This window comes from Pseudomonas sp. dw_612, from assembly GCF_018449725.1.
Lineage (GTDB): Bacteria > Pseudomonadota > Gammaproteobacteria > Pseudomonadales > Pseudomonadaceae > Aquipseudomonas.
The window spans coordinates 1-459,836 of sequence record NZ_JAAVVC010000003.1; the positions used below are offsets into that span (position 1 = coordinate 1).

The following is a 459,836-nucleotide window of genomic DNA, read 5'->3' on the forward strand; positions in this document are numbered from 1 at the left end:
GGCTTTTCTATCAATAACTTGCAGAACGCTGGAAAACAGCCCGATTCCTTCTATAAAGAAGCGCCTCTATATAGATGGAATCCTCAAAGCACCCCAGCCTCCTTGAAAGCCGCCACCACACCGGCGTCCAAACCCAACACCCGCTGCAATACCTCCAGCGTGTGCTCCCCTAATAGAGGAGGCGCATTGCGATATTCCACAGGCGTCTCGGACAACCGTATCGGACTCGCCACCTGCGGCACCATCCCGGCCAATGCATGAGGCAGCTCTATAGCCAACCCACGCGCCAGCACCTGCGGATCGGCAAACACCTGCGCCAGATCATTGATCGGCCCACACGGCACGCCCGCCTGCTCCAACTGCACGACCCACTCAGCCGTAGTCTTGAACACCGTCGCTTGGCGAATCAGCGGAATCAATACCGCCCGATTGGCCACCCGCAACTTGTTGGTCGCGAAACGCGGATCATCTGCCCACTGCGACTGACCCGCCACCTCGGCAAACTTGCGGAACTGCCCGTCATTACCCACGGTGAGGATGAAATCACCATCCGCTGTAGGAAAGTCCTGATAAGGCACGATATTCGGATGCGCATTTCCCAGGCGTTTGGGCGCATTGCCCGTCGTCAGGTAGTTCATCGCCTGGTTAGCCAGGCAAGCCACCTGCACATCCAGCAGCGCCATATCGATATGCTGGCCGCCACCGTCATGATCCCGATGCGCCAATGCCGCCAGAATCGCCACCGTCGAATAGAGCCCGGTCAGAATGTCTGTCAGCGCTACGCCGACTTTCACCGGCCCGGCACCCTCATCACCTTCAGGTCGCCCGGTCAGGCTCATCAAGCCGCCCAAGCCCTGGATCATGAAGTCATAACCCGCGCGTTTGGCGTAAGGCCCGGTCTGGCCAAACCCGGTGATCGAGCAATAGATCAGATCCGGATTGATAGCCTTGAGCGATTCATAGTCCAGCCCATAAGCCGCCAGCCCACCGACCTTGAAGTTCTCGATCAGGATGTCCGACTTCGCCGCCAGATCAAGCACCAGCTTCTGACCTTCAGGCCGAGTGAAGTCGATGGTCACCGATTGCTTGTTGCGATTGGCCGACAAGTAATAAGCGGCCTCGCTGGTGTTCTCGCCATAGGCGTCTTTAAGGAACGGAGGCCCCCAGGCACGCGTGTCATCGCCATTGCCTGGGCGCTCGACCTTGATCACTTCGGCGCCAAGGTCCGCCAGGATCTGTCCGGACCAAGGCCCGGCCAGCACGCGCGATAAATCCAGTACCCGTAGATGCGAAAGCGCGCCCATGGCCGTTCTCCTATTAATAGAACGCCTGGATGCCAGTCTGCGCGCGACCCAGGATCAGCGCGTGCACGTCATGCGTACCTTCGTAGGTGTTCACCACTTCCAGGTTGACCAGGTGGCGAGCCACACCGAACTCGTCGGAGATACCGTTGCCACCCAGCATGTCGCGAGCCATGCGCGCGATATCCAGGGATTTGCCGCAGGAGTTGCGCTTCATCATCGAAGTGATCTCGACCGCCGCAGTGCCTTCATCCTTCATACGCCCCAGACGCAGGCAGCCTTGCAGGGCCAGAGTGATTTCGGTCTGCATGTCGGCCAGTTTCTTCTGGATCAACTGAGTGGCGGCCAACGGACGACCGAACTGCTGGCGATCCAGCGTGTACTGGCGAGCGGTGTGCCAGCAGAACTCGGCGGCACCGAGTGCGCCCCAAGAGATGCCATAACGCGCGGAGTTGAGACAGGTAAACGGACCTTTCAGGCCACGGACATCCGGGAAGATGTTCTCTTCAGGGACAAACACGTTGTCCATGACGATTTCGCCAGTGATGGACGCACGCAGGCCGACCTTGCCGTGAATCGCCGGAGCGCTCAGGCCTTTCCAGCCCTTCTCCAGAACGAAACCACGGATATCGCCGGCGTCGTCCTTGCCCCAGACCACGAACACATCGGCGATCGGGCTGTTGGTGATCCACATTTTGCTGCCAGTCAGGCTGTAGCCGCCTTCCACTTTGCGTGCACGAGTAATCATCGCGCCCGGGTCGGAACCGTGGTTCGGCTCTGTCAGACCGAAGCAACCGATCCATTCGCCCGTGGCCAGTTTCGGCAGGTACTTTTGTTTTTGCGCTTCGGTGCCAAATTCATTGATCGGCACCATGACCAGCGAGGACTGCACGCTCATCATCGAGCGATAACCGGAATCGACGCGCTCGACTTCACGGGCAATCAGGCCGTAGCTGACATAGTTCAGGCCGCTGCCACCGTATTCCTCAGGAATGGTCGCACCCAGCAGGCCCACGTCACCCATTTCACGGAAGATCGCGATGTCGGTCTTTTCATGGCGGAAAGCCTCCAGAACACGCGGCGCGAGCTTCTGCTGAGCGAATTGCTCGGCGGTGTCGCGGATCATGCGTTCTTCTTCGGTGAGCTGTTGATCCAGCAGCAGGGGATCGATCCAGTTGAAGCTAGCTTTACCGCCCATGAGTGAGTCCTCTCGAATCGGGTCAAATAACGTGGACTGATCCTAGGCCCGGTTCGTCGTCTCGGCAAACGAGGATTTCGCATACTGTTGTGCTAATTTCTCACTCCGAAGCATCGCTAAAGGTCATTAATGCGATGTATTAGTGAGGTTCACGTACATGCGCAGGAAAATCCCCAGTACAACCGCCCTGATCAGCTTCGAAGCGGCAGCGCGTCACGAGAGCTTTACCAAGGCCGCCCAGGAACTTTCCCTCACCCAAGGTGCAATTTGCCGACAGATCGCCAGCCTTGAGGAGTTCCTCAGTGTCGAACTGTTCCGACGCTCACGCCGCGGCGTGAAGCTGACAGAAGCCGGACTTTCCTACAGTCGTCGCGTCGCTACGCAACTCGACGCCGTGGAACGGGACACGCTGTCAGTGATGGGTCAGCAAGGCGCCAATGTCATCGAGCTGGCGGTGGTGCCGACTTTTGGCACCCAATGGCTGTTGCCGCGACTGAAAGACTTCCAGCAAAAACACCCGGAAGTCACGGTTAACCTCACTAACCGCACACGCCCATTTCTGTTCGCCGACACCGAGTTTGATGCCGCGATCTATTTCGGCGACGCGGACTGGTCGGGTACCGAATCCCACAGGCTGATGGGTGAAAACCCGATGCCGGTGTGCAGCCCCGCCCTACTGGGTAAAAAGACACATCTGACACCCGCTCAAATCGCGGAATTGCCCCTGCTGCAACAGACAACCCGCCCGTACGCGTGGCGCCAATGGTTCAACTCGCAGAACCTGAATATCCCGCGCGACATGACAGGCCCGCGTTACGAGCTATTCTCCATGCTCGCCCAGGCGGCCATGCACGACATGGGGATCGCACTGATTCCGCCGTTCCTGATTCAACGTGAACTGGCGGAGAAGCGCCTGGTGATTGCCAACGCTCAGGCTCTGTCGAGCATCAAGGCTTATTACTTGATGATTCCTGAGCGAAAGGTCGAATCGGCGTCTTTAAGAGCTTTTCGGGATTGGCTGGTCAACCAGGCGCACAGCTACAGCCTCGAAGGATAAAGGCTTTAGCCAATTAACTGACCTCGTAGTCAGCAAAACAAAAACACTACAGATATAAGTATTTGTCGCATATTCGTAGACTGTACTGACATGCAGTACAAACGTCCCACAAGTGCCTGAAATCGTGGCCTTGAGCCTCTATTTCGAAGCAATGACCACTCATTCACAACGCCGATGTGTAAATTGTTGAATTTCGACCAGAATCCTTACAAGGCACGGCCTGCAAGGGATTGAACCGGCTAGTTGCGACATTCGGTCACGGGGTGACTTGTAGTTAATTTTCCGTCACCCGTCATAATCCCTTGAAGGGCACAAAGTTCGCCTGCAAAATGCCGCGCCCCGCCCTGATTTGGCGGGATCGTGCTGATCGGCCGCCCCAGCCGCACCATCCGAAGTGCCTGGGTTTACTCAATAAGATCACGCAGGAGATTTGACGTGCACATTGGTGTTCCTCTCGAAACCCAGACGGGTGAAACACGGGTTGCTGCAACCCCGGAAACCATCAAAAAGCTGATCGGCCAGGGTCATAAGGTCACTGTACAAAGCGGCGCCGGGGTAAAAGCCAGCGTTGTCGACAGTGCCTATGAAGCGGCAGGCGCAACCATTGGCAGCGTCAACGATGCCTTTGGTGCCGAGCTGATTCTCAAGGTGGTCGCCCCCAGCGACAGCGAGCTGACTCTGATCAAGAGCGGCACCGTCGTCGTCGGCATGCTCAACCCGTTCAACAATGAAACCATCGCCAAACTCGCCGAGTGCGGCATTACCGCGTTTGCGCTGGAAGCCGCGCCGCGCACCTCCCGCGCTCAAAGCCTGGATGTGCTGTCTTCTCAAGCGAACATTGCCGGTTACAAATCCGTGCTGCTGGCTGCCCACTACTATCCACGCTTCATGCCGATGCTGATGACGGCGGCAGGCACCGTGAAAGCGGCGCGCGTGCTGATTCTCGGCGCCGGTGTAGCCGGTTTGCAGGCGATCGCCACGGCGAAACGTCTGGGGGCGGTGATCGAAGCGTCTGACGTGCGTCCTGCGGTTAAAGAGCAGATCGAATCCCTCGGCGCCAAGTTCGTTGACGTGCCTTACGAGACCGATGAAGAGCGTGAATGCGCCGTCGGTGTCGGCGGTTACGCGCGACCAATGCCCGCTAGCTGGATGCAGCGCCAGGCCCTGGCCGTGCACGAACGCGCCAAGCAAGCCGACATTGTCATCACCACCGCACTGATCCCGGGCCGTAAGGCGCCGACGCTGTTGAGCGCGGAAACCGTGGCGCAAATGAAGCCAGGCTCGGTGGTCATCGACCTCGCCGCAGCCCAGGGCGGCAACTGCCCGCTGACCGTGGCCGACCAAGTGGTTGTCGAGAATGGCGTGACCATTTGCGGCCCGACCAACCTGGCCGGAGAAGTCGCGGCAGACGCATCGGCGCTGTACGCCCGTAACTTGCTGGACTTCCTGAAGCTGGTCTTCAACAAAGAAGGTCAGTTCGAGATCAACCTCGAAGACGACATCGTCGCCGCGTGCCTGATGTGCCGCGACGGCCAAGTCATCCGCAAAAACGCCTAAGCAGGGATTCAGACGATGGAAGAGCTTATCTCCCCCGGTATCTACAACCTGATCATCTTCGTGCTGGCGATTTATGTCGGTTATCACGTGGTCTGGAACGTTACACCTGCGCTGCACACTCCATTGATGGCGGTGACCAACGCGATCTCGGCGATCGTGATCGTCGGCGCCATGCTCGCCGCAGCGTTGACCGTCACGCCACTGGGCAAGACCATGGGCACCCTCGCGGTGGCCCTGGCGGCGGTGAACGTGTTTGGTGGCTTCCTGGTTACCCGCAGGATGCTTGAGATGTTCAAGAAAAAAGCCCCGAAAGTCGTAAAAGAAGAGGCGCCTAAGTAATGAGCATGAATCTTGTCACGACGCTCTACTTGATCGCGTCGATCTGCTTTATCCAGGCCCTCAAAGGCCTGTCGCACCCGACCACGTCCCGGCGCGGCAACGTGTACGGCATGCTCGGCATGGCGTTGGCGATCCTCACCACCGTCGGCCTCATTTATAAGCTGGGCGCCGAGCTGGCGACGGCGGGTATTGGCTACGTCATCGTTGGCTTGCTGGTCGGCGGCACCGCCGGTTCGATCATGGCCAAGCGCGTTGAAATGACCAAGATGCCGGAACTGGTCGCCTTCATGCACAGCATGATCGGCATGGCGGCGGTGTTCATTGCGATCGCTGCGGTGGTTGAGCCGCAGTCGCTGGGCATCGTCAAGCAACTGGGGGATCCGATTCCTGCCGGCAACCGCTTGGAACTGTTCCTTGGCGCGGCCATCGGCGCAATCACCTTCTCCGGTTCGGTGATCGCGTTCGGCAAGCTGTCGGGCAAGTACAAGTTCCGCCTGTTTCAGGGCGCACCGGTACAGTTCGGTGGCCAACACAAGCTGAACCTGCTGCTGGGCCTGGCGACGCTGGCGCTGGGCATCACCTTCATGCTGACCGGCAATCTCAGTGCCTTCGCGCTGATGCTGGCCCTGGCCTTCGTGCTGGGCGTGCTGATCATCATCCCGATCGGCGGCGCGGACATGCCGGTCGTGGTGTCGATGCTCAACAGCTATTCCGGCTGGGCAGCGGCGGGGATCGGCTTCTCGCTGAACAACTCGATGCTGATCATTGCCGGTTCGCTGGTGGGTTCGTCCGGTGCGATCCTCTCGTACATCATGTGCAAGGCGATGAACCGCTCCTTCTTTAATGTATTGCTCGGCGGCTTCGGCAATACGGCGGATGCGGCCGGTCCTGCTGGTTCGAAAGAAGCCCGTCCGGTGAAATCCGGTTCGGCTGACGACGCAACCTTCCTGCTGACCAACGCCGACACCGTGATCATTGTTCCGGGCTACGGTCTGGCAGTAGCGCGAGCCCAGCATGCGCTGAAAGAGCTGACCGAGAAGCTGACCCATCGCGGCGTGACCGTGAAGTACGCGATCCACCCGGTGGCCGGTCGGATGCCTGGCCACATGAACGTATTGCTGGCCGAGGCCGAAGTGCCCTACGACCAGGTGTTCGAGATGGAAGACATCAACTCCGAGTTCGGCCAGGCCGACGTGGTACTGGTGTTGGGCGCCAACGACGTGGTCAACCCGGCGGCCAAGAACGATCCGAAGTCGCCGATTGCCGGCATGCCGATTCTCGAAGCGTTCAAGGCCAAGACCATCATCGTCAACAAGCGCTCGATGGCCAGCGGCTATGCCGGTCTGGACAACGAACTGTTCTACCTCGACAAAACCATGATGGTCTTCGGCGACGCCAAAAAGGTCATTGAAGACATGGTCAAAGCCGTCGAGTAAAACCTGCTCCAACGCAATACCCAAAACCTCAGCCTTTAGTAGGCTGGGGTTTTTTTATTCCCCGTGAAACCCGACCAAAGGCTCTAAATCAGGGCTCGGCATTCGACCATGGTAGCGGGACGGATTTTTTTCAAGTCACTAGACTGCACACCTTGCTTCCGTTGCCCGAGATAACAATCCATGTACCGTGATCGTATTCGCTTGCCCTCGTTGTTGGATAAGGTGATGAGCGCCGCTGACGCTGCCGCTCTGATTGAGGACGGCATGACCGTCGGCATGAGCGGTTTCACCCGCGCCGGTGAAGCCAAGGCTGTGCCCCACGCATTAGCCGAGCGCGCCAAAATCACTCCGTTGAAAATCACCCTGATGACCGGCGCGAGCCTGGGCAACGACCTCGATAAACAACTGACCGAGGCGGGCGTGCTGTCACGCCGCATGCCGTTCCAGGTCGATAGCACCCTGCGCAAGGCGATCAACGCCGGTGAAGTCATGTTCATCGACCAGCACTTGTCGGAAACCGTAGAGATGCTGCGCAACCAGCAACTCACGCGCCCGGACATCGCGGTGATTGAAGCCGTGGCGATCACCGAGCAGGGCCATATCGTGCCGACCACGTCGGTGGGTAACTCGGCCAGCTTCGCGATCTTCGCCAAGCGCGTCATCGTCGAGATCAACATGGCGCACAACCCGAATCTCGAAGGGTTGCATGACATCTATATCCCGACCTACCGCCCGACCCGCACGCCAATTCCATTGGTAAAGGTCGACGATCGCATTGGCAGCGCCGCCATTCCGATCCCGCCGGAAAAGATCGTCGCGATCGTGATCACCAATCAATCCGACTCGCCGTCCACCGTACTGCCGCCGGACACCGACACCCAGGCCATCGCCGATCACCTGATCGACTTCTTCAAGCAGGAAGTGGCTGCCGGGCGCATGACCAACAAGCTCGGCCCGTTGCAGGCCGGGATCGGCACCATCGCCAACTCGGTGATGTGCGGCTTGATCGACTCGCCGTTCGAAGACCTGACCATGTATTCCGAAGTGTTGCAGGATTCGACCTTCGACCTGATCGACGCTGGCAAACTGAGCTTTGCCTCGGGCAGTTCGATCACGCTGTCCGCCCGGCGCAATGCCGATGTGTTTGGCAACCTGGAGCATTACAAAGACAAGCTTGTGCTGCGCCCTCAGGAAATCTCCAACCATCCGGAAGTGGTTCGACGCCTGGGCATCATAGCCGTCAATACCGCGCTGGAATTCGATCTGTACGGCAACGTCAACTCCACTCACGTCTGCGGCACGCGGATGATGAACGGCATCGGCGGTTCAGGGGACTTCGCGCGCAATGCGCACCTGTCGATCTTTGTAACCAAATCGATTGCCAAGGGTGGCGCGATTTCCAGCGTGGTGCCGATGGTCAGCCATGTCGACCATACCGAACATGACGTCGACATTCTGGTGACCGAGATCGGCCTGGCTGACCTGCGTGGCCTGGCGCCGCGGGAACGGGCGCGGGTGGTCATCGACAACTGTGTGCATCCGGACTATCGCGAAGCCCTGAATGACTACTTCACAGCGGCCTGCGCGCTCGGCGGTCACACCCCGCACATCCTGCGTGATGCACTGAGCTGGCACATTAATCTGGAAGAAACCGGGCGGATGCTGGCAGTCTGATTGGCATCAATAACAGCTGACGCAAGAACAGTTGCGTCAGCTGATGCTTGCAACACCCACCCCTGTCGAAAACTGTACTGCTGTACTGGTCTTTTCCTACCGTATTTACCTACATTTCCGAGGTCATCTGTCGAAAATGCACTCTATTGGTGCCGACAGGTACAGTTGCCTCAATTTAGACCAGTACACCCCCTATAAACAGTTAACTGGTCCCTCACAATACAAGTGAACTGTATCTAGGGAGACTGGCCAAACGAGAGGATCATTTGCATCAGTTAAACCACTACCTAATCCCGCCACAAGCGGAAGGATGTCAACCATGGAACGTACACTCAGTTCCGAACTGTTCTTCGAAGATACTGCTGCAAAAACCCAGGCTTCCATGCCTCTTCGCGTTATCGCCAACCTGATGTTGTGGCAGCGCCGCATTACCAGCCGCCATCAATTGGCTCGTCTGGATTCGCGTCTGCTGGCTGATGCCGGGATTAGCGAAGCACAACGTTACGAAGAGCTGAGCAAGCCGTTCTGGCGCTAAGTAGCGTCGCTGGCTCTGACCTGTAGGGTCCACCGCCAGCAACCCGAATTGAACAAACAAGACCCGTCGTGGGAAACCACGGCGGGTTTTGTCGTATCAGGACCATAAAAAATCATACCAGTACAGTTTTTACATAATAGAAAACAACCAGTACACCGTCATTTCATCCATCTGGACTGTCCCATTCCCTGCGCACCGGCCTAATATCCAATCAGAAGGTGGCGAACGCTGCATGACCGGCGTCTGATCTTTCAGACACTGCGCCACCTCTCAATCGGTTCATCCAAAGGAGCTACCCCATGTCCCGTCTTCTTCTGCTGAGCGCTGCAGCCCTGCTCGCCGTGGCTGCCAACGCCCACGCCACCAGTTTTATCGTGACCACCGACGCCGTCGTTGGCGCACTCAAATCCAGTTCCGACGCAACTTCCGATGTCTCTTCTTCGCTGCGCGACAACAAAATCGTACGCGCCGCCCGTGATGACGCCGCCAGCTTCGTCGCCAGCAATGGCGACATTCGTGGTGTGAAACTGGAAAGTGCAATCGATGAGATTCACCGCCAGCTGCCCCAACTAAACGCTACAGATGCACAGATTGCCCAGGCCATCCTGGCGATCTAAGCATCAGCTCAACGACGGGACACGCGCAACGTGTCCCAATGTTTCGGCGCTGGCTCTAGTCCGGGCATTGCGCTAGCCTTGGGACTCGTTTCCAGCTATCGAGTCTCATGCGTTTTCTTTCGAATCTGTTGCTCACGCAGGCGATCTTCGTGGCCTGCTGGTCGGGATCGGCCCATGCCTTCGACGCTTTCAACCTCTCGACACAAGGCACTGTGGTTAGCGGCTATGCCACAAGCATGGTGACCTCCGCGCCCTTCGACCATAAACTGCTGATCGCCGCTCAGGATGACGCTGCGGCGTTCATCGCCAGTGACGGCCAACTACGAGGAGCGCAACTGGAATCCGCCCTGGATTATCTGCGTCGGACCCAGCCAAAACTTCATGCCAGCGACCTTGAACTGGCACAGGCAATTCTCGTCCAATAGTTATCATCGTTCCTCCGGAGTCGTTCCATGCGTAGCCCGCTGATTGCTGCCACCCTTGGCCTGCTGTTGTTGGCCGACGTGGCCCAGGCACACACCCTGGTTGCCACCAGTAACATGATCATCCGTGCCACCCAGCGCACACTTGATTTCACTTCCGATACCACCACCTCCATTCGCGATTCGAAAATCGTCCGCGAAGCCCATGACGATGCGGCCAGCTTCGTCGCCAGCGATGGCGAAATTCGTGGCGCGCACCTGGAAGCGGCCCTCAACACTTTGCGCACCCGCGTGCCGGAAGCCCGCGACGCCAGTGATCAGGTTCTCGCCGAAGCCATCCTCGCACTGTGAGGTCGCTCAGCGCCTGGCTGCTGGCCGGGGTGGTGTTGCTGCTTGGCAACACCGCTCAGGCCGGTCTGCAATTACGCCTCAAGACCGACGGTCTGAGCCCCGCGCAAGTGCAGGCCAGCCAGGCGCTGCTCGATGAAGCCATGCAGGCATTGCCGCCGCGCTTCGTCGAGCAACTGGATCGGCGCATCGATGTCGGCTGGACCGACGAAATGCCCGGCAACGCCTATGGCCAGGCGTCACTGGTGTCCGAACTCGATCTGAATCGCAACCTGCTTGCCAGCCTCACCGACGGCAGCGCCGCGACCAAAAAGACCTATCGCCCCCACGGCACCGTGCGCCGGGAAATGCTGGCTACGGTCCTGCACGAACTGACCCATATTTACGATCGCTCGCGCCTGTGGCCAGACGCCGAGCGCACGCTGATCCAGCGCTGCAACCAGCGTAACAACAGCTCCGGACTGATCGGCATCCCCGACCAATGCCGCGGTCAGACCGCACGACGCTTTACCCTCAGTGACGACCCGCGCCTGCTCGATCTGGCCGGCTGGCCGCAATACGTCGGCCGCCGTGGCGAACGGGAACAGCACAACCGGCAAGTCGCCCGCAGCCCGGACATCTACGAAACGACCAACCCCAAGGAGTTCGTGGCGGTCAACATGGAGTATTTCCTCCTGGACCCGAGCTACGCCTGCCGTCGTCCCGCACTGTACCGCTATTACAAAGAACATTTTGGCTGGGCGCCCGCCGCCAAAGACACCTGCGCCAAAACCTTCGCGTTCCTGAATGCCGGCAACGACTTCGCCAAGACGCCGCTGGGCCAGGTCGATCCGGAGCGGGTTTACGCCGTGGACTATCTGCTGGCCGAAGCCAATCAGAACTGGGTCAGCCGCTGGGGCCACAGCATGTTGCGTCTGGTGATCTGCGCGCCGGGCCGGCCACGCGGGCCGGATTGTCGGCTGGATCTGGACCAACATCTGGTGCTCTCCTACCGCGCCTTCGTCGGTGACGTACAACTGTCGAGTTGGGACGGTTTGGTCGGTAAATACCCGTCGCGCTTGTTTGTCTTGCCGTTGGCCCAGGTCATCGACGAATACACCAAGACCGAATTGCGCAGCCTCGCCTCGGTGCCGCTGAACCTGTCGCGCACCGAAATCGAAGAAGTGGTGGAACACGCGGCGGAAATGCACTGGAGCTACGACGGCAACTACTTCTTCCTGTCCAACAATTGTGCGGTGGAAAGCCTGAAGCTGTTGCGCAGCGGCAGCAACAACGCGCAACTGACCGGCCTGGACAGCATCATGCCCAACGGTTTGCTGGAGGTGCTCAAAGGTCGCGGACTGGCGGACACCAGCGTATTGGACGACCCGCGCGAAGCCTTGCGCCTGGGTTATCGCTTCGACTCGTTCCGCGATCGCTATCAAGCGATGTTCGAAGTGCTGAAAAAGCACTTGCCGATCCAGCAGACCACCGTCGAAGACTGGCTGTCATTGAGCGCCGAAGATCGGCGTAAATGGATTGATCAAGCTGATTTGCGCACCAGTGCGGCATTGCTGTTGCTGGAGCAGGCCAGTTTCCGTCGCCAGCTACAACTGGCCCAGGATGAAGTGAAACAGCGTTATCTGGGTGCCCGTGAACTGAAAAACGGCGGCATGGACAAGGCCAACGCGACCTTGCAACAGATTCTCGCCAACAGCGGCTTCCTCAGCCGCCCCGCCGAATTGCTTGGCTCCGGTGGTTATGGTTTGCCACAGCCGAGCGAGTCGGCACGTCTGGAATCGGAAACCAGCCTGCGCCAGAAGCAGCTGCAATCGCTGACCGGGGATCTGGATAAGGAAGTTCGCGCGTTGTTGGAACCGAGTCGCGCGGCGGAGATCGCGGCCAATGAAGCCAATTTGAAGCAGGTTGGCGAGCATTTGCGGGCGTTGCACAAAGCGGCGGGCGGCTTGGAATTACCCTGACAACATCACCGCAGGACTGTTGTAGCAGCTGGCGAAGCCTGCGTTCGGCTGCGAAGCAGTCGCAAATCCATCCATCTCGGTCTGCTTGATGTACCGCAGCGTCTGATTTTACGACTGCTTCGCAGCCGAACGCAGGCTTCGCCAGCTGCTACATAAGCTGTGCTCAGCCTGCAGAATCGGGATCGATCAGTTCAACACGTTATCCAGAATTTCATAAACAATCCCGGTCCCCACGGCGATCAGCACGATATCGCCACCGGCCCGACGCCACTCGTAACCCTGATATTGCGGTAACCGGCCCAAGGCTCGGCCATCCAGGCGTTCGCCGTAATAGCCGTGAGGCAACGGCCGGCCGCGTTCCAGATGAATGCCTGGAGGCGGCGGCGCACCGCGTACGAAATAACCGTGATTGTCATGAATGGTCTGGCGCACCGGACCAAAATCCCGTGGCGGAGGGCCGCCGCGATGGTTGTCCTGCGGACCACGGTGATCATTGCCACGGTTGTCGCCATGATCATTGCCGTGGTTATCGTATTGGCCCTGCTGCGGGCCGCCGTGGTCGTGATCGTCGCGCTGATCGGCGCTGGCGTGCAGCAACGGGGTCGCACTGAGCATCAGTACGCCCAGGCTGGCAATCAGACGTTTCGGCATTTTCATCGGGGGGTTCCTCACTGCACAAACAGCAAAAAGGGATTCAGAACGTCGTCCTGAATCCCTCGGTCTTGCTGTTTAGTGTGTGCGGCGAGGCGCTAATTCCTCTGTATCAAGAACTTTACCTTCAGCTGACCCGGGCCTTACGCACACCCTCGGAAAGCGCGGCGCAAAGGCTCAACACACCGTCGATGGCCTGGTCCGGCGTCGAAGCACTGGCGATGTGATCGATCAGTGCCGAACCCACCACCACACCGTCCGCCAAACGCGCGATGGACGCCGCTTGCTCCGGCGTACGGATACCAAAACCAATGCTGATCGGCAGGTCGGTGTGGCGACGCAGACGCGCGACCGCTTCCTCGACATGCTCCAGCGTTGCCGCGCCCGCGCCGGTCACGCCCGCAACCGACACGTAATAAACGAAACCGGAGCTGCCGTTCAAAACGGTCGGCAAACGCACGTCGTCGGTGGTCGGCGTGGTCAGGCGGATAAAGTCCAGACCGGCAGCCTGGGCCGGATCGCACAGTTCGCCGTTATGTTCCGGCGGCAGATCCACCACGATCAAGCCGTCAACACCGGCGGCTTTAGCGTCCGCGATGAAACGCGGCACGCCATACATGTGAATCGGGTTGAAGTAACCCATCAGCACCAGCGGCGTCTCGGTATTGCCTTCACGGAACTCGCGAACCATTTGCAGGGTTTTCGCCAGGTTCTGCTTGGCGCCCAGGGCGCGGATGTTGGCCAACTGGATGGCCGGGCCGTCGGCCATCGGATCGGTGAAGGGCATGCCCAACTCGATCACGTCGGCGCCAGCGCCGGGCAAGCCTTTGAGGATGGCGAGCGAGGTGTCATAGCTCGGGTCGCCAGCAGTGACGAAGGTCACCAGGGCGGCGCGGTTCTGTTCCTTGAGTTCGGCAAAGCGCGTTTGCAGGCGGCTCATCAGTGTTTCTCCTGCTTCGATTGTTCCATGTGGTGCATCACGGTTTGCATGTCTTTGTCGCCACGGCCAGACAGGTTGACCACCATCAGGTGATCCTTTGGCAGGTTTGGTGCGCGTTTGAACACTTCGGCCAGGGCGTGGGCGCTTTCCAGTGCAGGAATAATCCCTTCCAGGCGGCAGCATTTGTGGAACGCATCGAGGGCTTCGTCGTCGGTCACCGAGGTGTACTGGACGCGGCCGATGTCATGCAACCATGCGTGCTCCGGGCCGATGCCTGGGTAATCGAGGCCGGCGGAAATCGAGTGCGCGTCAATGATCTGGCCGTCGTCGTCCTGCAACAGGAAGGTGCGGTTGCCGTGCAACACACCCGGTACACCGCCGTTCAGGCTGGCCGCGTGCTTGCCGGTCTCGATGCCGTAACCGGCGGCTTCGACGCCGATGATCTCGACGCTCTTGTCGTCGAGGAACGGGTGGAACAGGCCCATGGCGTTGGAACCGCCGCCGATGCACGCCACCAGACTGTCCGGCAGACGGCCTTCCTGGGCTTGCAGTTGCGTACGGGTTTCTTTGCCGATCACAGCCTGGAAGTCGCGAACCATGGCCGGGTACGGATGCGGCCCGGCGACGGTGCCGATCAGGTAGAAGGTGCTGTCAACGTTGGTCACCCAGTCGCGCAACGCTTCGTTCATCGCATCTTTCAGGGTGCCGGTGCCGGCCACGACCGGGATCACTTCGGCGCCCAGCAGCTTCATGCGGAACACGTTGGCCTGCTGACGCTCAATGTCAGTGGTGCCCATGTAGATCACGCAATCAAGGCCGAAACGTGCGGCCACGGTGGCGGTCGCCACGCCGTGCATGCCGGCGCCAGTCTCGGCGATGATGCGTTTCTTGCCCATGCGCCGCGCCAGCAGAATCTGGCCGATGCAGTTGTTGATCTTGTGCGCGCCGGTGTGGTTCAGTTCTTCGCGCTTGAGGTAAATCTTCGCGCCGCCGCAGAATTCGGTCAGGCGTTCAGCGTAATAAAGCGGACTTGGACGACCGACGTAGTCGCGCTGGAAGTAGGCCAATTCTTCTTTGAATGCCGGATCTTCCTTGGCCAATTCGTATTCACGGGCCAGGTCGAGGATCAACGGCATCAGGGTTTCGGCGACGTAACGGCCGCCGAACGAGCCAAACAGGCCGTTGGCATCGGGGCCGTTGCGCAAATTAGTCTGGGTCATGGGTCGCTCCAGTGGGATTCGTGTGATGACAATGACGCTCACTCTACCCCTGACGTTTCGCCCTGAAAACCGATAAGATCGCCGCAACCTGTCAGAAAAACTCACAGATCCCATGAGCCACGACCTCCCTCCGCTGAACGCCCTTCGCGCCTTCGAAGCCACTGCTCGCTTGAACAGCGTCAGTCAGGCTGCCGAACAGCTGCACGTCACCCATGGCGCGGTCAGCCGGCAACTGAAAGTGCTGGAAGAACACCTCGGTGTCAGTCTGTTCATCAAGGATGGGCGTGGCCTTAAACTCACAGATGCCGGGATTCGTTTACGTGATACCAGCACTGAAGCATTCGAGCGATTGCGCACCGTGTGCGCCGAACTGACCCAAAGCACCGCCGATGCTCCGTTCGTGCTTGGTTGCTCGGGCAGCTTGCTTGCGCGTTGGTTCATCCCGCGCCTGGGACGGTTGAACGCGGATCTGCCGGACCTGCGCCTGCACCTGTCGGCCGGGGAAGGCGACCTCGATCCACGTCGACCGGGGCTGGACGCCTTGCTGGTGTTTGCCGAGCCGCCGTGGCCGGCGGATATGCAAGTCTATGAGCTGGCCAGCGAACGCATCGGCCCGGTCATGAGCCCAAGGTTCGCCGGGTACGAAAGGCTGCAAAAGGCGCCGGCCAGCGCGCTACTGAGTGAACCGCTGCTGCACACCACCTCGCGCCCGCAAGCCTGGCCGAGCTGGGCACAGCAAAGCGGCCTCGACGCCAAGGCGTTGAGGTACGGTCAGGGTTTCGAGCATTTATATTATTTGCTGGAAGCGGCGGTGGCTGGGCTGGGTGTGGCGATTGCCCCGGAGCCGTTGGTGGCCGAGGATTTGAAGGCCGGCCGCCTGGTCGCGCCGTGGGGTTTCAGTGAAACCCCGGCGCAACTGGCGTTGTGGCTACCCAAGCGTGCCGCGGACGGACGCGCTCGGCAGTTGGCGCAGTGGCTCAAGAACGAGCTGCGCCAAGCGGATTAGTCGCCGCGTTTGCACAACAGGTAAGCCGCGAGCAGACCCAGCGCACCAACGGCGACGCCCGCTGTAGTCCAAGGGTGTTCCTGGGCGTAGTCCCGGGTCGCGATCCCGGTTTCGCGGGTTTTCACTTTGACTTCTTCGTAAGCATCACTCAGCAAGTGGCGAGAATGCTTCAGCGCGTTCTCAGCGTTGCTTTTCAGCGCCTTGAGGGTTTTACGCGACTCGTCCGAGGCGTCGTCTTTCAGGTTTTCCAGCGACTTGAGAAGACTCTCGATCTCGGCTTCCATGCTTTGCAATGAGGCTTTACGTAAAGAGGTGTTGGCCATGGTGGCTCTCCTTCATTGGTGATGAGTAGCGTGTGTTGGTTGGGACTTCAGGGGTTTGAGAAAGTGCAGTAAATCTGAACTTTGCTGTGGGAATGGCCGACAGAAGTAATACGAAAAATCACTGCTAGGCTGTATTTCATACCCCAAGGAGAACGCCATGACTGACCATCACACCTACAAGAAAGTCGAGCTGGTCGGCTCGTCCCCTACCAGCATCGAAGATGCGATCAACAATGCGCTGGCCGAAGCCAGTAAAAGCCTCAAGCATCTGGAATGGTTCGAAGTGACCGAAACTCGCGGTCACATCAAGGACGGCAAGGCTGCCCACTTTCAGGTGACCTTGAAAGTCGGGTTCCGGATTGCCAGCAGCTGAGTTTGAGCTAGGCTTCTGAACTTGCGCGCTGGCCGAGTGCCATAGGGAATGGCAAAGCGCTACATGTGTGCGCCTGGCTGATCGCCGGGCGCCCCTATTGATCCGACCAGGGAATGCAACCGATGAAGAAGTTTATTTTGGCGGTAGGTTTGTTGAGCCTTGCAGGAACAGCCTTTGCTGACGGTAAGTCGTGTGAAGAACTGAAAGCTGAAATCGCCGCGAAACTGGACGCCAAGGGCGTTGCCGGTTATTCGCTGGAAATCGCCGATAAAGGCGCGGCAGCTGGCGGTAAAGTCGTCGGTACCTGTGAGAAAGGCACCAAAGTCATCGTCTACACCAAGTAGGCTGGTTTCTGCACAAATGAAAAAGCCGACGCATTGGCGTCGGCTTTTTTGTGCCCGCCGTTTGAGCGTCAGCCCTTCATGACCTGCGCCAGCAATTCGTAGGAATGCACGCGATCGGCGTGTTCGTACAGGTCGCAGGTAAAGATCAGTTCGTCAGCCTGGGTCTGCTCGATCAACACGTCCAGTTTGGCGCGGATTTTCTGCGGGCTGCCAACCATGGCCAGACCGAGGAAATCGCCCACTGCTTCTTTTTCATGGGGCAACCACAAGCCATCCATGGTTTTCACCGGTGGACGTTGCACCAGGCTCTGGCCACGCATCAGGGCAAGGATGCGTTGGTAAACCGACGTCGCCAAGTAATCGGCCTGTTCATCGGTGTCGGCTGCCACCAACGGCACGCCGAGCATCACGTAAGGCTTATCCAGCACCGCCGAAGGCTTGAAGTGATTACGGTAGACGCGAATCGCTTCGTGCATGAAGCGCGGTGCGAAATGCGAGGCGAAGGCGTAGGGCAAACCGCGCTCACCGGCCAGTTGCGCACTGAACAAGCTCGAACCCAGCAACCACACCGGAACATTGGTGCCGGTGCCCGGCATCGCGATGATCCGCTGGTCCGGCGTGCGTGGGCCGAGGTAACGCACCAGTTCTGCAACGTCTTCCGGGAATTCGTCGGCGCTGCCGGAGCGTTCACGGCGAAGTGCGCGGGCGGTCATCTGATCGGAACCGGGCGCGCGGCCCAGGCCCAGGTCGATACGGCCCGGATACAGACTTTCAAGGGTGCCGAACTGTTCGGCGATCACCAATGGCGCGTGGTTGGGGAGCATTACGCCGCCGGAACCGACGCGAATGGTCGAAGTGCCGCCGGCCAGGTAACCGAGCAGAACCGAGGTCGCGGAACTGGCGATGCCGTCCATGTTGTGGTGTTCGGCGACCCAGAAGCGGTTGTAGCCGAATTTTTCGACGTGCTGCGCCAGGTCCAGGGAATTGCGCAGCGACTGGGCCGCGCTGCCGTTCTCCCTCACGGGCACCAGGTCGAGGGTTGAGTACTTGATATCGGACAGTCGTTTCATAAACCTGCTTCTCCAATGGGGCGCAGGTTTTTTTCACGAACGAAAACCTGCCGAGTCTGAAAGCGTTCCCTATGCAATGAGGGCATATACCCGAGTTTCAATAGCAGACCTGAATTTGCCTACCAGATAAGCGGTTTGATCCGACAAGGTGAACTTTGCCAAGTCTTCTATCCTCAGAACCCTGAGCAACCGAAAACCACGAAGGCGCGACGTTCCGCGCCGGCTCTTGAGGAGGCAGACATGGCTATCACGAAGAAAGCATCGGCTCATTGGGAAGGTGATCTGAAAACCGGCATCGGTTCGATTTCCACGGAAACCGGTGTACTCAGGGAAGCGCCCTACGGCTTCAAGGCCCGTTTCGAAGGCGGCAAGGGCACCAATCCGGAAGAGTTGATCGGCGCAGCCCACGCGGGCTGTTTCTCCATGGCGTTTTCGATGATCCTCGGCGGCGCGAACCTCACGGCTGAAAGCATCGATACCCAAGCGGAGGTCACTCTGGACCAAGTCGGCGAAGGGTTTGAGATTACGGCAGTGAAACTGATCCTCAAGGCAAAAATCCCCGGAGCGACCCAAGCGCAGTTTGAAGAGCTGAGCAACAAGGCCAAAGAAGGCTGCCCGGTGTCCAAGGTGCTGAATGCGAAGATCAGCCTGGATGCTACGTTGGTTAGCTGATGTTTTTTCAGGTTTGATTTGACGCTGAATGTACTGACGCCTTCGCGAGCAAGCCCGCTCCCACAATTGGAATGCATTTCGAATGTGGGAGCGGGCTTGCTCGCGAAGGCGGTCTTATAAACGACACAACTCCTACAACTGAACAGGGGGTTTGTGAGCGAAGTCAGAACTCGCTTTGCAAAACTGTGGTCGAATAAATGACAGCAGCTCAAGCGCATCAACCCGCGCGCTGCCTCAAGGGAGCTTCAACCATGAAACGTTTTGCCTTGGCGATTATCTGTTGCGCGCTGGCCACTTCGGCCCTGGCGGCACCGAAATCCTGTGAAGAACTCAAGGCCGAGATCGAGGCCAAGATCCAGGCCAACAACGTCTCGTCCTACACCCTGGAAATCGTCACCAATGACGAAGTCCACGATCAGAACATGGTCGTTGGCACGTGCGAAAACGGCACCAAGAAGATCATCTACCAAAAGAACGATCGTTGATTGACCTCATATGATGCAGAGGACTTCCCGGTCTTCGGCCACGATCTCCCGCTTGGCGTTATACAGCCGGGCGCTGGGGGTAAAGGCCAGGGAACGACCTTCCAGCATGTAACGCTGGCCGGCCTCGAACTTGTCGTAGCGAATGGTCAGGTAGCACAACCGCTCCGAGGAATCGTTCAAGAACCCCGAGCCGCCCGTGAACACTTCAAAGTCGAAGCGCACCTTCAGCTCATGACTGCCGGGGGTGACCTGAAAGAAGCGCCCGTCCGTCAATCGTTGGTTATCCAGGCGTTCAGCCATCATCAATTTGCCACCGGGGGTCGGTGTAGACATGTCGACCCAGGCCATCTGTGGATCGACGGCCGGCAGCGGACTCAGGCAACCGGAAAGAGCGCTCGCCCCGAGCAACAGCAATAACCTGCGCATGATGAATGTCCCGATGATTGGTCATTCAGCATAGCGCCGATCAGGTGCGTTGGCAGCCGGCAGGCGTACCCTGCCCAATGACTTTTCGCTGCTGATCGTAGAGTTTTGCCCACGGCCGGAAACCGATATTTCCAGCTTGCAGCTGATAACGCTGGCCGGCGTTGAAATCCTTGAATTTCACACTCAATTGGCAATCGCGCCATAGCGGCTCGCTTGCCGGGCCGATGTTGGTGGGATCGACGGCGAACTGGTAGCGAACCTTCAATTCATGGCTGCCGGGCTGTACTTCGAAGAAACGTTTGTCGGTGGCGGCCTTGTCATCGACCTTCAACGCCTGCAACGCCGAATCTTCCTGCTTTGAAGCCAGGTCGATCCAGGCCTGGGACGGATCAGGATCGGGCATTCCAAATCCGGCACAACCGGCCAGCGTCAGCAGGCCCCCTGTCAGCATCAATTTGCGCATAGCGGAGCTCCAGTGTGGCGGGATAGTCTTGTGGGCAGACTTTCCAGGGATGTTTTTATTGTGATCAGGCCGCTTCCAAGCCTTGGGTTACTTGATCGCGTTTTGCGCGTTTTGTTTCCGGGTGTGTTGTTTTTGTTGCTCAACGGTTGCGCCAGCGTCAGCTATTACAGCCAATTGGCCAGTGGTCAGCTGCAATTGCTCCGGGCCCGGGAGCCGGTGGCGAGGGTGATTGCCGACCCCCAGCGCGATCCGCAACTGCGAGCGCACCTGGCGCAGTCGCAAAAAGCCCGGCTGTTCGCCAGCCAGCATCTGCACCTGCCGGATAACCAGAGCTATCGCCTGTACGCCGACATTGGCCGACCCTACGTAGTCTGGAATGTCTTCGCCACGCCGGAATTTTCCCTGAAGCCGCAAAACCATTGCTTCCCCATCGCCGGTTGCGTTGCCTATCGCGGTTACTACAGCCAGAGCGCAGCCCGGGGCGAAGCAGCAATCCAGCGCCTGCAAGGCATGGACGTGTCGATCGGTGGGGTCGAGGCTTACTCGACGCTAGGCTGGTTCAACGACCCGATCATCAGTTCGATGATGAACTGGGGCGACGAACGACTGGCGACGCTGATCTTTCATGAACTGGCCCATCAACGTTTTTATGTGAAGGACGACACCGAGTTCAACGAATCCTTTGCCACGTTTGTCGAGCAGGAAGGCACTCGACAATGGCGTGCCAACCGTGGGCTTGCCCCGGACAACGGCGCCGCGCTACAGCAGCGTGATCAGCTCACTCAATTGGTTCTGGCCACCCGCGCACGCCTTGAACACCTGTACGCCCACCCCCTGCCGATCGAGCAGATGCGCCAACGCAAAGCCGCTGAATTTGACCGGCTGCGCAACGACTATCGAACCCTGCGTGACAGGCAATGGGCCGGGGATAAACGCTACGACGCGTGGGTCAACGCGCCGATGAACAATGCCAAGCTGCTGCCGTTTGGTCTGTATGACCAGTGGGTGCCGGCGTTTGCGGCGTTGTTCAGGCAGGTGGGTGGGGATTGGGTGAGGTTTTATGCAGAGGTGGAGAAGCTGGGCCGGTTGCCGGTTGTTGAGCGTAAGGTGGCGTTGAAAGTGTTGGCCGGGCCGGAGAGTAGCGATGGCTGATCCGGCCTCTTCGCGGGCAAGCCCGCTCCCACAGGGAATTTGTGTCTGATCAGAGTATTTTGATCCACGCCGATCAACTGTGGGAGCGGGCTTGCCCGCGAAGGCGATCTTATTAACGCTGCAAAAACGCCCGATGCATCTCCTCCAGCGTTTCAAAATGGTAAGTCGGTGTTTCAGCGCTCAGTTCTTCACGGCTGCCAAATCCGTATCCCACCGCCGCTGCATCCAGGCCATTACTCCGCGCACCAATCAAATCGTGCTTACGGTCGCCAATCATCAGGGTGTTGGCCGGGTCCAGGCCTTCCTCTGCCATCAGGTGGGCAATCAGTTCGACTTTGTTGGTCCGCGTCCCGTCCAGTTCGCTGCCGTAAATCACTTTGAAGTGTTTGGCGAAGTCGAAGTGTCGGGCGATTTCCCGGGCGAACACCCAGGGTTTGGAGGTGGCGATGTAGAGCTGTCGCCCTTGCCCGCTCAGGGTTTCCAGCAGCGGAGTTACGCCGTCGAACACGCGGTTCTCATACAGGCCGGTGACTTTGAAACGCTCGCGATAGAAGTTCACCGCTTCCCAGGCCTTGGGTTCGTCGAATTCGTAAAACTGCATGAACGCCTGCAACAACGGTGGGCCGATGAAGTGTTCCAGTTTGGTCAGATCCGGTTCATCGATGCCCAGTTTGGCCAGGGCAAATTGGATCGAGCGGGTAATGCCCTCGCGCGGGTCGGTCAGGGTGCCATCGAGGTCGAACAAAACAGTTTGGTAATGCATGAATAATCCTGGGCAATCGTAGGAAAGAGTCAGAGCTGGTCGTAGCCTTCGGCCAGATGCAGATCCTTGAGCTTCACGTAGTTCGCCGCGCTGTAGGTGAAAAAGGCATTTTCCTTGTCCGTCAGCCGCCGGATCTGTTTCACCGGGCTGCCGACATACAGAAAACCGCTTTCCAGACGCTTACCCGGCGGCACCAGGCTGCCGGCGCCGATGATCACATCGTCCTCGACTACCGCACCGTCCATGACAATGCTGCCCATGCCGATCAACACACGACTGCCTACCGAGCAGCCGTGAAGCATGACTTTGTGGGCGATGGTCACGTCATCGCCGATCAAGCATGGAAAGCCGTCGGGATTGAACGGCCCGGCGTGGGTGATGTGCAGCACGCAGCCGTCCTGGACGCTGGTGCGCGCGCCGATGCGGATGCGGTGCATGTCGCCGCGGATTACCGTCAGCGGCCAGACGGAGCTGTCTTCGCCGATTTCTACGTCGCCGATTACCACCGCCGAGCCGTCGACAAAAGCGCCTTTGCCCAGCAGCGGCGTGTGGTTCAGATACTTGCGAAGGGTCACGATAGGTTCTCTCTCTGTCGCTGATAGCTGCGGTGAGCGTCGATTGTAATTAAGATGGCCGTATGTTTCTTCCAGCCAAGGTGCCAACCGTGAGCGTGAACAACCCTCTTTTGCAGTCCTACGACCTGCCGCCGTTCTCGGCGATCCGTGCCGAACACGTGCAACCGGCCATTGAACAGATCCTGGCTGACAACCGCGCCGCCATTATCGAGATCCTCAAAACCCAGGGCAAACAACCGACCTGGGCCGGCCTGGTGTTGGCGATGGACGAACTCAATGATCGCCTGGGCGCCGCCTGGAGCCCGGTCAGCCACCTGAATGCCGTGTGCAACAGCGCCGAATTGCGCGAAGCCTACGAGTCCTGCCTGCCAGCCCTGAGCGCCTACTCCACCGAGATGGGCCAGAACCGCGAACTGTTCCAGGCTTTCGAAGCCTTGGCCAACAGCCCTGAAGCCGCCGGTTTCGATGTGGCGCAAAAAACTATCCTGGAACACGCCCTGCGTGACTTCCGTCTGTCGGGTATCGACCTGCCTGAAGCCGAGCAGAAGCGTTACGCCGAAGTGCAGAGCAAGCTCTCGGAGCTGGGCAGCCGCTTCTCTAATCAACTGCTCGACGCGACCCAGGCCTGGACCAAACACGTTACCGATGAAGCCGCCCTCGCCGGCCTCACCGATTCGGCCAAGGCGCAAATGGCCGCAGCAGCCCAGGCCAAAGGTCTGGAAGGTTTTCTGATCACCCTGGAATTCCCGAGCTACTACGCGGTGATGACCTACGCCCAGGACCGCGCCCTGCGCGAAGAAGTCTACGCCGCCTACTGCACCCGTGCGTCGGACCAAGGCCCGAATGCCGGTCAGAACGATAACAGTCCGGTGATGGAAGAAATCCTCGACCTGCGTCAGGAGCTTGCAAAACTCTTGGGTTTCGCCAGTTTCTCGGAGCTGAGTCTGGCCACCAAAATGGCTGAATCCAGCGACCAGGTACTCAGTTTCCTACGTGACTTGGCCAAGCGCAGCAAACCGTTCGCCGCTCAGGATCTGGAACAGCTCAAGGCGTACGCCGCCGAACAGGGCTGCCCGGACCTGCAAAGCTGGGACAGTGGTTTCTACGGTGAAAAACTCCGTGAACAACGTTACAGCGTTGCCCAGGAAGCCCTTCGCGCCTACTTCCCGATCGACAAAGTACTCGGCGGTCTGTTCGCCATCGTGCAGCGCCTGTACGGCATCGAAATCGCCGAGCAGAAAGGCTTCGACACCTGGCACCCGGACGTTCGCCTGTTCGAAATCAAGGAAAACGGCCAGCACGTCGGCCGCTTCTTCTTCGACCTCTACGCCCGCGCCAACAAGCGCGGCGGTGCCTGGATGGACGGCGCCCGCGATCGTCGCCGCACCGCCGAAGGCGTGCTGCAAAGTCCGGTGGCCAACCTGGTGTGCAACTTCACCCCGGCGGACAGCGGCAAGCCTGCGCTGCTGACCCACGATGAAGTCACCACCCTGTTCCACGAATTCGGCCACGGCCTGCATCACCTGCTGACCCGCGTCGAACATGCTGGCGTGTCCGGTATCAACGGCGTGGCGTGGGATGCGGTCGAGTTGCCAAGCCAGTTCATGGAAAACTGGTGCTGGGAGCCGGAAGGCCTGGCGCTGATTTCCGGTCACTACGAAACCGGCGAGCCGCTGCCGCAGGACCTGCTGGGCAAAATGCTCGCGGCGAAAAACTTCCAGTCCGGCCTGATGATGGTCCGCCAACTGGAGTTCTCGCTGTTCGACTTCGAACTGCACGCCACCCACGGCGACGGCCGCAGCGTGCTGCAAGTGCTCGAAGGCGTGCGCGACGAGGTGTCGGTCATGCGTCCCCCGGCCTACAACCGTTTCCCGAACAGCTTCGCCCACATCTTCGCCGGTGGTTACGCGGCGGGTTACTACAGCTACAAGTGGGCTGAAGTGCTGTCGGCCGATGCTTTCTCGAAGTTTGAAGAAGACGGCGTGCTCAACGCCGATACCGGTCGCGCCTTCCGCGAAGCGATCCTGGCGCGCGGTGGTTCCCAGGAGCCAATGGTGCTGTTCGTCGACTTCCGTGGCCGTGCACCAACGATTGACGCACTCTTGCGCCACAGCGGCCTGAGTGAGGACGCGGCAGCATGAGCGAGGGGCCTGTGATCACGAAAAAACGCTTTATCGCCGGGGCGGTCTGCCCGGCGTGCAGCGAGCCGGACAAGTTGATGATGTGGAACGAAGACGAGGTCCCGCACCGCGAGTGCGTGGCCTGCGGTTATTCCGACACGCTCAACGAACAAGGCTTGTCCGTGCCCAAGGAATTGGGCACGCGGGTTAACGTTTCGGCACTGAAAGCGCCGGACGCCAAGGTTCAGGCGGTGCAATTCTTCCCGAACCCGAAGCTGAAGAAAAAGCCTGACGAGCAACATTGAGTCACCACTTGTGGGAGCGGGCTTGCTCGCGAATGCGGTGTGTCATTCGGCATTGATGTTGACTGATACATCGCATTCGCGAGCAAGCCCGCTCCCACAGGGCTTTCTAATTCCTACTTTTCGATATTGGCCGACTTGAACCAGCTCTTCATCGAGCACATGGCGAACGGGCTGGTGCTGCAATCACCATTGGCCAGCGCGGTGCGCAGTTTGTCGGTATCCGCCTGCATCATGTAGCGAACGCTGTCCTTGAAGTGGATGCTGTCGCCAAACCCGCCCTCGGTCATTTCATTCAGCGCGTCTTCCTTGCTCCATCCTTGCACCACGACCCGGTACATCGCCGCCATCAGGCCGGTGCGGTCGGAGCCGTGTTTGCAATGCATCAGCACCGGGCCTGTGGCCTCGGCAGTCTGAATCGCACGAAGCGCCGCAATGACCTGCGCGTCATCCACGTGGTTGGTGCGATAAGGCAGTTGGACCAGGTTGATGCCGGGCACGGACAGCCAGCGAGTGTCGGACTCCGGCAGGAAGTTGATGACGGTTCCCACCTTGAGTTGTTCGAGCAAGGGTACCGCCCCGCTGTCCGGCAATGCGCTGCGATAAAGAGTCGGGGACATTTGGTAGAGGTTGTATTTCGCCTCCACTGACTGGGCCCATTCCGCAGGTCGAGGTGATGCAGCTTCATCGGCCATGGCCAGCGACAGATTGAAAAAAGCGACCAACGATAGGCACATCGCAGGGATAAGACGGGTTTTAGACATTCTGGGCGACCGTACGGGAAAAAAGCGGAGTGATGAGTCTCAGCTTCAGCCTTGAGCGGTCAACGCACTGTGAGCCGCCTGTCAAAGAATCGTGAATCCATCGACGCGCAGGCTACTTTCGTTGCAAAAACCCGGTTTATTTAAGCTGAATCGGTTCATCTTGATACTTAGCCTGCTACCATTTGTTACGAAAGTTTGCAGATACATGGCGTTCCCAGCGATCGCCCCAGATCCGCGTCCCTGCCAAAACGAAAAGCCGTTCGACGAAATGGCTGACAAACCATCAATGCCTGATGAGGTGCACCCCATGTCTGATCAAGATCGAGACAACCCGCGGCGTGAGTTTTTGCGCAAATCCCTGACCTTGATCCCGGTGGTCACCGTCGCCAGCACCGCGCTGGGCAGCTCCGTCCTGCTCGCCGCGCCGGAGTCGGCACCTGCCAGCCCCGGCAAAACGCCGGTCAGCACCGGCACCTATGAACCGAGCTACTTCACCGCCGAAGAATGGACGTTCATCAAGGCTGCCGTCGCTCAACTGATCCCGAGCGATGCCCAAGGGCCAGGCGCGCTGGAAGCCGGCGTGCCGGAATACATCGACCGGCAAATGAACACCCCGTACGCCGCCGGCGCCCTGTGGTTCATGCAAGGACCGTTCAACGCCGACGCCCCGGCGGAAATGGGCTGGCAGAGCAAACTGGTACCGAAAGAGATCTATCGCCTGGGCATCGCCGCCATGGATGCTTGGTCGAAAGCCTTCAACGGTAACGTATTTGCTGAACAAGACAGCGCTACCCGAGACGATTTGCTCAAGCAACTCGAGGCCGGAAAACCCGAGTTCGATAGCGTGCCGTCGAAGATTTTCTTCAACCTGTTGCTGCAAAACACCAAGGAAGGATTCTTCTGCGACCCGATCCACGGCGGCAATAAAGGCATGGTCGGCTGGACCATGATCGGCTTCCCCGGCGCCCGCGCCGATTTCATGGATTGGGTGGAACGCAACGAGCAATACCCCTTCCCGGCAGTTTCGATTCGCGGCGAGAGGGCATAAGCATGGCAACGGTAATGAAGAAGGTCGACGCAGTGATCGTCGGTTTTGGCTGGACCGGCGCAATCATGGCCAAAGAGCTGACGGAAGCCGGGCTGAACGTGCTGGCGCTGGAGCGCGGGCCGATGCAGGACACTTACCCTGACGGCAATTATCCCCAGGTGATCGACGAACTCACCTACAGCGTGCGTAAGAAACTTTTCCAGGACATCTCCAAAGAGACGGTGACCATTCGCCATAGCGTGAATGACATCGCCCTGCCGAACCGCCAACTCGGCGCCTTTCTGCCCGGTAATGGCGTGGGCGGCGCGGGCCTGCACTGGTCCGGCGTGCACTTTCGGGTCGATCCGATCGAGTTGCGGATGCGCAGCCACTACGAAGAGCGCTACGGCAAAAGCTTCATTCCCAAGGACATGACCATCCAGGACTTCGGCGTCAGCTATGAAGAACTTGAACCGTTTTTCGATTACGCCGAGAAAGTGTTCGGTACATCGGGTCAGGCCTGGACGGTGAACGGCCATTTGGTCGGCGAAGGCAAGGGCGGCAACCCTTACGCGCCGGATCGCTCGAACCCTTTCCCGCTGGAATCCCAAAAGAACACGGTTTCCGCACAGCTGTTTCAGAAAGCCGCCACAGCCGTAGGTTACAAACCCTACAACCTGCCGTCGGCCAATACATCCGGCCCGTACACCAATCCCTACGGCGCACAGATGGGCCCGTGCAACTTCTGCGGTTTCTGCAGTGGTTACGTTTGCTACATGTACTCCAAGGCTTCGCCCAACGTGAACATTCTGCCGGCGCTCAAACCATTGCCGAATTTCGAGCTGCGGCCCAATTCCCATGTGTTGCGGGTCAATCTCGACAGCACCAAGACCAAAGCCACCGGAGTGACCTACATCGATGGCCAGGGCCGGGAGATCGAGCAACCGGCGGATCTGGTGATCCTCGGCGCGTTCCAGTTTCACAACGTGCGATTAATGCTGCTCTCCGGCATCGGCAAGCCTTACGACCCGATCAGCGGCGAAGGCGTGGTCGGCAAGAACTTCGCCTACCAGAACATGGCCACGATCAAGGCGTTCTTCGACAAGGACACCCACACCAACAACTTCATCGGTGCCGGCGGCAATGGCGTGGCGATCGATGACTTTAACGCCGACAACTTCGACCACGGGCCACATGGCTTCGTCGGCGGTTCGCCGATGTGGGTCAACCAGGCGGGCAGCCGGCCAATCGCCGGGACCTCCAACCCGCCGGGCACCCCGGCCTGGGGCAGTGCGTGGAAACGTGCCACCGCCGATTACTACACCCATCAGGTGTCGATGGACGCCCACGGCGCGCATCAGTCCTACCGTGGCAACTACCTGGATCTCGACCCGGTTTACCGCGATGCCTACGGCTTGCCCCTGCTGCGGATGACGTTCGACTGGCAGGAAAACGACATCAAGATGAACCGTTTCATGGTCGAAAAAATGGGCAAGATCGCCGAAGCGATGGGCCCTAAAGCCATCGCTGTGATCGGCAAGAAAGTCGGTGATCATTTCAACACCGCGTCCTACCAGACCACGCACCTCAACGGTGGCGCGATCATGGGCACCAACCCGAAAACCAGTGCCTTGAACCGTTATTTGCAGAGCTGGGATGTGCACAACGTATTCGTCCCGGGCGCGTCAGCTTTCCCACAAGGCCTGGGCTACAACCCTACGGGCCTGGTGGCGGCATTGACCTACTGGTCGGCCCGGGCGATCCGCGAGCAGTATCTGAAAAACCCCGGCCCGCTGGTTCAGGCTTAAGGAGCGATGACCATGAAAGCACTCGTTATCGCGACGTTCGCCCTGCTCGGCAGTGGCTCGATCTACGCCGCAGACGTTGATCAAAATCTGATCAAACAGGGCGAGTACCTCGCCCGTGCCGGCGACTGCGTGGCCTGCCACACCGCCAAGGACGGTAAGCCGTTCGCCGGTGGCCTGCCGATGGAAACGCCGATCGGCACGATCTACTCCACCAACATCACCCCGGACAAAACCGGTCTGGGCGACTACAGCTTTGAAGATTTCGACAAAGCCGTGCGCCACGGTGTCGCCAAAAACGGTAGTACGTTGTACCCGGCAATGCCGTATCCGTCCTACGCCAGCGCCAACGAAAGCGACATGCAAGCCCTGTACGCCTACTTCATGCACGGCGTGGCGCCAGTCGCCCAGGAAAACAAGGCCAGCGACATTCCCTGGCCATTGAGCATGCGCTGGCCGCTTATGGGTTGGCGTTGGCTGTTCGCCCCGGCCGTGGCCGACTACACAGCGCCGCTCGGCGAAGACGTCGTGGTCAGTCGTGGGGCTTATCTGGTGGAAGGCCTGGGACATTGTGGCGCCTGCCATACGCCACGTGCCCTGACCATGCAGGAAAAATCCTTGAATGCGGGTGAAGGCAGTACGTTTCTGTCAGGCAGTGCGCCACTGGAAGGCTGGATCGCGAAAAGTCTTCGCGGTGATCACAAGGATGGCCTCGGCAGCTGGAGCGAAGAACAACTGGTGCAATTCCTCAAGACCGGGCGTAGCGACCGCAGTGCGGTGTTCGGCGGCATGAGCGATGTGGTGACCCACAGCATGCAATACATGACCGACGCCGACCTGACTGCGATTGCCCGTTACCTCAAGTCCCTGCCGGCCAATGACCCCAACGACCAGCCGCACCAGTACGACAAACAAGTTGCCCAGGCGCTGTGGAAGGGTGACGACAGCAAGCCAGGCGCTTCGGTGTACATCGACAACTGCGCGGCGTGCCACCGTACCGACGGTCACGGGTATACGCGGGTGTTCCCGGCGCTGGCGGGCAACCCGGTGTTGCAATCGGAGGATCCAACGTCGCTGATTCACATCGTGCTCAAGGGCGGCACATTGCCGGCCACGCACACGGCGCCATCGACCTTCACCATGCCGGGATTTGCCTGGCGGCTGTCGGATCAAGAAGTGGCGGATGTTGTTACCTTCATCAGCACTAGTTGGGGAAATAAAGGAACGACGGTAAAGTCCGGCGATGTAGCCAAACTGCGCAAGGGTGATATGAAAACAACTTCCGGCGACGATCTTGGCCAACTCACTCAGCATAACTAAGCTGCCGTGATGAGCTGAACCTGCATGAGTGATCATGCAGATTTAATCAATTATCGAGGATCAAGGATTGACGATAGCGGAATAGGCCTTGGCCAGAACCAGCAGTTTTGCTTTGTCATCACTATCAATATCACCGTCACCGTCCACATCACTGCGTAGGGTCCGGATGTTGAAGGATCGGCCGCCATCCGCCGAGACTGCCGTGACGTAGACGGAATCCACCAGGGCTTCGGTCTGTTCATCATTGACAGCGTCCCAGCCCAGTTCCTTACGGGCAAGTTGCATAGCTACTTGCGATTCGTTTGGGTTGACGATACTCGGAGCCAACAGTTGCAAAAAAATACCGCGCTGATTAAACATAGACATTTATTAATTCCATTTAATAAGTGATACACGAAATCCGTGTACGGCGAATGATACTTACCCTACTGCACGAAAACTACTGATTATATATTTCTCATGATGACGACAGATCCCGTTATTATTCAGCCAATACAAAAACTGTTTGGAGATGACAGATCGCTGAACTTACCCTTCGATCGTTCGATCAATCCCTATCGCGGTTGCAAGTACGATTAACAGTACTGGTACAAAAAGCCTGAAAGCGATGTGTCACGCTTCAGCCCCCTCCCCAAAGCCATCCTTCTCCCATAGTTAATGAAAAAGAACATAGGGAATATTCCTCATTATTTTTGGGATTCGTCCTACAGCCAGTCTTTGAACCCTCCGTTACGGTGGCCATTTTTCATCGCATGAAGAATGGACGCTTTGCTATGTGTGGCTGCCCCATTTGTAAAGCCCGCAAACCCACCCAGGAGGACATCCGCCGTCAACAGGCAGATACCCTTCGATATGAACAAGGATTGGCTCGTGATGAGGCCAGACGGAACATAGCCTCAACAACGCCAGCGGCGAATGCCCCAACCTTCGGCTGTGTGTTCGCCAAGAGTTGCAACCTCCCTGACGGCGTCATCAATCACAACAACCCCGCCGGATTTGTGCCTGTCGAGAGACTGGCCGACTACGGAATGTGGGCTGTGCTTGGGACAGGGGCAGCCATTACCGCTCAAGGCATACCGCTGCAGCTGGTGGGTGGGTCTGCTACCGGCAGCGCAATTGCTCAACGTCTCGGCGGGTCACTTGCACTCACTTTGCTGGAAGGATCAACAGTTGTTGCCACTCGCGCTGCATTGGGCACCGTTGCGTTATTGATGCCGAACACCAGCATTTCACCTGACAGCGCCTTCTACACAAACGATCAGTACGCAACGCTTGATGCGGGCCGTACGCGTGTCCGTGTCAATGCCAAAACCTTGCCGAATGGGTCAGTAAACGTTTACGGGTTCTACACAGGTGGCAAAAAAGACTGGGAAACTGTCCCGGTCATCGAAGGCAGAAAAGTCGGTGAGAAATACGTTGCCGACATTGGCAGCGGGATTGGGCTCACTTGGACGCCAGCGGCAAGCCCTGACGGTGTGCTAGGTATTCCTGCGCTGGAAGGTGCACCAAAGTTACCGCCTGTGTGGGTGTATCCGCCGACCGAACAGGCCAATAAGATACTGGACAACCCGAAGCACCCACCCGACTACCACGACGCAATCATCAAGTTTCGTGACGCCGGTATTCAGCCGATTTACATTTCGCTGAGTGTTTCGGGTGACCATGGGTATCATCCGGCGCCTAAAGGGCTAACAGCCTTTCCTGATGCGGTGAAAGTCGACTTTAAAACAAGAGTCCAAGGTGGCGGCGGAGCTCGCAGACGTTGGAAGGATGGTAAGGGTCGTATTTACGAGTGGGATAGTCAGCACGGGGCTGTTGAAATGTACGATAAACAAGGTAAACATTTAGGAGAGTTTGACCCTGTCACGGGCAAACAAACCAAGCCAGCCAAACCCGGTCGAAAAGTAGAGAAATAGGAGTTTTCATGTACCTTTGTATTAGCGGATTTCTACCTGATAGTGCCGAAGATGATTCACTTAAATTTGAACTCGATCTGAATGCTTCATTTAATGACCAAATAGTTAAACTTCTCGGACATAAAGGTCTGAATGAAATGGCTAGCGGAGAGTGGCTGCTAACAACTGAGGAGGCTCAGCAGATTGCTTTATTGGTCAATCAGCCAATTCCAAGCGACCTTAAGCTATTCATTGGGGTTGAGACGTAGCACTATCTGCCCATCGCAAACTTAAGAGGAATCGATATCTGGGCAAGCCCAAAGCGAGGGCCTAACAATAGATCACCTCGTATGGGCGGTAAAGCCTAATAAGGCGAGCACCTGCAGTTACATTAAGAAAAAATAAAAATGACAAATCTTTCAACGAAATCAGTGAGCACTCGGAGTCATGTATGTTTTTATGTATCGAAGGTTTCTTTCCTGACGGTCACGAAAATAAATTTGTGCAATTTGAGTTGGACGTAGCCTCAGAACTCAATCAGGTCGTGCTTGATTTGGTTGGTTGGGAATCCCTTCAAGATGGCGTAAGACATGGTGTTGTTGAACTTACAGCAGAGCAAGCCCGGCAAATTGAAGGTGTGCTCGGGAAACCCATTCCGAAGGAGCTTGATATCTGTATCAGCGTCTTAGCATAAAAATTAGGGTGCTGCCCCCATGAACCTATGCATCACCGGTTTTTTGCCCGACAACTTTGAAGATAGCTCACTGAAATATGAGCTTTATGTGGATTCAACCTTTAACGACCAAATCGTGCAGCTTCTCGGCCATAAAAGTCTAAATCAAATGGCAAGCGGAGAATGGCTGCTAACAACTGAGCGGGCCCAGCAAATCGCTTTACTGATCAACCAAACCATTCCAAGCGACCTTGATGTATTCATTGGGGTGGAGGCCTAATACAACTTCATTTCCATGAAGGATTTGCAGGACTGACACAAATTGAAAGAGTAGGAAACGCCGAACGGTGCTGGCCCAGGCAACCGACGCGATGTACTGTATACCCATACAGCTACCGAGCACCCACCGATGTCCACCCCTCTTCCGCCACGCGGCCGCGGCACCGCCACCAACCCGCACAACCGCTTCGCGCCGAACCGTTCGGTGGCGGAGGACGACGGTTGGTATCAGGAAGCGCCGGTGACCCAAGGCACCGAAGTACGTATCGAGACGGCGAAAACCATCATCACCCGCAATAACTCGCCGGATTTGCCCTTCGATCGTTCGATCAATCCCTATCGCGGTTGCGAGCACGGTTGCATCTATTGCTACGCGCGGCCCAGCCACGCCTATTGGGACATGTCGCCGGGGCTGGATTTCGAAACCAAGCTGATCGCCAAGACCAATGCCGCCGACGTGCTGGAGGAACAGCTTTCCAAACGCGGCTATCAGTGCGCGCCGATCAACCTGGGCTCCAACACCGATCCGTATCAGCCCATCGAGCGCGAACACAAGATCACCCGCCAGACCCTGGAAGTGCTGCTGCGTTACCGTCATCCGGTGACCATCATCACCAAGGGCTCGCTGATCCTGCGCGATCTGGACCTGCTGGTCGAGCTCGCCGAACAGCGACTGGTGGCGGTGATGATCAGCCTCACCACGCTCGACGATGAGCTCAAGCGCATCCTCGAACCCCGGGCCGCAGCGCCCAAGGCGCGATTGCGAGCGATTCGGGTGATGCGCGAGGCGGGAATTCCGGTGGGGGTTTTGTGTTCGCCGATGATTCCGATGATCAATGACAGCGAGCTCGAAAGCCTGCTGACCGAGGCCCAGGCCGCCGGTGCCCAGAGCGCGGCGTATATGATGTTGCGCCTGCCTCTGGAAGTCGCGCCGCTGTTCGAGGAATGGCTGGCGGCTCACTACCCGCAGCGCGCGGCCCATGTGCTGAGCCTGATCCGACAGAGTCGTGGCGGCGAGCTCTACGACAGCCGCTTCGGTGCCCGGATGCGCGGTGAAGGACCATTCGCGGACCTGTTGGCACAGCGTTTTGCCAAAACCATCAAGCGCCTGGGGCTCAATCGCCGTGAAGGGTTTAATCTGGACTGCGACGCCTTCTGTCCGCCGGGTCGCCAAATGTCGTTGATCTGAAGATAATTGGCCTATGGTTGAAGAGCGGCAAACACCCAGTCACGTTTTTTGTGACCTGGAACACACGTTCTAGAGCGGTTGATTCAGTTTGAGTTAAGTTTCGACGGTTACCTTGTTCATCGAGTGACTGACGGGTCTGGATTTACGACCTGGACGTTTTTTAAACAGCCACTGGCTTCACATCGGATAAAACGGGACACTTTCCCAACTCCGTCAAAGAGGATGAATCATGAGTGACAAGGATAATCAGCCGTTGGCTGCGTCGGCTTCAGCCCACCCCGAGGCGGAATCCGCCGATGCAGCGCTGAAGCATATCGTTGACGGCTTTTTGCATTTTCATCACGAGATCTTTCCGCAGCAGGAAGAACTCTTCAAGAAACTCGCCACGGCCCAGAATCCCAGGGCGATGTTCATTACCTGTGCCGATTCGCGCATCGTTCCGGAGCTGATTACCCAAAGCTCCCCTGGCGACCTGTTCGTGACCCGCAACGTCGGCAACGTTGTACCGCCTTACGGGCAAATGAACGGCGGCGTTTCCACCGCCATCGAATACGCGGTGCTGGCCCTGGGCGTGCAACACATCATCATTTGCGGGCACTCCGATTGTGGCGCCATGCGCGCGGTCCTCAACCCGCAAAGCCTGGAAAAAATGCCCACGGTCAAAGCCTGGCTGCGGCACGCCGAAGTGGCGAAAACCATGGTTCAGGAAAACTGCAATTGCGCTAACGAAAGCGAAAGCATGCACATCCTCACCGAAGAGAATGTGATCGCCCAGCTGCAGCATCTGCGCACGCATCCATCGGTGGCCTCGCGCATGGCCAACGGTCAGCTGTTTATCCATGGTTGGGTCTACAGCATCGAAACCAGCGAAATCCGAGCTTATGACGCGGATCAGGGGTGTTTCCTGCCTCTGGATGGCAGTCATCCGATTCCGGTGGCGACGCCTAAAGCGCGCTTCTAAATCCTCCTAAATCCCTGTGTGGTTTAGCCGCGCTGCCAGTTGAGCAGCCTGGCTTTTTCACGCCTGAAGAAAAATTCGGGAGAATCCCTATGCGTGCTGCGCAATTAAAAGCTGTTCTGCCACGGGAGCTATTGGCGTCCGTGGTGGTGTTTCTGGTGGCCCTGCCCTTGTGCATGGGCATCGCCATCGCGTCCGGGTTGCCGCCGGCCAAAGGCCTGATCACCGGGATTATCGGTGGCCTGGTGGTGGGCTGGATTGCCGGTTCACCGCTGCAAGTCAGCGGCCCGGCGGCGGGTCTGGCCGTTTTGGTGTTCGAGTTGGTGCGCCAGCATGGCGTCGCCATGCTCGGGCCGATCCTGCTGCTGGCGGGGTTTCTGCAACTACTGGCCGGTCGTTTCAAACTCGGCTGCTGGTTTCGGGTGACGGCGCCAGCGGTGGTCTACGGCATGCTCGCCGGGATTGGCGTGTTAATCGTGCTATCACAGGTGCATGTGATGCTCGACGCGGTGCCCAAACCGTCGGGGCTGGATAACCTCGCAGCCTTCCCGGCCGCGGTGGTTCAGGCTTTGCCGTCCTTTGGCTGGCAGGCCGGTTTGCTCGGGCTGTCGACGATTGCGGTGATGTGGTTGTGGGAAAAATTCCGCCCGCATTCCCTGCGCTTCGTTCCCGGGGCCTTGCTCGGCGTTGGTCTGGCGACGGTCGCCAGCCTGATGCTCGCCTTGCAGGTCAAACGCGTGGAAGTGCCGGCCAACCTGGCAGAAGCCATCGATTGGCTGAAACCGGCGGACCTGCTGAACCTGGCCGATCCGACGATCCTGATCGCCGCATTTGCCGTGGCCTTCATCGCCAGCGCTGAGACCCTGTTGTCGGCCGCCGCCGTGGACCGCATGCACAGCGGCCAGCGTTCGGACTTCGACCGCGAATTGTCGGCACAAGGTGTGGGCAACATGCTCTGCGGTTTGCTCGGCGCATTGCCGATGACCGGCGTGATCGTGCGCAGCTCGGCCAACGTCCAGGCCGGTGCGACCACGCGATACTCGGCGATCTTCCATGGCCTGTGGCTGTTGGCGTTCGTGCTGTTGCTGTCCAGCGTGCTGCAAAGCATTCCGGTGGCGAGCCTGGCGGGTGTGCTGGTCTATACCGGTTTCAAACTGGTGGACCTCAAGGCCTTTCGCGGTCTGGGCCGTTATGGCCGGATGCCGATGTTCACCTACGCGGCGACCGCCCTGGCGATCATTTTCACCGACCTGCTGACTGGCGTACTGATCGGCTTCGGCATGACCCTGGCCAAACTGGCATGGAAAGCTTCACGGTTGAAAATCAGCCTGATCGATCTGCCCAAGGACGGCGAAATGGAGCTGCGCTTGATCGGTGCGGCGACCTTTCTCAAGGTCCCGGCACTGACCCAAGTGCTGGGCACCATTCCAGCCGGCGCGACGGTGCATGTGCCGCTCAATAACCTGAGCTACATCGACCATTCGTGTCTGGAGTTGCTTGAGGAGTGGGGCCGGGCGAATGCCGCGAAGGGTTCGAAGCTGTTGATTGAGGCGCGGGGGTTGAAGCGCAGGCTGGAAGGGCGGTTGCGCACAACCAGCGGCGTAGGTTCCGCCGGGTAGAAAACAATGTGGGAGCGGGCTTGCTCGCGAAGGCGGTATGTCAGTCAACATTGATGTTGAGTGATCGGCCGTCTTCGCGAGCAAGCCCGCTCCCACAGGGGTTCGGTAGTGACTGTTGGATCAAGCGGCCGGCTGATCCAGCTCCAGGCCCACGCCTAACTGGCGCGACAGGCACGGCCAGCGTTTCCACGCGGCGCCGGTGTCCGGGCTGTTGAGTTTCTCGCGGTAGGCTTCCACCGATTCCAGCGCGAAACTGTCTTCGTTAAGCATCTCGTCCACGGCGTGATGCACAGCCTCATCCAGTTGGTTGGCGAACTCTTCGCCGATCAATTGGTGGGCAATCAGGTTGGCGACAGTCATGTCCAATGGGATCAGGGGCTGGCCAAAATGCTTGATGTACAGGTCATTCACCTCTTCGACCAACCGATGCGCCAGATAGGCTTCGTCCAGCAGGCTGTCCAGGCCGATGTGCCCGGTCATGATCGCCGGCGGCTGGAGGAAGAACTGCTCGGCGATTTTCAGCACCGGTTTGATCTGCGATTCGATGCCCGCTTCCCGTGCGACATCATTGGCGGCGTCCAACAGGTCCGGTACTTGCTCTATATAAGCGGCCACGAACCGGGTCATCACGCCATTGGCGTCGACGTCCGGCAATTGGATGGCAGCATGCAGGTGCGGCAGTTGGGTTTCCAGTTGACGAGTTAACAGGCCGGTCTCGGCCTCGTGTTGTTGGGCTTTTTGGATCTGCTCGCGCAATGCGGCGGTGTTCATGAAAACTCCAGGAAACAAAGGCAATGAAATAGGGAAGACATAACTTAGCTGGCTTATGAAAGTTGCTAAGACGCATTTGTCATAATTGTTTCATCCTTGAGACACCAACGTTATATCGATTTGCCACCACTCGTCGCGCATCGTTCTCCATTCGTGCCCTTGAGCGCAAGTGGCAGCTGTTTCAGATCATTTACGCCATCACATTGCGAGGTGGCAGTCGCTGTCTATACTCGGGTGGGAATGGAGTTAGCTGATGACGCCCGACTGCATATGCAGCAAGGCTCGGCGATTCAAGTTCGTAGTCTGAAAAAGCCGCTCCCTTGCCGCAGGTGAAAGCCGGCGGGATAACAAGAACGATAAGGGGAACCCGCAATGATGCGACATCCACACGTCTGGATGGGCCTCCTGTTGTGGTCAATTTTCAGCCAGGCACAAGCGGCCTGGACTGTGAATATGGCGCCGGGAGCGACTGAAATCAGTCACGCAGTATTTGACCTGCACATGACCATTTTCTGGATCTGTGTAGTGATCGGCATCATCGTCTTCGGCGCCATGTTCTGGTCGATGATGGTCCACCGCCGCTCCACCGGGCAGGTGGCCGCAAAATTTCATGAAAGCACCACCGTCGAAATCCTCTGGACCATCGTGCCCTTCATCATCCTGGTGGCCATGGCGGTTCCCGCTACTGCCACCCTGATCAAGATGTACGACGCCAGTGAGCCGGATATCGATATCCAGATCACCGGCTATCAGTGGAAGTGGCACTACAAATATCTCGGCCAGGACGTTGAATTCTTCAGCAACCTGGCCACCCCTCAGGATCAAATCCACAACAAGGAAGCCAAGGGCGAGCACTACTTGCTCGAGGTCGACAAGCCATTGGTGCTGCCGATCGGCGCCAAGGTGCGCTTCCTGGTGACCTCCGCCGACGTCATCCACTCGTGGTGGGTGCCGGCCTTCGCGGTCAAGCGCGATGCGATTCCGGGGTTCGTCAACGAAGCCTGGACCCGCATCGACAAGCCCGGCCTCTACCGTGGCCAGTGCGCCGAGTTGTGCGGCAAGGATCACGGCTTCATGCCGATCGTGGTCGACGTCAAGGAGAAGGCCGACTACGACAAGTGGCTGGCCGAACGCAAGGCTGAAGCCCTGCAACTCAAAGAGCTGACCAGCAAGGAATGGACCCTCGACGAGCTCAAGGAGCGCGGCGACAAGATCTACCACACCACCTGCGTGGCCTGTCACCAGGCCGAAGGCCAAGGCCTGCCGCCAATGTTCCCGGCACTCAAAGGCTCGAAAATCGCCACCGGACCGAAAGAAGGTCACCTGAGCATTGTCTTCCACGGCAAGCCCGGCACTGCCATGGCGGCGTTCGGCAAGCAGCTCTCGGAAGTCGATATCGCGGCGGTCGTGACCTATGAACGTAACGCCTGGGGCAACAACAAAGGCGACATGGTCACCCCTAAAGAAGTGCTGGAGCTGAAACAGGCGGAAAGCAAATGACCCGGTCTATTGCGTACGTAAGGAACCGGTTGGGGCAGCGCGCCCCGGCCTGCCCAGCCCATTCGTTCTCAGGAGAACGGCCATGAGCGCTGTCATCGATGACCATGGTCATGCCACCGACCACGCCCACGGCCCCGCCAAAGGCCTGATGCGCTGGGTGCTGACCACCAACCACAAGGACATCGGCACGCTGTACCTGTGGTTCGCGTTTTCCATGTTCCTGCTGGGCGGCTCGTTCGCCATGGTGATTCGCGCCGAGCTGTTCCAGCCCGGGCTGCAAATCGTCGAACCGGCGTTCTTCAACCAGATGACCACCATGCACGGTCTGGTGATGGTGTTCGGTGCGGTGATGCCGGCGTTTGTCGGCCTCGCCAACTGGATGATCCCGTTGATGATCGGCGCGCCCGACATGGCCCTGCCCCGGATGAACAACTTCAGCTTCTGGCTGTTGCCGGCGGCGTTCATCCTGCTGGTGTCGACCCTGTTCACCCCCGGTGGCGGACCGAACTTTGGCTGGACCTTTTACGCGCCGCTGTCCACGACCTACGCCCCGGAAAGCGTGACGTTCTTCATCTTCGCCATCCACTTGATGGGGATCAGTTCGATCATGGGCGCGATCAACGTGATCGCCACCATCCTCAACCTGCGCGCCCCCGGCATGACGCTGATGAAAATGCCGCTGTTCGTCTGGACCTGGCTGATCACCGCATTCCTGCTGATCGCGGTGATGCCGGTACTGGCGGGATGCGTGACGATGATGCTGATGGACATCCACTTCGGCACCAGTTTCTTCAGTGCCGCCGGTGGCGGCGACCCGGTGCTGTTCCAGCATGTGTTCTGGTTTTTCGGGCATCCCGAGGTGTACATCATGATCCTGCCGGCCTTCGGTGCCGTCAGTTCGATCATCCCGACCTTCTCGCGCAAGCCGCTGTTCGGGTACACCTCGATGGTCTACGCCACGGCGAGCATCGCGTTCCTGTCGTTTATCGTCTGGGCGCACCACATGTTCGTGGTCGGCATTCCGCTGGTGGGCGAGCTGTTCTTCATGTACGCCACGCTGCTGATCGCGGTGCCCACGGGCGTGAAGGTGTTCAACTGGGCGAGCACCATGTGGCAAGGCTCGCTGACCTTCGAGACGCCGATGCTGTTCGCAGTCGCGTTCGTCATCCTGTTCTCCATCGGCGGTTTCTCCGGACTGATGCTGGCCATCGCCCCGGCGGACTTCCAGTACCAGGACACCTACTTCGTGGTCGCGCATTTCCACTACGTGCTGGTGCCGGGGGCGATCTTCGGGATCTTTGCCTCGGCCTATTACTGGATGCCGAAGTGGACCGGCCACATGTACGACGAAACCCTCGGCAAGCTGCACTTCTGGCTGTCGTTCATCGGCATGAACATGGCCTTCTTCCCGATGCACTTCGTAGGGTTGGCGGGCATGCCGCGGCGGATTCCGGACTACAACCTGCAATTCGCCGACTTCAACATGGTGTCGTCGATTGGCGCATTCATGTTCGGCACCACGCAGTTGTTCTTCCTGTTCATTGTGATCAAGACCATTCGCGGCGGCCCACCAGCACCGGCCAAACCGTGGGATGGCGCGGAAGGCCTGGAGTGGAGCATTCCGTCACCGGCGCCGTATCACACCTTTACCACGCCGCCGGAAGTGAAATGACTGTGGGAGCGGGCTTGCTCGCGAAGAACGATAACGCGGTTTATCTGATGGACCGCAGCGCCTGCTTCGCGAGCAAGCCCGCTCCCACATGGTTTTGTGTGGAGGGCCTGCACCATGGCTGACTCAATCTCGCTGAAAAAACTCGTCACCCGCCTACTGTTGGTGGTGGTCGCGATGTTTGTCTTCGGATTCGCCCTGGTGCCGATCTACGACGTGATGTGCAAAGCCTTCGGCATCAACGGCAAAACCGCCGGGCAATACGAAGGCGAGCAAGTGGTGGATACCTCGCGGCAGGTGCGCGTGCAGTTCCTGTCGACCAACGCCGCCGACATGGTCTGGGATTTCTATCCCAAAGGCGATGAGCTGACGGCGCATCCGGGGGCGGTGAACGAGATGATTTTTGTCGCCTACAACCCCACCGATCGCCCGATGAGCGCTCAGGCCGTGCCGAGTATCGCACCGAGTGAAGCGGCGGCGTACTTCCACAAAACCGAATGTTTCTGCTTTACCCAGCAAGTGCTGCAGCCCGGTCAACGGATCGAGATGCCGGTACGTTTCATCGTTGACCGTGACATGCCCAAGGATGTGAAGCACCTGACGCTGTCCTACACGCTGTTCGATATCACCGCCCGACATCCACCGGTAGCTGTAAACACTGGCGGCTGAGCGTGCCCGATAAGGAGAACAATAAATGGCAACTCATGAACACTATTTCGTACCGGCCCAGAGCAAATGGCCGATCATCGCCACGGTCGGCATGTTCGTCACCGTCTTCGGCCTGGCCACTTGGTTCAACGACCTGAAAGCGGCGCGGCCGGAGTCCCACGGCCCGCTGATCTTTTTCGTCGGTGGCCTGCTGCTGGCGTACATGCTGTTCGGCTGGTTCGGTACGGTGATCAAGGAAAGTCGCCAGGGCTTGTATAGCGCGCAGATGGATCGCTCGTTCCGCTGGGGCATGAGCTGGTTCATTTTCTCCGAGGTGATGTTCTTCATCGCCTTCTTCGGTGCGCTGTTTTATGTGCGGCACATCTCCGGCCCGGCGCTGGGGGGCGAAGGTCCGAAAGGCATCGCCCACATGCTGTGGCCGAACTTCCAGTTCACCTGGCCGCTGCTGCATACCCCTGACCCGAAACTGTTCCCGCCGCCTAAAGAAGTCATCAGCCCCTGGGGCCTGCCGCTGATCAACACCATTTTGCTGGTGAGCTCCAGCGTTACCGTGACCATCGCCCACCACGCCTTGAAAAAAGGCCATCGCGGCGCGCTGAAAATCTGGCTGGCGATCACCGTGTTGCTGGGCTGCGGCTTCCTCGCCCTGCAGGCCGAGGAATACATGCACGCCTACCACGAACTGGGGCTGACCCTCGGTTCGGGCATCTATGGCGCGACGTTCTTCATGCTCACCGGGTTTCACGGCGCCCACGTGACCATCGGCACCATCATCCTGTTCGTGATGCTGATGCGGATCATGCGCGGACACTTTGATAACGAGCACCAGTTCGCCTTCGAAGCGGCGAGTTGGTACTGGCACTTCGTGGACGTGGTGTGGATCGGATTGTTCGTTTTCGTCTACGTGCTCTGAGGCATTACCACGGCGCGTGAGAAACCAGTTGGCCGCTGAAAAAGCCCCAGGCGATCAAGCCTACGGTAGTGGCGGCCAGGGCAACACGAATGCTCAGGGCAATGACCAGGCGGTTTGAGCTGCTGTCGTCCTTGACCAGAAAAAACAGGCCGCTGAACAGGCTGACAACTGTGGCAATCAGCATCAGGACGATGGCTGCTTTGAGCATGGTGAGACTCCGGGGGAAAGGCGATGCATTTGAGTATAGCTATCGCGATCACCGACTTTCTGGCGCTGTCATGAAGCGCTTCCGGCCGGGCATCGTGCCGACGATTGTGGTCGCGCTGCTGTTGCCGCTGCTGGTGTCACTGGGGTTCTGGCAATTGAGCCGGGGCGCGGAGAAAAGCGCGCTGCTGCAAAGCTACGCCGAGCGCCGGGCGGCCGAACCGATGGCCAGTTCCGAGCTGCAACACGCCGAAGACCCGGCCTTTCGCCGGGTGCGCTTGCACGGTCAGTTCGACGCCGAGCATAGCCTGCTGCTGGACAACCGCCAGCGCGACGGCAAGGTCGGCGTCGAGTTGTTGCAACCGTTCCGCGATCAAGCGACCGGGCTCTGGCTATTGGTCAATCGCGGCTGGCTGCCATGGCCGGACCGGCGCACGCCACCACAATTCAAGACGCCCACCGAAGCCCTGAGCCTCGACGCGTGGGTCTATGTGTCTCCCGGTGCCACTTTCCAATTGCACGCCGACCCGAGCACCACCACTTGGCCGCAACTGGTGACCGTGGTGGAACCGGCCAAGCTCTGGACCGCGCTGAACCGCGAAGGCTTTGGCTACGAATTACGTGAAGAAACCGGCCCCGCGTCCTACCAGGCCGATTGGCCGGTGGTGGCCATGGGGCCGGAAAAACACATCGCTTATGCCGTGCAGTGGTTCGCCATGGCGATCGCCCTGCTTGGCCTTTTTATCTATCTCGGCTGGCACAACGCAAAGGAGAAACACCATGGGAGCGGCCATGAATCCACCCAGCATGTCTGAGGCTAAAACGCCGGCGAGTCGGCGCAAGGGGCGTTTGCAGTTGCTGCTGATCCTGCTCGGGGTGATCGGTCCGATGATCCTCGCCACCGGCATGTACAAACTGAATTTCTGGGTGCCGGACGGCCGCAGTTATCACGGCGAACTGATCGGCAATGGCCAGACCCGCGCCGACCTCGGCGTGCAGGCTCAAGAGGATCGCTGGCAGATGTTGGTGACCGCGCCGAAGGACTGTTCAGTGGATTGCCAGCAATTGGTCTATCTGGCGCGGCAAATCCAGATCGGCCTCGGCCGCGATGCGTCCCGCGCCAGCCATGCCCTGGCCGCCGCACAACCGCTGAGCGCCGACTATGAGGCCAAGCTGACCCGCGAGTATCCGCAGTTGCAGCGTTACCCCATGGACCTCACCACATTCAGCAAGACCACGGGCGACAAGACCGCGCCGCAACTGTGGATCATCGACCCCCACGGCAACCTGGTGCTGCGCTACGACCCGACGGTCAAGGGCAAGGACCTGCTGAACGATCTGCGTCACCTGCTGAAACTGTCGAACATCGGATAAGGGCATCGTCATGGCCAAACCTGGATTTCGCCTCGCGCTGTTTGCCACCTTGCTGGCACTGATTGTGGTGTTGCTCGGCGCCTACACCCGCCTGACCCACGCCGGCCTCGGCTGCCCGGACTGGCCCGGTTGCTACGGCTTTATCAGCGTGCCGAAAAGCGAAGCCCAACTGGCCCATGCCGAACTGCATTTCCCCGATACGCCGGTGGTGGCCCACAAGGGCTGGAATGAGATGATCCACCGCTACTTCGCCGGCACCCTGGGGCTGTTGATCTCGGTGCTGGCCGGTCGCGCCTGGGTGCATCGCCGTCATCCGGGGCAACCGGTGAAGTTGCCGCTGTTTCTGCTCGGCGTGGTGTTCGCCCAAGCGGCGTTCGGCATGTGGACGGTGACGCTCAAGCTTTGGCCGCAAGTGGTCACCGGGCATTTGCTCGGCGGTTTTGCGACCTTGAGTTTGTTGTTTCTGCTGACGCTACGATTGTCCGGCGTATTGCCGGCGCTCACCGTGCCCAAGCGCTTACAGTACTGGGCGACCGCCGGGTTGCTGCTGGTGATCCTGCAAATCGCCCTCGGTGGCTGGGTCAGTTCCAACTACGCGGCGGTGGCGTGCATCGACTTCCCGACCTGCCACGGCCAATGGCTGCCACCGGCAGATTTCGCCAACGGTTTTCACCTGACCCAACACATCGGCCCCAATTACCTCGGCGGGCAACTGGACAGCGATGCCCGCACCGCGATTCACCTGACTCACCGCATCGGCGCGTTGTTGGTGACGCTGGTGCTGCTCGGTTTGGCCTGGCAACTGAAAGTGGTCGGCATGACGCGTCTGGCGGGCCTGGTGCTGATCGCCCTCGGCGCGCAAATCACTCTGGGCATCAGCAACGTGCTGTTTCATCTGCCGCTGCCCATCGCCGTCGCCCACAACGCGGGTGGTGCGGCGCTGTTGCTGACCATGGTGCTGGTCAATTATCACGCGCGGACCAGTCTGGTCCGGGTCAAGCAACAAGCTCCTGCGCGCTGGCGGTTCAGCCCGCGTAAACATTCAGCCGGGCCCATAACAATAAAAGGAGAAATGCCATGGCGGTTCTGATTGGCGAACGTCACAGCCAGGCGATCTGGCGCGATTATCTGGAGCTGACCAAGCCGAAAGTGGTGGTGCTGATGCTCATCACCTCCTTGGTCGGCATGTTCCTCGCGACCCGCGCGGGGGTGCCGTGGACGGTGCTGGTGTTCGGCAATCTGGGGATCGCGTTGTGTGCCGGCGGCGCGGCGGCGGTCAATCATGTGGTGGATCGGCGGATCGATGCGGTGATGGCCCGGACCCACAAGCGGCCGCTGGCTGAAGGCCGGGTGTCGCCGGCAGCAGCGCTGACGTTTGCCCTGGTGCTGGCGGTGCTCGGACAAGCCTTCCTGCTGGCCTTCACCAACCCGCTGACCGCGTGGCTGACCCTTGCCTCGCTGCTCGGCTACGCGGTGGTCTACACCGGTTTCCTCAAACGCGCGACGCCGCAGAACATCGTCATCGGCGGCCTCGCCGGCGCTGCGCCGCCGCTGCTGGGCTGGACTGCCGCCACCGGACATATCGGCGCCGAGCCATTGCTGCTGGTGCTGATCATCTTCGCCTGGACCCCGCCACACTTCTGGGCGCTGGCCATTCACCGCAAAGAGGAATACGCCAAGGCCGACATCCCGATGCTGCCGGTGACCCATGGCGAGCACTACACCAAAGTCCACATCCTGCTTTACACCTTCGCGCTGCTGGCGGTCAGCCTGATGCCGTATGTGATCCACATGAGCGGCGTGCTTTACCTGGTTTGCGCGTTGGGACTGGGCGCAAGGTTTCTGCAATGGGCCGTGGTGCTGTACCGTGGCACTCGGCCGCACGCGGCGATCAACACGTTCAAGTACTCTATCTGGTACTTGTTCCTGCTGTTCATCGCCCTGCTCGTAGACCACTACTTACTGTTGAACCTATGACTCGAACTCAGAAAACCGTCTTCATCCTCGTCGCCCTGATCGCGCTGGTATTGGGCCTGACCGTCAACAAGGTGCTGTCCGGCAAAGGCCAGGGTGACCCGACGGCACTGATCGACGCCGGGATCATCCTGCTGCCGCAAAGCCGCAACCTGCCGAACGTGACGATGACCGACCAGGACGGTAAACCGGTGGCGGTCAACGAGCTGAAAGACAAGTGGAGCCTGCTGTTCTTCGGCTACACCTTCTGCCCGGACATCTGCCCGACCACCCTCGCCCAACTGCGCCAGATTAAAAGCGAACTGCCGCCAGAAGCAGCAGCCAAGTTGCAGGTCATCCTGGTCAGCGTCGACCCGAACCGCGACACGCCCAAGCAGCTCAAGCAGTACCTGGGCTACTTCGATCCGCAGTTCCAGGGCCTGACCGCGTCGTCGGTGGACGACATCCAGAAACTGGCCAACGCGGTGAGCATCCCGTTCATCCCGGCGGATACCAGCAAGCCTAACTACACGGTCGACCACAGCGGCAACCTCGCGGTGATCGGGCCGGACGGCACTCAGCGCGGGTTCATTCGTGCGCCGTTGAATAACGTGAAGTTGGTGGCGCAGTTGCCAGTGATGCTCAAGCGTCAGTAACCGTTGTTGCTTACAGACTGAAGCGGGCCACCAGTTTGTTCAGGCCAACCGCCAGCCGAGAGAGTTCGCCGCTGGCCGTCGCTGACTGGCTGGCCCCGGTGGAGGTCTGAATCGACAAATCACGAATGCTCACCAGATTCTGGTCCACTTCCCGCGCCACTTGAGCCTGTTCTTCGGAAGCGGTCGCGATCAATCGGTTGCGCTCGTTGATGACCACGATGGCCGTAGCGATTTGCTCCAATGCATCGGCGGCACCTTGGGCGATCTGCAGGGCGTCGCGCGCCAACTCGCTGCTTTCACCCATGCCATGGGTGGCCTGCTCCGAACCGACCTGCATGCCTTTAATCATTTCTTCGATTTCCTGAGTGGACTGCTGGGTCCGGTGCGCGAGGGCGCGCACTTCATCGGCGACCACGGCAAACCCTCGTCCTTGTTCGCCTGCCCGTGCCGCTTCGATGGCAGCATTGAGCGCCAGGAGATTGGTCTGTTCGGCGATGGCCCGGATGACTTCCAGCACTTTGCCGATACTTTGTGCCTGGCTGGCCAGGGATCGGACATGTTCACTGGTGCTTTCAACGCTGCCCGCCAGACCTTGAATCGATTGCAACGTCTTGCTGACCATTTCATGACCGGTCGCGGTGAATTGCTCTGACGATTTGGCCGAGTCCGAAGCGATACCCGCGTTTCGCGCGACCTCTTCCACGGCCGTCGTCATCTGGTTCACCGCCGTCGCTGCCTGGCCGATTTCGTCGTTCTGTTGGAGTAGCCCCTGGCTGGCTTCTTCAGTGGCGGCGCTCATTTCATCGGCCGCCGAGGACAGCTGACTGGAGGAGTCCGCGATATGGCGAATCGTATCGCGAAGGTTGTCTTGCATCCGGGCCAGCGCTTTGAGCAGGCGGGCCGGTTCGTCTTCGCCCGTGACCGTGAACGACATGGCCAGGTTGCTGTTGGCGATGCGCTCGGCGACTGTGACGGCCTGGCTCAGCGGTGAGGTGATACTGCGCGTCAGGACGATGGCCAGAATGATGGTGGACAGGATCGCAACGACAACGATCCCAATGACCAGATTCCTGCCGTTTGCATAGACATTCCCCGCCATTACGCCCGCCAGGGTGGCGCCACGGTTGTTGTACTCGATCAGTTTGTTGGCCGCCGCCTCCAACCCGTCGCCCACGGGGCGCACAACTTCGAAGCTGAACTGCCTGGCCTCCAGATTATTGGAACTGTTTTGCAGCATTCCCCCCATGGTGTCGATAAGGGTCGAGTACTTGGCGGCGTACTCTTTCACCGCGACATACAGCGCTCTTTCTTCGGGAGAAGAGACTAATGCATCGTAATCATTAACGGCCTTACTTAGCTGCTCTCGAAACTTCGGCAGATTATCAAGTGCATCTTTTAGCCTTTTTGCATCGTAGGCACTTGAAGCACGAAGGGTTTCCAGGCGCATATGAAGCAAGCAGGCATTGATCAGGCCGACCTGCCTGACACTGGGCATCCAGTCATTTTCGACAGCCTGCTCCGATTCTCTCAGCGCCCCCATTTGAATAATCGCAAAAACTGCCAGGGCAATCAGTAACACTGTAATTGTTGCGAAACTGAGGGCAGCCCGAGTAGCAATGTTTATGTTCCTGATCATAATGTTTCGCCCAAACAGTTTAAGAAGGCACCGAGAATCCTATGTCCAAGAAACTTGGAGGTTTATTAATTAATAGAGTACCGGCCCGATGTAACCGTCGGTAATCGGCCGAGACTGATTTTAAGTAGGCATCGCCCTACCCGAGTCGGGTCATATTTCATGCAAAAAAATGGGGACGCCATGTGCGTCCCCATTTTTTGTTGCATCCGCTAATCAGAACGCCGGCAATACCGCGCCTTTGTACTTCTCGAGGATGAACGCTTTCACTTCCGGGCTGTGCAACACAGCAACCAGTTTCTTCATCGCATCGCTATCCTTGTCGTCCGGGCGGGCCACGAGGATGTTGACGTACGGCGAGTCGTTGCCTTCGATGACCAGCGCGTCCTTGGACGGATCAAGCTTGGCTTCCAGCGCGTAGTTGGTGTTGATCAGCGCCAGATCGACCTGAGTCAGCACACGCGGGATGGTCGCCGCTTCCAGCTCACGGAATTTCAGGTCCTTGGTGTTCTCGGTGATGTCCTTGGTAGTCGACAGGATGTTGTTCGAATCCTTCAACTTGATCAGGCCAGCCTTCGCCAGCAGCAACAAGGCACGGCCGCCGTTGGTGGCGTCGTTCGGGATCACCACGTTGGCGCCGCCAGGCAGTTCGGTCAGCGCTTTGTACTTGCTGGAGTAAGCGCCCAGCGGTTCCAGGTGTACGCCGGCAACGGCCACCAGGTTGGTGCCCTTGGCCTTGTTGAACTCATCCAGGTACGGCTGGTGCTGGAAGAAGTTGGCGTCCAGACGTTTCTCGGCGACCTGCACGTTCGGCTGGATGTAGTCGGTGAACACTTTGACTTGCAGGCTCACGCCTTCTTTGGCCAGGGCCGGTTTTACGAACTCGAGGATTTCCGCGTGCGGCACCGGGGTGGCCGCAACGGTCAGGGTTTCATCGGCCTGGGCGGAAAACGCGGCTACTGCAGCCAATGCGACGAGTAGTTTTTTCATTCAGCTAACTCCTTGTGGGCGCCCGTTTGGCGCCTGCCAGCGAATGGCCGGCTCATGTCTTGTTGACGAGAACTGCTTACTTTCTGGAGAAATGCACGACCAGTTTGTCGCCCACCATTTGCAGAATCTGCACCAGCACCAGCAACAGCACCACGGTGACGATCATGACGTCGGTCTGGAAACGCTGGTAACCGAAACGGATCGCCAGGTCGCCCAAGCCTCCGGCGCCGACCACACCGGCCATCGCCGTGTAGGACACCAGTGTAATAGCCGTCACCGTAATCGCCGCGTAAATGCCCGGGCGGGCTTCAGGCAGCAAGGCGTTGATGATGATCTGTTTGGTGGTCGCGCCCATGGCCTGGGTCGCTTCGATGATGCCGCGATCCACTTCACGCAGCGCGGTTTCCACCAGGCGCCCGAAGAACGGCGTGGCGCCCACCACCAGCGGTGGAATCGCACCCGCGACGCCGAGCGACGTGCCGGTGATCAGCACGGTGAACGGGATCATCACGATCAGCAGAATGATGAACGGCAGCGAACGCAGGATGTTCACCACCAGCGACAGCACGGCGTAGAGGCTTCTGGATTCCAGCAACTGACGCGGGCTGCACAGGAACAGCAGCACGCCCAGCGGCAAACCGAGCAGAACGGTGAACAACAGCGAACCGCCGAGCATCAGCATCGTGTCGCCGGTGGCCAGCCAGATTTCGAACCAGTCGATGTTTTCGAAAAAGGTCTTGATGAGTTCCATTAGCGCAGCACCTCCATGTGGACGTCAGCCGCGGTGAAGAGGCCGAACGCCGCTTCCATGTCGCCGCCGGTGACGGCCAGGGTCAGTTGCCCGTAGGGAACGTCTTTGATGCGGTCGATACGACCGGCCAGGATGCTGTAGTCCACACCGGTTTCCCGCGCGACAGTACCCAGCAATGGCGCGTAGGTCGCTTCGCCCTGGAACGTCAGACGCACGATACGCCCCGGCACGTGGGCAAAATCGTCGCGCTGTTCGCTTTCGTCGATCTGCTCGCTTTCTTGCACGAAACGCTTGGTGGTCGGGTGCTTGGGATGCAGGAACACCTCGGCCACCGTACCTTGCTCGACGATCACGCCTGCGTCCATCACCGCCACCTGGTCGCAGACCCGACGGATCACGTCCATCTCGTGGGTGATCAGGACGATGGTCAGTTTCAGCTCGCGGTTGATCTCGGCCAGCAATTGCAGGACCGACGCGGTGGTCTGCGGGTCCAGGGCGCTGGTGGCTTCGTCGCACAGCAGGATTTTCGGCTTGGTCGCCAAGGCGCGGGCAATGCCGACGCGCTGCTTCTGGCCACCGGACAACTGCGCCGGGTACTTTTTGGCATGGTCGGACAGACCCACGCGCTTCAGCAACTCGGCCACACGCTGGTCGATCTCGCTGCGGGACAGTTCACCGGCCAGGGTCAGCGGCAGCGCGACGTTGTCGGCCACGGTCTTGGACGCCAGCAAGTTGAAGTGCTGGAAAATCATCCCGACCTGCTGACGGAAGCGCCGCAGGCTGTTGGCGTCCAGCGCGGTGACTTCTTCGCCATCGACGAAGATCTTGCCGCCACTGGATTCTTCCAGGCGATTGATCAGACGAAGCAGGGTACTTTTTCCCGCGCCGGAATGACCGATCAGGCCGTAGACCTGACCGTTCTCAATCGTCAGATTGGTCGGATGCAGGGCGGGAATATCCTTACCGGCAACGCGGTAAGTCTTATGGACGTTTTGAAACTCGATCACGTAGCGAACCTTGTGGGGCGCGTTGGAAAAGGATCAGCGGTTAGCCGGGCGCGCATTTTAGCCTGTCCGTATAGAGGTTATTAGCATTTATTCCGCATTCAACCTTCGATTTGGCAATAACGCGATCAAAGGTCAGAAAAAAGGAACGGCTAAAAACGTCATCAGTCACTAATAAGGCAACTCGAAAACGCCCCCGGTGCCGTGCCTGGGGAATGCATAAGAGTCCTGGCTACGGCGGGAATCGCAACGAGGAGTTTACGACTGATGAGTACTAAAAAGCCTGCCGCCGCAAAAAGCGCACTGGCCGGGACCGACACCCTGGACCGCAGCAACACCAACGCCAAGCTCGACAGCCTGGAAGAATTTCGCTCTGACGCGACCGGGCAAGCCCTGCGCACCAATCAGGGCGTGAAGGTTTCGGATAACCAAAACACCTTGAAGGTCGGCGCGCGTGGGCCGTCGCTGCTGGAAGATTTCATCATGCGTGAAAAGATCACGCATTTTGACCATGAACGCATTCCCGAACGCATCGTCCACGCCCGCGGCACCGGTGCCCATGGTTTCTTCCAGACCTACGAGAACCATTCCGTCCTGACCAAGGCCGGATTCCTACAAGACCCAGGTCAGAAAACCCCGGTCTTCGTGCGCTTTTCCACGGTGCAGGGTCCACGCGGGTCAGGCGATACCGTGCGAGACGTACGGGGTTTCGCCGTGAAGTTCTTCACTGACGAAGGCAACTTCGACCTGGTGGGCAACAACATGCCGGTGTTCTTCATTCAGGACGCGATCAAGTTTCCCGACTTCGTCCACGCGGTGAAACCCGAGCCCCACAACGAAATACCGACTGGCGGCTCGGCCCATGACACGTTCTGGGACTTCGTCTCCCTGCAACCCGAATCGGCGCACATGGTCATCTGGGCCATGTCTGACCGGGCGATCCCGAAAAGCCTGCGCAGCATGCAGGGCTTCGGCGTGCACACGTTCCGCCTGGTCAACGCCGAAGGCAAATCACGCTTCGTCAAATTCCACTGGCGTCCGACCGCCGGCACTTGTTCGCTGGTGTGGGACGAGGCGCAGAAACTCGCCGGTAAAGACACTGACTACCACCGTCGTGATCTCTGGGAGGCCATCGAAACCGGGGACTACCCGGAATGGGAATTGGGCGTACAAGTCATCGAGGAAGAGAACGAGCACAGCTTCGACTTCGACATCCTCGACCCCACCAAGCTGATCCCGGAAGAAATCGTCCCGATCACGCCGCTGGGCAAAATGGTGCTGAACCGCAACCCGGACAACTTCTTCGCGGAAACCGAGCAGGTCGCGTTTTGCCCAGGGCACATCGTGCCGGGGATCGACTTCTCCAACGATCCGCTGCTGCAAGGCCGGTTGTTTTCCTACACCGATACGCAAATCAGCCGACTCGGTGGGCCGAATTTTCACGAGATCCCGATCAACCGCCCGGTCGCACCGTTCCATAACGGCCAGCGGGATGCGCTGCACCGCACCACCATCGACAAAGGTCGCGCGTCCTACGAACCGAACTCGATTGATGGTGGCTGGCCGAAGGAAACGCCGCCGGCCGCGCAGGACGGTGGTTTCGAGACATATCCGGAGCGCATCGACGCGAACAAGATCCGTCAGCGCAGCGAGTCGTTTGGCGATCACTTTTCCCAGGCGCGGCTGTTCTTCAAGAGCATGAGCAAGCACGAGCAGGAACACATCATCGCGGCTTACAGCTTCGAGCTCGGCAAGGTTGAACGGTTGTGGATTCGCGAGCGGCAGGTCAATGAGATCCTCGCCAACATCGATCTGGAACTGGCCAAACGCGTCGCGCAAAATCTTGGCCTGCCTGCGCCGAAGGCCGGTACGGTTGAAGTGCGCAAAACTTCGCTGGAGCACTCCCCGGCGCTCAGCCAGGCCAACTTGCTGCCAGAGAACATCAAGACGCGAAAAGTTGCCATTCTTGCGGCCAACGGCGTCGATGGTGCGGCGATTGATGCGATGAAGAAAGCGCTGGCTGCCGAGGGTGCCCACGCGAAACTGCTCGGCCCGACGTCTGCGCCGGTCACGACTGCCGATGGCAAGTCACTGCCGGTGGATGCATCGATGGAAGGCTTGCCGTCCGTGGCTTTCGATGCGGTGTTCGTGCCGGGCGGTGCGGCGTCGATCAAGGCGTTGAGCACCGATGGCGTGGCGCTGCATTACGTGCTGGAGGCGTACAAGCACCTGAAGGCGATCGCGTTGCATGGCGAGGCCAAGCAGTTGCTGGATGTGCTGAAACTGGAGGCGGATGCGGGGTTGATCGTTGGCGCGGATGCCAAGTTGTTCAAGGCATTCTTTACCGCGATCGGGCAGCACCGGGTTTGGGATCGAGAACCTAAGGCCAAGGCGATTCCGGCTTAAGGTTCTTGATTGACTGGAAGGACGCCTTCGCGGGCAAGCCTTGCTCCTACAAGTCCGAGTCGTTCGTTAAATATGTGAACGACACGAATCCTGTAGGAGCAAGGCTTGCCCGCGATGCTTTTTTTAAGGCTTACGCGGACTCAAAACCATCTGCGCCGGAATGTTGCGCAAGATCTGCTTTTCCAGCTTCAAGTCAAACCCCGAATCCAATTTCTTCACCCGCTTGGTCAGCAATGTGGCCAACCAAGGGAAATCCTGGGTGCGCGGCGCCTGAATGCTCACGTCGCATTGGTAATTCACCACATCGGCGGCGATAGCGTCCAGTTGGCGACGAAGTTTGCTCATGTCGGTGAGGTTCAACGCAACAGTGGTGCTTTCAGCCGTTGGATCGATCACCTTCGCTTTCGGCTTGGCTTCGGCTGCCATGAGCGCTGCTTCGGCTTTATCCAGCTCGGCCTTGCGCGCGTTGACGATGGCGTTGTTGACCCCACCGGTCAGCGCCGGCGCCTTGGGCATCAACGCCCGGGCACGGCTCAGGGCCGTGGCGGCGGCGTTCACATCGCCTTTTTGCAGCACTATCTGGCTGCGTTGCAGATAGGCTTCGGCCAGTTGCCGCTGGTATTGCACGAGGGATGGGTCGTTGGGCGACTCAGCCTGCAAGGCTGCCAATTGATCTTCGGCAGTGGCCAGCTCGCTGCTGGCCAGGTTTTGTTCCAGTTGTGCGATGGCCGCAGCCCGCGCATCGGGGACCTCGGGGGCCGCCGGTGGCGTACTTTGGCAAGCGCCCAGTAGCAGGGAAAATGCGACAAGGAGCAGATAACGGGAGGCGAACGGCTTCATTCCTGCGACTCTCTATTTGCGCAAAAAACGAGCAAGTCTACACCCCTCGACGGGGCAGGACAAAACTCAGCAGAAACAGCGCGGCCGCCGTCACCACAATCGACGGGCCCGCCGGGGTGTCCTTGAACCACGACAACGCCAGCCCGCCACACACCGCGAGCATGCCCAGCAGGCTCGCGCCCAGTGCCATCTGCTCCGGCGAGCGGGCGTGACGTTGTGCCGCAGCCGCCGGGATGATCAACAGCGAAGTAATCAGCAACACTCCGACGATTTTCATCGCCACGGCAATCACAACGGCAATCAGCAGCATCAAGGTCAAGCGCAACGCCGCCACCGGCAGACCTTCCACCGTGGCCAACTCTTCGTGCACGGTGATCGCCAGCAATGGCCGCCACAGCGTCACCAGCAACGCCAGTACCGCCGCGCTGCCGCCGAGGATCCAGGCCAGGTCGGTCGGGCTGATCGCCAGCAGGTCGCCGAACAGATAGGCCATCAGGTCGATCCGCACTTCGTGCATGAAGCTTAGTACCACCAGGCCCAGGGAGAGCGTGCTCGGTGCGAGAATGCCCAACAGCGTGTCGGACGCCAGCGGCTGACGCTGCTGCAAGGTCACCAGCAACACCGCCAGCAGCAGACAGCCGACGGTGACGGCCACGGTGGGGCTGACATCCAGCAAGAAGCCCAGGGCCACGCCCAGCAGCGCGGCGTGAGACAGGGTGTCGCCGAAATAGGCCATGCGTCGCCAGACCACGAATGAACCCAGCGGGCCCGCGACCAACGCCAGGGCCAGACCTGCAAGCAGGGCGTAGAGCAGAAAATCAGCCATGCTTGCAGCTATCTCCGTGAACGTGGGGTTGGGCCGATGGGGCCGCGCTGACCACGGAGCCATGCAGGTCATGGGCGTGGTCATGATGGTGGTGATAAATCGCCAGGCTTTGTGCGTTCTTTCCGAACAGCTCGACGAAAGCCGGATCGCCGCTGACATGTTCCGGATGCCCGGAGCAGCAGACGTGGCGATTCAGGCAAACCACCTGGTCGGTGGTGCTCATCACCAGGTGCAGATCGTGGGAAACCATCAACACGCCGCAACCGTGACGGTCCCGCAGACGCGTGATGAGGCTGTACAACTCGGCCTGACCGGCCACATCGACGCCTTGCACCGGCTCATCGAGCACCAGCAATTCAGGCTCACGTAACAACGCTCGGGCCAGCAGCACGCGCTGCATTTCACCGCCGGAAACACTTTGCACCGGGCTGTCGATCACCTGTTCGGCACCGACTTCCTTGAGTGCCGCCAGGGCTCGCGCGCGGTCCACGCCCGGCACTAGGCGCAAGAAGCGCAGCACCGAGAGCGGCAGGGTCGGATCGACATGCAGTTTTTGCGGCATGTAACCAACGCGCAGCTTCGGTTTACGCCAGACGCTGCCGCTGTCCGGCTTCAACAGGCCGAGCACGGCACGCACCAAGGTGGTTTTACCGGCGCCGTTGGGGCCGATCAGGGTCACGATTTGCCCCGGCTCGACGCTCAGGTCGATGTTTTCCAGCACACTTTGCCCGGCAAACGTGACGGCGACCTGTTCAAGACGGATCAACGCGTTGCTCATCAAGCCCCCTGGCAACCCGAGCAGAGCCCGACCACTTCAACGGTCTGGGCTTCCACGACAAATCCGACATCCTTGGCGCTGATCACAATCGCGTCGCTGATGGATTTCTGTTCCAGCTCGATGGCGGCGTGGCATTCGCGGCAAATCAGGAACTGACCCTGGTGCGCATGCTCCGGGTGATTGCAGCCGACGAAGGCGTTCAGCGAGGAGATACGGTGTACGAGGCCGTTTTCCAGCAAGAAATCCAGCGCCCGGTACACAGTCGGCGGCGCGGCGCGGCGACCATCCTGCTCGCTGAGCACCGCCAGAATGTCGTAGGCACCCAGCGGTTTATGGCTTTGCCACACCAGTTCCAGCACCCGCCGGCGCAAAGCGGTCAGGCGCAGGCCTTGACGTGCGCACAGGGCATCGGCCTCTGACAATGCGCTGTGAACGCAATGGGAGTGGTCGTGGGGACGGCTGGCAATCGGTGTTTTAGGCATGAGCGGCGACGAGTTTTGTGAGAGACGTTATTATGTTACCCGTTCTCGCCTCTTCGAGTGGTCATCGTGTCCCGACTTTTTTCTATCTTTGCCGCATTTGTCGCAAGTTTCCTGCTGATCGGATCGGCCCAGGCCGAAGTCAAAGTGCTCACCAGCATCAAGCCGTTACAGCTGATTGCCGCAGCGGTACAGGACGGCGTGGCGATTCCGGAAGTGCTGCTGCCACCAGGTGCCTCACCGCATAACTACGCGTTGCGCCCGTCCGACGTACGGAAGGTGCAGTCGGTGGATCTGGTGTACTGGATTGGTCCGGACATGGAAGGTTTCCTGCCTCGCGTATTGAAAGGTCGTACGTTACCGACCGTGGCGGTGCAGGATTTGCCGGGGATGAAACTGCGGCATTTCGCCGAAGATAGTCAGTCCCACGCCGAAGATGCCGACGAACATGACCACGATCATCGTCCTGGAACGCTGGACGCGCATTTGTGGCTCTCGCCGGTCAATGCTCGGGTGATCGCCACGAAAATGGCCGCTGACCTGAGCGCTGCCGATCCTGACAACGCGGCACGCTATCAGAGCAACCTCAAGGCATTCGATGCGCGTCTGGATGCGTTGGACCTGCGCTTGAAGGCTCGCTTGGCGAGTGTCGCGGGCAAACCTTATTTCGTGTTCCACGAAGCGTTCGACTACTTTGAAGACGCCTACGGCCTGAAGCACGCGGGCGTGTTCAGCGTCGCGGCCGAAGTGCAGCCGGGCGCACAACATGTCGCGGCGATGCGCACGCGGTTACAGGAAGTCGGCAAGACTTGCGTGTTCAGCGAACCACCGCTGCGCCCGCGCCTGGCGGAAACCCTGGTGGCCGGTCTGCCGGTGAAACTGGCGGAACTGGATGCGTTGGGCGGGTACACGCCGGCGACTGCCCAAGGGTATGAGCAGGTGTTGGAGAAGTTGGGGAATGATTTGGCGGGGTGTCTGGAGTCGTTGTAACCCGGACATTGGTGTCGCCCCCATTCGCGAGCAAGCCCGCTCCCACGAGGACGCATTGATCCTGTGGGAGCGGGCTTGCTCGCGAAGCTTTTAAAGGGCGAAAGGCAACGGTGTACTGACCTTCTGCCGCTGCGCCAGGCGCTGCTGAAACTCCATCGGATCGTGAATCAATACATCCTGCCCAGCGAACGATTCCGCCGCTATCAACCGCGACAACCAGAACCGCACACACGCTACGCGCAGCATAGTCGGCCACAACTCCGCCTCGGCAGCAGTGAACGGCCGCAGCGCCGCATAGGCACCCAACAAGCTCCGGGCCCGCGGTCCATCGATCAGGCCTGCCTCGTCCGAACACCAGTCATTCAAGGCAATCGCTACGTCGTACAACATCGGCCCCGAACAGGCGTTATAGAAGTCGATCAACCCGGTCAGGTGCGTGCCTTCGAACATTGCGTTGTCGCGGAACAGGTCGGCGTGGATATTGGCTCGCGGCAGCGCCAGAATTTTCGTCTTTTGCTGTGTGATTTCGTCCAGCGCCCGTTTCAGCAGATCGCTTTGCTCGGCATTCAGGTGCGAGAGCAGTTGCGTGCCCTCCTCCAGCATCCAGTCCAGACCCCGATCGGTCTTGCGCTTGATCATGTTGGCCTGGGTCGCCAAATGCAGATGGCCGAGCAGTTCGCCGACTTGCGCGCAATGCTGGGCGTTGGCTTCCTTGATGTGCTTGCCGGCCAGACGTGGCTGCAACAACGCCGGTTTGCCGGCCAGCTCGCGCAACGCCACGCCGTCAGTGGTGCGCAGTGCATACGGCACGGGTAGATCGGCTTCATGGAGCACGTCGAGCAGCTCGATGAAGAACGGCATTTCCTGAACCGGACCGCGCTCAACCAGGGTCAGGACAAATTCGCCCTGCTCCAGGCTGATAAAGAAATTGGTGTTTTCGCTACCGGCGGCAATCCCCTGGAAATCGAGCAGGCGGCCGAGCCCGTATGGGGCGAGAAAGGTTTCCAGCTCGGGCCGAGCCAGGGGAGTAAACACAGACATGGTTAAAAACTGCTCAGTTCGGGCGCCGCGATCGAGCCGGCGCCGATTAAAGTTAAGAAGCTACTTCCATTCAAAAATCTTCCACGACGGAATCAGCATATCCGGCTGATCCGAGCGGATGAAGTTTGCATCGGTCCCGTCCGCGCGCACCAGAAAATACGGTGGCGCACCTTTCGGCGTGACCTTGATCGCATACAGGAAACCGTTTTGGCGGTACTCCTGGATAACCTTGTCCCCTTCCGTGCGGATCGTGACTTCCGGCTCCGGCGTTGGTGCATCGTCCGCCGCCATAACGGCCAATGGAACGGTTGCAAACAACCCAGCCAGCAACAGGCGATTTATCGTGCGCATGATAACCTTGTCCCTTTGTCGTCAACGGTCCCGCTATTCTAGCGCCGGACCCGCCGAAAAGGTTGATCCTGCTCATGAGCCAAGCCCCCCTCGTCCTGGTGGACGGTTCTTCTTACCTGTATCGCGCCTTTCACGCGCTGCCGCCGCTGACCACTTCCAAAGGCCTGCCGACCGGCGCGGTCAAAGGTGTGTTGAACATGCTCAAGAGTCTGCGCAAGCAGTACCCGGACAGCCCGTTCGCCGTGGTGTTCGACGCCAAGGGCGGGACCTTTCGCGACGACATGTACGCCGAATACAAGGCCAACCGTCCGAGCATGCCCGACGACATGCGCGTGCAGATCGAGCCGCTGCACCAGAGCGTGATCGCCCTGGGCTTCCCGTTGCTGTGCGTCGAAGGCGTCGAGGCCGATGACGTGATCGGCACCCTGGCCCGCAGCAGCGCGGCCGCCGACCGTCCGGTGGTGATCTCCACCGGCGATAAGGACATGGCGCAACTGGTCGATGGCCACATTACCTTGGTCAACACCATGACCGGTAGCGCGCTGGACGTGGAGGGCGTGAAGGAGAAATTCGGCGTCGCTCCCGAGCAGATCATCGATTATCTGGCGCTGATGGGCGATTCTTCCGACAACATCCCGGGCGTTCCAGGCATCGGCCCGAAGACCGCTTCCGGGCTGCTGGTGGGTGTGAACGGCGGTTTGACCGAGCTCTACGCGCAACTCGAGATCGTTCCGACCTTGCCGATTCGCGGCGCCAAGACCCTGCCGGCCAAGCTCGAAGAGCACAAAGAGATGGCATTCCTCTCGTATAAGCTCGCGACCATCAAGATCGACGTGCCGCTGGATATCGGCCTCGATGACCTGCAAATGGGCCAGCCGGATCACGACAAACTCGCCGAGCTCTACACCCTGCTGGAATTCAAGAGCTGGTTCGAAGACAACCAGCGTGACGCCAAGCGTTCCGGCCAGGAAGTGGTCGCGCCAGTGGCTGAAGAAGCCGTTGCCGCAGCCGAACTCAACTACACGACGATCCTCACCCAGGCCGATTTCGACCTCTGGCTGAAGAAGCTGAACGACGCCAAACTGTTCGCCTTCGATACCGAAACCACCGGCATCGATGCGCAACAGGCGCATCTGGTGGGCCTGTCCTTCGCCGTCCAAGCCAACGAAGCCGCCTACATCCCGCTGACCCACTCCTACATGGGCGTGCCGGAACAACTGGATCGCGACACCGTGTTGCGGGCCCTCAAACCGATCCTCGAAGACCCGAGCAAGCTGAAGGTTGGCCAGCACGCCAAGTTCGACATGAACATCCTGGCCAACTGCGCCATCGGCGGCGATCAAAGCTGCGGCATCGCGGTGCAAGGCATCGCCTTCGACACCATGCTCGAATCCTACGTGCTGGACTCCACCGCGACTCGCCACGACATGGACAGCCTGGCGCTCAAGTACCTGAATCACACCACCACCGGGTTTACCGACATCGCCGGCAAAGGTGCCAAGCAGCTGACGTTCGACCAAATCGCCCTGGAACTGGCCGGACCCTACGCCGCCGAAGACGCCGACGTGACCCTGCGCCTGCACCAAACCTTGCAGGCCAAGCTCAATGCGATTCCGAGCCTGAGCAAGGTGTTGAGCGAAATCGAAATGCCATTGGTGCCGGTGCTGGCGCGGATCGAACGCCAAGGCGCGTTGGTCGATGCCGCATTGCTGGGCATCCAGAGCGTCGAACTGGGCAAGAAAATGGTCGAGCTGGAGCGCGAGGCTTATGCCATCGCCGGCGAAGAATTCAACCTCGGCTCGCCGAAGCAACTGGGCGCGATCCTGTACGAAAAACTCGGCCTGCCGGTCCTCAGCAAAACCGCCAAGGGCCAGGCTTCGACCGCCGAAGCCGTGCTGGCAGAACTGGCTGACCAAGACTTCACGTTGCCCAAGGTGCTGATGCAGTACCGCTCGATGAGCAAGCTGAAAAGTACCTACACCGATCGTCTGCCGGAACAGATCAACCCACGCACCGGGCGGATTCATACTTCGTATCACCAGGCTGTCGCGGCCACCGGGCGTTTGTCGTCCAGTGATCCAAACCTGCAGAACATCCCGATCCGCACGGCTGAAGGCCGGCGGATTCGCCAGGCGTTCATCGCGCCACCGGGCTACAAACTGCTGGCGGCGGACTACTCGCAAATCGAACTGCGGATCATGGCGCACCTGGCCAAGGACGAAGGCTTGCTGCACGCCTTCCGCAATGACCTGGACGTGCATAAAGCCACGGCGGCCGAAGTCTTCGGGGTTGAACTGACAGAGGTCACCACCGATCAGCGTCGCAGCGCCAAGGCGATCAACTTCGGACTGATCTACGGCATGAGCGCGTTTGGCCTGGCCAAGCAGATCGGTGTCGACCGCAAGCAATCCCAGGCGTACATCGACCGTTACTTCGCCCGCTATCCCGGCGTGCTGGAGTACATGGAGCGCACCCGCACCCAAGCGGCCGAGCAGGGCTTCGTCGAAACCATTTTTGGCCGTCGCCTGTACCTGCCGGAGATCAACGCGAAAAACCCGGCCCTGCGCAAAGGTGCCGAACGCACTGCGATCAACGCGCCGATGCAAGGCACAGCGGCCGACATCATCAAGAAAGCCATGGTGGCGGTGGATAACTGGCTGACGTCGTCTGGCCTGGACGCCAAAGTCATCCTGCAGGTGCACGATGAATTGGTGCTTGAAGTGCGAGAGGACCTGGTCGATCAGGTGCGTGAAGAAATTCGCGCACACATGAGCAACGCCGTGACACTGGACGTCCCGCTGCTGGTCGAAGTTGGCGTAGGCAATAACTGGGATGAGGCTCACTGAGCCGTCTGAAAAGGGGATTTCTGCTGCGGCATAGTGCCGCGGCAGAAAGGTCGAAGGGCGCTTAGTTCAAAAAATGCGTCGGGTTATTCCAAAGGCATTTGAAAAATTTCTGAACTAATCTCGTGAACCGCTACTCAGAGTTACTGAATGGCTGGTGAAGCCCTTCGATGCTCCTATGTTGTGTTAAGTGTTGGCAGATATCTGGACCCCGCCCTAGCGGTCTAGAACTTGAACCCCGGAACTTCCCCCTCCCCATACGAAGTCCGGGGTTTTTTTTGCCTGCAGAAAAGTCCTATTCAGCACTCTGGGCAATCTCGGCGCCCTTGTCCGCCAACTCCATCCAGCCTGCCAATACAGTGTAGGCGTCTTCCAGGCCCATGCGTTTTGGCGCAGAGAACAACTGGATGCTGATCGCATCGCCCCAACCTTTACGAATGTCTGCCTGCACCTTGAGCAGGACGTTTTTCGCCGCGCCGTAGGTCAGCTTGTCCGCTTTGGTCAGCAAAATGTGCATCGGCATGCCAGCGGCGACCGCCCAATCGAGCATCAGCAGGTCGAAGTCAGTCATTGGATGACGGATGTCCATCATCAGAATCAGACCTTTCAAACTCTCGCGACCGCCCAGATAAGCTTCCAGGTGACGCTGCCAGTGCAGCTTCAGCGGGATCGGTACTTTTGCATAACCGTAGCCTGGCAGGTCGACCAGACGGCGATCATCGTCTAGCTTGAAGAAGTTCAACAACTGCGTACGACCCGGAGTTTTCGAGGTCCGCGCCAGGCTGGCGTGAGTCAGGGTGTTCAGCGCGCTGGATTTACCGGCGTTGGAACGCCCGGCGAAGGCTACTTCAAAGCCTTCGTCGTCCGGACATTGGTCGACTTTGGCAGCGCTGAGCATGAAGGTGGACTGTTGGCACAGGCCGAGGATGGGGTTCTTGAGTTGCATGGGATTTCCGATGTGGGCGGCGCCGGGAATGGACGCGGCAAGCGGTGTCGTTTCCGTTTCAGTAGCGCCAGTATATAATGCCGCAGATTTTGTGTGCGCTTTGTCCCAGCGTAGGATGAAGTTCACGAGAGCGATTGACCTTGATTGCGCATTAGAACGCAGAACGCTCTCTACCCTGAAAAGGTCGTTTTATGACGAAATGGCTGCTAGCTGCCGGTGTCTTGATGCCGCTTTACAGCGCTCAGGCTACACAGGATCCGGAAGCTGTGTACAACCGTGTTTGTGGTGCCTGTCATTCCGGCCAACTACCCATGGCGCCCCAAAAGGGCGATCAGGAAGCTTGGACGCCGAGGTTGGCGAAAGGTATGGAGACGCTGGTGCAACACGTGACCCAGGGTTTCAAGGCGATGCCGCCGCGTGGTTTGTGCATGGACTGCAGTGCCGAGGATTACCAAGCCATCATCCACTGGATGAGCGAGTAAACCCGGCCCATAACTCTTTAACCCTTAGCCGTAGTTGGATTAGCTGATGAACAAATTGATCGTGAGTCTGCTGTTGACCGTGGGGATCTCCGGCATAGCCCATGCTGCAGGTGATGCAACAGCTGGCCAGGCGAAAGCCGCAGTTTGTGGCGCCTGTCATGGCCCGGATGGCAATAGCATGGCGCCTAACTTTCCGAAACTGGCAGGGCAAGGCGAGCGTTATCTGAACAAGCAGTTGCATGACATCAAGTCCGGCAAACGCACGGTACTTGAAATGACCGGCCTGCTGACCAACCTGAGCGATCAGGACCTGGCCGATATCGCCGCCTACTTCGCCAGCCAGAAAGGCAGCGTTGGCGCCGCCGACCCTAAAGTCGTGGCTCGCGGTGAAGCACTGTTCCGTGGCGGCGACCTCGCCAAGGGCCTGCCAGCCTGCACCGGCTGCCACTCGCCGAATGGCGCGGGTAACGCAGCCGCCGGCTTCCCGCACCTGGGTGGCCAGCACGCTCAATACGTTGCCAAGCAACTGACCGACTTCCGCAAGGAAGAAGGCGGCCGCAACAACGACGGCGACACCAAAACCATGCAGACCATCGCCAAACGCCTGAGCGACGAAGACATCGCAGCGGTGTCCAGCTACATTCAGGGCCTGCACTAAGACCGGCAAATCGGGCGTTATGCGGGGCGTACATCTCCTGCAACGTTAACGCTCTATTAATCCGTCGCAGCAAGTATAAAAAGGGTGGCTTAGGCCGCCCTTTTTTGTGGCCGCTGCCGTTACACTACAGAACTCAAGCCCGCCAGGACCTGTCTGAACACAGGTCGCGCGAGGCGACCAAAATTGTCCAGGAGTAAAGCATGCGTAATCTGATCATCAGCGCCGCACTTGTCGCTGCCAGCCTGTTCGGCATGAACGTCCAGGCCGCCGAAGCACCCGCGGCGCCTTACGTCGAACTGACCAACCCTGTTCCAGTCGCGGTACCTGGCAAGATCGAAGTCGTGGAGCTGTTCTGGTACGGCTGCCCGCACTGCTACGCATTTGAACCGGTGATCAATCCGTGGGTTGAGAAACTGCCTTCCGACGTGAACTTCGTGCGCATCCCCGCCATGTTCGGCGGCCCTTGGGACGCTCACGGCCAGATGTTCCTGACCCTGGAAGCCATGGGCGTCGAGAACAAGGTTCACGCGGCGGTTTTCAACGCGATCCAGAAAGAACACAAACGCCTGACCGATCCGCAAGAAATGGCTGAGTTCCTGGCCACTCAGGGCGTCGACAAGGACAAGTTCCTGGCCACCTTCAACTCCTTCGCCATCAAAGGCAAAATCGTCCAGGCCAAAGAGCTGGCGAAGAAGTACGAAATCTCCGGCGTGCCAACCATGATCGTCAACGGCAAGTATCGCTTTGACGTGGGCTCCGCCGGCGGTGCCGAGCAAGCCCTGCAACTGGCCGACAAACTGGTCGACAAAGAGCGAGCGGCTAACAAGGCTGCTGCCAACTAAGCGCGGCCCCTGCCATGCGCCGCTGGGGTACTGAACGCGTGGTTGGCCTGCATGAACCGCGGGTCAACACGCATCACCTGGAATCGACGGGGCTGCCCGCAGACGCCCGTTTGCGTTTGCTCAGCTTCAACATCCAGGTCGGCATCAGTACCGAGCGCTATCGGCATTACCTGACCCGTGGCTGGCAACACCTGTTGCCCCACACCGGACGTGCCGACAACCTGCAAAAGATCGGCAATCTGCTGGGTGACTTCGATCTGGTCGCCTTGCAGGAAGCCGATGGCGGTAGCCTGCGATCAGGTTACGTCAATCAGGTCGAACACCTGGCCCAACTGGGCTCCTTCCCTTACTGGTATCAACAACTCAATCGCAATCTCGGTCGCCTCGGCCAGCACAGCAATGGGGTGCTCAGCCGCCTGCGCCCGTGGGCGATTGAAGATCACCCGCTGCCGGGGCCCAAGGGTCGCGGGGCGATCCTGGTGCGTTTCGGCGAAGGTCCGGAGGCGCTGGTCGTCGTGATGATGCACCTGGCCCTCGGCGCGCGCGTGCGCAGCCTGCAACTGGCCTACATCCGCGAGTTGATCGGTGGCTACAAACACCAGGTGCTGATGGGCGACATGAACACCCACGCCAGTGATTTGCTGCAAAACTCCCCGTTGCGTGACCTCGGCCTGCTGGCGCCGCAACTGGAAGCGACGTTCCCCAGCTGGCGCCCGCAGCGCTGCCTGGACCATATTCTGCTCAGCCCGACCCTGACCCTGGAACGGGTCGAAGTGCTGGCACAACCGATTTCCGATCACCTGCCGGTCGCGGTAGAGATTCGTTTGCCGGGTTCGCTCACGGCCGATGCATTCCCCGCGTTGAGTCCTGCCCCTCGCGGATCCCATGAATGAGCGACGAAGCACAGCGCTGGAAAGAGAAATACCTCAAAAGCATCGAACAACAGGAAAAGCTCGAGCGTCGCTGGGACGCCCGGCTCGACCTGTTGCGTCGCGGGTTGGTGCGCAGCACCCTTGCGGCCGAGGGCACCGACCGCGCCGTTGACCTGTGCATGAAGGAAATGCGCGAAGTCGTGCGCACCGATGACATGGACGCCGGCCTCGCCGCGTTGCTGCCACGCCTGGAAAAAGCCGTGCTGGACTCCGAACAGCGCCGGGAAACCCGGGTTGATCAGGTCAGCGCCGCACTGAACGCGCTGGTCGCGCAGCTCCAGGCCTTGCCACTGCCTCGGGAAGTCAGCCGACCGCTCAAGGCCTTCGCCAAGCAACTGGATGGGCGCGTCGGTCAGGCTCGCGAGATTCCATTGCTGCTCAGCGAACTGAGCGGCTTGCAAGGCAAAGCCCTGAACCAATTGGAAACCCCTGCGGAACCTGGCCGTCCAGGCCTGTTGCAGCGCTTGTTCGGTAGCCGGGAAGCGGAAGGGTCAACGCCTCCGGTCGCTGCTCCCACCGTTCCGGCGCCGGCCCAACCACCGGTCGAGGCGGTTTCTGCGCCTGTCGTTGAAGCCCCCCAGACAAAGCCTGAAATTCCTCCACCCGCCAGCGTGGCGCGAACGCCCCCAGTTGCGCCGACCGCCGCCACCCCGGAACCGCTCGCGTCGCAGACAACACTCACGCCGGAAATCGTGGCGTTTGTCCCGCCTGTTCTGGAGCCTCAAGCAGCACGCGCCCAAGCGGCACCGGCACAGCCAGACCTTGAGCTACCCCAAGCTCCGACGCCTCCCGCCATCGCGCCTGTCGTTCAAGCTCAGCCAGCCATCAATCCCGACGAGCTGACTCCCGCGCCCCATCCCGAACCACCGGTGTTCCTGGACAGCCTGCCCTTGCCTTCAGCGATGGCTCAGGCACTGGCCGCCATCGACCCGGAACATCCAGAGGAAGACATCCTCTATGCGCTGCCGGACTCGCCCGAGCCGTCCTACAGCTCCGTGGCCACGCATATCGAAGAGACGCTGCTGGGCCTGCTCGACGATCTGACGCTGCCGGAACGCCATCGCCCGCAAGCCGAAGCCATGCGCGAGCGTCTGCAAAATGGGTTGAACTGGTACGAGTTACTGCCGATCCTCGACGATCTCGCCACCTTGATGCTGGCGATCACCGACAGCGGCCAGCACGAATTCGAAGCGTACTTGCAGCAACTCAATGAGCGCCTCGAGTCGTTCCAGAGCAACCTGCAAGCCGCCAGCGACGGCCACGCCGATAACCGCTCCGCCGCGCGGGAGATGGACACGCAGATCCGCGAACAAGTCGACGGCCTGCAAACCAGCATGCAGGACGCCGCTGACCTGGAAGACCTCAAGCACGTTCTGGAAAACCATCTCGAAGGCCTGCTCGGCACCATGGACCAGCATCAGAAGCAACGGGATGAGCGTGAACAGGAAGTCGCCGCCCGCCTGCAAGGCCTGGCCGAACGGGTCGCGCACATGGAGCAGGAGGCCCTGGGTTATCGCGAACACCTTGAAGAACAACGGCAAAAAGCCCTGATCGACCCGCTGACCGGCCTGCCCAACCGCGCCGCCTGGAGCGAACGGCTGGAGCACGAAATCGGCCAGTGGCAGCAGCACGGCAACACGCTGATGCTGGCCATGCTCGATCTCGACCATTTCAAACGCATCAACGATAACTACGGCCACCTGGCGGGCGACAAGGTGCTGAAAATCATCGCCAGCGTACTGCGCAAACGCCTGCGCGGGTCCGACTTCATTGCGCGCTTCGGGGGTGAGGAGTTCGTGCTGTTGATGCCGTCCACCGTTCCGGCAGTCGGGGCAAAGCTGCTGGAAACCCTGCGCGCTTCGATTGAGGCCTGCCCGTTTCACTTCAAGGGTGAGCGGGTGACGGTCACCATTTCCATGGGACTGGCCGCGTTCAAACCCGGCGAACACAGCGATATGGTGCTTAAAAGAGCCGATCAGGCGTTATACCGGGCCAAAAATGCCGGACGCAATCGGGTGGAATCGGGCTGAGGGGCAATTGTTCCATTTTGTTTAAAGCGGCTCTTTTGCCGTCAACGTGCGAGGCATTACGTTACACTGTTGCATTATTGTCCCGCGCGTACTGCCTTCTACCATGAAATTTCTTGCTCTCGTTGTGTCGCTTCTGCTGCTGGCCGGTTGTGCCAGCGGTCCACGTTTCGACACCAGCCATCCTTCCGCCAACTTCGACAGCCGCGTGCAGTTCGTGGTGGTGCATTACACCAATGCCTCCCTGGAACGTTCGCTACAGTTGTTGACCCACGGCGAAGTCAGCGCCCATTACCTGATCGGTGATGACAAGGGCGCGACCATCTATAAATTAGTGGATGAAAACCTGCGCGCCTGGCATGCCGGGGAAAGCGAGTGGCAAGGCCGGACCTGGCTGAACTCCAGCTCCATCGGCATCGAGATCGTCAATCCCGGGTTCCAGGACACCCCGACCGGCCGCCTCTGGTACCCGTACAGCGAAGCCCAGGTGCAATCCTTGATCGTGCTGCTCAAGGACATCAGCAAACGCAACGGCATCAGCCCTCGGCACATCATCGGTCACAGCGACATCGCTCCTCTGCGCAAACTTGACCCGGGCCCGCTGTTCCCCTGGAAACGCCTGGCCGCCGAAGGCCTGGGCATCTGGCCAAACGAACAGGCCGTTGCGCGCCGGCAAGTGCAATTCGAGGTCGAACTACCGAGCATCGGCTGGTTCCAGGAAGAGCTGGCGCGCCTGGGCTACGCAACGCCACAGACCGGCGAACTGGATGTGGCGACGCGGCATGTACTGGCGGCCTTCCAGATGCATTACCGCCCTTCCCGTTTCGATGGCACCCCGGATGCGCAAACCGCCGCCATGCTGCTGGTGCTCAATCAGACAAAATAATGACGCCCGCCCGACGGTCCGGGCGTTTTCTCAATCAGCAGCTATAACTCATTGGTAATTCTTCGGATATTCCAATATGCCTGCTGCTCGAGAGAGGTTGCGTAGTTGGTTCTATCGCCCATGGTTTTTGGCGATGCTGGCTGCTGCCTTGAGTGCGACGCTGCTGATGGCTGCCAGCCTGTACATCGCAATGAATCAGGTCGAGCAGAACGAAAGCCGGGAAATGAATGCCCAGGGCGAACGCTTCCTCGCCCGTCTTGAGCAAATGTTCGGGCAATTGCGCGAAAGCCTCGATGACCTGGAAGCCCAGCCGCTGCGAACGTGCAACGACGAAATGATCGCCACCTTGCAGCAGATCAGCTTCAGCTACCGCTTCGTCTACGAAGCCGCGTTTATGGAAGGAAACCGGATCTGCTCCAATCGCCCCCGCCAGGAAGGGCTGGCGATGATACGACCGGCGGACCTGCGCGGCCCCACCTACAGTTATTGGCTGAACACCACCACCGAACCCGATGAAAACCGCGCCGCGCTGATGCTCAGTCGGGGCAATTTCCGCGTGGCCACCTCTCGCGGGCATCTCACTGACATGGTCGATCTCTCACCGGGCAGCAGCCTGATGGTGGTGCTCGATCATGGGAAGCGCGCGATTCCGGTGTTGGGTGCCGACCAGGCCTGGCCGCCCACGGAACCCTGGCCGCCGACCAGCAGTGATGCGTTGCAAGTGACCCAAACCCGGTTGATTTACCGTATGCCCACCAACAACCCGGAGTATCAGTTGGTGTTGATCACCCCACGTACCGCCATGCATGTACCGGCGGTCTGGTGGTGGCTGCTGCCGGCGAGCCTGGCGTTGGGCATTTTTTTCGGCGTCCTGGTGTTCCTGCTGGTGCGCCAGCGTCAATCGCTGGACGCCGAACTGCAAGGTGCGATACGTCGTGGCGAGTTGCAGGTGTTGTATCAACCGATCTTCGACCTCGACAGCCGCAACTGTGTCGGCGCGGAAGCCCTGCTGCGCTGGCGCAGGCCGGACGGCACGCTGACCAGCCCCGATCTGTTTATTCCGATGGCGGAGAACACCGGGCAGATCCGCCAGATGACCGACTTCGTCTTGCAGCGTCTGCTTGAACAGTTGGGACAACTGCTACGGGCCAATCCGCAGCTGTACATCTCGGTCAACCTGGCGGCTTGCGATGTGATGGTGCCGCGTATCGGCCAGGTGATGGCGCGCCTGCTGACCTTGCACCGGGTCGCGGCCAAACAGATTGCCTTCGAGGTGACCGAACGCGGGTTGGTCGACGTGGTGGTGGCCCGGGAAAACCTGCAATCCTTGCGCGATGTCGGGCATCAGGTGCTGATCGACGATTTTGGTACCGGCTACTGCAGCCTGGCCTACCTGCAAACCCTGCCGGTGGATTGCCTGAAAATCGACAAGGCCTTTATCGATGCCCTTGGCCATGACGCCGCCAGCAGTGGCGTGGCCCCGCACATCATTCACATGGCCCAGGCCCTGCAACTGAAGGTGATCGCCGAGGGCATCGAACATGAAGCCCAAGCGGCATTCCTGAGCAGCGAAGGCGTGAAGTTCGGCCAGGGCTGGTTGTTCGCCCATGCGCTGAGCGCGGTGCAGTTCATCGAACTGATTACCCGTGGCCGACGACTGGCGGGCCGTCGCATGGATGACGAGGCGTAAAAACGCCCTATACCGCCAACGCCATATAGAACTGCGTACCCTGCCCCGGCCGCGAATAAACCCCCATCCGCCCGCCGTGCAATTGCACGATTTCCTTGCACAACGCCAGGCCCAGCCCGGCACCACCCTTTTTACGACCGACTTGCACGAACGGCTCGAAAATCCGCCCTTGCTGGCCGTAGGCAATGCCTTCGCCGTTGTCCTCGACACTGATAATCACCCGCTCGCCATGGCGCCGGGCCTGCAAACGAATCTGCCCTTCTGCCGCGGTATGACGCAAGGCATTGTCGATCAGGTTGTCGAGCACTCGATCCAGTTGCGCCTGGTCCGCCTGCAAGCGCGGCAGCGGCCCCTGCACTTCCACCAGCAAGTCGATGCCCTTCTGCGCGGCCTCCCCCGCAAAACGCCCTTGTGCCTGCTCCAGCAAGTCTTCGATGGAGCACGGCCCCAGCGTGAGTTTCTGCAAGCCATTCTGGTAGCGGGAGAAGTTCAGCAAGTCGTTGATCAGTTGCATCAAGCGCTGCATTTCTTCGTTCACGGTGTCCAGCAAGTCCGCTTCGCGGGAATCCGGGGGAAATTTCGCTCGTTCGCGAAACAGTCCGAACGCCATGTGCATCCCGGTGACCGGCGTGCGCAATTCATGAGAGGCACGCAAGACAAACTCACTGCGCACCCGCTCGAATGCTCGCTGTTCGGTGACGTCATGCAACACCATCACCGCGCCGAGAATATGCCCCTGGGTATGGCTGACCGGGGTCAGGCTGTAGGTCAACAGCCGCGACTCGCCATCGACTTCCACGCTCAGGTCTTCCGGCGCGCGCTCCAGAGTGCCGCCCCGTAGAACCAATTGCAGTTGTTCATCCAGTTCGGGACGTTCAAGCGCCGAACCCAAACCCTGGCCGAGACGGTCGGTGTCCCAGCCCAATTGCCGTTGCGCCACCGGGTTAAGGTGTTCCAGATGGCCTTCGCGGTCGATCATCAGCAAACCGTCGTCGATGCTGTCGAGCACCGCCTGCAAGCGTTGCTGACCGGCCAGCAATTCGTCGACATTGGTCGCCTGGTGCTCGCGCAGGGCCTCGGCCATGATCCCGAAGCGCTTGGTCAGCTGGTTCATTTCCTCGGCCGAGGAAATCGGCAGGGTCACTTCGAAATTGCCTTGGCCGATGTTGTCCGCAGCCTGGGCCAGCGCCTCGATCGGGGCACCGAAACGCCGGGCAATCGCATGGGCGGTAATGAAGCCGATGATCAGGACCGCCAATCCGACCAACCCGAGCAGGCCGGCAATCAGCAACGCCCGGTCACGGGCCTTGCGTTGGGTGTCATTGATGTTGTCCAGGGCGCGTTTGTGCTCGGCGATCAAACCGTTGCGCAGCTGATTGAATTTGGCCGTGACGTCATCGTTGCCCGTCAGCACGCGGGTGGGATCGTGGGACTGGTCCAGCGCCTGGAGAAAACTCTGGTAGTCGGCCTTGGCCTGCTGGAATCCATACTGGCCTTCCACGCCCCCTTGCTCATGGGCGATGCCTTCATCGAGCAATTCGAAATAATGTTGCTTGGACGCCGCGAACTGCGCGGGGTCCGGCTTTTCGCTGAGCATGATGATCAGTTGATCACCGAGGGTCTGGCGCAGCTTCAAGCCCAGGTCGAGGGTGACGAAGTTATTGCGGACCAGCGCTTCCTGGTTTCCCGCCATCTGCATCACGCTGATCAGCCCGAGCAACAGCCCGAGCAGCGCGACGGTGATCAGTGCGGAAATACTCAGAAACAGCCGGGTCCGCAACTTCATCGCCAGTTTCATCGGATGTTGCTCACAGGTTGTACTGCTTGCGTTTGCGGTACAGCGTCGAAGCATCGATGCCCAGCGTCTTGGCTGCCTGATCCAGGGTGCCGGCGGTGGCCAGCACCGCACCGATGTGGGCTTTTTCCAGCTCATCCAGGCTCAGCGCGGCGCCGACCCGAGGCGAGTTATTGACCGGTTGTTCGGCCATGCCCAAGTGGCTGATTTCGACGCGCTCCTGCGGACAAATAATGCTCGCCCGCTCCACCACGTTCCGCAGTTCGCGGATGTTGCCCGGCCATCGATAACTGAGCAGCGCTTCCCGGGCTTCATCGCTGAAACCCCGGGCCGGACGCGCGTATTCCTTGACGAAACGGGCCAGAAAACGATCGGCCAGGGTCAGGATGTCTTCACTGCGTTCGCGCAACGGCGGCAAATGCAAGGTGATGACGTTCAGGCGATAGAGCAGGTCTTCGCGGAAACGACCGTCGCGGACCATGTCTTCCAGATTGAGGTTGGTGGCCGCGAGAATCCGCACATCGGCGCGGCGCGTCACCGGATCGCCGACTCGCTCGTATTCTTTATCCTGGATGAAACGCAGCAACTTGGGTTGCAACGTCAGGGGAAAGTCGCCGATCTCGTCGAGAAACAGCGTACCGCCATCCGCCTGGTTAACCCGACCCAGCGTGCTTTCACTGGCACCGGTGAACGCGCCGCGACTGTGGCCGAAGAGTTCGCTTTCCATCAATTCGGCGGTCAGGGAGGGGCAGTTAATGGTGACGCAGGATTTCTTCTCCCGCTTGCTCCACCCGTGAATCGCCCGGGCCAGCTCGCCTTTACCGGTCCCGGACTCACCGAGGATCAGGATATTGGCGTCGGTGCCGGCCACTTGCCGCGCCGTTTCCAATACGACTTTCATCGCCGGGCTATGGGAATCGAGCCCATCCTTGGTTTTGCGCACTTCGCCTTCAAGGGCTTCCAGGCGCGCCGAGAGTTGGCGCACTTCCAGTTGCTTGGCGGTAGCCAAACGCAATTGATCCGGGCTGCAGGGTTTGACCAGATAGTCGGCGGCGCCAGCCTGGATCGCATCGACAGCGGTATCCACGGCGGAATGCGCAGTAACTATGACAACACGCATCCACGGCGCTTGAATGCGCATCTGTGCCAGCACATCCAAACCATTGTCCTCACCCAGACGCAAATCCAGGAAGCACAGGTCGAACACCTGACGCTGCAACAATGCATCGGCCTGGGCGGCGCTGTTGGCGGTGGCGACGGTATAGCCTTCGTCTTCGAGGCAATAACGGAAGGTACGAAGGATGGCGGACTCGTCGTCTACCAGCAGAATGCGGCCTTGATGCTCAGTGGCTGATTCCATTTTCCTACGCTCCTTACTGAATGATTTTGGTTAGTCCCGAGAAAATCGGGCAAGTTGCATGGTTGATTCTGATCCATTCCAGCCCCGGCAGTGTAGCTATCTACTGCCCCTCTCGTTAATTAACTGATTTTGTTGGTTTTTTAGTAGAAACCCGGCATTTCGGCGTTTGCCTATGTGAACGTCTGACATCTGCGCCCTCCCCGCAATTCAAATATTTTGAAAGTTCCTCCGAATCTTTCGTGCATTACGCACGACCGTCACGACCCCATCGTGCAGGATGCGTGCGAAACGATTTTCATCACATTCATAACTTATTGTTTTTACTGGTGTTTTTCCAAACAAAAAGCTGGCATGCAGGCTGCAATAGTCCTGTTAACGCAAGGCATTCACGGAATGAGTGCCTTCAACAAGATGACCACCCAGGTGGAGGAGCTACAGGATGAATCGCCAACGTGCCGCCCAATTGCGCATCTCGCCACTGCATATCCAGCAGGGCTTGTTCGCGATGCTCGCCCTTTCGATCACATTGATCGGCGGCCAGCAGTTCGCCCGTTGGGAGCAGAGCCAGCAGCCGGAAGCGCCGCGCCTGTCGATTCAACACGCCACTCAAACCCACTTCAGCGCCGTCAGCAGCAACCTCGCTGACAGCGCCCCGATGCGAATGATGGACGTCGACCAGGCCCAGCCTGTGGATCAGATGCCCCGTCAGGAACGTTGGGTGTTCTAAAGAACCGAACTTGGCGCGACCGATGCGCCGGGAAATGCACCACCAGACATACCTCTAAATAGAAGCGTAAGGAGAATCACCATGTTGAGTTGGGCTATTACATTCCTGATCATTGCCATCATCGCCGCCGTATTGGGCTTCGGTGGTATCGCGGGCACCGCCACGGGTATCGCCAAGATTCTCTTCGTCGTGTTCCTGGTGATGTTCATTGCATCGTTCTTCTTCGGCCGTCGCGGTCGAGGCTGACCATGAAAGTTATGTTCAAGACACTGGCAGCCGCCCTGCTACTGGGCGGTAGTGCCATGGCGATGGCGGCCAATGATGGCCAGGCGCGGGCCAACGAGTTGTTGCACTCCGACCCGCAGTACCGTGAAACCTGGACTAAAGTCGTGAAGAAGGAAGAGCGACTGCCGGAATGGGTGATGAACCTCACGGGCGATGCCGAGCAAATGAATGCCGTCCAGGAGGATGGCGACAAGTATCTGGTCGGGCCTCTGTGCGAAACACAACAGACGTGCCTGAACAAACGCTTGATCGTGGCATTCAGTTTCGACAAAAAGGATGCCTACGCGATGCTGGTCGAAGTGCCTGCGGGTTTGCCCGCCGACAAGTCACCCACGCGACATGCCGACTACCGCTTCCTCGGGAAGCCGAATCAGGGCATGCAGGACCTGTTGATGGAACAACTCAAGAAAGATCCGAACTGGTACTGAGTTTGAAACACGAGAGGAGCAGGCTTGCTTCTCTCCAGTGCGCCACCCGAGGAAGGCAGGCGCATGACCAAGGGGTCGGGACGTTCTGACTGTTTCAGGGTCGGAGTGACCTACGGGCACATGGAGTGCCTGCGCAAGGGCCGGGTCAGGTCAGTAAAGCTGCGACGCAAGTTCGCCGGCCCCCAGAGGCTCGACGGACTTGCGAAGAGCTTCAACGTGCAAAACGTTGATCTAGAGCACTCCGTTCATTCCCCTCTGCTGCATATTCCCCGCAAAACCGTTTCGCGGTGTTTCTTCACGACCGTATATCGAGAAAGCTCCTACTTTCTAGAGAGGAGTTTTCGCTGCCAAACGTAGGCTTTTTCCCAAATTTCGTCGTGAATTCAACTGTTTAAAAAACAACCAACCTGCTCTGAAATGGCCGGTTCACGGCACTTATGCCTGCCGAAATGTCGTATTCGAACCCGTTGGGACGCCAGTTTCATTTGAAAAAGCTCATGCCGATTCGGCATAGGGTAGGCGTTTACGGCATTAGACGTCGCTTCCTTGCATCGGAATAGTTGCGCCTTTTTTCGCCTGCCGAAGAGCCGTAAATACACGCTTGCGGGCACCTTATACGGGGGCAGATGCACAGACTTTTCCGCCACTGAGCGTTCCAGTTCGCGCATCTGCCCGAGTCAAACTGAAGTAAGGGTAATGATATGAAGAAGGCAAAGCTTAGCCTCGCCTGGCAGATCCTCATCGGTCTGGTATTGGGGATTGCAATCGGTGCGCTGCTCAACCATTTCAGTGCCGAAAAAGCCTGGTGGATCAGCAACGTCCTGCAACCTGCGGGCGATATCTTTATCCGTCTGATCAAGATGATCGTGATCCCGATCGTGATTTCTTCGCTGGTGGTTGGTATCGCTGGCGTGGGTGATGCGAAGAAGCTCGGGCGCATCGGTCTGAAGACCATCCTTTACTTCGAAGTCGTCACTACTATCGCCATTCTGGTCGGTCTGGTGCTGGCCAACGTGGCCCATCCGGGCACCGGCATCGACATGAGCACCCTGGGTACGGTGGATATTTCCAAGTACCAGGCAACTGCCGCCGAGGTTCAGCATGAACACGCGTTCATCGAAACCATCCTCAACCTGATCCCGTCGAACATCTTCGCGGCCATGGCCCGCGGCGAGATGCTTCCGATCATCTTCTTCTCCGTGTTGTTCGGTCTCGGTCTGTCGAGCCTGCAATCGGACCTGCGCGAACCGCTGGTGAAGATGTTCCAGGGCGTGTCCGAGAGCATGTTCAAAGTCACCCACATGATCATGAACTACGCCCCGATCGGCGTGTTCGCCCTGATCGCGGTGACCGTGGCCAACTTCGGTTTCGCCTCCTTGCTGCCACTGGCCAAACTGGTAGTGCTGGTTTACTTTGCCATTGCCTTCTTCGCCTTCGTGGTGCTGGGCCTGATCGCTCGCCTGTTCGGCTTCTCGGTGATCAAGCTGATGCGCATCTTCAAGGATGAGCTGGTGCTGGCTTACTCCACCGCCAGCTCCGAAACCGTGCTGCCGCGCGTGATCGAGAAGATGGAAGCCTACGGCGCGCCAAAAGCCATTTGCAGCTTCGTGGTGCCGACCGGTTACTCGTTCAACCTCGACGGTTCGACCCTGTACCAGAGCATCGCGGCGATCTTCATTGCCCAGCTCTATGGCATCGACCTGTCGATCAGCCAGCAATTGCTGCTGGTGCTGACCCTGATGGTCACCTCCAAAGGCATCGCCGGCGTGCCAGGCGTGTCCTTCGTGGTACTGCTGGCCACCCTGGGCAGTGTGGGTATTCCGCTGGAAGGCCTGGCGTTCATCGCCGGTGTCGATCGCATCATGGACATGGCGCGTACCGCACTGAACGTGATCGGCAATGCCCTGGCCGTGCTGGTCATCTCCCGCTGGGAAGGCATGTACGACGACGCCAAGGGCGAGCGCTACTGGAACTCCCTGCCGCACTGGCGCAGCAAGGAAGCATTGCCGGTGGGCGAAGTTTCCAAGAACTGATCACGCCCCCTGTAGGAGCAAGGCTTGCCCGCGATGAACGATGGCCCGGTGTAACTGAAACACTGCGGCGTCTGCATCGCGAGCAAGCTTTGCTCCTACAGGTGTATTTCTGTAGGAGCGAGGCTTGCTCGCGAAGAGGCCAGTACATTCAACATCTATGTTGACTGAAACACCGCTTTCGCGAGCAAGCCCGCTCCCACAGGGGATTGAGGCCAGCCTATGACATTGGGTTCTACAAGGCCCAATGCGGTACTAAACAAACCCCGGAGAAATCCGGGGTTTGTCGTTTCTGGCGACCCCGCTATCATTCGCCGCATTCTTCGGGGGATTTAACTGATGCTCAATGGCCTGTGGCTTGGCTTCTTCATCGTGGCAGCCGTGTCGGCGCTGGCGCAGTGGCTGATCGGCGGCAATGCCGGGATCTTCGCGGCGATGGTGGAAAGCATCTTCGCCATGGCCAAGCTGTCGGTGGAGGTCATGGTCCTGCTGTTCGGCACCCTGACCCTGTGGCTGGGCTTCCTGCGGATCGCCGAGAAGGCCGGAATCGTTGAATGGCTGGCCAAGGCGCTGGGCCCATTATTCCTGCGCCTGATGCCCGAAGTCCCGGCGGGCCACCCGGCCATCGGCCTGATCACCCTCAACTTTGCCGCCAACGGCCTGGGCCTCGACAACGCCGCGACGCCCATCGGCCTCAAAGCGATGAAGGCACTGCAAGAGCTCAACCCCAGCGACACCATCGCCAGCAACGCACAGATCCTGTTCCTGGTGCTCAACGCCTCGTCCCTGACCCTGCTGCCGGTGACGATCTTCATGTACCGCGCCCAACAAGGCGCGCCGGACCCGACCCTGGTGTTCCTGCCGATCCTGCTCGCCACCAGTTGCTCGACCATCGTCGGCCTGTTGTCGGTGGCATTCATGCAACGCCTGCGCCTGTGGGACCCGGTGGTGCTCGCCTATCTGATTCCCGGTGCGCTGGCACTGGGTGCTTTCATGGCGCTGTTGGGGACGCTCTCAGCCACCGCGCTGGCCGGGCTGTCCTCGATCCTCGGCAACCTGACGCTGTTCGGCCTGATCATGGTGTTTCTGATCATTGGCGCGTTGCGCAAAGTGAAGGTCTACGAAGCATTCGTCGAAGGCGCCAAAGAAGGCTTCGACGTGGCCAAGAATCTGCTGCCGTACCTGGTGGCGATGCTGTGTGCGGTGGGCGTACTGCGGGCATCGGGCGCGCTGGACTTTGGTCTGGACGGAATTCGGCACCTGGTGGAGTGGGCCGGTTGGGACACACGCTTCGTCGACGCGCTGCCGACCGCGATGGTCAAGCCATTCTCCGGCAGCGCCGCCCGGGCGATGCTGATCGAAACCATGAAAACCTCCGGGGTCGACAGCTTCCCGGCGCTGGTGGCGGCGACCATTCAGGGCAGTACCGAAACCACGTTCTATGTGCTGGCGGTGTACTTCGGCGCGGTGGGCATCCAGCGGGCGCGGCATGCGGTGGGGTGTGCGTTGCTGGCGGAACTGGCCGGGGTGCTGGGTGCAATTGGGGTTTGTTACTGGTTCTTTGGTTAATAAAGATCCCTGTAGCAGCTGGCGCAGCCTGCGTTCGGCTGCGAAGCAGTCGTCAATTCATTGCCCGGATCTATCAGGTAGCTGCAGTGCCTGGTTTAGCGACTGCTTCGCAGCCGAACGCAGGCTGCGCCAGCTGCTACAAGGGATCGGCGGCATTCCTGACGGGCGGCGCGACTTTCTGCCCTTGCTCCACCGCCCAAGCCACGACCTGTGCCGTCAGTTGAGCGCTGGCCTGGCCAAACCCGGCAACCACCGACGGCACCTTTACGTCGCTCAATGGCTGGCGCACTTCAAAGCGGCGGCTGGCGAGGATTCGCTGGTCATAACCGCGCACCAATAACGCATCCAGGCACACGACGACGCTCGCATTCGCGCCCTGGTATTCGGTCTGGAACGCTTGCAGGTTGCCGCCCAGCTCCAGATCTGCCTGGAAGTTGCTGTCATCAGTGCTCAACAACGACACCCGACCATCGCGCTGAAACCCATCCAGCAACCGATTACGCAACAACACCGGCGCCGGATCGCTCCAGCGCGACGCCTTGTAGCTGCTGATCAAATCCCCCTGAGGAATCACGGCGATTTTCGGGCTGTTCAACGCTTCGCTTGCCTGGGGCTTGGTCAGGCGCAGCGACCAGTGTTGCGGCGTCCCGTGACTGGCGACTGCGCCGCTCTGGGCCAAAGGCAAGCGATAGACATCCGACGGCTCGGATTTGGGCAGGATCGAGCAAGCGCTGATCAACACAAAACCGGCGAGGAGGGCGAGGTGAGTCAGCTTCATGGCGTGAATTCCTTGTTCTTGTCGCTGCCCAGCAGGTAACCGCTGGGGTTGGCTTCCAGTCGCTGGGAAATGGCCCGCAGCGAACTCAGGGTGTCGCGCAATTCACGCACCGCCGGGGCCAGACCATTGAGGCCCTGCATGCCGCTGTTGAGGGAGTCCTGGTTGGTGGTCAGCAGTTTGTCGATGGTCGCGGTGGTCTGTTCCAGCGACTTCATCGCCTGCCCGGCGCTGCCGAACATCTGCTTGCCCTGATCGTTGAGCAAGCCGTTGGCATTGCGCATCAGCGCGGTGGTCTGTTCGAGGGTGGCGCTGGCCTGTTTGCCGATCGAGGCCAGCTGCTGCATCGCCTGACGAATATCGCCGCGCTGATCGGCGATGGTGCCGGTGGTTTGCTCCAGATGCTCAAGGGTTTTGCTGATGCGCTCGACGTTCTCCGAAGAGAACATCTGGTTGGCGTTGTGCATCAAGACGTTCACCCCGGCCATCAGGTCGCTGCTGTCGTTCAGCAGACGGGCGATGGGCGAAGGTGCCGCCACAATCGTCGGCAACTCGCCGTCCTTGCCTTTGAGCTTGGGACTCTGCGGCGTGCCGCCACTGAGCTGGATGATCGAAGTACCGGTGATCCCGGTCAGCGCCAGTTTAGCCTCGGTGTCTTCCTTGATCGGCGTCTCGCCGCCGAGGCGAATCCGTGCCAGCACCCGGCGCGGGTCTTTCGGGTCGAGGCGCAAGCTGACCACGTCGCCGACCTTGATGCCGCTGTACTGCACGGCGCTGCCCTTGGACAAACCACTGACCGCCTCGTTGAAGACGATTTCGTAGTCCTTGAACTCGGTGTCGACGCTGGACTTGGCCAGCCACAAACCGAAGAGCAGGGCGCCCGCCACCACAATCACGGTGAACAGGCCGATCAATACATGATGGGCTCGGGTTTCCATGTCAGACCTCGTTTAGCTGTTGAGCGGCCGTCAGCGCCGCGCGGCCGCGAGGGCCATGGAAGTATTCGTGAATCCACGGGTCATCGGTTTCCGAGACCTTGTCGATGGCGTCCGCCACCAGCACTTTCTTCTGCGCCAGCACCGCCACCCGGTCGGTGATGGTGTAAAGCGTATCGAGGTCGTGGGTCACCAGGAAAACGCTCAGGCCCAAGGCATCGCGCAGGGTCAGGATCAGTTGATCGAAAGCGGCGGCGCCAATCGGATCGAGGCCGGCGGTGGGCTCATCGAGAAACAAGATGTCCGGGTCCAGCGCCAACGCCCGGGCCAGCGCCGCACGCTTGATCATGCCGCCGGACAGGGACGCCGGGTATTTGTCCGCCGCCGACAACGGCAGCCCGGCCAGCGCCAGTTTCACCGCCGCCAGGTGCTCGGCGTCGGCGCGACTGAGGCCGGCGTGCTCGATCAGGGGCAGGGCGACGTTCTCGGTCACGGTCAGCGAAGAGAACAGCGCGCCTTTCTGAAACAGCACGCCGAAGCGCCGCTCGACCATCGAGCGCTCATGTTCGGACAGCGTCGGCAGATTCTTGCCGAAAACCTTCACCACGCCTTCACTGGGCCGACGCAAACCGACAATGCTGCGCAGCAACACCGATTTGCCGCTGCCGGAACCACCGACCACTGCAAGGATTTCGCCCTTGTACAAATCCAGGTCGAGGTTCTCGTGCACGCTTTGGCTGCCGAAGCGATTGCACAGCCCACGGACTTCGATCACCGCCTCGGAGGGCGCTCGCGGTTGTCGGCTCACCAGCCCATCTCCATGAAAAACAACGCGGCCACGGCATCGAGCACGATCACCACGAAAATCGACTGAACCACGCTGGACGTGGTGTGAGCGCCGACGGATTCGGCGCTGCCGCTGACCTTGAAGCCTTCCAGGCAACCAATCGCCGCGATCAGGAACGCGAAGATCGGCGCTTTGACGATCCCCACCAGAAAATGTTGAACGCCAATGTCGGTTTGCAGCAGCGACAGGAACATCGCCGGCGAAATCCCCAGCGACACCGCACAGACCACGCCGCCGCCGACAATCCCGGAGATCATCGCCAGAAAGGTCAGCATCGGCAGCGCCACCAGCAGCGCCAGAACCCGTGGAACCACCAGCAACTCCATCGGATCGAGGCCCAGGGTGCGGATCGCGTCGATTTCTTCGTTGGCCTTCATCGAACCGATTTGCGCGGTGAACGCACTGGCGGTGCGCCCGGCCATCAGGATCGCGGTCAGCAACACGCCGAACTCACGCAGGAAGGAGAATGCCACCAGGTCCACGGTGAAAATGCTCGCGCCGAAACTCGCCAGCACCGTCGCCCCGAGAAACGCCACCACCGCGCCCACCAGAAAGGTCAGCAGGGCGACGATGGGCGCGGCGTCGAGGCCGGTCTGTTCAATGTGCGCAACCATCGGCGTGATGCGCCAGCGCTTGGGCCGAAACAGCCCACGAGCGATGGTTTCGAGGATCAGGCCGACGAAGCCCAGCAGTTGCAGAGTGTCTTGCCACACCGCGTCAACCGCGCGACCGATGCGGGTCAGCAATTGAATGCCGACGCCGACTTCCGGTTCCTTGAGCGGGACACAGAAATCGGTCAGCGAGCAGTAGACGGTTTGCAGCAACGCGCGATCGGCGTTGGAGAGGGTGCATTGGGGGTGTTCGGCCGAGCGGCCCAAGCGTTCGGAACCCAGCAGCTCCACCAGCAACGAAGCGCCGGCGGTGTCGAGGGCGCCGAGGCCATTGAGGTCGATGTGGGTGCTGTCGTCGTACTGGCCGCGCAGCTTGTCGCCCAGGCGCTTGAGGTCAGCGTAATGGGCGAGCGTCCAGTCACCCGTGACCCGCAATTGTGCAGGGGTGTGTGACGTGTCTAACTGGGCATTGCCGGCCATTGTGCTGCTGGTCATAAGCTCCGTGCTTGTTCGGCTGTTACGCAGATCTACGTAATAGCACGAACCGCATTACTTTTCTTTGGTCGGTGTGCTGTCCTTGACCACGAAGCGCAGCACGCCGATCACCTGGCCATCCTCGGTCAACACCCGGACTTGCCATTTGCCTGCCGGGTTGCCCGGGAAGTTCTGCTTGTGGGTCCAGGCCCGGTAGCCTTCCTTGCGCCCGCCGTGAATGTCCAGCGGGATGCGGTCGACTTCCTGGCCGTTGAACTGCCACACGTGATAAATCCGCTCATCCAGACCGCGCGGAGCGTTGATCGCGGTGTAGGCGTAGAGCCCGCCGCCGCGAATCTGCTCGGCGCTGACTTCGTCCAGGCTGTCGCCGGGGGTGCGGTCCTGCATTTCGGTGCTGATCGCGACGTCGGTCATCCACAGCGTGGCCGGCGGCACCCACGAGCGCAGCACCCAACCGAGGGCGCCGATGCCTAAGGTGATGCTCAGAATCGCCAGGGCGTTGCGCACGGTGCGAATCGGGAAGATCGACGCCAGGCTCGGAAACGACAACAGCATGGCGATGCCCAGGGCCAGTTTGAAGCTCTGGGACGTGGTCAGGTGCATGATCACGGGCAGGGCGGTGAGCAGGGCGGCGAACAGCGTCAGGGTGTGCAGCGCCAGGAACGCCCAGCGCCGTGGCGCCAGCCATTTGTAGTAGAGCGGGTCGGTGATGGAAATCAGCGCCGCGATGCTCAGCAACCCGGTGAAAAACAGTTGGCCGCTGTTCCAGGTGGTGGTGATGAAGAAAAAGGGCAGGACGAAAAACAGACTTTCCTGGTGGATCATCTGCGTCGCGTAACGCAGCAACGGTTGGGGGATTTCGCGCTTGAAGATCTTGGCGAACAGCTTGGTCAGGCTGTTTTCCAGCATCAGCCAGACCCAACTGACCAGCATGATGGTGGTGATCCACGTCGCCAGGCCCTGTTGGCGATCCACCAGCATGAAGCTGCCGACGCCAGAGATAAAACCACCGAGCGCAATGACCCCGGGATAGCGCTTCATCAATTCGAGGATGCGCTGGACGTAGAGGGTCAGGGTTGGCATTCGGCGGTTCACACTATTCGTAGGAAAAATCCTCGACAGGGTAGCGCTGGCGAGTCCGTGTGGCGAGGTTGGCATGTACCCTTGTAGCAGCTGCCGAGGCACGAGGCTGCGTTCGGCTGCGAAGCGGCCGTAAAACCTGAGCTCGCGGTCTTACTGAAACACAGCGTCGCCTGATTTTACGACTGCTTCGCAGCCGAACGCAGCCTCGTGCCTCGGCAGCTGCTACACGAGCTGAACGCAGGCTTCGCCAGCTGCTACACAGATCGTGGCGTCCGGCGATGCACGCGCCAGCCCAGCACCCCAAGCACCATCAACCCAAACACCCCGGCAATCGCCCACAACAGCTGATCATCACTGATCAACGGCTTCTCGATCCGCAAATACCCCGGCTGCAGCAACAACTCGCGCATGGCCTTGTTCGCTTCTTCCAGCGTCACGCCTTGCAGCTCCTTGGCCGGGTCGGTGAAGCGGCCGTCCTCGTAGTCGCCCAAGGCGCCCCAGTAATAATCGGCCAGAGCGCTGTTGCCTTGCACGGCCCAGGACTGGCGAGCGATCGCGGCTTGTTTGAGGCGGTCAAACGTCTCGACATCGAGGCCGTTCTTGAGCAATTCGGCCTTCATGTCCTCCAGCACTTGTTCGGCCTCAGCGACGCTTTCCCGCTCAAGGTCGGCGTTGAGGCTCATGAAACCGACGCTGCCAAACAACTCCCGCTCGGCCCAAGGGCCATAGGACAAACCATGGGCCAGGCGCATCTGGCGATAGAGCGCCCAATCCAGATAATCCTTGAGCAGGTCGAACGTCTGGTCTGGCACGTCTTCCAGCACCGGTTCCGGGACCAGCCAGTGCAATTTCGCACCGCCGCCGACAAAACCGTGAATCAGGCTGCGTTCATGGGCGGCGCTGGCATTGATTTCCGGCAGCGGCAAATGGTCGGTGGGATCGACCGCTTCAAGCGCGCCATAGGCCCGTTCCAGATAGGCCGGCAGCAACTTGTCGAGGTCGCCGACCACGATCAGGGTCATGTTGTTCGGGGCGTACCAGGCCTTGCGCACCGTATCCAGTTGTTCGCGGGTCAGGTGATCGACTTCGGCGCGCTCGGGGCATTTTAGGCCCAGCTCGATGGCTAACTGATTGCTGGCCGTGTGGCCCAGGTCTTGACGATCCATCCAGCGCTGCAAATGTGAGTAATGGCCGCCGTCTTCACGCTCGACCACTTGCTTGGCGGCGTTGATCGCGTTGTCGTCGATGCGGGTTTGGGTCAGCAGCGCCAGCAGCAGGTCGAGGACTTTGCGCTGGTTTTTCGCCGGGGCTTCGATGACGAACGTGGTGTCGGCGTTGCTGGTGTAGGCGTTCCATTCGCCGCCGAGGGCCTGCATGCGCTCCTCCAGGCCACCTTCGCCGCTGGCGTCGATGCCGCTGAACAGCAAGTGTTCGAGCAGGTGTGGCAGCTCTTTGTCTGCACATTTGAAGTCATCGAAACCGACGCCGACCACCAGGCGAATCGCCACATGCCCGCGATCGGTGCCGGGTTTGAGCAGCAACTGCAGGCCGTTGGGCAGCGCATAGCCTTCGACCTGGAAACGATCCAGGGCGAACGAAGGGAATGAACCGAGCAACAGACAGGCGAACAACAGACAACGCATAACGAGCTTCCAGGCAACCAATCGGAGATCCGTGTCGTCAGTCAGGCCGTCTTCGCGAGCAAGCCCGCTCCCACATTTGAAATGCATTCCTCTGTGGGAGCGGGCTTGCTCGCGAATGACCTGAATGGCTGAACCACTGTTACTGACTGACCACACTGCCAGACGTTCAAGGCGAATGTGTGATGTCAGCCAAATCGTCAGCCGCCAGCGCTCCGGTGTCGGAGGTTTCCAAGACCGCATAGGCGCTGCTGCAAAACAGCGAATTCAAGCGTTTCATGTCGGCAATCAGTTCCAGGTGCAGCGAACTGGTTTCGATACTTTGCACGATCTTACGTTGCAATCGGCTGACATGGGCATGGGCCAAGCGGCGTTCCTGTGCGCGAAAGCGACGTTTCTCCCGCAGCAACTGTCGCGCGCTTTCCGGATCGCTGCTGAGGAACACCGACAATCCCAGGCGCAGGTTGGAGATCAACTGACTGTGCAGCCCCGCCAACTCTTCCAGGCCCACTTCGGAGAAGGACCGGCGTTGCGAGGTCTTCTGCTGCTGGACCTTGCGCAGCATGCGTTCGATCAGGTCGCTGGCGAGTTTGAGGTTGATCGCCAGCTCAATGATTTCCGCCCAGCGGCGGCTGTCCTGATCGCTGAGGTCTTCCCGGGGCATCTGCGCCAGATAAAGTTTGATTGCGCTGTAGAGCGCTTCGACATCGTCGGTCAGACGACGCATTTCCTGGGTGACGGCGGTTTGTTTGCCGTGCAGCACGTCGAGCATGGCTTCGAGCATGTTGTCGATCAGGTCGCCGATGCGCAGGGTTTCCCGGGCCGCGTTGGCCAGCGCCAGGCTCGGGGTGACCAACGCGGTCGCGTCCAAGTGCCGGGGCTTGGCCATGCCATTGAGTTCCGGCCGTTCCGGCAGCAGCCAGGCGCAAAGCTTCGCCATCGGCCCGACGCTGGGCAACAGGATCAGGCAACGCGCGGTGTTGTAGAGCAGGTGGAAGCCGATGACCATTTCCTGCGGACTGAAATCGAGGCTGTCGATCCAGTGCACCAGCGGGTCGAGCACCGGAATGATCAGCAACAGGCCGATCAGTTTGTACAACAGGCTGCCCAACGCCACCTGACGACCGGCGGCGTTTTGCATGCTGGTGCTCATAAAGGCCAGCACACCGCTACCGATGTTGGCGCCGATCACCAGGCCGATGGCCACGGGCAGACTGATCACGCCGGCGCCGGCCAGGGTGGCGGTCAGCAGCACGGCCGCCAGGCTGGAGTAGGAAATCATCGCGAACAGTGCGCCGATCAAGGCATCGAGCAGGATGTCACCGGTCAGGGACGCGAAGATCACTTTCACCCCTTGGGCGTGGGTGATCGGGGCGGCGGCTTCGACAATCAGTTGCAGCGCCAGGATGATCAACCCCAGGCCGATGGCGACCCGGCCCATCTGCCCGACCCGCGTCTGTTTGCGCGAGAGGAAGAAAATCACCCCGAGAAAGATCAGCAGCGGCGACAGCCACGACAGGTCAAAGGTCAGCACCCGCGCCATCAACGCGGTACCGACGTCGGCGCCGAGCATGGTTGCCAGGGCCGGGGTCAGCGCCATCAGGCCCTGGCCGACAAAGGAAGTGACAAGCATGGCCGTGGCGTTGCTGCTCTGGACCATGGCGGTCACGACAATGCCGGCGATGAACGCCAGCCCACGCTTGGACATGTTCTGGCCAATCACATGGCGCAGATTGGAACCGTAGACCCGCAGGATGCCGGTTCGGACGATGTGCGTGCCCCAGATCAGCAAGGTCACGGCAGATAGCAAATTGAGCAGGGTCAGCATGCTGGGCCCCCTGTGGTGGTAGCGTCCCAAAGGGACAAGTTGACGGTGCCGCGCGACGTTCTACGTTCTGTACTTAAGCTGTAGTTGGCTAACGGTCTGGGCGCCAGCATCGCATAGCTAAAGAAGTGATTGAAACAAAACTGTCATAAAAACAGCTTGATGCGGAGATGAAAAAGGGCCCGAAGGCCCCTTAGCGACACCGCCCCCTGTAGCAGCTGCCGAAGGCTGCGTTCGGCTGCGCAGCAGCCGTCAATCCTTACACCGCAGTTCTTCTGTACACCGCGTGCGCTGATTTTACGACTGCTTCGCAGCCGAACGCAGGCTACGCCAGCTGCTACAAGGGTTAGCCTGTGCGACTCAATTACTGGCCAGGAATGTCCTTGCGCAGTTTCACCGGGTCTTGCTGTTTCTTCTTTTTCGCGATCGCGGTGCGCATCTTGATGTTGATCGCTTCCACCGCCAGCGAGAACGCCATGGCGAAGTAGACGTAGCCTTTTGGCACGTGAACGTCGAAGGATTCGGCAATCAGCACGGTACCGACGATCAGCAGGAACGACAGCGCCAGCATCTTCAGCGACGGGTGCTTGTCGATGAACTCGCTGATGGTGCCGGACGCCCACATCATCACCAGTACGGCGACGATGATCGCGGCGACCATGACCGGAACGTGGGAGACCATGCCGACGGCGGTGATCACCGAGTCCAGCGAGAACACGATGTCGATGATCGCGATCTGAATGATCGTGTAAAGGAAGTTGCCGCCCTTGCCGCCCGGTCCTTCGTTGGTTTCGTCTTCGCCTTCCAGCGCGTGGTACATCTCTTGCGAGCTCTTCCACAGCAGGAACAGACCACCGAAGAACAGAATCAGGTCACGCCCGGAAATCCCCTGGCCGAACACTTCGAACAGGTCGGCAGTGAGGCGCATGACCCACGTGATCGACAGCAGCAACAGGATCCGCGTGACCATGGCCAGGGCCAGGCCGAAAATCCGGGTGCGAGCCTGCATATGCTTGGGCATGCGGCTGACCAGGATCGAAATCATGATGATGTTATCGATGCCCAGGACGATCTCCAGGGCAGTCAGCGTGAAAAAGGCAACCCAGATTTCAGGGTTGGTCAGCCATTCCATGTGTATTCCTTTGAGCGAGTGTTAAACCCCGAAACGTCCAGGCTTCAACCAGCGAAGCGCGGACCCGTCGGGGTGAGTGAGTCTTTGGCTTATAGAGTGCTGAAGAGCGGAAAAATCCCCATCAGCAACGCTGCAACCAGTATGCACATGCACACCAGCACTGCCCACTTGAGGGTAAAGCGCTGGTGATCACCAAATTCGATACCGGCCAGGGCCACCAACAGGTAAGTCGATGGAACCAGCGGGCTCAGCAGGTGGACGGGCTGGCCGACGATCGAGGCACGTGCCATTTCCACGGCGGTGATCCCGTAATGGCTGGCGGCCTCGGCAAGCACCGGTAACACGCCGTAATAAAATGCGTCGTTGGACATGAAGAAGGTGAACGGCATGCTCACCAGCGCCGTGATCACCGCCAGGTACGGGCCCAGGAACTCCGGGATGACCGCCAACAGACTTTTCGACATGGCATCCACCATGCCGGTGCCCGAAAGAATACCGGTGAAGATACCGGCCGCAAAGATCAACCCGACCACCGCCAGCACGCTACCGGCGTGGGCCGCAACGCGGTCCTTCTGCTGTTGCAGGCACGGATAGTTGACGATCATCGCGATACTGAAGGCCACCATGAACAGCACTGGCAGCGGCAACAGGCCGGCGATCAAGGTGCACATCAGCGCAATGGTCAACGCGCCGTTGAACCAGATCAATTTCGGACGACGGGCGTCCGGGAACTGGGAAACGCTGATTTCACTGTGGTCCACTTCGTCGCCCGCCAGGTGCAGTTCACCCAGACGCGCACGTTCGCGTTTACCGTAGAAGTAGGCAATCGCCAGGATTGCCACCACACCGGCCAGCATCGCCGGAATCATCGGCACGAAAATGTCGGACGGGTCCACATGCAGCGCACTCGCAGCACGGGCGGTCGGGCCGCCCCACGGGGTCATGTTCATCACGCCGCCGGCGAGGATGATCAGGCCAGCCATGATTCGCGGGCTCATGCCGATGCGGCTGTAGAGCGGCAGCATGGCGGCCACGCAAATCATATAAGTGGTCGCGCCGTCACCATCGAGGGAGACAACGAGCGCCAGAACGGCGGTACCGACCGAAACTTTCAACGGGTCGCCCTTGACCAGTTTGAGGATCTTGCGCACGGCCGGGTCGAACAGGCCGGAGTCGATCATCAGGGCGAAATACAGAATGGCAAACATCAGCATCACGCCCGTCGGCGCAAGCTTGGTGATGCCTTCGAGCATCATTGGGCCGATCTTCGGCGCAAACCCACCGAACAGGGCGAAAATGATTGGAATGATGATCAGGGCGATCAGCGCGGACAGGCGCTTGGTCATGATCAGGAACATGAACGTGATGACCATGGCAAAGCCAAGGAAAGTCAGCATGGGAATACTCCAGGCGTAGCGCGGCTAAGGAATGGGCGAACCGGGTGGGTCAGCGCAGAACGGGAAGCACGAGGCGTACGGGGGGAGTTGCAGCAAAGCGGCGGGTAGCAGAGGACATCAGAATCACCATTGTTGTTGTTAATTGGACCGTGCGAGCGATAAAACACAGGCATTGGCCAACCGGTCTGTTGCCGGTAGTGGGGGCGATCCTAATGGGGAAAGCTTTCATCAAGCTTTCGTTGCTGAAAGCATTGACCGGGCGTGTGACCGGTCGTCGGACGGAAGGTAAACCGAGTTGAGGCCTTCGCGAGCAAGCCCGCTCCCACATTGGAATGCATACCCTGTGGGAGCGGGCTTGCTCGCGAAGCGGTCAACACTGATGAGGAGTGAACACCATGCGCGACATCCATACCGGCGGTTGCCATTGCGGACATCTGCGCTATCAATTCAGCGGGCCGTTGCACGACATCGCCCACTGCCATTGCTCGATTTGCCGGCGCGTCAGCGGCGGGATCGTGACCACCTGGATCACCGTGCCCGCCTCAACGTTTGAGTGGAAGGGCGGGACACCGGCGCGGTACGACTCTTCCGAACACTGTGCGCGATATTTCTGCCCGACCTGTGGGGCGCAAGTTGCGCTGATCACCCAGCTCAGCCCCGAGAGCATCGACCTGACCATCGCCACCCTCGATCATCCGGAAACCGCCCCGGCCGACCGACACATCTGGACCGACAGTCGCTTGCCCTGGCTGCATCTGGACGAACATTTGCCGAGTGAAGCCGAGGAAACGATCTGATCAGAAAATAGACAGATTCAGCGGCCGGATCGCGCCCATCCACACCGCGTGTTCGGTGTGGTCGAGCAAGTCATCGCCGGTGTCCGGGTGCAGGAACACCACCAAACCGTTGCGATTGAGCGCCAGCCACGGCAGCACCTCGCCGATGAGCTCCGGCCCGAACGCCAGTTGGCAGCTCCAGTCCGGATGCGGACCGACCGGACGTTCGTGTACGCGGCCCATCTTCAACGGGAACAGCTTGGCCGCCTGCTCACACAAGGCCCTGGCCTGGTCGATGGTGTTGGCGTCGAAATAGACGTGGGCGTGGTAGCCCGTGATCTGCTGCATTTGAACCTCTCGAAATCCCGGTCGAACCCTCACCGTTTCCTACAGGTCACACGCCATATAGGTAGGAAACAAGGAACTCAGCCATGAAAAATGCCGAAACCCCGGTGGTGAAAGTGGTGCTCTATGGTGCCATGAGTAGCCTGGGCAGTGCGCTGATGGCTGAAATGCTGCGGCGCCAGCATGAAGTGATCGCGATCCTCGATGACCTGACGGCGCTGGCGCCACGACCGGGTCTGCGTACCAAGAATGGCGATCTGTTCGACGCCGAACGGGTCAAGCAAAGCGTGGCCGGTTGTTCGGCGGTGATCTGTTTACTGGACGCACCAGGGCTGCCGATCAACAGCGAACACGTGGAAAAAACCATCGTGCCCGGCCCGGTCGAGCAGGTGCTGGCGGTGGATGCGTTGATCGACGGCATGCAAGCCGCCGGCATTGGCCGCTTGTTTGTGGTGGGGCATTTTGAGGAGCTGGACGAGCCCGAGGTGGAGGACGACCTGCAGCACCACGCTGCCGAGGAAATCCTCGATGCCCTGCAAAGCAGCGGCCTGCAATGGACGTTGGTCGATGCGCCGCGCGGCGTTGCCGGGCTGACCATCGAGCATTTCAGTCAGGTCAGCACCAGCCTGGAGCCGGGTCTGGCCGAACCGCTTGAGCGGTTGAACCGGGTCGCCATCGGTATTGCCGATGAGCTGCGGTTGAACCTGCATGTGGCCGAGCATGTGAGTTTTGTGGCGGCTTCCGAACCGTAAATGATCGCAGCCTGCGGCAGCTCCTACAGGGGTCGGCATCGCTTATTTGCCGTACACGATCCTGTAGGAGTTGCCGAAGGCTGCGATCTTTTGCCCTTTACACCGCAATCGACGGAAACGGCAAACCGGTCAACGATTGCGCACTGCTGGCCTGTTCCGCCATTAACCAGTCCACAAATTGTTTAATCAGCACGCCCCGGCGTTTGCGCTGGGGCAACACCACGTAATAACCCAATCGGGATATCACCGTGTCGGCAATCGGCCGACACAACAAACCCTGGGCCAGCAAGTTATCCACAAGGTGCCGCCAACCGATGGCCACGCCCTGGCCGCCAATCGCGGCCTGGATCAACAAGGTGTAATTGTCGAAACGCAGCTGTCCCGGCGCTGGCGCCGAAGTTATCCCCAGCTCACGGAACACGCCGCTCCAGTCGAACCAGTTGCTGCTGTTTTCACCGCGCAGGTGCAGCAGGGGCAGTTCCAGCAACGACTGGACGGGCAAGGGCAGGGCGCGATCCTTCAACAACAAAGGACTGCACACGGGGAACACTTCCTCGCTAAACAACCAATGGCTTTCACCCTGTTTAAAACGCCCGTCGCCAAACAACACCGCGACGTCGATATCGGTGCGCAGCATGTTGTGATTACGTTCGCTGGTGACGAGGCTGACATCGACTTGAGGATTGGCTTCGTGAAAGCGATGCAGGCGCGGCATCAGCCAATAAGCGGCGAACGCGAAATCGGTGGCGACTTGCAGCACCTCATGGGATTGCTGTGCGCTGATCGCGGTCAATCCGGCGTCGATATTCTGCAAACCGAGCTTAACTTGCTCGAAAAGTATCATCCCGGTCTCGGTCAGTTCAATACCGCGATAGATGCGATCAAACAGCCGTGTGCCCAGTTGTTCCTCCAACCGCTTGATCTGCTGGCTGATCGCCGGCTGAGTAGTGCCAAGTTCCACCGCAGCGGCGGTAAAGCTGTGCTGACGCGCCGCTGATTCGAAAGCGCGCAACAGATCGAGGGACAAATCACCGAGGGCGTCATACATAAGCTGTGCTTATCCTAGTCATTGCCTGGCATGGGCTTTACCACAAAGAGCATGGCCTACATGCTCGGTCGCAGCACTCTCGCATAAATATTCACTATGGAATGCCGCGATCACATGAAGCGCAAGAATATTCTTTTCATCATGGCCGATCAGATGGCCGCGCCAATGTTGCCGTTCTACGGCCCTTCGCCCATCAAACTCCCGAATCTCAGTCGCCTCGCCGCCGAAGGCGTGGTGTTCGACGCCGCGTATTGCAACAGCCCGTTGTGCGCGCCGTCGCGCTTTACCCTGGTCAGCGGTCAGTTGCCGAGCAAGATTGGCGCTTACGACAACGCCGCCGATTTCCCCGCCGACGTCCCGACCTATGCCCACTACCTGCGTCGCCTCGGCTACCGCACCGCGCTGTCGGGCAAGATGCATTTCTGCGGCCCGGACCAACTTCACGGCTACGAAGAACGCCTGACCAGTGACATCTACCCGGCCGACTACGGCTGGTCGGTGAACTGGGACGAACCGGACGTGCGTCCGACCTGGTTCCACAACATGTCGTCTGTGCTGCAAGCCGGGCCGTGCGTGCGCACCAATCAACTGGATTTCGACGAAGAGGTGGTATTCAAGGCCCAGCAGTACTTGTTCGATCACATTCGCGAGGACGGCGATCAGCCGTTTTGCCTGACCGTGTCGATGACCCACCCACACGACCCGTACACCATTCCCAAGGCTTTCTGGGATATGTACGACGACGCCGACATCCCGTTGCCTACAACCCCAGCGCAGACGGAACTCGATCCGCACTCCCAGCGTTTACTCAAGGTCTACGATCTATGGGACAAGCCGCTGCCTGTGGATAAGATTCGCGACGCCCGCCGTGCGTATTTTGGTGCGTGCAGCTATATCGACAGCAACGTCGGCAAACTCCTGCAAACCCTCGAAGAAACAGGCCTGATCGATGACACCATCATCGTTTTCTCTGGCGACCATGGCGACATGCTCGGCGAGCGTGGTCTCTGGTACAAAATGCACTGGTTCGAAATGGCCGCCCGCGTGCCCCTGTTGATCAGTGCGCCTGGGCAATTCGGGGCGGGCCGGGTCAGTGCGGCGGTGTCCACGGCGGATCTGCTGCCAACCTTCGTCGAACTGGCTGGCGGTTCTTTGGAAGCCAATTTGCCGCTGGACGGCCGCTCGCTGGTGTCGCACCTGCAAGGGCAGGGCGGTCACGACGAGGTGTTCGGCGAATACATGGCCGAAGGCACCATCAGCCCATTGATGATGATTCGTCGCGGGGCCTACAAATTCATCTACAGCGAAGACGACCCGTGTCTACTCTTCGACGTACAGAACGACCCACGCGAACAGGAAGAACTCAGCCAGTCGCCGCAACATCGCCAACTGTTCGACGATTTTCTCGCTGAAGCCCGGGCCAAATGGAATATTCCGGCGATCCACCAACAGGTCCTCGACAGCCAGCGGCGCCGGCGTTTTGTTGCCGACGCCCTGACTATCGGCAAGCTGAAGAGCTGGGATCACCAGCCGCTGGTAGACGCCAGTCAGCAGTACATGCGCAACCACATCGACCTTGATGACCTGGAGCGCAAAGCACGTTATCCACAACCCTGCCAAAACCAATAATGTGAAGGGGAAGTCCATGCAAAGGTTATCCACAGTACTAACGGTCGGGCTTCTGGCTCTGGGCAGTGCATCGGCGTACGCCGACCAGAGCTGCGAGACAGTGAAAATGGCCGATCCGGGTTGGAGCGACATCGCCGCGACCAACGCCATCACCGGGTTTCTGCTGGACGGCATGGGCTACAAGGCCAAAGTCGACACCCTCGCGGTGCCGATCACCTTTGGCGGTTTGAAGGATGGTCAGGTCGACGTCTTTTTGGGTAATTGGATGCCGGCGCAGCAGGGCTTCTACGACAAGTTCGTCGCCACGGGTGACGTGACGCAACTGGCGAAAAACCTCGACGGCACCGAGTTCACCCTGGCGGTGCCGGACTACGTCTGGGACGCGGGTGTGCATAATTTTGCCGACCTGAACAAATACGCCGACAAGTTCGACAAGAAGATCTACGGCATCGGCTCCGGCGCCCCGGCGAACATCTCGCTGCAGGACATCATCAAGAAGAACGACTTCGAACTCGGCCAGTGGAAGCTGATCGAGTCCAGCGAGCAGGCGATGCTGGCCGAAGTGTCCCGCGCCGTGAAGAAACAGAAGTTCGTGACCTTCCTCGGCTGGACCCCGCACCCGATGAACGTGCAGTTGAAAATGCATTACTTGAAGGGCGGCGAGAAGTATTTCGGCGACACCGGAGCGGTTTATACATTGACCCGCAAAGGTTATGCACAGGCCTGCCCGAACGTCGGCAAACTGCTCACCAACCTGAGTTTCACCCAGGAAATGGAGAACAGCATCATGGCCGAGGTGGTGAACAAGAAGGTCAGCAATGCTGAGGCGGTGAAGGCGTGGATCAAGGCCAATCCGGCAGTGCTGGATAAATGGCTGGATGGCGTGAAGACCGTGGATGGCAAGGATGCGTTGGGGGCGGTGAAAGCCAAGCTTTGATTGGTGATCCTGGGGTTGTGTTGGACTCAGGATCGACCCCTCTCCCCAGAGGGGAGACGGGGAAAGGGAGCCGATCTTCATGCTGTTCTTAACCTGAGATCGACTCGGGCGTTCAGGTCGATGTAGCTCCAGAGAACAACACGGTCAGTCCCCTCGCCCCTTTGGGGAGAGGGTTAGGGAGAGGGGTCGATCGAACTGGCACCCCTCACACCCTGTTACCCTTTGCGCAAACTCCCACCCGAGAGGACCCATGGCCTTCCCCAGCCGCCATTCACTCTTCCCGTTTCTCAGTTGGCTACCGCGCCAGACCCGCGCCAGTGTCGGCCGCGATCTGATCGTCGGCCTCAGCGGTGCGATTCTCGCGCTGCCGCAGTCTATTGCCTACGCGCTGATCGCCGGTCTCCCACCGGAATACGGTTTATATGCCGCCATCATCCCGGTGCTGATCGCCTGTCTGTGGGGTTCGTCGTGGCATCTGATCTGCGGTCCTACGGCGGCGATTTCCATCGTCCTGTACGCCAGCGTCAGTCCACTGGCAGTGCCGGCGTCCCAGGACTACATCACCTTGATCCTGCTTCTTACGCTCCTGGCCGGGATTTTCCAGTGGTTGTTGGGAATGCTGCGTTTCGGCGCGCTGGTTAATTTCGTCTCGCACTCGGTGGTGCTGGGCTTCACCCTCGGCGCGGCGGTGGTAATCGCCATTGGGCAGATGCCGAACCTGTTGGGGATGGCCTTGCCCAATCAGGCCACGGCGCTCAACAGCCTGATGACCTTGATCATGCACCTCGGGGCTGTGGATAAACCGTCGCTGGTGCTGGGCCTGGCCACGGTGGTGGTCGGTATCGTTCTGAAACTGCTGCTGCCGCGCTGGCCGACGCTGTTGATCACGCTGGTGCTAAGCGGTTTGCTGGTCTGGTTCTGGCCCGCGATGTTCGGCCATGTGAAATTGGTCAGCGCGTTTTTCGGACGGCTGCCGCCCTTCAGCGCGCTGCCGCTGGATTTGGACTTGATCCTGCGTCTGCTGCCCAGCGCAGTGGCGGTCGGCATGCTCGGGCTCGTGACCAGTCTGTCGATTGCCCGTTCCCTGTCGGCCCGTTCGCAACAGTTACTCGACGCGAATCAGGAAGTCCGCGCCCAGGGTCTGTCGAACATGGTCGGTGCGTTTTTTTCCGGATCGTTGTCAGCCGGTTCTTTCACCCGCTCGGGCCTGAGCTACGAAGCAGGCGCCTGTTCGCCGCTAGCCGGGGTGTTCTCGGCGTTGTGGGTGGCGCTGTTCGCGATCTTCGGTGCCGGGTTGATCGCGCACATTCCGATTCCGGCCATGGCCGGCAGCATTCTGTTGATCGCCTGGGGCTTGGTGGACCATCGCGGCATTCGCGCCTTGCTGCGGGTCAGCCGCGCCGAATTCGCAGTCATGGCCCTGACCTGTGTCGCCACGTTGCTGCTGGAATTGCAGACGGCGATCTATGCCGGGGTGCTGGCGTCGCTGTTCTTCTACCTCAAGCGCACCTCGCAACCGCGGGTGCAGCACTGGCGTGATGGCGATGAAGATATTCTGCGGGTCGGCGGCTCGATCTTCTTTGGCGCCAGCCATTACCTGCAAGTGCGCCTGCAACGGATGCACGGCGCGCGGGTGGTGATCGAGGCGCAGCAGATCAACTTCATCGACTATTCGGGGGTGGAAATGTTGCACCAGGAAGCGCGGCGGCTGTTGCGTCAGGATCGCAGCCTGACCTTGCGCGGTGCACGGCCGCCGGTGGTGGAGGAGTTGCGCAAGCTCGAAGGGGCGGAGAAGTGCCCGATCCGGTTTGAGGACTGAAAAGATCGCAGCCTTCGGCAGCTCCTACAGTGGATTGGCGTTCACCCTGTAGGAGCTGCCGAAGGCTGCGATCTTTTGATTTTGCTCTTACAAGGCCAATTGGCGACGAAGCTCGGCCAACACTGGCGCCGTATCCGGCCGCACGCCGCGCCACAGGAAAAAGGCTTCCGCCGCCTGCTCGGCCAGCATCCCCAACCCGTCCATCACCACCGCCGCGCCGTGTTCGCTGGCCCAACGGCAGAACGAGGTCGGTTCCTTGCCGTACATCATGTCGTAGCACAGCGTTCTGCCCGGCTCGATCAAGCTTCCGGCAATCGGCGGTACATCGCCTGACAGGCTGGCGGACGTGGCGTTGATGATCAGGTCCACCGGCTCCTGCAACCAATCGAAGCCACTGGCGGACACCGGTCCCAGGTCGGCAAACAATTGCGCCAGCAACTCGGCTTTTTCCACCGTGCGGTTGGCGATGATCAGCGACGCCGGTTGTTCGGCCAGCAATGGCTCCAAGGCACCGCGCACCGCGCCGCCAGCACCCAGTAGCAGGATGCGTTTGCCCTTGAGGCTGAAATGGGCGTTGACCGTCAGGTCGCGCACCAGCCCGGCGCCGTCGGTGTTGTCGCCCAACAACGTGCCGTCGGCCAGTTTGCTCAAGGTGTTGACCGCACCGGCCCGCTGCGCACGCGGCGTCAGGCTGTCGGCCAGGCGATAGGCGTCTTCCTTGAACGGCACGGTGACATTTGCCCCATGGCCTTCAGCAAAAAATGCCCGGGCGAAGTCGGAAAAGTCGTCGAGCGGCGCCAGCGAGGTGCTGTAGTCCAACGGCTCACCGGTCTGCTCGGCAAACAGACGATGGATCAGCGGCGACTTGCTGTGGCCAATCGGGTTACCGAAAACGACGTAACGATCCATCAGAATTCCTCTCAGGCCTTGGCCAACCAATCGCGATCTTGCAGGAAGTACTCGGTCAGGCGCGCTTCGTCGCTGCCCGGTTCGGCTTTCCAGTCATAGCCCCAGCGCACTTGCGGCGGCAGGGACATCAGGATCGACTCGGTACGTCCGCCCGATTGCAAACCGAACAACGTGCCACGGTCGTAGACCAGGTTGAACTCGACGTAGCGGCCACGGCGGAATTCCTGGAACTCACGCTGTTTGGCGGTGAACGCATCGTTCTTGCGGCGTTGTACGATCGGCAGATAAGCCTCGATGAAGGCGTCACCGATTGCGCGCATGAAGGCGAAACTGGTGTCGAAGTCCCACTCGTTCAAGTCATCAAAAAACAAGCCACCGATGCCTCGCGGCTCATGGCGATGCTTGATGTGGAAATAGGTGTCGCACCAGGCCTTGTAGCGCGGATAAACGTCCGGCCCGAACGGCGCGCAGGCTTTTTCGGCAACGCGGTGCCAGTGCACGCAATCTTCTTCATTGCCGTAGTAAGGGGTCAGGTCGAAGCCGCCGCCAAACCACCAGACCGGTTCTTCACCTTCTTTTTCCGCAATGAAAAAGCGCACGTTGGCGTGGGACGTCGGGACGTGGGGGTTGTGCGGGTGAATCACCAGCGAAACGCCCAGCGCTTCAAAGCCGCGCCCGGCCAGTTCCGGCCGATGGGCGCTGGCGGACGGTGGGAGACCGCTGCCAAAGACGTGGGAAAAGTTGACGCCGCCCTTTTCGATCACCGTGCCGTTTTCGATGACCCGGGTGCGACCGCCACCGCCGGCAGGGCGGGTCCAGGCGTCTTCAACGAAGCGCGTGCCGCCGTCCTCGGTTTCCAGAGCGGCGCAAATGCGGTCTTGCAGGTCGAGCAGGTAGGCTTTTACGGCCTCGGTGCGGGTCGTCATGTCATCACCTTGAATCGGGCAAAACTACGCGGCGCGCCATGGGAGCGGGGGCCGGCGCAAATGGGCGCGTAGCATAACATTGCAGGCAGGCGCGCCGCAGTTGACGAAGATCAAGCTTAGGAGTCCGATAGGGAGCTTCGTAATGCGACCTAAGGAGAGTTCTGATGGCAAAGCGTATTCAATTCCGCGCCCATGGCGGCCCCGAAGTGCTCGAGTATGTCGATTACCAACCCGCCGAGCCCGGCCCGCAGCAAGTGCGTGTCACCAATAAGGCCATCGGCCTGAACTTCATCGATACCTATTTCCGCAGCGGCCTCTATCCGCCGCCGGCATTGCCGTCGGGCCTGGGCTCGGAAGGCGCGGGCGTGGTCGAAGCGGTGGGCAGCGATGTCACCCGCTTCAAGGTCGGCGATCGCGTGGCCTACGGCAGCGGCCCGTTGGGCGCCTACAGCCAGGTTCACGTCTTGCCGGAAGCCAATCTGGTGCTGCTGCCGGACGCCATCAGCTTCGAACAGGCCGCCGGTGTGATGCTCAAGGGCCTCACCGTGCAGTACCTGTTGCGTCAGACTTATGAACTCAAGGGCGGCGAAACCATCCTGTTCCACGCGGCGGCGGGCGGTGTCGGTTCCCTGGCGTGCCAGTGGGCCAAAGCATTGGGCGTGAAGCTGATCGGCACCGTCAGTTCGGCGGAGAAAGCCGCACTGGCCAAGGCCAACGGCGCCTGGGCGACCATCGATTACAGCCACGAAAACGTCGCACAACGGGTGCTGGAATTGACTGACGGGAAAAAAGTCCCGGTGGTGTACGACGGCGTGGGCAAGGACACTTGGCTGACGTCGCTGGACAGCGTGTCGCCTCGGGGCCTGGTGGTGAGTTTCGGTAATGCCTCGGGTGCGGTGGACGGGGTGAACCTGGGGATTCTGTCGGCGAAGGGTTCGCTGTACGTGACCCGGCCGACCCTGGCGACTTATGCCAATAACGCCGAGAACCTGCAGCGCATGGCGGATGAGCTGTTCGAGATGATCATCAGTGGCAAGGTGACGGTGGATATCAGCCAGAAGTATCCGTTGGCTGAAGCGGCGAAGGCACAGACCGAGTTGTCGGCGCGGCGGACGACGGGGTCGACTGTTCTGTTGCCTTGAGGACGCCTTCGCGGGCAAGCCTCGCTCCTACAAGGTCGAGTCGTTCACACACCATGAGAACGACTCAAACCTGTAGGAGCGAGGCTTGCCCGCGAAGAACGATGACGCGGTATCAGCCCTGACGCACCACATGCCCCGTCGCCAGATCCCGAATCACACTCGGGTTCTTGCGCCCGCCCAGATTCCCACCCAGCACGCCATCGATTTGCCCACGGAAATACTGCTCGACGCGAATCCGCGTGCGCGCGGCCGGCCGACCTTGCGGGTTGGCGGAGGTGGACACCAGCGGCCCGACCAACGCACACAAATCCCGCACCAACGGATGATCGCTGACCCGCAGCGCTACCGTTTCATGCATACCGGTAATCCATAGCGGCAACAGATTCTGGTGCGGTACCAGCCAGGTGTTCGGTCCTGGCCAGGTGCTGGCCATACGGTCCATCCACAGTTCCGGGAAATCTTCGAAGAGGAAGTCGAACTGGCGAATGTTGTCGGCGACCAGGATCAGGCCTTTTTCCATGGACCGGCCCTTGATCATCAATAAACGCTCAACCGCCTCTTCGTCCCACGGGTCGCAACCCAGGCCCCAGACGGCTTCGGTTGGGTAGGCAATCACCGCTCCTGCGCGAATTGCTTGTGCGGCTTGTTGCACCCGCCAGCTGTTGACCATGAAAAACTCTCCGGAATAAGGCTCTGCGCAGTTTACCGATCTTCCTTATAAAACCTAGCTCACCCGCGCAAACCAGCGCCCGTTTTCGCACACCGCCCGACCGTCCATTTCCAATTCCGTCAACGCCGCCAGCACTTTGGGCAAGGCCCAGCCGCTGCTGTGTGCCAACGCTTCGCTGGTGTGGGGCGCGGCGTGCAGCAACATCAGCAGCGGATGAGTTGCCTGCGGTGTTTCGGTGGACAACGGCAACTGCTGCCAGCCGCGCAACGCTTCGAGGATATGTTCGATGGTTTCCACCAACAGCGCACCGTCGCGGATCAATTGATGACAGCCCTTGGCGCCGGGGTGATGAATTGATCCGGGAATCGCATACACCTCCCGACCTTGCTCCGCCGCAAGCCTGGCGGTAATCAACGAACCACTGGCCACACTGGCCTCCACCACCAGCACGCCGAGGGACAAACCGCTGATGATCCGGTTGCGCCGGGGAAAGTTGCTGGCGGTCGGGCCGGCGTCCAGCGGGAACTCCGAAAGCACCGCGCTGCCCGAGGCAATCATGGCGTCTGCCAGCCGCCGGTTGCGCTGTGGATAAAACTTTTCAAGACCCGTGCCAAGCACGCCGACCGTTTGGCCGCCCACGTCCAAAGCCGCTTGGTGCGCGGCAGCATCAATGCCCAAGGCCAGACCGCTGGTAATGACGAATCCGGCACCGGCCAGACTGCGGGAAAACGCGGCGGCGGTGTCCATGCCCGGCCTCGATGCGCGGCGACTGCCGACCATCGCCAGTTGCGGTTTTTCCAGGATCTGCGGATCCCCAGCGACGAACAACAGCGGCGGTGCGTCGCTGATTTCTGCGAGCAACGCCGGGTACTCGGGCTGGTCCCACATCAGCAAATGCTGGCCCGGACGCTCTAGCCAGGCCAATGCGTGGCTGGCGCCGTCGCGGATTTCACCGGAGCGTCGGGCCTCGGCGCTGGCTGCCGGCAACCCCAGTGCACGCCAGGCACTGGCCGGTGCGCTGATGGCTTTTGACGCCGAGCCGAAGGCTCCAAGCAGTTTTTTAAATCGCGCCGGCCCCAGCTCAGGCAAGCGATGCAGACGTAAACGCGCCTCCAGTTCCGCAGGGGAAACCGGGGTAAAAGCAGAGAGCGACATGGATCATCCTTGATCGTTATGAGCCCCGTTCAAACGGGAATAAGCTGTGGATAACTCTGTTGGTAACTTGTGGAGCAGGCTAAGGATTTCGCACCTTATCCAGCACTGCCAAGGAGCGCGATGCGTTGAGGACCAACCCGTAACTAAGTTTGTCGTAGGTGCGGAAAACCATCAGCAAACCGGCGCGCTCATCGGGGATTTTCAGCGGCTGGCCGGTGACCCGGTCGCGCACGGTTTCGCCGGTTTTCATCACCACCAGCACGTTGCCCTCGGCCAGCCCATCCCGTTGCCCCTTGTTCAGCGTGACCACGTCCATCGCACCAATCTGCGTGACGCCGCGTGGCACATCGATGATCAGGCCGTTGATCTCGGTTTTCGGCGCGCTGGGCATGAAGGTCGAATTGATCGCTCGCTCTTCGCCGCTGAACAAACGGTCGCCGAGGCGCACTTCCTGGGTGGTACGTTGCAGCGCCAGGGTGGCGACATCGCCTTCGGTCGCGACAATTTCGCCGCCGCCAATGTCGTCGGCGTTGATCCCCAGGAACTCCTTGCTCTGCGGATCGGTGTAGACCTTGCCCTGGCGGAAGATGCCGTACACCGGCTGGTTCGGGTCGAAATGCCCACGCGCGAAAATGCGGTCACCGGTGCCACTGAGCACCCGCTCGGCATCGCCGGCGACGATGTAAGGCGCCTTGTCGAAGTCCTCGACCTTGTCGACGATGCGGTTGCTCAGCAGAAAACTGTTGATCGATTGCAGCGGAATGCTCGGGATCGCATCGGCCACCGGGCTGCTGCGGATCCGTGGCGAGAGTTTGATGGTGCCCCGGGACTCGCCGCGATTGAGGGTCAGGCGAGGCTGGCCGTTGACGTAGACCAGCGTCAGCGAGTCGCCCGGATAGATGAGATTGGGGTTCTGGATCTGTGGATTGACTTGCCACAGCTCGGGCCATTTCCACGGCTCACGCAGAAATTTCCCGGAGATGTCCCAAAGTGTGTCCCCCCTTACCACCGTGTATTGCTGCGGAAAACCTTCCTTGAGTTGCACTTGCCCGTGCGCCAAACCGGCCGAGGCCAGAAGGAGCAAGGCGAGTAGTGATTTCCTCATGCGGTGAATCCCTTTATTATGTGCGTTCGCGTAAAACGCCAGAGCCCCCGTGGCTCGCTCCTGGCTCTTGTCAAAGAAAGGAGCTACGTTTTACAACGGTAGCCTGCATCTTCGGACCCGCCAGGCCATCGACCCGACTTTACCTCACACGTGCAGCAATTAAGCTTATGGCCATTTTAGACATCCTCGAATTTCCCGACTCGCGCCTGCGCACTATCGCCAAACCTGTGGCCGTAGTGGACGACGAAGTGCGTCAGTTGGTCGATGACATGTTTGAAACAATGTATGAAGCGCCAGGCATCGGCCTCGCCGCGACCCAGGTCAACGTGCACAAACGTATCGTCGTGATGGACCTCTCCGAAGACCGTAGCGAACCGCGGGTGTTCATCAACCCCGAGTTCGAAACCCTGACCGACGAGATGGAGCAATACCAGGAAGGCTGCCTCTCGGTGCCGGGCTTCTACGAAAACGTCGATCGCCCGCAAAAGGTCAGGATCAAGGCCCTGGACCGCGACGGCCAACCTTACGAACTGATCGCCGAAGGCCTGCTCGCCGTGTGCATCCAGCATGAATGCGACCACCTCAACGGCAAGTTGTTCGTCGATTACCTGTCCAATCTCAAACGCGACCGAATCAAGAAGAAACTGGAAAAGCTCCATCGCCAGAACGCTTGATGCCCTCCTTTCAAAGGCTTGCTGCGGCAAGCCTTTTTCTTTTGCGACTGCTTTGTAATAGAGAGTTTCCATGACTGAGCCACTGCGCATCGTCTTTGCCGGCACCCCGGAATTCGCCGCCGAACACCTCAAGGCCCTGCTCGCCAGCCCTTATGAGATCGTCGCGGTCTACACCCAACCGGACCGTCCGGCGGGTCGCGGGCAAAAACTGATGCCGAGCCCGGTCAAGCAGTTGGCTCTGGAAAACAATATCCCGGTGCTGCAACCGCCAACCCTGCGCAACGAAGAGGCCCAGGCAGAACTGGCCGCATTGAAGCCGGATTTGCTGGTGGTGGTCGCCTACGGCCTGATCCTGCCGCAAGTGGTGCTGGATATTCCGCGCCTGGGCTGCATCAACAGCCACGCCTCGCTGCTGCCACGCTGGCGCGGTGCGGCGCCGATCCAGCGTGCCGTCGAAGCGGGCGACAGCGAAAGCGGCGTAACCGTGATGCGCATGGAACTGGGCCTCGACACCGGGCCGATGCTGCTGAAAGTCACCACGCCGATCACCGGCGAAGACACTGGGGGCAGCCTCCACGACCGTTTGGCGCAAATGGGCCCACCGGCAGTGGTTCAAGCGATTGCTGGCCTCGCCGCCGGCACGCTGGAAGGCGAAGTGCAGGACGACAGCCTCGCCACCTACGCACACAAATTGAACAAAGACGAAGCACGCATCGACTGGAGCCGTCCGGCGGTTGAGCTGGAACGCCTGGTTCGCGCCTTCAACCCTTGGCCGGTCACCCACAGCCCCCTGAACGGCGAAGCACTGAAAGTGTTGGCCGCGAGCCTCGCCGAAGGGCAGGGCGCGCCGGGGGAAATCCTCGGCGCCAGCAAGGACGGTTTGATCGTCGCCTGCGGCGAGCAGGCCTTGTGCCTGACCCGTCTGCAATTGCCCGGCGGCAAGGCGCTGAACTTCAGCGATTTGTTCAACAGCCGTCGTGAGAAATTCGCCATCGGCACCGTGCTCGGTCAAGCGGCGGACGCTCAATGAACCCGCGTCTGGCCGCCGCCAAGGCACTCGCCGCTGTCCTGAACGGAAAAGCCTCGCTCAACAGTTCATTGCCGACACAAATGGACAAGGTCGAAGACCGCGATCGCGGCTTCACCCAGGACCTGGCGTTCGGCACCGCGCGCTGGCAGCCACGCTTGTCGGCGCTGGCCGCCAAATTGTTGCAGAAGCCATTCAAGGCTGCCGACGCCGATGTCGAGGCGTTGTTGCTGGTCGGCCTCTATCAACTGCTTTACACCCGCGTCCCGGCCCACGCCGCCATCGGCGAAACCGTCGGTTGCGCCGACAAGCTGAAAAAGCCCTGGGCCAAAGCCTTGCTCAACGCCGTGCTGCGTCGCGCCCAACGGGAAAGCGAAGCGCTGCTGGCGGAGCTCGAACACGATCCGGTGGTGCGCACCGCCCACCCGCGCTGGCTGCAAAAATCCCTGAAGGCTTTCTGGCCTGAGCAGTGGGAAGCCATTTGCGCGGCGAACAACGCGCATCCGCCGATGATTCTGCGGGTCAACCGTCGCCATCAGACCCGCGATGCGTATATCGGCTTGCTAAGTGAAGCCGGCATCGCCGCCAACCCGTGCGTTTACAGCCGTGACGGCATCATCCTCGACGCCGCCGCCGACGTGCGCAGCCTGCCGGGTTTCGCCGAAGGCTGGATCAGCGTGCAAGATGAAGCCGCGCAACTGGCCGCCGATTTGCTCGACCTCGCGCCGGGCCAACGGGTGCTCGACGCCTGCTGTGCACCCGGCGGCAAGACCTGCCACATCCTGGAAGCCGAGCCTGCACTGGCCGGCGTGGTGGCGGTGGACCTGGAAGCCAAGCGTCTGGTGCGCGTACGGGAAAACCTTGCACGCCTGGGCCTCAGCGCCGAGCTGATCGCCGCCGACGGCCGCGACACCGCCACCTGGTGGGACGGCAAACCGTTCCAACGGATCTTGCTCGACGCGCCATGCTCGGCCACCGGTGTGATCCGGCGTCACCCGGACATCAAGTTGACGCGCCAACCCGACGACATCGCCGCACTCGCGGTACTTCAGGGCGAACTGCTCGACGCCATGTGGATAACATTGGAAGTCGGCGGGATTCTGCTGTACGCCACCTGCTCGACATTGCCGACCGAGAACACCGAAGTCATCGAAGCCTTCCTCGCCCGCACGCCGGGCGCCCGTGAGCTGGACCTGGCCACCACGGCCGGGATCAAACAGCCTCATGGTCGCCAATTGCTGGCCCAGGAAGGCGGGCACGACGGGTTCTACTACGCCAAGCTGATCAAGATTGCCGCCGCGCGCGGTTAACCGGATTTTCAAGGGAGTGACTGGATGAAGATCATCATCCTCGGCGCGGGGCAGGTCGGCGGTTCGCTGGCGGAACACTTGGCCAGCGAAGCCAACGACATCACCGTGGTCGACACCGATGGCGAACGCCTGCGCGACCTCGGTGATCGGCTGGACATCCGCACCGTGCAGGGCCGCGCGTCGTTCCCGACCGTGCTGCGCCAGGCCGGCGCCGATGACGCCGACATGCTGGTGGCCGTCACCAACAGCGACGAAACCAACATGGTCGCCTGTCAGGTCGCCCACACCCTGTTCCATACGCCGACCAAGATCGCCCGGGTCCGCGAAGCCGCGTACTTGACCCGCGGCGGGCTGTTCAACAACGACGCGATTCCGGTGGATGTGCTGATCAGCCCGGAACAAGTGGTCACCAATTACATCAAGCGGCTGATCGAACACCCCGGCGCCTTGCAGGTGATCGACTTCGCCGAAGGCAAAGCCCAACTGGTGGCGGTGAAGGCATATTACGGCGGGCCGTTGGTGGGTCAGCAGCTGCGGCAGTTGCGCGAACACATGCCGAACGTTGAAACCCGGGTCGCGGCGATTTTTCGCCGCGACCGACCGATCCTGCCCCAGGGCGATACGGTGATCGAAGCCGACGACGAAGTCTTTTTCATCGCCGCCAAAGCGAATATTCGCGCAGTGATGAGCGAAATGCGGCGTCTCGATGAAACCTATAAACGCATTGTCATTGCCGGCGGTGGGCAGATCGGTGAACGACTGGCCGAAGCCATCGAAAGCCGCTATCAGGTGAAGATCATCGAGATGAACCCGGCACGCTGCCGTTACCTCTCGGACACCCTCGACAGCACCGTGGTGTTGCAGGGCAGCGCTTCGGATCGCGACTTGCTGCTGGAAGAGAATATTGCCGACGCCGATATCTTCCTGGCCCTGACCAACGATGACGAAGCGAACATCATGTCGTCGTTGCTGGCGAAGCGCTTGGGCGCGAAGAAGGTGATGACGATCATTAACAACCCGGCCTATGTGGATTTGATCCAGGGCGGCGACATCGACATCGCCATCAGCCCGCAACTGGCGACCATCGGCACTTTGCTGGCCCACGTGCGCCGTGGCGATATCGTCAGCGTGCACTCATTGCGGCGCGGGGCGGCGGAGGCCATCGAGGCGATTGCCCATGGCGATGCGAAGTCGAGCAAGGTGATTGGCAAGGCCATCGAGAACATCGGTTTGCCGCCGGGCACCACCATTGGCGCAATCATTCGTGATGAACAAGTGATCATCGCCCACGACAATACGGTGATCGCGGCGGGGGATCATGTGATTCTGTTTCTTGTGGATAAAAAGCATATTCGGGATGTGGAGAAGCTGTTTCATGTGGGGTTGAGCTTCTTCTGATCCAGCATTTGCGTTGACTGGACTGACCTCTTCGCGAGCAAGCCCGCTCCCACAGGGGGATCTCGGCCGTACACAAAAACTGTGGCCACTGAATATCCACTGTGGGAGCGGGCTTGCTCGCGAAGGCAATCTCACTGAACTTCATCAAACCCCTGACACACCTCAACAAGGAATCCACCCATGATCGAATCCCTGGAAAAAATGCTCGCCAAGGGTGTGGATAACTCACTGCTGCGCTTCGGCCTGGGCAAGGGTTACCTGGATCTTGGGGAAAACGCCAAGGCAGCCGAGCATTTTCAGCGCTGCGTCGAGTTCGATCCGAAGTATTCGGCAGCGTGGAAATTGTTGGGCAAGGCGCATCTGGCGTTGGCGGACTTTGCCGCCGCGCGTCAGGCCTGGGAACACGGTCTGGAAGCCGCCCGCGCCCATGGCGACAAGCAGGCCGAGAAGGAAATGGCGGTGTTTCTGAAGAAACTCGAACGCCAGGCCCACTGATCAGAGATAACGCAGGCCAATCCCTTCGGCATCCACCAGCACCACTTCCATGCGCACGCAGGGTGCGCCTGTGGGTAAGTCCTGCACCTGACCATAAACCAAGGCGCCCTTGGGCAACGCCGACAGCGTCGGATGCTTGACGTAGACCCCCGTTGTCGAAAGATTACGGGTCTGGCCCATGCATTCGCCGAAACTTTCGTGGCTGATCTTGATGCGAAATGATTTGCGGAGTTCGGACATCTTCTGCGCCCTTGCTGAACGTGTTGTGGATAACTTTGTAGGAGCATGGCTTGCCCGCGAAGGCGATATCCCATCCAACATCAATGTTGAATGTGAAGGCCTCTTCGTGGGCAGGCCTTGCTCCTACAGGTTTGGGTTATCCACAGAGCGTGCCAATTCCATCAATACCAGCGTTCTTCGCCGGGTGGACGTTTCTTGAAACGCTTCATGCTCCACATGTACTGGCTCGGATACGCCCCGACGTAGCGTTCCACGACTTTGCTCATGGCAGCACAGGATGTCTCGGTATCCGTGCTGTACATCGCTTCCGGCGCGGCTTCGAGGATCACTTTGTACCCCGAACCGTCCGGCAGGCGCAGGGCATGCAGGAACACACCGACCGCTTTGCCGCCAGCCAACATGTTCGGCACGAATTTGCTGGTCAGGGCCTGGGTGGCGAAGAACGGCACGAAGATCCCGGCGGATTCGGCCGGTTCCGGGTCAGCGGGGATGCCCACTGCACCACCTTTGCGCACTTCCTTGATCACGCTGAGGATGCCTTCCTTGGTGGAAGCCGCCACGCGGTTGCCCAGTTGCACTCGTTGCTTGCGCAGCAAATCGTCCACCGCTTTCAACTTTGGCGGACGATAAAAAATGATCGGTTTGCACTGGCTGCAATAGAAGTGGTTCAACACTTCCCAGTTGCCGAGGTGGCTGGTAATGCCGACCACGCCTTTGCCGGACGCCAACGCATCCTTCAACACGTCGAGGCCTTCGACTTCGCGGACCAGATCGATGGAGCGCTGGGCCGGCCAGATCCAGGCGCAGGCGCTTTCGGTCAGGGACTTGCCGATGTCTTTCAGGCTCTGGCCCACCAGGCGCTCGCGCTCGGCCGGATCCATGTCCGGGAAGCACTTGGCCAGGTTGATCCGCACCACGTCGCGGGAACGGTTGGGGGTTTTCCACATGGCCCAGCCAATCGCCGAGCCCACCGCTTGCACTGCTCGCCACGGAAGCAGGGCAAACAGCCGCAGAGCGCCTACCAGCAAGGCGCCTTTAAACTTATCCACAGGTCACTCCTGATCTTGTGCTGTGTGCGAGGCAGCCATTCTAACCGCCGTTCGCCAGCGTCGCGTAGCGATCGCAATCCTGCGTGTGGTCCATGACCATGCCCGAGGCCTGCATCAGCGCGTAACAAATGGTTGGGCCGACGAACGTGAAGCCGGCCTTTTTCAGGCCTTTGCTCATATCCACGGCGACTGGCGTTACCGCCGGCACTTCGCTGCGATCCTTGAAATGATTGATCACCGGTGTGCCGCCGACGAAGGACCAGAGAAACGTCACCGGGTCTTCCAGCGCCAACCAGGCCTGGGCATTGCGTCGGGCCGCGTTGAGTTTGAGGCGATTACGGATGATGCCGGGATCGAGCATCAATTCATCGATTTCGGCGTCGCTCATCTGCGCCACGCGCTGTACGTCGAAGCCGAACAACACCTCGCGATAACGCTCACGTTTACGCAGCACGGTGATCCAGGAGAGGCCGGCCTGGAACCCTTCGAGCAAAAGCAACTCGAACAATCCCTGCGCATCGCGTAGCGGCGTGCCCCACTCCTGATCGTGATAAGCCATGTACAGCGGATCTTCGGAACACCAAAAGCAGCGTGGCATAAGGCTCCAGGGGGCGTGCGCAGCAACGAATCGGGTATACTCCCGCTCTTTAAATCGCAGCCCAAGAAACAGGTGAATTTCGTGAGCCAGCCTACGCCAGCCGTGCGTACCTTCCAAGACTTGATCCTCGCGCTCCAGCAATACTGGGCCGAGCAAGGTTGCGTGGTACTTCAGCCCTACGATATGGAAGTAGGCGCCGGCACTTTCCACACTGCCACGTTTCTGCGCGCCATCGGCCCGGAAACCTGGAACGCCGCTTATGTGCAGCCCAGTCGTCGCCCGACTGACGGCCGCTACGGCGAAAACCCGAACCGTCTGCAGCACTACTATCAGTTCCAGGTAGTCCTGAAGCCGAACCCGGACAACTTCCAGGAACTGTACCTGGGCTCCCTCAAGCATGTCGGCCTGGACCCATTGGTCCACGACATTCGCTTCGTCGAAGACAACTGGGAGTCGCCAACACTGGGCGCCTGGGGTCTGGGCTGGGAAGTCTGGCTCAACGGCATGGAAGTGACGCAGTTCACTTACTTCCAGCAAGCGGGCGGCATCGAATGCTACCCGGTGACCGGCGAGATCACTTACGGTCTGGAACGTCTGGCCATGTACCTGCAAGGCGTGGACTCGGTCTACGACCTGGTCTGGGCTGACGGCCCGATGGGCAAGGTGACTTACGGCGACGTGTTCCACCAGAACGAAGTCGAGCAATCGACCTACAACTTCGAACACGCCAACGTCGAGAAGCTGTTCGAACTGTTCGATTTCTACGAAAGCGAAGCCAAGCGCCTGATCGAACTCGACCAGCCGCTGCCGTTGCCAAGCTACGAAATGGTGTTGAAGGCCTCCCATACCTTCAACCTGCTGGATGCGCGCCGGGCAATCTCGGTAACCGCGCGTCAGCAATACATTCTGCGTGTTCGCACCCTGGCGCGTTCCGTTGCGCAAGCCTACCTGCTGGCTCGCGCCAAGCTGGGCTTCCCGATGGCGACCCCGGACCTGCGTGATGAAGTGTTGGCTAAGCTGGAGGCTGCACAATGAGTGCTCTGGATTTTCTGGTTGAATTGGGCACCGAAGAACTGCCACCCAAAGCCCTGAACACCCTGGCCGATGCATTCCTGGCCGGTATCGACAAGGGCCTGCAAGCCGCTGGCCTGAACTACGAGACCAAAACCGTCTACGCCGCGCCGCGCCGCCTGGCCGTGCTGATCACCGCGCTGGCCACTCAGCAACCGGATCGCAGCATCAACCTCGACGGCCCGCCACGTCAGGCCGCGTTCGATGCCGACGGCAACCCGACGCAAGCCGCCCTGGGCTTCGCCAAGAAGTGCGGCGTCGACCTGAGCGAAATCGATCAGAGCGGTCCGAAACTGCGTTACAGCCAGAGCATCGCCGGCAAACCGACCGCGAGCCTGCTGCCGACCATCGTCGAAGACTCCCTGAACGACCTGCCGATCCCCAAGCGCATGCGCTGGGGTGCTCGCAAAGAAGAATTCGTGCGTCCGACCCAGTGGCTGGTGATGCTGCTCGGTGACCAGGTCATCGATTGCACGATCCTCGCCCAGAAGGCAGGCCGCGATTCCCGTGGTCACCGCTTCCACCATCCGCAAAGCGTACGCATCACCGCGCCGGCCAATTACCTGGCCGACCTGCGTGGCGCTTACGTGCTGGCGGATGCCAACGAGCGTCGCGCACTGATCAGCAAGCGCACCGAAGAACTGGCGACGATGCAGGAAGGTACTGCCATTGTTCCTCCAGCCTTGCTCGACGAAGTGACCGCGCTGGTTGAATGGCCGGTGCCGCTGGTGTGCTCGTTCGAGGAGCGTTTCCTCGATGTGCCGCAAGAAGCGCTGATCACCACCATGCAGGACAACCAGAAGTACTTCTGCCTGCTGGATGCCGACGGCAAGTTGCTGCCACGTTTCATCACTGTGGCCAACATCGAAAGCAAAGACCCGCAACAGATCATCGCCGGTAACGAGAAAGTGGTTCGCCCACGCCTGACCGATGCCGAGTTCTTCTTCAAGCAAGACAAGAAGCAGAAACTCGAAGACTTCAACCTGCGTCTGCAAAACGTGGTGTTCCAGGAAAAACTCGGCAGCGTCTACGACAAGGCCGAACGCGTATCCAAACTCGCCGCGTTCATCGCGCAACGCATTGGCGGCAATGCAGCCTGGGCTTCCCGTGCCGGCCTGCTGTCCAAGTGCGACCTGTCGACCGAGATGGTCGGTGAGTTCCCGGAGATGCAAGGTGTCGCCGGTTACTACTACGCCCTCAACGACGGCGAGCCGGAAGAAGTCGCCCTGGCGCTGAACGAGCAGTACATGCCGCGCGGTGCCGGCGCTGAACTGCCGACCACCCTGACCGGTGCGGCCGTGGCCATCGCCGACAAACTCGACACCCTGGTCGGCATCTTCGGTATCGGCATGTTGCCAACCGGCAGCAAAGACCCATACGCCCTGCGCCGCGCTGCACTCGGCGTGTTGCGCATCCTGATCGACAAGAAGCTCGACCTCGACCTGAATGCTGCCGTGGCCTTCGCCGTTACAGCGTTCGGCACCAGGATCAAGGCTGCCGGCCTGAATGACTCGGTGCTGGAGTTCATCTTCGACCGTCTGCGTGCCCGTTATGAAGACGAAGGCGTTGATGTCGGCACTTACCTGTCGGTGCGTGCCCTGAAGCCGGGTTCGGCGCTGGACTTCGATCAGCGTGTTCAAGCGGTAGAAGCGTTCCGCAAATTGCCGGAAGCCGCGGCCCTGGCCGCAGTGAACAAACGCGTTTCGAACTTGCTGAGCAAGGCCGAAGGCTCGATTCCATCGGTGGTGGAAGCCAAGTACTTCGATAACGCCAACGAGTTCTCCCTGTACTCGGCGATCCAGCAGGCTGACCAGGCTGTTCAGCCGATGGCTGCTGCCCGTCAGTACAGCGAATCCCTGGCGCGTCTGGCTGCCCTGCGCGAGCCGGTCGATGCATTCTTCGAAGCCGTGATGGTCAATGCGGATGACGCCAATGTGCGCGCCAACCGTTATGCACTGCTGTCGCGTCTGCGTGGGCTGTTCCTCGGCGTCGCCGATATTTCGCTGTTGGGGTAAGACTGTTTGAAACTGCTGATTCTCGATCGGGACGGGGTGATTAATTACGACTCCGACGCTTATATCAAGTCGGTGGAGGAGTGGATTCCGCTCCCTGGTTCGATCGAAGCCATCGCGCAGTTGAGCAAGGCCGGCTGGACGGTGGCGGTCGCTACCAACCAGTCGGGCATCGCTCGCGGCTATTACGACATCGCCACCCTGGACGCCATGCACGAGCGCTTGCGTTCGTTGGTGGCGGAGCAGGGCGGTGAAGTCGGGCTGATCGTCTATTGCCCGCACGGGCCGGACGATGGCTGCGATTGCCGCAAGCCGAAACCCGGGATGTTGAAAACCATCGCCGCGCATTACAACGTCTCGCTGACTAATCTATGGTTTGTCGGCGATTCCCTTGGTGACCTGGAAGCCGCAAAAGCCGTCGATTCTCAGCCAGTTTTGGTAAAGACCGGGAAAGGCGAAAAGACTCTGGGTAAAACCCTACCGGTAGGCACCTTGATTTTTGACGATCTGGCGGCGATTGCCGCAGAACTTATCCACAATTAGAGCGTTTCGATATTCCTGACCAAGGATTGATCGGGATTGCGCTTTATATAGACGGGCAGAGCCCGCACGGTAAACGTCACCATGTCGATACTGCAGGCCATCAGAACATTCGTCTTTTATCTGTTGCTGGGCACCAGCTCTTTGCTTTGGTGCAGCCTGAGCTTTTTCATCGCGCCTTTTCTGCCGTTCAAGGCGCGTTATCGCTTTATCAACGTGTACTGGTGCCGTTGCGCCTTATGGTTGAGCAAAGTGTTTCTGGGTATCACCTATGAAGTAAAAGGCGCCGAGAACGTGCCGGACCAGCCCTGCGTGATTCAGTCGAACCACCAGAGCACCTGGGAGACATTCTTTCTCTCCGCCTACTTCGAACCGTTGAGCCAGGTCCTCAAGCGTTCGCTGCTGTTCGTGCCGTTCTTCGGCTGGGCCATGGCCATGCTACGACCGATCGCCATCGACCGTGATAACCCGAAAGCCGCGCTCAAGCATGTGGCGAAGAAGGGCGATGAGTTGCTGAAAGATGGCGTTTGGGTATTGATCTTCCCGGAAGGTACGCGCGTCCCCTACGGCACTGTTGGCAAGTTCTCTCGCGGCGGAAGCGCTTTGGCGGTCAACGCCGAACTTCCGGTGCTGCCGATTGCACACAATGCGGGCAAGTTCTGGCCGAAAACCGGTTGGGCAAAGACGCAGGGGGTGATCACCGTCATCATCGGAGAACCGATGTACGCCGAGGGCACAGGGCCGCGAGCCGTTGCCGCATTGAACGATCGGGTTCAGGCCTGGAACGAGCAGATGCAACGGGATATGGGTTCGTTGCCACCGGCGCCTCAAGCACCCGCCGAGACAGATCAGGTGGCTGTCTGAGATTCTGTGGATAACCTGTGTACCGTTTTGTTGAAAAACGGCGTATTTAGTTTGTAGGCTTATGATTTATATACATATTTCTTAAGCTCATAAAATTCCGAAAAAGGTGCATAAGTTTTTTTCGGACGTAAAAAAACCGGCTGATATAGCCGGTTTTTTTATGCCCGCGATTTATTCATCCAACAGGGGGAAATGAAGGCTGAAGCAGGTGCCTTTGCCGACCTCACTCTGGCACTCGATTCGCCCACCGTGGTGATCCACCACCGCTTTGACCATCGACAATCCCAACCCTACGCCATCGATGCCTTGAGCCGAGCTAAACCGGCGGTATTGGCTAAACAGCTCAGGCAATTCATCGGCAGTGATGCCTTTGCCCTGATCGGTCACCTCGCACTTCAACCACCCCTCGCTGCAACTGACCCGCAGTGTGATGCGGGTACCGACGTCGCTGTACTTGACGGCGTTTTCCAGCAAATTGAACAACGCCCGGGTCAACAAGCCCTGATCGGCCAGGATCAAACTTTCCTGGGCATCGTCCTCCAGATGGTGGACCAACTCGATCTGCTTCAGCTGCGCAATGCTCAGCGCCTGGTCGAACACGTCCAGAACCAGCATCGCGAACAACGTTGGCTGGAATTCATAGGCCTCGGATTCGGCCCTGGCCAATAGGACGAAGCCATCCGTGAGGTCCAAGGCCCGGCGCACCTGCCGCTCAATCTGATCGAACAACAGCGTGTCGCCACCCACCTGGTGCCGATGCACATCGAGCAGGGCCAGGATCGCCGAATGCGGCGCGCGCAGGTCGTGGGACAAAAAGCGCAGCAGCACGCCACGTTGCTCCTCGGCATCGCGTTCGACACTCAGGTCAGTCAGGCTCAGCAACCAGCCAATCGGCGTTTCCCCGTCAACCGGAAGTAATGCTGCACGCTCCAGACGCAGGCTGCGTCCCTTGATGTCTCGGAACTCCAGCAGCACCAAGTTCGATAAGCGTGGGCGCGAGCCATCGAGCAGTTCCGGGTAACCCAGTCGGGCCAGTTGCTCGAGAATGTCGTTACCCACCAGATCGCCACCGAACACGTCTCGGGCATTGCGGTTTCCGAGCAAAATCCGCCCTTGGGGATCGCTGATCAACGTGGCTACCGGCAAATACTCCAGCCCATCGGCGATGAAGCGCCGGGTATCGCGGGTCCGGCTCATGGCTTGTTCAAGGGCCATGATTTGCCCCTGTAAGCGATCACTGCTGGGAAACTGCACGCGACGGCGTTCCGGAAAGACTTTCGGCTCATTGTCCAGCCGCGCCAATTCCCAGCCGAAATAGCTCAATACCACACTCAGGCGCCGCCAATTCCAGATCAGGTAACCCAACAGCATGCCCATCAAACTCGCCGCCGGGGACCACCACCAACGCAGTTCCGCCAGACACGCGCTGATCAGCAGCGCACAGCTCATGCCCCCCAGCGTCAGCCACAGCGCCAGGCGCGGGCGAAGTAACAGCAAGCCGAGTACGCAGGCGACCAGACTGACCGACAACAGCGCACCCAGTGCTCCGAAACCTTCGAGTTCATTGGATTGGGCATTGAACGAGAGCAGGGCGGTCAGCGGCAGCAGGATCAGACTTATCCACAGCCATTCCCTGACCAATTGCCGAAACAGGCGCTGGACCTGAGTCGGTTCACGGCTCTCACGGCGGCGCTGATTCGTCATGGCGAAGTCGGATAGAGGAGGGGGGCGGGAATTAGGTTCATGGGTCACGGGTCTGATCGGTAGATTGAACCCGAAGAATCATAGCGGACGACGACCAACGGAGGGCCGCTTACTTTCACTCCTCCAGTCGAGCCGGTATCGTCTGCTGCCGAGTAGACCGCCCATCAGCCATCAAGGAATTACCGCGCATGCGTGTCGCGATACTGGACGATGAACCCGCCGAACTGCGCCGGGTGGAACAGACCCTGCGCCAAATGGCCGAACCGGGCGAACAGCCTTGGTCATTGCACAGTTTCGAGCGCGCCGAAGATCTGTTGCGCCAGCTGCGCCGGGAAACCTTCGATCTGTTGATCCTCGACTGGCAACTGCCGGACCTTAGCGGCCTCGCGCTACTGCGCTGGACCCGCGAACACATGGACGCACCTCCCGCCGCGATCATGCTCACCAGCCGCGACGCCGAGAGCGACATCGTCCAGGCATTGAATGCTGGAGCCGACGACTACGTCAGCAAACCGTTCCGTCCTAACGAATTGAAAGCCCGGGTCGCTGCCGTATTACGCAGGCATGGCCAGCAACGCACGACGGCAGGCGAAGTGTTGAACTTCAATGACCTGGCGTTCGACGACGCCGAACTGACCGTCACCCGGGCGGGTATTCCCATCGCCATGACCGAACGGGAATACAGCCTGGCCCGTTGCCTGTTTACCAACCTGGGTCGACCGCTGTCCCGGGAATATCTTTATGGACGGTTCTGGAGTCATGAGGAGATGGTGTCTTCACGGCCGCTGGATACGCACATTTATCGGCTGCGCAATAAGCTCGGGCTGACGGCGGACCGGGGTTGGCAGTTGTTGACGATTTATGGGTATGGGTATCGGTTGGAGAGTGTGGGGTCCGCAGCAGCCGGGTAAAGATCAAAAGATCGCAGCCTTCGGCGGCCCCTACGCGCCCGTGGGCGCCGCCGCCGAAGGCTGCGATCTTTTGCTTTTCAGGAAGCCATAAAAAAGGCCAACGCTTGTGCGTTGGCCTTTTCGTTGGGCGGCCACACCCAAGCTAGAATTCGATCCGCACTCTTACGAGGATGATTTGTCTTGTAGCTTTTTAACCGCGGACGCAATTTGCTTGATGCTATTTTCGGGAGTAGGGAGATCCTCAGGCATCGTGCCTCCTAAATCAGCGATGGTTTCGCGAACTTTCCTGCCTACCTCGAGATGCACTTGATTTGCGTGCTGTTTACCCTTGACCTCATCACGGCGAAGTTTTTCTTCAGCCTGTGTAGCACGGAACAGGTTGGCGGCTAATTCAGTAGAGCCCATATGATCAAGAATCTTCTGACTCTTCTTCAGACCCTTTCGGATGTGGATAGCTTTTTGATCAAGCCCCCCATAGAGGCCTTGATATCCATGATTCAGAGCTTTACATCCGGCAATTCACGCCGGGCCCCCGAACCTATTGTGACCATTGCGAGCGTATCCTCGAAATGGTCATCAATGGCGTACCCACTGCCAGTGCAGGCTTTCTTTAGCGCGAGCTAAAACGGGTTGGAAATGCCGATATTCTGAGTATTCAAGCAGTTTGGACAGGATTCTTGCTGACCAAAATTCCGCGCCGTTTTCATCTATTTGCTTCCGTTCTTCGAAAGACTGATGCTGCTCATTCATAAGCCTTATTCCTCGCCGTTCATTAATCTAGCAGTAACGCTGCCTATCAATGCTAACCATCCCATCCAGTAAAGTACGATGCTCTGGTTCATCGAACTACGCTACCTGGCCCTCTTATTAATGGACTGATCCTAAAACAAAAACCCCGGCTTGAAGGCCGGGGTTTTGTGTGACAGCGCGGAACCAGTCCGTACATTTGTGACATTTAATGTGCAGTCGACACCTGGATCAGAAATCCAGGTTGGAAACCGCCAGAGCATTGCTTTCGATGAAGTCACGACGGGGTTCGACCGCATCACCCATCAGGGTGTTGAAGATTTGGTCCGCGCCAATGGCGTCTTCGATGGTCACTTTGAGCATCCGGCGCTGGGCTGGGTCCATGGTGGTTTCCCACAGCTGATCCGGGTTCATTTCGCCCAGACCTTTGTATCGCTGGATGGTGTGGCGCTTGGTGCTTTCAGCCATCAGCCATTCAAGGGCTTCCTTGAACTCGGTGACTGGCTTCTTGCGCTCGCCGCGCTGGATGTACGCGCCGTCGTCGAGCAAGGTGCTCAGTTGAGCGCCCAGTGAAACCACGGTCTTGTAATCGTTGCTGCCGAAGAAATCGCGGTTGAACGTGATGTAGTTCGACAGGCCGTGGGAGATCAGTTCGACCTCTGGCAGCCAGACGTTACGTTCACGGTCTTCACGCAGGCTGGCTTTGTACACCAGACCGGACTTCTCGACGGTGCGCAGGCGCACTTCGAACTGAGCCATCCAATCCTGCATCGCTGCGTGATCGGACAGTTGCTCCATGCTCACCGCTGGCAGATAGATGAAGTGCTCGGTCAGTTCCTGTGGGTACAGGCGCGACAGACGCTTGAGGGTCTTCATTACCAGGCGGAAGTCATTCACCAGGCGCTCAAGGGCAGGTCCGGAAATACCCGGCGCGTCCTCGTTCAGGTGCAGGCTCGCGTCTTCCAGGGCCGACTGCGTCATGTACTCTTCCATGGCGTCGTCGTCTTTGATGTATTGCTCTTGCTTGCCTTTCTTGACCTTGTACAACGGCGGCTGGGCGATGTAGATGTAACCGCGCTCAATCAGCTCCGGCAACTGACGGAAGAAGAAGGTCAGCAGCAGAGTACGGATGTGCGAACCGTCGACGTCAGCATCGGTCATGATGATGATGTTGTGATAACGCAGCTTGGCGATGTTGTACTCGTCGCGGCCGATGCCGCAACCCAGCGCGGTGATCAAGGTGCCCACTTCTTGCGAAGAGATCATCTTGTCGAAGCGCGCCTTCTCGACGTTCAGGATCTTGCCTTTCAACGGCAGGATGGCCTGGGTGCGACGGTTGCGACCCTGCTTGGCGGAACCGCCAGCGGAGTCACCTTCCACGAGGTACAGTTCGGACAGGGCAGGGTCTTTTTCCTGGCAGTCAGCCAGTTTGCCCGGCAGGCCGGCGATATCCAGCGCGCCTTTACGACGGGTCATCTCACGGGCTTTACGCGCCGCTTCACGCGCACGGGCCGCGTCGATCATCTTGCCGACGACCAGTTTGGCTTCGTTCGGGTTTTCCAGCAGGAAGTCGGAGAAGTACTTGCCCATTTCCTGTTCGACCGCGGTCTTCACTTCGGAAGAAACCAGCTTGTCTTTGGTCTGGGAACTGAACTTAGGATCCGGCACTTTCACCGAAATGATCGCGGTCAGGCCTTCCCGGGCATCGTCACCGGTGGTGGCGACTTTGTGTTTCTTCGCCAGGCCTTCCGCTTCGATGTAGGTGTTCAGGTTACGCGTCAGTGCGGAACGGAAACCCACCAGGTGAGTACCGCCGTCGCGCTGTGGAATGTTATTGGTGAAGCACAACAGGTTCTCGTTGAAGCTGTCGTTCCACTGCAGGGCGATTTCCACGCCGATGCCGTCTTCACGCTGGATGTTGAAGTGGAACACCTGGTTGACCGGAGTCTTGTTGGTGTTCAGGTATTCAACGAACGCACGCAGGCCGCCTTCGTACTTGAACAGCTCTTCCTTGCCGCTGCGCTCATCCTTGAGGACGATGCCGACACCGGAGTTGAGGAAGGACAGTTCGCGAATCCGCTTGGCCAGGATGTCCCAGCTGAAGTGGATGTTCTTGAAGGTCAGGTCAGACGGTTTGAAGTGAATCTGGGTACCGGTGGTTTCGCTCTCGCCGACGATTTTCATCGGCTCTTTCGGAACACCGTGGATGTAAGTCTGTTCCCAGATCTTGCCGCTGCGGCGCACCGTGAGAACAAGCTCTTCGGACAGGGCGTTCACTACCGAAACACCTACACCGTGCAGGCCGCCGGATACTTTGTAGGAGTTGTCGTCGAACTTACCGCCGGCGTGCAGCACGGTCATGATGACCTCGGCTGCGGAAACGCCTTCTTCTTTATGCACGTCCACCGGGATGCCACGACCGTTGTCGCGCACGGTGATGGATTCGTCCGGGTGGATAATAATGCTGATGTCGTCGCAGTGGCCAGCGAGCGCTTCATCGATGGAGTTGTCGACTACCTCGAAGACCATGTGGTGCAGACCGCTACCATCGTCGGTGTCACCAATGTACATACCGGGACGTTTGCGTACGGCATCCAGGCCTTTCAGCACTTTAATGCTCGTTGAGTCGTAGGTATTCGTATTTTCTTCGCTCAATGCCTTCACTCCCGATGGTCGTGGGTCTGGGTGATACGGCCCTGTTCCACGTGGAACAGAGCGACTGGCGTTTCCGTCTGCCAGCCTTCCCTCAATAATTCGTGATCTACACAGGTAATAAACACCTGGCAGCGTAAGTCTTCCAGCAAGCGGCAAAGCGCACGGCGGTGTTGCTCGTCCAGTTCGGACGGCAGGTCATCCACCAGATAAATACACTGGCCGCGTCGGGCCTGGCTAACCAAGTGCCCCTGGGCAATCCGCAATGCACAGACCACTAACTTCTGCTGACCCCGGGACAAAATGTCCGCGGCGTTATGTGCGCCCAATCTAAGACGCAAATCAGCGCGTTGTGGTCCGGCCTGGGTATGACCCATTTGCTGATCCCGCTGAAGGGACCCGGCGAGCACGGCACTTAGTTCGCGCTCTTTGTCCCAACCTCGGTAGTAGCTCAGCGTTAAGCCCTCGAGCTCAACCAGTTCGCTCAAGGTCTGTTCAAAGACTGGTTTCAAGGCTTTGATATAAGCGCGGCGGTATTCATCAATTTCTGCGCTGGCCTGGCACAGTTCCCTGTCCCAAACCGCTTGCGAAACGGCGTCAAGTGTACCATGCCGCAGCCAAGAGTTTCTCTGGCGCAGGGCCTTCTGCAAGCGCTGCCAAGTGGACATGAATCTCGGTTCCACGTGGAACACACCCCAGTCGAGAAACTGCCGACGGACCTTCGGCGCCCCCTCCAACAGCCGGAAACTGTCCGGGTTGATCAGCTGCAACGGCAGGATCTCTGCCAGTTGCGCCGCGCTGCGGGCGTTCTGCCCATCTATACGGATCTGGAACTCGCCTTGGCGGTCCCGAGAGATCCCCAAAGCGCTATGCCCACCTTCGGCCAATTCCACCTGACCAAATACCGTGCACGCCAATTGCTCGTACTGAATGACGGGTAATAGACGGCTGCTACGAAACGAACGGGCAAGCCCCAGCAGATGAATGGCTTCCAGAACACTGGTTTTGCCGCTGCCGTTGGCGCCGTAAAGAATGTTGATTCGGGGAGAGGGGGAGAAGGTCACCGGGTGCAGATTGCGCACCGCGGTGACCGAGACGCGACTTAAGGACATCTAGCTTCTGCTGAGCATGATTACAGACGCATCGGCATGACAACGTAGGCCGAGTCGTCGTTGTCGGACTCTTGCACCAGCGCGCTGCTGTTGGAGTCGGACAGGATCAGGCGAACCTGCTCAGTGGTCATCACGCCCAACACGTCGAGCAGGTAGCTCACGTTGAAGCCGATTTCCAGATTGCCGCCGTTGTACTCAACGCCGACTTCTTCTTCCGCTTCTTCCTGCTCCGGATTGTTCGCCTGAATCTTCAACTGACCGTTGGCTAATTGCAGACGAATGCCGCGGTACTTCTCGTTGGACAGAATCGCGGTACGGCTGAAGGCTTCACGCAGGGCCTGGCGATCGCCGAGTACCAGTTTGTCGCCGCCTTTCGGCAGAACACGCTCGTAGTCCGGGAATTTGCCGTCGACCAGTTTCGAGGTGAAGGTGAACTCGCCGGTGGTCGCGCGGATGTGGTGTTGACCGAGGACGATGCTGACCAGGCCATCCGGCTCGGTCAACAGGCGCGCCAGCTCAAGGATACCCTTGCGCGGCACGATCACCTGGTGGCGATCCGGCTGACCGATATCGGCCTTCATCGAGCACATGGCCAGACGGTGACCGTCGGTGGCCACGGCGCGGATGATGCCTTCGGACACTTCAAGCAGCATGCCGTTGAGGTAGTAACGCACGTCCTGCTGGGCCATGGCGAAGCTGGTGCGCTCGATCAAACGACGCAGTTTGCTTTGCTCCAGGCTGCAGGTCAGCGAACCCGGGCCTTCTTCAACCGTCGGGAAATCGTTGGCCGGCAGGGTCGACAGGGTGAAGCGGCTACGGCCGGCCTTCACCACGAGCTTCTGCTCATCGACCTTGATGTCGATCAGCGCGTCGTTCGGCAGGCTCTTGCAGATGTCCATCAACTTGCGCGCTGGCACAGTGATGGAACCTGGATCAGCCGGCTCTTCGAGTTGCACACGACCGACCAGCTCGACTTCGAGGTCGGTACCGGTCAGCGACAGCTGCTGGCCTTCGACAACCAGCAGCACGTTGGAGAGCACCGGCAAGGTCTGTCGGCGCTCGACGACGCCTGCGACCAGTTGCAGGGGTTTCAACAGGGCTTCGCGTTGAATGGTGAAATGCATGGTCTAGTCCCTTGCCTTAATAAGCTGCGCTGGTGTTCATCAAGTGGTCAGTGTACGCAGCAGGTTCTTGTAGTCCTCGCGGATGTCCGCGTCGGATTCCTTAAGTTCGTTGATCTTGCGGCAGGCGTGCAAAACAGTCGTGTGGTCGCGGCCGCCAAACACATCGCCGATTTCCGGCAGGCTGTGGTTAGTCAACTCTTTGGAGAGGGCCATTGCAACCTGACGCGGACGGGCGACCGAGCGTGAACGACGCTTGGACAGCAGGTCGGAGATCTTGATCTTGTAGTACTCGGCGACGGTGCGCTGAATGTTATCCACAGAGACCAGCTTGTCTTGCAGCGCCAACAAGTCTTTCAGGGATTCGCGGATCAGCTCGATGGTGATGTCGCGGCCCATGAAGTGCGAGTGGGCGATCACGCGTTTAAGCGCGCCTTCCAGCTCACGGACGTTGGAGCGAATACGCTGGGCAATGAAGAACGCCGCATCGTGGGGCAGATCGACTTTGGCCTGGTCGGCCTTTTTCATCAGAATCGCCACGCGGGTTTCCAGCTCCGGCGGCTCGACGGCCACCGTCAGGCCCCAGCCGAAACGGGACTTGAGGCGCTCTTCGAGGCCTTCGATTTCTTTCGGGTAGCGGTCACTGGTGAGAATGACCTGCTGACCACCTTCAAGCAGGGCGTTAAAGGTGTGGAAAAACTCTTCCTGGGAACGTTCCTTGCGGGCGAAGAACTGAATGTCATCGATCAGCAAAGCATCCACTGAACGGTAGAAGCGCTTGAATTCGTTGATCGCGTTCAGTTGCAGCGCCTTGACCATGTCGGCCACGAAACGCTCGGAATGCAGGTACACGACCTTGGCATTGGGATTCTTCTTTAATAGATGGTTACCCACAGCATGCATCAAGTGGGTCTTACCCAAGCCAACGCCACCATAAAGGAAGAGCGGGTTGTAGCCGTGCTTCGGGTTATCCGCCACCTGCCAGGCTGCGGCCCGGGCCAACTGGTTGGACTTACCCTCGACGAAATTCTCGAAGGTAAAGGTGCGGTTCAGGTAGCTGGTGTGCTTGAGCGCGCCTTCGACCTGCACGGTGCGCTGTTCGGCGCGGACCGGGGCCTGTTGCGAACTGGCGCCGGCCATCGGGTCGAAGCTGTCGCGGGACGGCTCTTCACTGACTTCGGCAACTTTGTGTGTGGCACGTTTGGTCTGGGTGGAGGCCGGGGCAGGGGCTGGTGCGCTGACCGGTGCCTGTGCGGCTTGCGCCTGGGAGGCGGCGGCGGCCAGCGGGGCATTAGGTGCCGCGCGTGGTGCCGAACTGCGTTTGCTGCCTATTAATAAGGACAGCGCCGGCGCCATGCCGTTGCCGTGCTCATCCAGCAGTTCGAGGACGCGGCCCAGGTACTTTTCGTTGACCCAGTCGAGAACAAAACGATTCGGTGCGTAGACACGCAACTCGTCGCCTTCGGCTTCGACCTGTAGTGGACGGATCCAAGTGTTGAATTGTTGGGCAGGCAGCTCTTCGCGCAAAAGCTCCACGCACTGCTGCCAAAGTTCCACTGACACGGATATCCCCTAAGTTGAAAGCCGGTGAGGCAAAAACAAGCGGCCATTGTAGCGGCCAGACGCCCACTTATCCACATGCAGGTTGCGCGCAGGCCATGATTTATCAATGCGTTAACCCATAAAAAGGCGACCAGTGGTATGTGCATAAGCTCTGTGGATAACCGCCCATGAGGGCACTGGACAAGTGGGGGGCAAACTCGGTGGATAACTGGCCTGTGGATAACTAGCCATTCCACACACAGCTTATCCGACAGTGCAGCACAGGCTGACCACCGTTTTCCACTGTAGTTGTCATTCTCTGTACAGCACGAGCTAGAAGGGCTTAAGGCAGTTATCCACAGATGATCGTGCTCCTAGCTTTTATAAGCTTTACAGAAAAGCTTTAAATAATTCCCTTCTTTATTTCTATATCTAGCGAAGGCGAGCCAAACGAGAAAGCCCCTGGAGATCTATTTATAAGGAAACGTTGGTTGGAAATTGACCTAGAGGCTTGCTTTCTCTAGAATCCCCGGTCTCTTAAAACGGGGGCCATTCCGGCCCGTTGTGGACGAACCAGGTAACACGACAATGAAACGTACTTTCCAACCAAGCACTATCAAACGCGCTCGTACCCACGGTTTCCGTGCTCGCATGGCTACCAAAAACGGTCGTGCCGTCCTGTCGCGTCGTCGCGCCAAAGGTCGTGCGCGTCTGGCAGTTTGATAATCCGGCACTGGAGGTGAGTCAGGACTTCAGTCGGGACAAGCGTTTGCTTACGCCCCGGCATTTCAAAGCAGTCTTTGACTCCCCTACCGGCAAGGTTCCGGGGAAAAACCTCCTGCTCCTTGCGCGCAACAACGATCTTGATCACCCCCGTCTCGGGCTGGTTATCGGGAAAAAGAGCGTAAAGCTCTCCGTCGAGCGCAATCGCCTCAAACGTCTGATGCGCGAATCGTTTCGCCTGAACCAGGATTCACTGGTCGGTTGGGACATAGTTATCGTCGCGCGCAAAGGTTTGGGCGACGTAGAAAACCCCGAATTGATTCAGCATTTCGGCAAACTCTGGAAGCGTCTGGCACGCAGCACGCCGGTACCAGCAGTCAAAACCGAAACTGTAGGGGTAGACAGTACCGATGCGTAAACTGGCACTCGTTCCGATCCAGTTTTATCGCTACGCCATTAGTCCCCTGATGGCCAGTCACTGTCGTTTCTACCCCAGTTGTTCCTGCTACGCGTATGAAGCCATAGAAAATCATGGCCTTCTGCGCGGTGGCTGGCTGGCCTTTCGTCGTTTAGGTCGCTGTCATCCGTGGAATCCCGGTGGTTATGACCCGGTTCCGCCTATCCCTACCTCCCGTTCTTCTTCGATGGCCGAGTAATCATGGATATCAAACGCACGATCCTGATCGTCGCCCTGGCAATCGTGTCCTACGTTATGGTTCTTAAATGGAACCAGGACTATGGCCAGGCTGCCCTGCCGACTCAGAATGTTGCTTCCAGTACTACCGCACCGGGCCTACCGGACACGGCGACTGGCAATAATGCTTCTGTCAGTGACGACATTCCACGCGCCGCAAGTGATACCAGCGCCACTGCACCTGCTGAAACACCAGTAGCTGTAAGCAAAGACCTCATCCAGATCAAAACGGATGTGCTCAACCTGGCTATCGATCCACAAGGTGGCGATGTTGCCCAACTGACGTTGCCGCTGTATCCACGTCGCCAAGACCATCCGGAAATTCCATTCCAGCTGTTCGATAACGGCAACGAGCGGACTTATCTGGCCCAGAGCGGTTTGATCGGCACCGACGGTCCGGACGCAAGTCCAACCGGTCGCCCGGTTTACGCCTCGGAGAAGAAGATCTACCAACTGGCTGACGGTCAGGACCAATTGGTCGTGGACCTGAAGTTCAGCAAGGACGGCGTCAACTACATCAAGCGTTTCACCGTGAAACGTGGCTTGTATGACGTAACCGTTTCCTACCTGATCGACAACGAAAGTGCCAAGCCTTGGTCGGGTGCGATGTTCGCCCAGCTCAAGCGCGACGCCAGCTCCGATCCTTCTTCCAGCACTGCCACCGGCACCGCGACTTACCTGGGCGCAGCCCTGTGGACAAGTAACGAGCCGTACAAGAAAGTGTCGATGAAGGACATGGACAAGGCTCAGCTGAAAGAAACCGTCAACGGTGGTTGGGTTGCCTGGTTGCAACACTACTTCGTGACCGCTTGGATTCCGGCGAAGGGCGAAAACAATGTCGTCCAGACCCGTAAAGACAGCAAAGGCAACTACATCATCGGTTACACCGCTCCGGCAGTGACCGTTGCGCCAGGTGCCAAAGGTGAAGTCAGCGCCGTCCTGTACGCTGGCCCGAAAAGCCAGGCTGTGCTGAAAGAGTTGTCCCCAGGTCTGGAATTGACCGTCGACTACGGCATTTTGTGGTTCATTGCCCAGCCAATCTTCTGGCTGCTGCAACACATCCACGCGATTGTCGGTAACTGGGGCTGGTCGATCATCTTCCTGACCATGCTGATCAAGGGGCTTTTCTTCCCTCTGTCGGCTGCCAGCTACAAATCCATGGCGCGCATGCGTGCAGTGGCACCGAAACTGGCCGCGCTGAAAGAGCAACATGGCGACGACCGGCAGAAAATGTCCCAAGCCATGATGGAGCTGTACAAGAAAGAGAAGATCAATCCACTGGGCGGCTGCTTGCCAATCCTGGTGCAGATGCCGGTTTTCCTTTCGCTGTACTGGGTTCTGCTGGAAAGCGTGGAAATGCGCCAAGCGCCGTTCATGTTGTGGATTACTGACCTGTCGATCAAGGATCCGTTCTTCATTCTGCCGATCATCATGGGTGCAACCATGTTCATCCAGCAGCGGTTGAACCCAACACCTCCGGATCCGATGCAGGCCAAGGTGATGAAGCTGATGCCAATCATCTTCACCTTTTTCTTCCTGTGGTTCCCGGCGGGTCTGGTGCTGTACTGGGTAGTCAACAACTGCCTGTCCATCAGCCAACAGTGGTACATCACGCGTAAGATCGAAGCGGCTACCAAAAAAGCGGCTGCGTAACTTACTCTGTGGATAACCACTCAAAACGCCCCCTAGTGGGGCGTTTTGCTATCTGTCACTTTTGTCTGGATACCGGTTTATGAGCGTTCCTCGTGAAACCATCGCAGCCGTCGCCACCGCTCAAGGTCGCGGCGGTGTAGGCATCGTCCGTATTTCCGGGCCGCTGGCGAGTGTGGCGGCCAAAGCCATCAGCGGTCGCGACCTGAAACCGCGCTATGCCCATTACGGCCCGTTCCTCAGTGAAAACGAAGAGGTGCTGGACGAAGGCATCGCATTATATTTCCCGGGTCCGAACTCGTTCACCGGCGAAGATGTGCTGGAACTCCAGGGCCACGGCGGTCCTATCGTGCTGGATATGCTGCTCAAGCGTTGCCTGGAACTGGGTTGCCGCTTGGCCCGGCCGGGTGAATTCAGCGAACGCGCTTTCCTCAACGACAAACTCGACCTGGCCCAGGCCGAGGCGATTGCCGATTTGATCGAAGCCAGTTCTGCACAGGCTGCGCGCAATGCCCTGCGTTCCTTGCAAGGTGCGTTTTCCCAGCGTGTGCATAACCTCACCGAACAATTGATCGGCCTGCGTATTTACGTCGAGGCCGCCATCGATTTCCCGGAAGAAGAAATCGACTTCCTCGCCGATGGCCACGTGCTGAGCATGCTCGACAAGGTCCGCGACGAATTATCCACAGTCCTTCGCGAAGCCGGGCAGGGTGCCTTGTTGCGGGACGGAATGAATGTGGTGATCGCCGGTCGGCCGAACGCCGGTAAATCCAGCCTCTTGAACGCCTTGGCCGGCCGAGAAGCAGCGATCGTTACCGAAATCGCCGGCACCACCCGGGACATTCTTCGCGAACATATCCATATCGACGGCATGCCGTTGCACGTGGTCGACACTGCAGGCCTGCGGGATACCGATGACCAGGTGGAGAAAATCGGTGTTGAGCGAGCATTGAAAGCCATCGGCGAAGCGGATCGGGTGTTGTTGGTGGTGGATGCCACCGCACCGGAAGCCCTTGATCCGTTTGCCTTGTGGCCGGAATTCCTGGAAACCCGACCTGACCCGGCCAAAGTCACGCTGATCCGTAACAAGGCAGACCTGACCGGTGAAGCGATTGCCCTGGAAGTCAGCGACGATGGCCATGTCACCATCAGCTTGAGTGCCAAGTCTGCGGGCGAGGGCCTTGAGTTGTTGCGCGAACACCTCAAGACCTGCATGGGCTACGAGCAGACCTCCGAAAGCAGCTTCAGCGCACGTCGGCGCCACCTGGAGGCGTTGCGACATGCCAGTGCCTCCCTCGAGCATGGTCGTGCACAGCTGACGTTGGCAGGTGCCGGCGAGCTATTGGCTGAAGATCTGCGTCAGGCGCAGCACTCTTTAGGCGAAATCACCGGTGCCTTCAGCTCCGATGACCTGCTGGGACGGATCTTTTCCAGCTTCTGTATCGGTAAATAGTCCTTTCCGTTGTTCACAGACAGGCCGTTCGCGCCTGTCTGTTCCCTCCTTTTCTGAAACTTTCCCCAGTGCCGAGCAGATTCTTTCTGCTTGAGTGGATTTTCCGTGCCTGGAATTCGTCTTTTCGAAGCTTTTCTGTAAATTAAGCCCTGTGAATAAGTGCCACTAAGGGCAGTTGATAACAGGGCCTTAAAACTGAAGATAAACCCCTCTGTGGATAACCACCCCTTTCATCCACAGGCTTACACCGGTTATCCAAGGGCCTCCTTGGCACATGACCACAGGGTTTTGAATCTCTGTACATACCGAATATAAAGGCTTATATAGATCTATCCACAGAAAGGGTGCTCAGTAGAAATAAACATAAAAACAAAGATTTAATAAATTTCTCTCTTTTTAATTTCTATAACCCCGACTTCTCCACAGCTGGTTAAATTTTGTGCAAAGGGTTCTTTAGGAAGGGCGAAGTCCCTATACTTGCCGACCAGGTCCAAAAACCTGTGACCAACCTATTCCGGATTACCTAACTGAAGCAGGCACGAGGTGCGTGGTGGATTTCCCTTCCCGTTTTGAAGTGATCGTCATCGGCGGCGGTCATGCCGGTACCGAGGCAGCACTGGCGTCAGCACGTATGGGGGCAAAAACCCTGTTGCTGACGCATAACGTGGAAACCCTCGGTGCCATGAGTTGCAACCCTGCCATTGGCGGGATTGGCAAAAGCCACTTGGTCAAGGAAATCGACGCCCTCGGCGGCGCGATGGCCATGGCTACCGACAAGGGTGGTATCCAGTTTCGCGTGTTGAACAGCCGCAAAGGCCCGGCCGTGCGAGCGACTCGCGCTCAAGCCGACCGGGTTCTGTACAAGGCCGCTGTCCGCGAAGCCCTGGAAAACCAGCCGAACCTGTGGATATTTCAACAAGCCGCCGATGACCTGATCGTCGAACAGGAAACGGTGCGCGGTGTTGTCACCCAAATGGGCCTGCGTTTCTTCGCCGATTCCGTGGTGTTGACCACTGGCACCTTCCTCGGTGGACTTATCCACATCGGCATGCAGAATTATTCCGGCGGTCGCGCCGGTGATCCGCCATCGATTGCCCTGGCTCACCGCTTGCGTGAATTGCCATTGCGCGTTGGTCGCTTGAAAACCGGTACGCCGCCGCGTATCGACGGTCGTTCTGTGGATTTCTCGGTGATGACCGAGCAAGCAGGCGATACGCCGATCCCGGTGATGTCGTTCATGGGCTCCAAAGAGCAGCACCCGAAACAGGTCAGCTGCTGGATTACCCACACCAACGCCCGCACCCACGAAATCATTGCCGCGAACCTCGACCGTTCGCCGATGTATTCCGATGCCGGGCTGATCGAAGGCATCGGCCCGCGTTATTGCCCGTCGATCGAAGACAAGATCCATCGCTTTGCCGACAAGGAAAGCCATCAGGTCTTCATCGAACCGGAAGGTTTGACCACCCACGAGCTGTACCCGAACGGGATATCCACATCCTTGCCGTTCGACGTGCAGTTGCAGATCGTGCAATCGATCCGCGGCATGGAAAACGCGCACATCGTGCGTCCGGGCTACGCCATCGAGTACGACTACTTCAATCCGCGTGACCTGAAGTACAGCCTGGAAACCAAAGTCATTGCCGGCCTGTTCTTCGCCGGGCAAATCAACGGCACCACCGGTTACGAAGAAGCCGGCGCCCAGGGTTTGCTGGCTGGGGCCAACGCCGCACTGCGTGCACAGGGCAAAGACGCCTGGTGCCCGCGTCGCGATGAGGCGTACATCGGCGTGCTGGTCGACGACCTGATTACCCTGGGTACCCAGGAACCGTACCGGATGTTCACGTCCCGGGCCGAATACCGCCTGATCCTGCGCGAAGACAACGCTGACCTGCGTCTCACCGAAAAAGGTCGCGAACTCGGTTTGGTGGATGACGCGCGTTGGGCGGCGTTCTGCAAGAAACGCGAAAGCATCGATCTGGAAGAGCAGCGCCTGAAAAGTACCTGGGTTCGCCCGGGCACCGAGCAGGGCGATGCGATTTCCGAAAAGTTTGGCACGCCGCTGACCCACGAATACAACTTGCTCAACCTCTTGAGCCGTCCGGAAATCGACTACGCTGGTCTGATCGCCGTGACAGGCGGTGGTGCAGAAGATCCACAGGTCGCCGAGCAGGTCGAAATCAAGACCAAATACGCCGGCTACATCGATCGCCAGCAGGATGAAATCGTTCGTCTGCGGGCCAGCGAAGATACAAAACTGCCTGTGGATATCGATTACACGAACATTTCCGGTCTCTCCAAAGAGATCCAGAGCAAGCTCGGTGCGACCCGTCCGGAAACCCTGGGCCAGGCGTCGCGTATCCCGGGCGTGACCCCGGCAGCGATTTCGCTGTTGATGATTCATTTGAAAAAACGCGGCGCGGGCCGTCAGTTGGAGCAAAGCGCTTGAGTTCGTTGGTCACCTCGCAACATGCCGAAGAGTTATCCACAGGTGCTCGCCAGCTCGGTGTCACCCTGACAGAAGCCCAGCACACGTTGCTGCTGGGTTATCTGGCCCTGTTGATCAAATGGAACAAGGCCTACAACCTGACCGCCGTACGCGATCCGGACGAAATGGTGTCCCGTCACCTGCTCGACAGCTTGAGCGTGATGTCGTTTGTGGAAAACGGCCGCTGGCTGGACGTTGGCAGCGGTGGCGGCATGCCGGGTATTCCGTTGGCGATCCTGTTTCCAGAGTCCCAGGTCACCTGCCTGGACAGCAACGGCAAGAAAACCCGCTTCCTGACCCAGGTCAAACTCGAACTCAAACTCGATAACCTGCAAGTTATCCACAGTCGCGTTGAAAGTTTTCAGCCAGAACAGCCCTTCAACGGGATCATCTCCCGGGCTTTCAGCAGCATGGAAAACTTCAGCAACTGGACGCGCCACCTCGGCGACCGCGATACACGTTGGCTGGCAATGAAGGGCGTTCATCCCGCCGATGAGCTGGTAGCATTGCCGGCAGACTTCCACCTCGATAGCGAACACGCCCTGGCCGTACCCGGTTGCCAAGGCCAACGCCATCTGCTGATACTGCGCCGCACGGCATGATTGGGAACACAAGCAAGAATGGCTAAGGTATTCGCGATAGCGAACCAAAAGGGTGGTGTGGGCAAGACCACCACCTGCATCAACCTCGCAGCTTCCCTGGTCGCTACCAAGCGTCGGGTGCTGTTGATTGATCTCGATCCACAGGGCAACGCCACCATGGGTAGCGGTGTGGATAAACACGGCCTGGAGAACTCGGTCTACGACCTGTTGATCGGTGAGTGCGACCTGGCTCAGGCCATGCACTTCTCCGAGCACGGTGGTTACCAGTTGTTGCCGGCCAACCGCGATTTGACGGCCGCCGAAGTGGTTCTGCTGGAAATGCAGATGAAGGAAAGTCGTCTGCGCAGCGCGTTGGCGCCGATCCGTGAAAACTACGATTACATTTTGATCGACTGCCCGCCGTCGCTGTCGATGCTGACTCTGAACGCGTTGGTAGCCGCCGATGGGGTGATTATCCCCATGCAGTGCGAGTACTTCGCGCTGGAAGGTTTGAGCGACCTTGTGGATAACATCAAGCGCATCGCCGAATTGCTGAACCCGAACCTGAAAGTCGAAGGCCTGTTGCGGACCATGTACGACCCGCGCCTGAGCCTGATGAACGATGTCTCGGCCCAGCTCAAGGAACACTTCGGCGAGCAGCTCTACGACACCGTGATTCCACGCAACATCCGCCTTGCCGAAGCGCCAAGCTATGGCATGCCAGCGCTGGCGTACGACAAAACATCGCGGGGCGCCATCGCTTACCTGGCATTGGCCGGCGAACTGGTTCGCCGTCAACGCAAAAACTCACGCACCGCCGCCGCTCAGGCAACTTAAGGAATCCCCATGGCCGTCAAGAAACGAGGTCTCGGACGTGGACTGGATGCACTGCTGAGTGGTCCGACTGTCAGCTCGCTCGAAGAGCAAGCGGTACAAGCCGATCAGCGTGAGCTGCAACACCTGCCCCTGGACCTGATCCAGCGCGGCAAGTATCAGCCGCGTCGGGACATGGACCCGCAGGCGCTCGAAGAACTGGCGTTGTCGATCAAGGCCCAGGGCGTGATGCAGCCGATTGTGGTCCGCCCGATCGGCAGCGGTCGTTTCGAAATCATCGCCGGCGAACGCCGCTGGCGTGCCAGCCAGCAGGCTGGCCAGGAAACCATCCCGGCGATGGTGCGCGATGTGCCGGATGAAACCGCCATCGCCATGGCGCTGATCGAAAACATTCAGCGCGAAGACCTCAATCCGATCGAAGAAGCGGTCGCCCTGCAGCGTTTGCAGCAGGAGTTCCAGCTGACTCAGCAACAAGTCGCCGAAGCCGTGGGCAAATCCCGGGTAACCGTGGCGAACCTGCTACGCTTGATCGCGTTGCCGGAAGTTATCAAAACCATGCTGTCCCACGGCGACCTGGAAATGGGTCATGCACGTGCTTTGCTCGGTTTGCCGGAGAATCAACAGGTTGAAGGGGCGCGACATGTTGTCGCACGTGGGCTGACCGTGCGCCAGACTGAGGCACTGGTTCGCCAGTGGTTGAGTGGCAAACCGGAGCCCGTGGAACCTGCAAAACCGGACCCGGATATTGCCCGTCTCGAGCAGCGCCTGGCTGAGCGCCTAGGCTCTGCGGTGCAGATTCGCCACGGAAAGAAAGGCAAAGGGCAGTTAGTGATTGGTTACAACTCTCTCGACGAGCTTCAAGGCGTGCTTGCACACATTCGCTGAAACATTTCCTCATGTAGCGCGCAGTCGGAAATCACTACCTGACAGTTGAATAGGGGCTGAACCGCCCCTATACTCTGCGCGCATTTTGTCGGCACAAATTATGCCAAGTTATTGAATTCTGGCAGCCGACCATTGGGGAGTAAAAGTGATGGAAACACGCACGCCAAACCGCTTGCCGTTCCATCGCCTGGCAGTTTTTCCGGTGTTAATGGCTCAATTTATCGTTTTGCTCATTGCCGCTTTGGCGCTGTGGCAATGGTACGGAGTCGTTGCCGGGTACTCAGGACTCTGCGGAGGCCTGATAGCCTTGTTACCCAATGTTTATTTCGCTCACAGGGCATTTCGGTTTTCCGGCGCCCGAGCAGCTCAAGCCATCGTCCGGTCTTTTTATGCTGGCGAGGCGGGCAAATTAATTCTGACGGCAGTGCTCTTTGCATTGACGTTTGCAGGTGTGAAGCCACTGGCGCCGCTAGCTGTATTCGGCGTCTTCGTGTTGACCCAACTGGTCAGCTGGTTTTCGCCCCTGCTGATGAGAACAAGACTTTCGAGACCTTAGGGCGTTTGAGGCAACCATGGCAGAGACAACCGCTTCGGGCTATATCCAGCACCACTTGCAGAACCTGACCTTCGGTCAGCATCCTACCGGCGGCTGGGGCTTTGCCCACACCGCAGCAGAGGCCAAAGAAATGGGCTTCTGGGCTTTCCACGTCGATACCCTCGGCTGGTCGGTCGCGTTGGGTCTGATCTTCGTTCTGATTTTCCGCATGGCGGCAAAGAAGGCGACGTCGGGTCAACCGGGTGCTTTGCAGAACTTCGTTGAAGTATTGGTCGAATTCGTCGATGGCAGCGTGAAAGACAGCTTCCATGGTCGTAGCCCGGTGATTGCACCGCTGGCACTGACTATCTTCGTCTGGGTCTTCCTGATGAACGCCGTCGACCTGATCCCGGTCGACTGGATTCCTCACCTGGCCATCCTGATCACTGGCGATTCGCACATTCCATTCCGTGCCGTATCGACCACTGACCCGAACGCTACCCTGGGCATGGCCCTGTCGGTGTTCGCGTTGATCATTTTCTACAGCATCAAGGTCAAGGGCATCGGCGGCTTCATCGGCGAACTGACCCTGCACCCGTTCGGCAGCAAGAACATCCTCGTTCAAGCCCTGCTGATCCCGGTGAACTTCCTGCTGGAGTTCGTGACACTGATCGCCAAGCCGATCTCCCTGGCACTGCGTCTGTTCGGCAACATGTATGCCGGCGAGCTGGTCTTCATTCTGATTGCTGTGATGTTCGGCAGTGGTCTGCTCTGGCTTAGCGGCCTGGGTGTAGTTCTGCAGTGGGCGTGGGCTGTGTTCCACATCCTGATCATCACCCTGCAGGCGTTTATCTTCATGATGCTGACCATCGTTTACTTGTCGATGGCGCACGAAGAGAACCATTAAGACCAGTCTCGACTAGTCTGATGTCCCACTCGGTCAAACGAGTGGGTGCCCGAACAGGGCTTATGAAACGATTTGTTTTACCGCTTTAAAATCTAAAAAACCTAAACCATACGACGTAAAAGTCGGGAGGAAAGATGGAAACTGTAGTTGGTCTAACCGCTATCGCTGTTGCACTGTTGATCGGCCTGGGCGCACTGGGTACCGCAATTGGTTTCGGCCTGTTGGGCGGCAAGTTCCTGGAAGGCGCAGCGCGTCAGCCAGAAATGGTTCCAATGCTGCAAGTCAAAATGTTCATCGTTGCCGGTCTGCTCGACGCCGTAACCATGATCGGTGTTGGTATCGCTCTGTTCTTCACCTTCGCGAACCCATTCGTTGGTCAACTCGCTGGCTAATCACTCGAACCTTCGAGTGATTGGTTTGATGTGCAACGAACGAGCGAGGTGTTGGCGTGAACATTAATGCAACCCTGATTGGCCAGTCCGTTGCGTTCTTCATTTTTGTACTGTTTTGCATGAAGTTCGTGTGGCCTCCGGTCATCGCGGCTTTGCACGAACGTCAGAAGAAGATCGCGGATGGACTGGACGCTGCCGCCCGAGCAGCTCGCGACCTGGAGTTGGCCCAAGATAAAGCGGGTCAACAACTGCGCGAAGCTAAGGCTCAGGCAGCTGAAATCATTGAGCAAGCCAAGAAACGCGGTAACCAGATCGTTGAAGAGGCTGTTGAAAAAGCCCGTATCGACGCTGACCGTGTGAAGGTTCAGGCTCAGGCCGAGATCGAGCAGGAACTGAACAGTGTCAAAGACGCGCTGCGTGCCCAACTGGGTAGCCTGGCAGTCTCTGGCGCCGAGAAGATCCTGGGTTCCACAATCGATCAAAACGCGCACGCGGAGCTGGTAAACAAACTGGCTGCTGAAATTTAAGCGAGGGCGATCATGGCAGAATTGACCACGTTGGCCCGACCTTACGCTAAGGCAGCCTTCGAGCACGCCCAGGCCCACCAGCAACTGGCCTCTTGGTCAGCCATGCTCGGCCTGGCTGCAGCAGTGTCGCAAGACGACACCATGCAGCGCGTGCTCAAGGCCCCGCGACTGACGAGCGCAGACAAGGCCGCCACGTTTATTGACGTGTGCGGCGACAAGTTTGATGCCAAGGCACAGAACTTCATCAACGTCGTTTCCGAAAACGACCGTCTCCCGCTTTTGCCGGAGATATCCGCTCTGTTTGACCTGTACAAGGCCGAACAAGAGAAGTCGGTAGACGTTGAAGTGACCAGTGCTTTTGCATTGAACCAAGAACAGCAAGACAAACTCGCCAAGGTTCTCAGTGCACGACTCAACCGGGAAGTGCGCCTGCAAGTCGAGGAAGACAAATCCCTTATTGGGGGCATTGTCATCCGCGCCGGCGACCTGGTTATCGATGGCTCGGTTCGCGGAAAACTCGCAAGCCTTGCCGAAGCATTGAAATCTTGAGTTTGAAGGGGCAGCAGAGCAATGCAGCAACTCAATCCTTCCGAAATAAGTGAAATTATCAAGGGCCGCATCGACAAGCTCGATGTGACCTCCCAAGCCCGTAACGAAGGCACTGTCGTCAGCGTATCTGACGGTATCGTGCGGATTCACGGTCTGGCCGACGTCATGTACGGCGAGATGATCGAGTTTCCGGGCGGCGTCTTCGGTATGGCCCTCAACCTTGAGCAAGACTCCGTAGGCGCCGTTGTATTGGGCTCCTACCAGTCTCTGGCTGAAGGCATGAGCGCCAAGTGCACCGGCCGCATCCTCGAAGTTCCGGTTGGTAAGGAACTGCTGGGTCGCGTAGTCGACGCACTGGGTAACCCAGTTGACGGCAAAGGTCCGCTGAACAACACCGAGACCGATGCGGTCGAGAAAGTTGCTCCAGGCGTGATCTGGCGTAAGTCGGTAGACCAGCCTGTACAGACTGGCTACAAGGCTGTCGATGCCATGATTCCTGTCGGCCGTGGCCAGCGTGAGCTGATCATCGGTGACCGTCAGATCGGTAAAACCGCTCTGGCGATCGACGCGATCATCAACCAGAAAGACAGCGGCATTTTCTGCGTCTACGTAGCGATCGGTCAGAAACAATCGACCATCGCCAACGTTGTTCGCAAGCTGGAAGAAAACGGCGCACTGGCTAACACCATCGTCGTGGCGGCGAGCGCTTCGGAATCTGCAGCACTGCAATTCCTGGCACCGTACTCCGGTTGCACCATGGGTGAATTCTTCCGCGACCGCGGTGAAGACGCGCTGATCGTTTATGACGATCTGTCCAAGCAAGCAGTGGCTTACCGCCAGATTTCCCTGCTGCTGCGCCGTCCACCAGGCCGTGAAGCTTACCCAGGCGACGTGTTCTATCTCCACTCCCGTCTGCTGGAGCGCGCATCCCGCGTTTCGGAAGAATACGTAGAGAAGTTCACCAACGGCGCAGTGACCGGCAAAACCGGTTCCCTGACCGCATTGCCGATCATCGAAACCCAGGCTGGCGACGTTTCCGCGTTCGTTCCGACCAACGTGATTTCCATCACCGACGGTCAGATCTTCCTGGAATCGGCCATGTTCAACTCCGGGATCCGTCCTGCAGTGAACGCCGGTGTTTCGGTATCCCGTGTGGGTGGTGCCGCTCAGACCAAGATCATCAAGAAGCTCTCCGGTGGTATCCGTACCGCTCTGGCTCAGTACCGTGAACTGGCGGCATTCGCCCAGTTCGCTTCTGACCTGGACGAAGCGACCCGTAAGCAACTTGAGCATGGTCAGCGCGTTACCGAGCTGATGAAGCAGAAGCAATACGCACCAATGTCGATCGCTGACATGGCGCTGTCGCTGTATGCCGCTGAGCGTGGGTTCCTGACTGACATTGAAATCGCCAAGATCGGCAGCTTCGAACAAGCGCTGATTGCTTTCTTCAACCGCGATCACGCCGATTTGATGGCGAAGATCAACGTGAAGGGTGACTTCAATGACGAAATCGACGCTGGCCTGAAGGCCGGTATCGAGAAGTTCAAGGCCACCCAAACCTGGTAAGCCGCAGCGGGGGCCGCGAGGCTCCCGCTTGCTAACCTGATAGGTGTTACATGGCAGGCGCAAAAGAGATTCGCAGTAAGATTGCGAGCATCAAAAGCACGCAAAAGATTACCAGCGCCATGGAAAAAGTGGCGGTCAGTAAAATGCGCAAGGCACAAATGCGCATGGCTGCTAGCCGTCCTTACGCGGAGCGCATCCGCCAGGTTATTGGTCATTTGGCCAACGCTAACCCGGAATATCGCCACCCGTTCATGATCGACCGTGAAATCAAGCGCGTTGGTTATGTTGTGGTGAGCAGTGACCGTGGTCTGTGTGGTGGCTTGAACACCAACCTGTTCAAGGCCTTGGTCAAGGACATGGCGAAAAACCGTGAAAACGGCGTCGAGATCGATCTGTGTGTAGTGGGTAGCAAGGGTGCGGCTTTCTTCCGCAACTTCGGCGGTAACGTCGTCGCCGCTATCAGCCACCTGGGTGAAGAGCCGTCGATCAATGATCTGATCGGCAGCGTCAAGGTGATGCTGGATGCCTACCTCGATGGTCGTATCGACCGTCTGAGCGTTGTGTCCAACAAGTTCATCAACACCATGACGCAACAGCCTACCGTGGAGCAGTTGATTCCACTGGTGGCAACCCCGGATAAAGAACTCAAGCACCACTGGGACTATCTCTACGAACCGGACGCCAAAGAGCTGCTTGACGGCTTGATGGTTCGCTACGTGGAGTCGCAGGTCTACCAGGCGGTGGTCGAGAACAACGCGGCTGAACAAGCTGCGCGGATGATCGCGATGAAGAACGCTACTGACAACGCCGGTGATTTGATCAGCGATTTGCAGCTGATCTACAACAAGGCGCGTCAGGCTGCGATCACCCAAGAGATCTCGGAAATCGTCGGCGGCGCTGCCGCGGTTTAACGGTTCAAATATTCAGAGGATCCAGCTATGAGTAGCGGACGTATCGTTCAAATCATCGGCGCCGTTATCGACGTGGAATTTCCACGCGACAGCGTACCGAGCATCTACAACGCGTTGAAAGTTGTAAGCGCGGCCGAAACCACCCTGGAAGTTCAGCAGCAGCTGGGCGACGGCGTGGTTCGTACCATTGCGATGGGTTCCACCGAGGGCTTGAAGCGCGGTCTGGAAGTCACCGACTCTGGCGCAGCCATTTCCGTACCGGTCGGTAAAGCGACCCTGGGCCGGATCATGGACGTCCTCGGTAACCCGATCGACGAAGCTGGCCCGATCGACACCGAAGAGCGCTGGGGCATTCACCGTCCTGCGCCAACCTTCGCTGAACAAGCAGGCGGCAACGACCTGCTGGAAACCGGTATCAAGGTTATCGATCTGGTTTGCCCGTTCGCCAAGGGCGGTAAAGTCGGTCTGTTCGGTGGTGCCGGTGTAGGCAAAACCGTAAACATGATGGAACTGATCCGTAACATCGCCATCGAGCACAGCGGTTATTCCGTGTTCGCCGGTGTGGGTGAGCGTACTCGTGAGGGTAACGACTTCTACCACGAGATGAAGGATTCCAACGTTCTGGACAAAGTGGCACTGGTTTACGGTCAGATGAACGAGCCGCCGGGTAACCGTCTGCGCGTAGCACTGACCGGTCTGACCATGGCCGAGAAGTTCCGTGACGAAGGTAACGACGTTCTGCTGTTCGTCGACAACATCTATCGTTACACCCTGGCCGGTACTGAAGTATCCGCACTGCTGGGCCGTATGCCTTCGGCAGTAGGTTACCAGCCGACCCTGGCCGAAGAGATGGGTACTCTGCAAGAGCGTATCACTTCGACCAAAAACGGTTCGATCACCTCGATCCAAGCGGTATACGTACCTGCGGATGACTTGACTGACCCGTCGCCAGCGACCACTTTCGCCCACTTGGACGCCACCGTCGTTCTGTCCCGTGACATCGCTTCCCTGGGTATATACCCAGCGGTCGATCCACTCGACTCGACTTCGCGCCAGCTGGACCCGAACGTGATCGGCCAGGACCACTACGACACCGCTCGCGGCGTTCAGTACGTTCTGCAACGTTACAAAGAACTGAAGGACATCATTGCGATCCTGGGTATGGACGAGCTGTCGGAAGCCGACAAGCAGTTGGTAAACCGTGCTCGCAAGATCCAGCGCTTCTTGTCGCAACCGTTCTTCGTGGCTGAAGTCTTCACCGGTGCTTCGGGTAAATACGTTTCCCTGAAAGACACCATTGCTGGCTTCAAAGGCATCCTCAACGGTGACTACGACCACCTGCCAGAACAAGCGTTCTACATGGTCGGCGGCATCGAAGAAGCGATCGAGAAAGCCAAGAAACTGTAATCCCGGCGCCCGGCAACGGGCGCTAATTTAGGTTGAGGCAATCAGATGGCTATGACAGTCCATTGCGATATCGTCAGCGCGGAAGGGGAAATCTTTTCCGGCCTGGTCGAGATGGTGATTGCGCACGGTGCACTGGGTGATCTTGGTATCGCCCTGGGTCACGCGCCGCTGATCACTAATCTCAAGCCAGGTCCGATCCGCCTGATCAAGCAGGGCGGGGAAACCGAGGTGTTTTACATCTCCGGTGGTTTCCTCGAGGTTCAGCCGAACATGGTCAAGGTTCTTGCCGACACCGTGCAACGTGCTGCCGACCTGGATGAAGCCTCCGCTCAGGAAGCCGTTAAGGCTGCCGAGAAGGCCTTGCATGAACGTGGCGCAGAATTCGATTACGGTTCTGCCGCCGCACGTCTGGCCGAGGCGACAGCTCAGCTGCGCACCGTCCAGCAGATCCGCAAGAAGTTCGGCGGTTAATTCGTCATCGACTTGTTGTGCGATTGATTAAAAAGGGTAGCCTCGGCTACCCTTTTTTCTTTTCCGACTTTCATCATCTGGTCGCAGTTGCTGACCACCCAGGATTGGTAGCCAGTCATGTCTCTTGAAATCGTTATCCTCGCTGCCGGCCAAGGCACTCGCATGCGGTCGGCGTTGCCAAAAGTCCTGCACCCGATTGCCGGTAATTCGATGCTGGGCCATGTTATCCACAGCGCCCGGCAACTTGATCCACAGCGCATCCATGTGGTGATCGGCCACGGCGCCGACGCCGTGCGTGAACGCCTGGCGGCGGATGACTTGAATTTCGTGTTGCAGGACAAGCAACTGGGCACCGGTCATGCCGTGGCTCAGGCCGTACCCTTCATTAAATCCGACACCGTGTTGATTCTCTACGGCGACGTACCGCTGATCGAAGTCGAAACCCTGCAACGCCTGCTCAAGCAGGTGGCGCCCCAACAACTGGGCCTGCTCACTGTCGAGCTGGATGACCCGACCGGTTACGGTCGCATTGTTCGTGATGCCAACGGCCAGGTGGCTGCGATCGTCGAGCAGAAAGACGCCAATGAAGCCCAGCGCGCGATCACCGAGGGCAACACCGGCATTCTGGCCGTACCGTTTGAACGCTTGGGTGACTGGATGAGCCGGCTCTCCAACAACAATGCCCAGGGCGAGTACTACCTGACCGACGTGATTGCGATGGCGGTCAGTGATGGTCTGGTGGTGGCCACCGAACAACCGCACGACGCCATGGAAGTGCAGGGCGCCAACGATCGCAAGCAACTCGCGGAGTTGGAGCGTCACTATCAATTGCGCGTCGGCCGTCGCTTGATGGCTCAGGGTGTGACCCTGCGCGACCCGGCACGCTTCGATGTACGCGGTGAAGTCACCGTCGGCCGCGATGTGCTGATCGACATCAACGTGATCCTCGAAGGCAAGGTTGTCATCGAAGACGACGTGGTCATCGGCCCGAACTGCGTGATCAAGGACAGCACCCTGCGCAAAGGCGTGGTGATCAAAGCCAACAGTCACATCGAAGGCGCGATTCTGGGCGAGGGCAGCGATGCCGGTCCGTTTGCTCGTTTGCGTCCGGGCACCGTACTTGAGGCGCGTGCCCATGTGGGTAACTTCGTTGAACTGAAAAACGCCCATCTGGGCGAGGGCGCCAAGGCTGGGCATCTGACGTACCTGGGCGATGCCGAAATCGGTGCGCGGACCAACATTGGTGCCGGCACCATCACCTGCAACTACGACGGCGCGAACAAGTGGAAAACCGTGTTGGGTGAAGATGTGTTCATCGGCTCGAACAACTCGTTGGTGGCGCCTGTGGATATCTCCTCGGGTGCAACCACCGCGGCGGGTTCGACCATCACGCAAAATGTGGATAACGCGCAGTTGGCCGTCGGCCGGGCGCGGCAGAAGAACATCGACGGCTGGAAGCGGCCGGAGAAGATCAAGAAGAGCTGAGTTATCCACAGTTCATAAAGATCAAAAAGATCGCAGCCTGCGGCAGCTCCTACAGGGTGCACACATATCAGCTGTAGGAGCTGCGCAGGCTGCGATCTTTTTTATGGGTTATCCACAGCAGCCCTTTCTGAAAGGCGGGATGGCGATTGCCATTCGGCTCCCAATGGGGTCAATGGCAGTGTGCGCGAGGCTATTTTGTACAGCAGGCGCAGGCCGAGATCCGACCGCTGGGACAGTCGCGTCAGGCGCATGACCCACGCCACTTGCGCGTGCGACACCTTGACCGTCCTGGCGGGATTTCTATGGATCTTACGCAACGTCAACAACGCCAGGCCAATAGTCCACAGATTAAATCGCCGTATACCCGCGTGGCTGGCCGGGATGAGCAGCACGTATTGCAGCGCCTGCTGCAAATGGGAGTGAGCAGTGCCAATCAGTTCCGCAAGCGCCCGTGTGTAGTTCGGATCATCTTGCCCCGCCTTTAGCTGCGCTAGCTGAACACCATGTTTGGCAAGCAGGTCCCGAGGCAGCCAGCAAGCACCCCGCAGACGGTCGTCCCACTGATCCTTGAGAATATTGGTCAACTGCAAGCCTGTACCAAACGAAACAGCCAACCGATGCAGGTTTTCTCGTTGGGATAACAGGCTGGGTTCAATATCGATGAAAAACTCCGTCAGCAGTTTTCCCACGACACCAGCGACGCAATAGCAATATCGATCCAGCTCTCTCTGTGTGGCTAAACCCTGCAAGCCGGCATTCTCCTGAAACTCGCTCATGCCTTGGGTCATCACGCTCAGGCATTGCAGGATGACCTCTCGCTGAGAGGATTTGAGGGTGCGGGTCACGCTCAACACCTGTGGCAGGTGCCGGACCAGATCATGTTCAGCCTGAAGGGTCTGATCTGTCAGGCACAGGCTTAACTCGTCACTGAAAGCCTGAGGATCTGCGCGCCCGGATACGGCATCCAGGTAGATATTTTCGTAATAGCGTTTTTGTCCGGCAGTGAGCCCGGGTTCGTCTTCGATGGTATCGGCGATGCGACACAGTAAGTAGGCGTTGGTGACTGCCGGGTAAAGCTCGGCGGGCAACTGGGTAATGGTCAAGGCGAACGTGCGAGATACTTGCGCGAGGATTTCATCCTGATAGCGGACAGGATCGATGGAGAGGCTGGTGCGGGTTCGATTAACCAGCTCTTCACTTTGGATTGGCAGCTTGTGGCCGTTGCCTGGTTGCTGATTATTGTGATTCACCAGTATCAGTGATTCGTCCATGGCTTCAATCCACCTCAAGCGCTGAAATCGGGCATGGCTCAGTTTGCAGTACCGTGCCAGCGCCCACATCGGAAAATACAACCCGTACCTCGGGGAAGTCGTTTTTTATACGCCCATTGCGCTTGAAACGGTGCCCTTGCAGCAGTGACTGGCTGCCTTCTGCTTATTGCTGGTCCCGCAGATAACGCGCGAGCCCCTTGACGAAGTTTCGCCAATAGGTTTTGATTGGTTTCGTTATCTTTCGAATCGAAACTTACCAGTCCATGTCAAAGCGCAATACACCCCAACGCCGCCACAACATCCTCACCTTGCTCAATGAGCAGGGTGAAGTCAGTGTTGATGAATTGGCCAAGCGCTTCGAAACCTCGGAAGTTACGATTCGCAAGGATCTGGCCGCCCTTGAGAGCAACGGCCTGCTGCTGCGTCGTTACGGTGGCGCGATCACCATGCCGCAGGAATTGGTGGCAGACCTCGGCCAACCGGTTTCCAAGTACAAGCAAGCCATCGCTCGCGCGGCGGTGCTGCGGATTCGCGAACACGCACGGATCATCATCGACAGCGGCAGCACCACCGCCGCCATGATTCCGGAGCTCGGCCAACAGCCAGGCCTGGTGGTGATGACCAATTCCCTGCATGTTGCCAATGCCTTGAGCGAGCTGGAGCACGAACCGGTGCTGCTGATGACCGGCGGCACTTGGGATCCTCATTCCGAATCCTTTCAGGGGCAGGTCGCCGAGCAGGTACTACGCTCTTACGACTTCGACCAGTTGTTCATCGGTGCCGATGGCATCGACCTGGTCCGCGGTACCACCACTTTCAACGAACTGCTGGGATTGAGCCGGGTCATGGCGCAAGTCGCCCGAGAAGTGGTCGTGATGGTTGAGGCCGACAAGATTGGCCGCAAGATTCCCAACCTGGAGCTGCCCTGGAGCAGTGTCCATACCCTTATTACCGATGATCGCCTGTCCGTTGAGGCAAGGGATCAGATTCAGGCCCGCGGAATCAATTTGATCCTCGCGGCTGTCAGTCAGGAGAAATAGCATGTGTGGAATTGTCGGCGCAGTCGCAGAACGTAACATCACCGCCATCCTGCTCGAAGGGCTGAAGCGCCTGGAATACCGGGGCTACGATAGCGCCGGTGTGGCGGTCTTCACCAATGACGGAATTCTGGATCGCCTGCGCCGTCCGGGCAAAGTCAGCGAGCTGGACCAAGCCTTGGCCGAAACGCCGCTGATCGGTCGTCTGGGCATCGCCCATACCCGTTGGGCGACCCATGGCGCGCCGTGCGAACGCAATGCCCACCCGCATTTTTCCGGGCAGAATCTGGCCGTTGTGCACAACGGCATCATCGAGAACCACGAAGCCCTGCGCGAACAGTTGAAGGCTCAGGGCTATGTGTTCACCTCCGACACCGACACCGAAGTCATTGCCCACCTGCTGGCGCATAAACTCAAGGATCTGCACGACCTGACCGTGGCCCTCAAGGCGACCGTCAAAGAGCTGCACGGTGCTTACGGTCTGGCGGTGATCAGCGCCGACCAACCGGATCGCCTGGTGGCTGCCCGCAGCGGTAGCCCGCTGGTGATCGGCCTGGGCCTGGGGGAAAACTTCCTCGCTTCCGATCAACTGGCCCTGCGCCAGGTCACCGACCGCTTCATGTACCTGGAAGAAGGCGATATCGCCGAGATTCGCCGCGACAGCGTGCAAATCTGGGACATTGACGGCAAAGCCGTTGAGCGTGAAGCCGTGCAGTACGGCGACAATGCCGAATCCGCCGAAAAGGGTGAATTTCGCCACTTCATGCTCAAGGAAATCCACGAGCAGCCTACGGTCGTGCAACGCACCCTGGAAGGGCGCCTGAGCCAGCAACAGGTGTTGGTGCAGGCCTTCGGTCCGGAGGCGCCCGAGTTGTTCGCCAAGGTTCGCAACGTACAGATCGTCGCCTGCGGCACCAGCTACCACGCCGGCATGGTTGCCCGTTACTGGCTCGAAGAACTGGCCGGTATCCCGTGCCAGGTCGAAGTTGCCAGTGAATTCCGCTACCGCAAGGTAGTCGTCCAGCCTGACACCCTGTTCGTGAGCATCTCCCAGTCCGGCGAAACGGCCGACACCCTCGCCGCCCTGCGCAACGCCAAAGAACTGGGTTTCCTCGCCAGCCTGGCCATCTGCAACGTTGGCATCAGCTCGTTGGTGCGTGAATCCGACCTGACCCTGCTGACCCAGGCCGGTCGCGAAATCGGCGTGGCCTCGACCAAAGCCTTCACCACGCAGTTGGTCGGCCTGTTGTTGCTGACCCTGTCCCTCGGTCAAGTGCGCGGCACGTTGGCCCCTGGCATCGAAGCCACGCTGGTGGAAGAACTGCGGCGCCTGCCAACCCGTCTGGGCGAAGCCCTGGCGATGGACAGCACCGTGGAAAAAATAGCCGAGCTGTTCGCCGACAAGAACCACACCCTGTTCCTCGGTCGCGGCGCGCAATACCCGGTAGCGATGGAAGGGGCTCTGAAACTCAAAGAGATTTCCTACATCCACGCCGAAGCCTACCCGGCCGGTGAACTGAAGCACGGTCCATTGGCGCTTGTGGATAACGACATGCCAGTGGTGACCGTGGCGCCGAACAACGAACTGCTGGAGAAGTTGAAATCCAACCTCCAGGAGGTTCGTGCGCGGGGTGGCGAGCTGATCGTCTTCGCAGACGGCAAGGCCGGAATGACCAATGGCGAAGGCACCCACGTCGTGCAAATGCCGAGCATCCACGACATCCTGTCGCCGATCCTCTACACCATCCCGTTGCAGTTGCTGTCGTACTACGTGGCGGTGTTGAAAGGCACGGACGTTGACCAGCCGCGTAACCTGGCGAAGTCGGTGACGGTGGAATAAGTTATCCACAACAGGCACCCAAAAAAAAACCGCAGCTCAGGCTGCGGTTTTTTTTGTCCAGGATTTGCGCTGGTTCAAGTCCACCAGTACCGCACCAGATGAAAGAAAATCGGCGCGGCAAAACATACCGAATCCAGCCGATCGAGCATGCCGCCATGCCCTTCGATCATGTGCCCCCAATCCTTGACGCCGCGATCACGCTTGATCGCCGACATCACGATGCCGCCGGCAAACCCCAGCAAGTTGATCAGCAGCGCAATCAGGAACGACTGCCACGGGTTGAACGGCGTGGTCCACCACAAGGCTGCGCCGATCAGCGACGACAGCAGCACACCGCCGACAAAGCCTTCGACGGTTTTGGACGGCGACAGGTTGGGCGCGATTTTGTGTTTGCCGAACAACTTGCCGCACACGTACTGCAACACATCCGACAGCTGCACCACGATCACCAGATAGGCGATCAGAAGCAGATTGCGGCCTTCATAACCGACGATGTCCAGAGTCAGCAGGGCAGGCACGAACGACACGCAGAACACCGCGATCATCAAGCCCCACTGCACTTTCGAGGCGCGTTCCAGGAAGTGCGTGCTGTCGCCGCCCAGCGAGGCCAAGATCGGCAGCAGCAGGAACACGTACACCGGGATAAAAATCGAAAACAGCCCATACCAATCGGAATAGATCAGCAGGTATTGCAGCGGCAACGCCAGGTAAAACGCCGCCACCAATGCCGGGTAATCGCTGCGTCGGGTGGGCGTGAGGGTGAGGAACTCCCGCAGCGCGTAGAACGACACCGCGTAAAACAGCAGGATCACCGCGCCGGTGCCGAGCCAGAAGGCGATGCCGATCACCACCACCATGACCCACCAGGCGTTGATGCGGGCGTTGAGGTTATCCACAACTGCATTCGGCGTGCCGCGGGTGCGCAGTTTGAGAATCAGGCCAATAAGAGAAGCCAGCACCAGAATCATGCCGATCCCGCCGAACAGCATCAGGGTTTGTCGATCCATGTCAGGAATGCTCCGGGGCGAGGGCCAGCAGCGCGTCGCGGCTGCGTGTCAGGAAGTGCTCTTTGCTCTCGTCTTCTTCCAACTGCAACGGGATGCCAAAACTGGTGGTGCACAGCAGCGGCAGTGGCAGCACCCGGCCTTTTGGCATGACCCGATTGAGGTTGGCGATCCACACTGGAATCACTTGGGCCTGTGGGTAACTTTTGGCCAAGTGGTACAGACCGCTTTTGAACGGCAGCAAACCGTCCTCCAGATTGCGCGTGCCTTCGGGAAAGATGATCAGCGAATCGCCGTTCGCCAAGGCGTCGAGCATCGGCTGCAAGGGGTTATCCACAGGGTCTTTGCGCTCGCGATCGATCAGCACGCCGTTGAACACGCGGCTGATGATGTAACGGCGTACGGCGCTTTTATTCCAGTAGTCGCTGCCGGCCACTGGGCGCGTGAGTTTGCGCAGGGCCGGAGGCAGCGAAGCCCAGAGCAGCACGAAATCGCCGTGGCTGCTGTGGTTGGCGAAGTAGATCCGTTGCACCGGTTCTGGCGCGCAGCCCATCCACAGGCTGCGGGCGCCGGTGACGGTGCGGGCCATGGAGGTAATTAATGTGGCGACCACAGGTTCGAACATGAACGATTTCCTTATCCGGCAGAGGACAACCATGGGCTGGCCAGGATGACCGCCAATGTGGGCAGCACCTGGGCTGCCAGTAGGACAGCCTGTTTGCGTAACAGTTTAAGCGCCCCGCGCTGACGCTCGGCCCAAGGTCGGCCAGCACGGTCAGCCGGTTGCAGACCGAGGCTTTGCAGAGCTTGATCGAGATCGACCGTGCGGTGCGGCACGGCGTCGGCGTCTTGGGCGACCAAGGCAAACAGGTCAGCATCGAAGGCCACCCGAAACGCCCAGTATTTTTGCCAAAGCCCCAGGACGATCAGCCAGCCACTAAGGAGCAGGCCCAGCGCCGCCGGGGTGATCAACAGCAGCTGTAATAACCCGAACACCACGCCGAGCAGGGTCAGCCCTGTGGATAACTGATCGAGCGCCCGGCCCCGGCGTAGAAGGCTGGCGACCACCTGCAACTCCATATCAACCGGCATAGGCATTCTCCAGGGCTTGGCGATGTGCCGGGTGCAGCACCACGTGCGGGCGTGCGGCGCGGATCATCGCCACGGCGGCATCGACCGTGCTCGCTCGACCGCTGTGCAACAACCAGGCTGCGACAGCGGTGGCGCTGCGCGAATAACCCAAGGCGCAGCACACCAGCAGCGGACCTTGCTGGCGCAGGTGTTCAATGGCTTCGGCGGCGGCCAGGCATTGTTCAGCACTGGGCGCCGTCAGGTCGAGCACCGGAATGCTTTGGTAGGCGCGGCCCCGGGGATCGAGCGGCAGCTCCGCGCAGAGATCGACCACGGCTTTGAACGGCGTCATCTGGTCGGCACCGGGAAGCCTGCCCAGCCAAACGTTATCCACAACCTCATTGGGCTGTGGATGTTTGCGCGTCCACAGCCGTGAATTGATCCATGCCGCCGCTACGTAAGGCGCAAACAACCAGCGGGCGGCCGGGCTTAGGCGGCCGTCGGCGCGTTTCTGAAACCCATCGGCGTCGAACACGGCGTAATTCAGCGCTACCAACAGCAGCGCCACGGCGGGCCAGATCAGCCACAACCAGCCGCCGCCGAGGCCAAAGGCTGGAATGGCGAGTATCGCGACGCCGACGGCATAACGCAGGGCCAGCCGCCAGCGCTTCGAATCCTTGGCCAGCCGCAGGCTGCTCAACGGACTCGGCCGATCCAGCGGCCACAGCCACACACACAGCCAACCGGCGAGGGCGCCTGTGGGTAAGTCGATAAAGTGATGTTGATAAGTGGTCAGCACCGAAATCCCGATCAGTGCAAACCAACCGTGTACCACCCAGCGCCACAGGCCTTGAGTGTGCCGTTGGTACATGACCCACAGGATCACCAGCAGCGCGATGTGCAGCGACGGCGCCTGATTGAACGGCTTGTCGAACCCCGCCAGCACTGCGAACAGCCAGCCGAACACGCCATCCAGCTCCGGCCGTTCGAACGTGAAACGCAGCGGCCACAGCAGGAAACAACTGACCGAAATCACTTGAGCGCTGAGCAGGCGCAAGGCGTGGCGCTTGAGTTCATGGCGGCTGTCAGGCAGCAGCAGGGAAAAGCCGTACAGCAGATCAATCGTCCAGTAGGGGACGATGGTCCATGCCCAAAAAGGCATAGCGCTTTCCCAGTCAAAAACGAAGGTGCCGACGTCGCTGCGCTGATTCGTGACCCACGTGGCAAAGCCGTAGCTGGCGAAAAACAGCGGCGCCAATAGCAGCAACCAAAGCACGGCTGGTTTGAGTAAACCCGGTTCTCGGGGGGCCGCCACCATCATTGCACCCGTTGCGCGAGAGACACGGTAAAGATCCCCCATTCATCCACACGCTGGGTGATCTTGCGGAAACCCGCCGCTTCCACCAGTTGATCCATTTCCGCCTGGCTGCGCCGACGCATTACCCACGCCTGGCCCTGACGGTGACTGGTGAGGGCGCGGGCGATCAATTCCAACTGCGGGTGCCAAGGTTGGCCGGTGTAGACCAGATAACCGCCGGGCTCCACGGCCTCGGCCAAACCGGCCAGCGAACCACCGACCATCGTGTTGTCGGCAAACAATTCATACAACCCGGACACCACCGCCAGGGTTGGCTTGGGCTCCAGCGCCGCCAGATCGGCGCGATCGAAGGCATCGCCTTTGACGAATTGCGCGATGTCGCCCAGGCCTTTATCGCGGATCAGCGCACCGCCATCCCGCACGTTGATGTCGCTGTAATCGCGCAGCAGGATCGATTCCGGCAACGGACTGACACCCTGCAACGCTTCAAGAATGTAGCGGCCATGGCCGGCGGCGATGTCGACGATGCGCACCGGGCGGCCTTCGTCGCGCAGTTTGCCCATGGTCAGGCGCAGCAGTTCTTCAACGTTGAGTTTGCGCTGGCGAATGCCGCGCCAGCCGATGGAGTTCAGGTAATTCTGATCAATCATCCGCCCGAGGCCGCCCTTGCCGGTGGGCTGGTTGCGGTACACGTAGTCCAGGGTGCTGCCGGAGTCGAAACCGGTGTCGAAACCGAGCTTCACGCCGTCGGACAGCTGGCTGCCCAGGCGCATGCTGGCGCGGGTCATGCGCCAGTACAGGTCACGCAGCGAGTTGTGTGGCAGCGGGGCGGCGAGGGATTCCGATTCGGCGCAGGTCAGGCCGATTTTGTCGGCGTCCAGCAGCGAAGCGCGGTCCAGCGGGTAGTCAAAGTTTTGCAGGATAAAACGCTTGGCGCTGGCCACCGCCACGGCGCGATCACGTTCCCCGAGGGTGTCGTGGAAGAAGCCCGGCAGGATGTGCTTCTCTTTTTTCAGGCTGCCCAGGCGTTCGAAAAACTGTTCCTGGGGTTTGCGGTGCACCACAAAGTCCGAACCGGAAATCAGCAACTGGGTCGGTACCTGAATCGCCTGGGCGTCAGCCACCACGCGGTCGGCGGCTTCGTACAAGCCGAGCAACACATTCACCGAAATGGCCTTGGTGATCAGCGGATCGCTGTCGTAGGAAGCCACGCGTTCCGGGTCATGGCTGAGGAACTTGGCCTTGACGTAGCTGTTGACGAAAAAGTTGCCGCGAAACTTGCGCATCAACCCCAGGCCGGGGCGGGCGAACGGCACGTAGAGCTTGACCTTGAATGCCGGCGAGGCGAGCACCAGCGAACGAATGCGCGGCGCATAGTCGTGGACCCAGGTCGAGACGATCACGGCGCCGACGCTCTGGGCGATCACCGCCATGTTCTCTTCGTCGATCTGGTGGGCCGTGCTCAGGTGATCGCAAAAGGTCTGCACGTCACGCACGCTGGTGGCGAAACTCGGGCTGTCGCCGCGCGCGCCGGGGGACTGACCATGGCCACGGGCGTCCCAGGCAAAGAAGTCGAAGCCAGGCAGGTCCAGCTCATCCACCAGGTGCGCGATGCGCCCGGAATGTTCATGGCCGCGATGAAACAGCAGCACCGCTTTGCGCGGTTCGCCCGGGCTGGCGGCAGTGGCCGGCCAGTGACGATAGAACAGCTCGACGCCGTCGTGGGTGGTGAAGGTCTGATTCTGGGGGTCGCGCATTGCATGTTCCTTATGCTGAGTGAGAGGGCCTTAGGCCGAGGGAGCGGTTTCCTGCACTTCTTTAAGGCCCTGACGGACCCGGTTGACCAAGGTGTACGCCAGCAGGACGGCGACCACCCCTAACACCACATTAATCCACAACGCGCTGATCCAGCCGAGGGCGACGCCGGTGGCGACCACGCCCAGGACAAACGCCCGATCACTTTTGCCCATCGGCCCGTCATACCGGCGCGATGCGCCGACCATCGGCCCGAGGACGCCACTGTACTCGCTGAACAACGCCAGCAGCGTGACCGACAGCACAATCAATCCGCTCACGTCGGCAATCAGCGCAAACGGCAGGATCAACGCGCAGTCCGCAACGATATCGCACAGTTCATTAAGGTAGGCGCCGAGGCGCGACTGTTGGCCGAATTCCCGGGCCAGCATGCCGTCGATGGCGTTCAGCGCCATGCGCAAAATCATCCACAGCGGAATCAGCGCAAACACCCACGGATGCTGGGCGAAACAGGCAATCGCAACGCCCACCACCACCGAAATGACCCCGGCCAGCACGGTGATTTGATTGGCGGTGGTGCCGTTATCGAACAAGCGTTGCACCAGCGGGCGCAACAGATTCTGGAACGCCGGTTTGAGTTGGTAAATGGAGGGCATCGGGGGATGGTCTCGGCAATTGAAAGCGTGAACATTCAGGGTTATACGTCACAATAATCAGAATGCCAGTAAAACCCGTCTCTCCGCGAATCCAGGGCTCATCGGAAACTCTCGGCCCCGCGTATTTTAGTGCTCAGGAGTTTACCGATGGACCGATTCCAGGAAATGCAGGTGTTCGCCGCCGTCGCCCAGGCGCAAGGCTTTTCGGCGGCGGCGCGGCGTCTCGGGATGTCGGCGGCCAGCGTCACCCGCGCGGTGGCGGCGCTGGAGAAACGCATCGGCACCCTGTTGCTGACGCGCACCACGCGCAGCGTGCATTTGAGCGAGGCGGGCCAGCGTTACCTGGAGGATTGTCGGAGAATTCTCGCCGAGGTGCAGGAAGCCGAGGATTCGGCAGCGGGCAGCCACGCCCAGCCCCGTGGGCAATTGACGATCACCGCGCCGGTGTTGTTCGGCGAGTTGTTCGTGACGCCGCTGATGGTGAGTTATCTCGATCAATTCCCTGAAGTGACGATCAACGGCTTGCTGGTCGATCGTGTGGTGAGCATGGTCGAGGAGGGCATTGATGTCGCCGTGCGCATTGGTGAACTGCCGGACAGCAATCAGCACGCGATTCGGGTCGGTGAGGTAAGGCGGGTGATTTGTGCAGCGCCGGCCTACCTGAACGCCCACGGCCGCCCTCTGCATCCTGAAGAATTGGCCGGGGCGCCGGTGGTGGCGACTTCGTCCATCGGGCAGCTCAGGAGCTGGCCCTTTCTCGATAAAGGGCAGCCGATCAACGTTCGCCCGGAACCGCGATTGGTGGTCACGGCCAATCAGGCGGCCATCACGGCGGCGAGCCTCGGTCTGGGGTTTACCCGGGTCTTGTCCTATCAAGTGTCGAGCAAAGTCGCGGCCGGTGAGCTGGAAATCGTGTTGGCGGACTTTGAATTACCGCCGCTGCCGATTCACGTGGTGTACCAGGGCGGGCGCAAAGCCCCGGCGCGGATTCGTAGCTTCGTCGATTTTATGGTGAAGGCCCTGCGCGAACATCCAGCCTTGGGGTAAGGCGCAAAACCTTGTGGGAGCGGGCTTGCTCGCGAAAGCGGTAGGTCAGCCAACATCCCTGTTGAATGGTAAATCGCTTTCGCGAGCAAGCCCGCTCCCACAGGGATGGTGGTGTTGGGCTCATTTCTATTGCGCAGAATGAAACAATGGATTGCATTTGCTGGTTATTCTGTTGTTTCGGGGATGGGTAGATGATGCCTGCCATCGGTGCTGATCATTCCCTGAACGGCGCCACCACCCAGCGGAGCCGACCATGCACGCCATCAAACTCTACAACTTCCCACGTTCCGGCCACGCTCACCGTGCGGAGCTGATGCTGTCCCTGCTGCAACTGCCGACCGAGCTGATTCTGGTCGATCTGGCCAAAGGCGCGCACAAGCAGCCTGAATTCCTGGCGCTCAACTCGTTTGGTCAGGTGCCGGTGCTGGACGATCAAGGCGTGGTGCTGGCCGATTCCAACGCGATCCTGGTGTACCTGGCGCAGAAATATGGCAACGGCCGCTGGCTGCCGACGGATCCGGTCGGTGCGGCCAGGGTCCAGCGCTGGTTGTCGGTGGCGGCCGGGCCGATTGCTTTTGGTCCCGCCAGAGCCCGGCTGATCACGGTGTTTGGTGCGTCCTTCAACGCTGATGAAGCGATTACGCGCTCACATGACCTGCTCAAAGTGATGGATCAGGAACTGACCAACAGCGAATTTCTGGTGGGCAACGAGCCGACCATCGCTGACGTTTCCGCTTACAGCTACATCGCTCATGCGCCGGAAGGCAATGTGTCGCTGGCGGATTACGCCAACGTGCGGGCCTGGCTGGCGCGGATTGAAGCCTTGCCCGGGTTTGTCGGCATGCCGCGCACCGCTGCTGGCCTGCAACAAACAGCCTGATAATCGCGTTCGTTTACGCTGCGCCTTGCGTGCAGGGGAGAGGTCGTTATGGAACATTCACCGTGGCACGCTGGCGAAAAGCAGTTGCAGGAACACGTGGGTGTTGCCGAGCGAATGGATACCCTCGGTCGTAGGGTGATTCGCAGCGAGATGCCGGACCAGCACCGTCAGTTCTATCAGCAACTGCCGTTCATGCTGTTCGGCGCGGTGGATGCTGATGGTCGTCCCTGGGCCAGCATTCTCGAAGGGCCACCGGGTTTCGCCCATTCTCCTGCGCCAGACGGGTTGCAGTTCGAATGCCTGCCCGCCGCCGATGACCCCGCGCAATTGCACGCCGGGGCCGCTATCGGCCTGCTGGGCATCGAATTGCACACCCGGCGGCGCAACCGCCTCAATGGCCGGGTCGGGGCCATGACGGCGAGTGGCTTCGGTGTCACGGTGGAGCAATCCTTCGGCAACTGCCCGCAATACATACAGTTGCGCCAGTTCCGCTCGGTGCCGCTGGCGGATCCTTCGACCCGCATCGCCCAGCACCTCGACGAACTGGACGATGCGGCCAGAGCGGTGATCGCCCAGGCCGATACGTTGTTTGTCGCCAGTTATGTCGACGTCGATGGCCAACGCTCGGTGGACGTTTCCCATCGCGGTGGTCAACCGGGTTTCGTGCGCATCGAAGGCAATCGCCTGACCATTCCGGATTTCGCCGGCAACCTGTTTTTCAATACCTTGGGCAACCTGCTGGTCAACCCACGGGCCGGTTTGCTGTTTATTGATTTCAATTCGGGCGACCTGCTGCAGCTTAGCGGGCACACCGAAGTCATTCTTGAAGGCCCGCAAATCGAGGCGTTTCAAGGCGCCGAGCGGTTATGGACGTTTGACGTTGAGCGGGTCGTACGACGGCCAGCGGCGTTGGCGCTACGCTGGCGTTTCGACGGAATGTCGCCCAACAGCCTGATGACCGGTACCTGGGAACAGGCCGCCGCGCGCCTGCAAGCCCAAGCCCTGGGCGATGCCTGGCGGCCGTTGCGGGTGGTGCGGATCGAGGCGGAGAGCCAGAACATTCGCTCGGTGTATCTGGAGCCCGCCGATGGCGCCGGGTTGCCGGTGTTCCAGGCCGGGCAGCATTTGCCGTTGCGCTTTCACATGGGCGGCGAAACGCATATCCGCACCTACAGCCTGTCGAGTGCGCCGTCTGATGACTTTTTCCGTATCAGCGTGAAGCGTGACGGTTTGGTGTCGTCCCACGTGCACGAACAGATCCGCGTCGGCGATGTACTGGAGGCCCGCGCGCCTCAGGGGCATTTCACCGTGGCGCCCCACGAGCGCCGGCCACTGGTGCTGTTGGCCGCCGGGGTGGGCATCACGCCGTTGCTGTCGATGGTGCGCGAGGTGGTTTATCAGGGCTGGCGCACGCGACACATTCGGCCGACCTGGTTCTTCCAGAGTTCGCGGACCTTGGCTGATCAACCGTTTCGCCAGGAGCTGGACCGCTTGCTCGAAGGGACCGGCGACACCGTCCGCGTGCTGCGCCTGCTCAGCCAACCGGAACCCGAGGCGCGGGAAGGTGAGGACTTTGACGTGACCGGGCGCATTGACGCGGCGTTGCTTCAGACGATGCTTGAGGTCGAGGACTACGATCAGTTGGACTTTGTCCTCTGCGGTCCGGGCAGTTTTACCCAAGGCTTGTACGACAGCCTGCGGGAACTGGACATCCGCGACTCAAGGATTCACGCCGAGACGTTTGGCCCATCGACCTTGCGTCGGCGCCTGGACCCGGACGCCGTCGTCATCGAGCGGCCACCGGCTGCGACATCTTCGGTGCCCGTGGTGTTTCAGCGCTCGGCCAAAGAGGCGCGCTGGCAACCCGACGGCGGCAGTTTGCTGGAGTTGGCGGAAAGCCGCGGCTTGCGCCCGGAATTCAGTTGCCGCGGTGGCTCCTGCGGAACCTGCAAGACGCGGTTGATCAGCGGTCAGGTGAATTATCCACAGGTACCGGCCGAAGTACCGGAAGAGGGGCAGGTGCTGATTTGTTGTGCGATTCCGGCCCAGGGTTCGCAGCCATTGGTGCTGGACTTATAGCCACCACCAATCCCCTGTGGGAGCGGGCTTGCTCGCGAAAGCGGTGGATCAGCCAACATCACCGCTGAATGACACACCGCATTCGCGAGCAAGCCCGCTCCCACATAAAAGCAGTTATGCGTAGGACAACGATTTCTCTTCCAGCAATTCCTGATACAGCTCGGTCCACTTGCGCCCCATTTCGTCAGCAGTAAACAACTGCCGATACCGCGCCTCCGCCTTCACGCCCATGGCTGCAGCGCGAACCGGGTTTTCCCACAGGGTGCGCATCGCCTCGCGGAATGCCTGTGGATTGCTCGGTGGCACCACCAGCCCGGTTTCGTTGTGGATGTTGATGTAGCTGGTGCCGGTGCCGATTTCGCTGGAGATCATCGGTTTGCCATACATCGCGCCTTCCAGCAGCGAGATGCCGAAGGCTTCGGAACGCAGGTGCGAGGGGAACACGATGGCGTAGCTCAGTTGCAGCAGCGCCACTTTGTCCTCGTCGCCCAGCCGCCCGAGGAAGTGAATATTGCGCAGGCCCAACGCCTTGGCCTGGGCATGCAGTTCGGTTTCCAGTGGCCCGGCACCGACGATCACCACCGGATAATCCACGTCTTTCAAGGCGTCGAGCAGGATGTGCAAGCCTTTGTAGTAACGCATCACCCCCACAAACAGAAAAAACTTATCCCCAACCGTCTGCCGCCAATGGGCCATGCGTTCGGTGTCGGGCTGTGGATAACCGGCCTTGTTCAAACCGTAGGGAATGACCCGGGTCTTGTCCTGAAACTGTTGCAACACATCGCTGGTGTGCAGGTAGTTGGGCGAGGCGGCGACGATGCGGTCGGCGCTGGCCAGGAAGCGGTTCATCAGCGGTCGGTAGAGTTTGAGCAGGTGTTTTTGGCGGATGATGTCCGAGTGGTAAGTGACCACACAGGGTTTGTTCATGCCGCTGGCAAAGTGCACCAGATCCATGAACGGCCAGGGGAAGTGGTAATTGACCACGTCCGCTTCCGCCGCCAGCTCGCGAAACTGTTTGAACACACTCCAGGAGAAACCCGTGGAGGCGAACTGAATATCGAGTTTGGCCCGGTGCACTTCATGCTGCCCGAGGCGCACCACCGGTGGCGTCGGGTCTGCGCTGAGTGTCAGCACCTGACCTTCGACGCCGTTTCGCGCACCGCTTTCGCAGAGCTGGAAGATGACTTGTTCGATACCGCCCACAGAGTCGGGCAGGTACGTCTTGAAAAAATGAAGAACTCGCATTCAACCTCCCAAAGCCTGGCGGTAGGCGCGGGCTGTGATCTGCGCGCAACGCTCCCAGGAAAAAAGCTTCGCTTGTTGTAGCCCCGCTTCTCGGCATACCTGCCAATGCGTTTTGTCGTCGATCAATCGGCCCATGGCGTCGCGCAAACCTTCTGGATCGTCCGCATCAATGTAGTTGCCCGCCGCGCCAGCGACCTCCGGCATCGCCGAATGCCGCACCAGGATCACCGGGGTGCCGCTGGCCATGGCTTCCAGTACGGGGAGGCCGAAGCCTTCATAGATCGATGGAAAAATCAGCGCCCGCGCCCCGGCCAACAGGTGTGCCACCTGCTCGTCGGGCAGGTAACCGAGCAGACACACGTGACCGGCGGCCAACGACTGACGCAACTCTTCGCTGAATTGCTCGCGCTGCCAGCCGGCCATGCCGACGATCAACAGCGGAAATTGCTGACGCTGCGCCTCTGGCAGCAAGGCATGGGCGCGCAGGGCCAGGCACAAGTTTTTGCGTGGCTCCAGGGTGCCGACGCACAGGAAATATTCCCGCGCCTCGACCCCGTGGGCCTTGAGGACTGTGTCGATGTCCGCCGCGTCACGGGGATGGAACCGCGCCGCAACGCCCAGCGGGGCAACGATGAAACGCTCGGCGGGCAGCGCGAAATGGTCCCGGGCCTCGTCGGCGATGAACTGCGAGTCGGTGAGAATCAGCCGCGCTTGCTGCACGCCGTCGGCCAGTCGCCGCTCGATTTCGCGCAAGCGGGCCGGCGGTTGCGTCTCGGGGTAATGCAGGTGTGTCAGGTCGTGCAGGGTCATGATCGTCGGGCCGTCGAATGACAGCGGCCACAAACTCGGTTCGTGATAGAGGTCGATCGCCGGGGAGCGGCCCTGATCGAAGCGCTTCTGCGCCAGCCAGCGTCGTGCCTGATACGCCCCGGGAATCTGCCGCAACAACGGCGTCAGTCGCGAGTAGCCGGGCATCGCCGCTTCGGGCAGCGAAGTGCTCCAGCCCCAGCCGTGGAACAGCGACAGCTCAACGTCCGGTTCGCAGGCGAGGGCGCCCACCAGTTCGGCGACGTAATGGCCGATGCCGGTGCGCGGCGCCTGGAGGATCCGGGCGTTAAGTGCAATTCGCATGCTGACTCTCAGGCACTGGCAGCGCACTGCCCAGGTTGCGTTCGATGCGCTCCACCAATTGCGCACTCGCCTCGCGCCAGCTCAGCCAGCGCCAATGCTCCAGGGGCAGCGGTGCCGGAAACACCCCGGTGCGCTCCATGTTGGTGACCAGGTCGGTCAGGCTTTGCGGGTCGGCCAGATCGAAATACGCCATGTAGTCGCCACCGATTTCCCGGAACACCGGAATATCGCTGCCCATCGCCGGCAGACCGCGTTGCATGGCTTCCACCAGCGGCAGCCCGAAGCCTTCGACGTAGGATGGGAACACCAGCGCCGTGGCGTGGGAGTAGGCGTGCTCCAGGCTTTTGTCCGAGAGCGAGTTGAACATGAACAAGCGGCGGTTCAGCTCGGGATGCTGGCGGATGCGCTCGATCAACGCGTCACACTTCCAGCCAATCTTCCCGGCAATACACAACCTGGCCTTGGACCCGGCGACCCAGGCGCGCTCGAAGGCCTCCAGCAGATAAGCATGGTTTTTTCGCGGTTCGATGGTGCTGACCATCAGGAACACCGGCTCCGGCGTCTTGAACATCTGCAGCAAGCCACGATCGACTTCGGAGCGGGCGTCGCTCAAGTCCAGTTCGGAACCGAGGTGGAAATGGTCGAACCAGCGCTGCTGCACCTGTTGCGCACCGATGCGGCGCAGCATTTCCTCACGCACCTGATCGCGGATGGTGGTGGAGATCGCCACATAACCATCGGCCGTGCGGGCGATCCAGTCGAACCAGTCGTTGAACACCTTGACCAGCCCGGCGTCGCAGAACTGCGGGTGGGTCAGCGGGATCAGGTCGTAGATCACCGACACGATGCCGACGCCATCACGCTTGAGTTGCTCGGCCAACGGGAAAAAATTCGCGTGCCAGGACGAGTCGAGCAATACCAGTTGATCACCGGCCCGGTGCTGCAACGGTACGCAGCGTTCGGGAATGTGCCTGCCCTTGAGCACCCGTTCGAGCAGGCGCATCGGCAGGCTGAAGCAGGCAAACGCGGTGAGACGGCAGCCGACGTACAGCACCCGCCGACAAAAATGCGACTGGCTGAAGGGCCGCCGCCGTTCCAGCGCGCGATGACGTAGCCAGAAGTTGTTGGCCCATTGTTCCAGCTTCACCCGCAGGCCCATCAGATCGAGCTTCAGCGATTTCAACGGCGCCAGGCTTTTCACCTGATAGAGCGCGCCATCGATCATCACCACCGGGATGCATTCGCGCGTGGCGTCGGCCGCCGGCAGTTGTTGAATAACATTGCGCACGACGCGTTGAATGCCCGAGTTGGCGTTCGGGTGTTCGAAGACGTAGGTGCACTCCACCAACAATCGGGTCATCGCGACACCTCCGGGTCTGCCGTTTGTACAACGGTTTCGCTGGAGCGGCTGATGGTCGTTTGTGCCTCCAGCCACGAGCAACCGACGAAGTCTTCCTGACGATTGTTGATCACGTGGAACACCAGGCCGTAGTCGCGCCATTCGAAGTTGCGATCCAGGTGCGAGTCCAGGCGCGACAGGCTCAAGGCGATCGAGTAATTGCCCTTGCCCAGGCGCATGTCGAAGGCAAAGCGGAAAGTGATCCGTTCACCGGCGCTGAGGTCGGTGATGGCTTTGTCGAGGCGATGGGTGTTGATGCCGTAGATGGCCTGACCGAGCCGATCCTTGATCATGAACCCCAGAATCAGTCGCTCGATGTCCTGGCGGACTTCGGTCTGCACTTCCAGCACCATCGGCTGGCCGACCTCGGCTACTTCCACGGATCGCCCCTGGGCGTCGAGCAGGCGCACGCTGAGAATCCCGGCCTCGCCGGTGCCGGAAATGGTTTGCACCTGGCCGTTGGCGAGCATTTCCTGGCGCACGGTCTGGCCTTCGCGCTGGGCGAGCATGGCGTTGTAGTAGTCCATGACTTCTTCGGGTTTGCCGCGCATGGCCATGCGCCCGCCTTCCAGCAGAATGGCGGTGTCGCAGATCGACTGAATCGCCGAGCGGTCATGGGACACGATCAGCAAAGTGGTGCCAGCCTTGCGGAAGTTGCGGATGCGGTCGAAGCTTTTGTGCTGGAAGTAGGCATCGCCCACCGACAACGCTTCATCGACGATCAGGATGTCCGGGCGCCGCGCCGTGGCGACGCTGAAGGCCAGGCGCATTTGCATGCCGCTGGAATAGGTGCGCACCGGGTGGTCGATGGCTTCGCCGATTTCGGCAAAACTCTCGATTTCCGGCATCAAGGCTTCGATTTCTTCGACCTGCATGCCCAGCAACTGGCCGGCCATGAAGGCGTTTTGCCGACCGGTAAAGTCCGGGTGAAAGCCCATGCCCAGTTCCAGCAACGCGGCGACACGACCTTGCAGTTGAATGTGCCCGCAGGTGGGCTGGGTGGTGCCGGTGATCATCTTCAGCAGCGTGCTTTTGCCCGCGCCGTTGACACCGACGATGCCCACGGCTTCGCCGGGCTGGATCTCGAAATCGACGTCTTGCAGGATCCAGTGCAAGTGATGACGGGTGCCGGAAAATGGCACCAGCCATTCGAGCAGGCGGCTCCAGCGATTCGGGTACTGTTTGTAGGCCTTGCCCAGGCCAGTGACGCGTATATGCCCCATCAGAGTTCGTCCACCATTTCACCGACACGCTGACGAAACATCCGCAGCGCCAGGCCGCAGAACAACAGCCCGATCACCAGCAACGGGATCAGGGAATGCCAGTTCGGCCATTGGTTGTAGAGGAAGACGTTTTGATAGCTGGTCATCAGCGCCGTCATCGGGTTGAGACTGATCAGGTGCTGGATGCCCGGTGGCAGGATCGAGATCGGATACACGATCGGCGTCAGCCAGAACCAGAACTGCAGGAGGATGCCGAAAAACTGCCCGACATCGCGGAAGAACACGTTGAGAATGCCGAGGATCATCCCCAGCCCGGCGGCGAAGATCACTTGCAGGATCAGCAGCGGTATCAGCGCCAATAACGCCATGCCGGGCAAGCGGCCGCTGATCAGCAAGAAGCCGAAGAACAGTCCCAGGATGATCCCGAAGTTGATGCCGGCGTTGAGCAGGGCGATCACCGGCAGGCAGATGCGCGGGAAGCTGATTTTCTTCAGCAGGTTGGCGTTTTCCAGAAACATGCTCTGGCTGCGGGTGGTGATTTCCGAGAACAGACCCCAGGTCAGCAGGCCGGCACACAGGTAAACGCTGTAGGCCAGGCCATCGTCCACGCCCGGCAGACGGGCGCGCATGATCTGGGAAAAGATCACCGTGTACACGACGATCATCGACAGGGGATTGAGCACGGTCCACAAGGCACCGAACAGCGAGTTGCGATAACGCGCCTGGAACTCTCGCTTGACGCTACCGAGGATGAAGCCGCGGTAATTCCACAGCGAGCGGTACAGATTAAGCAGCATTCAAACCGTCCTGCCGTATTGGTCTTCGAAGCGGACGATATCGTCCTCTCCCAAGTATTCGCCGCTTTGCACTTCGATGATCACCAAGTCGATGACCCCCGGGTTTTCCAGGCGATGCTTGTGCCCGGCGGCAATGAAGGTGGATTCATTCTTGGCCACCAGATGCGTGCCGGTGCCGTTGTTGGTGACTTTGGCCATGCCTTCGACCACGACCCAGTGTTCGTTGCGGTGATGGTGCATTTGCAATGACAACTTGCCGCCCGGCTTGACCACGATGCGCTTGATCTTGAAGCGCGTGCCTTCCTCGAGCACGGTGTAGGTGCCCCATGGTCGGCTGACGGTGCGGTGCAGGCGATAGGCTTCGTGCTTTTTGTCCTTGAGCTGCTTGGCCACCCGGCGCACATCCTGGGCGCGGTCGGCGTGGGCCACCAGCACGGCGTCGGCGGTGTCGACGATGATCAGGTTATCCACACCCACCGCAGCCACCAGCCGGCCTTCGCTCTGGACGAAGTTGTTGTGGCTGTCGACAAAGATCGCGTCGCCGCTGGCGCGGTTGTTCTGTGCGTCCGGCGGTATCAACGCGGCCAGCGCACCCCAGGAACCGATGTCGCTCCAGTCGAAACCGGCGGGCACCACCACCACTTTGTCCGAGCGTTCCATCAAGGCGTAGTCGATGGAGATATCGGTGATCTCGGCAAACAACGCCGGCGACAATTCCTGTTGCAGGCAGCCGCCGGTTTCCACCGGAGCACTGTCGGCCATGCAGGCCCGGGTCTGTTCCAGCAACTCCGGGGCGTGAATCTGCAACTCGTCCAGCAGCGTGGCCACCGAGAAGCAGAACATGCCGGAGTTCCACAGGAAGTTGCCGCTTTCCAGGTAATGCGTCGCGGTTTGCAGGTCGGGTTTTTCGACGAAACGCTGGACCTTGGCCGCACCTTTGTCGTCCAGCGGGGCGCCGGTCTCGATGTAGCCGAAGCCGGTTTCCGGCGCGGTCGGTACCACGCCGAACGTCACCAGATGACCGCTCTTGGCCAGCGTCACGGCATGCTCGACCGCACTCTGCAAGGCGTCGACATTCACGATCAGGTGATCGGCCGGCATGACCACCATGATCGCCTTGTCACCGTGCAAGGCTTGCAGCGACAACGCCGCCGCCGCGATGGCCGGGGCGGTGTTGCGGCCGGTTGGCTCCAGCAGGAAGTGCCCGCGATGACGGGCCAGTTGCGCGTCGTGGTAGTGATCCTTGCTCTGGAAGTAATACTCGCGGTTGGTCACGGTGACGATGTCGCCCCAGCCATCGAGCAGGCCCGCCGCGCGCCGGTAGGTCTTGCCCAACAGCGATTGGCCGTCGGGCAATGTCATGAACGGTTTCGGGTGCCCTTCGCGGGACACCGGCCACAAACGGGTCCCGGCACCGCCGGAGAGGATCACAGGAATCAGCATGGCCTACTCCTTGGCGACGCGTTTCATGTCCGCATCCATCATCATGCGGATCAAGGTATCCAGATCGGTTTTTGGCTTCCAGCCCAGTACGCGCTGGGCCTTGGCCGGGTTACCGAGCAGTACGTCGACTTCGGCCGGGCGGAAAAACGCCGGGTCAATCTTCACGTAGTCGCGGTAGTTCAGGCCAATGTGATCGAAGGCGATGCGGCACATTTCGCGCACGGTGGTGGTCACGCCGGTGGCGACCACGTAGTCATCGGCCTTGTCCTGTTGCAGCATCAGCCACATGGCTTCGACGTAGTCGCCGGCGAAACCCCAGTCGCGCTTGGTGTCGATGTTGCCCAGGCGCAACTCGTTCTGTTTGCCTTGCTTGATGCGGGCGGCGGCGTCGGTGACCTTGCGGGTCACGAATTCGATGCCGCGCAGCGGTGATTCGTGGTTGAACAGGATCCCGCTGTTGGCGTGCAGGTTGAAGCTCTCGCGGTAATTCACGGTGATCCAGTGACCGTAGAGCTTGGCCACGCCATAAGGGCTGCGCGGGTAGAACGGCGTGTTCTCGTCCTGCTGCTCGGCCTGGATCAGGCCGAACATTTCGCTGGTGGACGCCTGGTAGAAGCGTGTGTGCGGACTGAACTGACGGATCGCTTCCAGCAGGTGCGTCACGCCCAGGCCGTCGACGATGCCGGTGGTCACCGGTTGATCCCAGGACGCGGCGACAAAGCTTTGCGCCGCCAGGTTGTAGACCTCGTCTGGCGCCGACTTGATCACCGCGCGCTGCACCGAGCAGGCATCGGCCATGTCGCCGTCCAGGTAGACAATGTCACCCTCGACCCCCATCTCGCGCAGGCGCCAGCGCGAATCGCTGCTGCGCCGTGCCACCAGGCCGTGGACCTTGTAACCCTTGTCGAGCAGCAGTTTGGCCAGATAAGCGCCATCCTGGCCGGTGATCCCTGTGATCAGTGCACTTTTTGTCATTCTTCTTTCACTCGCTTCTCCCAGTCGGACAGGATCGCCCGCAGGGATTGTTGTGTTGTGATTTCAGGCGTCCACCCTGTGGCCTGGGCAAGCTTGGCATGGCTGCCGCACACGCGACGTTGATCCGCGCGGCGAAGGCGTGCAGGGTCTTGAATCAATTGCATGTCGACCTGGGCGAGGTCCCCCAGTTGTTCGATCAGGCTGCGGATGCTCTGCTCGCGTCCCGAGCAAATGTTGTAGACCTGCCCCGGCGCGCCTTTTTCCAGCAGCGCCAGGTAGGCCGAGATCACATCGCCGACATCGAGGAAGTCACGGGTGACATCGATGTCGCCGACTTCCAGGCGAGGCGCCTGCAGGCCTTGTTTGATTCGATTGATTTGCCGCGCGGCGCTGGCGATGACGAAGCTGTCTTTCTGCCCGGTGCCGATGTGATTGAACGGACGCGCCACCAGCACCGGCCAGCCTTCACTCAAGCCCCATTGCAGGCTGAGAAATTCCGCCGACAGTTTGCTCACGGCATACGGATTGCGCGGGCAGGGTGGCTGGAGTTCGCTGATCGGCAACTGCGCTTCGCTGACCTGGCCGTAGACATCGCCGGAGCTGACGTACAGGAAGGTGCCGCTGAAACCGCGCGCCTTGAGGGCTTGCAACAGGTTCAGGGTGCCAAGCAGGTTGATGTTCAGCGTGCGTGCCGGATCGCGGAAGGCTTCGGGAACGAAAGTCTGGCCGGCCAGGTGAATCACCGCGTCGGGCATCTCGGGCCACAGGCCTTCGAGGCTGTCCGGGTGGCCGAGGTCATACCGGGAAGGGACAGGCAGTAGCTCCCAATCCGAGGCATCAGCCTTCAGACGTGATTGGATGTGTTGTCCTACGAATCCACTCAGACCCGTAACGAACAGACGCTTTTTCAAACAGCGACCCCTTGGTCATACATTTCTGCCATTCCCCTACAGGCTTTACGGAGATGTCTGACAGACCGGGTGGATTCGTTGGTCGAAAGACGGGCGAAATGTTTTGTTGTAGTTGTTTGGTAGCCAATCTGTGCCAATTGCTCGGCAATTTCAACAGGTCCAACCGTGACTGGTCAGTTCTCGTTTGCGCAGGGCTATTTATTCTCGTCGGGCGGTTCACGAATCCTCGACGGATGTGTTTAGAATGCCCCTCGTCACGATTATCCAGCGTTCGCCCGGGATGCTCCCTGACCCCGCGAAGCTGACCATTAAAACAAGAACGTAGACGGGCAAGAAGACGATGGACGACGACCGGTCAATGCCGACTCGATCCATGGCTTCGCCGTCATAGAGTGAGGCTGCCGGGACGGTGGTTTCATCGTGGGATGCCATGAATTTCATTCTTTACTCGGACGTCAACGACAGCTCCATCAGCCAGAGCCTTGGTCGTCCCGAATACAGTTACTACTTCGTGCTCAAGGCCTATCGCCCAGTGCTCGAAAGCCTTGGGCGGGTGCATGTGGTGTCGTCGGCTGCCGACGTCGACCCGCTGTATCGGCAGTTGCAACAGGCCGGTCAGGAATGCCTGTTTCTCTCGTTCTCGCCACCGCATAAAACCCCGATCGACCTGCAATGCCCGATGGTGTGCGTCATTGCCTGGGAGTATGACTCGATCCCGGACGAGGACTGGGACAACGATCCACGGCATGACTGGAGCCAGACCCTGGCGCGTCATGGCCGGGTGATTACCTTGTCCAGCCACACGGCCCAGGCCATCCGTCGCACGCTGGGTGAAGACTTCCCGGTGCTGGTGCTGCCTACGCCGTTGTGGGAACGCTTCGCCGATGTTCGTGAGCAGTATCCGAGTACGCCGGTGAACCCCGGCACCACGTTGCAGATCAAGGGCTGCATCATCGACAGCCGTCCGATGGGGTTGTCGGCCGATGGTCTGATCGCGCCGATCTTCAATGAGCAGGAACTGGAAGCCCGCGGCTTGAGTATTGAAGAGCCGGAACCGGAACCTGAGCCAGAACCCGTGCCGCCACCGCCACTGACCCTGCGGCGACGCGCGTTCATCACCAAGCATTACCTGCGCGAAGCCTGCCGGGCGCTGACGACCGACTCCGAGCATTCGTCGCTGTTTTTGCTCAAGCACAACCTGCTGCTGTGGTATCGCGAAGCCGCTCGCGATCTGATGCCGGTCGCTGTCCGCGAACAGCTTTTCCGGTTGCGCACGCCAGTGTCGGAGCCATTGCCGGAACCGCAATCACAGCCCGAACCATTGCCGCTGGCGACCACCGTCAGCGAAGCCATGGAACTGGCCGAGCACCCACAAGCCGTTTTTCCCGATACCAGCGAACGGGTCGAGATCGACGTCAGCGGCGTGGTGTATGTGAGCGTGTTCAACCCCGAAGACGGGCGCAAGAACTGGCATCACCTGATCACCGCGTTCTGCTGGGCCCTGCGTGACGCGGAAGACGCCACGCTGGTGTTGAAGATCACCCAGAACGACTTGTCGACCTACTACGTCCACTTGATCACCTTGCTGTCGCAACTGTCGCCATTCGCCTGTCGGGTGGTGGTCATGCACGGTTATCTGGAGGACGAAGAGTTCGCTAGGCTCTACGGTGCGGCGAGTTTCTACGTCAACGCGTCCCGCTGCGAAGGCTTGTGCCTGCCGTTGATGGAGTTCATGTCCTGCGCCCGGCCGGTGATTGCGCCGAACCACACGGCGATGGGCGACTACATCGATGAGCGGGTCGGGTTTATCGTCAAGTCCAGCCATGAACCGACGATCTGGCCGGAAGACGCGCGCATTCTCTATCGCACCCTGCGCCATCGACCGGACTGGGGCTCGCTGAAAGCCGCCTACGAGGACAGCTACGCCATGGCCAAGAATCGCCCGCAGGATTATCAGGCGATGGCCACGGCGGCGAATGAACGCATGCGCGACTACTGCGGTTTTGCCCCGGTGCAGCAGCGCCTGTCGCAGTTTTTCGGGTTGGCACCGAGCCGCGAAACCACGCCGCTGACAGCCGAGGCGGGGGCTGCATCATGCTGATCATCATTCATTCGGAAACCAACAAGAGCAATATCCAGCAGAACCTGGGACGGCCGGAGTACAGCTATTACTTCGTGCTCAAGGAGTTCCGTCCCGTGCTGGAGCGACTGGGGCAAGTGATCGAAGTCAGCAACCCTGACGAACTGGTGGATCGCTTGTATTTCGACTGCTTGAGCCGTGGCGAAGACTGCATTTTCCTGTCGTTCTCGCCGCCCCATCGCACGCCGATTCATTACGCCTGCCCGACCGTGCCGTTGTTCGCCTGGGAGTTCAGCACCATTCCCACCGAAAGCTGGCAGGGCGAACCTCGTCACGACTGGCGCGTGGTTTTGGATGCGTGCGGCATGGCGATTACCCATTCGACCTTCACCGTCAACGCGGTGCGCGAGGTGATGGGCGCCGACTACCCCATCTGCGCGATTCCCGCCCCCGTGTGGGACCGCTTTGCTGCACGAGGCGAACAACTGAGCAAGCGTGCGGTGGTGGAGCCGGTGCAACTGAACCTGCGCGGCCTGTTGATCGACAGCCGCACCACGGATTTGCGTGCTTACGGCCCACCCGCATTGTGCGAAGGAACCCCGCTCTCGTTCGACGGCCCGCCCCTGGACTGTCAGTTGCAGCTGGAAGGCGTGGTCTACACCTCGGTGTTCAACCCTTACGATGGGCGCAAGAACTGGCAGGACATGCTCAGCGCGTTCTGCACCACGTTCCGCGACTCGCCCGATGCGACGCTGGTGTTGAAACTCACGCACCACGACATCGCCAACGCACTGAACGATATGCTGCATCACCTCTACAAGAACCAGTCGTACCGGTGCCGGATCGTGCTGATCCACGGTTATCTGGCCGATGTGGATTACGAAAGATTGGTCGAGGCCACCAGTTACGTGGTGAATTGCTCGTTCGGCGAGGGGCAGTGCCTGCCGCTGATGGAGTTCATGTCCTGCGGCAAACCGGCGATTGCGCCGCTGAACACGGCGATGGCCGACTACGTCGACAGCGACAACGCGTTCATCGTCGATTCCACCGATGAGCTGACGGCCTGGCCCCACGATCCCCGGGCGGCGTATCGCACGCTGCGTTACGTGACCGATTGGGATTCGTTGTGTACGGCTTATCGCGTCAGCTATGACGTGGCTAAAACCGATGCCGAGCGCTATGCCCGGATGTCGGCCCATGCGGTGCGCAGCCTCGAGCGATTCTGCAGCCAGGCCAGCACCGAACAGCGTTTGCGCACGTTCTTCGAACAACGGCTGGCGCGTGTCAAGGCGTTGCCCGTGGAAGCCTCGGGCGCATGATCCGGCGCTTGCTCGCACGTCTCTGGCCGGCGCCGCTGCCGGCGCCAGTTCCGGTCGCCAGCGTGTCGCCACGGGATGTCGGCTTGCATGACGCGGTCCTCGACGGCTGGTTTTTGAATGACAGCGGCGAACTGCTCAAGGGCTTTGCCATTACGGCGGACGACACCTTGCTGGACGTTGGCTGCGGTGAAGGCGTGGCGTCGCTGTTTGCGGTGCGTCAGGGCGCGTCGGTGATCTTCACCGACAGCGAACACGACAAGGTCCGCGACCTGGCCCGGCAGGTGGAGGCGCAGTCGGATAAACCCAATCTCGGCCTGGTGAGCAACAGCTTGCCGCTGCCCTTGGCCGACGGCTGCGCGAGCAAAGTGGTATGCATGGAAGTGCTCGAACACATCGACCAGCCCGAGCCGTTCATGGCCGAACTGGTGCGCATGGGCCGTCCCGGAGCGTTGTATCTGCTGAGCGTGCCGGCCCCGGTGGGCGAACATTTGCAAAAGGGCATCGCGCCGGCCAGCTATTTCCAGTCACCCAATCATGTGCAGATTTTTACCCCCGAACGGTTTGCCGCGATGGTGGAGGGGGCGGGGCTGGTAATCGAGCATCGTCAGGCCACCGGGTTTTTCTGGGTCATGGGCATGATCTTTTTCTGGGCCAGCGAGCGGGCGGCCGGGCGCGAGTTGAGTGGCGCGGTGCGTGACCGAATCCAGGCGCCGTACCCGCCGCTGATGGAGAGTTGGGCGAAAACCTGGCAGGACTTGCTGGCGCAGCCCAACGGCTTGGCGATCAAGCAAATGCTCGATCAATTCATGCCCAAGAGCCAGGTGATCATCGCCCGCAAACCGCTGGATGCCGGCGACGTATCCGGGAGAACAGCATGAGCAGCAAACGCATCATGGACATCGAGTTGCTGCGCGGCATTGCGGTGCTCGGCGTGTTGTTCCATCACCTGCAAGGCAGCCTGTTCACCGACATCGTGCCGTCGTTGGAACGCATTCATGCCTGGGCGCAGCCGTGGTGGGGCGTCGATCTGTTTTTCGCGATCTCGGGCTTCGTCATCGCGCGCAGCCTGATCCCGGCTTTGCAAGGTTGCAGCACCCGTCAGGAATACTGGCAGCAGACCCGCAACTTCTGGCTGCGCCGGGCCTTTCGATTATTGCCGTCGGCTTGGTTGTGGCTGGCGTTGATGCTGCTGGCGTGTCTATTTATCAACCAATCCGGTGCGTTCGGCACGTTGCACGCCAACTTGCAGGCGACGCTGGCCGGGGTCGCGCAATTCGCCAATTTCCGCTTCGCCGACAGTTTCTATCGCTACGAATACGGCACCAGTTTCGTTTACTGGAGCTTGTCGCTGGAGGAGCAGTTCTACCTGCTGTTCCCGCTGCTGATTCTGGTCTGCCGCAAACACCTGGTCTGGGCCTTGCTGGCGCTGGTCGCGGTGCAGTTGTTCACGTTGCGCACGCCGATCCTGATGGTGGTGCGCACCGACGCACTGGCCCTCGGCATCCTGTTGGCGATGTGGAGTGCGCGGCCCGGTTATGCGCGCTGGGAACCGACCTTCTTACGCCGGCCGTGGGCGGGCGTTTCAGTGTTGCTGATCGTAGCGCTGGCGCTGAGCGTGATGGCCACCGATCGCTTTACCTTCACCCATTACCGGATCGGCGCAATTGCCGTGCTCAGTGCGGTGCTGGTCTGGGTCGCGTCCTATAACCGGGATTACCTGATGCCGGCGGGTGCGCTGAAGAACCTGATGGTGTGGATCGGCAGTCGCTCCTACGGGATTTACCTGATCCACATTCCGGCTTATCTACTGGTGCGCGAAGTGATCTTCCGCTTGCAGGCCGCCGGTTTGCCGAGCCCGGCCGGTCACCCGATCCTGACGGTCCTGATCGCGGCCGGGCTGATCGCCCTGTTGAGCGAACTCAATTACCGCTTCGTCGAAATGCCCATGCGCAATCGCGGCGCCTCGCTGGTGCAACGTCTGAGCACGTCCCGAACCGCCGTCCCATCCTCTGGAGCTACCTCATGCTGAGGCTTTTGAAGAAACTCACGTCGAGCACGCCCGCTCCCGCCGCGCCAGTGGCTCCGGTCGCGGACAAGGTCGATCCGTACATGCTCGGCCTGCGCGATGCGGTGCTCAGCGGCTGGTTCAATCAGCAAACCGACGAGTTGTTCACCGGTTTCCGGGTGACTGCCGAGGACACCTTGCTCGACGTCGGCTGCGGCGATGGCGGCAACGTGCATTTCTGCGGCATGCGCGGGGCGAAGATCATCATTGCCGACATTGATGCGGCCAAGGTTGAAGCGACCCGTTTGCGCCTGGGCGATACCCCGGCCCGGGACGTTGAATGCCACGTGACCGACTGCAATCCGCTGCCGATTGCCGATGGCACCGCCACCCGCGTGGTGTCCACCGAAGTCATCGAGCACGTCGACGATCCGGCGCAGTTCCTCGCCGAACTGGTGCGGGTCGGCAAACCGGGGGCGCTGTATTTGCTCAGCGTCCCGCATCCCAGCTCCGAAGACCTGCAAAAAGACATCGCCGCGCCGGAGTACTTCCAGAAGCCCAACCACATTCGCATCATCAGCGAAGAGCAGTTCAAGGCAATGGTCAGCGAGGCCGGGCTGGAAGTCATCAGCCACAGCCAGTACGGGTTCTACTGGTCGATGTGGATGCTGTTGTTCTGGGAGGCCAAGGTTGATTTCAGCAATGCTGATCACCCGCTGCTCAATCATTGGGCGGATACCTGGCAGGCGATCCTCGAATCGCCACGGGGCGCGCAGATCAAACAGGCGCTGGATGGGGTGGTGGCGAAGAGTCAGGTGATCATCGCCCGCAAGCCCTGAGCAGGACCCACTGTGGGAGCGGGCTTGCTCGCGAATGCGGTGTGTCAGGCAACATTTACGGTGACTGATACTCCCTCTTCGCGAGCAAGCCCGCTCCCACAGGGTTTTGTGTACGCTGTGGCCCTGTGTTTTCAGGATCAGGGATTTCATGTCGTTTTTCGTTCGTCTCTCGGTTCTGCTGGTTGCGATGTTGTTGCTCAATGGCTGTGAGCAAAAGGCATCTCTACCACTCGATCAACAACTCTACGTCTGGCAACGGCAATGGACTCCGGCCCACGAAGCTGCGTTGCGGGACAGCCGCGCCGATTTCTCGACCTTGCGGGTGCTGGCCTTGCAGGCGTTTCCCCAGGACGGGTGGCGTCGGGCGCGGGTTGATCCGGCGTTGCTCAAGCAGGACGGCCGGCCGCTGATTGCAGTAATTCGCCTGGATGGCCAGCTCAAGACGCTGGATCAGGACGAGGTCATTGCGCAGATCCAGCAACTGCTCGGCGACTGGCAAACCCAAGGCTTGACCCTGGCCGGCGTGGAAATCGACCACGATGCCGGCAACGCTCGGCTACCGGCCTATCGCACGTTCCTCACACAGTTGCGCGCCGCGCTGCCGGCGGCTTTGCCCCTGAGCATCACCGCATTGCCAGCCTGGCTCGACAGCCCTGAATTGCCGGGGTTGTTGGCGACGGTCGATAGCAGCGTGTTGCAGGTGCACGCGGTCAGCGATCCGCGCCATGGCTTGTTCGACGCGGCTCAGGCTGAACAGTGGGCCAAGGTCTGGAGCCGCATCACGCCTAAGCCCTTCTACCTGGCACTGCCGGCCTATGGCGTGGCGTTGTTGCCGGACGCCGATGGCGCGCCGGTGGTGGAAAGCGAAGTGCCTATTGAACGTGGCGGCAAACGTCGCGAGTTACTGGCTGATCCACAGCAATTGAGCGCACTCGGCAGCGAGTTGCGCCAGCATCCGCCGGCCCATCTGGCCGGGCTGATCTGGTTCCGTCTGCCGTTACCCGGTGATCGCCGCGCCTGGAGCCTGACGACGTTGGGCGCGGTGGCCCGTGGTGATGCCCTCGACAGTCGCCTGAACCTGCAACTCTCCGAACACAACGGCCTCTATGACATCGCCATCATCAATCAGGGCAACCTCGACAGCGCCTGGCCCGAACGCCTGACGCTGGCGGTGCAAGGGTGTGACGGCGCCGATGCCCTGGCCGGTTATGCGTTGCAACAGCGCCCGGATCTGCTTACCTTCACCCGCCTGCGCGACGGTCGAGTGCCGGCCGGTGGTCAGCGCGCCATCGGTTGGGCACGTTGCACACACATTGATCAAGGAGGTTCGAATGTTCACCCGTAACTGGCCCCGCCATCTGCTCTGCCTGAGCCTCAGTTTGCCCCTGGGTTCGGCGTTGGCCTGTGGGCCGGACTTTCCGATGCGCCTGCTGGATGACCGGGAGCAGTCCCTCGCGGAGCTGCCGGAAGGCAATTTCCGCTTCGAGGTCAATCGCCTCGGGCACGCCATCGCCGGGTTGAAGAATGCCACGGTGGCGACCAATACCCCGGGCAACGGCTACGGCGATGAGCCGGCCTACACCGAGCAACGGGACAAGGCGGAACAGGCCGGTTTGACCGCCGAGCAGCAAGCGCTGGTCACGCAACTGCGCACGTTGACCGATGCGCATCAGGTGGAGATCCAGGGCGCGAGCCTGCCGGTGGATCTGCGGTTGTACCTGGCGGGCGCCGTGGCGTTCAACGCCGGGGATCATGTGCTTGCCGCTGAATACTTTCAGAAAGTCCTGGCGCTGCCGGCCAGTCAACGACCGTTGCGCAGTACATGGGCCGCGTATTCATTGGGGCGGGCGCTGTATGAAATGAGCGCCGAGGCGGGCGCCGGGCCGGATCTGTTGGCTCAGTCGCAGAAAGCCTTCGCGCAGGCCCGTCAGCTGAGCATCGACGGCTTCAGCGACCCACTGGAATTGGGCGTCGCCAGCCTCGGTGAAGAAGCTCGGGTGGTGCGTACGGCGGGCGACTGGAACCGCGCGATCGAACTCTACGCCACGCAAACTATCCACGGTTCGCCGGTGGGTTACGCCTCGCTCAAGCAGTTGATGGCCGAACTCACGGCGCTGCCCGATGATCAATTGGCCGTGTTGCTGGAGGGCAAAACGGTGCAGCAATTGGTCACGGCTTCTTTGATCAGCCGCGTCGGCTGGTCATTTGGTGAACAACCGCCGAGCGAGAAAAAGCTGATCCCGCTGCTGCAAAACAGCACCCGTGGCAGCCTGGATAACGCCGATCGGCTGGCGGCGATGAATTATCAGCAGGGCGACTACGCCAGCGCCAAAGCCTTTGTCGAACACGCGGGCGACGGCGGACTGGCCTGGTGGATACGCGCCAAACTGGCGCTGCGCGAGGGCGATAAGGTTGCTGCCGCAGCGGCTTATGCGAAAGCGGCCCAGGCGTTCCCGCAGCAGGAATCCTGGGGCGAGGCGCGTATCCCGGAATGGGATTACAACGATGTCGTTGTGCAACCCAAATGCCGGGTTGAGGGCGAAAGCGCGATTCTCGCCCTGCAACGGGGCGACTACCTGCAAGCTTTCGACCAGCTCTATCGCAGCCAAGGCATTTACTGGCTCGACGCGGCCACGGTCGCCGAGCGGGTGCTGACCGTCGATGAGCTCAAGCATTACGTCGACACCCAAGTGCCGGCCGTACCGCCGCTGACCCAGCAGGATCGCGACAACTACGTGCCGTTGCCGGTGGCGGCGAAGCTGCGCGATTTGCTTGGACGGCGGTTGTTGCGCGAAGAGCGCTACGACGAGGCGCCGGCCTATTTCGACAACCCCGACCTGCAGGCTAAGGCCAGTTTTTACGGGCAGATGCGTCAGGAAGCCGAATCCAAATGGTGGCCGACTCGCCGGGCGTTCGCTTACTACCAGGCCGCGAACACCGCTCGCCACGATGGCATGGCGCTGTTGGGCTACGAGATGTCCCCGGATTACGCGACCTTCGACGGCAATTACAGCCTGGAGATTCCCGAGCTCAAGGTCGGCCCGTTGATCGCCGAGGGCGAAGTGCTGCGTCAGCAGGCCACGGTGGCGAAGCCGGATGAGCGTTTCCATTACCGTTATGTCGCGACGGCCCTCGCCAGCAAAGCCGCCGATCATCTGCCCCACAGCAGTCAGGCGTTTGCTGCCGTGCTGTGCAAGGCGTCCAACTGGGGCACCCGCCTGGAGGAACAGAGCGCGTTCTATCAACGTTATGTCGAGCAGGGCCCTTATGTGGTCTGGGCCGGTGATTTCGGGCACCAATGCCAGGAGCCGGACTTCCAGAACACCGATAAACGCTACGTAACTCAATTCGTGGACAGTCTGCGTTCGACGTTGCGGCCCTACAAGCGGCTGCTGCAGATCACCGGTGTGTTGGCGGTGACGGCGGCGGCTTTGTTGCTGATCAATCGTCGCCGTCGCCACAAAGCGCAGTAAGGCTCACGCCTGTTGAACGAACGTCAGCCTCAGGGCGAAACCGATCAACAGGCTGCCGAACAGCCACTGCTGCATCCGTTGGGCCGACGGGCTGCGCTGCAGCCAGCGGCCGAGCGCGGCGCCGACCAGTGCGTAGGCGCTGTCGAACAGCAAACCCACGCCGACCAGCACTACGCCAAGGATGGCGAACTGCCCGAGCACCGGCCCGGCCTGGGGATTGATGAACTGCGGCAGCAGTACCGAGCAGAACAGCAACGCCTTGGGGTTGAGCAGGTTGGTCAGCAAACCGCGCTGGATCGACTCGCGCCAGCGCGGTTTTTCGAGCGTGGCGCCGGCGCCATTCAGGTTGGGCAGCATCGTGGTGCGCAGGCACTGAATGCCGATCCACAACAGGTACGCGGCCCCGGCGAGGCGCACCACATCGAAGGTCCAGGGCGCAGCCTTGAACAACGCCGCCAGCCCCAGCGCCGCCAAGGCCACGTGACAACCCCGGGCAATGCCCAGGCCAATCGCCGTGGCCAGCGCCGCGCCTTTGCCCTGGCGGGCGCCGGTTTGCAGCAGCAGGATCATGTCCGGGCCGGGCAGCAGATACACCACCGCCAGCGCCATGAAAAACAGCCAGAGACCTGCCATGTTGCACCCCGTTCGTTGTCGATTTGGTAGGGGCAGTCTAGGGCCGGAGGGCAGGGCAGGTGCTTGCGTAGTTCACTTCTAAAACCTTCTGGATTGGCATAACCTGCCACGTTATGACGTGAATACCATCAGGATCTGCCAATCATGAAACTGGACGCCTACGACCGCAAGATTCTCGCCGCCCTGCAACGGGACGGTCGGCTGAGTAATGTGCAATTGGCCGATGAGATCGGCTTGTCGGCGTCGCCCTGCTTGCGCCGGGTGCGGATGCTGGAAGAGGCGGGGGTGATTCGCGGCTATCAGGCCAACCTTGATCGAGATGAAGTGGGGCTGGGGCTGACGGTGTTTGTCGGGGTCAAGGTTGAACGCCATAACGATGAACAGGCCGAGGCATTTCGACTGGCGGTGACGGCGTTGCCCGAGGTGATTTCGGCGTTCCTGGTGTCCGGGGAATCGGATTTTCTGCTGCAAGTGGTGGTGCCAGACCTGCGGGCCTACGATCGGTTTCTCACCGGGCGGTTGCTGAAGTTGCCGGGGGTGAGTGACATCCGCAGCAACTTTGCGATTCACACGGTGAAGACGCCGGGGGCGTTGCCACTGGAGCATTTGCCGCTTTAGACCGCGTCGCCTGCCTTCGCGAGCAAGCCCGCTCCCACACTTGAAATGCATTCCCATGTGGGAGCGGGCTTGCTCGCGAAGGCGGCCGAACTGACGGCAGCTCACTATCAGACTGCCCACTACATCTGCGTCGCCATCCCCTCCACATTCATCGCCGCCTGGCGCAACGCCTCGGACCGGGTCGGGTGCGGGTGGCAGGTCAGGGCGATGTCTTCGGCGGACGCACTGAACTCCATGGCCACGCAATATTCGCCAATCATTTCACTGACACTCGGGCCGACCAGATGCACGCCGAGGATTTCGTCGGTGCGTTCATCGGCCAGCACTTTGGCGAAACCTTCCGTCTCGTGGTTGATCTTCGCCCGGCTGTTGGCGGTGAACGGGAACTTGCCGACCTTGTACGCGCGGCCCTCGGCCTTGAGCTGTTCTTCGGTCTTGCCGACGCTGGCCAGCTCGGGTTTGGTGTAGATCACGTTGGGAATCAGGTCGTAATTGACCTCGCCGGCCTTGCCGACGATCTGTTCCACGCAGGCCATGGCTTCGTCTTCAGCCTTGTGCGCGAGCATCGGCCCGGACGTGACATCGCCAATCACCCAGACGCCAGCGGCGTCGGTGCGGTGGCCCTTGTTGGCGAGCATGCCGCGTTTGTCGGTGGCGAGGCCGACGTTCTCCAACCCCAGGCCTTGGGTGTAAGGCCGGCGCCCGATGGCCACCAGCACGTAATCGGCTTCCAGCAATTCGGCGGTACCACCAGCGGCGGGTTCGACGCTGAGCTGCACACCGTTGGCCGAGGTGGTGGCGCTGGTGACTTTCGAGCTCAACTTGAAGCTGATGCCTTGCTTGGTCAAGGAACGCTGCAGAGTTTTACCGGCTTCGCCATCGACGCCGGGGCAAATCCGGTCGAGAAACTCGACCACCGTCACCTGAGCCCCGAGACGTCGCCAGACTGAACCCAGCTCCAGGCCAATCACCCCGGCGCCGATCACCACCAGGTGTTTCGGCACTTCGACCAGGGACAGTGCGCCGGTGGAGTCGAGGATGCGCTGGTTATCGATGTCCACGCCGGGCAGGGGAGTGGGCTGGGAGCCGGTAGCGATGATGATGTCCTTGGCGCTCAGCTCGGTTTTGCCGCCCGCGCTGTCGGTCACGGTGACCTTGCCCGGCCCGTCGATATGGCCCCAGCCCTTGATCCAGTCGACCTTGTTCTTGCGAAACAGAAACTCGATGCCTTTGGTCAGCCCGGTAACGCTTTCATCTTTCTGTTTCATCATCTGCGCGAGGTTAAGGGTCGGTTTGACCTCAATCCCAAGGTTGGCGAATTCCGCACCCATGGCCGCGTCATAGAGTTCGGAGGCGTGCAGCAACGCCTTGGACGGCATGCAGCCGACGTTCAGGCAGGTACCGCCGAGAGTGGCGCGGCCTTCGACGCAAGCGGCTTTCAGGCCCAGTTGGCCGGCGCGGATCGCTGCGTTGTAACCACCCGGGCCTCCGCCCAGAATCACGACGTCATAGGTGCTCATGGATGTACTCCTGGATTGAAAGGGATCGGATGGATAAACGTAGCCGTTGGTAAAAATTACGAACGTAATATGTGCGTTCCCGGGCATTTCGGTCAAGGCTTCAGCTAAGCGACAGGTTGTGCACCTTTAGATACAGCTATTTAGAACGGAAATTTCACCACTTTCGTTATAAGGTAACGAGATGTGACGGGTTCGACGTCAGCAACGATAAACACTGGGGTGGTATGCAAGTCGATCTTGATGTCGATGGAACGCAAGTAGCCGGGTTGCCGCGCTTTCAGCAGGCGCTCTTTCAAGGGCGGCGATTGCGTCAGTACGCAATCGGCCTGGGTGCCTTGGCGGCGGTCGGGCTGGTGCTGGCGTTTTTTGTCGCGTTGTTTGCGCCGCAGTCGCTGTGGGGCGCGCTGTTGGTCAATCAGAGCGCCGGGTTGCTGGTGCTGGTCGCCGGCCTGCAATCGGCCGGGTGGGTGACGCAATGGCGTGCGCAGGCGATGAGTCCGGTCGCAACCGTGCCGGTTGTCGTCGAGGACGATACGGTCGCGCCGGTGGGCTGGTACGAACACTTGCTGGATCGGATCGGTCAGCGTTGGGTGCACCTGCTGGCGCAGATCGGCGCCCCGACGTTCTGGCTGATCGGGTGGGCGGTGTTGACGTTGTACAGCATCGAGCAAGTCTGGAACCTCGCGTTACCGTCGGCAGCCTTGGGGTTGTCGGCGAGTGTCGGCGCCGCGCTGTCATTGCTGCTGGCCTTCGGTTTATTGGTGCTGGAGCGTCAACTGGCCCAGCAAAACCTCGCCGAGTGGCCGGAAGCGGGGGCGTTGGCACAGCTGACGCGCGTCGCGATTATTTGCCTGGTGCTGAGTGCGCTGTGTTTATTGTTCGGCAATGACACTTCAGTCTGGCCGGTGCGTCTGGCGGTGCTCATTGGTTTGCTGCCAGGGCTGGTGGCCGTCGAATTGCTGTTGCGCGCCGTGCTGTCGCTGTTCAGTCCGCAACGTGAAAATATTGAGCCGGCGTTGCTGGCGCGCAGCTTCGTCGCCGACATGCTGCGCTGGCCGCCACAACCGTTGCTGGCGTTGCAGCATGAATTGCACAACCGCTTCGGCATCGACCTGCGGCAAATCTGGGCCTTTACCTACATGCGCCGGGCGTTTTTTCCGGTGGTGGCGGTGGTGGCTATCGTCGGTTGGGCGCTCACCGGTATTCACGAAATCCCGCTGCAAGGGCGTGGCATCTACGAACGTTTCGGCAAACCGGTGGAGGTCTTCGGCCCCGGTTTGCACGCGGGTTTGCCCTGGCCGTTGGGTCGAGTGCTGAGTGTTGAGAACGGCGTGGTCCATGAGTTGGCCACCAGCGTCGGTGAAACGTCGGCACCTGTGGTGGCCGAACCGGCTGAAGGTCCGGCCCCGGCGATTGCCAATCGTTTGTGGGACGCCAGCCATGTGAATGACAAATCTCAAGTCATCGCCAGCAGCCGTGCCGACAAACAGAGCTTCCAGATCGTCAATATGGACGTGCGTTTCGTCTATCGCATTGGCCTGAATGACAAGGACGCGTTGGCCGCGACCTACAACAGTGCCGATGTCCCGACGCTGATTCGCAGCACCGCCAGCCGCATCCTGGTGCACGACTTTGCCTCGCGCACCCTCGACGGTTTGCTCGGTGAAGACCGGGTAGGGCTTGGCGACGAGATCGGTCGCGCGGTGCAGGCCGACCTGCAAAAACTCGACAGCGGCGTGGAAATTCTCGCCACGGTGGTCGAGGCGATTCATCCGCCGGCCGGCGCGGCCAATGCCTATCACGGCGTGCAAGCGGCGCAGATTGGGGCGCAGGCGTTGATCTCCCGTGAACGGGGTGCGGCGGCGGAGGCGACCAACCAGGCGCAATTGCAGGCCAGCATCGCTCGCGATCAAGCCACCGCCAGTGCCCGTGAAATCAACGCGACGGCGCAAGCTTCGGACCTGCGTTTCAACGCCGAGCGCAAAGCCTACGCCAGTGCTGGCCAGGCCTTTGTGCTGGAGCAATATTTCAATCAACTGACCCAGGGTCTGGCCAACGCCAAACTGCTGGTACTCGACCATCGCCTGGGCGGCAGCAGCAATGCGCCGACCATCGACCTCCGTACGTTTACGCTGCCGGCTGACCCTGCGTCGCCGCGTAACACCGCTCAGCCAGGAGCCACCCATTGAGCCAGTCGCATACTCCCGATCACGATGACCACACTGGCCACGATCACGGCCACGGCGGGCATCACCACGGTCATCATCATCACCACGGTGCTCCCGAGGAAGCCGGCCCTTTCCCGTGGCGGCGCATGGGCTGGGCGGCGTTGCTGGTGGCGTTCGCCATCGCCGCCGCGAGCCTGGTGCAAGTGCGCTCCGGGGAGGCCACGGTGATTACGCGTTTCGGCAATCCGTCGCGGGTATTGCTGGACCCAGGCCTGGGCTGGCGTTGGCCGGCGCCGTTCGAAGCGGCGATTCCGGTAGACCTGCGGTTGCGAACGACCTCCAGCGGTTTGCAGGATGTTGGCACGCGGGACGGTTTGCGCATCATCGTTCAAGCTTATGTGGCGTGGCAGGTGCAGGGCGACCCGGACAACGTACAGCGCTTTATGCGCGCCGTGCAAAACCAGCCCGATGAAGCGGCGCGGCAGATTCGCACCTTTGTCGGCTCGGCACTGGAAACCACCGCCAGCAGTTTTGATCTGGCCAACCTGGTGAACACCGACGCCAATCAAGTGCACATCGCCGATTTCGAAGCGCAGTTGCGTCAGCAGATCGATCAGCAGTTGCTCACCACGTATGGCGTGCGCGTGCTGCAAGTCGGTATCGAACGGCTGACGCTGCCGTCGGTGACGCTCACCGCCACCGTTGATCGCATGCGCGCCGAGCGTGAAACAATCGCCACCGAACGCACGGCCATCGGCAAACGCGAAGCGGCGCAAATCCGCTCCGCTGCCGAACGTGACGCGCGCATCGTGCAGGCCGATGCCACGGTGAAAGCTGCTGACATCGAAGCGCAATCCCGGGTCGAAGCCGCGCAGATTTACGGCCGCGCCTACGCTGGATCGCCGCAGCTCTACAACCTGCTGCGCTCCCTCGACACCTTGGGCACGATTGTTTCACCGGGCACCAAACTGATTTTGCGCACGGATGCTGCGCCATTCCGCGTATTGGTGGACGGTCCGCCGAGCCTTGAAAACAAGTCCGGGTTGCAGCCATGAATTTGGTTCCACGTGGAACAAATGAATTAAGCAGCCCCTGGATTCAGGCCGGGCGCTTGGCTTTTCTGGCGCTTTACGCGGTGACGGTATTGGCTGCTTTGGCTTGGGCGTTCTCCAATGTGCGGCAGATTGATCCGCAAAATCGCGCTGTGGTTTTGCACTTCGGCGCCCTAGATCGCATCCAGAATGCCGGCCTGTTGTTGGCGTGGCCACGTCCGTTCGAGCAGGTGATTTTGTTGCCAGCGGCGGACCGGGTCATCGAGCGTCGGGTGGAAAATCTGTTGCGCAGCGATGTGGCGTTGCAGGCTGATCGCGTGGCGACATTTGCCACACCGCTCAGTGATGCACTCGCCGGCTCCGGTTATTTGCTGACCGGTGATGCCGGCGTGGTGCAACTGGATGTGCGGGTGTTCTACAAAGTCACCGAGCCGTATGCCTTCGTCCTTCAAGGTGAACACGTGCTGCCGGCTCTGGATCGGCTGGTTACCCGCAGCGCCTTGGCGCTGACGGCGGCGCGGGATCTGGACACGATTCTGGTGGCACGACCTGAACTGATTGGCGCCGATAACAAGGCCGCCGAACGTCGCGAGCGCTTGCGCGGTGATCTGGTGCAAGGCATCAATCAGCGCCTGGCGGAACTGACGGCAACCGGGCAGGGCATTGGCATCGAAGTCGCACGCGTCGATGTGCAATCGAGTCTGCCCGACCCCGCGGTTAATGCGTTCAACGCCGTACTGACCGCCAGTCAGCAGGCTGACAAAGCCGTGGCCAATGCGCGTACCGAAGCCGAGAAACTCACTCAGACCGCCAACGAGCAAGCCGACCGAACCGTGCAGGTGGCTCATGCCCAAGCCAGTGAACGACTGGCCAAAGCCTCGGCCGATACCGCGACCGTATTGAGCCTGGCCAAGGCGCAACAGCAGGGCACCGATCCGCAAATGCTGCTGCGGATTTACCGAGAGCGGATGCCGAAGATTCTCGGCCAGGCCGGCTCGGTGACGACGGTCGATCCGAAAGACGATTCCCGCCTGATCATTCAGGGAGCTGCACAATGACTGCCCACACCGCCGCCGCACCGAGCATGTTGTCCTCGGCTGAACAACGCAGCGCCGCGCGCCAATTGACCCTGGCCATGCTCGCCTTGGGCTTGCTCGGGTTAGGGTTGATCTGGCGCTGGGTGTCACCGGAGCAGACCGGGGTCAGCCAGTTGCTGCTGGGGTTTGCCTCGTTGCTGGTGGCCGTGCCGGTGATGCGTTCGGCCTGGTACAGCTTGCGTTACCCGAGCTTGCACGGGATCACTGATCAACTGATCGCCCTGGCGATGCTCGGTGCCTGGGCCACGGGCGATCTACTCACGGCGGCGTTATTGCCGATCATCATGATCTTCGGTCATGTGCTGGAAGAGCGCAGCGTGATCGGTTCCCAGGAGGCGATTCATGCCCTCGGCAAACTGACTCGCAGCCACGCGCGCAAAGTCCAGGCTGACGGCACTGTGATTGAAGTCGACAACGGCACGCTCAAGTCTGGCGACATTGTGGAAGTGCGCGCTGGTGATCGAGTGCCGGCGGATGGTCGGGTGTTGTCCGGTCAGGCGAGCCTCGACACGGCGTCGATTACTGGCGAGTCGGTGCCGTTGGAAGCCGTGGTTGGCATGAGCGTGTTCGGTGGGGCGATCAACCTTGATGGTCTGTTGCGCATTGAAGTCACCCGCACCGGCAACGAATCGACCCTCGGCAAAGTCATCGCGCTGATGCAAAGCGCCGAGCGTTCCAAACCACCGATTACTCGTTTGCTTGAACGTTACGCCGGCAGCTACATGGTGCTGGTGTTGCTGCTGGCCGCCGTGACCTGGTTCATCACCAACGATGCTCAGGCCATGTTGGCGGTGTTGGTCGCAGCTTGCCCATGCGCGTTGGTGTTGTCGGCGCCGGCCACCGCGATTGCCGGAGTCGCGGTGGCCGCACGGCACGGGATTCTGATTCGCAGCTCGGCGTTCCTCGAAGAACTGGCGGACCTGACGTCGCTGGTGGTGGATAAAACCGGGACCCTGACTTTCGGCACCTTGCGCCTGCAATCCATCGACAGTCCTTTGGAAGACCGTAGCCACGTACTGAAACTCGCCGCCAGTCTTGGCTCCGCGAGCAGCCACCCGGTCAGTCGGGCGTTGGCCAGTCTGGTCACTCAGGAACATTTTCTGTTGCTGTCGGATATCCATGAACGCCAGGGTCTGGGTGTGGTGGCGATGACGGAGCAGGGCGAAGCGGCGCTCGGGCGTCCGGAATTGTTCGCGCAATTGGGCATCGCCACTTCGGCTGTTCCCGAACACGACGGACCGATTGCCGGGTTGGCGCTTAACGGTGAATTTCTCGCTTGGCTGTTGCTGGCGGACACCGTCAAACCTGAAGCGCGGTTTGCCTTGAATGAATTGCGTGAGCTGGGCTTGGGGCGGCAGTTGCTGCTCACGGGGGATCGGCAGAGTGTCGCGCACACGCTGGCTCGCAATGTCGGTATCAGCGACGTCGAAGCGCAGGCCTTGCCCGAAGACAAACTCAATCGCGTACTGACGGAAATCGGCAGTGGTTTTCGGCCGATGGTGGTTGGCGACGGTATCAACGATTCCCTGGCGCTGAAGGCCGGTGTTGTCGGCGTGGCCATGGGCGCTGGTGGGGCGGACATCGCCCTGGCGTCGGCGGACATCGTGCTGATCGGCAGCGACCTGCGCCGGCTCGGGACTTGCGTACGGTTGAGTCGCCAGTGCCGCCAGACGTTGCAGGTAAACGTGATCATCGGTTTGGGCTGGACCCTGGCGATCGTTGCCTTCGCGGCGTTCGGTTGGCTCGGCGCGGCGGGGGCGATGATTGCCGCGTTGCTGCATAACCTGAGCACGTTGCTGGTGTTGGGGAACGCCGGTCGTTTGCTGCGGTTTCAGGAACCTTTGCTCAAGTTGAAAGATGACGCCTGAAAAGACTCTGGCCCGGGAGATATCGACGACCTGAAATTTTTAGAACTGTGTGCATTTTTCGTAGTCATCTAGGGTGAAGGCCATCAGTTTGTAGATTCACGACGGCTGGTTGAAGCGCCGCGAGTTATAGAAAAACGCTATTAAATCGATAGCCGGCTATTTTTCTAATGATGGTGTACCCTCACATCAGACGTCTGAAACAAGGGGGATTAACCATGCTCGCGCAACTTCCACCGGCCTTACAGAATCTGCAGCTACCGCTACGCCTGCGACTCTGGGACGGCCATGAATTCAATCTGGGGCCGACGCCCAGCGTCACCATTGTGGTCAAGGACCCACAAATGGTTACCCAGTTGACCCATCCAAGCCTGGACGCACTGGGGGCAGCATTCGTCGAAGGCAAGCTTGAGCTGGAAGGCTCAATCAGCGATGTCATCCGCGTCTGTGATGAGTGGAGCCAGGCATTGCTCGGTGACGCGGACAGTCAGCCGGTTCGCCTCGTCCACGACAAGGAAACCGACGCGAAGGCGATTTCCTACCACTACGACCTCTCCAATGCGTTTTATCAACTGTGGCTCGACAGCGACATGGCGTATTCCTGCGCCTATTTCGAGACCGGCAGTGAAACGCTGGAACAGGCCCAGCAAGCCAAATTCCGTCATCTATGCCGCAAGTTGCGTCTGCAACCGGGCGACTACCTGCTGGATGTCGGTTGCGGCTGGGGCGGGTTGGCGCGGTATGCTGCCCGGGAGTTCGGCGCAAAAGTGTTCGGCATCACCCTGAGCAAAGAGCAACTGGCCCTGGCCCGTGCACGGGTTAAAGAGGAAGGCCTGGAAGACCTGATTGAACTGCAACTGCTCGACTACCGCGATCTGCCCCAGGACGGGCGTTTCGATAAAGTCGTTAGCGTCGGTATGTTCGAGCACGTCGGCCATGCGAATCTGGCGGAGTACTGCAAAATCCTGTTCGGCGCGGTGAAGGAGGGCGGCCTGGTGATGAACCACGGGATCACCGCCAAATACACCGATGGCCGCCCGGTCGGACGCGGTGCTGGTGATTTCATCGAGAAGTACGTGTTCCCCAACGGCGAGTTGCCACACCTCTCCATGATCTCTGCGGAGATCAGCGAAGCGGGGCTGGAGATTGTCGACGTCGAAAGTCTGCGGCTGCATTACGCGCGCACCCTCGACCATTGGAGCGAACGCCTGGAAGACAATCTGGAAGCCGCCTCCAAGGAGGTGCCGGAGCAGGCCCTGCGAATCTGGCGGCTGTACCTGGCCGGTTGCGCCTACGCCTTCGCCAAGGGCTGGATCAACCTGCACCAGATCCTCGCGGTGAAAGCCCATCCGGATGGCAGCCATGAACTGCCCTGGACTCGCGACGACATCTACACGCCTTAAAGGATCGGTGAAATAAGCCGGGCGACCCGCATGCCAATCTGTTGCAGGCGGTGGGTCTCCCGGCTTTCTTCTTTGGCGATCTCGTGGGCCTGGGCGAAATCATCATTGAGCATCTGCTCCACCTCGGCGGCGAACACGCTGTCGACGGTCAGCAACATCACTTCGAAATTCAGCCGGAATGAACGGTTGTCCAGATTGGCGCTGCCAATGGCGCTGATTTCGCTGTCGATCAACACCACTTTCTGATGCAGGAATCCCGGCTCGTAACGGAACACCCGCACGCCTGCGCGCACCGCTTCGAAGGCGTACAGGCTGGACGCGGCGTAGACGATCCGGTGATCCGGCCGCGACGGTAACAGCAGCCGCACATCCACTCCGCGCAGTACGGCCAGACGTAACGCGGCGAACACCGCTTCATCCGGAATGAAGTAGGGGCTGGTGATCCACACCCGTTCCGTCGCCGCATGAATGGCTTCGACGAAGAACAGTGAACAGGTTTCGTAGGAATCTGCCGGGCCGCTGGCGAGCAATTGGCAGAGCACGCCGTCGTCCGGGTACACGTCGGGCAGGATCAGCGGCGGCAGCGTGCGGGCGGCCCAGAACCAGTCTTCGGCAAACGATTCCTGCATGCAGGCCACCACCGGGCCGCGCACCTGAACGTGGGTATCGCGCCACGGCGCCAGGGGCGGTTTCTCGCCCATGTATTCGTCGCCGACGTTGTGCCCGCCAACGAACCCCAGCACGCCATCCACGACCACGATTTTGCGATGGTTACGGAAGTTGACCTGGAACCGGTTAAGCCAACCACTGCGGGTGGCAAACGCTTTGACTTCGACGCCGGCGTCGCGCAACGGTTGTACGTAGCTGTGGGGCAACGAGTGGCTGCCGATGCGGTCGTAAAGTAGATAGACCGCCACGCCCTCGGCGGCTTTCTTCAGCAGCAGGGCTTGCAGGCGCTGGCCGAGTCGGTCGTCGTGAATGATGAAGAACTGGATCAACACCGCTTCTTTCGCGTGGCTGATGGCATCGAAAATCGCCTCGAACGTGGCGGTGCCGTTGATCAACAGGCGCACTTCGTTGTTCGCCAGGCATGGCATGCGCCCCAGTTTTGGCATGGCTCTTAAGGACGCGTAGGCGCTGGATGCGCGGGCGGTCAGGGCTTCTTCAACCCATGGTCGCCAGTTCAGCTCGGAGATGGCCTTGCGCATTTCCTCGTTGGCCTGGCGCCGGGCCTTGATGTAGCCATCGAAGGTGCTGCGGCCGAAGACCAGATAGGGGATAAGCGTCAGGTAGGGAATGAACAACAGCGACAGGGCCCAGGCGATGGAGCCTTGGGCGGTTCGAACGGTCAACACGGCGTGGATGGCGGCAATCAGGCCCAGCGAGTGCAGTAGCGCGATCAGATAACCGAAAATGTGCGGTCCAAAATAATCCATGGGGCAACCTTGCTCCTGAAGATTCAATACGTAAAAGACCATGTTCCGTGCAGAATGTCGCTATTTAATTGGCCCATGAACTGAAGCACATGGCTGACGTCTAACGGCCACTATTGATCAGGAGTTTCTCGATGAACGTTCGTCTGCTGGGTTTGGCCATGGCCCTTGGTTTGTCCCTTCCTGTGGCTGCTCAGGCGCAGATGCTGCAACCGGGTCTGTGGGAATTGACCACGAGCAATATGAAAGTCGATGACCAGAACCTGCCGGATCTGCAATTGATCCTCGGCCAGTTGCAAGGCCAGATGACCCCGGAACAACGGGCGCAACTGGAGAAGCAGGGCATCACCATGGGCGGCAAAGGGATTCGTGCGTGTCTGACTCAGGCTCAAGTGGCGTCGGACAATATTCCGCTGACGGACCCGCAATCGGGCTGCAAGCAGGAAATCACCGACCGTAGCGGCAACCAGTGGAAATTCCGCTTCAGTTGCCCGAAAGCGCAAGGTGCGGGTGTGGCGACGTTCCTCAGTGATCGTGAGTTCACCACCAAGGTCAACGGCACGTTCAACGCGACCGGCATTCAGCAGAAGGGTAGCCTTGATACCCGCGCGGTTTGGTTGGGGCAGGATTGCGGGACGGTTAAGCCAAGAGCCTAAAAGCTTCGCGAGCAAGCCCGCTCCCACATTGGATCTGTGTCGTTCACAAACAATGTGGGAGCGAGCTTGCTCGCGATGGCGTCAGTTCAAACGCCACAATCTTTGGGATGTAAAAACCCACACACCTCATCAATCCGCATCTGCCCAAAATCCTCCCCACTGCAACTGCGCACGCTGACAAACCCGCCATCCTTTTCCTTCTCGCCGACCACCAACAGGTACGGCACGCTTCGCTCGCTGTGCAGGCGAATCTTGTAGCCGATCTTCTCGTTGCGCAGATCAACGTGGGCGTGCACCCCACTGCGGCGCAGCTCCTCAGTCACCGATTGGGTGTAAGCGATCTGGCGTTCGTCGATGTTCACCACCATCACTTGCGGCGGTGCGCGCCAATGCTCCAACTCCTGTCGGCTCGGCCAGCATGTCCCGTAGATCCGTTGCAGCGACGTGCCGCCGACATGATCCAGCGCAAAGGCTTGCAGCACTTTGGTGGCCGGAACGTGAGGACCTCTGGTCAAGAATTCGCCGTCCCCGAGGCGATACACCGAATGCCGTTCGGTGGCGGTTAATGGTCGCTGTCGAATGGAATGATTGGTTGCCGCCAGCGCGTGCATCCGCATTTCAATCGGCGTCAGGTCCGCCAGTGTTAACGCGCGCTCCAACGCAAACTCATAAAAGAATCCATCACCCAGCGCCGATCCCTTCAGCAACAGGACGCTCGGATGCAACTGCTTCACCGCCATGGCCAGCATCAACGCACAGGAGCGGCGCAGGATCTCCAGGCCATCGGGCTCCTGAGGCGTGACGATGCTGACCCGGGCATCGCCCTGGATCATGAACCCGCAATCGACCAACACACCGTCCACCCGACCGGCCACCGCCGCTTTGGCCAGCGCGAACCCGATACTCGCCGCCAGTTCATACACGGACAGAGGCTGATCGTATTCACGCAGTGAGCCGTCGGGCAGGGTGATGTGGATCATGGTCACTGTTCTCGGGAATGGGCGTTAGCGCATGAAGCGCAGGGGCAAACCCTGGCAACTGTCATGTAGACGATTGGCGTGCCAGGCAATTTGCCCCGACACCAGGGTGGTGCTGACGCTGTGGCGAAAACGATTCAGGGCAAAAGGCGTCCAGCCGCACTGCGAGAGGATCGGTTGCTGGGAAACAGCGACGCCTTCGGGCTCCGGTTTGATCAGCACCAGATCGGCCCAATAACCTTCGCGTAGATAACCACGGTCGGGAATCGCAAACAAATCGGCGACCCGGTGACTGGTCTTGGCCACGAGCGTGGCGATCGGCAGCACTTCGTCCGCGACCAATTCCAGCAGCGCGGGGAGGGCGTGTTGCACCAGCGGCAGACCGGACGGCGCCTGACTGTAAGGCCGCTGCTTTTCGGCCCAGGTGTGAGGCGCATGATCGCTGCCGATCACGTCCAGCCGATTGCTCAGCAGAGCTTGGCGCAAGGCATCACGGTCGGTCCGGGACTTGATCGCCGGGTTGCACTTGATCAGGTTGCCCAGGCGCGGATAGTCGCGATCATCGAACAGCAAATGATGCAGACAGACTTCGGCGGTGATGTGTTTCTGGGCCAGTGGTTTGTCTTCGAACAAGGCCAGTTCGAGTGCGGTGGTCAGGTGTAAAACGTGCAGTCGGGTGCCGTGACGCTTGGCCAGTTCCACGGCCATTGAGGAGGAACGAAAGCAGGCCTCGGCATTGCGGATCAGCGGATGGGCGGCGGCGGGAATCTGTTCGCCGTAGAGTTCTCGCAGTGTTGCGGCATTCGCATCGATGCTGGGCGTGTGTTCGCAGTGGGCCAACAGGATCGTCGGCACGTCGGCGAACAGCCGCTCGAGAATCCGCGGATCGTCCACCAGCATGTTGCCGGTAGAGGCGCCCATGAACACTTTCACCCCGGCGACTTCGCTAGGATTGAGCGCGGCGACGGTGTCCAGGTTGTCGTTGCTCACACCAAAGTGAAAGCCGTAGTTGGCCACCGAATTGATCGCCGCCCGACGCTTTTTGTCGGCCAATGCTTCGAGTGTGAGCGTGGCCGGGTTTGTGTTGGGCATGTCCATGAAACTGGTGATGCCACCGGCCACCGCCGCGCGAGATTCGGTGTAGAAGCTGCCCTTGTCCGGCGCTCCCGGATCGCGGAAGTGCACCTGGTCATCGATCATGCCTGGCAGTAGCCACTGACCCCGGGCATCGATTTCCACGTTCGCCGTTTCGCCTTCGATGCTGCTGGCGATCTTGACGATGCGGCCATTGCTCACCAGCAGATCGCCGTCAAATACGCGACCTTCGTTCACCAACCGGGCATTGCGAATCAGCACGCTGCTCATGGTCAGAACTCGTTCTGCAGTGCTTTGTAGCCGCGCACCAGATCGACGTTGGTGCGCGCCACGTCTTCGGAAAACTCCGAGGCGCTGATGCTCACCGGCGGGAACTGCGACAGGTCGGTGCCTGGGCCGATGCGTGTAGTGGACGGCACGTAGAAGGCATCGGGCAAGTCCCGGCCGTCGACTACCGAGTTGTGCCGCACCACGCAGCCGTTACCGACCGAGCAGTTGAACAGCACGCTGTTGAAGCCGATGAACACCCGGTCACCGACGGTGCACGGACCATGAACGATTGAGCGGTGGGCGATGGAACTGAACTCGCCGATGGTCACCGCCGCGCCGGACTTGGAATGGATCACCACGCCGTCCTGAATGTTGGAGTTGGCGCCGATAGTGATCGGCTCCATCTCGCCCGAGGCATCGACTTCGTCGGCGCGAATCACCGCGTAGGGACCGACGAAGACGTTCTCGCCGATCACCACTTTGCCGCAGATGATCGCGGTTTTATCCACGTAAGCGGACTCCGCAATCACCGGCAGATCACCTGAAGGATTCTTCCGGATCATGGCTTGCTCAACGCGTCGTACAGGGTGTTGAGGTTGTATTCGAACAGCCCGGCGAAGGTGCTGGCGGGGCCGCTTGCCGCGAGCGCATCAGAGTAAAGCGTACCGCCGATATGGGCGCCGCTTTCATCGGCAATCTGTTTTAGCAGGCGGGCGTCCTTGATGTTTTCCATGAACACCGCTTTGACCTTGGCCTGGCGAATCTGGGTGATCAACGCCGCCACTTCCGCCGCCGACGGTTCACGCTCGGTGGACAAACCTTGCGGCGCCATGAAGTCGATGCCGTAGGCCTGGCCGAGATAGCCGAACGCGTCATGCGACGTCACGATCTTGCGGTTACCCGCTGGCAGCGAACCGAGCTTGGCCTTGGCTTCGGCGAGCAGGGCGTAGATCTGTTTCAGGTAGGCTTGGCTGTTGCGCTGGTAGTCGGCCTTGTTCGCCGGGTCGGCGGCGATCAGCGCTTTGGTGATGTTGGCGATGTACAACTCGGTGTTCGCCAGGTTGTGCCAGGCGTGCGGGTCGGGAACGGTTTCGCCGTCTTCATCCAGCGAACGCGGAATCACGCCGTGGCTGGCGCTGATCACCGGCGCTTTGGTTTCGGTGCTGGTCACCAGGCGATCCAGCCATGGTTCGAAGCCGAGGCCGTTCTTGATGATGAGCTTGGCCTTGAGCAAGGCTTTGGCATCGTCCGGGGTCGGCTCGTAGGTGTGGGCGTCGGCGTCCGGGCCGACCATGTTAGTGATCTGAATATGCTCGCCGCCGACCTGATGGGTCATGTCGGCAAGGATGCTGAAACTGGTGACGACCTGGAGTTTTTCTGCGGCAGACAGCGACATCGACAGCATCAAACTGAACAGCACGAGTAAAGCGCGCATCGGGAAACACCTCATTAGGATGTGAGCAAAGGCGGGCGGCGCAGCAAGCCGTGCACCGGACCGAACACCACGGACAGCAGATACAAACCGCCAGCTACCAGCACGATGGCCGGGCCGCTGGGCAGCGAGTAGTAGAACGACAGCAATAATCCGAACCACACCGAGAGGCTGCCGAGCACGGAGGCGATGGCCATCAGCACCGGCAAGCGACGACTCCAGAAGCGCGAAGCGGCGGCCGGCAACATCATCAAACCGACCACCATCAACGCGCCGATGGCCTGGAAACCGATCACCAGATTCAGCACCACGAGGGTCAGGAATACGCCGTGGGCGAGTGGCCCGAGACGGCTGACGGTTTGCAGGAAGAGCGGGTCCAGGGTGTCCAGCAACAACGGTTTGTAGATCAGGGCCATGGCGATCAGGCTGAAACCGGAGACCCAAAGCATGCCGGTGAGCGTCGGCCCGTCGACCGCCAATGCCGAACCGAACAGCAGGTGCAGGAGATCCAGGCGTTTGCCCGCGATGCCGAGGATCAGTACACCGCTGGCCAGGGAGATCGGGTAGATCGCGGCGAGGCTGGCGTCTTCCCGCAGGCCGGTACGGCGGGTGATCCATGCGGCGAGGCCGGCCATGCTCAGGCCGGCGCCGAGGCCGCCGATGGTCAGTGCGGGGAGGCTTAATCCGGCGAACCAGAAACCCAGCGCGGCACCGGGCAAGATGCCGTGAGCGACGGCGTCGCCGATCAGACTCATGCGGCGCAGGATTAGAAACACGCCAAGCGGTGCGGTGCTGCACGCCAGGACCAACCCCCCGAGCAATGCCCGACGCATGAAGACGAACTCGTGGAACGGTTGCCAGAGGTGCGCGGCAGCGATCATCAGGCCACCTGCGTTTGGGGTTGTTGGTGGATCAGTTCGGTGCTGGGGCCGAGGGTGCAGCCGCTGCTTTTGATCAACAGGGTTTGGGGAATGTGTTGGCGCACGGCGCAGAGGTCATGACACACGACGACCAGGGTTCGGCCTTCGGCGTGCCAGGCGCGGATGTGTTTCCAGAGCAGTTCCTGGCCGAGTTCATCGAGCGCGGCGTGGGGCTCGTCGAGCAGCAGCAAAGGCGCTTCGGCGAGACTTAAGCGGGCGAGCAGGGCGCGTTGTAATTCGCCACCGGAGAGCGCCATCAACGGGCGGTGTTCCAGGCCTGACAGACACCAATCTTCCAGTACCGCTTTGAGTTTTTGGCTGCGGGCTTCAGGCGATTGCTTGCTGCCCCAGAATCCAGCGGCCACCAGCTCTTGGAGGCTGATGGGGAATTGCCGGTCCAGGTGTTGTTGCTGCGGCAGGAACGAGAGGCCGCCCTTGCGTGGAACATCCAGCACGATTTTGCCGGCCAGTGGTTTTTGCAGGCCGGCGATGACTTTCAGCAGGCTGCTTTTGCCCGAGCCATTGGCGCCGATGACAGCGGTCAGGCTGCCCTCGGGCAGTTCGAAATCTACCGCCGGTGTGAGGGGTTGGCCGGGTGCGCCCCAGCGTAGGGATTGGCAGCGGATCATGCGGCTGACTCCCAGTTCCAGTGGCTTTCGGCGACGGCGTCGTGGGCGTGAAGACTTTCGGCGTGCACGACTCGTATGTGGAATCCATTGATGCCGGGGGAGCGTTTCAGGGCCAGGTTCAAACGTCGTGCGGCGTCCTCGCAGAACATCAAGTTCTGACCGTTGGCCAGGGCGAAGGCTTGTTCATCGGCGCGTTTTACTGCCGTTTGCACGGCTGTGCCGAGGGCGGCTTCGGCGTCGTTGATGACGGCGATTAATGGCAAATCGTCGAGATAGTCATCCAGACGCAGCTGCAATTGAGCGGTACTGCGTTGACTGTGAGGTGTGGCGACGATGCCTTTTGTCGAACCCAGCCAAGCCAAAACATCGGCGTGTTGCAAGGGTGTATTGGCGAAATCATCGACGAATTGCTGTTGGATCAGTTGTCTCGACAACGCTGCGGAGCACGGGCACGTAGAGGAATAAGGCACGTCGATTTTTAGTTCCACGTGGAACATATCGTTTTTCAAACGTGCTTCGATGCTCGCTGGATAGGTTTTCCAGCCGGCTAATGGGCTGATCAGTGCCGGTCGTTTGAGCAGTAAATCGACGTGAATTTTCAGGTAAGCGCTGGAGGACAATCCTTGGTGGCTGTCGAGAAAATGCTGCAAGACGCGGCGTAGTAATCCCGGCGTGAGGTTCTCCCGTTCAAGTATTTCCAGCGCCAGATACAGCCGCGACATATGAATGCCGCGCGCTTCACCATCGTCCAGGCTTACGCCGGCATCGGCTTTTGCGCTCAGCCGTTGGCCATCGAACAAAACAGGAAGAGCAATGCCGCACATGCCCACCCACTCGAGTGGCAGGGCTTGGCGTGAGGCCTGCGCGGCGATATCCGGCAGAGTCAGCGCATTCATGAGCAGGTCCATCGTGGGAGTTGGTTTGGCATGTTATATTATTACACTAACATCGACGATGCCTTTTTCGCCAGCGGGCTTTCACCATGCACAGACGTCACTTGCTCAACCTGATTCTGGCCAGCGCGGCCTTCGCTTTACCCTTTGGTGTTTCGGCTACGCAGATTCGTAACGCACGGCTCTGGCGTTCGGATGACAAGCTGCGATTGGTGTTCGATCTGAGCGGGCCGGTGCAATTCAAGACGTTTTCCCTGAGCGCGCCCGAGCGGCTGATCATCGATCTGAGCGGCGCGAACCTCAGTGGCGATTTCAGTCAGTTGGCGCTGAACAACACGGTGATCCGCTCAATTCGCTCCGGTCATTTCGGCCAGGGCGATACGCGGATCGTCCTCGACCTCAGCGAGCCAGTGCAGCTCAACAGCTTTCAGTTGCCGCCCCAGGACGGGCAAGGTCATCGACTGGTGCTCGATATGAAAACCGCCGCGCCGTTACAGATTGCCGCTGCGCCAATCCGCGAGCCGATCATCGACAAGGCCCATCCCAAGCGCGACATCATCGTGGTGGTCGACCCCGGCCATGGAGGGAAAGACCCGGGCGCGGTCGGCGCCAAAGGTGAGCGCGAAAAAGACGTGGTGCTGTCGATCGCCCAGCTACTGGCCAAACGACTGAAACGCGAGAAAGGCTACGACGTGAAACTGGTCCGCAACGACGACTTCTTCGTCCCGCTGCGCAAACGCGTGGAGATCGCCCGCAAGCACAACGCCGACATGTTCATCTCGGTGCACGCGGACGCCGCGCCACGCCTTACCGCGTCCGGCGCCTCGGTGTATTGCCTGTCTGAAGGCGGCGCGACCTCGGCCACGGCGCGGTTCATGGCGCAGCGAGAAAACGGCGCGGACCTGCTGGGCGCCACCAGCCTGCTCAATCTCAAGGACAAGGACCCGATGCTCGCCGGGGTGATTCTCGACATGTCGATGAACGCCACCATCGCCGCCAGCCTGCAACTGGGCAGCACCGTGCTCGGCAGTCTGGCGAGCATCACCACATTGCATCAGAAGCGCGTGGAACAGGCAGGATTTGCCGTACTGAAGTCGCCGGACGTGCCATCGATCCTGGTGGAAACCGGCTTTATCTCCAACGCCCGTGACAGTCAGCGGCTGGTGACGGCGCGACATCAGCAGGCCGTGGCAGATGGTTTGTTCGACGGTCTGCAGCGCTATTTCCAGAAGAATCCGCCGCTCAACAGTTACGTCGCCTGGCAGCAGGAACAGAAAAAAGCGCAGGTCTAGCAGCCGGTAATCCGGCTGCAGGTGAATTTGCCGCTACTGCCGCCGGAGCTGGAAAACCGATTGATGGTGGTCCAGCCAACGCGGCGGTTGTAGCCGACCCAGGCTTCGCCATCGGAAGCGAGGCCGGTGAAGAACGTCAGTTGCCCGTAGCGGCTGCTGGTCTGCGCCCAATAGCGTTTACCGACGACTTCGAAGCCGCGCAAATAAATCGTACTGCCGACGGTGTTGACGCTGTAGGCGTTGCCGTCGGGGTCGACGCACGCGAGCAGATTGGCGCTGCGGGTGCATTTGGCCAGGCTCGGGATCTGTCCCCAGGCATCGACGGCGACCAGTAGCGAAAGACCCAGCAACGAATACTTCAGGACGTTTCCCATGGCGTTTCTCAAGGAGCGAACGGGTTCAAGCATCGTGCCCTTTGTCGTGGTGAGCAAGAGGGGAGTGGTTTGTTTGTGTTGTTATACTATAACATTAAAAACATGCTTGCCCTTGTACCCCAAGAACGTGAAGAGCTGCGCGAACGCCGCAAATGGGCGATTTGACCGGCCACATCCTGTGAGGAATACCTGATGCCCAATCGTCTTCCCGTGACCGTCCTGTCGGGCTTTCTCGGCGCCGGCAAGAGTACGTTGCTGAATTACGTACTACGTAATCGCGAAAACCTGCGGGTGGCCGTGATCGTCAACGACATGAGCGAAATCAACATCGATGGCAGCGAAGTCCAGCGCGATGTCAGCCTGAACCGTGCCGAAGAGAAGCTCGTGGAAATGAGCAACGGCTGCATCTGCTGCACCTTGCGCGAAGACTTGCTGGAAGAAGTCAGCAAACTCGCCAAGGACGGTCGTTTCGATTACCTGTTGATCGAATCCACCGGTATCTCCGAGCCGCTGCCCGTGGCGGAAACCTTCACCTTCCGCGACGAAGAAGGCCAGAGCCTGGCCGACATCGCCCGGCTCGACACCATGGTCACCGTGGTCGATGGCATGAATTTCCTGCTCGACTATCAGGCCGCCGAAAGCCTCGCGTCCCGTGGCGAAACCCTGGGCGAAGAGGATGAGCGTTCGATCACTGACCTGCTGATCGAGCAGATTGAGTTCGCCGACGTCATCCTCATCAGCAAGATCGACTTGATCAGCAGCCAGGAGCGCCAGGAACTGATCGCGATCCTCGAGCGGCTCAATTCCCAGGCGGACATCATCCCGATGGTCATGGGCGAAATTCCGCTGGAAAAGATCCTCAATACCGGTCGCTTCGACTTCGAAAAAGCCGCCCAGGCGCCAGGCTGGTTGCAGGAGCTGCGCGGCGAGCACGTGCCGGAAACCGAGGAATACGGCATTGCCTCCACCGCCTATCGCGCCCGCCGGCCGTTCCATCCCCAGCGCTTTTTCAGCTTCATCGACCGCCCGTGGGTGAATGGCAAACTGCTGCGCTCCAAAGGGTTTTTCTGGCTCGCCAGCAAGCACATGGACGCCGGTAGCTGGTCCCAGGCCGGCGGTTTGATGCGCCACGGTTTCGCTGGTCGCTGGTGGCGTTTCGTGCCGAAAACCCAATGGCCGCAGGACGAGGAAAGCACCGCCGGGATCATGGAAAACTGGACCGCGAGTACTGGCGATTGCCGCCAGGAACTGGTGTTCATCGGCCAGAACATCGACTTCGCGCAGCTCACCGCCGAACTCGACAATTGCCTGCTCACCGACGATGAAATGGCCCAAGGCATCGAAGGCTGGCGTCTGCTGCCAGACCCGTTCGGCCCCTGGCACGAAGAGGCGGCCTGATGCTCACACTCAACCCTGTGGGAGCGAGCCTGCTCGCGAAGGCGTCCGCCCGGACACCACGCCAACATCACGGAGCTAACCCGAAAGTCCTGACAAAAATCCTCCACGACGACGCCAATCTTGCCGTCTGGCAGCGCCAACTCCCGGTACACATTGCCGACTTCGCCAGCCTGTTGCTGTCCCTGAACGAGCCACTGGCTGAGTCGCTGTCCCTGGAATTGCCCAACGAAGACTCCGAGCCCAATCTGCGCGGATTGGCCTCGAGTTTCAGCGATCTGGAAGGCTACGAAGGCTTCATCGCCGACGTGTCCTGGCTGGTTAGCGCCTTCGCCTGTTTGCTCGGCGCCCGGCATGTCGGCTTGCGCTTGCGGGTATTGGATAAAGCGATGTGCCCGCGCTTCCACGTCGATCATGTGCCGGTGCGGTTGATCACCACCTACGCCGGTGTTGGCAGTGAGTGGCTGAAAGAAGGGGCGATGGATCGCCGGCAACTGGGCAAACCGGACGCCGAACCGCAGTCGCAAATCCAGCAAGTCAGCAGCGGCGATGTGGCGCTGCTCAAAGGCGAGAAGTGGCACGGCAACGAAGGCTTCGGCTTGATCCACCGTTCGCCGCAACCGGCACCGGGTGAGCGCCGGTTAATCCTGACGCTTGACTGGCTGAACTAGGGTTTGAGCCAGGTGCCCTGGCTCTGTGCCTCACAAAACGGCTGTAAATACGCCGCATCGGTGGCCACGCCGTAATAGTGAATATCCTGCCGGTAAGGCATATTGGCGACTTGGGCGTTGCTGCACACGCCGAAGGCACCGGTCGGGCATTGGTCGACGTACTGCACCTCGACTTTCTGCCCGGGCAGGTTCGGCTGGCAAAAGCCGTCGGCGAACAGCTTTTCCGGGATGTTGCGGTTCTGCTGGCAGACCTTCACGTCGAGACGTTCCGCCTGGCTATGGACCACGCACGCCTGGGCCAGCGCCTCACCCGACGTTAACGCCAGCAGCAACGACAATCCCATCAACCGCATCCTCTACCTCCTCAGAAAACTTCGACCATGTTGCAGAACATCCCCACCCACGTCATCGCTGGCCCGTTGGGCGCCGGCAAGACCAGCCTGATCAAGCACCTGCTGGCGCAGCGGCCGGCGAATGAGCGCTGGGCGGTGCTGATCAATGAGTTCGGCCAGATCGGCCTCGACGCCGCGCTGTTGACCCAGGACGCCGATGGTATCGCACTGGGCGAAGTGGCCGGGGGCTGTTTGTGTTGCGTCAATGGTGCGCCGTTTCAGATTGGTCTCGGGCGTTTGTTGCGCAAGGCGCGGCCGGATCGACTGTTTATCGAACCTTCCGGGCTGGGGCATCCGGCGCAGTTGCTGCGGCAGTTGAGCGAGGTGCCGTGGGTTGGGGTTTTGGCGCTTCAGCCGTGCGTGCTGGTGCTGGATGCCCAGGCGCTCGCCGCCGGGAAACCGCTGCCGACGGCGCAACAGGAGGCGCTGAACAGCGCGGGTTTGTTGCTGCTGAACAAGTCAGAAGGCCTGGATGGTGGCGATCGTCAGCGAATTGCTGCGCACTTGCCGATGCGTCCGCTGTACTGGACGCAGCAGGCGGTCTTGCCGTTAAGCGAATTGCCGGGGCTTGAGGCTAAAGGCGTTGCGGGTGTGGATAACTTCATCGTCCCCAAGGGGGTGGCGCAGATGCCGGCCATCTGGCTGGATCCCACGTTCCCGATTTGCTTGAGCCAGGAACAGGAGGGCGGCTGGAGTATTGGCTGGCGCTGGCATCCGAGTCAGACGTTTGATTCGGCGCTCATTGGCCAGTGGCTTGGGACTCTTGCCTGGCGGCGGGCGAAGCTGGTTATCCACAGCGTCGGCGGTTGGGTTTCAGCGAATGCGGTGGATAACTCGATGCTGGAGTGGCAGCCGAGTGAATGGCGCCAGGATTCGCGGATTGAGCTGATTTTCAGTGAGGCGCAGGATGTGGACGAGTTGCAAAACGGTTTAGACAAGTGCCGATATTTGCGCGGTCTTTGAGGCCGTCTTCGCGGGCAAGCCCGCTCCCACAAAGGAATGCATTTCAATTGTGGGAGCGGGCTTGCTCGCGAAGGGCGCTAACTGACGACATCAACCTTCAAGGCCGCCACTTGGTGTGTTCCTGCCGCCACTGGCTCATCTCAATCACTTCACCACGCGGCTTCACCACCTCAACCACCGGCGGCGTGTCGTCAAACGGCATAGGGTAGGGCGCCAGCTCAATTTGCGCACTGTGCGCGCCAAACTGGGTAATGGTTCCGGTGTGGCGGGTTTCGCCGGTCACGGTGAATTCGAAGTTATACACCCGCGCCAGACGTCGACGGCCGTTGGCATCTTTGATAAAACCGATTTTTTTCAGCGCCACATTGCCGTCGAGCAACTCGATTTCGAGTTTGGCGCAATGCTGCTTGACCCGCTCCAGTGCGCGCTCGCGCAAGCCGTGGTTATGCCACAGCCACGCGGCGCCAGTGGCCAGCAGCATTAGCACGAAGATATTTCCGAGGGTCAGCATCAACAAAGTGCTCCAACAAGATAGTGCCAGCTTAACTGCGTCGCCGGTCTGTCGTACAGGCTGGGTTTAGTCGCATACTGCGCGGCTCGAATTTCAATCGTTTTACGGAAAACTCACCGCATGAAACGTACGCCCCATCTGCTCGCCATCCAGTCCCACGTGGTGTTCGGCCACGCTGGCAACAGCGCCGCGGTTTTCCCGATGCAGCGGGTCGGGGTGAATGTCTGGCCGCTCAACACCGTGCAGTTCTCCAACCACACGCAATACGGGCAGTGGGCGGGTGAAATATTGCCGCCGCATCAGATTCCCGAGCTAGTGGAAGGCATCGCCGCGATTGGTGAACTGGGCAACTGCGATGCAGTGCTGTCCGGTTACCTCGGCAGTGCGGCTCAAGGCCGGGCGATTCTCACGGGCGTGGCGCGGATCAAGTCGGTCAATTCCAAGGCCTTGTATCTGTGCGATCCAGTGATGGGCCACCCTGAAAAGGGTTGCAGCGTGCCGGCCGAGGTCAGCGATTTCCTGCTGGAAGAGGCGGCCGCCGTGGCGGACTTCATGTGCCCGAACCAACTGGAGCTGGACAGCTTCTCGGGGCGCAAGCCGCAGTCGCTGTTCGATTGCCTGGCCATGGCGCGAGCGCTGTTGGCGCGCGGGCCGAAGGCGGTGTTGGTCAAGCACCTCGATTACCCCGGCAAACCGGAAGAGGTTTTCGAGATGTTGCTGGTGACGGCGGAAGACAGTTGGCATTTGCGTCGGCCGTTACTGGCGTTTCCGCGTCAGCCGGTGGGCGTGGGCGACCTGACGTCTGGGTTGTTCCTGGCTCGCGTGCTGTTGGGGGACAGCCTGGTGGCGGCGTTCGAATTCACCGCGGCGGCGGTCCACGAGGTATTGCTGGAAACCCAGGCCTGCGCCAGCTATGAGCTGGAACTGGTGCGGGCGCAGGACCGGATCGCGCATCCGCGGGTGCGGTTTGAGGCGACGCCGATCAGTCTCTGAGTTCTGCGTTGAGCCCATTCGCGAGCAAGCCCGCTCCCACACGGAATCTGTCGTGTTGCACAAAATGTGTGCACACCGAAGAACCTATGTGGGAGCGGGCTTGCTCGCGAAGGCGATCTAAAGAACACCCTCTACCTTGCTGGAGCCATCAGGCGTCGCCCTTGATCTCCTGATAGCGCTTTTCCAGCTCCTGACGAATCTGCCGGCGCTGCTGGGCCTGCATGAAGCGGCGCTTGTCTTCGCTGTTCTGCGGTTGCAGCGGCGGGACGGCGGCCGGTTTGCGCTGGTCATCCACCGCGACCATGGTGAAGAAGCAGCTATTGGTGTGGCGCACCGAGCGCTCGCGAATGTTTTCGGTCACGACCTTGATGCCCACCTCCATCGAGGTATTGCCGGTGTAGTTGACCGACGCCAGGAACGTCACCAGTTCGCCGACGTGAATCGGCTCGCGAAAAATCACCTGATCCACCGACAAGGTCACCACGTAGCGGCCGGCATAACGGCTGGCGCAGGCGTAGGCCACTTCGTCGAGGTATTTGAGCAGGGTGCCGCCGTGGACATTGCCAGAGAAGTTGGCCATGTCGGGAGTCATCAATACCGTCATCGACAGTTGGGCGTTTCCGGGTTCCATAGCGTTCTCACGGGTCAAGGCAGAATTTCGGGAGCGCACCTCTGCGGGTGCGTAGCGGGTTTTTCAAAACCAACCATTATCGGGACGCCGGGCAGGTGGCTGCCGTCACGCGCTGATCGATCTGTTTCCATATATTGCACCGCCTTTCTGTCGGAAGTCGCGGTGTTACGCTCCAGAAAGTCGATCTCAAGGAGCCCCATACCATGCATGCCATCAGTTTCATTCAGGATCTGGCAGTGATCATGTTGGTCGCGGGCGTGGTGACCGTGCTCTTTCATCGTTTCAAACAACCGGTGGTCCTCGGCTACATCGTCGCGGGCTTCATCATCGGCCCTCACACGCCGCCGTTCGGCCTGATCCACGATGAAGACACCATCAAGACCCTCGCTGAACTGGGGGTGATTTTCCTGATGTTCTGCCTGGGCCTGGAATTCAGCCTGCGCAAGCTGTTCAAGGTCGGGGCCACGGCGTTTATCGCGGCGTTTCTGGAAATCGTGTTGATGATCTGGATCGGCTACGAGATCGGCCGCTGGTTCGACTGGAACACCATGGATTCGCTGTTCCTCGGGGCGATTCTGGCGATCTCCTCAACCACCATCATCGTCAAGGCCCTCAACGACCTGAAGATGAAGAACGAGCGCTTCGCGCAGTTGATCTTCGGTGTACTGATCGTCGAAGACATCCTCGGCATCGGCATCATCGCCTTGCTGTCGAGCATCGCGGTCAGCGGTACGGTGAGTTCTGGCGAAGTGTTCTCCACGGTCGGCAAGCTCTCGCTGTTCATGATTGTCGCGCTGGTCATCGGCATTCTTCTAGTGCCGCGATTGCTGGCCTACGTGGCCAAATTCGAAAGCAATGAAATGCTGTTGATCACCGTGCTGGGCCTGTGTTTCGGTTTCTGCCTGCTGGTGGTCAAGCTCGAATACAGCATGGTTCTTGGCGCCTTCCTGATTGGCGCGATCATGGCCGAATCCCGGCAGTTACTGAAGATCGAACGCCTGATCGAACCGGTTCGCGACCTGTTCAGCGCCATCTTCTTCGTCGCCATCGGGTTGATGCTCGATCCGATGATTCTGCTGCAATACGCCTGGCCCATCGCGGTGATCACCGTGGCGGTGGTACTGGGCAAGATGTTGTCCTGCGGCCTCGGAGCCTTTATCGCCGGCAACGATGGACGCACCTCACTGCGGGTCGGGATGGGTCTTTCGCAGATTGGCGAATTTTCCTTCATCATCGCCGCGCTGGGCATGACCTTGCAGGTCACCAGCAACTTTCTCTATCCGGTGGCCGTGGCGGTTTCGGTGCTTACCACGCTGCTGACGCCGTACCTGATTCGCGCAGCCGATCCGCTGTCGATCAAGCTTGCGGAGGTGATGCCGCGGCGCCTGAGCCGTGTGCTGGGGATGTACGGCGAATGGCTGCGCAGCATTCAGCCCCAGGGCGAGGGCGCGCTGCTGGCATCGATGATTCGGCGGATTCTGTTGCAGGTCGGGGTCAATCTGGCGCTGGTGATCGCGATTTTCTTCTCGGGCGCGTTTTTCGCCGAGCGCATGTCCGAATATCTGCAAGGCTGGATCAGTGATCCGAGCTGGCAGAAAGCGTTGATCTGGGGCGGGGCGTTGCTGGTGTCGTTGCCGTTCCTGATCGCCGCCTATCGCAAGCTCAAGGCCCTGTCGATGCTGTTGGCGGAGATGGGTGTGAAGCCAGAGATGGCCGGGCGTCACACGCAGCGAGTGCGTCGGGTGATCGCTGAAGTGATTCCGATCCTCTCGCTGCTGGTGATCTTCCTGCTGCTGGCAGCCTTGTCGGCCAGTATTCTGCCGACCAACAAGTTGCTGGTGCTGATCGCGGTGGTCACCGCCGCCGTGGCGGCGCTGCTCTGGCGCTGGTTCATCCGCGTTCACACGCGCATGCAGGTGGCCTTGCTGGAAACCCTGGACAACCACAAGGAGTCGTCCGGGCATTGAGCTCAGGCCTGTAGCAGCTGCCGAAGGCTGCGTTCGGCTGCGAAGCAGCCGCAAAATCAGGCGCCAAGGTGTTTCAGGTTAACCGAGTCTTACGGGTTTACGACTGCTTCGCAGCCGAACGCAGCCTTCGGCAGCTGCTACAGGGGTGAGTAAGGTTCGATCAGCTTTCCAGCCAGACGTCCCGCGCCCAGTGCCACACCGATTCCCAGGTTTCTTCGGCAATCAGTTCTTCTTCGGCTTGCCACAGCACGACGGTGCCGTCTTCTTCAACCAGGTAGTAGTCGTCACCGTCCTGGCAGATCGGGATCATGCTGCGATCAACACCGGCGTCCCAGGCGTTGGCGGCAACGTCCGGCAGGTAGGTGTGGGATTGCGGGTCGGTCACCGTGACCGGCTCCAGGCTGCCGTAGACAACGTCGCTGACGGTCAGCAAAAATTCTCTGAAGACAAACGGAATGTCGATGAACAGTTGTTCTTCGATTTCCACGATCTGATCTTCGTCGGGCAACTCCAAGGGGACCGGGACCGGTTCGTTGGCTTCACGCAGTTGTTCGATGATTTCTTCCACGTCCGGGATCCTCTTGCTTGATGGCGCGGTTTATATGGGGCGGTTTATACAGTAGCTCGCTATAGATGCAACCGCGAAATAGAAAACCCCGGCCGAGGCCGGGGCTTTTTATAGGGATAGCATTGCGACAGATTTAACGCCCGTCGGTTCAGCCGTTCTGGCGGATACCGGCGACCAGCCAAGGCTGGTTCTCGCCCTGTGCACGTTCCATGTTCCAGCTTTCGCTGAACATTTCACCCTGGTCGAAACGCGAGGTCTTCGACACACCGCTGAAAGTCAGGGTGGCGATGGTCTTGTCGGCCCGATCATCCACGCCGTCCAGTTGTACCTGGAGGTTATCAATGTAGGTGGACTGGAAACCGTCGCCCAGATCGGCACGTTCGCGTTTGAGGAACTCCAGCATTTGCGGGGTCACGAACTCGGAGATCTTGTCCATTTCGTTGGCATCCCAGTGCTGTTGCAGGGACTGGAAGTGGTTGCGCGCGGCTTCGATGAAATTCTGCTCATTGAACCAGGCCGGCGCGTTGATCACCGGACGAGCGGCGGCAGGTGCTGCCGAACCACCGAAGATCGAACCGCCAGCAGGCTGGTTCTGGAACGTTTCACGCTGCATCGGCGCGCCAGCCGGAGCGAGATGCTCCTGCTGCTTGCGGCGACGGGCGGCGATGAAGCGGAAGATCAGGAAGGCGATGACCGCCATGATCAGGATGTCGAAGATTTGCATGCCCTGGAAGCCGCCGCCCATGAACATGGAGGCCAGCAGGCCGCCGGCGGCGATACCGGCCAGAGGTCCGAGCCAGCGCGAAGCACCGCCGGCCTTGGCCGCAGCGCCAGCGGCACCGGCAGCACCCGCAGTGGCAGCAGCGCCGCCCGCAGCAGAAGAAGGTGCCATTTGGCTGGTCTGATGGGTCGGCGCTGCGCCGGCGCTTTTGCCGCCACCAAAGCGTTTGGCGTTGGCGTCGAGGCTCATCGTCAGGCCGATACACAGCGCCATGGCGATGCTAAGAAAACGTTTCATAAGGGGAATTCCCATTTGTGGATTGCACGCCGGTCATGTTGCACAGCTGAAGTGTCACTGGCTAGCGGCAGAGTGTTTCGGGCTTTTGCCTGACAGGTTGCGTTCAGCTTCGGTCAGCGCAATAAGGCTTGTTAACTTTGGTCCGTAAGACGAGCGGACAAGTTCTGTAGGAAGGATGCCTAGCGTCGTAGCGCCAGCAAGATCACGCCGGCCGTAATCAGACCGATGCCACCCCATTGGCGCAGGTCGAGTTTTTCGCCCAGCAGGAGCACGCCGAGCACCGCCACCAGCACCACGCTGAGTTTATCGACCGGAGCGACCAGAGAGGCCGGCCCGAGTTTCAGCGCACGGAAGTAACAAATCCATGACGCACCGGTCGCCAGTCCCGACAGCAGCAGGAACAGGTAGCTCTTGGCGGAGATCGATCCTAATGACTGATATTGGCCCGTTGCGTACAAAATCAAGGCCAGGCTGACCAACACCACCATCGTGCGCAGGAGGGTGGCGAAGTCGGAATTGACGTTTTCGATGCCGATCTTGGCGAAAATCGCGGTCATGGCCGCGAATGCCGCTGACATCAGGGCCCAGAATGTCCAGGAGGAAAAGAAGCCTGAGCCCATGTTCGCACCTATATAAGATCAACCGTGCCAGTGGGATGCACACCGAACCCTGTGGGAGCGTGCTTGCTCGCGAAAGCGGTGGATCAGCCAACATTTCTGTTGGATGGAAAACCGTCTTCGCGAGCAAGCCCGCTCCCACAGAAAAGCCCTGTGCCGGGCTTCAGATCGCTTCCAGCTTCGCGTAACCGAGCATCAGCCACTTACTGCCTTCCCCAAAATTCACCTGCACCCGAGCCTGCGCCCCGGCGCCTTCGAAGTTCAGGATCACGCCGTCGCCAAATACCGAATGCCGTACCGCCTGACCCAGGCTGAAACCGGTGTCCGGGATTTCGCTACCGCCGAACAGGCTGCTGGAGCTCTGCTGCTGGCCGCCGCCGAAGGGACGGCTGACGCTGTTGGACAACCGCACTTCCTGGATCAGGCCTTTCGGTACTTCACGTACGAAACGCGACACCTTGTTGTAAGTCTCGCTACCGTACAGGCGACGGGTTTCAGCATAGGTCATCACCAGGTTCTGCATCGCCCGGGTGATACCGACGTAGGCCAGGCGCCGTTCTTCTTCAAGGCGACCCGGTTCTTCGAGGCTCATCTTGTGCGGGAACAGGCCTTCTTCCATGCCCACCAGGAACACGTATGGGAATTCCAGGCCTTTGGCGCTGTGCAACGTCATCAACTGAATGCTGTCTTCGTGCTCGTCGGCCTGGGTGTCGCCGGCTTCCAGCGAGGCATGGCCGAGGAACGCCGACAGTGGCGTCAGGTCTTCGTCTTCTTCCGCGTTTTCGAAGTTGCGCGCGGCGCTGACCAGTTCCTCAAGGTTTTCTACCCGAGCCTGGCCTTTCTCGCCTTTTTCCGCTTCGTGATAGGCAATCAGCCCCGACTGCTCGATGACGGTTTGGGTCATCAGGTGCAGCGGCATGTCCATGCACTTGGCGGCAAGGTTCTCGATCAGCTCGATAAACGCCCCAAGCGCGCCGGCCGCACGACCGGTCAGGCCCTTGTTCGCTACCAGCAAGCGCATGGCTTCCCACATCGACACATCGCTGTGGCGCGCGTGGTCGCGAATCGCTTCGACGGTTTTCTCGCCGATGCCACGGGCCGGCACGTTGATCACCCGCTCCAGCGCCGCATCGTTGCCGCGACCTTCCAGCAAGCGCAGGTAAGCCATCGCGTTCTTGATTTCCGCCCGTTCGAAGAAGCGTTGACCGCCATAGATGCGGTAGGGGATTCGCTCGCGCAGCAACGCTTCTTCCAAAACGCGGGATTGGGCGTTGGAGCGGTACAAAATCGCGATATCACTACGCGCAAAGCCGGTTTTCAGCGCGCTTTCGATGGTTTCCACCACGTAGCGTGCTTCATCGTGTTCGTTGAACGCGGCGTACAGATTGATCGCCTCGCCTTCGCCGCCGTCGGTCCACAGCTCTTTGCCCATGCGCCCGGTGTTGTTGGCGATCAGGGCGTTGGCAGCCTTGAGGATCCCGGCGGTGGAGCGGTAGTTCTGCTCCAGACGAATAGTCTCGGCATCCGGGAAGTCGTCGGAGTACTGATAGATGTTCTCGATTTTCGCCCCGCGCCAGCCGTAGATCGACTGGTCGTCGTCGCCGACCACCATCAGGCTGTCGCCGCCCTTGGCCAGCAGCCGTAACCAGGCGTACTGCACGGCGTTGGTGTCCTGGAACTCGTCCACCAGAATATGGCGGAAGCGCTTCTGATAGTGCGCCAGCAGGCCCGGGTGATCGCGCCACAGGTCGAGGGCGCGTAGCAGCAGTTCGGAGAAGTCGATGACGCCCGCGCGCAGACACGCGGCTTCATAGGCTTCATAAATGCTGCGCATGGTCGCCAGAAACAGGTCGCCGCTGGCCTGAATGTGTTGCGGGCGCAGACCTTCGTCTTTCTGCCCGTTGATGAACCACTGGGCCTGACGGGCCGGCCAGCGTTGCTCGTCCAGGCCCAGCTCGCGAATCACCCGCTTGACCAGCCGTTGCTGGTCGTCGCTGTCGAGAATCTGGAAGGTCTGGCTCAGCCCGGCTTCTTGCCAGTGCGCCCGCAGCAAGCGGTGCGCCAGGCCGTGGAACGTGCCGACCCACATGCCGGCCGGATTCAGGCCCATCAACTGTTCGATGCGATGACGCATCTCCGCAGCGGCCTTATTGGTGAAGGTCACCGACAGGATGGAGTGGGGTGAGGCGTTCTCGACCTGGATCAACCAGGCGATACGGTGCACCAGCACTCGGGTTTTACCGGAACCAGCACCGGCCAGGACCAACTGACGACCCACGGAGGCAGCTACGGCCTGGCGTTGGGCATCGTTGAGGGAGTTCAGCAGAAGGGAGAGATCATCGCGCATCGGGCCATTCTAGGGGGCGGCGCCACACCGGGCAAACATCGCTTTGAATTAGCCGATGAAAGATGAACGGAGGACGACCGGTCGGTCACTGGCTGCAAGCGGCGGCGGGGCTCGCTTGGGGGCTTTTATATGGATGCCGGCGGTCGAGACTTTGGTCTACTTTGTGATCTGGAGCAGTTTGGTCCCGGCCTTTGCTTGTGTATGCTCCGTGCACAATTCGGGCTCACCACGCTCATTATAAGAACAAGAAAATTGCCTATGACCCTCAGCTCCGACCTGTCGGGCCCCTCTGTGGAGCCCCGGGTTATCCGCAAACAGTACGCCATGGAAATGGCGGTCGAACGCACGCGCCTGCTGTACCAGGGCTCGCTGTTGCCGACGCTGTTCATGCTGATCAATGGCCTGGTCTGCGCCGGTTTGCTCTGGAGCCCGCAGCGCTACTTCCTGGTCAGCGTCTGGCTGGTGTGGTTGCTGTCGCTGGTGGCGCTGCGCGTGATTCAAGTGGCGGCCTTCGATTCAGCGATTCCCAATCGCCAGGCCCATCCGATCTGGATCCGCATGTTTCTGCTGGGTTCGGCCATGACCGGCCTGACCCTCGCCGGCGCCGGCATTGCCCTGGCCCCCGCTGACACCTTTATCCAGCAAGCCTGGGTCTTCGGCCTGATCGGCGCCGCAGCGCTGTCGGCCAGCGTCGCCTATGCGGTCAGCCTGCCGGCATTTCTCTCCTTTACGTTGCCCTGTCTGCTGCCGGCCATCGGCTATATGTTTTGGGGCGGCGATGAACAACAGCAGGGTTGGGGCTGGTTCGGCCTGATTCTGCTGGGTGCGTTGAGCGTGGTGGCCTGGCAGGTCAATCGGCTGATTGATCGCGGTTTGTTGCGGCGCTTCCAGAATCAGGCGCTGATCGAGCATTTGCAATTGGCTCAGACCAAGAGTGACCAGCTTAATTTCGAACTGGCCAAGGAAATCGACCAGCGCCGCCATGCTGAAGAAGAGCTGCGCGAAGCCCAGGTCGAGCTGGAAAACCGCGTCGCCGAGCGCAGCCAGGAACTGAGCGCCGCCACCCAAGCCCTGAGCAAGAGCGAAGCGCGCCTGGCGTTGGCGTTGAAGGCCAGCGAATTGGGGCTGTGGGACTGGAACCTGCAAACCGACGAAGTCCATCACACGCAGATTCAGGAGTTGTTCGGCCTGGCGCCGGAATACGTGACCGCCATGCTCAGTCACCTGCGTCCGCGCCTGCACCCCGACGACGTGCCGCCCCTCAAGCGCGCGTTGATCGAGCATTTGAAGGGCCGCAGCGAGGATTACCAGATCGAATACCGCGTGCGACACGGCGACGGCCACTGGGTCTGGATCGAAGACCGTGGCCGGGCGGTGGAACGCAGCGAAAATGGCAGGGTGATCCGCATGGTCGGCACCCGCCGTGACATCAGCGCCAGCAAAGGCCAGGAAGAACAGCGACAACTGGCGGCGACCGTGTTCGAAGCTGCCAGCGAAGGCATCGTAATTTTCGACCCGGATTACGCGCTGATTGCGGTCAACCAGGCTTTCAGCCGAGTGACGGGCTACGACATCGAGGACATGCTCGGGCGCAACGTCGTCGAGTTGCCGTGCAGCCGCGATGCCCGCCGGCACTACAGCGCGATTCATCAATCTCTGGAGCAGCACGGCACTTGGCAGGGCGAACTGGTGGAAACCCGTAAGAACGGCGAGTTGTATCCACAGTGGTTGCAACTGAATGCTGTGCGCGATTCTCGGGGAAAGGTCAGTCACATTGTCGGCTTCTTCGCCGATCTGTCAGCCCGGCGCGAATCTGAAGAACGCATGCGCTACCTGACCCACTACGACGAACTCACCGGCCTGGCCAACCGCTCGCTGTTCCGCGAACGGCTGCGCGAGGCTCATCAACGGGTGCGACAGGGCGGGCGACGCAGTTTGGCGTTGCTGCACATCAATCTCGATCGTTTCAAGCTACTCAACGACAGCCTCGGCCATGAAATCGCCGATCAGTTATTGCAGAAGATGTCCCGGCGGCTGGTCAATGCCTTGCCGGAAGCGGACACCATTGCGCGGCTGTCCGGCGATGAGTTCGCGGTGTTGTTCGATGCCTATGGCAACCTGTCGAGCCTGGCGCGAGTGGCGACTCGCTTGTCCGCCAAACTGCGTTTGCCGGTGACAGTGGATGGCCATGAACTGGTGGTCAGTGCGTCCATGGGCATCAGCCTGTTGCCGGACAACGCGCGGGAAGTTTCTGCGCTGGTCAGCCAGTCGAACATGGCCATGCAACACGCCAAACACCTGGGCGGCAACAACTTCCAGTTCTACACCGACAGCCTGCAAGCCAGCACCCTTGAGCGTTTGCAGCTGGAGAACCAGCTGCGCAAAGCCATCGAAGAAAAGCAGCTGAAAGTGTTTTACCAACCGAAACTGTGCCTCGCCACGGGCCGTTTAAATGCAGCCGAAGCCCTGGTGCGTTGGGATCATCCGACCATGGGCCGAGTGCCGCCAAACGATTTCATTGGGCTGGCCGAGGAAACCGGGCTGATTGGCCCGATTGGCGAGTTCGTGTTGCGCCAGGCCTGCTGGCAAGCCTGCGAATGGCAGCGCCAGGGACTTGCACCGATCCGGGTGTCGGTCAACCTGTCGGTGCATCAATTGCGCCAGGGCAAACTGGTCAGCCTGGTGCGTCAGGTGCTGGAAGAAACCGGCCTGGCCCCGCATTACCTGGAGCTGGAACTGACCGAAAGCCAATTGCTGGACAGCGTCGAACACATCATCGCGACCTTCCAGCAGTTGCGTGACCTGGGCGTGAAACTGGCGATCGACGATTTTGGCACCGGGTATTCGTCGCTGAGTTACCTCAAACGCATTCCCGTGGATTACGTGAAGATCGATCAGGCGTTTATCCGTGGGCTGGGGGAGGGTGGCGAAGATGCGGCGATCACCCGGGCGATCATCGCCATGGCCCATGGCTTGTCGTTGAAAGTCGTGGCCGAAGGCGTGGAGCGGGAAGAGCAGCTGGAGTTTTTGAGAACCGAGCGCTGTGATGAAGTGCAAGGGTATTTGATCAGTCGGCCGGTGGAAGCGCTGGATCTGGCCGAACTGCTGCACAGGGACGCAAACTCTTTGTAGCAGCTGCCGAAGGCTGCGTTCGGCTGCGAAGCAGTCGTGAATAGGCGTTATGCGGTTTAACAGGAAAATTTGATATTCAGGTTTCACGACTGCTGCGCAGCCGAACGCAGGCTGCGCCAGCTTGCTACAAGGGCCAAAGGTGCTACATGGAGCGCATAACGCGTGGAATGGGGATATCGCGTTACGCATTGAGCAGGCAAAAAGCCGATTCATGTAGTATAACTACAAGCGTGCTACATCCCCGGCACCTGCCAATAACAAAGAGTCGACCCCTTTGAATCTGCTGCAACACATCGCCCAGTCACGCCACCTGTTACGCAAGTCGGAGCTCAAGGTCGCCGACCATGTGCTGCTTGACCCTGCGGCGGTGATGCACAGTTCCATGGCCGACCTGGCCCACAGCGTGGGGATCAGCGAGCCAACCATCGTGCGCTTTTGCCGCGCCATCGGCTGTTCCGGTTTCCAGGATTTGAAGCTGAAGCTGGCGCAGAGTCTGGCGGCGGGTGCGAGCTTCGGGCAGTTCGCGATTCATGAAGACGATTCGGTCGCTGACTACAGCCTGAAAATCTTCGATACCACGTTGCACACGTTGATGGAGGTTCGCGAGAAGCTTGATCCGGTGGAGTTGCAGCGGGCAGTGTCGCTGATGTCCCAGGCGCAGCGCGTCGAGTTCTACGGCTTTGGCGCGTCGGGCGCGGTGGCGGCGGACGCCCAGCACAAGTTCTTCCGTTTGCTGCTGACGGCGGCGGCTTATTCCGACCCGCACATGCAGGCGATGTCGGCGGTGACGCTGAAACCGACTGATGTGGCGATCTGTATTTCCCAGTCCGGGCGTTCTAAAGACCTGTTGATTACTGCGAACCTGGTCCGCGAAAGTGGCGCCTCGCTGATCACCTTGTGCCCGAGTCAGACACCGCTGGCCGAGTTGTCGACCGTCAACCTGGCGATCGATGTGCACGAAGACACCGAAATCTATACGCCGCTAACCTCGCGCATCGCCCACCTGGTGGTGATCGACGTATTGGCGATGGGCGTGGCCATGGCCCGCGGGCCGAGCTTGGTCAATCACCTCAAGAGCGTCAAGCGCAGCCTGCGCAGCTTGCGGCTGTCGCCTAAGTCGGTGAAAGCGCTGGACGACTGATTCGGGTCTGAAATTGCTGGAAGGTTGTTCCGACCCTCATTCGCGAGCAAGCCCGCTCCCATATAGGATCTCGGTCGAACACACATTTTGTGTTCGATGAAAATCCTGCGTGGGAGCGGGCTTGCTCGCGAAGGCGTCCTCAAAAACGCTACATCGCTCGGCAACATTCACATCCCTGTAACCCACCCGCCGCCAAACCGTCATCCCCAGCGTTCATCGTGTAACTCCCGTACTCGCCTTGGGAGACCCGAAATGGCCCAGCCCTACGAAGAACGCAACAGCGCCCTCAGAACCCGTCGCCAGCAAGAAGACCAGCGCCGCATGGAATTCCGCCGCGCTATCGAAGATCGCTGCGAACGCCGTCAGCTTCTGGCCGAGATCGGCGATTTTCCTGAGGATCTGGAACTCAATTACTGGCAGGCAGCACCGGCAACTTCCCGTCGAAACGCTCAACCAGCGCGCTGATCTGCACCCGTTCGCTGCGAATAAACGCAAGGAATGCGTGCGCTACCGGTGACAGGCGTTTGGCTTTGGCCTGCACCAGGCACCAGCTGCGGTACAACGGCAGCTCTTCGACCGGCAGCTCAATGAGTGCGCCGGTCGCCAACTCAAGGTTCAGGGCGTGGCGCGTCAACAAGGCCAGGCCCAGACCCGCCAACACACACTCACGCTGAGCTTCCGCCGACGCGACCTCCTGGGTCTGGGTGAAGTGCACGCGCTTCTCTTTGAAATACTCTTCGCACGCCATCCGCGTCCCGGAACCCGGTTCGCGCATCAACAGCGTGTAAGGCTCCAGATCCTGCAAACGCAGCGGCCCCATGTGGCACAGCGGATGATCCGGCGGCGCCACGGCCACGATCGGGTTGTTGAGGAACGGCAGGAATTCCAGACCCATGTCCTGTGGCACCATCGACATGATCACCAAGTCGTCGCGGTTGTCCGACAGGCGCCGGATCACCTGGCCACGGTTCACGACCGTCAGGTGCAGGTTCACTTCCGGGTGCTGGCGCTTGAACGCGGCAAACAGGTGCGGCACGAAATACTTGGCGCTGGATTCCACCGCCAGTTTCAGTTGTCCTTGCAGCGAACCCTGCATGTCCGACAACTGCATGTCGAGGTTTTCCAGGCGCCCGAAAATGTCCCGGCTGGCCCGTTGAAGGGCCTCGGCGGCCTCGGTCATGTAGAGTTTTTTGCCGACGTAATCGAACAAAGGTTGACCAATCAGCTCCTCGAGTTGACGAATCTGTAGGCTCACGGCAGGTTGTGTGAGGGACATTTCGTCAGCCGCGCGGCTGTAGGACCGCAAATCACAGACCTCATTGAAAATCTGCAATTGACGCAATGTCATACGCATCAATGACTTACGCATTATTTAAGGACTCCGTCCGCAGGCTGATGCGCCAACTATAAGTCTTTACTTATGCCTGACCCAATTATTAATCATTTTTGTTAATCCCTTGTGGGGGCTAGTGTGGGGCTGCGACTAAATCGAAACATTTAGTCACGCGTCGACCTGGTCTAGCAGGTCGTGGGTACCACCGGCTCAAGGGAACCTCCAAGTGATAACAAAGATCCTGATCGCCAACCGTGGTGAGATTGCCGTACGAATCGTGCGTGCCTGCGCCGAGATGGGCATTCGTTCGGTCGCGATCTATTCCGACGCCGACCGCCATGCCTTGCATGTGAAGCGTGCGGACGAAGCCCACAGCATTGGTGCCGAGCCACTGGCCGGTTACCTGAATGCGCGCAAACTGGTGAATCTGGCCGTGGAAACCGGTTGTGATGCGTTGCATCCCGGCTACGGTTTCCTGTCTGAAAACGCTGAACTGGCCGACATTTGCGCCGAGCGCGGCATCAAGTTCATTGGTCCGTCGGCTGAAGTCATTCGCCGCATGGGCGACAAGACTGAAGCACGCCGCAGCATGATCAAGGCCGGTGTTCCGGTCACGCCAGGCACCGAAGGCAACGTCGCGGACATCGCCGAAGCCTTGGTTGAAGGTGACCGTATCGGTTATCCGGTCATGCTCAAGGCAACCTCCGGTGGCGGTGGTCGTGGTATCCGTCGCTGCGACAGCCGCGAAGAACTCGAACAAGCTTTCCCACGGGTGATTTCCGAAGCGACCAAGGCGTTTGGTTCGGCGGAAGTGTTCCTGGAAAAATGCATCGTCAACCCGAAACACATCGAAGCGCAGATCCTTGGCGACAGCTTTGGCAACGTGGTGCACCTGTTCGAGCGTGACTGCTCGATCCAGCGCCGCAACCAGAAGCTGATCGAGATCGCCCCGAGCCCGCAACTGACCCCGGAACAGCGCGCCTATATCGGCGACCTGTCGGTGCGTGCAGCCAAGGCCGTGGGTTACGAGAACGCCGGCACCGTGGAGTTCCTGCTCGCCGAGGGCGAGGTGTACTTCATGGAGATGAACACCCGGGTGCAGGTGGAACACACCATCACCGAAGAAATCACCGGCATCGACATCGTGCGTGAGCAGATCCGCATTGCGTCCGGCCTGCCGCTTTCGGTGAAACAGGAAGACATCCAGCATCGCGGTTTCGCGCTGCAATTCCGGATCAACGCCGAAGACCCGAAAAACAACTTCCTGCCGAGCTTCGGCAAGATCACCCGTTACTACGCACCCGGCGGCCCCGGCGTGCGCACCGACACGGCGATCTATACCGGCTACACCATTCCGCCGTACTACGACTCCATGTGCCTGAAACTGGTGGTGTGGGCGTTGACCTGGGAAGAGGCGATGGACCGTGGCTTGCGCGCCCTCGACGACATGCGTCTGCAAGGGGTCAAGACCACCGCCGCGTACTACCAGGAAATCCTGCGTAACCCGGAATTCCGTAGCGGCCAGTTCAATACCAGCTTCGTTGAAAGCCACCCTGAACTGACCAACTACTCGATCAAGCGCAAACCCGAAGAGCTGGCCCTGGCCATCGCCGCCGCCATCGCCGCCCACGCAGGCCTGTGAGGAATAACAAAATGTCCAAGAAGATTCATGTAACCGACACCATCCTGCGCGACGCCCACCAATCGCTGCTCGCCACCCGCATGCGCACCGAAGACATGCTGCCGATCTGCGACAAGCTCGACAAAGTCGGCTACTGGTCGCTGGAATGCTGGGGCGGCGCGACCTTCGACGCCTGCGTACGTTTCCTGAAGGAAGACCCGTGGGAGCGTTTGCGCCAACTGCGCGCGGCGTTGCCTAACACACGTCTGCAAATGCTGCTGCGTGGCCAGAACCTGCTGGGTTATCGCCATTACAGCGATGACGTGGTCAAAGCTTTCGTTGCCAAGGCTGCGGTCAACGGCATCGATGTGTTCCGCATCTTCGACGCGATGAACGACGTGCGTAACCTGCGTGTGGCCATCGAAGCAGTGAAAGCCGCCGGCAAACACGCCCAGGGCACCATCGCCTACACCACCAGCCCGGTGCACACCATCGAGGCGTTCGTGGCCCAAGCCAAGCAAATGGAAGCCATGGGTTGCGACTCCGTGGCGATCAAGGACATGGCCGGCCTGCTGACCCCGTACGCCACGGGTGAACTGGTCAAGGCATTGAAATCCGAGCAGTCGCTGCCAGTGTTCATTCACTCCCACGACACCGCCGGCATGGCCACCATGTGCCAACTCAAGGCCATCGAAAACGGCGCCGACCACATCGACACCGCGATCTCCAGCTTCGCCTCGGGCACCAGCCATCCGGGCACCGAGTCGATGGTCGCCGCCCTTAAAGGCAGCGAATTCGACACCGGTCTGAACCTGGAACTGCTGCAAGAGATCGGTCTGTACTTCTACGCCGTGCGTAAGAAATACCACCAGTTCGAAAGCGAATTCACCGCCGTCGACACCCGTGTGCAAGTCAACCAAGTACCGGGCGGGATGATTTCCAACCTGGCCAACCAGTTGAAAGAGCAGGGCGCCCTTAACCGCATGGCGGAAGTGTTGGCCGAAATTCCAAAGGTTCGTGAAGACCTTGGCTTCCCGCCGCTGGTGACCCCGACCTCGCAAATCGTCGGCACCCAGGCGTTCTTCAACGTACTGGCCAGCGAGCGCTACAAGACCATCACTAACGAAGTGAAGCTCTACCTGCAAGGCGGCTACGGCAAGGCACCGGGCACCGTAAACGAAAAACTGCGTCGTCAGGCGATCGGCAGCGAAGAGGTGATCGACGTTCGCCCGGCTGATTTGCTCAAACCGGAAATGACCAAGCTGCGTGCCGAAATCGGCGCCGTGGCCAAATCGGAAGAAGACGTGCTGACCTACGCCATGTTCCCGGACATCGGCCGCAAGTTCCTCGAAGAGCGCAACGCCGGCACCCTGACGCCTGAAGTGCTGTTGCCGATTCCTGAAGCCGGCGGCGTGACCTCGGCCGGCGGCGAAGGCGTGCCGACCGAGTTCGTTATCGATGTCCACGGTGAAACCTACCGCGTCGACATCACCGGTGTCGGCGTGAAAGCCGAAGGCAAGCGTCACTTCTACCTGTCCATCGACGGCATGCCGGAAGAAGTGGTGTTCGAGCCGCTCAACGAATTCGTCAGCGGCGGCAGCAGCAAACGCAAGCAAGCCACGGCACCGGGCCACGTCAGTACCACCATGCCGGGCAACATCGTCGATGTGCTGGTCAAGGAAGGCGACACGGTCAAGGCAGGGCAATCTGTGCTGATCACCGAAGCGATGAAGATGGAAACCGAAGTCCAGGCTGCCATCGCCGGCAAAGTCACCGCCATCCACGTGGCCAAGGGCGACCGGGTGAACCCGGGCGAAATCCTGATCGAGATCGAAGGCTGATTTACAGCCTCGATACACCGCTTTAAACCTCGGGGGGGCATGTGCTCCCCTTTTTTTTGCGCGGTATTCAGCAGGTATCACAATCCTTGTGGGAGCGGGCTTGCTCGCGAAGAGGTCGTGTCAGTCGACATCCATGTTGACTGACGAACCGCTTTCGCGAGCAAGCCCGCTCCCACAGGTTCCAAGGTGTGTCAGCTGATAATTAAAACGCCATCCGCCACTGCCCCATTACGCCGTGATTGCGGCTGTCACTGCCTAGCTCGCCAGTGAGGCCCATCCCCACGCTATGGTTGGACGACACTCCAAGATCCAGGCCTGCATCCACCAGCAAACTATTGCGATCCAGCGCCGCACCGTAAACGGTGTAGTTGCTGCCGCCGGTCACCAACCGTTGGCGGGTATTGGTGTAGAGATTGCCGTAGGTGTGTTTCCAGCCAGCACTGAATCGCGGTGTCAGGCGCATGCCGTTTTCCAGGGTGTCGACCTTCGCCACACGCAGCCCAAACGTGCTGTTCATATTGCTCTGGGACTGCTCGTGGACCTTCAACGCCGCCGCCCCGCCTTTTTCGGCATAGCCATCGCGCTGATAGCGTTGGTAACCGAGGCTGGCGAACGGTTCGATGCTGACGTTGGCGCGGCCCAGGTTGTAACCCACTTCGGCGAAGGCTTGTTGAGTGCTGGCGTCGTAGCTGCCTTTGGGACGATCGCTGAAACCGGTGAACGCTACCCGGCGTGCTGTGCTGCCGTCGTGGCTGCTGTAAGTCGCGCCTAGACGAAGGGACATCGGACCGTTTTGACGCAAGGCATAGGCGCCCAGGTGCCAGCTGTCGAGATCGCCGTCGAATTCCTTGCTGTCTAGTCGGGTCCGGGAGGTACCGCCCATTAATCCCAGGCTCCACTCCTCGTCGATGCTCCAATCGGCGCCCAGCAACAAGCCCTTGGTCGAGTGTTGCAGGGGTTCGATATCGCGATCCAGTTTCCCGCCGTGGCCGAGTGCTTGCAGCCAGACTCTGCCATTGTCTTCGCTGCCAGCCGCCAGCCGTGGCGCGTTGTTCCGCTCACGCAGGTTGCCGCTGCCGTGGGTGTTGTCCAGTTGGCGCATGGCCGAGAGCATGCTTCCATTGACTGGATCGACACTGCTCAAGGTTGCTTTGGCGAGGTTGGCGTTGCTGGAGCCGGCGAGTTGCTCGAGGGCGTAGGAAGCGGTTTTTTTGTCGGCGGCGAGCAGGGCGGCGATAGCGGCATTTGTCGTAGTTGGTGGTTGCTGCGCCGTGCTGGAAGAGTCGGCGACGGTGGCAGGTTGTTGTTCGGTGCTGGAAGAGTCGGTGGCAGCGGCTGGTTGTTGCACCGTTCCGGAAGTATCGGTGACAACGGCTGCTTGTTGCGCAACGCCGGAAGAGTCGGTGACAGCAACTGCTTGTTGTACAGCGTCAGAAGATTCAGCGACGACGAATGATTCCGGAGCTGAAGCTGGCGTGTCAGGGATAAGGGGTGACGTCACTTCGGCGACGACGGTATCCACGCTGTCAGAGGGTACTTGAGCTTCGGGGATGTGTGGTTGTTCGGTGACATTTTTGGCGAACTCCCGTTCGTTGTCGGAAGTGGCGAAACTCTCGAGAGGTACGCCGTTACGGGCATAGGTCAGGCCGACACTCTTGGTGTTGTACCTGAGCGTCGGTGCCATAAACGCCAGGTCATTGAGCACTTCGCCGAATTTATCTTCGACCTTGTCCGCCTGGATGATGGTGTAGCGATGGCTTTGCAGATATTCACCCGGCATCGCGACGATTTTCAGGGTGGATCCGCCCAGGTGGGCAGTGCCGTCGACCCTGATCGTTTGGCCTTTGTCTTCGGGATTGACCTCGTAGACCAATACAGCGGTCTTGGAAAAGCTCAAGTCCCCCTTGACCTTTGGAGCTCCGTGCATTCTGTTGACGTCGACGCGGCCGTGTACTTGCAAGCTGCCGACGGTCCCGGAACCCGCGAACGCACCGCCTTCGAAAACATGCACGTGGTCCTTTATGTCGCCTTTGTTTATGAGCTGTCCGAGGGCAAACCCACGACCCAGGATTGTCCCTTTGTTGGTCAGGGTGCCGTCGTTCAGTACGACCACGCCGTCCTTGAAGTCCGACTTACTGGTCAATGTCCACGAACCTTGAGAGTTCACCAGGCCGTCGAAATTTTGTGTGTTCCCCAGTACGCCACCGTCAGAGGCATCAAGGTCTATGGAGTTGATGCCTCCTTGTCCATCAACCAGGCCTTTTATGCTGCCACCGTTCTTCATGATGATGAGTTCGTTGGCTTCTGTTCCCGTTACTACCGTCTCAGGTGAATCAATCTCCTGGGGAACGGCGCCATGAAAATTCATGAAGGTTGGAAGAAGAGCCGCCAGATCGCTTCTCGGCTCAGGCTCCACCCGATCTATTAATTTGGCGTCGACCGGCGGTTCAGCTCTTTCAGACAGCTCTTGAGCCATGGAAAATTCAGCACATCCCAACGCCAGCGCAATGGCCAGTGCGAGGTGTTGTGGTCGAAATTTGTGTTGGTCGGGCATCGTGTCCAGCCTCTTTTGGGGGGAGGCCAAACTGTAAAATTCGATCCGGTTTCAGGATGCCGGGCATTTCCGGGCATTGTGCAAGGCGTAGAGGCACCGCGTGTAGCCGAATCAACATTGAGCTTCGGCCACGAGCGATTTCATCTGATGCCCCGGCGTCTTTCCCTACAACAATCCCGGAATCTTCGATTGGCGAAAACTCAGAAACTCATCTGCCACTGCCCAATCAATCCATGATTGCGGCTGTTGCTCCCGATCTCGCCGCTGTAGGCAACCCCCACGGAATGCCGCGCCGAAATCCCCAGGTCCAACCCGGCCTCCAGCACCATGCTGTCGCGATCCAGCGAACTGCCGTCGACATTGAATGCCGTGCCGCCGACCACAAACGCCTGGCGCGTCGAGCTGCTGACATCGCCGTAGGTGTGCTTCCAGCCGGCACTCATGCGCGGGGTCAGGCTCATGCCGTTGTCCAGAGTGCTGAGGTGCGCCAGGCGTAGGCCGAAGGTGCTGCTGAAGTTGTCCTGGGTTTGCGCGTCGACCTGCAACGCGGCGGCGCCGCCCTTTTCCTGGTAGCTGTCGCGGTGATAGCGCTGGTAGCCGAGGTTGGCGAAGGGTTCGGCGCTGAGGCGGCCGCTGCCCATCGCGTAGCCCAGCTCGGCGAAGGCTTGCTGGCTGTCGGCGTCGTAATCGCCTTTTGGTCGATCGTTGAACCCGTTGAACGCGACGGTGCGTTTGCTCTCCCCTTGATGACCGCTATACGCCGCGCCGAGACGCAACGCGAACGGGCCGCTTTGGCGCAGAGCGTAGACCCCGGCGTGCCAGCTCTCGACATTACCGTCGACGCCGGTGGCATCCAGATCGGTTTTCGAATAACCCCCGAGCACACCCAGGCGCCACTGTGGATTGAGCGCCCAGTCGGCGCCGAGCACGCTGCCCTTGGTGCGTTGTTCCAGACCGCTGTTGCCGTGTTCGCCGTCGAGCTTACCGTAGCCGCCGATGGCTTGTAGCCAGAGTCGACCCTGGGCATTCGGATCGTTGAGGTTGCGCGCTTCGGCCGGTACGCCGGTGGCCGCGAGGACCGGCGTGTCCCGTTGATCGAGGCCCACCATCAAGCCTGAGCTGCCGCCCATGTGTTGCATCGCCGACAGCATGCTGCCGCCAATCTGGCTGCTGGCGCTGAGGGTGGCGCTGGTCAGGTTGGCGTTGCTCGCGCCGGCCAATTGTTCGATGGCCGCGCCTGCCGTGGCGTTGGTGGTGTTGAGCAGCGCGTTGTAGAGCGCGTTGTTTTTGCCGATCGAGGCCAGGCTGTTGGCGGCGTTGCTGCCGTTGCCGGTGGCGGCGAATTCGTTGAAGGCGATGTCGTTGCGGGTGTAGGTCAGATCGACCTGGGTCGGCGTGTAAGCGAGGGTCGGCGTGAGGAACGCGTAGTCGCTGGTGACCTTGCCGAACGTGCCATTGACGCTCGCGGCTTGCAGCACGGTGTAATGGCTTTGCCATGGATAGGTGCCGCTGCCGGGGTTCACCGCCAGGGTCGCGCCGTTCAGATTGGCGGTGCCGCCGACCATCACTGGCGCGCTGGAACCATCGGCATTGACGCCATAGGCCAGGGTGCCGCCGCTGCCGAAGGAAAGATCGTGAACGACAGTCGCCGTGCCGAGTTGCGTGTTGGTTTGCAGCGTGCCGTTGACCAGCAGATTGCCCACCGAACCACCGCCGGCGTACGTGCCGCCCTGATCCACCGTCAGAGAGCCGGCAATTCCGCCCTGGTTGATCAGCGTCGCACCATTGCGCACCGCGCCGCCATCGCTGAAATCACCGTTGCCGGTCAGCGTCCAGGCACCTTGCTTGACCTCCAGCCATTCGAAATTACGACTGGCGCCAAAACTGCCGCCCGCCACATCGTCCATCACCACCCGGTCATAACCGCTGCCGCCATCGACCACGCCGACGAAGCGACTGCCGTTGCGCAAGGTCAGGCTGTCATCGCCGCCGCCCAGGTCCAATGCCAGACCGTTGCTGCCGCTGATGATGCCGCCGTTGATTACGCTGTCAGCGAACTCGCCGACGAACTTCACGCCGAAACCGTCGAGGCCCTGGATGGTGCCGAAGTTTTCCAGCGTAGTCGCCGCCACGCCTGAACCGCCGCTGCCGTCGTCCACCAGGATGGCGCTGTTGGCGCCGCTGATCAGCGCGTCCTTGGCGTTCAGCACATACCCGCCGCCCAACGCGATGCCTTCACTGCCGTTGGCGAAACCACCCTTGTCCACACCGCCTGCGCCGACGCCTTGAATGGTGCCGTAGTTTTCGACGTGGGCGATGCGGTCGATGTCCACGCCATCGCCGTCACCGTTGGGTTGCAACCCCGAATAGGCGCCGGTAATCGTGCCGTGGTTGATCACGGTGCCATCGCCATCGGAGCCGAAGCCCGAACCGTTGCGCCCGGTGATTTGCCCGTAGTTGACCAGCGTGGCGCCGAGGTCGGTGGTGATGCCGTGGCGGCCGCCGGAAATGGTGCCGTAGTTGGTCACCGTCACGCCGGTCGCGCTATCAATGTCGATGCCATCGAATTTCTCGTCGGCGTTGTGCGAATCGCCCGTCGAGATTTCGCCATAGTTGGTGATGGTCGCATTGGCGCCGGTCTTCATGCCGTCACTCGCGTCCCCACGAATCAGCCCGCCCGCGCGGTTAATGATCGTGGTTTTGACGCCGTCACTGCGCAACGCATCCAGATCCAGCCCTTGGCCGGTGGTGGAGCGAATGATGCCGCTGTTATCGATCAGCAAACTGCCGCCGGCGAAGTTACTGTCGATGCGCAACGCATCATTGAACCCGAGAATCTGCCCGCCACTGCGGTTATAAATGCTGTAGTTGCGCGCCTGGGTCAGGTCGCCGCTGCTATCGATCGCCCGGCCACCGGTGGAAATGATCTTGCCCGCGTTATCGATCACCACACCGGCGCCGCTGGTCTTGTCCTTAAGGCTTACAGTCTTGCCGCTGTTGGTGATGCTGCCGGGTGCCGAGATCGTCAACGTGTCGCTGCCACCCAGGGTTTGCGCGGCGGTGGTGGCGGTGTCGATCTGCACGGTTTTGCCGTGGGCGGCGGTGGCGCTGATCAACAGCGCAATGGTCAGGGCGAGACGCTGGGGCGAGAAGGGCATGGGTGGACAGCCTTTTTGTTATAAGCGGGCTGTCTTGTATAGCGGAGGGTTTTTACAGAATGATGTCTTTGGTTGAGTGCAATCTTTTGCAGATATTTCGGAATCTGACGCATCTATACGCAATTTAATGCGTATTCGGACGATGTAGGAGCTGCCGAAGGCAGCGATCTTTTGATTTCTCGCAAGCCGCACCATAGAAAGATCAAAAGATCGCAGCCTTCGGCAGCTCCTACAGGGAGTCGTATTTCAACCTAGCTACGGCTCACATAGGCTTTGCCGTAATGCCGCTCCATCCGCGCCTGAATCAGCTCCAACCCAATCGACATCACCCAGTAAATCACCGCCGCGGTCGTCAGCATCTCGATGTACCGGTAGCTCGACCGCCCATATGACTGCGCCAGAAACATCACCTCCCACACCCCCATCACCGAAATCAGCGACGAGTCCTTGAGCATGGAGATGAATTGGTTGGTGGTCGGCGGGATGATGGTGCGCATGGCCTGGGGCAGGGTGACGCGCCAGAAGATCACGGTTTCGCGCATGCCCAGTGCCAGGGAGGCTTCGCGTTGGCCATGGGGGACGCCGAGGATGCCGGCGCGGAAGATTTCGCTGAGGTAGGCGCCGTAGTTCAGTGACAGGGCAATGATCCCGGCGGCGATGGCGCCGGGCACGATACCCAATTGCGGCAGGCCGAGGTAGATCAGCAGGATCTGGATCAGCAGCGGCGTGCCGCGAAAGAACGAGGCGTAGAAGCTCGCGATGCCGAACGCCACGGCACTTTTCGACAGCCGTCCCAGGGCGGTGATGAAACCCAGCAGTGACGAGGCAACGATTGAGCAGGCGCAGAGAAACAACGTCAGCGCCGCGCCTTGCAGGAAGCCATTCGGCGCCAAGTGCAGGCCGACGAGGTTCGGCAGTTTGTCGAGGATGATCGAGAACTTCAGGTCGAAGCTCAGGAAGAAACTGGCGAACAAACCGAGCATCGCCGCCCAAGTCAGGTACAGCCGTGTACGGAATCCGAAGATCCGTTGCAACCGTGACTCAATCACCGATTGCGGCGGCTGGGGAGGTGTCGGGAAAGAAGTCATTTGCTGATGTCGGCACCGATCCATTTTTGCGAGAGCTTGCTCAACGTGCCGTCCTGTTTCAGCTGGGCGAAGACTTCACGCACTTTGCCGTCCCACTGCGCGTCACCCTTTTCGATGGCCACCGAGTTTGGCTCGGAGTACAGCGGGTCGCCGGCGAGTTTGAAGCGTTTGTCTTGGGTCAGGCGCGGTTGCGCGGTCACCAGGTTGGTGAGGATCGCGTCCAGTCGAACGCCCGCGCCGAGGCCCAAATCCTGGAACGCCACGTTGTCGGTGTCATACGGGGCGATCTGCACGTCCTCGAACGGGTACTGCAATTGCGTGTCTTCGGCGCCTTCAATCACCAGGTTTTTGTTCAGGTAGCTTTCGTAGCTGGAGGCGCTGGTGAGGCCGACTTTCTTGCCGCTCAGGTCCTTGGCGTTGTGGATGCGATCATCCTTGGCATTGACCACGATCACGGCTGGCGAGGCGTAGTACTCGACTGGAAAATCGAAGACTTCGGCGCGGGCCTTGCTCGGGGTCATGGAGCAGATGCAAATGTCGTAGCGACCGCTCCAGCGTCCGGCGGCAATCACGTCCCAGGACGGGGTTTCGAGGCGCAGTTTCACGCCGAGTTTCTCGGCCACGGCTTTGGCCACATCGACGTCGAAACCGTCGAGTTGGTTCTGGTCGTTAAGGAACGAGAACGGTGGATAACTCTCCATCAACACGCCCACCAGTTCTTTCTTTTGCTCGACGCGATCCAGCGTGGCGCCGCCAAAGGCTTGGGTGGAGGCGGCCAGAATCGTCAGGCCCAAGGCCAGTAGCGGTTGAAATTTCACAGTCGATCCCTGATAAAAAAATGGTTGTTATTAACCGGATGGTGCGTATTAAATAGTTATAAGAACGACTCTGATAGTGAGTTATTTTCATAAGCTTATGAGTGAAAAGCATATGGGCGCAGGAAGCACAGTGATTCTGGACGGCGGCATGGGCCGTGAACTGCAGCGCCGTGGGGCGCCATTCAGACAGCCCGAGTGGTCGGCGCTGGCCTTGAGCGAAGCACCGCAAGCGGTGGAAGCGGTGCACGCGGCTTATATCGAAAGCGGTGCAAACGTCATCACCAGCAACAGCTATGCGGTGGTGCCCTTTCATATTGGCGAAGAGCGTTTTGCTGCTGAAGGTCAGGCCCTAGCGGCGTTGGCCGGTGAACTGGCGCGGCGTGCCGTAGAGGCGGCCGGCAAACCCGTCCGCGTGGCAGGTTCGTTGCCGCCGCTGTTCGGTTCCTACCGCCCGGATCTGTTCGACGCTAATCGCGTGACTGAATTACTGACACCGTTGGTCAAGGGCCTCGCGCCCCACGTTGACGTGTGGCTGGCGGAAACCCAGAGCTCGATCGTCGAGGCGCGGGCGATCCACGCCGGGCTGCCGAAGGATGGCAAACCGTTCTGGCTGTCGTTTACCTTGAAGGATGAAGACACCGACGAAGTGCCGCGCTTGCGTTCCGGCGAGCCGGTGGCCGAAGCAGCAGCCGTGGCCGCTGAGCTGGGTGTAGAGACATTGCTGTTCAACTGCAGCCAACCGGAAGTCATCGGCGCAGCAATTGATGCGGCGCGGGAAACCTTCGAGCGGTTAGGTGTGAATATTCACATCGGCGCGTACGCCAACGCCTTCCCGCCGCAACCGAAAGAGGCGACGGCCAACGACGGGCTCGACCCGTTGCGCGACGATCTGGACCCGCCGGGTTACCTGCACTGGGCGGCGGATTGGCAGAAGCGTGGGGCGAGTCATTTGGGCGGGTGCTGCGGGATCGGGCCGGAGCATATTGCGGTTTTAGCCCAAAAATTGGTGTGAAGCCATTCGCGAGCAAGCCCGCTCCCACAGGGTTTGGGGTTGACCACAAAATTGTGATCATCCGTTATCCAATGTGGGAGCGCGCTTGCTCGCGAAGGCGTCCGCTCAGGCGCTACAGAATTACCCGCGGCACTCGGACAACGTTTTCACCTGCCCCGAATCGCTCTGGTTTTCATCTGAAAGCCACTGCTCAAACCCCGCCCCAATCGTCGGCCATTCCGAATCCAGGATCGAATACCACGCGGTATCGCGGTTCTGTCCCTTCACGACCATGTGCTGGCGGAACACCCCTTCAAAGCTGAAGCCCAAACGCTCGGCCGCATATTTGGAGCGGGCGTTGCCGTTGTTGCACTTCCACTCCAGGCGTCGGTAACCGAGGGCGAACGACTCTTTGGCCAGCAGGTAAACCGCCTCGGTACTTTTTGGCGAACGCTGCATTGCAGCACCGAAAGTCACGTGGCCGATTTCGATACGGCCCTGGGCCGGGACGATGGACATCAGGCTGAGGATGCCTTGCACGTCGCCGCTGGCGCGATCAATGACCGTGAAGAAGTACGGATCGCTGTTGGCCGCGTGGTTGTTCAGCCAGTCGTTGAACACGCTGCGTTCCGGGAACGGGCCGTAAGGCAAGTAATCCCAGAGTTTCGGGTCGGCGCCGGGGCCTTGGAGGGCTTTGAACAAGCCGTCGGCGTGGCGGGTCGGGTCGAGTTTTTCCAGGCGAATGAAGCGCCCTTCGAGTAGTTGAACCGTCGGAGCCGGGGCGCCTTTCCAGTCCGCGAGTGAAGTCGACATGTTGCTCTCCTTGAACCTTAAAGGGCTTTGCGAAACTGGATGAAACCAGGGCGTTCGGCGATGCGCTCGTAGAGCTGGATCGCGGTGGCGTTGGTTTCGTGGGTCAGCCAGTGAACCTTGCAGCAGCCGTCCGCCGTGGCGGTGGCGTAGACGAACTCGATCAGCTTGCGCCCGACGCCAGTGCCTCGGGTTTCGGGGACGACCAGCAAATCTTGCAGGTAGCAGGAGTTTTCGATGCTCCAGTTCGAGCGATGGTAGATGAAGTTGACCATGCCCACCGCTTTGCCATCGGCCCAGGCCAGGGCGGAGTGGGTCGGTTCGTTGGGGTCGAGCATGCGCTGCCAGGTGCTTTGACTCACGGCGTCGGGCAATTCGGTGTTGTAGAAGCGCAGGTAGGCTTGCCACAGCGGCAGCCACGCAGCGTGGTCGTCGGCGCTGACCTGGCGGATCTCGATCTGACTCATGTTGATTCCTTAACGCATCAAGTGGGCGAGGGCCTGGTCCTGCGCATTGGGGCTGACGGCCAACCCTTCGCGCACACCGGCGATGTCTGCGGCACTGCGGTTCTGACTCAGCTTGCGCTTCCCTTCCAGGCGCTGGATCGGCAGGGCGAAACCGACGATGGCCTTGAGCATACCGTCGATGTAGTCGGCGGGGGCGTCGGCGACTTTCCAGGGCTGGGCGCGACCCGCTTCGTGGCGATCGGTGAGGGCACTGACCAGGTTGAGCAAGCGATCAGCGTCGGTGAAGACTTCCGCCGTACCGTAAGCGTGGACGGCGACGTAGTTCCAGGTCGGCACCACTTTGCCGTGCTCGGCTTTGCTCGGATAAAACCCCGGGCTGATATAGGCGTCGGCGCCAGCAAAGATCACCATCGCTTCGGCACCGTTTTGCAATTCTTTCCACTGCGGATTGGCCTTGGCGAAGTGCCCGTAGAGGGTGCCATTCGGGCCTTGTTCGGCGTCCAGCAGCAACGGAATATGACTGGCTTGCAGACCTTGCTCGCCGTGGGTCACCAGGATGGCGAGACGGGTGGCGAGTATTTGCTGCTGCATGTCCGGCAAATCTTTGATGGCAAATGAGCTGGGGCTGTACATGGAAATATCCCTTGGCGAATGGCTTCATCCTAGGCAGGCTATTGGTCTGTTGTAAGAGCCATTACCGACCAATTTCATAGGTCCATTGCCATGAGCGACGCACCGCTTTCACTGTCCTTCAACCCCGCCGGCATCGAACTTGATCCCCGCCAGGGTTTGAGTCGTCAGCTTTACCAGGCCTTGCGGGTTCGGGTGCTCGACGGCCGACTGGCCAGTGGCACGCGATTGCCGGCCAGTCGCGACCTGGCCGCAGCGCTGTCGATTTCCCGTAACAGCGTTGTTCGCGCCTACGATCAGCTCTACGCCGAAGGCTTCATCGAAGGGCGAGTGGGCGACGGCACTTACGTCGCGCAATTGCCGCAAACCGCATGGCCGGCAAAAAAACTATCCACAAAAGTATCCACAGGGTTGTCAACAGGGTTACCCACAGCCTTATCCACAAATTGGTTGGATTTACCTGTGGTTCCATCCAGTAAAGTTATCCACAGCGGTGCTTTGGAACGGGTTGAAAAGAACCATTTGGCCCTGCCACCGAGTGGCCCGCCGAAGGCATTTCGGGTGGGCGTACCGGCGTTTGATCTGTTCCCGTTCGAGGTTTGGGCCAAGCTGAACGCGGCTTTCTGGCGCAAACCGGATTTGCAGCAACTCTGTTATGGCGATCCGGCGGGCGATGCGCGCTTGCGCGGGATGATTGCCGCGTATTTGCGCAGTTCCCGGGGGATGCAGTGCACGGCTGAACAAATAGTGATCACCAGTGGCGCACAGCAGGGGATTAGCCTTTGTGCACAGCTGCTGGTGGAGCCCGGAGACGGGGTCGCGATCGAGAATCCGGGGTACCGCGCGGCGGGTCATGCGTTCGCCGTGGCCGGGGGCAAATTGCACGGTGTGTCGGTGGACAGCGAGGGCATCAATTGCGCCGAGCTGGAAGGGTTGAAGGATTGCCGACTGGCTTATGTCACCCCGTCTCATCAGTACCCGACCGGAGTAATCATGAGTCTGGCGCGACGGCTGGAGTTGCTGGCGTGGGCCGAGCGCACTCAAGGCTGGATCGTCGAGGACGACTATGACGGTGAGTACCGCTACAGCGGCGCGCCATTGGCACCGTTGGCGGCGCTGGATCGACAGGGGCGGGTGTTGTACGTCGGGACCTTCGGCAAAGTGGCGTTCCCGGCCTTGCGTCTGGGTTACCTGGTGTTGCCGCCGGGCATGGTGGATGCGTTCTCCCGCCGCCGCGCAGTGGATGTGCGGCATTCGGAAGTCAGCACTCAGGCCGTGATGGCGGAGTTCATCGCGGCGGGGCATTTCCAGCGACATATTCGGCGCATGCGTCGTGCTGCACTGAGTCGGCGTAATACGTTGCTGGCCGGTTGGCCGAAAGACATTCCTGGCGTGGGCAACCTGCCCAGTGTGGCGGCGGGGCTGCATTTGACGATTTCGGTTGAGAGCGTGGCCCGCGAGTCTGAACTGGTGGCCCAAGCGGAAGCGGTGGGTGTCGAGATCAACGCGTTGAGCAGTTATTGGCTGCCGGATTCGACCCGGCCAGCAGATGAGCGCGCGGGGTTGGTGCTGGGGTTTGCTGCGGTGCCGGAGGCTGACATTGAGTCGGCGTTGATGCGCTTGCGTTCTGCGTGGTGTCGCTGATCAACCAGTCACCGAAACCAGTGTGGGAGCGGGCTTGCTCGCGAAAGCGGTGTGTCAGCCAACGATTATGTCGACTGACACTCCGTCTTCGCGAGCAAGCCCGCTCCCACAGGTTCTGTGTCTTCCACAGGTCTGTGGGTTAGCTGACGAGCATCAAGTCCCGGACTTGATCTTGGTCCAGGCCCGGGTCCGCGCCCGTTCGGCATCGCGCGGCAGCGGTTGCAGGGTGTAGAGCGTGCTCATCGCCGACTCGGTCGGGTACAGGTTCGGGTTGTTGCGGATCGCCGGGTCGACCAGTTCCGTGGCGTCCTTGTTCGGGTTCGGGTAGCCGACGAAGTCGCTGACCGGCGCAATCACCTGAGGTTGCAGCAGGTAGTTGATGAAGGTGTAGGCGTCTTCTGTGTTCTTCGCGCCTTTCGGAATCGCGAGCATGTCGAACCAGATCGGCGCGCCTTCTTTCGGCAGGCGCATATCGACGACCACACCATTCTTGGCTTCTTTGGCGCGGTTGGCAGCCTGGGAGAAGCTGCCGGAATAGCCGACCGCGACGCAGATGTCACCGTTGGCGATGTCGGCCATGTATTTGGAGGAGTGGAAATACGTGATGTACGGCCGGATCTTCATCAGCAGCGCTTCAGCCTTGGCGTAATCCGCAGGCTTTTTGCTGTTGGGGTCGAGGCCGAGGTGTTGCAGGGCCAGCGGCAGGATCTCTGATGGCGAGTCGAGCAGCGCGACGCCGCACTGCTTGAGTTTGCTGATGTTCTCTTCCTTGAAAATCAGGTCCCAACTGTCCACCGGCGCGTCGGCGCCCAGCGCAGCCTTGACCTTGTCCGGGTTGAAGCCGATCAAAATAGTGCCGTACATGTACGGCACGGCGAATTTGTTGCCCGGGTCGTTGGCCTCGATCAGCTTCATCAGCTTGGGATCGAGGTGGTTCCAGTTCGGCAGCTTGCTACGGTCCAGCGGCTGGAACACCCCGGCTTCGATTTGCTTGGCGAGGAACACGTTGGACGGCACCACCACGTCATAGCCGGAGTTCCCGGTCAGCAGCTTGGCTTCCAGCGCTTCGTTGGTGTCGAAGATGTCGTAGACCAGTTTGGTCTGGGTGTTCTGGGCCTTGAAGTCTTCCAGGGCTTTGGGGGTGATGTAGTCGAACCAGTTGTAGACGCGCAACGTTCGTTCTTCGGCGTGAACGGCACCACTGAGTACCGTCGCGCAGAGCGCTGGAGCGATAAAACGCTTGAGTCTGTTCATTGTTCTAATTCCTCATTGGGCGCTTTCAAAACCTTCGAGAACGTTCACGGCGTTGATGCCGATTTCTTCTACCGCGTAACCGCCCTCCATCACGAACAGCGTTGGCTTGCCGAGCTTCGCGATGCGTTCGCCCATGGCCAGGTAATCCGGGCTGTCGAGCTTGAATTGAGAGATGGGATCGTCCTTGAACGTGTCGACGCCCAGGGACACGACGACGATGTCGGCGCCGTACTTCTCGATTTCCTGACAGGCCTTATCCAGCGCTGCGCTCCAGGCGTCCCAGCCCGAGCCGGCGGGCAAAGGGTAGTTGAAGTTGAAACCTTCACCGGCGCCCTCACCGAGCTCATCGTCGTAGCCGAGGAAGAACGGAAATTCGGCTTCCGGGTGGCCGTGGATCGAGGTGAACAGCACGTCGCTGCGTTCGTAGAAGATCGATTGAGTGCCGTTGCCGTGGTGGTAATCGACGTCGAGGATCGCGACTTTTTTATGGCCCTGATCGAGAAAGGCCTGGGCGGCGATGGCGGCGTTGTTGAGGTAGCAATAACCGCCCATCAAGTCGCTGGCGGCGTGGTGTCCCGGTGGGCGGCACAAGGCGAAGGCACTGCGCGCGCCGCGCTGGATGGCGGCTTGGGCGGTCAACGCGACTTGTGCTGCGCTGTACGCGGCTTGCCAGGTGCCGGCGGTGATCGGTGCGCCGCCGTCGAAGCTGTAATAGCCGAGCTGGCCGTGCAGGCTGACGGGTTTGATCCGGCGCAGAGTGCGGGCCGGCCAGGTGTAGGGCAGCAAGTCGCCGTCGGTGTTGAACTCGGTCCAACGCGCCCAGGCACCTTTGAAGAAATCGAGGTAGTCACGGTCGTGGATGCGCTGGATCGGCCCCTGGCCAAAATCCTGCGGCGCTTCCACCGGGCCGAGATCGCGGTTTTGCACGCGTTGTAAAACGTGGTCCGCACGGGAGGGCATTTCGAAGCAGGGCATCAGTTGCCCGTCCATCAATTCACAACGGCCGTGGTGCAGGTGGTGATCGTCCGAGTAGATCGTCAGCATTTTCTTGTTCTCCGCAGGCTGATTCGGTTGAACACAGTCTTGCGGGGCGCGGCGTTTGGGAGAACGGCAGGAAAGGCCAAAAGGGGATCGATATGGCCAAAAGGTTTGACCGAAATTCGCCCCTTATTGGCGCGGGTGTGCTCCGGCATTGGGCGTGGAATGCTGAACACTGTGGGAGCGGGCTTGCTCGCGAAAGCGGTGTGTCAGTCAAATCAATATCAACTGATACGCCGCCTTCGCGAGCAAGCCCGCTCCCACATTGGGTGATTAGTGTGGGCGGAACTGGCTGGGCGCCACGCCACTCCAGCGCACAAACGCATGGCGGAAACTCGCGGTTTCGCTGAACCCCAGCGCTTCGGCAATCCGGTAGATCGGCAATTGATCCTCGCAAAGCATCTGCTTGGCCTGCTCAAACCGTAGCTCATCGAGCAATTCCTGATAGCTGCAGCCCAGATCCTTGAGGTGCCGACGCAAGGTGCGCGGCGAGCACTTCATCTGCTCAGCCAACCCCTCAAGCCCCGGCGCCGCATGCAACTGCGCGCTGAGCAATTGGCGAATCCGCCCCAGCCATGCCTGGCGTCCGGTGAACTCGGTGTTTTGCTTGCGGCAGCGTTCGGCCATCGCTTGATGGGTGATGACATCCGCCAGTGGCAACGGTTGTTCGAGCCACTGCCGGTCGAAAGCAAACGCGTTGTCCCGCGCCTCGAAGCTCAGCGGGCAAGCGAAGTGTTCGGCGTAGGTCGCCTGATAATCAGGTGCAGTGTGTTCGAACCGAGCGGCCAGCAGCGGCAGTGGATGACCGAGCAGGTCGTCGCAGATGACTTTCAACGAAACCAGACAGAATTCCGCATTGAATACCGCCAACGCCGGGTTCTCCCGGTAATCGGCGGCGACGAACCAGATGCGTTCGCCATCGTCTTCCAGACTCAATTCGAAAAGTGTTCCCAACAGCGCCGGATAACGGATCGCCAGGCGCAAAGCGTCACCGAAGGTGGCACTGGTGAGCAGCGCATACCCAAGCATGCCGTAGGACGAAACATGCATCCGCCGACCCAGCTCCAGGCCGATATCGCGCTTGAGCGCGACCGCGTTGGCGCAGACCTGCATCTCCTGATTGGTGGTGATTCGCGTGTCCGCCCGGCTCAGATCCGCCGCGCTGATGCCGCTTCCCGCGAGCAGCGCTTCGCTGGGCAAGCCGTCGCCCTTGAAGGCGTTGAGCACCAGGGAAACGGCGTTGAGGGTGGTGAGGTGGGAGTGGAGCATGCGCGCGTCCGTTCATGAAGGCTGTTTGAAGGAGCAAGTTGCATGCCGCTGCTGCTGGAGCTGGCTTGCCGACACTAGCCGATTGGTGCAACCTGCCTGCCATTCACCCTTCGGGTGGTGTCGCAAACAACCATAAAGGACTAGGTATGACATTCACTCCATCGCGCTGCATTCTCCTGGCCTCCAGTTTGTTGCTCAGTTCGCTGTGCGTTGCCGAGGGCGAGCCGGCCAACGACAGCTCCATCAAGGATTCAGCCAAGGCGGCGGTCTCTTCGGCGATTTCGGCCGGCAAAAACCTGTTGGGTGGGGTCAGTGAAGGGGTGCTTGACGGGCGCCAGTCGGCCCAAGGTGTTGACGGTGCTTCGATCATCTCCTCGCGCGAGCAAATGAAGGACCGCATCGATGTTCAGGTATTGAAGACCGAGGCTGCCGGCGACACCTTCAATGTCACGCTGGGCTTCAAGAACAGCAGCGACAAGCAGTTGCGCTTGATCAACCTCAAACAGGCCGGGGCTTTGCTGGCGATCGATCAGGATGGGTATGCCAACGGGCTGACCGCCAGCCTGGAAAACCCCGATGACGTTACCGTGCCGCCGAAAGCCGCAGTGCGGCAGAAATTCATTTTTGAAGGGCCGATCGAGACGTCCACCACAGTACGGGTGTGGGGCCAGGACTATCAGGTCAAGAAGTAAACTTCGCGGCTGACCGGCTCCTGCGACCTCTCAGGAGCCGGCGAAGCACGATGGATCAGCTCAACTCACCACACAGATCCAGCTCGACCAGGCGCCGCATTTCGGCGTTTTCCAGACCTGCGCCCAGCAGCGCATGCAACTTGCCGAACGCCGCCTCACGGGTCATGCCGCCCCCCGACAGCACCCCAACACCACGCAAGCGACTGCCGGCCTCATACACATCCAACTCGACGCCACCTTCATGGCATTGAGTGACGGCGACCACCACAACACCTTTGTCCCGCGCCCGTTCCAGTGCGGCGAGAAACTCAGGGTTGTCGCTCGGCCCGGTGCCGCTGCCGTAGCACTCCAGCACCAAACCCTGAATGCCGCTGTCGAGCAGGCCGTTCAGCGCTTCGGCGCCAATGCCGGGGAACAGCGGCAGCACGGCGACTTTCGCCAGTTGCTTGGGCTGGTTGTAGGTCAACGGCGCTTGCAGCGAAGTCGCCTTCACACCGCCGCCCTGACGCTCCAACCGCTTGAACGGATGCCGACCAAAGCTGCGCACTTTCGCGCAATGGGTCGGGTCCAGCAGTTCGCCGTGGAAGTACAGGTGCACGCCCGGCGCCAGGCCGTGGCCGAGGGCAACCAGCGCGCCGCTGAGGTTTTCCCAGGCATCGCTGTCGGTGACGCCGGCCGGCAGCATCGAACCGGTAAAGCAGACGCGCGCATGCAGGCCGAGCAATTGAAAGCTCATGGCGGCGGCGCTGTAGGCCAGGGTATCGGTGCCGTGCAGGATCAGCACGCTGTCGCAACCCTGGACATCCACGGCATCGACCACCGCTTCACGCAGTTGCTGCCAGTAGGCCGGGGTCATGTTGGCGCTGTCGATCAGCGGGCTCATCTCGCGAAAGCGCCATTGCGGCACCACGAGTTCAGGTTGGCTGTGCAGGTAATCGCGCATCCGCGCTTCGAAACCGGATGCCGGGGCCAGGCCATGGGCGCTGGCTTGCATGCCGATGGTGCCGCCGGTGTAGAGCACCATGACGTGCTGGGCGGCAGGATAGGTCGAGGAATTCATGGAGGTTCTCCGAAACGATGACTTCCATTGTGGGAGCGGGCTTGCTCGCGAAAGCGGTGTGTCAGCCAACATTAATGTCGCCTGACACTCCCTCTTCGCGAGCAAGCCCGCTCCCACAGGGTACTTCGCACTTTAACCGATCAGCGTTGCGCTGCGGGTACGCCGTGCGCCTCAGCTTCAGCCTTGGTGGCCGCCGCTGGCGGGTTGGCCGGCCAGGCTTGCAGGTCCAGGTCCAGATCCGGGAACTTGCTCGAATCGAACACCGGGGTCTTGATGCCGGCCGCGCGCTGGTCATCGTAGTCACGCAGGATGCGCATGCCGACCTTGAACAACAGGAACAGCGCGATGAGGTTGACGAACGCGAGCATGGTCATGGTGATGTCGGCGAAAGCGAACACCGTGCCGAGGTTTTCGATGGCACCCCAGAAAATCAGAACCAGTACCAATGCGCGGTAACCAATCAGCGCAACGCGGTTTTCACCGATCATAAAGCGCAGGTTGCTCTCGCCCAGGTAGTAGTTGTAGAGGATCGAGGTGAACACGAACAACGACAGGGCCACGGAGATGAAACTGCGACCCCAGTCACCGACCACGGCGGCCAGGGAGTTTTGGGTCAGGGCAATGCCGTCGCCTTCGAAGCCCGGGGTGTAGAAGCCCGAGAGCAGGATCAGCAACGCGGTGCAGGTGCAGATCACGAAGGTGTCGAGGAACACGCTGAACGCCTGAACCACACCCTGAGCAACCGGGTGCTCGACCGAAGCCACGGCGGCCACGTTCGGCGCACTGCCCAGGCCGGCTTCGTTGGCGAACACGCCGCGCTTCACGCCCATGACGATCGCGCTGCCGATCAGACCGCCGAAGGCCTGGTCGAGACCGAAGGCGCTTTTGACGATGGTCATCAGCATCGCGGGAACGTGGTCGAATTGCAGCACGATCACGTAGATGGTCACGCCGATGTACACCAGGGTTTTCACCGGCACCAGCAGGTCAGCGACCTTGGCGATGCGCTTGATGCCACCGATGAACACCAGGCCCAGCAACACGGCCAGGGCCGCGCCGGTGTACGTTGGGTCAAGGTCGAAGGCGTTTTTCAGCGAGTGGGTCACGGCATGGGATTGCAGGCCGTTGAAGGCGAAGCCGAAGGTGATCAGCAGCAGGAACGCCATGATCATCCCCAACCAGCGTTTCTGCAGGCCGTGCTGGATGTAATAGGACGGGCCGCCACGGTAAGTGCCGTCGGAATCGCAGCGCTTGTAGAGCTGGCCGAGGGAACATTCGAAGAAGCTGCTGGACATGCCGACCAGCGCGGTCACCCACATCCAGAACACCGCACCTGGCCCGCCGAGGGTCACGGCGATGCCGACACCGGCGATGTTGCCTGCACCGACGCGGCCGGCGAGGCTGAGCATCAGGGCCTGGAACGAACTGAGTTGCCCGGCGCTGCTTTTGAGGCTGTCGCGGAACACCGCGAACATGTGGAAGAAGTGGCGCAATTGAACGAAACGCGAGCGGATCGTGAAGTAGCTACCGAGCCCGACAATGAGCACGATCAGTACTTTCCCTGAGAGGAAGTCGTTGATGACTTCGAGCATGGATTATTCCTCGCTGTTTTTTGTTTAAGCAAATGCTGGAGGGGTAGAAACATCGCGTTACACCGGCTTGCTCGGGGCATGACAGGTGAGGCGAGTGTTCGTCCCGGTTCCATATCGCGGGTTTGTTATTAGTTCGGGTTTCGCATGGTTTTGGGCCTCGTTACCGACGACCGCTCACGCGAAGAGGGGCGGCACTATACCTATGAGTGCGTTGCCCGTCTGCACGATTGTGGTGCAAGCGACGTTACGAGGTGCTGCAAGATCAAAAGAGTTAAAAAAAAGGGCTCGGGGAATAAATCCCCAAGCCCTCAAAAGGTGAGAGGTGTCTAGTCCCTCGACCTGGTGAGCGTGTGCAGCGTTTGATCAAGCCTTAAGCGGGACCAGACGCGGAGCAATCATGTTTTCCGGGCGCAGGATGTCGGCGAGCATTTCGTCGTCGAGCAAGCCTTCTTCGCGCACCAGTTCCAGCACGCCGCGGCCACTTTCGAGGGCGATACGGGCGATGCGGGTGGCGTTTTCATAGCCGATGTACGGGTTCAGCGCGGTGACCAGACCGATCGAGTGCTCGACCAGTTCGCGGCAGCGCTCTTCGTTGGCGGTGATGCCGACGATGCAGTGTTCGCGCAGCATGTCCATGGCGCGTTGCAGCAGGCGGATCGAGTCGAAGATCTTGAAGGCGATCAGCGGCTCCATCACGTTCAGTTGCAATTGGCCGCCTTCGGCTGCGATGGTCAGGGCCAGGTCGTTGCCGATGATCTGGAACGCTACCTGGTTAACCGCTTCCGGGATCACCGGGTTGACCTTGCCGGGCATGATCGAGCTGCCTGGCTGACGTGCCGGCAGGTTGATTTCGTTGATGCCGGTGCGTGGGCCGCTGGACAGCAGGCGCAGGTCGTTGCAGATCTTCGACAGCTTGACCGCGGTGCGCTTGAGCATGCCGGAGAACAGCACGAAGGCGCCCATGTCGGAGGTGGCTTCGATCAGGTCGGCGGCGGGCACCAGCGGTTGACCGCTGATCAGGGCCAGACGCTCCACAGCCAGGTGCTGGTAACGCGGGTCGGCGTTGATGCCGGTGCCGATCGCGGTGCCGCCCAGGTTCACTTCAGTCAGCAGTTCCGGGGCCAGCGTCTTCAGACGGGCCAAGTCTTCGCCCAGCGTGGTGGCGAAGGCACGGAATTCCTGGCCGAGGGTCATCGGCACGGCGTCTTGCAGTTGGGTTCGGCCCATTTTCAGGACGTGAGCGAATTCCTGACCTTTGGCAGCGAACGCCTGGATCAGGCTGTCGAGGCTGGCCAGCAGCGCGTCGTGACCCAGCAGCAGGCCCAGACGAATTGCGGTCGGGTAGGCGTCGTTGGTCGACTGCGCCATGTTCACGTCGTTGTTCGGGTGCAGGTATTGGTATTCGCCCTTCTGGTGACCCATGGCCTCCAGCGCGATGTTGGCGATGACTTCGTTGGCATTCATGTTGGTCGAAGTGCCAGCGCCGCCTTGAATCATGTCCACCACGAACTCTTCGTGGAAATCGCCGCGGATCAGTCGTGCACAGGCTTCGCTGATGGCAGCGTGCTTGGCGTCGCTCAGGTGACCCAGCTCGCGGTTGGCGTCAGCGGCGGCTTGTTTAACCATGGCCAGGCCGACAACCAGCTTCGGGTAATGCGAAATCGGAACGCCGGAGAGACGGAAGTTGTTCACCGCTCGCAGGGTCTGGATGCCGTAATACGCTTGAGCAGGTACTTCGAGTACGCCAAGCAGGTCTTTTTCTGTGCGGAAAGATGCAGCGGAGGACATGATAGAAATCATCTCGATATGGACCCGGTCTGTGCCGGAACGCTGCAAATGCTAGGCTTGTGAACAATTTTGGGCCAATGCTGTTAAGCGCTGGCCTATGCACATTCGGCATAATGCCCGTGTGACGCCGCGTGTGCGGCGAGCGTGTGACCTAATTTGGTGCGTGTCCGGGAGGACGTGATGAATCTGGAAAGCAAATGGCTGGAGGACTTTAGTGCCCTGGCCGCCACCCGCAGCTTCTCCCAGGCTGCGGAACGCCGCTTCGTGACCCAGCCTGCTTTTAGCCGGCGGATTCGCAGCCTTGAAGCCGCGCTGGGGCTGCAGTTGGTCAACCGTTCGCGCACGCCGGTGGAGCTGACGGCGGCGGGGCAGTTGTTTCTCGTCACCGCGCGAACGGTGGTTGAACAGTTGGGCGAAGTGCTGCGCCATCTCCATCACTTGGAGGGCGGGCAGGGCGAGGTGATGCAGGTTGCGGCGGCGCACTCCCTGGCGCTGGGGTTCTTCCCGCGCTGGATCGCGCAGTTGCGTAATGAAGGTTTGAACATTGCCACTCGGCTGGTGGCGACCAACGTCGGCGATGCCGTGCACGCGTTGCGTGAGGGCGGCTGTGATTTGATGCTGGCGTTCTATGATCCGGACGCGGCGATGCAGATGGACCCGGAAATCTTCCCGTCGCTGCATCTGGGCCAGACTGAAATGTTGCCGGTGTGCGCGGCGGACGCCGAGGGCAAGCCGCTGTTCGATCTGGAAGGCGAGGCCAGCGTGCCGCTATTGGCCTACAGCGCCGGTGCGTTTCTCGGGCGTTCGGTGAACCAATTGCTACGCCAGCGTGCGCTGCGCTTTACCACCATCTATGAAACCGCCATGGCGGACAGCCTGAAAAGCATGGCGCTGGAAGGGTTGGGGATTGCCTGGGTGCCGCAACTGAGCGTGCGCGCCGAACTGGCGCGCGGTGAACTGGTGGTGTGCGGCGGCCCGCAATGGCATGTGCCGCTGGAGATTCGCCTGTATCGCTGCGCGCTGGTGCGCAAGGCGAATGTGCGGTTGTTGTGGCGCAAGCTGGAAGGTGGTGCGGCGCAGGGTTCTTAGCCACAGCGACTAATCCCTGTGGGAGCGAGCTTGCTCGCGATGACGGACTAACATTCAAGATCCATGGTGGCTGTCCCGACGCTATCGCGAGCAAGCTCGCTCCCACAGGGAAACGGTGTTGTTTTGACTGACTCTTAAGTCAATAAAACCGGCACTTTGCGCCGTATGACAGATGGTCGTTTCGGGGGCTGTTTATCTGCTTCATTGAGGTATACTGCGCGGCCTTCGGCCGGTTCGTCCGGCCATTTTTCGTACAATCAAGCCACGCATATTGCGTGGCTTGTTGTTTTTTGACGCGCCTGCGGGCGCCCAGAGAGAAGAGGCACGACGATGAGTGCACTGGTTGGCGTGATCATGGGCTCCAAGTCCGATTGGTCCACCCTTAGCCACACCGCCGATATGCTGGAAAAGCTCGGCATCCCTTACGAGGTGAAAGTGGTCTCTGCCCACCGCACCCCGGACCTGCTGTTCCAGTACGCCGAAGAGGCCGAGGCGCGTGGCATCGAGGTGATCATTGCCGGTGCCGGTGGCGCGGCCCACTTGCCTGGCATGTGTGCGGCCAAGACCCACCTGCCGGTGCTCGGCGTGCCCGTGCAGTCGTCGATGCTGTCGGGCGTCGATTCCCTGCTCTCGATCGTGCAAATGCCTGCGGGCATTCCGGTTGCCACCCTGGCCATCGGCAAGGCGGGCGCGATCAACGCAGCCTTGCTGTCGGCGAGTATCCTGGGCGCCAAGCACCCGCAGTTCCACGCGGTGCTGAAAACTTTCCGTGCTGAGCAGACAGACAGCGTCCTGGACAATCCAGACCCACGCATCGCCTGAGGTTGTTGACGATGAAGATCGGTGTAATCGGTGGCGGCCAGTTGGGTCGCATGTTGGCGCTGGCGGGCACTCCGCTGGGCATGAACTTCGCTTTCCTGGACCCGGCGCCGGATGCCTGTGCCGCCGCGTTGGGCGAGCATCTGCGGGCCGATTACGGCGATCAGGATCACCTGCGTCAACTGGCCGATGAAGTCGATCTGGTGACCTTCGAGTTCGAAAGCGTCCCGGCCGAAACCGTGGCGTTCCTGTCGCAGTTCGTCCCGGTTTACCCGAGCGCCGAAGCCCTGCGCATCGCCCGCGATCGCTGGTTCGAGAAGAGCATGTTCAAAGACCTGGGGATTCCCACCCCGGCGTTCGCCGACATCCAGTCTCAAGCTGAGCTGGACGCTGCCGTAGCCTCTATCGGTCTGCCGGCCGTGTTGAAAACCCGCACCCTGGGTTACGACGGCAAAGGCCAGAAAGTCCTGCGCAAACCGGAAGATGTGGTCGGCACTTTCGCCGAACTGGGTAGCGTGGCGTGCCTGCTGGAAGGCTTCGTCCCGTTCACCGGTGAAGTCTCGCTGATCGCCGTGCGCGCTCGTGATGGCGAAACCAAGTTCTATCCACTGGTTCACAACACCCACGACAGCGGCATCCTCAAGCTGTCCGTGGCCAGCACCGATCACCCGCTGCAAGCTTTGGCTGAAGATTATTCCAGCCGAGTGCTCAAGCAACTGGAATACGTCGGCGTGATGGCGTTCGAGTTCTTTGAAGTCGACGGAGGCCTCAAGGCCAACGAAATCGCCCCGCGCGTGCACAACTCCGGGCACTGGACCACCGAAGGCGCCGAGTGCAGCCAATTCGAAAACCACCTGCGGGCCGTTGCCGGCCTACCGTTGGGTTCGACGGCCAAGATCGGCGAGAGCGCGATGCTCAACTTCATCGGTGTGGTTCCGCCGGTAGAGAAAGTCATCGCCATTACCGATTGCCACCTGCATCACTACGGCAAGGCGTTCAAGGTCGGCCGCAAGGTCGGTCACGCCAATCTGCGGTGTGCGGATCGCGAGACGCTGGCGGCGCAGATCCTCAAGGTCGAAGCCCTCATCGCCGAATAGTTTCATGTGGCAGCGGCGGAACCTTCAGTGTCCGCCGTTCTCTGATGGCAGGATGCCAAAGTCTGACTAGGCTTTGGCATAACTATCTAATCAGAGGGAAATGCCATGGGAATTATCGGAACCATCTTTATCGGCTTGATCGTCGGCCTGCTGGCGCGGTTCCTGAAACCGGGCGATGACAGCATGGGTTGGATCATGACCATCCTGCTCGGTATCGGCGGTTCGCTGGCAGCCACTTACGGCGGCCAGGCTCTGGGCATTTACCAGGCTGGCCAGGGCGCGGGCTTCATCGGTGCGCTGGTCGGTGCCATCGTGTTGCTGGTGGTCTACGGCCTGATCAAAAAGAACTGATTCAAGCGACAAAGCCCTCTCTGCTGCGCAGGCCGAGAGGGCTAGAATGCTCGCCATTGCACTGTCCTTCCTTTTGTCGAGCACCTCCATGCGCCGTCTTCTACTGACTTTCCTTTTACTGGGCTCGGGCCTTGCCCATGCCGGCGAACTGCCGGAAACCGACTGGCTGGAACTGATGCCCAAGTCGGACCAGAAAGCCCTCGAAGCCATGCCCGAAATCGACCACAACACCCCTGAAGGCGATGGCACCTTTACGTCAAAGGGTGGCATGAAGCAGGGCAAGGGCTTGCCGGCGGTGATGTATTCGACCAAAACCGTGCCGGCGATGAACGACAAGAACATCCGCATCGGTGGTTACCCGGTGCCGCTGGAGTCCGACGCCAAGGGCCGCAGCACGCTGTTTTTCCTTGTGCCGTACCCGGGCGCCTGCATCCACGTGCCGCCACCGCCGCCTAACCAGTTAGTGCTGGTGCGTTATCCGAAGGGTTTGAAGCTGGACGATATCTACACACCGCTGTGGGTGACCGGCACGCTGAAGATCGAGAAGGTCAACAACGACCTGGCTGACGCGGCGTATGCGCTGGATGCGGCGAAGGTTCGTGTGGTGAAAGAGTCGGATCTGTAAATCTGACACCCACCAAATGTGGGAGCGGGCTTGCTCGCGAATGCAGTGTGTCATTCAACTTTAATGTCGACTGACACGACGCCTTCGCGAGCAAGCCCGCTCCCACATTGGTTTTGTGGTGTTGCTTATAAAGGCTTGCTACCGATGCTGACGCCGAGCGTGTGACTGGCACCCGCCGCCAGGTTCACCACATCGTCCATCACATTCGCCGTCTCGATGCATAGCATGCGCTGCCAGCCATCGTCGGCCATGTCGCTGAATGCAGCTGCGCGCTCAGTCCAGGGATTCCAGATCACCGCCGTGCGTGAACCGCTGCTGGTCAGCTCGATGCGTCGCTCCCAGGCCGGGTCAACAATGCTCAGCTTCGCCGGGGTATCGAGGTAGATACGGTCAGTCTCGCCGGTAAAAGCCAGATCGCCGGTCTGCGTGGCCGTGGCCCAGTCCTTGGTCGTATCGATGTAGCTCAAGCCATCCAGCCCTTCGACCTGCACGTTTCGCACGTCACTGACGGCGAAATAGCTGTGCAGCGCCTGGCTGATGGACACGGTTTCAGTGCCGCGGTTGTGGCTGGTCAGGCTGATGTGCAGCTGTTCATCCAGACGGATGCTCAGTTTCAAGTCCACCTGATGCGCCCAGCTCGGAAAACCGCCTTCGGGGTAGGGCAGGATGAATTCCACCTGCAGGCTTTCACCCTCGGTTTCGATGCCGCCCAATTCCCAATCTGTCGCCCGGACAAAACCGTGAGCGGCGGCCGGTTCGTTGCTGACGCGCATCGCCTGCACGCTTTGCGGGTTGCGCGCGAAGTTGCCAAACCACGGCCAGCACACCGGCACTCCGGCGCGGATGCTCTTGCCCGTCTTGAACACCGCCTCGTCGTTGAGCCAGATCAGTGGCGGTTGCCCGGCCAATTGATAACTGAGGATGTGCGCGCCTTGCTGGGCCACCAGCAATTCGGCCTGACCGTGGCGGATGCGCCAGCAGTTCAGTTCATCCAGTTTGACGGCTTCAACGTTGGGCGTGCTCATGGGACAACTCTCAATCGGGAACAATGACTGCAATGGACCGCAAAATGCGCGCCGTGTTTAACGCGCGCGCGGCGGGCACGAACGGGTGCGGCCGCTGCCGTCGATGGCGACGAACACGAACACCGCTTCAGTCACTTTACGCCACTCGCTGGACAACGGATCGTCGCTCCAGACTTCGACCATCATCTGGATCGAGCTGCGACCAATTTCCAGCGCCTGGGTATAGAAGGAGAGCTGCGCGCCCACCGCCACTGGAACCAGAAACGCCATGCGGTCGATCGCAACGGTTGCCACGCGGCCGCCGGCGACTTTGCTGGCCATCGCGGTGCCGGCCAAATCCATCTGCGCCACCAGCCAGCCGCCGAAAATATCGCCAAAGCCGTTGGTTTCGCGCGGGAGTGCGGTGATTTGCAGGGCCAGGTCGCCTTGCGGGATTGGATCTTCTTGTTCGAGCTCTATCATGCCGGGGGTGCCTCTGACCCGTGACTCTACGTTGGTCTTTCAGGTGAATAGCCGTCTTCAAGAAAAACGATTCAGCCCGAACATACTACGTTCGTCACGTTTTTCGTAAGGCGCCTAAGGGAAACTCTGCGAAATCGCCTGTGAGGATCGGCAGGCGTTTTCGCACAGCAACCCTTACAAACTGTTGCAAGATTGCGAGTATATCGGTCGGTAGACTCCGAGACGACCGTCCGGTTCTCATTTCGACCGTCAAATACGCACCTCTATGTGCTTTTTCGAACAATTTGCTATCGTGCGGACCTGCCCAAGCCTCCGCCAGCGTTGTTGGGGTTGCAGATCCGCCTATAAGAGAAGCCCTTGCCATGACCACAGCGCCCTCGAGCACTGCGCAGCCAACGCAATCCGTACGTCCGTTGACCCGCAACGATTACAAGACCTTGTCGCTGTCCGCCTTGGGTGGTGCGCTGGAGTTTTACGACTTCATCATCTTCGTGTTCTTCGCCACCGTAGTCGGCAAGCTGTTCTTCCCGGCCGACATGCCCGAGTGGCTACGCCTGATGCAGACCTTCGGCATCTTCGCCGCCGGTTACCTGGCGCGTCCGCTGGGCGGCATTGTCATGGCGCACTTCGGCGACCTGCTGGGGCGCAAGAAGATGTTCACCCTGAGCATCTTCATGATGGCCGTGCCGACCCTGATCATGGGCCTGCTGCCAACCTATGCGCAGATCGGCATGTGGGCGCCGATCCTGTTGCTGCTGATGCGCGTGATCCAGGGCGCGGCGATTGGCGGTGAAGTGCCCGGCGCGTGGGTCTTCGTTTCCGAACACGTGCCGCAGCGGCACATCGGCTATGCCTGCGGGACCCTGACCTGCGGCCTGACGGCCGGTATCCTGCTCGGTTCGCTGGTGGCCACGGCGATCAACGGAATTTACACCCCGGTGGAAGTGGCGGATTACGCCTGGCGGATTCCGTTCCTGCTGGGCGGCGTGTTCGGCCTGTTCTCGGTGTACCTGCGCCGCTGGCTCCACGAGACCCCGGTGTTCGCCGAACTGCAACTGCGCAAGGCCCTGGCCGAAGAAGTGCCGCTGCGCGCGGTGTTGCGTGACCATCGCGGGGCGATCCTGATTTCCATGCTGCTGACCTGGCTGCTGTCCGCCGGCATCATCGTGATCATCCTGATGACCCCGACCGTACTGCAAACCGTTTACCACTTCTCGCCGACCACCGCGTTGCAAGCGAACAGCCTGGCGATCGTGTTCCTGAGCCTGGGTTGCGTGGCGTCCGGTGCGCTGGCTGATCGCTTCGGCGCCGGCCGGGTGTTTGTGTTCGGCAGCGCGTTGCTGTTGCTGAGTTCGTGGACCTTCTACCACAGCCTGTTCAACCACCCCGATTGGCTGTTCCCGATGTACGCCGTGACCGGCTTGCTGGTCGGCACCATCGGCGCCGTGCCGTACGTGATGGTCAAGGCCTTCCCGGCGGTGGTGCGCTTCAGCGGCCTGTCGTTCTCCTACAACCTGGCCTACGCGATTTTTGGTGGGTTGACGCCGATGATCGTGACCTTGCTGCTGAAGGAGAGCCCGATGGGGCCTGCCTACTATGTGGCGATTATTTGCGGGGTTGGGATATTGGTCGGGGCTTATCTTTGGAAGAAGGGGCGTTAAGCCGTTTCTTTCATTAATAGCACTGGCCCCTTCGCGAGCAAGCCCGCTCCCACACTGACGCAATTGGACATATATTCTGTGCTCAGGCGCAGATCCAGTGTGGGAGCGGGCTTGCTCGCGAAGAACGATAACGCGGTAGTTCTGCAAAAAGATCGAATGGTGGCCTTTCATCCAATTGTCATATTTCAGCCATAGAGTGTTCACACGGCCTGCCAATACTTGGCCCCGAATAACACACCCTATCTGCTAGGAGTAAGGCATGAAACTGAAGCGTTTGATGGCGGCAATGACTTTTGTCGCTGCTGGCGTTGCGACTGCCCACGCGGTAGCCGCTGGCGTTGACCCGTCAATTCCGGCTTACACCAAAGTCACCGGTGTCTCGGGCAACTTGTCCAGCGTTGGTTCCGACACTCTGGCCAACCTCATGACCCTGTGGGCTGAGAACTACAAAAAAGAATACCCGAACGTAAATATCCAGATTCAGGCCGCTGGCTCCGCCACTGCGCCACCTGCGTTGACTGAAGGCACCTCTAACCTGGGCCCGATGAGCCGCAAAATGAAGGACACCGAACTGGCTGCCTTCGAGCAGAAGTACGGCTACAAGCCAACCGCTATCCCGGTTGCCGTGGACGCCCTGGCTGTCTTCGTACACAAAGACAACCCGATCCAGCACCTGACCATGGAACAAGTCGACGCGATCTTCTCGTCCACTCGTCTGTGCGGCGCTAAAACCGACGTGAAAACCTGGGGCGACCTGGGTGTGACCGGCGACCTGGCCAACAAGCCGGTTCAGCTGTTCGGTCGTAACTCGGTATCCGGCACCTACGGCTACTTCAAAGAAGAAGCCCTGTGCAAAGGCGACTACAAACCAAACGTCAACGAACAACCAGGCTCGGCTTCGGTCGTGCAGTCGATCAGCTCCTCGCTGAACGGCGTGGGTTACTCGGGCATCGGCTACAAAACCGCTAGCGTGAAAACCGTTGCTCTGTCGAAGAAAGGCAGCACCGAGTACATCGAAGACAGCGAAGAAAACGCACTGAACGGCAAATACCCGCTGTCGCGTTTCCTCTACGTTTACGTCAACAAAGCCCCGAACAAGCCTCTGGCCCCGCTGGAAGCCGAGTTCGTGAAACTGGTTCTGTCCAAACAGGGCCAGGAAGTTGTAGTGAAAGACGGCTACATCCCACTGCCGGCCAAGGTTGCTGCAAAAGCACTGGCTGACCTGGGTCTGGCGGAAGGCGGCGCTGAAGTCGCAAAAAAGTAACACCCTAGGCCCGGGGTACGCCCCGGACCTGTGTAGGAGCTGACGAGGGGACCGAGGCTGCGATCTTTTGATCTTGTAGTTAAAAGCCAGATCAAAAGATCGCAGCCTCGGTTCCCTCGACAGCTCCTACAACCCCAAAATTTCCGATCCTCTGCCAGTCCCGCTGGCGGCGGATTTGTTGCGTCACTGCACTGTCATCTTTCTGTCATACAGGATCGCTAGGGTGTGCGCATGAATGATCTGGCCAATTCCACCATGACTACGAATCCCCCCAAGCGGATTGACTTCAATACGCCTGAGTTGCAACGCAAGCGCCGCATTCGCGCGCTCAAAGATCGCCTGACCCGTTGGTACGTCCTTATTGGCGGCCTCGCCGTCCTCGGCGCGATCACGTTGATCTTCTTCTTCCTTGCCTACGTGGTTGCGCCGCTGTTCCAGGGTGCCAGCCTGACCGCCAAGGACGCCATCACGCCGGCCTGGATTCAGGACGCCGGCAAGCCGTTGATGATCTCTCTGGAAGAACAGAACCAGGTCGCCATGCGCGTATCCGACAAAGGGCAGGCACTGTTCTTTGATATCGACAGTGGCGCCGAACTCCGACGCGTCGATTTGCCGATCCCGGCCGGGACCACCGTGACCTCCATCGGTGAAGACCAGCCCGGTCATCCACTGGTAGTAGTAGGTCTGTCCAACGGCCAGGCTTTGGTGTTCCGTCACACCTATAAAGTCAGTTACCCGGACAACAAGAAAACCATTTCGCCGGCCATCGATTACCCGTACGGCGACACCCCGATTGCGCTGAACGAGGCGGGCGGTGCGCTGGAGCACGTCAGCCTCAACGCCACGGACACCACGCTGATGCTGGTCGGTTCGACGGGGGCGCAACTCAATGTGCTGTCGCTGACCAGCGAAGAAAACATGATGACCGGCGAAGTCACCAACGAGCAGAAGCGCATCGATCTGCCGCAAATGACCGAGCCGGTGAAGAACATCTTCGTCGACCCGCGCCAGCAATGGCTGTATGTGATCAACGGGCGTGCCCAGGCCGATGTGTTCAGCCTGCGCGACAAGAGCCTCAACGGTCGCTACAAGCTGCTCGAAAACGGCGACGCCGAAATTACCGCCAGTACCCAACTGCTGGGCGGTATCTCGCTGATCCTCGGCGACTCGAAAGGTGGCCTGGCCCAGTGGTTCATGGCCCGTGACCCGGATGGCGAGCTGCGCCTGAAGCAGATCCGTAACTTCCAGATGGGCACTACGCCGATCGTTGAAATCACCGCTGAAGAACGTCGCAAAGGTTTCATCGCCCTCGACGCTTCCGGCAAGCTCGGCGTGTTCCACAGCACCGCGCACCGTACGTTGCTGGTCGATCAAGTGGTCGAAGGCCAGGGCGTTTTCGGTCTGTCGCCACGGGCCAACCGCGTGATTGTTGAGGCCGGCGGCAAGATTCAACCGCTGCTGCTCGACAACCCGCACCCGGAAGTGTCGTGGAGCGCGTTGTGGAGCAAGGTCTGGTACGAGAACTACGACGAGCCTAAATACGTCTGGCAATCGACCGCCGCCAACACCGACTTCGAACCCAAGCTGAGCTTGTCTCCGCTGACCTTCGGTACCCTGAAAGCCGCGTTCTACGCCATGCTGCTGGCCGCGCCACTGGCCGTCGCCGCAGCGATCTACACCGCGTACTTCATGGCCCCGGGCATGCGCCGCAAGGTCAAACCGGTGATCGAGCTGATGGAAGCGATGCCGACGGTGATCCTCGGTTTCTTCGCCGGCCTGTTCCTCGCACCGTATGTAGAAGGGCATTTGCCGGGCATCTTCAGCCTGCTGATGTTGCTGCCGATAGGCGTGCTGGTGGCCGGTTTCATCTTCAGCCGCCTGCCTGAGTCCATCCGCCTGAAAGTGCCGGACGGCTGGGAAGCCGCGATTCTGATCCCGGTGATTCTGTTTGTGGGCTGGTTGTCGCTGTACATGAGCCCGTACATGGAAACCTGGTTCTTTGGCGGCGACATGCGCATGTGGATCTCCCACGACCTGGGCATCACCTACGACCAGCGCAACGCATTGGTGGTTGGTCTCGCCATGGGCTTCGCGGTGATCCCGAACATCTACTCCATTGCCGAAGACGCCGTGTTCAGCGTGCCTCGCGGCCTGACCCTCGGTTCCCTGGCCCTCGGCGCCACGCCGTGGCAGACGATGACCCGCGTGGTGATCCTCACCGCCAGCCCGGGGATCTTCTCGGCGCTGATGATCGGCATGGGCCGCGCGGTCGGTGAAACGATGATTGTGCTGATGGCCACCGGTAACACCCCGGTCATGGAAATGAACCTGTTCGAAGGCCTGCGTACCCTGGCTGCCAACGTCGCGGTGGAAATGCCGGAGTCGGAAGTCGGCGGCAGCCACTACCGCGTGCTGTTCCTCTCGGCGCTGGTGCTGCTGTTGTTCACCTTCGTCATGAACACCCTCGCGGAACTGATTCGTCAGCGTCTGCGCAAGAAATACTCGTCGCTTTAAGAAAGGTAGAAGTCTGTGAAACAGAACTCCCTGAATGGATGGTTCAAGAGCGGCGCCCCCGGCGTCTGGATCAGCGGTGGCGCGGTGTCCATCGCGGTCATCATGACCATTGGTTTGCTGGCAGTGATTGCCGTGCGCGGTCTGGGCCATTTCTGGCCGGCCGACCTGATCCACGCTAATTACGACGTGCCGGGCCAGGCCAATCACCTCGTCATCGGCGAAGTGGTGCAGAAAGAAGAAGTGCCCCGCGAGCGTCTGAAAAGCGCTGGCCTGCCAGTGCCCGATGTCGGCCCGGAGTTCATGACCCGCGAGCTGATCAAGGTCGGCAACCGTGACTTGAACGGCAACGACTTCACCTGGATCGTCGGCGAGTGGCTGACGAAGCAGACAACGCCGCCAGAGTTGATGACCATCGAGCGTCGCGAGTGGGGCAACTTCTACGGTTACCTGGTCAACGTCAAACAGGACGGCAAGGTGATCGCCGAGGGCGAAGCGGCGTGGCCGGAGTTGCAGGCGCGTGTCGATCGCGTCAACAAACTCGCGGCACAGCTCAAGACCCTGGAGAAATCCGATATCGGTGCGATCAACGCCGGTCTGGAACGCATCCGTCTGCACGGACGCAAACTGGAACTGGCCGGCAAACTGGACGCCACCGCGCAAGCCGACATGGACGCCGAAAAGGCTGAGCTGAATGCCCGTTACCAGGACATCGAAGCGCGTCTGAGCGACCTGCACGCCCAGTTCAACCGCGACAGCCTCACTGCTCGCGATGCCAACGGCAAAGAGATCGAAATCGGCATCGGCAAAGTGGTTCACGCCTACCAGCCGAATGCCATGGGCACTCTGACCAAGATCGGCTTCTACTTTGGCAAGGTCTGGGAATTCCTGTCCGACGACCCACGGGAAGCGAACACCGAAGGCGGGATCTTCCCGGCGATTTTCGGCACCGTGATGATGACCCTGATCATGGCGATGATCGTGACGCCGTTCGGCGTGCTGGCAGCGGTTTACTTGCGTGAATACGCCAAGCAGAACACGCTGACTCGGATCATCCGCATCGCCGTGAACAACCTGGCGGGCGTACCGGCCATTGTTTACGGGGTGTTCGGCCTGGGCTTCTTCGTCTACGTACTCGGCGGTTCGCTGGACCGGATCTTCTTCCCCGAAGCCTTGCCTGCGCCGACCTTCGGCACGCCGGGCCTGCTCTGGGCCTCGCTGACCCTGGCATTGCTGGCGGTGCCGGTGGTGATCGTGGCCACCGAAGAAGGCCTGGCGCGGATTCCTCGCACCGTGCGTGAGGGCTCGTTGGCCCTCGGCGCGACCAAGGCTGAAACGCTGTGGAAGATCGTGCTGCCAATGGCCAGCCCGGCGATGATGACCGGCATGATCCTCGCCGTGGCCCGCGCCGCCGGTGAAGTGGCGCCGCTGATGCTGGTGGGCGTGGTGAAACTGGCGCCGTCGCTGCCGGTGGATGGCAACTACCCGTACTTGCACCTTGACCAGAAAATCATGCACTTGGGCTTCCATATTTATGACGTCGGCTTCCAGAGCCCGAACGTCGAAGCGGCCCGACCGCTGGTGTATGCCACGGCGTTGCTGCTGGTGCTGGTGATCGCCACGTTGAACCTGTCGGCGGTCTACATCCGCAACCACCTGCGCGAGAAGTACAAAGCGCTGGATAGTTAAAGGTCGGCGCGGACCTTGTGGGAGCGGGCTTGCTCGCGAAGCTTTTGGCGGCTGTGAAGGCCCCTTCGCGAGCAAGCCCGCTCCCACAGTAGTCCGCGTCCAGTCGAACATTTATTGGACATGCCGCGAAGCGGTGTTCCGAACCGAATTTGTTAGCACAGGGAGCCTCCCATGCAGCACGAAGCACATACCCACGGCATCAACATGTCCGCCCTGGGCCGCGACAAACAGAGCCTGAGTCTCGAGCAGGAAACCGTGGCCATTGAAGTGCCGGGCCTGAGTCTGTTCTACGGCGAGAAACAAGCGCTGTACGACGTCAGCATGAACATCCCGAAACAGCGCGTGACGGCTTTCATCGGCCCGTCCGGCTGCGGCAAGTCCACGCTGCTGCGGACCTTCAACCGCATGAACGATCTGGTGGACGGTTGCCGCGTCGAAGGCGCGATCAACCTCTACGGCAACAACATCTACCGCAAGGGCGAAGACGTGGCCGAGCTGCGTCGCCGCGTGGGCATGGTGTTCCAGAAGCCGAACCCGTTCCCGAAAACCATCTACGAAAACGTGGTTTACGGCCTGCGCATCCAGGGCATCAACAAGAAGCGCATCCTCGATGAAGCCGTCGAGTGGGCGTTGAAAGGCGCGGCGCTGTGGGACGAAGTCAAAGATCGCCTGCATGAATCGGCACTCGGCCTGTCCGGTGGTCAACAGCAACGTCTGGTGATCGCCCGCACCATCGCCGTGGAACCGGAAGTGCTGCTGCTCGACGAACCGTGCTCGGCCCTCGACCCGATTTCCACGCTGAAAGTCGAAGAGCTGATCTACGAACTGAAATCCAAGTTCACCATCGTGATCGTGACCCACAACATGCAACAGGCCGCGCGGGTTTCCGACTACACGGCGTTCATGTACATGGGCAAACTGGTGGAATTCGGCGACACCGACACGTTGTTCACCAACCCGGCGAAGAAGCAGACCGAAGACTACATTACCGGTCGTTACGGCTAGCAGGGCAGCCGCAAGCTTCAAGCTGCAAGCGGCCAGAAAGACGCGGTGCGATATCAGGACTTGTACATAACTGCTTGAAGCTTGCAGCTTGAAGCTCGCAACTTTCGCGGAGCGAAACAGATGATTAGTAAAGAAGGCCTTACCCACCACATTTCCGCGCAGTTCAACGCCGAGCTTGAGGAGGTGCGCAGCCACCTTCTGGCCATGGGCGGGCTGGTGGAAAAGCAGGTCAACGACGCGGTGACCGCGCTGATCGAGGCCGACTCCGGCCTGGCCCAGCAAGTGCGCGAGATCGACGACCAGATCAACCAGATGGAACGCAACATCGACGAAGAATGCCTGCGCATTCTGGCCCGTCGTCAGCCAGCGGCGTCCGACTTGCGTCTGATCATCAGCATCTCCAAGTCGGTGATCGACCTGGAACGCATTGGTGATGAAGCGACCAAGATCGCCCGTCGCGCCATCCAATTGTGCGAGGAAGGCGAGGCGCCGCGCGGTTACGTCGAAGTTCGCCATATCGGCGATCAGGTGCGCAACATGGTGCGTGACGCGCTGGACGCGTTTGCCCGCTTCGACGCCGACCTGGCGTTGTCGGTGGCGCAGTACGACAAGATCATCGACCGCGAATACAAGACCGCCCTGCGTGAGCTGGCCACCTACATGATGGAAGACCCGCGCTCTATCTCGCGGGTCTTGAGCATTATCTGGGTGCTGCGTTCCCTGGAACGGATCGGCGACCACGCGCGCAATATCTCGGAACTGGTGATTTACCTGGTGCGCGGCACCGACGTGCGGCACCTGGGCCTCAAGCGCATGAAAGAAGAAGTTGAAGGCACAAGTGGCGAAACCGCTAATGTTCCGGGCAAAGCTGACGATAAGTAGGATTGCCCTGACAAAAAACGCCCGGCCTTTTGGCTGGGCGTTTTTGTTTGCGCACATGCATTCGAAAGCAGCACCCGCGAACGAAAAGTCCCGGCGTGACTGAAGGTTTTTTGGCAATGTGCCATCAGTAAAGCGGTATGCTTGCCGGGATTTTTTAAAGGGGTTGTGGATGAGTAAGGTCAGTGTGTTGGTCGTGGACGATGCGTCGTTCATTCGTGACCTGGTGAAGAAGTGCCTGCGCAACTACTTCCCGGGTATCCGGATCGAAGACGCGGTCAACGGCAAAAAGGCTCAGGCGATTCTGGCGCGCGAAGCGTTCGACCTGGTGCTGTGTGACTGGGAGATGCCGGAAATGTCCGGCCTGGAGCTGCTGACCTGGTGCCGTGAGCAGGACAACCTCAAGACCATGCCGTTCGTGATGGTGACCAGTCGGGGTGATAAAGAGAACGTGGTCCAGGCGATTCAGGCCGGGGTTTCCGGTTATGTCAGCAAGCCGTTCACCAACGAGCAACTGCTGACCAAGGTCAAACAGGCGCTGAACAAGGTCGGCAAGCTCGACACCTTGATGAACAGCGCGCCGACCAAGATGAACTCGGCGTTCGGCAATGATTCGCTGAGCGCGCTGACCGGTGGCAAGGCTGAAGTCGTCGGGGCCGCTCCCGTCGTCAATCCGTTCGCTAAACCTGCCGCCCCTGCGCCAGCCCCGGCGGCCGCGCCGTCCCGTGGCCTGCTCAACAGCCCGCCGGTCAAAGCGCCTGCTGCTTCGGCTGCTCCAACAGGTGGCCGTGGTCAGGGCCAATTGCGCCTGTCGAGCGGCACCCAGACCTGCGTCATCAAAGCCTTGAGCCTCAAGGAAGCGCTGCTGGTGGTCAAACGCACCGACATCCTGCCGCAAGTGCTCGAAAGCGCGGTGCTCGATCTGGAGCAAGGCGACAACGCGGAAACCGCCCGTCTGAACGGCTACCTGCACGCCATTGTCGCCCACGAGCCCAAGCCTGACAGCGAGTGGCTGCAATTGACCTTCCGCTTTGTGGATAAAGACGCGCAGAAGCTCGACTACATCTCCCGCCTGATTGCCCGTGGCACGGCGCAGAAGCATTTCATTCCAGGCGCGTAATCTTCGTCGCCTGACAGAATGCCTTCGCGGGCAAGCCTCACTCCTACATTGGAATGCATTCCCCTGTGGGAGCGGGCTTGCCCGCGAAGGGGCCGGAACAATCTCTGCAAAATGCAACCTGTAGCCTCAAACCGCACATCAGATTCAGCGGTGCTCGTCTTGATTTATATCGGTTTCGATATAGTCTGATCCATAGCGATCCTCCTCAGCCATGCCTTGAAACAACCCCGCTCTGCATGTCTCGGTAGCGTCGATTAGCCTTCTCCTGTCTACAACACAGGAGAGGTCGATGCCAAGACACAAGGAAGTGGTGTTTATCGGGAGCGCGCTAAAGGATCTGAAAGCCTTCCCGCTCGATGCGCGAAGAACTGCCGGATTTCAGTTGGACCTGCTGCAACAGGGGGAAGAGCCTTGCGATTGGCGGCCGATGAAGACGGTAGGGCGAGGAGTCAATGAGATCAGGATCACTGAGGCATCAGGAGCGTTTCGAGTGTTGTATGTGGTTAACCGGCCAGAGGCCATTTATGTGCTGCATGCATGGCACAAGACCACTCGTAAAACCGAAACGCGTGACATCGAACTGGCACATGCCAGATTGCAGGAAATAGGTTAACGCCATGACGGATCACCAAAACCCTACCCAGCGGTTCGCCAGTGTTTGGGATGCGCTGGAAGATACACCTCAAGAGGCTGCGAATATGCGCCTGCGCTCCAAGTTGATGCTGGAGTTGCGCAACGTCATTCGCGGATGGGAGCTGTCTCAAAAAGAGGCAGCCAAACGACTGAATGTCACCCAGCCACGACTTAATGATGTGCTGAACGGCAAGATCGACAAGTTCTCCCTGGATGCCTTGGTGAACCTGTCTACTGCGGCGCAGATGGATGTGGATATCACATTCCGCCCGTTTGTCCGTGACGCGGCGCAGAAGCATTTGGTACCTGGCGCGTAATCTTCATCGCCTGACAGTACGCCTTCGCGGGCAAGCCTCGCTCCTACATTGGAATGCATTCCCCTGTGGGAGCGAGGCTTGCCCGCGAAGGGGCCATCAAATTCACCGCACATCTCCCGAACATCCCATTTTGAAACATCTGCCGACTACTCTGGTCCACTGCACCTGCTAGGCTCCTCCCCAGGCCTTATTCGACAGACTCTTGCCCATGCTCGCGCGCCTGCTGTTTTTCTGTGGTCTTTTCATGGCCTCCACCTCGGCTGTGGCCATGACCATTTACAAGTCCACCGACGCCAATGGTGTGGTCTCCTACAGCGACCGCCCCACGAAAGGCTCCCAGGTGTTTGTTTTTCGGGACCGGATGGTCGAGCACCTGGAGCGCCAGGTGTACCTCGACATCAAGAAGCAGAAGGGCGTGGATGTGGTGTTTGTGCGCAACGATCTGTATGCGCCGGTGGAGGTCGAGCTGAGCTTTGCCGGGTTGAGTAACGTCAAGGGGGCGCCGGCTCAGCCGATTCGCCGGGTCTTGCCGGCGCGCAGCAACTCGCGCCTGGCGCTGCTGACGGCGATTACCGGTGGCAAGCCGCTGGTGTATACCCCGAGCTTCCAATATTCCATGGGCGACCCTTCAGGCGCCGCTCAGAGCTATCGTTATCCCTTCCCCTGGCGTGGCGGTCCGTTTCGGTTGAGCCAGGGCGCCAATGGCCAATACAGCCACTTTGGCGCCAAGAACCGCTATGCGATGGACATCGCTATGCCGGAAGGCACGCCGATCATCGCGGCGCGGGCCGGAATGGTGGTGAAAACCGAAAATGGCCAGAGCGGCCGCGGCAACGATCCGTCCGGCAATTTCGTGCGGGTGCTGCACGATGACGGGACCATGGGCGTGTACCTGCACCTCAAGCAAGGCTCGGTGAGCGTGCGCGAAGGTCAGCGGGTGGCGGTGGGCAGTGCGCTGGCGCTGTCGGGCAACACCGGCAACAGCAGCGGGCCGCACCTGCATTTCGTGGTGCAGCGCAATACCGGGTTGGGGTTGGTGTCGATTCCGTACCAGTTCAATCAACCGGTGGGGGCGTTGCCCAACTTTGCGTTGGGCAAGCAATGACATGTAAAGATCAAAAGATCGCAGCCTTCGGCAGCTCCTACAGGGAAATGCATTCCAAATGTAGGAGCTGCCGAAGGCTGCGATCTTTTAGGCGCAATGCGGTTTCCCGCAAAGCAATCAATCGAGCATCAACACCTTGGCCAATATGATCTTCGGCCCTTTCATCTTCTTGATGATGATCCGCAGGCCTTCGACTTCCAGCACTTCTTCCTCTTCAGGCACCCGTTTCAGGGTTTCGTAGACCAGCCCGGCGAGGGTTTCGGCTTCGATGTGGTCCAGGTCGATGCCCAACAGGCGTTCAACCTTGAACAGCGGCGTATCGCCGCGCACCAATAGCTTGCCCGGCTGATACGCGAGGATCCCGCGCTCGGCCTTGCGGTGTTCGTCCTGAATGTCGCCCACCAGCACTTCCAGCACGTCTTCCATGGTCAGGTAGCCGATGATGTTGCCGTCGGCCTCTTCGACCACGGCGAAGTGCGAGCCGCCCTTGCGGAACTGTTCCAGCAGCTGCGACAGCGGCATGTGCCGCGAGATGCGTTCCAGCGGACGGGTCAGCTCGGCCAGGTTGAACGACTCGGGAATGTGGTCCAGGGCCGCGAGTTCCAGCAGCAGATCCTTGATGTGCAGCAGGCCGACGAACTCCTGGCGCTCGCTGTCGTACACCGGGTAACGGCTGAACTTGTGACGACGGAACAGCGCGAGGATTTCCTTGAGCGGCGCGTTGAACTCCAGCGTCACCAGGTCTTCCCGGGAGTTGGCCCAGTCGACCACTTCCAGCTCGCCCATTTCCACCGCCGAGGCCAACACGCGCATGCCTTGGTCGCTCGGGTCCTGGCCACGGCTGGAGTGCAGGATCAGTTTCAGTTCTTCACGGCTGTAATGGTGCTCGTGATGCGGGCCGGGTTCGCCCTGGCCGGCAATGCGCAGAATGGTGTTAGCGCTGGCGTTGAGCAGGTAAATCGCCGGGTACATCGCCCAGTAGAACAGGTACAGCGGCACGGCAGTCCACAGCGACAACAGCTCGGGTTTGCGAATGGCCCACGACTTGGGCGCCAGTTCACCGACCACGATGTGCAGGTACGAAATGACGAAGAACGCGGCGAAGAACGATACGCCTTTGATCACTTCGGCCGACTGCACGCCGACGGCTTCAAGGATCGGTTCGAGGATGTGTGCAAACGCCGGCTCACCGACCCAGCCAAGACCCAGGGAGGCGAGGGTGATACCCAACTGGCAGGCCGAGAGATAAGCATCGAGCTGACTGTGCACGGTGCGCAGGATGTGTCCGCGCCAGCCGTTTTTTTCAGCGATGGCCTCGACCCGGGTCGAGCGCAGTTTGACCATGGCAAATTCGGCCGCAACGAAGAATCCGTTGAGCAAAACCAGGATCAGAGCAAAAAGAATCATGCCGAAATCGGCGAAGAGTGTCGCGAGGGTCAAGCCAGGGGATGGGTCCATGATGGAGTTTTGCGGGTTCCGTGTATTCGAAAAAGGGGGAAATGCGGTGCCTGAAGGGCAGGCACAAGTCAGCCAATGTAGCGGCTGACTGGTGGCTTGCCTAGTGGCGAGTGCTGGCCGGTATCAATCGGCGGCGCTGATTGCGCGGATTTTGCTCACCTGGGCCGGGGCAAAATGGCAGGTAAACGTACTGCCATGCCCCGGCACGCTGCTGATTTCCATCCGCGCGCGATGGCGCAACAGCACGTGCTTGACGATCGCCAACCCCAGGCCGGTGCCACCGGTGTTGGAGTTGCGGCTGGAGTCGACGCGGTAGAAGCGTTCGGTCAGGCGCGGCAGGTGTTTGCTGTCGATGCCGATCCCGGAATCCTGCACGCTCAAGTGCGCACCTTGCTCATCACCCCACCAGCGAATACGGATATTGCCTTCGGCCGGGGTGTATTTCACGGCGTTGAACACCAGGTTGGAAAACGCGCTGCGCAATTCGGCTTCGCTGCCCTTGAGCAGAATCGTCGCATCGGCTTCCAGGGTGATGCGCTGATTCTTTTGGGCGGACAACTGCTGGGCGTCGCTCTTGATCGATTTCAGCAGGCCATCGATCACCACCGGCTGGTTGTCCGACGGGTAATCGGTGGCTTCCAGCTTGGCCAACAGCAGCAAGTCATTGAGCAACGTCTGCATGCGTCCGCCCTGTTGCTGCATCTGCTGCAAGGCACGGGTCCAGCGTGGGTTCACGTCCTCGACGTTATCGAGCAGGGTTTCCAGGTAACCGCAGATGACCGTCAGCGGCGTACGCAGTTCGTGGGAAACGTTGGCGATGAAGTCTTTGCGCATCTGCTCCAGTTGATGGATACGCGTCACATCACGCACCAGCATCAAGTGTTCGTTGTTGCCGTAACGGGTGATGTACAGCTGAATGCGCAGGCGATCATTGATCGGCGAAGGGATTTCCAGTGGTTCGGCGTAGCTGTCCTGCTCGAAGTATTCCTTGAAGCGCGGATGACGCACCAGGTTGGTCACCGGTTGGCCGCTGTCTTGCGGAGTCTTGAGGCCGAGCAGGGTTTCAGCGGCGCGGTTCCACCATTCCAGGTTGCCGTCGCTGTCGAGCATGATCACCGCGTCTTTGAGCGCGGCGGTGGATTCCTGGACCCGATCGATCACCGCTTGCAGGCGCCCGCGCACCCGTTGGTCGCGGCGTTGCAGGTGGTAGATGCTGTCGAACACTTCGCCCCACAGGCCATAGCCATCGGGCGGTGCTTCATCGGGTTTGTGCAGGCGCAGCCATTCGTGCAGGCGCAGCAGTTGCTTGAGGGTCCAGGCCAGGTAAAGACCCAGGCCAGCCGCGAGGCTCCAGCCGTAGTAGCCGGAAATCAGGCCAATCACCAGGCAGGCGGTGACCAGCAACAGCATGTGGCGAATCAGGGTGCCATGCCAGTTTTGGTTCACGAGGCGTCCTTAACGCAGCTTCAAGTTTCAAGCTGCAAGCTTCAAGTCAGAGCGGTTCGGCTGTCCCTTGCCGCTTGTAGCTCAAAACTCGCAGCTGTTTTTATGCTTTGGTGGAAAACCGGTAACCGGTGCCGCGCACGGTTTGTACCAGATTTTCGTAGGCATCGCCGAGGGCTTTGCGCAGGCGCCGGATATGCACGTCGACGGTGCGTTCTTCGACATAGACATTGCCGCCCCAGACCTGATCCAGCAACTGGCCACGGGTGTAGGCGCGTTCCTGATGGGTCATGAAAAATTGCAGCAGACGGTATTCGGTCGGGCCCATCTCGGCAGGTTTGCCGTCGATGGTCACGCGGTGGCTGATCGGGTCCAGCAGCAGGCCGCCGACTTCGATCGGGGTTTCGCCGTCGGTCGGACCGGCGCGGCGCAGCACGGCTTTGAGGCGCGCGACCAGCTCACGGGGGGAAAACGGTTTGGTGATGTAATCGTCGGCGCCGACTTCCAGGCCCTGGATCTTGTTGTCCTCTTCGCCCTTGGCGGTGAGCATGATGATCGGGATATCCCCGGTCAGCTCATCGCGCTTGAGGCGTCGGGCCAGTTCGATGCCGGAGGTGCCGGGCAGCATCCAGTCCAGCAGGATCAGGTCCGGCTTGCGGTCGACGATGATGGCATGGGCCTGCTGGGAGTTCTCCGCCTCCAGGCAGTCATAGCCGGCCATTTCCAACGCAACGGCGATCATTTCGCGAATGGGCGCTTCGTCGTCGACGATCAGAATGCTCCTGCCAACCATGCCATTAATCCTCTTGTCATTTAACTGTCTTGCGCCGCATTAGATAACGGAATTATTGCAGTCGTGTGACAGTATTTTAGTCGGCCTGCGATTGTCAGGAACCTGGGCTAAGCTCTAAGTCCGAATCCTGACAACCGCAAAAGGAAGGTTTCCATGAAGCACATCGCTCAATCCTGGAAGGCGCTGCTGGTCACTGCTGCGCTAACGCTGCCGACAATGGCCTTCGCCGCAGATCCGGGCATGGTTAAAGACGGCATGTTGGTCGACCACAAGGGCATGACGTTGTATACCTTCGACAACGACACGGGTGGCAAGTCAGCGTGCACCGGCAAGTGCGCAGAAAACTGGCCGCCGCTGAAAGCCACCGCGGCCGACAAGGATGACGGCAAGTGGACCATCATCAAACGTGACGATGGCACGATGCAGTGGGCGTTCGATGGCAAGCCGCTGTACTACTTCGTTCAGGACAAGAAGCCAGGAGACATGACAGGCGACAAGAAAATGGACAAGTGGCACATCCTCCAAGGGCCGAAGATGTAACGAGTCCAGTCTCCGCAGCCTCGCCCCTGTAGGAGCGAGGCTTGCCCGCGAAGGCGCCCGTCACTTCAACGCAATCCGTAATCCAGAACAATCCCCACAAAAATCGCCAACCCGGCCCAGTGGTTGTGCAAGAACGCCTTGAAACAACGCATCCGGTCCTTGCCACGGGTGTACCAGAACTCCCACGCAAAACAGCCCGCCGCCGCCAGCAAGCCGAGGTGGAACCAGCCACCGAGTTCAAATTTCGAGCCGGCCAGCAGCAGGCAACCCAGCGCCAAACCCTGCAACGTCAGAATGATCACCCGGTCCGCATCACCAAACAGAATCGCCGTGGATTTCACGCCGATCTTCAAATCGTCGTCGCGGTCGGTCATGGCGTAATAGGTGTCGTAGCCGACGGTCCACAGCAGGTTGGCGATCCACAGCAACCACGCCGCGGCAGGCAGTTCGCCGGTCTCGGCGGTGAACGCCATCGGCATGCCCCAGGAGAACGCCGCGCCCAGCACGACCTGCGGGTAATAGGTGTAGCGCTTCATGAACGGGTAACTGAAGGCCAGCGCTAAACCACCCAGCGACAGCCAGACAGTCGGCGCATTCGTGCACAGCACCAGCAGAAAACTCACGCCCATCAGCACGGCAAAAAACACCAGGGCTTCTTTCGAGCTGATCTTGCCGCTCACCAGTGGTCGCTGTTCGGTACGTTTCACGTGGCCATCGACCTTGCGGTCCGCCCAGTCGTTAATCACGCAACCGCCCGCGCGGGTCAGCACCACGCCGAGGACGAAAATCACAACGTTGGCCAGTGACGGCGAGCCCTTGCCGGCAATCCACAGCGCCCAGAGGGTTGGCCACAGCAGCAGGTAAATGCCGATCGGCTTGTCCATGCGGGTCAGCTGAATGAAATCCCAGGCTCGAGGATTCAAACGGTTCAGGGATTTGAGCAGGCTGGTGTACATCAGCAGTTCTCCGGATGGGCGCGGGCGGCGAGCCACAAGGTCGGCAGGAAGATCTCGGCCACCAGTACGCTTAATGCGCCACGGTCGAAACGCGAGCGGCGGCCCCACAACTCAGGTGTCCGGGACTCCAGCGGCAGCCATGCCTGAGGATAGTGGCAAACCTCGATGGCTTGACGCTGGAACGCCCGATCACAGAACAGCAGTTCGCCCAGCGAGCGACTGCCCAGTTCGTCCATGTGCAGGCCATCGCCTTGTAACGCGCTGCGCGCCGCCACGCTGCGGGCGAACACCCAGGCTTCGCCATTGCCGCGCAGATACACCTCGCGCACCCAGCCTTCGCTGCCTTCGGCCAGGTCCAGCGCGGCACACTCGTCGGCGCGCAACGCTTGCCAGCCTTCGAACAACGGCGTGACGCTGAAGTGGTCATTCGACAGACGGATCAGGCGGCGGGTCAGCGAGCCTTCGTCGAACAACCAGTCGAGGGTAGAGGCGTCGGGCAGGGGGGCAAGTCGGCGTTGGGGGAGCCAGAATGGGACTTTTGAGTGCGGCACAGTGAGTCATTATTGGCAGCAAATGAGGCGGCGAGCTTACCATGTCAGCCAGCGATTTTGATTGAGCCGGCCCGCTGTTGCGCCGAACAGGCTTGCATCTGCCGGGTTCGATCAGTACAAAACGCCCTGAGCCGGACGGCAACGCTTTACCCATCGACCGTTCGCGCCGGCAAACGCCTGAATCCTGAGGAAGTAACGGAATGAAAAAGTGGCAATGTGTGGTCTGCGGCCTGATCTATAACGAAGCCGACGGCTGGCCGGATGACGGCATTGCACCGGGCACCCTGTGGCAGGATGTGCCGGAAGACTGGCTGTGCCCGGACTGCGGCGTGGGCAAGATGGATTTCGAAATGATCGAAATCAACTAAGACAAAAAGAGGAGTAAGGCATGAACGCACCTGTCGTGATCGTCGGCACCGGCCTGGCTGGCTACAACCTGGCCCGGGAGTTTCGCAAACTCGATGGCGAAACCCCGCTGCTGCTGATTACCGCCGATGACGGGCGTTCTTACTCCAAGCCGATGCTCTCCACCGGTTTCGGCAAAAACAAAGATGCCGATGGTCTGAGCATGGCCGAGCCCGGCGCCATGGCCGAGCAACTGAAGGCCGAAATCCGCACCCACACCCGCATCAGCGGCATCGACCCAGGCCACAAACGCCTGTGGATCGGCGAGGAATCGGTGATCTATCGCGACCTGATCCTGGCCTGGGGCGCGGAAACCGTGCGGGTGCCAATCGAAGGCGACGGCGCTGACGCGGTGTTTCCGATCAATGATCTGGAAGACTACGCCCGCTTTCGTGCCGCGGCGGCAGGCAAGCGTCGGGTGTTGCTGCTCGGTGCCGGGCTGATTGGCTGCGAATTCGCCAACGACCTGATCCTCGGTGGCTACGAAGTGCAACTGGTGGCGCCTTGCGAACAGGTCATGCCGACTCTTCTGCACCCGGCGGCAGCCGCAGCGGTCCAGGCCGGGCTGGAAAGCCTCGGCGCACGCTTTCACCTCGGGCCGGTGCTCAATCGCCTGCAGCGTGTGGCTGACGGGCTGGAAGCGCACCTGTCCGATGGCCAGGTCATCCCGTGCGATGTGGTGGTCTCGGCCATTGGCCTGCGTCCGCGTATCGATCTGGCGGCGGCTGCGGGTGTTCAGGTCAATCGCGGCGTTGTGGTCGACCGTCACCTGAAGACGTCTCACGCCAATATCTACGCCCTGGGCGACTGCGCCGAGGTCGATGGGCTGAATCTGTTGTACGTGATGCCCCTGATGAGCTGTGCGAGAGCGCTGGCACAAACCCTGGCGGGAAACCCTACGCCAGTGAGTTATGGCCCGATGCCCATCACCGTGAAAACCCCGGTCTGCCCACTGGTGGTTTCGCCGCCACCACGGGGCGCGGAGGGTGTCTGGACGGTCGAAGGGCAGGGCGCCGACATCAAGGCGCTGTGCCGCGACGGGTCGGGCAAATTGCTCGGTTATGCCCTGACAGGCGCGGCGGTGATGGAAAAACTGGCTCTGAACAAAGAGCTTCCGGCCTTGCTGGCGTAAATACCGGTCGTTCTGTCGGAATCACCCCGCTTTTGCCCCTACAAACGTCGCGCCGAGACTGGCGCGGCTCTTCCGTGCGTGCCATCCTCACTCCCGTCTGCCGCAGAGTAGAGCACCTGCGGCGCCTTGGGCGCTGTTCCAACGAGAACAGCACGGACATAACAACAAAAAACCGTCAAAGGGGCTTCACTAATGCGTAAACCAGAACTCGCCGCTGCAATCGCTGAAAAAGCAGACCTCACCAAAGAGCAGGCCAACCGCGTTCTCAACGCCGTTCTCGAAGAAATCACCGGCGCTCTGCACCGCAAGGACAGCGTCACGCTGGTGGGCTTCGGCACCTTCCTGCAACGCCATCGCGGTGCCCGCACCGGCAAAAACCCGCAAACCGGTGAGCCTGTGAAAATCAAGGCCAGCAACACCGTTGCGTTCAAGCCAGGCAAGTCGTTGAAAGACAGCGTTAATCCATAATTGCGGCGAACTCCCTGAATAACGGGGAGAACCGTATTGAAAAATGGGCATACCGATTGCGGTCGGATGCCCATTTTTTATGGGGGGGCCTAAAAGTCGCGACGAGGTGCGGCGAGCAGGATCTACGCCTTGTATCAGGCTTGTTCTGGCGCGGCCAGTTCAGCCTCGCGTTTGGCGATGGCTTCTTCGAGTTCCGGGGAGCGTTTGGCCCACTGTTCCGGGGGGAGTGGTTTTGACCATTCGATGATGTCGGGATAGGGCAGGTCGGGCGGTGGATTGAGTTTCCAGCGTTCGAGCACGTCGATCAGCAGTGTGTTGAAAATGAAAATCCCGCAGAACCCTTCCCAAAGGGCCGTTACAAACCAGCCTCTGAGTTGCGCGGCTTTGATCAGATCGTCCAGGTAAGTCGCCCATATCCCTTTTGACCTGTCGAAACGTGCTGTTTGATCCTCAACAGCCTCCGGCCCGATCTCCATATAACTGCGCATGCACTCCCACAACGCCATGGCCGTGGTGCCGCCGCCACAGTTGAAACCCAGTGAAAAATGCTTGTTGTCTTCCTCGGCCAGCGGGTCCGGGTTTTCGAAACCGATGACCAGCAAGCCCATCGTGGCTTTACCGGCTTGACTGACTGAGGACTGTTGCGTGGCGGCGGCAGTGACGGTTTCCCACGGCACGATCCAGTATTCGCCGTCTTCGCGGGGGACGCAGACTTCTCGGCGTTGGCGGTTGAAGCGCACGGGTAGGGGCACTTCGCGGAAGAGGCCTTGGATCAATAAAAAAATCGGGATTACCATGATGCAAGCACCCAGAATCAATGCATCAGGATCATTGAGAAAGTATGCCAACCCCAAAAACAACATCACCATCGGCCACATCGTCATCACCGCTGAACCGATGCTGTAGTTGCCGATATCCAGAAACACCTCGTTCTTACGCCAGATGATGTTGAGCACATCCGACGGGTTTCGACCCGTAGGAATCGGCAGCGGCGCCAGATAGTCATTGCGCGAAAATATCCGTTTTTTTGTGGTGCCGGCGGGAGGCGAACTCATGCCGCATCCTTGGCCTGAACGGCTAGTTCAGCCTCGCGTTGGGCGATGGCTTCTTCCAGTTCCGGAGAGCGTTTGGCCCACTGTTCCGGAGGGAGTGGTTTTGACCATTCGATGATGTCCGGGTAGGGCAAGTCGGGCGGTGGCGATAATTTCCATTCTTGCAACATCATTGCCAGTGGCCCTCCCAGAAACACGGCCCCAATTACCAGCCACGCAGCCTTGCCAACTTCTTGCGCGACCAAGTGCTGCCTGATGCCATCTAGATAGGCACAACTAACATCCCAAAAAACGCTTCTGCCCCGCCGCTTTTCTCGTCCACCCTCAAAGTCGTTTGTAATGGGCAGCATCTGAGGCCCAATTTCCATATAACTGCGCATGCACTCCCACAACGCCATCGCCGTGGTGCCGCCGCCACAGTTGAAGCCCAGCGAGAAATGCTGGTTGTCTTCCTTGGCCAATGGATCAGGGTTTTCGAAACCGATGATCAGCAAGCCCATCGTGGCTTTACCGGCCTGACTGACTGAGGACTGTTGCGTGGCGGCGGCAGTGACGGTTTCCCACGGCACGATCCAGTATTCGCCGTCTTCGCGCGGGACGCAGACTTCTCGGCGTTGGCGGTTGAAGCGCACGGGTAAGGGCACTTCGCGGAATAGACCTTGAATCAAAAACAGCGTTGGGACGCCGACAATAACGGAGCCGATAATCAAAATATCTTGGCTGAAGTCAGAATTGAGATTTCTAGTGAAGAAAGACATGGCTAGAACCACCATCACCATCGGCCACAGCATCATCACCACCGAACCGATGCTGTAATTTCCAACATCGAGAAACACCTCGTTCTTGCGCCAAATGATATTAAGCACATCAGAGGGCTTTCTACCCGTAGGGATCGGCAACGGAGCCAAGTAGTCATTGCGCGAAAACATCCGTTTTTTCGTGGTGCCTGCCGGTGGCGTGCTCATGCCGCATCCTTGGACTGAACGGCCAGTTCAGCCTCGCGCTTGGCAATGGCTTCTTCCAACTCCGGGGAGCGTTTGGCCCACTGTTCCGGAGAGAGTGGTTTTGACCATTCGATGATGTCTGGATAGGGAAGGTCGGGCGGCGGGTAAAGCTTCTTTCTTTGGAGGTAAGTGGCGAGAGGCGCGTTGAAAATAAATACGCCGAATACGCCTTCCCACAAGAGTGTTAGAAACCAGCCGCGCTCTTTGGCTTTGTCCTTCATGTAATCAATGTAGTAGCGCAGGTTGGCACCTGAGTTAAGCGCGGCAGCTTCGGGCGCGGCTTCCGGCCCAACTTCCATGTAACTGCGCATGCACTCCCACAACGCCATGGCCGTGGTGCCGCCGCCACAGTTGAAACCCAGTGAAAAATGCTTGTTGTCTTCCTCGGCCAGCGGGTCCGGGTTTTCGAAACCGATGACCAGCAAGCCCATTGTGGCTTTACCGGCCTGACTGACTGAGGACTGTTGCGTGGCGGCGGCAGTGACGGTTTCCCACGGCACGATCCAGTATTCGCCGTCTTCGCGGGGAACGCAGACTTCTCGGCGCTGGCGGTTGAAGCGCACGGGGAGGGGTACTGCCCGAAATAGCCCTTGAATTAAAAACAGCGTTGGGACCCCGATAATAACGGAGCCGAGAATCAAAATATCTTGGCTGAAGTCAGAGTCGAGATTTCGAGTGAAGAAAGACATGGCTAAAAACAGCATCAACGTCGGCCACATGACCATCACCGCCGAGCCGATGCTGTAATTGCCGATATCCAGAAACACCTCGTTCTTACGCCAGATGATGTTGAGCACATCCGAGGGTTTTCTACCTGTCGGGATCGGTAAGGGCGCCAGATAGTCATTACTCGAAAACATCCGTTTTTTCGTGGTGCCGGCCTGTGGCGTACTCATCGTTTGTCCTTGGGTTGCAGGTAAATACCGCCGGGATGTTCCTCGCCGAGCGGGTAATTCGGTACGCGGTCCAGTTGCGGCGTCGGATCGGCCCGCAGCTCTATCACGCCGGTGGTGTCATTCAGGGTAAACGCCATCCCTCGTTCGCCACCGATGAAGTTGCGGGCGCCGAGCATGACGATCAACGGCGTGCGATAGCGCAAACGGAGCGAAACCGTGCCGGGTGTCGAGCTCAGTATGTTTTTCAGCGCGTTGAATGGACCACTCAAGCGTAGGCCCTGACCTTCCTTGTGCGGTATCCACTGGCAAGTGCTGCTGGATAACCAATGAGGAGTCATATCGCGCCAGGGTCGTGGGGTTTTGTACTGGTGGATGGGGCGGTTTTTGATCTGGTCACGGGAGTCCCGGGTATCCACAGGGTCACCGACCATGCTCAGTTCCAGATAGACACTGCCCGGCTCGGCGCCCGGCAAATCGATGGTCAGGGTATCGATGGAGCTGACGAACGCCAGACCGGAAGGACCATCACTCATGGCTGACTGTGAACTACTTTGCATACTGACCCGAGGTGAATAGAGGATGCGGTACAACCGGTCGAGCTCGTCCATTTGGGCTTTGGGCGAGATAGGTGCCAGGTCCTGCGCCCGGCCTTTTGACCAGCAGCAGAAATTCAGGAAGTTTTGTAGCGGCGTCTGTTGGAAGATCCAGGCTATTGCGTAAAGCAGGCCCAGCCCGAAAATGATCCAGTTCAATGGCCCCATGTACAGGGTGTAGCGCAGGATGGCGACTTCGACGGTTATTGAACCCGCCAAGGCGCGGGCGGTGTAGCCAAAACCTAGCATCGCTTGGGCGCCGAAGGCCGCCACTTGTCCACCGACTACGATCTGCCGCATCTCCAGCCATGGATCGACTCGGTTTTGCGCGTTTTCCAGTTGTATTTGCAGGGACTTGAACTCTGCAAATGCTGCACCAGCCGAGAATCCACCAACCAACCCACCAAACAGCGTTAACGTCGGGGCTGCGGAACCAAAGAAGATAAACCGATCCTTCCCCAACCCCTTCCGCACCTGATTATCCACCACCGCCACCAGCGCCGCCCCCGCATACAACGTCGCCGACACCGTGTCATTCACCCGCCGACTGTCCATCCCCTCCAACACCGCAGCCTCTTGCAAATAGTTGTATGCATTGACCACGTTCAACATCAACGCCGCCAACGGCAACACTCCGCCGCTATTCGCCACCGCCGGCGAATTCAGAATCCGCTCAACCCGACCGACACCAATGGCTTTGCCGGTTACCTTCACCCAATCCTCCAGCGCTTCAGCCTGTTGCCCCAGCAGTTTCCACCTCTGCCGACCGTTCTCGGTAACGAGCCCTAACAGCGCGTTGTTGCCCAACCGGTTGGCGATGAGCACGCCCATCCACGAGCGGCTGAAGGTAGTGCCGTCACCCTTGAGCAACAGCAGCGCCGCCGCCAGTCGGTTGACCAGCACGCTCCATTGACTGCTGACGTCCCGGGCCATGGCCGCGAGGTCGTCCAGTACCAACGTGCTCAACGGCGCCAATGCCAAGTGGGTGGCGTTGATGTTGTCGGAGGCCAGCGCAGCCATCAGTTCGTTCAGGCGCGAGGTGCTGTTGATCGCGGCGTCGATGGAGGGCGTCCAGCCGTTGAACAATTGGGTCAGCGCGCCGCCGTCGGCCAAGCGCACGTAATCGGCATATTGCTCGGCGCCTTGGGCGCGGAGGCATTGAGCGGTCAGGCAGCCGCTGGCCAGTTCGGTCAGCCAGTGGCGGGTGGGCAAGTCGTGGTAATCGACAAACCAGGTGCCATTGCGTGAACGTTTGAGGTACACGCCACGGTCGGCGTACAAGGCGGTGTGGCGTTCTTCGATTCGTCGGTAATGCTCCGCGGCGGTTTGCGAGAACCAGTTATCCATCGCCTTGAGGTCGATGTATTCACCAACCTTGGCACTCCAGTGACGATTGTTGAGGTTTGCGTGCTTTTCGGCGCGGTACTCGCGCACCACAAACTCCGCTTCGTTGTACAAGTCCGCCGGAATAAAGGCCCGTACCGGGGCGACGATGGTGGCGATACGCGCATCCCGGGCGCTGGCTTCGGCCTGAGTGGGTTGGCCGCCGTGCCGACGCGCCTGGGTTTCAGCCTTGAGTTCCTCATCAAGCTGATGCTGGGTATCCAGCATGATCTTGCCCTGTTCCGGGGTTAGTTCGATGTTGTGGCCTTTGTAGCGATAACTGAGAGTACCGGCCAGTTCGGCGCCATCTTCAGTGATAAGGCTGCGAATAAACCCACCGATGCTCAGGCGCAGGTGGTTATCCCCCAGCCATTTTTCGTGGCTTGCTTCTATCCATTCCTGCTCATGGTTGATATCGCGCAACACGCCCAGATCGTCATCCAGACAGGCGAATACTGCGAACAACCCATCGGCTTGAGCCTTGGCGTTGTCCAGCCAATCCTGAGTGCCCTGACCGTCCCACGCTTCAGCGCTCCATTCGCCCGGCGCTTGATCACTGGCCTCCGGGTGCTGGGCGAGGACTTTTTCGCGCTCGCGGGCGCGGTGCATGGCGTCGGTGTAGGCCTTGATGTTGGCCGGGGTTGGGTCCTTCATCAGCGTTGCGCCCTGCGCGTCGGTGTCCTCGACATCTCTTATCTGGTCCACTTTCATGGACCGTGCGTAGGTGTCGGGCAGCAGTTCGGCCATGACCTTGGACGCGTTGGTCAGCGGCGGGCAATGCTCGGCTTGCAGTTCATTGGCGACGGTGCGCAACGCGACAGGGCGCATGTGCTGTTGACGTTTGGTGCTGCTGTCACTCAGTGACTGACAATGCTCGGCGTTCAGCGGGAACTCGCTGTAGAGCAACCAGGCGTTGTGAATTTTTGGCAGGGCGAGACCGGCCAACGTGGCGTCGAGCACCGCGCTCGCATCGGCTTCCAGCGCCTGCTCCTTGAACAACCCGTTCGCTGACACCGCGTACCGTTTCAGCGGCCCTTCGTGCTGCCAAAGATAAACGAACCCCGCCCGCAGGCGTCGTGCCGCCATGGGACGGCTCTGGGTGGTCACGCCGGGAACGCAACACGGGTCTTCGGCTTTTTCTTCCCCCAAGGCATAACGCACGGGCACGACAAAAACCTCGGGCTGGCTGGCGGGGCACGGCGTAACCGTACTGTTGATGTCGACGTGAGGCTGAGCCTTGGCAGCCCGTTCGGCCTGAGCGGCGTTGTCGACCATCGCCAGTTTCTGGGTGCTCATACACAGAACTCCTTGTCGGTGAGTAGCTGACGCGTCAGTTCGACATTCAGGTTTTCCAGCCGCTGTTTGGGCGATACGCCGGGCTCGGCCAACATCTCTCGGTAAGCGGCGTGTGTAGGGGCGTCGGGAAAGTCAGTGCCCAGTGCCGCGTGGAAACGAGCCCAGAGCAGGACTTCGTCGATGGCGCTATAACCGTGGCGTCCGGCACTGTGCTGGCAGTGAGAGGCCCACTGTTGCAAAGCCAAGTCGTCCAGCCCTTGCAGGCATTCGGAAAAGTGTTGTTGGCAGTGTTCGATCAACTGTTGGGCGAAACGAAGTCGTTGTGCCGTGCTCAGTTGTTCCAACAACTGCGCCGTCAAACTCAACCAAGGCTCTGGCGCATACCGGGCGGCGGGTTGATCCGGGTTCTCTTGATGGATATCCAGTTCCGCAAGCCGGATCAGTCGCACCGGCCCCATCAAGCGATCACGCTCGTTGGCGGGCAGATGCGCCAGCCACAGATAGGTGATACGAGGGTCGAAGTAACGGAACAGCACCGTAAGATCGCCTTCAACACGGACGTGGATCAGGCTGCGCAAATGGTCGAGCACCACGGTCTCTTCGGCGTCCGACTCCAGCCACACACCACACGTCGCGCTCCATTCCTGAAAAAAGAGGTGGGCCAGCGGACTATCGGGAGCAACGGGCACGAGTACCGGGCCGACTTCCTCCAAGGCGCCATAGCCGGTTGCCTGATAAAGCGATTGGTACGTCGCGCTCCCCAATGCAATAAGCCGTTCAGGCAGGCGTTCAATCTGGGCACGATCCAGCAGCAGATAAGCCTGACTCATGCCGTCATCTCCGCGAGTTTTTGACACACGGCACAGATGGGCGAGGCCTGTTGCGCGGCTTGGGTCAATGCGATTTTTTGTGCGGCCAGGGATGGCTTAATCAGAGTCTGTGGCGCTACCGGGATCAACGAGCGAGCAAACTGCGCCGCCATGCCGGCTACCGGCGTCCCACCTTCAACAATGGCCACGCTGCTGAAAATCCCGCCCGCGTTAATGACGATGTGGTGACCCCCGGCCCTAAGCGTCAGGCTCATGCCCGCATCGATCACCACGTTCGCGGCGTTGACGCGCGCGTGCGGCCCGGCCTGAATCACCAGCGTGCCGGCCACCGTGGTGCTGCTGTTGCCGCTGATGCTGATCAATTCATCTCCACCGATCACCGTGTTGCGCAAGCCTTGGGTGGTGTGCGTCTCGTCACCTCTGATCAGGCTGGCACTGTGGTTGTCCACCTGCTCAAAACGGTCGTGGCCAATCAGGCTGTGGCTGTCGCGGCTGATCTGTTCGCGGCGGTCGTTGCCGATCTGGCTGTCGCTGTCGTTTAGGATCAGTTGCTCGATATCGCGCTGGGCACGCAGGTAGATTTTTTCCTGCCCGGCTCGGTCTTCCAGCATCAGCTCGTTGTAGCCCCCGGTGTGCGGAGAACTTTGGCTGCGCAGCACGGTTTTGGTTTTGTGCTCGGGCAAGGTGTGCGGTACGGACGTGACTTTGTTGGCGACACATCCGGTGATCAACGGTTTGTCGGGGTCGCCTTCGAGGTAGGTCACCACCACTTCCATGCCGATACGCGGAATGGTCACCGCGCCGAAATCCTGGCCGGCCCAACTGGACGAAACCCGAACCCAGCAACTGCTTTTTTCGCTGTTGAGTTCGGCGCGATCCCAGGGCAGTTCGATCTTCACGCGACCGTATTCATCGCAATAGATCTCTTCGCCGGGCGGCCCAGTGACGCGGGCAGTCTGGCTGACCAGCAGGGTTTTTCGGGGGGTTAATGGCGGGCGGTAAAACACGTCCCACGGGATGGCGCTGAAGTGGTTGCGATAGCCTTGGGTGAAGCCATCTTCCGGTTTGACCTCGCTGGTGACCGACTCTTCCAGCACCTGCGGCTGCCGGCCGGTGTGGGTCACGCTGAGCAACAACCACAAATCGTTGCAGGATTGGCGCGGATGTTCGGTCAGGTCAAAAAAGTGGCCGCTGCGCAGGGCCGGTTGATCGCTCTGACCCTTGGCGATCTGGTAATCGCTGCGGTGCCGCTCCAGGGCTTGGCGGGCGAGTTGTTTGCCGCGTTTTTCGTTCTCGATCAACACCGGGTAGCGATAGTCTTCCAGCTCGGGGCTGAACTCGGCGGTGAAGCGGCTTTCCAGCAACAGGCTCGGGCGCCGGAAGTCATAATCACGGCGTGTGGTGGTGCTGGTGCGCGTGCGAACGCCCATGGCGAACTGACTGACCACCGGGTGCTCGGCCACCATGCCGGACTCTTGTTGATAAGGGGTTGCGCCCAGTTTGGGGAAGAACGTCTGATCGTCGGTGAACACCAGCCAGTGTCCGTCCGGCGAATGCTGGTGATGCCAGGCGATACCGTCTTCGGCGCATAGCCTTTGGAGAAAATCGAGGTTCGATTCCGCGTATTGCGTGCAGTAATCACGCTCAGGGCGGGTGCTGACATGAAACGTAAATGCATCACTCAGGATGCCGTGCTCTTTGAGCACCTGCGTGATGATCTGCGGCACGTTCTGACGCTGAAAAATCCGTTGGTCGTGGCGGAACTGCAAATAGTGCAGCGCCGGCACCAGCGTCAAGTGATACCGAGTCAGGCGTTTGCCGGCTTCACCGACCCAGACGTCTTCGATACGGCCGTGAAGTCCTTCGCCCTTCAAGCCGAATTGCAGAAACGCCGGTTGGCTGAGCAAGCTTTCCAGGTCGAAGTCCGGGTGTTCACTGACCAGTTCAACCTTGATCGCATACAAGGCGCTGATGGCCTCGACACCGTCAAAGGCCAGGACCTTGAAATCATGACGAACAGTGGGGATGTGCAGCGCAAACTGCGCCGTATTGGCCGGCTGGAACATACGCTTATCCTTAAGCAAACAGGAAATAAAGCGCGATATCCAAACCGTCCATGGTCTGTGCTCGCGGAAACTGGCGGGCACGTTAGCAATGGGTAAAAAAGATTAATGTAGGAACAATCTTCGAATAAAGTCAGAGCGTTCCGGGTTTAAAGCTGCGGGTGTAGTCCTAGGACAGGATTGTGTAAGTTGCGTGCAATTGGCCGATCGTTCCATGCAGTTGGCCTATGCATGGCAGCATTTGTCGTATTACTGAAATATGAAGAATGCCATCATTTTGCTGGCACTTTTTTTGTTGTCTGTTGTCGCTCATCAAAATTAAAGGTGGATCACAACAACTTTTCGGAAGAGTCCTACATTTATCTTTTTCTATTCTTGTCATGCTTTGCACCCACCTCACGGACCGAATCATCAATGGTTGCTGGGGATTTAAGCGATGGCTCTGGATCAATGGTTACGGGACGGGAATCGAGCAGATGAAATATTAAACTGACATCAGGGGAGTCCCTGAGAGATATAGGGATATCTCCTACGTGAAACAGAGAACACGTCGTCTTGTTGTTTAATCGGATGCTTGCTAGTGGCCATCATAGTGATTACGATGCGCCCACTTGCAAGAGCACGAACTCAATTGGATGAGAATCATCGCAGCTCTTTGATACTGTCCCTCGCCGCTGAAACTCCAATGGGCGTGTGACCGTAATCCTAATTAAAGGCCATGGATGTCCTACTCAAGCAAACTTTCCGCCCATTACCTTGATCTCGCAAAAGCCTCTGTTTCCAAAGAGAATTTCGCGGGCGAGGATGTTCGCTTTTCGAGCGAATATGAGGCCCTGGAAAGCGAGCTGGCCAAAGCCCAATCGATGCACGAAGCCGGTCAGATCGACTGGCTGAAAATCCGTGAAAACAGCGAAAACCTGATACGTACCCAATCCAAGGATTTGCGGGTCGGCGCTTGGCTGACCTGGGCTTTGTACCAGCGCGAGTCCTTCCAGGGGCTGTTGGCGGGGCTCGGTCTGCTGCACCATTTGTCGGAAAACCATTGGGCCGAAGTTCACCCGAGCAAGGCACGCACGCGCTCCGCTGCCATCAGTTGGTTGGTGCCGCGTCTTGAGCAGGTGTTGACCGAAAACGTCGCGATCAAAGAGCAGTTGCCGATGTTCCGCCGGATGGTGGAACACCTTGAAGGTCTCGATGCCGCGTGTACCGAGCACTTGGGCGACGACGCGCCATTGCTGCTGCCGATCTCCCGCCGCCTGAAAAACATGGTGCAGCGCGCCGCCGACAACCAGCCGGAACCCGGTGTGGTGGGGGCCGCCGTGGCCCAGGTCAAGCAAGCCGCGACCCAACTGTTCACTCCGGGCGCACCGATCGACAACGAAAAAGAAGCCCACAAGGCCCTGCGTGCCCAGCAGGAAAACGCTCGCCCGCTGTGCGCCTGGTGGCTCAAGCAGAAAGCCACGGACCTGCGCGCCCTGCGCCTCAATCGCACGCTGCTGTGGTTGCCCATCGATGCGGTGCCCGAGCGCAATGCCGAGCAGATCACCATGTTGCGCGGGCTGCCGGCGGACAAGCTCAAGGCCTATCAGGATCGATTCGATCAGGCCAAATACGCGGACCTGTTGGTGGAACTGGAGGCAAGCCTGGCGAAGGCGCCGTTCTGGTTCGATGGCCAGCGAATGGTCTGGGAATGCCTTCAGGGGCTGAACGCCGAGATGGCAATGCGCGAAGTGGAAATCCACTTCGCGCTTTTGATTCAGCGCCTGCCCGGGATCATCGAATTGCGTTTCCATGATGGCGCGCCGTTTGCCGATCCGGCCACCCGCGCCTGGGCCAGCGCCCATGTCATGCCGCACCTGCAAAGCGCCAGTGCGCCGCGCAAGGTTGAAGTTGCTGACAACCAGCCGGCCTGGGAAGTGGCCCTGGAAGAAGTCCTGCCGATCTTGCGCAAGGACGGCCTCAAGGCCGCCGTGCAAATCCTCAAGCAGGGCCTGCAAGCCGCCCAAGGCGGGCGGGCGCGATTTTTCTGGCAGTTCGCCCTGGCGCGGCTGTGCTTCATGGCCAAGAAGTACGAACTGGCCAGGACCCAACTCGAAACCCTCGACCAAACATTACAGGACTCAGGCCTGAACGCCTGGGAGCCCGATCTTGCGCTGGAAGTGCTGCATTTGCTGCATAGCTGCTGCGAGTTGTTACCGCAGAACCATGCCGTACGTGAACGCAAGGAAGAGATTTATCGCAGGCTGTGCCACCTCGATCTCGAAGTGGTACTCGAATAGGCCCCAGGGCCACAACCGCAAGGAGAAAAGCCATGGCCAAAGAAGGCTCGGTAGCCCCCAAGGAACGCATCAACGTCACCTTCAAACCTGCCACCGGTGGTGCTCAGGAAGAGATTGAGTTGCCGCTGAAACTACTGGCAATCGGTGACTACACCCACCGCAAGGACGAACGCAAAGTCGAAGATCGCAAGCCGATCAGCATCGACAAAATGACCTTTGACGAAGTGCTGGCCAAGCAAGAGCTGAGCCTGACGTTGAGCGTGCCGAACCGTCTTCAGGAAGAAGGCGAGGCTGACGAGCTGGCCGTGCAACTGCGCGTCAACTCGATGAAGGACTTCAACCCGGCCAGCCTGGTCGAGCAAGTGCCTGAGCTGAAAAAACTGATGGAACTGCGCGACGCGCTGGTGGCCCTCAAAGGCCCGCTGGGTAACGCGCCTGCGTTCCGCAAAGCCATCGAAGGCGTTCTCGCCGACGACGAATCCCGCGGTCGCGTACTGGGTGAGCTGGGCTTGAACGCCGCCGCCCAGGACGCCTGAGTCTCTATCAGCCAAGGAAGCCAACACAATGAGCACTAGCGCAGCACAGCAAAAGAGCAAAGAGAATGGCGAATACAGCATTCTCGACAGCATCATCGCCGAAACCCGCCTGACGCCGGACGACGAAGCCTACGACATCGCCAAGCGCGGCGTGTCGGCGTTCATCGAAGAACTGCTCAAGCCGCAGAACAACGGTGAGCCGGTCAAGAAGGCCATGGTCGACCGCATGATCGCCGAGATCGATGCCAAGCTCAGCCGCCAGATGGACGAAATCCTGCACCACCCGGACTTCCAGTCCCTGGAATCCTCGTGGCGTGGCCTGCAGTTGCTGGTCGATCGCACCAACTTCCGCGAAAACATCAAGATCGAAATCCTCAACGTCTCGAAAGAAGACCTGCTGGACGACTTCGAAGATTCGCCGGAAGTGATGCAGGCTGGCCTGTACAAGCACATCTACACCGCTGAATACGGTCAGTTCGGTGGTCAGCCAGTCGGCGCGATCATCGCGAACTACTACATGTCCCCGAGCTCGCCGGACGTGAAACTGATGCAGTACGTGTCGAGCGTTGCCTGCATGTCCCACGCGCCGTTCATCGCGGCGGCCGGCCCGAAATTCTTCGGTCTGGAAAGCTTCACCGGCCTGCCGGACCTCAAGGATCTGAAAGATCACTTCGAAGGCCCGCAATTCGCCAAATGGCAGAGCTTCCGCGAGTCGGAAGACTCCCGTTACGTCGGCCTGACCGTGCCGCGTTTCCTGCTGCGCAACCCGTACGACCCGGAAGAAAACCCGGTCAAATCGTTCGTGTACAAAGAAACCGTCGCCAACAGCCACGAGCACTACCTGTGGGGCAACACCGCCTACGCGTTCGGCACCAAGCTGACCGACAGTTTCGCCAAGTTCCGCTGGTGCCCGAACATCATCGGCCCGCAGAGCGGTGGCGCGGTTGAAGACCTGCCGTTGCACCACTTCGAAAGCATGGGCGAAATCGAAACCAAGATTCCTACGGAAGTATTGGTCAGCGACCGTCGTGAATACGAATTGGCCGAGGAAGGCTTCATCTCCCTGACCATGCGCAAAGGCTCCGACAACGCGGCGTTCTTCTCCGCCAGCTCGGTGCAGAAGCCGAAGTTCTTCGGCATCAGCGCAGAAGGCAAGGCTGCAGAGCTGAACTACAAGCTCGGCACCCAACTGCCGTACATGATGATCGTCAACCGCCTGGCTCACTACTTGAAAGTGCTGCAGCGCGAGCAACTCGGTTCGTGGAAAGAACGTACCGACCTCGAGCTGGAACTGAACAAGTGGATCCGCCAGTACGTGGCCGACCAGGAAAACCCGAGCGCCGAAGTCCGTGGCCGTCGTCCACTGCGCGCTGCCCAGATCATCGTCAGCGATGTCGAAGGCGAGCCTGGCTGGTACCGCGTCAGCCTGAACGTGCGCCCGCACTTCAAGTACATGGGTGCCGATTTCACCCTGTCGCTGGTTGGCAAGCTGGACAAAGAGTAAGCGGAGCCTAACTCATGACTGGATACGGCAGCCTTTTCGAACGCCTGGGTGGCGACGCGGACAAACGCGTCGGCTGGAGCCGCGAGGTCTCCGCCATGGCGTCCGTGGCTGCCCATCTGGCCAAGATGCTCAGCACCCGTGCGGGCAGCGTGCAAACGCTGTCCGATTACGGGCTACCCGATCTCAATGACATGCGTCTGAGCCTGCACGACTCCCTGAGTCAGGCCCGTCTGGCCATCGAAAATTTCATCGAAGCCTACGAGCCGCGCCTGAGCAATGTGCGTGTCATTTCCCTGCCGCGTGATCACGATCAACTTCGCCTGTCCTTCAGCATCGAAGGCCTGCTGGAAGTTGAGGGTTTCAAGCGTCAGGTCAGTTTTGCCGCGCGCCTGGATGGCAGCGGTCAAGTCAAGGTCAACCAGGGAAACGCATGACGTGGCTGCATTTGAAAATGCATAGCGCTAGGGTGATTGGCCTGATGGTTCACTCGCTGGCCTGCGTGCTCTACATCGTTTTGAATGGCTACGCCGTGCCTGTCTACAAACAGCTTGCCGGGGGCCTGACTTCTCGTGGTGTCGTCATCGGCATGGCCATGTACCTGATTTTCTATTTTTTCGTGTTTCTGAATTTCGTATTGGTCTTTGTCCATCGCTTGGCGATCCAGTTTGGCATCGCGATTTTCATGATGGCGTCGATCCTGTTCTACATGCTGCCGCAGTATCCGGTTCGCGGCATGGCGTATTGCGCGCTGGCGGGTGGTTTGACCGTGTCCGCCATTCTGGTGACGCGGGCCGTCACGACGGCTTTGACCCGGTGGCGGTTGAGCAAGGGAGTGTTCCAGTCGTGAAGTTGGCCACCGGTGCGCTCATCAGACATCCCCTGGCCCGCGGGTTGGCTGCCCTTGTGGCGGCAGCGGCGTTCCTGGCCTGGACGACACCGGTGTTTTCCAACGCCCTGATGTTGCTCATGGATCGGGAAAACTTCATTCCGCCAGAGTCATCCATCTGGATGTTCGAACCCTACGACATCAATCAGGGCTCGAGTTCTTATTGGGTCTATGGCGAAGACCTGCTGAATTTTTACTACTTCGCCCGCACCCCTGAAATGCCCTACCGGTTGATCGCCAGGGACAACACATGCGCGGGTTTTGACAAGCGTGATGTAAGCACATGGTGTACGCCATGAACGCAGGTGTTTGCCAGTGATCAGCTTGAGCCGACGCCTGTTCCTGGGCGCCGCCCTTTGGGTGCCGATTGTCGTGCTGGTGGCTCTGATGATCCTGGATTGGGTCGCGGGCTACTCAGTGAAACCAGACTGGAAGCAGTTCGTGCTGATACACGTCCTCTCGTTCGGCGTCCCGGCCTATATCGCTTTTGCCGCTTGGCAAACGCGAGCGCTGAGTAAAGTAGCCGAACAGCAGGTTGTGAAGAAAATCCTGTGCGCGCCGCTGACGTTCATTCCTTTTTACGCGGCGCCATGGGTGATCGGCGGGCTGGGGCTTTTGCTTTTTGGGCAACTTGTCGGGCTCGGACTGATGGTGATGTGGGTGGCGATGTTGCCTTACCTGCTGGTCGTCGGCTACGTCATTTCCGGGCTGACGGCCGCGCTCTACTGGACGTTTTATTCATGAGATTTCATACCAGGCAGGTAACCCGTGTCCTTTAACCACTACTACCAAAGCGAGCTCACCGCACTTCGCCAGTTGGGACGTCGATTCGCTGAGCGTAGCCCGGCGTTGGCACCTTTCCTGGGCCAGGCCGGGCGGGATCCGGACGTGGAGCGGTTGCTCGAGGGCTTTGCTTTCCTGACCGGGCGCCTGCGCCAGAAGCTCGATGACGAACTGCCGGAACTCAGCCATTCGCTGATGCACCTGCTGTGGCCCAACTACATGCGGCCGCTGCCGGCGTTCAGCATTTTGCAATTCGACCCGCTGAAGCGTTCGGGTCCTGCTCTGGTGGTCGAGCGCGACACACCGGTGGAAAGCGTCCCGATTGATGACGTGCGTTGCCGCTTCCGCACCTGCTACCCGACCGAAGTCTTGCCGCTGGACCTGGCCGCGCTGAACTACTCGGTGAAGGGCGACGGTTCGCTGTTGAGCTTGCGTCTGGAAATGAGCGCTGACGGCCACCTCGGTGAGCTGGAACTGAGCCGCTTGCGCCTGCACTTTGCCGGCGAGCGCTACATCAGCCAGATGCTCTATCTGAGCCTGCTGCGCAACCTGGAAGGCATCGAACTGATCCCGCTGGACGGCGCCGGCAAGCCGATCAATGGCGTCAACGGCACACCGATGGCGTTCAAAATGCCCGGCGACCGCGTGCAACCGGTGGGTTTTGCCGAAGAAGAAGCGTTGATCCCGTATCCGCTGAACACCTTCCGTGGCTACCGCTACCTGCAAGAGTATTTCGCCTTCCAGGATAAATTCCTGTTCGTCGATATCAACGGTCTGGACCTGCTCAAGGCATTGCCGGAAGACACCCTCAAGCAAGTGCGCGGCCTCGAATTGCGCTTCGACATTCGCAAGAGCGGCATCCAGCGCCTGCGTCCGACCCTGGACAACGTGAAGCTCTACTGCACGCCGATCGTGAACCTGTTCAAGCACGATGCACTGCCGATCCGCCTCGACGGCAAACAAGACGAATACCTGCTGCTGCCGGCCGAATACGACCTGGAAAACTGCGGCGTGTTTTCCGTGGAAACCGTCACAGGCTGGAAGCCCGGCGGCCTCGGCTATCAGGAATACGTGCCGTTCGAATCCTTCGAGCACGACCCAAGTTTCGACGTGCCCAACAGCCGTCCGCATTACAGCATCCGCCAGCGTTCGTCCTCGTTGCACGACGGCCTCGACACCTACCTGAGCTTCGGCATCCGCCACACCGAAGCCCACGAAACCCTGTCGATCGAGCTGATGTGCACCAACCAGAACCTGCCGCGCAAGCTCAAGCTCGGCGACATCAGCCAGGCCTGCGAAGAGACGCCGGAGTTCCTGAGTTTCCGCAACATCACCCCGGCCACGCCGAGTTATGCGCCACCGCTGAACCGTGACTTCCTCTGGAAGCTGATCAGCAACATGTCGCTTAACTATCTGTCCCTGGCCGACGTCAATGCGTTGAAGGTGATTCTCGAAACCTACGACCTGCCGCGCTACTACGACCAACACGCGGAAAAAGTCAGCAAACGCCTGCTGGGCGGGCTCAAGTCGATCAAGCACCAGCACGTCGACAGATTGCACCGAGGGTTGCCGGTACGCGGGTTGCGCACCGAGCTGACCATCGACCCGGAAGGGTATATCGGCGAGGGCGACCTGTTCGTTTTCGCTTCGGTTCTTAACGAGTTTTTCGCGCTTTACGCCAGTCTCAATTCGTACCACGAGCTACGCGTAAAAAGCACACAGGGAGAGGTGTACCAATGGACACCACGTATGGGCCTTCAGCCGCTGCTTTAAGCGGACTGACCCGAGGAATACGCGAGTACTCGCTGTTTCAGGCCGTGCTGCTGGTGGTTGACCGGCTGCGCGAGGCCCACCCGCACCTGAGCCAGGACGACTTGTACGATCAGCTGGAATTCCAGGCCAACCCGAGCCTGGGTTTCCCTGGCAGTGACGTCGATCGCGTGGAGTTTTTCACCGAGCACGGGCACCTGCGCGCGCGTATGCGTTTCAACCTGATCGGCCTGGTCGGCTCCGGTTCGCCGCTGCCGGCGTTCTACGGCGAACAAGCCTTGGGCGACAGCGAAGACGGCAACCCGACGCGCCACTTCCTCGACCTGTTCCATCATCGCCTGCAACGGCTGATGCTGCCGATCTGGCGCAAGTATCGATACCGCGCGAGCTTCGAGAGCGGCGCGCTCGACCCGTTCTCGTCGCAGCTGTTCGCGCTGATTGGCCTCGGCGGCGAAGAGATCCGCAAGGCCAAGGAACTGAACTGGAAACGCCTGCTGCCGTACCTCGGCCTGCTCAGCTTGCGGGCGCACTCGGCGGCGCTGATCGAAGCGGTGCTGCGTTACTACTTCAAACACGCCGAACTGACCATCGAGCAGTGCATCGAGCGTCGCGTGGAAATCCTCGACGAGCAGCGCAACCGCCTCGGTCGCGCCAACAGCATGCTCGGCGAAGACCTGGTGCTGGGCGAACATGTGCGCGACCGCAGCGGCAAGTTCCGGATTCATATCCGCGAGCTCGACTGGCTGCGCTTTCACGAATTCCTGCCGATCGGTTTCGGCTACCAGCCGCTGTGCGCGCTGGTGCGGTTCACCCTGCGTGACCCGCTTGATTACGACATTCGCCTGGTGCTGCGCCAGGAAGAAATCCGCGAACTGCGAATCGGTGAGCAGAACGCCTGTCGCCTGGGATGGACCAGTTGGCTGGGCCGCGAAAAAGCGGACGGCGTGGTGACCCTGGGCAGCAAAATTCATTAAGGACAGATGACCAAATGAGCAACGTAGACCTGCAACAACTGATTCAGGCGCTGGACGCCGAAACCCGTCGCGACCTGGAAAGTTCGGCCGAACGCTGCGTCGCCCGTGGCGGCAGTAAGATCCTCGTCGAAGACTTGCTGCTGGGCTTGCTGGAGCGCCCGAATGGCCTGCTCGCACGCGCGCTGCAGGATGCCGAAGTGGACGCCGGGGAACTGAGCGCCGCGCTGCAATCCCGGGTCGAGCACAGCGCTTCGCGTAACCCGGTGTTCGCTCCAGAACTGGTGCAATGGCTGCAAGACGCCTTGCTGGTGGCCAACCTTGAACTGGGCCAGACCCAGGTCGAGCAAGCGGCGCTGATCCTCGCACTGCTGCGTAACCCGATGCGCTACGCCGGCAGTCGCTACCAGGCGTTGCTGGCCAAGCTGAACATAGAGCGCCTGAAAGAATTCGCCCTGTCCCAGAAAGAGCAACCGGCCACCGGCAAATCGGCCGTGCCCGGCGAATCCCTGTTGCAGCGCTTCACCCACAACCTGACCCAACAGGCCCGCGACGGCAAACTCGACCCGGTGCTGTGCCGCGATGGCGCGATCCGCCAGATGGTCGACATCCTCGCCCGTCGTCGCAAAAACAACCCGATCGTGGTCGGTGAAGCCGGTGTCGGTAAAACCGCCATCGTCGAAGGCCTGGCCTCGCGCATCGCCGCCGGTGAAGTGCCGCAAGTCTTGAAAGGCGTCGAGCTGCTGTCCCTGGACATGGGGTTGTTGCAGGCTGGTGCCAGCGTCAAAGGTGAATTCGAACGTCGGCTCAAAGGCGTGATCGACGAGGTCAAAGCCTCGCCAAAACCGATCATCCTGTTCATCGACGAAGCCCACACCCTGATCGGCGCGGGCGGCAATGCGGGCGGTTCCGACGCGGCCAACCTGCTCAAGCCAGCCCTGGCCCGTGGCGAGTTGCGCACCATCGCTGCGACCACGTGGGCGGAGTACAAGAAATACTTCGAAAAAGACCCGGCCCTAGCCCGTCGTTTCCAACCGGTGCAACTGCACGAACCGACCGTCAGCGAAGCGGTGACCATCCTGCGAGGCCTGGCTCAGGTTTACGAGAAGAGCCACGGCATCTACCTGCGCGATGACGCGGTGGTCGCAGCGGCCGAGTTGTCGGCGCGTTACCTCGCCGGGCGTCAACTGCCGGACAAAGCCGTCGACGTGCTCGACACCGCGTGCGCCCGCGTGCGCATCAGCCTCGCCGCCGCCCCGGAAAGCCTGGAGCGCCTGCGTGGCGAACTGGCTGAAGGCGGTCGTCAGCGTCAGGCCCTGCGCCGGGATGCCGAGGCCGGTTTGTTGATTGATCTCGAAGCGCTGGAGGCGTTGGAAGCGCGCCTGGAAGAAGCTGAAGACGAGAGCGTTGCCCTGGAAGCGCTCTGGACCGAACAGAAAGAACTCGCCGAACGCCTGCTGGATCTGCGTCAACAACTGGCCAAGGCTCGGGTCGCCGTCACCGTGGAACCTACCGTCACGGTTGAAGAAGACGCCGAAGGCACCGTGATCGAAACCCTCGAAGTGCCTGTCGACGAAACCCAAACCGTCGAAGCACTGGAAGCCGCACTCAACGAAACGCACAAAACCCTGACGGCGCTGCAAGTCAAAGAACGTCTGGTGAGCTTCGAAGTCTGCCCGCGTCTGGTGGCTGAAGTGATTAGCGCCTGGACCGGCGTGCCGTTGGCGCAACTGGCCCGCGAGCACAACGCCAAGGTCGCGAGTTTCGCCACTGACCTGCGCATCCGCATCCGTGGCCAGGAACAAGCGGTTCACGCACTGGACCGCTCGATGCGCGCCACCGCTGCCGGCCTGAACAAGCCCGACGCGCCGGTGGGCGTGTTCCTGCTGGTCGGCCCGAGCGGCGTAGGCAAGACCGAAACCGCCCTGGCCCTCGCGGATTTGCTGTACGGCGGTGATCGTTTTATCACCACCATCAACATGTCCGAATTCCAGGAGAAGCACACCGTGTCGCGCCTGATCGGTGCGCCGCCGGGCTACGTCGGTTACGGCGAGGGCGGCATGCTCACCGAAGCCGTGCGCCAGAAGCCTTACTCCGTCGTGCTGCTCGATGAAGTCGAAAAAGCCGACCCGGACGTGCTCAACCTGTTCTACCAAATCTTCGACAAAGGCGTGGCCAACGACGGGGAAGGGCGCGAGATCGACTTCCGCAACACGCTGATCCTGATGACCTCGAACCTGGGCAGTGACCTCATCGCCGAACTCTGTGAAAACGGCGAGCGACCATCCGCCGAAGTGCTGGAAGAAACCATTCGCCCGGTGCTGAGCAAACACTTCAAACCGGCACTGCTGGCGCGGATGCGCGTGATCCCTTACTTCCCGGTGGGCGGCCCGGTGCTGCGCGAGCTGATCGAAATCAAACTCGGTCGTTTGGGCGAACGCCTGAATCGTCGTCAACTGGATTTCACCTGGTGCCAGAACCTCGTCGATCACCTGTCCGAGCGCTGCACCCAGAGCGACAGCGGCGCGCGCCTGATCGACCATCTGCTGGACCTGCACGTCCTGCCGCTGGTTGCCGACCGCTTGCTGGACGCAATGGCCACCGGTGAAAGCCTCAAGCGCGTTCACGCAACGCTCGACGGCAACGCCAGCGTGATCTGCGAGTTCGCCTGAGGTGGGTGTGATGTTCACTCAAGTGCCGCAACCACTGGTCTACGCTGAAGCCTTGCTGGCGCAGTTCGCCAGCCTGTCGCGGGCGGCGGACGGTGCTGCGCTGCTGGGTGACTTCGTGCGCGGCCTGGCCGAACTCAGTGGTTGCGAGCTGACCCAGTTGTACCTGCTGGACGCGACGCACATGTGCCTGGGGATGAACGCCGAGTGCCTCAACGGCATCCTGCAACCCCGGGAAGCGGCGAGCCTGCCGGCGGACTACAACGGTGAGCAATTGCTGCAATTTGCCCTGTGCCAGAACCGCGTGGTGAGCCTGGGAGAATTGAGCGGCAGCCTGCACGAAACCAGCTTTCTGCCGCCTCAGGTCAAACCCTGGCAATCACTGCTGTGCGTGCCGCTGGTCAATCAGCAGAAGGCCGTCGAAGGCTTGCTGCTGTGCGCCAGCCACCGCCATATCGACCTGCAAGGCTTTGCCGATTCCCTTGGGCAACTGGGTTCGTTTGTGCTCGGTCAACTGCATTTGCTGCAACGCCTGCGTCAGCCCGTGGGTGCCACAGCGCCGGCCACCCGCAGCGTGCCGAGCATCAGCGGTTATGGCTTGATCGGAAAAAGCGCGGCCATGCGCCAGACTTATTCGTTGATCAGCAAAGTCTTGCACAGCCCGTACACCGTGCTGCTGCGTGGCGAAACCGGCACCGGCAAGGAAGTCGTGGCGCGAGCGATTCACGATTGCGGCCCGCGTCGTTCCCAGGCGTTCATCGTGCAGAACTGCGCGGCGTTCCCCGAGAACCTGCTGGAAAGTGAACTGTTCGGCTACCGCAAAGGCGCCTTCACCGGCGCTGATCGCGACCGCGCCGGGCTGTTCGACGCGGCCAATGGCGGCACCTTGTTGCTCGATGAAATCGGTGACATGCCGTTGTCCCTGCAAGCCAAGTTATTGCGCGTATTGCAGGAAGGCGAGATCCGTCCGCTGGGCTCCAACGACACCCACAAAATCGACGTGCGCATCATCGCCGCCACGCACCGGGATCTGGCGGTGCTGGTCAGCGAAGGCAAATTCCGCGAGGACTTGTACTACCGCCTCGCGCAATTCCCGATTGAGTTGCCGGCCCTGCGTCAACGGGAAGGCGACATTCTCGATCTGGCCCGACACTTCGCGGAAAAGGCCTGCTCGTTCTTGCAACGGGATGCGGTGCGTTGGTCCGATGCCGCGCTGAATCACCTGTCCGGTTACGCCTTCCCCGGCAACGTGCGGGAACTCAAAGGCCTGGTCGAACGCGCGGTGCTGCTGTGCGAGGGCGGCGAGTTGCTGGCCGAGCATTTCTCCCTGCGCATGGAAGCCATGCCGGAAGACAACAGCGGCCTGAATCTGCGCGAACGCCTGGAGCAAGTCGAACGCAGTCTGTTGCTCGATTGCCTCCGCAAAAACGACGGCAACCAGACCCTCGCTGCCCGCGAACTCGGGCTGCCACGCCGCACCCTGCTGTATCGCCTCGGGCGCCTGAATATCAACTTGGGTGATTTCGATGGGTAGGCAAACGACCTTCGATTTCACCTCATTCGCTTCTTACAGCGCCGCCCGAAAGGGTCGGCGCTTTGTGCTTTGTCTACCCATGGAGACCCTCTGATGCCTCTTCGTCACTGGCAAGCCGTCCTGCTGACCCTCGTCGTTCTATGCGGCCTCGGCGGCTGCAGCGGCAATTACAAATTCAACGACAACACCTATCGCCCATTGGGTGATCCGCAGGCGGTCAATCGCGGCAAGTGACCGCAAGGAGCATCATCATGGAACTGGTTTTCGAAATGCTGAACACCAAGCAGTTCGTGCCCACGGATTTGTGCCAGAAGACCTTCAAGCAGGCCGGTGGCGTGATTGGCCGGGGCGAGGATTGCGACTGGATCATTCCGGACCGCAAGCGTCACCTGTCCAACCACCACGCGTTGATCAGCTACCGCGAAGGCACGTTTTACCTGACCGATACCAGCAGCAACGGTATCCAGGACAGCGAAAGCGGCGCGCGCCTGCGCAAGGGCGAAGCCATGCGCATCGAGCACGGCAGCGTCTACGTGCTGGGTGATTTCGAGATCCGCGCGCGACTGGTGCGCGACCCGGCGACCTTCGACGTCGAAGTCGGCCGTCCGCAGGCGGCGGGCAGCATCATTCCTGACGATGCGTTCCTCGATCTCGACCCGCTGAACGCCCTCGATCAGCAAGAGCGCGTGTACTCGGAAATCGACGAACTGATCTCCCCGCGCGCGGCGCCCGAAGACACCCGTCAACGCGCCGACTACGCGCGCATCGACATGGAAAGCCTGATGGTGCCGGAGCTGATCGAAGCCCCGGCCGAACCTGCGCCAGCCCCGGCGCCGAAAGCCGTCGAGCGTCAGAGCGAAGGCTTTTGGGAGCACTTCGGTGCCGCCCTGGGCGTGGACCTCAAAGGCCTCGACCACGACGCCCGCGAAGCCGTGGCGCTGAACGCTGCGCGCTTGCTCAAGCAAAGCGTCGGCGGTTTGCAACAGAGCCTGCGTACCCGCAGCGAGCTGAAAAACGAACTGCGCCTGGCCCAGACCATCGTTCAGGGCACCAACAAAAACCCGCTGCGCTTCGCCGTTGATGCCGGGGAAGCGCTGGGCATTCTGTTGCAGCCGAACAAGCCGGGGCAGTTGCCGGCCGAACAGGCCATCTCCCGTTCGTTCCGCGATTTGCAGGCGCACCAGGTGGCGTTACTGACCGCCAGTCGCGCAGCGGTCCGCGGCACGCTGGAGCACTTCTCGCCCGAGCAACTGACCTTGCGCTTCGAGCGCGACAACAAGCCGATCCTGGCCACTTCCGGCAGCCGCTGGAGAGCCTACGGCCGTTATCACCAAGCCCTGCGTCAGGACGATGACTGGAGCGAACGCCTGCTGGCCCGCGACTTTGCCCAGGCCTACGAAGAACAGATCCGCCTGATTTCCTCCCTTCACAACGACCACCAAGGATGATGCGCATGTCTCGCTGCTCGACCGCTTTTTTCAAGACGCTGACAGCGCTCGCGGCCCTGGTGCTGCTGGCCGGCTGCTCGTCGCTGTCGCCGTATTCCACCGTAACCAAACTCAACCTGAAGTTGACCGCCAGCGATCAACTGAACCCGGACCTCAACGGTCGTCCGTCGCCGATTGTCGTGCGCCTGTTTGAACTCAAGCACCCGGTGGCGTTCGAGAACGCTGACTTCTTCAGCCTGTACGAGCGCGCCAAGGAATCCCTGGCCCCGGACATGGTGGCGACCGAAGAGTTGGAACTGCGTCCGGGCGAAACCGTCGAGCTCAAGCTCAGTGTGGAGGAGGGCAGCCGTTACGTCGGCGTCCTCGCGGCCTACCGCGACCTGCCGGAAACCAAATGGCGCTACACGGTGCAAGTCACCCCGGTGGCACTCACCGAGGCTGACCTGACACTCGACCAGTCCGGCATCCGCAACACCAATGAAACGCTCGCCAAGGCGGTTGACTGATCATGAACTCCCATAAAGTCATTTGGCAGGAAGGCATGCTGCTGCGTCCGCAGCACTTCCAGCACAACGATCGCTATTACGACCACCAGATGAAGACCCGCACCCAGTTGCTGGGCAGCTACACCTGGGGCTTCCTGAACCTGGACATCGACTTGCAGTTCCTCAACATGGGCAAACTGGTGATCAGCCAGGCCTCAGGGATTCTGCCGGACGGCAGCCTGTTCGAGCTGGGCGGCAACACCGAGCCGCTGGCCCTGGACGTACCGCCGAACACCGGCAACACGCCAATCTACCTGGCGTTGCCGCTAGTCACCGGCAACCACATCGAGGCCCGTCGCCCGGAGCAATCCGACGTGCTCGCGCGCTTCACCGCGTATGAAGCCGAGGTCGCCGACTCCAACGCCGGTGACGACTCTTCCAGCCAGGTCAGCTGCGCCCGCCCGGACTTCAAACTGTTGCTCGGCGAGCAACAGAGCGACCAGGCCTACGTGAAACTGAAGGTCTGCGAAGTGCTCGACACCACGCCCGACGGCGTGATCAGCCTCGACCCGGATTTCGTGCCGACCTACATCCAGGCGCACGCTTCCAGCTACTTGCTGTCGTGCCTTAAAGAAGTGATCAGCATGCTCGGCCACCGGGGCGACACCATCGCCGACCGGATCCGTTCCAACGGTAAGGTCGGTGGCGCGGAAGTCGGCGACTTCATGATGCTGCAACTGATCAACCGCACCGAACTGCTGCTGCGCCATTACCTTGGCCTGGAACAGGTTCACCCGGAAGAGTTGTACCGCACGCTGCTGACCATGCTCGGCGATCTGGCGACGTTCTCCAGCGACAGCAAACGTCCGCGTCTGGACAGCCGTTACCAGCACAGTGACCAGGGCGCGAGCTTCCGCAAACTGATGGAAGCGATTCGTCAGGTGCTGTCGATGGTGCTCGAACAGCACGCCATCGAACTGGTGCTGCAAGCGCGTCAGTACGGGATCATCGTCTCGCCGTTGCACGACCACAAACTGCTGGGCTCGGCGTCGTTCGTGCTCGCGGCCAGTGCCAACTGCGATTCCGAAGAACTGCGCCACCGCTTGCCGGCGCACCTCAAGGTCGGCCCGGTGGAGCGCATCCGCCAACTGGTCAACCTGCATCTGCCAGGCATCAAGGTCAAGCCGTTGCCGGTGGCCCCGCGGCAGATCGCGTTCCACTCCAACAAAACCTATTTCATCCTCGAACTCAGTTCCGAAGACCTGGCACAGCTCGAGCGCTCCGGCGGCTTCGCGTTCCACGTGTCCGGCGAATTTGCCGAGCTTGAACTGAAATTCTGGGCCATCAGGAACTGATCGATATGATTAAGGACATGGAACACAACCAGGACGATAAAACCGTCCTGCTCGACCGTCAGGGCCACGGCCCGGCGCAGAGTCCGCTGACTGACTTCGCTGCACCACCGCGTTTCGAACAGCTGGAAGAACGCATGATCTACGCCGCGCGTCTGCGCCCGGCGGAAGCGTTCAACATCAGCCTCAATTCGCTGGTGGCCGCAGGTTCCGACCTGTTGTCGGAAGTGGTGCGCCTCAAGCACAGCGACACCCGCGAAGACATGTACGCGCTCAATGAGCGACTGACCTCCGCGCTGAAGCTGTTTGAAGTGCGCGCCCTGCACAACGGCGCCGAAAGCAGCCAAGTGATGGCCGCCCGTTACGTGCTCTGCACCGTGGTCGACGAAGCCGTCGTGACCACACCGTGGGGCAACGAAAGCGAGTGGTCGCAAATGAGCCTGCTCAGCAGCTTCCACAACGAAACCTTCGGCGGTGAGAAGTTCTTCCAGTTGCTGGATCGCCTGTCGAAAAACCCGGTCAAGCACCTGCCGATGCTGGAGCTGATGTACCTGTGCCTGTCCCTGGGCTTCGAAGGCAAATATCGGGTGCAAGCCCGCGGCATGCTCGAGCTCGAAGGCATCCGCGACGCCTTGTATCGCCAGATTCGTCAACTGCGCGGCGACGTGCCACGTGAATTGTCGCCCCATTGGGAAGGCTTGAACGATCAGCGCCGCAGCCTGGTGCGCATCGTGCCGGCCTGGATGGTGGTGCTGTTCACGTTGGTGTGCCTGGTGGTGATGTATTCGGGTTTTGCCTGGGTACTGGGCGAGCAACGCGAAACCGTTCTGCAACCTTATCAGCAGCTAGATCCGGCCGCGGTCCAGCCGCTGTCGAAGCCGTAAACAGGGACGTGTGATGAAAAAGTTTTTCAAGAAAGTCGGCGCATTCTTGCGCAAGACCTGGGTCTGGACCCTGCTGGTGGTGCTGTTCGTCGCGCTGCTGGTGTGGTTCGTCGGGCCGCTGCTGGCCGTGGATGATTACAAGTTCTGGGAAGGTTCGACCTCCCGCCTGCTGACCATCAGCGTGCTGTTCCTGATCTGGGGCCTGACCATGGTCTTCGTCAGCTGGCGCGCGGGTGTTCGCAAGAAAGCCATCGAAGACACCGAAGACGGCCAGGATCGTATCCGCCGTGAAGAGCTGATCGACGAAGAGCAGAAAGAGTTGAAAGTGCGTTTCAAAGACGCGCTGAAAACCCTCAAGACCTCGAGCCTGTATCGCGGTCGCAGTGAGCGCTGGCGCAGTGATTTGCCCTGGTACTTGTTGATCGGTCCACAGGGCAGCGGCAAGACCAGTTTGCTGGATTTCTCGGGCCTTGAGTTTCCGATCAACAAGATCGACCGCAAACTGACCCGCGACACCCTCGGCACCCGTCATTGCGACTGGTACTTTGCCGACCACGGCGTGCTGATCGACACCGCTGGCCGCTACCTGACCCAAGCGGATGCCGAAGTCGATGGCAGCGCCTGGAGCACTTTGCTCGACCTGCTGCGCAAGCGTCGCCGCAACCGTCCGTTGAACGGTGTGCTGGTGACCATTCCGGTGGAAACCCTGCTGGGCGGCAGCGAGCAAGACCTCGACACCCTGGCGCGCCAGGTCCGTGCCTGTCTGCAAGACGTGCATCAGAAACTGCACGTCGATGTGCCGGTTTACCTGGTGCTCAGCAAGGCTGACAGCCTGCTCGGGTTCGACGAGTTCTTCGATCAACTGACTCGCGAAGAAAGCGATCAGGTACTCGGCACCAGTTTCCGCAAGGAACAGAGCGGCGCCGATGTCACAGTGCTGCGGGCCGAGTTCGAAGAGCTGCTGCGTCGCCTGAACAGCCAAGTGATCATGCGCATGCACCAGGAGCGCGACACCCAGCGCCGTGGCCGCATCCTCGACTTCCCGCATCAACTGGGGCAGATCGGCGAGCGCCTGTGCCTGTTCGTCGACATGGCGTTCACCGGCAACCGCTACCAGCGTGTCAGCCAGTTGCGCGGTTTCTACCTGACCAGCGCACCACATCTGACCCAAGAGATGGACCAGACCACCGCCGGCATCGGCGCCAATCTGGGGATTAACGCTGGCGTGCTGCCAACCCTGCGCAGCGGTCGTTCGCGTTTCATCCACCATTTGCTCAGCCGTGTGATCTTCCCGGAAGCCGATCTGGCCGGCCTGGACAAACGCGAACGCAGCCGCATCCACTGGGGCCAGCGTGCCTTGTACGTGGGCGCACTGGCGGCATTGGCACTGTTCGGCATGCTGTGGGCGGGCGGTTTCTCGGCCAACTACGAGCGCCTGGAAAACCTGCGTTCCCTGGCACAAAACTGGACGCAGTCTCGGTCGGCGCTTACGCCGCGTGATGATTCCATGGCGGTGCTCAAGACTCTCGATAGCAGCTACGCGGCGACTCAGGTCTTCCCGAAAAAAGGTGATGTGGGTTACCACGAGCGCGGCGGTCTGTATCAGGGCGAAGAGGCCAACCCGGTGGTCAAGGCTGCCTACGAGCGTGAGCTTGAAGCGCAACTGTTGCCACGGGTCGCGACTCTGCTCGAAGGGCAGATCCGCGCCAACATGCAGGACCGCGAGCGCTTGCTCAACAGCCTGCGTGCGTACCTGATGCTGAACATGAAAGACCGCCGCGACGCCGGCTGGCTCAAGGATTGGGTCGCGACCGACTGGTCCACGCGTTACGCCGGCAACACTGCGGTGCAGAACGGTTTGAACACGCACTTTGAGCGTTTGCTGCAACAGCCGTTTATCTACCCGCTCAACGATCAACTGGTGGCCCAGGCGCGTCAGGTCTTGCGCAGCGAGTCCCTGGCCAACGTGGTTTACCGGATGCTGCGCGAGCAGGCCCGCAATCTGCCGGAATACCGTTTGAGCCAACACATGGGGCCGCAGGCTTCGCTGTTTGTCGGCACTGACTACGTGATCCCGGGGTTCTACACCCAACAGGGTTATCAGCAGTACTTCTCGATCCAGGGTTCTGCGCTGGTCACCGACATCCTGCGCGACAACTGGGTGCTGGGCGAAGGCTCGGGCATCAGCGGCATGGACTTGCGTCGCTTGATGGTCGAATTGGAGCAACTGTACTTCCGCGACTACGCCAACTTCTGGAGCGAAGCCGTGGGCCAGGTTGCCTTGCCGGCGATCAGCGATTTCAGTGAAGGCGCCGAGCAACTGGCGGGGCTGACCTCGGCCAACTCCCCGGTACTGCAACTGCTGGTGGAAGTGCGCGAGAACACCCGGTTCCCGGCGGAAGCCGAGCCGGTTGATCAGGCGGCGGATGCCGCTGGCGCACTGGCCGATCAGAAAGGCAAGTTGGGCAAGCTCGGCAAACTGGCGTCGGCCGCTGCCGACAAAGCCTCCGACATGGCCGCGACCAAAAACCTGCCGGACACCGCGAAGAAATCCCTGCAACGGCGCTTCGAACCGCTGCACCGCTTGCTGGATGACAACAACGGCCCGGCCGCTGATCTGACCCCGGCCCTGACCGCGCTCAACGACCTGCAACTGCAAGTCGCGAGCCTGGCCCGCGCCAGTTCGCCGGAGCAGGCTGCATTCGAAATGGCCAAGACCCGCATGGGCGGCCAGCGTGATGCGCTGAGCAATCTGCGCAACGCGTCTAACCGTTTGCCGCGTCCGGTCAGTGTCTGGTTCAACGTGTTGGCCGAAGACACCTGGCGTCTGGTGCTCAACGATTCCTACGCATACCTGAACCAGCGTTACCAGAGCGAGCTGTACGGCTTCTATGGCAAGGCGATCAACAAGCGTTATCCGTTCAGCGCCCACAGCACCAGCGATGTGGCGATCAGCGACTTCCGCGAGTTCTTCAAGGCCCAGGGCATCGTCGATCGCTTCTTCGACACCTACATGCGTCCTTTCGTCAGCGGCGATCCGGGCAACTACCGTATGCGCAGCGTCGATGGTCACAGCCTGCCGATCTCCAAGGTCTACCTCGACCAGATGGCGGCGGCGCAAACCATTCGCCAGAGCTTCTTTGCCGAGAACCCGGCTGAGCCGCAAGTGCAATTCAAACTGGAGCCGTACACCCTCGACCCGGCCGTCAGCCGTTCCGAGTTCAAGTTTGGCGACAAGACCATGGAGTACCGTCACGGCCCGATCGTGCCGGTGGCCTTCAAATGGCCGACCGATGCTGAAGACGGTCGCACCAGCCTGGTCCTCGACAAAATGGTTGGTCGCCCGATCGGTATCGAGAAGAACTCCGGCCCATGGTCGCTGTTCCGTCTGTTCGACCTGATGCAGACCGAGTACCTGAACGGTCGCGACGTGCTGGTGCTGAAAGCGGACGTGGGTGGCCTGCGCGCCAACTACCTGCTGATGAGCCAACGCACGCCGAACCCGTTCGACATGGGCGTGCTGCGTACCTTCCGTATGCCGGTGCAGCTCTGATGCTGGTTGCCAGTCCCTGGCGCAGCGCTGCGCGTACCGATCCGGGCAAGGTTCGGGCGCGCAACGAAGATGCCTTCCTCGACTGTCCACAGCAGGGGCTGTGGGTGGTCGCGGACGGCATGGGCGGTCATCAGGGTGGCGACATCGCCAGCCAGTTGATCGTCGCCAGCCTGGCGGAATTGCCGGAGCAGGACGACTTCGACGAACGACTCAAAGGCATTCGCCAGTGCTTGCACTGGATCAATCGCCGCTTGGGTCAGGAGTTGACCGTCACTGCCGGGCGCCACGACAGCATCATGGGCAGCACCGTGGTGGCGCTGCTGGTCGAAGGCAGTCGCGCGGCCTGCATCTGGGCCGGTGACAGCCGTTGCTATTTGTGGCGTGGCCAGCGGTTGTATCAGCTGTCCAAGGACCATTCGTTGCAACAGCAACTGATCGACGAGCAAAACATGAGCGTCGAAGACGCCCGCGCCCATCCATCGGCCCATGCCCTGACCCGTGCGGTCGGGGCGGCCGATGTGCTGACGCTGGATGTGCTCGAACTCGAGGTTTACCCCGGCGATACGTTTCTGTTGTGCAGCGACGGTTTGTACCAAGGGCTCAGCAGCGATGCCCTGGGCAACGCCCTGAGCCTGACCGCGCCGCACGTTGCGCTGGAGCGTCTGTTCGACGGCGCTTTGCGTGGCTCGGCCCGGGACAACCTGACTGCCGTGGTGATCCGCCAATGACTGAACTCGTGCGACCGATCGACGACCTGTTGGTGAGCGAAGAGCAGGACAACAACCTGACCTATTTCGCGTTCGCCAAGCCGCATCAGGCCACGCCTGCGCTGGCGCCAACCCGGGCCAGCGTCGGCGAATTGCCCGACGTGCTCGCAGGCCGTTACCGCATCGAGCGCCTGCTCGGTGCCGGTGGCATGGGTGCGGTTTACCGCGCACGGGACTTGCTGAACGAACAGTTCGGCGATCCCGACCCTTACATCGCGCTGAAAATCCTCAGCGAAGAATTTGCCGAATCGCCGGACGCCAGTGCCTTGCTCTACAGCGAGTTCGCCCTGACCCGACGCCTGCGCCACGACAACGTGCTGCGTTTTCACACCTTTGAAGTCGACACCGACTGCCAGCGCGCCTTCATCACCATGGAACTCATGCGTGGGCTGACCCTGGACAAATTACTCTGCGAGAGGCCCCTGGGCCTGCCGTGGAAAGAACTGCGCGACATCGCGCTGCCGCTGCTCGACGCGCTGGCCTACGCCCACGCTCGCGGCGTGCTGCACGGTGACATGAAACCGAGCAACGTGATGCTCAGCGAAGAAGGCGTGCGCCTGTTCGACTTCGGCCTCGGCCAGGCCGAGGAGGGCATCTTGCCTGGCCTGCCACACCTGAGCCGCAGCCGCTTCAACGCCTGGACGCCCGGTTACGCCGCCCCGGAACTGCTCGAAGGCCAGCCGCTGACCGCCAGCGCCGACGTCTACGGCGTGGCTTGCGTGCTCTACGAACTGGCCGGCGGCAAACACCCGTTCCGCCGCTTGCCCTCGACCCAGGCCCGGGACGAACGCCTGGAGCGCGAACTGCACGCCCCCAAAAATCTACCGAAACACTGCTGGCCAGCCCTGCGCAAAGCGCTGACCTTCAACGCGGCCGACCGCACCATCAGCGCGGCCCAATTACGTAGCGCCATGGGCGCCACTTCGTCCTGGTTGCAACGCCTGCGTCCATGGGCGTAACGGATGACACTCGAACAGGGATCGACCAATGTTCAACCCCGCTAACGAAACCCACTTCAGCCTGACCGTTGAAGACTACGTCGGTGACCTGCAAGTGCTGTCGTTCACCGGCACCGAAGGCATCAGCCAGCCGTATCGCTTCGACCTGGAACTGGTCAGCGCAAACCCCGACCTGGACCTGGAAAAACTCCTGCACAAACAGGCGTTCCTGGCGTTCGACCCGCAGGGCTCCGGTATCCACGGCCAGATCTACCGCGTCGCCCAAGGCGATGCCGGCAAACGCCTGACCCGCTACAAAATCTCCCTGGTGCCACAACTGCAATACCTGCACCACCGCACCAACCAGCGCATCTACCAGCAGATGTCCGCGCCGAAAATCATCGCGCTGATCCTCGAAGAACACGGCATCAAGAGCAACGCCTACAACTTCCAGTTGAGCGTTGTGTGCCCGGACCGCGATTACTGTGTGCAGTACGACGAAACCGACCTGCACTTCATCCAGCGTCTGTGCGAAGAGGAAGGCATTCACTACCACTTCCAGCACACGCCCAAGGGCCACTTGCTGGTGTTCGGTGACGACCAGACCGTGTTCCCGAAACTCGGCCAGCCAACCGCTTATGTGCAAGGCAGTGGCATGGTCGCGGATGAACCGGTGATAAAGGGCTTCAAGCTGCGCCTGGAAACCCGCACCAGCCGCACGACCCGTCGCGACTACGACTTCGAAAAACCGCGCCTGCAACTGGAGTCCGGCTACAAACCCGACGGCGAAAGCACCGAACCGGACCTCGAAGACTACGACTACCCGGGCCGCTTCATCGACCGCGCGCGCGGCAAATTCCTCAGCCAGCGCGCCCTCGAACGCCACCGCGCGGACTACCAACAAGCCGAAGGTAAAGGTGACCAAACCCGATTGGTCAGCGGGCACTTTCTGGAAATGTCCGATCACCCACGCCAAGAGTGGAACGACCTCTGGCTGCTCACCGAAATCTTCCACGAAGGCAAACAGCCGCAAGTGCTGGAAGAGTCGGTGCCCAGCGACACCACCGACAAAAAGGACGACTTCCACCAGGGCTACCGCAACCGCTTCCTCGCCACCCCATGGGCCGTGTTCTACCGCCCGGGCCTGCAACACCCCAAACCCCGCGTCCTCGGCACCCAAACCGCCCTGGTCACCGGCCCCAAGGGCGAAGAAATCCACTGCGACCAGTACGGCCGCATCAAAGTGCAATTCCACTGGGACCGCGAAGGCCAGGCCGACGACAAAACCAGCTGCTGGATGCGCGTCTCCTCAAGCTGGGCCGGCGACCGCTACGGCGCCATCACCATCCCGCGCATCGGCATGGAAGTCCTCGTCACCTTCCTCGAAGGCGACCCCGACCAACCCCTGGTGACCGGGTGCCTGTACCACAAGGAAAACCAGGTCCCCTACGAACTACCCGCGAACAAAACCCGCACCGTGTTCAAAACCCTCAGCTCACCGGGGGGCGGCGGGTACAACGAACTGCGGATTGAAGACAAAAAAGGCGCGGAACAGATCTACCTGCATGCCCAGCGGGATTGGGATGAAAACATTGAGCATGATCAGAAGATTCGCGTCGGCAATGAACGCCACGACACCGTCGAAAAGAACACCTACACCGAGTTGAAGGCCGAAGAACATCGCACGACGGTTGCGGATCGCAAGACTGAAACGCGGATGGATGATCACCTGACGATTGGGCAGAACCAGCATGTGAAGTTGGGGACCGCGCAGCTGACGAGTGTGGGGAAAGAGATACATCTTAAGGCTGGGGACAAGATTGTTATTGAGGCTGGGATGGAGCTCACCGTGAAGGCGGGTGGGAGCTTTATCAAGCTGGATGCTGGCGGCATTACCGTCGTTGGGCCCGTTATCAAAATCAATGCCGGTGGGTCGGCCGGGAGCGGGACGGGGATCGGGATTAAACCGCCGGTGCTGCCGGGGGCTGCGGATCAGGATAAGGCGGGGAGTTTGATGGATCAGGCGTTGATGAATGCGCCGCCTGAGAAGGTTAAACCGAAGGCTTTTTTTGTGTTTTCTGAGTGATCGACATGAATGCCGTTTTGAAGAAAAAAAATCGCTTCGTTGCTGTGTTTTTTACTGCGTCAGTGCTGAGCCTGTTTCATGGAAGCGTTTATGCGGATGAGTGTCCGTCAGAAGACTTCGCCCAATTTCTGCCAGCGTTTTCTGCGAATGCTGAAACTCAGCAGCGTTTGACTGCAATGACGGTGAAGTCGCTGGTCTTAAAACCAATAGGAGAGCACGGGGCTTTTGAGCCACAAACGACCGGAGTTAGCAGTTCCACTTTGGTGTTTCCACTAATGGCGCCCGTAGCTACAGACAAGACTGAAGGTGTTGAAGTCGAAGCCGTTGACGACAGTCACTTCAACGTTGTGGATAAGCGAGCGGGTAACAGCAACATCAAGATCTTCAACTTTTCACGGCAGGCTTGCTGGGTGCTTGAGGGATTTGAAGATTGGTCGATCAGCGAGAAAGATCTTGTGACGGCTAGTAAGCCGAACATGAGCACTGCTGAAAATTTTTGCTACCAGCGTGCGGAAGCCTTTGGAGGGCTAGGAGGGTTGGAACAATACCGCCTGACAGGTGAGTTTTTCGAAGCTTCGCTGGAGAACTACCTGTGTGCGGCTGCTTCGGGTGATCCACAGGCCAGTTTGAATGCTGCGAGTTTGAGTCTTTCGGGTATGGCGCCGCAGTTGGCAACAGAGAAGGTAGAGACGCTTTTTAAAGCGGCGGCGACCACTCTCGCGGACGGTGCCGCCGCTCTATCAACGTTTTACTGTTACGGAAACAATACGGCAGGAGAAGGTCTGTGCCAGCATCCTGATCAAGCGGAGAAGGAGCTTGTTCGTGCCGCATCGATGGGCTCAGCCGCAGCCATGAATTACTTGGGTTACTCCTTTGAAGAAGGGCGATTGGTCACGAGAGATCTGTCGAGGGCGCTGGCGTGTTATCGCCTCGCTGCCGACAAAGGTGATGACACCGCCATCGGGAACCTCAAACGATTGAATGCGCAGAACGTAAACGTGACCCCAGTTGGCAATTGCTACTAATTTGCAGGATGCAGAAATGACTGAACCACTCGATTTAACGGGCCAGTACACCAATAACGAATACGTGTACCTGATGGGCGGTGATGGCCTGCAAACGAACGCGGCAGGCAAAAAGCTGATCGACTGTTCTCATATGGTGAACTTGTTGCTCACTGGCGCGGGCTATCAAATCCCGTATGAGGATACGACCGCCATGAACGAATCCTCCTATTACACGGAGATGCCGCCAGCAGAGGTAAAGAAAGGCGATATAGCCCTTTGGATCAATATTCTTCCCCTGACAGGTGGCGAGCGTCGTCTGTTTCACACCGGAATTGTCATAAGGTTCAACCCGGCTTCTGGCGCGGGCGATTTTTTTGGTGCGCAAACAACGAAAGGCCCTTCGGAGGCAGTTTTTGGAAAAAACCCACCTGCGTACTATTGGCCTGTCCCGACGAAGTTTTTGAGAGCAAAAGAGGAATATAGATCCGGTGCTGCTCCGGCCGTCGCACCCGCGGCAACTCCTGCACCCGCCCCCGCAGTTCCGGCACCACTCATGAACTTTCAGTATCCATTCCGAAAGGCTGACGGCAAACAATTCACTGACGCAGAAGAAGTCTACAAAGTTCTTGAGGCTGAACGGTCGGGTCACTATCTGTTGGGTAGCAACAAGTTCTGGCACGGCGGTATTCACATCAGTGACAAAAGCGCCCCACATTGCGTGCTGAATGAACCTGTGCGTTGTATGGCAGATGGTGAGGTCGTCGCCTATCGACTCAATAAAGATTATCTAGAGTCAACCTTTGGCGACGGCAATACAGCGAAGAAGCTTAAGTATTCCAACTCTTTCTGCTTGGTGCGCCATGAGTACATGTCGACACCAAACCCGGAAGAGGGGCCGAATAAGGGTAAGCAGAATAAACTGACTTTCTTCAGTCTATACATGCACCTGCTGCCTTATGACCGCTATCCATTGGCGCCAGAAGAAAGCCCCAAACCTGTAGTGACCATGAATTTTGGTGACTACAAGGCTTACGACAAGGCTCCTTGGATACAAGGAGCGGTTTCTTACGGCTTAATAAAAAAGGGTACGAAGTTAGAAATCCTTGATCAGGCTGTTGATGGAGTCAAGACATACGCCAAGGGCAAAATTCTGATTGGATCAGTCAAAAACGGTTCACACAAAACACGAAACGTTGGAGATGAGGTCTGGTTCGCCTATAAGGAGAACGACGCTCCCTATCTAAACTCGCAAGATAAGGCGATCTGGACTGCGGACAAGGTCCCGGGACGACTGAGGCCCAATTATTGGCAGGGAAAGGTTAAAGCCACCGCAGCCAATAAGCTTGACCTTTACGAAGCGCCCGCTGGGCCCCAAAACGGTCAGCCTGTAGGGGCCCGAAGCGGAAACAAGCAGCTCATTCCTACCAGCGTCGTTGAGTTTGATAGCAAAGAAGTACTGAATCTAATCGTTGAAGGAAAACTTCGGCGAATGGCGCAATGCACTATGGTCAGTGGCGGCTTGGCTGCCGCAGGATCTGTACCGGAGAGTTTTTGGACCTGTATAGAAAATAGTTCCGATTACCACATGGTCGACTGGACGTCGTTGATACCTTCCAGTTTCGATTCGGTTGAATCGGCGAGCACCGGAATCAAGGCTGGCGACCCGATTGGATATCTTGGCAAAACTGAAAACGTCCTTGATGAGTCGGGCGTGACAGATAGTAAATATCAGGTCCATATCGAAATATTCACCTCCGAAGCCGACGTCAAAGATTTCCTCGATAACCTCGCCGGATTGAAAACAGGCAAGCAATATTTGCATTTGCCAGTCGGAACTAAGCTCAACAACAAAGCACCTGCCATTGGCACCACCGAGCCTCTAAAGAAAGAGCACGCGATAGATTTGACTAAAGCGCCGCTTATTAAAGAGGGCTCCGATGATTGGTACGAAGTTCGTGTGGTTGGGGAGGACTTACCAATCTCTGGGCTGATCAAAAAATCGGAAGCTGTAATTATTACTCAGCACGATTGGACGAAGTTGGGCTTTCACGTAGTTGAAGAATCCAATGCCACTGCTGATGGCTTTCTTGATCCAGAAGACATGCCGCAGTTTTTTAAGGATCTATTTAAAAAAATTGATAAAGACGGAAATGGTGATATTGACCCCACTGAACTCGCTGATGCGCTAAAAAATGCTGACACGAGAGATCAATGGTCAAAGCTTATCGCTCGTCATCCAACCGAGTGGAAGTTTAAATCCGATAATTCCAAGTGGAGTCGGCTGGACAAAATATTGGAAGCCGCTCCAAAATCTTTAATGCATGAAAAGGAACGAATAGATAATTACGTTTTTTGGGAGGAGCCTGCCGTCAAATCTCTCATGAGTACAGATTTGGTTAGCCATTTTCATCCTGTTAGTTTTGTGAGTAACTTTCTCGTATTCGATGACGATAATGATCTGAAGTGGTTAAAAGTTGAAAGTGGGCAGTTGACTTTTAATGCAGAGGGAAATGACTTGGAAAACCCCGCAGATCCATTGCATCAGTACTTCAGCCGAAAAGTACATTGGCCTGGAAGTGTCTCTGGGGTGACAATCGGTAGAGGATACGATTTAGGGCAAAGACCAAATCCTGAAACTGATCTTACCGCTGTGGGTATAGCTGAACCTTTGTTTAGCTGGCTCATAGGAGCAAAAGGCTTGAGTGGTGCCGCAGCTAGGAACTATTTGAATAGTGCAAGTCCAGAAATCAGGAAAACATTTATAACGAGGAAGCAGCAGTATCAATTGTTTATTACGGTTTATGAGTTTATGAAAAGTGAAGTTATACGGATCTCGGGTAAAAATACAGTGACTACGTTGTATGGGAATTTGAATTGGGACGCAACTGATCCTAAAATTCAGGATATGGCGATAGACTTAATATATAGGGGTGATTATACGGGGGATGCAAGGGCGCTTATTCAGAGGCATATGACTGATAATAACTTGTCCGCATTTTCAAATGTAATAAATGATCAGTCAAAATGGTCAAATGTTCCAGCGCAGCGATTTAATGATCGTGTTGATTATCTGAGGTGAGAGATGAGTTTTTCTAAGTTTTTTCCTGTGGTCTGTATTCTTTTCATAGGTAGGGCTTCCGCGGCCAATGATATCGGATCTGTTTCTGAAGTCGGGGCAGGTCGAGTGGGCGCTCATGTCGTTAGGTATGTAAAGACGTTTAATGACAGTTGTCTTGAAGTACAAGTTGTCAGTCCCGATAATAATTGGAAAATTCTGTCTGCTTCGAATTTTTGTAGTTTTGAGGGTAAGTCTTTCGATTCGGATTATGCTGATGCCGGTTTCGACAATATCTCTGTAAAAAATGATGGTGTTCATTTGACACTTAGTACTACGCCACTTAGGCCTACCGGCGAGGAACGAAGATTATGTAACATTCCTGTCGAAGGAACTACTATCAAAGAATTGAAGTGCTCTGAAGCTAGTAAGTAATCGATTTAAAAAGGACAGATTTATTTGTTTGGCAGCGCCGGCTGTGAGCAAATAAATCTGGCTGATTTTAAGTTTTTAGATTTAAGAGCGATGATTTGGGAGCGAAAGATATCTCGGGCATTGGTCTGTTATCAGTTGTCCGCCGAGAAAGGTCGCCCGCAGGGTAGCGAAGGTGTGAAGCGCTTGGTTTCGCAAGACTCAGCCATAAAGGCCAGTCACTGCCTGTAAAGTTCGTGGTGCAGCTATAAACATTGAAAAAGGGGACTTTAAGTCCCCTTCGTACTTTTATTACACCGCAGCCCGCTGACGGCTCCCCGGATCCGGCGAATCAATCTGATCCAGTGCTCGTTCCACCATCAGATGCACCCCATCCGCCAATCGACTCAGCGCCAGTGCTACCGAGCGGCGAGTACCTTCCACGTCGTCCGCTAAATCCGCAGCGATGGCGCTGATGGACAGCAGGTCTTCGGACGCATTGGCCAGGAGGGTTTCGGTGTGAAGGTCGAGGTTAGCGTTGAATAGGGCGCTTTTGCGGCGCTTGGATTTGGGTTTCGCGTCGGGGTTTGGGCCGAGGTGGTAGTCGAGGGCGCGTTCGGCGGCTTCGTGGAGTTTTTTCGAATCGAGGGATTCGTAGGGGGATGTGGATAGGTTGTCGGGTGGATTCGGTGTTGGCTTGATCATAGGTGTAACTCCGTAATTTATGGAGCTGGCACCATTTCGCTTGCGCTTCGAAAAGGTGGCAGCTGTGCATAGGTGTGCAAGACCGGCGGAGTTACACCCGGCAGACCCGAAGGCCTCCCATACACAGCAGCCATAACGACTCGCGAGCATAGGAAAACGCTCGATGAATTGCCATAACCAAATTGTGTACTCCGTCGGACTTGCACGTCCGAGTCACCGATTTTGCGGCGACGAACAAAGGTTATCCGCCCCGACGCAGCCCGCCTAGTTCACGAACACCCCCACATATCGAAGGAAAAATCCGATGGTTTTGCAGGCAATGTAAGCGGATGATCCAACACTTTTAAACGCAACCAGCGCACCGCTTAAACAAGGGCTTCCGAGTGAACGACATGGATTGTTTTTTGAAACATCGCGGCTTTGGTGCAGCGCTGAAGGCTGCTTTTGTGCTGAGCCTGTCCCTGGGTGGCGCGAATGCATTCGCTGGAGACCAACCTTGCCGGTTCGATGTCCCGCAAACAGACCTGAAAGTCGCAAGCTGCGTGCAGGAAGGGGACGTGAACATCCTGAAACTCGTGCCCCGCAACGAACCTGAATCCACCAACGTCTTCGAAAACCTGCCCACCTTCATCGTCTCCGGGAAAAACCTGCAGGACATTTTGGCGGTCGTCGGAATCGACAGAGCACGGCGTTACAACAAGCTGATCGAAGTGCCTCGTGCTGAAGAGCTCATGGAGTTTTCGGACGCGGCGCCCACCGCAAAAGCGTTAATGGAGCAGCAAGGCTGGACGCTGTTGGATATGAAAAACGTTATCTACCCTGGCCCGGAAGATGTTGAGGGGTTTTCATTAACCTGCAACACACTTCAAGCAGAAACAGCCCGGGGTTTTGTCGTGGTTTCGCAGTGCAACACCTTTTATGAAGAGGGTGTATCGAGCCTGAAAAAACTCCTCGCCCGAATCACCTGCGAACCCCCAAAAAGTGAAGCCTTCACAGCGCTGCAAACAGACTCGGGCGCTATCGTTTTCAACTCCATCAAGCTACCCGAGGACGAACTCCACGACCCCGACGAAATGGCCATCGACATCGATTTTGTGAATTGTGCTGACGGCGTAAAAAAGAACATCGGCGGGCTGCCATTTCTAGCGGCCACTGGACGCGTTCAAGCGGCTTTCTTTGCTCAGGCTGAACCCAATGCCGAGCCGATGCTGTTCGTCATTCATGCCGTCGAAATCAGAGCCGATACCGGCGTTAATTATCTGGGCGATTACTACACCGTTCACGTCTACGCCAATACGCCAGCGGGTTACGTCAGGGATGAGCGACTGTCGAACTACTTCGGCAATGGCGGCGATATCGCGCGCGATGCCGAGTCGGAGGAATTGGTCTACACGTTCCCCTATAAAACCGCTGATGACATCGTCGCCAAACTCAACTCTGCTGCCTATAGACATTGGGCTGCGGGGGACGAAGTGAAGCTCACGATCAATAAGAAGACCCCGATTTACAGTTCACCGGTTTTAGCCGACGTGACGAAGATGTATCTGATCAAGGGTGATTCGGTGTTGCAGGAAGGCGCTGAGACGGGGTTTCTGAAAATCATGTTCAAAACGCCCAAGGGGAAAGCGATTCGGGGCTGGGTTCAGTGCGGTGATGCCGCCGGTTGCTAGTCGATGCTCCGGTCGAACGGTCAGCGGTGAAACGGGCTCGGTGATTAGTCACTAAGGCCCGCGTTTTCCTTTAGACTTGCCCCCCTCAAGGAAGCCCTCAGGACACGGAATGCCAGTCCCCTCAAACACCCTTCGCAAAGCCCTGGTCGCTTGGCTATCCGCCGCCGCCCTGGCGCATCTGTTCGTCAGCATCATCCTGACCTGGGTCGGCCCTTCGGGATGGCTCGACGTGTACCTGCAACACGTCGACTACGCCTTCTGGACGGACTTGCCCCCGCGCGCCGCCCGCGAGCAACAACTCTGGTGGCTCGCCGTGTTCGGCGCCACGCTGCAAAGCTATTCCCTGTACATGTTCGCCCTCGTGCGCATCGGCAATCGCCTGAAAACCCCGATGGCGTGGGGTTGGTTGATCGCCGGCATTGTGATCTGGGCGCCGCAGGACATGTGGTTTTCCCTGACGGCGCAGCTCTGGGTGAACCTGTGGATCGATGGTTTCGCGCTACTGACGTTATTGCCGCCGCTGTTCTGGCTCTATCGCCACGACCGCCGCAACCTCCTTTCAAACACCACACCGAGCGACGCCGACCATGCCTGATTTTTCTCTGCTGGATTGGGCGGTCGCGCTGCTGATTGCCCAGGCGATTCTGGGTGCGTTGGACACTATTTATCACCATGAACTGACGGTCGCGCTGCCGTATCGGCACAGTGCGCGGCTGGAGTTGTCGATCCACGCGATGCGTTCGTGTTTCTACGGGGTTCTGTTTTTGGGCATGGCGCACCTGGCGTTTCAGGGCGTGTGGGCGATTGTGATTGCGTTGCTGTTTGCCCTGGAAATTGGCCTGACGCTGTGGGATTTTGTGGTCGAGGATCGCAGCCGCAAACTGCCGGCCATCGAGCGGATCATGCACACGATTTTGGCGGTGAATGGCGGCGCGTTTTTCGCTTTGTACGGCGTGCAACTGGGGCAGTGGGCGAGTCTGGCGACGGGGTTGAGCGCGATTGATTTGGGCTGGCGTGGCTGGTTGCTGACGTTGTTCGCGATTGGCGTGACGGCGTCGGGGATTCGCGACGGCTTGGCGGCGTTGCGCATGCAGCGCGAAGGCAAACCGTCGAATCCGTTCGCGGGCGGCGCGTATAAGCGGGTGTTGGTGACCGGTGGCACCGGGTTTATCGGGGAAGTGCTGGTTAATCAATTGCTCGACGCGGGCCACACGGTCAGCGTGTTGGCTCGCGATCCGTTGAAAGCCGCGTACCTGTTTGATGGCCGCGCCCGGTGCGTGCGGTCGCTGGGCAAACTCGGCTACGACGAAACCTTCGATGTGGTGATCAACCTCGCCGGCGCACCGGTGGCCGGGCCGCGTTGGAGTGAGACGCGGCAGGCGCAATTGATCGCCAGTCGGGTCAACACCACCGAAGTGCTGATGACCTGGCTGAAGAACGCCAAACACAAACCGGCGCTGTGGATTCAGGCCTCGGCCATCGGCTATTACGGCGTGCGCGATGCCAGCGAAAGCCTGGATGAAGGCGCGAGTAAGGGCGACGGTTTCATGGCCGAGTTGTGCGCCCGATGGGAAGCCTCCGCGCAACCGGCCACCGGGTTTGGCGTGCGTCAGGTGGTGTTGCGGCTGGGTGTGGTGTTCGGTCCGGGCGGTGCGTTGTTGCCGTTATTGATTCCGTTTCGTCTGGGGTTCGGCGGGCGCATGGGCGATGGTCGGCAGATCATGAGTTGGGTGCATCGCGATGATGTGATTCAGGTGATTGCGCGGGCCTTCGATGACAACAGCCTGAGCGGCACGTACAACCTGGTGGCGCCGGATGCGGTGAGTCAGAGCGTGTTCGCCGAAAGCGTCGGCAAAGCGCTGAAGCGTCCAGTGTGGTTCCACATTCCAGCGGCGCCGGTGCGGGCGTTGGCCGGTGAGATGGCGCAGTTGTTTTTCGACGGTCAACGGGTGGTGCCGAGCCGATTGACCGAGGCGGGCTACACCTTCCGTTACCCGACCCTCGATGCCGCCCTGCGCGATCTGGCCTGAGGATTGTCCATGAACAAGCCCCTGATGTACCTGCTGGCCGGCAACGGTGGCGCCGCCGATTGGTGGGATGACGCGTTGCCGCACTTTCAGCGTTATCAGGTGGTGCCGCTGGAATTGCCAGGCTTCGGCGACAATCCACAGGCCCCGTGCGAAGACCTCGCGGCTTACGCTCAGGCGTTGTTGGCGATGACGGTCCAGGGCAGCGCGATCATGGCGGTCGGGGTCAATGCGCTGCTGGTGTTGCATGCGCTGCAACGTCAGCCGGGGCATTTCTGTCGCAGCGTGTTGCTGGCGCCGGTCGGGGCGTTTTTGTGGCAACGACGGTTGCCGGCGCTGATGTCACCGCTGCCGATTCGCAAGACCATTCACTGGTTGCTGGCGAACAAACCTGCGCTGTTCAAACACAAGTTTTCCAACCAGACCTGGACGCCCGCGCAGTATCAGCGCATGGGCGCCGGATACGCTCGCTGCCGCGCGTTTGTGCCGTACTGGGACCTGGTGCGCGCCGATACAGCGTTGCCGCTGCTGGAGTGGATCACCGACCCGGTCGAGCTGGTCTGGGGCGATCAGGACAACGTGCTCGGCATCGCGCAAGCCGCCGCGTGGTCGGCGATTCTGGCGCGTGCTGATCTGACGATTAGCCTGAAAACCGGTTGGGGGCATTACCCGTGGATCGACTCGCCCGCTGAGTTTGCTGCGTGGCTGGAGTTGGGCGAGTGCGGATTTGTCGCGCACACCAAGGGCGGGCGTTTGCGTCTGGCCGAGTTGGCCGGGCAAGCGGTGCCGTCGGCGCTGTCAATCAATGATGCTCACGATCCGCGTTTGCCGGCGTTTCTCGCCAGCCAACCGGATGCCTCGTGGGCGGTGCGTTCTTCCAGTTATGGCGAAGATCAGGCTGATGCGGCGAATGCCGGGTTGAGCACTACTTTCCTGCGAGAACCGACGGCCAACGTATCAGCGCGCATTGCCGAACTAAGCATGGCGGGTGTGGAAGAAGTGGTGGTGCAGCGCTTCATCACGCCACAGGTGTCCGGGATCGCTTTTGTGCGGCATCTGTCGGTGGAGCTGGAGTGGGTCGAAGGGCATCTCGAATCCCTCGCCGATGGTCAGGTGAGCCCCGAGCGCGCGATTATTTCCCGCCTCGGCGCGTCCTGGAGCAGCGACACGTTCAAGCCTTCCCACGGTCTGACGGCGGACCTGTTGTGGCGCTTTCTGCAAGGCGTGTTGCGGGTCTTTCACTACGTTCCTGGCGACGTCGAATGGGCCTGGGATGGCCGCCAACTCTGGCTGCTGCAATACCGGCCGATCAGCGATTACGGCTGGCGCCGGCACCTGACCGCCGCCAACATCGCCGAGATCCTGCCGCCGCAACCGAGCGTTTTTGTGGAGTACGCGCAACGACGTGCGGCGGCGAGTATTCCGGCGATCATGGCGCGCTGGGATTCACGGGTGTTGCAGGACAACGAGCCGTTCACTGCGGTGTTTGGCGGCGCTTCGTACATCAACAATGACCTGTTTCTGGCGCGGCTGGCGGACTGGGGGATTTCTGCCAGCAGTTACGCCGGTGAAGTCGGTGGTGCGACACCGCATCTGCCTTGGCGGCCACTGCGTCTGCTGCGTTCGCTGCCGCTGTTTCTAAGGATGCAACGCATCGCTCGCGGGCATTTGCTGACCTTGGAAAGGGGTTTGCGACGCTTCGATCAGGAGCTGTCCGAACTCATCGCTCAAGGTGCCGACGGCCAGCAACTGGCCGACTGGTTCACCCGGTTTTATGTGTTCGTGGTACAGGGCAACTTGTGCATCGCCACGTCATTGGCCAGCAGCGGCGGCGATCTGTTGGGGCGGCCACCGACGGCTTATGACGACCTCGAAAACAGCCCGCATCGGCTGCCGTGGGAAACCGATCCGGCCACGCCACGCCCTTCGGCGTCCGACATGCCGTTACAGGCCTTCCCGCAATGGTCAGGCCTTATTCGTCTGGCCCATTCAACCGGTCTGCCGGGCCTGCGCGGCTACTACCTGCAAGTGCGCGAGTGGTATCGCGACAACCTGATGCGAATCTTCTTTCGCCTGCACCACGCCATGCCGATGGCCGACCGAGCGCATTGGTTCGCGCCGCATCCGGACGTTCGCAGCCGCGATGGCAGCTTCTGGCAGGACGGCCGCGAAGGCACCGAACAAGCGACGGGTTTCATGATTTATCCGGGGCAGGTGCAAGGCATTCTGGGCGATGACATTTTGCTCGAAGACACGCTCGATCCCGGACGTCACGCGCACTACCAGGCCGCGCGGGCGGTGATTGCGCGGATGGGTGGGCGCTTGTCCCACGGTTCGACCTTGTTGCGTGAACTGCGCAAACCTTCGGCGGTGCTGCCTCAGGTAGATGTGGCGTGGCTGGGGTGTGAGGTGCTGTATCGCGATGGTGAACTGACGTTGGTGAAGTAGTTTTCGATGAAAAGGAATTCTCTTGTGGCGGGTTTGAAGCGTGGGTGTCTGGGGTTGTTGGCGCTGGTGATGTCGTCGAGTGCCTTGGCGGCGGTGCAGTGCCCGAGCACCCAATTTGTGGAGTTCATCACAGCATTTACGGCGAATGCTGATACTCAACCAGCCTTTATCGCCTCGCCGGTGACTGAGGTGTCGGTTGTCTCCACCGGGTCGAAGACGCGGGTGCTGCAACGGCAGGTGCCGACGCTGGGGCCGGGAGCGTTGGCCGAAGTGTCGGCAGATTACATTGCAAAATCCAGACTGAGCCTGGAAGTTGCGTTACCTAACTATGTATTCGTCCGAGACCGCAAAGGCGAAGTGCTGAAGATCTTCACGTTCAAGTTCGGCGACTGCTGGAAACTGGTGCGGGTCGAAGACTGGTCTCTGGAAAAAGTACTGTCCGCGCAACAAGGCGAGTTGCGTGCTTCGCCGGGTGCTCGCGCGCTCAAGAGAGGCGCGCTGTATGACGCGCTGACGAACGAGTCGGGGTATCCGGCCGATGTGCAATTGTATGTTTCGTCCTTGGACAGTTACCTGGACGGGGCCGCCCAAGGTAACGACCAGGCTGCCTATGCCGCCGCGTCAGTCAGCCTTTCGGGGCAGGCGCCGCGCCTGGACAACAGCAAAATCCTCGAACTTTATACCCAGGGTTCCAGATCGCTCGCGCAGGCCAGTCATGCGCTTTCCGGGTTTTATTGCGACGAAGGCGAGTATGGCGACCCGCGCCCTTGCGTCGACCCTGCCAAATCCCTGGCGGCGCTGAAAAGGTCTGCTGCACAAGGCGCGCCCTATGCGCTCAACGACCTTGGCAGTGCCTTTCAACGTGGCACGTTGGGCATTCAGGATTCGCAACGGGCACTGGCCTGTTACTTGGCGGCGGCGAACAAGGGGCAGGAAGATTCGCGCACCAACGCCGAGCAATTGAGCGCTCAAGGCATACGGGTTGACCCCGCCAAGCCATGCCTGATGCCGGAGCCTGTCGAGCAAGCTCAAGTGTTGGCCTGCCCTTCGAAGGATTTCTCAGTGTTTTTTGCCGACTTCACGGAAAGCACGGCCAGTCAAAAAATCTTCACCCGCGTTCCGATGAAGAAACTGATCACGGTGGACGCCGAGCCTGAGCCGAAGCAGGTCAGTACGTGGCTGGATCGCAGTGAACTGGTATTCCCGCTGATCCCTGAGACGAAGACGCGGGAGGCGCGAGGGCTGATGCTACAGGTCGTGGACAAGAGCGCCACATCGGCGACGGTGAAACTGCAAAAGCCGGATACCGGTTACGAGGTTATTTACCGGTTCAGTTTTGATGGGTGTTGGTCGCTGGATGAAGTGCAGGATTTCTCGATTTGAATGCCGAGTTATTTCAAAGGATTTGAAGTGAAAAGAGTGCTGCTGTTGGTGATTGGCGTGCTGCCGTTGACGGCGCACTGCGAGGTTGTGTCGGAGATTTATTGTTTTGGGATGGACGAGTCGAGCCCGATGAAGTTTGAGCTTCGAACCTATTACGACACTACGAACAAGTGGCAGGGTGGCTTTGTTAAGTACGCGTCATCCGGCGTACCGATTCCTCTGGTTTTAACCGACAGCGAATCTGAAGAAGTGAGCCCGGACAGGCCTTGGCAGCTCACAAGAACATGGTCTGAAGTGTTTGAGGGAAAGGTGACGGGTGCATACGAAATGGTGAGCCAGGGCGGGATGATCGTTTCGATGAGCTACACGAACAAGTCGAGCGGCAAGGAATACGGATTTTTGTATACACCCACCGAAGCCTCTTTGGAGAAAGGTTGCCAATGGGAATAATCGGTTTGCTCAGGAGTGCGACCGGACTCGCTATTACGAGTTTGTGAACAACGAATTTCGGCTGTTGAAAATCACGGATTCATAAACGATTCGGCAAAGGGAGTTGTCTTGAAAAAGTTATTGATGCTGATGTTGCTGGCCTTCCCCGCATTCGCTCATAGCGAAGTGGAAACGGAAACTACCTGTTTTCGATCCCAGGAAGGCAAGGGCATAAAGTTGGAGCTCAGGATCTACAGTGATCAGGCCGCGAAGTGGAGCGGGGCGGCGGTCAAGTATGCGACGTCCAAAGAGTCGATCCCGCTGGTATTCAAAAGTACCGAGCAAGAAGAGTCGTCTGACGGCCGACCTTTTCAATCCAGCACTACCACCACGTGGGTCGAGGTCGTTGGCGGCGCAGTCACGGGTGAATATGTCATGGTCCGTCAAGGGGCGCTGATTTACGGCATGGTGTACACCAATGTCAAAAGTAAAAAACACTATGGGTTTGAGCATCACCCGCAGATTGGGTCTTCTCCTGAGAAGGGGTGTCAGTGGTGAGGCTATTTGCAGTCAGTAAGTTGAAGTTTTCGATGCTCTTACTAGCGATCGGCTGTTCAAGTGCGGTGGCCGCGCCTCAAGTTCTCAAGGAGATACCGGCCAGCTTATTGGGCGATGCCTCACGTCAAAAAGTGTTTGTACTGACTGGCGATGCTGATGAGGCGTATCACCGATTGCTGATCTCGCCCGTGCAAGGCACCAGCGATAACATTTTGTTGGACACATCCACGGCATTGCCGTTGATCAAGAGCCAATACTCGTCGGCCATGAGCGATATCGTCAGCGTCAACGTCATCAACAACCCGGCGGGTGTGCTGAAGGTCATCGATATGCAAGGTGACACCGTGTCGGTCAAACAGTCTTCTGCCGAAGCCGGGAACGCCCTTGTACTGATCAGCAGCGAAGAAGATAACGCCGTTTATAACTTCAACCTGGTGTTTCGCTACAACAAAAGTTCCAGACAATTTGAGCTGAAAAACGTATTGCAGGTAACGAACAACGAGTCCTGTGATCACTCGATTGTCAGCGTTCGAGAAGTACCTCTGGGCATGATCGGCGAAACATCATTGGCGTCTTTCGATGGACGCAAGGTGTTTGAGCAGTTGTCTGACCTGCACCCTAAATCTGCCGACTACAAGAAATTGATGATGACTGACGTCGCGGAACAGCTCGACAAGGCGTTGGCGCTGTATCGAAAAGGGCAGAACGATGCGGTCAGGGAGTTGATGGGGAGCTTCCTGATGTACGACAACGCAGGCCAATGCGATCCAGAAGGCTACGTCGCTTCAAAGTATGACTTCCCTCAGTTACCCGGCTGGTCTAACGACTTGGGGTTTCTATTGGGTGAAACCGGTTATTACCAAGAGTCTATCGAGTTGCTGAACGCCGTGATTGCCCGAAATCCCAGCCGAACCGTGGCCTATCTGAACCTCGCGGACAGTTACTGGGGACTGAAAGATAAAGTGCGGGCGGCACAGGCTTACAAGCAGTACGCCTCGTTGATGACCGATGCGGGCAAGACGTCGAAGATTCCGCCGCGAGTGGCTGAGCGTATTAGGTAGCAGATCAAAAGATCGCAGCCTTCGGCAGCTCCTACCGGGTGTGTTTTGTCAGACGATTTGTGTGACTTGGCAGTCATTGACGCCAAAAAGCGCTACATCTTCTTCCAACGTAACCCGATAGTGTCGTTATCCCCCAAACTCGCTACACTCCGCCAGCCGTTCATTTTCCTTTTGAGGCTGCACGCATGAAATTTCGTTTTCTTCTGTGGATGCTGGGTTTGTTGATGGGTAAGGCCAGTCGGACTAATCCTGCATTTCAACAGCAGTTAGGTGACAAGGAACTTGTATTCCAATTACAGACCCTGGACGGGAAGGTGGCACGGCACTTCTTTGTGAAGGATCAGCGCATCACCAGCAAGTCCGGCGTGTATGCCGAGCCGGCGTTTGCGATTGCCTTCAAAGACGCGGCGTATGGCTTTGCCACGATGCAGGCGAAGAATAAGCAGTTGGCGTTTATGCAGGGGATTCAGGACAAGTCGATTCAGATCAAGGGTAACCCGGCGTTGGTGATCTGGTTCCAGGGGTTGACCAAGTATTTGAAGCCGAGGAAGGCTAAGCCTAAGGCTTGAGGCGGAAAGTCATGCCGATGATTGTGGCTTGGTATGTCAGTGATCTGGCCCGTAACGATAATAGAACTGTTATTTCCTACAGGTGATGGGTTAGCAGTTTTGCTGTTCCACTGGTGTCGAGTGCTGATTCGGGCCTCTATCACTGAATGGAGCAAGATCATGAGTCAAAAAAAAACAGCAGCAGAAGCGGGCACGCTCGACCTGTCTTTTAATGGCACTGGCGTTGTTCATTTACCATTTCCCTTTTCGCAAGCCGCTATCCCCGGCGCCGTTTACGCGCTTCCTGACAGTAAGTTACTGGTGGCGGTGGTGGGGATCACCCTGCAAAACGGCGACATCGAGCCGGCTAAACTTGTGCGGTTGCGTGAGGATGGCGCGGTTGACGATACCTTTGATATCCCGTTCGCGGAAAACTGGATATTTAGCCCAAGTCAGCTCCAGCGCATAAAAGATAGCGACGGCGTATGGAAGGGGTGGCTGGTGTTCGGTCGGGCTCGACAGTCCTCCAACAGTGTTCTGGCTGTTGCGAAGCTGCATGAAGATTTTACGTTTGATGCGCCGTTCGGTGACGGGGGAGTTGTCTTCATTGATGTCTATGAACTTCCCGGTATCGAGGAAGGCGCCAAACTGGTAAATCGGCGTCCTGACGCAACAACCGATGAATCATTCTCCGGCTCTACCGGGAGAGGTGGTGGGCTTTCGGGTGTGGCGCAAGTGGGCTCCAGCATCGTCCTCGCCGACACTATTGAGTTCGAGTTCGACAACCTCAGAGGCGTTGTCATACGGTTGACTGAAAATGGCTCGCTGGATCAGAGCTTCAACGACAATGGTTATGTGTTGGTCGAGTTGCCGGGAGTAGAACACAACTGGAATTATGCGTGGGGCGTCGGCGTCCAGAATGACGGCAAAATACTGGTCAGTGGCGACTTCCAGCTCAAGGACTCAGGTCATCCTCCGGGGGCTTACGTCCTCCGCTTTACCCAACACGGTAAAGTAGATTCTGGTTACGCCAGTAACGGTGTTTTTACTCTTGCCCGCCAAGGGCAATGGTGTTCACTGGAAGACATCACACTAAGAGCCGATGGCGGAATCATCTCGGTGGGGTACGTTGAAACCGAGGGTGCTGTAGCGGGATTGGCTATTGTTCTAACGTCCAGTGGTGCACCCAATCTCGTTTTTAATGATGGGAAACCTTTGTTAAGTAACTTTCCAGAGCATGGCGTGGTGTGGCACCACTGTATGGTGCAGGCAGATAACAAGCTCATCTTCACGGGATGGGGTGGTGGTCGCGCAATCACCGTTAATAGCTCTCTGGTGACCGCGCGCTATTTACCGAACGGTCAGTTGGATAAGTTATACGGCGGCGAAGGCTATACCGTTTTCAATGATGAAAGCGGGAGAGATTACTTCAGGAACAGCACGGTAATGGGGGATAACCGAGTCGTTGTATGCGGCTTCCTCTCCACAACGCCCGCGAAGGGCAATGTGGTGCGTTACTTGGGATGAGGTGGTCAGGTAGACCGAGGTGGATTCTTCGCGGGCAAGCCTTGCTCCTACAGGGGATTACCTAAATCCCTGTAGGAGCAAGGCTTGCCCGCGAAGCTTTTAGGCCTGGCTAAATTGCGAGGCCAGTTCGCGCAACAGCACTTCAGCCTCAAGCACTTTGCTGACGACGTCGTTGGCCTTGTCACGCGTCAGGCCTACGCGCTCCAGCAGCGCATCCGGAATGTCTTCATCCGGCCCGGACCCAATCCCGCGACCACGCAGCAAGCGCACAGCCAGGCATACCAGGTTCGGGTATTCGGCGTACGCGCCGTCATAGCCAGGGTCGTGCTGGAAGCGCAGTGCCGTGGCCAGTTCATCCGGCATGTCCCAGTAGCGCATCAGCCAGGAGCCGATCTGTTCGCGGCTGATGCCCAGCAGGTGTTGCTCGACATAGCTGTGGCACAGGTGCGGATTGACCTCCAAGTGTCGGCAGATCAGTGAGAAGTGCGGCGGGAAGACGTGGGCCAGCAGCAGGTAGCCGAAGTTGTGCAGCAGGCCGGCGAGGTAGGTCAGGCCGGCTTCCGGGCGCTGCGCGCGTGGCATGGCGCGGGTCAGGCCTTCGATGACGGCGGCGGTGTAGATCGACTGCTGCCAGTACGGCGTGGTGTGTTGCGGATGGTCTTTTGGCAGGCTCAGGGTTTTGCCGAGGGCCAGGCCCAGTGCCAGATTGATCACCAGATCAAAACCCAGTACGCGGACGATTGCGTCTTCCACCGAACGAATCTTGCCCGGCGAGGCGTAATACGGCGACGCCGCCCAGCTCACGACTTGCGCGGCCAAGGCCGGGTCGGTTTCTACCACGCCGGTGATGTCATCGATGGTGGCGTTGGGGTCCACGCGCAGCTTGATGATCTTCTGCGCGGTTTCGGCCAGCGGCGGAATCTCGATGGTGGCTTCCAGGCGTTGCTGGATGCGCCGCGCGGTGAACGCTTGAACGGCCTGGGTGATTTCCTCGCGGTCATCGTCCGGGCGGTCGAGGTTCGGGCGGATGCTGGTCAGCGCTTCGCCGAAGTTGGCGGCGCTGGCCTTGGTGAGCATGGTCTTGAAGGCGTCGCTGGTGATTTCCAGCAGCACGTTCGGCTCGCCGGAGTTGATCAGCAACTTCGGCTCGCGCAGCAGGCTTTCTTCGTACAGGCACGGCGAACTGGTGAGCGCCGGCAGGCCGGGCAGCAGGCTCAGGCTGTGTTTGCCGAGCATCTTCTCCAGGCGTTCGGTCGAGACGGCGGTCAGGCGGCGGCCCGTCAGTTCGGCGAGGCGATTGAGGTCCAGCAACTGACTCTGCGGGAACAGCACCATGAGTGCGCCGACCGCATCGTCGAGCAAAACCGCCTGCACTTTACGCGCAGCGTTCAGGCCGTGATGGTCGAGGACTTCTTCGTAGGCGATGCCCAGCTTGCCGAGCAGCAGCCGAATAACTGACGGAGCGTGCGGGGTTTCGGGGACGAGGGCAGCTTCAGTCATGGTCTGTATCCGTTTGCAAACAATGGCAGGAGTATAACCACCTTGTTTAAAGCCATGGTCCAGAAACTGCGACGGTGCTCACACTTGGCCGTATTGCTGCCCATGGCGCAGCCACCGATCAAGCAACGGGCTGACGTGATCCGGCCAGCGTTCCAGCAAGGCTTGCGCCGCATCGCGTACGGCGGGCAGCAGATCAGCGTCGCGCATCAGGTCCGCAACTTTGAATTGCAGCAGGCCGGTCTGACGCGTGCCGAGCATTTCGCCGGGGCCGCGCAGTTCGAGGTCTTTTTCGGCGATGACAAAACCATCGTTGGTTTCGCGCATGATGCCCAGGCGCTGACGGCCGATCTGTGACAACGGCGGATGATAAAGCAGCACGCAATGGCTGGCAGCACTGCCCCGACCGACGCGACCGCGCAACTGGTGCAACTGCGCCAGGCCGAGGCGTTCGGGGTTTTCGATGATCATCAGACTGGCGTTCGGGACGTCGACGCCGACTTCAATCACGGTGGTGGCGACCAGCAGTTGCAGGTTGCCCGCCTTGAACTCGGCCATGACCGCGGCTTTCTCGGCAGGTTTCATGCGCCCGTGGATCAGCCCGACCTTCAACTCGCCGAGGGCGGCGGTGAGGTCTTCGTAAGTGGTTTCGGCGGCCTGACAGGTCAGCTCTTCGGATTCTTCAATCAGCGTGCAGACCCAATACGCCTGACGCCCTTCGGCACACGCGCCGCGTACCCGTTCGATGACTTCGACGCGGCGGGTATCGGTGACCAGCACGGTGTTCACCGGAGTTCGGCCCGGTGGCAGTTCATCGAGGATCGAGGTGTCGAGGTCGGCGTAGGCGCTCATGGCCAGGGTCCGGGGAATCGGCGTGGCGGTCATGATCAGTTGATGCGGGCACATCCGTCCGCCAACGCCTTTCTGCCTCAGGGCCAGACGCTGCTGGACGCCGAAGCGGTGTTGTTCGTCGATGATCGCCAACGCCAGGTTCTTGAACTGCACTTCTTCCTGGAACAAGGCGTGGGTGCCGACCACCATCGGTGCGCCGTTGGCGATTTGCTCCAGCGCGGCAACGCGGTTCTTGCCCTTGAGCTTGCCTGCCAGCCACGCGACTTCGATGCCCAGCGGTTCGAGCCAGCGCTTGAAGGTGATGAAGTGCTGCTCGGCGAGAATCTCGGTCGGCGCCATCAGCGCGACTTGATAGCCGGCCTCGAGCGCCTGTAACGCGGCGAGGGCGGCGACTACGGTTTTACCCGCGCCGACGTCGCCCTGGATCAGCCGCAGCATCGGTTCGTGCTGACTGAGGTCGTAGGCGATTTCATTGCCGACCCGTTGCTGAGCGCCGGTTGGCGTGAAGCCGAGATTGGCCAGGTATTTGGCCGGCAGCTTGGTGGCTTTCGGCATCGCTGGCGCGCGCAGGGAACGCATGCTCTCGCGCAGACGCTGCTGGGACAGTTGGTGGGTCAGCAGCTCTTCGAAAGCCAATCGATGTTGGGCCCAGTGATGACCGAGGGCGAGTTCATCGACGTCGGCATCGGCGGGCGGGTGATGCAGGTAGCGGATCGCGTCGGCCAGCGGCGCCAGTTGATAGTCCCGGGCCAGTTCGGTCGGCAGCCAGTCGGGCAGGCTGGTGGGGCCTAGCAGGGTCAGGGTTTGCATGCACAGTTGGCGCAAACGCTGCTGGGTCAGGCCTTCGGTCAGCGGGTAGACCGGGGTCAGGGTTTCATCCACCGGTGGGGGCTCGTCGCCGGTGATGGCGCGATATTCCGGGTGGTAGATCTCCAGCCCCGACGCACCGGGACGCGCTTCGCCGTAGCAGCGAATCCGCGTGCCGCGTTTCAGGCCTTCTTTCTGGGCGTTGCTGAAATGGTAGAAGCGCAGGCTCAGCCCGCCGGTGCCGTCCTGGATTCGCACCACGAGGCTGCGGCGGCGGCCCATGACCACGTCGGCGCCGCTGACGGTGCCTTCGATCACCGCGTCCTGACCGGGTCGCAAGTGGCCGATCGGGACCACGCGGGTGCGGTCCTGATAACGCAATGGCAGGTGAAAGAGGACGTCCTGGAGATTCTCCAGGCCGACCTTGGCCAATTTCTCAGCCATGGCTTCACCGACACCCTTGAGTGCTGTCACCGACACTTGCGACAACTCGGTCATGGCAGCGACTTAACCGGCCACCACCGGCGCTTGTGGCTTGGCCACCGAGCACAGGCGAATGGAGTCGGCGAGGATTTCAATCGCTTTCGGCCGCGGGAAGCTTGCGCGCCAGGCGATGGCCACGGTGCGGAACGGCACCGGTGGCGACAGCGGCCGCACGGCAATCACGCCGGGGGCGTAATGGTGGCTGTCCACCGCGGACAGCGGCAGGATCGAAATGCCGAGGCCGGAAGCGACCATGTGGCGGATGGTTTCCAGGGAACTGGATTCCACCGTGGTGTGTTTCGCTCCGTCGTTGCCTTTGCCCAAGGTCGGGCAGGCTTCCAGCACTTGATCGCGGAAGCAGTGGCCTTCGCCGAGCAGCAACAGGCTCTTGTCGTTGAGCAGGGCGGCGTCGATGGATTCTTTCTGGGTCCACGGGTGCTGGGCCGGCATCAGGACGTAGAACGGCTCGTCGTAGAGGGGCAGGGTCAGCACGTCGGCTTCGTTGAACGGCAGGGCGATGATGATCGCGTCGAGCTCGCCGTTGCGCAGTTTGTCGCGCAGCACGTGGGTGAAGTTTTCTTCGATGTACAACGGCATCTGCGGGGCGACCCGGTGCAGTTGTGGAATCAGGTGCGGAAACAGGTACGGGCCGACGGTGTAGATCGCGCCGACTTTCAGCGGGGCGGTCAGCTGGTTCTTGCCGGCCTGGGCGAGTTCGCGAATGCCTTGGGCCTGTTCCAGGACTTTTTGCGCCTGGGCCACGATGCCTTCGCCGACCGGGGTCAGGCGCACGGCGCTCTTGCTGCGCTCGAAAATCAGCACACCGAGTTCGTCTTCAAGCTTTTTCACACCCACCGACAGGGTCGGCTGGCTGACGTGGCAACGCTCGGCCGCGTGGCCGAAGTGCTGCTCTTGGGCGAGGGTAACGATGTAGCGTAATTCTGTAAGAGTCATAGCGAGCGTCCATGAAGTTGCGGGCCAAGCATACCGGCTGCAATCGATAGACGCACGTTATCAGAGTGAGTGTGTTGAGTGACACAGGGTAATGCGGGTTTGCCGCTGGCGGATATGCAAAAGGCACCTTTCGGTGCCTTTTGGCTGGATCGCGTGGCTCGTGGTTAACCCTGTGGGAGCGGGCTTGCTCGCGAAAGCGGGGTATCAGTCGACATCTACGTTGCCTGACGCACCGCATTCGCGAGCAAGCCCGCTCCCACAGGGGATTTGCGGCAGCTTTTAGCGGCGGCGTTCCAGCGAGTAAACAAACGGCGCCACAATTTCGATGGAGCCATTGTTCAGCATGTCGGCCGGTGGCTTGGGCAGCGGCTGGGCGCGCTTGATCATTTCCAGGGTGGCCCGGTCCAGATCGGCGTTGCCGGAGCGGCCCACCAGTTCGAACGACAACACGTTGCCTTCGCCATCGACTACGAAGCGCAGACGGTTCAGCCCTTCCTTGCCCCGGGATTGCGCACTGGCCGGGTACTTTTTGTACTTGGCCAAGTGAGCGAGCAGGGTGCCTTGCCAACTGGCCTTGGCGGCCTGTTGTGCGGGCGAAGGACCTGGCGCTGGCTGCGCGGACTTCTCGGTCGGAGCCTGGGTCGGTTGCGCGTCGCTCGGTTTTTCCTCGGACGGTTTTTCCTTCGGCGGCTCCGGCTTTTTCTCCACAGGCTTGGGCGGTTGCGGCTTGGGCTTGGGTTTGACCGGTTTCGGCACGGCAATCTCGGCCTTCGGCACTTCCGCCAGTTTCGGGAGCGGCAGCTCTTCCACCGGGGCCGGTGGTTGCGGCGGCGTAATCACCTTCGGCGGAGCCGGCGGTGGCGGGGCCGGAACCGGCGCCAACTCGACCATCATCGCCTGCGGTGGCAGCTCGATGGGCGGGCGCGCCGTCCAGTTCACCGCCAGCGCAATGGCCAGCGCATGGACGCCCAGCACCACGGCCAGGCTCCCGCTGTAACGCGTCAGCTTATGGCGCGTCGTGATCATTTCTTGACTGCCGTCTCAAGCCCGACCAGACCGACCTTCAGGTAACCGGCGGAGCGCAGGTTGTCCATCACGCTCATCAGGTCGCCGTAGTCCACGCCTTTATCGGCCTGGAAGAAGATCGTCGTGTCTTTCTTGCCCTTGGTCCGGGCGTCGAGCGTGGCGCCGAGTGCTTCGGCCTTCACTTCGTCTTCGCCGAGGAACAGGCGCTGGTCAGCCTTGACGCTGAGGAACACCGGTTTCTCTGGCCGTGGCGCCGGTTTGGCGCTGGAGGCGGGCAGGTCGACCTTAATGTCCACGGTCGCCAACGGAGCGGCCACCATGAAGATGATCAACAGCACCAGCATCACGTCGATAAACGGCGTGACGTTGATTTCGTGGTTCTCGGCCAGATCGTCGTCTGCGCCTTCTTTCAAATGCAAGCCCATGGCTGATTACCCTACTTTGACCACGTGGGGTTGCGTGGAGCGCTCAGCGGTCGGCAGGTGATCCAGATCACGGCTGACCAGCAACAGGACTTCAGCAGAGGCGTCCGACACCTGCGCCTTGTAACCGGCGATGGAGCGGGCGAAGACGTTGTAGATGACCACGGCAGGAATCGCGGCCACCAGACCCAGCGCGGTGGCCAGCAAGGCTTCGGCAATACCCGGGGCCACAACGGCGAGGTTGGTGGTCTGGGTTTTGGCGATGCCGATGAAGCTGTTCATGATGCCCCACACGGTGCCGAACAAACCTACGAATGGCGCGGTAGAACCGATGGTGGCGAGCACGCCGGTGCCGCTGCTCATGTTGCGACCGCACGCCGCAACCAGACGCTCAAGACGGAAGGCGACACGTTCCTTGATGCCTTCTTTCTCGCGGCTGTTGGCCGACAGGCGCATCTCTTCCAGCGCGTCGTGCACCAGCAAATGAGCGAGGGTGCCTTGCTTGGTCGCGGTGGCGCTGGCTTCTTTAAGAGTGGTGGCTTTCTTCAGGTGGACGATTTCGTTACGCAGACGGCGCTTGGCGCCCATCAGCTCGAAGCCTTTGGCAATCCAGATGGTCCAGGTGATGATCGAGGCGATGGCCAGGCCGATCATCACGATTTTCACGATAATATCGGCGTTCTGGTACATGCCCCATGGCGACAGGTCGTGGGCCATGCCCAGGGAGTTGTCGGGTTCGAGGACTTCTGGTGCGTCTTCAGCCGTGGCATCCACGGCTTGAGCCGGGTCGGTTGCGACCGGTGCAGCGGCGTGATCAGCAGGGGCCGGAGCAGTCGCGGCGGCCGGGGTGGCGGGCGCTTGTGCATCAGCGAACGCGGCGGTTGGCGCCAGCATCAGGCTGAGCAGCAGGGCGGCCACAGCGCTCCAGGCGCGAGGTCGTTTGGTTGGCGAAGCGGGGAATTGATTGCGTGTCATGCTGGCCGGACCTGAGAGAAAAATAGGGTGAATGTTCTTCCAGGCCTCGTAGGGCCGAGAACAAAAGTGGCCGGCATTATTGCAAGTAATTCTTGTTAACAGAAGTAATAGCGTCTCTTTTTTTCCTCCATTGCTAGCCGCTCGTCCTTTACGGGCGCTAATCTGTACCTTTCCTGTGGGAGTTTTCTGATGTCCGCGCCATCTGTTTTGATTGCCGGTTGTGGTGATGTCGGCAGTCGTCTGGCCACGCAATTGCTGGGCGCTGGGTGGGAGGTTCACGGCTTGCGGCGTGACGTCTCGCGCCTGCCCGACGGGGTGATTGGCGTTGCCGGTGACTTGTTCAATAAAGACTGTCCGGAAACCTGGCCAATCGGAGCGGTGGATTACCTGGTGTATTGCGCGGCGGCCACCGACCACGATGAGGCGGGTTATCGCGCCGCTTACATTCAGGGTTTGCAGCACGTGCTGGAATGGCTGGACGACTATGGGCAGGTGCCCAATCGACTGCTGTTCGTATCCAGCAGCAGCGTTTATGGTCAGCAAGAGGGCGAGTGGGTCGACGAGACTTCAACCGCCGTGGCGGCAGGCTATTCAGGGCGTGTGATGCTGGAAGCCGAGCAAATTGCTCTCAATAGCGGCATCCCGGCGAGCATCGTACGTTTGACCGGGATCTACGGTCCGGGCCGCGAATGGCTGCTGACTCAGGTTCGTCGTGGTTATCGCGTGGCGATCGATCCGCCGTTGTACGGCAACCGCATTCACGCCGACGACGCGGCGGGGTTGATGGCGTGCTTGCTCGAAGCGGATCAACGTGGTGTGGCGCTGGATGACTTCTATATAGGTGTCGACGATGCGCCTGCGCCATTGGCGGAAGTGGTGGGCTGGTTGCGTGAGTACCTGGGCGTGACCGAATGGTCCGAGGACGAGAGCGTGCGCCGCACGGGTAGCAAGCGTTGCAGCAATGCCCGGGCGAAAGCGTTGGGCTGGGAACCGAAGTATCCGAGTTATCGTGAAGGGTATGCCGCGATTCTTGAAGGTCGCTCCTGACTCCCGAACTCCCCAAAACAAATGTGGGAGCGGGCTTGCTCGCGAAGAGGCCATAACATTCAACATCTTCGTTGACTGTTACACCGCCTTCGCGAGCAAGCCCGCTCCCACAGGGGATCTTCTTTGCAGCTAGATGCACATCACTGCTTCTCGAGCAGCCAATGCCGATCACCCGGTGTGAACTGAGGCATCTCATCCGCCTGCGCCGTGTTCACAGCCTGGAAGATCTCCAGTTCCTTGCCTTTACGAGCAAAGATCCAGGTATTGCCCTGGCCGTTCTGCTGCAGCCACATATTGTCGTTGCCGCCGCTCATCGACGCGCAATCACCCGCCAGGCACAGGGCATAACGGTCGGCACCCGGCAGGCCGGCCACTTGGCCATCTGCCTGGAATTGCACGGTGCTGCCTTCACCTTGGCCGTTGACGATTTTCCAGCTACCGCCCATGTAGGCCGAGTACAGCGCGCGTTCGAAGCTGGCGCCAATCGGCGCGCCTTCCGGGACCGGAATCAAGGCACGGTCGAAGACTTGCGCGGGTTCGTTGTCGTTCGCGACCTGGCTTAATTGCTTGCCGTCACGTCGCAGCTCGCTGGCTGAGCTGCCATAGAAGTCGACTTTCCAGGCGCCGGACTCATCGGCCAGCAACTTGCCTTCGACGTTTTCAAAACCGTTGGTGTAGCGGGCCTGACCGGCCTTGGTGTTGACGTCCCACTCCAGGTTCGGACCGTAAGCCTGGAGCGCTTCGCGCAGGGGGCCGCCCTTGGAGGCAGCATCGATGGCCACCTGGTTGATCCAGGTGCCGCTGATATCACGGTCGGCAGGATTGCTGGCGCAGCCGCCGAGGAAAACGGCGAGCAAGGAGAAGGCAAGCGCTTTGCGCATGGTGGAATCCTTTCAAAACGAAGTCGGCGCAACCTGGAACGGTTGCGCCGGATGTATTACTCGATGACCAGAATGGCGTCCATTTCTACCTGCGAACCCTTTGGCAGGGCTGCTACGCCGATGGCGGCGCGGGCAGGGTAGGGCTGGTCAAAGTACTTGCCCATGATCTCGTTGACCTTGGCGAAATGGCTCAGGTCGGTGAGGAAGATGTTCAGTTTGACGATGTCCTTGAACGAACCGCCAGCAGCTTCAGCCACGGCCTTGAGGTTCTCGAACACCTGGACGGTCTGGGCTTCGAAGCCTTCGACCAGTTCCATGGTTTTTGGGTCCAGGGGAATCTGACCCGACATGTAAACGGTATTGCCAGCCTTGATCGCCTGGGAATAAGTACCGATGGCGGCCGGGGCCTTGTCGCTGGTGATAACAGTCTTGGTCATGAATGACTCCTTGTAATGGATGGGCTACGCACGCATGCGGGTGATGCGAATCACCCCGGTCAAGGCGCGCAGTTTCTTAATCACGCGGGCCAGGTGCACACGGTCGTGCACGCTGACCACCAGTTGGACCACGCTGATGCGACCATCGCGTTCGTCCATGCTGATTTTTTCGATATTACCGTCGGCGGCATTGACGCTGCTGGCCAGCAGGGCGATCAGGCCGCGCTGATGTTCCAGTTCGACGCGCAGCTCGACGTTGAATTCGCCGGTGACATCCTTGGCCCACGAGAGCTGGATGCATTTTTCCGGGTTGTGGCGGATTTCGCTGATGTTGCGGCAGTTGTCCAGGTGCACAACCATGCCTTTGCCTGCGGACAGATGGCCGACAATCGGGTCGCCCGGGATCGGCGTGCAGCATTTGGCGTAGCTCAGCACCAGACCTTCGGTGCCGCGAATCGCCAGCGGACCTTCGGCACTCGGCAGTTGTTCGCCTTCGCCCAGCAGGCGGCGGGCGACTACATAAGCCATGCGATTGCCCAGGCCGATGTCTTCGAGCAGGTCTTCGATCAGTTCCAGGCGATATTCGGTGAGCATCGCCTTGACGCGCTCCGCCGGGACTTTGTCCAGGGTGCTGTCGAAACCGTTGAGTACCTTGTTCAGCAGGCGTTCGCCGAGGCTGATGGATTCGGAGCGGCGTTGCAGTTTCAGCGCATGGCGGATGTGGGTCCGCGCCTTGCCGGTGACCACGAAGTTGAGCCAGGCCGGGTTCGGCCGCGCGCCTGGAGCGCTGACGATCTCGACCGTGGAGCCGCTTTGCAGCGGTTCGGACAGCGGTGCGAGACGACGATTGATCCGGCAGGCGATGCAGCTGTTGCCGACGTCAGTGTGCACCGCGTAGGCGAAGTCCACCGCCGTGGAGCCTTTAGGCAGCTCCATGATCCGGCCTTTGGGCGTGAACACGTAGACCTCGTCCGGGAACAGGTCGATCTTCACGCTTTCGATGAATTCCAGCGAGTTACCGGCCCGTTGCTGCATTTCCAGCACGCCTTTGACCCACTGGCGGGCGCGAGCGTGAGTGCCTTTCGGCTGCTCGTCGCCGCTGGATTTGTACAGCCAATGGGCAGCGATACCGTTGTTGGCCATCTCTTCCATTTCACGGGTGCGGATCTGGATCTCGATCGGTACACCGTGCATGCCGAACAGCGTGGTGTGCAGCGACTGATAGCCGTTGGCCTTGGGGATCGCAATGTAATCCTTGAAGCGCCCCGGCAACGGTTTGTACAAATTATGCACAGCACCCAACACGCGGTAGCAGGTGTCGACCTTGTCGACGATGATCCGGAACGCATAGACGTCCATGATCTCGTTGAAGGCCCGACGCTTGCCGCGCATCTTTTTGTAGATGCCGTAGAGGTGTTTCTGGCGTCCGCTGACTTCTCCCTGGATTTCATCAATCGCCAGGCAGTGGCTCAGGGACTCTTCGATCTTGTTGACGATTTCCTTGCGGTTGCCCCGGGCGCGCTTGACCGCCTGGTTGATCCGCGCGGAACGCATCGGGTGCATGGCCTTGAAGCCGAGGTCTTCGAATTCTATGCGGATGGCGTGCATGCCCAGCCGATTGGCGATGGGCGCATAGATCTCCAGGGTTTCCTTGGCGATGCGCCGGCGTTTCTCGCCGGACAGCACTTCCAGCGTGCGCATGTTGTGCAGGCGGTCGGCCAGCTTGACCAGGATCACGCGAATATCGCGGGCCATGGCCATGGCCATTTTCTGGAAGTTTTCAGCCTGGGCTTCGGCCTTGGTCTCGAAGTTCATCTGGGTCAGTTTGCTGACCCCGTCGACCAGTTCGGCCACGGTTTCGCCGAACTGCGCTTGCAGCGCTTCCTTGGCAATCCCGGTGTCTTCGATCACGTCATGCAGCATGGCTGCCATCAGGCTCTGATGGTCCATATGCATGTCGGCAAGAATATTCGCCACGGCAAGAGGATGCGTGACATACGCCTCGCCACTGCGGCGGCGTTGGCCGTCGTGGGCTTGTTCGGCGTAGAAATACGCTCGGCGGACCAGGTTGACCTGGTCCTTGCCGAGGTAGGTCGATAAGCGATCGGCGAGGGCGTCTATGCTCGGCATGATGACTCCTGCCGTTCGCTGTGACCCCGCGCCGTGCTACGTCGACCAGGCATAGGCTTAGACGGCCTCGTTGGACTCGTCCTCGAACGCTGCGAACAGCGGTTCGTCTTCGACGATTTCAGCATTGGCGATGAACTCATAGCTCATCAGGCCTTCAGCGATTTCACGCAGCGCTACAACGGTAGGCTTGTCGTTTTCCCACTGAACCAGTGGCTCTTTGCCGCCGGTGGCCAGTTGACGGGCACGTTTGGTGGACAGCATGACCAGCTCAAAACGGTTTTCCACGTGGTTCAGGCAGTCTTCAACGGTTACGCGGGCCATGGTATTCCTCGGAGCGAATGCAATATGCGCGCTGCCCGGTTGGGCGAGCGGACTCAACAGTTTAAAAAATCACCAGCGATTAGGGAAGCGCTGATTTTTTGACCAAGCCCTTCGACGCGCTGCAAGTGCCAATGTAAAGCCCCCGCAGCGGTTTTGGGAAGAGCTGTTTAGCCGAGCAATTCAGCCAAAAGTTTTCCGTTACGCTGCTGCTGACGCTTCTGATGCAACTGATTGGCACGGAAAATCGCCTTCAGATCGTCCAAAGCGTGGGCGAAATCGTCGTTGATGATCAGGTAGTCGTAGTCGACGTAGTGGCTCATCTCGCTGACCGCTTCACGCATCCGGCCATCAATGATCTCGTCGCTGTCCTGACCGCGATTGGTCAGACGCTGGTGCAAGGCTTGCAGCGACGGCGGCAGGATGAAGATCGAGCGCGCTTGTGGCATCAACTTGCGTACTTGCTCGGCGCCTTGCCAGTCGATTTCCAGGATCAGGTCGTGGCCCGCATCCAGGGTTTGCTGCAAGTGGCTTTGCGAGGTGCCGTAGAGATTGCCGAACACTTCGGCGCGCTCCAGGAAGTCACCGTGTTCGCCCATCTTCACAAACGCTTCACGCGAGACGAAGTGATAGTTCACGCCGTCCACTTCACCGGGACGCATGGCGCGGGTGGTGTGGGAGACCGAGACGCGAATCTCCTGATCGGAGTCGGTCAGGGCCTTGACCAGGCTGCTCTTGCCCGCGCCCGAAGGGGCGGAAATGATGTACAGGGTGCCGGTGCTGTGGGTCATGTCGGGGTGGCCTTACTCAATGTTCTGTACTTGTTCGCGCATCTGCTCGATCAACACTTTGAGGTTGACCGCAGCCTGGGTGCTGCGCGGGTCGAAGGCTTTGGAGCCCAGTGTATTGGCTTCGCGGTTGAGTTCCTGCATCAGGAAGTCCAGGCGCCGACCGGCCGCGCCGCCGGACTTGAGCACCCGGCGAACTTCGATGATGTGCGTGCTCAGGCGATCCAGTTCTTCGGCGACGTCGCTCTTTTGCGCGAGCATGACCATTTCCTGCTCCAGGCGCTGCGGGTCCATCTCGGCTTTCATGTCGGCAAAGCGGTCGAGGACTTTCTGGCGCTGGGTGGCGAGCATCTGCGGAACCAGTTCACGCAGGGTCACGACGTCTTCTTCAATAGAGGTCAGGCGCTCGTTGATCAAACGTGCCAGCTCCGCGCCTTCGCGCTCGCGGCCAGCCTTGAGTTCTTTCAGGCCTAGGTTGAACAACGCCAACGCCTCGGCATTCAGGGCTTGCGGGTCAGTGGCGTCGCCCACCAGCACGCCGGGCCAGGCCAGGACTTCCAGCGGGTTCAACGCGGCCGGATTCTTGATCAGCCCGGCAATCGTTTCGGCAGCTGCGACCAGTTGCGCGGCGCGCTCGCGGTCCACTTGCAGCGGTTTGCCGGTGCTTTCTTCGGTGAAGCGCAGGGTGCATTCCAGTTTGCCCCGGGAGATGCCCTGGCGCAGAGCCTCGCGGACCGCGCCTTCGAGGTCGCGAAATGACTCCGGCAGGCGCAGGTGCGGCTCCAGGTAGCGGCTGTTGACCGAGCGCAGTTCCCAGCTCAGGGTGCCTTGGGCGCCGGCTTTTTCGACGCGGGCGAAGGCGGTCATGCTGTGCACCATGGAGGTACCTCGCAATGCAGGCCGGCGCGAAACCCTTGGGCTTCGCGGACCCGATATCAATGAATGTAAGCCGACTGGCAGCAAAGGCGCAGGATTGTAGCGCAGTGGGGCGGATGCGCCCAAACACACGCTGTGACAAAGGGCTGCAGGCCGTCGGTTATACGCTGTTGGCGGCCTTCAGCCGTCGGCCGGATTTTTTAGACGTGCCCAGTCGTGGCTGGCGGCTCTATAATGCTCCGCAGTTTTCCGTCCCCAGTACAGGTATTCCCTATGAAACGTCCAAGTGGTCGCGTTGCCGATCAGCTCCGCTCGATCCGCATTACCCGCAACTACACCAAACACGCCGAGGGTTCTGTGCTGGTCGAGTTCGGTGATACCAAAGTCATCTGCACCGTCAGCGTCGAGAATGGCGTGCCGCGTTTCCTCAAAGGTCAGGGCCAAGGCTGGTTGACCGCTGAATACGGCATGCTGCCGCGCGCCACCGGCGAGCGTAACCAGCGTGAAGCGAGCCGCGGCAAGCAAGGCGGCCGCACCCTGGAAATCCAGCGTCTGATCGGCCGTTCCCTGCGCGCAGCGCTGGACATGTCGAAGCTGGGCGATGTCACGCTGTACGTCGATTGCGACGTGATCCAGGCTGACGGCGGTACCCGTACCGCGTCCATCACCGGCGCCATGGTTGCGCTGGTCGATGCCTTGAAAGTGATCAAGAAACGCGGCGGCCTGAAAGGCGGCGACCCGCTCAAGCAAATGATCGCGGCCGTTTCGGTCGGTATGTACCAGGGCGAGCCGGTGCTTGACCTCGACTATCTGGAAGACTCGGCTGCCGAGACTGACCTGAACGTGGTGATGACCAGCACGGGCGGTTTCATCGAAGTCCAGGGCACTGCCGAAGGCGCGCCGTTCCAACCGGAAGAGCTGAACGCTATGCTTGAGTTGGCGAAGAAAGGCATGACCGAAATCTTCGAACTGCAAAAGGCTGCACTGGCCGACTGATCGGACCGCTCCACGCAAGGAGGACAATATGAGTGACGAGCAACAGTTGCTTCCCACTCCGAGCAAAGAGGTTCGGCAATGGGCGATGTTTTGTCACTTGTCCGCCTTGCTGGGGATCTGGATTCCGTTCGGCACGTTGATTGGCCCACTGATTCTGTGGCAGATGAAGCGCGAGATGGACCCGTTCGTCGATGCACAGGGCAAGGAGGCGCTCAATTTTCAGATCACCGTCGCCATTGCCGCGACCATCTCGTTCTTTTTGATGTTGGTGGTCATCGGGTTCTTCCTGCTTGGCCTGATCGCCATCGGCGCGTTGGTGCTGACGATCATTGCCGGGGTAAAAGCCAATGAAGGGGCGCCTTATCGGTATCCGTTCACTTGGCGGTTGATCAAGTAGTACACCGCAAATCTCCTTGTGGGGCTTGCTCGCGAATGCGGTGGCCCAGTCGATACGAATGTCGCCTGACACGACGCCTTCGCGAGCAAGCCCGCTCCCACATGGGGCAATCAGCGGACACAAAAAAGCCGACAGCGATGTCGGCTTTTTTGCATCTGCGAAACGACGCTTAGATGGTCAGCGTCCAGTCGTAGTCCACGATCAGCGGTGCGTGTTGCGAGAACCGTGGCTGACGTGGCAGGCGTGCACTGCGTACAAAGCGGCGCAGGCCCGGGGTCAGCAACTGGTAGTCGAAACGCCAGCCCAGGTTGAGCATCTCAGCCTGTTCGTTGTCCGGCCACCAGCTGTACTGGTCGCCTTCACGGCTGACTTCGCGCAGGGCATCGACGTAACCCATGTTGCCGACAATCTCGTCCATCCAGGCACGTTCAGGTGCCAGGAAGCCCGGGGATTGCTGGCTGTCGCGCCAGTTCTTGATATCCAGCTTCTGTTGCGCCACGTACAGCGAGCCACAATAAATGTACTCGCGACGTTTGCGCCGCTGTTTATCCAGATAACGGGCGAAGTCGTCCATTAGCTTGAACTTCTGGTTCAAGTCTTCATCGCCATTCTGCCCCGAAGGGAGCAGCAAGGTCGCGATGCTGACCTTATCGAAATCGGCTTGCAGGTAGCGCCCGTAGCGGTCGGCCGTCTCGAAGCCGAGACCGCTGATGACTGCCTTCGGTTGCAACCGCGAATACAAAGCCACGCCACCCTGGGCGGGAACTTCTGCTTCGCAGGCATAAAGGAAGTAGCCATCCAGTTGGAAGGCTGGATCGTCCAGTTCAAAGGCGGAGGCGCGGGTGTCCTGCAGGCAGATGACGTCGGCATTCTGTGCTTGCAGCCAACTGAGCAAACCTCGCTCCACTGCAGCCTGAATACCATTGACGTTCACACTGATGATCCGCATAAATGGCCCCAAAAATCGCGTGCGTGTATGATACACGGCGTCAACCTAATTAGCTAAATCCGTGGTATTTGGGGTTTTTTTCATGCAAGCGTATCAGCGCGATTTCATTCGTTTTGCCATCGATCGCGGCGTTTTGCGCTTCGGTGAGTTCACCCTGAAGTCCGGGCGCACCAGTCCTTACTTCTTCAATGCGGGCCTTTTCAACTCGGGTTCTGCCCTCGCGCAGTTGGGTCGTTTCTACGCGGCAGCCATCGTTGAAAGCGGTATTCCTTTCGACGTCCTGTTTGGCCCCGCGTACAAAGGCATCCCTTTGGCGGCGACCACCGCAGTGGCATTGGCCGAGCATCATGACCGTGACCTGCCATGGTGTTTCAACCGCAAGGAAGCCAAGGCCCACGGCGAAGGCGGCAGTCTGGTCGGCGCCCCTTTGACCGGCGATGTGCTGATCATCGACGACGTGATCACCGCCGGCACCGCGATCCGCGAAGTGATGCAGATCATCGCTTCCCAGGACGGCGCCAAGGCTGCGGGCGTGCTGATCGCCCTGAACCGTCAGGAGCGTGGCAATGGCGAGTTGTCGGCGATCCAGGAAGTGGAGCGTGACTTCGGGATTCCGGTGATCAGCATTGTTTCGCTGAACCAGGTGCTGGAATTCCTGGCGGATGATCCGCAGCTCAAACAGCATCTGCCGGCGGTAGAAGCCTACCGCGCCCAGTTCGGCGTTTAACACCGACCTGTGCGGGAGCGGGCTTGCTCGCGAAGAGGTCATCACATTCAACATCATCGTTGACTGATACACCGCTTTCGCGAGCAAGCCCGCTCCCACAAGGGATCGCAGGCAAAAAAAGACCCCGTTCAACCAGGCTGAGCGGGGTCTTTTTGTATGCGCTATCGCTTAAGGACGCTTGCGATTGCTGATCAACGTACCCACACCCGTATCGGTGAAGATCTCCAGCAGAATCGCATTCGGCACCCGACCATCGATGATCAGCGAGCTGCCCACGCCGCCCTGTACCGCCTCCAGCGCGCAACGAATCTTCGGCAGCATGCCGCCGTAGATCGTGCCGTCGGCGATCAGGTCGTCGACTTGCTGGGTGGTGAGGCCGGTGAGGACCGTGCCTTGCTTGTCCATCAGGCCGGCGATGTTGGTCAGCAGCATCAGCTTTTCAGCTTTCAGTGCTTCGGCCACTTTGCCGGCCACCAGATCGGCGTTGATGTTGTACGACTCACCGTTGGCGCCCACGCCGATCGGCGCGATCACCGGAATGAAATCGCCTTTGACCAGCAGGTTCAGCAGGTCGGTGTTGATCCCGACCACTTCGCCCACTTGCCCGATGTCGATGATTTCCGGCTGGGTCATCTCCGGGGTCTGGCGGGTCACGGTGAGCTTCTTCGCACGAATCAGCTCGGCGTCTTTACCGGTCAGGCCGATGGCGCTGCCGCCATGACGGTTGATCAGATTGACGATGTCCTTGTTGACCTGACCGCCGAGGACCATTTCCACCACGTCCATGGTCTGCGCGTCAGTCACGCGCATGCCATCGATGAAGTGGCTCTCGATCGACAGGCGCTTGAGCAGGTCGCCGATTTGCGGGCCGCCGCCGTGAACCACTACCGGGTTGATGCCCACGGCTTTCATCAGCACGATGTCGCGGGCGAAGCCGGTTTTCAGCTCCTCGCTTTCCATCGCGTTGCCGCCGTATTTGATCACCAGCGTCTTGCCGACATAGCGGCGAATGTAAGGCAGCGCTTCGGACAGGACCTTGGCGGTGTTGGCGGCGGCTTCGCGTTCGAGGGTCATTCAGGGCTCCGGGTGCATCGAAAAATCAGAACGGTAGTTGGAGATCAGGGGCAACACGCTTCAACTGGACTTTGAAAACGTCCTTGATGCGCTGCAGTTCAGCCTCGTCATCAGCCTCGAAACGCAGGACCAGCACCGGCGTGGTGTTGGACGCGCGCACCAGGCCCCAGCCTTTGGCGTAGTCGACTCGCACGCCGTCAATGGTGGTCAGGTCAGCGCCTTCGCCCCACTTCGCGTCGTGCAATGCATCAATGATGCTGAATTTGCTCTCTTCGGTCACATGGATATTGATTTCAGGCGTAGAAATATCGTTCGGGAAGGTCGCGAACAGCTCTTCGGCCGTGGATTTTTCCTTGCTGAGGATCTCCAACAGCCGCGCGGCGCTGTAAATGCCGTCGTCGAAACCGAACCAGCGCTCCTTGAAGAAGATGTGCCCGCTCATTTCGCCGGCCAACAGGGCGCCGGTTTGTTTCATCTTCTTTTTGATCAACGAGTGACCGGTCTTCCACATTAACGGACGACCGCCGTATTCCTTGATCAATGGCGTGAGGCGGCGGGTGCATTTGACGTCGAAGATGATTTCCGCGTCTGGATTGCGCTCCAGTACGTCGCGGGCGAACAGCATCAGCAGGCGATCGGGGAAGACGATGCTGCCGGTGTTGGTCACCACACCAACGCGATCGCCGTCGCCGTCGAAGGCCAGGCCGATGTCGGCGTTGGTTTCCTTGACCTTGGCAATCAGGTCGACGAGGTTTTCAGGCTTGCCCGGATCCGGGTGATGGTTCGGGAAGTTGCCATCGACCTCGCAGAACAGCGGGATGACTTCGCAGTTCAGCGCTTCGATCAGTTGCGGGGCGATCACGCCGGCCGCGCCGTTACCGCAATCGACCACCACTTTCAGGCGTCGGGCCAGTTTGATGTCTTGCACAATTTGGGTGTTGTAGCGGTCGAGGATCTCGACTTTGGTGATGCTGCCCTTGCCGCTGCTCAGGTTGTTAGTCTTGAGGCGTTCGTGCAGGGCTTGGATCTGTTCGTTGGCCAAGGTGTCACCGGCGATGACGATTTTGAAACCGTTGTAGTTCGACGGGTTGTGGCTGCCGGTGAGCATCACCCCGGATTTGCCGGCCAGGACGTTGGCGGCGTAGTACAGCGCAGGCGTTGGCACCAGGCCGACGTCGCTGACGTGGCAACCGCTGTCGGCCAGGCCTTGAATCAGGCGTTCGACCAGTTCCGGGCCAGAGAGGCGACCATCGCGGCCAACGGAAACGTTCGGTTCGTTCTGGGCCAGACTTTGGGCGCCAATGGCGCGGCCGAGCCAATAAGCGGTTTCACCGTTCAAGAATTCCGGGACGGTGCCGCGAATGTCGTAGGCGCGGAAAATGCTGTCGGGGAACTTGGGTGCGACTTGGGCTGGGCTGTTCATCTGTGGAAATGCTCCATTTCGAAAGTGACTGGACCTGCCATGGAATAACTCGTCGGCAGGCGCAAACTGAAGGGTATGACGGCGTTTTCCACAGAGAGTTCGTGGTGTGCAAAGGCCATGACCCCGGTTTCAGCGAGCATTTGGCCGGCCAATCCCTTGATTTTCGAAGCTAAAACTATCGCTGATGTTGGCGCGATTTTGTGACAAGACGGCTTACCCTGTAGGAGCTGCCGAAGGCTGCGATCTTTTGATTTTGGATTTTCAAGATCAAAAGATCGCAGCCTTCGGCAGCTCCTACAGGAGGGCGTCTATCGGATCAATGGCTGCCGGAGTGACCAAAGCCTCCAGCACCGCGTTCGGTTTCGACGAACTCTTCGACCATCTCGAAATGCGCCTGGACCACCGGTACGAGAACCAGCTGAGCCAGACGTTCGCCGACCACCATGTTGAAGTCGGTCTGGCCACGGTTCCAGCAGGACACCATCAGCGGGCCCTGGTAGTCGGAGTCGATCAGGCCGACCAGGTTACCCAGCACGATGCCGTGCTTATGGCCCAGGCCGGAGCGCGGCAGAATCAGCGCGGCCAAACCCGGATCGCCAATGTAGACCGACAGGCCAGTAGGGATCAGCACGGTTTCGCCCGGCTTGATCACGGTGTCTTTTTCCAGCATGGCGCGCAGGTCGAGGCCGGCGGAGCCAGGGGTGGCGTACTGCGGCAGCGGAAATTCGGTGCCGATGCGTGGGTCGAGGATCTTGGCTTGCAAAGCGTGCATGTAAATTAAACCTGGTTCAGACGGTCGGCGATAAAAGTGATCAGCTGGCGAGCAATCTTGCTCTTGCTGGTCTGGGCGAAAAGCGTGGCGTGGAGCTGGCGGTCGATCACGCTGCAGGCGTTTTCTTCGCTGTTGAAGCCAATACTCGGGTTGGCGACGTCGTTGGCGACGATCAAATCGAGGTTTTTGTCTTTCAACTTGCGCGCAGCGTAATCGAGCAGGTGTTCGGTTTCGGCAGCGAAACCGACACTGAACGGACGGTCGGGGCGAGTAGCGATGGTGGCCAGGATGTCTGGGTTGCGCACCATCTGTAGCAACAAGCCGTCGCCGTTCGTAGGATCTTTCTTGAGTTTTTGTGGGGCGACGACTTCCGGGCGGTAGTCCGCGACCGCCGCCGAGGCGATAAACAGGTCGCACGGGATCGCGGCTTCACAGGCAGCGAGCATGTCGCGGGCGCTGACCACGTCGATGCGGGTGACGCGGTCCGGGGTCGGCAGGTGCACCGGGCCGGTGATCAACGTGACGCGGGCGCCGGCCTCCACGGCAGCTTCGGCCAGGGCAAAGCCCATTTTCCCGGAGCTGTGGTTGGTGATGTAGCGCACCGGGTCGATGTTTTCCTGGGTCGGGCCGGCGGTGATCAGCACGTGTTTGCCGGTCAGCGCCTGACGCTGGAAGCAGTCTGCTGCGCACTGGGCGAGGTCGGTGGCTTCGAGCATGCGGCCCATGCCGACGTCGCCGCAGGCCTGGCTGCCGGAGGCTGGGCCGAAGGATTTTATGCCGCGACTTTCGAGCAGTTGCAGGTTGGCCTGGGTCGCCGGGTCGCGCCACATGGCCTGGTTCATTGCCGGGGCCACGGCGACTACGGCGTCGGTGGCCAGCACCAGCGTGGTCAGCAGGTCATTGGCGATGCCTTGGGCCAGACGGGCGATCAGGTCTGCGGTGGCAGGGGCGATCAGCACCAGGTCGGCCCATTTGGCCAGCTCGATGTGGCCCATGGCAGCTTCGGCCGCCGGGTCCAGCAGGTCGAGGTGAACCGGGTGGCCGGACAAGGCCTGCATGGTCAGCGGGGTGATGAACTCGCTGCCGCCACGGGTCATGACCACGCGCACTTCGGCGCCCTGGTCGATCAGGCGGCGAACCAGGTCGGCGCTCTTGTAGGCAGCAATGCCACCGCCGACGCCCAGAACGATGCGTTTCCGATACAGCCGCTGCATAGGTCTGCCTTTCATTTCGTTGATGACTGCAAGGCGAACCCCCCTCCCCAGGAGTGAAATCGCCCGCAAAAAAGATGGGCTACGATATCACAGCGACCGCTACGGAACAGCGGCGCCCACAGACCAGGGAGGTGTTATGAGTATTCGTGATTGGCCGGCGGCGGAGCGGCCGCGGGAGAAGCTTCTTGAGCAGGGTTCGGCAAGTCTTTCTGATGCCGAGCTGCTGGCAATTTTTCTACGAACCGGCGTGTCCGGTAAAAGCGCGGTGGATCTGGCGCGACACCTGTTGAATCAATTCGGCAGCCTGCGCACCTTGCTGGAGGCTGATCTGCGGACGTTCAGCGGGCAACTGGGTCTGGGACCGGCCAAGTTCGCGCAGTTGCAGGCTGTGCTGGAAATGGCCCGGCGACATCTGGCCGAGCGCCTGCGGCGGGATTCAGTGCTGGAGAGCCCGGTGGCCGTTCGCGATTACCTCAAAGCCATGCTCCGTCATGAGCCTCACGAAGTGTTCGGTTGCCTGTTTCTGGATTCCAAGCATCGGGTACTGACGTTTGAAACGCTGTTTCGCGGCTCCATCGACAGCACCAGCGTTTATCCGCGACAAGTGGTCAAACGCGCCCTGGCGCACAACGCCGCTGCGCTGATCCTGTGCCACAACCACCCGTCGGGCAACACCGACCCCAGCCAAGCCGACCGAATGCTCACCAAGCGCCTTCAGGAGGCGTTGGAGCTGGTGGATGTGCGGGTGCTGGACCATTTCATCGTTGGGGATGGCGATCCGCTGTCGATGGCGGAGTATGGCTGGATGTAAGCCTTAGCTGGCCTTCGCCCCGTAGGAGCTGTCGAGCGATCTTTTGATCTTAAAAAAATCAAAGTCAAAAGATCGCAGCCTCGTTTCACTCGACAGCTCCTACAGGGGATGGGGTTACTTGAGGTTGACCTTGGAGTAATCCTGCCGACCAAACGGGCTCACCGAGTAACCCTCGACATCTTTACGCGTCAGCGCGAAAGCAGTCGGGTGCGCCAGCGGCAGCCACAGCGCCTGTTGCTGAATCTGCGCCTGGGCCTGCTCGTAGAGCTTGGTACGCACGCCTTGCTCGCTCGTGGTCTTGCCGGCGCTGATCAGCTTGTCCAGGTCCTGGTTGCAGTAACGGGCGAAGTTGGTGCCGGACTTGACCGCGGCGCAGGAAAACTGCGGTGTGAGGAAGTTATCCGGGTCACCGTTATCGCCAGCCCAGCCCATGAACAGCAGGTCGTGCTCGCCAGCCTTGGCGCGACGGATCAGCTCGCCCCATTCGATCACGCGGATCTCGGCCTGAATGCCGATTTCCGCCAGGTCGGATTGCAGCAGTTGCGCGCCGAGGCTCGGGTTCGGGTTCAGCAAACTACCGGAAGGGCGGGTCCAGATGGTGGTCTGGAAGCCATCCTTGAGCCCGGCCTTGGCCATCAGTGCCTTGGCTTTTTCGACATCATGCGGATAGCCCGGCAGACCTTTGGCGTAGCTCCAGGTGTTCGGCGGGTAAGGGCCGTTGGCCGCTTCGGCGGTGTCTTCGAACACAGCTTTGAGGTAGTTGGCCTTGTCGAACGCCAGGTTGATGGCTTGTCGGACTTCAGGCTTGTCCAGCGGCGGATGTTGGCTGTTGATGCCGACGAAAGCGGTCATGAAGGCGTCAGTCTTTTCCACCTTCAGGGTCGATTCCTGCTTGGCGGCCACCACATCCAGCGGCTTGGGCGACAGGGCGATCTGGCACTCGTTGCGGCGCAGCTTCTGCAAACGCACGTTGGCGTCCGGGGTGATGGCGAAGATCAACGGGTCCACTGACGGCTTGCCGCCGAAGTAGTCCGGGTTGGCCTTGTAGCGAATCGACGCGTCTTTCTGGAACCGCGTAAAGACGAACGGGCCGCTGCCGATCGGCTGGTTGTTGAGCTTCTCGGGCGTGCCGGCCTTCAGCAGTTTGTCGGCGTATTCAGCGGAATAGATCGAGGCGAAGCCCATGCTCAACGTGGCGAGGAAGGTCGAGTCCGGGTGATCGAGGGTGAAACGCACGGTCAGCGGATCGAGGGCGTCGATCTTCTTGATCAGCGCCGGCAGTTGCATCGATTGGGCGTGCGGGAAGCCGCTCTGGGCGACTTTGTGCCACGGGTGGGCCGGGTCGAGCATTCGGTCGAAGCTGAACTTCACGTCTTCGGCGCTCAAATCGCGGGTCGGGCTGAAGTACTCGGTCTTGTGGAATTTCACCTGTGGGTGCAATTTGAAAACGTACGTCAGGCCGTCGGGCGTGACTTCCCAGCTGTCCGCAAGGCTGGCGACCACTTTGCCGCTGGCGGTATCGAAGTCCACCAGGCGATTCATCAGCACATCGGCTGAGGCGTTGGTCGTGGTCAGCGAGTTGTACTGCACCACGTCGAACCCTTCAGGGCTGGCCTCGGTGCAGACGGTCAGGGCGGCCGCGTGGGCCAGAGGGCTCAGCAGCAGTGGGGCAAGCAGCAGCGGTAGGGCAGCGAGGCGCATGGTCGGATTCCTTTACAGATCGAAGGCCCATCTGCAAGTGCAGTCTGGAAAAGGCTTACCCTAGTGGGCTCTTTTGCAAATGACTATCCCCTTTTTCATTTTGGGGCGACTATAGGCGCCTTATTTGGGGTCGCGACGATTTGGAAAGCTCAAGATTGGCGTGGTGGCCGATGCTCTGCGACGAGCGGTCGCCATCGACGATAGCCTTTGTCCAAGGCGCTCGTAGCCCGGAAAATGGGCTTTTTGTGAATTCATCGCACACTGAATGTTGTTGCTCTCTGGTCTTTCTGGTATAAAGCAGCGCTCTTTTCTAGGGGCCCGGTTCCTTCACTGTAGGTGTAGCCGGTAAGACCTCTAAAGAAACGCGGCGCCTGGCGCCAAATGACTGAGAGATTAAGCGGCCAACCCATGCCGGGTTGGGCATGTGGTTTTAGAGGGCTGAGGCATGTCGAGAGTATGTCAAGTTACCGGTAAGGGTCCGGTGACTGGGAATAACATTTCCCACGCAAACAACAAAACCCGTCGTCGTTTCCTGCCGAACCTGCAGCATCACCGCTTCTGGGTTGAAGAAGAGAAACGTTTCGTGCGTCTGCGCGTATCTGCCAAAGGCATGCGTATCATCGACAAGCGTGGCATCACTGTCGTGCTGGCCGAAATCCGCAAAGCCGGCAAGATCTAAGGGAGCTAATCATGCGTGAATTGATTCGTTTGATTTCGAGCGCCGGTACTGGTCACTTCTACACTACCGACAAGAACAAGCGTACTACCCCGGACAAAATCGAGATCAAGAAATTTGATCCGGTTGTTCGCAAGCACGTGATCTACAAGGAAGGCAAAATCAAGTAATTGATTTTTCCTTCTTATGAAAAAGGCCCGTATCGCGAGATACGGGCCTTTTTTGTTGCCTGCGGGTTTTGCGTTGCCTGTTCGGGCCCCTTCGCGAGCAAGCCCGCTCCCCCATTGGATCGCGGTCTGATGTGGGAGCGGGCTTGCTCGCGAAAGCGTCGGCCCAAACAGCACAAATCTTCAAGCCTTCTGTTCAAACACCACATAAATCTTGCGGCACGCCTCCAGCACTTCCCAAGTCCCGCGGAACCCGGCCGGAATGACAAAGCGATCACCCACCCGCAACGTCTTGCTGTTGCCATCGTTATCGCGCAGCACTGACACGCCCTGAACGATCTCGCAGTATTCATGCTCGGTGTAATTCACCAGCCACTGGCCGATTTCGCCTTCCCACACGCCGGCGCTCATCTGGCCGCACGGGCTGTTGTAGTGGTTGTACACCGCTTGCTCGGGGTCGCCCTTGAGGACTTTGGCCGAGTCTGGCCGATAGCGATCGGGCTGGGTGGCGGCCTGGCTGAAGTCGACGACGTCCTGGATGTTCATTTTGTTGTAATCCCCCGTGATTGCGGCGCGATGACTGGAAAGGCCAAAGTCTATGTTTATTAAAATGAACACCGCAAGGCCGTTTACCGACCTTGTGTCAAATATATTGAAACAACCCCAGCCACTGGTTTAGGGTGGCAGGTGCCTCGGCCGATAGCAGGCTGGCCGGGCAGAATTCCTGAAAGCACCCGCGAATAACGCGGGGCACTCGTATTCAACAAGAGGAGGACACTCGTATGACCACCCTGACTCGTGCCGATTGGGAACAACGGGCTCGCGACCTGAAGATCGAAGGCCGCGCCTACATCAATGGCGAATACACCGATGCTGTCTCCAGCGAGACCTTTGAGTGCATCAGTCCGGTCGATGGCCGTCTGCTGGGCAAGATTGCCAGCTGTGACGCCGCCGACGCCCAGCGCGCCGTGGAAAACGCCCGCGCCACCTTCAATTCCGGCGTGTGGTCGCGCCTGGCGCCGACCAAACGCAAAGCCACCATGATTCGTTTCGCCGGTCTGCTGAAACAGCATGCCGAAGAGCTGGCCCTGCTTGAAACCCTGGACATGGGCAAGCCGATCAGTGATTCCCTGTACATCGACGTTCCCGGCGCGGCGCAAGCCCTGAGCTGGAGCGGCGAAGCCATCGACAAGATCTACGACGAAGTCGCCGCGACCCCGCACGATCAGCTGGGTCTAGTGACCCGCGAGCCAGTCGGCGTCGTTGGCGCCATCGTGCCGTGGAACTTCCCGTTGATGATGGCCTGCTGGAAACTTGGCCCTGCGCTGTCCACCGGTAACTCGGTCATCCTCAAACCATCGGAAAAATCGCCGCTGACCGCCATCCGCATCGCCGCGCTGGCCGTTGAAGCCGGTATCCCGAAAGGTGTGTTGAACGTCCTGCCGGGCTACGGCCACACCGTCGGCAAGGCCTTGGCCCTGCACAACGACGTGGACACCCTGGTGTTCACCGGTTCGACCAAGATCGCCAAGCAACTGCTGATCTACTCCGGTGAATCGAACATGAAGCGCGTCTGGCTCGAAGCCGGCGGCAAGAGCCCGAACATCGTGTTCGCCGATGCCCCGGACCTGCAAGCCGCTGCTGAATCCGCCGCCAGCGCCATTGCCTTCAACCAGGGCGAAGTCTGCACTGCCGGCTCGCGTCTGCTGGTCGAGCGTTCGATCAAGGACACCTTCCTGCCGCTGGTCATCGAAGCGCTGAAAACCTGGAAGCCAGGTAACCCGCTGGACCCGGCGACCAACGTCGGCGCGCTGGTGGACACGCAGCAGATGAACACCGTGCTGTCCTACATTGAATCCGGCCACACCGACGGCGCCAAACTGGTGGCCGGCGGCAAGCGCATTCTTCAGGAAACCGGTGGTACCTACGTTGAGCCGACGATTTTCGATGGCGTGAACAACGCGATGAAAATCGCCCAGGAAGAAATCTTTGGCCCGGTGTTGTCGGTCATCGCTTTCGACACCGCCGAAGAAGCCATCGCGATTGCCAACGACACGCCGTACGGCCTGGCCGCTGCGGTATGGACCAAAGACATCTCCAAGGCGCACCTGACCGCCAAGGCATTGCGTGCCGGTAGCGTGTGGGTCAACCAGTACGACGGCGGCGACATGACCGCGCCGTTTGGTGGTTTCAAACAGTCGGGTAATGGCCGCGACAAGTCGCTGCATGCGTTCGACAAGTACACCGAGCTGAAGGCGACCTGGATCAAGTTGTAAGCACCACACAACGAAGATCCCTTGTGGGAGCGGGCTTGCTCGCGAAGGCGCCGTGACAGCCAACGATGATGTTGGATGTGATGGCCTCTTCGCGAGCAAGCCCGCTCCCACATTTGTTTTGTGCCGTCTGAAAAATAATATCCACAGGAGCGTGGAACATGCGTTGGGCGACTTATTTCGCCGTGTTGGCGTCTGTCTTGAGTGTCGGCCTGGCCCTGGGCGTCAGCATGCCGCTGGTGTCGTTTCGCCTGGAAAGCTGGGGTTACGGTTCGTTTGCGATTGGTGTGATGGCGGCGATGCCGGCCATTGGCGTGTTGCTGGGGGCGAAGATTTCCAGTCACCTGGCGGCGCGCTTCGGCACGGCCAATCTGATGCGTCTGTGCCTGTGGGGCGGCGCGGTGTCCATCGGTTTGCTGGCGCTGCTGCCGAGTTATCCGATCTGGTTGGTGTTGCGGTTGATGATCGGGGTGATCCTCACCCTCGTTTTTATTCTCGGCGAAAGCTGGATCAACCAATTGGTGGTCGAGCAGTGGCGCGGGCGATTGGTGGCGCTGTATGGCAGCAGCTATGCCTTGAGCCAACTCGGCGGGCCGCTGCTGCTGGGCGCGCTGGGTACGGAACATGATTACGGCTTCTGGGTCGGCGTCGGCTTGCTGCTGACGGCGCCATTGTTGTTGCTGGGCCGTAGTGGTGCGCCAAGCAGTGAAGCGAGCAGTGTGACCTTCGGCGATTTATGGACCTTCTGTCGTGGCCTGCCGGCGATTGCCTGGGCGGTGTCGCTGTTCGCCGCGTTCGAAGCGATGATTCTGACCCTGTTGCCGGTGTATTGCCTGCGCCAGGGCTTTACCGCAGAGATCGCCCTGGCGATGGTCAGCACCGTGGTGGTCGGCGATGCCTTGCTGCAACTGCCCATCGGCGCGTTGGCGGACCGATTGTCCCGGCGCAGTTTGTTCACCGGGTGCGCCGTGGTGTTGTTGGTGTCGAGCCTGGCGATTCCGCTGTTGATCGATACCTTGCTGATCTGGCCGCTGTGGGTGTTGTTCGGCGCGAGTGCTGGTGGTTTGTTCACCTTGTCGTTGATTCTGATCGGCGAGCGCTACCGCGACGATGCGCTGGTGCGGGCCAATGCGCATATTGCGCAGTTGTGGGGGATTGGGTGTCTGGTCGGACCGTTGGCGGCCGGGGCGGGGAGCCAGTGGATCAGCGGGCATGCGTTGCCGTTGCTGATGGCGGCGGGGGCGTTGGGGTTGGTGATTCTGCTGATGCGCCAAGGGGCGTTTGGCGCAGTGGCCGAGCCCGCGTAGATCAAAAGATCGCAGCCTTCGGCAGCTCCTACGGGTGTACTCCATTCCAATGTAGGAGCTGCCGAAGGCTGCGATCTTGGCAATGGAAGCCGCGCTTACAACATTCGCTCCAATCCGACGGTGGTGCTCATCCACGCATTAAACCGTCGCCACCAGCTCCCCGGTTCCTTGGTCAACGTGTGCAGTTTGCCGTTGTCCTCGGTCACCCAGACAATCTGCCCATTCTCCAGTTTCGCCTCATAACTCAGCGGTGGCGCCATGCCTTGCAGGGCCAGTTCGCGCACGTGTGCGGCCAGCTCCGGGCTGTCGACCAGCACGCCGACTTCGGTGTTCCACAGCACCGAGCGCGGGTCGAAATTGAACGAGCCGATAAACGATTTCTGCTGATCGAAGATCATCGCCTTGCTGTGCAGGCTCGAGTCCGAGCCCTGATAGGCCGAACGCCGGAACAGATGCGGACCGCTGCCGCTCCCCGCGCCGGGCTGGCGCCGCAGTTCGAACAACTTCACGCCATGCTCCAGCAATGCCTTGCGATACGGCGCATAACCGCCATGCACCGCGGGTACGTCGGTGGCTTCCAGCGCGTTGGTCAGCAGGCTCACGGAGACCCCGGCATCAGCGCGGCCGGTCAGGTACACCAGCCCCGGTTGGCCAGGCACAAAGTAGGCGGAAATCATGATCAGCTCTTTGCGGACTCCGTTCAGTTCCGGCGCCAACTGCGTGGTCAGCAACAATTGCGGGTCAGGTTCGCCCTTGGACAGCACCTTGCTCGGCGCGTCCCACAACGCCTGGTTCCAGGCCCAGATCAGTTCCCGGCGCCAGATGTCCAGACGCGGGTGTTTGTCGTAGATCATCAGTTGTTGATACAACGCGTGATTCTGTTTGCGGGTTTCTTCCAGGGATTCTTCCAGGCGCGTGCGGGTGTTTTGCAGGTCCCTGGCGCTCGGTTTGCTGGAGAGGAATTCGTCGATGGGCTTGCTCAAGGCGCTGTTCCAGTACTGGTCGAAACTGTGCCCGAGCTGCTCGGCCACCGGCCCGACGCTGAGCATGTCGATGTCAGTGAAGTTCAGGTTGGGCTCGGCATCGAAATACTCGTCCCCGAGGTTGCGCCCACCCACGATGGCCGCGCTGTTGTCCGCCAGCCACAGCTTGTTGTGCATGCGCCGGTGTTGCAGAGACAGGTCGAACAGCCGGCCCATGGTCCGCGTCACGCCGGTGCTGCGCCCAAGGTGCAGTGGGTTGAACAGGCGAATCTGAATCTGCGGATGGGCCGCCAGGGTCGCAATGACCTGGTCCAGGCCATCGCTGGTGGTGTCATCGAGCAGGATCCGCACCCGCACGCCGCGATCGGCAGCCTTGAGCAATTCTTCCACCAGCATTCGCGTGCTGATGCCGTCGTGGACGATGTAGTACTGCAAATCGAGGCTGGTTTGTGCGTTGCGGATCAGCTCGGCGCGGGCCATGAAGGCTTCGGTGCTGTTGGAGAGCAGGCGAAAGCCCGATTGCCCCTTGTAAGGCGCGGCCTGGGCCTGGATCGAGCGACCAAAGGCCGAGTCCGCCGCCGGGAGGGCCTGGCTCGGCACGCGCGGCACATCGAGCGTTGCGCAGCCACTCGTCAACATGGCCAGTAGCAATACAGCGAGCAGTTTTTTTCCGGGTCGCACGTCGCAGTCTCAAATCGCGGCAGGAGCCGGAGTATGGCACGCGCCCGCGATTTATGACTTCACGGTGAACTTACGAAGATTCATCCGTGGGGCGTAGGCCTGTCGTCGTTTATCCAATTGGACTATCGCGCCCGTCGAAATGCCGTCGCTTCTGCGTGGTCTTTTCCTACAGATTAATCCCACAAAAAACGGAATGATGCCCCCCGCTTAGTTGAGGCGATAGTTTGCAGAGTTGTAACAACACGTTATGCCTTTGCAATGTTTATGACTATATGGAGATGGGAATAATAATGGGAAATAAAAGTTTGATCGCACTGTTCGTAGGTGCACTGTTACCGACGGTTGCCATGGCTGAAAGTGTTGACTTGAATGTTATCGGGACCATCATCCCGACGTCCTGCATCCCGGCGTTTGCAGGGGGCAGCACCGTGGATTTGCGCAAGATTTCTGCCGCCACACTGAGTGCCACCACGCAAACAGTGCTGCCTGCGCGTGATATTTCGCTGTATATCAATTGTGATGCGCCAGCGCCGGTGGAAGTGTCTGTCAGGGATAATCGCGCGCCAACAAAGTTGCCAGGTATTCATGATGGCGCCGGCCAGAATGACCCTGCGCTGTTCTTTGGTCTTGGTGAAATCAACGGCATGCGTATTGGCGGGTTTGCATTGCGTCAAGGCGTTCCTGAAGTGGACGGCGCGCCTCAGACATTGTTGACCCGGACACTGGCCAACCCGACGTGGCAGCTGCCGACTTCCAGCCTGGTGCGCAATGCGCCGGCGCTGTATTCCTGGGGCCCGAACGTTGCGACCGGCCCGGCCTCCGCCCGGCACCACGGCTTCCCAATGAGCCTGCTTCCGATTATCGGCCCGAGCAACGCATTGCCGATCAACGACGAGATCCCTCTCGACGGTTCCGTCACCTTCGACATGTTCTACCTCTGATTGCTTGAGTCCCGGCGACCGTTCGGGTCGCCGGGCTCTTGCCCATCCATGCAAGCGCATCGGACCCATGTCCGGGTCGTCGCTTGAGAGTCCGGAAAAGCCCCCATGCCCTTTTTGATGAGCGGACCAGGTCTCCCGACGCTGGTGCTTTTACTGTTTTCGTTGTTTGTCACCACCGAGGCGCATGCGGCCGGCATGGTGCCGCAGACGCCTGTGCTGGTGGTCGAGGAGGGCGTTGGCGAAGCGACCATGAACGTGCGCAACACCGATACCCGGCCTGCATTGCTGTACACCACGATCGAGAATATCGAGCAGGACGATGAGGTGCTGCTGGTGTTCACTCCGCCAATCGCCCGCGTCGATCCCGGAGAAGTCCAGCAGGTGCGTTTTATCCTGCAGAGCGCGAAACCTTTGCAGACCGAACATTTGAAGCGCGTGATCTTCGAGGGCATCAGTCCTGTCGAAAGCGCGAGCGGCGCACGGGTCAATCTGGGGGTACGGCAGAATCTGCCGGTTATTCTGCGGCCCGTCGATTTGCCGGTGGAACGCGAACCCTGGAAGCGCCTGACCTGGTCGTCGACGGGCGGCGCATTGCAGGTTTTCAATTCCAGTCCTTATGTGGTTCGCCTGGCCAAAGCCATTGTGCCGTTGCCCGGTGTGCGGCCGGTCGACCTGCCACGGACCTACATCCTGCCCGGTGAGCGGCTGCGCGTTGACGGATTGCCGGGTGGTGCGGCGCCGGTGACCGGTGTGCGGATCTTTCCAGCGACCACTTACGGGTTTGCTGTCGAGCAGTACGACGCTGCGGTGACGCAGGAGTGAGGACTTGGGCGCGTCGCATACGGCTGGGCCATTTATTTGTGCTGGCCTTTACGCCGACCGGGATTGCGGCCAGTGAAGCCGTCACTTTCGATCCCCAGGTGCTCAAGGATCGAGGTATCGATCCGGCCCTGGCTGACTATTTTCGAGAGGCGCCGCGCTTTGCCCAGGGCACACGCTCGGCATCACTGCAGGTCAACGGGCAACCCAAGGGCCGCGTGCAGATGACGTTCAACAAGCGTGGCGATGTGTGCCTCGACCCCGATCTATTGAAGGCCGCCGGCGTGCGTGCGCTTGTTTTACCCGCGCGGGAGGCGGGCACCTGCGTGACGTTCGCCGAAGGATTCACCGAGGCCGTCGTGCAGCTCCATCCCGGCAGGGAGCAAGTGGACCTGTTGATTCCTACCGAGGCCTTGTTACCACCGGACAAGGTGTCCCGAAACTTTGCCAAGGGCGGCATGGCGGGGGTTTTCAACTACGACGCACTGATGGTGAACAGCGAGCTCCAAGGGCAGCGCAGTGACTATCGCAGCGTCACGTCCGAGCTCGGGTTTAACGTCGCGGACTGGGTCTTTCGCAGTCGACAGTCCTACACGGTGCTGTCCGATGACACACGTTTCGAGCACCTGTATGCCTACGGCATGCGAACCCTGGAAGACTATGAGGTCAACCTGCAGGTGGGGCAGCTAAACATGGTCTCGCCGTTGTTTGTCGGCGAATCATTTATCGGTGTGCAGGTTCAGCCGGAAGGCGCATTCCATCAGTTGCGCGCCGCCGAGCGCGGGGCCGGAAGCCGGGTTGAAGGCGTGGCTTATTCGGCGGCGCGCATCGAAGTCCGGCAGAGCGGAGTGATGATTTATTCCACGATGGTGCCCAGCGGCCCGTTCACACTGCGAGAGTTGCCGCTGTTGAGCCGTTCGCTCGATCTGGACGTGACGGTGCACGAGCAGGATGGGCAGCAGCGGCGGTTTCGGGTGCCGGCGGCCAGTCTTTACGATGCGGAATTCGGCAGCCCGCCCGGTTTCAATGCCGCGCTGGGGCGGGTGCGGCGATTGGGCGCCGATGAGCGCAAGGCGCCGTCCTTTGCCGCCTTCAGCAAGGACTGGAACTGGGGCCGGGATCGGCGTGTCACGGGTGGTTTACTGGGTGGCACCGAGTATGTGTCGGCGGGTTGGGGGCTTCAGCAGCAATGGCCCGGCGGCATTGCGCTGGGGGTTCGCCAGGTGTTGTCCAGCGATCAGTCTCAAGGCCTCGCCGGCCACCAGATACAGATGACGTTCAGTGCGATGTTATCGCCCAGCCTGTCGACGAGCCTGGTCAACGTCCGGCAGAGCGAAGGCTTCCGCACATTGTCTGATACAGGCTGGGATCATGAGCGCCGGCAGGCTGAGTCTCGAAGCCGTGATCAATGGGTGTTTTCCCTCAATGGCGCGACCGAGCACTGGGGCACTTTCGGTGCCACCTGGTCGCGTTATTCCAGCCTGGATGCACCACCACAATCGCGGTTGGGGCTTTCCTGGTCGCAAACGCTTGCGGAGCGGGTCAGCCTGTCGGTGAGCCTGGAGCGAGACATGGGCGGTGCCGCGACAAGTCGCCAGGGCAACGCCGCCTATTTGACTCTGGGCATCCCGCTGGGAGGCCAGCGCTCGGTACGCAGTTACGTGCGCAAGGACGATCGCGCCGGCGTGCGCAGTGGCGTGGTACTGAGTGATGCCTTGAACGAAACCCTGGACTACAGCGTCAGCGCCGAGCAGCGCGATGACGGGCCGACAACCGTGGGCGCCCGTGTCAGTTCCCTTGCGCGCTATACCAGCATTGACCTCGGATACAGCCAGCGACCCGACGCGACCGATTTTGATCTCGGCGCACGGGGCGGCATGGTTTTTCACAAGGACGGTGTGACGTTATCGCCTTATCCCGTGCGCGACACCTTTGGTGTGCTCAAGGCCGGCGAGCAGTCCGGTTTGAAACTGCAGACGCCTCGGGGGCCGGTCTGGACGGATGGCTTTGGGCGGGCGGTCGCGGCCAGTTTGCCCGCCTACACCCAGGCTCGACTGGAAGTCGACAACGCGGGCCTGCCGCGCAATGTCGAGGTGCTGAACGGGTTTCAGGAAGTCGAGGCGGGGCGTGGGTCGGTACAGCATCTGGATTTTTCGGTGATGAGCGTACGACGCCTGTTGTTGAAGGCCAGGACGGGCGATCGCCAATGGTTGCCCAAGGGTGCAGCGGTCCATGACGAACAGGGCCAGTACGTGACGACGGTCCTGGACACCGGGACGATTTTTCTGCCGGACGCCAAACCGGATCAACAACTGCATGTGCGGCTGTCCGGCACCGAGCGGTGCGTCCTGGAATATCCACTGACCGACGCGCCTCGTGACAGCACGCGTATCGAAACGGTTGACGCGACGTGCCTCGATCCCAATCTGTCATGAGCGAGAGTCTGCGATGAAGTGTGTGGTTTTTGCGGCGGCGCTGACGTGCCTTGCCTCGTTTTCGGCTGCGGCCCGGGATGACTGTACGTTGAGCCTGAGCCCGGGGCAGGTGGCCTTCGGCTCGTTGACGCGCGGGGTGCTGGAGGGCGGTTCAAGTTTCGGCGTGCGCACGGTGCAACTGCGCATTCAGTGCCCGGCGCCGCAGCCAATGAGGTGGCAATTTATCGCCCCCGCAGCGGACTCGCTGCGCTATCGCTGGGGCGCCGGGACGTTGCAGTTGAGGATCGTGTCAGCTCGATTGGACGGCGCCGCGGTGCAGTGGGCCGCCGAGAGTGGTGAGCCTTTGCAGGAAGACGTTTTGCGGCCGGGTGAGCGGGTTGTTGCATGGCGCACGGGCGCGATTGCTTCTGGCGCTCATCTTGAGGTCGAGCTGGAAGTGGACGCTCGGGTGAGCGCTGGGGCAAGTCGCGTCAATGACCTGACCCGATTTGAAGGCGGCGGTCGTTTTCAGCTCGATTAAACGGTTTCGGCGAGCAACTGGATCGCCGCTGCTCCGACCTTGCGCACCGCCTCTTCAATCTGCGCCGTCGGTTTGGCCGCGTAGTTCATGCGCAGGCAATTGCGGTACTTGCCCGAGGCCGAAAAGATGCTGCCCACGGCAATCTGTACGCCTTGGTCGTGCAGAGCACGATTCAGTTTCAGGGTATCGAAGCCTTCCGGCAGTTCGACCCACAGCATGAAACTGCCCTGGGGACGACTGGCCCGGGTGCCGGCCGGGAAATAACGCGTGACCCAATCGATCATCATGTCGCGATTACGTTGATATTGGGTGCGCATCCGCCGCAAATGCGGTTCGAAGTGGCCGCCCTTGAGGAAGTCTGCGATGGCGATTTGCGCTTGTGGCGCGGTGGAGCCGGTGCTGATGTATTTCATGTGCAGCACCCGTTCCAGATAACGGCCCGGCGCTACCCAACCGATGCGCAGCCCTGGCGCCAACGTCTTGGAAAAGGAACTGCACAGCAGCACGCGGCCGTCTTCGTCGAAGGATTTGATCGTGCGCGGACGTGGGTAGGTGTAGGCCAGTTCGCCATACACATCGTCCTCGATGATCGCCACGTCGAAGCGCTGTGCCAGGTTCAACAACGCGCGTTTGCGCGCCTCCGGCATGATGTAGCCCAAAGGGTTGTTGCAGTTGGGGGTCAACTGTATGGCCTTGATCGGCCATTGTTCCAGGGCCAGTTCCAGCGCATCGAGGCTGATGCCGGTGATCGGGTCGGTGGGGATTTCCAAAGCTTTCATGCCCAAGCCCTTGAGGGTCTGCATGGCGCCGTGAAAGCTCGGCGAATCCACGGCCACGATGTCGCCGGGTTCGCAGATGGAACGGATGCTGGTGGAGAGCGCTTCGTGGCAACCGGTGGTCACCACCAGGTCGGCGGCGCTCAACTGGCAGCCGGAATCTAGCATCAGGCGCGCGATCTGTTCACGCAGTTCGAGATTGCCGTGAATGTTGTCGTAATACAGGCCGGGCATGTCCTGACGCCGGCTGATCTGCGCCAGCCCGCGCAGCAGCGGCTTCATGGTCGGCGTGGTGATGTCCGGCATGCCCCGGCCCAGTTGCACCACGTCTTTGCGCGGCACGGCGCGGATCAATTCCAGCACCTGATCCCACTGGGAAATATCCACCGGGCGTTGGGCCGGACGACCCACGGCGGGCAGCTCCGGCAGCTCGCGGCTGACCGGCACGAAGTAACCGGATTTCGGTTTCGGCGTCGCCAGCCCGCTGTCTTCCAGCACCCGATACGCCTGCTGAACCGTGCTCAAGCTGACCCCATGCTCGACACTCAACGCCCGCACCGACGGCAGCCGGTCACCGGGGCGATAGAAGCCCTGTTCGATACGCGTGCCGAGCAATTCGGCGAGATTGACGTAAAGGGTCATGACACTGCCTCGGTATAGGTGATTCGGTTAACCAGTACAGATGGGGCAAAAATTAACGATTCAGAGGTTTTAACGGTCAATCTGTATGGAAATAATACAGTTGCTTTGAATCTGTAATGCTTTTCGCCGTCCGCGCATCATGAAACCTCTGGCTACCCAAGTAAACAGGAGCATTCAAAATGAACGGCTTGAGCGATGTGCGGCTGACGTTACACAGTCAGGAACTGGCAGCAGGGCAGAACCACGGCACCCGTGAGGCGCGCATGCGCAACGCGCCGTCCTGCCTGAATCGCTGGGATCTGTTCTGGCATCGTCTGCACACGCGCAAGGCGTTGCTGAACCTGACCCCGGAGCAGTTGCGGGACGTGGGGTTGAGTCGGGAAGAGGCGTTGGCGGAGGGGCTTAAGCCTTTTTGGAGGATTTGATAGCGGCGGTGTCCTGTCGATTGCTTTCGCGAGCAAGCCCGCTCCCACAGGAGGGCTATGAGCACCATAGATCCAATGTGGGCGCGGGCTTGCTCGCGAAGGCGTCAGTAGCCACGCTATCAAACCAACTCTTTAAGCCGATGCCAAAGCATCCCCAACGCCAACAACGGCGAACGCAAATGCTTTCCACCGGGAAAGGTGATGTGCGGCACTTGGGCAAACAGATCAAACCCGCCACTGTGCTGGCCACTGATAGCCTCGGCCAACAACTTGCCCGCCAGGTGCGTGGCATTTACCCCGTGACCGGAATACGCCTGGGCGTAATACACATTCGGCTGGTCCTTGAGCCGGCCGATCTGCGGCAGGCGGTTGGCGCCGATGCCGATCATGCCGCCCCATTGATAGTCGATCTTCACCCCGGCCAGTTGCGGGAACACCTCCAGCATCTTCGGCCGCATATAGGCTGCGATGTCTTTCGGGTCCCGACCGGAATAATGGCAGGCGCCCCCGAACAGCAAGCGCCGATCCGCCGAGAGCCGGTAGTAATCCAGCGCCACGCGCTGGTCGCAGACCGCCATGTTCTGCGGCAGCAGCGCGTGAGCCTGTTCCTCGCTCAACGGCTCGGTGGCGATGATGTAACTGCCGGCGGGCAGCACTTTGCCGCTGAGTTCAGGGTTGAGGTTATTCAGGTAAGCGTTGCAACCGAGCACCAGGGTCTTGGCGCGAACCGTGCCCTGGGCGGTGTGGACCTTCACTTCGGTGCCGTAATCGATACGGGTGACCGCCGACTGTTCAAACAGCTTCACACCCAATTGCTGCGCGGCGGCGGCTTCGCCCAAAGCCAGGTTCAGCGGATGCAAATGCCCGGAACCCATGTCGATCAAGCCGCCGACGTAACGGTCGGAGCCGACCACGCTGTGCATTTCGTTGGCTTGCAACAAACGGGTTTCGTAGCGATAACCGAGGCTGCGCAGTTCTTCGGCGTCTTCGGCGAAGCCTTCGAGGTCACGAGGTTTGTTGGCGAGGTCGCAGTAGCCCCAGGTCAAATCGCAAGGGATCTGAAAACGCTCAACCCGCTGTCGGACGATTTCCACCGCTTCCAGGCCCATGAGTTTCATCTGACGCACGCCGTCGGCACCGATGACGTTGGCAAACTGATCGAGGCCGTGGCCAACGCCGCGAATCAATTGCCCACCGTTGCGCCCACTGGCGCCCCAACCGATCTTGTGCGCTTCCAGCAGCACCACGCTGAGGCCGCGTTCGGCCAGTTCCAGCGCTGTGTTCAACCCGGAAAACCCGCCGCCGACCACGCAAACGTCAGCCATCAGCTCACCCCGCAGCACCGGATGCTCGGGCTGCGGCAGGCTGCTGGCGGCGTAATAAGAAGCGGTGTGCCGGGCAGGGGCATTCATGCGTGGATTCCTGATGCGTGTGTTTGGAAAATTTGACGGAGCATAAGCCGGACCTTCCGGCGCGGGCAACACTGGTCGGTTGCGGCTGTATGGAAAGGGCCGGATGCGTCAGAATCCCGGTCTATTCCGCTTTTGGTCACCGCTTCGATGAGTTGCAACAGTCAGAAAATTCGCACCTTGCGCCAGCAGATTCCCTCGTTCGAGTGCGTGCCCGGCTGCCATGACTGCTGCGGTCCGGTCACGACTTCACCAGAAGAAATGTCGCGCCTGCCGCGCAAGACCCGCGCCGAGCAGGATGCGGCGATGGATGAACTCAATTGCGTACACCTGGGCCCCAACGGCTGCACCGTGTATGACGAGCGGCCGCTGATTTGCCGGCTGTTCGGCACCACCAAGACCTTGCCCTGCCCCAATGGGCGCGGGCCGGTGGAGCTGATTCATCCGCGGGTGGAGAAGCAGATTCATGAGTACATGGCCAGCACCCGGCAAGTCCTCGTCTAAAGGAAGACCGAGTCGCCTGCCTTCGCGAGCAAGCCCGCTCCCACATTCGATCGCATTCTTACAGGAAGAACACGGATAAATGTGGGAGCGGGCTTGCTCGCGAAGGCGTCCCCCCAGGCACCGCTGTAATCAATCCGGAATCGGCAAACACAAACTCTCTTTCACCTCTTCCATCACGATATAGCTCTTGGATTCGCGCACATGCGGCAGTTTGAGCAAAATATCGCCGAGCAATTTGCGGTACGAGGCCATCTCGGAAATCCGCGCTTTCACCAGATAATCGAAATCACCTGACACCAAATGGCATTCCAGCACGTGGGGCAGTTTCAGCACCGCGCGTCGGAACTCTTCGAAAGTGTCGCCGGATTTGTAGTCGAGGCTGATCTCGACGAACACCAGCAGACTACCCTTCAGATGCTGCGGATTGAGCCGGGCGTTGTAGCCCATGATGATCCCTTCGCGCTCCAGGCGCCGGACCCGCTCGGTGCACGGCGTGGTCGACAGACCGACCTTTTCCCCCAGCTCGGTGAAGGAGATGCGCCCGTCTGCTTGCAGTATCCGCAGGATGTTGCGGTCGATCTTGTCCAGCTCACGTTTGGTCTGAGTGTTGGTACGCATAGGGGATGCGCCTCCGTGAAAAGGGTTTTTGCCGAGAATTGTCGCCAAATATAGGCACTTATATAGTGAAAAGCACTGGCTAATCTTTTTTAAACTGCCCACATCTTCGGTCTGCACAACACACGTCAGCGGTACGCCGCGATGAGGGATATGAAAATGCGCGTTATGGTCTTGGGTAGCGGCGTCATCGGTACCGCCAGTGCTTACTATCTGGCTCGTGCCGGGTTTGAAGTGGTGGTCGTGGACCGGCAGCCGGCTGCGGCCATGGAGACCAGTTTCGCCAACGCCGGGCAAGTGTCGCCAGGCTATGCCTCGCCGTGGGCCGCGCCGGGTGTGCCGCTCAAGGCCATCAAGTGGTTGCTGCAACGCCACGCGCCGCTGGCGATCAAGGCCACCGCCGACATCGACCAATACCTGTGGATGGCGCAGATGCTGCGCAACTGCACCGCCAATCGCTATGCGGTGAACAAGGAGCGCATGGTCCGTCTGTCCGAGTACAGCCGTGACTGCCTCGACGAATTGCGTGCCGAAACCGGCATTGCCTACGAAGGCCGCAGCCTGGGTACTACACAACTGTTCCGCACCCAGGCCCAGCTCGACGGCGCCGCGAAAGACATCGCCGTGCTGAAAGAGTCCGGCGTGCCGTTCGAACTGCTCGACCGCGCCGGCATTGCCCGTGTTGAACCGGCCCTGGCCGCCGTCACTGACATTCTGGCCGGTGCCCTGCGCCTGCCGAACGACCAGACCGGCGACTGCCAGATCTTCACCACCCGCCTGGCCGAAATGGCCGTGAAACTGGGCGTGGAATTCCGTTACGGCCAGGACATTCAGCAACTCGACTTCGCCGGTGATCGCATCAACGGCGTGTGGATCGACGGCAAGCTGGAAACCGCTGACCGTTACGTCCTGGCACTCGGCAGCTACTCGCCGCAACTGCTCAAGCCGCTGGGCATCAAGGCCCCGGTGTATCCGCTCAAGGGTTACTCCCTGACCGTGCCGATCACCAACCCGGCGATGGCCCCGACCTCGACCATTCTCGACGAGACCTACAAGGTCGCGATCACCCGTTTCGACAACCGCATCCGCGTCGGTGGCATGGCTGAAATCGCCGGTTTTGACCTGTCGCTGAACCCGCGCCGGCGCGAAACCCTGGAGATGATCGTCAACGACCTTTATCCTCAGGGCGGCGATCTGGCCCAGGCGAGTTTCTGGACCGGTCTGCGTCCGACCACCCCGGACGGCACGCCGATTGTGGGCGGCACGAAATTCAGCAACCTGTTCTTGAACACCGGCCACGGCACACTCGGTTGGACCATGGCTTGTGGTTCCGGTCGCTTGCTGGCGGACCTGATGGCGAAGAAAACTCCGCAGATCAGCGCCGAAGGCCTCGATATTTCCCGTTACGGCAGCAAAATCCAGGAGTCCGCAAAACATGGCAATCCAGCGCCAGCTCACCAATGAACGCATGAGTCAGATCGTCGCCCACAACGGTACGGTTTACCTGGCAGGGCAAGTCGGCGATGACATGAGCGCCGGGATTGAACAGCAGACCCGTGAAACCCTGGCCAATATCGAGCGTTTGCTCGATCTGGCGGGCACTGACAAGAGCCATTTGCTGTCGGTAACGATTTACCTGAAAGACATCGACGCGGATTTCGCCGGCATGAACTCGGTGTGGGACAAGTGGCTGCCAAAAGGCGTCGCGCCAGCCCGTACCACCGTTGAGTCGAAGTTGTGCGAACCGGAAATCCTGGTTGAGTTGTCGGTGGTTGCCGCACTGCCTTAACCCGTAGTAACGATCCCTCTCCCGGTGCTGTTGGCGGTTCACGCCGTCAGCCAGCGCCGGTTTTTTATTCCCATGACCGCCTAGAAGTCTGCCGCCATGCGTCCTGCCCGTGCCCTGATCGACCTTCAAGCCCTGCGTCACAACTACCAAATCGCCCGTGAAGTCACGGCGGGGGCCAAGGCCCTTGCGGTGATCAAGGCCGATGCCTACGGCCATGGCGCAGTGCGTTGTGCCCAGGCGCTGGAAGCCGAGGCAGACGGGTTTGCAGTGGCGTGCATAGAAGAGGCGCTGGAACTGCGTGCGGCGGGCATTCGGGCGCCGGTGTTGTTGCTGGAAGGTTTTTTCGAAGCCGATGAGCTGTCGCTGATCGTCGAGCATGATTTCTGGTGCGTGGTGCATTCGCTGTGGCAGCTCGAAGCGATCGAGCAAGCCGCGCTGAGCAAGCCGATCACGGTCTGGCTCAAGCTCGATTCGGGCATGCACCGGGTTGGCTTGCATCCAAAGGATTATCAAGTGGCCTATCAACGGCTGCTGGCCAGCGGCAAAGTGGCGAAAATCGTCTTGATGAGCCACTTCGCCCGGGCCGATGAACTGCACGAACAGGCGAGTGCCGAGCAGGTGGCGGTGTTCGAAGCGGCGCGTCAGGGTTTGGCCGCCGAGGTCAGCCTGCGCAACTCACCGGCGGTGCTCGGTTGGCCGCAGATCCCAAGCGATTGGGTACGTCCGGGCATCATGCTCTACGGCGCCACCCCTTTTGAAGAAGCCAACGCCGTGGCTTCGCGCCTGCAACCGGTGATGACTCTCGAATCGAAAGTGATTTGCGTGCGTGAACTGCCGGCCGGCGAACCCGTTGGCTATGGCGCCAGGTTCATCACCCAGAAGCCGATGCGCATTGGCGTTGTGGCGATGGGATATGCCGATGGCTACCCGCGGCATGCGCCAACCGGTACGCCGGTGCTGGTCGCTGGGCAACGCAGCCAACTGCTTGGCCGGGTGTCGATGGACATGCTCTGCATCGACCTGACCGATGTGCCGCAAGCCGGCCTCGGTTCGACCGTCGAGTTGTGGGGCAAAAACGTCCTGGCCAGCGAAGTGGCCATGGCCGCCGACACGATTCCTTACCAGATCTTCTGCAACCTGCGCCGGGTGCCGCTGCTCTATTCCGGGGCTTGACCCGAGGCGCCACGCGTCGGAAGTCGCCGCGCCGAACAGGATTCAGGCCAAAGTGTTGTAAATACTGAACGCTGTCGCCATGATAACGCTCAATATTCCTACAACCTGAATCCCTGGAGGCTCCAGCATTGGACGTCGGTGAACGACTGCAATCCATCCGTAAGCTCAAAGGTCTTTCGCAGCGTGAGCTCGCCAAGCGCGCGGGCGTCACCAACAGCACCATTTCGATGATCGAGAAAAACAGCGTCAGCCCCTCGATCAGTTCGCTGCGCAAAGTCTTGGGCGGGATTCCCATGTCCATGGTCGAGTTTTTTTCCGAAGAGATCCTGCAGGAAAAACCGACTCAGATCGTCTACAAAGCCAACGAGCTGATCGATATTTCCGATGGTGCCGTGACCATGAAGCTGGTCGGCCGTGCGCACCCGAGCCGGGCCATCGCCTTCCTCAATGAAATCTACCCGCCTGGCGCCGATACCGGTGACGAGATGCTCACCCATGAGGGCGAGGAAACCGGGATTCTGGTCGAAGGGCGGCTAGAGTTGGTGGTCGGCGCAGAAACTTTTGTGCTCGAAGCCGGCGACAGCTACTACTTTGAAAGTACCAAGCCGCACCGTTTCCGGAATCCGTTCGACGCACCGGCGCGACTAATCAGCGCAGCCACGCCGGCGAATTTCTAAGAAAAGAGGCGTCCTGCCAGCACTGCCGAGGCGCCCGAGCTGTTTTCCACCGCACAACAAGACCCCTTCGACTTTGGGGTTGTTTCAGTGTGGCGGGCTTGCCGTTATACTTGCGCCCGCCTGCGAACCGTGGCCGCGGGCGTGAATAGCCACCATTGAGGGTGAACGCGTGAACCTAATTATGAAAATGCTGGCTGCACCAGCAACCGTATTGGCCCTTTGGGCTGTGAGCGCACAAGCTTCTACTGACGATATTGCCAAACGCCTTGAGCCTGTCGGCCAGGTCTGTGTAACGGGTCAAGAATGCAAAGGGATGGAAGTCGCTGCTTCGGCAGGCGGCGGCGGGGCCAAGACCCCGGACGAAGTAATTGCGAAACATTGCAACGCTTGCCACGGTACCGGCCTGCTGGGCTCGCCAAAAATCGGTGACGCGGCTGACTGGGGCAAACGTGCCAAAGAACAAGGTGGTGTTGACGGCCTGCTTGCCAAAGCGATCTCCGGCATCAACTCCATGCCGCCAAAAGGCACCTGTGCCGATTGCTCTGACCCAGAGCTGAAAGGCGCGATCGAGAAGATGTCCGGCCTGAAATAAGTCGTCATCTTCAGCGAAAAGCCGCTTGCGAGCGGCTTTTTTGTGCCTGCGATTTGCCTTGAAGACCACCACCAACCCATGTGGGAGCGGGCTTGCTCGCGAAAGCGGTGTGTCAGTCGGCAAGTATGTTGAAGGTCAGACTGCATTCGCGAGCAAGCCCGCTCCCACATGGGATCTTTAGTGTTTGCAAGATTTGGTTACTGAGACTGTTATTTGCAGCAAAGACCCGGCAAGCTCGGTCCAACCCCAATTCACGGAGCGTGCGGGAGGATCAGATGGTGCAGTTGTGTTCTATCGAACAAGCGGTCGATGACGTGCTGGCAAGGTTGCCGGCGCATATTCATATGGGCTTGCCTCTGGGGTTGGGCAAACCCAACCACTTCGTCAACGCGCTGTTCCAACGCATCGCCCAACTGCCCGAGCGGCGGCTGACGATCTACACCGCTCTGTGCCTCGGTCGTCCTTCCTTGGGTGATGGTTTGCAAAAGCGCTTCCTCGAACCCTTTATCGAGCGGGTCTTCGGCGATTATCCGGAGCTGGATTTTCTCGCCGAGTTACAAAAAGACAACCTGCCGCCGAACATCCAGATCCAGCAATTCTTCATGCAGCCCGGTAGCCTGCTGCACAGCGCCCAGGCTCAGCAGGACTACGTCAGCAGCAACTACAGCCATGCTGCGCGGGACATCAACGCCGCCGGTTTGAATCTTGTTGCGCAACTGGTGGCCAGCCATGCCGATCACCCGGATCGCCTGAGCCTGAGTTGCAACCCGGACATCACCCTCGACCTGTTCCCGATGATCGAAAAACGCCGGGCGGCGGGAGAGACGATCCTGATCGTCGGTCAGGTGCACAACGATTTGCCCTACATGCCCGGGGATGCGGAACTTGGCATGGACGCGTTCGACCTGCTGATCGACGCGAAGGACAACACCACGCTGTTCTCCACGCCGAACATGCCGGTGGGTTTTCAGGATCACTTCATCGGCCTGCACGCCAGCACGTTGGTGCGCGATGGCGGTACGTTGCAGATCGGCATCGGCTCCATGGGCGATGCGCTGACGGCGGCGCTGCTCGCGCGTCAGGCGGATAACGCCGGGTACAAAGCGTTGCTGGCGGACCTGAACCTGAGCCAGTGGGCGCAGTTGATCGAGCGCGAAGGTGGCGTCGAACCGTTCGCCAAGGGCCTGTACGGGTGCAGCGAAATGTTCGTCAACGGTTTGCTGGTGCTGGCCGATGCCGGGATCGTGCGGCGCAAGGTCTACCCAGACGTACCGACCCAGCAACAGGCCAACGACGGCACCCTCGACGAAGCGGCGCAAACCGATGGCATCTCGGTGCACGGCGGATTTTTCCTCGGGCCGCGCAGTTTCTACGAGCGCCTGCGCGAATTTCCCCAGAGCAAACGCCTCGAATTCAACATGACCCGCATCAGCTACATCAACGAGCTCTACGGTCAGGAAGAACTCAAGCGGTTGCAGCGTCTCGACGCGCGATTCATCAACACCGTGTTCACGATGACCCTGATGGGCGCCGGCGTGGCGGATCAGCTGGAAGACGGGCGGGTGCTCAGCGGTGTCGGCGGGCAGTACAACTTCGTCGCCCAGGGCCATGCGCTGGAAGGTGCGCGTTCGGTGCTGATCCTGCGCAGCTGGCGCGAGTCGGGCGGTGAGGTCAATTCGAACATCGTCTGGGAATACGGCCACTGCACGATTCCCCGGCATTTGCGAGACATCGTGGTCACCGAGTACGGCATCGCCGATTTGCGGGGCAAGACTGATGCAGCGGTGATCGAGGCGTTACTCAACGTCAGCGATTCACGCTTCCAGCCGGGGTTGATTGAACAGGCCCAGGCCGTTGGCAAATTGCCGAAGAATTTCCGCATCGACCCACGGTTTGCCGACAACCACCCGCAGCGTTTGCAGGCGATTCAGGCGCGGCATCCCAACCTGTTTCCGGAGTATCCGCTGGGCTGCGATTTCACCGAGGTGGAGCGGGACCTGTTGCGAGCGCTGAACTGGTTGAAGAGCAAGTTCAAACTGAGTGAGATTCTGGAGCTGGGCAAGGCTGCGCTGGATGCGCCGGAAGCCTCGCAATACCCGGAGCATCTGGAGCGGATGCAACTGACCGACACGGACGGGTTGAAAGAGGATTTGTTTCAGCGGTTGTTGCTCACGGGCCTGAAGGCCACCGCGCAATAACAGTCGATACAAAACCACTGTGGGAGCGAGCTTGCTCGCGATGGCGGTTTAACAGCCAACAATGATGTTGAATGTTATGGCCTCATCGCGAGCAAGCTCGCTCCCACATTTTTTATTCTATGAAGGTCACGACCCCGCCAGCCAGCGATTGAACGCGAGCCAACGATTCAACCCGATAACCCTGCGCATCCAGTTCCGCACGCCCACCCTGGAACGACTTCTCGATCACAATCCCCAAGCCGGCCACGGTCGCGCCGGCCTGCTTGATGATCGAGATCAGCGCCTGGGACGCCTTACCGTTGGCCAAAAAGTCATCGATGATCAGCACGCGGTCGCTGCTGGTCAGGTGGCGCGGGGAAATCGCCACGGTACTTTCGGTCTGCTTGGTGAACGAGTAAACGGTCGCCGACAGCAGGTTTTCGGTCAGGGTCAGGGACTGGTGCTTGCGGGCGAAGATCACCGGCACGCCGAGGTTCAGGCCGGTCATGATCGCCGGAGCAATGCCCGAGGCTTCGATGGTGACGATCTTGGTGATGCCCGAATCCTTGAACAGCGTGGCGAATTCGTCGCCGATCAGCTTCATCAGGGCCGGGTCGATCTGGTGGTTCAGAAAGGCGTCGACCTTCAGGACCTGGTCGGAAAGCACGATGCCTTCTTCGCGAATTTTCTTGTGCAGTGCTTCCATGAAGCTTTCCTCTAAGGACGCTTGTGCGTCCAGGGCTGGTTAAAAAGTAGTCGATTCTAGCGCTTTAACATCGCGCGTATATCCGCCAATGCGGTATTGCCGCGAACGGCTTTGACTTCCACGGGTGTGTCGTCATTGCCCTCCCAGGCCAGATCGTCCGGCGGCAGCTCATCGAGGAAGCGGCTGGGTGCGCAGTCGATGATCTCGCCGTACTGCTTGCGCTTGGCGGCGAAGGTGAAGGCAAGGGTCTGACGCGCGCGGGTGATCCCGACGTAGGCCAGACGGCGTTCTTCTTCGATGGTGTCGGCTTCGATGCTGGAACGGTGCGGGAGGATTTCCTCTTCCATGCCCATGATGAACACGTAGGGGAATTCCAGGCCCTTGGAGGCGTGCAAGGTCATCATCTGCACGCCTTCGGCGCCGTCTTCCTCTTCCTGCTGACGTTCCAGCATGTCGCGCAACACGAGTTTGCCGATGGCGTCTTCGACGGTCATCTCGCCTTCTTCGTCTTTCTCCAGGGTGTTTTTCAACGCCTCGATCAGGAACCAGACGTTACCCATGCGGTAATCGGCGGCTTTGTCGCTGGAGCTGTTGGTGCGCAGCCAGTTCTCGTAGTCGATGTCCATGACCATGCTGCGCAGGGCCGAAATCGGGTCTTCGCCGGCGCACTGCTCACGGACCTTGTCCATGAAGCGCTTGAAGCGCGACAGGCGATCGGTAAACCGCGTATCCAGATGCTCGCCCAGGCCGATTTCGTCAGTGGCGGCATACATCGAGATTTTGCGTTCGGTGGCGTAGTTGCCGAGTTTTTCCAGGGTCGTCGAACCGATTTCCCGGCGCGGCACGTTGATCACCCGCAGGAAGGCGTTGTCGTCGTCCGGGTTCACGATCAGGCGGAAGTAAGCCATCAGGTCTTTCACTTCCTGACGTCCGAAAAAGCTGTTGCCGCCGGAGAGTCGGTAAGGAATCTGATGGTGTTGCAGCTTCAGCTCGATCAGCTTGGCCTGGTAGTTACCGCGATACAGGATCGCAAAGTCGCTGTACGGCCGGTCGGTGCGCAAGTGCAGGGTCAGCAACTCGACGGCCACACGCTCGGCTTCGGCGTCTTCGTTGCGGCAGCGGATCACGCGAATTTCGTCGCCGTGACCCATCTCGCTCCACAGTTGTTTTTCAAACTCGTGGGGGTTGTTCGAAATCAGCACGTTGGCGCAGCGCAGGATGCGGCTTGTGGAGCGGTAGTTTTGCTCCAGCATCACCACTTTCAGGGACGGGTAATCGTCCTTGAGCAACATCAGGTTTTCCGGCCGGGCACCGCGCCAGGCGTAGATCGACTGGTCGTCGTCGCCGACCACGGTGAACTGGTTGCGTGTGCCGATCAGCAACTTCACCAGCAAATACTGGCTGGCGTTGGTGTCCTGGTATTCGTCCACCAGCAGGTAGCGGACCTTGTTCTGCCACTTTTCGAGGATGTCGGCGTGTTCCTGGAACAGCTTCACCGGCAGCAGGATCAGGTCGTCGAAGTCCACCGCGTTGAACGCCTTGAGCGTGCGCTGATAGTGGGTGTAGACGATGGCGGCGGTCTGTTCCTTGGGGTTGCGTGCGTTTTCCAAGGCTTCGGGCGGCAGGATCAGGTCGTTTTTCCACGAGCCGATCATGTTCTTGATCTCGTCGACGCCGTCGTCGCCCGCGTATTCCTTCTGCATGATGTCGGTCATCAGGGCTTTGACGTCGGTCTCGTCGAAAATCGAGAAGCCCGGTTTGTAGCCCAGCCGCACGTGTTCCTTGCGGATGATGTTCAGGCCCAGGTTGTGGAAGGTGCACACCGTCAGGCCACGGCCTTCGCCGCCCTTGAGCAGGGTGCCGACCCGTTCCTTCATCTCGCGCGCGGCCTTGTTGGTAAAGGTCATGGCGACGATGTACTGGGCACGGATGCCGCAGTTCTGGATCAAGTGCGCGATCTTGCGCGTGATCACGCTGGTCTTGCCGGAGCCTGCACCGGCGAGCACCAATAGAGGGCCGCCGACGTAGTTCACGGCTTCTTGCTGCCGGGGATTGAGTCGGGACATACAGGATCAGGGAGTCATTTGCGAAATGGGCCGGCATTTTAACAGGCTCAGCGAATTGTGCTGCTCTCTCCGACTTGTGACGCAACACGCGATCTCTAATTGCCGGTTTTGTTACTTTCACGCAGGATGCGCGGGGGTTTTGCGTCTAATGTTCGTATTCCAGATACAAAACCGCGTTTGATAACCCAGGTCATTTGGTCATTGGTTATCGGCGCGGCATAATGCCCGCCGCCTCCATCATTAGCAGAGTCTAGGGAGCTAGCTTGTCTACGCCTGTCGAACCCTTGCGTTTGCTGCTACTGGCCGAAGAGCCAGCGTGGGCAGCGTTGTTGCGCGAGTGTCTGGCTCCAATGGGGAGCTCGGCAGTGCTGATCAGCGCCCCGAGTTGGGAGTCGGTCAGCAGTCTGTTCGAAGACAACCGCAGCGCAGTGCTGTTGACGATCCCGGCCCTTCAGCCGGCGCCCGGCCGTTGCAGCCTGCCGACAGTGTTGTTGCTCGAGCACGAGCCGCATTTGCCGCCCGACGGCGTGAGCGACTGGCTGGTACGTGACCTGCTCGACCCGGGCATGTTGCGCCGCTGCCTGCGCCATGTGCGCGAGCGCGGCGTGTTGGAAAACACCTTGCAACGCCTGGCCGAGCAAGATCCGCTGACCGGCATCGCCAACCGCCAGGGTTTTCAGACCTTGCTCGCGGCGCGTCTGGCGGAAAACGACGGTCGTGGCCTGGCCCTCGGGCATCTCGACCTCGACAACTTCCGTCACGCCAACGACGCCCTCGGCCATCAGGCCGGTGACCGATTGATCCTGCAAGTGGTCGCGCGGCTGAAGAGCCAGCTTGAGGCCGGCGATCAACTGGCCCGCCTCGGCAGCGATGAATTCGCTCTGCTGATCGACACCCGCCGCGCACCGCAACGTGCGGAATGGATGGCCGAACGCATCACTGAAGCGCTGTCCGAGCCTTACTGGGTCGACGGCGAAAGCCTGTTGATCGGCTCCAGCCTCGGCATTGCCCACGCCCGGGCCCAGGCCGGCGCCGACCCGCTGATGTGGCACGCGCACATCGCCATGCAGCAGGCCAAAAGCACCCAGGGTTGCACCTTTCATATCTTCAACGAACGCATCAACCGCAATGCCCGCAGCATGGCCGATCTGGAAAGCGAGCTGCGCCGGGCCTTGCGTCGTGATGAGCTGGAACTGCATTACCAGCCGCGCCTGAACCTTGAGGACGGCCAGATCGTCGGCCTCGAAGCGCTGGTGCGCTGGCGTCACGCCGAACGGGGCTTACTGCCGCCAAGCGAGTTCGTGCCGCTGGCCGAGCAAAGCGGTTTGATTGTGCCGCTGGGTTACTGGGTGATTTCCCGGGCCCTGCGCGATATGCAGGCGTTGCGCGAACGGGGTTTGCCGGCGTTGCACATGGCGATCAACCTGTCGTTCCGGCAGTTTCAGGACAGCCAACTGCTCTCGACGCTGAGTCGTTTGATCGCCGAACGTGGCGTCGAAGCGCAATGGCTGGAATTCGAACTGACCGAAACCGCGGTGATGCGCCGCAGCGATCTGGTCAAGCAGACCATGGATGCTCTTGGCCGCCTCGGGGTGCGCTTTTCGCTGGACGACTTTGGCACCGGATTTTCGTCGTTCGTGCACCTCAATAGCCTGCCGATCACCTTGCTCAAGGTCGACAAAAGCTTCGTCGGCGGCATGGAAGAGCGGGAAGAGAACCGCAAACTGGTGCACGCGATGATCAACCTGGCGCACAACCTCAACCTGGAAGTGGTGGCCGAAGGTGTGGAAACCCCGGAGCAGCTGGATCTGTTGCGTGGGTTTGGGTGTGATCAGGTGCAGGGGTATTTGATCAGCAAGCCGTTGCCGTTGGCGGAGTTGGTGGAGTATCTAACGTTTGGCAGCAGTCAGCAGCCCGCCCTCGAAATCGTGAGCTGACCCCGAACCCAATGTGGGAGCGGGCTTGCTCGCGAAGAGGCCGTGTCAGGCAACATCGCTGTCGACTGACACACCGCATTCGCGAGCAAGCCCGCTCCCACAGGGGATCTCATTCCCATAGAGGGATCTCAGTCTGGCTGAGGGACCTCGAAACGTTGCTGTGGCGCAGGCTCGCGCCGAATCATCCGTTTCATTTTCCACTCAAACGCCAGCGTCAGACTCACCGCCGCGCAAGCGAGCCCCAGCGCCAATCCCCACCACACGCCCGTCGGCCCCCAATTCAGATTGAAGGCCATCATCCACGCGGCCGGCGCACCAATCAGCCAATAACAGCCCAAACCCACCAGGAACGTAGTCTTGGCGTCCTTGAGCCCGCGAATGCAGCCCATGGCGATGGTTTGCGTGCCGTCGAACAGCTCGAACCATGCTGCCACCGCCAGCAAACTCACGGCCAGGTCGATGACCGGACGAAAGGCCGGGTCGTTATGATCGAGGAACAAACCGATCAGCTGATTCGGCAATAGCCAGAAGACCATGGCGAAGGCCAGCATCGAGGCGCCGCCAAACGCGATCCCGACCCGACCGGCCAACCGCGCATCGAGCAACTGCCCGGCGCCGTAGTGCTGGCCGATGCGCATGGTGATCGCATACGAAAGCCCCGCCGGCACCATGAATGCCACGGACACAATCTGCAGGGCAATCTGATGCGCCGCCAACTGCGTGCTGCCCATGGTGCCCATGCACAACGCCGCGAACGCGAACAGCCCGACTTCCACCGCGTAGGTGCCGCCAATCGGCAGGCCCAGGCGCCACAGTTCCTTCAGGTACTGCCGGTTCGGCCGCGACAGGCCCTGGCGCAATGGATAAGCGTCGTAAGCCGGATGCCGCCGAATGTGCAGCGCCAGCGCCACGACCATCAGGTTGGCGACAATCGCGGTGACCAGACCGATCCCGGCCAGGCCCATTTTTGGCAAGCCAAACATCCCGGTGATAAACGCATAGTTGAGGACGAAGTTGGCCACAGTGCCGCCCAGGCTGATGACCATCACCGGCGTTGCCCGGCCGATGGCGCTGGTGAAGCCGCGCAGAGCCATGAAACTCAGGTAACCGGGCAGGGCGAACGGCAGGAACGTCAGAAACAGCCCGGCGGAGTGGACGTTGGTTTCGGTCTGGCCAAACATCAGCAGCACCGGTTTGAGGTTCCACAGCAGCAACCCGGCCACCAGCGCCATCAACCAGGCGAGCCACAGTCCGGCCTGGGTCAGCCGTGCCGCGCCGACGATATCGCCCGCGCCCTGACGGATCGCCACCAAAGTGCCGACCGCCGCAATCACGCCGATGCAGAAAATCGACACGAACGAGTAAGTCGCCGCGCCCAGGCCACCGCCGGCCAGCGCCTCGGGACTCAGGCGCGCCATCATCAAGGTGTCGGTGAGGACCATCAACATGTGCGCCAACTGCGAGGCAATCAACGGCCCCGCCAGCCGCAGGATGGCCCAGAGTTCGGTACGTGCTGGATGCTGCATGGTCATCACGCTCCTTGGTTACAGATAACTGGAAAGGCTCGATTCTCGGCGCTCTGCGGGGTTTGCACAAAGGGATAAAAAGGATGGGTGGCATGATTAAAACTCATCCAGGATTGTTTCTGATAAGTTGGCCTAATCCCGCTATAGGAGCTTTCTCCATGTCTCGTCGGCTTCCTCCGTTGTATGCCCTGCGCGCATTTGAAGCGGCGGCGCGGCACAGCTCCTTCACTCGGGCGGCGGAAGAACTGTCGATTACCCAAAGTGCGGTCAGTCGGCACATTCGTACGCTCGAAGAGCATTTCGCTTGTCGGCTGTTTCACCGCAGTGGGCGCAACCTGCAACTGACCGATTCGGCGCGGCTGATCCTGCCCGGCATCCGCGAGGGGTTCACGGCCCTGGAACGGGCCTGCAATACGCTGCGCGCCGAAGACGACATCCTACGCATGAAAGCTCCGTCGACCCTGACCATGCGTTGGCTGCTGGCGCGGCTCAGTCGCTTTCGGCACTTGCAACCGGGCAACGAGGTGCAACTGACCAGCGCCTGGATGGACATCGACACGGTGGACTTCAACCACGAACCGTTCGATTGCGCGGTGATCCTCAGCAACGGAAATTTCCCACCGGACTGGGAGACGACCTTGTTGTTTCCGGAAGAGTTGATTCCGGTGGGCGCCCCCAACTTGCTGGACGACCAGCCCTGGGATGTTGCGCGACTCGCCAGTACTGAACTGCTGCACCCGGCCCCGGACCGCCGCGACTGGCGCAGTTGGCTGGAACGCATGGGGTTGTCTGATCAGATATCGCTCAAGGGCGGGCAGGTGTTCGACACGCTGGAGCTGGGCATGATCGCGGCGGCCCGGGGTTATGGCGTGTCGATGGGGGATTTGCTGATGGTGGCAGAGGACGTGGCCCAAGGACGTCTGAGTTTGCCGTGGCCGACGGCCGTCGCCAGCGGCGAGAAATATTACCTGGTCTGGCCGAAAACCCGCCCCGGGGGTGAGCGCATGCGCCGGCTCAGCGACTTCCTGCAAGGGGAAGTCCGGGCCATGGAACTGCCGGATGTTGAACGTCTGAGCTGAATCGATATAGTGGCTATGCGCTATAACCTGGCCCATGACTCAAGTATTCAGGTTTGCCGCCGAAAATCTGCAGGTGGGACCGTCGTGCAGGTTTCACGTTTTTCCCTAATTCGAAATTTTGCTGAGCGTTTATCCGGATCAAGGAGGATCCGGTCGCTCGGCCAGGAGCTGTCATGTCTCAACCCCGTGCCCGGATCGCCTCACAGCTTGGTCTTGCGCTTGCCGTGATTCTGGCGATTGTCATCAGCGGCAGCACCGTGTTCGCCCTGCGCTCGCTGGACACCGCCAACCTCGCCACCCGCGAAGAGCACCTGGCCAGTGAGGCCCGGTTGCTGGCGGATCAGCTCAGTACGTTCCACGGCACGCTGCGCGAAAGCACCCAGCGCCTGAGTGGCCTGTTCGAGAAACGCTTCAGCGCCGGCCTCAGCGTGCACCCGGATGAGCCGGTGACGGTGGCGGGCGTACAGACCCCGGGCCTGCACCTGGGCAGCGAAGTGTTGAACAACAACTTCAAGGAAGTCGACGAGTTCAAGCAGATGACCGCCGGCGTGGCCACGTTGTTCGTGCGCAGCGGCGAAGACTTTGTTCGGGTCAGCACGTCGCTGAGCAAACAGGACGGCAGCCGCGCCATCGGCACCTTGCTGGACCACGCTCACCCGGCCTATGCACGCTTGATCGCGGGGCAGAGCTATGTCGGTCGCGCCTTGTTGTTCGAACGCTCCTACATGACCCAGTACACCCCCGTGCGCGACAGCAGCGGTAAGGTAATTGCCGTGCTGTTCGTAGGATTCGATTACACCGACGCGCAGAATGCGCAGTTCGAAAACCTGAAACGCTTCCGCATCGGCCAGACCGGTTCGTTGGCGCTGCTGGATGAGCAGGGCAAATGGCTGGTGCCGATTGCCGGTGTGCAAGCGCAGGAGCAAGCGGTATCGGCCGTCGTTGCGCTGGCGAAGACGCCGGGCAAGGGCGATTTCTGGACCGACAAATCGGAAGATTTCTACAGCGTCGCCGTGCCGTTCGATGGTGGCCCCTGGTCGGTCGTGGCGAGCATGCCGCAAGACGAAATCAGCGCCGTGACGTGGAGCGTCGGCATTCAACTGGCCATCGGCAGTCTGCTCGCGATGCTGATCGCGGTGGGCTCGGCGGTCTGGTTGCTGCGCAGCAAACTGGCTCCGCTGGGCGACTTGGTACGTCAGGCCGAAGCCTTGGGTGCCGGTGATTTGAGCGTGCGCCTGAATGTGTCGAGCAACGACGAAATCGGCCAGTTGGCCCGGGCGTTCAACCAGATGAGCCAGGCCCTGTCGACCATGGTCGAGCACATCCGCAAGGCCTCGGTCGAGGTCAACAGCCGTGCCCAGGCCTTGTCCGGTCTGTCCGGCGGTGCTTATGAAGGGATGGAGCAGCAGTCTGGCGAAATCACCAGCATGGCCGGCGCCGTGGAAGAATTCAGCGCGACCTCCCTGAACATTGCCGACAACATGAGCAGTACCCAGCGTATGGCTCAGGAAAACGCACAACAGACGCAGATCGGTCGTACATCGATGCAGGAAGCGTCCTCCTCCCTGGAGCAAATCGCCGGCGCGTTGAACAGCACCGCGACCGTGATCAACACCCTCGGCCAGCGTTCCCAGGAAATCGGCGGCATCGTCGGGGTGATTACTGCGATTGCCGACCAAACCAACCTGCTGGCGCTGAACGCCGCCATCGAAGCGGCCCGAGCCGGCGAGCAGGGTCGCGGCTTTGCGGTGGTTGCGGATGAAGTGCGCAATCTGGCATCGCGGACCCGCGAAGCGACGGACGAAATCTCCGGCATGATCCAGAGCATCCAGCAGGAAACTGGCAACGCCATCAGCACCATGGAACAGGGCAATGTGCTGATGCAGGAAGGCTTGTCGCGTAATGCCAACGTCGCTTCGGCCCTGGCGCGGATCGATGAGCAGAGCCGTTCGGCGGGCCAGCAGTTTGCCGCGATTACTACCGCGACCCAGGAGCAGAGCAGCACCGCGACATTGCTCAGCAGCAACTTGCAGAGTATTGCGCTGGCGAACAGCGAGCAGCGGGAGGTTGTTTCCAATCTGGCCATCACCGCCAAGGAGCTTGAATCGCTGGCGGCGGACCTGCGGCATGAGGTTGACCGGTTTCGTTGAGGTGCCGCTGAAATAGCTTTCGCGAGCAAGCCCGCTCCCACAGTTGATCTTCGGTGTTCACAAATCCTGTGTTCACCGTTGAACTAATGTGGGAGCGGGCTTGCTCGCGAATGCATCGACTCAATTCTCCATTTTTAATCCGAAAACCCGCATCACTATTAATTTTGCCTTCGGTGTAGTGCTTTTAAGCTTGATGAATCGTTTCAGCAAGACTATAAAAATGGCACAACTCCAAGAAAGGCTTCTCCCATGACCCCGCTCAAACTCATCGTTGCCCTCAGCGCACTGTCCGCTGCCTCCCACGCCATGGCCTGGGATTACGTCCTGCTCGACACCGACAAAGCCGCCCAGAACTGGCAAATCACCAGCCAACAACTCGGCGTAAAAACCGACAAACCCTTCTCCGTAACACTGCGCACCTTGCACGGCGGTCGGCAGGAGGGCGTCAGCATCGTCGACATCGATAACGGCACGCTGAAACTCTCGGTGGTGCCGACCCGTGGGATGAACGTCCTACAAGCGTCTGTAGGCAATGTGCGCATGGGCTGGGATTCACCGGTCAAGGACGTGGTCAATCCGTCCTTTATCGAACTCAACGGTCGCGGCGGCCTGGGTTGGCTCGAAGGCTTCAACGAACTCGTCGCCCGTTGCGGCTACGAGTGGGTCGGCCACCCCGGCATGGACAACGGCGAACTGCTGACCCTCCACGGCCGCGCCGCCAACATCCCGGCCAGCAAAGTCACCCTGCACATCGATGAAAAACCACCGTACGCCATCAGCCTGCGCGGTGAACTGAAGGAACAGGCCTTCAAAAAAGTCGACTTCTCGGTGCAGACCGAACTGGTCACCGAGCCCGGCAGTGTCGCGTTCGCCCTCAACGATACCTTGACCAACAACGGCGACTACCCGAAGGAATACCAGGCGCTCTACCACAGCAACTTCAGCACCCCGTTCCTGGAACAGGGCGCCCGTTTTGCCGCGCCGGTGAAACAGGTTTCACCGTTCAACGACAAGGCCAAAGGGGACTTGCCGGACTGGCAGACCTATCGCGCGCCGACCAAGGATTACGACGAGACCGTTTACAACGTCGTGCCATATGGCGATGCCAAGGGCGACACGTTGACTGTGCTGCATAACAAGGCTGGCAGCCTCGGGGTTTCGGTTGGCTTCAATACCCAGCAGTTGCCGGTGTTCTCATTGTGGAAAAACACTGATACCCAGGGGCAGGGGTATGTCACCGGGTTGGAGCCCGGGACGAGTTTTTCCTACAACCGTCGGTATCAACGGCCACTTGGATTGGTGCCGACGATTGGGGTGAAAGAGCAAAAGCAATTCCAGATTCACTACAGCCTATTGGCGGATAAAGGGGCTGTGGATAAGGCATTGGCGCGGGTGAGTGAAATTCAGGGTGGGCGGGCGACTGAGGTGAGGCCGGCGCCGTTGGTGGATTTGAGTAAGGAGTAAGGCCATCAGTTGGCAGTCGGCCGATATTGCAGTGCTTCGGCGAGATGCTCACGAGTAATACCATCGACTTGCTCAAGGTCCGCCAACGTACGCGCAACCTTGAGCAATCTGTGGGCCGCTCGCAGTGACAACGTCAGTCGCTCACAAGCCGATTCCAGCCAGTTTTCATCGGCTGTGGATAACTTGCAGTGCCGACGCAGACCCGGCAGATCAAGGAAAGCATTGGCGCAGCCCTGGCGCTTGTGTTGCCGCTCCCTTGCGTCGGCGACCCGTTTGGCAGCGGTGGCGGTGTCATCACCGGGTTTGGGCAAAGGATTCAACGCCGTGGCTTCCCGAGCGACGGTCAGGTGCAGGTCGATGCGATCCAGCAGCGGCCCGGAGAGTTTGTTGCGGTAGCGCTGGACCATGTCCGGTGTGCAACTGCATTTGCCGCTGGGTTCGCCAAGATATCCACAGGGGCACGGGTTCATCGCGGCGACCAGTTGGAAGCGTGCCGGGAAACGCACGCGGTCTTTGGCGCGGGATATCACGATGTGGCCGGATTCCAGTGGCTCCCGCAAAACCTCCAATACCTTGCGATCAAATTCCGGGAGTTCATCGAGGAATAGAACGCCATGATGGGCGAGGGTGATTTCGCCGGGTTGCGGCTTGGAACCGCCACCCACCAATGCCGGGCCGGAAGCCGAATGATGGGGTTGGCGGAATGGTCGCTGGGGCCAATGACTCAGCGGCATGCAACTGACAACTGATTGAATCGCCGCGACTTCCAGCGCTTCCGCCTCGGCCAAGGGTGGGAGCAGCCCCGGTAAGCGGCTCGCCAGCAAGGTTTTTCCCGTTCCCGGCGGGCCGCTAAAGAGCAAGTTATGAGCGCCCGCCGCCGCAATCAGCAACGCACGTTTGGCCGACAGTTGACCCTGCACTTCATTCAAATCGGGGTAGGGTTTGCTGGCGTACAGCAAGCCATCGGAAACGTAAGGTTCCACGGGCGTATGGCCATTGAAATGTGCCACCGCCTGAAGCAGATGATCCACCGCGATCACCTTTAACCCGGATGCCAGGCACGCCTCTTCGGCATTCGCCCGCGGCACCACCAGCGTTCGCCCGGCCTTGCGCGCCGCCAACGCTGCCGGCAACACACCGCGAACCGCCCGCACTGCGCCCGACAGCGCCAACTCTCCCAAGCATTCCACGTCATCCAGCGTCAACGTCGGCACTTGCACACTGGCCGACAGAATTCCCAAGGCAATCGCCAGATCGAACCGCCCACCGTCCTTCGGCAAATCCGCCGGGGCAAGATTCAATGTGATGCGCCGCGCTGGAAATTGCAGGCCGGAATTGATGATCGCGCTGCGCACCCGATCCTTGCTTTCCTTCACGGCAGCTTCGGGCAAACCGACCATCGTCAGTGACGGCAAGCCGTTGGCCAGGTGGACTTCTACGGTAACGGCGGGGGCATCGACACCAATCTGGGCGCGGCTGTGGACGATGGAGAGGGACATGGTCGTTCCTTGAGCTTTTACGGGAACCGCTTCCTGCGGTTTTTGAAGGGTAGTCGGGTGGTGTGGCGACGCAGGTGCCAAATTTTCGCAGGATGTTGCGAGCGTCTTTCGGGTGGGGGAAAGCTTAAGGGTGTGGGGATTGTCGACGTAATCAGTCGCGGGATGAGGTTGTTGTAGGACGTTGCCTAGAGTGATGAAGGATGTGGCGAAAGCTGAATTGGAGGCGAAAAAAAACCGCCTTGAGTTGGCGGTTTTTTATTTGCAGGCTTCGGTGAGGCCGAGGCCTGCGCTTCCTCAATGGAAACACCCACCAAGGAAAGCCTATTCAAATTTGATCATCTGGGCAAGCGTCAATTACGATCTGCTGATGGTAGAAACTAACAACAGCGAGGAAATGGAGAGGACATTCGCCACTTCATGATTTGATACAACTCGTTAACAGATTTGAAAGGTAAGCATTGAAAGAACTGCGATAGCATTCGCCGCGATGAGGCTCGATGAGTGAGTGATTCCGAAGGGTGGCCGGGAACGTAAAGATTTTCATGTTCCTCAACACGGTGTGAGAATCGTGCCGGCGCTGGTTTTGGGGAGCCCACACCCGGCCGCCTCAATGGAAAACACCCACTTGTATTCCCAAAGGTGCGCGTACACCGGAAAGCGTACTGGAGGTTTGGCCTCACGCAAGGAGGGCCAAAGTATGTCTAAGTTTCTTAAACATATGTGGAGCCTCGTCAGGAACGCGCTATGGGCTTTTCGCCTTTACGAGTTTCTGCGGGACCGCTGGAATGATCCGCAGTAAGGATTGACCCGGCGGAAACCGCCCCGGCTTCGGCTGGGGCGGTTTTTCGATCTGTACGAAACTTAAGAACTCCGCGTTTCGAGCAGGCATCGCTGCTCAATGCTGAATATTCATTATCGGGGTAGGAGGCAACGGGGGCGTAATGACTAAAAACGGTATGCGTCCGGTCCACCCCGGCGAGATCCTCAAAGAGGAATACCTTGAACCTCTGAGCCTAACCGCTGCGGCGTTGGCCAGGGCATTGAGCGTTTCGACGCCGACGGTGAATGACATCGTGCTTCAGCGTCGAGGCGTCAGTGCTGATATGGCTCTCAGATTATCTATCTGCCTGGACACGACTCCCGAGTTTTGGCTGAACCTGCAATCGACTTACGATTTGCGTAAAGCCGAGATTGAACGAGGGGCGGCGATTCGGGATCAGGTTGAGCGTCTTGCGCACTGCGCCTGATCCTCTGCTCTAGAACGAACCCCGCGCTGCAAACGTGGGGTTTTTTGTGTCGTTCAGAATGCCTGGAGCATTCGCGATGCACGCTTCCACCACGGTGCATTCACCGTACGCCTTGGCTGTTCACCCTCCAACAGCATATGCGGCACATCCTGTAACCGAATCCACGGCTGGTTATTCCAGTGCAGCAAGCTCAACGACATCTCTGGCCAGTTCAGCAGGATCAATATCGGGCGTTCGGTTGAGGTCGGTTGCTGGGCGTCTCTGAGGGCTGGCACCACGTCGTGGGTCAGCCATTCGCGCAGGCCTCGGTATTCGGGGCAGTAGTGGTAGATCAGTAGGGCGTAGACGCCGGATTCGCTGATGAGCAGGGTGTTTTCGACGGTGCTGTGGATGAGCATCTGCACGGATTTATGTTGGTCGGGGTCGAGTTTGCGGACGGCGCGTTCGTCGAGGAAGAGGCGCAGGAGTCGGCCGAGGTCGCGGGCGCTGAACCAGGGTTGGTTTTGGAGGAGGAGGGCGTGGAGGTGGAGTTTGTGGCGGGTGAAGATGTGCGGGATTAGATAGCTTTCGTCCATGGTGCAGTTCTCGGGGCAATGAGTAAAACTGCCTCTGATCGTCGCCAAACGAAAAGGGTGGCAGCTATGCGTGGGTTGGCGAACCGGTGCACCCCAAACCGGCAGACCCGAAGGTCTCCCACGCACAGCCGCCATAATTCGAGATGGGAAAAATTCCCTGCGAATGTGGTCGCGGTGCGTCGGGGATTTCCAGGTCGCCAAACCCAGTGCTGAATAAGTCAGCTGAGAATGAGCTTAGGACCCGGCGCTTTGCGACGCTATCGGACGGCGGTGTGATCGTTGTAGGACGTTGCCGAGATGGTTGCGGGGCTTAGGATCAAAAGATCGCAGCCTTCGGCAGCTCCTACGGGGGTGGTCTGTTGAGTGTGGGATGGTTGGGGGACCGAGGCGACCCCATTCGCGAGCAAGCCCGCTCCCACAGGGGATCGCGTTTCACATTAGGATCAGAGGTGTTATTCGGCAGGAGGATTCAGCTTCGCTTCAAGCTCCGCAACCTTCGCCTCAAGGCTTTCTAGTCGCGCCCGAGTGCGTGCGAGCACCACCATCTGACTATCAAACTCTTCCCGGCTCACCAGATCCAGCTTGCTGAAGCCGCTCTGCAGCAAGGCTTTAAACTGGCTTTCGATTTCGCTTTTCGGCAGCGGGGTTTCGCCGCTGAAGAGGCGGGAGGCGGTGCCGCTCAGGGCGTCGAGGAAGTCTTTGGGCGCGAGCATGGGGAAAGTCCTGGAAACAATGGCGGGCAGTGTATCACGCAGTGTCTATAGTCAAATCCGCAGGCACGGATGCACGCTTTTCGCGCAGGCGGACGGACGGCGGCGCACTGTTGTTGTGCGTAATGTCGTTGGCATTTGTGGGAAGTGGCTTGCAGCCGCGGCCAAAGGGTTGAATTCAGTAGGTTTTGGCGAGATGGCAAGCTTTCTGCTTAGTCGCTAGTGACCCATGCACTGATGCAGTCGCTGTGACGAATGCAGTGCGCCACGCGAAACGGGGAAGTTTCGTACGGAGTGGTTAGCTGGCGTCGGACGGGCAGGTAAGGCCGACGATGCGTTACAAAGCCAGGCACTGCGCTTAGACTTGAGACGGGTTTGTTTTCCTGGGGCAAGTCCACCAATTCGGGAGAGAGTTTTCATGAAGCTAGTCACTGCCATCATCAAGCCGTTCAAACTGGACGATGTACGCGAGTCGTTGTCCGAGATCGGCGTGCAGGGCATTACCGTTACTGAAGTCAAAGGCTTCGGTCGGCAGAAGGGTCACACCGAGCTGTATCGCGGCGCGGAGTACGTGGTCGATTTTCTGCCCAAGGTGAAGATTGATGTCGCCATTGACGACAAGGATCTTGATCGGGTTATCGAGGCGATAACCAAGGCCGCCAACACCGGCAAGATTGGTGACGGCAAGATCTTCGTGGTCAATCTGGAACAGGCGATTCGCATCCGTACCGGCGAAACCGATACCGACGCAATCTAAGCCGCCACAAACCCAACGCCCCAGGAGAAAACAATATGACTCTGCGTAAATTCGCAGGGCTAGGAGCCCTGTTGTCCCTCGTAATGCCCAGCCTGGCTATGGCGGCAGACGAAGTGGCGGCCCCAGTCCTCAATTCCGGCGATACCGCCTGGATGCTGACCTCGACGGCCCTCGTGCTGTTCATGACCATTCCCGGCCTCGCGCTGTTCTACGGCGGCATGGTTCGCTCCAAAAACATTCTTTCCGTGATGATGCAGTGCTTCGCCATTACCGGTCTGATCAGCATCCTGTGGGTCATTTATGGCTACAGCGTTGCGTTCGACACCACCGGCATGGAACAGGGCGTCGTCAACTTCAACTCGTTCTTCGGCGGCATGGGCAAGGCGTTCCTCGCCGGCATCACGCCTGCCAGCATCACCGGTCCGGCCGCGCTGTTTCCTGAAGCAGTGTTCGTGACCTTCCAGATGACCTTCGCCATCATCACCCCGGCGCTGATCGTCGGTGCCTTCGCCGAGCGGATGAAGTTCTCCGCGATGCTGGTCTTCATGGGTATCTGGTTCACCCTGGTTTACGCACCGATTGCGCACATGGTCTGGTCCGGTAACGGCGGCCTGCTGTGGGACTGGGGCGTGCTGGACTTCGCGGGCGGCACCGTGGTGCACATCAACGCCGGTGTGGCCGGTCTGATCTGCTGCCTGGTACTGGGTAAGCGCAAAGGTTTCCCGACCACTCCGATGGCACCGCATAACCTCGGTTACACCCTGATGGGCGCGGCCATGCTGTGGGTCGGCTGGTTCGGCTTCAACGCCGGTTCCGCCGCCGCGGCCAACGGCACTGCCGGTATGGCGATGCTGGTCACCCAGATTGCAACCGCCGCCGCTGCACTGGGCTGGATGTTCGCGGAGTGGATCACCCACGGCAAACCAAGTGCACTGGGTATCGCGTCTGGTGTGGTCGCCGGTCTGGTGGCAATCACCCCGGCTGCTGGCACCGTGGGCCCGATGGGCGCGCTGGTCATCGGTCTGGCGGCTGGCGTGGTGTGCTTCTTCTGCGCCACCACCCTGAAACGCAAACTCGGATATGACGACTCTCTGGATGCCTTCGGCGTGCACGGTATCGGCGGTATCCTCGGCGCGATCCTGACCGGTGTGTTCGCTGCACCGTCCCTGGGTGGCTTCGGCACCGTTACCGACATCGCCGCACAAGTCTGGATTCAAACCAAAGGCGTGGGCTTCACGGTGATCTACACCGCGATCGTCACCTTCATCATTCTCAAGGTCCTGGATGCCGTCATGGGTCTGCGTGTGACCGAGGAAGAAGAAGCGGTTGGCCTCGATCTGGCACAACACAACGAACGCGGCTACAACTTGTAAGACGCGCACAAAAAAACTTGCCCGGCTTGCCGGGCATTTTTTTGTCCGGGATTTGTCATTAAAGCGGTAGCTGAAAGGTTTTTTCCTACGGCTTATGTCGTGTTTACGGCGAGCGTTTTTCTGGGGCGAAAAACTTACAGCAATGCAGGAATATTAGGGCCTTTGTTTTTTCCCTGAGCGCGCTAGAATGCGCCCCGAACGTGCGGAGAACTGTATGTGGCAACAGACTCTGATTACTCTGCGGGCAAGGCCCCGGGGCTTTCATCTGGTAACGGACGAGTTACTCGCCGGCCTGCCTGAACTCAAGGCGTGTCGGGTCGGTCTGTTGCATTTGTGGCTGCAGCATACCTCGGCGTCGTTGACCATCAACGAGAACGCCGATCCGGCGGTACGTCGCGACTTCGAACGATTTTTCAATCGTCTGATCCCACAAGGAACAGACGGCTATGAGCATAACGACGAAGGCCTGGACGACCTCCCGGCGCACTTCAAGGCCAGCGTGCTTGGCTGTCAGCTCAGTTTGCCGATATCGGCGGGCCGACTGGCGTTGGGGACCTGGCAAGGCGTTTATCTGGGCGAGCACCGTGATTTTGGCGGTGCCCGTAAAGTCCTCGCCACCGTGCACGGTGAAGGGGCATAAGTCGCTGGTTGCCAGCGACTGTTGATTTTTTTCCGGCAGCCTTCGACAGATGGCGAAGCTGGGCTATAACTAATCTGCTTTTCGCAAGTCATGAGGTAGAACATGAGCGACGATGATCTGGAAAACGACGACCTCGAAGTAGGTGACGAAGACGAGGCCGAAGAAGGCTTGGAAGCAGCAGCGGAAGACGTTGCTGACGACGATGGCGGTGAAACGCCGGTTCCGACCGCCAAAGGCAAGGCCAAGGCTGCTGTGTCAGTCGATGAGCTGCCAAGCGTCGAAGCCAAAAACAAGGAGCGCGACGCCCTGGCCAAGGCCATGGAAGAGTTCCTGGCCAAAGGTGGCAAGGTGCAGGAAGTGGAGGCCAATGTGGTCGCCGATCCGCCCAAGAAACCTGACAACAAGTACGGCAGCCGGCCTATCTAAGCGCTTGCTACCTGCTTGCTGAAAAAGCCCGCCGTCGCTGCGGGCTTTTTCATGGGCGAAACATAATGCTTGAATTCACCACAATCTCCTGTGGGAGCGGGCTTGCTCGCGAAGGCGGTGTGTCAGTCGATATCAATGCTGACTGACACGGCCCCTTCGCGAGCAAGCCCGCTCCCACATTTTGATTGTTGGAGTTCACAAAATCTGTGTTCGAAACAGGTCACCCGTAGGAGCGAGGCTTGCCCGCGAAGAGGCCATCACTTTCAAAATGGATGAGGCTGATCCAGCGCTTTCGCGAGCAAGCTCTGCTCCTACAGGTTTGGTGTCAAGCGGAAGCGGCATTCCAGCGCGCCAGCAACGCTGGCAAATCGGTCAGGCTGCGAATCTCCGCATCCGGCAAGCGATCCGCTTCCCAGGCTTTGCCCGTCGGGTTGAACCAGATCGCGCGTAGGCCTGCCTGTTGGGCGCCAGCAATGTCATCCCCCGGATGATCGCCAATGTGCACCGCCGTCTCGGCTGTCGCGCCGCCGCGTTGCAAGGCCTCATGAAACAGCCGCGCATCGGGCTTGGCGATGCCGATGTCTTCGGCGCACAGCGCGAACTTGAAGTAGTCCGCCAGCCCCAGCCGACGCACATCGGCGTTGCCATTGGTGACCACGCCGAGGGCGTAATGGTTGGCCAGGGTTTCCAGAGTCGGCTGCACTTCCGGGAAGATTTGCAATTGATGCCGGGCGTGCAAAAACACTTCAAAACTCTGATCCGCCAGGTCTGAAGCCTGATCGTGGTCATAACCGGCCTCTTCCAATGCATGGAACAGCACCCGCCGGCGCAGGGCGCTGATGCGGTGTTTGAGGCTCGGTTCGTTGCTCAGCACCCGCTCACGGATGGCCCATAAATGCTCCACCGGCACAGCGCCCAGGTTTGGTGCATGCTCGGTCAGCCATTCACGCAACGTGGCTTCGGCGCTGACGATCACCGGGGCGGTGTCCCACAGGGTGTCGTCGAGGTCGAAGGTGATCAACTGGATTCTCATGACTCATCGCCTTTGATTCGTTTGGCCCGCGGATGGGCGCTGTCGTAGACCGTTGCCAGGTGCTGGAAGTCCAGGTGGGTGTAGATCTGGGTGGTCTTGATGTCCGAGTGGCCGAGCAGTTCCTGCACCGCGCGCAGGTCTTGCGAGGATTCCAGCAAGTGGCTGGCGAAGGAGTGCCGCAGCATGTGCGGGTGCAGGTTTTGCCCCAGTTCGCGTGCGCCGGCGGCTTTGACCCGCACTTGTATCGCCCGTGGGCCGAGGCGTCGGCCTTGCTGGCTGACAAACACCGCGTCGTCGGCCGGGTTGGTCATGGCTCGAAGCGGCAGCCACAACTCCAGCGCTTCGCGCGCCTTTTTGCCCACCGGCAGCAGGCGCGTCTTGCTGCCCTTGCCGAGCACTTGAACCATGCCGTCAGCCAGATCGAGCTGATCCAGATTCAACCCGGTCAGCTCCGAAAGCCGCAAACCCGAGGAATAGAACAGCTCCAGAATCGCCTGATCCCGACGCGCCAGAAAGTCATCCTCGACCGCACCTTCCAGCAGTTGCAGCGCGCGGTCGGTGTCGAGGGTTTTCGGCAGGCGTCGTTCGCCCTTGGGCGGCGCCAGGCCGTTGGCCGGGTCGTGATCGCACAGGCCTTCACGATTCAGGTAGTGATAGAGCCCGCGCACCGCCGACAGCAACCGCGCCAGGCTGCGGGATGATTGGCCCTGGGAATGCAGGCGCGCGATCAGGCTGCGCAGGCGCTGAATATCCAGTCCCGCCCAGCTGTCGATGTTCTGTTTAACGCACCAGCCCAGCACTTTGTCGAGGTCGCGACGGTAGGCGTACAGCGTATGCGGCGACACCTGTCGCTCACTGCGCAGGTGTTCGCAGTAAGCGTCCAGTTGCCGTTCCACGATCAGCGTACCGAGCGCAGGGAGTTGTTGACCCGTGGCAGCACGCGACCCATGACTTCGGCGATGTAGCTCAGGAACAGCGTTCCCACCGAACTCTTGTAGTGCTGCGGATCACGACTGGCGATGGCCAAAACGCCGTGGATACCTTGATGGCTGATGGCGACGACGGCGGTGGAGCCGATCTGCTTGCGTTGTTCTTCGCCGAACAGGAAGTCCAGTTCATGCTCACGCAGGCTGCCGCTGACGCTCTTGTCTTCCGAGAGCAAACCGCCGATAGCCGTTTGCGCTTCGGCGTGCGTGGCCCAGCGGCCGACCGGCATCGGGTTGTCGCCCAGCAGGATGAGGCTGACGAAAGGCACCTGGAAGTCCTGGCGCAGGCTGTCTTCGACGCTGATCACCACGTCTTCCAGGCTGGCGGCGTCCATCAGGGTGAGAATCAGGCGACGGGTCTTGTCGAAGAGACGATCGTTGTCGCGCGCCACGTCCATCAGGTGCGACAGGCGATGACGCAGCTCGATGTTGCGGTCGCGCAGGATGGTCATCTGGCGTTCCACCAGCGACACGGTATCGCCGCGCTGGTGGGGAATGCGCAAGGCCGGGAGCAGTTCTTCGTGCTCGACGAAGAAATCCGGATGAGCCTCCAGGTACGCGGCAATCGCCGCCGCCTCAAGGCTTTCGGAAGGAGATTCGTCGGGCTGTGGGGCGGGGACCTGGGGCTTATCTTTCATGGATTTGGCTCTCTCAAAGACGCACTTGTCCTTCATATACGCGGACTGCCGGGCCAGTCATCAAGACTGGTTGGCCAGAGCCTGCCCATTCAATGGACAGGCGCCCGCCGGGCAGGTCGATCAATAGCGGCGAATCCATCCACCCCTGGCTGATCGCGGCCACCGCGGCAGCACAGGCGCCGGTGCCGCAGGCCTGGGTTTCCCCGGCCCCACGTTCCCAGACGCGCAACTGCGCACGGTTGCGGTCGATGACTTGGAGAAAACCGACGTTGACCCGCGCCGGGAAGCGCGGATGGTGTTCGATTTTCGGTCCCAGTTCATGCACCGGTGCGTTATTGATGTCATTGACCCGCAGCACGGCATGGGGGTTGCCCATGGACACTGCCGCCAGCTCCACCGTAGTGCCGTCGACTTCGAGCTGATAGCTCAAGGCCTGGCCTTCGGCTTCGAACGGGATGTCGGCCGGCACCAGGCGCGGCGCGCCCATGTCGACGCTGATCTGGCCGTCGCTGCGGATATCCAGTTCGATGATGCCGCTTTTGGTTTCGACGCGAATCTGCCGCTTGGCGGTCAGGCGTTTGTCGAGCACGAAGCGGGCGAAGCAGCGCGCACCGTTGCCGCACTGCTCCACTTCGGAACCGTCGGAGTTGAAGATCCGGTAGCGGAAATCCACGTCCGGATTGCTCGGCGCTTCGACGATCAGCAACTGGTCGAAACCGATACCCGTATGCCGATCGCCCCATTGCTTGGCGTGCTTGGGCAGAATGTGCGCGTGCTGGCTGACCAGGTCGAGGACCATGAAGTCATTGCCCAGGCCGTGCATCTTGGTAAAACGCAGCAGCATGGTTTTACTCCGGCAGCAGGCTTTCGCCAGCAAACAACTCGGCTACCGTCTCACGGCGACGCACTTCAAATGCCTGATCACCGTCCACCAACACTTCGGCGGTACGCCCGCGGGTGTTGTAGTTGGAACTCATGACAAACCCATAGGCACCGGCCGAATGCACGGCCAGCAAGTCACCTTCTTCCAGGGCCAGTTCACGCTCCTTGGCCAGGAAGTCGCCCGTTTCGCAGATCGGCCCGACGATGTCGTAGGCGCGAGCGGCGGTGTCACGCGGGCGCACAGCGGTGACGTCCATCCAGGCCTGGTACAGCGCCGGGCGGATCAGGTCGTTCATGGCCGCGTCGACGATGGCGAAGTCTTTGTGTTCGGTGTGCTTGAGGTACTCGACCTGGGTCAGCAACACGCCGGCATTGGCGACGATGTAGCGGCCCGGTTCGAACACCAGGGCCAGGTCGCGACCGTCGCAGCGCTCGCGCACGGCTTTGATGTAGTCGGCCACCAGTGGCGGCTCTTCATCGCGATAACGCACGCCGACGCCGCCACCGAGGTCGATGTGACGCAGGTAAATGCCGCATTCGCCGAGACGATCGATCAAGCCCAGCAGGCGATCAAGGGCATCGAGGAACGGTGGCAGGCTGGTCAGTTGCGAGCCGATGTGGCAATCGACACCGAGCACTTCCAGGTTCGGCAGTTGCGCGGCGCGGATGTACACGTCTTCGGCGTCGGCGATGGCGATGCCGAACTTGTTCTCTTTAAGACCGGTGGAGATGTACGGGTGGGTGCCGGCATCGACGTCCGGGTTCACGCGCAGCGAGATTGGCGCGCGAACGCCCAGCTCGGCGGCGACCACCTGCAGGCGTTCCAGCTCGTCGGTGGATTCGACGTTGAAGCAATGCACGCCGACTTCCAGGGCGCGACGCATGTCTTCGCGGGTCTTGCCGACACCGGAGAACACGATTTTGTCAGGGCTGCCGCCAGCGGCCAGGACGCGTTCCAGCTCGCCACGGGAGACGATGTCAAAACCGGCGCCGAGACGCGCCAGGACATTCAGTACACCGAGGTTGGAGTTGGCTTTGACGGCAAAGCACACCAGGTGCGGCACGCCTGCCAGTGCATCGGCATACGCCAGGTACTGGGCTTCGATGTGGGCGCGGGAGTAGACGTAGGTCGGTGTGCCAAAGCGCTCGGCGATGGCGGACAGGGCAACACCTTCCGCGAACAGCTCACCGTCACGGTAATTAAAAGCGTCCATGGCGTTCCCTTATTGGTAGACGTCGTGCTTGTGTGCTTTGGAAGCAGGCTGCTTTTGCGAAGACTGGGCCTGCTCGGCAGGGTCCTGGTTTTCGTCAGGCAGGTACAGCGGGCCTTTTTGGCCACAGGCCGACACAAGACAGGCGACCGCGAGGAGCGCGGCAAGGGAAGAGATCAGGCGCTTCATGGCGAAATCCTTGAAAATGCGTTAATTGCGCCGGAGTATACCGGCCACCCGGCAGCTTGCCTATGTAACGCGGCTCCCGTCCGGCGGGGCTTGGCTCGATGTGGGTGGTTATGTGCAATCCCTTGTGGGAGCGGGCTTGCTCGCGAAAGCGGTGGTTCAGTCAACAAACCTGTTGCATGTGCCGGCCCCTTCGCGAGCAAGCCCGCTCCCACAGGGACCGCGTTTGATGTACCTATATCGACGCTTGGTCGTTATCCTTTGCAATCACCGGGGCTCGCCCGTATCTTGCGGCGCTTGAGCGTGATCAGACACTTTTTGAGGTTCCTGCAATGAGTTTGACCGAAGCCCGTTTCCACGACCTGGTCGATGCCACCCAGCAATCGCTGGAAGATATTTTCGACGAGAGTGACCTGGATATCGATCTGGAGAGCTCGGCCGGTGTGCTCACCGTCAAGTTCGAGAACGGCAGCCAGTTGATCTTCAGCCGCCAGGAGCCGTTGCGTCAGCTGTGGCTGGCCGCGGTGTCCGGTGGGTTCCACTTCGACTATGACGAAGAGAGCGAGCGCTGGATGTGCGACAAGAGCGAAGAGCAGTTGGGTGAAATGCTTGAGCGCATCGTCAAGCAGCAGGCCGGCGCCGAATTCGATTTTGAAGGTTTGTGAGATCGTGACTGAGCCTGCACCGGTTCGCCCGCCCAAGCCGCTCTACAGCAATGTCAGCCCGGCGGTGCCTTCGCCGTGCAGCGGCGTGTGCCGGCTGGATGAGCAGAAAGTGTGCCTGGGTTGTTTTCGCCATGTGGAAGACATCCGCGAATGGCGCTCGGCGGATGACGACCGCCGGCGGGTTATCTGCGTCCAGGCGGCGGACCGCAAACATAACGGTTGACCCTTTCTCTCGCCTGTAATGCCATTCCCACTGTAGGAGCTGCCGAAGGCTGCGATCTTTTGATCTGCCTTCGGCGCAACCTCTAAAGATCAAAAGATCGCAGCCTTCGGCAGCTCCTACAGGGGCATGCGTCGATTGCGAATAGCGATTGAGCAGGCCGTCCGGTGCCCGCTTGTATATTTATTGAGCTGTGATAGTGTCCAGAAACGCCTCAACCCATCGAGGCTCGTGAAAACCCCGCCTTTTTCTGGCGGGGTTTTGCTTTTTTTGTGCAGAAGAAAGGAGTCTGCCCGGATCATGACCGTACCTTCCATCACCCTTACCCGTCTGGACGTGCAACGTCTGGAGCGCCTGATCGACAGCCTGGATGACACGCTGCCGGGCGTTATCGCGCTGCAAACCGAACTGGATCGCGCCGATACACTGGTCGGTCACGATGAAGTGCCCGCCGATGTCGTGACCATGAATTCGCGCGTGCATTGCCGCGAAGAAATCAGTGGCAAGGACTACCACCTGACGCTGGTTTATCCCAAGGATGCCAATGCCGACGAAGGCAAGATTTCCATTCTGGCGCCGGTGGGCAGTGCCTTGCTCGGCCTGAAAGTCGGTCAGCACATCGACTGGCCGGCACCGGGCGGCAAGACGCTGAAGCTGACCCTGCTGGAAGTTGAATCACAGCCAGCCCATGGCGGCGACTTCCCGGAATAAATCCCCTCAGGCCTGCTCCAGCGCTTCGTTCAACGCGCGCTCCAGGTCGGCCTTGTAGCGCAGATACAAATTGCTTGAACTCTGCCCATCACCGAGCAGGCCCGAGAGGTCCAGGTCGGTGATGTAGCAGCGGTAGCGCTCTGTCTCGCGGCGCTGATCGATGATTTCCCGGGCGACCACGCTAAACAGCTGATCGCCAAACTCCAGTTCCGAAAACTCCCGCTGATTGCAATACAACGTGACCTGCACCTGACCCGGTGCGGCTTTGCCGATGATCGCCTGCACGTCGTAGAACGGTTTGTTGACCGGCGTTTGCGGCGCTGGCCGCGCTTCGACCCGACGTGCGCGTCCGGAACCGGATGGCAATAACTGGTAATACAAAGTTTCGAGGCTCAGGGGCTGGGCGGCATCCATCGGCAGCAAGGCGTCCCGGCGATACTGGATCGATTGCAGGAAGCGTTGCAGCGGCACCAACAGGCTTTGCTCGTCGTGATAGGGCAGGCGCTGCTGCCACAGCGCATTGAATTCATCCAGCACATACAGATCGGCCTGCTGCTCGTTGATCCGGTAGAACACCTGAATGCATTCGGGCTGGCCCATCGGCAACAGCAACGCGAGGTCTTGTTCTTCGAGGGCCATCGGGTCCAGATGCAGCGGGCTGTAGCTCGCCAGCTCTTCGCCCAGGTAGTCGAACAGCGCCGGCAGAGTGGCGAGGGCGATGTGATTGACCTGGCCGGGGACCAGTTCCAGCACGTGATAATGCTGCTGGACCTGAATCAGATAGCGATGATTGAGTTTGCTCAACAGCAGGTTTTGCGCGGTATCGAGGATTTCTTCGACCCGGCGCGCGATAAATTGAGCGCGGTTGTGGCAGAAACAACGGACCCGCAAGCGCGGTTGATCCAGGCCTTTGGGCAGGTTGTTGAGGTAATCGCGCAGGCAGTCGAGCAGCGCGTGCGGCCCGTCATAGCGGCTGACCAGTACTTCGTTCCAACTGTTGAGCGTGACTTGATCCAGTGTCAGCACCAGGTTTTCCCGCACGCCGGCGTAACTCAGGGAGTCGGTGCGCTCGGTGGTCATCAGGATGTTCAAGTCGCGGTGATGCTTGAGCGGATCGACGCCGACATTCACCAGGATCAGCACTTCGTTGGGCACGGCGGCGCGCAGTAATGGCTCCTCGGCAACGGTGCTCAGGGGCAGGGCGACGCTTTGTTGCAGGCTGCCGAGCAGGTTGAACAGTTCGAATTCGCTCAAATCGCTGGTGCCGGGGTGCAAGGCCAGGCGCGTGCTGCTGTCGATCACGCCGTTGCGGTGGCACCAGGTCAGCAGTTCGAGCAGTTGGCGGCTGCGTTTGATCGGCGCGAAATGCTCCCATTCATGGGCGTTCAGGCTGCCGTTGTATAAGCCCCATTGGGTTTGCCCAGGTTCTTTCTTGTTCGGTGCCTGCACCAGCGTGAGCGTGTCTTCAGCCAGGTCCGGGGCAATGCCCGGGTTGATGAATTCGACCTTGTCGGCCTTACGCTCGAACGCCGCGTACAACCGCCGACCGAGCACATTGAGGTCGCGCTTGTTGATCAGGCTGACGGTTTGCTCGGTGCGGGCGAACTGGGTCAGGAAGCGGTAGCTGTAATTCAATTCGTTGACCAGCGCTCGGCGTTCGGCGCTGACCTGGCGGACTTTCCACTGGCTGCGGCTGTCGAGCAGCGCCAGTTGCCGTTGATCCCAGTGCCATTCGCTGGCCAGGCGTTCCAGCAGCGAACGCTGCCAACTCGCGGTGCGACTGTTGCTGCCGGTGAGCTTGCGATTAACCTTCAGGTACAGCGCGCGGCGCACCAATTCCAGACGCTCCGGTTCGCCACGGGCGGTCAAGTATTCCTCGATGCGCCGGTAGACCACGATGTACGGGTCCAGCTCATCGAGGTCCAGCCGATTGGCGAACACCGCCTGCTTGAAACGCAGGCTCAGGCAGTGGACCTTGGGGTGTTCGCTGGCGTAGACCTCGGTCAGCAGCAGTTTGAGCACCGACTTGTACGGCGACTCGATGCCCTTGAACAACTGCCAGAGTCCGGCGCCGATGAATTCTCCCGGCGGAATGTGCGCCAGATGCCCCAGGTCCAGGGTTTCGTCGGCGCGGATGAAACGCTTGGAAATCAGCGTGTGGGTGTACTGGAGGTAACCCGCCTCTTCGTAGACGGGCACCAGCCACCAGATCGGCGTGCGCCCGGCCAGCCAGATCGCGGTGCGATAAAACTCGTCCAGCAACAGATAGTGCTGAGTGGTGCCGCAGTCTTCGGAACTCAGTTGTGTATCCCGTTCCCCGTGCATGAAACGGGTCGGGTCAATCAGGAAGAAATGCGCCTCGGCGCCCTGGCTGGCGGCCCAGGTTTCGAGCAACTGGCATTTTTTGCGCAGCTCGTTGAGTTCGTTTTCGCTCAAGTCCGGGCCGTGGCAGACCCACACGTCCATGTCGCTCTGATCGGCCTGGGCCAGGGTGCCGAGGCTGCCCATCAGGAACAGGCCATGAATCGGTCGCGGCGGATTGCTGCCGTGGCGCGGTTTGTAGGAGAACGAACGGGTCAGGCGCTGGGCTTCGGCGAGGGTGTTGGTGTCGGGTTCGTAATTCGACAGCCCGGCCGGCGTGCTGCCGGAAACGTAACCGGGCAACAGCGGATGATTGACGTGGAAAAACAGCGGCAGCAGGGTCAACACCCCTTGTTGGCGCGTCGACAATCCTTCCATGGCGCGGGCCATGCGGCCTTCGTTGAGTTTCAGAAAACGGGCGCGCAGCTGACTGAGAACCTTACGGTCGATTCCCTCGTCCAGATCGGGGCGGATTTCATGGGTGCGGGTCATGTCAGCTCAAACCGGCTCGCGAAGCTCGGACGTAGGGGTCTGCGGATGAGGGGCAGTTTAGCGCCTCGGCTCCGGGACATTTAAGCTGTATTTGTATTTCTGGCGTCAAATTTCTATCGCGAAGCGACAAGCTGCCCGCGGAAATCCCGTAGCGGGGGTTTCCGTGGGCGATGCGATGACTTTTAGGCTGTTTCCTGAACGCTCAAAATGGTCAGAACGGTTTGTACATTTTGCGCGGCGTCACGACCCAGGCTGGTCAGGTAACCGCCATCGGGCTGGTCGATCAGTTCTTTTTCGTACAGGCGTTGGGCGGCGGCAATGGCTTTCGGGGCAGCGGTCTGATGAATTTTCAAACCTTCCTGGGAACTGTCCAGGTTGAAGAGGGCGAGGATTTCCAGTTCGGCAACCAACTCAGGGGTAAGCGACATAAGGACTCCAGACTTTCTAGGAATTGGACGACAGCGCCCCTAAGGTGAGCCCACTCGTGCGGCATGTCCAGTGCTGGCAGCAGGGTTTTTTCGCCTCGGGAAGCATTCCCCGATAACGGGGTGCGTACCAGTGTAGACAGGGTCTGGGGAAAGGCAGGAAGGATGGGTGACAAATTGTGTGGGAGAGGGCTTGCTCGCGAATGCGGTGTGTCAGGCGCCAACAATGTTGACTGACATACCGCATTCGCGAGCAAGCCCGCTCCCACAAGGGATTCGCTTACTTCTTTTCTGGCGGCAACTCTGGCAGCGCGCGCAACGCGGTTTCGTACCATTCGGTGTTAAACGCGCGGTCTTCTTCGAGGATCGCGTCGATTTCCACCGCCAGCACATGGGCCATCAGGTTGAGGATTTCTTCACGCTCGTAACCCACCAGGGTCAGTTTGTTGAAGGTTGCCTTGGCGGCCGGCGGGTTGTCGCTTTCGATCTGGTTTTCAATCGCTTCGATCAGGGTGTTCTCGGCGAATTCTTCTTCGTCGATCTCGATGTCTGTTGGCTCGCTCATGGCAGGCTCCTCAAGTTAAGGCGGGCAGTTTACCTGCATTCAGCGCTGTGATGCTGCTGGCAAGAAACGCCCGGGCGTTCTATAAACAGGCACTGCCCACCCCGCACGGCCTGGAGGCTTTGTGATGCTCAAGCTTTATGGATTTTCCGTCAGCAACTACTACAACATGGTGAAACTGGCGCTGCTGGAGAAGGGACTGCCATTCGAAGAAGTGCTGTTTTACCCCGGCCCGAGTCCCGAGGCACTGGCCATCAGCCCCCGCGGCAAGGTGCCGGTGCTGGGTGTGGAACAGGGTTTCGTCAACGAAACCGCCGTCATTCTCGAGCACATCGAGCAAACCCAAAAAGGTACACCGCTGCTGCCGAGCGATCCTTTCGAGCGTTCACAAGCCCTGGCGCTGGCCAAGGAAATCGAGCTGTACATCGAACTGCCGGGCCGCGCCTGTTACGGCGAAGCCTTTTTCGGCTCGCCCGTGCCGGACGCGATCAAGGACAAAACCAAAGCCGAATTGTTGCTGGGCTTTGCCTCGCTGGGCAGGCACGGCAAGTTCGCCCCTTATGTAGCGGGTGACAGCCTGAGCATTGCGGATTTGTATTTCCTCTACAGCGTGCCGCTGGCCTGTGCAGTCGGGCAGAAGCTGTTCGGGATCGACCTGTTGGCCGAGATGCCGGCGGCCAAGGCGTTGCTGGAACGTCTGGAGCAGAACCCGCATGTGCAGCGGATTGCGGCGGACAAGGAGGCGGCGATGCCAGCGTTTTTAGCGATGGTCGCGTCCAAGAAGTAGGTTTTTGTAGCGTCTTTTAAACCGCATTCGCGAGCAAGCCCGCTCCCACAGTGAATCTTTGGTGTTCACACAATGTGTGTCCACCGCCAATCCAATGTGGGAGCGGGCTTGCTCGCGAAGCTTTTGGCGGTTTAGCGGCTGGCGAGCAACGCCTGGCCGCGCGCCACTGCCTGCTTGACCTGCGCCGGCGCAGTCCCGCCGATATGGTCGCGGGCATTCACCGAGCCTTCCAGGGTCAGCACGGCAAACACGTCCTGATCGATCTGGTCGCTGAACTTGCGCAGTTCTTCCAAGCTCATTTCCGCCAGGTCCTTGCCGCTTTCCACGCCGTACTTCACCGCATGGCCAACGATTTCGTGGCAGTCACGAAACGGCAGGCCACGGCGTACCAGGTAGTCCGCCAGGTCGGTGGCGGTGGAGAAACCGCGCAGGGCCGCTTCGCGCATCATCGCGTGCTTAGGCTTGATCGCGGGGATCATGTCGGCAAAGGCCCGCAGCGAGTCGCGCAGGGTGTCGGCGGCGTCGAACAGCGGCTCTTTGTCTTCCTGGTTGTCCTTGTTGTAGGCCAGCGGTTGGCCCTTCATCAAGGTCAGCAGCCCCATCAGAGCGCCGAACACACGACCGGTCTTGCCGCGAACCAGCTCCGGCACGTCCGGGTTTTTCTTTTGCGGCATGATCGAGCTGCCGGTGCAGAAACGGTCCGGCAGATCGATGAACTGGAATTGCGCGCTGGTCCACAGCACCAGTTCTTCGGAGAAGCGCGACAAGTGCATCATCGCGATGCTCGCGGCCGAGCAGAATTCAATCGCGAAGTCACGATCGGACACGTTGTCCAGGGAGTTGCCGCCGACGGCGTCGAAGCCCAACAGCTGAGCCGTGAACTCACGGTCGATCGGGTAGGTGGTGCCCGCCAGCGCGGCGCTGCCCAGGGGCATGCGGTTGGTGCGCTTGCGGCAGTCCACCAGGCGTTCGTAATCGCGGCTGAGCATTTCGAACCAGGCCAGCATGTGATGCCCGAAGGTCACTGGCTGCGCGGTTTGCAGGTGGGTGAAGCCCGGCATGATGCTGCCGGCTTCGCGCTCGGCCTGCTCCAGCAGACCTTTTTGCAGGCGGGTGATTTCGGCCAGGATCAGGTCGATCTCGTCGCGCAGCCACAGGCGAATGTCGGTGGCGACCTGGTCGTTGCGGCTGCGGCCGGTGTGCAGCTTTTTACCGGTCACGCCGATGCGGTCGGTCAGGCGCGCCTCGATGTTCATGTGCACGTCTTCGAGGTCGATGCGCCAGTCGAACTGGCCGGCCTCGATTTCACCCTGGATGGTCTTCAGGCCATCGGTGATGCTGTCGCGCTCGGCATCGGTCAGCACGCCGACCTTGGCCAGCATGGTGGCGTGGGCGATCGAGCCCATGATGTCGTGGCGATACAGGCGCTGGTCGAAAGTGACGGAGGCGGTGAAGCGGGCGACGAAGGCGTCGACGGGTTCACTGAAGCGGCCGCCCCAGGACTGATTGGTCTTGTCAGTGCTCATGAATTCGCTCGTATCGGCTTGAAGAAAGTTGGCGTTGAACGCTGTGGCGGATAATAACAGGGTTGCCAATCCTGTCGCTGACACTGGTCGATACGTTTTTTTCTCATGCGCAGGCCCATACTCGAAGGAACGCCAGAGAGAATTGCGCAACGATATTTTTCATTTGAGCAATATCGCGCCGGCAACCGTCTACAGTTGGACAGTAGGAACAGCGCACTTCTGTGCGCCGCCGCTGCCTATAAAAAGAGGGGGTGTTCGTATTGTGTATCAGCAAACCCTACGGCGATGCCTCGCCAACGCGGGCCTGGGCCGCCAATCGCCCCGCAGATGAAAATTTAGCCGCCGGTCTCGCGGCACTTTTTGGCCCTCGCGCCAGTCTTAGCGTGGATCGCGGTGACGGATGTCACTTCACCTGTCTACGCTATCCTTGTGCGAGACTCACGCAGGAATCCAGCGCAATATGAATGTCCTGATCGTTGATGACGAACCCCTAGCCCGCGAGCGCCTGAGCCGAATGGTCGGCGAACTCGAGGGATACAGTGTCATGGAACCCGGTGCCACGAACGGCGAAGAGGCGTTGGCGCTGATCGACAGTCACAAGCCGGATATCGTGTTGCTCGATATCCGCATGCCAGGCCTCGATGGCCTGCAAGTGGCTGCGCGGTTGTGCGAACGCGAAACACCGCCCGCCGTGGTGTTTTGCGCCGGCCCCGATGAATTTGCCGTGGAAGCGTTGCAGGCCAGTGGCGTGGGTTATCTGGTCAAGCCGGTGCGAACCGAGTTGTTGCTCGAAGCCTTGAAGAAGGCCGAGCGGCCCAATCGGGTCCAGCTTGCCGCCCTGACGCGCCCGGCTGCCGAAACCGGCAGCGGCCCGCGCAGCCACATCAGTGCCCGTACCCGTAAAGGCATTGAACTGATCCCGTTGGGTCAGGTGGTCTACTTTATTGCCGACCATAAATACGTGACCTTGCGCCACGAAGGCGGCGAAGTGCTGCTGGACGAACCGCTCAAGGCCCTTGAAGACGAATTCGGCGACCGTTTCGTGCGGATCCACCGCAACGCTCTGGTCGCCCGCGAGCGCATCGAACGCCTGCAACGCACACCGCTGGGGCATTTCCAGCTGTTCCTTAAAGGCCTGAATGGCGATGCGCTGATTGTCAGCCGCCGTCACGTGGCTGGCGTGCGCAAGATGATGCAACAGCTTTAATCCGCCGTTCACAGGCGGATCCCACACCCGATTGCCGGACGTTGAAGGCCAGGGAGGCCGAGCAGTTCCTGATACAAGTCAAAGTGGATTTGGCTGAGCTGTTATTATCCGCCGTATCTATTCAGTACGGATTGATCCATGTCCTCTCGCGAAATCCGCATCGCCACCCGTAAAAGTGCGTTGGCCCTCTGGCAGGCCGAATACGTCAAAGCTCGCCTGGAAGCAGCCCATCCGGGCCTGATCGTGACGCTGGTGCCCATGGTCAGTCGCGGCGACAAGCTGCTCGACTCGCCACTCTCGAAAATCGGCGGCAAGGGCCTGTTCGTCAAGGAACTGGAAACCGCGCTGCTGGAAAACGAAGCCGACATCGCCGTGCACTCGATGAAAGACGTGCCGATGGACTTCCCTGAAGGCCTTGGTCTGTTCTGCATCTGCGAGCGCGAAGACCCGCGCGATGCCTTCGTTTCCAACACCTACGCCAGCCTGGATGAACTGCCCCAAGGCAGCATCGTCGGCACGTCCAGCCTGCGCCGTCAGGCCCAGCTGCTGACCCGTCGTCCGGACCTGGAAATCCGCTTCCTGCGCGGCAACGTCAACACGCGCCTGGCCAAGCTCGATGCCGGTGAATACGACGCCATTATTCTTGCCGCGGCGGGCCTGATTCGCCTGGGCTTCGAAGACCGCATCACCTCGGCCATCAGCGTCGACGACAGTCTGCCGGCCGGTGGCCAGGGCGCGGTCGGCATCGAGTGTCGTAGCGTCGACAGCGAAATCCACGCTTTGTTGGCGCCGCTGCATCACCAGGACACCGCCACCCGCGTCATCGCCGAACGTGCCCTCAACAAGCACTTGAATGGCGGCTGCCAGGTGCCGATCGCCTGCTACGCCGTGCTTGAAGGCGATCAGATCTGGTTGCGTGGTCTGGTCGGTGATCCGAGTGGTGGCCTGCTACTCAACGCCGAGGCCCGTGCGCCGCGCAGTGACGCCGAAACCCTGGGTGTGCAGGTCGCCGAAGACCTGCTGAACCAGGGCGCCGGTGACATTCTGAAAGCGGTCTACGGCGAGGCAGGTCACGAGTGACCGGTTGGCGTCTGCTGCTGACGCGCCCCGTGGATGAGTCGGCGGCGCTGAGCAGCGTGCTGGCCGAGAGCGGGATTTTCAGCAGCTGTCTGCCGCTTTTGGAGATCGAGCCGATTGCCGCCTCTGACACAATGCGCAGGGTGATCCGGGATCTGGATCGCTACTGTGCGGTGGTTGTGGTGAGCAAACCGGCGGCCCGGTTCGGCATCGATCTGCTGCGCCAGCATTGGCCGCAGCCACCGCAGCAGAAGTGGTTCAGTGTGGGCGCCGCGACCGCACAACTCCTCAAGGATTTCGGGCTCGATGTGAGCTTCCCGGCCGAGGGCGATGACAGCGAAGCCTTGCTTGAACTTCCCGAGTTGCGCGAGGCTATTGCGCGGCCTGATCCACGCGTGCTGATCATGCGCGGGGAGGGCGGCCGTGAGTTGCTGGCTGAGCGTTTGCGCGAGCTTGGTGCTAGTGTCGAGTATCTGGAGTTGTACCGTCGCGGCTTGCCGCACTATACGACGACTGCACTGCCGGACCGGATTGAAGCGGAACGCTTGAACGGGCTGGTGGTCAGCAGTGGACAGGGTTTCGAGCACCTGCACCAGTTGGCCGGTGATGTCTGGCCACGGTTGGCGCAGTTGCCGTTGTTTGTTCCAAGCCCAAGGGTCGCTGAGCTGGCACGTGCCGCCGGGGCCCAAACAGTTGTGGATTGTCGTGGCGCGAATGCCACGGCTTTGCTGACGGCGTTACGGGAGCAACCCGTACCCGTTCTCTAATGCAAAGGATGGATACGTGAGCGAAACAGTCTTGCCTAAAGATGACGTGCAGCCGGTGCTTGATGCGCCCGTTGAAACTCCACCACCTGCTGCGGTGCAGCGTAGAGGCAATGGACTCGCAATCGTCGCCCTGTTGCTGGGCGCGGCCGGTGTTGCCGTCGGCGGTTGGGGCGTGTGGCAAGTGCGCCACCTGCAGGCCAATACCCAGCAGCAGTTGAGTGAAGTTCAGGCGCTGAACGATCAGGCTCAAAGCCTCAAGCTTAATGATCAACGCCTGACCGCACGCCTCGAACAACTGCCGGCCGCCGATGAGCTGGAAGACCGCCGCCGTCTGGTGACGCAGTTGCAAGGTGATCAGCAACGCCTGAATCAGAAACTGGAAACCGTCCTCGGTGCCAGCCGCAAGGATTGGCGTCTGGCCGAGGCCGAGCATCTGCTGCGTCTGGCCAGCCTGCGTCTGTCCGCGTTGCAAGACATCAGCAGCGCCCAGGCCCTGGTGCAGGGCGCCGACGAGATTCTCCGCGAACAGAACGATCCCGGCGCTTTCGCCGCCCGCGAGCAGGTGGCCAAGACCCTGCTGGCCTTGCGCAGCACCGAGCAGCCGGACCGCACCGGGTTGTACCTGAAACTGGGTGCGTTGCGCGATCAAGTGATCAACCTCACTGAACTGGCGCCGGAGTACAAGGACCGTGGCGAATCCCTGCTGGGCCTCACCGCCGATGGCGACGGCGCCAGTCGTTGGGCCCAATGGTGGGATCAGGTCTCGCGCTACATCCGCATCGATTTCAACGCCGATAAAAATGTCCGGCCGCTGTTGGCCGGGCAGAGCCTGAGCCAGGTGCGCCTGGCCTTGAGCCTGGCGCTGGAGCAGGCGCAGTGGGCCGCGCTCAATGGTCAGGCGTCGGTGTACACCCAGGCGCTGACTGAGGCGCGGGATGTGCTCAAGGGTAATTTCAACCCGGACAATCCGCAGAGCAAAGTGATGCAGGAACAGGTTGCCGAGCTGAGCACACAACCGGTCACCGTCATCACGCCAGACCTGACCGGCACACTGAGCGCGGTTCAGGCATACCTTGAGCGCCGCAATGTCAGTGCCGAGGACTCGATCAAACCGCTGGCCAAACCTGCCGCGAACACTGCGCAGGAGGCCACGCCATGAAACGCCTCTATGTGATCCTGTTCCTGGTCATCGCGGCTGCCGCAGTGCTGGGGCTGGCGATTGCCGAACATTCCGGCTACGTGCTGATTGCCTACAAGAGCTTCCGTTACGAGTCGAGCCTGTGGGCGACCCTGGCCCTGGTGGCGGTGCTCTGGCTGGTGTTCTGGGGCATCAAGGCATTGGTCGAGCTGGTGATGACGTCCGGCGGCGTGGTCAATCCATGGTCCCGGCGCAATCGCAGTCGCCGGGTGCAAGTGGCGATTGAGCATGGTCAGCTGGATTTGGCCGAGGGCCGTTGGGCCAGTGCCCAGCGTCATCTGCATCGGGCCGCTGAAGCCGAGCGCCAGCCGCTGCTGTATTACCTCGGCGCGGCCCGCGCCGCCAACGAACAAGGTCATTACGAGGAATGCGACAAGCTGCTGGAGCGCGCCCTCGATCGCCAGCCCCAGGCTGAGTTGGCGATTGCCTTGAGTCACGCGCAATTGCAGACCGATCGCGGCGATACCGACGGCGCCCTGGCGACCCTGGAAGCCATGCACGAGCGTCATCCGCATAACGTGCAGACCCTGCGTCAGTTGCAGCGCCTGCATCAGCAGCGGGGCGACTGGTCGGCGGTGATTCGCCTGCTGCCGGAATTGCGCAAGGACAAGGTGCTGCCCCCGGCGGAACTGGTCGAACTGGAGCGTCGCGCCTGGGGCGAAAACCTCAGCCTGGCGGCCCATCGCGAAGAAGACGGCTCGGTCGGGTTGCAGTCGCTCACCCGTGCTTGGCAACAGCTCAGCAATGCGCAGCGCCAGGAGCCGCAACTGGTACTGGCTTATGCCGAGCAACTGCGGCAGTTGGGCGCACAGGTCGAAGCCGAAGAGATTCTGCGTGCAGCGCTCAAGCGCAAGTACGACAGTCACCTGGCACGCCTCTACGGTCTGGTGCGCGGCAGCGATCCGGCGCGGCAGTTGCAAACCGCCGAGGGCTGGCTCAAGGAGCATCCGGCTGATCCGAGTCTGCTACTGACGTTGGGTCGCCTGTGCCTGCAAAGCAGCCTGTGGGGCAAGGCCCGGGATTATCTGGAAAGCAGTCTTCGATTGCAGCGCAACCCGGAAGCCTGTGCGGAACTGGCCAGGCTACTGGCGCAACTGGGCGATACCGAGCGCAGTAACCAGTTGTTCCAGGAAGGCCTTGGGCTGCTGGATGAGCGTTTGCTGGCGGCGCCGTTGCCGGTGCCGGCTAGGGCTTGAGCCACTCATCACTTATATGGGTGAAGCCTGGTTTTTGTAGCAGCTGCCGAGCTTGCGAGGCTGCGTTCGGCTGCGAAGCAGTCGCAAAACGGAGGGCGAGGTTTTCCTGAAGCAGCGCGCCGGCAGATTTCACGACTGCTGCGCAGTCGAACGCAGCCCCGCAGGCTCGGCAGCTGCTACACGGGTTTACTTGAGCCATGAGCCAGTCGACCAATGCGCTAATTGTTTAGCCTTGTAGTACCTCTTCGGCATAGTCCTACAAGGGACTACATCGAATCCTCTCGCTTCTGTCGGGAATTCCCTACACCTCTGGTGAAGTGTCCGTGGTGGCCTGTCTTGAAAGGCTGGCGCGCTTTCCTCTACCGTAACAGCCTGTCTCTACTGTTACGGATTAGCCATGTCTTTGGCCTGCTCACGCTCCTTGTTTTTCATGGCTTTTACCGCAGGCGCCCTGGTCCTGGGCGTTTCCTATTACCTGGAATATGTGGTCGGGCTCAAACCTTGCGGGTTGTGTCTGTTGCAACGAGTTTGCCTGGCGCTGCTCATGGTTGTTTGCCTGGCGGCTTCGGTGCATGGCCCACAGCGGTTCGGTTCTTTCGTTTATTGGCTGCTGGGTCTGGCCGCAAGTCTGGGCGGGACAGTCGCGGCGTGGCGGCAGGTGTTGTTGCAGAGTAATCCGCAGCTGCAACTGTCGGTCTGTTCGCCCAATCTGGATGGCTGGTTCGGAAACATGCCCTGGGTGTGCGCCGTACAACGGCTGTTCAAGAGCACCGCCGACTGCGCCGAGATCTCATGGACCCTGTTTGACTTGAGCATCCCGGAATGGAGTCTGCTGTTCTTCGTCGCGATGCTGATCCTGGGGATTTATCAACTGCTGCGCCATGTCTGGATCGCCTGTCAGCGACCGCCCAGCGGCGAGTCGTCGCACCGGGCCATGGCGAGCGATTAAACACTTGTATGAACTTTATCTCCTGCGTACCTTGAAGCCATTGTCGTGCGGGCATAATCTGGCCCGCACGTGTCATTGGATTTATGTTGCTCGATGACGCTCTGCCTGGCCGATTCTTGACCTTCAAGAGTGCGACAGGTGTAGAGCAGCATGACCCACAAGGGAAGAGAGATCACCATGCTCGAAAGTTGTCAGAATGCTCAGGAACGCTGGGGTGGAGTGCATCTGCTGATCGACCGCTGGTTGCAGGAGCGTCACGAACTGGTTCGGGCCTATGATGCTCTCGGCGCCAAGCCTGAGGCTCTGGGCGATAACCGCAAACCGTTGCAGGAATTCTGCGGCGTGCTGGTCGATTACGTATCGGCGGGACATTTCGAGATCTACGAACAGCTCACCGGCGAAGCCAAGGCTTTTGGTGACACTCGTGGTCTTGAGCTGGCCGAGACCATTTACCCGCGCATCGACGTCATCACCGAGAAGCTGCTCGCGTTCAATGACCTGTGTGATGCTGGCAAGTGTGTCGCGGAAAAATTCAAGGAACTGGGTGGCTTGCTGCATGAACGCTTCGAGCTGGAAGATTGCCTGATCGAAGTGCTGCACACCGCTCACAAGGAAGAGGATTCGGTTCAGGCCTGAACCTCTCCCTCGCCAGACCAACGAAACGGTGCGCTCTGCGCGCCGTTTTTCGTTTCCGCGATTTAACTGGTGGCGCCGCGCAATTCGACTTCGAACACCAGCGGTGTGAACGGCGCGATCAGGTCGCCGGCACCGTCGGCGCCATAGGCCTGGGCCGATGGAATCACCAGGCGCCACTTCGCACCCACCGGCATGTTTTGCAGTGCAATGCGCCAGCCGGTGATCACGCTGTCGAGACTGAACCATTGCGGTTGGCTGTTCTGATCGAACACCGTGCCGTCGGGCAGGCGGCCGATGTACAACACCTGAACCTTGCCGTTCGGTCCGGCCTTGGCACCGTTGCCGGGGGTCAGCTCCGTCAGCAAAATTCCATCATCCAATTCACGAACCCCGGGCCGGGCTTTTTCCTGGGTAAGAAAACGCTGCTCTTTTTCCAGGGCTTCTTCGGTTTGCGGCGCCGGCGTTTGCAAGGCGACCTGGGCTTCGTGGTCGGCAAGGATCTGCTCGATCTGTGCATCTTTCAGCGCCAGGGGTTTGCCTTGATAGGCTTGCTGCAAGCCTTCGACCAGTGCTTGAAGCTGCAGGTCCGGAACCTCTTGGCGCAGGCGTTCGCCGAGGCTCGCGCCCAGACTGTAGGCGAGATCGTGAGCGTCATCCGCAGCGGTTTTTTCTGCTGCTTGAACGACGGAAAAACACACCAGCAGGGATAAAAAAAGGTAACGCGACATGGGCACTCTCCGACCTGAGATGCGGAGGATTATGCCAGTGAGAATGCGTTAAACGGTGAACTGCTTTTGCGTAGACGCAGAACATTTTCGATTCGTTGCAACGTAGTGCTTTGGATACTGTCAACATGGCCTAGCGGCGGTGTCAGCAGAGGTCTAGTATGAGCCGCATTCACGTCAGCCAGGAGGTAAACCATGTCGGCCACCAAGAAGCCTGTAAATACTCCGTTGCACTTACTCCAACAACTCTCGGGCAGCCTGCTCGAGCATTTGGAAACCGCTTGTTCCCAAGCCTTGGCTGATGCTGAAAAACTGCTCGCCAAACTGGAAAAGCAGCGCGGCAAAGCGCAAGAAAAACTGCACAAATCCCGTACCAAATTGCAGGACGCTGCGGCGGCCGGCAAAGCTAAGGCACAAGCCAAGGCGAAGGACGGAGTGAAGCAGCTCGAAGACTTGCTCGATGCCCTGAAGGATCGTCAGTCCGAGACTCGTGCCTACATTCTGCAACTCAAGCGTGACGCTCAAGAAAGCCTGAAACTGGCCCAGGGCGTTGGTCGCGTACAAGAGGCTGTCAGCAAGGCGTTGTCCCTGCGTTCGGCCAAGCCTGCTGCGGCACCTGCCAAGAAAGCCGCTGCCAAACCGGTTGCTGCAAAAGCAGCCGCCAAGCCTGCTGCCAAACCGGCCACTAAAGCGCCGGCCAAAGCCGCAGCAAAACCTGCAGCGAAAAAACCAGTCGCGGCCAGCGCTGCGAAACCAGCTGCCCGAGCGACGGCTGCCAAGCCTGCTGCTGCCAAACCAGCCGCTGCAAAAACCGCTGCTGCCAAACCGACTGCAGCGAAAACTGCAGCCGCTAAACCTGCTGCAAAAGCGGCCGCTAAACCCGCCGCAAAACCGGCTGCTAAACCAGTCGCCAAAACCGCAGCCGCGAAACCGGCTGCCAAGCCTGCCGCGAAGCCAGTAGCTGCAAAAGCCGCTGCAAAACCGGCAGCCAAGCCAGCGGCAAAACCCGCCGCAAAACCAGCTGCTAAAACCGCAGCCGCCAAACCTGCTGCCAAGCCTGCCGCCGCTAAACCTGCTGCTGCCAAGCCTGCCGCTGCCAAACCGGCTGCCGCTAAACCGGCTACTGCGAGCGCTGCAAAACCTGCCGCAGCCAAATCCGCTGCCAAGCCGGCTGCTGCAAAACCAGTTGCCGCGAAACCTGCTGCAAAACCAGCGGTGAAAAAACCAGCCGCTGCCAAACCAGTCGCTGCCGCCAAACCGGCTACCGCGCCAGTCGCCAAGCCTGCCACCCCGGCTCCGGCAGCATCGCCTGCTCCAGCCGCTACCACCTCGACAGCAACCGCCGCACCAACCCCGGCCGCCGCGTCGAGCACTGCCACCACCCCAACCAGCGCTTCCTAAGTGCCGGTTACCGCGACGCGCAGCTGATGCAGCGCGTCGCGGTCCAGGTTGGCGGCGCCTGCCGCCACACCTTCCAGCCAGGCCGATCGTTCGGTCGTCTCACTTTGCGGCCAACCCTGGGCCGTGCGCTCCAGTTGCAACAGCAGATGCCGTTCCGATTCCAGCTCCAGTGTCTTGATTTGTTCGCGTAATGCGTTGAGTCCGGCGTCGTCCACAGCGGCGGCTTTCCATTGCTGACGCAATGTGCGCAACGGCCGCACGACATTCACGTCCCACGGCCCGGCCACCCGAAAAAGTTGCTGCAAGCGTTGTTCGTCGCAGCTCACCCCTCGTTGCTCCAGCCACAGCCCACACAACAAAAGGCAGACATTCGCCCCTGCCGACTGTAATTGCAGGCACCGCTCTTCAACGCCAGGACGGGCGTAAGTGCCAAGGGAAAAGCTCCACAGGTCAGCAGACATAGTGCTACTCGCGCCAGTTGCGAGCGAAGCTGATAGACTCCGCCGCCATTATGATCCGAATTCAGAACCTGACTTTACAGCGTGGCCCGCAACGTCTGCTAGAAGACGCCGAGCTGACCCTGCACGCCGGCCACAAAGCCGGCCTCATCGGTGCCAACGGCGCCGGCAAATCGAGCCTGTTCGCCTTGCTCCTGGGCGATCTGCACCCGGATTCGGGTGATTGCTTCTTGCCGGCAGACTGGCGCATCGCCCACATGCGCCAGGAGATCGACACCCTCGATCGCATCGCGGTCGACTACGTGCTCGATGGCGACCTCCGGCTGCGTGAGGTGCAACGCGACCTCGCCGCCGCCGAAGCGGCCCATGACGGTGCCGCTCAGGCCCGCCTGCACGCCGAACTCGACAGCGCCGACGGTTACACCGCCGACGCTCGGGCGCGCAAGCTGCTGGCCGGTCTTGGGTTCACCAACGATCAGATGGATCGTCAGGTAGGAGATTTCTCCGGTGGCTGGCGGATGCGTCTGAACCTGGCGCAGGCATTGATGTGTCCGTCGGACCTGTTGCTGCTCGATGAGCCAACCAACCACTTGGACCTCGACGCCATCATCTGGCTCGAAGAGTGGCTTAAAAGCTATCCCGGCACTTTGATGTTGATTTCCCACGACCGCGATTTCCTCGATGCCGTGGTCGATCACGTGGCCCACGTCGATCAGCGCAAGATCACCCTGTATCGCGGCGGCTACAGCGCCTTCGAACGTGCGCGTGCCGAACGTCTGGCCCAGCAACAGCAGGCCTACGAGAAGCAGCAGGCGCAGCGTGCGCATATGGAAAGCTACATTGCCCGCTTCAAGGCCCAGGCCACCAAGGCCCGCCAGGCCCAGAGCCGGATCAAGGCGTTGGAGCGGATGGAAGAGCTGTCCGCCGCACACGTCGATTCGCCGTTCGACTTCGTGTTCCGCGAATCGCACAAAATCTCCAGCCCGTTGATTGATATCTCCGACGCTCGACTGGGCTACGGCGAGCGCGCGGTGCTGGAGAAGGTCAAGCTGCAACTGACCCCCGGCGCACGCATCGGTTTGCTCGGTCCGAACGGTGCGGGTAAATCGACCCTGATCAAAAACCTCGCCGGTGAGCTTGCGCCGTTGTCCGGTCGTCTGACCCGTGGCGAGAACACCGTGGTCGGCTACTTTGCCCAGCATCAACTGGATTCGCTGGACTCCAAGGCCAGCCCGTTGCTGCACATGCAGCGTCTGGCGCCGACCGAGCGCGAGCAGACCCTGCGCGACTTCCTCGGTGGTTTCGACTTCCGTGGTGCGCGTATCGATGAGCCGGTGCTGAATTTCTCCGGTGGCGAGAAGGCGCGTCTGGCGCTGGCGTTGATCGCCTGGGGCCGGCCGAACCTGCTGCTGCTCGACGAACCGACCAACCACCTGGACCTGGAAATGCGCCTGGCGTTGACCATGGCGTTGCAGGAATTCAGCGGTGCGGTATTGGTGGTCTCTCACGATCGTCATTTGCTCAAAAGCACCACCGACAATTTCTACCTGGTGGCGGACGGCAAGGTCGAAGAATTCGACGGCGACCTGGAAGATTACACCCGCTGGCTGGTGGACTATCGCCAGCGCAATGCCCCGGTCAGCAACACCCCGGTGAATCCGGACAAGACCGACAAGAAGGCTCAGCGTCAGGCCGCTGCGGCGTTGCGCCAGCAACTGGCACCGCACAAGCGCGAGGCCGACAAGCTCGAAGCCGAGCTCGGCAAGCTGCACGAGAAACTGGCGAAGATCGACGCCAGCCTCGGCGACAGCGATATCTACGAACCGGCGCGCAAGAACGAACTGCGTGATCTGCTGGCCGAGCAGGCCAAGCTAAAGGTGCGTGAAGCGGAGCTGGAAGAGTCCTGGATGGAAGCCCTGGAGCTGCTGGAAAGCATGCAGGCGGAGCTGGAGGCGCTGTCCTGATGGACGCCTTCAAGCTGCCGCTGCCGGCCGTGTGGGCCGAGCCAATCTGGCTCGGCGTACAAATCCTGCTGATCCTGCTGGCGGGTTACCTCGCCCAGCGCTTCGTCGCCAAATGCCTGACTCGCCTGGGCGAGCGCTACCCGTTTCCGCCGCAACTGCTGATGCCACTGCGCGGTGGTCTGCGTTGGCTGATCATGGGCAGCGCGTTGATCTTCGTGCTGGAACGCCTCGGCGTCTCGGCCACGGTGCTCTGGACCGCGTTGTCCGGGTTCGTGGCCGTGGCGGCGGTCGCGTTCTTCGCCATGTGGAGCGTGCTCTCCAACCTGCTGTGCGCGATCTTGATCTTCACCGTCGGCCCGTTCCGGATTGGTGATGTGGTCGAGCTGGTGGACACCCTCGACAAGCCTGGCGTCAAGGGGCGGGTGGTGGCGATCAACCTGCTGTTTACCACGTTGATCGAAGCTGAAGAGGCCGGGACTGGCAGCGCGATGGTGCAAGTGCCCAACAGTCTGTTCTTCCAGCGCTCGGTTCGGCGGTGGCGGGGGAGTGATGTGTTTCCTTCCAGTGGGTTTGAAAAGTAAGTCTTCTGTTGCCTGACACACCGCTTTCGCGAGCAAGCCCGCTCCCACATTCGACCTGTGTTCGCAGTACTAATGTGGGAGCGGGCTTGCTCGCGAAGGGGCCCTTGCAGGCGCAAACGCTGGTCGCCAGTCCTCCTGTCCTACAAAAAATCGGTAGTCATCCGCCCAAAGCCGCATTAGCTTAGACATCTGTCACGAGTCTGAGTCGAGGTGTGCGATGGTGCTTCAAACATGGCTGGCGTTTTTTGCCGCCTGCTGGGTGATCAGCCTGTCTCCCGGTGCCGGCGCGATTGCGTCGATGTCCAGCGGTCTGCGATACGGTTTCTGGCGCGGTTACTGGAACGCCTTGGGCCTGCAACTGGGCCTGGCGTTGCAGATTGCGATTGTGGCTGCCGGTGTTGGTGCGATCCTCGCGGCTTCGGCTACCGCGTTTTATGCGATCAAATGGTTTGGTGTCGCTTACCTGGTCTACCTTGCGGTCAAGCAATGGAAAGCCCTGCCCACTGATATGAGCGACGACGCAGCGGTACGGCAGATCGGCAAACCGCTGGCGCTGGTGTTCCGTGGTTTCCTGGTAAACGTCAGCAACCCCAAGGCGTTGGTGTTCATGCTGGCGGTGCTGCCGCAGTTCATTGACCCGCATGCGCCGTTGGTGGCTCAGTACCTGATCCTCGGGGTGACCATGATTTGCGTCGACCTGATTGTCATGGCCGGCTACACCGGGCTCGCGTCCAAAGTGCTGCGCCTGTTGCGTACGCCCAAACAGCAGAAACGCATGAACCGCACGTTTGCCGGGTTGTTCATTGGCGCGGCGGCGTTCATGGCGACGCTGCGTAAAGCGGTGGTGTAAAACCCACAGGCACAAAAAAGGCGACCTTTTCAGGTCGCCTTTTTCATTGCTGCGAGCGAGCTTCTGTGGCGAGGGGGCCCACCCTGGGAATCAGCGCAAAATCACCGGTGCAGTATCGCGCGGCAGATTGCTGCGTTGAGCCGGCTCGCGAGGCTGTTCATAGCCAGGACCACCAAGCTGTTGGCTCAGTTGTCCGGCCACGTCTTCACCCAACGCCTTGGACACATCGCGTACTACCCGAGGGCGATTCAGCGAGATTTTGATGTCCCGGCCATTCACCAGTTTGGTGTCCTGGCCTTCGCCCATCGCCGTGAAGGCCGAGGTGATTTCGAAGGTCTTGGTGTTGATCAGGCTGAAATCCGCCACCAGGGTCAACGCCAATACCGCCGAATAGCTGTCGGTGTTGGCGAGCTCGTTCATGTCCTGGGTGAAGTCGATATCCGACACCGTACCGAACAGCACATAGTCCGCGCCCTTGAAGCTGCCGGCCTTGATCCGCTTGATCACATCGTAGATGTCACCCTTGGACGAGGCGGTATACGGCGTGCCCTGAATCAGCTGGAACATGCCGGTGCGCAGGATTTCACCCTTGATGTCGCCGGTGAACTTACGCAGTTCGGCCTGTTCGATGTAGCTGGTGGTGGCTTCGATCTCGTTGTAGTTCGACGAACCGCTGGAGCTGTAGTAGCCCTCGCGGTAGTTGCTCTGCGCCGAGACGATGTGGATGTACTGCTCCACCCGCTCCTGGTACGCCAGATCCGTGACTGCAACTTTCGGGGTCGCTTGCACGCTGAACGCGCAAGCCAGGGCCATCAGGCCAATCCATGTGCGCATCGATTAACGCTCCGTGGTTTTGCGGATCTCTTTTTCGTCCATCCACTCGGCCAGACCGCTTTCAACGTCGATCAATTGCAGGCTGAATTTGTAGAAGACGTCCTTGTAGTCGCTGCTGCGCTTGACGATCGAGCTGATCGAGCCTTCGATGCGGTACTTGGCGGCCACCATGTTGCCGGTCTTGGCCACGGTGCTCTTCTTGTAGAGGCCGCTCTGGTTTTGCAGCTTGAGCTGATCAACCTGGCTCTGCATCGCGGTGTTGTCGCTGGCGAAGCGGGCGACGCCGGTCTTCATCAGCTGAGTCTTGATGCTGGTGGTGATTTCGCGGGTATCGATGTACTCGCTGGTCTTGTTCTTCACGTCGTAGACCTGAACCACCGGACGGCCCTGCAGAATGCCGGACTGGGCCAGGGAACGGGTCATGGATTCGGCGATCATCTGCAGGTCGGTGGAACCGAACTCGTTGGTCACGGTTTCCACAGCCTTGGTGTCACCGTAGCTGATGTTCTTGCTGCCCAGGGTCGGCGAAGTGTTGGCGCAGCCGCTGGCCAGGAGGGCGATAACGGCGATGAACGAAAAGCGTGCAAACATGGGAATGCTCTCTAGAACTGAACGAATAGGGTCGGGTTACGGCGTCTTGATTTCGAGACGGAAGTCCACGGCTTTGGCGGTCGGCGCGATGGCCTGGATGAAACTGGTCTGCTCGCCATACATCAGCTGGCTTTTCCAGGTTTCTTCTTCCGCGACCGGGAAACCCTCAGGGCCGAGCCAGGCAAAACGGTAGTAGAAAGTCTTGTTGTTGAAGCTGGTGTTGCTCAGCTGCACATTGACCGTCTGGAAGCCGTTTTCCCGGGCGACGCGCATGGCGCCGACCACGATATTCTTCAGCTTGCCCATGGCCACGACTTTACTGGCGGCACTGCCCGGCTCTGGGGGTGGCGGGGTGGCGCAGCCGGCCAGCAAGGCCAGGGCGACAACGGCGATGAGTTTGAAGCGCATGCAAAGACTCCGTTCTTAAGGTTGTTTGAAGCTGGCCACGGCGGTCGGGTTGGCACTGGTGATCACGTGTGCGGCCAGGCCGCTGGCGAAGACCTGATTACCCACGGCGCGCAGGCTGATGACCTGGTAACGCTGATCCACGGTGATCTTGACCACCGAGCCGCCCACGACGCTCGGCAGAGTGACTTGGTGCTCGCCTTTCTTCAAGCGCAGACGCACCACCTGGGTGTTGTCCGGCAGGGTGCGCCACGTACGGGTATCGGCACCTTCGAGCACAGCTGAAGAAATGCCCACCGCCAGACCGGCCAGTGGGTTGGTTTCGTTGATCTTCTTCTGCGCCACGCCTTTGGTCACGGCACGCACGGTGGTGCGCAGGATGATGCCCGGCATGTCGTCACGCAGGGCGCGGCGGGACATGGCGGTGGTGCTGTTGAGCTGGGTCAGGTTTAGTTGCTGACCGTCCACGCCGATCTGGGCGAAAGTCGCGGTGGAGGTGTCCGGCTTGATGATCGGGAACGACAACGGCGTGATCACCAGCTGATTGCTGATCGGCAATGGCAGCGGAATGCGGATCGAGTCACGGGACGGCGCCAGGCCGCTTTGCACCACGATCAGGATATCGCTGTCGTCGGTCTTGGTCGGCTTGTCGAGGTTGACCAAGGCCTGTTCCAGCAGCGGCGTGTTCGGGCGCAGTTCGGCGGCCTTGCGGTAACCCGGCGCAGCGAGGTCTTTTTCACCCAGGGCTTCGTAGACGTAACCGGCCAGGTAATGGCTGAACGCACTCTGGTAGCTGTTTTTCAGGCTGACCACGTCCGGCGCGTCGAGGCTGGCGACCGGGTAACCCTGCAGGTCTTTGTACTGGGTTTTGATCCCTTCTTTCTCGGCCTCGTTTTCGCTCTTGAGGTATTCCTTGTCGCGCAGATCGGCGATCACCGCTTCGCGTTCGTGGGTCTTCTTGATCGACATGCGTGCGCCGTCGAAGTCATTCACCGCCAGCAGGTTCAGCGCCATTTGCGTGGTCAGCATGACTTTTTCGTAGTCGTAGCCTTCGTAACGGCGGACCTTGTCGTTAACCAGGAAACTGCCGAATTGCGCCAGGTACTTGTCGGTATCAAGCTTGACCGAGTCTTCCCACTTGCCCACCACCTGATCGGCGCTGGTCCAGGCATTCTGGCTGCCGGACAGGTCGCCCTTGGCGCGCAACAGTTCACCCTTCTCGAAGTAATAGAGCAGGTCTTTGTCCGGGCCGGAGTTGTTCTTTTCCAGCATCGTCAGCGCGGCATCGACATTGCCGGCGGCCAGTTGCTGGTTGGTTTGCGCGAGTTCGGAGTCGTAGTTACGGAATGCCGAACAGCCGGAGAGCAAGGTGACGGCACTGAGTGCGATCGAGGTAAGGGCGCGAGAGGCCATAGGGGGTACTTCTTCCCTGAGTGTAAGCAGCCGCGCGTGCCGGTCGGGCTGTTGGGACCTATCGGCAGGGAGACTGGCGTCCTGCCAATTCCTCATAAAAGAGGAGCTTAAATGCCGCTTCGCATTCGCGAGGGCGCGGCATTATAAGCGCGGATGCTGGCCATGTAGTGGCTTTTTAATTACAAATTTTCACAACGTGCCACTACTTATTTCAAACCGGATACCACGGCGCTGTCTGGCGCAGAGGACGGTTCGAAAGCCACCCCGTTGCTGAAGATCCGCCCACCCAGCGCTCGCAGACCGATAACTTGATGGTTCTGGTCGATGCGGATTTTCAGCGGCGCGGCGCCTGGAGCGTTGGGCAGGCTGATCAGGTGCTCGCCTTTTTTCAGGCGCAGACGCACCACTTGGGTGATGTTGGGCAAGGTGCGCCAGGTCCGGGTGTCCGCGTGCTCAAAGCCATCATGCTGCGTCACGTAGGAGGCTTTGCTTGGGTCGCGCCGGTTATCGGTACCCTGAACGTCAGCCGCCAGGAAGGCGCGATAGGCGGTGCGTTGAATGATGCCGGGCATGTCGTCGCGCAATGTCCGCAGCGACATGTCGGTGATGCTGTTGACGAGGATCAGTGGCTGTTTGCGTCCGTCGACGGTCATCTGTGTGAATGCCGGGGTCGAGGTGTCGGGCACCATCACTGGAAACGAAACGTTGGCAACGATGACCTGGCCATCTTGCAGGCGTACCGGATAGGGCACCCGAACCGAACTGCGCGCCGGCGCCAGGCCGCTTTGAACAATGATCAGCACATCGCTTTCATTGGCGTTGGCGGCGGGTTTGTCGAGTTCGCGCAAGGCCTGTTGGAAGAAGGGCAGGTCGGGTCGTAACTCGATGGCCTGGCGATAACCGGGAGCGGCGAGGTCACGCTCACCCAGCGCTTCATAGGTGAACCCGGCCAGGTAGTGGCTGAACGCGCTCTGATAGCCGTTCTTCAGCGCGATGACGGAGGGCGCATCGAGGGTGGCCACGGGGTAGCCCTGAAGATCCTTGTACTGCACGCGAACGCCCTGAGCCTTGGCTTGCTCCTCGACGTGCTCGTATTGTTTTTCCCACTGGCGGGCGATCAGTGCTTCGCGTTCGTGGGTTTTCTTGATATCGGCGCGGGCACCATCGAAGTCATTCACGGCCAACTGGTTCAGGGCCATTTGCGTGGTCAGCATGACCTTTTCATAGTCGTAGCCATCGTAGCGACGCAGTTTGTCATTGATGATGCTGCCCCAATGATCGCCCATCGCGGACAGGAGCTGGGTGCCGGTGGATTCAACGGTGTCCTGGCGCTGAATCACCATTTGCTCCGCGCTGCGCCAGGCGACCTGACTTTGCGGCAGCTCGCCGGCGGCACTCAGGACGGCACCTGTTTCGAAGTAGTAGAGCAGGTCCCGCTCTTCTGACGGGTTGTGCAATTCCAGCAATTGGAGCGCGCCTTGCGGATTCCCGGCTTTCAACTGGTCAGTCGTTTGTGCCAGTTCCAGGTCGTAGTTGCGATAGGCGGCGCAACCGGTCAATTGCAGGGCGAGGCTGAGCAGCAGCGAGAAAAAGAGGTGTGAGCGCATGGACGATGATTCTTCCCTGATCGGATGCTGCGAGGAGGTGGCGATTCGCCGCTGAATTTATACGCAGCCGTGCAGGAAACGCCAACAAAGCTTGAGTGAAAGTCATTGGAAGTTAACAATGTGTTACTTCGTATTTCCCCTTGAGATTCATTCATGACTGCCTCCTCCTCCCGTTTTCTGGCGTGGCTAGTGCTGCCGGTTATTGCATTCTGCAGCCTCAATGCGCTGGCCGACACCGTCGAAGGCGCGCCCAAAGCGCTGCATTTGCTCGATTACATTGGCGCTGATTATCCGACGACGGTCGAGGCCGGCAAGGTCATTGATGAGTCTGAATACCGCGAACTGCAGGAGTTTCTGGGCGTTCTCAAAGGGCTGATCGCTGAATTGCCGGTCAAGCCTGAGCGGGCCGAACTGGAGCAGGGCGTCAGCAACCTTGGCGCTGCGATTGCCGCTCACAAGGACAGTGCCGACGTGGTTCGTCAGGCCCGACAGCTCGGTGCGAAGCTGGCGGTGGCCTATGAAGTCAGCCAGGCCCCGGTGATTACCCCGGACCCGACGCGCGGTGCGCCGCTGTACGCCCAGCAATGCTCGGTGTGCCACGGCGATGCGGGCGCCGGCGACGGCCCGGCAGGCGTGGGCATGACCCCGCCGCCGGCCAATCTGCGCGACGCGACGCGCCTCGATCGCCTGAGCCTCTACGGGATCTACAACACGTTGGGCCAAGGCGTCGAAGGCACCGACATGCCGTCCTTCGCCGATCAGTTGGATGACCGTCAGCGTTGGGATCTGGCGACCTATATCGCGGGCTTCAGCGCCGATCCGGCCGCAGCAAAATCCGAAAAGACCTACAACATTGCCGACCTGGCCCGTCAGACGCCCGCCGAAGTGCTGGCCGCCGAAGGCCCGCAAGCCGTGGCGACCTTCCGTGCACAACGGGCGCAGCCGCCGCAGGTCAAGCGCGGCCCGGCGCAATTGCTCGATTACACCGCGGCGACCCTGGACAAAAGCATCGCCGCTTACCGTGCCGGCGAACACGATCAGGCCTATGACTTGTCGGTGGCGGCGTACCTGGAAGGCTTCGAGCTGGTCGAAAGCTCTTTGGACAACGTCGACGCCAACGTGCGCAAAGACACTGAAAAATCCTTGATGGCGTACCGTCAGTCGTTGCAGGACGGCTTGCCGGTCGCCCAGGTTGAGCAGCGCCTGGACGTCGCCAAGTCCAAGCTGAAGGAATCCGCCGGCCTGTTGGGCAGCGATGGCTTGAGCTGGTCCCTGAGCTACATCTCCGGCCTGTTGATTCTGCTGCGTGAAGGCCTGGAAGCGATTCTGGTGCTGGCGGCGATCCTCGCGTTCCTGCGCAACACCGGCCAGCAATCGGCGGTTCGCAGCGTCAACGTCGGTTGGGGTCTGGCGTTGGTGGCCGGTTTGGCGACCTGGGCGTTGGCGGCGTATGTGATTGATGTCAGCGGCGCCCAGCGTGAGTTGCTGGAAGGCTGCACGGCGTTGTTTGCCAGCGTCATGGTGCTCTGGCTCGGCGTGTGGATGCACGACCGGCGCCACGCGGCAGCCTGGCAGGATTACATCAAGAGCAGCCTGGTGGGCGGCGGCGGGCGTTTCGGTTTTGCGATTCTGGCGTTCTTCTCGGTGTATCGCGAATTGTTCGAAGTGATCCTGTTCTACGAAACCCTGTGGTTGCAGGCCGGTCCCGCCGGGCATAACGCGGTGTTGGCGGGTGGCGCCACCGCGCTGGTGCTGTTGGTGGGCCTGGCCTGGGTGATTCTGCGCGGCTCGGCGAAACTGCCGCTGGCGCTGTTCTTCGGCATCAACGCCGGATTGCTGTGTGCGTTGTCGGTGGTGTTTGCGGGGCATGGTGTGAAGGCGTTGCAGGAAGCCGGGATTTTCGGCACGCGGCCGGTGCCGTTCTTTGACTTCGACTGGCTGGGGATTCACGCGGATGCGTATTCGCTGAGTGCGCAGGCGGTGGCGATCATTGCGATCATCGTGCTTTACAGTCGTAGCCGGATGGCTGAGAAGCGGCGGGTGCAGGTTTCTTAAAAGGCATTCGCTTCGCTCATATTCGCGGGCAAGCCTCGCTCCTACAGGATTCATGCGCCGGTCGCGTATAACCTGTAGGAGCGAGGCTTGCCCGCGAAGCTTTTTAAAAGAGGTAAACACAATGCGTGTCTGGATCGATGCCGACGCCTGCCCACGGGCGGCCAAGGATCTGGTGGTGAAGTTCGCCCTCAAGCGCCAGTTCGAAGTGGTGCTGGTGGCCGGTCAGCCGCAGATCAAGCCGGGCCTGGCCCTGGTGAAGCTGATTGTGGTGCCGAGCGGCCCGGACGCGGCCGACGATTACCTGGTAGAGCACGCGGTGCCCGGTGAATTGGTGATTTGCAGCGATGTGCCGCTGGCCGATCGTCTGGTGAAGAAGGGCGTTTCGGCGCTGGACCCGCGCGGCAAAGAGTTTGATGCGCAGAACATGGGCGACAGGCTGGCGGTGCGCAACCTATTCACCGATTTGCGTGAACAGGGCCAGATGAGCGGCGGTCCGGCGCCGTTTGGCGAGCGGGAGAAACAGGCGTTTGCCAATGCGCTGGATCGGATTTTGACCCGGTTGACTCGTAAACCCTGAGCCAGACGCCGAACCCCTTGTGGGAGCGGGCTTGCTCGCGAAGAGGGCGTGTCAGTCGACACAAATGTTGGCTGATACACCGCTTTCGCGAGCAAGCCCGCTCCCACATTTAGTCCGTATCAGGCGTCGTTTTCGTGGGTGAGTTCGAGAACGCGGTCGACGAGTTTGTTGATCCCGGAAGCCGCTTCGCTAATCGTCTGCGCCAACATATAAGCCGGCGTACTCACCAACTTGCGCGCCTTGTCCTCGACAATGTCGCCCACGGCGCAATCGGTGTGGGTGGCGCCCATTTTGTTCATGGCTGCAGCTGTATCGGCATCGTTGCCGATGGTGCAGGTCACGCCCGGGCCATAGATTTTGGCCGCCAGCGCCGGCGAGATGCAGATCAACCCCACCGGTTTGCCCGCTTCGGCAAAGGCTTCGGCCAAGGCCAGGACTTCCGGCTGAACCGTGCACCCAGCGCCTTCGACCGCGAAGTTGGAGAGGTTCTTGGCCGCACCAAAACCGCCCGGCACGATCAGCGCATCGAAGTCTTCGACGCTGGCCTCGCGCAGGTCTTTGATGTTGCCCCGTGCGATGCGCGCCGACTCCACCAACACGTTGCGCGACTCAGGCATTTCTTCGCCGGTCAGGTGGTTGATCACATGCAGCTGCGCGATGTTCGGCGCAAAGCACTGCACCTGGGCACCGCGCTGGTCCAGGCGCAGCAGGGTGATCACGCTTTCGTGGATCTCGGCGCCGTCGTACACGCCACAGCCGGAAAGGATCACTGCAATTTTTTTGCTCATGGGCTTTTCTCCAGATTCATGGCGTTAAATGTCCACTAATTTGTCACTCGTTGCCATAGGGTTAATTCGCGGCTACACCTAGGATCTGTCATCACGATTGCGATCAGGGCGCGTCATGGACTTCATTCTGTATGCGGTGCCGTTTTTCTTTGTGCTGATTGCCGTCGAACTGCTGGCCGACCGTTGGCGCGGGGTCAGCAACTATCGCCTGGCCGACGCAATCAACAGCATCAGCACCGGCGTGTTGTCCACCACCACCGGCCTGCTGACCAAGGGCGTGGGGCTGGTGACGTATGCGTTTGCCCTGGAACACTTGGCGCTGTTCAAACTCTCGGGCGACAGCGTCTGGACCTGGGTCTTCGCCTTCGTTCTCTATGACTTTTGCTACTACTGGCTGCACCGCATGGGCCATGAACGCAACATCCTCTGGGCCGCGCATTCGGTGCATCACCAGAGCGAGGACTACAACCTGTCCACGGCCCTGCGCCAGACCAGTACCGGGTTTCTGCTGAGCTGGATTTTCTACCTGCCTATGGCCGTGCTCGGTGTGCCGTTGCTGGTGTTCGTCAGCGTCGCGGCGCTGAATCTGCTGTATCAGTTCTGGGTGCACACCAAACATATTCCCAAGCTCGGCTGGTTTGAGTGGTTTTTCGTCACGCCGTCCAATCATCGGGCCCACCATGCTCAGAACGCTCTCTACATGGATCGCAACTACGGCGGGGTGTTCATTATTTGGGACCGTCTATTTGGCTCGTTCCAGGAAGAGGACGACAGCGAACCGGTGATTTTCGGCGTGACCACACCGCTGGCGAGCTGGAATCCGCTGTGGGCCAACGTGCAGTTCTATGCGCAATTGTGGGATGACGCGAAGCGCGCGCAGAGCAAATGGGACAAGCTGCGGATCTGGTTCATGCGCACCGGTTGGCGCCCGGCGGACGTGGCGACCCAGTACCCGATGAACAAACCCGACCTGAGCCAGTTCCGCAAATTCGAAGTGCCGCTGGATGGGCGTCAGCAGATTTATGTGGCGTTGCAGTTCTGCGTCTACATCGCCCTGGGCAGCTATTTGATGAACCTGGAACAGAGCCTGCCGACCGGCGCGCTGGTGCTCGGCTGGAGTGCGGTGGCGCTGGGGTTGTTTACGTTGGGCGTGGCCCTGGAGAATCGCCCGTGGGCGTTGAAGCTGGAGCTTGTGCGGCTGGCGTCGAACCTGCCGCTGGTGTGGCTGGCGCCGATGGTCGGGTTGTGGCCGGCCAGCGCGGTGGGCTGGGTCGGCCTGCTCAGTTACAGCCTGCTTAGCGGGATCGGTCTCTACTGCTGCAGAAACCGCTTCACTCGACTGGCGTCTTAGGCTCGCTGATCCGCGCTTGTTCGGCTTTCAGGGCTTGCTCGTCGGCGTAGATCTTCTTCGCCAGGCGAGCATTCTTGAAGCGCCGGCGCAGCCACAGGCCCAGGCCTAGCAACAACAGTGCGCCGAGCACCCACAGCTCATACTTCTTGACGCTGCCCAGCATGCCCTCAAGCACCGCACCGAAGTGATAGGCCGCCGCCGCCAGGGCGCTGGCCCAGATCGCGGCACCAATCCCGTTCAGCAGCAGATAACGTCCGGGCGGATAACCCGACAGGCCGATCGCTACCGGCATCACCGTGCGCAAACCATAGACAAAGCGGAAGCTCAGGACCCAGATGTCCGGGTGCTTGCGGATATGTTCCAGCGCCCGGTCGCCCATCATCTGCCAGCGCGGTTTGCGCGCCAGCAATTTGCGCCCGTGCTTGCGCCCCAGGAAGTACCACAGCTGATCGCCGGCATAACTGCCGAAGAACGCCACGACGACGACCAGGTTGATGTCCATGTATCCGCGAAACGCGAGGAAGCCCGCGAGCACCAGGATGGTTTCGCCTTCGAAGAACGTGCCGAGAAAAAGGGCAAAGTAGCCGAAGTCATGCAGAAATTGTTGGAGCATTGTCTGGGTGCTGGCGAAATGAACGCGCAGCCTAACCCTTCGTGCACATTCATGAAAGTGTCCAAATGTGTCTCGACGTGAACAATTCCTACAACGACAATGGAATGCGGCTACCTGTCGCAGGGGTGCACATAACTGTAATACGACAGTCATAATGGTCGCTTATAACTGTCACGCTCGCCCGCCAGCGCGGGCTCAGGAGTCTGCCGTGAGCTTTACCCCCGCCAACCGTTTGTTTCCTGCAACCCGCCTGCGTCGCAACCGCCGTGATGATTTCTCGCGTCGACTGGTTCGTGAAAACGTTTTGACCGTCGATGACCTGATCCTGCCGGTGTTCGTGCTGGACGGTGAAAACCGTCGCGAAGCGGTCGCATCGATGCCCGGCGTTGAACGCCTGACCATCGATCTGTTGCTGGAAGAGGCTGCAAAGTGGGTCGATCTGGGGATTCCGGCCGTGGCGCTGTTCCCGGTGACGCCGCCAGAGCTCAAGTCGCTGAATGCCGCCGAAGCGTGGAACCCTGAAGGCATCGCCCAGCGCGCCACCCGTGCCCTGCGTGATCGCTTTCCGGAGTTGGGTGTGATCACCGACGTCGCGCTGGACCCGTTCACCACCCACGGTCAGGACGGCATTCTCGACGAAGAAGGCTACGTGCAGAACGACATTACCGTCGATGCGCTGGTCAAGCAGGCCCTGTCCCACGCCGCCGCCGGCGCCCAGGTGGTGGCCCCGTCGGACATGATGGACGGCCGGATCCAGGCGATCCGCGAAGCCCTTGAGCTGGCCGATCACGTCAATGTGCGGATCATGGCTTACTCGGCGAAGTACGCCAGCGCCTATTACGGCCCGTTCCGCGATGCGGTGGGTTCGGCGCTGAACCTGGGCAAGGCCAACAAGGCCTCTTATCAGATGGACCCGGCCAACGGCAATGAAGCGCTGCACGAAGTGGCGGCGGACTTGTCAGAAGGCGCGGACATGGTCATGGTCAAGCCAGGCATGCCGTATCTGGACATCCTTTACCGGGTCAAAGAAGAATTCAAAGTACCGACGTTTGTTTACCAAGTCAGCGGCGAATACGCCATGCACATGGCGGCAATCCAGAATGGCTGGTTGAGCGAAGGGGTTATCCTCGAATCCCTGACCGCTTTTAAACGTGCAGGCGCAGATGGCATCCTGACTTACTTTGCCGTGCGCGCTGCCCAATTGTTACGAGAGCAAAAATAGCCCTCCCAGGAACACTCGATGAATACCGAAGGACTCACTGAAGTTGCCGTAAAAGATGCTCAAGCCGTGGTCGAGCCAATCGCCGAAACCCCGCCGGAGCTGGAACCTGCTCCGCCCGCGGTGGTAGTCGAGGCTGCGCCTGCTGCCCCGGCGATTGCCATTCCCGGCCTGGATGACAGCAGCCTGTACATCCATCGCGAGCTCTCGCAACTGCAGTTCAACATCCGCGTGCTGGAACAGGCGCTGGATGAGTCCTATCCGTTGCTGGAGCGGCTGAAATTCCTGCTGATCTTCTCCAGCAACCTGGACGAGTTCTTCGAGATTCGCGTGGCAGGCCTGAAGAAGCAGATCACCTTCGCCCGTGAACAGGCGGGCGCCGATGGCTTGCAACCGCATCAGGCCCTGGCCCGGATCAGCGAACTGGTGCACGGTTATGTTGACCGCCAGTACGCGATCCTCAACGACATCCTGTTGCCGGAACTGGAGAAACATCAGGTCCGCTTCATCCGTCGCCGCTACTGGACCACCAAACTCAAGACCTGGGTGCGCCGTTATTTTCGCGACGAGATCGCGCCGATCATCACCCCGATCGGCCTCGACCCGACGCACCCGTTCCCGTTGCTGGTGAACAAGAGCCTGAACTTCATCGTCGAGCTCGAAGGCATCGACGCCTTCGGTCGCGACTCCGGGCTGGCGATCATTCCGGCGCCGCGTCTGCTGCCGCGAGTGATCAAGGTGCCGGAAGAAGTCGGCGGCCCTGGCGACAACTACGTATTCCTGTCGTCGATGATCCACGCCCACGCCGATGACCTGTTCCAGGGCATGAAGGTCAAGGGCTGCTACCAGTTCCGCCTGACCCGAAACGCCGACCTGGCGGTCGATACCGAAGACGTGGAAGACCTGGCCCGCGCCCTGCGCGGCGAGTTGTTCTCCCGTCGCTACGGTGATGCGGTGCGTCTGGAAGTTGCCGACACCTGCCCGAAACACCTGTCCGACTACTTGCTCAAGCAATTCAACCTGCATGAGACCGAGTTGTATCAGGTCAACGGTCCGGTCAACCTGACCCGCCTGTTCAGCATCACCGGCCTGGACAGTCAGCGCGCGCTGCAATACCTGCCATTCACGCCGCAGATCCCGAAACTGCTGCAGAACAGCGAGAACATTTTCAGCGTGATCAGCAAGCAGGACATCCTGCTGCTGCACCCGTTCGAGTCGTTCACCCCGGTGGTCGACCTGCTGCGCCAGGCCGCCAAGGACCCGCATGTCTTGGCGGTCCGCCAGACGTTGTACCGCTCCGGCGCCAACTCGGAAATCGTTGATGCGCTGGTAGACGCGGCGCGTAACGGCAAGGAAGTCACGGCGGTGATCGAGTTGCGGGCACGCTTCGATGAAGAGTCCAACCTGCAACTGGCCAGCCGTCTGCAAGCGGCCGGTGCGGTGGTGATTTACGGGGTGGTCGGCTTCAAGACCCACGCCAAGATGATGCTGATCCTGCGTCGCGAGGCCGGCGAAATCGTCCGCTACGCGCACTTGGGCACCGGCAACTACCACGCGGCCAACGCCCGTCTGTACACCGACTACAGCTTGCTGACCTCCGACGACGCCTTGTGCGAAGACGTCGGCAAATTGTTCAGTCAGTTGATCGGCATGGGCAAGACGTTACGCATGAAGAAACTGCTGCACGCGCCGTTCACGCTGAAGAAGGGCATGCTCGACATGATTGCCCGGGAGACGCAGTTCGCCCTCGACGGCAAACCGGCGCACATCATCGCCAAGTTCAACTCGCTGACCGATCCGAAGATCATCCGCGCGTTGTACAAGGCCAGCCAGTCCGGGGTGCGTATCGATCTGGTGGTGCGCGGCATGTGCTGCCTGCGTCCGGGCATCGCCGGGGTCTCGCACAACATCCACGTGCGCTCGATCATCGGTCGCTTCCTGGAACACACCCGGGTCTTCTACTTCCTCAATGGCGGCGAAGAGCAGATGTTCCTCTCCAGTGCCGACTGGATGGAGCGCAACCTCGACAAACGCGTCGAGACTTGCTTCCCGGTGGAAGGCAAGAAGCTGATCATGCGGGTCAAGAAAGAGCTGGAGCTTTACCTGACCGATAACACCCACAGCTGGAGCTTGCAGTCGGACGGTCGCTACGTGCGCAACACGCCAACCGGCAACCAGAACCCGCGCAGCGCCCAGGCGACCTTGCTGGAGCGGTTGGGGAGTCCGATCCTCGCCGTGCGTTAACGCGTAAGTCGGGTCATAAAAAATGGCGATCCCTGGGGATCGCCATTTTTGTTTTCACCGAAATCGTCCCCTGTAGGAGCTGCCGAAGGCTGCGATCTTTTGATCTTGCTTTTAAAGATCAAGATCAAAAGATCGCAGCCTTCGGCAGCTCCTACGGGTGTTCGTTATCCATCAGATGCCGTGGCGGGGTTAGCGAACGTTCAGCGTGAACCCAACCCGCGTCAGCCATTCCGCTTCCAGGGCGAAGTCGGCCTGGGTCAGTTGGTTTTCGTCCAGCCAGTTGGCCGGGAACAGTACGTCCAGACTGTCGCCGTTGGCGCGCAAGGTCACCTGTGGCATTTCCTGGGTACCGCGGATGTGGTGGAACAGGATTGCAAAGCGCAGCAGCACGCACAGACGAATCAACTTGCTGCCGTCACTGCCGAAATCGGCAAACTTGTCCCGGGGAATATTGCGACGGTGACCACGCACCAGCAGGGCGAGCATTTGCTGGTCTTCGCGGGAGAAACCGGCCAGGTCCGAGTGCTCGATCAGGTAGGCGCCGTGCTTGTGGTAGTGATAGTGGGCGATGTCCAGGCCCACTTCATGGACCTTGGCGGCCCAGCCCAGCAACTCGCGCCAGACGCCGTCGTCCAGGTCCCAGTCCTCGGCCACTTGATCGAAGGCATGCAGGGCCTTGCGTTCCACCCGCGCCGCTTGTTCCAGATCGACGTGGTAACGCTCCATCAACGAGCTGAGGGTGCGCTCACGGACGTCTTCGTGATGATGACGGCCCAGCAGGTCGTAGAGCACGCCTTCACGCAGAGCGCCTTCACAGTGGTCCATGCGTTGCAGTTCGAGGGCATCGAAGATCGCTTCGAGAATCGCCAGACCGGCCGGGAAGATTGCGCGGCGGTCAGGCTTGATGCCTTCGAAGTCGATTTTCTCGACATCGCCGAGCTTGAACAGTTTGCGCTTGAGCCAGGCCAGGCCTTCGGCATTCACTTCACCGGTGCCATGACCGCCGGCCTTCAGCGCCAGACCGATGGCGCGGATGGTGCCCGAGGAGCCGATGGCTTCATCCCAGGTCAGGCGGTGCAGGGCATGCTCGATGCTCATGATCTCCAACCGCGCCGCGGTGTACGCCTGGGCGTAACGGGCCGGGGTGACCTTGCCGTCCTTGAAATAGCGCTGGGTGTAACTGACGCAACCCATTTGCAGGCTTTCGCGCAGCAACGGTTCGAAACGCTGGCCGATGATGAATTCGGTACTGCCGCCGCCGATGTCGGCCACCAGGCGTTTGCCCGGGGTGTCGGCGAGGGTGTGGGAGACGCCGAGGTAGATCAGGCGCGCTTCTTCGCGGCCGGAGATGACTTCCACGGGATGGCCGAGGATTTCTTCGGCGCGGTGGATGAATTCGGCACGGTTGCGGGCTTCACGCAGGGCGTTGGTGCCGACGATCCGCACGGCGCCGGGCGGCATACCGTTGATCAGTTGGGCAAAACGCTTCAGGCAATCGAGCCCGCGCTGCATGGATTCTTCGTTGAGCTGACGTTCATCGTCGATGCCGGCGGCCAGTTGGACCTTTTCACCGAGGCGCTCAAGAATACGGATTTCGCCGTTCTGGGCCTTGGCCACGACCATGTGAAAGCTGTTGGAGCCCAGGTCGATTGCGGCGATCAGGGACAGATTCTTGGCTTGGGATTGCGGCATGGTCAGGGGGTCTCGGTCGATAACCCCGACATCGTGCCACGATCAAACGCTGACGCCAACGCGTAGGAGCTGCCGAAGGCTGCGATCTTTTACCGCGGGAATATTTGCGGTGCCGCTGATGGCCTCTTCGCGAGCAAGCCCGCTCCCACATTTAACCGAGTACCTCAGGAAGAACGCGGCCTACTGTGGGAGCGGGCTTGCCCGCGAAGGCGGCCTCCCGGTCACCGAAAATCCTTCAGCCCGCCGCTTCCACGGTCCCGATGAAATTCGCCAGTTCCGGCGTCTGCGGATTCGCAAACAGAATTTTCGGATCCCCCACCTCATGCACCTTGCCCTGATGCATGAACACCAATTTATCCCCCACCTCTCGGGCGAAGCGCATTTCGTGGGTGACCATGATCAGCGTCATGCCTTCCTTGGCCAGTTGCCGGACCACGCTCAGCACTTCGTTGACCAGTTCCGGGTCGAGCGCCGAGGTGATCTCGTCGCACAGCAACACCTTCGGCGACATGGCCAGGGCCCGGGCAATTGCCACGCGCTGCTGCTGGCCGCCGGACAGTCGATCGGGGAACGCATCGAATTTCTCCCCCAGCCCGACCCGCTCCAGCATCTGCCGGGCGAGTTCCGCCGCTTTCGCCTTGGGCACTTTCTGCACCACTTGCGGCGCGAGCATCACGTTTTCGCCCACCGTGAGGTGCGGGAACAGGTTGAACTGCTGGAACACCATCCCGACTTTCTGCCGCAAGCTGCGCAAGTCGGCGCGGGCGGCGTCGAGGTATTCGCCGTCGACTTCGATGACGCCATCGTTGATCGATTCCAGACCGTTTAGCGTGCGCAGCAGGGTGGATTTGCCCGAGCCGCTGCGGCCGATGATCGCCACGACCTGGCCTTCCTCGACACTCAGGTCGATGCCTTTGAGCACGTGGTGGTCGCCGTAATATTTATGCAGGGCCGAAATTCTAAGCAGAGGCATGCAGTCTCCTTTCCAGGTAGCGCGCACTGAGGGACAAGGGGTAGCAGAGCAAGAAGTAGCCGAGGGCGACGAGGCCGTAGACCATGAACGGTTCGAACGTCGCATTGGCCAGCATGCCGCCGGTCTTGGTCAGTTCGGTGAAGCCGATGATCGAGGTGACGGCGGTGCCTTTGACCACTTGCACCGAAAAGCCCACGGTTGGCGCCACGGCGATGCGCAGGGCTTGCGGCAGGATCACGTAGCGCAATTGCTCCAGCGGATTGAGCGCCAGGCTCGACGAAGCTTCCCACTGACCGTTAGGGATCGAATCGACGCAACCGCGCCAGATCTCCGCCAGGTAAGCACTGGTGAACAGCGTCAGCGCAATGGCCGCCGCCATCCACGGTGAAATCTCCACGCCGGCCAACGCCACGCCGAAGAACACCAGGAATAACTGCATCAACAGCGGCGTGCCCTGGAACAGTTCGATGTAGGTGCGGGCGAAGCTGCGGGGAAAGCTCTTTTTCGAAATGCGCATGACCATGATCAGCAAACCGATCACGCCACCGCCGATAAACGCCACCAGCGACAGCGCCAATGTCCATTGCAGGCCCGTGAGCAGGTTGCGCACGATGTCCCAGAAGGTGAAATCGCTCATTGGCTGCTCCGTGAAATGTAGCGCCGGCCGATCCAGTTCAGCAGTTGGCGGATCAACAGCGCCATGCACAGGTAGATCAGCGTGGTCAGGGCATAGGTTTCAAATGCGCGGAAGTTGCGCGATTGAATGAAGTTGGCGGCGAAGCTCAACTCTTCGGTGGCGATCTGCGAACAGACCGCCGAACCGAGCATGACGATGATGATCTGGCTGCTCAGCGCCGGCCAGACCTTGCCCAGCGCCGGCAGCAGGACCACGTGGCGAAAGGCTTCGAAGCGGCTCATCGCCAACGCAGCGGCGGCTTCCAGCTGCCCCCGGGGGATTGCTTGAATGCCGGCGCGGATGATCTCGGTGGAATAAGCGCCAAGGTTGATCACCATCGCCAGCACCGCCGCCTGCCATTCGGAAATCTGCACACCCAGGGACGGCAGGCCGAAGAAGATGAAGAACAACTGCACCAGGAACGGCGTGTTGCGGATCAACTCGACGTAGACGCCGAAGATCGCCGAAAACGGGCGGATGTTCCACGCCCGCACCAATGCCCCGACGATGCCCAGGCCCACCCCGAACACCGCACCGATGGCTGTCAGTTCAAGGGTGAACAGCGCACCGCGCAGCAACAGGTCGGTGTTTTGCACCACGGGTATGAAATCGAACTGATAAGCCATAGCCAGGTTCCTTGTTTAAACGGCGTTGCGCGACGATCAGAGATCGGCCGGCAGCGGCTCTTTCAGCCAGGTCTGGGCGTTTTTCTCCAGGGAGCCGTCGGTCTTGGCCGTGGCGAGGATCTGATTGACCTTGTCCAGCAGCGCCGGCTCGTTCTTGTTCACGCCGACGTAGACCGGCGAATCCTTGAGCTTCACTTTCAGCGCCGGCACGCGTTTCGGGTTTTTCTCGCTGATCGCCACCATCACCACGTTGCCGCTGGCGATCAGGTCGACCTGGCCCGCGAGGTAGGCGGCAATGGTCGAATTGTTGTCTTCGAAACGTTTGATGGTCGCGCCTTCAGGGGCGACTTTGGTCAGCTCGATGTCTTCGATGGCGCCACGGGTGACGCTGATGGTTTTGCCCTTGAGGTCGTCCAGGCCTTTGATCGCGGCGTCTGGCGGACCGAACACGGCGAGGTAGAACGGTGCGTAGGCACGGGAGAAGTCGATGACTTTCTCGCGCTCGGCGTTCTTGCCGAGGCTGGAAATCACCAAATCGACCTTGCCGGTGGTCAGGAACGGAATGCGGTTGGTGCTGTTGACCGGGGTCAGTTCGAGTTTGACCTTGAGCTGGTCAGCCACCAGCTTGGCGGTGTCGATATCCAGGCCGCGCGGTTTCATGTCCGGACCGACCGAGCCAAACGGCGGGAAGTCCTGGGGCACGGCAACTTTGAGGGTGCCGCGCTTGACCACGTCCTCCAGACCGTCGGCGTGGGCGGGTGCCTGGCTCAGCATCAGGCTGGCAAACAGGGCTGCGAGGAGGGCGCTGTAACGCTGGGTCATGGCAAATCTCCGAATCGGCGGAAGTAATTTCTGCGAATCGACAGAGCACGGGCCATGCCAACATCGGGGTTTGGGGGTGGCAAGCCACGGTTTTGCTGGATTTGATCGGTCTTACTGGTCTGAACAGTCATGTCGCGTTTCGCACCCCGATAGCGCATCGCCCTGGAGCGCCGAACCCTGGTGGGGCACGACTTGCCGGGCGCGACGAATAGCTTTACAACTAGCCGCTCATTGGCCTGGTTCGTCTGAAAAACCATGAATTCGATCTCTCGCGCCGTACCCGAAGTGGCGCTGCAAGCCATCCGCAAACTGATTACCGAACAGGGCTTCGGGCCGGGGGATGCCTTGCCTTCGCAACGGGACCTGGCGGTGCAATTGGGGGTCAGTCGCGCGTCATTGCGTGAGGCGTTGTCGTCCTTGAGTGCGCTGGGCGTGATCAGCATCCAGCCGGGCAAGGGCGTTTTCGTGCAGTCGCCGGTGGATTTGCCGCGAGGTGATGCGGCAGCGAGCTGGCCATTCGCGGCCCAGGCTTCGCCGCTGGATATCTTTCAGTTGCGCTATGCCCTGGAAGGTTTTGCGGCGGGATTGGCTGCCGTGACCCTGAGCACCGATGAGCTGGATGCACTTGAAGACAACGTCGCGGCGATGCGCAATGAATTGAAGGCCGGCGACTTCGATGCGGCGGCGCGGCTGGACTTCGAATTTCACCGACGCATCCTGCTGGCCAGCGGTAATCAGGCGATGTTGAGCATCCTGACCGCCAGCGCCGACATCTTTCTGGAGAGCCAGAAGTTACCGTTCATCCGGGCCGAACGGGCCATGGAAACCTGGCAGGAGCACCGCAAAATCCTTCGCGCACTGGCGCGCCGGGCGTCCGGTGCGGCGCAGAAGGCCATGCAGGAACATGTCCGCAATGCCGCACTGCGCACCGGAATTGCCTTCGTCGCTCCCGCCACCTCGTGACTTGAGCTATACCCAAACTCATGGACCACCATAGCGAGACTCAATCATCTGCACCTTCCTGAACGAGGGAAGGGCGGCTATGATAGGCCACGTTTTTTTGCTTACAACCTGGAGACTTCCATGAGCAGCGATCTTATCAAACACGTTAGCGACGCTAGCTTCGAGGCCGACGTACTCAAGGCCGAAGGCGCTGTACTGGTCGACTACTGGGCTGAATGGTGCGGCCCTTGCAAAATGATCGCTCCTGTTCTGGACGAAATCGCTGAGACCTACAAAGGCAAGCTGACCATCGCCAAACTGAACATCGACGAAAACCAGGAAACCCCGGCCAAGCACGGCGTGCGTGGTATCCCGACCCTGATGCTGTTCAAGAACGGCAACGTGGAAGCGACCAAGGTTGGCGCGCTGTCCAAGTCGCAACTGGCTGCATTCCTCGACGCCAACATCTAAGTCGGCGACGTTGTTTAAAAAGCCCCGCATATTGCGGGGCTTTTTGCGTATTCAGGGCTAGACGCTCCGAAACTCAGGTGGTACATTCGGCCCCGCACTGGTTTCTCCAATGCCCCCTGCTAGCCGTCGCCGACGCACTCCTTTTCGAATAAGTACGCGATCCTGTCGCCTTCTCTGCGGCGCGGCCTCATTAAGCCAAAAGCTTAATTTCCCCCCCTCCATAAATGATTACGTCATTCCTATATGAATCTGACTGAACTCAAGCAAAAGCCGATTACCGAACTGCTCGAATTGGCCGAACAGATGGGCATAGAAAATATGGCCCGTTCGCGCAAGCAGGACGTGATTTTCTCCCTGCTCAAAAAGCACGCGAAAAGCGGCGAGGAAATCTCCGGTGATGGCGTGCTGGAGATTCTCCAGGACGGCTTCGGCTTCCTGCGCTCCGCTGACGCTTCCTATCTCGCCGGCCCAGACGATATCTACGTCTCGCCGAGCCAGATCCGCCGCTTCAACTTGCGCACCGGTGACACCATCGTTGGCAAGATCCGCCCTCCAAAGGAAGGCGAGCGTTATTTCGCGCTGCTCAAGGTCGACACGATCAACTACGATCGTCCCGAGAACGCGAAAAACAAGATTCTCTTCGAGAACCTGACCCCGCTGTTCCCGACCGTGCGCATGAAGATGGAAGCCGGCAACGGTTCCACCGAAGACTTGACCGGTCGTGTCATCGACCTGTGCGCCCCGATCGGCAAAGGCCAGCGCGGTCTGATCGTTGCACCGCCGAAAGCCGGTAAAACGATCATGCTGCAGAACATCGCCGCGAACATCGCACGTAACAATCCTGAAGTTCACCTGATCGTATTGCTGATCGATGAACGTCCGGAAGAAGTGACCGAAATGCAGCGCACCGTGCGCGGCGAAGTGGTTGCCTCGACGTTCGATGAGCCGCCAACCCGCCACGTGCAGGTTGCCGAAATGGTGATCGAGAAGGCCAAACGCCTGGTCGAACACAAGAAAGACGTGGTGATCCTGCTCGACTCCATCACCCGTCTGGCTCGCGCCTACAACACCGTGATCCCGAGCTCCGGCAAGGTACTCACCGGTGGTGTCGATGCCCACGCCCTGGAGAAACCGAAACGTTTCTTCGGCGCTGCACGGAACATCGAAGAAGGCGGCTCGCTGACCATCATCGCCACCGCGCTGGTTGAAACCGGCTCGAAAATGGACGAAGTGATCTACGAGGAATTCAAAGGCACCGGCAACATGGAATTGCCTCTGGATCGCCGCATCGCTGAAAAACGCGTGTTCCCGGCCATCAACATCAACCGTTCCGGCACTCGCCGCGAAGAGTTGCTGACCGCCGACGACGAGTTGCAGCGCATGTGGATCCTGCGCAAGCTGCTGCACCCGATGGACGAGATCGCCGCCATCGAGTTCCTGGTCGACAAGCTGAAAACGACCAAGACCAACGACGAGTTCTTCTTGTCGATGAAGCGTAAGTAAGACGAAGTACGCTTCACAAAAAAGGGTGCCCTGAATGGGCGCCCTTTTTTTTGGCGTGCCCCATTTTGTATCTGGATAGATACGTGACGTGCTGTAAACTGGCGCCTCCATGGGCCCACCGCCCGCTGACAGCTGATCCATCGCCGGGTGCTCCCCGCGTCAATCTGGCTGGCGATTGATCAAGTGTTCCGGCAGGTTCGTCCTCAGTTGACCTCCTTCGAATATCCCCATTCGCGCTACCGGTGAGCCTCTTTTTTAATCGGTCCTGTATCTGAAACGACAAGGAGCGTCATGCACACGTTTGGCAATCGCCGTGATATCGACGGTTTGCGAGCTCTGGCCGTTATTCCGGTCGTGCTGTTTCACTTTGGGTTCAGTACGTTCAGCGGTGGATTCGTTGGCGTCGATGTCTTCTTTGTCATTTCCGGGTTCTTGATTACCAGCATCCTGTTCCGTGAAATCAGCGCGCAGCGTTTCAGCTTCGTCGATTTCTGGGCGCGTCGTGCCCGGCGCATTATTCCGGCCTTGAGCGTGGTGCTGCTGGTGACGCTGGCGCTGGGCTGGTTATTGCTGACCGCCAAGGACTTCTCCGAGCTGGGTCGCACGGTCCGTTATCAGGCCCTTTTTGTATCGAACATTCTGTTCATGCGAGAGGACGGTTACTTCGAGCCCGCCTCGGATTTGAAGCCACTTCTCCATACGTGGTCGTTGGCCGTTGAAGAGCAGTACTACATCTTCTTTCCGCTGTTGATGGCGTTGTTGATGCGTCATATCCGCCATTGGCGCTGGGTACTGTTTGCGGTGCTTTTGCTGTCATTCGGGCTGAACATCGCTTACATCGAGCGCAAACCCGATATGGCTTTCTTCTCGCTGCCAACACGCGCCTGGGAGCTGTTGTGCGGTGCCATGCTGGCGGTGTTGCCGGCGTCGAAACAATCCACGCGGCCCTGGCTTTATCAGTCTGTAGGGCTGGCCGGGTTGGTCGCGGTGCTGGTTGCCGTGTTCACGTTCGACAAGACGACCGCGTTCCCTGGGTGGGCCGCGTTGCTCCCGGTACTCGGTGCGACCGCCATGATCTGGTCGGGCGCCCAGGGCTCGACCTGGGTCGGCACAGTGTTGAGCACTCGGGCGCTGGTCGGGGTCGGTTTGATCTCTTACTCCTTTTATCTGTGGCACTGGCCGGTGTACGTCTACGCCAATGCCATATCGATTGACGGGATTCAACCGCTGGAGGCGGCAGGCTGGATTGCACTGGCGCTGGGACTTGCATGGTTGAGCTGGCGCTTCATTGAGCTTCCGTTCCGGGAAAAGCGGCTGCTTGCAGGGCGCAAATCCGTATTGGCCGGTGGTCTGCTGACAATGGCCGTTCTGGCGGTCACCGGTTCTGCGGTGCGATCGGCGGACGGTATTCCGCAGCGTATTACCGGCAAGGCGCTGGAATATGCCGAGTCCCGCGATTGGAAGGCCGGGCAAAAGAAATGCATGCTGGTGACCTCGGACAAGAACCTGGATAAGGCGTGCCTGGTCGGTGGCAAGGCCGATGTGCCGGCCACCAAGATGTTTTGGGGCGACAGCCATAGCGCGGCGCTGTTACCCGCCATCGAACACAACGCCCAGCGCGATGGCCGTCCGGTGTGGGTGTACAGCATGAGCGCCTGCCCGCCGGTTCTCAGTGACGATACACGTCAACGCTGCAAGGCCTTCAACGAGCAAACCATGGAACGGGTGCGAAGCCTCGGGATCAAGGATGTGGTGCTGGCCTCCAATTGGAGCCTCTACGTCTATGGTCGTGAAGACGGCGACAAAAAGGTCTTGCTCAACCCGCACGACACTCCAGCGCAAGCCGAGCAGCGCATGGCCACCGCCATCAAGGCCCGGGTGGCGGCGCTGAGGGAGGCAGGTGCGCAGGTGTGGCTGTTCGAGGAAGTACCGTTGCAGCGCAAGGGCACGATTGCGCGTCTGACCAGCCTGGCCCGTATTGGTCGCTCGGCCGAAGGGTTGGGGCGTCCGCTTGAGGAGCACTTGGCACGCCAGCATTTTCTGAGAGCCCTGTTCGCCTCGATGAGCGCCGCGGATCCGGGCGTGCATGTCATCGACCCGACGCCGATGATGTGCTCGGACGGCGTCTGCAATATCGAAGTCAACGGTCATTCGCAGTACAAGGATGAAGATCATCTGTCGGACATCGGCAGCGCCCGGTTGAGCCCTTTGTTTACTCCGGTGTTGCTGGGCGCAAATCAGAATTGATCGGGGCGCACTGCTGACAGGCTGCTGTTTGGCCTCCAGAGCAGGTAGGATGTACGCCTATTTTCGGGGTGGCATCTTCAATGAAATTCAAGGACCTTCGGGATTTCGTGCAGCAGCTTGAGCAGCGCGGAGAGTTGAAACGCATCCAGATTCCTGTTTCTCCCGTGCTGGAGATGACCGAAGTCTGTGATCGCACGCTGCGGGCCAAAGGCCCGGCGCTGCTGTTCGAAAACCCAACCGGTTACGACATCCCGGTGCTCGGCAACCTGTTCGGCACCCCCGAGCGGGTCGCCATGGGCATGGGCGCCGAGGCGGTCAGCGAGCTGCGCGAAATCGGCAAGTTGGTGGCGTTCCTCAAGGAACCCGAACCGCCGAAGGGTTTGAAGGATGCCTGGTCCAAACTGCCGATCTTCCGCAAGATCATCGCCATGGCGCCGAAAGTCGTCAAAGACGCGGTGTGCCAGGAAGTGGTCATCGAAGGCGACGACGTCGACCTGGCGATGCTGCCGGTGCAGACCTGCTGGCCTGGCGACGTCGGCCCGCTGATCACCTGGGGCCTGACCGTCACCAAAGGCCCGAACAAGGATCGCCAGAACCTCGGCATCTACCGTCAGCAAGTGATCGGCCGCAACAAGGTCATCATGCGCTGGCTGAGCCACCGTGGCGGCGCGCTGGATTACCGCGAGTGGTGCGAGAAGCATCCCGGCCAGCCATTCCCGGTGTCCGTGGCGTTGGGCGCTGACCCGGCGACCATCCTCGGCGCCGTGACGCCGGTGCCGGACAGTCTCTCCGAATACGCCTTCGCCGGTCTGTTGCGCGGCAATCGCACCGAACTGGTGAAGTGCCGTGGCAACGACTTGCAAGTGCCGGCCACCGCCGAAATCATCCTCGAAGGCGTGATCCATCCGGGCGAAATGGCCGACGAAGGCCCGTACGGCGACCACACCGGTTATTACAACGAAGTCGACAGCTTCCCGGTATTCACCGTCGAGCGCATCACCCACCGGATCAAACCGATCTACCACAGCACCTACACCGGCCGTCCACCGGATGAGCCGGCGATTCTCGGTGTGGCGCTGAACGAAGTGTTCGTGCCGATCCTGCAGAAGCAGTTTCCGGAGATCACCGACTTCTACCTGCCGCCCGAAGGCTGCTCGTACCGCATGGCCATCGTGACCATGAAGAAGTCGTATCCCGGTCATGCCAAGCGGGTAATGCTGGGTGTCTGGTCGTTTTTGCGACAGTTCATGTACACCAAGTTCGTTATCGTCTGTGATGACGACATCAACGCACGCGACTGGAACGACGTGATCTGGGCCATCACCACGCGCATGGACCCCAAGCGCGACACGGTGATGATCGACAACACGCCGATCGATTACCTCGATTTTGCCTCGCCGGTGTCCGGCCTGGGGTCGAAGATGGGGCTCGATGCCACGCATAAATGGCCGGGCGAAACCACTCGCGAGTGGGGCCGGGTGATCGTCAAGGATGAAGCCGTGACAAAACGGATCGATGCCATCTGGAATCAGTTAGGAATAGATTGATGCGTGTAACCTTGCAGCCCTCCGGAGCAGTGCTTGAGATATTGCCCGGCGAGCGGATTCTCGATGGCGCGCGGCGACTGGGCTATGAATGCCCGCAAAGCTGCCGCAACGGCAATTGCCACGTCTGCGCGGCGTTGCTGGTGGAAGGCCGGGTCGAACAGGCCGGCAATGTGCGTGACCACGGCGAGTTCTACACTTGCATAGCGGAGCCGCTGGAAGACTGCATCGTGCTGTGGGATGGCGTGCTCGCGCTGGGAGAACTGCCGGTGCGCAGCTTGTCGTGTCAGGTCATTGAATGCAGGGACGTTGGCGGGGATACCTTTCGGGTTCACCTGCGGGCGCCGGCCGGCAAGCCGCCGCGCTATCACGCCGGTCAGTACCTGATGATCGAGCGTGAGAACGGCGAGAAATCCGCGTTCTCCCTGGCCTCGGCACCCCATGCCGGGCGCGACCTGGAAATCCACGTGTTGGCGCGCGAAAGCAGTGCGCTGAGCCTGATCGAGCAGCTGCAACGCAACGCCATGGTGCGCATCGAAATGCCGTTCGGCGACACCCATCTGGCCGAGCTACCGGACGGGCCGTTGGTGCTGATCGCCGCCGGTACTGGCATGGGCCAGATTCACAGCCTGATCGAACATTGCCGCGCCACCGGTTTCAAGCACCCGGTGCATCTGTATTGGGGCGTGCGCCGTCCTGAAGACTTTTATGAAATCGAACATTGGGATGAATGGCTGAAATTGCCCAATCTGTTCCTGCATAAAGTCGTCAGCGATCAATGCGGTTGGGAAGGGCGTTGCGGCATGCTGCATGAGGCGGTGTGCGAGGATTTCGCGGATTTGAAATCGCTGCATGTGTATGCCAGCGGCTCTCCGGCCATGGTCTACGGCACGCTGGATGCGCTGGTCGAAGCGGGGATGGATGCGCATCAGATGCGCGCGGATGTGTTCGCGTACGCTCCGCGGTCTTAATCGATATAACTCCCTATATAGCCGATCGGTATTTATGGATTTATATAAATGCCGGTAGGTTATATGTCATCCAGGCAAATATTTAAGAACTGTGCCATGGCACTTAAATTGCCTTAAAACTTATGTGCCTTATTGTTACAGCGGTGCGTTCTATTAAGTAATTCTTTATCCGCGGGGAGCTGAACGCTATTCGCCATGAGTGCCATTGAATCTGCTTTTTTGAATTTGGCTTACCCTCCGCGGCTCGATCTGGGGCCGCAGCTTACGCACGAACAATTGCTCAGCTCGATGCAATCGACCATGGCACGCCACAAGGGTGGGCCGGTCTGGCTGTTTGCGTACGGTTCGCTGATCTGGCGCCCGGAATGCCCGGCGGTAGAACGCGTTCGCGGCCGAGTGCATGGCTACCATCGCGGTTTGTACCTGTGGTCCCACGAACACCGCGGCACGCCGGAAGTCCCGGGCCTGGTGTTTGGCCTGGATCGCGGCGGTTCTTGCAGCGGCTTCGCTTATCGCCTTCCTGAAGAACAACTCGAAGCTTCGCTCTATGCCTTGTGGCAGCGAGAGATGCCGTTCCCGTCCTATCGCCCACACTGGCTCAACTGCCGTCTCGAAGACGGAAGCCAGGTTCAGGCGTTGGGATTTGTTTTGGAACGACACCTGCCCAGCTACGCCGGCAACTTGCCGGATCACGTGCTGAGCCAGGTGTTCGAAAGCGCTTGCGGGCGTTACGGCACCACTCGCGATTATGTCGAGCAGACCGCCAACGCCCTGCGTAGCCACGCCATGCCAGACCGGAATCTGGAGGCGCGGCTCAAGCGCTGCAAATCAAAGGCTGATCAGGCGATCGCTTCTTCGCGGGTCTGACTGGCGACGTTCTTGTGACCCAGCGTGGGCGCCAGGAACGCCATCGCCAGCAGGCACGCGGCGACCAGCAAGATGAAACCGCCATCCCAGCCGAAGTAGTCCACGGTGTAGCCCATCAAGGCGCTGGCCGCGACTGAGCCACCCAGGTAACCGAACAGTCCGGTAAAGCCTGCCGCTGTGCCCGCCGCCTTCTTCGGCACCAGTTCCAGCGCTTGCAAGCCCACCAGCATCACCGGGCCGTAGATCAGGAAACCGATCGCGAACAGCGAGATCATATCGATCATCGGGTTACCCGGCGGGTTCAGCCAATACACGATCGTCGCGACAGTCACCAACCCCATGAACACCATGCCGGTCAGACCACGGTTGCCACGGAAAACCTTGTCCGACATCCAGCCGCACAGCAACGTGCCGGGAATGCCTGCCCACTCATAAAGGAAATACGCCCACGACGTCTTGTCGAAGTCGAAGTGCTTGACCTCCTTGAGGTAGGTCGGTGCCCAGTCCAGGATGCCGTAGCGCAACAGGTAGACGAAGACGTTGGCCAGGGCGATGAACCAGAGCATTTTGTTGCGCAGCACGTATTTGACGAAGATGTCCTTGGCGCTGAATTCTTCTTCGTGGCTGGCGTCGTAGCCTTCCGGGTAATCGTTCTTGTACTTCTCGATCGGCGGCAGGCCGGTGGATTGCGGGGTGTCGCGCATCACAATGAAGGCAAACACGGCGACCAGCAGCGCCACGGCGGCCGGTACATAAAACTTGCTGTGCCAGTCGTTGAACCAACCCATGCCGAGAATCGCCAACGGGCCGATCAAGCCGCCGCCAACGTTATGCGCGGTGTTCCAGACCGACACCACGCCACCGCGTTCTTTCTGCGACCACCAGTGCACCATGGTCCGCCCGCTCGGTGGCCAGCCCATGCCTTGCGCCCAGCCGTTGATGAACAACAGGATGAACATCATGGTCACGCTGGACGTCGCCCACGGTGCGAAACCGAAAACGAACATCACCCCGGCAGACACCACCAGACCAAACGGCAGGAAGTAACGCGGGTTGGAGCGGTCGGAAACAATGCCCATCAAAAACTTGGACAGACCGTAGGCGATCGCAATCGCTGACATGGCCACGCCCAGTTGGCCTTTTGTATAGCCTTGGGCGATCAGGTCCGGGAAGGCCAGGGTGAAGTTCTTGCGCAGCAGGTAGTAACCGGCATAGCCAATAAAAATCCCGGCGAAGATCTGCCAGCGAAGGCGTCGGTAGGTGCTGTCTATTTTTTCTTCAGGCAGGGCAGCCTGATGTGCGGCAGGTCGAAAGAAAGCAAACATTCAAGAGCTCCAGATTTCTTGTTTTGACTGCGGATGCGAATGTTACAGTTTCGTTACCGAAAATAGCACCGGTTCGCATTGGCAAAACAGCGGAAATGTTGGAGATCGCGTGTTCCTTTATGAACATGTCGCTCAGGTATAAGTGGAGGACGGTGTGGGAATTGTTACTTTGCGATCCTTTATGACGCTGTTTTGCCCAGAGTAGGGCGGGGCTTTGGGAAATGTCCTGCGGCTAATGGGGAAGTCGTGACGTTATGTAAATAATCATCGGGACTTAACCTTTGTGCTGTTGCCAAGTCTGGCATTTCAGTATCGAAGGGGGGGCTATGCGGTGGTTGGTGGTGGCTGTTTTGTGTGTGATCTGCAGCAGTGTCGGTGCGGGAGAGGTGTTCCTGATTCCGATGGATAATCCCAAACCGAAATACCCCAGGGCACTTTACCGGGCAGGCATCACGGGGGAGGTGCGGGTCACCATGAATGTCCACGCTGATGGGTCGGTTAGTCAGCCAGTCGCCTTGAAAGCTGCGCATTCCGAACTCGCCTCGGTGTCCCTGGCAGCGGTCGCCCAGTGGCGATTCCAGCCCTGGGAAGTCAGCAGCGACCGTCCGGCGCAAGTCGAGGTGGTCGCGCCCATGGTCTTCAGGCTGGACGACACTCCGCCCTTGCACGCCAATGAAAAACTGAAGAAGTTGCGTTGTTCAGATGTCAGTCGGGTCGCGCAGTACTATGCGGATTCCTCTTGGGTAGACCTGCCGGTTTTTAGCTGGACTCGCAGTTACATGACTCATTCCATTTCGCCAGCGCTGCTGCCGGAGGAGAAGCGTCTGGCACTGATCGCCAAACTCAACAAAGAAGTGCCGACCATTGTTCGACGATGTAACTCGCATCCGTCGAGCCGGTATGTGCGTTTTCTTCCGAAAGAAGTTCGCGAGCTGCTTTAACCGTAAATTCCGGCGGCGAGTTGTCGTTTCAGGTCGGTAAATAGAAGGCCAGAACAATCTCATGGGTTGTCCTGGCCTTTTTTGGGGCATCGGCGCGATGCCTTGGAGCCGGGTTGCTACGGGTGGCTCCCACAGGTGCTGAGTTATCTGTGATTCCCGGGGCTCCGCGAAGAGCCTCTTTTGCCAGCGACGACTTAGCGAACCTGAACCACCACTTTCCCTACCGCCTTGCGCTGGCCAAGATCATTAATCGCCTGCGCCGCATTGCTCAACGGATACACCTGCGACACCAGCGGCTTCAACTTGCCTTCGGCAAACCAGCCAAACAATTGCTGGAAGTTCGCGGCGTTGTCCTGGGGTTGGCGCTGGGCGAACGAGCCCCAGAACACGCCGACCACCGCTGCGCCTTTGAGCAACGCGAGGTTCACCGGGAATTCGGGGATGCGGCCGCTGGCGAAACCCACTACCAGCAGGCGGCCGTTCCAGGCGATGGCGCGGACGGCTTGGTCGAACAGGTCGCCGCCGACCGGGTCGTAGATCACGTCGGCGCCCTGGCCATCGGTCAGGCGTTTGATTTCGTCCTTGAGGCTGGTTTCGCTGTAATTGATCAGTTCATCGGCGCCGGCAGCCTTGGCCACGGCGAGTTTTTCAGCGCTGCTGGCGGCGGCGATCACCCGGGCGCCCATGGCTTTGCCGATTTCCACGGCGGCCAGACCGACACCGCCGGAAGCGCCGAGCACCAGCAGGGTTTCACCCGGTTGCAGATTGGCGCGTTGCTTGAGGGCGTGCATCGAGGTGCCGTAGGTCATGCTGAACGCAGCGGCGGTGTTGAAGTCCATGGACGGCGGGATCGGCAGCACGTTGTAGCCCGGCACCGCGACTTGTTCGGCAAAGCTGCCCCAGCCGGTCAGCGCCATGACCCGGTCGCCGACCTTGAGGTGGCTGACCTTTTCGCCCACCGCACTGACCACGCCAGCCGCTTCGCCGCCCGGGGAAAACGGGAAGGGCGGCTTGAACTGGTATTTGCCCTCGATGATCAGCGTGTCCGGGAAGTTGACCCCGGCGGCGTGCACGTCCAGCAGGATTTCGTTCTTCTTCGCGACAGGACTGGCGACGTCTTCCAGCACCAGCGATTCGGCGGGGCCGAAGGCTTTGCATAGCACGGCTTTCATCAGGGCTATTCCTTTGGGAGTGATGGCCGATAAGTGTAGGTGTGTGAGTCGTCGGGTCAACGAGCATGCCCGGCCCTGATAACCAGCCATAAGCTTGTGCTTGCGCGGCGGGTCGATATGCTAGGCCGCAAACCGGATAAGGAGTGAATTGTGAAAGCGTGGATCATGTTGATGCTGGCCCTGTCTCTGCCCATGGCAGCGATGGCCGAAGAAGCCGCCAAAGAAGGCGAAGCCCCGAAAGTCAGCTATCTGACTTTGAGCCCGCCATTCGTGGGCAACTATGGGTTGGATGGCACGCCGAAGTTGAAAGTCTTCAAGGCTGACGTCGCGTTGCGGGTGACCGGTGAGGAAGCGACCAAACTGGTGAAGGCCAATGAGCCGTTGATTCGCAATCAACTGGTGGCGTTGTTCACCCAGCAAACCACCGAAGCGATGAACAGCATCGAAGGTAAGGAAAAGCTGCGTCAGGAAGCGTTGAAGCAGACTCAGCAAGTGATGAATGACGAGACCGGCAAGCCGGTGGTTGAGGATCTGTTGTTCAACAACCTGATCATTCAATAAAACATTCGTTGTCCGGGCGGGCCTCTTCGCGAGCAAGCCCGCTCCCACATTGGAATGCGTTCCTTTGTGGGAGCGGGCTTGCTCGCGAAGGCATTCTTCCAATCGCAGCAAAGCTCAAGGCTTTAACGCAATCACCGCCGCCCACTGCTCGGCCGTCACCGGCATCACCGACAACCGCGACCCCTTCTGCACCAATGGCATCTCAGCCAACGCCGTTTGCTGCTTCAAATAATCCAGTTTCAACACCCCGGCAAACGTCTCGACATGCGCGACATCAATCGCGCTCCAGGCGTTTTTCTCTGGCGTGGCCTTCGGATCGTAGTAATGGCTCTCAGGTTCCAGTGCCGTCGGGTCGGGGTATGCCGCTTCAACTATTTTGCCGATCCCGGCAATCCCGGGCTCCGGGCAGCTGGAGTGATAGAAGAAGAACTCGTCACCCACCGCCATCGCCCGCAGGAAGTTGCGTGCCTGGTAGTTGCGAACCCCATCCCAGCGCGCTTTGCCAAGCTTCGCAAGGTCTTTGATCGAGAGCTCGTCAGGCTCGGATTTCATCAGCCAATAGGCCATGTTTTTTGCTCCATGCGAGGTGGGTGGGCAAGTTGTCGGGCGATTTTATGACAAACCGACGGTCGGTTGACGCCAGTGTTTGCGTGTCGGTTCACGTTGTCGCAAAATGCCGGCCTTCTAAGCTTGACGCTGCTGCACGGCCTACACCTACAACGGAAACCGCTGCTGTCATCGTGTTGATGTGCCTTTGGGGGGCAATCGATGAAACGCAAACCGGATTTACTATGGATTTTGGTTATTTTGTTCGGCCTCGGTGTCGTCACCACTGGCTATGCCCAAAGCTTGTGGAATAACAAGACCGACGCGCCGATCGAGATCGCGCAGCAACAACAGCCGTCAGCCTTCAAGCGCTGAACCTGTCTTCCGAGCGCTGCACCCGTAGGAGCACAGCTTGCTCGTGATGACGGCGGCACATTCAACCTCTATGTGTCTGAAAGACCGCTATCGCGAGCAAGCTTTGCTCCTACAGTAAATACCACGCCTTGTCTGTCACCGTTCCTTGCAACGGCACATCCCAGCTCGCCTGAGCCAATCGCTCGACCTTCTGACATTCATGGGCCAGCCCCAACAAGGTCGGCTTGCGCCAGGTTTGGCGTCGTGCCAGATACGCCAGGCTCCGATCATAGAAACCGCCGCCCATTCCCAGGCGTCCGCCGACATCATCAAAACCCACCAAGGGCAACAACACCAGATCCAGAGCCCAAACCTTGCGTTGCCGGGCAAGGTTGGCCCGTGGTTCGAGAATGCGGAAGCGGTTGGGTTTGAGTTTTTCGCCGGGGCGGATGCGCTGGAACACCATTTTGGTTCGCGGCCAGGCACTCAACACCGGCAGATAAGTCGCCTTGCCTCGACGCTGAGCCGCACGCAGCAACAGGCGCGGGTCGATTTCACCGTCGGTGGGCAGATACAAGGAGATGTGTTTTGCGCGGCGAAACAGCGGGTGCCGGGCCAATTGCTTATAAAGCCCGCGAGCGGCCTGGCGCTGTTGACTAGGTGTCAGGGCGCGGCGGGCCTTGCGCAGCATGCGTCGAAGTTGCGGGCGGGGAAGCAGCGCAGGTTCGGTCATGGATTCAGCTTCGGCAGGACGAATACACAAAGCGTACCCGTAAAAAAGCCGATGCCGGTATTTAAACCGGCATCGGACTGGAATCAGGCTCCCCGGATGAACCGCTGCTGACTTAGCCCTTGAACCCGAAAGTTCAAGGTGGAAGATGCAGTAGGCTTTAAGGCTTTCCGTCTAGCGGACATGCACACCAGCCCAACGTGCAGCCTCCAGGGTAGTGCGAATCGGCTCAGGGACGTGGTCAACTGGCAAGCACCCCAGGGAGTGACGCGAGTATACCCCAAGCGGTTTCGCGTTTCAGCCCTTGGTGACGTCCGGATCGGTGGCGAGCACCAGATCGACGCGGTCGAGCAGGTCGCGAACCTGCTCGCGGGTCGAACCGCTGGCCTGTACGTCCGGGCGTTCTTCCTTGTGCAACAGGTCGTGGGTGATGTTCAGCGCGGCCATCACGGCGATGCGGTCGGCACCAATGACTTTGCCGCTGCTGCGGATTTCGCGCATCTTGCCATCCAGGTAGCGGGCGGCACTCACCAGATTGCTGCGCTCTTCCTGGGGGCAGATGATCGAATATTCTTTATCGAGGATCTGCACGGTAACGCTATTGCTTGAACTCATGAGTCTTGCTCCAGGGCCTTGAGGCGCGAAATCATCGATTCGACCTTACGCCGGGCGATTTCGTTTTTTTCAATGAGGTGAGCGCGTTCCTCGCGCCAGGTCTTTTCCTGAGCTAATAGGAGTCCATTTTGGCTCTTTAGTTGCTCGACTCGGCTAATTAGCAGTTCGAGTCTTGCCATCAGCGCTTGCAGGTCGGTGTCTTCCATTGTGTCCACTGAGATTGAGTCTGATGGGTAATAACGGGCGGACAGCCTTTAATAGTCTTGGCGAGTCTGTCGATGTAGGATACAAGGCCTTCATTCTAGACATAGCGCCGTCTGGCGCCTAGCTGCCCATGCCCATTCAGAATTCCCCGTACCAAGCCTTCGCCACCCTGCTGACTTCCAGCGGTCATAACGTCTCGCCTGCCGAACTGCATGGCCTGTTGCTCGGCCGCAGTTGCGCCGGTGCAGGCTTCGCCGCCGACAGTTGGTTGGCGGACGCCGCCGAGTTGCTCGAAGGCGAGCCACAAGACAACGTTCGCAACGCCCTGATCGGCCTGCAAGAGATGGTCAAGGGTGAGCTGACCGGCGACGACATGACGGTCGTTCTGCTGCTGCCAACCGACGACGCACCGCTGGCCGACCGCGCCGCTGCACTGGGCCAATGGTGCCAGGGCTTCCTCGCCGGCTTCGGTCTGACCTACCGCGACAACGCGCTGAGCACCGAAGCGACCGAGGTCCTGCAGGACCTGGCCGCCATCGCTCAGGTGCAAGATGCGCTGGAAGAATCCGACGACGGCGAAAGCGACTACATGGAAGTCATGGAGTACCTGCGCGTCGCGCCGCTACTGCTGTTCACCGAAACCAAGAAACCTGCCGAGCCGGCCGCCGCCAAACCGTCGTTGCATTAATCGCCTGCCAGGGAAAGCCATCTGCCCATGATTCATATCCCGAAATCGGAATACAGCCGTCGCCGCAAGGCCTTGATGGCGCAGATGGAACCCAACAGCATCGCGATCCTGCCCGCCGCCGCGGTGGCCATCCGCAACCGCGACGTCGAGCACGTCTACCGTCAGGACAGCGACTTCCAGTACCTCAGCGGTTTCCCCGAGCCTCAAGCCGTCATCGTCCTGATGCCCGGCCGTGAGCACGGCGAATACCTGCTGTTTTGCCGCGAGCGCAACGCCGAACGGGAATTGTGGGACGGTCTGCGCGCCGGCCAGGAAGGCGCGATCCGCGACTTTGGCGCCGACGACGCGTTCCCCATCACCGACATCGACGACATTCTGCCGGGCCTGATCGAAGGGCGCGACCGGGTGTATTCGGCCATGGGCAGCAACCCGGAATTCGACCGGCACCTGATGGACTGGATCAACGTGATCCGCTCTAAAGCGCACCTCGGCGCTCAGCCGCCGAACGAATTCGTTGCTTTGGATCATCTGCTCCACGACATGCGCCTGTATAAATCAGCGGCAGAAGTGAAGGTGATGCGCGAAGCCGCACGGATATCCGCCCAGGCGCATATCCGCGCGATGCAGGCCAGCCGCGCCGGGTTGCATGAGTTCAGCCTGGAAGCCGAGCTTGATTACGAGTTCCGCAAGGGCGGGGCGAAGATGCCGGCGTATGGCTCGATCGTCGCCTCGGGGCGCAACAGCTGCATCCTGCATTACCAGCAGAATGACGCGGTGCTCAAGGACGGTGACCTGGTGCTGATCGATGCCGGTTGCGAAATCGACTGCTACGCCAGCGACATCACCCGCACCTGGCCGGTGAGCGGCAAGTATTCCGCCGAGCAGAAGGCGATCTACGAGTTGGTGCTGGCGTCGCAAGAAGCGGCGTTTGCCGAAATCGCGCCGAACAAGCATTGGAATCAGGCGCACGAAGCCACGGTCCGGGTGATTACTGCCGGTCTGGTGAAACTGGGCCTGTTGCAGGGCGACGTCGACGAGTTGATCGCCAACGAAGCCTATAAGGCGTTTTACATGCACCGCGCCGGCCACTGGCTGGGCATGGATGTGCATGACGTCGGCGAGTACAAGGTCGGCGGCGAATGGCGTGTGCTGGAAGTCGGCATGGCGCTCACTGTGGAACCGGGCATCTACATCGCCCCGGACAATCAGAACGTGGCGAAGAAATGGCGCGGCATCGGCGTGCGCATCGAGGACGACGTGGTAGTGACCAGGACCGGTTGTGAAATCCTGACCAAAGGCGTGCCGAAAACGGTCGCCGAGATCGAGGCCTTGATGGCACAAGCACGGACACAAGCGGCATGAGTCGAGTCAATCTGGCAATCATCGGGGGTGGTCTGGTCGGCGCCAGTCTGGCGTTGGCCTTGCAGGCCGGGGCCAAGGCCCGTGGCTGGAAGATCGTGCTGATCGAGCCGTTCGCCCCCGGTGACACCTATCAACCGAGCTACGACGCCCGTTCTTCGGCGCTGTCCTATGGCGCTCGGCAGATTTATCAACGGTTGGGCGTGTGGCAGGAAATCTCCCGTCGCGCCGAGCCGATCAAGCAGATTCATGTCTCCGACCGTGGGCGTTTTTCCACGGCGCGACTGTCGGCGATGGAAGAGGGTGTTCCGGCCCTCGGCTATGTGGTGGAAAACGCCTGGCTCGGCCAATGCCTCTGGCAAGGCCTGGACAAGGACGTGGTCACTTGGCGCTGCCCGGCGGAAGTCACGCGCATGGAGCCGCTGACCGACGGCTATCGCCTGACCCTCAATGACGAAACCACCCTGGAATGCGACCTCGCCGTGCTTGCCGATGGCGGTCGTTCCGGTCTGCGCGAGCAACTGGGGATCGGCATCAAAAAGCGTCCATACAACCAGAGCGCGCTGATCGCCAACATCACCCCGAGCGAAGCCCATAACGGCATGGCGTTCGAGCGTTTCACCGACGAAGGCCCGATGGCGTTGTTGCCATTGCCGGACAACCGCTGCGCCTTGGTCTGGACCCGTCTGGGCATGGACGCGCAACGGTTGGCGGCCCTCGATGAAAAGAGCTTCCTCAGCGAGTTACAAGGCGTGTTCGGTTATCGCCTCGGCACGTTGAAACAGGTCGGCGCGCGGCATTTGTACCCGCTGACCTTGATCGAGGCCGAAGAGCAGGTGCGTCCGCATCTGGCGATTCTCGGCAACGCCGCTCACAGCCTGCATCCGATTGCGGGGCAGGGTTTCAACCTGTCCTTGCGCGATGCCCAGGCCTTGGCCGATGCGTTGTTGGCCAGCGAAACCTCGCCCGGCGACTTTGCGACCTTGCAGGCCTATCGTGAACGTCAACGCATGGATCAGAACCTGACCGTGGGCTTCTCCGATCAGGTCACCCGGTTGTTCGGCAGCACCCAACCGCTGGTGTCCCTGGGCCGCAACATCGGCCTGTTGGGTCTCGATCTGTTGCCGCCGGCCAAACGCTGGTTCGCCCGGCAGGCCATGGGTTTGGGTACTCGTCCGGATGCTTAAGTGGCTCACCGCAAAATTCGGCAAGGCGCGGTTGATGCGCTGGGTCATGACGTTCTACCCGCCGTACCTCGGCGCCGGTGTGCGGGTTCGACACATCAGCGATGACTTCCGGGACATCAAGGTGTCCATGGGCCTGGGCTGGTACAACCGCAATTACGTCGGCACCCAGTTCGGTGGCAGCCTGTATTCAATGGTCGATCCGTTCTACATGCTGATGCTGATGGAAAACCTCGGGCACCGTTACATTGTCTGGGACAAAGCCGCCGACATCGATTTCATTGCGCCGGGCAAAGGTCCGGTGTTCGCCCGTTTCAACATCGACGAGACCTTGCTCGACGAGATTCGCCGGCAGACGGCGAGTGGCGAAAAATACCTGCCGCAGTTGCAGGTCGATATTCACGACGGCGCCGGCACCTTGGTGGCGCGGGTCGAAAAAACCCTTTACGTGCGGCTCAAGCCGCAAGCGAGACAGGCTTAAAGCATGGACATGCGCGCAGATCTGCTGATTGTCGGGGCCGGAATGGTCGGCAGCGCCCTGGCGCTGGCGTTACAGGACAGCGGGCTGGAAGTCCTGCTGCTGGACGGCAGCCCGATGAGCGTCAAACCCTTCGATGCCCAGGCGACTTTCGAGCCGCGAGTCAGTGCACTGTCGGCCGCCAGCCAGCGCATCCTCGAACGCCTCGGCGTGTGGGACGGCATCGCCAACCGGCGCAGCAGCCCCTACACCGACATGCACGTCTGGGACGGCAGCGGCACCGGGCAAATCCATTTTTCGGCGGCCAGTGTGCACGCCGATGTGCTGGGGCATATCGTCGAAAACCGCGTGGTGCAGGACGCCTTGCTCGACCGTTTGCACGATTGCGATCTCGGCATGTTGGCCAATGCGCGTCTGGAGCAGATGCGCCGCTCCGGCGATGACTGGCTGCTGACCCTCGCCGATGGCCGCACCTTGCGCGCGCCGTTGGTAATTGCGGCGGACGGCGCCAATTCGGCGGTGCGGCGCCTGACCGGTGTCGCCACCCGTGAGTGGGACTATATGCACCACGCGATCGTGACCAGTGTGCGCAGCTCAAAACCCCATCAAATGACGGCTTGGCAGCGGTTTACCGACAATGGTCCGCTGGCGTTTTTGCCGCTGGAGCGGGATGGTCAGCAGGATTGGTGTTCGATCGTCTGGTCGACCACGCCGAGCGAAGCCGAACGCTTGATGGCGCTGGATGACGACGCTTTCTGCCGTGAACTGGAACGGGCCTTCGAGGGCCGTTTGGGCACAGTGATCAGCGCTGATCCGCGTCTGTGCGTGCCGCTGCGTCAGCGCCATGCCAAGCGTTATGTGGCGGAAGGCCTGGCGCTGATCGGCGATGCGGCGCACACCATCCACCCGTTGGCCGGGCAGGGCGTGAATCTTGGTTTTCTCGATGCGGCGGTGTTGGCCGAAGTGCTGTTGCAAGCAGCTGAGCGCGGTGAGCGCCTGGCGGATGTGAAGGTTCTCAGCCGTTACGAGCGTCGGCGCATGCCGCACAATTTGGCGTTGATGGCGGCGATGGAAGGCTTTGAGCGCTTGTTCCAGGCGGATCCGCTGCCGGTGCGCTGGTTGCGTAATGCCGGGTTGAAGATGGTTGAGCAGTTGCCGGAGGCCAAGGCGTTGTTTGTGCGTGAAGCGCTGGGGTTGACCGGGGATTTGCCGGCGCTGGCCAAGGCCTGAGCCTTTCGCTGGGGCTGATGGCCTCTTCGCGAGCAAGCCCGCTCCCACAGTTGAAATGCATTCCCCTGTGGGAGCGGGCTTGCTCGCGAAGACGTCGGTACATTCAATACATACCTGAAGCTGTGCAACATCTGGTAACTCACCCGCAAACTGTTCGATTGAGCTGGCAAATGTGAGTCCTTATCATTTGGCCTCATTTTTCAATCGAGACCGCTCCCATGTTGGCACCGAAGCGTCTATTGACCGCGCTGGCCCTGACCCTGATCGGCAGCACCGCCGCCCAGGCCGCCGACGAGGTGGTGGTTTACTCCTCGCGTATCGACGAGCTGATCAAGCCCGTCTTCGATGCCTACACCGCGAAAACCGGTGTGCAGGTGAAGTTCATCACCGACAAGGAAGCGCCGCTGATGCAGCGCATCAAGGCCGAGGGCGAAAACGCCACCGCCGACCTGCTGCTCACCGTCGATGCCGGCAACCTCTGGCAGGCCGAGCAGATGGGCATTCTCCAGCCGTTCACCTCAAAGACCATCGACGCCAACATCCCTCTGCAATACCGCGCGTCTTCTCATGCCTGGACCGGGCTGAGCCTGCGGGCGAGGACCATCGCCTACTCCACGGATCGTGTGAAACCGGGAGAGTTGACCACTTACGAAGGTCTGGCCGACAAGAATTGGGAGGGTCGCCTGTGCCTGCGCACGGCGAAGAAGGTCTACAACCAGTCGCTGACCGCCACCATGATCGAAGTCCATGGCGCCGCTAAAACCGAGCAGATCCTCAAGGGTTGGGTGAGTAACCTGTCCACCGACGTGTTCTCCGATGACATCGCGGTGCTGGAAGCGATCAACGCCGGGCAATGCGACGTCGGCATCGTCAATACTTACTACTACGGTCGTCTGCACAAGCAGAAGCCGGACCTGGCGGTGAAGCTGTTCTGGCCGAATCAGGGCGACCGTGGCGTGCACGTCAATCTGTCGGGCATCGGCCTGACCAAACATGCGCCGCACCCGGAAGCGGCCAAGGCCTTGGTGGAGTGGATGACCACGCCGCAAGCGCAGAAGATTTTCGCGGATGTGAACCAGGAGTTCCCGGCCAACCCGGCAGTGGCGCCTTCTGCGGAAGTGGCGAGCTGGGGCAAGTTTGTTGCTGATACGTTGCCGGTGGAAATTGCCGGCAAGCGTCAGGCCGAAGCGATCCGCATGATGGATCGCGCTGGCTGGAACTGAAGATCAAAAGATCGCAGCCTCGTTTCACTCGACAGCTCCTACATTGGGATCGCGTACCCCTGTAGGAGCTGTCGAGTGAAACGAGGCTGCGATCTTTTTGCGGTGTACATACACTTCTGCTGATTCACCCCTGAGAGCTTTTCCTTGGCCCACCCCGCCCAACGCCGCTGGTATCCCCTGGTCTTCGCCATCGCCGCGTTGGTCCTGCTGCCCCTGAGCGTGCTGTTTTTCTCCTGGCAAACCATCGATCAACAAATCTGGTCCCACCTCTGGGACACCCAGATGCCACGACTGCTGGGCAATACCCTGACCCTGGTGCTCGGCGTCGGTGTTGGCGTGACGCTATTAGGCGTGAGCCTGGCCTGGCTCACCAGCCTCTGCGAATTCCCCGGTCGGCGCTGGCTGGACTGGGCGTTGATGCTGCCGTTCGCAATTCCCGCCTACGTGTTGGCGTTTGTCTTCGTCGGCCTGCTGGATTTCGCCGGCCCCGTGCAAACCCTGATGCGCGAATGGTTCGGCGTCGGGTTGCGATTGCCGCGAGTGCGCTCCACCGGTGGTGTGATCCTGGTTTTGGTGCTGGTGTTCTATCCCTACGTTTACCTGTTGGCGCGCACTGCGTTTCTGGCCCAGGGCAAGGGCCTGATGGAAGCCGCGCGAGTCCTCGGCCAATCCCCGTGGCAAGCGTTCTGGCGCGTCGCCTTGCCCATGGCGCGCCCAGCCATCGGCGCCGGTGTGGCGCTGGCGCTGATGGAAACCCTGGCGGATTTTGGCGCGGTGTCGGTGTTCAACTTCGACACGTTCACCACCGCCATCTACAAGACGTGGTACGGCTTTTTCAGCCTCTCGACCGCCGCGCAACTGGCCAGCCTGTTGCTGCTGGTGGTGATGGTCGTGCTCTACGGCGAGCGCCGTGCCCGTGGCGCCCATCGGGCGAGCAACGAGCGACCACGGGTCAAGGCGTTGTATCACCTGCGCGGCCTCAAAGCGTTGGCGGCGATGAGTTGGTGTGGCTTGGTGTTCGCCTGCGCCTTCGTCATCCCGATGCTGCAACTGGTGGTGTGGTTCTGGCAGCGCGGGCGCTTCGATCTGGATGAGCGTTACGCCGGGCTGATCGTCCACACCCTGTACCTGGGCGGCATGGCGGCACTGATCACGGTCAGCGTTGCCCTGTTGCTGGCGTTTGCCCGTCGCCTGGCGCCGACCCGGGCGATCCGCTCCGGTGTCAGCCTGGCCAACCTGGGCTACGCCTTCCCCGGCTCTGTGCTGGCGGTGTCGATCATGCTGGCGTTCAGTTACCTGGATCGCGAACTGGTCGTACCGCTGTGGGGCAAACCGATACTGCTGGGCAGTCTGTCGGCGCTGATCGTGGCCTATCTGGTGCGTTTCATTGCGGTGGCTTACGGGCCACTGGAAAGCAGTCTGGCGCGAATACGGCCTTCTTTGCCCGAAGCAGCACGTAGCCTTGGGGTCAGTGGGCCACGACTGTTTTTCAAAGTGTATCTGCCGCTTTTGCTGCCGGGCACCTTGAGCGCGGCGTTGCTGGTGTTCGTCGATGTGCTCAAGGAAATGCCCGCGACCCTGCTGATGCGCCCGTTTGGCTGGGACACGCTGGCCGTTCGCATCTTTGAAATGACCAGCGAAGGTGAATGGGCGAGGGCATCGTTGCCGGCCCTGACCCTGGTTTTGGTCGGGCTGTTACCGGTCATCGGATTGATTCGACGTTCGGCGCATCGAAACGCCTAGGTGCCAGTCCTACACCTTGCGGCTACAATGCGCGGCATTCGGTGCGGTCCGTCTGACAGATCAGGTAGCTGAAATCGGCTGTAGGCCTTCTAATTCAAGGCTTTCACCCCGTGCAGTGCTTGTCCGCACCTTCGCCACGCCCGGAAGGAGAAACCCATGGGACAGCGTACGCCTCTGTATGACCTTCATCTCGCCCTCGGCGCGAAGATGGTCGATTTTGGCGGTTGGGATATGCCACTGCATTACGGCTCGCAGGTCGAGGAACACCATCAGGTGCGCCGCGATTGCGGGGTTTTCGATGTATCCCACATGACCGTGATCGATGTCGACGGCTCCCAGGCGAAGGCCTGGCTCCAGCACTTGCTGGCCAATGACGTCGATCGCCTGCACAGCCCCGGCCGTGCCTTGTACAGCACCATGCTCAACGAACGCGGCGGCATCGTCGACGACATGCTCGTCTATCGTCTCGAGGACGGCTATCGGTTGGTGGTCAACGCCTCCACCCGGGATCAGGACCTGGCCTGGATGCAGGCGCATCTCGACGGCTTCGATGTGCGACTCCTTGAGCGGTCCGAGTTGGCGATGCTGGCCATTCAAGGTCCTCAGGCCCGGCACAAGATCGCCGAGCTGGTCACCCAGTCCCGTGGCAATCTCATTCAGATCCTCAAACCGTTCGAGGGTCAGTTCGACGGCGACTGGTTTATCGCGCGCACGGGTTACACCGGTGAAGATGGCCTGGAAATCGTCCTGCCGGCCGATCAGGCTCCCGGTTTCTTCAACGACCTGGTCGGCGCCGGCATTTCTCCTATTGGCTTGGGCGCCCGGGATACCTTGCGTGTCGAGGCCGGAATGAACCTCTACGGTCAGGACATTCATCAAGATGTCTCACCGCTGGCCTCCAATATGGCCTGGAGCATTGCCTGGGAACCCGCCACTCGCCAGTTCATCGGGCGCAAGGCGCTGGAAGCCGAAAAGGCCAACGGCGTGCAGCACAAACTGGTCGGTCTGGTCCTTGAGGAGCGAGGTGTTTTACGCGCTCATCAAGTGGTCCGTATCGCCAATGTTGGCGAAGGGGAGATCACCAGTGGTAGTTTCTCTCCTACGCTTAGCAAGTCGATTGCACTGGCGCGCGTGCCGATGGCGACCGCCGACCGCGCAGAAGTGGAAATCCGTGGCAAGTGGTACCCGGTCCGAGTGGTCAAACCGACCTTCGTACGCCATGGCAAAACCTTGATCTAACCCTTTTTCTGGCGGGCAACGACCGCTGACATTTTTCTTGAGGACACAGAACATGAGCGATATCCCTGCCGACCTGCGTTTTGCCGAAAGTCACGAATGGGCGCGTCTGGAAGCCGATGGCACCGTCACCGTGGGCATCAGCGATCACGCTCAGGAAGCCTTGGGCGACGTGGTGTTCGTTGAACTGACCGAAGTCGGCAACGTGTTTGCCGCCGAAGATCAAGCCGGTGTGGTTGAGTCGGTTAAAGCCGCTTCCGACATCTACTCGCCGATTGCCGGTGAAGTGATCGCGGTCAACGAAGAATTGAGCGCAAACCCGGAACTGCTCAACACCGACCCGTACGGTGCCTGGATCTTCAAGCTCAAGCCAAGCAACACGGCTGAGCTGGAAAAACTGCTCGACGCAGCCGGCTACAAAACCGCTATCGGCGAGTAACACCGCTCTTCGCTCTTGTAGGAGCATGGCTTGCCCGCGATGGCGTTCTTGAAATCGCCATCGCGGGCAAGCCTTGCTCCTACAAGGGACGATTCAAGGCTTCAGCACCGATTTGACCGCCGCCACCGACCGCTCGACATCCGCTTTAGTCATGCTCGTAAACATCGGCAACGAAACAATCAGGCGACCGACCCGTTCCGCCACCGGAAACATGCCTTCCTTGAAACCGCGCTCGCGGTAAAGACTCAGCAGGTGGATCGGCGGGTAGTGATAGCCGATGCCGACGCCCAGTGCCTGCATCTGCTCCATGAACGTGGCCCGCGCCGGTTGGCCGTCCTTGCGCTCAGGCAACACCAGCTGAAACAAATGCCAATTGCTGTTCTCGAAATCCGCCGGCGGCAGTTGAGCGCCGTACTGCGCTTCGAAGTCTGCGCCGAAACACTCAAAGTAGTGCCGCGCCAGCTCACGCCGATGCGCCGTGATCGCCTCGATATGCGCAAATTGCCCCAAGCCAATGGCCGCCGCGACATCGGTCATGTTGAACTTGCCGCCCAGCACATCCACGTCCAGACCATCGAAACCGTTGCGGGTGACGCCTTGCAAACGGTACTTCTCCGCCAATCGCACTTCTTCGGGCGTGTTCAGCACCAGGCAACCGCCCTCCGAAGAGGTGACGTTCTTGTTCGCCTGGAAACTGAACGACACGAAGTCGCCCGTGGCGCCGATACGTTGGTCGTTCCAGCTCGAACCCAAGGCTTGCGCGGCATCTTCGACAATCCGTAAGCCGTGCTTTTGGGCGATCGCATACAGCCGATTCATGTCCAGCGGCAACCCGGCGAGGTACACCGGAATGATCGCTTTGGTGCGTGGGGTAATCGCCGTCTCCAGTTGATCGAGGTCGATGTTGCGGGTGACCGGGTCGATATCGGCAAACACCGGCGTGGCGCCGACTTCCAGAATCACGTTGGCGGTGGCGACCCAGGAAATCGGCGTGGTGATCACTTCATCACCCGGGCCGATGCCGGCAATGCGCAGGGCGATTTCCATGGTGCAGGTGCCGGAGTTGAAGGTGCGCACCGGTCGCCCGCCAAAGAATTCCGAGAGTTGTGCCTCAAAGGCCTGGACCTTGGGGCCACTGGTGATCCAGCCCGAGCGCAGCACGTCGCCGACCGCTGCAATCGTGGCTTCATCGATGACGGGTTTGGAAAACGGCAGAAATGGCAGTTGGCTCATAAACGATAGACACCCGATCGCGGACGTTAAGTAGGCGCCGAACATGATGATCGGGATTGAGCGAAGGCGCCACGCCGTCCGCTCGGGTATCGGCTGCTATGCTGGTTTGACCGTGTTGCATCGACGTTGAGCGCCAGTCAAGAGAGAGCCCGTCATGTCCCAGTTGCCGTCGTTGAGCCAGTTACGCGATCCGAATACCTTCCTGCGCCGCCACTTGGGGCCCGATGCCGCCGAGCAACAGGCGATGCTCGACAGCCTCGGTCTGGGCAGTCGAATCGAATTGATCGAGCAGACCGTGCCGCCGGGGATTCGCCTCAACCGAGAACTGGATTTGCCGCCGGCCCTCGACGAAGAAACCGCATTGGCCAAGTTGCGCAGCTATGCCGAACAGAACCAGGTCTGGACCAGCCTGATCGGCATGGGTTACCACGGTACCCTCACGCCGACCGTCATCCTGCGCAACGTGCTGGAAAACCCTGGTTGGTACACCGCGTACACGCCTTATCAGCCGGAGATTGCCCAGGGCCGGCTCGAAGCGCTGCTCAACTTTCAGCAACTGACCATCGACCTCACGGGCCTGGAACTGGCCAACGCCTCGCTGCTGGACGAAGCCACGGCGGCGGCGGAAGCCATGGCCCTTGCCAAGCGAGTTGCCAAGTCCAAGAGCAATCTGTTTTTCGTCGATGAGAACTGCCATCCGCAGACCATTTCCGTGGTCCGGACCCGGGCCGAAGGTTTCGGTTTCGAGTTGATCATCGACGCTGTGGATAACTTGAAACAACACCAGGTGTTCGGCGCATTACTGCAGTACCCCGACACCCACGGCGAGATCCGCGATCTGCGGCCATTGATCGATCACCTGCATTCCCAGCAAGCGCTGGCCTGTGTTGCGACCGATCTGCTGAGCCTGTTGTTGCTGACGCCTCCGGGGGAGTTGGGTGCTGACGTGGTGTTCGGTTCATCGCAACGTTTCGGCGTGCCAATGGGCTACGGCGGGCCTCACGCGGCGTTTTTCGCCAGTCGCGATGAGTACAAACGGGCGATTCCGGGGCGGATCATCGGCGTGTCGAAAGATGCGCGCGGCAACGTCGCCCTGCGCATGGCCCTGCAAACCCGGGAGCAACATATCCGCCGGGAGAAGGCCAATTCGAACATCTGCACGGCTCAAGTCTTGTTGGCCAATATCGCCAGTTTCTACGCGGTCTACCACGGCCCGGAAGGGCTGAAACGCATTGCCCAGCGCGTGCATCGGCTGACCTGCATCCTCGCCGCCGGCCTGGAACGCCACGGCATTACCTGCCTCAACCAACAGTTCTTCGACACCCTGACCCTTGAAGTCGGCGGCGCGCAAACGGCGATCATCGAAAGCGCCCAGGCCGCGCAGATCAATGTGCGCATTCTCGGGCGCGGGCAACTGGGCCTGAGCCTGGATGAAACCTGCGACGAAACCACCGTGGCGAAGCTGTTCGATGTGTTCCTTGGTGCCGATCATGGGCTCAGCGTCGACGAACTCGACGCCGAACCCCTGGTTTCCGGGATTCCTGACGGTTTGCTGCGCAGCACACCTTATCTGCGTCACCCCGTATTCAGTGCGCATCACAGCGAAACCGAGATGCTGCGCTACCTCAAGCAACTGGAGAACAAGGACCTGGCGCTGAACCAGTCGATGATCCCATTGGGCTCCTGCACCATGAAACTCAACGCCACCAGCGAGATGATCCCGATCACCTGGCCGCAATTCGCCAACCTGCACCCGTTTGTGCCCAAAGAGCAGGCCGTGGGTTATGCACTGATGATCGAGGAGCTGGAGCGCTGGCTCTGCGCGATCACTGGTTTCGATGCGATCTGCATGCAGCCCAACTCCGGCGCTCAGGGCGAGTACGCCGGGCTGCTGGCGATCCGCAAATACCACGAGAGCCGCCACGAAGGTGCACGGGATATCTGTCTGATTCCATCCTCGGCCCACGGCACCAACCCGGCCTCGGCACAAATGGCCGGGATGCGTGTGGTCATCGTCGAATGCGACGAGGCGGGCAACGTCGATCTGGATGACCTGAAGGACAAAGCGTCAACGGCGGGGGACAAACTTGCCTGCCTGATGGCGACTTACCCGTCGACCCACGGTGTGTATGAGGAAGGCATCAGCGAAATCTGTGAAGTTATCCACAGCCATGGCGGCCAGGTGTATATGGATGGCGCCAACCTCAATGCCCAAGTCGGTTTGGCGCGGCCGGCGGACATCGGTGCCGACGTGTCGCACATGAATCTGCACAAAACCTTCTGCATTCCCCACGGCGGTGGTGGGCCGGGCATGGGGCCGATTGGCGTGCGGGCGCATCTGGCGCCGTTCGTGGCCAATCACCCGGTGGTGCCGATCGACGGCCCGCAGCCGCAGAACGGGGCGGTCAGCGCCGCGCCTTGGGGCAGTGCAAGCATTTTGCCGATCAGTTGGATGTACATCGCCATGATGGGGCCGCAACTGGCGGATGCCAGCGAGGTGGCGATTCTGGCCGCGAATTACCTGGCGCAGCATTTATCTGGCGCCTTCCCGGTGCTCTACACCGGGCGTAACGAGCGGGTGGCCCACGAGTGCATTCTGGACTTGCGGCCGCTCAAGGTATTGACCGGCATTAGCGAAGAGGACGTGGCCAAGCGCCTGATGGATTACGGTTTCCATGCGCCGACCATGTCCTTTCCGGTGCCAGGGACGTTGATGGTCGAACCGACGGAGAGTGAATCCAAAGCTGAACTGGATCGCTTTATCGGCGCGATGCTGAGCATTCGCGCGGAAATCACCGAAGTACAAAACGGTAACTGGGACGCCGAGGACAACCCGCTGAAGCGTGCGCCGCATACCCTGGCCGACGTTACCGGCGTGTGGGAGCGGCCTTACAGCATCGAGCAAGCGGTGACGCCGGACGCGCACACCAAGGCCCATAAATACTGGCCGGCGGTGAACCGTGTGGATAACGTCTACGGCGACCGCAATCTGTTTTGCGCATGCGTTCCGGTGGATGATTACCGTTGATCTACCGGTTTACACCTATCCAATGTGGGAGCGGGCTTGCTCGCGAAGGGCTCGTGCCAGTCAACATCTATACCGACTGACACACCGCTTTCGCGAGCAAGCCCGCTCCCACAGTGGATTTTAGGCGACGCCAGAATTTAGAACGTCATCCGCGCCTCAACGTACATATTTTGCTCGCGCAACTTGCCCTTGAGCTGTTCATCCCGGGCATTGATGCGGTTGGCGAAGGTGTTGTAGCCGGTTTCGATATCGCCCATATCGACGTACCGGTAACCGGTGCCGAGGGTGATTTGCCGGTTGAGCTTGAGGTCGGCCCCGACACCCAGGGCATAGGTGAAGTTGTTCTGGCTGTTGTTGGCGAACTGTCGCGAAGGATTGGATTGGTAGCCTTCGGAATTGATATGCGCCACGCCTACGCCGGCCATGGCGTACAGCGACAGGTATTCATTCAGCGGGAAGTCCTTGTAGCCGTTAACCATCAGGCGCTTGGACGAAACTTGCAGGTTGTTGACGTTGGCATTGAACGGCGCCCAATGGCTCTTGAACTCCGAATCCTGCTTGATGCTGTATTCAGCTTCCAGGCGCCAATCGCCCTTGAACCCGTAGCCAAGCGCTAAAGAGCCGCCGACGTCCTTGTTGCTGTCCGGACTGACGACTTGATGAGTCACCCTTGGGCTGGTGAGCAGAGAATTCCCCAGGTCTTGCTGGATACTCTGGATTTTGACCGAGCCATACAGGCCTTCGGCGTGGGACACGTGGCTGAACGCGGCGGCCAGCAGCAGTAAAGACAGGGTTGGTTTGTTCATGGATGTCGATTCGCTTGTGTGGAAATTCGAATCGACAAAGTTTGGATTCACACACCGGGCGCTGATATCAGAGTCTTCCTCGGTCAGCCGAAGAATCCTCATCAGGGCGCCAGGGTTTTGGCATTCGCCGCTGTAGGAAAATACGGTGCAGTTGTTCTGGCCCATAAAAAATGCCGCTCATATGAGCGGCATTTCTACATCTGTTAAAGCTTAGTCCGAAGCGACGGCATTTTTTGCCAGGATCGCATTCGCCAGTTCCATGTCCGTGGCTTGCAGGCCCGGGTTGTCGGCGCGGACTTTCTGCATCGCGGCTTCCAGGTATGGGCCGCGGATGCCGCCGTCACTGGCGACGAAGCTGCCGGCATCGTCCTGGGCCGCGACGATCAGTTTGTGATCCTTGAACGTCAGGTAGGTCGAACCGGTGGTGGCGCCGGATGAAATGACGTTACGCCAAAAGCTGTCAGCCATTGCTGAACCAACGGGGAGAGACAGCAAGGCAAGGGTAGCGACAGCAAGTTTGAGACGCATAATGGGTGACTCCACTGGGGGTTAACTACGGGGTTTGATCGTCGTTTACCCAATCGAGTTCCATGACTGCTCAGTCAACCGGTTCCACCAGCAGAATCGCCCCTTGCTGACTGACCACCCGCACGCGGCTACCCAGCGCCGCGTCTGGCCCACGAGCCATCCACACCCCATCGGCGACTTTGATCTTGCCGCGACCGTCGACAATCGCCTCATGCACCACAAAGGTTTTGCCGATCAGTTCCTGGCCGCGCAGGTTGAGGTTCGGCTGATCGCTCTCTCGCACGGCGCTGCGCTGGCGTCGCCACCAATACAGGGCGGTGGCGATCGAGAGCAGGCCGAACAGCAGGAATTGCAGCTCCCAGGACAGGCCGGGCAGCACAAAGGTCAGCACACCGACCGCTGCTGCCGCCATGCCGATCCACAGCAGATAGCCGCCGGCGCCGAACACTTCAAGAATCAGCAGCACCGTGCCGAAGGCCAGCCAGTCCCAGAACGATAAATGTTGCAGGAATGCCCACATGGCGCGCCTCAGGCTTTCTTGTTATCGAACGTGGCCTTGACGATTTCGCCGATGCCGCCGACCGCGCCGATCATCGAACTGGCCTCAAGCGGCATCAGGATCACTTTGCTGTTATTGGCCGAGGCCAGTTTGCCCAGCGCATCAATGTACTTCTGCGCGACGAAGTAGTTCACCGCCTGCACGTTGCCGCCGGCAATGGCTTCGGACACCACTTGAGTGGCCTTGGCTTCGGCTTCGGCCTGACGTTCCCGAGCTTCGGATTCGAGAAAGGCTGCCTGACGACCGCCCTCGGCTTCGAGGATCTGCGCCTGTTTCTTGCCTTCCGCAGTCAGGATCGCGGCGGCGCGCAGGCCTTCGGCTTCGAGGATTTGTGCACGCTTGATCCGCTCAGCTTTCATCTGGCCCGACATCGCGGCCATCAAATCCGCTGGCGGGCTGATGTCCTTGATTTCAATCCGGGTGATCTTGATGCCCCACGGTGCCGTGGCCTCATCCACCGTGCGCAGCAGTTTTTCGTTGATGTTGTCGCGCTGGCTGAGCATCGCGTCCAGCTCCATGGAGCCAAGCACGGTACGGATATTGGTTTGCAGCAGATTGCGCACGGCATGTTCGAGGTTGTTCACCTCGTAGGCCGCCTGGGCGGTGTTGACCACCTGGAAGAAACACACGGCATCGATCTGCACCGTGGCGTTATCAGCGGTGATGACTTCCTGGGGCGGAATATCCAGCACACTTTCCATCACGTTGATCTTGCGACCGATGCGGTCCATCACCGGAATGATGATGTTCAGGCCAGGCTTGAGGGTGTTGGTGTAGCGACCGAAACGCTCGACCGTCCACTGATAGCCCTGAGGCACAACCTTGAAACCCATGAACAGAATGGCGACGACCAGGCCGACGAAGAGTAAGAGCACACTACCGATCTGCATAACGATTCCCTGTTGATGTATTGATCAATGTTTTGGCGATGGTCCGAAGTGTAAGGCAAAAGACTTGCAGGATTGTGTTTGGGCTAATTCAACTACCGCAAAATGTAACTATGTCTGACAAGCCGAAACGCGATCTGTAGCAGCTGGCGCAGCCTGCGTTCGGCTGCGAAGCAGTCGTAAAATCAGCCGACGCGGTGCTTCAGGAAGACTTCGCGTACAGGTTTCGCGACTGCTTCGCAGCCGAACGCAGGCTTCGCCAGATGCTACAAAAGAGCACGTTTGCGTGGTGGCGAAGATTTGGAATTGAGAACGGAGCAAATCCCGGCCTGGTTTATGTCAGCAATCTGAGGCAATTATCTACTTCTGCTCACTCTGCGGCGTCACCCGCAACACCTCCTCAATCGTCGTCAGTCCCGCCGCCACTTTCTGTGCCCCGGACAGCCGCAAGCTGCGCATACCTTCCTTGAACGCCTGACGCCGTATCGCCAGCAGATCGGTATCGGGGGTAATCAGCGCTTTGACGCTGTCGGTCAGTTGCATGATTTCGTAGACCCCGGCGCGGCCGCGATAGCCGGTGTCGCGGCATTCCAGGCAGCCGATGGCGCGCTGGGCATTGGTCGGCAGCGGTGCCTGCCAGGGCCGGGTCAGGGTTTGCCAGTCGTCTTCGCCCAGGGTCAGCGGCGCCTTGCAGTGCGGGCACAAGGTGCGGACCAGGCGCTGGGCCATGACCCCGAGCACCGTGGCTTTGATCAGGTAATGCGGCACGCCGAGTTCCAATAGGCGGCTGATGGCGCTGGGGGCGTCGTTGGTGTGCAGGGTCGAGAGCACGAGGTGACCGGTGAGCGCGGCCTGGATCGCCATTTCGGCAGTTTCGAGGTCGCGGATCTCGCCGATCATGATGATGTCCGGGTCTTGCCGCATCAGCGCGCGGACCCCGGCGGCGAAGGTCAGGTCGATGTTGTGCTGGACCTGCATCTGGTTGAAGGCCGGCTCGACCATTTCAATCGGGTCCTCGATGGTGCAGAGGTTGACCTCCGGCGTCGCCAGTTTTTTCAGAGTGGTATAGAGCGTGGTGGTCTTGCCCGAGCCGGTCGGCCCGGTCACTAGAATGATGCCGTTGGGCTGGCGGGTCATGTCTTGCCATCGGCGCAGGTCATCGGTGGAGAAGCCCAACTGATCGAAGTCCTTGAGCAGCACTTCCGGGTCGAAGATCCGCATGACCATTTTTTCGCCGAACGCGGTGGGCAAGGTCGACAGCCGCAGTTCGACTTCGCCGCCGTCCGGGGTTTTGGTCTTGACCCGGCCGTCCTGGGGTTTGCGTTTCTCGGCGACGTTCATCCGGCCCAGGCTTTTCAGGCGGCTGACGATGGCCATGGTCACCTGGGGCGGGAATTGATAGACGTTGTGCAGCACGCCGTCGATGCGAAAACGCACGGTGCCTTGCTCGCGCCGGGGTTCGATGTGGATATCGCTGGCACGCTGCTGGAACGCGTACTGGAACAGCCAGTCGACGATGTTGACGATGTGCGCGTCGTTGGCGTCCGGCTCCTGGTCGCTGGCGCCGAGGTTGAGCAGTTGCTCGAAGTTGCCGAGGGTACTGGTCTGCTGATCGGCATTGGTGGCGCCCGTAACCGATTTGGCCAGGCGGAAAAACTCCACGCTGAAGCGCTGGATGTCCGCCGGGTTGGCGACTACGCGTTTGATCGGCAGCTTCAACACGTGGGTCAGGTCGGCTTCCCAGCCCGTGACGTAGGGCTGGGCGCTGGCCACGGTCACGGCATCGCGGTCGATGGAGACGGCCAGAATCTTGTGCCGCTGGGCAAAGGCGTAGGACATCAACGGCGTGATGGCCGCGACGTTGATCTTCAGCGGATCGATGCGCAGGTAAGGCTGACCGGCCTGTTGCGACAGCCACAGGGTCAGGCTTTCGAGGTCGAGGTGTTTGCCGGGACGGCTGAGGTCGTCGAGGTGTTGGCTGGCAATAAACTCCAGCGGGTGCAACTGGCCATTGGCGGCCTGCCGGCGTCGGGCGTTGAGCGCGAGTTCGGCGCAATCCTGGTTGATAAAGCCTTGGGCGACCAGTTCTCGCAGCAAATCATTGAGATCCAGCCAGCGGTCCTGAAGTTGAACGGACATGCGGGTTCCTTTTGAACAATCCTGCAAACAGCGATCTAGACCGCAGTGTGCAAAGGATAGTCGCGGACCTGCTGACCGTTGGGCCACTACCCGACGAAGCCGTTTCCAGTTCTTTCAACCGGCCGCTTGGGCCTGCTCATCCCACGCAGAGTCGGCGCTCTGCAGGTTCACCGAGCAGACGCTGATCAGGTTACGAAGTTTTTCCGCGATCACGGCGGCGCGGTGCCAGCTCAGTCCGTCGATCACGATGTCGATCGACAGCAGATCGTCCACGCGCTGCACATTGACCTGTTCCGGGGTCAGGAACTGCAAGGCGAACAGGTTGAGTGCGCGGCACAGCACATCCGGCTCGGCCTCGGCCAGCAGTTGGTATTGCACGCGGCAATGGGCGTTGCTGGCGTTCCAGGCATCGGCGCGGGTTGCCGGGGTGTTTACGGCTTCTAAGTGCGGCATGGTCGGGCTCCAAAATCACTGGAGGAATTTTTACATTCGGTGCCGGGTATTTCTTGGCTATGATCGGGCGTATTAGCGGTTTATCGAATCGTTCGATTCAATAAGTGATCATTCAGAGGTTTTTCTATGCACGCCGAGCTGGATGGCTACGACCGCAAGATTCTCGCGTTGCTGCAAGAGGACGCTTCGCTTTCCAGTGCGCAGATCGCCGAACAGGTCGGGCTGTCGCAGTCGCCGTGCTGGCGGCGGATTCAGCGGATGAAGGAGGAGGGGATCATTCGCGGGCAGGTGACGTTGCTCGATCGCAAGAAAATCGGTCTCAACACGCAGATTTTTGCCGAGATCAAACTCAACGCCCACGGGCGTTCGAACTTCACCGAGTTCACCGAGGCGATTCGCGGCTTTCCTGAAGTGCTGGAGTGTTATGTGCTGATGGGGTCGGTGGATTTTCTGCTACGGATCGTCACGGCGGACATCGAGGCGTATGAACGCTTCTTCTTCGAGAAGCTGTCGATGGTGCCGGGGATTCAGGAGGTGAATTCGATTGTGGCATTGTCGGAAATCAAGTCCACGACGAGTTTGCCGGTCTGAGGTTTTGCGGTGAATGGGCGGGCCTCTTCGCGAGCAAGCCCGCTCCCACATTAGACCGAGTTCGTTCAGGCAACTCGGTCTAATGTGGGAGCGGGCTTGCCCGCGAAGGCGGTGTTACATGCGCAGCAACATTTTCCAGGCACGATTCTGATACACGGCGATCGCCTGCTGCTTACGCGCATCCAAGGCTTCGTCGGTGATCGGTTCGTTGGCCAGTTGCGCCAGTTTGTTCAGTTCACCGTACAGGCGATCCATTTCCGGGATGTCCAGCACGCCGCGGGCATGGTGCATCCAGGCCTGGATGCGTTCGATGCGCGGCAGTTGCTCGGCCAGATCTTCAGGCTGTTGCTGGTAGCGTTGCAGTTGCAGGGATGTGGCTTCCTCGCCCAGCAGGCGCGGCAACCAGTTGGCCAGTTGCGCTGCGCCTTGGCGATTGCCGCGAACGTTGCGATCGGCCGCCCAGGTGCGAGCCAGCAACCAGCGCGAAGTGTTCAGGGAGAACAGGCCCCAACGCGGATCTTCCAGTTCTTCGAGGAACTGCTCTGGCGCGGCTTTGCGCACGTCTTCGTCGTCCAGGCCAGCCTGAACCAGCGGACGCCAGTCTTCCAGCAAGGCGTCCAGCGCAACCCGCAGGTCGTGCGTCGACTGACGCGGTGCGGCTTGGCCGAGGCTGCTCAGCAGCGCGCGCAGTTCACCGAGGTTTTCGACCCAGTCCTGCAACAGACGCCAGTGACCATTGAAACGATATTGCTCGGCCAGACGCTGGCTGCTGCCCAGCAAGTGCCAGCTCAGGGCGGCGAACGCGTCGTCCAGCGGCATTTCGGCGGTGATCTGCGGCGCCGGCAAGCTCAGCGAGTAGCTGTTGGCATCGTACAAACGATAACCGCGCTCGGCCTTGCTGATGTCGCATGGCATCAGGGGCAGGGTCGCGGCCAGTTCGGCGGCCAGTTCCAGCAACGCGGCCGGTTCGCCTTCGCGCAGTTCCAGTTCCAGCTCGCAGATTTCTTCTTTCTGCTTGCCGACCACGACGTGGCCGAAGTCCAGCGCCGCTTCGATGACCACTTTGGTCTTGCCACGGCCCCAGGCGATTTCCGCGCGTTCGCGCACGAAATCGGTGGTGAAGATGGCTTTCAGGGTTTTCTTGTCCAGCTCGGCCAGTTCTTCAGGCCAGCATTCGCCGTCGAGTTTTTTCACGTCGAGCTTGGCTTTGGGCAGGTTCCAGTCGTATTCGTTACGCTCGGACAGACCGGCAACGCTCTGGCCGCGAGTCTTGAGGGTCTGGATCACTTCTTCGCCATCGCGGCGCAGGCGCAGGGCAACCTTGGCGCGGGCCAGGTCACGCTCAGGCGTGTCGAAGTACTGGTTCATCAACTCACGGCGTTCCCAGCCACTTTTGTTGCGTTTTTTCAGGAGCGGGTGCTCGCGCAGGGCGGCGAGGGTTTCGCGGCTGACGCGGAGTTTGATTTCGGTTTCTTTCTGCATGGCCGGAAAATCCAGGATCGGGAGCGCAGCCGGGGGAATGTGTGGCTGCCAAGGTCGTGCAGTGTACAGGACTCACAAGTCCTACGCGCCGCGGCGGTTTATTCCTGTCACTGGATGGTTCTATGATGGACCTCAATTCGGGAGTTGGAGTCAGCGATGCCTTTGCCGTCCATGAAAGATCAGTTCGCTGCGCTGATCGCTGCACCGTCCGTCAGCTGTACGCAGGCTAGCCTCGATCAGACCAATCGTCCGGTGATCGATTTGCTGGCGACGTGGCTCGGCGATTTGGGTTTTGCCTGCGATATCCAGCAGGTCAGCCCCGGCAAATTCAACCTGCTCGCCAGTTTCGGTTCCGGCCCCGGTGGCCTGGTGCTGGCGGGGCACAGCGACACCGTGCCGTTCGATGGCGCGTTGTGGCAGACCGATCCCTTGAAGCTGACCGAAGTGGACGGTCGTTGGGTGGGCCTCGGCAGTTGCGACATGAAAGGCTTTTTCGCCCTGGCCATCGAAGCGGTCATCCCGTTGCTCGACCAACCGTTCAAACAACCGTTGATGATCCTCGCCACCTGCGACGAAGAAAGTTCGATGTCAGGTGCTCGTGCCTTGGCCGAAGCCGGGCGTCCGCTGGGCCGCGCGGCGGTGATCGGCGAGCCGACGGGGCTGAAGCCGATCCGCATGCACAAAGGCATCATGATGGAGCGCATCGACATCCTCGGGCAGAGCGGCCATTCCTCGGACCCGCGCCTGGGCCACAGCGCCCTCGAAGCCATGCACGACGCCATCGGCGAACTGCGTGGCTTGCGCCTGTTGTGGCAGCGAGAATTCCGCAATCCGCAGTTTGGCGTGCCGACCCCGACGATGAACTTCGGCTGCATTCATGGCGGCGATAACCCCAACCGCATCTGCGGCCAGTGTTCGCTGGAGTTCGACCTGCGACCGTTGCCGGGCATGGACCCCAAAGCCCTGCGTGCGGACATTTTGGCGCGGCTCAAACCGGTTGCCGAACGGCATCAGGTGAAGATCGATTACGCGCCATTGTTCCCCGAAGTGCCGCCGTTCGAGCAGGCCGAGGACGCGGAATTGGTCCGGGTCGCGGAAAAGCTCACCGGCCATCGCGCCGAAGCAGTAGCGTTTGGCACGGAAGCGCCTTATCTTCAGCGCCTTGGCTGCGAAACACTGGTGCTCGGCCCGGGCGACATCGCCTGCGCTCACCAACCGGGGGAATACCTCGAAATGTCACGTTTGCAGCCTACGGTGCATCTATTACGTCAATTGATTGAACATTACTGCCTGACACCGGCCAAAGCCTCGATGCCAGTCAGCTAAGCGAAACCCCATGTGGGAGCGGGCTTGCTCGCGAAAGCGGTGTATCAGTTAGCATCAATGTCGACTGTGACACCGCATTCGCGAGCAAGCCCGCTCCCACAGGGTTTTGTGTGTTGATTGACCAAGCGGTATAAATTGCCAGTGTCCCAACCCGTATTCATGAGGAGAGCTCGCGTGTCGCCAAGCCTGTTCCGACGATAACCACCAGCCCGTTGTGCGTTTTATGTTTCGCCCATTTTTTGGCTGCTATTTATTACAGGCCCAGGTTCATGCCCGAATACGTTAATTGGCTTCGTCACGCGTCTCCTTACATCAATGCCCACCGCGATTGCACGTTCGTCGTCATGCTGCCCGGCGACGGTGTGGAGCATCCGAACTTCGGCAATATCGTCCACGACCTGGTGCTGCTGCACAGTCTTGGCGTGCGCCTGGTGTTGGTGCACGGTTCCCGTCCGCAAATTGAAACCCGCCTGGCCGCGCGTGGCCTGATTCCGCATTACCACCACGGCATGCGCATCACCGATGCCGCGACCCTGGAGTGCGTGATCGACGCGGTCGGCCACCTGCGCATCGCCATCGAAGCGCGGTTGTCCATGGACATGGCCTCGTCACCGATGCAGGGCTCGCGCTTGCGGGTGGCCAGCGGCAACCTGGTGACGGCGCGGCCGATCGGCGTGCTCGAAGGTGTCGACTATCACCACACCGGCGAAGTGCGCCGGGTCGACCGCAAGGGCATCAATCGCCTGCTGGATGAACGCTCCATCGTGCTGCTGTCGCCACTGGGCTACTCGCCGACCGGTGAGATTTTCAACCTCGCCTGCGAAGACGTCGCCACCCGCGCGGCCATTGACCTGGGCGCGGACAAACTGCTGCTGTTCGGCGCCGACCTGGGCTTGATCGATGAAAACGGTCGTCTGGTGCGTGAGTTGCGTCCGCAGCAAGTGCCGGCGCATCTGCAACGCTTGGGCAGTAACTATCAAGCCGAGTTGCTGGATGCAGCGGCCGAAGCTTGCCGGGGCGGCGTGGCGCGCAGCCATATCGTCAGCTACGCCGAAGACGGCGCGCTGCTGACCGAACTGTTCACCCGAGACGGTGGCGGTACGTTGGTGGCCCAGGAACAATTCGAACTGGTGCGCGAGGCGGCGATTGAAGACGTCGGCGGATTGCTGGATTTGATCAGCCCGCTGGAAGAGCAGGGGATTCTGGTACGCCGTTCCCGGGAAGTGCTGGAGCGCGAGATCGAGCAGTTCAGCGTGGTCGAGCGCGAAGGCATGATCATCGCGTGCGCGGCGCTGTATCAGATTGCCGATTCGGACGCCGGGGAGTTGGCCTGTCTGGCGGTGAACCCGGAGTATCGCCATGGCGGTCGCGGCGATGAATTGCTGGAGCGCATCGAAACCCGCGCCCGGGCCCAGGGGCTAAAAACCTTGTTCGTGCTGACGACCCGGACTGCGCACTGGTTCCGCGAGCGTGGTTTTGAGCCCAGCAGTGTCGAGCGCCTGCCGTCGGCGCGGGCGTCGTTGTACAACTATCAGCGTAATTCGAAGATCTTCGAAAAGACCCTCTGACAACCCCGCAATCCCTGTAGGAGCGAGGCTTGCCCGCGAAGGCGTCGTCACGGCCACTATCAATGTTGGACGTGATGGCCTCTTCGCGGGCAAGCCTCGTTCCTACAGGGACGTGGTGTTATTCGATGATGACTTTGCTGTCTCGCCACCGGTCAGTTTGGCGATTTTCTGCTCGGGCACCGAGTCGGCGATCCCGCTGTCTTTGGGCGGCATAGTGGCGAACGAGTCGAGGGGAACCTTGGCGAATTTGGCCACGACCTCAAAATGCGTTTCGGCGTAATTCTTACGGGCGACCGAGACTTCAGCGTCCAGGCTGCGCCGATTTCCTCCAGTCGCGGCTTCACCACTCGACTTTTCCCCAGTGCTTCGGCGCGCGAGCAGGCTGAAATGAGGGGTAGAAAAGAGGGCTGGGCGGTGGTTTTTTCCGATCAGATCTTCCGGTTTATCGATGCCGCTGCCGTTGCGAACCTACCGGTTTGATAGCCCTCTCTGAGATGGTCATCCAGGCACCACATGAAATTAATATCGATATACAAACTGTAACAATTTGACTGGATAGTGCGCGTTTGGCCATCATGGCGTCGCCTTTTCGACAGCGAATGACGTTTGGAATATGCGTCAACGCTAATTGATCTAAAAAAAGGCTGATGAATACCATTTAGCAATTAGCTTTTAAGCCGATACCTGATGTCCCGGTGCGGTTTTGTAGTGGTGGGCTTTATTCCATTGCGGTATGAAAAAGAATGAAATAATTCTTTTTGGGTTTATGAGAAATTCATTACCCTGCAGGGACCAAATCACGGCGATTAGACCTTGGTCGTAGACACACAAGGTTACGATTGACTTGTCAGTCACGGTCTGGCGCTAATCGCGCATCTTAGGATCCAGGGCATTCGACCCGGGACCAGGAACACAAGAATTAGAAACGAGAGGAGCGAAACATGAATAAGTCCACCTTGGCCCTGGCTGTGGCCGTAGGGGTTTTGGCGCAGCAGGCAGGCGCCGCCGGTTTCATCGAAGACAGCAAGGCCACTCTGGGTCTGCGTA

The 459,836-nt window shown here is 59.9% G+C and carries 428 protein-coding genes, 1 other RNA gene and 2 pseudogenes (1 of these 431 running past the window's edge); 247 read left to right on the top strand and 184 right to left on the bottom strand.

Annotation, left to right across the window (positions count from 1 at the left end; all coding sequences use genetic code 11):
• Positions 1-83: 83 nt before the first annotated feature.
• Positions 84-1,304, bottom strand: coding sequence for a CaiB/BaiF CoA-transferase family protein (locus tag HB680_RS05625; RefSeq protein WP_213937606.1), 1,221 nt, complete (start codon positions 1,302-1,304; stop codon positions 84-86).
• 13 nt (positions 1,305-1,317) lie between these two features.
• Positions 1,318-2,499 carry an acyl-CoA dehydrogenase gene (locus tag HB680_RS05630; RefSeq protein ID WP_123513385.1) on the bottom strand — a complete coding sequence of 394 codons (1,182 nt, stop codon included), beginning with the start codon at positions 2,497-2,499 and terminating at the stop codon, positions 1,318-1,320.
• Positions 2,500-2,656: 157 nt separating this feature from the next.
• Here HB680_RS05630 and HB680_RS05635 point away from each other — a divergent pair, with 157 nt between their 5' ends.
• The 10 genes from HB680_RS05635 to HB680_RS05680 all read left to right on the top strand — a co-directional run bounded on the left by HB680_RS05635 (position 2,657) and on the right by HB680_RS05680 (position 12,445).
• Entirely contained in the window at positions 2,657-3,556 is a 900-nt protein-coding gene (locus HB680_RS05635) for a LysR family transcriptional regulator (protein WP_213937607.1), read from the top strand.
• A gap of 435 nt (positions 3,557-3,991) precedes the next feature.
• The gene (locus tag HB680_RS05640; RefSeq protein WP_213937608.1) at positions 3,992-5,113 is read left to right on the top strand and encodes a Re/Si-specific NAD(P)(+) transhydrogenase subunit alpha; all 1,122 of its coding nucleotides are present in this window, start codon (positions 3,992-3,994) and stop codon (positions 5,111-5,113) included.
• Between the two features lie 15 nt (positions 5,114-5,128).
• On the top strand, positions 5,129-5,452 hold the full coding sequence (locus HB680_RS05645; protein WP_007947884.1) for an NAD(P) transhydrogenase subunit alpha: 324 nt from the start codon (positions 5,129-5,131) through the stop codon (positions 5,450-5,452).
• On the top strand, positions 5,452-6,888 hold the full coding sequence (locus HB680_RS05650; protein ID WP_213937609.1) for an NAD(P)(+) transhydrogenase (Re/Si-specific) subunit beta: 1,437 nt from the start codon (positions 5,452-5,454) through the stop codon (positions 6,886-6,888). Before HB680_RS05645 ends, HB680_RS05650 begins: the two co-directional genes overlap by 1 nt.
• A 180-nt stretch (positions 6,889-7,068) precedes the next feature.
• Complete coding sequence (locus HB680_RS05655) at positions 7,069-8,562, top strand: acetyl-CoA hydrolase/transferase family protein (protein ID WP_213937610.1); 1,494 nt, start codon at positions 7,069-7,071, stop codon at positions 8,560-8,562.
• Positions 8,563-8,881: 319 nt separating this feature from the next.
• A complete protein-coding gene (locus HB680_RS05660) occupies positions 8,882-9,097 on the top strand; it encodes a DUF1127 domain-containing protein (protein ID WP_030129620.1) in 216 nt (71 codons plus the stop codon).
• A 299-nt stretch (positions 9,098-9,396) separates the two neighbouring features.
• Positions 9,397-9,714, top strand: a complete 318-nt coding sequence (locus tag HB680_RS05665; protein WP_213937611.1) for a DUF2388 domain-containing protein — start codon at positions 9,397-9,399, stop codon at positions 9,712-9,714.
• 107 nt (positions 9,715-9,821) lie between these two features.
• On the top strand, positions 9,822-10,139 hold the full coding sequence (locus tag HB680_RS05670; protein WP_054047918.1) for a DUF2388 domain-containing protein: 318 nt from the start codon (positions 9,822-9,824) through the stop codon (positions 10,137-10,139).
• Positions 10,140-10,166: 27 nt separating this feature from the next.
• On the top strand, positions 10,167-10,487 hold the full coding sequence (locus HB680_RS05675) for a DUF2388 domain-containing protein (RefSeq protein WP_213937612.1): 321 nt from the start codon (positions 10,167-10,169) through the stop codon (positions 10,485-10,487).
• Entirely contained in the window at positions 10,484-12,445 is a 1,962-nt protein-coding gene (locus tag HB680_RS05680; protein WP_213937613.1) for a DUF4105 domain-containing protein, read from the top strand. The genes HB680_RS05675 and HB680_RS05680 overlap by 4 nt, the downstream gene beginning before the upstream one ends.
• Positions 12,446-12,631: 186 nt before the next feature.
• On the opposite strand, the gene HB680_RS05685 is transcribed toward HB680_RS05680, so the two are convergent.
• From HB680_RS05685 to trpB, 3 genes are all read right to left on the bottom strand, one after another.
• A complete protein-coding gene (locus HB680_RS05685; RefSeq protein ID WP_213937614.1) occupies positions 12,632-13,102 on the bottom strand; it encodes an anti-virulence regulator CigR family protein in 471 nt (156 codons plus the stop codon).
• A gap of 121 nt (positions 13,103-13,223) precedes the next feature.
• The gene (gene trpA, locus HB680_RS05690) at positions 13,224-14,036 is read right to left on the bottom strand and encodes a tryptophan synthase subunit alpha (protein WP_213937615.1); all 813 of its coding nucleotides are present in this window, start codon (positions 14,034-14,036) and stop codon (positions 13,224-13,226) included.
• On the bottom strand, positions 14,036-15,256 hold the full coding sequence (trpB, locus tag HB680_RS05695; RefSeq protein WP_213937616.1) for a tryptophan synthase subunit beta: 1,221 nt from the start codon (positions 15,254-15,256) through the stop codon (positions 14,036-14,038). The genes trpA and trpB overlap by 1 nt, the downstream gene beginning before the upstream one ends.
• Before the next feature lie 112 nt (positions 15,257-15,368).
• Here trpB and HB680_RS05700 point away from each other — a divergent pair, with 112 nt between their 5' ends.
• On the top strand, positions 15,369-16,262 hold the full coding sequence (locus tag HB680_RS05700; RefSeq protein ID WP_213937617.1) for a LysR family transcriptional regulator: 894 nt from the start codon (positions 15,369-15,371) through the stop codon (positions 16,260-16,262).
• Here the strand turns inward: HB680_RS05700 and HB680_RS05705 are convergent.
• The gene (locus tag HB680_RS05705; RefSeq protein ID WP_054047930.1) at positions 16,259-16,585 is read right to left on the bottom strand and encodes a DUF883 family protein; all 327 of its coding nucleotides are present in this window, start codon (positions 16,583-16,585) and stop codon (positions 16,259-16,261) included. The two genes, HB680_RS05700 and HB680_RS05705, sit on opposite strands and share 4 nt — an antisense overlap.
• Before the next feature lie 157 nt (positions 16,586-16,742).
• On the opposite strand from HB680_RS05705, the gene HB680_RS05710 reads away from it, so the two are divergent.
• A complete protein-coding gene (locus tag HB680_RS05710; protein ID WP_054047931.1) occupies positions 16,743-16,958 on the top strand; it encodes a dodecin in 216 nt (71 codons plus the stop codon).
• Between the two features lie 122 nt (positions 16,959-17,080).
• The gene (locus HB680_RS05715) at positions 17,081-17,302 is read left to right on the top strand and encodes a DUF1161 domain-containing protein (RefSeq protein WP_213937618.1); all 222 of its coding nucleotides are present in this window, start codon (positions 17,081-17,083) and stop codon (positions 17,300-17,302) included.
• Between the two features lie 68 nt (positions 17,303-17,370).
• Here HB680_RS05715 and HB680_RS05720 read toward each other — a convergent pair whose 3' ends face one another.
• Positions 17,371-18,372, bottom strand: coding sequence for an LLM class flavin-dependent oxidoreductase (locus HB680_RS05720; protein WP_213937619.1), 1,002 nt, complete (start codon positions 18,370-18,372; stop codon positions 17,371-17,373).
• 240 nt (positions 18,373-18,612) lie between these two features.
• Here HB680_RS05720 and HB680_RS05725 point away from each other — a divergent pair, with 240 nt between their 5' ends.
• Positions 18,613-19,044: an OsmC family protein gene (locus HB680_RS05725; RefSeq protein ID WP_213937620.1), complete on the top strand. Its 432-nt coding sequence runs from the start codon at positions 18,613-18,615 to the stop codon at positions 19,042-19,044.
• A 251-nt stretch (positions 19,045-19,295) separates the two neighbouring features.
• A complete protein-coding gene (locus HB680_RS05730; protein ID WP_213937621.1) occupies positions 19,296-19,529 on the top strand; it encodes a DUF1161 domain-containing protein in 234 nt (77 codons plus the stop codon).
• A 6-nt stretch (positions 19,530-19,535) separates the two neighbouring features.
• Here the strand turns inward: HB680_RS05730 and HB680_RS05735 are convergent, their stop codons facing one another.
• Together HB680_RS05735 and HB680_RS05740 are read right to left on the bottom strand one after the other, a co-directional pair.
• The gene (locus HB680_RS05735; RefSeq protein WP_213937622.1) at positions 19,536-19,955 is read right to left on the bottom strand and encodes a hypothetical protein; all 420 of its coding nucleotides are present in this window, start codon (positions 19,953-19,955) and stop codon (positions 19,536-19,538) included.
• Between the two features lie 40 nt (positions 19,956-19,995).
• Positions 19,996-20,418: a hypothetical protein gene (locus tag HB680_RS05740; protein WP_213937623.1), complete on the bottom strand. Its 423-nt coding sequence runs from the start codon at positions 20,416-20,418 to the stop codon at positions 19,996-19,998.
• Positions 20,419-20,478: 60 nt separating this feature from the next.
• On the opposite strand from HB680_RS05740, the gene HB680_RS05745 reads away from it, so the two are divergent.
• On the top strand, positions 20,479-21,570 hold the full coding sequence (locus HB680_RS05745; RefSeq protein ID WP_213937624.1) for an aminopeptidase: 1,092 nt from the start codon (positions 20,479-20,481) through the stop codon (positions 21,568-21,570).
• A 112-nt stretch (positions 21,571-21,682) separates the two neighbouring features.
• On the opposite strand, the gene HB680_RS05750 is transcribed toward HB680_RS05745, so the two are convergent.
• Both HB680_RS05750 and HB680_RS05755 read right to left on the bottom strand, forming a co-directional pair.
• Entirely contained in the window at positions 21,683-22,333 is a 651-nt protein-coding gene (locus HB680_RS05750; RefSeq protein ID WP_213937625.1) for an HAD family hydrolase, read from the bottom strand.
• Positions 22,334-22,362: 29 nt separating this feature from the next.
• A complete protein-coding gene (locus tag HB680_RS05755) occupies positions 22,363-22,908 on the bottom strand; it encodes a gamma carbonic anhydrase family protein (RefSeq protein WP_213937626.1) in 546 nt (181 codons plus the stop codon).
• A gap of 62 nt (positions 22,909-22,970) precedes the next feature.
• Here HB680_RS05755 and prlC point away from each other — a divergent pair, with 62 nt between their 5' ends.
• Together prlC and HB680_RS05765 are read left to right on the top strand one after the other, a co-directional pair.
• Positions 22,971-25,049 carry an oligopeptidase A gene (prlC, locus tag HB680_RS05760; protein WP_213937627.1) on the top strand — a complete coding sequence of 693 codons (2,079 nt, stop codon included), beginning with the start codon at positions 22,971-22,973 and terminating at the stop codon, positions 25,047-25,049.
• Positions 25,046-25,333: a YheV family putative zinc ribbon protein gene (locus tag HB680_RS05765; RefSeq protein ID WP_054047949.1), complete on the top strand. Its 288-nt coding sequence runs from the start codon at positions 25,046-25,048 to the stop codon at positions 25,331-25,333. Before prlC ends, HB680_RS05765 begins: the two co-directional genes overlap by 4 nt.
• Positions 25,334-25,338: 5 nt before the next feature.
• Here the strand turns inward: HB680_RS05765 and HB680_RS33070 are convergent.
• Positions 25,339-25,431 (bottom strand): annotated as a pseudogene (locus tag HB680_RS33070) (metal ABC transporter ATP-binding protein); the annotation flags it as partial.
• A 15-nt stretch (positions 25,432-25,446) separates the two neighbouring features.
• The gene (locus HB680_RS05770; RefSeq protein WP_213937628.1) at positions 25,447-26,094 is read right to left on the bottom strand and encodes a tyrosine-protein phosphatase; all 648 of its coding nucleotides are present in this window, start codon (positions 26,092-26,094) and stop codon (positions 25,447-25,449) included.
• Positions 26,095-26,401: 307 nt separating this feature from the next.
• On the opposite strand from HB680_RS05770, the gene HB680_RS05775 reads away from it, so the two are divergent.
• From HB680_RS05775 to HB680_RS05785, 3 genes are read left to right on the top strand one after another with little or no spacing between them, the layout of a single operon-like run.
• A complete protein-coding gene (locus tag HB680_RS05775) occupies positions 26,402-27,142 on the top strand; it encodes a gluconate 2-dehydrogenase subunit 3 family protein (protein WP_213937629.1) in 741 nt (246 codons plus the stop codon).
• Positions 27,143-27,144: 2 nt separating this feature from the next.
• Entirely contained in the window at positions 27,145-28,929 is a 1,785-nt protein-coding gene (locus HB680_RS05780) for a GMC family oxidoreductase (protein ID WP_213937630.1), read from the top strand.
• 12 nt (positions 28,930-28,941) lie between these two features.
• Positions 28,942-30,246, top strand: coding sequence for a cytochrome c (locus tag HB680_RS05785; protein WP_213937631.1), 1,305 nt, complete (start codon positions 28,942-28,944; stop codon positions 30,244-30,246).
• Positions 30,247-30,306: 60 nt separating this feature from the next.
• On the opposite strand, the gene HB680_RS05790 is transcribed toward HB680_RS05785, so the two are convergent.
• Positions 30,307-30,612 carry a hypothetical protein gene (locus HB680_RS05790; RefSeq protein WP_213937632.1) on the bottom strand — a complete coding sequence of 102 codons (306 nt, stop codon included), beginning with the start codon at positions 30,610-30,612 and terminating at the stop codon, positions 30,307-30,309.
• 368 nt (positions 30,613-30,980) lie between these two features.
• Between HB680_RS05790 and HB680_RS05795 the strand changes: the two genes are divergently transcribed.
• The 7 genes from HB680_RS05795 to HB680_RS05825 all read left to right on the top strand — a co-directional run bounded on the left by HB680_RS05795 (position 30,981) and on the right by HB680_RS05825 (position 36,859).
• The gene (locus tag HB680_RS05795) at positions 30,981-32,162 is read left to right on the top strand and encodes a colicin E3/pyocin S6 family cytotoxin (RefSeq protein WP_346657350.1); all 1,182 of its coding nucleotides are present in this window, start codon (positions 30,981-30,983) and stop codon (positions 32,160-32,162) included.
• An 8-nt stretch (positions 32,163-32,170) separates the two neighbouring features.
• A complete protein-coding gene (locus HB680_RS05800) occupies positions 32,171-32,410 on the top strand; it encodes a pyocin S6 family toxin immunity protein (RefSeq protein ID WP_213937633.1) in 240 nt (79 codons plus the stop codon).
• Positions 32,411-32,592: 182 nt separating this feature from the next.
• Positions 32,593-32,835 (top strand): pyocin S6 family toxin immunity protein, encoded by a 243-nt coding sequence (locus tag HB680_RS05805; RefSeq protein WP_213937634.1) that lies wholly within the window; start codon positions 32,593-32,595, stop codon positions 32,833-32,835.
• A gap of 19 nt (positions 32,836-32,854) precedes the next feature.
• Complete coding sequence (locus HB680_RS05810; protein ID WP_213937635.1) at positions 32,855-33,094, top strand: pyocin S6 family toxin immunity protein; 240 nt, start codon at positions 32,855-32,857, stop codon at positions 33,092-33,094.
• A gap of 129 nt (positions 33,095-33,223) precedes the next feature.
• A complete protein-coding gene (locus tag HB680_RS05815) occupies positions 33,224-34,282 on the top strand; it encodes a PA0069 family radical SAM protein (RefSeq protein WP_213937636.1) in 1,059 nt (352 codons plus the stop codon).
• Positions 34,283-34,511: 229 nt separating this feature from the next.
• The gene (locus HB680_RS05820; protein WP_213937637.1) at positions 34,512-35,243 is read left to right on the top strand and encodes a carbonic anhydrase; all 732 of its coding nucleotides are present in this window, start codon (positions 34,512-34,514) and stop codon (positions 35,241-35,243) included.
• A gap of 89 nt (positions 35,244-35,332) precedes the next feature.
• Positions 35,333-36,859 carry a SulP family inorganic anion transporter gene (locus HB680_RS05825; protein WP_213937638.1) on the top strand — a complete coding sequence of 509 codons (1,527 nt, stop codon included), beginning with the start codon at positions 35,333-35,335 and terminating at the stop codon, positions 36,857-36,859.
• Positions 36,860-36,979: 120 nt separating this feature from the next.
• On the opposite strand, the gene HB680_RS05830 is transcribed toward HB680_RS05825, so the two are convergent.
• The gene (locus tag HB680_RS05830) at positions 36,980-37,630 is read right to left on the bottom strand and encodes a hypothetical protein (protein ID WP_123513330.1); all 651 of its coding nucleotides are present in this window, start codon (positions 37,628-37,630) and stop codon (positions 36,980-36,982) included.
• A gap of 372 nt (positions 37,631-38,002) precedes the next feature.
• Between HB680_RS05830 and coxB the strand changes: the two genes are divergently transcribed.
• The 4 genes from coxB (at position 38,003) to HB680_RS05850 (ending at position 42,381) form a co-directional block, all read left to right on the top strand.
• A complete protein-coding gene (coxB, locus tag HB680_RS05835; RefSeq protein ID WP_213937639.1) occupies positions 38,003-39,130 on the top strand; it encodes a cytochrome c oxidase subunit II in 1,128 nt (375 codons plus the stop codon).
• An 82-nt stretch (positions 39,131-39,212) separates the two neighbouring features.
• Entirely contained in the window at positions 39,213-40,802 is a 1,590-nt protein-coding gene (ctaD, locus tag HB680_RS05840; RefSeq protein ID WP_133835161.1) for a cytochrome c oxidase subunit I, read from the top strand.
• 114 nt (positions 40,803-40,916) lie between these two features.
• Positions 40,917-41,468: a cytochrome c oxidase assembly protein gene (locus HB680_RS05845; protein ID WP_213937640.1), complete on the top strand. Its 552-nt coding sequence runs from the start codon at positions 40,917-40,919 to the stop codon at positions 41,466-41,468.
• A 25-nt stretch (positions 41,469-41,493) separates the two neighbouring features.
• The gene (locus HB680_RS05850; protein WP_213937641.1) at positions 41,494-42,381 is read left to right on the top strand and encodes a cytochrome c oxidase subunit 3; all 888 of its coding nucleotides are present in this window, start codon (positions 41,494-41,496) and stop codon (positions 42,379-42,381) included.
• A gap of 4 nt (positions 42,382-42,385) precedes the next feature.
• On the opposite strand, the gene HB680_RS05855 is transcribed toward HB680_RS05850, so the two are convergent.
• On the bottom strand, positions 42,386-42,589 hold the full coding sequence (locus HB680_RS05855) for a twin transmembrane helix small protein (RefSeq protein ID WP_133835164.1): 204 nt from the start codon (positions 42,587-42,589) through the stop codon (positions 42,386-42,388).
• 70 nt (positions 42,590-42,659) lie between these two features.
• Between HB680_RS05855 and HB680_RS05860 the strand changes: the two genes are divergently transcribed.
• Genes HB680_RS05860 through HB680_RS05880 form a run of 5 tightly spaced genes read left to right on the top strand, consistent with a single transcriptional unit; the run spans position 42,660 to position 46,568 of the window.
• The gene (locus HB680_RS05860) at positions 42,660-43,400 is read left to right on the top strand and encodes an SURF1 family protein (RefSeq protein WP_213937642.1); all 741 of its coding nucleotides are present in this window, start codon (positions 42,660-42,662) and stop codon (positions 43,398-43,400) included.
• Positions 43,366-43,959: a hypothetical protein gene (locus HB680_RS05865; protein ID WP_213937643.1), complete on the top strand. Its 594-nt coding sequence runs from the start codon at positions 43,366-43,368 to the stop codon at positions 43,957-43,959. Before HB680_RS05860 ends, HB680_RS05865 begins: the two co-directional genes overlap by 35 nt.
• Before the next feature lie 10 nt (positions 43,960-43,969).
• Entirely contained in the window at positions 43,970-45,049 is a 1,080-nt protein-coding gene (locus tag HB680_RS05870; protein ID WP_054047982.1) for a COX15/CtaA family protein, read from the top strand.
• The gene (cyoE, locus tag HB680_RS05875; RefSeq protein WP_213937644.1) at positions 45,037-45,936 is read left to right on the top strand and encodes a heme o synthase; all 900 of its coding nucleotides are present in this window, start codon (positions 45,037-45,039) and stop codon (positions 45,934-45,936) included. Before HB680_RS05870 ends, cyoE begins: the two co-directional genes overlap by 13 nt.
• Positions 45,933-46,568 carry an SCO family protein gene (locus HB680_RS05880; protein ID WP_213937645.1) on the top strand — a complete coding sequence of 212 codons (636 nt, stop codon included), beginning with the start codon at positions 45,933-45,935 and terminating at the stop codon, positions 46,566-46,568. The genes cyoE and HB680_RS05880 overlap by 4 nt, the downstream gene beginning before the upstream one ends.
• Positions 46,569-46,578: 10 nt before the next feature.
• On the opposite strand, the gene HB680_RS05885 is transcribed toward HB680_RS05880, so the two are convergent.
• The 4 genes from HB680_RS05885 to HB680_RS05900 form a co-directional block, all read right to left on the bottom strand.
• On the bottom strand, positions 46,579-48,207 hold the full coding sequence (locus tag HB680_RS05885) for a methyl-accepting chemotaxis protein (RefSeq protein ID WP_213937967.1): 1,629 nt from the start codon (positions 48,205-48,207) through the stop codon (positions 46,579-46,581).
• Positions 48,208-48,417: 210 nt separating this feature from the next.
• The gene (locus HB680_RS05890; RefSeq protein WP_213937646.1) at positions 48,418-49,191 is read right to left on the bottom strand and encodes a MetQ/NlpA family ABC transporter substrate-binding protein; all 774 of its coding nucleotides are present in this window, start codon (positions 49,189-49,191) and stop codon (positions 48,418-48,420) included.
• Between the two features lie 76 nt (positions 49,192-49,267).
• Positions 49,268-49,942 carry a methionine ABC transporter permease gene (locus HB680_RS05895; RefSeq protein ID WP_213937647.1) on the bottom strand — a complete coding sequence of 225 codons (675 nt, stop codon included), beginning with the start codon at positions 49,940-49,942 and terminating at the stop codon, positions 49,268-49,270.
• Entirely contained in the window at positions 49,942-50,949 is a 1,008-nt protein-coding gene (locus tag HB680_RS05900) for an ATP-binding cassette domain-containing protein (protein ID WP_213937648.1), read from the bottom strand. Before HB680_RS05900 ends, HB680_RS05895 begins: the two co-directional genes overlap by 1 nt.
• A 264-nt stretch (positions 50,950-51,213) precedes the next feature.
• On the opposite strand from HB680_RS05900, the gene katE reads away from it, so the two are divergent.
• The gene (gene katE, locus HB680_RS05905; protein ID WP_213937649.1) at positions 51,214-53,352 is read left to right on the top strand and encodes a catalase HPII; all 2,139 of its coding nucleotides are present in this window, start codon (positions 51,214-51,216) and stop codon (positions 53,350-53,352) included.
• Between the two features lie 123 nt (positions 53,353-53,475).
• Here katE and HB680_RS05910 read toward each other — a convergent pair whose 3' ends face one another.
• Genes HB680_RS05910 through zur form a run of 4 tightly spaced genes read right to left on the bottom strand, consistent with a single transcriptional unit; the run spans position 53,476 to position 56,278 of the window.
• Positions 53,476-54,192: a PA5502 family lipoprotein gene (locus HB680_RS05910; RefSeq protein ID WP_213937650.1), complete on the bottom strand. Its 717-nt coding sequence runs from the start codon at positions 54,190-54,192 to the stop codon at positions 53,476-53,478.
• A 37-nt stretch (positions 54,193-54,229) separates the two neighbouring features.
• Positions 54,230-55,018, bottom strand: coding sequence for a zinc ABC transporter permease subunit ZnuB (gene znuB / locus HB680_RS05915; protein ID WP_054047998.1), 789 nt, complete (start codon positions 55,016-55,018; stop codon positions 54,230-54,232).
• On the bottom strand, positions 55,011-55,796 hold the full coding sequence (znuC, locus tag HB680_RS05920; protein WP_213937651.1) for a zinc ABC transporter ATP-binding protein ZnuC: 786 nt from the start codon (positions 55,794-55,796) through the stop codon (positions 55,011-55,013). Before znuC ends, znuB begins: the two co-directional genes overlap by 8 nt.
• The gene (gene zur, locus HB680_RS05925; protein WP_123408492.1) at positions 55,796-56,278 is read right to left on the bottom strand and encodes a zinc uptake transcriptional repressor Zur; all 483 of its coding nucleotides are present in this window, start codon (positions 56,276-56,278) and stop codon (positions 55,796-55,798) included. The genes znuC and zur overlap by 1 nt, the downstream gene beginning before the upstream one ends.
• Before the next feature lie 66 nt (positions 56,279-56,344).
• Here zur and znuA point away from each other — a divergent pair, with 66 nt between their 5' ends.
• Positions 56,345-57,265 carry a zinc ABC transporter substrate-binding protein ZnuA gene (gene znuA, locus HB680_RS05930; protein WP_213937652.1) on the top strand — a complete coding sequence of 307 codons (921 nt, stop codon included), beginning with the start codon at positions 56,345-56,347 and terminating at the stop codon, positions 57,263-57,265.
• A 90-nt stretch (positions 57,266-57,355) separates the two neighbouring features.
• Here znuA and HB680_RS05935 read toward each other — a convergent pair whose 3' ends face one another.
• Both HB680_RS05935 and HB680_RS05940 read right to left on the bottom strand, forming a co-directional pair.
• A complete protein-coding gene (locus HB680_RS05935; protein ID WP_213937653.1) occupies positions 57,356-58,306 on the bottom strand; it encodes a homoserine kinase in 951 nt (316 codons plus the stop codon).
• Positions 58,307-58,366: 60 nt separating this feature from the next.
• Positions 58,367-58,657, bottom strand: coding sequence for a DUF2782 domain-containing protein (locus HB680_RS05940; RefSeq protein WP_213937654.1), 291 nt, complete (start codon positions 58,655-58,657; stop codon positions 58,367-58,369).
• A gap of 74 nt (positions 58,658-58,731) precedes the next feature.
• On the opposite strand from HB680_RS05940, the gene polA reads away from it, so the two are divergent.
• A complete protein-coding gene (gene polA / locus HB680_RS05945; RefSeq protein WP_213937655.1) occupies positions 58,732-61,503 on the top strand; it encodes a DNA polymerase I in 2,772 nt (923 codons plus the stop codon).
• 292 nt (positions 61,504-61,795) lie between these two features.
• On the opposite strand, the gene yihA is transcribed toward polA, so the two are convergent.
• Entirely contained in the window at positions 61,796-62,446 is a 651-nt protein-coding gene (gene yihA / locus HB680_RS05950) for a ribosome biogenesis GTP-binding protein YihA/YsxC (protein ID WP_054617182.1), read from the bottom strand.
• A 191-nt stretch (positions 62,447-62,637) separates the two neighbouring features.
• Between yihA and HB680_RS05955 the strand changes: the two genes are divergently transcribed.
• The 7 genes from HB680_RS05955 to HB680_RS05985 all read left to right on the top strand — a co-directional run bounded on the left by HB680_RS05955 (position 62,638) and on the right by HB680_RS05985 (position 69,963).
• Positions 62,638-62,928 (top strand): c-type cytochrome, encoded by a 291-nt coding sequence (locus tag HB680_RS05955; RefSeq protein ID WP_054048012.1) that lies wholly within the window; start codon positions 62,638-62,640, stop codon positions 62,926-62,928.
• Positions 62,929-62,974: 46 nt separating this feature from the next.
• Positions 62,975-63,586: a cytochrome c4 gene (locus HB680_RS05960; protein ID WP_054617181.1), complete on the top strand. Its 612-nt coding sequence runs from the start codon at positions 62,975-62,977 to the stop codon at positions 63,584-63,586.
• Between the two features lie 200 nt (positions 63,587-63,786).
• Complete coding sequence (locus HB680_RS05965) at positions 63,787-64,428, top strand: thiol:disulfide interchange protein DsbA/DsbL (RefSeq protein ID WP_054048016.1); 642 nt, start codon at positions 63,787-63,789, stop codon at positions 64,426-64,428.
• Between the two features lie 14 nt (positions 64,429-64,442).
• The gene (locus HB680_RS05970) at positions 64,443-65,321 is read left to right on the top strand and encodes an endonuclease/exonuclease/phosphatase family protein (RefSeq protein ID WP_213937656.1); all 879 of its coding nucleotides are present in this window, start codon (positions 64,443-64,445) and stop codon (positions 65,319-65,321) included.
• Positions 65,318-67,390, top strand: coding sequence for a GGDEF domain-containing protein (locus HB680_RS05975; RefSeq protein ID WP_213937657.1), 2,073 nt, complete (start codon positions 65,318-65,320; stop codon positions 67,388-67,390). The genes HB680_RS05970 and HB680_RS05975 overlap by 4 nt, the downstream gene beginning before the upstream one ends.
• 103 nt (positions 67,391-67,493) lie before the next feature.
• Entirely contained in the window at positions 67,494-68,273 is a 780-nt protein-coding gene (locus HB680_RS05980; RefSeq protein WP_213937658.1) for an N-acetylmuramoyl-L-alanine amidase, read from the top strand.
• 76 nt (positions 68,274-68,349) lie between these two features.
• Positions 68,350-69,963, top strand: a complete 1,614-nt coding sequence (locus HB680_RS05985; protein WP_213937659.1) for an EAL domain-containing protein — start codon at positions 68,350-68,352, stop codon at positions 69,961-69,963.
• A gap of 7 nt (positions 69,964-69,970) precedes the next feature.
• Here HB680_RS05985 and HB680_RS05990 read toward each other — a convergent pair whose 3' ends face one another.
• Positions 69,971-71,761 carry a KinB sensor domain-containing domain gene (locus HB680_RS05990; RefSeq protein WP_213937660.1) on the bottom strand — a complete coding sequence of 597 codons (1,791 nt, stop codon included), beginning with the start codon at positions 71,759-71,761 and terminating at the stop codon, positions 69,971-69,973.
• Positions 71,762-71,771: 10 nt separating this feature from the next.
• Entirely contained in the window at positions 71,772-73,118 is a 1,347-nt protein-coding gene (gene algB, locus HB680_RS05995) for a sigma-54 dependent transcriptional regulator (protein WP_213937661.1), read from the bottom strand.
• Between the two features lie 439 nt (positions 73,119-73,557).
• Between algB and HB680_RS06000 the strand changes: the two genes are divergently transcribed.
• The 5 genes from HB680_RS06000 to HB680_RS06020 all read left to right on the top strand — a co-directional run bounded on the left by HB680_RS06000 (position 73,558) and on the right by HB680_RS06020 (position 78,157).
• A complete protein-coding gene (locus HB680_RS06000; RefSeq protein ID WP_123513275.1) occupies positions 73,558-73,845 on the top strand; it encodes a hypothetical protein in 288 nt (95 codons plus the stop codon).
• Between the two features lie 81 nt (positions 73,846-73,926).
• Positions 73,927-74,091 carry a DUF1328 domain-containing protein gene (locus tag HB680_RS06005; RefSeq protein WP_003177151.1) on the top strand — a complete coding sequence of 55 codons (165 nt, stop codon included), beginning with the start codon at positions 73,927-73,929 and terminating at the stop codon, positions 74,089-74,091.
• A gap of 2 nt (positions 74,092-74,093) precedes the next feature.
• Positions 74,094-74,558 carry an inhibitor of vertebrate lysozyme family protein gene (locus HB680_RS06010; protein ID WP_213937662.1) on the top strand — a complete coding sequence of 155 codons (465 nt, stop codon included), beginning with the start codon at positions 74,094-74,096 and terminating at the stop codon, positions 74,556-74,558.
• 701 nt (positions 74,559-75,259) lie between these two features.
• The gene (gene gltP, locus HB680_RS06015) at positions 75,260-76,591 is read left to right on the top strand and encodes a glutamate/aspartate:proton symporter GltP (RefSeq protein WP_213937663.1); all 1,332 of its coding nucleotides are present in this window, start codon (positions 75,260-75,262) and stop codon (positions 76,589-76,591) included.
• Between the two features lie 336 nt (positions 76,592-76,927).
• A complete protein-coding gene (locus tag HB680_RS06020) occupies positions 76,928-78,157 on the top strand; it encodes a spore maturation protein (protein WP_213937664.1) in 1,230 nt (409 codons plus the stop codon).
• A 136-nt stretch (positions 78,158-78,293) separates the two neighbouring features.
• On the opposite strand, the gene HB680_RS06025 is transcribed toward HB680_RS06020, so the two are convergent.
• The 9 genes from HB680_RS06025 to HB680_RS06065 form a co-directional block, all read right to left on the bottom strand.
• Complete coding sequence (locus tag HB680_RS06025) at positions 78,294-78,935, bottom strand: ABC-type transport auxiliary lipoprotein family protein (RefSeq protein WP_213937665.1); 642 nt, start codon at positions 78,933-78,935, stop codon at positions 78,294-78,296.
• Positions 78,932-79,870 carry an MlaD family protein gene (locus tag HB680_RS06030; protein WP_213937666.1) on the bottom strand — a complete coding sequence of 313 codons (939 nt, stop codon included), beginning with the start codon at positions 79,868-79,870 and terminating at the stop codon, positions 78,932-78,934. The genes HB680_RS06025 and HB680_RS06030 overlap by 4 nt, the downstream gene beginning before the upstream one ends.
• Position 79,871: 1 nt before the next feature.
• Complete coding sequence (locus HB680_RS06035; RefSeq protein WP_213937667.1) at positions 79,872-80,675, bottom strand: ATP-binding cassette domain-containing protein; 804 nt, start codon at positions 80,673-80,675, stop codon at positions 79,872-79,874.
• Entirely contained in the window at positions 80,672-81,820 is a 1,149-nt protein-coding gene (locus HB680_RS06040; protein ID WP_213937668.1) for an ABC transporter permease, read from the bottom strand. The genes HB680_RS06035 and HB680_RS06040 overlap by 4 nt, the downstream gene beginning before the upstream one ends.
• Before the next feature lie 54 nt (positions 81,821-81,874).
• Positions 81,875-82,903 (bottom strand): DUF5924 family protein, encoded by a 1,029-nt coding sequence (locus tag HB680_RS06045; RefSeq protein WP_213937669.1) that lies wholly within the window; start codon positions 82,901-82,903, stop codon positions 81,875-81,877.
• 254 nt (positions 82,904-83,157) lie between these two features.
• Positions 83,158-84,546, bottom strand: coding sequence for an insulinase family protein (locus HB680_RS06050; protein ID WP_213937670.1), 1,389 nt, complete (start codon positions 84,544-84,546; stop codon positions 83,158-83,160).
• A 166-nt stretch (positions 84,547-84,712) separates the two neighbouring features.
• Positions 84,713-86,371, bottom strand: a complete 1,659-nt coding sequence (locus HB680_RS06055; RefSeq protein ID WP_213937671.1) for a Na/Pi cotransporter family protein — start codon at positions 86,369-86,371, stop codon at positions 84,713-84,715.
• Between the two features lie 361 nt (positions 86,372-86,732).
• Positions 86,733-87,500 (bottom strand): TerC family protein, encoded by a 768-nt coding sequence (locus HB680_RS06060; RefSeq protein WP_213937672.1) that lies wholly within the window; start codon positions 87,498-87,500, stop codon positions 86,733-86,735.
• An 89-nt stretch (positions 87,501-87,589) separates the two neighbouring features.
• Entirely contained in the window at positions 87,590-88,897 is a 1,308-nt protein-coding gene (locus tag HB680_RS06065) for a CitMHS family transporter (protein ID WP_213937673.1), read from the bottom strand.
• A gap of 395 nt (positions 88,898-89,292) precedes the next feature.
• Here HB680_RS06065 and HB680_RS06070 point away from each other — a divergent pair, with 395 nt between their 5' ends.
• Entirely contained in the window at positions 89,293-89,694 is a 402-nt protein-coding gene (locus HB680_RS06070; protein WP_213937674.1) for a GFA family protein, read from the top strand.
• On the opposite strand, the gene HB680_RS06075 is transcribed toward HB680_RS06070, so the two are convergent.
• On the bottom strand, positions 89,695-90,021 hold the full coding sequence (locus HB680_RS06075) for a DOPA 4,5-dioxygenase family protein (RefSeq protein WP_213937675.1): 327 nt from the start codon (positions 90,019-90,021) through the stop codon (positions 89,695-89,697).
• A gap of 83 nt (positions 90,022-90,104) precedes the next feature.
• Between HB680_RS06075 and HB680_RS06080 the strand changes: the two genes are divergently transcribed.
• Positions 90,105-90,770, top strand: a complete 666-nt coding sequence (locus tag HB680_RS06080) for an NAD(P)H-binding protein (protein WP_213937676.1) — start codon at positions 90,105-90,107, stop codon at positions 90,768-90,770.
• 97 nt (positions 90,771-90,867) lie between these two features.
• Here the strand turns inward: HB680_RS06080 and HB680_RS06085 are convergent, their stop codons facing one another.
• Positions 90,868-91,818, bottom strand: a complete 951-nt coding sequence (locus HB680_RS06085) for a LysR family transcriptional regulator (RefSeq protein WP_213937677.1) — start codon at positions 91,816-91,818, stop codon at positions 90,868-90,870.
• A gap of 114 nt (positions 91,819-91,932) precedes the next feature.
• Between HB680_RS06085 and betC the strand changes: the two genes are divergently transcribed.
• From betC to HB680_RS06100, 3 genes are all read left to right on the top strand, one after another.
• Positions 91,933-93,447 carry a choline-sulfatase gene (betC, locus tag HB680_RS06090; RefSeq protein WP_213937678.1) on the top strand — a complete coding sequence of 505 codons (1,515 nt, stop codon included), beginning with the start codon at positions 91,933-91,935 and terminating at the stop codon, positions 93,445-93,447.
• A gap of 16 nt (positions 93,448-93,463) precedes the next feature.
• A complete protein-coding gene (choX, locus tag HB680_RS06095; protein WP_213937679.1) occupies positions 93,464-94,384 on the top strand; it encodes a choline ABC transporter substrate-binding protein in 921 nt (306 codons plus the stop codon).
• A gap of 250 nt (positions 94,385-94,634) precedes the next feature.
• A complete protein-coding gene (locus tag HB680_RS06100) occupies positions 94,635-96,203 on the top strand; it encodes a SulP family inorganic anion transporter (RefSeq protein ID WP_213937680.1) in 1,569 nt (522 codons plus the stop codon).
• A gap of 87 nt (positions 96,204-96,290) precedes the next feature.
• On the opposite strand, the gene aroE is transcribed toward HB680_RS06100, so the two are convergent.
• Together aroE and hemF are read right to left on the bottom strand one after the other, a co-directional pair.
• On the bottom strand, positions 96,291-97,112 hold the full coding sequence (gene aroE, locus HB680_RS06105) for a shikimate dehydrogenase (RefSeq protein ID WP_213937681.1): 822 nt from the start codon (positions 97,110-97,112) through the stop codon (positions 96,291-96,293).
• Positions 97,113-97,123: 11 nt separating this feature from the next.
• Entirely contained in the window at positions 97,124-98,038 is a 915-nt protein-coding gene (gene hemF, locus HB680_RS06110; protein WP_213937682.1) for an oxygen-dependent coproporphyrinogen oxidase, read from the bottom strand.
• 164 nt (positions 98,039-98,202) lie between these two features.
• On the opposite strand from hemF, the gene HB680_RS06115 reads away from it, so the two are divergent.
• A complete protein-coding gene (locus HB680_RS06115) occupies positions 98,203-99,180 on the top strand; it encodes an NADPH:quinone reductase (protein WP_213937683.1) in 978 nt (325 codons plus the stop codon).
• A gap of 112 nt (positions 99,181-99,292) precedes the next feature.
• Here HB680_RS06115 and HB680_RS06120 read toward each other — a convergent pair whose 3' ends face one another.
• The 3 genes from HB680_RS06120 to HB680_RS06130 all read right to left on the bottom strand — a co-directional run bounded on the left by HB680_RS06120 (position 99,293) and on the right by HB680_RS06130 (position 102,110).
• Positions 99,293-99,850: an L-threonylcarbamoyladenylate synthase gene (locus HB680_RS06120; protein WP_213937684.1), complete on the bottom strand. Its 558-nt coding sequence runs from the start codon at positions 99,848-99,850 to the stop codon at positions 99,293-99,295.
• A gap of 54 nt (positions 99,851-99,904) precedes the next feature.
• Positions 99,905-101,005 carry a DNA-processing protein DprA gene (dprA, locus tag HB680_RS06125; RefSeq protein ID WP_213937685.1) on the bottom strand — a complete coding sequence of 367 codons (1,101 nt, stop codon included), beginning with the start codon at positions 101,003-101,005 and terminating at the stop codon, positions 99,905-99,907.
• Between the two features lie 79 nt (positions 101,006-101,084).
• Positions 101,085-102,110 (bottom strand): LysM domain-containing protein, encoded by a 1,026-nt coding sequence (locus HB680_RS06130; RefSeq protein WP_213937686.1) that lies wholly within the window; start codon positions 102,108-102,110, stop codon positions 101,085-101,087.
• A gap of 167 nt (positions 102,111-102,277) precedes the next feature.
• Between HB680_RS06130 and def the strand changes: the two genes are divergently transcribed.
• The 5 genes from def to HB680_RS06155 all read left to right on the top strand — a co-directional run bounded on the left by def (position 102,278) and on the right by HB680_RS06155 (position 107,014).
• Positions 102,278-102,784 carry a peptide deformylase gene (def, locus tag HB680_RS06135; protein WP_074872237.1) on the top strand — a complete coding sequence of 169 codons (507 nt, stop codon included), beginning with the start codon at positions 102,278-102,280 and terminating at the stop codon, positions 102,782-102,784.
• Positions 102,785-102,854: 70 nt separating this feature from the next.
• Positions 102,855-103,814, top strand: a complete 960-nt coding sequence (gene fmt / locus HB680_RS06140) for a methionyl-tRNA formyltransferase (protein ID WP_213937687.1) — start codon at positions 102,855-102,857, stop codon at positions 103,812-103,814.
• Positions 103,811-105,121, top strand: a complete 1,311-nt coding sequence (gene rsmB / locus HB680_RS06145; RefSeq protein ID WP_213937688.1) for a 16S rRNA (cytosine(967)-C(5))-methyltransferase RsmB — start codon at positions 103,811-103,813, stop codon at positions 105,119-105,121. Before fmt ends, rsmB begins: the two co-directional genes overlap by 4 nt.
• A 24-nt stretch (positions 105,122-105,145) precedes the next feature.
• A complete protein-coding gene (gene trkA, locus HB680_RS06150; RefSeq protein ID WP_213937689.1) occupies positions 105,146-106,519 on the top strand; it encodes a Trk system potassium transporter TrkA in 1,374 nt (457 codons plus the stop codon).
• 180 nt (positions 106,520-106,699) lie between these two features.
• Complete coding sequence (locus tag HB680_RS06155; protein WP_213937690.1) at positions 106,700-107,014, top strand: tetratricopeptide repeat protein; 315 nt, start codon at positions 106,700-106,702, stop codon at positions 107,012-107,014.
• Here HB680_RS06155 and HB680_RS06160 read toward each other — a convergent pair whose 3' ends face one another.
• The 3 genes from HB680_RS06160 to tag all read right to left on the bottom strand — a co-directional run bounded on the left by HB680_RS06160 (position 107,015) and on the right by tag (position 108,901).
• Complete coding sequence (locus tag HB680_RS06160; RefSeq protein ID WP_213937691.1) at positions 107,015-107,254, bottom strand: PilZ domain-containing protein; 240 nt, start codon at positions 107,252-107,254, stop codon at positions 107,015-107,017. It lies immediately after the preceding gene.
• A 161-nt stretch (positions 107,255-107,415) separates the two neighbouring features.
• The gene (locus HB680_RS06165; RefSeq protein WP_213937692.1) at positions 107,416-108,303 is read right to left on the bottom strand and encodes a lysophospholipid acyltransferase; all 888 of its coding nucleotides are present in this window, start codon (positions 108,301-108,303) and stop codon (positions 107,416-107,418) included.
• A gap of 40 nt (positions 108,304-108,343) precedes the next feature.
• Positions 108,344-108,901: a DNA-3-methyladenine glycosylase I gene (tag, locus tag HB680_RS06170; RefSeq protein ID WP_213937693.1), complete on the bottom strand. Its 558-nt coding sequence runs from the start codon at positions 108,899-108,901 to the stop codon at positions 108,344-108,346.
• Between the two features lie 81 nt (positions 108,902-108,982).
• On the opposite strand from tag, the gene glyQ reads away from it, so the two are divergent.
• The 4 genes from glyQ (at position 108,983) to HB680_RS06190 (ending at position 113,388) form a co-directional block, all read left to right on the top strand.
• A complete protein-coding gene (gene glyQ, locus HB680_RS06175) occupies positions 108,983-109,936 on the top strand; it encodes a glycine--tRNA ligase subunit alpha (RefSeq protein WP_008155694.1) in 954 nt (317 codons plus the stop codon).
• Positions 109,933-111,987, top strand: a complete 2,055-nt coding sequence (glyS, locus tag HB680_RS06180; protein WP_213937694.1) for a glycine--tRNA ligase subunit beta — start codon at positions 109,933-109,935, stop codon at positions 111,985-111,987. Before glyQ ends, glyS begins: the two co-directional genes overlap by 4 nt.
• Positions 111,988-111,993: 6 nt before the next feature.
• Positions 111,994-112,527: a D-glycero-beta-D-manno-heptose 1,7-bisphosphate 7-phosphatase gene (gene gmhB / locus HB680_RS06185; RefSeq protein WP_213937695.1), complete on the top strand. Its 534-nt coding sequence runs from the start codon at positions 111,994-111,996 to the stop codon at positions 112,525-112,527.
• Positions 112,528-112,608: 81 nt separating this feature from the next.
• Positions 112,609-113,388 (top strand): lysophospholipid acyltransferase family protein, encoded by a 780-nt coding sequence (locus HB680_RS06190; protein ID WP_213937696.1) that lies wholly within the window; start codon positions 112,609-112,611, stop codon positions 113,386-113,388.
• A 171-nt stretch (positions 113,389-113,559) separates the two neighbouring features.
• On the opposite strand, the gene HB680_RS06195 is transcribed toward HB680_RS06190, so the two are convergent.
• Positions 113,560-115,092, bottom strand: coding sequence for a PAS domain-containing sensor histidine kinase (locus HB680_RS06195; protein WP_213937697.1), 1,533 nt, complete (start codon positions 115,090-115,092; stop codon positions 113,560-113,562).
• Positions 115,093-115,280: 188 nt separating this feature from the next.
• Between HB680_RS06195 and HB680_RS06200 the strand changes: the two genes are divergently transcribed.
• Positions 115,281-116,003, top strand: coding sequence for a response regulator transcription factor (locus HB680_RS06200; protein WP_213937698.1), 723 nt, complete (start codon positions 115,281-115,283; stop codon positions 116,001-116,003).
• Positions 116,004-116,165: 162 nt separating this feature from the next.
• Here HB680_RS06200 and HB680_RS32675 read toward each other — a convergent pair whose 3' ends face one another.
• The 6 genes from HB680_RS32675 to dnaA all read right to left on the bottom strand — a co-directional run bounded on the left by HB680_RS32675 (position 116,166) and on the right by dnaA (position 123,198).
• Positions 116,166-116,408 (bottom strand): hypothetical protein, encoded by a 243-nt coding sequence (locus tag HB680_RS32675; protein ID WP_256735463.1) that lies wholly within the window; start codon positions 116,406-116,408, stop codon positions 116,166-116,168.
• Positions 116,409-116,579: 171 nt separating this feature from the next.
• Positions 116,580-116,753, bottom strand: a complete 174-nt coding sequence (locus HB680_RS32680; RefSeq protein WP_256735464.1) for a hypothetical protein — start codon at positions 116,751-116,753, stop codon at positions 116,580-116,582.
• A gap of 228 nt (positions 116,754-116,981) precedes the next feature.
• Entirely contained in the window at positions 116,982-119,405 is a 2,424-nt protein-coding gene (gene gyrB / locus HB680_RS06210; RefSeq protein ID WP_213937699.1) for a DNA topoisomerase (ATP-hydrolyzing) subunit B, read from the bottom strand.
• 5 nt (positions 119,406-119,410) lie between these two features.
• The gene (gene recF, locus HB680_RS06215) at positions 119,411-120,514 is read right to left on the bottom strand and encodes a DNA replication/repair protein RecF (protein WP_213937700.1); all 1,104 of its coding nucleotides are present in this window, start codon (positions 120,512-120,514) and stop codon (positions 119,411-119,413) included.
• 20 nt (positions 120,515-120,534) lie between these two features.
• On the bottom strand, positions 120,535-121,638 hold the full coding sequence (gene dnaN, locus HB680_RS06220) for a DNA polymerase III subunit beta (protein WP_054048133.1): 1,104 nt from the start codon (positions 121,636-121,638) through the stop codon (positions 120,535-120,537).
• A 39-nt stretch (positions 121,639-121,677) separates the two neighbouring features.
• Complete coding sequence (dnaA, locus tag HB680_RS06225; protein ID WP_213937701.1) at positions 121,678-123,198, bottom strand: chromosomal replication initiator protein DnaA; 1,521 nt, start codon at positions 123,196-123,198, stop codon at positions 121,678-121,680.
• Positions 123,199-123,765: 567 nt separating this feature from the next.
• On the opposite strand from dnaA, the gene rpmH reads away from it, so the two are divergent.
• From rpmH to glmU, 19 genes are all read left to right on the top strand, one after another.
• Entirely contained in the window at positions 123,766-123,900 is a 135-nt protein-coding gene (rpmH, locus tag HB680_RS06230) for a 50S ribosomal protein L34 (protein WP_003213577.1), read from the top strand.
• 16 nt (positions 123,901-123,916) lie between these two features.
• Positions 123,917-124,318, top strand: coding sequence for a ribonuclease P protein component (gene rnpA / locus HB680_RS06235; RefSeq protein ID WP_054048735.1), 402 nt, complete (start codon positions 123,917-123,919; stop codon positions 124,316-124,318).
• Complete coding sequence (yidD, locus tag HB680_RS06240) at positions 124,311-124,556, top strand: membrane protein insertion efficiency factor YidD (RefSeq protein ID WP_080761984.1); 246 nt, start codon at positions 124,311-124,313, stop codon at positions 124,554-124,556. Before rnpA ends, yidD begins: the two co-directional genes overlap by 8 nt.
• A gap of 2 nt (positions 124,557-124,558) precedes the next feature.
• On the top strand, positions 124,559-126,247 hold the full coding sequence (gene yidC / locus HB680_RS06245) for a membrane protein insertase YidC (protein ID WP_213937702.1): 1,689 nt from the start codon (positions 124,559-124,561) through the stop codon (positions 126,245-126,247).
• Positions 126,248-126,326: 79 nt separating this feature from the next.
• Positions 126,327-127,697: a tRNA uridine-5-carboxymethylaminomethyl(34) synthesis GTPase MnmE gene (gene mnmE, locus HB680_RS06250; RefSeq protein ID WP_213937703.1), complete on the top strand. Its 1,371-nt coding sequence runs from the start codon at positions 126,327-126,329 to the stop codon at positions 127,695-127,697.
• A gap of 550 nt (positions 127,698-128,247) precedes the next feature.
• The gene (gene mnmG / locus HB680_RS06255) at positions 128,248-130,146 is read left to right on the top strand and encodes a tRNA uridine-5-carboxymethylaminomethyl(34) synthesis enzyme MnmG (protein ID WP_213937704.1); all 1,899 of its coding nucleotides are present in this window, start codon (positions 128,248-128,250) and stop codon (positions 130,144-130,146) included.
• Positions 130,143-130,787 (top strand): 16S rRNA (guanine(527)-N(7))-methyltransferase RsmG, encoded by a 645-nt coding sequence (gene rsmG / locus HB680_RS06260; protein ID WP_213937705.1) that lies wholly within the window; start codon positions 130,143-130,145, stop codon positions 130,785-130,787. Before mnmG ends, rsmG begins: the two co-directional genes overlap by 4 nt.
• An 18-nt stretch (positions 130,788-130,805) precedes the next feature.
• Positions 130,806-131,603, top strand: coding sequence for a ParA family protein (locus HB680_RS06265; protein ID WP_123515492.1), 798 nt, complete (start codon positions 130,806-130,808; stop codon positions 131,601-131,603).
• 9 nt (positions 131,604-131,612) lie between these two features.
• The gene (locus HB680_RS06270) at positions 131,613-132,485 is read left to right on the top strand and encodes a ParB/RepB/Spo0J family partition protein (protein ID WP_213937706.1); all 873 of its coding nucleotides are present in this window, start codon (positions 131,613-131,615) and stop codon (positions 132,483-132,485) included.
• Between the two features lie 148 nt (positions 132,486-132,633).
• On the top strand, positions 132,634-133,041 hold the full coding sequence (locus HB680_RS06275) for a F0F1 ATP synthase subunit I (RefSeq protein WP_213937707.1): 408 nt from the start codon (positions 132,634-132,636) through the stop codon (positions 133,039-133,041).
• Between the two features lie 16 nt (positions 133,042-133,057).
• Positions 133,058-133,927, top strand: a complete 870-nt coding sequence (gene atpB / locus HB680_RS06280) for a F0F1 ATP synthase subunit A (protein ID WP_213937708.1) — start codon at positions 133,058-133,060, stop codon at positions 133,925-133,927.
• A 134-nt stretch (positions 133,928-134,061) separates the two neighbouring features.
• Positions 134,062-134,319 carry a F0F1 ATP synthase subunit C gene (gene atpE, locus HB680_RS06285; protein WP_002555987.1) on the top strand — a complete coding sequence of 86 codons (258 nt, stop codon included), beginning with the start codon at positions 134,062-134,064 and terminating at the stop codon, positions 134,317-134,319.
• A 56-nt stretch (positions 134,320-134,375) separates the two neighbouring features.
• Positions 134,376-134,846 carry a F0F1 ATP synthase subunit B gene (locus tag HB680_RS06290; protein WP_007948090.1) on the top strand — a complete coding sequence of 157 codons (471 nt, stop codon included), beginning with the start codon at positions 134,376-134,378 and terminating at the stop codon, positions 134,844-134,846.
• A gap of 12 nt (positions 134,847-134,858) precedes the next feature.
• Positions 134,859-135,395 (top strand): F0F1 ATP synthase subunit delta, encoded by a 537-nt coding sequence (locus HB680_RS06295; RefSeq protein ID WP_054048159.1) that lies wholly within the window; start codon positions 134,859-134,861, stop codon positions 135,393-135,395.
• Positions 135,396-135,416: 21 nt separating this feature from the next.
• On the top strand, positions 135,417-136,961 hold the full coding sequence (atpA, locus tag HB680_RS06300; protein WP_213937709.1) for a F0F1 ATP synthase subunit alpha: 1,545 nt from the start codon (positions 135,417-135,419) through the stop codon (positions 136,959-136,961).
• Positions 136,962-137,011: 50 nt separating this feature from the next.
• Positions 137,012-137,872, top strand: coding sequence for a F0F1 ATP synthase subunit gamma (atpG, locus tag HB680_RS06305; RefSeq protein WP_123515499.1), 861 nt, complete (start codon positions 137,012-137,014; stop codon positions 137,870-137,872).
• Between the two features lie 27 nt (positions 137,873-137,899).
• Positions 137,900-139,279 (top strand): F0F1 ATP synthase subunit beta, encoded by a 1,380-nt coding sequence (gene atpD / locus HB680_RS06310; protein WP_008155715.1) that lies wholly within the window; start codon positions 137,900-137,902, stop codon positions 139,277-139,279.
• Positions 139,280-139,324: 45 nt separating this feature from the next.
• Positions 139,325-139,750, top strand: a complete 426-nt coding sequence (locus HB680_RS06315) for a F0F1 ATP synthase subunit epsilon (RefSeq protein ID WP_201115593.1) — start codon at positions 139,325-139,327, stop codon at positions 139,748-139,750.
• A gap of 117 nt (positions 139,751-139,867) precedes the next feature.
• The gene (gene glmU, locus HB680_RS06320; RefSeq protein ID WP_213937710.1) at positions 139,868-141,235 is read left to right on the top strand and encodes a bifunctional UDP-N-acetylglucosamine diphosphorylase/glucosamine-1-phosphate N-acetyltransferase GlmU; all 1,368 of its coding nucleotides are present in this window, start codon (positions 139,868-139,870) and stop codon (positions 141,233-141,235) included.
• 101 nt (positions 141,236-141,336) lie between these two features.
• Here glmU and HB680_RS06325 read toward each other — a convergent pair whose 3' ends face one another.
• On the bottom strand, positions 141,337-142,506 hold the full coding sequence (locus HB680_RS06325) for a phytoene/squalene synthase family protein (RefSeq protein WP_213937711.1): 1,170 nt from the start codon (positions 142,504-142,506) through the stop codon (positions 141,337-141,339).
• Between the two features lie 263 nt (positions 142,507-142,769).
• On the opposite strand from HB680_RS06325, the gene HB680_RS06330 reads away from it, so the two are divergent.
• Both HB680_RS06330 and glmS read left to right on the top strand, forming a co-directional pair.
• Positions 142,770-143,546, top strand: a complete 777-nt coding sequence (locus HB680_RS06330; protein ID WP_213937712.1) for a DeoR family transcriptional regulator — start codon at positions 142,770-142,772, stop codon at positions 143,544-143,546.
• A gap of 1 nt (position 143,547) precedes the next feature.
• Positions 143,548-145,383 (top strand): glutamine--fructose-6-phosphate transaminase (isomerizing), encoded by a 1,836-nt coding sequence (gene glmS, locus HB680_RS06335; protein WP_213937713.1) that lies wholly within the window; start codon positions 143,548-143,550, stop codon positions 145,381-145,383.
• A 74-nt stretch (positions 145,384-145,457) separates the two neighbouring features.
• Here the strand turns inward: glmS and HB680_RS06340 are convergent, their stop codons facing one another.
• Genes HB680_RS06340 through HB680_RS06365 form a run of 6 tightly spaced genes read right to left on the bottom strand, consistent with a single transcriptional unit; the run spans position 145,458 to position 151,187 of the window.
• Positions 145,458-146,390 (bottom strand): phosphatidate cytidylyltransferase, encoded by a 933-nt coding sequence (locus HB680_RS06340; RefSeq protein WP_213937714.1) that lies wholly within the window; start codon positions 146,388-146,390, stop codon positions 145,458-145,460.
• 1 nt (position 146,391) lies between these two features.
• A complete protein-coding gene (locus HB680_RS06345; protein ID WP_213937715.1) occupies positions 146,392-147,012 on the bottom strand; it encodes a lysophospholipid acyltransferase family protein in 621 nt (206 codons plus the stop codon).
• 11 nt (positions 147,013-147,023) lie between these two features.
• The gene (locus HB680_RS06350) at positions 147,024-147,479 is read right to left on the bottom strand and encodes a hypothetical protein (protein ID WP_213937716.1); all 456 of its coding nucleotides are present in this window, start codon (positions 147,477-147,479) and stop codon (positions 147,024-147,026) included.
• Complete coding sequence (locus tag HB680_RS06355) at positions 147,469-148,779, bottom strand: phosphatase PAP2/dual specificity phosphatase family protein (protein ID WP_213937717.1); 1,311 nt, start codon at positions 148,777-148,779, stop codon at positions 147,469-147,471. Before HB680_RS06355 ends, HB680_RS06350 begins: the two co-directional genes overlap by 11 nt.
• Positions 148,776-150,533, bottom strand: a complete 1,758-nt coding sequence (locus HB680_RS06360; RefSeq protein ID WP_213937718.1) for a bifunctional alpha/beta hydrolase/class I SAM-dependent methyltransferase — start codon at positions 150,531-150,533, stop codon at positions 148,776-148,778. Before HB680_RS06360 ends, HB680_RS06355 begins: the two co-directional genes overlap by 4 nt.
• Before the next feature lie 30 nt (positions 150,534-150,563).
• Entirely contained in the window at positions 150,564-151,187 is a 624-nt protein-coding gene (locus HB680_RS06365; protein WP_213937719.1) for a CDP-alcohol phosphatidyltransferase family protein, read from the bottom strand.
• Positions 151,188-151,334: 147 nt separating this feature from the next.
• Here HB680_RS06365 and HB680_RS06370 point away from each other — a divergent pair, with 147 nt between their 5' ends.
• The 3 genes from HB680_RS06370 to HB680_RS06380 all read left to right on the top strand — a co-directional run bounded on the left by HB680_RS06370 (position 151,335) and on the right by HB680_RS06380 (position 155,193).
• Positions 151,335-152,234: a LysR family transcriptional regulator gene (locus tag HB680_RS06370; RefSeq protein WP_213937720.1), complete on the top strand. Its 900-nt coding sequence runs from the start codon at positions 151,335-151,337 to the stop codon at positions 152,232-152,234.
• A gap of 253 nt (positions 152,235-152,487) precedes the next feature.
• Entirely contained in the window at positions 152,488-153,114 is a 627-nt protein-coding gene (locus HB680_RS06375; protein ID WP_213937721.1) for a glutathione S-transferase, read from the top strand.
• 48 nt (positions 153,115-153,162) lie between these two features.
• Positions 153,163-155,193: a pyridoxamine 5'-phosphate oxidase family protein gene (locus HB680_RS06380; protein WP_213937722.1), complete on the top strand. Its 2,031-nt coding sequence runs from the start codon at positions 153,163-153,165 to the stop codon at positions 155,191-155,193.
• A gap of 114 nt (positions 155,194-155,307) precedes the next feature.
• On the opposite strand, the gene HB680_RS06385 is transcribed toward HB680_RS06380, so the two are convergent.
• The 8 genes from HB680_RS06385 to HB680_RS06420 are packed head-to-tail and all read right to left on the bottom strand — an operon-like array spanning position 155,308 to position 164,317.
• Positions 155,308-156,438 carry a glycosyltransferase family 4 protein gene (locus tag HB680_RS06385; protein ID WP_213937723.1) on the bottom strand — a complete coding sequence of 377 codons (1,131 nt, stop codon included), beginning with the start codon at positions 156,436-156,438 and terminating at the stop codon, positions 155,308-155,310.
• On the bottom strand, positions 156,439-157,569 hold the full coding sequence (locus HB680_RS06390) for a glycosyltransferase family 1 protein (protein WP_213937724.1): 1,131 nt from the start codon (positions 157,567-157,569) through the stop codon (positions 156,439-156,441).
• Positions 157,553-158,929: a glycosyltransferase family 1 protein gene (locus HB680_RS06395; protein ID WP_213937725.1), complete on the bottom strand. Its 1,377-nt coding sequence runs from the start codon at positions 158,927-158,929 to the stop codon at positions 157,553-157,555. Before HB680_RS06395 ends, HB680_RS06390 begins: the two co-directional genes overlap by 17 nt.
• Positions 158,926-160,191: an ABC transporter ATP-binding protein gene (locus HB680_RS06400; protein WP_213937726.1), complete on the bottom strand. Its 1,266-nt coding sequence runs from the start codon at positions 160,189-160,191 to the stop codon at positions 158,926-158,928. The genes HB680_RS06395 and HB680_RS06400 overlap by 4 nt, the downstream gene beginning before the upstream one ends.
• Complete coding sequence (locus HB680_RS06405; RefSeq protein WP_213937727.1) at positions 160,191-160,988, bottom strand: ABC transporter permease; 798 nt, start codon at positions 160,986-160,988, stop codon at positions 160,191-160,193. Before HB680_RS06405 ends, HB680_RS06400 begins: the two co-directional genes overlap by 1 nt.
• Positions 160,989-162,431, bottom strand: a complete 1,443-nt coding sequence (locus tag HB680_RS06410) for a mannose-1-phosphate guanylyltransferase/mannose-6-phosphate isomerase (RefSeq protein WP_213937728.1) — start codon at positions 162,429-162,431, stop codon at positions 160,989-160,991.
• A gap of 3 nt (positions 162,432-162,434) precedes the next feature.
• Entirely contained in the window at positions 162,435-163,406 is a 972-nt protein-coding gene (gmd, locus tag HB680_RS06415; RefSeq protein WP_054048203.1) for a GDP-mannose 4,6-dehydratase, read from the bottom strand.
• Complete coding sequence (locus HB680_RS06420) at positions 163,403-164,317, bottom strand: GDP-mannose 4,6-dehydratase (RefSeq protein ID WP_213937729.1); 915 nt, start codon at positions 164,315-164,317, stop codon at positions 163,403-163,405. Before HB680_RS06420 ends, gmd begins: the two co-directional genes overlap by 4 nt.
• A gap of 430 nt (positions 164,318-164,747) precedes the next feature.
• Here HB680_RS06420 and HB680_RS06425 point away from each other — a divergent pair, with 430 nt between their 5' ends.
• The 7 genes from HB680_RS06425 (at position 164,748) to HB680_RS06455 (ending at position 174,033) form a co-directional block, all read left to right on the top strand.
• Complete coding sequence (locus HB680_RS06425) at positions 164,748-166,418, top strand: glycosyltransferase (protein ID WP_213937730.1); 1,671 nt, start codon at positions 164,748-164,750, stop codon at positions 166,416-166,418.
• Positions 166,412-167,716 (top strand): glycosyltransferase, encoded by a 1,305-nt coding sequence (locus HB680_RS06430; RefSeq protein WP_213937731.1) that lies wholly within the window; start codon positions 166,412-166,414, stop codon positions 167,714-167,716. Before HB680_RS06425 ends, HB680_RS06430 begins: the two co-directional genes overlap by 7 nt.
• A complete protein-coding gene (locus tag HB680_RS06435; protein WP_213937732.1) occupies positions 167,713-168,594 on the top strand; it encodes a class I SAM-dependent methyltransferase in 882 nt (293 codons plus the stop codon). Before HB680_RS06430 ends, HB680_RS06435 begins: the two co-directional genes overlap by 4 nt.
• Entirely contained in the window at positions 168,591-169,745 is a 1,155-nt protein-coding gene (locus HB680_RS06440) for an acyltransferase (RefSeq protein ID WP_213937733.1), read from the top strand. The genes HB680_RS06435 and HB680_RS06440 overlap by 4 nt, the downstream gene beginning before the upstream one ends.
• Positions 169,739-170,560 (top strand): class I SAM-dependent methyltransferase, encoded by an 822-nt coding sequence (locus tag HB680_RS06445; RefSeq protein WP_213937734.1) that lies wholly within the window; start codon positions 169,739-169,741, stop codon positions 170,558-170,560. Before HB680_RS06440 ends, HB680_RS06445 begins: the two co-directional genes overlap by 7 nt.
• A 148-nt stretch (positions 170,561-170,708) precedes the next feature.
• The gene (locus HB680_RS06450; RefSeq protein WP_213937735.1) at positions 170,709-171,905 is read left to right on the top strand and encodes a DUF3142 domain-containing protein; all 1,197 of its coding nucleotides are present in this window, start codon (positions 170,709-170,711) and stop codon (positions 171,903-171,905) included.
• Positions 171,892-174,033: a hypothetical protein gene (locus tag HB680_RS06455; RefSeq protein WP_213937736.1), complete on the top strand. Its 2,142-nt coding sequence runs from the start codon at positions 171,892-171,894 to the stop codon at positions 174,031-174,033. Before HB680_RS06450 ends, HB680_RS06455 begins: the two co-directional genes overlap by 14 nt.
• Positions 174,034-174,036: 3 nt before the next feature.
• Here HB680_RS06455 and HB680_RS06460 read toward each other — a convergent pair whose 3' ends face one another.
• Positions 174,037-174,666 (bottom strand): LysE family translocator, encoded by a 630-nt coding sequence (locus HB680_RS06460; protein ID WP_213937737.1) that lies wholly within the window; start codon positions 174,664-174,666, stop codon positions 174,037-174,039.
• Between the two features lie 144 nt (positions 174,667-174,810).
• Between HB680_RS06460 and HB680_RS06465 the strand changes: the two genes are divergently transcribed.
• Positions 174,811-175,284, top strand: coding sequence for an Lrp/AsnC family transcriptional regulator (locus HB680_RS06465; RefSeq protein ID WP_038980472.1), 474 nt, complete (start codon positions 174,811-174,813; stop codon positions 175,282-175,284).
• Between the two features lie 119 nt (positions 175,285-175,403).
• Here HB680_RS06465 and lpdA read toward each other — a convergent pair whose 3' ends face one another.
• Positions 175,404-176,804 (bottom strand): dihydrolipoyl dehydrogenase, encoded by a 1,401-nt coding sequence (gene lpdA / locus HB680_RS06470; protein ID WP_213937738.1) that lies wholly within the window; start codon positions 176,802-176,804, stop codon positions 175,404-175,406.
• A 224-nt stretch (positions 176,805-177,028) separates the two neighbouring features.
• Here lpdA and HB680_RS06475 point away from each other — a divergent pair, with 224 nt between their 5' ends.
• From HB680_RS06475 to cfaB, 5 genes are all read left to right on the top strand, one after another.
• Positions 177,029-178,993, top strand: a complete 1,965-nt coding sequence (locus HB680_RS06475; protein ID WP_213937739.1) for a protease modulator HflK — start codon at positions 177,029-177,031, stop codon at positions 178,991-178,993.
• The gene (locus HB680_RS06480) at positions 178,990-180,027 is read left to right on the top strand and encodes a protease modulator HflC (protein WP_213937740.1); all 1,038 of its coding nucleotides are present in this window, start codon (positions 178,990-178,992) and stop codon (positions 180,025-180,027) included. Before HB680_RS06475 ends, HB680_RS06480 begins: the two co-directional genes overlap by 4 nt.
• The gene (locus tag HB680_RS06485) at positions 180,024-181,082 is read left to right on the top strand and encodes a protease modulator HflK (RefSeq protein WP_213937741.1); all 1,059 of its coding nucleotides are present in this window, start codon (positions 180,024-180,026) and stop codon (positions 181,080-181,082) included. The genes HB680_RS06480 and HB680_RS06485 overlap by 4 nt, the downstream gene beginning before the upstream one ends.
• Positions 181,079-182,989 (top strand): heavy metal translocating P-type ATPase, encoded by a 1,911-nt coding sequence (locus HB680_RS06490; RefSeq protein WP_213937742.1) that lies wholly within the window; start codon positions 181,079-181,081, stop codon positions 182,987-182,989. The genes HB680_RS06485 and HB680_RS06490 overlap by 4 nt, the downstream gene beginning before the upstream one ends.
• A gap of 215 nt (positions 182,990-183,204) precedes the next feature.
• Positions 183,205-184,389, top strand: coding sequence for a C17 cyclopropane fatty acid synthase CfaB (gene cfaB, locus HB680_RS06495; RefSeq protein WP_213937743.1), 1,185 nt, complete (start codon positions 183,205-183,207; stop codon positions 184,387-184,389).
• Here the strand turns inward: cfaB and cls are convergent.
• Positions 184,386-185,825, bottom strand: coding sequence for a cardiolipin synthase (cls, locus tag HB680_RS06500; RefSeq protein WP_213937744.1), 1,440 nt, complete (start codon positions 185,823-185,825; stop codon positions 184,386-184,388). The genes cfaB and cls overlap by 4 nt on opposite strands.
• Positions 185,826-185,956: 131 nt before the next feature.
• Between cls and HB680_RS06505 the strand changes: the two genes are divergently transcribed.
• Positions 185,957-186,478 carry a DUF3617 domain-containing protein gene (locus tag HB680_RS06505; RefSeq protein WP_213937745.1) on the top strand — a complete coding sequence of 174 codons (522 nt, stop codon included), beginning with the start codon at positions 185,957-185,959 and terminating at the stop codon, positions 186,476-186,478.
• A gap of 86 nt (positions 186,479-186,564) precedes the next feature.
• Here the strand turns inward: HB680_RS06505 and HB680_RS06510 are convergent, their stop codons facing one another.
• Genes HB680_RS06510 through folE2 form a run of 7 tightly spaced genes read right to left on the bottom strand, consistent with a single transcriptional unit; the run spans position 186,565 to position 192,697 of the window.
• Positions 186,565-187,458, bottom strand: coding sequence for a His/Gly/Thr/Pro-type tRNA ligase C-terminal domain-containing protein (locus HB680_RS06510; protein WP_213937746.1), 894 nt, complete (start codon positions 187,456-187,458; stop codon positions 186,565-186,567).
• 24 nt (positions 187,459-187,482) lie between these two features.
• Positions 187,483-188,820: a dihydroorotase gene (locus HB680_RS06515; protein ID WP_213937747.1), complete on the bottom strand. Its 1,338-nt coding sequence runs from the start codon at positions 188,818-188,820 to the stop codon at positions 187,483-187,485.
• A gap of 2 nt (positions 188,821-188,822) precedes the next feature.
• On the bottom strand, positions 188,823-189,383 hold the full coding sequence (locus HB680_RS06520; RefSeq protein ID WP_054048242.1) for a DapH/DapD/GlmU-related protein: 561 nt from the start codon (positions 189,381-189,383) through the stop codon (positions 188,823-188,825).
• Entirely contained in the window at positions 189,380-190,255 is an 876-nt protein-coding gene (locus HB680_RS06525) for a metal ABC transporter substrate-binding protein (RefSeq protein WP_213937748.1), read from the bottom strand. Before HB680_RS06525 ends, HB680_RS06520 begins: the two co-directional genes overlap by 4 nt.
• Positions 190,256-190,269: 14 nt before the next feature.
• A complete protein-coding gene (locus HB680_RS06530; protein ID WP_213937749.1) occupies positions 190,270-191,133 on the bottom strand; it encodes a metal ABC transporter permease in 864 nt (287 codons plus the stop codon).
• On the bottom strand, positions 191,133-191,801 hold the full coding sequence (locus HB680_RS06535) for an ATP-binding cassette domain-containing protein (protein ID WP_213937750.1): 669 nt from the start codon (positions 191,799-191,801) through the stop codon (positions 191,133-191,135). The genes HB680_RS06530 and HB680_RS06535 overlap by 1 nt, the downstream gene beginning before the upstream one ends.
• Positions 191,798-192,697, bottom strand: coding sequence for a GTP cyclohydrolase FolE2 (folE2, locus tag HB680_RS06540; protein ID WP_213937751.1), 900 nt, complete (start codon positions 192,695-192,697; stop codon positions 191,798-191,800). Before folE2 ends, HB680_RS06535 begins: the two co-directional genes overlap by 4 nt.
• Positions 192,698-192,783: 86 nt before the next feature.
• Between folE2 and HB680_RS06545 the strand changes: the two genes are divergently transcribed.
• Positions 192,784-193,986, top strand: a complete 1,203-nt coding sequence (locus HB680_RS06545) for an N-acetylmuramoyl-L-alanine amidase (protein ID WP_213937752.1) — start codon at positions 192,784-192,786, stop codon at positions 193,984-193,986.
• On the opposite strand, the gene HB680_RS06550 is transcribed toward HB680_RS06545, so the two are convergent.
• Positions 193,983-194,360, bottom strand: a complete 378-nt coding sequence (locus HB680_RS06550) for a glutamine synthetase (protein WP_213937753.1) — start codon at positions 194,358-194,360, stop codon at positions 193,983-193,985. The two genes, HB680_RS06545 and HB680_RS06550, sit on opposite strands and share 4 nt — an antisense overlap.
• 192 nt (positions 194,361-194,552) lie before the next feature.
• Between HB680_RS06550 and zigA the strand changes: the two genes are divergently transcribed.
• Complete coding sequence (gene zigA, locus HB680_RS06555; protein WP_213937754.1) at positions 194,553-195,758, top strand: zinc metallochaperone GTPase ZigA; 1,206 nt, start codon at positions 194,553-194,555, stop codon at positions 195,756-195,758.
• Complete coding sequence (locus HB680_RS06560; RefSeq protein WP_213937755.1) at positions 195,758-196,426, top strand: DUF1826 domain-containing protein; 669 nt, start codon at positions 195,758-195,760, stop codon at positions 196,424-196,426. The genes zigA and HB680_RS06560 overlap by 1 nt, the downstream gene beginning before the upstream one ends.
• Here the strand turns inward: HB680_RS06560 and HB680_RS06565 are convergent.
• Positions 196,423-196,779, bottom strand: coding sequence for an NADH:ubiquinone oxidoreductase (locus HB680_RS06565; protein ID WP_213937756.1), 357 nt, complete (start codon positions 196,777-196,779; stop codon positions 196,423-196,425). The two genes, HB680_RS06560 and HB680_RS06565, sit on opposite strands and share 4 nt — an antisense overlap.
• A gap of 27 nt (positions 196,780-196,806) precedes the next feature.
• Here HB680_RS06565 and HB680_RS06570 point away from each other — a divergent pair, with 27 nt between their 5' ends.
• Positions 196,807-197,781 (top strand): CobW-like GTP-binding protein, encoded by a 975-nt coding sequence (locus HB680_RS06570; protein ID WP_213937757.1) that lies wholly within the window; start codon positions 196,807-196,809, stop codon positions 197,779-197,781.
• Positions 197,782-197,878: 97 nt separating this feature from the next.
• On the opposite strand, the gene HB680_RS06575 is transcribed toward HB680_RS06570, so the two are convergent.
• Complete coding sequence (locus HB680_RS06575) at positions 197,879-198,292, bottom strand: DUF3301 domain-containing protein (RefSeq protein WP_054048264.1); 414 nt, start codon at positions 198,290-198,292, stop codon at positions 197,879-197,881.
• A gap of 120 nt (positions 198,293-198,412) precedes the next feature.
• Here HB680_RS06575 and pdxY point away from each other — a divergent pair, with 120 nt between their 5' ends.
• On the top strand, positions 198,413-199,285 hold the full coding sequence (gene pdxY, locus HB680_RS06580) for a pyridoxal kinase PdxY (protein ID WP_213937758.1): 873 nt from the start codon (positions 198,413-198,415) through the stop codon (positions 199,283-199,285).
• Between the two features lie 148 nt (positions 199,286-199,433).
• On the opposite strand, the gene HB680_RS06585 is transcribed toward pdxY, so the two are convergent.
• Positions 199,434-199,916 carry an acyl-CoA thioesterase gene (locus HB680_RS06585; RefSeq protein ID WP_016772447.1) on the bottom strand — a complete coding sequence of 161 codons (483 nt, stop codon included), beginning with the start codon at positions 199,914-199,916 and terminating at the stop codon, positions 199,434-199,436.
• A 203-nt stretch (positions 199,917-200,119) separates the two neighbouring features.
• Here HB680_RS06585 and HB680_RS06590 point away from each other — a divergent pair, with 203 nt between their 5' ends.
• Positions 200,120-201,883, top strand: coding sequence for a cation:proton antiporter (locus HB680_RS06590; protein ID WP_213937759.1), 1,764 nt, complete (start codon positions 200,120-200,122; stop codon positions 201,881-201,883).
• A 160-nt stretch (positions 201,884-202,043) separates the two neighbouring features.
• Here HB680_RS06590 and HB680_RS06595 read toward each other — a convergent pair whose 3' ends face one another.
• The 4 genes from HB680_RS06595 to uvrD all read right to left on the bottom strand — a co-directional run bounded on the left by HB680_RS06595 (position 202,044) and on the right by uvrD (position 206,433).
• Positions 202,044-202,451 (bottom strand): SMI1/KNR4 family protein, encoded by a 408-nt coding sequence (locus HB680_RS06595; protein WP_007943369.1) that lies wholly within the window; start codon positions 202,449-202,451, stop codon positions 202,044-202,046.
• A 148-nt stretch (positions 202,452-202,599) separates the two neighbouring features.
• Complete coding sequence (locus tag HB680_RS06600; protein ID WP_213937760.1) at positions 202,600-203,469, bottom strand: Tim44 domain-containing protein; 870 nt, start codon at positions 203,467-203,469, stop codon at positions 202,600-202,602.
• Positions 203,470-203,648: 179 nt separating this feature from the next.
• A complete protein-coding gene (locus HB680_RS06605; protein ID WP_213937761.1) occupies positions 203,649-204,089 on the bottom strand; it encodes an EamA family transporter in 441 nt (146 codons plus the stop codon).
• Positions 204,090-204,249: 160 nt separating this feature from the next.
• Entirely contained in the window at positions 204,250-206,433 is a 2,184-nt protein-coding gene (gene uvrD, locus HB680_RS06610) for a DNA helicase II (RefSeq protein ID WP_213937762.1), read from the bottom strand.
• A 258-nt stretch (positions 206,434-206,691) separates the two neighbouring features.
• Here uvrD and HB680_RS06615 point away from each other — a divergent pair, with 258 nt between their 5' ends.
• From HB680_RS06615 to HB680_RS06625, 3 genes are all read left to right on the top strand, one after another.
• Positions 206,692-209,565, top strand: a complete 2,874-nt coding sequence (locus HB680_RS06615; protein WP_213937763.1) for an EAL domain-containing protein — start codon at positions 206,692-206,694, stop codon at positions 209,563-209,565.
• Between the two features lie 274 nt (positions 209,566-209,839).
• Positions 209,840-210,706: a transcriptional regulator HexR gene (hexR, locus tag HB680_RS06620; protein WP_008027445.1), complete on the top strand. Its 867-nt coding sequence runs from the start codon at positions 209,840-209,842 to the stop codon at positions 210,704-210,706.
• A gap of 252 nt (positions 210,707-210,958) precedes the next feature.
• The gene (locus tag HB680_RS06625) at positions 210,959-211,171 is read left to right on the top strand and encodes a hypothetical protein (RefSeq protein ID WP_082356652.1); all 213 of its coding nucleotides are present in this window, start codon (positions 210,959-210,961) and stop codon (positions 211,169-211,171) included.
• Here the strand turns inward: HB680_RS06625 and HB680_RS06630 are convergent.
• On the bottom strand, positions 211,113-212,075 hold the full coding sequence (locus tag HB680_RS06630) for a LysR family transcriptional regulator (protein ID WP_123408612.1): 963 nt from the start codon (positions 212,073-212,075) through the stop codon (positions 211,113-211,115). The two genes, HB680_RS06625 and HB680_RS06630, sit on opposite strands and share 59 nt — an antisense overlap.
• 190 nt (positions 212,076-212,265) lie before the next feature.
• Between HB680_RS06630 and HB680_RS06635 the strand changes: the two genes are divergently transcribed.
• Both HB680_RS06635 and oadA read left to right on the top strand, forming a co-directional pair.
• Positions 212,266-213,681 (top strand): acetyl-CoA carboxylase biotin carboxylase subunit, encoded by a 1,416-nt coding sequence (locus HB680_RS06635; RefSeq protein ID WP_213937764.1) that lies wholly within the window; start codon positions 212,266-212,268, stop codon positions 213,679-213,681.
• A gap of 11 nt (positions 213,682-213,692) precedes the next feature.
• Complete coding sequence (gene oadA / locus HB680_RS06640; protein WP_213937765.1) at positions 213,693-215,501, top strand: sodium-extruding oxaloacetate decarboxylase subunit alpha; 1,809 nt, start codon at positions 213,693-213,695, stop codon at positions 215,499-215,501.
• A 202-nt stretch (positions 215,502-215,703) separates the two neighbouring features.
• Here the strand turns inward: oadA and HB680_RS06645 are convergent, their stop codons facing one another.
• From HB680_RS06645 to HB680_RS06660, 4 genes are all read right to left on the bottom strand, one after another.
• Positions 215,704-218,055: an autotransporter domain-containing protein gene (locus tag HB680_RS06645; RefSeq protein WP_213937766.1), complete on the bottom strand. Its 2,352-nt coding sequence runs from the start codon at positions 218,053-218,055 to the stop codon at positions 215,704-215,706.
• A gap of 200 nt (positions 218,056-218,255) precedes the next feature.
• Positions 218,256-221,213, bottom strand: coding sequence for an autotransporter domain-containing protein (locus HB680_RS06650; protein WP_213937767.1), 2,958 nt, complete (start codon positions 221,211-221,213; stop codon positions 218,256-218,258).
• A gap of 251 nt (positions 221,214-221,464) precedes the next feature.
• A complete protein-coding gene (locus HB680_RS06655; RefSeq protein ID WP_213937768.1) occupies positions 221,465-222,301 on the bottom strand; it encodes an amino acid ABC transporter permease in 837 nt (278 codons plus the stop codon).
• Positions 222,298-223,119, bottom strand: a complete 822-nt coding sequence (locus tag HB680_RS06660; protein WP_213937769.1) for a transporter substrate-binding domain-containing protein — start codon at positions 223,117-223,119, stop codon at positions 222,298-222,300. The genes HB680_RS06655 and HB680_RS06660 overlap by 4 nt, the downstream gene beginning before the upstream one ends.
• 112 nt (positions 223,120-223,231) lie before the next feature.
• Here HB680_RS06660 and HB680_RS06665 point away from each other — a divergent pair, with 112 nt between their 5' ends.
• Positions 223,232-224,131 (top strand): homocysteine S-methyltransferase family protein, encoded by a 900-nt coding sequence (locus tag HB680_RS06665; RefSeq protein ID WP_213937770.1) that lies wholly within the window; start codon positions 223,232-223,234, stop codon positions 224,129-224,131.
• Between the two features lie 120 nt (positions 224,132-224,251).
• Here the strand turns inward: HB680_RS06665 and HB680_RS06670 are convergent, their stop codons facing one another.
• From HB680_RS06670 to HB680_RS06680, 3 genes are read right to left on the bottom strand one after another with little or no spacing between them, the layout of a single operon-like run.
• Positions 224,252-224,923 (bottom strand): GNAT family protein, encoded by a 672-nt coding sequence (locus tag HB680_RS06670; protein WP_213937771.1) that lies wholly within the window; start codon positions 224,921-224,923, stop codon positions 224,252-224,254.
• Positions 224,924-224,940: 17 nt separating this feature from the next.
• Positions 224,941-225,387 (bottom strand): GNAT family N-acetyltransferase, encoded by a 447-nt coding sequence (locus HB680_RS06675; protein ID WP_213937772.1) that lies wholly within the window; start codon positions 225,385-225,387, stop codon positions 224,941-224,943.
• A gap of 9 nt (positions 225,388-225,396) precedes the next feature.
• Complete coding sequence (locus HB680_RS06680) at positions 225,397-226,020, bottom strand: FMN-binding negative transcriptional regulator (protein WP_213937773.1); 624 nt, start codon at positions 226,018-226,020, stop codon at positions 225,397-225,399.
• A 90-nt stretch (positions 226,021-226,110) separates the two neighbouring features.
• Here HB680_RS06680 and HB680_RS06685 point away from each other — a divergent pair, with 90 nt between their 5' ends.
• Complete coding sequence (locus HB680_RS06685; protein ID WP_213937774.1) at positions 226,111-227,661, top strand: PLP-dependent aminotransferase family protein; 1,551 nt, start codon at positions 226,111-226,113, stop codon at positions 227,659-227,661.
• A 153-nt stretch (positions 227,662-227,814) separates the two neighbouring features.
• On the opposite strand, the gene HB680_RS06690 is transcribed toward HB680_RS06685, so the two are convergent.
• The 3 genes from HB680_RS06690 to HB680_RS06700 all read right to left on the bottom strand — a co-directional run bounded on the left by HB680_RS06690 (position 227,815) and on the right by HB680_RS06700 (position 231,222).
• Positions 227,815-228,915: a polyamine ABC transporter substrate-binding protein gene (locus HB680_RS06690; protein ID WP_213937775.1), complete on the bottom strand. Its 1,101-nt coding sequence runs from the start codon at positions 228,913-228,915 to the stop codon at positions 227,815-227,817.
• 12 nt (positions 228,916-228,927) lie between these two features.
• Positions 228,928-229,959: a histone deacetylase family protein gene (locus tag HB680_RS06695; RefSeq protein ID WP_213937776.1), complete on the bottom strand. Its 1,032-nt coding sequence runs from the start codon at positions 229,957-229,959 to the stop codon at positions 228,928-228,930.
• A gap of 267 nt (positions 229,960-230,226) precedes the next feature.
• Complete coding sequence (locus tag HB680_RS06700; protein WP_213937777.1) at positions 230,227-231,222, bottom strand: AraC family transcriptional regulator; 996 nt, start codon at positions 231,220-231,222, stop codon at positions 230,227-230,229.
• A gap of 146 nt (positions 231,223-231,368) precedes the next feature.
• Here HB680_RS06700 and HB680_RS06705 point away from each other — a divergent pair, with 146 nt between their 5' ends.
• Positions 231,369-231,914 carry a hypothetical protein gene (locus HB680_RS06705; RefSeq protein WP_213937778.1) on the top strand — a complete coding sequence of 182 codons (546 nt, stop codon included), beginning with the start codon at positions 231,369-231,371 and terminating at the stop codon, positions 231,912-231,914.
• Positions 231,915-231,969: 55 nt separating this feature from the next.
• On the opposite strand, the gene HB680_RS06710 is transcribed toward HB680_RS06705, so the two are convergent.
• The 3 genes from HB680_RS06710 to aspA form a co-directional block, all read right to left on the bottom strand.
• Positions 231,970-232,974, bottom strand: coding sequence for an asparaginase (locus HB680_RS06710; protein ID WP_213937779.1), 1,005 nt, complete (start codon positions 232,972-232,974; stop codon positions 231,970-231,972).
• Between the two features lie 140 nt (positions 232,975-233,114).
• Entirely contained in the window at positions 233,115-234,566 is a 1,452-nt protein-coding gene (locus tag HB680_RS06715) for an alanine/glycine:cation symporter family protein (protein WP_213937780.1), read from the bottom strand.
• 363 nt (positions 234,567-234,929) lie between these two features.
• Positions 234,930-236,354, bottom strand: a complete 1,425-nt coding sequence (gene aspA / locus HB680_RS06720) for an aspartate ammonia-lyase (RefSeq protein ID WP_213937781.1) — start codon at positions 236,352-236,354, stop codon at positions 234,930-234,932.
• A gap of 180 nt (positions 236,355-236,534) precedes the next feature.
• Here aspA and HB680_RS06725 point away from each other — a divergent pair, with 180 nt between their 5' ends.
• The 5 genes from HB680_RS06725 (at position 236,535) to HB680_RS06745 (ending at position 240,335) form a co-directional block, all read left to right on the top strand.
• Positions 236,535-237,443: a LysR substrate-binding domain-containing protein gene (locus HB680_RS06725; protein WP_213937782.1), complete on the top strand. Its 909-nt coding sequence runs from the start codon at positions 236,535-236,537 to the stop codon at positions 237,441-237,443.
• A gap of 330 nt (positions 237,444-237,773) precedes the next feature.
• Complete coding sequence (purE, locus tag HB680_RS06730) at positions 237,774-238,265, top strand: 5-(carboxyamino)imidazole ribonucleotide mutase (protein ID WP_019694319.1); 492 nt, start codon at positions 237,774-237,776, stop codon at positions 238,263-238,265.
• 11 nt (positions 238,266-238,276) lie between these two features.
• Positions 238,277-239,359 (top strand): 5-(carboxyamino)imidazole ribonucleotide synthase, encoded by a 1,083-nt coding sequence (locus HB680_RS06735; RefSeq protein WP_213937783.1) that lies wholly within the window; start codon positions 238,277-238,279, stop codon positions 239,357-239,359.
• A 105-nt stretch (positions 239,360-239,464) separates the two neighbouring features.
• The gene (locus HB680_RS06740; RefSeq protein WP_103402960.1) at positions 239,465-239,710 is read left to right on the top strand and encodes a GlsB/YeaQ/YmgE family stress response membrane protein; all 246 of its coding nucleotides are present in this window, start codon (positions 239,465-239,467) and stop codon (positions 239,708-239,710) included.
• An 88-nt stretch (positions 239,711-239,798) separates the two neighbouring features.
• Positions 239,799-240,335, top strand: coding sequence for a DUF3299 domain-containing protein (locus HB680_RS06745; protein WP_213937784.1), 537 nt, complete (start codon positions 239,799-239,801; stop codon positions 240,333-240,335).
• Between the two features lie 125 nt (positions 240,336-240,460).
• On the opposite strand, the gene HB680_RS06750 is transcribed toward HB680_RS06745, so the two are convergent.
• Positions 240,461-241,360: a D-hexose-6-phosphate mutarotase gene (locus HB680_RS06750; RefSeq protein ID WP_213937785.1), complete on the bottom strand. Its 900-nt coding sequence runs from the start codon at positions 241,358-241,360 to the stop codon at positions 240,461-240,463.
• Between the two features lie 57 nt (positions 241,361-241,417).
• A complete protein-coding gene (locus HB680_RS06755) occupies positions 241,418-241,822 on the bottom strand; it encodes an acyl-CoA thioesterase (RefSeq protein WP_054048323.1) in 405 nt (134 codons plus the stop codon).
• A 362-nt stretch (positions 241,823-242,184) separates the two neighbouring features.
• Here HB680_RS06755 and HB680_RS06760 point away from each other — a divergent pair, with 362 nt between their 5' ends.
• The 10 genes from HB680_RS06760 (at position 242,185) to HB680_RS06805 (ending at position 254,006) form a co-directional block, all read left to right on the top strand.
• Positions 242,185-243,483, top strand: coding sequence for an MFS transporter (locus HB680_RS06760; RefSeq protein ID WP_213937786.1), 1,299 nt, complete (start codon positions 242,185-242,187; stop codon positions 243,481-243,483).
• A 259-nt stretch (positions 243,484-243,742) separates the two neighbouring features.
• Positions 243,743-244,747, top strand: coding sequence for a phosphate ABC transporter substrate-binding protein PstS (locus HB680_RS06765; RefSeq protein WP_213937787.1), 1,005 nt, complete (start codon positions 243,743-243,745; stop codon positions 244,745-244,747).
• A 480-nt stretch (positions 244,748-245,227) separates the two neighbouring features.
• Positions 245,228-247,261 (top strand): ABC transporter permease subunit, encoded by a 2,034-nt coding sequence (locus tag HB680_RS06770; RefSeq protein WP_213937968.1) that lies wholly within the window; start codon positions 245,228-245,230, stop codon positions 247,259-247,261.
• Positions 247,262-247,276: 15 nt separating this feature from the next.
• Positions 247,277-248,947: a phosphate ABC transporter permease PstA gene (gene pstA / locus HB680_RS06775; protein WP_213937788.1), complete on the top strand. Its 1,671-nt coding sequence runs from the start codon at positions 247,277-247,279 to the stop codon at positions 248,945-248,947.
• A gap of 171 nt (positions 248,948-249,118) precedes the next feature.
• A complete protein-coding gene (pstB, locus tag HB680_RS06780; RefSeq protein WP_007934504.1) occupies positions 249,119-249,952 on the top strand; it encodes a phosphate ABC transporter ATP-binding protein PstB in 834 nt (277 codons plus the stop codon).
• A gap of 120 nt (positions 249,953-250,072) precedes the next feature.
• Positions 250,073-250,834: a phosphate signaling complex protein PhoU gene (phoU, locus tag HB680_RS06785; protein WP_008150055.1), complete on the top strand. Its 762-nt coding sequence runs from the start codon at positions 250,073-250,075 to the stop codon at positions 250,832-250,834.
• A 169-nt stretch (positions 250,835-251,003) separates the two neighbouring features.
• Positions 251,004-251,951, top strand: coding sequence for a response regulator (locus tag HB680_RS06790; RefSeq protein ID WP_213937789.1), 948 nt, complete (start codon positions 251,004-251,006; stop codon positions 251,949-251,951).
• Between the two features lie 289 nt (positions 251,952-252,240).
• Positions 252,241-252,564 carry a type II toxin-antitoxin system RelE/ParE family toxin gene (locus HB680_RS06795; protein ID WP_213937790.1) on the top strand — a complete coding sequence of 108 codons (324 nt, stop codon included), beginning with the start codon at positions 252,241-252,243 and terminating at the stop codon, positions 252,562-252,564.
• Positions 252,565-252,568: 4 nt separating this feature from the next.
• Positions 252,569-252,901 carry an XRE family transcriptional regulator gene (locus HB680_RS06800; protein WP_213937791.1) on the top strand — a complete coding sequence of 111 codons (333 nt, stop codon included), beginning with the start codon at positions 252,569-252,571 and terminating at the stop codon, positions 252,899-252,901.
• Positions 252,902-253,109: 208 nt separating this feature from the next.
• On the top strand, positions 253,110-254,006 hold the full coding sequence (locus HB680_RS06805) for a peptidoglycan DD-metalloendopeptidase family protein (RefSeq protein WP_213937792.1): 897 nt from the start codon (positions 253,110-253,112) through the stop codon (positions 254,004-254,006).
• Between the two features lie 117 nt (positions 254,007-254,123).
• Here the strand turns inward: HB680_RS06805 and HB680_RS06810 are convergent, their stop codons facing one another.
• The 3 genes from HB680_RS06810 to phoB form a co-directional block, all read right to left on the bottom strand.
• Positions 254,124-255,464, bottom strand: coding sequence for a hemolysin family protein (locus HB680_RS06810; RefSeq protein WP_054048336.1), 1,341 nt, complete (start codon positions 255,462-255,464; stop codon positions 254,124-254,126).
• A 123-nt stretch (positions 255,465-255,587) separates the two neighbouring features.
• A complete protein-coding gene (gene phoR / locus HB680_RS06815; protein WP_218627606.1) occupies positions 255,588-256,874 on the bottom strand; it encodes a phosphate regulon sensor histidine kinase PhoR in 1,287 nt (428 codons plus the stop codon).
• Between the two features lie 136 nt (positions 256,875-257,010).
• A complete protein-coding gene (gene phoB, locus HB680_RS06820) occupies positions 257,011-257,700 on the bottom strand; it encodes a phosphate regulon transcriptional regulator PhoB (protein ID WP_008150066.1) in 690 nt (229 codons plus the stop codon).
• A 153-nt stretch (positions 257,701-257,853) separates the two neighbouring features.
• On the opposite strand from phoB, the gene HB680_RS06825 reads away from it, so the two are divergent.
• Positions 257,854-258,240: a hypothetical protein gene (locus HB680_RS06825; RefSeq protein WP_213937794.1), complete on the top strand. Its 387-nt coding sequence runs from the start codon at positions 257,854-257,856 to the stop codon at positions 258,238-258,240.
• Positions 258,241-258,305: 65 nt separating this feature from the next.
• Here the strand turns inward: HB680_RS06825 and ubiA are convergent, their stop codons facing one another.
• Together ubiA and HB680_RS06835 are read right to left on the bottom strand one after the other, a co-directional pair.
• Positions 258,306-259,196, bottom strand: a complete 891-nt coding sequence (ubiA, locus tag HB680_RS06830; protein ID WP_213937795.1) for a 4-hydroxybenzoate octaprenyltransferase — start codon at positions 259,194-259,196, stop codon at positions 258,306-258,308.
• Positions 259,196-259,747, bottom strand: a complete 552-nt coding sequence (locus tag HB680_RS06835) for a chorismate lyase (RefSeq protein WP_213937796.1) — start codon at positions 259,745-259,747, stop codon at positions 259,196-259,198. The genes ubiA and HB680_RS06835 overlap by 1 nt, the downstream gene beginning before the upstream one ends.
• A gap of 200 nt (positions 259,748-259,947) precedes the next feature.
• On the opposite strand from HB680_RS06835, the gene HB680_RS06840 reads away from it, so the two are divergent.
• From HB680_RS06840 to HB680_RS06850, 3 genes are all read left to right on the top strand, one after another.
• Entirely contained in the window at positions 259,948-260,115 is a 168-nt protein-coding gene (locus tag HB680_RS06840) for a rubredoxin (protein ID WP_007954349.1), read from the top strand.
• Positions 260,116-260,135: 20 nt separating this feature from the next.
• The gene (locus tag HB680_RS06845; RefSeq protein ID WP_213937797.1) at positions 260,136-261,284 is read left to right on the top strand and encodes an FAD-dependent oxidoreductase; all 1,149 of its coding nucleotides are present in this window, start codon (positions 260,136-260,138) and stop codon (positions 261,282-261,284) included.
• A 192-nt stretch (positions 261,285-261,476) separates the two neighbouring features.
• Positions 261,477-261,752 (top strand): HU family DNA-binding protein, encoded by a 276-nt coding sequence (locus HB680_RS06850; RefSeq protein WP_003213368.1) that lies wholly within the window; start codon positions 261,477-261,479, stop codon positions 261,750-261,752.
• Between the two features lie 134 nt (positions 261,753-261,886).
• Here the strand turns inward: HB680_RS06850 and HB680_RS06855 are convergent, their stop codons facing one another.
• The 6 genes from HB680_RS06855 to HB680_RS06885 are packed head-to-tail and all read right to left on the bottom strand — an operon-like array spanning position 261,887 to position 270,872.
• Positions 261,887-262,807: a DUF6708 domain-containing protein gene (locus HB680_RS06855; RefSeq protein ID WP_213937798.1), complete on the bottom strand. Its 921-nt coding sequence runs from the start codon at positions 262,805-262,807 to the stop codon at positions 261,887-261,889.
• Positions 262,804-263,769 (bottom strand): hypothetical protein, encoded by a 966-nt coding sequence (locus HB680_RS06860; RefSeq protein WP_213937799.1) that lies wholly within the window; start codon positions 263,767-263,769, stop codon positions 262,804-262,806. The genes HB680_RS06855 and HB680_RS06860 overlap by 4 nt, the downstream gene beginning before the upstream one ends.
• Positions 263,766-264,704, bottom strand: coding sequence for a hypothetical protein (locus tag HB680_RS06865; RefSeq protein WP_213937800.1), 939 nt, complete (start codon positions 264,702-264,704; stop codon positions 263,766-263,768). Before HB680_RS06865 ends, HB680_RS06860 begins: the two co-directional genes overlap by 4 nt.
• Complete coding sequence (locus HB680_RS06875; RefSeq protein ID WP_256735466.1) at positions 264,701-267,976, bottom strand: toxin VasX; 3,276 nt, start codon at positions 267,974-267,976, stop codon at positions 264,701-264,703. The genes HB680_RS06865 and HB680_RS06875 overlap by 4 nt, the downstream gene beginning before the upstream one ends.
• A complete protein-coding gene (locus HB680_RS06880; RefSeq protein ID WP_213937801.1) occupies positions 267,973-268,806 on the bottom strand; it encodes a DUF4123 domain-containing protein in 834 nt (277 codons plus the stop codon). The genes HB680_RS06875 and HB680_RS06880 overlap by 4 nt, the downstream gene beginning before the upstream one ends.
• The gene (locus HB680_RS06885) at positions 268,803-270,872 is read right to left on the bottom strand and encodes a type VI secretion system tip protein VgrG (RefSeq protein ID WP_213937802.1); all 2,070 of its coding nucleotides are present in this window, start codon (positions 270,870-270,872) and stop codon (positions 268,803-268,805) included. The genes HB680_RS06880 and HB680_RS06885 overlap by 4 nt, the downstream gene beginning before the upstream one ends.
• 719 nt (positions 270,873-271,591) lie before the next feature.
• On the opposite strand from HB680_RS06885, the gene tssA reads away from it, so the two are divergent.
• The 22 genes from tssA to HB680_RS06995 all read left to right on the top strand — a co-directional run bounded on the left by tssA (position 271,592) and on the right by HB680_RS06995 (position 299,400).
• Positions 271,592-273,148, top strand: coding sequence for a type VI secretion system protein TssA (tssA, locus tag HB680_RS06890; RefSeq protein ID WP_213937803.1), 1,557 nt, complete (start codon positions 271,592-271,594; stop codon positions 273,146-273,148).
• A gap of 32 nt (positions 273,149-273,180) precedes the next feature.
• Complete coding sequence (tssB, locus tag HB680_RS06895; protein WP_213937804.1) at positions 273,181-273,684, top strand: type VI secretion system contractile sheath small subunit; 504 nt, start codon at positions 273,181-273,183, stop codon at positions 273,682-273,684.
• 28 nt (positions 273,685-273,712) lie between these two features.
• The gene (tssC, locus tag HB680_RS06900) at positions 273,713-275,188 is read left to right on the top strand and encodes a type VI secretion system contractile sheath large subunit (protein WP_213937805.1); all 1,476 of its coding nucleotides are present in this window, start codon (positions 273,713-273,715) and stop codon (positions 275,186-275,188) included.
• Positions 275,189-275,202: 14 nt separating this feature from the next.
• On the top strand, positions 275,203-275,622 hold the full coding sequence (tssE, locus tag HB680_RS06905) for a type VI secretion system baseplate subunit TssE (protein ID WP_213937806.1): 420 nt from the start codon (positions 275,203-275,205) through the stop codon (positions 275,620-275,622).
• Positions 275,619-276,035: a hypothetical protein gene (locus tag HB680_RS06910; RefSeq protein ID WP_213937807.1), complete on the top strand. Its 417-nt coding sequence runs from the start codon at positions 275,619-275,621 to the stop codon at positions 276,033-276,035. The genes tssE and HB680_RS06910 overlap by 4 nt, the downstream gene beginning before the upstream one ends.
• 44 nt (positions 276,036-276,079) lie before the next feature.
• Complete coding sequence (locus HB680_RS06915) at positions 276,080-276,373, top strand: hypothetical protein (RefSeq protein WP_256735474.1); 294 nt, start codon at positions 276,080-276,082, stop codon at positions 276,371-276,373.
• 16 nt (positions 276,374-276,389) lie between these two features.
• Positions 276,390-276,818, top strand: a complete 429-nt coding sequence (locus tag HB680_RS06920) for a hypothetical protein (protein ID WP_346657356.1) — start codon at positions 276,390-276,392, stop codon at positions 276,816-276,818.
• A 24-nt stretch (positions 276,819-276,842) separates the two neighbouring features.
• The gene (gene tssF / locus HB680_RS06925; protein WP_213937808.1) at positions 276,843-278,630 is read left to right on the top strand and encodes a type VI secretion system baseplate subunit TssF; all 1,788 of its coding nucleotides are present in this window, start codon (positions 276,843-276,845) and stop codon (positions 278,628-278,630) included.
• Positions 278,594-279,601: a type VI secretion system baseplate subunit TssG gene (tssG, locus tag HB680_RS06930; protein WP_213937809.1), complete on the top strand. Its 1,008-nt coding sequence runs from the start codon at positions 278,594-278,596 to the stop codon at positions 279,599-279,601. Before tssF ends, tssG begins: the two co-directional genes overlap by 37 nt.
• Positions 279,602-279,615: 14 nt before the next feature.
• Positions 279,616-282,270, top strand: a complete 2,655-nt coding sequence (tssH, locus tag HB680_RS06935; RefSeq protein WP_213937810.1) for a type VI secretion system ATPase TssH — start codon at positions 279,616-279,618, stop codon at positions 282,268-282,270.
• 10 nt (positions 282,271-282,280) lie between these two features.
• Positions 282,281-283,801, top strand: a complete 1,521-nt coding sequence (locus HB680_RS06940) for a sigma 54-interacting transcriptional regulator (protein ID WP_213937811.1) — start codon at positions 282,281-282,283, stop codon at positions 283,799-283,801.
• 93 nt (positions 283,802-283,894) lie between these two features.
• Entirely contained in the window at positions 283,895-284,035 is a 141-nt protein-coding gene (locus tag HB680_RS06945) for a type VI secretion protein (protein ID WP_213937812.1), read from the top strand.
• Between the two features lie 17 nt (positions 284,036-284,052).
• The gene (tagH, locus tag HB680_RS06950) at positions 284,053-285,249 is read left to right on the top strand and encodes a type VI secretion system-associated FHA domain protein TagH (RefSeq protein WP_213937813.1); all 1,197 of its coding nucleotides are present in this window, start codon (positions 284,053-284,055) and stop codon (positions 285,247-285,249) included.
• A 5-nt stretch (positions 285,250-285,254) separates the two neighbouring features.
• Positions 285,255-285,755, top strand: coding sequence for a type VI secretion system lipoprotein TssJ (gene tssJ / locus HB680_RS06955; protein ID WP_213937814.1), 501 nt, complete (start codon positions 285,255-285,257; stop codon positions 285,753-285,755).
• 2 nt (positions 285,756-285,757) lie between these two features.
• The gene (gene tssK / locus HB680_RS06960) at positions 285,758-287,089 is read left to right on the top strand and encodes a type VI secretion system baseplate subunit TssK (RefSeq protein WP_213937815.1); all 1,332 of its coding nucleotides are present in this window, start codon (positions 285,758-285,760) and stop codon (positions 287,087-287,089) included.
• A gap of 5 nt (positions 287,090-287,094) precedes the next feature.
• Positions 287,095-287,970, top strand: a complete 876-nt coding sequence (gene icmH, locus HB680_RS06965; RefSeq protein WP_213937816.1) for a type IVB secretion system protein IcmH/DotU — start codon at positions 287,095-287,097, stop codon at positions 287,968-287,970.
• Between the two features lie 13 nt (positions 287,971-287,983).
• Positions 287,984-291,523: a type VI secretion system membrane subunit TssM gene (gene tssM / locus HB680_RS06970; protein ID WP_213937817.1), complete on the top strand. Its 3,540-nt coding sequence runs from the start codon at positions 287,984-287,986 to the stop codon at positions 291,521-291,523.
• Positions 291,523-292,251, top strand: a complete 729-nt coding sequence (locus HB680_RS06975) for a PP2C family serine/threonine-protein phosphatase (protein ID WP_213937818.1) — start codon at positions 291,523-291,525, stop codon at positions 292,249-292,251. The genes tssM and HB680_RS06975 overlap by 1 nt, the downstream gene beginning before the upstream one ends.
• Positions 292,248-293,249 carry a serine/threonine-protein kinase gene (locus tag HB680_RS06980; protein WP_213937819.1) on the top strand — a complete coding sequence of 334 codons (1,002 nt, stop codon included), beginning with the start codon at positions 292,248-292,250 and terminating at the stop codon, positions 293,247-293,249. The genes HB680_RS06975 and HB680_RS06980 overlap by 4 nt, the downstream gene beginning before the upstream one ends.
• 28 nt (positions 293,250-293,277) lie before the next feature.
• Positions 293,278-295,314 (top strand): type VI secretion system tip protein TssI/VgrG, encoded by a 2,037-nt coding sequence (gene tssI / locus HB680_RS06985; RefSeq protein ID WP_213937820.1) that lies wholly within the window; start codon positions 293,278-293,280, stop codon positions 295,312-295,314.
• Positions 295,315-295,319: 5 nt separating this feature from the next.
• On the top strand, positions 295,320-296,339 hold the full coding sequence (locus HB680_RS06990) for a sel1 repeat family protein (protein WP_213937821.1): 1,020 nt from the start codon (positions 295,320-295,322) through the stop codon (positions 296,337-296,339).
• A 16-nt stretch (positions 296,340-296,355) separates the two neighbouring features.
• On the top strand, positions 296,356-299,400 hold the full coding sequence (locus HB680_RS06995; RefSeq protein WP_213937822.1) for a calcium-binding protein: 3,045 nt from the start codon (positions 296,356-296,358) through the stop codon (positions 299,398-299,400).
• A 699-nt stretch (positions 299,401-300,099) separates the two neighbouring features.
• Here the strand turns inward: HB680_RS06995 and HB680_RS07000 are convergent.
• Positions 300,100-300,492 carry a DUF6124 family protein gene (locus HB680_RS07000; RefSeq protein ID WP_213937823.1) on the bottom strand — a complete coding sequence of 131 codons (393 nt, stop codon included), beginning with the start codon at positions 300,490-300,492 and terminating at the stop codon, positions 300,100-300,102.
• A 392-nt stretch (positions 300,493-300,884) separates the two neighbouring features.
• On the opposite strand from HB680_RS07000, the gene HB680_RS07005 reads away from it, so the two are divergent.
• The 10 genes from HB680_RS07005 to HB680_RS07050 all read left to right on the top strand — a co-directional run bounded on the left by HB680_RS07005 (position 300,885) and on the right by HB680_RS07050 (position 312,143).
• Positions 300,885-302,162, top strand: coding sequence for a hypothetical protein (locus HB680_RS07005; protein ID WP_213937972.1), 1,278 nt, complete (start codon positions 300,885-300,887; stop codon positions 302,160-302,162).
• 109 nt (positions 302,163-302,271) lie between these two features.
• Positions 302,272-302,757: a cell division protein gene (locus tag HB680_RS07010; protein ID WP_213937824.1), complete on the top strand. Its 486-nt coding sequence runs from the start codon at positions 302,272-302,274 to the stop codon at positions 302,755-302,757.
• Positions 302,750-304,192: a TIGR01777 family oxidoreductase gene (locus tag HB680_RS07015; protein WP_213937825.1), complete on the top strand. Its 1,443-nt coding sequence runs from the start codon at positions 302,750-302,752 to the stop codon at positions 304,190-304,192. Before HB680_RS07010 ends, HB680_RS07015 begins: the two co-directional genes overlap by 8 nt.
• 9 nt (positions 304,193-304,201) lie before the next feature.
• The gene (locus HB680_RS07020; protein WP_213937826.1) at positions 304,202-306,637 is read left to right on the top strand and encodes an alpha/beta fold hydrolase; all 2,436 of its coding nucleotides are present in this window, start codon (positions 304,202-304,204) and stop codon (positions 306,635-306,637) included.
• Between the two features lie 84 nt (positions 306,638-306,721).
• On the top strand, positions 306,722-308,020 hold the full coding sequence (locus HB680_RS07025; protein WP_213937827.1) for a sel1 repeat family protein: 1,299 nt from the start codon (positions 306,722-306,724) through the stop codon (positions 308,018-308,020).
• Positions 308,021-308,470, top strand: a complete 450-nt coding sequence (locus HB680_RS07030; protein ID WP_213937828.1) for a hypothetical protein — start codon at positions 308,021-308,023, stop codon at positions 308,468-308,470. It begins immediately after the preceding gene.
• Between the two features lie 108 nt (positions 308,471-308,578).
• Positions 308,579-309,007 (top strand): hypothetical protein, encoded by a 429-nt coding sequence (locus HB680_RS07035; RefSeq protein ID WP_256735467.1) that lies wholly within the window; start codon positions 308,579-308,581, stop codon positions 309,005-309,007.
• A 32-nt stretch (positions 309,008-309,039) separates the two neighbouring features.
• A complete protein-coding gene (locus HB680_RS07040) occupies positions 309,040-310,068 on the top strand; it encodes a hypothetical protein (protein ID WP_213937829.1) in 1,029 nt (342 codons plus the stop codon).
• A gap of 185 nt (positions 310,069-310,253) precedes the next feature.
• The gene (locus HB680_RS07045) at positions 310,254-310,637 is read left to right on the top strand and encodes a helicase (RefSeq protein ID WP_163910639.1); all 384 of its coding nucleotides are present in this window, start codon (positions 310,254-310,256) and stop codon (positions 310,635-310,637) included.
• Between the two features lie 159 nt (positions 310,638-310,796).
• Positions 310,797-312,143, top strand: a complete 1,347-nt coding sequence (locus HB680_RS07050) for a hypothetical protein (RefSeq protein WP_213937830.1) — start codon at positions 310,797-310,799, stop codon at positions 312,141-312,143.
• A 99-nt stretch (positions 312,144-312,242) separates the two neighbouring features.
• Here HB680_RS07050 and HB680_RS07055 read toward each other — a convergent pair whose 3' ends face one another.
• The 6 genes from HB680_RS07055 to exbB form a co-directional block, all read right to left on the bottom strand.
• Positions 312,243-313,643 (bottom strand): aminoacyl-tRNA deacylase and HDOD domain-containing protein, encoded by a 1,401-nt coding sequence (locus HB680_RS07055; RefSeq protein WP_213937831.1) that lies wholly within the window; start codon positions 313,641-313,643, stop codon positions 312,243-312,245.
• A 78-nt stretch (positions 313,644-313,721) separates the two neighbouring features.
• On the bottom strand, positions 313,722-315,797 hold the full coding sequence (recG, locus tag HB680_RS07060) for an ATP-dependent DNA helicase RecG (RefSeq protein WP_133835382.1): 2,076 nt from the start codon (positions 315,795-315,797) through the stop codon (positions 313,722-313,724).
• Between the two features lie 9 nt (positions 315,798-315,806).
• Complete coding sequence (locus HB680_RS07065; protein WP_213937832.1) at positions 315,807-316,736, bottom strand: hydrogen peroxide-inducible genes activator; 930 nt, start codon at positions 316,734-316,736, stop codon at positions 315,807-315,809.
• A 279-nt stretch (positions 316,737-317,015) separates the two neighbouring features.
• Positions 317,016-317,762, bottom strand: coding sequence for an energy transducer TonB (locus HB680_RS07070; RefSeq protein ID WP_213937833.1), 747 nt, complete (start codon positions 317,760-317,762; stop codon positions 317,016-317,018).
• Positions 317,759-318,187, bottom strand: a complete 429-nt coding sequence (exbD, locus tag HB680_RS07075) for a TonB system transport protein ExbD (RefSeq protein ID WP_008150131.1) — start codon at positions 318,185-318,187, stop codon at positions 317,759-317,761. Before exbD ends, HB680_RS07070 begins: the two co-directional genes overlap by 4 nt.
• 6 nt (positions 318,188-318,193) lie before the next feature.
• Positions 318,194-319,159: a tonB-system energizer ExbB gene (exbB, locus tag HB680_RS07080; RefSeq protein WP_213937834.1), complete on the bottom strand. Its 966-nt coding sequence runs from the start codon at positions 319,157-319,159 to the stop codon at positions 318,194-318,196.
• Positions 319,160-319,348: 189 nt separating this feature from the next.
• On the opposite strand from exbB, the gene HB680_RS07085 reads away from it, so the two are divergent.
• The gene (locus HB680_RS07085; RefSeq protein ID WP_213937835.1) at positions 319,349-320,206 is read left to right on the top strand and encodes an SDR family oxidoreductase; all 858 of its coding nucleotides are present in this window, start codon (positions 319,349-319,351) and stop codon (positions 320,204-320,206) included.
• 140 nt (positions 320,207-320,346) lie between these two features.
• Here HB680_RS07085 and HB680_RS07090 read toward each other — a convergent pair whose 3' ends face one another.
• From HB680_RS07090 to HB680_RS07115, 6 genes are all read right to left on the bottom strand, one after another.
• Positions 320,347-321,087 (bottom strand): hypothetical protein, encoded by a 741-nt coding sequence (locus tag HB680_RS07090; RefSeq protein ID WP_213937836.1) that lies wholly within the window; start codon positions 321,085-321,087, stop codon positions 320,347-320,349.
• A 56-nt stretch (positions 321,088-321,143) separates the two neighbouring features.
• Positions 321,144-321,524, bottom strand: a complete 381-nt coding sequence (locus tag HB680_RS07095; RefSeq protein WP_003229509.1) for a RidA family protein — start codon at positions 321,522-321,524, stop codon at positions 321,144-321,146.
• A gap of 24 nt (positions 321,525-321,548) precedes the next feature.
• Positions 321,549-323,654, bottom strand: a complete 2,106-nt coding sequence (gene spoT / locus HB680_RS07100; RefSeq protein WP_213937837.1) for a bifunctional GTP diphosphokinase/guanosine-3',5'-bis pyrophosphate 3'-pyrophosphohydrolase — start codon at positions 323,652-323,654, stop codon at positions 321,549-321,551.
• A 57-nt stretch (positions 323,655-323,711) separates the two neighbouring features.
• Positions 323,712-323,975, bottom strand: coding sequence for a DNA-directed RNA polymerase subunit omega (gene rpoZ / locus HB680_RS07105; protein WP_007894670.1), 264 nt, complete (start codon positions 323,973-323,975; stop codon positions 323,712-323,714).
• A gap of 167 nt (positions 323,976-324,142) precedes the next feature.
• Positions 324,143-324,763, bottom strand: coding sequence for a guanylate kinase (gmk, locus tag HB680_RS07110; RefSeq protein ID WP_213937838.1), 621 nt, complete (start codon positions 324,761-324,763; stop codon positions 324,143-324,145).
• A gap of 12 nt (positions 324,764-324,775) precedes the next feature.
• Positions 324,776-325,639, bottom strand: coding sequence for a YicC/YloC family endoribonuclease (locus HB680_RS07115; protein WP_213937839.1), 864 nt, complete (start codon positions 325,637-325,639; stop codon positions 324,776-324,778).
• 270 nt (positions 325,640-325,909) lie between these two features.
• On the opposite strand from HB680_RS07115, the gene rph reads away from it, so the two are divergent.
• Both rph and HB680_RS07125 read left to right on the top strand, forming a co-directional pair.
• Complete coding sequence (rph, locus tag HB680_RS07120) at positions 325,910-326,632, top strand: ribonuclease PH (protein WP_213937840.1); 723 nt, start codon at positions 325,910-325,912, stop codon at positions 326,630-326,632.
• A 28-nt stretch (positions 326,633-326,660) separates the two neighbouring features.
• The gene (locus HB680_RS07125) at positions 326,661-327,029 is read left to right on the top strand and encodes a DUF4870 domain-containing protein (protein ID WP_213937841.1); all 369 of its coding nucleotides are present in this window, start codon (positions 326,661-326,663) and stop codon (positions 327,027-327,029) included.
• 169 nt (positions 327,030-327,198) lie between these two features.
• On the opposite strand, the gene HB680_RS07130 is transcribed toward HB680_RS07125, so the two are convergent.
• Positions 327,199-327,978: an exodeoxyribonuclease III gene (locus HB680_RS07130; protein ID WP_007934608.1), complete on the bottom strand. Its 780-nt coding sequence runs from the start codon at positions 327,976-327,978 to the stop codon at positions 327,199-327,201.
• Between the two features lie 82 nt (positions 327,979-328,060).
• Between HB680_RS07130 and pyrE the strand changes: the two genes are divergently transcribed.
• Positions 328,061-328,705: an orotate phosphoribosyltransferase gene (gene pyrE, locus HB680_RS07135; protein ID WP_008038033.1), complete on the top strand. Its 645-nt coding sequence runs from the start codon at positions 328,061-328,063 to the stop codon at positions 328,703-328,705.
• A 168-nt stretch (positions 328,706-328,873) separates the two neighbouring features.
• Here pyrE and argB read toward each other — a convergent pair whose 3' ends face one another.
• The 4 genes and pseudogenes from argB to coaBC form a co-directional block, all read right to left on the bottom strand.
• On the bottom strand, positions 328,874-329,779 hold the full coding sequence (gene argB / locus HB680_RS07140; protein WP_123403785.1) for an acetylglutamate kinase: 906 nt from the start codon (positions 329,777-329,779) through the stop codon (positions 328,874-328,876).
• A 25-nt stretch (positions 329,780-329,804) separates the two neighbouring features.
• A pseudogene (locus tag HB680_RS07145) lies at positions 329,805-331,181 on the bottom strand (phosphomannomutase/phosphoglucomutase); the annotation flags it as partial.
• A 337-nt stretch (positions 331,182-331,518) separates the two neighbouring features.
• Complete coding sequence (gene dut, locus HB680_RS07150) at positions 331,519-331,974, bottom strand: dUTP diphosphatase (RefSeq protein WP_059403885.1); 456 nt, start codon at positions 331,972-331,974, stop codon at positions 331,519-331,521.
• A gap of 5 nt (positions 331,975-331,979) precedes the next feature.
• Entirely contained in the window at positions 331,980-333,188 is a 1,209-nt protein-coding gene (gene coaBC, locus HB680_RS07155) for a bifunctional phosphopantothenoylcysteine decarboxylase/phosphopantothenate--cysteine ligase CoaBC (protein WP_213937843.1), read from the bottom strand.
• 136 nt (positions 333,189-333,324) lie between these two features.
• Here coaBC and radC point away from each other — a divergent pair, with 136 nt between their 5' ends.
• On the top strand, positions 333,325-333,999 hold the full coding sequence (gene radC / locus HB680_RS07160; protein WP_213937844.1) for a DNA repair protein RadC: 675 nt from the start codon (positions 333,325-333,327) through the stop codon (positions 333,997-333,999).
• A 114-nt stretch (positions 334,000-334,113) separates the two neighbouring features.
• On the opposite strand, the gene HB680_RS07165 is transcribed toward radC, so the two are convergent.
• Complete coding sequence (locus tag HB680_RS07165; protein ID WP_213937845.1) at positions 334,114-335,700, bottom strand: ABC transporter substrate-binding protein; 1,587 nt, start codon at positions 335,698-335,700, stop codon at positions 334,114-334,116.
• 445 nt (positions 335,701-336,145) lie between these two features.
• Here HB680_RS07165 and rpmB point away from each other — a divergent pair, with 445 nt between their 5' ends.
• Together rpmB and rpmG are read left to right on the top strand one after the other, a co-directional pair.
• Entirely contained in the window at positions 336,146-336,379 is a 234-nt protein-coding gene (rpmB, locus tag HB680_RS07170) for a 50S ribosomal protein L28 (protein ID WP_007894701.1), read from the top strand.
• 11 nt (positions 336,380-336,390) lie between these two features.
• Positions 336,391-336,546, top strand: a complete 156-nt coding sequence (gene rpmG, locus HB680_RS07175) for a 50S ribosomal protein L33 (RefSeq protein WP_007894709.1) — start codon at positions 336,391-336,393, stop codon at positions 336,544-336,546.
• Between the two features lie 180 nt (positions 336,547-336,726).
• Here the strand turns inward: rpmG and HB680_RS07180 are convergent, their stop codons facing one another.
• Positions 336,727-337,089 (bottom strand): cupin domain-containing protein, encoded by a 363-nt coding sequence (locus HB680_RS07180; protein ID WP_054048465.1) that lies wholly within the window; start codon positions 337,087-337,089, stop codon positions 336,727-336,729.
• A 236-nt stretch (positions 337,090-337,325) separates the two neighbouring features.
• Between HB680_RS07180 and HB680_RS07185 the strand changes: the two genes are divergently transcribed.
• Together HB680_RS07185 and HB680_RS07190 are read left to right on the top strand one after the other, a co-directional pair.
• On the top strand, positions 337,326-338,819 hold the full coding sequence (locus HB680_RS07185; RefSeq protein ID WP_054048467.1) for an aldehyde dehydrogenase: 1,494 nt from the start codon (positions 337,326-337,328) through the stop codon (positions 338,817-338,819).
• A gap of 158 nt (positions 338,820-338,977) precedes the next feature.
• Positions 338,978-340,123: an MFS transporter gene (locus tag HB680_RS07190; RefSeq protein WP_163910650.1), complete on the top strand. Its 1,146-nt coding sequence runs from the start codon at positions 338,978-338,980 to the stop codon at positions 340,121-340,123.
• Positions 340,124-340,218: 95 nt separating this feature from the next.
• On the opposite strand, the gene HB680_RS07195 is transcribed toward HB680_RS07190, so the two are convergent.
• Positions 340,219-341,787 (bottom strand): phospholipase D-like domain-containing protein, encoded by a 1,569-nt coding sequence (locus tag HB680_RS07195; protein ID WP_213937846.1) that lies wholly within the window; start codon positions 341,785-341,787, stop codon positions 340,219-340,221.
• Between the two features lie 290 nt (positions 341,788-342,077).
• Between HB680_RS07195 and HB680_RS07200 the strand changes: the two genes are divergently transcribed.
• From HB680_RS07200 to HB680_RS07215, 4 genes are all read left to right on the top strand, one after another.
• On the top strand, positions 342,078-342,728 hold the full coding sequence (locus HB680_RS07200; RefSeq protein ID WP_213937847.1) for a DUF1120 domain-containing protein: 651 nt from the start codon (positions 342,078-342,080) through the stop codon (positions 342,726-342,728).
• Between the two features lie 105 nt (positions 342,729-342,833).
• The gene (locus tag HB680_RS07205; protein WP_213937848.1) at positions 342,834-343,550 is read left to right on the top strand and encodes a fimbria/pilus chaperone family protein; all 717 of its coding nucleotides are present in this window, start codon (positions 342,834-342,836) and stop codon (positions 343,548-343,550) included.
• A gap of 38 nt (positions 343,551-343,588) precedes the next feature.
• Positions 343,589-345,982 (top strand): fimbria/pilus outer membrane usher protein, encoded by a 2,394-nt coding sequence (locus tag HB680_RS07210; protein WP_346657357.1) that lies wholly within the window; start codon positions 343,589-343,591, stop codon positions 345,980-345,982.
• Positions 345,983-345,995: 13 nt separating this feature from the next.
• A complete protein-coding gene (locus tag HB680_RS07215; protein WP_213937849.1) occupies positions 345,996-346,502 on the top strand; it encodes a hypothetical protein in 507 nt (168 codons plus the stop codon).
• Here the strand turns inward: HB680_RS07215 and HB680_RS07220 are convergent.
• On the bottom strand, positions 346,499-347,920 hold the full coding sequence (locus tag HB680_RS07220) for a PLP-dependent aminotransferase family protein (RefSeq protein ID WP_213937850.1): 1,422 nt from the start codon (positions 347,918-347,920) through the stop codon (positions 346,499-346,501). The genes HB680_RS07215 and HB680_RS07220 overlap by 4 nt on opposite strands.
• Before the next feature lie 179 nt (positions 347,921-348,099).
• On the opposite strand from HB680_RS07220, the gene HB680_RS07225 reads away from it, so the two are divergent.
• Entirely contained in the window at positions 348,100-348,345 is a 246-nt protein-coding gene (locus tag HB680_RS07225) for a DUF1127 domain-containing protein (protein ID WP_213937851.1), read from the top strand.
• Positions 348,346-348,464: 119 nt separating this feature from the next.
• Here the strand turns inward: HB680_RS07225 and HB680_RS07230 are convergent, their stop codons facing one another.
• Positions 348,465-349,757, bottom strand: a complete 1,293-nt coding sequence (locus HB680_RS07230; RefSeq protein ID WP_213937852.1) for an FAD-binding oxidoreductase — start codon at positions 349,755-349,757, stop codon at positions 348,465-348,467.
• 147 nt (positions 349,758-349,904) lie between these two features.
• Here HB680_RS07230 and HB680_RS07235 point away from each other — a divergent pair, with 147 nt between their 5' ends.
• Complete coding sequence (locus HB680_RS07235) at positions 349,905-350,258, top strand: YkgJ family cysteine cluster protein (RefSeq protein ID WP_007947437.1); 354 nt, start codon at positions 349,905-349,907, stop codon at positions 350,256-350,258.
• A 129-nt stretch (positions 350,259-350,387) separates the two neighbouring features.
• Here HB680_RS07235 and HB680_RS07240 read toward each other — a convergent pair whose 3' ends face one another.
• Entirely contained in the window at positions 350,388-350,876 is a 489-nt protein-coding gene (locus HB680_RS07240; RefSeq protein WP_010465173.1) for an Lrp/AsnC ligand binding domain-containing protein, read from the bottom strand.
• A gap of 156 nt (positions 350,877-351,032) precedes the next feature.
• Between HB680_RS07240 and dadA the strand changes: the two genes are divergently transcribed.
• From dadA to HB680_RS07270, 6 genes are all read left to right on the top strand, one after another.
• Positions 351,033-352,337, top strand: a complete 1,305-nt coding sequence (dadA, locus tag HB680_RS07245) for a D-amino acid dehydrogenase (protein WP_213937853.1) — start codon at positions 351,033-351,035, stop codon at positions 352,335-352,337.
• Positions 352,309-352,662, top strand: a complete 354-nt coding sequence (locus HB680_RS07250) for a RidA family protein (protein WP_213937854.1) — start codon at positions 352,309-352,311, stop codon at positions 352,660-352,662. The genes dadA and HB680_RS07250 overlap by 29 nt, the downstream gene beginning before the upstream one ends.
• A 96-nt stretch (positions 352,663-352,758) precedes the next feature.
• On the top strand, positions 352,759-353,835 hold the full coding sequence (gene alr / locus HB680_RS07255; RefSeq protein WP_213937855.1) for an alanine racemase: 1,077 nt from the start codon (positions 352,759-352,761) through the stop codon (positions 353,833-353,835).
• Between the two features lie 128 nt (positions 353,836-353,963).
• Entirely contained in the window at positions 353,964-354,512 is a 549-nt protein-coding gene (locus HB680_RS07260) for a cupin domain-containing protein (protein ID WP_047226150.1), read from the top strand.
• Positions 354,513-354,693: 181 nt separating this feature from the next.
• Positions 354,694-355,104: a c-type cytochrome gene (locus HB680_RS07265; RefSeq protein WP_346657361.1), complete on the top strand. Its 411-nt coding sequence runs from the start codon at positions 354,694-354,696 to the stop codon at positions 355,102-355,104.
• A 275-nt stretch (positions 355,105-355,379) separates the two neighbouring features.
• Complete coding sequence (locus HB680_RS07270) at positions 355,380-357,302, top strand: acetyl-CoA hydrolase/transferase C-terminal domain-containing protein (RefSeq protein WP_213937856.1); 1,923 nt, start codon at positions 355,380-355,382, stop codon at positions 357,300-357,302.
• A gap of 112 nt (positions 357,303-357,414) precedes the next feature.
• Here the strand turns inward: HB680_RS07270 and HB680_RS07275 are convergent, their stop codons facing one another.
• Together HB680_RS07275 and rep are read right to left on the bottom strand one after the other, a co-directional pair.
• Complete coding sequence (locus HB680_RS07275; RefSeq protein ID WP_020799401.1) at positions 357,415-357,987, bottom strand: xanthine phosphoribosyltransferase; 573 nt, start codon at positions 357,985-357,987, stop codon at positions 357,415-357,417.
• Between the two features lie 56 nt (positions 357,988-358,043).
• The gene (gene rep / locus HB680_RS07280) at positions 358,044-360,053 is read right to left on the bottom strand and encodes a DNA helicase Rep (RefSeq protein ID WP_092276241.1); all 2,010 of its coding nucleotides are present in this window, start codon (positions 360,051-360,053) and stop codon (positions 358,044-358,046) included.
• 263 nt (positions 360,054-360,316) lie between these two features.
• On the opposite strand from rep, the gene HB680_RS07285 reads away from it, so the two are divergent.
• Positions 360,317-361,990 carry a bifunctional diguanylate cyclase/phosphodiesterase gene (locus HB680_RS07285; protein ID WP_213937857.1) on the top strand — a complete coding sequence of 558 codons (1,674 nt, stop codon included), beginning with the start codon at positions 360,317-360,319 and terminating at the stop codon, positions 361,988-361,990.
• Positions 361,991-362,118: 128 nt separating this feature from the next.
• Here HB680_RS07285 and HB680_RS07290 read toward each other — a convergent pair whose 3' ends face one another.
• The gene (locus HB680_RS07290) at positions 362,119-363,516 is read right to left on the bottom strand and encodes a NorM family multidrug efflux MATE transporter (RefSeq protein ID WP_213937858.1); all 1,398 of its coding nucleotides are present in this window, start codon (positions 363,514-363,516) and stop codon (positions 362,119-362,121) included.
• A 158-nt stretch (positions 363,517-363,674) separates the two neighbouring features.
• Here HB680_RS07290 and HB680_RS07295 point away from each other — a divergent pair, with 158 nt between their 5' ends.
• The 3 genes from HB680_RS07295 (at position 363,675) to HB680_RS07305 (ending at position 368,209) form a co-directional block, all read left to right on the top strand.
• Positions 363,675-364,595, top strand: coding sequence for a LysR substrate-binding domain-containing protein (locus HB680_RS07295; RefSeq protein ID WP_213937859.1), 921 nt, complete (start codon positions 363,675-363,677; stop codon positions 364,593-364,595).
• 173 nt (positions 364,596-364,768) lie between these two features.
• Entirely contained in the window at positions 364,769-366,745 is a 1,977-nt protein-coding gene (locus HB680_RS07300) for a methyl-accepting chemotaxis protein (protein WP_213937860.1), read from the top strand.
• A gap of 249 nt (positions 366,746-366,994) precedes the next feature.
• On the top strand, positions 366,995-368,209 hold the full coding sequence (locus HB680_RS07305) for an aldose 1-epimerase family protein (RefSeq protein WP_213937861.1): 1,215 nt from the start codon (positions 366,995-366,997) through the stop codon (positions 368,207-368,209).
• A 5-nt stretch (positions 368,210-368,214) separates the two neighbouring features.
• Here the strand turns inward: HB680_RS07305 and HB680_RS07310 are convergent, their stop codons facing one another.
• Positions 368,215-369,708, bottom strand: a complete 1,494-nt coding sequence (locus tag HB680_RS07310) for a YifB family Mg chelatase-like AAA ATPase (RefSeq protein WP_213937862.1) — start codon at positions 369,706-369,708, stop codon at positions 368,215-368,217.
• 190 nt (positions 369,709-369,898) lie between these two features.
• Between HB680_RS07310 and HB680_RS07315 the strand changes: the two genes are divergently transcribed.
• Together HB680_RS07315 and HB680_RS07320 are read left to right on the top strand one after the other, a co-directional pair.
• Positions 369,899-370,129: a hypothetical protein gene (locus HB680_RS07315; protein ID WP_213937863.1), complete on the top strand. Its 231-nt coding sequence runs from the start codon at positions 369,899-369,901 to the stop codon at positions 370,127-370,129.
• Positions 370,130-370,649: 520 nt separating this feature from the next.
• Positions 370,650-370,955 carry a HigA family addiction module antitoxin gene (locus tag HB680_RS07320; RefSeq protein WP_054617025.1) on the top strand — a complete coding sequence of 102 codons (306 nt, stop codon included), beginning with the start codon at positions 370,650-370,652 and terminating at the stop codon, positions 370,953-370,955.
• A gap of 53 nt (positions 370,956-371,008) precedes the next feature.
• Here the strand turns inward: HB680_RS07320 and HB680_RS07325 are convergent, their stop codons facing one another.
• Together HB680_RS07325 and HB680_RS07330 are read right to left on the bottom strand one after the other, a co-directional pair.
• Positions 371,009-371,530, bottom strand: a complete 522-nt coding sequence (locus HB680_RS07325; protein WP_213937864.1) for a Bro-N domain-containing protein — start codon at positions 371,528-371,530, stop codon at positions 371,009-371,011.
• Between the two features lie 452 nt (positions 371,531-371,982).
• Complete coding sequence (locus tag HB680_RS07330) at positions 371,983-372,243, bottom strand: accessory factor UbiK family protein (RefSeq protein WP_010465113.1); 261 nt, start codon at positions 372,241-372,243, stop codon at positions 371,983-371,985.
• A 415-nt stretch (positions 372,244-372,658) separates the two neighbouring features.
• Between HB680_RS07330 and glnK the strand changes: the two genes are divergently transcribed.
• The 4 genes from glnK (at position 372,659) to sutA (ending at position 375,436) form a co-directional block, all read left to right on the top strand.
• Positions 372,659-372,997 carry a P-II family nitrogen regulator gene (gene glnK / locus HB680_RS07335; RefSeq protein ID WP_002555808.1) on the top strand — a complete coding sequence of 113 codons (339 nt, stop codon included), beginning with the start codon at positions 372,659-372,661 and terminating at the stop codon, positions 372,995-372,997.
• 35 nt (positions 372,998-373,032) lie between these two features.
• Positions 373,033-374,370, top strand: a complete 1,338-nt coding sequence (locus tag HB680_RS07340; protein ID WP_123403842.1) for an ammonium transporter — start codon at positions 373,033-373,035, stop codon at positions 374,368-374,370.
• Positions 374,371-374,584: 214 nt separating this feature from the next.
• Complete coding sequence (locus HB680_RS07345) at positions 374,585-375,010, top strand: secondary thiamine-phosphate synthase enzyme YjbQ (protein WP_033060691.1); 426 nt, start codon at positions 374,585-374,587, stop codon at positions 375,008-375,010.
• Between the two features lie 102 nt (positions 375,011-375,112).
• Entirely contained in the window at positions 375,113-375,436 is a 324-nt protein-coding gene (sutA, locus tag HB680_RS07350) for a transcriptional regulator SutA (RefSeq protein WP_054617023.1), read from the top strand.
• Positions 375,437-375,761: 325 nt separating this feature from the next.
• On the opposite strand, the gene HB680_RS07355 is transcribed toward sutA, so the two are convergent.
• From HB680_RS07355 to HB680_RS07380, 6 genes are read right to left on the bottom strand one after another with little or no spacing between them, the layout of a single operon-like run.
• Entirely contained in the window at positions 375,762-376,469 is a 708-nt protein-coding gene (locus HB680_RS07355) for an HAD-IA family hydrolase (RefSeq protein ID WP_213937865.1), read from the bottom strand.
• On the bottom strand, positions 376,466-377,365 hold the full coding sequence (xerC, locus tag HB680_RS07360) for a tyrosine recombinase XerC (RefSeq protein ID WP_213937866.1): 900 nt from the start codon (positions 377,363-377,365) through the stop codon (positions 376,466-376,468). Before xerC ends, HB680_RS07355 begins: the two co-directional genes overlap by 4 nt.
• Positions 377,366-377,367: 2 nt before the next feature.
• Complete coding sequence (locus HB680_RS07365; protein ID WP_213937867.1) at positions 377,368-378,093, bottom strand: DUF484 family protein; 726 nt, start codon at positions 378,091-378,093, stop codon at positions 377,368-377,370.
• Positions 378,094-378,106: 13 nt separating this feature from the next.
• Complete coding sequence (dapF, locus tag HB680_RS07370) at positions 378,107-378,937, bottom strand: diaminopimelate epimerase (RefSeq protein WP_213937868.1); 831 nt, start codon at positions 378,935-378,937, stop codon at positions 378,107-378,109.
• Between the two features lie 4 nt (positions 378,938-378,941).
• Complete coding sequence (gene lysA, locus HB680_RS07375) at positions 378,942-380,189, bottom strand: diaminopimelate decarboxylase (protein WP_213937869.1); 1,248 nt, start codon at positions 380,187-380,189, stop codon at positions 378,942-378,944.
• A gap of 9 nt (positions 380,190-380,198) precedes the next feature.
• Positions 380,199-380,375, bottom strand: coding sequence for a lipoprotein (locus HB680_RS07380; protein ID WP_123509683.1), 177 nt, complete (start codon positions 380,373-380,375; stop codon positions 380,199-380,201).
• 329 nt (positions 380,376-380,704) lie between these two features.
• Between HB680_RS07380 and cyaY the strand changes: the two genes are divergently transcribed.
• The 3 genes from cyaY (at position 380,705) to rnk (ending at position 381,968) form a co-directional block, all read left to right on the top strand.
• Complete coding sequence (gene cyaY / locus HB680_RS07385; RefSeq protein WP_017341439.1) at positions 380,705-381,037, top strand: iron donor protein CyaY; 333 nt, start codon at positions 380,705-380,707, stop codon at positions 381,035-381,037.
• Between the two features lie 4 nt (positions 381,038-381,041).
• Positions 381,042-381,260, top strand: a complete 219-nt coding sequence (locus HB680_RS07390) for a DUF1289 domain-containing protein (protein ID WP_213937870.1) — start codon at positions 381,042-381,044, stop codon at positions 381,258-381,260.
• 297 nt (positions 381,261-381,557) lie between these two features.
• Positions 381,558-381,968: a nucleoside diphosphate kinase regulator gene (gene rnk / locus HB680_RS07395; RefSeq protein WP_054048529.1), complete on the top strand. Its 411-nt coding sequence runs from the start codon at positions 381,558-381,560 to the stop codon at positions 381,966-381,968.
• A gap of 6 nt (positions 381,969-381,974) precedes the next feature.
• Here the strand turns inward: rnk and HB680_RS07400 are convergent, their stop codons facing one another.
• The 3 genes from HB680_RS07400 to HB680_RS07410 form a co-directional block, all read right to left on the bottom strand.
• A complete protein-coding gene (locus HB680_RS07400; RefSeq protein WP_213937871.1) occupies positions 381,975-384,821 on the bottom strand; it encodes a class I adenylate cyclase in 2,847 nt (948 codons plus the stop codon).
• A 182-nt stretch (positions 384,822-385,003) separates the two neighbouring features.
• Complete coding sequence (locus HB680_RS07405; RefSeq protein WP_094470036.1) at positions 385,004-385,249, bottom strand: TIGR02647 family protein; 246 nt, start codon at positions 385,247-385,249, stop codon at positions 385,004-385,006.
• Positions 385,250-385,526: 277 nt separating this feature from the next.
• A complete protein-coding gene (locus HB680_RS07410; RefSeq protein ID WP_007894899.1) occupies positions 385,527-385,811 on the bottom strand; it encodes a hypothetical protein in 285 nt (94 codons plus the stop codon).
• Positions 385,812-385,935: 124 nt separating this feature from the next.
• Between HB680_RS07410 and HB680_RS07415 the strand changes: the two genes are divergently transcribed.
• The gene (locus tag HB680_RS07415) at positions 385,936-386,595 is read left to right on the top strand and encodes a glutathione S-transferase (protein ID WP_213937872.1); all 660 of its coding nucleotides are present in this window, start codon (positions 385,936-385,938) and stop codon (positions 386,593-386,595) included.
• 131 nt (positions 386,596-386,726) lie between these two features.
• On the opposite strand, the gene argH is transcribed toward HB680_RS07415, so the two are convergent.
• Positions 386,727-388,121 (bottom strand): argininosuccinate lyase, encoded by a 1,395-nt coding sequence (gene argH / locus HB680_RS07420; protein WP_054617019.1) that lies wholly within the window; start codon positions 388,119-388,121, stop codon positions 386,727-386,729.
• Between the two features lie 460 nt (positions 388,122-388,581).
• Between argH and HB680_RS07425 the strand changes: the two genes are divergently transcribed.
• From HB680_RS07425 to rsd, 7 genes are all read left to right on the top strand, one after another.
• Positions 388,582-389,328, top strand: a complete 747-nt coding sequence (locus HB680_RS07425) for a LytTR family DNA-binding domain-containing protein (protein WP_123509692.1) — start codon at positions 388,582-388,584, stop codon at positions 389,326-389,328.
• A gap of 138 nt (positions 389,329-389,466) precedes the next feature.
• The gene (hemC, locus tag HB680_RS07430) at positions 389,467-390,408 is read left to right on the top strand and encodes a hydroxymethylbilane synthase (RefSeq protein WP_213937873.1); all 942 of its coding nucleotides are present in this window, start codon (positions 389,467-389,469) and stop codon (positions 390,406-390,408) included.
• Positions 390,405-391,172: a uroporphyrinogen-III synthase gene (locus tag HB680_RS07435; protein WP_213937874.1), complete on the top strand. Its 768-nt coding sequence runs from the start codon at positions 390,405-390,407 to the stop codon at positions 391,170-391,172. The genes hemC and HB680_RS07435 overlap by 4 nt, the downstream gene beginning before the upstream one ends.
• A 16-nt stretch (positions 391,173-391,188) precedes the next feature.
• Complete coding sequence (locus HB680_RS07440) at positions 391,189-392,331, top strand: uroporphyrinogen-III C-methyltransferase (protein ID WP_213937875.1); 1,143 nt, start codon at positions 391,189-391,191, stop codon at positions 392,329-392,331.
• On the top strand, positions 392,328-393,566 hold the full coding sequence (locus HB680_RS07445) for a heme biosynthesis protein HemY (RefSeq protein ID WP_213937876.1): 1,239 nt from the start codon (positions 392,328-392,330) through the stop codon (positions 393,564-393,566). The genes HB680_RS07440 and HB680_RS07445 overlap by 4 nt, the downstream gene beginning before the upstream one ends.
• A gap of 397 nt (positions 393,567-393,963) precedes the next feature.
• A complete protein-coding gene (locus HB680_RS07450; RefSeq protein WP_213937877.1) occupies positions 393,964-394,515 on the top strand; it encodes a disulfide bond formation protein B in 552 nt (183 codons plus the stop codon).
• A gap of 177 nt (positions 394,516-394,692) precedes the next feature.
• Positions 394,693-395,151, top strand: a complete 459-nt coding sequence (rsd, locus tag HB680_RS07455) for a sigma D regulator (protein WP_213937878.1) — start codon at positions 394,693-394,695, stop codon at positions 395,149-395,151.
• 62 nt (positions 395,152-395,213) lie between these two features.
• On the opposite strand, the gene HB680_RS07460 is transcribed toward rsd, so the two are convergent.
• Positions 395,214-395,879 carry an FKBP-type peptidyl-prolyl cis-trans isomerase gene (locus HB680_RS07460; protein WP_213937879.1) on the bottom strand — a complete coding sequence of 222 codons (666 nt, stop codon included), beginning with the start codon at positions 395,877-395,879 and terminating at the stop codon, positions 395,214-395,216.
• Positions 395,880-396,071: 192 nt separating this feature from the next.
• Between HB680_RS07460 and HB680_RS07465 the strand changes: the two genes are divergently transcribed.
• Positions 396,072-397,277, top strand: coding sequence for an AlgP family protein (locus tag HB680_RS07465; protein WP_213937880.1), 1,206 nt, complete (start codon positions 396,072-396,074; stop codon positions 397,275-397,277).
• Here the strand turns inward: HB680_RS07465 and HB680_RS07470 are convergent.
• Complete coding sequence (locus HB680_RS07470) at positions 397,274-397,738, bottom strand: TIGR02444 family protein (protein ID WP_213937881.1); 465 nt, start codon at positions 397,736-397,738, stop codon at positions 397,274-397,276. The two genes, HB680_RS07465 and HB680_RS07470, sit on opposite strands and share 4 nt — an antisense overlap.
• A gap of 50 nt (positions 397,739-397,788) precedes the next feature.
• Between HB680_RS07470 and HB680_RS07475 the strand changes: the two genes are divergently transcribed.
• From HB680_RS07475 to HB680_RS07485, 3 genes are all read left to right on the top strand, one after another.
• Positions 397,789-399,699, top strand: coding sequence for an ATP-binding cassette domain-containing protein (locus HB680_RS07475; RefSeq protein ID WP_213937882.1), 1,911 nt, complete (start codon positions 397,789-397,791; stop codon positions 399,697-399,699).
• A complete protein-coding gene (locus HB680_RS07480) occupies positions 399,699-400,280 on the top strand; it encodes a mechanosensitive ion channel family protein (RefSeq protein WP_213937883.1) in 582 nt (193 codons plus the stop codon). Before HB680_RS07475 ends, HB680_RS07480 begins: the two co-directional genes overlap by 1 nt.
• Positions 400,281-400,497: 217 nt before the next feature.
• Positions 400,498-401,130 carry a LysE family transporter gene (locus tag HB680_RS07485; RefSeq protein WP_213937884.1) on the top strand — a complete coding sequence of 211 codons (633 nt, stop codon included), beginning with the start codon at positions 400,498-400,500 and terminating at the stop codon, positions 401,128-401,130.
• A 90-nt stretch (positions 401,131-401,220) separates the two neighbouring features.
• On the opposite strand, the gene HB680_RS07490 is transcribed toward HB680_RS07485, so the two are convergent.
• From HB680_RS07490 to HB680_RS07510, 5 genes are all read right to left on the bottom strand, one after another.
• A complete protein-coding gene (locus HB680_RS07490; protein WP_213937885.1) occupies positions 401,221-401,964 on the bottom strand; it encodes a penicillin-binding protein activator LpoB in 744 nt (247 codons plus the stop codon).
• A gap of 3 nt (positions 401,965-401,967) precedes the next feature.
• On the bottom strand, positions 401,968-402,555 hold the full coding sequence (lpoB, locus tag HB680_RS07495) for a penicillin-binding protein activator LpoB (protein ID WP_213937886.1): 588 nt from the start codon (positions 402,553-402,555) through the stop codon (positions 401,968-401,970).
• Between the two features lie 36 nt (positions 402,556-402,591).
• A complete protein-coding gene (locus HB680_RS07500) occupies positions 402,592-402,963 on the bottom strand; it encodes a YcfL family protein (RefSeq protein WP_213937887.1) in 372 nt (123 codons plus the stop codon).
• 15 nt (positions 402,964-402,978) lie between these two features.
• Complete coding sequence (locus HB680_RS07505) at positions 402,979-404,373, bottom strand: hypothetical protein (protein WP_213937888.1); 1,395 nt, start codon at positions 404,371-404,373, stop codon at positions 402,979-402,981.
• A 206-nt stretch (positions 404,374-404,579) separates the two neighbouring features.
• Positions 404,580-405,980: a hypothetical protein gene (locus tag HB680_RS07510; RefSeq protein ID WP_213937889.1), complete on the bottom strand. Its 1,401-nt coding sequence runs from the start codon at positions 405,978-405,980 to the stop codon at positions 404,580-404,582.
• Between the two features lie 153 nt (positions 405,981-406,133).
• Here HB680_RS07510 and HB680_RS07515 point away from each other — a divergent pair, with 153 nt between their 5' ends.
• Positions 406,134-408,035 carry an FTR1 family protein gene (locus HB680_RS07515; protein WP_213937890.1) on the top strand — a complete coding sequence of 634 codons (1,902 nt, stop codon included), beginning with the start codon at positions 406,134-406,136 and terminating at the stop codon, positions 408,033-408,035.
• 121 nt (positions 408,036-408,156) lie between these two features.
• Positions 408,157-408,612 carry a YaiI/YqxD family protein gene (locus HB680_RS07520; RefSeq protein WP_163910725.1) on the top strand — a complete coding sequence of 152 codons (456 nt, stop codon included), beginning with the start codon at positions 408,157-408,159 and terminating at the stop codon, positions 408,610-408,612.
• A 119-nt stretch (positions 408,613-408,731) separates the two neighbouring features.
• On the opposite strand, the gene elbB is transcribed toward HB680_RS07520, so the two are convergent.
• Positions 408,732-409,400: an isoprenoid biosynthesis glyoxalase ElbB gene (gene elbB, locus HB680_RS07525; RefSeq protein ID WP_213937891.1), complete on the bottom strand. Its 669-nt coding sequence runs from the start codon at positions 409,398-409,400 to the stop codon at positions 408,732-408,734.
• 115 nt (positions 409,401-409,515) lie between these two features.
• Here elbB and HB680_RS07530 point away from each other — a divergent pair, with 115 nt between their 5' ends.
• Positions 409,516-410,751, top strand: a complete 1,236-nt coding sequence (locus HB680_RS07530) for a sterol desaturase family protein (protein WP_213937892.1) — start codon at positions 409,516-409,518, stop codon at positions 410,749-410,751.
• Here HB680_RS07530 and HB680_RS07535 read toward each other — a convergent pair.
• On the bottom strand, positions 410,732-411,364 hold the full coding sequence (locus tag HB680_RS07535; protein WP_213937893.1) for a DedA family protein: 633 nt from the start codon (positions 411,362-411,364) through the stop codon (positions 410,732-410,734). The genes HB680_RS07530 and HB680_RS07535 overlap by 20 nt on opposite strands.
• 208 nt (positions 411,365-411,572) lie before the next feature.
• Here HB680_RS07535 and hemB point away from each other — a divergent pair, with 208 nt between their 5' ends.
• Together hemB and ppk1 are read left to right on the top strand one after the other, a co-directional pair.
• A complete protein-coding gene (gene hemB, locus HB680_RS07540) occupies positions 411,573-412,586 on the top strand; it encodes a porphobilinogen synthase (protein WP_213937894.1) in 1,014 nt (337 codons plus the stop codon).
• An 18-nt stretch (positions 412,587-412,604) separates the two neighbouring features.
• Entirely contained in the window at positions 412,605-414,827 is a 2,223-nt protein-coding gene (gene ppk1, locus HB680_RS07545; RefSeq protein ID WP_213937895.1) for a polyphosphate kinase 1, read from the top strand.
• Positions 414,828-415,016: 189 nt separating this feature from the next.
• Here ppk1 and ppx read toward each other — a convergent pair whose 3' ends face one another.
• The 5 genes from ppx to HB680_RS07570 all read right to left on the bottom strand — a co-directional run bounded on the left by ppx (position 415,017) and on the right by HB680_RS07570 (position 419,616).
• The gene (gene ppx, locus HB680_RS07550; protein ID WP_213937896.1) at positions 415,017-416,519 is read right to left on the bottom strand and encodes an exopolyphosphatase; all 1,503 of its coding nucleotides are present in this window, start codon (positions 416,517-416,519) and stop codon (positions 415,017-415,019) included.
• Between the two features lie 235 nt (positions 416,520-416,754).
• A complete protein-coding gene (locus HB680_RS07555; protein ID WP_054044662.1) occupies positions 416,755-417,492 on the bottom strand; it encodes an amino acid ABC transporter ATP-binding protein in 738 nt (245 codons plus the stop codon).
• Positions 417,479-418,129, bottom strand: a complete 651-nt coding sequence (locus HB680_RS07560; protein ID WP_213937897.1) for an amino acid ABC transporter permease — start codon at positions 418,127-418,129, stop codon at positions 417,479-417,481. Before HB680_RS07560 ends, HB680_RS07555 begins: the two co-directional genes overlap by 14 nt.
• Entirely contained in the window at positions 418,126-418,794 is a 669-nt protein-coding gene (locus HB680_RS07565) for an amino acid ABC transporter permease (RefSeq protein ID WP_213937898.1), read from the bottom strand. Before HB680_RS07565 ends, HB680_RS07560 begins: the two co-directional genes overlap by 4 nt.
• 36 nt (positions 418,795-418,830) lie before the next feature.
• Positions 418,831-419,616, bottom strand: a complete 786-nt coding sequence (locus tag HB680_RS07570) for a transporter substrate-binding domain-containing protein (RefSeq protein WP_213937899.1) — start codon at positions 419,614-419,616, stop codon at positions 418,831-418,833.
• Positions 419,617-419,871: 255 nt separating this feature from the next.
• Between HB680_RS07570 and HB680_RS07575 the strand changes: the two genes are divergently transcribed.
• The 7 genes from HB680_RS07575 to HB680_RS07605 all read left to right on the top strand — a co-directional run bounded on the left by HB680_RS07575 (position 419,872) and on the right by HB680_RS07605 (position 428,161).
• A complete protein-coding gene (locus HB680_RS07575) occupies positions 419,872-420,579 on the top strand; it encodes a FadR/GntR family transcriptional regulator (RefSeq protein ID WP_213937900.1) in 708 nt (235 codons plus the stop codon).
• 120 nt (positions 420,580-420,699) lie between these two features.
• Positions 420,700-421,029, top strand: a complete 330-nt coding sequence (gene trxA, locus HB680_RS07580; RefSeq protein WP_003177349.1) for a thioredoxin TrxA — start codon at positions 420,700-420,702, stop codon at positions 421,027-421,029.
• A 243-nt stretch (positions 421,030-421,272) separates the two neighbouring features.
• Entirely contained in the window at positions 421,273-422,532 is a 1,260-nt protein-coding gene (rho, locus tag HB680_RS07585; protein ID WP_007942421.1) for a transcription termination factor Rho, read from the top strand.
• 291 nt (positions 422,533-422,823) lie between these two features.
• Positions 422,824-424,779 (top strand): acyltransferase family protein, encoded by a 1,956-nt coding sequence (locus HB680_RS07590; RefSeq protein WP_213937901.1) that lies wholly within the window; start codon positions 422,824-422,826, stop codon positions 424,777-424,779.
• 80 nt (positions 424,780-424,859) lie between these two features.
• On the top strand, positions 424,860-426,326 hold the full coding sequence (gene ubiD, locus HB680_RS07595; RefSeq protein ID WP_213937902.1) for a 4-hydroxy-3-polyprenylbenzoate decarboxylase: 1,467 nt from the start codon (positions 424,860-424,862) through the stop codon (positions 426,324-426,326).
• Positions 426,326-427,294: a CDP-6-deoxy-delta-3,4-glucoseen reductase gene (locus HB680_RS07600; protein ID WP_213937903.1), complete on the top strand. Its 969-nt coding sequence runs from the start codon at positions 426,326-426,328 to the stop codon at positions 427,292-427,294. Before ubiD ends, HB680_RS07600 begins: the two co-directional genes overlap by 1 nt.
• Positions 427,295-427,489: 195 nt before the next feature.
• Positions 427,490-428,161 carry a gamma-glutamylcyclotransferase gene (locus tag HB680_RS07605; RefSeq protein WP_213937904.1) on the top strand — a complete coding sequence of 224 codons (672 nt, stop codon included), beginning with the start codon at positions 427,490-427,492 and terminating at the stop codon, positions 428,159-428,161.
• On the opposite strand, the gene glpT is transcribed toward HB680_RS07605, so the two are convergent.
• Positions 428,134-429,486 carry a glycerol-3-phosphate transporter gene (glpT, locus tag HB680_RS07610; RefSeq protein ID WP_213937905.1) on the bottom strand — a complete coding sequence of 451 codons (1,353 nt, stop codon included), beginning with the start codon at positions 429,484-429,486 and terminating at the stop codon, positions 428,134-428,136. The genes HB680_RS07605 and glpT overlap by 28 nt on opposite strands.
• Before the next feature lie 326 nt (positions 429,487-429,812).
• On the opposite strand from glpT, the gene HB680_RS07615 reads away from it, so the two are divergent.
• Positions 429,813-430,427: a TonB family protein gene (locus HB680_RS07615; RefSeq protein ID WP_213937906.1), complete on the top strand. Its 615-nt coding sequence runs from the start codon at positions 429,813-429,815 to the stop codon at positions 430,425-430,427.
• Positions 430,428-430,621: 194 nt separating this feature from the next.
• On the opposite strand, the gene HB680_RS07620 is transcribed toward HB680_RS07615, so the two are convergent.
• A complete protein-coding gene (locus HB680_RS07620; protein ID WP_054044635.1) occupies positions 430,622-431,599 on the bottom strand; it encodes an NADPH:quinone oxidoreductase family protein in 978 nt (325 codons plus the stop codon).
• 150 nt (positions 431,600-431,749) lie between these two features.
• Between HB680_RS07620 and HB680_RS07625 the strand changes: the two genes are divergently transcribed.
• Positions 431,750-432,160, top strand: a complete 411-nt coding sequence (locus HB680_RS07625; protein WP_213937907.1) for a flagellar basal body-associated FliL family protein — start codon at positions 431,750-431,752, stop codon at positions 432,158-432,160.
• Between the two features lie 114 nt (positions 432,161-432,274).
• Here HB680_RS07625 and HB680_RS07630 read toward each other — a convergent pair whose 3' ends face one another.
• The gene (locus HB680_RS07630; RefSeq protein WP_213937908.1) at positions 432,275-432,727 is read right to left on the bottom strand and encodes an EVE domain-containing protein; all 453 of its coding nucleotides are present in this window, start codon (positions 432,725-432,727) and stop codon (positions 432,275-432,277) included.
• 201 nt (positions 432,728-432,928) lie between these two features.
• Here HB680_RS07630 and HB680_RS07635 point away from each other — a divergent pair, with 201 nt between their 5' ends.
• On the top strand, positions 432,929-433,081 hold the full coding sequence (locus tag HB680_RS07635; protein WP_007942433.1) for a hypothetical protein: 153 nt from the start codon (positions 432,929-432,931) through the stop codon (positions 433,079-433,081).
• A 109-nt stretch (positions 433,082-433,190) separates the two neighbouring features.
• Here the strand turns inward: HB680_RS07635 and HB680_RS07640 are convergent, their stop codons facing one another.
• The 4 genes from HB680_RS07640 to HB680_RS07655 form a co-directional block, all read right to left on the bottom strand.
• Positions 433,191-433,793 (bottom strand): 5-formyltetrahydrofolate cyclo-ligase, encoded by a 603-nt coding sequence (locus tag HB680_RS07640; protein ID WP_213937909.1) that lies wholly within the window; start codon positions 433,791-433,793, stop codon positions 433,191-433,193.
• A gap of 85 nt (positions 433,794-433,878) precedes the next feature.
• Positions 433,879-434,057, bottom strand: a non-coding RNA gene (gene ssrS, locus HB680_RS07645) — 6S RNA.
• Between the two features lie 30 nt (positions 434,058-434,087).
• Positions 434,088-434,405, bottom strand: a complete 318-nt coding sequence (locus HB680_RS07650) for a cell division protein ZapA (RefSeq protein ID WP_007942435.1) — start codon at positions 434,403-434,405, stop codon at positions 434,088-434,090.
• Positions 434,402-434,611: a TIGR02449 family protein gene (locus tag HB680_RS07655; protein ID WP_007942437.1), complete on the bottom strand. Its 210-nt coding sequence runs from the start codon at positions 434,609-434,611 to the stop codon at positions 434,402-434,404. Before HB680_RS07655 ends, HB680_RS07650 begins: the two co-directional genes overlap by 4 nt.
• A gap of 128 nt (positions 434,612-434,739) precedes the next feature.
• Between HB680_RS07655 and HB680_RS07660 the strand changes: the two genes are divergently transcribed.
• The 9 genes from HB680_RS07660 (at position 434,740) to gcvH (ending at position 444,189) form a co-directional block, all read left to right on the top strand.
• Positions 434,740-435,297, top strand: a complete 558-nt coding sequence (locus HB680_RS07660) for a YecA family protein (protein ID WP_213937910.1) — start codon at positions 434,740-434,742, stop codon at positions 435,295-435,297.
• 27 nt (positions 435,298-435,324) lie between these two features.
• A complete protein-coding gene (gene pepP, locus HB680_RS07665) occupies positions 435,325-436,659 on the top strand; it encodes a Xaa-Pro aminopeptidase (RefSeq protein ID WP_213937911.1) in 1,335 nt (444 codons plus the stop codon).
• Positions 436,656-437,843 carry a 2-octaprenyl-6-methoxyphenyl hydroxylase gene (ubiH, locus tag HB680_RS07670; protein WP_213937912.1) on the top strand — a complete coding sequence of 396 codons (1,188 nt, stop codon included), beginning with the start codon at positions 436,656-436,658 and terminating at the stop codon, positions 437,841-437,843. The genes pepP and ubiH overlap by 4 nt, the downstream gene beginning before the upstream one ends.
• Positions 437,836-438,321, top strand: coding sequence for a DUF4442 domain-containing protein (locus HB680_RS07675; protein WP_054616997.1), 486 nt, complete (start codon positions 437,836-437,838; stop codon positions 438,319-438,321). Before ubiH ends, HB680_RS07675 begins: the two co-directional genes overlap by 8 nt.
• 9 nt (positions 438,322-438,330) lie before the next feature.
• Positions 438,331-439,548 (top strand): 2-octaprenyl-3-methyl-6-methoxy-1,4-benzoquinol hydroxylase, encoded by a 1,218-nt coding sequence (locus tag HB680_RS07680; RefSeq protein ID WP_213937976.1) that lies wholly within the window; start codon positions 438,331-438,333, stop codon positions 439,546-439,548.
• 218 nt (positions 439,549-439,766) lie between these two features.
• Positions 439,767-440,771, top strand: a complete 1,005-nt coding sequence (locus tag HB680_RS07685; protein WP_213937913.1) for an extracellular solute-binding protein — start codon at positions 439,767-439,769, stop codon at positions 440,769-440,771.
• Positions 440,772-440,915: 144 nt separating this feature from the next.
• The gene (locus tag HB680_RS07690; protein WP_213937914.1) at positions 440,916-442,514 is read left to right on the top strand and encodes an iron ABC transporter permease; all 1,599 of its coding nucleotides are present in this window, start codon (positions 440,916-440,918) and stop codon (positions 442,512-442,514) included.
• A 156-nt stretch (positions 442,515-442,670) separates the two neighbouring features.
• Complete coding sequence (gene gcvT / locus HB680_RS07695; RefSeq protein WP_213937915.1) at positions 442,671-443,753, top strand: glycine cleavage system aminomethyltransferase GcvT; 1,083 nt, start codon at positions 442,671-442,673, stop codon at positions 443,751-443,753.
• A gap of 52 nt (positions 443,754-443,805) precedes the next feature.
• Complete coding sequence (gcvH, locus tag HB680_RS07700; protein WP_213937916.1) at positions 443,806-444,189, top strand: glycine cleavage system protein GcvH; 384 nt, start codon at positions 443,806-443,808, stop codon at positions 444,187-444,189.
• 93 nt (positions 444,190-444,282) lie between these two features.
• Here the strand turns inward: gcvH and HB680_RS07705 are convergent, their stop codons facing one another.
• Complete coding sequence (locus HB680_RS07705) at positions 444,283-445,422, bottom strand: DegT/DnrJ/EryC1/StrS aminotransferase family protein (RefSeq protein WP_213937917.1); 1,140 nt, start codon at positions 445,420-445,422, stop codon at positions 444,283-444,285.
• Positions 445,423-445,576: 154 nt separating this feature from the next.
• Here HB680_RS07705 and gcvP point away from each other — a divergent pair, with 154 nt between their 5' ends.
• Complete coding sequence (gcvP, locus tag HB680_RS07710; RefSeq protein ID WP_213937918.1) at positions 445,577-448,450, top strand: aminomethyl-transferring glycine dehydrogenase; 2,874 nt, start codon at positions 445,577-445,579, stop codon at positions 448,448-448,450.
• Positions 448,451-448,587: 137 nt separating this feature from the next.
• Here gcvP and HB680_RS07715 read toward each other — a convergent pair whose 3' ends face one another.
• The 6 genes from HB680_RS07715 to HB680_RS07740 all read right to left on the bottom strand — a co-directional run bounded on the left by HB680_RS07715 (position 448,588) and on the right by HB680_RS07740 (position 453,822).
• Positions 448,588-449,256 (bottom strand): outer membrane beta-barrel protein, encoded by a 669-nt coding sequence (locus HB680_RS07715; RefSeq protein ID WP_213937919.1) that lies wholly within the window; start codon positions 449,254-449,256, stop codon positions 448,588-448,590.
• A gap of 210 nt (positions 449,257-449,466) precedes the next feature.
• On the bottom strand, positions 449,467-449,787 hold the full coding sequence (locus HB680_RS07720) for a DUF2388 domain-containing protein (RefSeq protein WP_178129183.1): 321 nt from the start codon (positions 449,785-449,787) through the stop codon (positions 449,467-449,469).
• Between the two features lie 67 nt (positions 449,788-449,854).
• Positions 449,855-450,304: an NfeD family protein gene (locus HB680_RS07725; protein WP_213937920.1), complete on the bottom strand. Its 450-nt coding sequence runs from the start codon at positions 450,302-450,304 to the stop codon at positions 449,855-449,857.
• Positions 450,305-450,312: 8 nt separating this feature from the next.
• Complete coding sequence (locus HB680_RS07730; protein WP_123403982.1) at positions 450,313-451,233, bottom strand: SPFH domain-containing protein; 921 nt, start codon at positions 451,231-451,233, stop codon at positions 450,313-450,315.
• Between the two features lie 357 nt (positions 451,234-451,590).
• Complete coding sequence (locus HB680_RS07735; protein ID WP_213937921.1) at positions 451,591-453,369, bottom strand: GspE/PulE family protein; 1,779 nt, start codon at positions 453,367-453,369, stop codon at positions 451,591-451,593.
• Between the two features lie 114 nt (positions 453,370-453,483).
• Positions 453,484-453,822: a hypothetical protein gene (locus tag HB680_RS07740; RefSeq protein WP_213937922.1), complete on the bottom strand. Its 339-nt coding sequence runs from the start codon at positions 453,820-453,822 to the stop codon at positions 453,484-453,486.
• A 126-nt stretch (positions 453,823-453,948) separates the two neighbouring features.
• Here HB680_RS07740 and HB680_RS07745 point away from each other — a divergent pair, with 126 nt between their 5' ends.
• Positions 453,949-454,413 (top strand): Lrp/AsnC family transcriptional regulator, encoded by a 465-nt coding sequence (locus tag HB680_RS07745; protein WP_121733342.1) that lies wholly within the window; start codon positions 453,949-453,951, stop codon positions 454,411-454,413.
• A gap of 114 nt (positions 454,414-454,527) precedes the next feature.
• Here the strand turns inward: HB680_RS07745 and HB680_RS07750 are convergent, their stop codons facing one another.
• Positions 454,528-455,895, bottom strand: coding sequence for a CYTH domain-containing protein (locus HB680_RS07750; RefSeq protein ID WP_213937923.1), 1,368 nt, complete (start codon positions 455,893-455,895; stop codon positions 454,528-454,530).
• Between the two features lie 156 nt (positions 455,896-456,051).
• On the opposite strand from HB680_RS07750, the gene argE reads away from it, so the two are divergent.
• The 4 genes from argE to HB680_RS07770 all read left to right on the top strand — a co-directional run.
• Positions 456,052-457,221 (top strand): acetylornithine deacetylase, encoded by a 1,170-nt coding sequence (gene argE / locus HB680_RS07755; RefSeq protein ID WP_213937924.1) that lies wholly within the window; start codon positions 456,052-456,054, stop codon positions 457,219-457,221.
• A 269-nt stretch (positions 457,222-457,490) separates the two neighbouring features.
• Complete coding sequence (argA, locus tag HB680_RS07760; RefSeq protein ID WP_213937925.1) at positions 457,491-458,789, top strand: amino-acid N-acetyltransferase; 1,299 nt, start codon at positions 457,491-457,493, stop codon at positions 458,787-458,789.
• A 264-nt stretch (positions 458,790-459,053) separates the two neighbouring features.
• Positions 459,054-459,269 (top strand): hypothetical protein, encoded by a 216-nt coding sequence (locus HB680_RS33075; protein ID WP_213937926.1) that lies wholly within the window; start codon positions 459,054-459,056, stop codon positions 459,267-459,269.
• Positions 459,270-459,730: 461 nt separating this feature from the next.
• Positions 459,731-459,836 carry the 5' portion of an OprD family porin gene (locus HB680_RS07770; RefSeq protein WP_213937927.1) on the top strand. Its footprint extends 1,256 nt past the window's final position, so 106 of the gene's 1,362 nt are visible here — the first part of the coding sequence; its start codon is at positions 459,731-459,733; the stop codon falls past the right edge of the window.

Coding starts and splice junctions, on each gene's coding strand:
- alr (WP_213937855.1), top strand. CDS start 352,759: ATGCGTCCTGCCCGTGCCCTGATCGACCTTCAAGCCCTGCGTCACAAC.
- zur (WP_123408492.1), bottom strand. CDS start 56,278: ATGCCTAAAACACCGATTGCCAGCCGTCCCCACGACCACTCCCATTGC.
- HB680_RS06865 (WP_213937800.1), bottom strand. CDS start 264,704: ATGAGTACGCCACAGGCCGGCACCACGAAAAAACGGATGTTTTCGAGT.
- HB680_RS07290 (WP_213937858.1), bottom strand. CDS start 363,516: ATGCAGCATCCAGCACGTACCGAACTCTGGGCCATCCTGCGGCTGGCG.
- ubiD (WP_213937902.1), top strand. CDS start 424,860: ATGAAATTCAAGGACCTTCGGGATTTCGTGCAGCAGCTTGAGCAGCGC.
- HB680_RS07490 (WP_213937885.1), bottom strand. CDS start 401,964: ATGCGCACATGGATTGGCCTGATGGCCCTGGCTTGCGCGTTCAGCGTG.
- HB680_RS05810 (WP_213937635.1), top strand. CDS start 32,855: ATGAACCTATGCATCACCGGTTTTTTGCCCGACAACTTTGAAGATAGC.
- HB680_RS07270 (WP_213937856.1), top strand. CDS start 355,380: ATGGTGCAGTTGTGTTCTATCGAACAAGCGGTCGATGACGTGCTGGCA.
- HB680_RS06665 (WP_213937770.1), top strand. CDS start 223,232: ATGGGCGCAGGAAGCACAGTGATTCTGGACGGCGGCATGGGCCGTGAA.
- HB680_RS07655 (WP_007942437.1), bottom strand. CDS start 434,611: ATGGAAGACACCGACCTGCAAGCGCTGATGGCAAGACTCGAACTGCTA.
- HB680_RS05700 (WP_213937617.1), top strand. CDS start 15,369: ATGAGCCACGACCTCCCTCCGCTGAACGCCCTTCGCGCCTTCGAAGCC.
- HB680_RS07470 (WP_213937881.1), bottom strand. CDS start 397,738: ATGTCTGCTGACCTGTGGAGCTTTTCCCTTGGCACTTACGCCCGTCCT.
- HB680_RS07305 (WP_213937861.1), top strand. CDS start 366,995: ATGACCCCGCTCAAACTCATCGTTGCCCTCAGCGCACTGTCCGCTGCC.
- HB680_RS06755 (WP_054048323.1), bottom strand. CDS start 241,822: ATGATAGAGCTCGAACAAGAAGATCCAATCCCGCAAGGCGACCTGGCC.
- HB680_RS06005 (WP_003177151.1), top strand. CDS start 73,927: ATGTTGAGTTGGGCTATTACATTCCTGATCATTGCCATCATCGCCGCC.
- HB680_RS06850 (WP_003213368.1), top strand. CDS start 261,477: ATGCGTAAACCAGAACTCGCCGCTGCAATCGCTGAAAAAGCAGACCTC.
- HB680_RS06370 (WP_213937720.1), top strand. CDS start 151,335: ATGGACCGATTCCAGGAAATGCAGGTGTTCGCCGCCGTCGCCCAGGCG.
- HB680_RS06375 (WP_213937721.1), top strand. CDS start 152,488: ATGCACGCCATCAAACTCTACAACTTCCCACGTTCCGGCCACGCTCAC.
- HB680_RS07345 (WP_033060691.1), top strand. CDS start 374,585: ATGTGGCAACAGACTCTGATTACTCTGCGGGCAAGGCCCCGGGGCTTT.
- HB680_RS07010 (WP_213937824.1), top strand. CDS start 302,272: ATGCCAGTCCCCTCAAACACCCTTCGCAAAGCCCTGGTCGCTTGGCTA.
- gmk (WP_213937838.1), bottom strand. CDS start 324,763: ATGACCCACAGCACCGGCACCCTGTACATCATTTCCGCCCCTTCGGGC.
- HB680_RS06715 (WP_213937780.1), bottom strand. CDS start 234,566: ATGCTCGAAGTCATCAACGACTTCCTCTCAGGGAAAGTACTGATCGTG.
- HB680_RS06505 (WP_213937745.1), top strand. CDS start 185,957: ATGAACGTTCGTCTGCTGGGTTTGGCCATGGCCCTTGGTTTGTCCCTT.
- tssI (WP_213937820.1), top strand. CDS start 293,278: ATGTTCAACCCCGCTAACGAAACCCACTTCAGCCTGACCGTTGAAGAC.
- HB680_RS05910 (WP_213937650.1), bottom strand. CDS start 54,192: ATGAAGCCGTTCGCCTCCCGTTATCTGCTCCTTGTCGCATTTTCCCTG.
- HB680_RS07015 (WP_213937825.1), top strand. CDS start 302,750: ATGCCTGATTTTTCTCTGCTGGATTGGGCGGTCGCGCTGCTGATTGCC.
- HB680_RS06530 (WP_213937749.1), bottom strand. CDS start 191,133: ATGATCGCTGCCGCGCACCTCTGGCAACCGTTCCACGAGTTCGTCTTC.
- HB680_RS06380 (WP_213937722.1), top strand. CDS start 153,163: ATGGAACATTCACCGTGGCACGCTGGCGAAAAGCAGTTGCAGGAACAC.
- rnk (WP_054048529.1), top strand. CDS start 381,558: ATGACCGTACCTTCCATCACCCTTACCCGTCTGGACGTGCAACGTCTG.
- HB680_RS05780 (WP_213937630.1), top strand. CDS start 27,145: ATGGCAACGGTAATGAAGAAGGTCGACGCAGTGATCGTCGGTTTTGGC.
- gcvH (WP_213937916.1), top strand. CDS start 443,806: ATGAGCGATATCCCTGCCGACCTGCGTTTTGCCGAAAGTCACGAATGG.
- HB680_RS07000 (WP_213937823.1), bottom strand. CDS start 300,492: ATGATCAAGCCAACACCGAATCCACCCGACAACCTATCCACATCCCCC.
- HB680_RS07445 (WP_213937876.1), top strand. CDS start 392,328: ATGAAACGCCTCTATGTGATCCTGTTCCTGGTCATCGCGGCTGCCGCA.
- HB680_RS06055 (WP_213937671.1), bottom strand. CDS start 86,371: ATGCTGACCCTGCTCAATTTGCTATCTGCCGTGACCTTGCTGATCTGG.
- HB680_RS07055 (WP_213937831.1), bottom strand. CDS start 313,643: ATGACTGAAGCTGCCCTCGTCCCCGAAACCCCGCACGCTCCGTCAGTT.
- HB680_RS06400 (WP_213937726.1), bottom strand. CDS start 160,191: ATGGGGCATATACGCGTCACTGGCCTGGGCAAGGCCTACAAACAGTAC.
- HB680_RS07560 (WP_213937897.1), bottom strand. CDS start 418,129: ATGAGCGATTTCACCTTCTGGGACATCGTGCGCAACCTGCTCACGGGC.
- recF (WP_213937700.1), bottom strand. CDS start 120,514: ATGTCCTTAAGTCGCGTCTCGGTCACCGCGGTGCGCAATCTGCACCCG.
- atpG (WP_123515499.1), top strand. CDS start 137,012: ATGGCAGGCGCAAAAGAGATTCGCAGTAAGATTGCGAGCATCAAAAGC.
- gmd (WP_054048203.1), bottom strand. CDS start 163,406: ATGACAAAAAGTGCACTGATCACAGGGATCACCGGCCAGGATGGCGCT.
- HB680_RS07085 (WP_213937835.1), top strand. CDS start 319,349: ATGTCCGCGCCATCTGTTTTGATTGCCGGTTGTGGTGATGTCGGCAGT.
- HB680_RS07565 (WP_213937898.1), bottom strand. CDS start 418,794: ATGGCTTATCAGTTCGATTTCATACCCGTGGTGCAAAACACCGACCTG.
- HB680_RS07165 (WP_213937845.1), bottom strand. CDS start 335,700: ATGCGCCTCGCTGCCCTACCGCTGCTGCTTGCCCCACTGCTGCTGAGC.
- HB680_RS07400 (WP_213937871.1), bottom strand. CDS start 384,821: ATGACCCGCACCCATGAAATCCGCCCCGATCTGGACGAGGGAATCGAC.
- HB680_RS05815 (WP_213937636.1), top strand. CDS start 33,224: ATGTCCACCCCTCTTCCGCCACGCGGCCGCGGCACCGCCACCAACCCG.
- HB680_RS07300 (WP_213937860.1), top strand. CDS start 364,769: ATGTCTCAACCCCGTGCCCGGATCGCCTCACAGCTTGGTCTTGCGCTT.
- argA (WP_213937925.1), top strand. CDS start 457,491: ATGCCCGAATACGTTAATTGGCTTCGTCACGCGTCTCCTTACATCAAT.
- HB680_RS06790 (WP_213937789.1), top strand. CDS start 251,004: ATGAGTAAGGTCAGTGTGTTGGTCGTGGACGATGCGTCGTTCATTCGT.
- HB680_RS06810 (WP_054048336.1), bottom strand. CDS start 255,464: ATGGACCCATCCCCTGGCTTGACCCTCGCGACACTCTTCGCCGATTTC.
- HB680_RS06020 (WP_213937664.1), top strand. CDS start 76,928: ATGCTCAATGGCCTGTGGCTTGGCTTCTTCATCGTGGCAGCCGTGTCG.
- HB680_RS06450 (WP_213937735.1), top strand. CDS start 170,709: ATGTCGTTTTTCGTTCGTCTCTCGGTTCTGCTGGTTGCGATGTTGTTG.
- HB680_RS06200 (WP_213937698.1), top strand. CDS start 115,281: ATGCGTGTCGCGATACTGGACGATGAACCCGCCGAACTGCGCCGGGTG.
- HB680_RS06355 (WP_213937717.1), bottom strand. CDS start 148,779: ATGATGGTGGCGGCCCCCCGAGAACCGGGTTTACTCAAACCAGCCGTG.
- pstB (WP_007934504.1), top strand. CDS start 249,119: ATGCAGCACGAAGCACATACCCACGGCATCAACATGTCCGCCCTGGGC.
- hemC (WP_213937873.1), top strand. CDS start 389,467: ATGTCCTCTCGCGAAATCCGCATCGCCACCCGTAAAAGTGCGTTGGCC.
- HB680_RS05785 (WP_213937631.1), top strand. CDS start 28,942: ATGAAAGCACTCGTTATCGCGACGTTCGCCCTGCTCGGCAGTGGCTCG.
- HB680_RS05855 (WP_133835164.1), bottom strand. CDS start 42,589: ATGCTCAAAGCAGCCATCGTCCTGATGCTGATTGCCACAGTTGTCAGC.
- HB680_RS06680 (WP_213937773.1), bottom strand. CDS start 226,020: ATGTACAGCCCCAGCTCATTTGCCATCAAAGATTTGCCGGACATGCAG.
- HB680_RS06735 (WP_213937783.1), top strand. CDS start 238,277: ATGAAGATCGGTGTAATCGGTGGCGGCCAGTTGGGTCGCATGTTGGCG.
- HB680_RS07575 (WP_213937900.1), top strand. CDS start 419,872: ATGAATTCGATCTCTCGCGCCGTACCCGAAGTGGCGCTGCAAGCCATC.
- HB680_RS07005 (WP_213937972.1), top strand. CDS start 300,885: ATGGATTGTTTTTTGAAACATCGCGGCTTTGGTGCAGCGCTGAAGGCT.
- dnaN (WP_054048133.1), bottom strand. CDS start 121,638: ATGCATTTCACCATTCAACGCGAAGCCCTGTTGAAACCCCTGCAACTG.
- tssA (WP_213937803.1), top strand. CDS start 271,592: ATGTCCTACTCAAGCAAACTTTCCGCCCATTACCTTGATCTCGCAAAA.
- tssE (WP_213937806.1), top strand. CDS start 275,203: ATGACTGGATACGGCAGCCTTTTCGAACGCCTGGGTGGCGACGCGGAC.
- uvrD (WP_213937762.1), bottom strand. CDS start 206,433: ATGCGCGATGATCTCTCCCTTCTGCTGAACTCCCTCAACGATGCCCAA.
- HB680_RS06040 (WP_213937668.1), bottom strand. CDS start 81,820: ATGACCAGCAGCACAATGGCCGGCAATGCCCAGTTAGACACGTCACAC.
- HB680_RS07355 (WP_213937865.1), bottom strand. CDS start 376,469: ATGAGAATCCAGTTGATCACCTTCGACCTCGACGACACCCTGTGGGAC.
- HB680_RS07330 (WP_010465113.1), bottom strand. CDS start 372,243: ATGCTCGCGCCCAAAGACTTCCTCGACGCCCTGAGCGGCACCGCCTCC.
- HB680_RS06625 (WP_082356652.1), top strand. CDS start 210,959: ATGGCCCAGCCCTACGAAGAACGCAACAGCGCCCTCAGAACCCGTCGC.
- HB680_RS07640 (WP_213937909.1), bottom strand. CDS start 433,793: ATGACCGAACCTGCGCTGCTTCCCCGCCCGCAACTTCGACGCATGCTG.
- ctaD (WP_133835161.1), top strand. CDS start 39,213: ATGAGCGCTGTCATCGATGACCATGGTCATGCCACCGACCACGCCCAC.
- HB680_RS06410 (WP_213937728.1), bottom strand. CDS start 162,431: ATGCTGATTCCTGTGATCCTCTCCGGCGGTGCCGGGACCCGTTTGTGG.
- coaBC (WP_213937843.1), bottom strand. CDS start 333,188: ATGCAGCGGCTGTATCGGAAACGCATCGTTCTGGGCGTCGGCGGTGGC.
- phoR (WP_218627606.1), bottom strand. CDS start 256,874: ATGCTGTTGCTGGTCACCGCCTGCCTGGTGATTGGCCTGATTTCCGGC.
- HB680_RS05635 (WP_213937607.1), top strand. CDS start 2,657: ATGCGCAGGAAAATCCCCAGTACAACCGCCCTGATCAGCTTCGAAGCG.
- HB680_RS06425 (WP_213937730.1), top strand. CDS start 164,748: ATGAATTTCATTCTTTACTCGGACGTCAACGACAGCTCCATCAGCCAG.
- HB680_RS06980 (WP_213937819.1), top strand. CDS start 292,248: ATGACTGAACTCGTGCGACCGATCGACGACCTGTTGGTGAGCGAAGAG.
- HB680_RS05965 (WP_054048016.1), top strand. CDS start 63,787: ATGCGTAATCTGATCATCAGCGCCGCACTTGTCGCTGCCAGCCTGTTC.
- HB680_RS06745 (WP_213937784.1), top strand. CDS start 239,799: ATGCGCCGTCTTCTACTGACTTTCCTTTTACTGGGCTCGGGCCTTGCC.
- HB680_RS05845 (WP_213937640.1), top strand. CDS start 40,917: ATGGCTGACTCAATCTCGCTGAAAAAACTCGTCACCCGCCTACTGTTG.
- rpmH (WP_003213577.1), top strand. CDS start 123,766: ATGAAACGTACTTTCCAACCAAGCACTATCAAACGCGCTCGTACCCAC.
- HB680_RS06910 (WP_213937807.1), top strand. CDS start 275,619: ATGACGTGGCTGCATTTGAAAATGCATAGCGCTAGGGTGATTGGCCTG.
- HB680_RS06825 (WP_213937794.1), top strand. CDS start 257,854: ATGAAGCACATCGCTCAATCCTGGAAGGCGCTGCTGGTCACTGCTGCG.
- znuB (WP_054047998.1), bottom strand. CDS start 55,018: ATGGCTGATTTTCTGCTCTACGCCCTGCTTGCAGGTCTGGCCCTGGCG.
- HB680_RS06650 (WP_213937767.1), bottom strand. CDS start 221,213: ATGCCCTTCTCGCCCCAGCGTCTCGCCCTGACCATTGCGCTGTTGATC.
- znuC (WP_213937651.1), bottom strand. CDS start 55,796: ATGAGCAACGCGTTGATCCGTCTTGAACAGGTCGCCGTCACGTTTGCC.
- HB680_RS06395 (WP_213937725.1), bottom strand. CDS start 158,929: ATGACCCGATTGTTGGTGGAGTGCACCTACGTCTTCGAACACCCGAAC.
- HB680_RS06690 (WP_213937775.1), bottom strand. CDS start 228,915: ATGAACAGACTCAAGCGTTTTATCGCTCCAGCGCTCTGCGCGACGGTA.
- HB680_RS05770 (WP_213937628.1), bottom strand. CDS start 26,094: ATGTCTAAAACCCGTCTTATCCCTGCGATGTGCCTATCGTTGGTCGCT.
- gltP (WP_213937663.1), top strand. CDS start 75,260: ATGAAGAAGGCAAAGCTTAGCCTCGCCTGGCAGATCCTCATCGGTCTG.
- HB680_RS07240 (WP_010465173.1), bottom strand. CDS start 350,876: ATGCGTACCAACACTCAGACCAAACGTGAGCTGGACAAGATCGACCGC.
- sutA (WP_054617023.1), top strand. CDS start 375,113: ATGAGCGACGATGATCTGGAAAACGACGACCTCGAAGTAGGTGACGAA.
- HB680_RS05880 (WP_213937645.1), top strand. CDS start 45,933: ATGACTCGAACTCAGAAAACCGTCTTCATCCTCGTCGCCCTGATCGCG.
- HB680_RS06460 (WP_213937737.1), bottom strand. CDS start 174,666: ATGGCAGGTCTCTGGCTGTTTTTCATGGCGCTGGCGGTGGTGTATCTG.
- HB680_RS05720 (WP_213937619.1), bottom strand. CDS start 18,372: ATGAAACGACTGTCCGATATCAAGTACTCAACCCTCGACCTGGTGCCC.
- HB680_RS06525 (WP_213937748.1), bottom strand. CDS start 190,255: ATGCGCGCTTTACTCGTGCTGTTCAGTTTGATGCTGTCGATGTCGCTG.
- ppx (WP_213937896.1), bottom strand. CDS start 416,519: ATGCCGCAATCCCAAGCCAAGAATCTGTCCCTGATCGCCGCAATCGAC.
- tssJ (WP_213937814.1), top strand. CDS start 285,255: ATGTCTCGCTGCTCGACCGCTTTTTTCAAGACGCTGACAGCGCTCGCG.
- HB680_RS06435 (WP_213937732.1), top strand. CDS start 167,713: ATGATCCGGCGCTTGCTCGCACGTCTCTGGCCGGCGCCGCTGCCGGCG.
- HB680_RS06880 (WP_213937801.1), bottom strand. CDS start 268,806: ATGAGTCAGGCTTATCTGCTGCTGGATCGTGCCCAGATTGAACGCCTG.
- tssK (WP_213937815.1), top strand. CDS start 285,758: ATGAACTCCCATAAAGTCATTTGGCAGGAAGGCATGCTGCTGCGTCCG.
- HB680_RS07635 (WP_007942433.1), top strand. CDS start 432,929: ATGAAACGCAAACCGGATTTACTATGGATTTTGGTTATTTTGTTCGGC.
- HB680_RS06065 (WP_213937673.1), bottom strand. CDS start 88,897: ATGCTGACTTTCCTTGGCTTTGCCATGGTCATCACGTTCATGTTCCTG.
- rpoZ (WP_007894670.1), bottom strand. CDS start 323,975: ATGGCCCGCGTAACCGTTGAAGACTGCCTGAACCACGTGGAAAACCGT.
- HB680_RS07500 (WP_213937887.1), bottom strand. CDS start 402,963: ATGCGCTTCAAACTCATCGCCGTTGTCGCCCTGGCCTTGCTGGCCGGC.
- HB680_RS07475 (WP_213937882.1), top strand. CDS start 397,789: ATGATCCGAATTCAGAACCTGACTTTACAGCGTGGCCCGCAACGTCTG.
- HB680_RS07410 (WP_007894899.1), bottom strand. CDS start 385,811: ATGAGCGAGCCAACAGACATCGAGATCGACGAAGAAGAATTCGCCGAG.
- atpB (WP_213937708.1), top strand. CDS start 133,058: ATGGCAGAGACAACCGCTTCGGGCTATATCCAGCACCACTTGCAGAAC.
- HB680_RS05645 (WP_007947884.1), top strand. CDS start 5,129: ATGGAAGAGCTTATCTCCCCCGGTATCTACAACCTGATCATCTTCGTG.
- HB680_RS06085 (WP_213937677.1), bottom strand. CDS start 91,818: ATGTATGACGCCCTCGGTGATTTGTCCCTCGATCTGTTGCGCGCTTTC.
- HB680_RS06345 (WP_213937715.1), bottom strand. CDS start 147,012: ATGTTCGAACCTGTGGTCGCCACATTAATTACCTCCATGGCCCGCACC.
- HB680_RS06675 (WP_213937772.1), bottom strand. CDS start 225,387: ATGAGTCAGATCGAGATCCGCCAGGTCAGCGCCGACGACCACGCTGCG.
- HB680_RS06605 (WP_213937761.1), bottom strand. CDS start 204,089: ATGGGCTCAGGCTTCTTTTCCTCCTGGACATTCTGGGCCCTGATGTCA.
- HB680_RS06350 (WP_213937716.1), bottom strand. CDS start 147,479: ATGCCGGTTGATATGGAGTTGCAGGTGGTCGCCAGCCTTCTACGCCGG.
- HB680_RS06550 (WP_213937753.1), bottom strand. CDS start 194,360: ATGGGAAACGTCCTGAAGTATTCGTTGCTGGGTCTTTCGCTACTGGTC.
- HB680_RS05860 (WP_213937642.1), top strand. CDS start 42,660: ATGAAGCGCTTCCGGCCGGGCATCGTGCCGACGATTGTGGTCGCGCTG.
- HB680_RS07615 (WP_213937906.1), top strand. CDS start 429,813: ATGCGGTGGTTGGTGGTGGCTGTTTTGTGTGTGATCTGCAGCAGTGTC.
- HB680_RS06860 (WP_213937799.1), bottom strand. CDS start 263,769: ATGAGCACGCCACCGGCAGGCACCACGAAAAAACGGATGTTTTCGCGC.
- elbB (WP_213937891.1), bottom strand. CDS start 409,400: ATGAGCAAAAAAATTGCAGTGATCCTTTCCGGCTGTGGCGTGTACGAC.
- HB680_RS05980 (WP_213937658.1), top strand. CDS start 67,494: ATGAAATTTCTTGCTCTCGTTGTGTCGCTTCTGCTGCTGGCCGGTTGT.
- purE (WP_019694319.1), top strand. CDS start 237,774: ATGAGTGCACTGGTTGGCGTGATCATGGGCTCCAAGTCCGATTGGTCC.
- HB680_RS07740 (WP_213937922.1), bottom strand. CDS start 453,822: ATGCCGCACTTAGAAGCCGTAAACACCCCGGCAACCCGCGCCGATGCC.
- HB680_RS07600 (WP_213937903.1), top strand. CDS start 426,326: ATGCGTGTAACCTTGCAGCCCTCCGGAGCAGTGCTTGAGATATTGCCC.
- def (WP_074872237.1), top strand. CDS start 102,278: ATGGCCATTTTAGACATCCTCGAATTTCCCGACTCGCGCCTGCGCACT.
- HB680_RS05820 (WP_213937637.1), top strand. CDS start 34,512: ATGAGTGACAAGGATAATCAGCCGTTGGCTGCGTCGGCTTCAGCCCAC.
- HB680_RS07405 (WP_094470036.1), bottom strand. CDS start 385,249: ATGTCGCTTACCCCTGAGTTGGTTGCCGAACTGGAAATCCTCGCCCTC.
- HB680_RS06585 (WP_016772447.1), bottom strand. CDS start 199,916: ATGGAACCCGGAAACGCCCAACTGTCGATGACGGTATTGATGACTCCC.
- HB680_RS05775 (WP_213937629.1), top strand. CDS start 26,402: ATGTCTGATCAAGATCGAGACAACCCGCGGCGTGAGTTTTTGCGCAAA.
- HB680_RS05985 (WP_213937659.1), top strand. CDS start 68,350: ATGCCTGCTGCTCGAGAGAGGTTGCGTAGTTGGTTCTATCGCCCATGG.
- HB680_RS05960 (WP_054617181.1), top strand. CDS start 62,975: ATGAACAAATTGATCGTGAGTCTGCTGTTGACCGTGGGGATCTCCGGC.
- HB680_RS05865 (WP_213937643.1), top strand. CDS start 43,366: ATGGGAGCGGCCATGAATCCACCCAGCATGTCTGAGGCTAAAACGCCG.
- choX (WP_213937679.1), top strand. CDS start 93,464: ATGCAAAGGTTATCCACAGTACTAACGGTCGGGCTTCTGGCTCTGGGC.
- HB680_RS06945 (WP_213937812.1), top strand. CDS start 283,895: ATGCCTCTTCGTCACTGGCAAGCCGTCCTGCTGACCCTCGTCGTTCTA.
- pepP (WP_213937911.1), top strand. CDS start 435,325: ATGATTCATATCCCGAAATCGGAATACAGCCGTCGCCGCAAGGCCTTG.
- HB680_RS06765 (WP_213937787.1), top strand. CDS start 243,743: ATGAAACTGAAGCGTTTGATGGCGGCAATGACTTTTGTCGCTGCTGGC.
- HB680_RS06845 (WP_213937797.1), top strand. CDS start 260,136: ATGAACGCACCTGTCGTGATCGTCGGCACCGGCCTGGCTGGCTACAAC.
- folE2 (WP_213937751.1), bottom strand. CDS start 192,697: ATGAATGCGCTGACTCTGCCGGATATCGCCGCGCAGGCCTCACGCCAA.
- HB680_RS07535 (WP_213937893.1), bottom strand. CDS start 411,364: ATGCTCCAACAATTTCTGCATGACTTCGGCTACTTTGCCCTTTTTCTC.
- HB680_RS06025 (WP_213937665.1), bottom strand. CDS start 78,935: ATGAAGCTGACTCACCTCGCCCTCCTCGCCGGTTTTGTGTTGATCAGC.
- HB680_RS06325 (WP_213937711.1), bottom strand. CDS start 142,506: ATGGACGAATCACTGATACTGGTGAATCACAATAATCAGCAACCAGGC.
- mnmE (WP_213937703.1), top strand. CDS start 126,327: ATGAGCGTTCCTCGTGAAACCATCGCAGCCGTCGCCACCGCTCAAGGT.
- HB680_RS07515 (WP_213937890.1), top strand. CDS start 406,134: ATGACTGCCTCCTCCTCCCGTTTTCTGGCGTGGCTAGTGCTGCCGGTT.
- dprA (WP_213937685.1), bottom strand. CDS start 101,005: ATGTCGCTCTCTGCTTTTACCCCGGTTTCCCCTGCGGAACTGGAGGCG.
- HB680_RS07725 (WP_213937920.1), bottom strand. CDS start 450,304: ATGTGGGCATTCCTGCAACATTTATCGTTCTGGGACTGGCTGGCCTTC.
- HB680_RS05705 (WP_054047930.1), bottom strand. CDS start 16,585: ATGGCCAACACCTCTTTACGTAAAGCCTCATTGCAAAGCATGGAAGCC.
- HB680_RS07505 (WP_213937888.1), bottom strand. CDS start 404,373: ATGGCCTCTCGCGCCCTTACCTCGATCGCACTCAGTGCCGTCACCTTG.
- HB680_RS07530 (WP_213937892.1), top strand. CDS start 409,516: ATGGACTTCATTCTGTATGCGGTGCCGTTTTTCTTTGTGCTGATTGCC.
- HB680_RS06030 (WP_213937666.1), bottom strand. CDS start 79,870: ATGGAAACCCGAGCCCATCATGTATTGATCGGCCTGTTCACCGTGATT.
- HB680_RS07745 (WP_121733342.1), top strand. CDS start 453,949: ATGCACGCCGAGCTGGATGGCTACGACCGCAAGATTCTCGCGTTGCTG.
- HB680_RS06385 (WP_213937723.1), bottom strand. CDS start 156,438: ATGCGAGTTCTTCATTTTTTCAAGACGTACCTGCCCGACTCTGTGGGC.
- HB680_RS06700 (WP_213937777.1), bottom strand. CDS start 231,222: ATGCTCCACTCCCACCTCACCACCCTCAACGCCGTTTCCCTGGTGCTC.
- HB680_RS06330 (WP_213937712.1), top strand. CDS start 142,770: ATGTCAAAGCGCAATACACCCCAACGCCGCCACAACATCCTCACCTTG.
- exbB (WP_213937834.1), bottom strand. CDS start 319,159: ATGACACGCAATCAATTCCCCGCTTCGCCAACCAAACGACCTCGCGCC.
- HB680_RS06655 (WP_213937768.1), bottom strand. CDS start 222,301: ATGACTTCTTTCCCGACACCTCCCCAGCCGCCGCAATCGGTGATTGAG.
- phoB (WP_008150066.1), bottom strand. CDS start 257,700: ATGGTTGGCAGGAGCATTCTGATCGTCGACGACGAAGCGCCCATTCGC.
- HB680_RS05790 (WP_213937632.1), bottom strand. CDS start 30,612: ATGTCTATGTTTAATCAGCGCGGTATTTTTTTGCAACTGTTGGCTCCG.
- HB680_RS05800 (WP_213937633.1), top strand. CDS start 32,171: ATGTACCTTTGTATTAGCGGATTTCTACCTGATAGTGCCGAAGATGAT.
- HB680_RS06075 (WP_213937675.1), bottom strand. CDS start 90,021: ATGCAGCAGATCACGGGCTACCACGCCCACGTCTATTTCGACGCCAAC.
- HB680_RS07190 (WP_163910650.1), top strand. CDS start 338,978: ATGCGTTGGGCGACTTATTTCGCCGTGTTGGCGTCTGTCTTGAGTGTC.
- HB680_RS05870 (WP_054047982.1), top strand. CDS start 43,970: ATGGCCAAACCTGGATTTCGCCTCGCGCTGTTTGCCACCTTGCTGGCA.
- tssM (WP_213937817.1), top strand. CDS start 287,984: ATGAAAAAGTTTTTCAAGAAAGTCGGCGCATTCTTGCGCAAGACCTGG.
- HB680_RS07715 (WP_213937919.1), bottom strand. CDS start 449,256: ATGAACAAACCAACCCTGTCTTTACTGCTGCTGGCCGCCGCGTTCAGC.
- HB680_RS07200 (WP_213937847.1), top strand. CDS start 342,078: ATGGGAAATAAAAGTTTGATCGCACTGTTCGTAGGTGCACTGTTACCG.
- HB680_RS07225 (WP_213937851.1), top strand. CDS start 348,100: ATGAACGGCTTGAGCGATGTGCGGCTGACGTTACACAGTCAGGAACTG.
- coxB (WP_213937639.1), top strand. CDS start 38,003: ATGATGCGACATCCACACGTCTGGATGGGCCTCCTGTTGTGGTCAATT.
- glpT (WP_213937905.1), bottom strand. CDS start 429,486: ATGTTTGCTTTCTTTCGACCTGCCGCACATCAGGCTGCCCTGCCTGAA.
- HB680_RS07230 (WP_213937852.1), bottom strand. CDS start 349,757: ATGAATGCCCCTGCCCGGCACACCGCTTCTTATTACGCCGCCAGCAGC.
- HB680_RS06670 (WP_213937771.1), bottom strand. CDS start 224,923: ATGTCGACTTCACTCGCGGACTGGAAAGGCGCCCCGGCTCCGACGGTT.
- HB680_RS05805 (WP_213937634.1), top strand. CDS start 32,593: ATGTTTTTATGTATCGAAGGTTTCTTTCCTGACGGTCACGAAAATAAA.
- tssC (WP_213937805.1), top strand. CDS start 273,713: ATGAGCACTAGCGCAGCACAGCAAAAGAGCAAAGAGAATGGCGAATAC.
- atpE (WP_002555987.1), top strand. CDS start 134,062: ATGGAAACTGTAGTTGGTCTAACCGCTATCGCTGTTGCACTGTTGATC.
- betC (WP_213937678.1), top strand. CDS start 91,933: ATGAAGCGCAAGAATATTCTTTTCATCATGGCCGATCAGATGGCCGCG.
- dapF (WP_213937868.1), bottom strand. CDS start 378,937: ATGCTGCTGCGTTTTACCAAGATGCACGGCCTGGGCAATGACTTCATG.
- tssB (WP_213937804.1), top strand. CDS start 273,181: ATGGCCAAAGAAGGCTCGGTAGCCCCCAAGGAACGCATCAACGTCACC.
- HB680_RS05735 (WP_213937622.1), bottom strand. CDS start 19,955: ATGCGCAGGTTATTGCTGTTGCTCGGGGCGAGCGCTCTTTCCGGTTGC.
- HB680_RS07220 (WP_213937850.1), bottom strand. CDS start 347,920: ATGACCCTTTACGTCAATCTCGCCGAATTGCTCGGCACGCGTATCGAA.
- ubiA (WP_213937795.1), bottom strand. CDS start 259,196: ATGTACACCAGCCTGCTCAAATCCCTGAACCGTTTGAATCCTCGAGCC.
- HB680_RS05830 (WP_123513330.1), bottom strand. CDS start 37,630: ATGAACACCGCCGCATTGCGCGAGCAGATCCAAAAAGCCCAACAACAC.
- HB680_RS07320 (WP_054617025.1), top strand. CDS start 370,650: ATGACTAAAAACGGTATGCGTCCGGTCCACCCCGGCGAGATCCTCAAA.
- HB680_RS06575 (WP_054048264.1), bottom strand. CDS start 198,292: ATGCTGACCCTCGGAAATATCTTCGTGCTAATGCTGCTGGCCACTGGC.
- HB680_RS06975 (WP_213937818.1), top strand. CDS start 291,523: ATGCTGGTTGCCAGTCCCTGGCGCAGCGCTGCGCGTACCGATCCGGGC.
- pdxY (WP_213937758.1), top strand. CDS start 198,413: ATGAAACGTACGCCCCATCTGCTCGCCATCCAGTCCCACGTGGTGTTC.
- yihA (WP_054617182.1), bottom strand. CDS start 62,446: ATGCAACTCAAGAACCCCATCCTCGGCCTGTGCCAACAGTCCACCTTC.
- cyaY (WP_017341439.1), top strand. CDS start 380,705: ATGAGTTTGACCGAAGCCCGTTTCCACGACCTGGTCGATGCCACCCAG.
- HB680_RS07685 (WP_213937913.1), top strand. CDS start 439,767: ATGTTGGCACCGAAGCGTCTATTGACCGCGCTGGCCCTGACCCTGATC.
- HB680_RS05850 (WP_213937641.1), top strand. CDS start 41,494: ATGGCAACTCATGAACACTATTTCGTACCGGCCCAGAGCAAATGGCCG.
- HB680_RS06940 (WP_213937811.1), top strand. CDS start 282,281: ATGTTCACTCAAGTGCCGCAACCACTGGTCTACGCTGAAGCCTTGCTG.
- tssH (WP_213937810.1), top strand. CDS start 279,616: ATGAGCAACGTAGACCTGCAACAACTGATTCAGGCGCTGGACGCCGAA.
- HB680_RS06010 (WP_213937662.1), top strand. CDS start 74,094: ATGAAAGTTATGTTCAAGACACTGGCAGCCGCCCTGCTACTGGGCGGT.
- HB680_RS06705 (WP_213937778.1), top strand. CDS start 231,369: ATGACATTCACTCCATCGCGCTGCATTCTCCTGGCCTCCAGTTTGTTG.
- HB680_RS05970 (WP_213937656.1), top strand. CDS start 64,443: ATGCGCCGCTGGGGTACTGAACGCGTGGTTGGCCTGCATGAACCGCGG.
- HB680_RS07450 (WP_213937877.1), top strand. CDS start 393,964: ATGTCTTTGGCCTGCTCACGCTCCTTGTTTTTCATGGCTTTTACCGCA.
- HB680_RS07480 (WP_213937883.1), top strand. CDS start 399,699: ATGGACGCCTTCAAGCTGCCGCTGCCGGCCGTGTGGGCCGAGCCAATC.
- HB680_RS06645 (WP_213937766.1), bottom strand. CDS start 218,055: ATGCCCGACCAACACAAATTTCGACCACAACACCTCGCACTGGCCATT.
- HB680_RS06510 (WP_213937746.1), bottom strand. CDS start 187,458: ATGATCCACATCACCCTGCCCGACGGCTCACTGCGTGAATACGATCAG.
- HB680_RS07235 (WP_007947437.1), top strand. CDS start 349,905: ATGAGTTGCAACAGTCAGAAAATTCGCACCTTGCGCCAGCAGATTCCC.
- ubiH (WP_213937912.1), top strand. CDS start 436,656: ATGAGTCGAGTCAATCTGGCAATCATCGGGGGTGGTCTGGTCGGCGCC.
- HB680_RS07205 (WP_213937848.1), top strand. CDS start 342,834: ATGCCCTTTTTGATGAGCGGACCAGGTCTCCCGACGCTGGTGCTTTTA.
- HB680_RS07465 (WP_213937880.1), top strand. CDS start 396,072: ATGTCGGCCACCAAGAAGCCTGTAAATACTCCGTTGCACTTACTCCAA.
- tssG (WP_213937809.1), top strand. CDS start 278,594: ATGGACACCACGTATGGGCCTTCAGCCGCTGCTTTAAGCGGACTGACC.
- HB680_RS07660 (WP_213937910.1), top strand. CDS start 434,740: ATGCCCATTCAGAATTCCCCGTACCAAGCCTTCGCCACCCTGCTGACT.
- HB680_RS06570 (WP_213937757.1), top strand. CDS start 196,807: ATGTTGCAGAACATCCCCACCCACGTCATCGCTGGCCCGTTGGGCGCC.
- HB680_RS05895 (WP_213937647.1), bottom strand. CDS start 49,942: ATGGAACTCATCAAGACCTTTTTCGAAAACATCGACTGGTTCGAAATC.
- HB680_RS06430 (WP_213937731.1), top strand. CDS start 166,412: ATGCTGATCATCATTCATTCGGAAACCAACAAGAGCAATATCCAGCAG.
- HB680_RS06630 (WP_123408612.1), bottom strand. CDS start 212,075: ATGCGTAAGTCATTGATGCGTATGACATTGCGTCAATTGCAGATTTTC.
- HB680_RS05675 (WP_213937612.1), top strand. CDS start 10,167: ATGCGTAGCCCGCTGATTGCTGCCACCCTTGGCCTGCTGTTGTTGGCC.
- HB680_RS05630 (WP_123513385.1), bottom strand. CDS start 2,499: ATGGGCGGTAAAGCTAGCTTCAACTGGATCGATCCCCTGCTGCTGGAT.
- HB680_RS07065 (WP_213937832.1), bottom strand. CDS start 316,736: ATGACTCTTACAGAATTACGCTACATCGTTACCCTCGCCCAAGAGCAG.
- HB680_RS07675 (WP_054616997.1), top strand. CDS start 437,836: ATGCTTAAGTGGCTCACCGCAAAATTCGGCAAGGCGCGGTTGATGCGC.
- HB680_RS05940 (WP_213937654.1), bottom strand. CDS start 58,657: ATGCGCACGATAAATCGCCTGTTGCTGGCTGGGTTGTTTGCAACCGTT.
- exbD (WP_008150131.1), bottom strand. CDS start 318,187: ATGGGCTTGCATTTGAAAGAAGGCGCAGACGACGATCTGGCCGAGAAC.
- HB680_RS07425 (WP_123509692.1), top strand. CDS start 388,582: ATGAATGTCCTGATCGTTGATGACGAACCCCTAGCCCGCGAGCGCCTG.
- HB680_RS05725 (WP_213937620.1), top strand. CDS start 18,613: ATGGCTATCACGAAGAAAGCATCGGCTCATTGGGAAGGTGATCTGAAA.
- HB680_RS06190 (WP_213937696.1), top strand. CDS start 112,609: ATGTCGATACTGCAGGCCATCAGAACATTCGTCTTTTATCTGTTGCTG.
- HB680_RS33075 (WP_213937926.1), top strand. CDS start 459,054: ATGCGTTTCGGCGTAATTCTTACGGGCGACCGAGACTTCAGCGTCCAG.
- glmS (WP_213937713.1), top strand. CDS start 143,548: ATGTGTGGAATTGTCGGCGCAGTCGCAGAACGTAACATCACCGCCATC.
- katE (WP_213937649.1), top strand. CDS start 51,214: ATGAGTACTAAAAAGCCTGCCGCCGCAAAAAGCGCACTGGCCGGGACC.
- tag (WP_213937693.1), bottom strand. CDS start 108,901: ATGCCACGCTGCTTTTGGTGTTCCGAAGATCCGCTGTACATGGCTTAT.
- HB680_RS06060 (WP_213937672.1), bottom strand. CDS start 87,500: ATGGAATGGCTGACCAACCCTGAAATCTGGGTTGCCTTTTTCACGCTG.
- HB680_RS05890 (WP_213937646.1), bottom strand. CDS start 49,191: ATGAAAAAACTACTCGTCGCATTGGCTGCAGTAGCCGCGTTTTCCGCC.
- HB680_RS07095 (WP_003229509.1), bottom strand. CDS start 321,524: ATGACCAAGACTGTTATCACCAGCGACAAGGCCCCGGCCGCCATCGGT.
- HB680_RS06725 (WP_213937782.1), top strand. CDS start 236,535: ATGAATCTGGAAAGCAAATGGCTGGAGGACTTTAGTGCCCTGGCCGCC.
- zigA (WP_213937754.1), top strand. CDS start 194,553: ATGCCCAATCGTCTTCCCGTGACCGTCCTGTCGGGCTTTCTCGGCGCC.
- trpB (WP_213937616.1), bottom strand. CDS start 15,256: ATGACCCAGACTAATTTGCGCAACGGCCCCGATGCCAACGGCCTGTTT.
- prlC (WP_213937627.1), top strand. CDS start 22,971: ATGTTTCTTCCAGCCAAGGTGCCAACCGTGAGCGTGAACAACCCTCTT.
- HB680_RS06685 (WP_213937774.1), top strand. CDS start 226,111: ATGAGCGACGCACCGCTTTCACTGTCCTTCAACCCCGCCGGCATCGAA.
- HB680_RS06405 (WP_213937727.1), bottom strand. CDS start 160,988: ATGCTGCTTAATCTGTACCGCTCGCTGTGGAATTACCGCGGCTTCATC.
- HB680_RS06295 (WP_054048159.1), top strand. CDS start 134,859: ATGGCAGAATTGACCACGTTGGCCCGACCTTACGCTAAGGCAGCCTTC.
- HB680_RS07325 (WP_213937864.1), bottom strand. CDS start 371,530: ATGGACGAAAGCTATCTAATCCCGCACATCTTCACCCGCCACAAACTC.
- HB680_RS06315 (WP_201115593.1), top strand. CDS start 139,325: ATGGCTATGACAGTCCATTGCGATATCGTCAGCGCGGAAGGGGAAATC.
- HB680_RS05625 (WP_213937606.1), bottom strand. CDS start 1,304: ATGGGCGCGCTTTCGCATCTACGGGTACTGGATTTATCGCGCGTGCTG.
- dut (WP_059403885.1), bottom strand. CDS start 331,974: ATGCACGCTTTGCAAGCCAAGATCCTCGACCCACGCATCGGCACCGAA.
- HB680_RS06365 (WP_213937719.1), bottom strand. CDS start 151,187: ATGCCCTCCATTTACCAACTCAAACCGGCGTTCCAGAATCTGTTGCGC.
- HB680_RS06855 (WP_213937798.1), bottom strand. CDS start 262,807: ATGAGTTCGCCTCCCGCCGGCACCACAAAAAAACGGATATTTTCGCGC.
- HB680_RS06805 (WP_213937792.1), top strand. CDS start 253,110: ATGCTCGCGCGCCTGCTGTTTTTCTGTGGTCTTTTCATGGCCTCCACC.
- HB680_RS05715 (WP_213937618.1), top strand. CDS start 17,081: ATGAAGAAGTTTATTTTGGCGGTAGGTTTGTTGAGCCTTGCAGGAACA.
- hemF (WP_213937682.1), bottom strand. CDS start 98,038: ATGACGACCCGCACCGAGGCCGTAAAAGCCTACCTGCTCGACCTGCAA.
- HB680_RS07180 (WP_054048465.1), bottom strand. CDS start 337,089: ATGAACATCCAGGACGTCGTCGACTTCAGCCAGGCCGCCACCCAGCCC.
- rph (WP_213937840.1), top strand. CDS start 325,910: ATGAAACGTCCAAGTGGTCGCGTTGCCGATCAGCTCCGCTCGATCCGC.
- HB680_RS07570 (WP_213937899.1), bottom strand. CDS start 419,616: ATGACCCAGCGTTACAGCGCCCTCCTCGCAGCCCTGTTTGCCAGCCTG.
- yidD (WP_080761984.1), top strand. CDS start 124,311: ATGCGTAAACTGGCACTCGTTCCGATCCAGTTTTATCGCTACGCCATT.
- rsd (WP_213937878.1), top strand. CDS start 394,693: ATGCTCGAAAGTTGTCAGAATGCTCAGGAACGCTGGGGTGGAGTGCAT.
- rep (WP_092276241.1), bottom strand. CDS start 360,053: ATGTCCCGACTCAATCCCCGGCAGCAAGAAGCCGTGAACTACGTCGGC.
- HB680_RS05740 (WP_213937623.1), bottom strand. CDS start 20,418: ATGCGCAAATTGATGCTGACAGGGGGCCTGCTGACGCTGGCCGGTTGT.
- HB680_RS05685 (WP_213937614.1), bottom strand. CDS start 13,102: ATGAAAATGCCGAAACGTCTGATTGCCAGCCTGGGCGTACTGATGCTC.
- HB680_RS05710 (WP_054047931.1), top strand. CDS start 16,743: ATGACTGACCATCACACCTACAAGAAAGTCGAGCTGGTCGGCTCGTCC.
- HB680_RS06695 (WP_213937776.1), bottom strand. CDS start 229,959: ATGCTGACGATCTACTCGGACGATCACCACCTGCACCACGGCCGTTGT.
- HB680_RS05730 (WP_213937621.1), top strand. CDS start 19,296: ATGAAACGTTTTGCCTTGGCGATTATCTGTTGCGCGCTGGCCACTTCG.
- HB680_RS06270 (WP_213937706.1), top strand. CDS start 131,613: ATGGCCGTCAAGAAACGAGGTCTCGGACGTGGACTGGATGCACTGCTG.
- HB680_RS05665 (WP_213937611.1), top strand. CDS start 9,397: ATGTCCCGTCTTCTTCTGCTGAGCGCTGCAGCCCTGCTCGCCGTGGCT.
- rpmB (WP_007894701.1), top strand. CDS start 336,146: ATGTCGAGAGTATGTCAAGTTACCGGTAAGGGTCCGGTGACTGGGAAT.
- HB680_RS06875 (WP_256735466.1), bottom strand. CDS start 267,976: ATGAGCACCCAGAAACTGGCGATGGTCGACAACGCCGCTCAGGCCGAA.
- HB680_RS06160 (WP_213937691.1), bottom strand. CDS start 107,254: ATGTCCGAACTCCGCAAATCATTTCGCATCAAGATCAGCCACGAAAGT.
- HB680_RS05990 (WP_213937660.1), bottom strand. CDS start 71,761: ATGAAACTGGCGATGAAGTTGCGGACCCGGCTGTTTCTGAGTATTTCC.
- trpA (WP_213937615.1), bottom strand. CDS start 14,036: ATGAGCCGCCTGCAAACGCGCTTTGCCGAACTCAAGGAACAGAACCGC.
- HB680_RS32675 (WP_256735463.1), bottom strand. CDS start 116,408: ATGGGCTCTACTGAATTAGCCGCCAACCTGTTCCGTGCTACACAGGCT.
- aspA (WP_213937781.1), bottom strand. CDS start 236,354: ATGTCCTCCGCTGCATCTTTCCGCACAGAAAAAGACCTGCTTGGCGTA.
- HB680_RS07620 (WP_054044635.1), bottom strand. CDS start 431,599: ATGAAAGCCGTGCTATGCAAAGCCTTCGGCCCCGCCGAATCGCTGGTG.
- HB680_RS06840 (WP_007954349.1), top strand. CDS start 259,948: ATGAAAAAGTGGCAATGTGTGGTCTGCGGCCTGATCTATAACGAAGCC.
- HB680_RS06490 (WP_213937742.1), top strand. CDS start 181,079: ATGACTGCCCACACCGCCGCCGCACCGAGCATGTTGTCCTCGGCTGAA.
- dadA (WP_213937853.1), top strand. CDS start 351,033: ATGCGCGTTATGGTCTTGGGTAGCGGCGTCATCGGTACCGCCAGTGCT.
- trkA (WP_213937689.1), top strand. CDS start 105,146: ATGAAGATCATCATCCTCGGCGCGGGGCAGGTCGGCGGTTCGCTGGCG.
- HB680_RS07510 (WP_213937889.1), bottom strand. CDS start 405,980: ATGCGCTCACACCTCTTTTTCTCGCTGCTGCTCAGCCTCGCCCTGCAA.
- HB680_RS06360 (WP_213937718.1), bottom strand. CDS start 150,533: ATGCGCGACCCCCAGAATCAGACCTTCACCACCCACGACGGCGTCGAG.
- HB680_RS07045 (WP_163910639.1), top strand. CDS start 310,254: ATGAAATTTCGTTTTCTTCTGTGGATGCTGGGTTTGTTGATGGGTAAG.
- HB680_RS07185 (WP_054048467.1), top strand. CDS start 337,326: ATGACCACCCTGACTCGTGCCGATTGGGAACAACGGGCTCGCGACCTG.
- HB680_RS05750 (WP_213937625.1), bottom strand. CDS start 22,333: ATGCATTACCAAACTGTTTTGTTCGACCTCGATGGCACCCTGACCGAC.
- HB680_RS07050 (WP_213937830.1), top strand. CDS start 310,797: ATGAGTCAAAAAAAAACAGCAGCAGAAGCGGGCACGCTCGACCTGTCT.
- HB680_RS07040 (WP_213937829.1), top strand. CDS start 309,040: ATGCTCTTACTAGCGATCGGCTGTTCAAGTGCGGTGGCCGCGCCTCAA.
- HB680_RS07415 (WP_213937872.1), top strand. CDS start 385,936: ATGCTCAAGCTTTATGGATTTTCCGTCAGCAACTACTACAACATGGTG.
- HB680_RS07605 (WP_213937904.1), top strand. CDS start 427,490: ATGAGTGCCATTGAATCTGCTTTTTTGAATTTGGCTTACCCTCCGCGG.
- HB680_RS07680 (WP_213937976.1), top strand. CDS start 438,331: ATGCGCGCAGATCTGCTGATTGTCGGGGCCGGAATGGTCGGCAGCGCC.
- HB680_RS07750 (WP_213937923.1), bottom strand. CDS start 455,895: ATGCAGAAAGAAACCGAAATCAAACTCCGCGTCAGCCGCGAAACCCTC.
- HB680_RS07460 (WP_213937879.1), bottom strand. CDS start 395,879: ATGTCGCGTTACCTTTTTTTATCCCTGCTGGTGTGTTTTTCCGTCGTT.
- HB680_RS06600 (WP_213937760.1), bottom strand. CDS start 203,469: ATGAAACGTTTTCTTAGCATCGCCATGGCGCTGTGTATCGGCCTGACG.
- HB680_RS05660 (WP_030129620.1), top strand. CDS start 8,882: ATGGAACGTACACTCAGTTCCGAACTGTTCTTCGAAGATACTGCTGCA.
- lysA (WP_213937869.1), bottom strand. CDS start 380,189: ATGGACGCTTTTAATTACCGTGACGGTGAGCTGTTCGCGGAAGGTGTT.
- HB680_RS06800 (WP_213937791.1), top strand. CDS start 252,569: ATGACGGATCACCAAAACCCTACCCAGCGGTTCGCCAGTGTTTGGGAT.
- icmH (WP_213937816.1), top strand. CDS start 287,095: ATGATTAAGGACATGGAACACAACCAGGACGATAAAACCGTCCTGCTC.
- HB680_RS06535 (WP_213937750.1), bottom strand. CDS start 191,801: ATGATCCGCTGCCAATCCCTACGCTGGGGCGCACCCGGCCAACCCCTC.
- HB680_RS06000 (WP_123513275.1), top strand. CDS start 73,558: ATGAATCGCCAACGTGCCGCCCAATTGCGCATCTCGCCACTGCATATC.
- HB680_RS05825 (WP_213937638.1), top strand. CDS start 35,333: ATGCGTGCTGCGCAATTAAAAGCTGTTCTGCCACGGGAGCTATTGGCG.
- HB680_RS05955 (WP_054048012.1), top strand. CDS start 62,638: ATGACGAAATGGCTGCTAGCTGCCGGTGTCTTGATGCCGCTTTACAGC.
- HB680_RS07340 (WP_123403842.1), top strand. CDS start 373,033: ATGACTCTGCGTAAATTCGCAGGGCTAGGAGCCCTGTTGTCCCTCGTA.
- HB680_RS05650 (WP_213937609.1), top strand. CDS start 5,452: ATGAGCATGAATCTTGTCACGACGCTCTACTTGATCGCGTCGATCTGC.
- lpdA (WP_213937738.1), bottom strand. CDS start 176,804: ATGAGCACCTATGACGTCGTGATTCTGGGCGGAGGCCCGGGTGGTTAC.
- HB680_RS06795 (WP_213937790.1), top strand. CDS start 252,241: ATGCCAAGACACAAGGAAGTGGTGTTTATCGGGAGCGCGCTAAAGGAT.
- HB680_RS06390 (WP_213937724.1), bottom strand. CDS start 157,569: ATGCGAATTGCACTTAACGCCCGGATCCTCCAGGCGCCGCGCACCGGC.
- HB680_RS07250 (WP_213937854.1), top strand. CDS start 352,309: ATGGCAATCCAGCGCCAGCTCACCAATGAACGCATGAGTCAGATCGTC.
- HB680_RS06440 (WP_213937733.1), top strand. CDS start 168,591: ATGAGCAGCAAACGCATCATGGACATCGAGTTGCTGCGCGGCATTGCG.
- polA (WP_213937655.1), top strand. CDS start 58,732: ATGAGCCAAGCCCCCCTCGTCCTGGTGGACGGTTCTTCTTACCTGTAT.
- HB680_RS06070 (WP_213937674.1), top strand. CDS start 89,293: ATGCGCGACATCCATACCGGCGGTTGCCATTGCGGACATCTGCGCTAT.
- pyrE (WP_008038033.1), top strand. CDS start 328,061: ATGCAAGCGTATCAGCGCGATTTCATTCGTTTTGCCATCGATCGCGGC.
- gcvP (WP_213937918.1), top strand. CDS start 445,577: ATGTCCCAGTTGCCGTCGTTGAGCCAGTTACGCGATCCGAATACCTTC.
- HB680_RS06560 (WP_213937755.1), top strand. CDS start 195,758: ATGCTCACACTCAACCCTGTGGGAGCGAGCCTGCTCGCGAAGGCGTCC.
- HB680_RS05655 (WP_213937610.1), top strand. CDS start 7,069: ATGTACCGTGATCGTATTCGCTTGCCCTCGTTGTTGGATAAGGTGATG.
- HB680_RS07310 (WP_213937862.1), bottom strand. CDS start 369,708: ATGTCCCTCTCCATCGTCCACAGCCGCGCCCAGATTGGTGTCGATGCC.
- glyS (WP_213937694.1), top strand. CDS start 109,933: ATGAGTGCTCTGGATTTTCTGGTTGAATTGGGCACCGAAGAACTGCCA.
- algB (WP_213937661.1), bottom strand. CDS start 73,118: ATGGAATCAGCCACTGAGCATCAAGGCCGCATTCTGCTGGTAGACGAC.
- HB680_RS06615 (WP_213937763.1), top strand. CDS start 206,692: ATGACCCTCAGCTCCGACCTGTCGGGCCCCTCTGTGGAGCCCCGGGTT.
- HB680_RS07295 (WP_213937859.1), top strand. CDS start 363,675: ATGTCTCGTCGGCTTCCTCCGTTGTATGCCCTGCGCGCATTTGAAGCG.
- HB680_RS07520 (WP_163910725.1), top strand. CDS start 408,157: ATGCGTGTCTGGATCGATGCCGACGCCTGCCCACGGGCGGCCAAGGAT.
- atpD (WP_008155715.1), top strand. CDS start 137,900: ATGAGTAGCGGACGTATCGTTCAAATCATCGGCGCCGTTATCGACGTG.
- cfaB (WP_213937743.1), top strand. CDS start 183,205: ATGCTCGCGCAACTTCCACCGGCCTTACAGAATCTGCAGCTACCGCTA.
- HB680_RS07020 (WP_213937826.1), top strand. CDS start 304,202: ATGAACAAGCCCCTGATGTACCTGCTGGCCGGCAACGGTGGCGCCGCC.
- HB680_RS06565 (WP_213937756.1), bottom strand. CDS start 196,779: ATGCGGTTGATGGGATTGTCGTTGCTGCTGGCGTTAACGTCGGGTGAG.
- HB680_RS06520 (WP_054048242.1), bottom strand. CDS start 189,383: ATGATCCGGAAGAATCCTTCAGGTGATCTGCCGGTGATTGCGGAGTCC.
- HB680_RS06120 (WP_213937684.1), bottom strand. CDS start 99,850: ATGGTCAACAGCTGGCGGGTGCAACAAGCCGCACAAGCAATTCGCGCA.
- HB680_RS05935 (WP_213937653.1), bottom strand. CDS start 58,306: ATGTCTGTGTTTACTCCCCTGGCTCGGCCCGAGCTGGAAACCTTTCTC.
- HB680_RS06265 (WP_123515492.1), top strand. CDS start 130,806: ATGGCTAAGGTATTCGCGATAGCGAACCAAAAGGGTGGTGTGGGCAAG.
- HB680_RS07555 (WP_054044662.1), bottom strand. CDS start 417,492: ATGCCTCTGCTTAGAATTTCGGCCCTGCATAAATATTACGGCGACCAC.
- HB680_RS07130 (WP_007934608.1), bottom strand. CDS start 327,978: ATGCGGATCATCAGTGTGAACGTCAATGGTATTCAGGCTGCAGTGGAG.
- cyoE (WP_213937644.1), top strand. CDS start 45,037: ATGGCGGTTCTGATTGGCGAACGTCACAGCCAGGCGATCTGGCGCGAT.
- argB (WP_123403785.1), bottom strand. CDS start 329,779: ATGACCCTCGAACGCGAAGCCGCCGCCAACACCGCCAAGGTCCTGTCC.
- HB680_RS07590 (WP_213937901.1), top strand. CDS start 422,824: ATGCACACGTTTGGCAATCGCCGTGATATCGACGGTTTGCGAGCTCTG.
- radC (WP_213937844.1), top strand. CDS start 333,325: ATGAGTATTCGTGATTGGCCGGCGGCGGAGCGGCCGCGGGAGAAGCTT.
- HB680_RS06740 (WP_103402960.1), top strand. CDS start 239,465: ATGGGAATTATCGGAACCATCTTTATCGGCTTGATCGTCGGCCTGCTG.
- rpmG (WP_007894709.1), top strand. CDS start 336,391: ATGCGTGAATTGATTCGTTTGATTTCGAGCGCCGGTACTGGTCACTTC.
- HB680_RS06155 (WP_213937690.1), top strand. CDS start 106,700: ATGATCGAATCCCTGGAAAAAATGCTCGCCAAGGGTGTGGATAACTCA.
- HB680_RS06750 (WP_213937785.1), bottom strand. CDS start 241,360: ATGAGCACGCCCAACGTTGAAGCCGTCAAACTGGATGAACTGAACTGC.
- argE (WP_213937924.1), top strand. CDS start 456,052: ATGCCTTTGCCGTCCATGAAAGATCAGTTCGCTGCGCTGATCGCTGCA.
- gcvT (WP_213937915.1), top strand. CDS start 442,671: ATGGGACAGCGTACGCCTCTGTATGACCTTCATCTCGCCCTCGGCGCG.
- HB680_RS06275 (WP_213937707.1), top strand. CDS start 132,634: ATGGAAACACGCACGCCAAACCGCTTGCCGTTCCATCGCCTGGCAGTT.
- HB680_RS06990 (WP_213937821.1), top strand. CDS start 295,320: ATGAATGCCGTTTTGAAGAAAAAAAATCGCTTCGTTGCTGTGTTTTTT.
- HB680_RS06100 (WP_213937680.1), top strand. CDS start 94,635: ATGGCCTTCCCCAGCCGCCATTCACTCTTCCCGTTTCTCAGTTGGCTA.
- HB680_RS07125 (WP_213937841.1), top strand. CDS start 326,661: ATGAGTGACGAGCAACAGTTGCTTCCCACTCCGAGCAAAGAGGTTCGG.
- HB680_RS32680 (WP_256735464.1), bottom strand. CDS start 116,753: ATGAATGAGCAGCATCAGTCTTTCGAAGAACGGAAGCAAATAGATGAA.
- HB680_RS06080 (WP_213937676.1), top strand. CDS start 90,105: ATGAAAAATGCCGAAACCCCGGTGGTGAAAGTGGTGCTCTATGGTGCC.
- aroE (WP_213937681.1), bottom strand. CDS start 97,112: ATGGATCGTTACGTCGTTTTCGGTAACCCGATTGGCCACAGCAAGTCG.
- phoU (WP_008150055.1), top strand. CDS start 250,073: ATGATTAGTAAAGAAGGCCTTACCCACCACATTTCCGCGCAGTTCAAC.
- yidC (WP_213937702.1), top strand. CDS start 124,559: ATGGATATCAAACGCACGATCCTGATCGTCGCCCTGGCAATCGTGTCC.
- HB680_RS05670 (WP_054047918.1), top strand. CDS start 9,822: ATGCGTTTTCTTTCGAATCTGTTGCTCACGCAGGCGATCTTCGTGGCC.
- HB680_RS06475 (WP_213937739.1), top strand. CDS start 177,029: ATGCAAGTCGATCTTGATGTCGATGGAACGCAAGTAGCCGGGTTGCCG.
- argH (WP_054617019.1), bottom strand. CDS start 388,121: ATGAGCACTGACAAGACCAATCAGTCCTGGGGCGGCCGCTTCAGTGAA.
- HB680_RS07070 (WP_213937833.1), bottom strand. CDS start 317,762: ATGATCACGACGCGCCATAAGCTGACGCGTTACAGCGGGAGCCTGGCC.
- HB680_RS07275 (WP_020799401.1), bottom strand. CDS start 357,987: ATGGAAGCACTGCACAAGAAAATTCGCGAAGAAGGCATCGTGCTTTCC.
- lpoB (WP_213937886.1), bottom strand. CDS start 402,555: ATGTTTGCACGCTTTTCGTTCATCGCCGTTATCGCCCTCCTGGCCAGC.
- glnK (WP_002555808.1), top strand. CDS start 372,659: ATGAAGCTAGTCACTGCCATCATCAAGCCGTTCAAACTGGACGATGTA.
- HB680_RS07735 (WP_213937921.1), bottom strand. CDS start 453,369: ATGTCCGTTCAACTTCAGGACCGCTGGCTGGATCTCAATGATTTGCTG.
- HB680_RS07650 (WP_007942435.1), bottom strand. CDS start 434,405: ATGAGTTCAAGCAATAGCGTTACCGTGCAGATCCTCGATAAAGAATAT.
- HB680_RS06995 (WP_213937822.1), top strand. CDS start 296,356: ATGACTGAACCACTCGATTTAACGGGCCAGTACACCAATAACGAATAC.
- ppk1 (WP_213937895.1), top strand. CDS start 412,605: ATGAATACCGAAGGACTCACTGAAGTTGCCGTAAAAGATGCTCAAGCC.
- HB680_RS07705 (WP_213937917.1), bottom strand. CDS start 445,422: ATGAGCCAACTGCCATTTCTGCCGTTTTCCAAACCCGTCATCGATGAA.
- recG (WP_133835382.1), bottom strand. CDS start 315,797: ATGACCGAGTTGTCGCAAGTGTCGGTGACAGCACTCAAGGGTGTCGGT.
- HB680_RS06760 (WP_213937786.1), top strand. CDS start 242,185: ATGACCACAGCGCCCTCGAGCACTGCGCAGCCAACGCAATCCGTACGT.
- HB680_RS06130 (WP_213937686.1), bottom strand. CDS start 102,110: ATGAGGAAATCACTACTCGCCTTGCTCCTTCTGGCCTCGGCCGGTTTG.
- cls (WP_213937744.1), bottom strand. CDS start 185,825: ATGGATTATTTTGGACCGCACATTTTCGGTTATCTGATCGCGCTACTG.
- HB680_RS06590 (WP_213937759.1), top strand. CDS start 200,120: ATGCATGCCATCAGTTTCATTCAGGATCTGGCAGTGATCATGTTGGTC.
- HB680_RS06710 (WP_213937779.1), bottom strand. CDS start 232,974: ATGAATTCCTCGACCTATCCTGCCGCCCAGCACGTCATGGTGCTCTAC.
- HB680_RS06115 (WP_213937683.1), top strand. CDS start 98,203: ATGGCAAAGCGTATTCAATTCCGCGCCCATGGCGGCCCCGAAGTGCTC.
- HB680_RS07115 (WP_213937839.1), bottom strand. CDS start 325,639: ATGGTGCACAGCATGACCGCCTTCGCCCGCGTCGAAAAAGCCGGCGCC.
- HB680_RS07630 (WP_213937908.1), bottom strand. CDS start 432,727: ATGGCCTATTGGCTGATGAAATCCGAGCCTGACGAGCTCTCGATCAAA.
- HB680_RS06515 (WP_213937747.1), bottom strand. CDS start 188,820: ATGAGCAGCGTGCTGATTCGCAATGCCCGGTTGGTGAACGAAGGTCGC.
- atpA (WP_213937709.1), top strand. CDS start 135,417: ATGCAGCAACTCAATCCTTCCGAAATAAGTGAAATTATCAAGGGCCGC.
- HB680_RS07215 (WP_213937849.1), top strand. CDS start 345,996: ATGAAGTGTGTGGTTTTTGCGGCGGCGCTGACGTGCCTTGCCTCGTTT.
- HB680_RS07730 (WP_123403982.1), bottom strand. CDS start 451,233: ATGCAGATCGGTAGTGTGCTCTTACTCTTCGTCGGCCTGGTCGTCGCC.
- HB680_RS07090 (WP_213937836.1), bottom strand. CDS start 321,087: ATGCGCAAAGCGCTTGCCTTCTCCTTGCTCGCCGTTTTCCTCGGCGGC.
- oadA (WP_213937765.1), top strand. CDS start 213,693: ATGTCCAAGAAGATTCATGTAACCGACACCATCCTGCGCGACGCCCAC.
- HB680_RS06340 (WP_213937714.1), bottom strand. CDS start 146,390: ATGGATCGACAAACCCTGATGCTGTTCGGCGGGATCGGCATGATTCTG.
- tagH (WP_213937813.1), top strand. CDS start 284,053: ATGGAACTGGTTTTCGAAATGCTGAACACCAAGCAGTTCGTGCCCACG.
- HB680_RS05765 (WP_054047949.1), top strand. CDS start 25,046: ATGAGCGAGGGGCCTGTGATCACGAAAAAACGCTTTATCGCCGGGGCG.
- HB680_RS06050 (WP_213937670.1), bottom strand. CDS start 84,546: ATGCGTTGTCTGTTGTTCGCCTGTCTGTTGCTCGGTTCATTCCCTTCG.
- HB680_RS06545 (WP_213937752.1), top strand. CDS start 192,784: ATGCACAGACGTCACTTGCTCAACCTGATTCTGGCCAGCGCGGCCTTC.
- HB680_RS07365 (WP_213937867.1), bottom strand. CDS start 378,093: ATGAAAGATAAGCCCCAGGTCCCCGCCCCACAGCCCGACGAATCTCCT.
- HB680_RS06885 (WP_213937802.1), bottom strand. CDS start 270,872: ATGTTCCAGCCGGCCAATACGGCGCAGTTTGCGCTGCACATCCCCACT.
- HB680_RS07030 (WP_213937828.1), top strand. CDS start 308,021: ATGCCGAGTTATTTCAAAGGATTTGAAGTGAAAAGAGTGCTGCTGTTG.
- rsmB (WP_213937688.1), top strand. CDS start 103,811: ATGAACCCGCGTCTGGCCGCCGCCAAGGCACTCGCCGCTGTCCTGAAC.
- rho (WP_007942421.1), top strand. CDS start 421,273: ATGAATCTGACTGAACTCAAGCAAAAGCCGATTACCGAACTGCTCGAA.
- HB680_RS07380 (WP_123509683.1), bottom strand. CDS start 380,375: ATGAAGCGCCTGATCTCTTCCCTTGCCGCGCTCCTCGCGGTCGCCTGT.
- trxA (WP_003177349.1), top strand. CDS start 420,700: ATGAGCAGCGATCTTATCAAACACGTTAGCGACGCTAGCTTCGAGGCC.
- fmt (WP_213937687.1), top strand. CDS start 102,855: ATGACTGAGCCACTGCGCATCGTCTTTGCCGGCACCCCGGAATTCGCC.
- glmU (WP_213937710.1), top strand. CDS start 139,868: ATGTCTCTTGAAATCGTTATCCTCGCTGCCGGCCAAGGCACTCGCATG.
- HB680_RS06195 (WP_213937697.1), bottom strand. CDS start 115,092: ATGACGAATCAGCGCCGCCGTGAGAGCCGTGAACCGACTCAGGTCCAG.
- HB680_RS06465 (WP_038980472.1), top strand. CDS start 174,811: ATGAAACTGGACGCCTACGACCGCAAGATTCTCGCCGCCCTGCAACGG.
- HB680_RS07265 (WP_346657361.1), top strand. CDS start 354,694: ATGAAAATGCTGGCTGCACCAGCAACCGTATTGGCCCTTTGGGCTGTG.
- HB680_RS06455 (WP_213937736.1), top strand. CDS start 171,892: ATGTTCACCCGTAACTGGCCCCGCCATCTGCTCTGCCTGAGCCTCAGT.
- HB680_RS05975 (WP_213937657.1), top strand. CDS start 65,318: ATGAGCGACGAAGCACAGCGCTGGAAAGAGAAATACCTCAAAAGCATC.
- HB680_RS07485 (WP_213937884.1), top strand. CDS start 400,498: ATGGTGCTTCAAACATGGCTGGCGTTTTTTGCCGCCTGCTGGGTGATC.
- HB680_RS06045 (WP_213937669.1), bottom strand. CDS start 82,903: ATGCCAACCCTGACCCTCTACGTCCAGCGCATCCTCGAATTGATGAAG.
- HB680_RS06445 (WP_213937734.1), top strand. CDS start 169,739: ATGCTGAGGCTTTTGAAGAAACTCACGTCGAGCACGCCCGCTCCCGCC.
- HB680_RS06485 (WP_213937741.1), top strand. CDS start 180,024: ATGAATTTGGTTCCACGTGGAACAAATGAATTAAGCAGCCCCTGGATT.
- spoT (WP_213937837.1), bottom strand. CDS start 323,654: ATGCCGAGCATAGACGCCCTCGCCGATCGCTTATCGACCTACCTCGGC.